Source organism: Rhodocyclaceae bacterium (genome assembly GCA_020248265.1).
GTDB lineage: Bacteria > Pseudomonadota > Gammaproteobacteria > Burkholderiales > CAIKXV01 > CAIKXV01.
Genome location: JADCHX010000004.1, coordinates 341,997 through 759,869, shown reverse-complemented (window position 1 = coordinate 759,869; position 417,873 = coordinate 341,997). Strand labels below are relative to the sequence as shown.

The window sequence follows — 417,873 nt, the reverse complement described above, 5'->3', positions numbered from 1 at the left end:
TCCTTCGGAATGGACGGCATCCGCGCCGCTCGGGCCTGGGCCGCAATCGTCGTTTTCCTGCTTGGCATACATGCTCCTCATCGTCATGATATGCCTCGCACACAAAATTCCGGACACCCTCTATCGGACTTCCATTCGCAATAGAACTTCCAGGTCGTCATGATGCGAAAACCGGCCAACGTGTTGTAGGGAGACGAACTTGCCCTTTACCGCCGCCGATCGTCTCCGTAAATCGGCATCGTAAGCACCTGTTTCCGCCCTTCTTTTCCGCAGCTTAAGAGAATTATGCTGGATATTTCCTCCAATAATCCAGCCATGAAAACCGGCAAGCTGCCGCTCCCCACGCTGAGGTCCGAAAAACTGCTCGATCAGCTGCGCGAGCGCATTCGCTACCTGCATTACAGCATGCGCACCGAGCAGGCTTACGTCCATTGGGCGCGCGCGTTCATCCACTTCCACGACCGGCGGCACCCCGCCGACATGGGCAGGCCGGAAGTCGAGCTCTTCCTGTCCTGGCTGACGAACAAGCGCAAAGTCTCGGCATCCACGCACAGCCAGGCGCTGTCTGCATTGCTGTTCCTGTACGGCAAGGTGCTGGAGGTCGACCTGCCCTGGATGTCCGGTATCGACCGGCCACGTGGCACGAAGCGATTGCCGGTGGTGCTGTGGCCGGACGAGATCGCGCGCATCTTTGCGGTGATGGACGGCGAGCACCGTCTGTTCGCCCAGTTGCTCTATGGTACCGGCCTGCGCATCACCGAAGGCCTGCAGTTACGGGTGAAGGATGTCGACTTCACGCGTCGCGCGATCATCGTCCGCGAGGGGAAGGGCGGGAAGGATCGGGTCGTCATGCTTCCGCAGAGCCTGACGGGTGGGCTACGCGGACAGCTGGCACGCGCCGGGGCCCTGTGGCGTGCAGATCAGGTGGCCGGACGCGGCGGCGTCGAGATGCCAGACGCACTGGAGCGGAAGTACCCGAGGGCGGGGTATTCATGGACATGGTTCTGGGTCTTTCCGCAGGCGACGCACTCGGTGGATCCGCGCTTGGGCATGCCGATGTGTCGACGACGATGATCTACACGCATGTGCTCAACATCGGGGGCGGCGGGGTCCGCAGCCCGGTCGATTCACTGCCCGACCATGCGGCGGAGGGGATGCCCGCTTTCGATCCGGTCTTGGCCGTGACAGCATTCGTGAAACGGTAGACGCGGTAACCTACCCGAAAACAACGGGAGGACACTGTATGAAACCGACACGACGCGCCACCACGGCAGTTGCCATCGTCGCACCAGCCCTGCTCGCCTCGGTTGCCGTGCATGACGCCTTCGCGCAGAACTGGCCGGCCAAGCCGGTGCGCGTGGTCACGCCCTGGGCCGCAGGCGGCCTGACCGACATCGTCGGCCGCATCGTGTTCCAGAAGATCTCGGAGAACCTCGGCCAGCAGTTCATGATCGACAACCGCGGTGGCGCAGCTGGCACGATCGGTGCAGACATCGTCGCCAAGTCCCCGGCCGACGGCTACACGCTGATGGTGCATTCGATGGCGCACGTGGTTAATCCGTTCGTGTACGCGAAGCTGCCCTACGACACGCTGAACGATTTCGTCGGCATCGGTACGCTGGTGCGCCAGACCGGCCTGCTGGTGGTGCATCCGTCGCTGCCGGTGAAGTCGGTGAAGGACCTGATCGCGCTGGCGCGGGCGCGGCCCGACCAGTTGTTCTATTCCACCGCCGGCAGCGGCAGCTTCTCGCACCTGGCGGTCGCGCTGCTGGGCTCCATGAGCGGCACGCGCATGGTCGACGTGCCCTACAAGGGCGGTGGCCCGGCGACCGCGGCACTGGTCTCGGGCGAGGCGCAGCTCTCGGCAGGCACGCCCGCGTCGGTGTCGACCCATCTGGGCACCAACCGGTTGCGGCTGATCGCCGTCACTTCGGATTCACGCCTCGCCGCGTTCCCGGGTACCCCGACCGTTTCCGAGTCCGGCCAGCCGGGCTACGAGTATGCCGGCTGGGTCGGCGTGTTCGCGCCGGCCGGGCTGCCGAAGCCGCTGGTCGATCGCATCAACGCCGAGATCATGCGCGCGATGGAAAGCCCGGATACCAGGAAGCGGCTCGAAGAGTTCGAACCCTGGACCACCACCCCTGCACAGATGGCTGCGCGCATCCGGCAGGACTACGACAAGCACAGCAAGCTGATGAAGGTGGCGGGGATCAAGCCGCTCTGACCCCGCCGTCGGTCCGGCCCTCAGTCCGGCTTGATCCCGCTCGCCTGCACCACCTTCGTCCAGCGCGCGAAGTCCTCGCGGATGAACGCGCCGAACGCCTCGGGCGTGCCGCCCTGGGCATCGACACCCATCTGCGCGAAGCGCTCCTTCACCTGCGCCGTGCCCAGTGCCTTCACCGCCGCGGCATGCAGCCGCTGCACGATGGGCGCCGGCAGCGCGGCCGGGCCGAGCAGGCCGGTAGCGTTGGCAATGTCGAAGTCCTTCAGGCCGGCTTCGGCGAAGCCGGGCACGTCGGGCAGCGAAGCCATCCGGTTGCGTCCGGAAACGACCAGCCCACGCATCTTGCCGCCGCGTACGTTGCCGCTGGCAGTCGAGCCCTGGTCGAACAGCATGTCGATCTGGCCGCCCATCACGTCGGTGGCGGCCAGCGCCGCGCCCTTGTACGGGATATGCAGGAACTTGACGCCGTTGAGCATCTGGAACAGTTCGCCCACCAACTGGTTCGACGAACCGGTGCCGCCGGAACCCATGGTCAGGGTGCCTGGCTTCTCGCGCGCGAGCCGCAGCAGGTCGGCAACGTTCTGCGCCGGCAGGCCGCTGCGTACCACCAGAACGAACGGCGAGGTCTGCAGGTTGATGATCGGCGTGAAGTCGCGCACCGGGTTGTACGGTGCGTTCGGGTAGAGCGCGGGCACGACGCTGAACGTGCTGTTCGAGCCGGTGAGCAGCACATAGCCGTCCGGCGCGGCCTTGGCCACCACCTCGGCGCCGACCATGCCGCCGGCGCCGGTGCGGTTCTCGACCACGATCGGCTGGCCGAGCGTGTCCGCCATCGAGGGGGCGACCAGCCGTGCGGTGAGGTCGACATTGCCGCCGGCGGCGAACGGCACGATCAGGCGGATCGGCTTGGACGGCCAGGCAGGCGCCGGCTGCGCCGACGCGGAATCGATCGAAGCCATGGACGCGACAAGCGTTGCAGCAAGCACCGGCGCGAGCGCAGGCAGCGGCTTTTTCATGTTGACTCCTTCTGTTGACGGCGTGGTAGCGCACGCGCGATATGCTGCACGATCTACGGCATGGCCTGCAGCGTGTCCGCGATCCAGTCTGCGATGTAGTCGACGCCAAGTTGCCGGTTGTCGAGCTGCACATGGTAGGTGCCGCCCTCTTCCTCGGTGAACACCTTCAGGTGCTTGCGCGTGGAACCGACAGCCTCGAAGACCTTGTGCGCGGAGGCGACCGGCACGACCTTGTCCTTCTCGCCGTGCACGATCAGGAACGGCATCGTGATGTCCTTCGCCACCTCGGCCAGGCTGAAGCCGCGCGCCTTCTCGATCGCGGCATCGAGCGTGTCGGTGCCCATCACCCAGCGGAAGTGGAACGCCGACTGCGGCGTGGACTTCGGGTCGGCATCCTGTCGTCGCTTGATCTCGAGCTGCCAGCCATGCAGGTCCCAGTGCAGCGCGCCGAACGCGACGCCCGCGGCATAGCGCTGGTCGAACGCGGCGACGCGCCCGGCATAGTAGCCGCCGAAGCTGTAGCCCATCACCACCACCTTCGAGCGGTCGACCTCGGGGCGGGCGACGACCCAGTCGTAGGCAGCGCGGCCGGGTACTTCGTAGTCGAAGCGCGCGGAGAGGTCGCGCAGGCGCAAAGATTCGCCCTGACCCGGTCCGTCGATCGCGAGCGTGTGGAAGCCGCGGGCCGCGAACTCGAGCCCGTTGAACAGCACGCTCATCTCCTTGCAGTTGTCCATGCCGTCGAACACCACGACGGTCGGTGCTGGCCCGGTCACGCCCGGCGCCTTCAGGAACCACGCGGGCAGCGAGCCGCCTTCGTACGGTACCTCGACCCGCTCGATGTTCGAGTAGCGTCGCACCAGGCCCTTGCCCTGGCAGTCGAGTGACTGGCGGCCGAGCGCGCGCTTCTGCTCGCCCGGCTCGACGAAGCGTTCGGCGGTGAAGTAGTACATGCCGGCACGCAGATAGAAGTTTCCCGCGGTCATCCGGTGGCCAGCGGCCTCGGCGGCATCGGCGCGCTGCTCCAGGCGCATCGCCATGCGCTCCCATTCTTCACGGAACGCGTCGGGCTCGGCCTGCCGCTCGCGCAGGCGCTCGCAGACCTCGTCGATCTCGCCCATCGCGACGCAGCCATACGGCGCCATGCCCTTGCAGATCAGCGTTGCGTTCGACCAGGTCATGTTGCCCGGGAATTCTTCGATCCAGCGTCCCATGCATGCTTCCTTTCCAGTGCCGCGGCTGCTGCCGCCCTGCCCCGAGCATATCGGAGCGGTGCGGCGCTACTCCGCCTTCGCGCCCGACGTCCGGATCACCTCCACCCAGCGTGGCACTTCGACCTTGATGTACGCAGCGAACTGTTCCGGCGTGCCGCCGACCGGCTCGGCCCCGGCGGTGAGGAACTTCTCGCGCAGGTCAGGGTTCTTCAACGCGGTGTTCACTGCCGCCGAGATCTGGTCGACGATCGGCCGCGGCGTGCCGGTCGGGACCACGATGCCATGCCAGGACGTGGCATCGAAGCCGGGGACGCCCGCTTCGGACACAGTGGGCAGGTCCTCGAAACCGATCGACCGCTTCGGTGCGGTCGTCGCCAGCGCCCGCAGCTTGCCAGCCTTGATCTGCGGGATCACCGAGGTCGCAGTGGCGAACATCACCTGGGTCTGGCCGCCGATCAGGTCGGCCAGCGCCGGGCCCGCCCCCTTGTACGGCACATGTACCATGCGCACGCCCGCCATGCTGTTGAACAGTTCGCCCGCCAGGTGCGCGGCCAGCCCCACCCCGGAGGACGCATAGTTCAGCTGGCCTGGCCGGCGCTTGGCGAGGTCGATCAACTCCTTCACGCTCTTCACCGGCAGTGACGGATGCACCACCAGCACGTTCGGCTGCAGCGCGACCAGCGTCACCGGGATGAAATCGCGCGCCGGGTCGTAGTTGAGCTTCGGATACAGCGCCGGGTTGGCCACCAGGATCGCGTTGTTCGCGAGCATCATCGTGTAGCCGTCGGGCGTCGCGCGCGCCGCGACCTCGGCGCCGACGTTGCCGCCCGCGCCCGCGCGGTTCTCGACCACGACCGTCTGTCCCCAGCCGTCGGACATCCGCTGCGCGAGCAGGCGGCCGGCGAAGTCGCTGGCACCGCCGGGCGGGAAAGCGAGGATCAGCCGCACCGGCTTGGACGGGAACTTCGGCTGGGCTACGGCCTCGCCCGCGCCGACCACGCCGACGAGGCTGGCCGCGCATGCGGCCACCACCAGCCCAGCCGCACCTGGCAGGGCATGCGAACGCGCGCCTGGCGAGGCGGCACGGTGCTGCGAAACGTCATCGAACGATCGGTTCACTGGGTTCTCCTCCGCTGAGACGGGCGCCGGCGGTCGTTGCCGCGATTCGTGCGCGCACGTTCGATTAGTATAGACGCAGGACACCGCAGGAGGACTGCCCTTGAACGCTCCGCAAGACATCCCGCTGGCGCGCAACGTGAGCCGGCTTGGCCGGCTCGACCTCCCCGGCGCCGGACAGGTGCGCCTGGTCGGCACCACGGCGTACATCGGGCACATCCCGAACAAGGAGCGCCTCGGCACCAGCATTGTCGACGTATCCGACCCGCGCGATCCGAAGGTGATCTCGCAGGTCTTCCTCGACGACGACGAATCGCACAGCCACAAGGCGCGCGTGGTCGGCGACATCATGATCGTCAACCACGAGCGCAACATGACGCCGATCGGTCGCAAAGCCGACGAGCTGCCGGGTGCGCGCACCGCGCTGATGGCGTCACTCGGCCGCGAACCGACGCATGCCGAACTCGCAGCGAAGATAGGCGTGTCGGAAGCCGACATCCCGGTGGTCGAGGCGGCGCAGAAGAAGGGCTACCACCTCGGCGGCTTCCGCGTCTACGATATCTCCGACAAGGCGAAGCCGCGCCAGCTGGTGCACCACCGCACCGGCGGCATCGGCGTGCACCGCTTCGACATGGACGCGAACTACGCCTACATCTCGACCGAGATGGAGGGCTTCACCGGCAACATCCTGGTGAACTACAGCCTGGCCAACCCGGAGCGCCCCGAGGAAGTCTCGCGCTGGTGGATGCCCGGCCAGCATGCGGCCGGCGGCGAGCAGAAGACCTGGGCGGGACGCCAGCACCGGCTGCACCATGCGCTGCGCTTCGACGACCTGCTCTGGGCTGGCTGCTGGCATGGTGGCGTGCGCATCATCGATGTCGCCGACATCCGCAAGCCGACCACGGTCGCGTCGTACAACTACCACCCGCCGTTCCCGGAGCCGACGCATACCTTCATGCCGCTGCCCGGGCTGCATGGCGGCCGGCGGATCGCGGTGGCGATCGACGAGGAAGACCACGCGCACAGCGCCGACGAGATGGCGCGGCGGCGCGGCCGCCCGCACGGCTGCCTGTGGGTGTTCGATGTCACCGACTTCGCCGACATCAGGCCGCTGTCGCTGTTCGAGGTGAGCGAACTCGATTCGCCCTGGAGCCGCGCCACGCCCGGCCGCTTCGGTGCGCACCAGTTCCAGGAGCATGCAGTGGGCACGCTGGTGTTCTGCGCCTGGTTTGCCGGGGGCCTGCGCATCGTCGACGTGGCCGATCCGTTCGCGCCGCAGGAGGTCGGGCATTTCATCCCGCATCCGGCGCCGGGCAAGGCGGCGCCGCAGACCAACGACGTCGATGTCGACGAGCGCGGGCTGGTCTACATCGTCGACCGCTATCGCGGCTTCGACGTCCTCGAGTTCACGCCGCACTGAAACGGCTCGGATCGATGAACCCAGGCACCCACACCCGCAGCAGCGCCCGCGTGGCGCTGCTGCGCCTGGCGGCAGCACGCAACCCGCGCCGCCTTGAATGCCGGCCAGCGCGCTGTCCGATGCGCTTCAATCCGATCGACCGACTGGCCGGGGCCGCTTGAACGAGTGGCAGGCGACGCCGTGGCTGGGCATCGCCGTCGCCGGCGGGGCCGGGCTGCTGATCGGGCTGGAGCGTGAACGGCGCAAGCAGCAGCCCGGGCATGTCGCGTTTGCCGGCGTGCGTACCTTCACGATGGCGGCACTGGCCGGCGCGATCGCGCAGGCCCTCGCGCAACCATGGATGGTCGTGGCGGGTGCGCTGCTGCTCGGTGCCTTGATCACGGTCTCGTACATGCGCTCCTCGAGGATAGACAGCGGTGCGACGACGGAGCTCGCGCTGTTCGTGACCTACCTGATCGGCGTCGCCGCCATCGCACAGCCGATGCTGGCGGCAGGCGTGTCGGTCGCGGTGACGGCACTGCTTGCCTCGCGCACCCGCCTGCATGCCTTCGCGAACGAAGTGCTCAGCCCTGATGAACTGCGCGACGGACTGATCCTCGCCGCCTCCGCGCTGATCGTGCTCCCGCTCGTACCCTCGGTGCCACTGGACTGGCTGGGTGGGCTTAACCTGCGCCAGGTCTGGGGCGTCGTGGTGCTGCTGCTCGCCGTGCAGGCGGCAGGCCATGTCGCGCTGCGCATGCTCGGCCCACGGCACGGCCTGGCAGTATCCGGGTTCGCCTCAGGCTTCATCACCAGCACCGGCACCATCGCAGCCTACGGACTGAGAGCGAGGCAGGCGCCGGAGCAACTGGACGCCTGCGCCGCTGGCGCACTGCTGTCGTGCCTGCCCACGTTCATCCAGCTCGGTATCCTGATCGTCGCGCTCCATCCACCAGCGCTGGGTCCGAGCCTGCCCATGCTCGCCGCCGGACTGCTGGCGGTGATCGCGTCGAGCCTGCCCGGCCTGGTTCGCGGCGCGCCGGCGCCCGCGGAGCCCGTACCCCGGCGCCGGGCGTTCAGCCTGACGGCTACCGTCGGCTTCGCGCTCCTGCTGATCGGGGTGGCTGCGGCTACGCGCTGGCTGGACGCTGCGATGGGTGCCGAGGCTTCGCTTGCCGCAATCGCACTGGCCGGATTCGCCGACGTGCATGCAGCCTCGGCATCGGCGCTGTCGCTCGCCGCATCGGACGAAGGCGCGGCCAGCCAGTTGCAGCTGATGCTGCTGCTGGCGATCTCGACCAATACCGCAAGCAAGCTGGTAGCCAGCCTCGCCGGCGGCCCGCGCTATGCGCTGCGCGTGATGCCCGGCCTGCTGCTGGCGGTGGGTGCGGCGTGGGCTGTGTCGATCGCAGCCGGCCGCGTCTAGCAGGAGCGGGGCTGGCGACTCAGTTCCCGCGCTGGATGTCCAGCCCCGGCGCGCCGTGGTGTTCGCGCGACTGCGTCATGAGCGAACCGACGACCATGCCGACGATCGCGAAGCCCAGCCCCACGAGCTGTGGCGGCCATAACCCTTCGGGCGCGACCACTTCCAGCGCGATCCACGACAGCACCCCGAGCACGATCGACAGCACCGCCCCGGCGTTGGTCGCGCGGCGCCAGTACAGGCCGAACACCAGCGGCGTGAACGCGGCCACCAGCGTCACCTTGTAGGCGTTCTGCACCATCTCGTACATCGTGCTGCGCGAGTTCAGCGCGAACAACAGCGCCCCCATGGCGAAGATGATCAGCACCAGCCGTACGGTCAGCAGCAGCTGGCGGTCGCCCATGTGTTTCACGAAAGGCCGGATCACGTTCTCGGTGAAGATCGACGCGGGCGCCAGCAGTGCCCCGGATGCGGTGGACAGGATGGCCGACAGCAACGCACCGAAGAACATCGCCTGCGCCCAAAGCGGCGTCTGAGCGAGTACCGCATCGGGCAGGATACGCTGGATCTCGCGCGGATCTTCCGACGCGAAGAGTTGCACCATCGACGGGTCGATGGTCAGCGCCGCGTAGGCGATGAACATCGGCACGAACGCAAAGCAGAAGTACGCACCGGCACCGATCAGCGAGGCACGTACCGCGGTGTCCTCGTTCTTTGCGGAGGTGACCCGCTGGAACACGTCCTGCTGCGGGATCGAGCCGAGCGCGAGCGTGAGGAAGGCCGCGATGAAGGGTAGCCACTCCTTCCAGTCGCCCTGCGGGAAGAACGAGAACTTGCCGGCATCGGCTGCCGCCTGCACAACGACGCCGGCACCGCCCGCCATGTCGGCCATCACCCAGGCCACCGCAAGCAGTCCGACCAGGATCACCACGGTCTGGAACAGGTCGGTCATCGCCACCGACCACATGCCGCCCCAGATCGTGTAGCCGGCAACGATCACGGTACCGATGATGATGCCGGTCGACAGCGAGACCGCACCATCGGAGAGCACCATCAGCACCAGGCCGAGCGCGGTGAGCTGCGCCGACGTCCAGCCGAGGTAGGACAGGCCGATCGCCATGCTGGTCACCACCTCGACCGGCTTGTTGTAGCGCTTGCGGTAGAAGTCGCCGATGGTGATCAGGTTCATCCGGTAGAACGCCCGCGCGAAGAAGAACGCGACCACCAGCAGGCAGACCGAGGCGCCGAACGGGTCTGCCGGGATGCCGTTCAGGCCATCGCGAGTGAAGGTCGCCGATACCGACAGTACGGTCTCGGCGCCGAACCAGGTCGCAAATACGGTGGCGACGCTGATGTACAGGGGCAGGCTGCGTCCGGCGACCATGAAGTCCTTCGAGTCGTGCACGCGGCGTGCAGCGAACACCCCGATGGCGATGGTGACCAGCAGATAAAGGATGACGATCGTGACAAGCATGGTTTCCCCGTCGGGATGGATACTGCTGCGGACTGCAGACGCAACCGGCGTGCCAGCCGCACGCCCTTACCAGCCAGAGACCACCTGCCAGGCAAACAATGCCACCAGGCTGGTTGCAATGATACCGAGCAGCAGCGTCTGCCGGCGTTGCTGGCGGATCAGCCGGCCCAGCTCGAGGGCGAGCGCATCGTTGCGGCCGGGCTTGAGCGCCTGCGCGATCTGGCGTGGAATCTGCGGCAGCGACGTGGCCCAGGCCGGTGCTTCCTCCTGCAGCCCGCGCACGAACGCGCGCCAGCCGATCTGCTCGCTCATCCAGCGCTCGAGATAGGGCTGGGCAGTCTTCCACAGGTCGAGGTCGGGATCGAGCTCGCGCCCGAGGCCCTCGATGTTGAGCAGCGTCTTCTGCAGCAGCACCAGTTGCGGCTGGATCTCGACGTTGAACCGGCGCGAGGTCTGGAACAGCCGCAGCAGCACCTTGCCGAAAGAGATCTCCTTCAGCGGCTTGTCGAAGATCGGCTCGCATACTGCCCGGATCGCGCTTTCGAACTCGTCGACCCGGGTGTCGGCCGGTACCCAGCCGGCCTCGAGGTGGGCCATCGCGACCCGCTTGTAGTCGCGGCGAAAGAAGGCGAGGAAGTTCTGCGCGAGGTAGTTCTTGTCGACGTCGGTGAGTGTGCCGACGATGCCGAAGTCGAGCGCGATGTACCTGCCATCGGGACCGACGAAGATATTTCCCGGATGCATGTCGCCATGGAAGAATCCGTCGCGGAACACCTGCGCGAAGAAGATCTCGACGCCGGAACGCGCGAGCAGCGGAATGTCGATGCCGGCCTCGCGGATCTCCTCGATGTGCGAGATCGGGATGCCGTACATCCGCTCCATCACCATCACTTCGGTGGCGCACCAGTCCCAGTAGACCTCGGGCACCACCAGCAGCGACGAGTCGGTGAAGTTGCGCCGCAGCTGGCTGGCGCTCGCCGCCTCGCGCAGCAGGTCGAGTTCGTCGAGCAGGTGCTTCTGGAATTCGCGCACCACCTCGCGCGGGCGCAGGCGCTTGCCGTCCGCCCACACCGCATCGACCAGCCCGGCCGCGGCATCCATCAGCCCGAGGTCGTTCTCGATGATGCGGCCGATGCCCGGGCGCAGGACCTTCACCGCGGCCTCGCGTCCGTCGGGCAGGATCGCGAAATGCACCTGCGCGACCGACGCGCTGGCCACCGGTACTGGGTCGAATGCCGCGAACACCTGGTCCACCGGCTTGCCGTAGACCCGCTCCAGCGTCTCGAAAACCTGCGCACTCGGGAACGGCGGCACCTGGTCCTGCAGCTTCGCCAGTTCGTCGGCAATATCCGGCGGGATCAGATCGCGCCGTGTCGACAGCATCTGACCGAACTTCACGAAGATCGGGCCGAGCGCCTCCAGGGCCAGGCGCAGCCGTTCGCCGCGCGGCGCATCGCCGCGGTGGCCGCGCCGCTTCAGGCGCAGCAGGGGCCGCAGCGCGCGGAACCGCTCATGACCCAGCACGAAGCTGTCCAGACCGTAGCGGTAGGTGATCTGGAGGATCCGGAAGAGTCGCAGCAGCCGCATCATCGATCAGCAGGGACGCGCGGAGGGCGCCGGAGGGGGCTTCAAACTGCGCAGTATAGCCCGTCGTCTGCCGGGGTCCGCTCGGCTGGCGTCATGTTGCGCGGTTGCGGCGCGCAGCCTCCAGCCGTGCGATGCGAATCTCCAGACGATCGGCATCGTCGCGAAGGTAGTCGACCTCGTCCACGAAGGCCGATACTTCGTCCGGCCGGGCGAGGAGCGGCTGCTCTTCGGTCAGGAACTGTCGCGACGAACGGGCAACCGACCGGGCGACGGCGCCAGGCAGGGCGGCAGCGGCACGACCGGCGCGACCGATCCGGTGCGCGCCGATGTCGCCTGTCAGGCGTGCAAGATCGGCCTCGACGTCCCAATGCAGGTTCGCGAACAGGTATTCGAGGTCGGCGGCGAGCCCCACATTGCCGGTCACCGTCACGCCACGGCGCGCCTGCGGGTCGCGCGCGAGCAGCTGCGGCACCGTAGCCAGGGGCACGGCGATGGTGACCGCGGGGGCGCGGCCGACCGCAGGCTCCAGCAACCCGGCGTCGGTCACCGCGACTTCCACCACGGCCTGGCCGAGTTCCAGCCGGATCGCGTCCCCGGCATGCGGCACCAGCCTCGCAGTGGCCCAGGACTGCGCGGCCAGCAGGTGGTTCAGTGCGCCGATGATCACGGGTTCGCCAGGCAGGCGCATGGTATTCGCGGGAGCATCGGGACGGGAGAGGATACCCCGGAGGATGCCAGCAAAAGACAACGGGCGGATCGCTCCGCCCGTTGTCGCTGCATCGTTACCGCCGATGCGGCCGCACCACCGTTGCCGGTCAGGCCGGCGTCGCGTCCTGCTCGACCTGCTGGATACCCGCGATCAGCCAGCTGGCATTCGAGTCCGACAGGTCTTTCTCGACATGCCAGACTTCGTCGACCGGCTCGGGATTCACGGCATTGTCTTCCCGCACCAGACCGGTGAAACGCACGCTGGCGATCATCTTGCCGGCTTCGGTCACGACCTGCATCACCTGCGCATCGATCGACACGACCTCGGTACGCTGGGCGACGTCGCCACGCTCCTGCGCCTGCATCGCCACCGCGGCGTACACCTGCGGCGTCGTGTAATCGCGGATGTCGTTCAGGTCTTTCGCATCGTTCGCGGCCTGCAGCCGGATGAACGTCATCTTGGCGTTGCGTACGAAGCCCTGCACGTCGAAGTCGGCAGGAATGCGGCCCTCGGCCACCGCCGGCGCGACCGGCATGCGCGGCTCGCCACTGGTCGGGGGGATGTCCGCCGGCACCTGCTGGCCATTGCTCATCCGGTACGAGGCGGGAGCCTGGGACCGGGAACGCATGAACCGGAATGCCATGAATGCAGCCAGGGCCAGCAGCGCGAACATCATGAAGTCACCGCTGCTCAGGCCATCGAACGCGCCGCCGAAGAACATGGCGGCGAGCAGGCCACCAGCCATCAGGCCGGCAACCGGACCGAGCCAGCCCGGCATCGACTTGCCGGCCGCACCGGCGGCAGCGCCCGCAGCGGCTGGCGCGGCAGCCGGAGTTCCGGGCGTCTGCTGCCCCTGGGCCTGCGCTGGTGCACCCGGCTTCTGGGGCTGTACCGCGTCGCGCTTCATGCCGACGTTGTTGCCGCCGCCGAACCGGCGCTTCTGCGCCTCGGCGTCGAAACTGGCTGCCGTCAGGCTCAGCCCGACAACGCCCGCAACCACCCAAGTCATCAGCTTGTTCATTGATTCTCCAAGGAAAACGATGCTTCTAAAGAGTGCGCAACAAGCCCGGGTACTATATACCCCGCACCTGCTTCTGCGGATTTCCACGCTGCTTGGACAGGCTTCTGCAAGAAAGGTTCCCCCCGGAACAATGACAGACAAAGGGGCCAGGGCTGGACCCGCCCTGCCTACAGGCGGTAGCCGCGGTGCAGCGCAACGACGCCGGCGCTCAGGTTGAAATACTCGACGCGTTCGAAACCCGCATCGACCATCAGCTGCCTGAGGGTATCCTGATCGGGATGTTTCGCGATCGATTCGGCCAGGTAGCGGTAGCTTGCACTGTCGTTGGCGACCACCTTGCCCATCGCCGGCAGCAGTTTCATCGTGTAGAGGCGATACAGCGGGTCCAGCGGCGACCAGACCTTCGAGAACTCGAGCACGAGCAACCGCCCGCCAGGGCGCAGCACGCGGAACATCTCGGCCAGCGCACGATCCTTGTGGGTCATGTTGCGCAGGCCGAAGGCGACGCTGACGCAATCGAACGTGCAGTCGGGGAAAGGCAGCCGCTCGGCGTCGCAACGCACGACCTCGATCACCCGGCCCTCGTCGAGCATCCGGTCGCGGCCGCGGGCGAGCATCGACGCGTTGATGTCGGTGAGCAGCACGGTGCCTGCGGGGCCGACCCGCTCCTGGAAGGCGCGGGCGAGGTCTCCGGTGCCGCCGGCAATGTCCAGCACCTTCTGGCCCGGCCGGACCCCGCTCTGGTCGATGGTGAACCGCTTCCAGAGCCGGTGCATGCCGCCCGACATCAGGTCGTTCATCAGGTCGTAGCGGTCGGCGACCGAGTCGAACACGCCAGCCACGCGACGTGCCTTCTCTTCCTCCGCCACCGATTCGAAGCCGAAATCGACCTTGCGAGTCATCGCATTCCTTTCACCCTGTTGCCCTGGCCGCTCTGCCATGAAGCGCAGCGGAGGCGGCCTGCGGCGCGCCCGCCTCAACGCTCCGGGTCGCGACTGCCTTTCGCTGCATCCAGCCGCTGCAGGTAGCGCGCCCACATCGTGTCCTGATTCGAACCGTAATCGTAGAGCAAAGCCCAGGAAAAGATGCCGGTATCGTGGCCGTCCGAAAACACCAGCTTCACCGCATACGTGCCCACCGGATCGATGTCGGTGATCGTCACGCCCCGTTTGCCGACCTGCAGCGTGCCCTCGCCCGGCCCGTGTCCGCGCACCTCGGCGGACGGCGAATGCACGCGCAGGAACTCGGTGGGCAGCGAAAAGCTGCGGCCGTCGGAAAAGGTGACCTCGAGCCGGTTCGACGTCTGGTGCAGCACCAGGTCGGTGGGAACCGGCGCGGCGGCGGGTGCGGCCGGCACGGCGGCGGGAGGGGCGGAGGGATCGTGCATCGGGGCGCCTGCGCAGCTGCGGGGAAGAACACGGGCGCATGATACGCGTACGGGCGACCCACGCCGCACCGTCACCGCACCGTCACACTGCCTTCATACAATCCAGAGGCTGAACAGCGGCTGGTCAATCCCGACCGCCGTACCTTGCAGGAGTATCGATGCCCGCCACGATACTGGTCGTCGAAGACGAACCCGCCATCCAGGAACTGATCGCGTACAACCTCCGCCAGGCCGGCCACGAGCCGATGCGCGCGGACTCGGCCGAGCAGGCGCTGAACCTGGTGCGCGACTCCCTGCCCGACCTCGTGCTGCTCGACTGGATGCTGCCCGGGCAATCCGGCATCGCGTTCGCGAAACGCATGAAGTCCGACCGGCGCACCCGTGAAGTACCGATCATCATGCTCACGGCGCGCGCGGAAGAGCATGACAAGCTGCTCGGGCTGGAAACGGGCGCCGACGACTACATCACAAAGCCGTTCTCGCCGCGCGAACTCAACGCCCGGATCAAGGCAGTGCTGCGGCGGCGCGCGCCCGAGGCGACCGACGACCGCGTCGAGATCGGTGGCCTGCAGATCGATCCGGCCAGCCACCGCGTGACCGCTGGTGACTTGCCAGTGGCGCTCGGCCCGACGGAATTCCGGCTGCTGCACTACCTCATGACCCATGCCGAGCGGGTCCACTCGCGCGTGCAGCTGCTCGACCAGGTCTGGGGCGACCACGTATTCGTCGAGGAGCGTACCGTCGACGTCCACATCCGGCGGCTGCGCAAGGCGCTGGAGCCAACCGGGCACGACCATCTCGTGCAGACGGTGCGCGGCAGCGGCTACCGACTGTCGGCGTCGCCGTAAGCGCATCCACACGGCGATGCGCGGCACAAAGTAGAATCCGGCATCCCCCGTTAGAGACGCGAACGAGGAAGGAGGCCGGGTGCGCGGATACTGGCGAGGAGCCGCAGGATGGCTTGCCCTCTGGCTGGTACTGGCGGTCATCGCTGCGGGCGCCTTCGGCACGGTGACGGCACTCGCCGGCCTCGCGGCTTGGTTGCTGCTGCTCCATGTCCGCCAGCTCTGGCATGTGGATGCGCTGCTGCGCTGGCTCGACCAGCCACCGGGCACTCCAGTGCCGCACGGATCCGGCATCTGGGCCGAGGTCTTTTCCTACCTTGCACGGCTGGTGCGCCGGCAACGGCAGAACGAAGCCGACCTGCGCAGCGCACTCGAACGGTTCCAGAGCGCGACCGCGGCGATGAACGAGGCGGTGATCATCCTCGATGAACTCGACCGGATCGAATGGTGCAACCCGAGCGCGGAGCATTACTTCGAGATCGACGCCCGGCGCGACCTCGGCCGCCAGCTCACCTACATCGTGCGCCAGCCGCAGTTCGTCGAATACCTCGACGAGCAGAACTTCGCCGAACCGTTCGTGCTGCGCGGCGCACGCGGTGGCGAGACCACGCTGACGGTGCAGCTCGTTCCGTACGGCAACCAGCAGAAGCTCGTGATCAGCCGCGACATCACGCGCTGGGAGCGCCTCGAGGCGATGCGGCGCGACCTGGTGGCCAACGTATCGCACGAACTGCGCACGCCGATCACCGTGCTGGCCGGCTATCTCGAGACGCTGAACGACCAGGAAACGCCCGACCCGGAGTTCCAGAAACGCGCCATGGCGCTGATGACCCAGCAGACCAGCCGCATGCAGAACCTGGTCGAGGACCTGTTGACGCTGTCACGGCTGGAGAATGCCCGCGGCCCGTCCGCGGAACAGCCGGTCGACGTTCCAAGAATGGTGCAGGGGCTGCACCAGGAGGCGGTCGCCCTGTCCGCAGGCCGTCACCAGATCGTGCTCGATGTCGATGCCGGGCTCTGGCTCACCGGTGCCGAGGGCGAACTGCGCAGCGCCTTCCTCAACCTGGTGACCAACGCGATCCGCTACACCCCGGCCAAGGGACGAATCACGATCCGCTGGCGACCGACGCAGGATGGCGGCGGCGCTTTTTCGGTCACCGACACTGGCATCGGCATTGCGCCGGAGCACATCCCGCGCCTGACCGAGCGCTTCTACCGCGTCGATCGCAGCCGGTCGCGCGAGACCGGCGGCACAGGCCTCGGCCTGGCCATCGTGAAGTACGCGTTGTCGCACCACCAGGCACGGCTGGAGATCGACAGCGAGCCCGAGCAGGGCAGCACTTTCAGCGCGATCTTCCCCGTCCGCCGGACCTGCCCGGCACCGGTAGCGGCTGCAGCAACAGTCTAGCCCGGCATCTGCCGTGCCATCGCGGCCGTGACGGCCTGCTCGTAGTCGGCGACCGGCATCGGCAGCGCGACCGGAACGCCACCGCGGCGCGCGGCCCAGACCGGATCGGGGAAGTGCGGATCGCCGCGGAAGCGCGGGATCACATGCCAGTGCAGGTGCGGCGTCATGTTGCCCAGGCTCGCCAGGTTCACCTTGTCCGGGTGCAGCAGGTCGATCAGTGCATGCTCGGCGGCGAACACCGCCGCGAGCAGGCCGGACCGCTGCGCCGCGTCGAGATCGCTCATCTCGCGTACGTGTCCCTGCCAGATCACGCGCAGGAAGCCGGGGTAGTCGGGATCATCGACGCGCACCACGCGCAGGTGTTCATTCGACCACAGCACGACACCGCCGGGTGCCGAGCAGAGTTCACAACCACTGGCATCGATCATGCGCATTCTCTGGTTGGTTCACGACGGCGCGATCATGGCAGGCCTGGCCCGGATCTCACCTGCGCCTGGGCGGCGGCAGGTCGGTGCAGGTGCCCTCGGCGGCCTCGGCGGCAAGGCCGATCGACTCGCCGAGCGTCGGGTGCGGATGAATGGTCTTGCCGATGTCGACCGAATCGCAGCCCATCTCGATCGCCAGCGCCACCTCGCCGATCAGGTCGCCGGCATGCGTGCCGACGATGCCGCCGCCGACGATGCGATGGGTCGACGCATCGAACAGCAGCTTGGTGAAGCCTTCGTCGCGGCCATTGGCGATCGCCCGCCCCGAGGCTGCCCACGGAAACAGGCCCTTCTCGACGGCGATGCCCTGCTTCTTCGCATCGTCTTCGGTCAGGCCGACCCAGGCCACCTCCGGATCGGTGTAGGCCACCGCCGGGATCACGCGCGCATCGAAGAAGCTCTTTTCGCCAGCGGCAGCCTCGGCCGCGACATGGCCCTCGTGTACCGCCTTGTGCGCGAGCATCGGCTGGCCGACCACGTCGCCGATCGCGAAGATGTTCGCCGCGCTGGTACGCATCTGCCGGTCGACCGGGATGAAGCCGCGCGCATCGACGTCGACCCCTGCGCGCTCGGCTGCGATCTTCCTGCCGTTCGGCGCCCGGCCGACCGAACTCAGGATCATGTCGTAGCGCTGCGGGCCGGCCGGCGCAGCGGCGCCTTCGAACGTGGCGTACAGGCCGTCCGGCCTGGCTTCGACGCCGACCGTCTTCGTGCCGAGCATCACCCTGTCGAAGCGCCGTTCGTTCATCTTCTGCCAGACCCGGACGAGATCGCGATCGGCGCCGAGCATCAGCGAATCCATCATCTCGACGACATCGAGGCGTGCACCGAGCGCCGAGTAGACCGTACCCATCTCGAGACCGATGATGCCGCCGCCGATCACCAGCATCTTCGCCGGGATCGAACGCAGCTCGAGCGCGCCGGTGGAGTCGACGATGCGCGGATCGTCCGGCAGGAACGGCAGCTTCACCGGCTGGCTGCCGACCGCGATGATCGCGCTGGCGAACCTGACCACCTTGCGCGCATCGCCGGGCGTGTCGTCGCTGCCGGTGGTCTCGACCACCTCGACATGGTTCGCGTCGAGGAACGTACCCAGCCCGCGCACGACCGTCACCTGCCGCGCCTTCGCCATCATCGACAATCCGCCGGTGAGCTTGCCGACCACCTTCGACTTGTGCGCACGCAACCGGTCGATGTCGATCTTCGGCGCATCGAAGGTGATGCCGATCTCGCCGAAGTGCTTCACTTCGTCCATCACGGCCGCGACATGCAGCAGGGCCTTGGACGGAATGCAGCCGACGTTCAGGCAGACCCCGCCCAGGGTCGGGTAGCGTTCCACCAGCACCACCCGCTTGCCGAGGTCGGCTGCGCGGAAGGCCGCCGAGTAGCCGCCGGGACCGCCGCCGAGCACCAGCACGTCGCAGTCGAGGCTGGCCGTGCCGCCGAACGCTGGCGCCGGGGCCGGGGCTGCGGCAGTGGCAGCCGGCGGCGCGGCAGCAGGCGCAGGTCCCGCGGGTGCAGCCGGGGTGGCGGGTGCGATGGCGGCTGCCACGGCCTTCGCGGCCCCGGCAGGCGCCTGCGTCTGCGCCTCGAGCAGCAGGATCAGGCTGCCCTCGGACACCTTGTCGCCCACCTTGACCGCGATTTCCTTCACCACGCCCGCAGCGGGCGACGGTACGTCCATCGTCGCCTTGTCGGACTCCAGCGAAACCAGCGGGTCTTCCGGCCCGACCGTATCGCCCGGCTTGACCAGGATGTCGATGATCGGAAGATCCTTGAAGTCGCCGATGTCGGGGACTTTCACTTCGATTGCTGGGGGCATCGTGCGTTCGCCTGTGTTCGCCGTATTCGACCTGTCATGAGCTTACCGCGATCTGCCGGCCAGTACCGGCGCGCCCTGTCGGCGGGCAGCGCGCGGCCGCCGCCCATGCGCGTCGCCGACCGGTATCCTGTGCGCCGGTCTCCTATCCCCCCCTGCCCTGCCGATGCCAGACGCTGCTTCGCCCGACCGGTCGCCCGGAAGCTCACCCCCGCCACCCGCCCTCGCGGGACGTACCGTACGCCGGCTGCTCCAGGCCTGGGGCGTGCTGCGATCGCTGTGGATCTACCGCATCCGAGACCGCTACCGGCATCGCGGCATGGACGCGCTGTACCGGCAGTTCCTCGCGCCGGGAGACCTCGCTTTCGACATCGGCAGTCATGTCGGCGACCGGATTGCCTGTTTCCGCCGGCTCGGCTGTCGCGTCGTCGCGGTAGAACCCCAGCCGATGCTGGTGCGGGTGCTGCGCGGCCTGCACGGACGCGACGCCGCGGTCGCGCTGGTCGATGCCGCGATCGGCGCGGCCGAAGGCCACCTGGACCTGCACCTGAACCTGCCCAACCCGACGGTGGCCACCGGCTCCCAGGCATTCATCGCCGCCGCAGACGGAGCCCCGCGGTGGGAGGGCCAGCGCTGGACGGAAACGGTGACCGTACCGGTGACCACGCTCGATGCGCTGATCGCGCGCCACGGACTGCCGGCGTTCGTGAAGATCGATGTCGAAGGCCTGGAACTCGACGTGCTGCAGGGCCTGCAGACAGCCGTACCCGCCCTGTCGTTCGAATTCACGACGATCCAGCCCGGGATCGCCCTTTCCTGCATCGAGCGCTGTGCCCGGATCGGCAGCTATCGCTTCAACGCCGCCCTCGGCGAGAGCCAGTCGCTGGTGCACCCGTCATGGCTCGATGGAGCCGCAATGGCCGACTGGCTGCGTGCGCTGCCGGCCGATGCGAACTCGGGCGATGTCTACGCCCGGCTGGACTCGCGCTGAGCCAGGCACGGCTCGCTAGGTGCGGACCTGTCCGTCGCCGATGACCACCCACTTCTGGTTGGTGAGCCCCTCGAGGCCGACCGGTCCGCGTGCATGCAGGCGGTCGGTCGAGATGCCGATCTCGGCACCGAGCCCGTATTCGAAGCCGTCGGCGAACCGGGTCGAGGCATTGACCATCACCGAACTGGAGTCGACTTCGCGCAGGAACCGCCGCGCGCGCGACAGGTCTTCGGTGACGATCGCATCGGTGTGCTGCGAGCCGTAGCGCGCGATGTGCTCGATCGCCTGGTCGAGCCCGTCGACGATGCGCACCGCCAGGATCGCGTCGAGGTACTCGGCATACCAGTCGGCCTCGGTTGCCTCGTGCATCCCCGGGACCAGCGCGCGCGCCGCCGCGTCGCCGCGCAGTTCGATACCCTTCTCGCGATAGACTGCCGCCAGCCGCGGCAGCACCGCAGCGGCGACCGGCCGATCGACCAGCAGCGTTTCCATCGTATTGCAGGTAGACAGCCGCTGCGTCTTCGCGTTGTCGGCGATGCGCACAGCCTTGTCGAGGTCGGCCGCAGCATCGATGTACACGTGGCACACGCCGTCGAGGTGCTTGATCACCGGCACCCGCGCCTCGGCCGAGATTCGCTCGATCAGGCCCTTGCCGCCGCGCGGGACGATCACGTCGATGTACTCGGGCATCGTGATCATCCGTCCCACCGCGGCACGGTCGGTCGTCGACAGCACCTGCACGACATCCTCCGGCAAACCCGCCTCGCGCAGCCCCTGGTGCACGCACGCGGCGATCGCCTGGTTCGAGTGCGCCGCTTCCGAGCCGCCGCGCAGCACGGTCGCGTTGCCCGACTTGAGGCACAGCGATGCAGCCTCGACCGTCACGTTCGGCCGCGATTCGTAGATGATGCCCACCACGCCGAGCGGTACCCGCATGTGCCCGACCTGGATGCCCGACGGGCGGAAGCGCAACCCGGTGATCTCGCCGACCGGATCGGGCAGTGCGGCGACTTCGCCCAGGCCCTGTGCCATCGTCGCGATCGTCTTCGTCGACAGCGTGAGCCGGTCGACCATCGGCGCATCGAGGCCAGCCTCGCGCGCCGCCTCCACATCGCGCGCATTCGCCGCGAGCAGGGCGTCTGCGCCGCGGGTCAGTGCGCTGGCTGCGGCGAGCAAGGCGCGATTCTTGGTGGCGGTGTCGGCGCGCGCGATCGCCCGCGCGGCCGCACGCGCAGCCTTGCCGACCGAAACCATGTAACTCTGGACATCCATGACGTTGACCCGTGCGAGGGGCCTGAAGTCTATCCGGTTTCCTGCCCTGCCCGCCTGCGCCCGATCAACCGGACCGCGGTGCCGGACGCTTCGGCATGCCCGACAACCCGAGGCACAACGCGGTGATGAGCTGCCACGGATCGCGCGTGCCGAGGCCCTTCGATGCACGATCGATCTCGCCCACCGCGCGCAGGGCACGGCGCGCACGGCGCGCATCGATCCGGCTGGCGGCACGGCCGATCGAATCGCTCCGCGGGCCGAACACGCCGGCCTCGCGCAGCGCGGCAGCCTTCTGGCGCCCGGCATCCAGCGCATCGTGTACGCCGACCAGCGCGCGCAGTTCGTGCGCGAGCGTCCAGGTGACCAGCGGCAGCGGCGAGCCCTCCGCGCGCAGGCCGTCGATCATGCGCACCAGTTGCGTCCGGTCGCCGTCGAGCATCGCCGCACCGAGCGCTCGCAGGTCGAAGCGGCTGACGTCGAGCACTGAACCGCTGACCTGCTCGAACGACAGTTCGCCCGGCTCGAACGACAGTGCGAGCTTCTCGACCTCCTGGTTCGCGGCCGACAGGTTGCCTTCCACCCGGTCGGCAAGGAACGCGAGGGTGTCGTGCGCTGCGCGCTGGCCGTTCTTCGCGAGCCGCGCCTCGATCCAGTCGACCAGCCGGTCGCGCGGAAACGGGTCGGCCATCACGAGTACGCCGGCTGCCTCCAGGGCCTTGAGCCACGCCGCCTTCATGCCGGACCAGTCGAGCGCGGGCAGGCTCACCAGTGTGACCGTGTCCGGCGGCAACCGTTTCGCGTAATCGGCGAGCGCCTGCCCCCCCTCGCGCCCGGGCTTGCCAGTCGGGACGCGTACCTCGACCAGCCGCCGCGACGCGAACAGCGACAGCGAGTCGCCGGCCGCGCGCAGCGCCTCCCAGCGGAAGCCGGATTCGCTGGTGAGTACCGTGCGTTCGTCGTAACCCTCCGCCAGCGCCCGGGCCCGCAGCGCGGCAAGCGCCTCGTGGCCGAGCAGCGGCTCGTTGGCCACCACCGTGTACAGCGGCCCGAGCGGCCGCCGCAGCGCGGCGGCAAGGTCATCGGCGCCGATGCGCATCGCGGTGCGTCCGGGCGGTCAGGAAGCGGCGAGGCGCGCGGTCGACAACCGGCGGATCAGCTGCTGCACGGCATCGCTCTGCATGTCGCGCACCAGGAGGATCTCTTCCTGTTCCTTCGCGAGCACCTGCGAGTCGTTATAGGTGATGTCCCGGCGCAGCACGACGTCTCCCGGCGGGATGAACTCGCGCCCCTTGCCGTCGTGCACGCGATAGGACACCCGGTAGATCAGCTGGAACTCACGCACCCGCCCCGCGCCCGACAGCGACAGGATGCGCCGCTCCTGGGCGACACCGGTGATCTGCAAGGTCGCCTGTGCGAGCTTGGCGTCGTCGACGACGCGGACGTTGCGGTTGGCCAGGATGTTGCGCTTGAGCTCCACGGCGAATGCCGTGTTCTCGGCGCCCTGCAGGAACAGCGTATCGAACGGAATGTTCGTGGAGCCGCGCAGCGTGAATCCGCAGCCGGCCGCAACTGCAGCAAGCGCCACCACCCCGGCACGCTGGAGCAAGGTACGTCTGGACACTGGAACGCTCATCACCGCCTCCGCACTTGAGGTACTACTGTAGCGCGAACCTCACGACTGTGCGATCACGCGACGATGTTGACGAGGCGGCCGGGCACGACCACCACGCGCTTCGCCGACTTGCCGTCCATCGCACGCACGGCCGCCTCGCTGGCGAGCGCGAACTGCTCGATCGCCGCCTTGTCCGCCGAAGCGGGCACACGCACGCTGCCGCGCAGTTTGCCGTTGACCTGCAGCACCAGCTCGATCTCGTCCTGCACCAACGCGGAGTCGACCGGCTCCGGCCAGGGCGCATCGAGGACCGCCTGCCCGGTTTCGAGCGCGAGGCCCAGTTCGGTCCACAGGCCATGGGCGAGATGCGGGGTGATCGGCGACAGCAGCCGCACCAGGATCGACAACGACTCCTCGGCGACTTCGGCGACCAAGCCGGGCGCCAGACTGCCGCCGGCCGGAACCTTCTCGATCGCATTGAGCATCTTCATCGCGGCCGAGGCGACGGTGTTGAACTGGAACTTGCCGAAATCGAAGTTGGCCTGCTTCAGCACGAGGTGGACCTCGCGCCGCAGGGCGGCGAGTTCCGGCGGCAGCGCGCCGGCACCGAGCGTGCGCACCGCCGGCAGGTGCGGCTTCATCTCGGTTGCGAAACGATGGCCGAATGCCCAGACCCGGCGCAGGAACCGGTAGGCCCCCTCGACGCTGGAATCGCTCCACTCGAGCGTCTGCTCGGGCGGGCTGGCGAACATCATGTAGAAGCGCGCAGTATCCGCGCCGTAGGTCTCGATCAGCGACTGCGGATCGACGCCGTTGCGCTTGGACTTCGACATCGTGCCGATGCCGTCGTAGCTCACCGGCTGGCCGTCGGCGACCGACTTCGCGCCGGTGACCTTGCCCGCCGCGTCGAGCGCGAGCTCCACCTCTTCCGGCGCGAAGTACTGGATGCCGCCCTTGTCGGTACGCCGGGTGAAGATATGGTTGAGCACCATGCCCTGGGTGAGCAGGTTGGCGAACGGCTCGTCGTACGACACCAGCCCGAGGTCGCGCATCACCTTCGTCCAGAAGCGCGAATAGAGCAGGTGCAGGATCGCATGCTCGATGCCGCCGATGTACTGGTCGACCGGCATCCAGTAGGCGGCGCGCTCGTCGACCATCGTCGAGGCGGCCGGGCTGGCGAACCGCGCGTAATACCAGGACGAGTCGACGAAGGTATCCATGGTGTCGGTCTCGCGCTTCGCGGCGCCACCGCACTTCGGGCAGCTGCAGTCGACGAAGTCGGACCGTTTCGCCAGCGGGTTTCCGCTGCCGTCAGGTACGCAGTCTTCCGGCAGCACCACCGGCAGCTGGTCGTCGGGCACCGGCACATCGCCGCAGGCGGGACAATGGATGATCGGGATCGGGCAGCCCCAGTAACGCTGGCGCGACACGCCCCAGTCACGCAACCGCCACTGCACCTGCTTGTCGCCCAGGCCCTTTGCCTTCAGGTCGCCAGCGATCGCGTCCACCGCCTGCACGTAACCGAGGCCGTCATAGCGCCCGGAGTTCACGCAGCTGCCCTGTTCCTTGTCGGCATACCACTCCTGCCAGGCATCCAGCGAGAAATCCTTGCCCGCCACCGACACCACCTGCCGAATGTCGATGCCGTACTTCTTCGCGAACGCGAAGTCGCGCTCGTCGTGGGCCGGCACGCCCATCACGGCGCCGTCTCCGTAGGTCATCAGCACGTAGTTTCCGACCCAGACCTCGACCTGCGCGCCGGTCAGCGGATGGGTGACGAACAGCCCGGTGGGCATACCCTTCTTCTCCATCGTCGCCATGTCGGCTTCCATCACCGAACCATGACGGCACTCGTCGATGAACGCGGCGAGCGCCGGATTGTCGCTGGCCGCGCGGGCGGCGAGAGGGTGTTCGGCCGCGACCGCGCAGAAGGTGACGCCCATGATGGTGTCAGCGCGTGTCGTGTAGACCCAGAGCTGCCCCGCCTGGCCGTCGAGTTCGTACGGAAAGGCGAAGCGCACGCCGTGGCTCTTGCCGATCCAGTTCGCCTGCATCGTGCGCACCCGCTCGGGCCAGCCGGGCAGGGTGTCGAGCGCGGACAGCAGCTCGTCCGCATACTGCGTGATGCCGAAATAGTAGCCGGGGATCTCACGCTTCTCGACCACGGCGCCGGTTCGCCAGCCGCGCCCGTCGATCACCTGTTCGTTCGCGAGCACCGTCTGGTCGACCGGATCCCAGTTCACCACCTGGGTCTTCTTGTACGCGATGCCCTTCTCGAGCATGCGCAGGAACAGCCACTGGTTCCAGCGATAGTAATCGGGCTGGCAGGTGGCGAGTTCGCGCGACCAGTCGATCGCCAGCCCGAGCGACTGCAGCTGCCGCTTCATGTAGGCGATGTTGTCGTAGGTCCACTTCGCCGGCGGCACCTGGTTCTGCATCGCCGCGTTCTCGGCCGGCAGGCCGAACGCGTCCCAGCCCATCGGCTGCATCACATTGTGGCCGCGCATCCGGTGGTAGCGGGTGAGCACGTCACCGATCGTGTAGTTGCGCACATGCCCCATGTGCAGCTTTCCCGATGGATACGGGAACATCGACAGGCAGTAGTACTTCGGCCGGCCTTGCGCCGCGGCACCCTCGCGGGCAAGGAACGACTGGTGTTCAGTCCACCAGGCCTGGGCGGCCTGTTCCACGGCTGAGGGTTGGTACTGGGGTTGCATGCGGGCGCTCTTGCCGAAGGGAGAGATGAGGCGGCGGATTATAGCGGGCCGGGGCGCGCTTCCCGCCCGAACCGGCCCTGCCGGCGGCCGCGGACGGCGCGTTCGGGCCAAGCGCCCCGGCGCGGTGCGGATGCTGTTCGGCGCTGCGCAGGCGCAGCGAAAAATAAATCCCCGCCGGACACCGGGGACTCGGCTTTGAGGACCCTTATAATCGCGCCCTGCCATGCAAAGCCGACTGCTCGAAAACCTGAACCCGGAGCAACTCGCTGCGGTCACGCTGCCGCGCGAGTCCGCGATGATCCTCGCCGGGGCCGGCAGCGGCAAGACGCGGGTGCTGACCACGCGCATCGCCTGGCTGATCGAGACGCGGCAGGTCAATCCGCTCGGCCTGCTGGCGGTAACCTTCACCAACAAGGCCGCACGCGAGATGCTGACACGCATCTCCGCGATGCTGCCGATCAACACCCGCGGCATGTGGGTGGGCACCTTCCACGGGCTTGCCAACCGCATGCTGCGCGCCCACCACCGCGACGCCGGGCTGCCACAGACCTTCCAGATCATGGACACCGCCGATCAGGTGGCGATGGTCAAGCGGATGATGAAGGCCAACGGCATCGACGAAGAGCGTTTCAAGCCGCGCGACACCGCATGGTTCATCAGCGCGCAGAAGGATGCCGGGTTGCGGCCCGGGTCGGTCGAGGCGTTCGACGACCATACGCGTCAGCTGGTCGAGATCTACACGATGTACGAAGCGCAGTGCCAGCGCGAGGGCGTGACCGACTTCGCCGAGCTGATCCTGCGCAGCTACGAGTTGCTGGCCAGGAACGAGGCGATCCGCGAACACTACCGCGCGCGCTTCGCCCACATCCTGGTCGACGAGTTCCAGGATACCAACCGTCTGCAGTTCGACTGGCTGAAGCTGATCGCCGGTTCGCAGAATGCGGTGTTCGCGGTCGGCGACGATGACCAGTCGGTGTACAGCTTCCGCGGCGCCAAGGTGGCGAACATGCGCGACTTCGAGCGCGAGTTCAATGCCGGCACGATCATCAAGCTCGAGCAGAACTACCGGTCCCACGGCAACATCCTGGAAGCGGCCAACGTACTCATCGGGCACAACCAGCAGCGGCTCGGCAAGAACCTGTGGACCTCCGAATCGCAGGGCGAGCCGATCCGTTTGTTCGAGGCGCAGACCGACTTCGAGGAAGCGCAGTTCGTCGTCGAGCAGGTGCGCGACCTGAAGGCGACCGGCGTACCGCTGGTCGAGGTCGCGCTGCTCTACCGCTCGAACGCGCAGTCGCGGGTACTCGAACACGCGCTGTTCTCGGCTGGCCTGCCGTACCGGGTGTACGGCGGCCTGCGCTTCTTCGAGCGCCAGGAGATCAAGCATGCGCTCGCCTACCTTCGGCTGGTCGCCAACCCGGACGACGACGCAGCACTGCTGCGGGTGATCAACTTCCCCACGCGCGGCATCGGCGCGCGCTCGATCGAGCAGTTGCAGGACGCGGCCCGTGCCGGCGGCACCAGCCTGTGGCAGGCGGCGTGCTCGCGCGGCGGCACGAAGGGCGGTTCGCCGGATGCACCGAGGAAGGGCGTCGAGGGGTTCGTGCTGCTGATCGATCGGCTGCGCAACGAATGCGCCGGCATCACCCTGCCCGAGATGATCGAAGCGGTGATCGAACGCTCCGGGCTGCGCACCCATTACGATGCCGAGCGCGAAGGCGCCGACCGCATCGCCAACCTCGACGAACTGGTCAATGCGGCTGCGCAGTTCTCGGACGACCCGATGCGCTTGCTCGAGATGGAAGCGGATGCCGATTCCTTCGCCTCGCAGGGTCCGACCGCACTGGCCGCCGCGGCGCTGGACGAGGACGCGGCCGAGGCGGAGGCGGACGCCGCGATGCTGGCGGCAGGTTTCGGGGACATGCCGGGCCTGCCGCCGGGCGACGCCGACGCCGGCATCGCTGCCGCCAGTGGCACCGCACCCGCGCCAGCCGAGCCCACCGACCAGTCGCTGATCCAGTTCCTGTCCCATGCATCGCTGGAAGCCGGTGACAATCAGGCCAACGCCGGGGACGATGCGTTGCAGCTGATGACGGTGCACGCCGCCAAGGGCCTGGAGTTCCACACCGTCTTCGCCAGCGGCCTGGAAGAGGGCCTTTTCCCGCACGAAAACAGCCTGAACGATGCCGGCGGCGTCGAGGAGGAGCGCCGGCTCATGTACGTCGCGGTCACGCGTGCACGCCGGCGGCTCTACCTGACCTTCGCTCAGAGCCGGATGCTCCACGGCCAGACCCGCTACAACGTCGCCTCGCGCTTCCTGCGCGAGATCCCGGTCAAGCTGCTGAAGCGCCTGTCGCCGACCTACGAGCGCGGCGGTGGCTCGACCAGCTTCGACCGGCCGCGTACGCCGGCCAGCTACGCGGCGGTACAGGTCCAGCAGGCACCGAAGATCGAGGCGGTGGGCATGCCGTTCCGGATCGGCCAGAACGTGCGCCATGCGAAGTTCGGCGGCGGCGTGATCATCGATGCGGAAGGGCGCGGGTCGGACGCCCGCGTACAGGTCAACTTCGGCCGCGAAGGCGTGAAGTGGCTCGCGCTGGCCTACGCGAAACTCGATCCGGCCTGAGGATCGATACGCCGGAGCGACCTCACCCTCCCTCGGGCTTCTGGTCGGGCTCCTCGTCGGGCGTGGCGTCGGGCGTGGCGTCGGGCGCGGCGCCGTCGCGCGGATCGAATACGTCGACATACGACGTGTAGAACGCGATGAACCCGACCGGCGCGATCACGGAAACCACCATCCCCAGGAAGACCATCGCCAGTATCGGTCCGATGCCGGGAACCAGAACCAGCACGCTGACGACGAGACGCACCAGGATCATCCCCAACAGCAGGGAGGCGAAGCACATCATGAAGGCGCGCCAGTTGCGCAGCGCAGCACCCAGGCTGGCCAGCAGCGATGGCAAGGCCTTCTGGCCGTGGAAGAAAACGAGCAGCGGTGCGAACCACGTGGCAAGCAGCAGCGGCACCAGCAGCGAAAGGCCAACCAGGCCGGCGAGCGCCATCGCCCCACTCACCACGGCTGGCGCGCCGGGTGCCGGGGCCGGAGAAGGCCCGCCCCCGGGCCCCATCCCGGCCGCCATTTCCTGCGCCACCTGCGCGCCGCCGATCGCCATCATCAAACCAACGATCATCAGCTGGCCGATCAGGTAGATGCCACCGATCGCGACGAGGTCGCCGATCGACGATCGGAAACCGCCGAAGAAATGCGCCGGCACGACCGGCTCACCGCGGTCAGCCGCCTGCGCGGCCAGCGCAATGCCGACGCTGAACACCGGGAACACCAGGCCGAACACCAGCGGACCGATCACCTTCAGCTGACTGGTGAGTACCATCGCGGCCAGCAGCGCCAGCAGGAAAAGCACCCAGGCGCCGGGATTGCGCCGGTACAGCGCATAAGCGTTGACCAGCCATTGCGCGCCCCTGAGCGCGCGCAGCACGCGCGGGATCGGCATCGGTGCAACCATCCTCGGGTCGTCGGTAGTCATCGGCGGCTCAGGCGCCCGGGAGCGCGATGCGCCCCGGCGATGCGACATGCCAGGACAGCAGGTCGCGGAAATGGGCCGGATCGTGCGCGTGTACCAGTTCTCCCGGCCGCGGCAGGTGGAAATCGAACAGCCGCGACACCCAGAACCGGAGTGCGCCGGCACGAAGCATGGCCGGCCAGACGAGGCGTTCGGTATCGCCGAAAGGACGCACGGCGGCATACCCTTGGAGCAGCGCGGCGGCCGCGTGCGCATCGATGCCTGCGGACGGATCGCCGTAATCGGCCCGGCACCAGTCGTTCACCGCGACCGCGACATCGAACAGCAGTACGTCGGTGCAGGCGAAGTAGAAATCGATGATGCCGCCCACCTCGGCGCTGCCATCCTCGAACAGCACGTTGTCGCGAAACAGGTCGGCATGGATCGGCCCGCGCGGCAGGCGGTCGAAGCGATGGCTCGCCTGGAAGGCGATCTCGTTCTCGAGCATGCGCCAGTCGTCCGGCGGCAGGAAGCCGGCCAGCCTCGGGGCCGTTGCGCTCCACCAGTGCGGGCCGCGCGGATTGGGCATCGTGTGCGGATAGTCGACACCGGCGGCGTGCATCGTGCCGAGCATCCGTCCGAGGGCGTGGCACTGCTGCTCAGACGGCGCGGCGACCGAGCGCCCCGAAAGCCGGGCGACGATGGCGGCCGGCTTGCCGTTGAGTTCGCCGAGCCACCGGCCATCGACATCGGGCATCGGCCGGGGCGTCGGGACGCCACGGTCAGCCAGGTGAGCCATGAGGCCGAGGTAGAACGGCAGTTCGGTCGCGGTGAGCTTCTCGAACAGCGTCAGCACGTAACGCCCGCCAGTCGTGCGCGCATCACGGCCGGCCGCATCGGTCGTCAGGAAGTAGTTCGTGTTCTCGATGCCGCTCTGGATGCCCTCGAGTGCAACCAGCTTGCCGAGCGCATAGCGGAGCAGCCAGGCTGAGGCCTGGTCGGGCGTGACGGTGGTGAATACGGCCATGGTTCCGGGCAGCCTCTCATGCGTCCGGGGCTACCAGCTGCGGATGACCCACATCGGCACCCGCACGCCGCTGTCGTAGGTCGCGGTACGCGCGAAGTTGCCGTCGCCGAAGTAATCGACCAGGTAGTACGGCGTGCCGCCGCCGACCGGCGTGACCCTCATCATGTAGAGCTGTCCGCCCACGCGGAATTCTTCGACCGTCTCTTTGTCGCGACGGATGATACGGATCTCGGGCTCGACGCCCGGGGCCAGCTGCAAGGTGGCCGGCGGCGGCGGAGGAATGTCCGGCAACGGCTCGAGGTTGGACGGGCGCTGCTGGGCGGCTGCCGGGAATGCCACCAGCAGGGCGCCACATGCCGCCAGCAGCAGGGCCGCCAGGACGCCGCGCACGGGCGAAGGTATCTGCGCAGTCGCGGGTAACGGGTCATTCGGATGGCTTTGCATGGCGCGCCTCAGGGGTCTCCAAAGCCTCATTCTAGGCAACCTCGGGCCGCGCCGCCATCGGAAAGCGTTGTGCGTTTGCCGCACCGCTGCGTGCGCTCCTAGGCAAAAAGCTCGGAAAAGCCCTATTCTTCTCTCGTAGCATGAGTACACTTCCGTACAGTCCTCCGTAGCGACGGTACCGGTCGCCCTGCGGAAGACTCACACCCACTCCATGGAGATATCCTGAATGGCTGCCAAGAAGCCCGCCAAGAAAGCCGCTACCAAGGCTGCAAAGAAGGTCGCAAAGAAAGTAGCAAAGAAAGCCGTCAAGAAAGTGGTCGCGAAGAAGGCTGCCAAGAAAGCGGCCCCGAAGAAAGTCGCGAAAAAGAAGGTCGCACGCAAGCCCAACGCTGCGTTCATGGTCGCACTGAAGCCGAGCGCGCTGCTCGCGGCGATCGTCGGCGACAAGCCGTTGTCACGTCCGGACGTCACGAAGAAGATCTGGGCCTACATCAAGAAAAACGGCCTGCAGGACAGCGTCAACCGCCGCAACATCAACGCCGACGCCAAACTCGGCCCGATCTTCGGCGGCAAGAAGCAGGTATCCATGTTCGACCTGACCAAACTGGTCTCGAAACAGCTTTCCTGAGCCTCGCTGCTGGGAAAGACGGGGGGGTCAGGTCTTGAGTTTTGCATCTCCGATGCAAAACTCAAGACCTGACCCCCCCGTCTTTTTCAGAGGTTCAACTGGATCTCGCGTTCCTCGGCTGACGGCGCGAAGCCGCGCGATTCGTAGTGATCGAAGATCGCCGTGGTGATCTTCGAGGGGTCGTCTATCAGCTGGATCAGGTCAACGTCCTCCGGACTGATCATGCCTTCGGCCACCAGTCGCTCTCGGAACCAGTCGATCAGCCCGCTCCAGAACGGCGTGTGGACCAGGATGATCGGCATGCGGCGCGTCTTGCCGGTCTGCACCAGGGTCAGCGCCTCGAACAGTTCGTCCAGCGTGCCGAATCCGCCTGGCAGCACCACGTAGGCGACGGCGAACTTCACGAACGCGACCTTGCGCGCGAAGAAGTGCCGGAAGGTCTGGCTGACGTCCTGGTACGGATTGGCGCTCTGCTCGTGCGGCAGCAGGATGTTCAGGCCAACGCTGGGGCTGCGTCCGAAGTACGCACCCTTGTTCGCGGCTTCCATGATGCCGGGGCCACCGCCCGAGATCACCGCGAAGCCGGCATCGGACAGGTTCCGTGCGATCGTCTCGGCGAGCAGATAGTACGCGCCATCGGGCGGCGTACGCGCGCTGCCGAACAGGCTGACGGCCGGCGCGATGTTGGTCAGGCGTTCGGTCGACTCGATGAACTCTGACATAATCTCGAGCACTCGCCAGGCCTCGCGCGAGGACTCCACCCGCCGGGCAAGTTCGGGCTCCACCGACGGTGTGAGCAGGGCCGGCATCTTTTCCCGCATTGGTCGCTCCTTGAAGACACTGCTGCTGGTCGACGCATCGTCGTACCTCTACCGCGCGTTCCATGCCCTGCCCGACCTGCGCAACAAGGCAGGCGAACCCACCGGCGCCATCTACGGCGTGATCAACATGCTGCGACGATTGCAGCGTGAAGTGCCGGCCGATTATAGGGCGTGCGTGTTCGACGCCAAGGGAAAGACCTTCCGCGACGACTGGTATCCGGAATACAAGGCGACGCGATCGGCGATGCCGGACGACCTCGCGCTGCAGATCGATCCGATCCACGAGGCCATCCGTGCGCTCGGCTGGCCGATCGTGATGATCGAGGGCGTCGAGGCGGACGACGTGATCGGCACGCTGGCCTGCCGCGCGCGCGCGCATGCGATGCGCACCATCGTGTCGACCGGCGACAAGGACCTCGCGCAACTCGTCGACGACTCGACGACGCTGGTCAACACGATGAGCAACGAGACGCTCGATCCCGCGGGGGTTCAGGCGAAGTTCGGCGTTCCGCCGGAGCAGATCGTCGACTACCTCTCGCTGGTCGGCGATACGGTCGACAATGTGCCGGGCGTGGCCAAGGTAGGACCGAAGACCGCCATCAAGTGGCTCGCACAGTACGGCTCGCTCGACGGCGTGGTCGCCAATGCCGACCAGATCGGCGGGGTGGTCGGCGAGAACCTGCGCAAGGCACTCGACTGGCTGCCGATGGGACGGCGGCTGGTGACGGTGAAGCGCGACGTCGATCTGCCGCTCGGCCCAGAAGGGCTGGCACCTGTCGATCCCGACGACGCCAAACTCGCCGAACTGTTCGAACGGTTCGAGTTCAAGAGCTGGCTGGCCGAGGTCAAGGCCGCGCGCCATCCGGAGGCGAACGGCGGCAACCTGAAGGGCTCGGATACCGCTACCGCCGCGCAGCGCCTGCCGGCACGACAGTGGGCGCACGACCCGGCACCGATCCCGCAGGCCGCATCGATCGAGCGGCACTACGAATGCGTCACCACCGACGAGCGGCTGGATGCGTGGATCGCGCGCATCGAAGCCGCGCCGCTGACCGCAGTGGATACCGAGACCACCAGCCTCGAACCGATGAACGCGGAGCTGGTCGGCATCTCGCTGTCGACCGCGCCCGGCGTTGCCTGCTATGTCCCGGTCGGCCACCGCTACCCGGGCGCACCCGACCAGCTCGCCCGCGAGCACGTGCTCGCCCGGCTGCGCCACTGGCTGGAGGGCGACGCCTTCCCGAAGGTCGGCCAGAACCTGAAGTACGACGCGCACATCTTCGCGAACCACGGCGTGCAGCTCGCCGGCATCGCGCACGACACGCTGCTCCAGTCGTACGTGCTCGAGAGCCACCGCCGGCACGACATGGACGACCTCGCGCTGCGCCACCTCGGCGAGACGACGATCACCTACGAGCAGGTGGCCGGCAAGGGCGCGAAGCAGATCGGCTTCGCGGAAGTGTCGATCGAACGCGCGACCGAGTACGCGGCGGAGGACGCCGACATCACGCTGCGGCTGCACCATGTGCTCTATCCCCAGGTGGCCGCGATCGAACCGATCGACCGGCTGTACCGCGAGATCGAGATCCCGGTCGCGCGCGTTCTGCAGACGGTGGAGCGCACCGGGGTGCTGGTCGACGTGCAACTGCTCAATCGCCAGAGCAACGAACTCGGCATCAAGCTGCTCGACGTGGAGCGGCGCGCGCACGAAGCTGCGGGACAGCCCTTCAACCTCAACTCGCCGAAGCAGATCCAGGAGATCCTGTTCGGCAAGCTGGGCATGCCGGTGATACGCAAGACCGCCGGGGGCACGCCCTCGACCGACGAGGACGTGCTGACCGAACTCGCGCTCGACTATCCGCTGCCCAAGCTGCTGCTGGAGCATCGGTCGCTGTCCAAGCTCAAGTCGACTTATACCGACAAGTTGCCGAGGATGGTCAATGCGCGCACCGGACGCGTGCACACCAACTACGCGCAGGCGGTGGCCGTCACCGGGCGCCTGTCTTCGAACGAACCCAACCTGCAGAACATCCCCGTGCGCACCGCCGAGGGACGGCGCATCCGCGAGGCGTTCGTCGCGCCGCCGGGCAGCGTGATCGTGTCGGCCGACTATTCGCAGATCGAGCTGCGCATCATGGCCCACCTGTCCGGCGACAAGGGCCTGCTGGACGCTTTCGCCGCGGGCGAGGACATCCACCGCGCGACGGCTGCCGAGATCTTCGCGACCGCGCCCGCCGAGGTCAGCAGCGAGCAGCGCCGCTATGCCAAGGTGATCAACTTCGGGCTCATCTACGGCATGTCGGCGTTCGGGCTGGCGGCGCAGCTCGGCATCGAACGTTCCGCCGCACAGCAGTACATCGACCGCTATTTCATGCGCTATCCCGGCGTCGCCGACTACATGCGCCGTACCCGGGAAGCCGCGCACCAGGCCGGCTTCGTCGAGACCGTGTTCGGCCGCCGCCTTTACCTGCCGGACATCCAGAGCTCGAACCAGGGCCGCCGGCAGGGCGCCGAACGCGCGGCGATCAACGCGCCGATGCAGGGCACGGCCGCCGACCTGATCAAGCTCGCGATGATCGCCGTCGACCGCCACCTGCGAGAAGCGAAGATGGCGAGCCGCATCATCATGCAGGTGCACGACGAACTGGTCCTCGAAGTGCCCGACCCGGAACGGCCTGCCATTGCCGAGGCTCTGCCCCGGCTGATGAACGGCGTGGCCACCCTTGCGGTGCCGCTGCTGGTCGAAGTCGGCACCGGCCCCAACTGGGAAACGGCGCACTGAGCGTGCGTTGAATCTGGCGGCAGGTGCGCTGCCGTGCTACCAGGGCACGGGGACGCGGTACTTGCTTGCAAGGGTCGCGAGGTCATGGCGCACCCCGGCAGGCAGCGCGATGCCTGCACGCGCCTGCTCCGCCCGCCGCGACTCGCCGCGCTCGCCTGGCAGCAGCACCGCTGAAGCGCCACTCGGCGGCAGCGCGTGGATGGCGGCGGCCAGGGCCTCGATCTCGCTTCGATAGACCGTGGGATCGACGATGCGGTCGATGTCGAGCGCCATCACGAAGGCATTCTGCACGTGCGGGTACTTCGCGCCACCTGTCGCCAGTGCCGGCGCCAGGATCGGGTTGGCGGTGAGCAGGCTCGCGACCACCTCGAACATCAGCGCGAGCCCCGAGCCTTTCGCGCCACCGACTGGCAGGGGCACCTTCGCCAGCGCAGGATCGGTCGTCGGATGGCCGTTCGCATCGAGCGCCCAGTCGGCCGGAATCGGCTCGCCCTTCACTCTGGCCTGCCGCAGCTTGCCCATCGCCACGACCGCAGAGGCCATGTCGAACACGACTGGCGCGTGACCCGCGCCGCGTGGAGCGGCGATCGAAAGCGGCGCGGTACCCAGGGCTGCTCGGCCGGCGCCGTGGTAGGCCATCAGCGGCACCGAAGCGGCCGCCGCCACGCCCAGCATCCCCGCCCGCGCGATGCGTTCGGTATGGAATCCGACCGCGCCGGTATGCGTGGTCGCGCGCAGCAGCGCGACCGATGAACCGGCGCTGCGTGCACGGTCGATCACCGCATCGACTGCATGGCGCATGCCGAGCGCACCGGCGCAGCGGTCGCCCTCGATCACCTGCAGGGCCGGCAGGTCGACGAGCACCCGGATCGAGGGCGTTGCATTCATCTCGCCGCTGGCCAGCCAGCCGGCATACTGCGGCAGCCGCGACACCCCATGCGAATGCACACCGCGCAGGTCTGCCCACACGAGCAGATCGGCGACGCAGGCGGCATCGTCCGTGGGCATTCCCGCCGATGCCAGTAACACGACGGCGAAGCGATGCACAGCGTTGTACGCGACCGGTAGCGCCATGGCAGCCCCCCCTTGCGACCGTTCAGCCGTTCGACCGTTCAGCCGACCAACGACTGTCCTGGCTTCACCCGACTGAACACCACCGGCCGCGTGCCGTAGTCGAACCGGCCACCGTCGATGCGCACCGTGGTGTAGCGCGAGTTCTCGAGGTCGCGCACGTCCGGATGGTCGTTCCGGAAATGTGCACCACGCGAATCTTCGCGTTGCTCGGCAGCGCCACGGATCGCCTGGCTGACCAGCACGAGGTTCTTGAGATTGATCCAGTCGTGCCAGGTGAGGTTGAATGCGCGCTGGCCATCGGCAACACCGGTCGTATCGAGCCGGGCGTCGAGTTCCTCGAGCACGCCGCTTGCGCGCGCCAGACTGGCTGCGTCCCGGAAGATGCCGACGTCATCCCACATGAGGTCGTGCAGCCGGGTACGGATATCGGACAGGCCGGTCGCCGGGCCCTTGCTGCCTGCGCCGAATGGCCGGGTAACGCGCGCTGCACCCGCTTCGATCGCGCCTTCGTCCGGCTCGTGGAACACGCCGTTGCCGGCTATCCAGGCACCCATGGTGTCGCCGGCAATGCCGCCATACACGGTGGAGTTGGCGACACCGTTGCCGCCGAGCCGGTTCGCGCCATGTACGCCGCCCGTGTCTTCGCCCGCTGCGAACAGGCCGGGCAGATCGGTCGAGCAGTCGGTGCGGAACACCACGCCACCCATCATGTAGTGCGCGGTTGGAACGACCTCGACCAGCCCCGACACCAGGTCGAAGCCGCAGTCGGCGCAGCGCTCGACCATGCCGGGGAATTCCTTCTTCACCATCGCCGGGTCGAGGTGGCGCATCGTGATGTACACCCCGCCGTTCGGACCGACGTTGCCCTTGAGCATCTGGTCGTACATGCCGCGGCTGACGATATCGCGCGTCGCACGCTCGTTGCGCGGATCGTACTGACCCATGAAGCGTTCGCCCTGCCCGTTGAGCAGGTAGCCGCCGACCCCACGCAACCCTTCTTCGATGATGGTGCCGGTGATACGGGTGCCTGCCCCGGCCACCAGACCGGTCGGGTGGAACTGCACCATCTCCATGTCGCGCAGCGTCAGACCGGCGCGCAGCGCCATCGCCATGCCGTCGCAGCTCTTGTCGCCGGAAGGCGTGTGGTACTTGTACATCGTCGGCCCGCCGCCGGTGGCGAGCAGTACCGCCTGCGCCTGCACGAATACCAGTTCGCCGCTGCGGATGTCGATCATCAGCACCCCGGCGATCGCGTCGCCGCGCCGGTTGCGGATGATCTCGATCGCCCGGTGCTCCTCGAGCCGCTTTATGCCTCGCGCCCAGGTCTGCTCGGCCAGCCGGTTGATGATCTCGATGCCGGTCAGGTCGCCCTTGTGCACGGTACGATCGAAGGTCTGCCCGGCAAACGCCTTCTGGTGCACGGTGCCATCGGGGTTGCGGTCGAAGAAGCAGCCGAGCTCGTTCTCGAGCTCGTGGATACGCTCGATCGCGACCTCGACCAGTTGCCAGGCGAGGTCCTGATCGGGAAGCCACTTGCCACCTTCGATCGTATCCATGAAGTGCCGCTCGACGGAGTCTTCCTTCGCCAGCGCGACGTTGTAGCCGCCCTGGACCATGCGGGTGCAGCCACTCTTGCCGAGCAGCCCCTTCACAGCGACGGTGATGTCGGCCTTCGGGTTCTTCTTGTGCGCGTGCAGCGCCGCGAACAGCCCGGCTCCGCCGGAGCCCAGGATCAGGATATCGGTCTTGATGCGTCGCATGTCTTGCCAGCCTGCCTTGTCAGCCCGTCTGTTCAGCTCTTCACGCCGAGCGCCGCCAGTACGGCGGCGCGCCGGTCGCGCGCCTGCGCGTTCACTTCGGTGTAGAGGCTCGACCCGTGGCTGTCCATGCTGACCAGCAGCGGTCCGAAACCCTGTATGCGGAACTTCCACAGTGACTCGGGGTTGAGGTCGTGCAGGTCGACATCCTCGATCTGTTCGATCCAGGTGGTCTCGAGCGCGGCCGCTCCGCCGATCACAGCGAGATATACCCCACCCAGGTCACGGAAGGCATCCAGCGAACCCTGCCGAAGCCCTCCCTTGCCGATGATGATACGCACGCCGTACTGCTCCATCAGCGGCCGGCTGAAGCGCTCCATCCGGTCAGACGTGGTGGTACCCACGCACACCGGCTCGTAGCCGACCGGGGCCGCTGCGGTCTCGCCGACCCAGCGAACGTTCGGCGCGGTGTGCACCACCGCGTGGCCGCGCAGGTCGAACTTCGTCTTGCGGCCGCGGTCGAACATGTGGATCTGCGTCGCGTCGCGGATGCCGTAGAGCGTGTCGTGCAGGGTGACCGTATCGTTGACCCTCAGCGCACGCACCTGCGCCTCGGTCACCGGCATGTGGAAATCGTAGTGCGCCATCTGGTGTCCTTGGTCGATGCGGCGGGCGCGCGCGTCAGAAGCCGTACGCCAGCCCGGTCGGCGTCCAGGTCGCGCGCGCGCGGCGCGCGGAATGGCACTGCATGTTGACCGCCACCGGGTTCATCGTGATGTGGGTCGCGGCGAGCTCGATATGCACCGCGAACGAGGTCGCATCGCCCCCCAGCCCCTGTGGGCCGACGCCCAGCTGGTTCACCGCTGCGGTCAACTGCTCTTCCAGCTTCGCGCCTTCCGCATCGCTGCAACGGGTGCCAAGCGCACGCGTCGCGGCCACCTTGGACAGGTGCACGCACAGGTCGCCGGTGCCGCCGACACCGACGCCGACGATGGTCGGCGGACAGGTCTTGCCGCCGGCATTGAGCACGCAATCGATCACGAATGTCTTGATCGCGTCAATGCCGTCGGCCGGGATGGCCATGTGCAGGAAGGTGTTGTTCTCGGAACCGCTGCCCTTCGGGATCATCTCGATCGACAGCCGGTCGCTCGCATCGACGAAGTCGATGTTGATCACCGGCACCAGCGGTCCGCAAGAGGTCTGTTCGTTCTTCCGGGTCACCGGATGCACGACCGAGGAGCGCAGCGGATACTCGGTGGTGGCCCGTTCGCAGCCCTTGCGGATCGCCTGCTTCAGCGCGAACCCGTCGAGTTGCACGTTGCGCCCGATCTCGACGTTGTAGATCGGCAGGCCGGTGTCCTGACACAGCAGGTTGTCGGTGGATTCGGCGACGGTGATGTTGCGGATCATCGTCGCCAGCACCGACTGCCCGGTGGCGTTCGTCTCGCGCTTCACCAGACCGGTGAAGCCTTCCTTGATGTCCGGCGGAAGCACCTTGAGCGCCCGGATGTACAGCTCCTTGGCGGCGTCTTCCACCTGCTTGAGGTCGATCTGCATGCAGTTCCCGTACGCGCGTCGGTACGCGATGAGCCAGTACCCGGAGAGTCAGTGACCGGCGAATCAGTTCGCGGTGATCTTCCGCTCGCGGATGATCCGGCCCCAGCGGGTGATCTCCGAACCGATGTACTTGTTGAACTCCTCGGGACTGTTGCCGACAGCTTCCATCCCCAGGCCCATGACACGGTCGCGGAAGGCCGTGCCTGCCGTGACCTTCGCGATGTCACCCGCCATCCGGTTGACCAGTGGCGCAGGCGTGCCGGCCACCACCGCGACACCGAACCAGCCGAGATTCTCGAAGCCGGTGATGCCGGCTTCAGACACCGTCGGCACGTCGGGTAGCGACGGCGAGCGCTTCGGACCGGTGACCGCAAGCGCACGCAGCTTGCGATCACGGAGGAAGTTTATCGCCGCGCCGAGGTTCGGTGCCGCCCAGTCGATCTGACCGCCGATCAGGTCGGTGATCGCGACCACCTCACCCTTGTAGGGAACGTGAACGGAGTCCATCTTCGCGAAGAACTCGAAGCTCTCCGCCGCGAGGTGCACCTGACTGCCGATGCCGGCCGATCCGTAGCTCAGCTTGCCGGGAGCTGCGCGTACAGCGTTGACCAGGTCCATCAGTGTGTTGAACTTCGAGTTCGGCCCGACCGCGATCACCATCGGACCGCTCGCCACCAGCGACACGCCGATCAGGTCACGGCCCGGGTCATGGCTCATCTTGCGGTACATGTGCTGGTTGGCCGACAGCACGCTGCCAGATGCGAACAGCTGGGTATAGCCATCCGGGTTCGAACGGGCGACGATCTCGCTGGCGATCGTGCCACCGGCGCCGGCGCGGTTCTCGACCAGCACGCTCTGGCCCCAGCGCTCGTTCAGCCCCTGCGACAGCAGGCGCGCGACGACGTCGGTTGCGCCACCGGCCACGAACGGCACGACCATGCGTACCGGCTTCACGGGAAAAGCCGGTGCCTGCGCCAGCGCCACGGTTGCACTGCCCAGCGCCATGGTCGCAGTCGCCGCTGCGACAATCTTCATTGTCAGTCGTTTCATCCTGTCCTCCTGGGGCACTTGCCGTTTCGGGGTCTTCCGCGCGCGAGATGATGACGCGTGTGCGGCCAAACCGCCAGCATCACGCGATCTCGGGCATATCCTCGGCACCCGCTCAGCCCTTTGCCCCCTTCAGCCCACGTTCAGGGCGAACAGCAGGCCGGCCCCGACGCTGACCGCCACCGACACCGCGAACAGCGATTTCTGCCAGTCGCGCCAAGGCAGGAACTCGAGTGCCAGCAGGCGCAGGCCACCGGCGAGGTGCGCAGCCAATGCGAGGACGAGTCCGAACTCGGCGACCTTCACCACCGGATTCGCCGTCCATTCGATGAAGCCGCCCAGCGCCGCTTCGCCGGAAAGCGCCTGTCCGAGCGCCCAGAAATGCAGCGGAATGAAGGCCGCCAGAAGCAGGCCGGACACCCGATGCACGATGAACGCCCACCAGGCGGGATGGTTGCGGTTGCGCCAGGCCTTGCCGCTCATGACAGGCCCGCCCCAGGCGCGTAGACCGCCCATACGGCCCTCAGGCCGAACAGCAGGAAGAACACGCCCACCGCCAGCATGGCAGCCTCCAGGCCGCGCCCGCGCCAGGAAAACGTCTCGGCCAGGATGTTGCGCAGCCCGATCGGCACATGGACCGCGACGCTGACCACGAACAGAGCATAGAACAGCATCCAGGGCGTGTTGCCTCGGGTGCGCGACAGGATCTCGCCGGCGGACAGGCCGCTGCGCACCGCGTAGATCATCGTCGCGAGGTGGACCAGCACGAAAAAACCGAGCAGCGCGGCCGATGCCCGCTGCAGAAACCACAACCAGGCCTGCGCGCGTGCGTTCAAAGCTCCCCCTTCAGCAGCGCCCGTGTGGTTACGCGCTTGAGCCCGGCGATCGCGGCGGTCAGCGGCAGGTGCTTGGGGCAACGTTCGGTGCAGGTCATGTGGGTGTGGCAGGCATGGCATCCGGCATCGCCGGCTACCGCCGCGAGACGCTCGCGCCGGGCTTCGTCGCGGGTGTCGTTGACCAGCGTCCAGGCCCGGTTCATCGCGGCCGGCCCGAGGTAGTCGGGCTTCCATTCGACGACATCGCAGGACGAATAGCACACGCCGCAGCCGATGCATTCGATGCCGATGTCGACCTGCTGCCGCTCCTTCGACAGCGGCGACACGACCGCGAACGCGTCCTTGCGCGTGAGGCTGCCGGTGAACTGGCCCTTGGCGCGCGCCCACTTGTCGAAGAACACGCTCATGTCGGTGGCCAGGTCACGGATCACCGGCAGGTTGCGCAGCGGCGCGATTTCGAGCGTGCCGTCCTGCGAAACCTTGTCGACATGGGTGCGGCAGGTCCAGCGCGCCTCGCCGTTGACCACCATCGCGCACGACCCGCACACGCCGACGCGGCAGGCGAAGCGGTAGGTCAGCGTCGGGTCGAGGTGACGCTGGATGTGCGTCACCACGTCGAGCACCGTCTGGCTCGGCGCGCGCGGCACTTCGAACACCTCGAACCGGCCCTCGCCGGAGGCGACGCCACCCGCGCCGCTGCTCCGCCATACCGAGACCCTGATCGTGCTGCCTGTGTTCGCTGAAGGAGTCGCCTGGTCCATCGCCGAGCTTCCTGGGTTACGTGAGTGGGCCTAGCGTACCGTGACCTGCACCGACTGCGCCGCATTGTTGCCCATGCCCGACGTGTTCCAGTCGGGCTGCAGCGGCTGCACCGAACCGTCAGCCGCATGCGCCCTGCATTGCAGCACGTGCTCGCCCGCCGTCGCTTCCCAGGTGCACGTCCATCCGCGCCAGGCGTAGCGGTGCTCCCCTGCGGGTGCCAGCCGGGCATCGCGCCACTGGCCGTCGACCGCGAACTCCACACGGGTCACCGGTGTGCCGCCACCCGCCCATGCGCGGCCACCCACTTCGACCGGGCCCGCCTCGACCAGCCGGCGCCGTGTGTACCAGTCGGGGATGCCCGGCGGCACCATCAGCGAACGCACGCGCAGGGTGGTCACCGGCACGCCCGGATCGCCGGCCGACTTCCGGTAGTGGTAGCCGACGGCCTGCTGGAAGCCGTCGAACGGGCGGTCGAGTACCTCGATGCGCGACAGCCACTTGACGCTGGCCATGCCATACCAGCCGGGCACGAGCAGTCGGCAAGGATGGCCATGCTGCGGCAGCAGCGGCAGGCCGTTCATCGCATGCACGACCAGCACGTCGTCGGACATCGCCTGTTCGAGCTTCAGGCTGCGTCCGTAATGATGTTCGATGCCACGGTCGAAGCCGCGGTCGAGCCCGAGGAAGGCCACCTCGCGCGCCAGCGGGGTCGGACCCGCCTGCTCGAGCAGGTAGCGCAACGGCGTGCCGGTCCACTCGGCGGTGCCGACCGCTTCGCCGATCCACGGCATGCTCGGATAGCGTGGGTTCATCCCGGCCCGGCCATTGCCCGCGCATTCCAGCGTCACCCGCAGCGTGCGCGCCGGCATCTGCTTCAGGTCAGCGAGGGAAAGGGAGAACTCGGTCTGTACGTGCCCGCCCAGGGCCAGCCGCCAGGCCTGCGCATCGACGTCGGGGATATCGAAGTGCGACAGCAGGTAATGCAAACCCTGCGGCGTCACGTCGTGGCGCAGCGCCTCGAGCGGCATGCCGGGATTACGGTTGGCAAGGGCGACTTCCTCGCGGGCGAAATCGCCCTCGACATGCGCTCGCGCGTCCGCGCCGGCAAACGGATTGCCGGGAACGTCCGGCAATCCGGCCGGACCACTGCCAGGCCTGCCGCCCGCGAGAGGGTCCGCGGGCGGCACCGCCGCGCCCAAATCAGGCGCTCTCGAACAGCCGGGTCAGCACGAACTCGCGGTGACCCAGCGCCTCGGCGGCGGTCAGCCGTCCGTTCGCGGTGCGGAACATGCACTCGAGCAAGGCATCGCCAGCCTGGTCGGGGTTCATCTCCTTGCGAAGAAGGCCGGACACGTCGACGTCGACATGCTCGCCCATCGTGCGCACGGTCTTCGGGTTCGCGCAGATCTTGATGACCGGCAGGATCGGGTTGCCGATCACGTTGCCCTGCCCGGTCGGGAAGAAATGCACGGTGTAGCCCGAGGCGGCGCACAGCGTGACCATCTCGGCCGCAGCCGAAGACGAATCCATGAACCACAGGCCCGGATGGGTCGGCGCTTCAGCCTTGTCGATCACGCCGTCGACCAGGCACTTGCGGCCGATCTTCTGGATGTTGCCCAACGCCTTTTCCTCGATGGTGGTCAGGCCACCTGCGATGTTGCCCTTGGTCGGCTGCGACTCGGACAGGTCGTCGGTCTTCCAGCGGTTGATCATGTCCTGGTAGCGGTTGAACATGAACATGAACTTCTCGCGCACTTCCGGCGTGCGGCAGCGTTCGGCCACCAGCATCTCGCCACCGGTGATCTCGGAGGTCTCGCCGAACACCAGCGTGGTGCCGTGCGGGTAGAGCTTGTCGAATGCGTTGCCGACCGTCGGGTTCGCGCCACAGCCCGAGGTGGTATCGGACTCGCCGCACTTGGTCGACACCCAGAGGTCGCTCAGCGGCCGCTCTTCGCGTCGCTTTTCAGATGCCCACTGCACGTACTCGCGCGCGACCTTCGACGCACGATGGATGGTCTCGTGGTCGCCATGGCCTTCGATGCCGAAACCGGTCACCGGCTTGCCGGTGGCGGCGATGCCGTCGACGATGCGCTTGGTCCAGCCATCCTCGATGCCGATCACCACCACGGCCGCGACGTTCGGGTTCGACCCGGTGCCGATCAGCGTGCGGAAGTGAAGGTCGAGGTCGGCGCCGAACTGCAGGCGTCCGTATGGATGCGGCAGCGCCATCGCGCCCTTGATGTTGTGAGCGACCGCTTCGGCCGCGGCGTTCGACAGATCGTCGACCGGAAGGATGATCACGTGGTTGCGAACGCCGATGCGGCCGTTCTCACGCTTGAAGCCCCAGAAGGTGGCCTTGCTCAGATCCATGTCGGAATTCCTCTAATCGGGTGGGGTCGGCTACCAGCTTTGGCTACCAGCGCTTGGTCTTGATGTTGTGCACATGGGCATGCTCGCCACGCGCGATCGGCGCGACCACCTTGCCGATATCCACGCCGTACTTGATCACGGTGTCGCCCGGCTTGTAGTCGGTCAGCGAAACCTTGTGCCCGATCGGGATGTCGCTCTTCGCGACCACCTTGATCTCGGTGTCCTGTTCCATGATCCAGCCGGTCAGCTCGGCTCCGGACTTGACGCCTTCGACGACCACGACACCGACGCCGTCACCGTCTTCGTGCACCACGAAGTGAATCATCGTTCCTCCTGGGGGATTTCAGGGTCGACCCGGGCATCGGCCGGCCGCGATCGGCCGTCGGCGACAGGGGCCGGAAGGACGAGGATCATATTGAACCGTCGGCAGCGAGTCAAACAACTCATCTATATGAATCCGTTCCAAACGGCATGCGCCTGGAATAGACTCGCAATGCCATGAGCAACGAACGCCAGACTTCCGCCGCGGTGCGCCGCGCGCCCCCGGCACGAGCGGTCGCCACGCCGGGCGACGGATCCGCCATCGCATCCGCGCTGCCGGCCGGCGGCGCGTCGGGCATCCCGCTCTACCGCGAACTGCAGCGACGGCTGACGCGCGCGCTGTCCGAGGGCACCTGGAAGCCGGGCGAGGCGCTGCCGTCGGAGTCACGGCTGGCGCAGCAGTACGGCGTGTCGATCGGGACAGTGCGCAAGGCGATCGACGAACTGGTATCGGGCCGGATCCTCGTCAGGCAGCAGGGCCGCGGCACTTTCGTGGCCACGCATACGGCAGACCGCCTGCTGTTCCATTTCTTCCATGTCGTGCCGCGCGCCGAAGGCACCGGTCGCCCGCCCGGCACGGCGCGCGAGATGCCGCGTCCGGTCCTGCGCAGCTTCCGCCGGGCCGCCGCGAGCACCACCGTCGCCCGGGAACTCGGCATCGAGAGCGGAGCACCGGTGCTGCGCATCGACAACCTGCTGCTGCTCGGCGGGCGGGCGGTCATCGTCGACGAGATATCGATCTCCGCGCCGCTGTTCCCCGACCTCGACCGGCAACGCTTCGAAGGACGTCCCGGCACGATCTACGGCCTGTACCAGGCCGACTACGGCATCAATGTCGTGCGCAGCACCGAGCGGCTGTCGGCCGTCGCATGCCCGACCGCGATCGCGAAGGTGCTCGACCTGCGCGCCGGGCAGCCGGTGCTGAACATCCGCAGGATCGCCTATACCTACGCCGACCGTCCGGTGGAATCGCGCGTGTCATGGGTCGACACGCGCGAGCATGAATACCTGTCCGACCTCTGGAAGAGCGACCCCGACCACGACCGCTGAACGCGCACGGGACTGCCCCTCGCCCCGGTACGCGGCACCGGTCGCCTACAGCGCGTCTTCCGTCTCGACCACGACACGGCGCAGCTTGCGCGCCTCGCCGGCGTCGAAATCGGTGCGCGCATGGTTCACGCAGCGGTTGTCCCAGATCACGACGTCGCCCGGGGTCCACCGGTGCGCGTAGACGAACTGCGGCTGCTCCTGATGGTCGAACAACCATTCAAGCAGCTCGGCACTTTCGGCGCGTGCCATGCCGACGATATAGGCAGTCATCAGTCGGTTCACGTAAAGCGCCTTGCGGCCGGTCGCGGGGTGCGTGATCACCATCGGGTGGGCGGCGGTCAGTGCGTTGGCCGACGGCTCGATCCGCGTCAGCATGACCGCATTCTGCGAGTAGTAGCCAGGCTCGTAGGCATGCACCGCCTGCAGGCCCTCGATTCGCCGCTTCACGTCCTCGGGCAACGCATCGTATGCCTTGTACTGGTTCGCGAAGCAGGTGTCGCCGCCTTTCGACGGAATGTCGATCCCGTAGAGCATGGTGCACAGGCAGGGATGTTCGACGTAGCAGCGGTCGGAGTGGAAGTACATCTCGCCGTCGGGCAGTGCGCCGACGAACTTGCCGTCTTCCTTTTCGTTGGTGACGTACATGACCGCGGGGTGGCTCTTCTGCAGCGACGCGTATCTTCCGAGGGTGGCGGCGAGCGTTCCGAAGCATTCGCCGAATCGCACCTGCTGCTCCTCTTCGAGCGACTGCCCCGGCACCAGCAGCACGCAGTTCTCGTAGAGCAGCTGGCGCACCGCGCGCAACGCCTCGCGCGGCATCGGCTTCGACAGGTCGAGGCCCCGGACTTCCGCCCCCAGAGCCGGCGACAGAGGACGCATGCTGAAGCCGGGGTAGGACTGCAGGACTTCTGCGGCGGGCGTCGAGGCGGTATCCATCGCGGTTCTCCGAGCGCGGTTGAAGAAGTCGGCCAGCAGGCCGAAGAAGCATTGTAGCGCCCGGCTGCGATCCGTAACGACTGAAACACCTGCTCACAAATCGATCGGGCGCCAGCGGCGGAAACGGGCGTATCCGTGCGTAAACTGCCCTACCGTTCGATGCCGGAGACTCCGGATCCACCCGATGCCCTTGACGTCAACCGCCCAGCCCGGAACAACCACGCGCGCGCCATCCTTCTTCGGACGGTCGTGTATGGCCCTGCTGATGCTGCTGGGCCTGCCGGGCCTGCCGGACGCGACCCGACTGGCAAGCGCTGCAGCACCGCCCGCCCCCGCGCTGACCGAGCAGCAAGCGATCTGGCGCGCGGCTTCGCGCCTGGGCTACTGGCCGTCGGAGCAGCAGGTCGCGGTCATGCGGGCGCATCCCGGCGGCCCGCGCGGCTGGGCGCTGGACGAAGTCGACCGCGCGTTCGAGGCGAGCCTGCAACCGGCCCGCATACCCGAGCAGCTGTCGCAGGTGACCGCGCCCTTGCCCGACGTGTTCGCAGAGGTACGGCGCGAGCGCGAGGCGCGGCAGCGCGCGAACAATGCAGCGGCCGCAGGCGCCGCCGAAGCGGGCAGGCCGTTTGCTGCGGCACCGCCTGCGCCACAGACACCGGCTGCGTCACGGGAACCGGCTGCACAGCCGCCGTCGTTCGTGCGCACCAGCGCACAACAGGCTGCCGCGTGGCGGATACTGAGCTGCTCCGATCCGGCGGTCGAGAATCCCCTGCTGTCGCGATTGACCGAGTTCTGGTTCAACCACCTGAACGTGTTCGTCGGACGGGCTACCGTGCGTCCGTTCACCGGCCATTACGCGGTCCACGCGATACGTCCGAACGTGCTCGGCCGCTTCGAGGATCTGCTGCTGGCGAGCGCGCGCCATCCCGCGATGCTGTTCTACCTCGACCAGAACCAGAACGTGGCCGACGGTACGCCAGGGCCGCGTGGCACCGTGCGCGGGTTGAACGAGAACTACGCGCGCGAACTGTTGGAGCTGCACACACTCGGGGTCGATGGTGGCTACACCCAGCAGGACGTACGCGAACTGGCGCGCGTGCTCACCGGCTGGACCGTCGATCCGGGCGCGCCCTCCGGTTTCCGCTTCGCACCCCGCCTGCACGACGGCGGCGAGAAGACGGTGCTCGGCCGGCGCTTCGGCGGCCCGGGTTCCGCCCAGGGCGAGCGCGAAGGCGTCGAGGCGATCGCACTGCTCGCATCGCGCCCGGCCACCGCGCGCAGGATCGCGCTGCGCCTGGCCCGGTTCTTCGTGGCAGACGAGCCGCCGCGCGCGCTGGTCGACCGGCTGGCCGCGGCCTACCTGGCGGGCAACGGTGACCTGCGGGGGGTGATGCGCCAGCTGGTGGCATCGCCCGAGTTCTGGGACCCCGCGAACGAACTGTTCAAGACGCCTTACGATTTTGCCTGCTCCGCACTGGGCGCATCTGCCCGGACCGCCGCAGCCGGCAATGCCGCAGCCGCGCCCGCCATCGGGCTCGCGCTCGGCTTCCTCGCAGCCGCCGGCCAGCCAGTGAATGGATGGCAGACGCCGGACGGCTACGGCACCGACGCCGCGACCTGGCTGTCACCGGAGTCGCTCACGCGCCGCGCCGATCTTGCCGCCGCCCTGGCACGCGGTATGGGCGAACCGGAGCAGTTGCTCGGCTTCTACGACGAACGCACGCGCGAGCGCATCCGGAAGGTACCGGCCGCGTCGCGGGCCGCGCTGGCGCTGGCCGCACCCGATTTCATGCGCAAATGAACGCGACCGACGACACGCTGGTTGCCGACGGTCACGCACCTGATCGCCGACGGCTGCTCGGCGGGCTGCTCGCCGGCGCAGGTCTCGCCGCCGCACCCCGGGCATTCGCGCAGACGGCACCGGCGCTGGAGCGTGGCCGGCTGGTCGTCGTGTTCCTGCGCGGCGCATACGACGGGTTGTCCGCACTGGTGCCATGGTCCGACCCGGATTACGCGAAACTGCGTCCGACCATCGCAGTCGCGGCGCCCGACGGCACCGCGTCGACCGCGATCGAGCTGGACCGGCGCTTCGCGCTGCACCCTGCGCTGGCGCCACTGCTGCCGATGTGGAACGACGGATCACTGGCGGTAATCCCGGCCGCCGGATCGCCGAACCGGACACGTTCGCATTTCGAAGCCCAGTACCACTGGGAGACCGGCCTGCCTGGCCAGTCGAGCGGCTCGCCCGGCTGGCTCAACCGGCTGGCGGCGATCGATCCGGCGCGCTCGGGGGCACCGCGGCTGATCGGCGTTGGTGAAGCCAACCCGCATATCCTGTCCGGACCGATGCGGGCACGCCTGATCCCGCGCGGACAGGCCGCGGCGCGCGCCGGCGTGATCGGCAACGACGGTACGCGCGACGCGCTGCTCGACCTGTACTCCGGCGACGACCGGCTATCGCGCGCGTTCCGCCAGGGCGTCGAGAGCCGCCTGATGACGTCGAAGGAACTCGCGACCGAGATGGCTGCCGCCGACAACGGGGCGGCCAGCCCGGCAGGCCTTGCCCGTGACGCGCAGCAGCTGGCTGCGCTGATGCGCGCCGATGCCGCACTGCGCATCGGCTTCCTGTCCGCCGGTGGCTGGGACACCCATGTGAACCAGGGCGCCGCCACCGGACTGCTGGCGACGCGTCTTGCCAATCTCGCGACTGCGCTGGTCCAGCTGCGGAACAACTTCGACCGTCCGGGCGACCTGGTGCTGGTGTTCAGCGAGTTCGGCCGCACCAGCGCCGAGAACGGCTCGCGCGGAACCGACCATGGCCGCGGCAATGCGCTGTGGATGATCGGGCGCGAGGTGGCCGGCGGGCGGGTGCACGGCCAGTGGGAAGGGCTGGCACCGGGGAGCCTGAACGAGGGTCGGGACCTGCCCGTCCTGCACGACTTCCGGGCAGTGATTGCACAACCGCTCGCGCGCATCTTCCGGCTGCCGGAGAACAGGCTCGCCGATCTGTTCCCCGGCGCTGCCTGGGATGCCTCGCTCGACGGGATTGTCCGCCGCGGCTGAGCGTCAGCGCGGCCGCATCCTGCCGCGCTAGCGGCGCGAGAAGACAGGCGCTGGCAGGCGTTCGATCATCACGTTCACGCACGACGGCCGTGCGGAGGCCACGGCACGCGCGAGCGCCTCCGGCATCACCCCACCGTCGGTCACCCATTCGCCGTGCCCGCCGAACGCTGCAGCGACCTGATCGTAGCGCGTGGCCAGCAGTTCGCAACCGAGCGCGCGCTCGCGCCCGTACTCGCGCAACTGGATCTGGTGCTCGGCATTCCAGCACTGGTCGTTGCCGACCACCGACACGAACGGCGCGCCCTCCCGCACCGCGGTATCGAACTCGGCGGGATGAAAACCGAAGGTGCCGTCGCCGAGCACCGCCACCACCGGTGCATCGGGCACGGCGAGTCGGGCGGCGAGCGCGAACGGCAGCGATGAGCCGATAGATCCGGCCACGCCGTTGATCACGCGGTTCGGCGCCTTCAGGCAGGCCTGCGCCCATTGCCCGATCTCGCCGCCGTCGGCGACCAGCACCGCATCGGGATGCGCATCGAGCAGCGGCTGGATCGCCCGGCACATTTCGACCGGATGCAGCATCCCCGGAGTGCCGGCAACCACGGTCGCCCAGGATGCCGGGCGCCAGTCGATCGCCTTGCGGACTTCGGCGTACCAGCCGCCCGCGGCCGGGGCGGCGCCCGCCGCGGCCGCGGTGAGCGCCTCGAGCGCGGACGCGGCATCCGCGAGCGCCGACATCACCACCCGCTGCGGGCCAAGCGCTCGCTGCGCGCGCTCGATCAGCACCGGCTCCGGATCGATCACGATGACCGGCACGCCCTTCGGGATCGCCGCGCCGAGCTTCAGCGTGAAGTCGACCGGCTTGCCGACCAGCACGACGAGGTCGGCGCTGGCCAGCACCTCGGAGAATGCACCGAGGCTGGGATCGTTCACCCCGCGCGGACTCTCCATCCCGACCACGGGTACGCCAGCCGCCCGCTCAAGGGCAGCGGCGCGGGCGCGCCCCGGACGGGTCATCGATGCCGGACCGGTGATCACCAGCGGGCGCGCAGCCGCGCGCAGGGCAGCGATCACCTGGCCGGCGGCGAGCGCGGACAGCGGCAGCGGCGATGCATCGAACGCGCCGGCGTCCGGCAGCGCTGCTGCCGGATCCGCGCAGGCATCCTCGAGCACGTCCGACGGCAGGGACAGGTAGACCGGCCCGGGCCGGCCGCTGCGCGCCACGCCGACCGCCTGCGCGAACTCGCGCCCGACCGCCTGCGGCGAGCTCGCGCAGGTCGACTGCTTGACCAGCGGTGCGGCGAGCGCCACCTGGTCCATCTCCTGGAAGGCACCGCGGCCGAGTTGCCCGAGCGGTGCCTGCCCGGACAGCAGGACCACGGGCGATTCAGACGCGCCAGCGGTATACAGCGCGGACACGCCGTTGGCATGACCCGGGCCTCCGGTCAGCAGGGCCACGCCGACCTCACCCGTGAGGCGTGCCCAGGCATCCGCCATGTGTACCGCTGCGCCTTCGTGGCGTACGTGGACGACCGGAATGTCCACGTCGAGCAGCGCGTCGTAGAGGGCCATGATGTGGTTGCCCGACAGCGAGAACACGCGGCGTACCCCGGCGCGAGCAAGGCTCGCCGCAAGCACGTCCGCTCCACGCGACCCCCTGGCCTGTACCATCGGTGCTGCTCCTGTTCGTGTACGGCGCGCCGCTCTTGCAGCACCGCCGTGTTCAACCCTGCGGGATCATAGCAATCACGGTCGCCGCATCGGCACCGGACCTGCCACTTCGCGGATGCGTGCCGCACCGGCCGCCTCGCCGGCGTCGGCGAACAGGTCGGCGAGCGCATGTACCCGCGCGAGGAGCGCCGGCTGCAGTGCCGCCGTGCGCGGACCGGCAAACATCGCGAGCACGCCCTGCAGCGCATCGTCGAGCAGCGCCGCGCGCGCCTGCACCTCCGCGCCGGCGATCCGGAACTCATCGACGTCCTCGCCTGGCCGCGGTGTCAGTCCCCGCCGGAAGTCCGCGGCCAGCGCATGCAAACGTCGCGCAGCGGCGGCCTCGCCCAGCAGGCGCCGCAGGTCGGCCGCATGCAGCGTCGGATCGAAGGCTTCTCGGTCGAGGAACAAGCGCGCCGCAGTACCACCAAGCCCGGCCTCCCGCAGCAGCCAGACCAGTTGCAGCCTTGCACTCGCGCGCAGGTCGGGCTCCGGCGCATGCAGCGAGAGCTGCGCGAACAGCACTCGTGCGGCAAGCGGGTCGCGGCCGACCAACCGCGCCGCCGCATCGGACCAGCCGAACGTGTCGCCGACCAGCAACTGCTCGCGATTGGCGACTGCGGGCGCCGCAGACAGGTAGTCGCGCCAGAGCATGCGCGCGGCCTCGGCCGCACCGGCGGCCATCGGATCCGCATCGAGCGCGCGCTCGGACGCCCCGACCAGCCCGAGGACATCCCCGTTCGCCTGGCAGGCGCTGCGCAGAAGTAGCCATTCACGCGCGGCAGCCGCCCCGACGCCGGCCATGGCTGGTCGCTGCACGGCGGCACGCGCCCGGACGGTGGCCGTCGGCGGCGGCAGCAGGCCGAGCCGTATCTGCACCGCGATACGCACGGCATCGTTATCCGGCAGCAGCGGCAGCAGTGGCAGCGCCTCGGCAGCCATGCCGTGCGCCGCCATCAGCGCCACGAACCGTGCGCTCACGGCCGGCGCGGGCGAAGGCTGGTCCTGGCGATAACGCAGGATCGACCGGTAGCCGGACGAAGCATCGCCCCCATCGAAAAGGCTTTCGATCACCACGACCTGGGCACGCCGGACCTCGTCGGCCGGCGGGCTCGTGGACCAGATCACGCGCGCAGCCAGCGCGCGCGCGCGCGCTGCGGCGAGCGCGCCATCGGGCATCGGCGTCGAACCCTTGCCGGTAGCAGGGCCGGCGGCAGTCGCAGGGGCTGCCGCGTCGACGAGCCGCAACGCCGACTCCGCGCCTGCCAGCCAGGCTGCACGCAGGAACGGCGCTGGCAGCGTCGACGAGGCCGGCAGCGACTCGGCGCGCCCGGTGAGGTCCTGCCACCGTCCAAGCCCGGCCAGCGCCGACAGCCTGAGCGCCTCCCAGTCGGCCCAGCGCGGCGACTGGGCATGCTGTGACCGCTCGATCCGAAGCAGCGCGAGTGCGGGGGTGCCGGCGGCGAGCAGTCGCCGGGCAGCCGACAGGGCGTCCGGAGCGTCCGGAGCGTCCCGGACCGGTTCCTGTGCCACGGACGAAGAGACACAGACGGCGGCCGCGATCAGTGCCGCGGCGGCCGTCCGTACAACCTTGCGGGCGAGGTACAGCACGCGATACGCCGTCACCCGCCCGTGCCGCGGATCAGGCAGTCTCGCCGCCTTCGACAGGGGCAGGGGCTGCTGCTGCAGCTGCAGCCTTCGGCACGCGAGCGACCAGCTTTTCGCGGATCCGCGCCGACTTGCCGGAACGATCGCGCAGGTAGTAGAGCTTGGCGCGGCGCACGTCGCCACGGCGCTTCACTTCGATCTTCGCGATGGTCGGCGAGTAGGTCTGGAACGTACGCTCCACGCCTTCGCCAGACGACACCTTGCGCACGATGAACGACGAGTTCAGGCCACGGTTGCGCTTGGCGATCACCACGCCCTCGTATGCCTGAACGCGCTTGCGCTCGCCCTCGACCACGTTGACGCTGACGATCACGGTATCGCCGGGGGCGAAGGCCGGGATGTTCTTGCCCAGGCGGGCGATTTCTTCCTGTTCGAGCTGCTGGATCAGATCCATTGTTTTTCTCCTGGCGGCAGGCAGAGGTTCGGGCATCAGGGGATGCCAACATGCACGGCCGGTTGATCAATCACCCCACGCGTTCGCGCGGGACTTTCAGGTCGACGCCGGCATGCTCGCGACGATACTCGTCGAGCAACCGGGTCTCGCTTTCGTTGAGGCGGCGCCGCTCGATCAGGTCGGGGCGGCGCTGCCAGGTTCGTCCGAGGGACTGCTTCAGGCGCCAGCGCGAGATCGCGGCATGGTCGCCCGACAGCAGCACCGAAGGCACGGGAATGCCTTCGTAGACTTCAGGGCGGGTGTAGTGCGGGCAGTCGAGCAGCCCGTCGACGAACGATTCCTGGCGCGCCGAATCGGCATCGCCCAGGCTCCCGGGCAGTTGCCGGATCACCCCGTCCATCAGCATCATCATCGGCAGTTCACCGCCGGAGACGACGAAATCGCCGATCGACACCTCGTCGTCGACCAGCCGCTCGATCACCCGTTCATCGACGCCTTCGTAACGGCCGCCGAACATCACGAGCCCGGCTTCGCCGGACAGCTCCATCACCTTGCGATGGGTGAGCGGCGTGCCCTGCGGCGTCAGGTGGATCACCCGCGAGCGCCGCACGCCGGTGCTGCGCTGGCGATCGCGCGCGGCTTCCAGCGCCGCTTCGAGGGGTGCTGCCATCATCACCATGCCCGGACCACCGCCGTAAGGGCGATCGTCGATCGTGCGGTAGTTGTCGTGCGCGAAGTCGCGCGGATTCCAGCAGATCAACTGGTAGCGGCGTTCCTCGCGCGCGCGCCGGGTGATGCCCGATTCAGTCAGGGCATCGAACATGTCCGGGAACAGCGTGATCGCATCGAGTTGCAGCATTGGACTCAGACCGGTTCTTCCCAATCAACCACGACCCGCTTGTTCGCGAGGTCGACCTCACCGACATGCCGTTCCACGAACGGCACCAGTACCTGCAATGGCTTGCCCGCGGCCGTTCGGCCCGGGGTATCGATCACCAGCACGTCATGCGCACCCGCCTCGAGCAGGCCGCTGACCACACCGAACTTCGTTCCGGCCGGGTCGACCGCGTCGAGCCCGATCAGGTCTTCCCAGTAGAATTCATCTTCTTCCGGCGGCGGCAGGTCATCGCGCAACAGCCCGATCTCGATGCCATTGGCCAGCGCCGCCTGGTCACGATCGCCGATCCCGTCCAGTTGCGCGATCAACCCGCTGCCGTGTCCCTGCGCCTCGAGCACGTCCACTTCGCGCCACTGTGCATGCGCCAGCCCCACACCGGCGGCACCCGGCCTCGATGCCACGCCGCTCGCCGGCGCACGACGAATCCACCAACGCTCGTGATCCAGCAGCGTGTCGGGGTCGCTCGAGTACGTCTGGATGCGAACCCAACCCTGCACGCCGAATGGGGCACCGACGCGCCCCATCACCACCCATCGTTCCGGCGCAGCAGCGGCCGAAGTGTCCGGGATGGTCGGCTCAGCTGGCGGCCGGCGCTGCGGCACTGGCTGCGCTGACGGCCGGAAGGGCACGGAACTTCTTCGTCAGGCGAACGACGGTGTCCGAAGGCTGTGCGCCGTGCGACGTCCAGTGTTCGAAACGGTCGAGTGCGACGCGCAGGCCCTCTTCCTTTTCGGAGGCCTTCGGGTTGTAGAACCCGATGCGCTCGATGAACTTGCCATCGCGCGGACGACGCGAGTCGGCGACGACGATGTTGTAAAACGGGCGGTTCTTCGAACCACCGCGCGAAAGACGGATGACTACCATGGTGACTTGGCCTTCGAAAGTGAAAAATGGGACTTTCAGGGCCGGAACCCTCATGCCGGGATCCCGCTGAAAAGCCATACAGAATAGCGGATGCGTGGGCGGAATGCAAAGGCGCGCAGTTGTTGCGGACGGCCCGCAGGGCCGTACCATGGGCGAGATGAAACCCGAATACGATCTTTGCGTGATCGGCGGCGGTGCCGCCGGCCTGGTGGTGGCAGCCGGTGGCGCCGGCCTTGGCGCGAAAGTACTGCTTGTCGAGAAGCATCGCCTCGGCGGTGACTGCCTCTACTACGGGTGCGTACCGAGCAAGGCCCTGCTGAAGAGCGCAAAGGTATTCCACCAGCGCCAGGCCGCCGCCCGGTACGGCCTGCCGGCGCCCGCCGCCAGCGGCCCGGCCAGCATCCCCGAGGTGATGCGCCGGGTACAGCAGGTGATCGCCGGCATCGAACCGCACGACAGCCCGGAGCGGTTCCGTTCGCTGGGCGTAGAGGTGCTGCTCGAAGCCGGCACGTTCACCGACCCGCGCACCTTCGAGGCCGGCGGACGGAAGATCACCGCCCGCAGGTTCGTGCTGGCCACCGGGTCGCGGCCGGTGCTGCCGTCGATCCTCGGGCTCGACCGAGTGCCCTGCCTCACCAACGAAACCGTGTTCTCGCTGGATGAAGACGTGCCATCGCTGGTGGTGATCGGTGCCGGGCCGATCGGCTGCGAACTCGCGCAGGCGTTCGTCCGGCTCGGCACCCGGGTCACCGTCATCGCCCGCGAGCCACGGGTGCTGATGCGCGAGGATGCCGACGCGGCGGCCGTGGTGCAGGCATCGCTGGCACGAGACGGCGTCGCGTTCGAACTCGGCGCGACCCCGGTCGAGGTATCGGGCAGCGCGGGCCGGATCGTCACCCGCTTCGAACGGGCCGACGGCACCAGTGGCAGCCTCGAGTCGACGCACCTGCTGGTCGCGGCCGGACGCGCGGTCAACACCGAAGGACTCGGCCTGGCCGAAGCTGGCGTGGAAGTCATCGACGGGCGCATCACGAACGACGACAGTCTGCGCACCACGAACCGCGACATCTACGTCGCAGGCGACGCGGCCGGACGGCAGCAGTTCACCCATGTCGCCGAGCACCATGCGGGCATCGTGCTGCGCAATGCGCTGTTCCACCTGCCGGCGAAGGTCGAGTCGCGCGTGGTGCCCTGGTGCACGTTCACGGAACCCGAGATCGCCCGCGTCGGCCTGTCCGAGGCCGAGGCAACCGCCGAGGGCGTGGCCTTCGAGCGCTACCGGTTCGATTTCGCGGACCTCGACCGCGCACGTGCCGAAGGCGAGACCGACGGCTTCGCGCGCATCCTCACCGACCGCAAGGGCCGCCTGCTCGGCGCAACCCTGGTCGGCGCCCACGCCGGCGAGGCGATCGCGGAATACGCGCTGGCGATGGCGAAGAAGATGAAAGCGTCCGACATCTCGGGCGTGATCCATGTCTACCCGACGTTCACGCAGATCAACCGCCGGGTGGCCGACCAGCGGCTCAAGGCGTCGCTGACGCCGACCGCGAAACGCTGGATACGCCGGCTGTTCGGACTGCGCGGGCCGCGATGAAGCGCGGCGATGCCTGGCTCAAGGTGCTGCTGCTGGCGCTGTTCGCCGGGGGTATCGGTGCGTTCTTCGCGCTGGAAGGGCCGCAGTACCTGTCGCTGGACACCATCAAGGACAACCGCGACCAGCTGCTGGCGCTGACCCAGCGGCACTACCTGGCAGCCGTGCTCGTCGCGTTCACCGTCTACGTGGCGGCGACTGCGCTCAGCCTGCCCGGCGGGGTGCTGCTGTCGCTGACGGTCGGGATGCTGTTCGGCCGCTGGGTGGGCGCAGCGATCATCGTCGTCGCCGCGACCGTGGGCGCGACCTGCGCCTTCCTGGCGGCGCGCCACCTGTTCGCCGGGTTTGCGCGGCGCAAGCTGGGACTCGACGCGGCGCACCTGAAAACCCCGCTCCCGCGGGAGCCGACCGTCGACGGAGAGCCCACGACACCAGGCCTGGCGGCACGGATCAACCAGGGTTTCAGCGACAATGCACTGAATTACCTGCTGTTCCTCAGGCTGGTGCCGCTGTTTCCGTTCTGGCTGGTCAACCTGGCACCGGCGTTCACCAACGTGAGCGTGCGCACCTTCGTCGCTGCGACCGCGATCGGCATACTGCCCGGGGTGTTCGTGTTCGCCAACCTGGGCCAGTCGATCGGGCGCATCGAATCGACGTCCGAGCTCGTGTCGCCAGTCACGCTCGGCGCCTTTGCACTGCTCGGCCTGTTCGCGCTGGTCCCGGTGCTGATCCGCAAGCTGCGCGGCCGTACGATCAACGACGTGGCCACCTGACACTTCTGCCCGCAGGAACCGAACGATGCATCCGACATTGCCCCGCCTCGAACCCGTGGACTTCCCGGCGCTGAAGCGCGGCGTGCCCGACACGCTGCAGGTCAACCTGGGCTATCTGTGCAACCAGCAGTGCCTGCACTGCCATGTCGCGGCCAGCCCCAGCCGCACCGAATTGATGACCCGCGAGACCGTCGACCAGGTCATCGCTTTCCTCGACGCATGCGCGATCTCGACGCTCGACCTGACCGGCGGTGCGCCCGAGATGAATCCGCACTTCCGCGAGCTGGTGTGCGCCGCACGCGAACGCGGTCTACGGGTGATCGACCGCTGCAACCTGACGATCCTGCTCGAGCCGGGATACGAAGACCTGGCAGACTTCCTCGCCGCACAGTCGGTCGAGATCACCGCGTCCCTGCCCTGCTACCTGGAGGACAACGTCGACCAGCAGCGCGGCAGGGGCGTGCATGCGCGCAGCATCGAGGCACTGCGCCGGCTGAACGCCCTCGGCTACGGCCGAAGGAACAGCGGCCGGGTGCTCAACCTGGTCTACAACCCGCTCGGACCCTCGCTGCCGCCGGCACAGGGCCCGCTCGAGGCTGCCTACAAGGACGAGCTCGCCGCCCGCTACGGCATCGTGTTCAACCGGCTGTATGCACTGACCAACATGCCGATCCAGCGCTTCGGCAGCACGCTGATTTCCAAGGGCACCTTCGACGGGTACCTCGACCTGCTGCGCTCGGCGCACCGCCCCGAGAACCTCGAGGGCGTGATGTGCCGCACGCTGATCAGCGTCGACTGGCAGGGATACGTCTACGACTGCGACTTCAACCAGATGCTGGGCCTCGGAATGCCGCTCGCTCAGCCGACCCGGACCAGCCAGCGCGCGCACCTGTCCGATCTGGTCGGCCGCGACCTGGTCGGGCTGCCGATCGAGGTGCGCAACCATTGCTATGGCTGCACGGCGGGGCAGGGGTCGAGTTGTGGTGGGTCGCTGGCGTCGACGTCGGCCATGGCCGTCGTGGCCGTGAAACCTGCGGTCGCGGGCTGAGCACTGCACGCGATGGGTGTCCCCGCGCTGTCGATCGTGATGCCGGTGCTCGATGAAGGCGAGCGCATCGCCGCCGCGATCGATGCCCTTGCACCCCTGGTCGCACGCGACGGGGAACTGATCGTGGTCGACGGCGGCAGTCGCGATGGTACGGCCGATCGCGCCCGCGCCCGCGGCGCAAGGGTGATCGATGCACCGCGCTCGCGCGCCGCACAGATGAATGCCGGCGCGACCGCCGCGCGCGGCGGCTCGCTGCTGTTCCTGCATGTCGATACCCGCCTGCCCGACGGTGCCGACAGCCTGATCGCGCAGGCGCTGCGCACGCGCCCATGGGGCCGTTTCGACGTGCAGATCGAAGGCCGTCACCCCATGCTGCGCATGGTCGCGGCGATGATGAACCTGCGTTCGCGCATCACCGGCATCGCCACCGGCGATCAGGCGATGTTCATGTCGCGCGCCGCGTTCGAACAGGCCGGGGGCTTCCCGGCCCAGCCCCTGATGGAGGACATCGAACTGTCGACACGACTGCGCCGGATCGGCCGGCCCGCCTGCCTGGCAGCTTGCGTCGTCACCTCCGGCAGGCGCTGGGAGCGCGACGGCGCCTGGCGCACCATCCTGCTCATGTGGCGGCTGCGCTTCGCATACTGGCGCGGCGCACCGCCGGCCGATCTGCACCGGCGCTACTACGGGCCGTGACGATGACACGGGTGCTGCAGGTGTTCGCACGCGCGCCGGTCCCCGGCCAATGCAAGACCCGCCTCGCGCCGGTGCTCGGCAAGGTGGGTGCTTCCGGACTGCATGCACGGCTGGTGCTGCGGCTGCTTGGCCTGGTAACCGAGGCCCTGCCCCGGCTGGGCAACCCCAGCGTCGAACTCTGGTGCGCGCCGGATACGGCACACCCGTTCTTCGACCTGTGTGCACGCGACCATCCGCTGCGACTGCGCGTACAGCAGGGCGACGACCTCGGGCACCGGATGTACGCCGCGCTGGACGACGCGCTCGGGCGGCAGGACCGACCGGTACTGGTCGGCACCGACTGCCTGTCGATCACGGCCGATGCGCTGGCGGCCGCCTTCGATGCGATCGATCCCGCGTCCGGCCCGCACGGGGCATCCTGTCCCGCGTCGGACATCGTGCTGTTGCCGACCGAGGATGGCGGCTACGCACTGATCGGCGCCGCGCGCCACGATCGTTCACTTTTCGACGCGATGCAATGGAGCACGGACACCGTGTACGCGCAGACCCGCCTTCGTATCGACCGCCTCGGCTGGCGACTGCATGCATTGCCCACCGGCTGGGACGTCGACCGACCGGAAGACCTCGACCGGCTGCGGGCCGTCGCGCCGGAACTGCTCGACACACCGGGAAGCCGATGAACGTGCCTGCCCCGATGCATCCGGACGCGGCTCGCCGCGTGGCCTGCGCCCTTCTGGCACTGATCGCCGTATGCGCCGCCGAGCGCGCGCAGGCGCGGGCGCCAGCGCCAGCCGCAAAGGAGCCCGCAGCGGTCATCGAGATCGGCCGTTTCTCCGCCGAGCGCGAGGGCGTGGAGTCGCCGGCCGGATGGAAACCGCTGACCTTCCGCAACATCGAACGGCACACCCGCTACTCGCTGGTGCGCGACGGCGGGACCACCGTGCTGCGGGCCGATGCCGAAGCCTCCGCCTCCGGCCTGGTGCGCGAGCAGACCATCGACCTCAAGGCGTTTCCGATCATCGAATGGCGCTGGCGGGCAGGCAACGTACTGTCGAAAGCCGATGTCAAGACCAGGACCGGCGACGACTACCCGGTACGCCTCTACATCACCTTCGCGCACGACGCGAATTCGATCTCGCTCGCCGACCGTGCCGCCCGCGCGATCTACGGACAGCTTCCGCCACGCGCCGCGATCAACTACATCTGGGATACCCGATCGCCGGTCGGCACGACCGTCCCGAACGCATACACCGACCGGGTGCGGATGATCGTCGTCGAGAGCGGCAGCGCGCGCGTGGGCGAGTGGATCACCTACCGGCGCGACCTGGCACAGGACTTCCGCAAGGCGTTCGGCTACGACGCCCCGCTGGTGTCGGGCATCGCAGTGATGACCGACACGGACAACACCGGCGAGAAGGCGACGGCATGGTTCGGGGACATCCGTTTCGTTGCGCCGCGGTGAACACGTGACCACCCGCCGCCGACTCGTGCTGCTCGGTGGAGGACACAGCCACCTGCCCGTGATCACCGCCGCGCGCGACTGGCAGGACACGGTCGAGGTGACCCTGGTCAGTCCCGATGCGCTGACCGCCTACTCGGGAATGGTCCCCGGCGTGATTGCCGCTCATTATCAGGCCCGGGAATGCATGATCGACATCGGGCGGCTTGCCGGCCGCTCGGGCGCGCGCTTCATCCGGACGGCAGCCGTGGGACTGGATCCAGCGCAGAAGACGATCCGCCTCGGGGACGGCACCGTGCTTTCGTACGACATCGTGTCGATCGATGTCGGCGCCACGCCACGCGCCACGCCCGCGCTCTCCGGGGCGATCGAACGCGGCCACTGCGGCGACCTGACGATCGCACCGTGCAAACCGTTCCCGATCTTGATGGACCGGCTCGATCGCTTCATCGGCGATCAGGGCGCACGACCACGGCCGGTCGACCTCTGCGTGGTCGGCGCGGGGCTCGCGGGCATCGAGGTGGCCCTGGCGCTGGCCTTCCGGGTACGCGCCCATGCCGATGCACGGGTTCGCCTGCTGTGCGGCGACGCACGGCTGATGCCGTACGCGCCGCGTACGATCGGTGCCGCGCTGGAGCAGGCCTGCGCCGACCACGGCGTGGCCCTGGTGCGCAACACGCGCATCGAGTCGGTCGAGCCGGGTTCACTGATTGCCGTGGACGGCCGCCGGATCCGTGCCGACCTGGCGCTGATCGCAACCGGGGCCGGCGCGCCGGCCTGGCTAGAACACAGTGGACTCGCACTGGACCCGCAGGGCTTCGTCGCGGTAGCGCCGACGCTCGCCAGCGCATCGCATCCGTCGGTGTTCGCGGCCGGAGACTGCGCGTCGATGCTGCAGCACCCGCGCCCGAAGGCCGGCGTGTACGCCGTTCGCCAGGGCCCGCCGCTTGCCGCAAACCTGCGGCGGGCCCTGGCAGGCGACGCGCCGGAACCGTTCACGCCGCAGCGGGATGCACTGGCGCTCGCCGCGCTCGGGCCACGCAGTGCGGTGGCCATCCGCAACGGGTTGATCCTCGGCGGGCCGGCAAGTCGGAGCTATCTTGGCAACACACTGTCCGAAGCGTTGGCGCGACGGCTGTGGCAGTGGAAAGACCGGATCGACCGGGCGTTCGTCGAACGTTATTCCTGATGGCGGCAGATCAACGCGCCGCCGTGAGTCCCTCGACCAGCCGCCCGATCGCCTCGACCACCTCGTCGCGTCGGATCGCGCCGTACGACACCCGCAGCAGGCATGGATCATCCACGCCGAACGCCATCCCAGGGATCACCGCGACCCGATGCTCGGCGATCAGCCGCATCGCAAGCGCGAGCGAATCCTGCGGTGTCGCCAGCCGCAACAGGCAGTAGAACGCACCCCGGGTACGCGGCACGACGACCTGCGGCGCCAGCGGCGCGAGGGCAGCCAGCACCGCCTCGCGCACCTCGGTCAGCACCGCGATGCGGGGCAGACACCAGGCACGCCCTTCGGCCAGTGCGGCCGTCGCCGCCAGCTGCGACACCACTGGCGGGCAGATCAGGTTGGTATCCTGGATCTTCGCGATCGCCGGATACAGGTGCTCCGGGATCACCATGTACCCGACGCGCCAGCTTGCGAATCCATAGGCCTTCGACAGCGAGTAGAGCGATACCGTATGGCCATCGGCCCCCGGCAGGGATCCGGGCGAGAAGGCGCGCTCGCCCTCGTGCACGAAGTACTCATAGGCTTCGTCGCTGACATGGTAGAGCCCGTGTTCGGCGCACAGCCGGTTGACCGCCGCGAGGCTTTGCCGAGGGTAGACCGCACCGGTCGGGTTGTTCGGCGATACGGTGACGATGGCGCGCGTGCGCGGGGTGATCGCCCGCGCGAGCGCATCGACATCGAGCTGGCAATCGGCATCCGTGGGCACGCCCACCGCACGCCCGCCGACCAGGGTCACAGCCATCTGCTGATTGAAGTACCAGGGCAGCGGCAGTATCACCTCGTCGCCCGGGTCGAGGATCGCCAGCATCAGGTTGAGGAACGCCATGTTCCCGCCGGCCGTGACCACCACCCGCTGGCCGGGGCCGATGGCCATGCCGTTGTCCGCAGCCAGCTTCGCGGTGATCGCAGCCACCAGGGCATCGGTGCCGTGGACGGCCTGGTACTTGTTGAGCGCGGGGTCGCGGCCGAGCGCCTCGACTGCGGCGAACACCGACGCGGGCGGTGCGTAGTACACCACGCCTTGTCCCAGCGACAGCGTGCCCGGATGCTCGCGGATCGCCTGCGCAACCGCCGGGATGATCGGCGCCTGCACCGCCAGCGCGCGCTGCGATACCGGGAGCGGCATGCCGGGCGTCAGGTCTTCAGCGTGAACGGGTTGAAGTCGGTCCTGCGGTCGAAGTAGTCCTCGTGCTCGACCCGCTTGAGCCAGTTCACGATGCGGTAGGTGAACGGCAGTGCGACGATCTCCCAGCCCACCTTGAGCAGGTAATTGGCGCCCATCACCGCGACCAGCAGTTCGTTCGACCAGACACCGTAGAAAGCCACCGGATAGAAGATCAGGGTATCGACCCCTTGCCCGACACCGGTGGAGCCGATCATGCGCGCCCACAGCCCGCGCCCCTGTGACCTCACCTTCATCTGCGCCAGTACATAGGCGTTCACGAACTCGCCCGCCCAGAACGCGATCAGCGAAGCCACGACGATGCGCGGTGTCGCGCCGAAGATGGTCTCGTAGGCGGGCTGGTTGGTCCACCCCGCGGCCGGCGGAAGCTGCACCACGACCCACGCCATGAACGACGCGAACGCGAGCGCTGCGAAGCCGGCCCACACCACGCGTCGGGCGCGCGCATAGCCGTAGACCTCGGTCAGGATGTCGCCGAACACATACGAGATCGGAAAGAACAGCACGCCGGCACCGAATGCGAAGGTACCGATCAGCGGCAGGTCGAGCTCCGCGACCTTGGCCGGCCCGATCAGGTTGGAGCAGAGCAGCACGCACACGAACCCGGCCATCACCAGGTCGTAGTAGCGGTAGGTGCGCTGCCCTGTCGCCGCCCCCCCGGGGAGTTCGCCGCCGGCGTGCCGCTCTGGTGCGCCGCTCATCGCATGCCGGGCAACATGCCCTTCATGCCGCGCATCATCTTCGCCATCCCGCCCTTGCTCACCATCTTCATCATCTTCTGCGCAGACTCGAACTGGTTCAGGAGCTGGTTGACCTGCTGCACGCTGACCCCGGCACCCGCGGCGATCCGGCGCTTGCGGGAAGCCTTCAGGATCTCCGGCCTCGCCCGCTCGGCAGGCGTCATCGACAGGATGATCGCCTCCTGGCGCAGGATCATGCGGTCGTCGACCTTCGCGCCCTGGGCCATCTTCGCCAGGTCGCCCGGCAGCTTGTCGAGCAGCGACGACAGCCCGCCCATCTTCTTCATCTGCCCGATCTGCTGGCGGAAGTCTTCCAGGTCGAAACCCTTGCCGGACTTCATCTTCCGGGCGAACTTCTCGGCCTCGGCGACGTCGACGTTCTTCTGCGCGTCCTCGATCAGCGACAGTACGTCGCCCATGCCGAGGATGCGCGAGGCCATGCGCTCGGGATGGAAAGGTTCGAGCCCGGTGAGCTTCTCGCCGACCCCCGCGAACTTGATCGGCTTGCCGGTGACCGCGCGTACCGACAGCGCGGCGCCACCGCGCGAATCGCCGTCGAGCTTGGTGAGGATCACGCCGGTCAGGGGCAGCGCATCGCCGAACGCCCTGGCAACGTTGACCGCGTCCTGGCCCTGCATCGCATCGACGACGAACAGCGTCTCGACCGGCTTGACCGCCGCATGCAGCGCACGGATCTCGGCCATCATCGCTTCGTCGATGGACAGCCGGCCTGCGGTGTCTACGATCAGCACGTCGAAGTAGTGGCGCTTCGCATGGTCGAGCGCCCCGAGGGCGATGTCGACCGGCTTCGCATCTGCCGGTGCCTCGAAGAACCCCGCATCGACCTGCCTGGCGAGCGTGCGCAGCTGCTCGATCGCGGCGGGACGATAGACGTCGGCCGAACAGAGCAGCACCTTCTTCTTCTGCGCGATCAGCAGCTTCGCGAGCTTGCCCGAGGACGTCGTCTTGCCGGAGCCCTGCAGGCCGGCCATCAGAAGCACGGCCGGCGGCTGCACCGCCAGATCGAGGCCGACGCCGGCCTCGCCCATCAGCGCGATCAGTTCGCGATGGACGATGCCGACCACCGCCTGGCCGGGGGTGAGGCTGGTCAGGACGTCCTGCCCGAGCGCACTCTCGCGCACCCGCGCGATGAAATCCTTCGCCACCGGCAGCGCTACATCGGCGTCGAGCAGCGCCAACCGCACTTCGCGCAGCGCATCGGCGATGTTCGACTCGGTGATGCGCGCCTCGCCTTTCAGCGTCTTGACGACGCGTGACAGGCGTTCGGTCAGCGATTCGAGCATATCGCCTCCGCCGGGCCGGACCGTTGGGCTGCATCTGCACGGGACGCGACGACACCGTGCGCGCACTGTGCCCTGCCGGGCATCCACCACCGGCGCGAAAGGTCGTTCGTGTAGACTCGAATCATGTCCGGAAGTCTACCGTATCTGCTGAGCGCGCTAGCCTATGGTGCATTCGCCGCATACCTCGGCCACCGATTGACGCGCGCGCGTACGCCGCGCCCACTGCCGTCCGCCCCCGGACAGATGATCGAACTGCCGACACGCTGGCATGCACCCTGGGGCGAACAGGCACTCGTCGGTACCATCCTGCTGGTCCACGCCTGGAGCGTGGGTGCAGCGGTGTTCCACGATGGGCAGGTATTCGTCGGCGCGGGCGTCGCGATGTCCGCGATCGTTCTGGTAACGGTAGCCATCCACTGGTTCGGCAGCTTCTTCTACAACCTGCGCGGCCTGCAGCTGCTGGTGTTTCCCGTGGCCGCGCTGTGTTCTCTGGCGCCAGCCGTGCTGGGTGCGCACGAGCCCATGCCCAATGCCGGTGTCCGGATGCTCACGGCACACGTGATCGTCGCGCTGCTGGCCTACGGGCTGCTCACCATTGCCGCGCTGCATGCGCTGCTGCTGTCCTCGCTCGACCGGCAGTTGCGGACCGGCACGCTGCCAGCACTCCTGACCGGGCTGCCGCCGCTGCTGACGATGGAGAAGTTGTTGTTCCGGATCATCGTCGCCGGTTTCGTACTGCTCTCGGCCACCGTGCTCAGCGGGCTCCTCTTCTCCGAAGAACTGTTCGGCATGCCGCTCACGTTCACGCACAAGAACGTGTTCACGCTGGTTTCCTGGGCCATCTTCGCGGCGCTGCTGGTCGGCAGGTTCCTTTTCGGCTGGCGCGGTCGGATCGCGCTGCGCTGGACCCTCTGGGGGTTCGGGGTCCTCCTGCTGGCCTACGTAGGCACTAAACTCGTGGTCGAGGTGCTGTTCGGCCGGTGATACAGCGCATGCGGGCTGCACCCGGTGCCTGCGCCCCGTTAAACTGACACCTTCGTCATCGACATACGGGAACCCTTGAACGAGATTCCCCTGCAGACGCTGCTGGTCGCGTTGTTCATCCTGCTGCTGGTGTCCGGCTTCTTCTCGATAGCCGAAACCAGCATGATGGCGCTCAATCGGTACCGGTTACGCCACCTCGTCAGCAGGGGCAACCGGGGTGCGATCATGGCCGCCGCCCTGCTCGATCGAACCGACCGATTGCTGGGCGTCGTGCTGCTCGGCAACAACTTCGTCAACAGCCTGTCGGCGGCGCTGTTCACGGTAATCATGTTCCGGACGCTCGGAGAGAACGAATGGGCGCTGTGGCTCGGCAGCGCCGGGGTGACCTTCTGCATCCTGGTCGTGTCCGAGATCACGCCGAAGATCATCGGCGCAACCTATCCGGAACGCATCGCGCTCGCGTCTGCCTACGTGCTTACCCCGCTGCTGCGCGTGGCCTGGCCGCTCGTCTGGTTCGTCAACCTGTTCGTGCAGTCGATCCTCTGGGCACTGCGGCTCAAGCGCGAAGAAGAAGGGGCGCACAACATGACGCCCGAGGAACTGCGCACCCTGGTGCTGGAGGGCGGGCATTACATCCCGCAGAAACACCGCAGTATCCTGGTCAACCTGTTCGAGCTCGAGCAGGTCACCGTAGACGACGTGATGATCCCGCGCGGGCAGGTCGAATGGCTCGACCTGGAATCGCCGCCAGAACAGTTGCTGGCGGAGATCGCCACCTGCTACCACACCCGGCTGGTCGTCTGCCGGGGCGACCTCAACAACGTCACTGGCATCCTGCATGTACGTCGTGCGCTGTCGCTGGTGCGCCAGGGCGGGCTCTCCGAGGCAGCGGATGTCGAAGCGCTGCTGGCCCAGCCCTATTTCGTGCCGGCGGGCACCGCGCTGTTCACCCAGATGGCGAACTTCCAGGAGCAGCACGAGCGGATCGGACTGATCGTCGATGAATACGGCGAGCTTCAGGGCCTGGTGACCCTTGAAGACATCCTCGAGGAACTCGTCGGCGAATTCACCACTACGGCACCGGGGCGCGGCGACACATTCACCCGAAGCGAGGACGGAAGCGTGCTGGTCGAGGGCAGCGCGACACTGCGCAGCCTCAACCGCAAGCTCGGCCTCAAGTTGCCGATGGACGGTCCGAAAACATTGAACGGGCTTATCGTCGACTACCTGCGCGACCTCCCCGAGCCAGGCACCACGGTGAAGATCGCTGGATATCCGCTCGAAGTCGTGCAGACCCAGGAAAGGTCGATCCGCTCGGTACGCGTCTTTCCCCCGGTAGAGGCCGAATCACGGGACACTTCGTTCGAGCGCAGCGGCTGACCCGGGAAGCGACTGCACCCGGAAAACGAGTGCAGTTGGCCGGCGGGCTTTTGCAGACGAGTGTCTGGCAAGCCGTGGTAGCGTGATATCTTATCGTGGTTCTCGCATCAGGCGGAGCGCAGGCTATGGCCACAACGATCACCCAAGGCCGCAAGAAAGACGTCCAGGACTACCTCTATACATGGGTCGGTCAGGACAGGACAGGCAAGGCGGTGCGCGGCGAAATGCGCGCGAACGGCGAGAACGTCGTCATCGCCCAGCTGCGCCGGCAGGGGCTGTCGTTCATCAAGGTGAAGAGGCAGCGGGTCGGGCGCGGCCGCAAGATCACCGAAAAGGACATCGCCATCTTCACGCGCCAGCTGGCGGTGATGATGAAGGCCGGTGTGCCGCTGCTGCAGGCGTTCGATATCGTCGGCAAGGGACATTCGAACGCGGCGGTCCAGAAAGTGCTGATGACCATCAAGGTCAACGTCGAGACCGGCTCCAGTCTGAGCCAGGCATTCCGAGGCTTTCCCGAGCAGTTCGACGACCTGTTCTGCAACCTCGTGGCCGCCGGAGAGCAGGCCGGTATCCTTGACACGCTGCTGGATCGCCTCGCGACGTACAAGGAAAAGATCATCGCGATCAAGGGCAAGATCAAGTCGGCGCTGTTCTATCCGATATCGATCGTCGTGGTCGCGTTCATCATCACCGCGATCATCATGATCTTCGTGATCCCGTCGTTCAAGCAGGTGTTCGCGAGCTTCGGTGCGGACCTGCCGGCCCCGACGCTGATCGTGATGGCGATCTCGGATTTCTTCGTCGCCTACTGGTGGGCGATCTTCGGCGCGGTCGGCGGCGCGATCTATCTGTTCATCGGCGCATACAAGAAATCCGAAACAATGCGCAACGGCATGGATCGGCTGATACTGAAGACGCCGGTGTTCGGCGAAATTGTCCAGAAGGCGTCGATCGCGCGCTGGTCGCGCACGCTGGCGACCATGTTCGCCGCTGGTGTGCCGCTGGTCGAAGCCCTCGGTTCGGTAGCAGGCGCAGCGGGTAATGCGGTCTACATGAAGGCCACGAAGCGTATCCAGCAGGAAATCTCGACCGGCACCAGCCTGACCGTGTCCATGCAGGGCTCCGACGTATTCCCCAACATGGTGCTGCAGATGGTCGCCATCGGCGAGGAATCGGGCGCACTGGACGGCATGTTGTCCAAGGTAGCCGACTTCTACGAGGCGGAGGTCGACGACGCGGTCGATGCGATGTCCAGCCTGATGGAGCCTGTCATCATGGTCGTTCTGGGCACGCTGATCGGCGGCATGGTGATCTCGATGTACCTGCCGATCTTCAAGATGGGCCAGGTCGTCTGACCCGACCGTCCCAGACATGAACGACGTCATCGAACTGCTGCGCGGCGAGCCGGCGCTGTGGATCGGCATCGCGGTGCTGATGGGCCTGATGATCGGCAGCTTCCTCAACGTGGTGGTGCATCGACTGCCGAAGATGATGGAGCGCGAGTGGGCCGCGCAGTGCGCGGAACTGGCCGGCACGGAGCCGGAACCGCAGCTCGCATTCAACCTGGCGAAGCCCCGGTCGCACTGTCCGTCGTGCAGCGCGCCGATCACGGCGCTGCAGAACCTGCCGCTGGTGAGCTGGATGGCGCTGCGCGGCCGCTGCGCGTCCTGCGGAGTGGCGATCCCGTTGCGCTACCCGCTTGTCGAGGCGACCACCGGCGCCATCGCCGGCTTCCTCGCCTGGCACTACGGCTTCGGCCCGGCCGCTGCACTTGCCTTCGCTTTCTGCGCGACGATGCTTGCGCTCGCACTGATCGACTTCGACACCCAACTGCTGCCCGACAGCCTGACCCTGCCCCTCCTGTGGGCGGGCCTGCTGGTGAACATATGGGGTATCTTCGCGCCGCTGCAGGAGGCCGTCATCGGTGCCGCCGCGGGTTACCTGTCGTTGTGGACCGTCTACTGGGGCTTCAAGCTGGTGACCGGCAGGGAGGGCATGGGCTACGGGGACTTCAAGCTGCTCGCCGCGATCGGTGCCTGGCTCGGCTGGCAGGCGCTGCCCCTCGTGATATTGCTGTCGTCGTTGGCCGGTGCCGTGATCGGCATCGCGCTGATTGCGGCGGCAAGGATGGGGCGCAGCGTACCGATGCCGTTCGGGCCCTACCTGGTGATCGCCGGCGTGGTCGCACTGGTCTGGGGCGACGACATCATCGCCGGGTACCTCAAGCTGATGGGTTGACGCCGGTTGGACGAACCAGCCGCCGTTCCAGCCCCGCCGGTCGGGTTCGTAGTCGGACTGACCGGCGGTATCGGCAGCGGCAAGTCCACGGTGGCCAGCCTGTTCGTCGAGCTTGGAGCCGCACTGGTCGACACCGACGCCCTCGCCCACGCCCTGACCGGCCCGCATGGCGATGCGATGCCGGCGCTCATCGAGGCATTCGGCCCGGCGGTCGCCGGACCGGATGGTGCACTCGACCGTGCCCGGATGCGCGAGCGGGTGTTCTCCGACCCGATCGAACGAGCGCGTCTGGAAGCGATCCTCCATCCGATGATCCGCGCCGCTGCGCAGCGGGCGCTCGACTCCACTGCAGCACCCTATGCCCTGCTGGCGGTACCACTGCTGTCGGGCAGCGGTGGATACCGTGAGCGGATGGACCGGATATTGGTGGTAGACTGCTCGCGTGAGTGCCAGATCGCCCGGGTGATACGGCGCAGCGGGCTGTCCCTGGCACAAGTGATGGCTATCATCGCGGTCCAGGCCACGCGCGAGCAGCGACTCGCGATGGCGGACGATGTGATCGACAATGACGGTGAAGAGTTCGCGCTCGAGCCTCAGGTCGAAAAGTTGCACCAGCAATACCTGCGCCTCGCGCAATCGAAACGGTCGGCAGCGCGTCCCCGCTCGCCGGACGCCTGAACTGAACAGCCGTGCGTCGTTGATCTCCGGTGACGGCACCGCGGGATCCTGCGAAAAAGCATGTTCGATTCGCACACGCTACCCGAGCAGACCGCAGCTATCGTGATCGACTACGAGTTTCCACTGAATGAGCGTACGCGAACGCTGCTCAGGCTGGAAGACCTCTACGACAAGCTCGCCTATTTCGTTTCGCGCGACCACCCGCTCGAGCACCACGTCGCGCTGGTCACGCTGTTCGAGATCATCGAGGTGGCCAGCCGCGCCGACCTGAAGTCGGACCTGCTGCAGGAACTTGAGCGCCAGAAGCATTCGCTGGAGGCACTTCGCAGCAATCCGCAGATCTCGGTCGACGCCCTGGATGCCGTACTGCGGGATATCGACCAGGCTGCCGGCAGCCTCTACAACCTGACCGGCAAGATCGGCCAGGACGTGCGCGACAACGAATGGCTGATGAGCATCCGGCAGCGCTCGAACATCCCGGGCGGCGTGTGCGAATTCGATCTGCCGACCTACCACTACTGGCAGCACCGGCCGATCGAGGAACGCCGCGCCGAGCTTGGCCAGTGGATGGCGCAATTCCTGCCGCTGCGCGACAGCCTGACCATCGTGCTGCGCATCCTGCGCGACAGCGGCAAGTCGTCCCAACGGGTAGCCGCGCAGGGCGTTTTCCAGCAGATGCTCGCCGGACGCGCCGTACAACTGGTGCGGGTTCGGGTCGCACGCGAGTTGCCCTGCGTGCCGGAAGTCAGCGCCAACCGCTACATGCTGAACATCCGCTTCACGCAGCAGGTCCCGGGAAGCGACCGTCCGAAGGTGATCGAGGCCGACATTCCGTTCGACCTCACCTTCTGCAACCTGTAGCCCGCGGCAGACCCGTCAGAACTCGGATCGCTGCCGGCGATCGGGCTTGTCGCGGCGGCGTCCGGTACGGCGCTTGCCATCGGATGCGGCGCGCCGCTCGACCTCGCGCCGATCGTCGAGACGGCGGCGGTCGGTCAGGGCAGCCTGCTGCGCTTCCTTGGCGGCCTTCAGCCAGCGGATGCCCTCGCGATCGATGTAGAAGCACTCGGAGAAATCGATCACGACGCTGCCTTCGCGCGCGATCGCCCGGTGGTACATCGCCTCGATCATCGGCAACGAGCCGTAGTAGAGGTTGCCGCGAATCTTCAACTGATTGCCGCTGAGGCTGATGTTCGGGTGCGCCTGCTCCCACTTGGAGTAGGCGATCGCCAGCACCGAACCGACGATGACCGCGCCGAAGAGGTCGAGGAACAGCACCGACAGGAACGAGGCAAGGAACACGATGGACTCGCGCCGATCCTTGAAGTGCGGCTTGATGTCCTCCCAGTTGATCATGTTCGCGCCGAGCAGCATGATGACCGCAGCCATCGCGGGCATCGGGATGATGGCGATCCACTGGGCGAGGAACAGCACGAGTACCAGCAGGATGACGGCCGACGCCGCGGAGGCCAAGCGACCGTTCCCACCCAGGCTATGGATCAGCCACATGCGATTGAAGGAGGCACATGTCGGCAACGACGAAAGGAAAGGCAGCACGCAGTTGGACACTGCGTCGGCGAAAATGCCTCGGCGACTATCGGTGAAACTGCCCATCTTCCGGTTCATCCGTCGCATTGCCGCCACTGTCTGGAATAGCCCGAGCAATGCGAGCGTCACGGCACCTGGAAGGATGGCGATGATGTCTGCCATGGCCTCCTGGCTGAACAATGGCATCGACGGCAGCACGAAACCGACATACGAAAGGTTCGCTATCTGCTCGATCAGCGTGTTCTGCAAGCCGACGGTCGCGCTGAGGTACTCCGAGTAGGCTGTTCCCGCCGCGACACCGACAAGGATGGCCCAGTTGCGTAACCGGGCGACCTGCCTGACAGCGAGGCTGGTGACCAGGGTGATCATGCCTATCTGGATCGCATAGAGGTTCCCGATCTCGAGGACAGCCAGGAAAGATTGCCATGCGATCCAGAGCGGCCATTCGACTTGCGTGTTTATCGGCAAACCGCCGAAGCTCGTCAGCGACTTGAAAATCAGGAATACGCCAATCCCGCAGATCAGGCCGTTCACGATCGGTTCGTTGATAAGATCGAGCATGCGACCGAGTGGGCGCACCAGCACGAAAAGCATCTGCACGAGCCCGGCGAGCAGGATCAGTGTCAATGCATAGCCGATATAGTCAGAACCAAACTGCGGCGCAACTGGCAGCAGCGTAATCCCGACCGCCGCCGACATGGTGGTGTTTGGTCCACCGCTGAACACGCGTGACGGGTTGAGCAGTGCCGTGAACAGAACGCCCCATATTGCGGCGTAGATGCCGAAATGCGGTGGAAGACCAGCCAGCGTGGTCGAGAAAGCAATCGCTTGCGGCAACGTCACCACCGCCAGCGTGAGGCCGACGAGCAAGTTGCCGCGCAATGCCGCCAGACCCTGGGGTATCGCCCCGGAGAACGTATTCATCTCATTCCGTTCAATGAGGCGCTCGCGATAGGTCCCCGCGCTGGAGTGAATCCGCGTAGGCCGTCAGCGGGGGCATCACGATCATCATCAATTGCTGCCAGACGGCCGCGAGCGGCCCCTGCAGATCTCCGGCAGGACGCGGCAGGGTACTCAGGAAATAGGCAATGTCGCGGCACTGCTGCCCGTCGAGGCTTCCCTCTGCTCCCGGCGGCATGTTACGGCAAATGAATCCAGGCATGATCGTGTTGACGGCAGCGAAATTCATGCGCGAATCCAGACTGAAGGAATTCCGGCCAGCCACGGCCGGATACACGACCCGACCGTCTGCCACGAGGCCAAATCCCTGCGGCCCATGGCAGGACGCGCAACGTTCGCGATAGATGAAGGCGCCGCGCACATAGTCATCGCCTCGCCGTCCGGTTGCAGCAGCGGGGATTTCATCCATTCCCTGCTCTGGGTACCGGTTGCCTATCTTGAGGTCGAGCGCCGCAGCGATGAACCTACTGTAGGCGGTCACGTCCCGCAGCAGGTCGTCGGAGATATTCGGCTTGAATCCATTCGAAGAATTGATGTAGCACTGCATCTGGCGCAATTCGTGCGAGAGTATGAGGCCAGTGAATCGGTCATACATGTCCGCCATAACCCAGGACGCACCGAGATTGTTGGAGCCCTTCAGGCGGTTGCCTTCTGCATCCTGCTTGTCGCCTGCGTCCTGGTGGCAGTGGGTGCACGTCGTATGGCTTCCGCGAACAAAACGTTGCGCATTCCATCGTTCCGCATTACCGCCCTGCGCCATGAAGCCTTGAAGGTCGTCAATGATGTTGCAGCCTCGCTGGATCGCCCGCACGTCTTCTTCGCTGTACCCCTCCATGACCGGTGCCATGCCACTCACTCGGACGAGGTAAGGCGAGCGATATGTGGAACCCGCGGAAAGGCCATAGGCGTCGAGCTTCGCCTTGCACGTCGGCGTGAGTTCTACCGCAGAAAGACGCATGCGGTCGCGGTCTTCGTGCTTCTGGACAGCAAGAAAATACAAACCACCCAGAGTGCAGACAAGCAACGCGAATCTCAGGAATCTCGCCGACAGTACACCCATCTCTCACCCCCCCCCTTTGCGCGCACCTTCACTCAACTGCAGGTGACTGGCAACAGCGCGCGCGAGTAAGCGGATATCCCGGATCGCAGGATCGTAATACGTGGGTACGAACCCATCCATCGAACTTGCGTAGCAACGCATCACGCGCTCTTCGAACGACACCCGGCGCTGGAGGGCCGCATCGAACCGATCGGAATTCACGAGTCCGTAGGCAAGCGATTCAACCGTATGGCAGCCAGAGCATGAGTTGACCGGGTCCCTCGATGACTTCCGAGTGAACCGCCGACCATACTCGGGCGTGAAGTGGAACAGGTTGTACCCGTTCTGCACACCCCTCGTGAAGTAGCCGTCTGCACCGAACTGATCGACACCATAGTCGGTCAGGAATTCGGTCCATCCAGCGGTAGCCGTGGAATGCGCCCGAATGACGGGGATTCCGGATCCGAAGTGTGCCCAGATCACGAATACCAGCACGGCAAACACCGGAAGAACAAGATTCACGCGCGACCGCGCAGAGTTGACTCGTTCACCCACCATGTTGCTGCCCCTGCCTGACCGGTCTAAGGTTTGATCTGTTGGCTACCGATGACCGCCCTCACCATCTTCCGGTGAGGGTTGTAATCCTTGTCTTCGGCTTTTCCGATACCAGTGAGTACGGCCGCCTTCAAAACCTGCCGTCCTCTCTCCCCGGCATCGAGGTCGATCAGTACAGACTGGATTCGCTCGCGCAAGCCTGGGGCCATCGTTCTCCTCACTGCCCATGGCAGATGAAGCAATTGATCCGAAACTGCAAGCACTGTGAGTTCATCGACATTGACTACCTTTTGCAGCGCAGGTTGCTCTACGGCACCGTCCCCCGAGCCCGCCGCATCTGCCTGCTTTCGATGAACACCGATGACTGAGTTTAGCGGATTCACTGCAAACCGAGCGTTGATGTCGCTTCGTGTCAGCCCCGCCTTCATGAGTAGATACATCGGAGCGATGTAGCCGATCATCGCATCCTCGCCTCCGCCAAACAACACGGTCCGCCCACGCAGTTGCCCCACGCTGGTTATGTTGCTGTCCTTCCTGACATAAAGCGCACCCGCCAGCGTGCTCTTTCCGAACTCCTTGTTGTGAGCGATGACCTGGTAGGTATTGGAGGAGCGGATGTAATGGAACTGGTTGTAAAGGACAATGTCGAAACGCGCCTGCTCCACGCCGACCCAGAACGCATCGAAGTCTCTGGACGCGACCAGTACCACTTTTCGTCCCAGTCGCTCGGACAGGTACTCCGCCATAGGTCCGTAGCGCGTGGTCGTCTCACTGGCGTGAAGCCGCGGAAACACGCCCAACACCAGGGGTGGCGCATCTGCGGCGACGACGGACTTGGCGCCCAGCGCGAAGAAGGGCAGCAGCAGGCAGAAGACCACCGCCATGCAGCCTGCACGAACGGCAGAGCGGCTACAGTTCATCGCCTGCGCCCTCCCCCAAGGTAGGATTTGCAGATCACCTTGAACATTAGCCTGCCAGCATGATCTTGTGCCTGGTGCCACCCGGCGTATGTGCATCGCGTGCACGGGCAACCTCCAGGAACGCCTGGTAGGCATTACGGTCCATAGGCTGGGCAAGAAGATAGCCCTGTGCGAGCGAACAGCCCTGATCTGCGAGATAGGTCATCTGTTCTTGGCGTTCAACACCCTCGGCAACCACATCGAGTCCGAGTCCTTTTGCCATGGCCAGGATCGCGTTGACAAGCGAAACGTCTTCCGAGTTTTCGGGCAGGCCAGCGACGAAGCTGCGGTCTATCTTGAGTACGTCGAACCGGAAGCGCTTCAGGTAGCTGAGTGATGAATAGCCGGTTCCGAAGTCGTCGAGCGACAGGCTGACCCCTGCCGCACGCAGGCTGTTCAGTTCTTCCGCGACGTGGTTGTGGTCATCAAGCAGCACGCCCTCGGTGATTTCCAGCTCAAGCGCCTGTGGTGGGATCCCATAGGTCGCCATGAGTTCTGCGAGACGTCGTGAAAATCGCTTCCTGAACTGGACCCGCGAAATATTGATCGCAAGGAAGCCAGGCGCAAACCCGACTCGTTGCCACGCTGCCCAGTTCAGGCACGTCTGCTCGAGAACCCAGTCACCTATCCCGACGATCTGTCCCGTAGCCTCGGCGATCGGTATGAAGACGGAAGGGCTGATGCTCCCACGTTCAGGATGATTCCATCTGAGAAGCACTTCGGCGCCCCGATGATTTCGCGTAGCGGCATCGAAGATCGGCTGGAAGAAGACCTCGAACTGCCCTAGTTCCAGCGCCTGATTCAGGTCCTGCTCCATCTGCATCCGCTCGTGAAGCCGGGTATTCATGTCCTCCGTAAAGAAGATCGCCGACCCCTGACCGGCGGCCTTGGCCTGATACATGGCGTTGTCGGCATTCGCCATCAGCGCAGCCACGGTATCCCCGTTTTCGGGGAACAGCACAATGCCGATACTGCACCGCGCAACCACCTTGCGACCGCTCAGAACGTGGGGCTGAGAAATCGCGCGAACCAGGCGTTCCGCGATCTCTTCGGCCTGGAACTCGTTGATCACATCAGGAACAAGGACGAGGAACTCGTCGCCTCCCAGGCGCGCAACTGTATCGGCATCACGCAGGATCCCCTGAACGCGGGCGCCGGTTGCCACCAGAAGCTCATCGCCAACTGCGTGCCCGAGAGAATCGTTGACGCTTTTGAAGTTATCCAGGTCGATGAAGAACAGCGCGAATCGGTGGGATATCCGACTCGACCGGCTGATGGCGTGGGTAATCCGATCGAGGGCCATCAGCCGGTTGGGAAGCCCCGTCAGCGTATCGAAGTTAGCCTGCCGATGAAGCTTCTCCTGCTCCTTCCGTACCTCTTCGGCCATCGCATTGAAGGCCTTTGCCAGTTGTCCCAGTTCGTCCTCGGCCTTCACCTGTACCAACGCATGCTGGCCGCGGCCAACATCCCGGGATGCTGAAATGAGGGCCTGAATGGGAAAGAGAACGTTGAAACGGAAGGCAAGATAGATCGCGAGGCTGAGGAACAGCACGATGACAGTCAACGCCGCCACCTGAACTTCCAGCTGCCGACGCGATTCGCGTTGAAGCGTGTGTTTGCTGATGCCAACCAGGAAACGTCCGAGTTGCTCATCGTTATGTACGATCGGGAACTCCAGCCGAATCAGTTCGGATTCGTTATCCAGTTGTCGAAGCAGGTCGAGCACATCACTTGATGCGGTCTCCGGCACCCGTGCCAGAACCAGTGGATCAACCCGGTCGATGTACGCACTCAAAGGCGAGCCCGCAGGACTCAGGATCACGCCGTAGACCACGTCCGGCTGCGCAGAGACCTGCCGTGTGTATTCGTTCAGCAACAGGAAATCGAACCCGAGGATGGCCTCCGGGCTCACCAACGAGATCAGACGGCCGAGCGCCCGCCCGCGTTCGACAAGCTGTTTCTCGTGGAAGCGCGTCGATGTATGGAGGGAATAGAGCGTGTTCGCCGCCATCGTACAGACGAGGATAATCAACACCGTCAGGGTGAACTTCGCACCAAGGCCGAGCTGTCCCTTCACTCCCATCTGCTGCCTCTTTGGTCCGCTTGCATCAGACTGATCCCGGCCCCTGGGTGAATCCATTGTCACGATAGCCGGTTCAATTTGGACCCTTCACACTCGAGGAAAAACTTGTACTACCTCCCTTTTCTTGTTCATTATCGTATGCAAACGCTTGATCTTGACTGATTTTTTTTGTTTGTCCAGAAAATCTGTGCCAATGGACAGACATGATTCCGTCCATCAAAACGGCAGCGCGCCATGCCCACCCGGGTACACTCGATGCTTCGGTCTTCATACTCTCTCGCGCATTCCTCGCCAAGCCGCCGCACCTCAAGAGCCATGGCTGCAGAGCCTTCCCGCACTGAAACCGCCCGGATCCGTAAGGTCGCATGCCCGAAATGCGGCTCGACCGTGGAATGGAGCACATCCAACCGCTTCCGGCCGTTCTGCTCCGAGCGCTGCCGATTGATCGACCTCGGCGCCTGGGCGAGCGAGGACTACCGGGTGCCCGACGTGGTCAAGCCGATGGACGAATCAGGTGAATGACCCGCAGGAACCGCTCGCCGCCGGGGACGGGAGTCCCGTGCTGCCACCGGCCGTCAGCGGCGAGCGGGTACTGCTCGACACCCCGTCCGGACAGGTCAGCTGCTACCGTGCCGGGCTGGCGAAGCCAGGATCGATGTCCGAAGGGTCGGCGGCGATCACACCCATGCTCCTGGTGCACAGCGTCAATGCGGCCGCGTCGGCCTATGAGGTAAGGCCGCTCCATGAATACTTCGCCGCGTCGCGCCCGGTCTACAGCCTGGACCTGCCGGGCTACGGATTTTCCGAGCGCAGGCCCGGCGAGTACACGCCCCGACAGATGACCGATGCGCTGCATGCGGTGGTCGCGTTGATCCACCGCGACCATGGTGCGGTGGCGGTCGATGCACTGGCGCTGTCTCTGTCGTCCGAATTCCTCGCGCGCGCCGCGGTCGAGGATCCGGCAGCCTTCCGCAGCCTGGCCCTGGTCAGCCCGACCGGCTTCAGCGGCCCGCGCCGGCGGTATGAGCCTGTCGGCGGCTCGCGCAAGGTGGATGCCCTGTACCGGTTCTTCAGCCGCCCGGGCATCGGTGCGCCGGTCTTCCGCTGGCTGACTCGGCCAGGCGTCATCCGCTACTTCCTGCAGCGAACCTGGGGCGGCAAGGCGATCGACGAAGGCATGTGGGCCTACGACGTGATCACCACCCGGCAGCCCGGCGCCTGGCATGCACCGATCAGCTTCCTCACCGCCTGCCTGTTCAGCACCGATGTCAACGCGCTGTACGAGAAGCTGGTGATGCCGGTCTGGATGTCGCACGGCGTGCGCGGCGATTTCGTCGACTATCGTGGCATCGACACCGTCCGCGGGCGGCCCAACTGGACCTTCACGGTATTCCAGGCCGGTGCCCTCCCTCACTTCGAGGCGGGCGTGCCCTTCCTGGCCGAGTACGAGCGCTTCCTTGCCGTCAGTCGGCCTTGATGCCGGCGGCCTTGACGATCTTCCCCCACTTCGCGATCTCCGACTTGATGTAGGCCGTGAACTCGGCCGGCGTACCGGGGATCGCCTCGATACCCTGGTTCGCATAGGTCTCGCGCAGGCCTGGCGAGTTGAGGACCTTCACCAGTTCGGTGTTCAGCCGCGCAACGATCGACTGCGGCGTCTTCGCGGGGACCACGACGCCGTACCAGTTGTTCGCTTCGAAACCGGGCAACCCGGATTCGGCAACCGTCGGGATGTCGGGCAGCAGCGAAGAGCGTTTGCCGGTGGTGACCGCGAGCAGGCGGGCGCGACCGGCCTTCACCTGCGGCATCGCGCCTGGCACCACGGTAATCACCATCGGGATGTTGCCGCCGATCAGGTCGGCCATCGCCGGGGCACCGCCCTTGTAGGGCACATGCGTCATGACGAGCCCGCCCATCAGGGACATCAGTTCGCCAGCGAGGTGGCCGGTGCCTCCGATGCCGGAGCTGCCGTAGTTGAACGTGTTGGGCTTGGCGCGTATCAGCGCGATCAGTTCCTTCATCGTCGATGCCTGAACCGACGGATGGACGACCACCACGTTCACCGGCGCAGCAGCCAGCGTGACCGGCGCGAAGTCGCGTACCGGATCGTAGGTGAGCCGCTCGTAGATCATCGGGTTGATCGCGAAGTTGGCGATGGTGCCGAACAGCACGCTGTATCCGTCGGGGCTGGCGCGCGCGACGATCTCGGCGGCGACGTTGCCGCTGCTGCCGGGGCGGTTGTCGACGACGACCTGCTGGCCGACCGCTTCTGCCAGCCGCTGTGCGACGGGCCGGGCGGCGGTATCGGCGCCGCCACCCGGTGCAAAGCCCACCAGCAGCCGGATTGGCCGGTCCGGGTACCGTTCAGTTACGGTGCCCGATCGGCTCGTGGCCGGCTGCGCCAGTACCTGCGGCGATGCGAGCACAACCGCGAAAACAACGAACAACGTCCGCCATTGCCGGTCGAACAGGGGGAAACCGGTGCAGTCCATGTCCATCCTCCGCCAAGGGCTGTTGTCGTACGCGGATGCTACCGCACCCTCGCCCGCGCACAGCCGATCTGCCACGGCGTTCGTTCAGCGCTCGGGCCCGGCCGCAAATCGCCGCACCATCCGGGGCAGCACGCCGCCATGCTGCAGCCAGCCCAGTTCGCGCGAAGACTCGAGCACGCACCACAGTGTGAACGAGGAGCAGCTCCCGTCGGTGCGCGTGACCTCGACCTCGACGCGATTACGCCCGACCGAGAGGGCCTCGAGGCCATCGAACGTGAAGGTCTCGCGGCCGTCGTGGCACAGATCATGCCGCGTCAGCCCGGCATCGTAGAGCAGCGGCAGCACGCCGAGCGCGAGCAGGTTGCTGCGATGGATGCGCTCGAAACTCTCCGCAACCACCACGCGCACCCCGAGCAACGCAGGCGCCTTTGCTGCCCAGTCACGGCTGGAGCCGGCGCCGTAGTTGCGACCAGCGAGGATCACCAGCGGCACGCCCGCTTCCCGGTAGGCCGCACACGCTTCGTACACCGGCAGTACCCGCGCCCCGGACAGGTCGAAGGCATGGCCCCCGGCTGGCGTCGACTCGGCCGACAGCACTTCGTTGCGCAGGCGGCGGTTGCTGAAGGCGCCGCGCAACAGGACCTCATGGTTGCTGCGCCGGGTCGAGTACTGGTTGAGGTCGCGCTCGACGGTGCCGCGCGCCAGCAGGTAACGGCCGGCGAGGCTGGCTGCCGGTATCGTCCCCGCCGGCGAGATGTGGTCGGTGGTGATGTCGTCGCCGAGCTTCAGCAGCAGCCGCGCCGCGCGTACCGTGCGCAGCCCCGGCGCATCCGCAGCCAGGCCGTCGAAGTACGGTGGCCGGCGGATGTAGTCGGATGCCGCTTCCCAGGCGAAGCAGGTACTGCCGGGAGCATCGATCGCCTGCCAGGCCGGCGGTCCGTCGGTGATCCCGCGGTAGGCCGCTGCAAACAGCTCGGGCACCACATGGCGCTCGATCACGGAGCGGATCTCGTCGTCGGACGGCCAGATGTCGGAGAGGATGACGGGCCTGCCGTGCGCATCAAGCCCGAGCGGATCGCGCGTGAGGTCGATGTCGACCGTGCCCGCGATCGCATACGCCACCACCAGTGCCGGAGACGCTAGGTAGGCACCGGAGAGGTGTGCGTTGACCCGTCCATCGAAGTTGCGATTGCCGGAGAGCAAGCCGATTCCGCACAGGCCCTGTCGCTCCACCGCCGCGACCACGTCGGGCTGGAGCAGCCCCGAGTTGCCGATGCAGGTCATGCAGCCGAGCCCTGCGACGTTGAAGCCGAGTGCATCGAGGTCTTCCTGCAGTCCGGACGCCGACAGGTAGCCCGCCACCACGCGCGAGCCCGGCGACAGCGATGTCTTTACCCAGGGCTGGCGCCGCAGGCCGCGCCGGCGCGCGTTGCGCGCGAGCAACCCGGCGCCGACCAGCAGGGCCGGGTTCGATGTGTTGGTGCAACTGGTGATCGCAGCAAGCACCACCGCACCGTCGCGCAGTGGCATCCCGCCATCGATTGGCGTGAAGGTACGCGGCTGTCCGACCTCCGGCAGTGCAGGGCTCGATGCGTCGCGCGGCCGCGGCGCGAGCGCGGGAAGCGCCTGCAGGAAATCGGCGCGGACCGAGCCCAGCGGCTTGCGCTCGTGCGGATAGCGCGGCCCGGCGACGATGGCCTCGATCGTCGATAGGTCGAGCTCCAGCGTCTCGTCGAAGCGCGGATCGGGGTCGGCGCCGTCGAGCCAGATGCCCTGTGTGCGGGCATGGGCCTCGACCCGCGCGACCTGTGCGTTGCCGCGCCCGCTGGCACGCAGATAGGCGAGCGTCGCCTGGTCGATCGGAAAGAACGAACAGGTGGCGCCATACTCGGGTGCCATGTTCGCGACCGTCGCGCGGTCGGCCACCGACAGCGCCGCGACGCCCGGCCCGCAGAACTCGACGAAGCAGCCGAGCACGCCATGCGCACGCAACAACGCAGTCACGTGAAGCGCGAGGTCGGTGGCGGTCACCCCGGCCCGGAGACGACCTTCGAGGCGGACGCCGACCACCCTGGGTACCTGCATCGCCAGCGGCTCGCCCAGCATCACCGACTGTCCTTCGACGCCGCCGACGCCCCAGGCGAGCACGCCCAGCGCGTTGACCATCGGCGTGTGGCTGTCGGTACCGACCAGCGTGTCCGGCCAGGCGATCGGTGCGCCGCCGTCGCCCGCCTCCGACGCCTTGACCACCTCGGCAAGGAACTCAAGGTTGATCTGGTGCAGGATGCCGCTGCCTGGCGGCATCACGCGAAAGTTCGACAAGCTCTGCTGCGCCCACCTGACAAACCGGTAGCGCTCCGCGTTGCGCCGGAAGTCGATCTCGAGGTTTAGGCGCGCTGCATCCGGACTGGCGTGGTGTTCCACGGTGACCGAATGGTCGATCACCAGGTCGACCGGTATCACCGGATTCACCTGCGACGGATCGCCGCCGAGCGCGGCCACCGCATCGCGCATCGCCGCGAAGTCGGCCAGCGCCGGCAGGCAGGTCGTATCGTGCATCAGCACGCGCGCGGGGAAGAAGTCGAGCTCGCCGCCACGGTCGAGCGTGCCATCGGCCCGCACCAGCGCGCGCAGCCGGGCCGGCGCGTGCAGCGCCGCGTTCTCGAACAGGATGCGCAGCGTGCGCGGCAGGCGGTCGAGCACCGCATCGGGCAGCACGCGCGCGAGATCGATGCAACGGCAGGCCTCAGCCTCCGCACCGAACGATTTGAGCAGCGAGGGATCAGGCGATGCAGGCAGGGGTATCCGCATGGTCGATGCCTTCAGGAGGGTTCGCGCCAGGCCGCGCGCTGGAAGGCTACGCCCTGCGCACCATGGCTGCGCGCCAGCGCGAGGTCGGCCGGCGCCAGGCCGCCGAGGGCATAGACCGGGATCGTCGACGTCGATGCCAGTACCGCGAACGCCGGCCATCCGAGCGGTGGCGCACCCGGGTGCGTCAGCGTTGCCGCGACCGGGCCGAGCACCGCGAAATCGCAGCCGAGCGATCCAGCCTTTTCCAGCTCAGATGCATCGTGGCAAGACGCACCGACCAGCGGTAGCGCCGGTCGCCGTTCCAGGGCTGCCAGCTGCGCTGCACGAAGATGCACGCCGTCGGCACCGATGGCCTGCGCCAGCAGGCTGTCGCCGTTGACCAGCACGCGCGCGCCGGCCCGGTGTGCGCGTGCCACCACCTCGCGTGCGAACGCGGCCAGTGCATCCGGCGCCATGCCGGGCTCGCGCACCTGGACCAGCCGCAGCCCGCGCATGAGCGCCGCGTCGAGGGCCTGCAGTTGCGCCGCGACACCGACGTCGGCGGCCTGGGTGAGTGCGTACTCGAACGGCAGCCGCAGCGCGGCGAGGATCGGCCCGTTGGCCGGCAGCATCGGCTCGACCGCCGGCGCATCGGCCCGCTCCCAGCTGAACGCCTGTCCTTCATTGCCGCGCACTTCACCGCGCCACTGCGGGATGCGCAGGAAGCGCAGTTCGACCGTCGCATGCGGGTAGGTGAAGCGCCGCCGCAACCAAGGGTGGGCGACCTCGACCTCGACCGTGAGTTCCTCGCGCAGCTCGCGCACGATCGCTTCGAAGGCGGTCTCGCCCGCCTCGATCTTGCCGCCGGGGAACTCCCAGTACCCGGCGTAGACCTTGCCCTCCGGCCGCTGGGTGATCAGCACCCGCCCGTCGCTGCGCTCGAGGATGCCGGCAACTACCCGCAGCACCGGCGGCGGCGATGAACCAGCCGGGTCGGCGGCGGACATGCTCAGCCGCGCTGTCGCTTCTGCCGCGCGGTCGCACCCATCTGCTGACGGCCCGCCCAGTCGCGCGCGAAGTGCCAGGCAATGCGCCCACTGCGCGAGCTACGGCCGAGCGCCCACTGCAGCGCCGCCTCGCGTACCTGCGGCGAACCGATGTCGTGGACGCCGAAGTGGGCGAGCCAGTGATCGACGATCGCGAGGTACTCGTCCTGCGTAAACGGCCAGAACGACACCCACAATCCGAAGCGCTCCGACAGCGAAATCTTCTCCTCGGAGGTCTCTCCAGGGTGGATTTCGTCGCCGACATGCTTGTATTCGAGGTTTTCGTTCATGTACTCCGGCATCAGGTGGCGCCGGTTCGAGGTCGCATAGACCAGCACGTTCTCCGAGGCGGCCGAGATGGAGCCGTCAAGGACCGTCTTGAGCGCCTTGTAGCCGGGCTCGTCGGCTTCGAACGACAGGTCGTCGCAGTACAGGATGAACCGCTCGGGGCGTGCGCTGATGGTGTCGACGATCTCGGGCAGGTCGAGCAGGTCCTGCTTGTCGACCTCGATCAGGCGCAGCTTCTTCGGCGCGTACCGATTCAGCACCGCCTTCACCAGCGACGACTTGCCGGTGCCACGCGCGCCGGTCAGGAGCACGTTGTTCGCGGGCGCACCCTGTACGAACTGGCGGGTGTTCTGGTCGACCAGCTTCTTCTGCGCATCGACGCCCTGCAGGTCGGCAAGGTCGATCCGGTGCCGGTGGGTGACCGGCAGCAGCTGGCCGTGCCCGTTGCGCCGACGCCAGCGGAACGCCACTGCGGCCTTCCAGTCGATCACCGGCGTCGGTGGTGGTGCCAGGTGGGCCAGTCCTTCGACCAGCCGCTCTGCCGCGTCGGCCAGGCGCGCGAGCGCCGCCGCCGGCAGCTCGACGGCCGGCGCCGCCTCAGGTGCGGTATTCCGCGTTGATCTTGACGTAGTCATAGGAGAAGTCACAAGTCCAGACCGTGGTGGCCGCGCTGCCGCGGCCGAGGTCGATGCGAATGGTGATCTCGGCCGGCTTCATCACGCGGGCGCCGTCTTCCTCGCGATAGCTGGCGGCACGGCCGCCATCGACGATGACCTTCACGTCGCCCAGGCTCACCTGTACGCGCGAGGTATCGAGGTTGGCGACGCCAGCATTGCCGATCGCCATCAGCAGGCGTCCGAGGTTGGGGTCGGAGGCGAACAGCGCAGTCTTGACCAGCGGTGAGTTGGCCACGCCGCGCGCGACGCGCAGGGCCTCCGCTTCGTCCGACCCGCCGCATACGTCGACCGTGATGAACTTGGTCGCGCCCTCGCCATCGCGCGCGATCGCCTGCGCGAGTCGGGCAGCCACGTCGACCAGCGCGCCTTCCAGCACCGCGAGCCTCGGATCGGCATCGGCTGCGATCGGCGCAGCACCCGACTGTCCGGTGGCCATCAACACGAACGAGTCATTGGTCGATGTATCGCCGTCGACCGTCACGCGATTGAACGACCGATCGGCTACCCGCTTGACGAGCGACTTCAGGACCGGGCCCGAAACGGCCGCGTCCGTTGCGAGGTAGGCCAGCATGGTCGCCATGTTCGGCTGCAGCATGCCGACGCCCTTCGCGATGCCGGTGACGGTGACCGGCACGCCGTCGAGCGTCACTTTCGCCGAAGCGCCCTTGGGCACGGTGTCGGTGGTCATGATCGCGGCTGCGGCCTGCGCCCAGTGGTCGGCACCGAGGCTCGCAACGCACGCCGGCAACGCAGCCTGGATCTTCGGCATCGGCAAAGGCTCGAGGATCACGCCGGTGGAGAACGGCAGCACCTCGGACGGCCTGCAGCCGATCTCGGAGGCCACCCAGTCGCAGGACAGGCGCGCATCGGCCAGCCCGCGCTCGCCGGTACCGCAGTTCGCATTGCCGGCATTGACCACCAGCGCCCGGACTTCCCCGCCCAGCGCAAGGTGCTCCCGGCAGACCTGCACCGGAGCGGCGGCGAAACTGTTCTGCGTGAACACGCCGGCCACGCGGGTGCCGGGGGCCAGCCTCACCAGCATGAGGTCGCGCCGGCCGGCCTTGCGGATACCGGCTTCGGCGAAGCCCAGCTCCACGCCGGCGACCGGCGACAGAGAGGCGGGATCCGGCGGGGACAGATTGACGGGCATCGCTTCAGTTCCTCTGTTCGAACGCCGACGCTGCGACAGCGCGGACGGCGGCGGCAGGTTCGGGCCGGCGGCTCAGCTCAGCTCAGCCGGCCGTGGCAGACCTTGTACTTCCGGCCGGAACCGCAAGGACAGGGATCGTTACGGCCGACCTTCTGGCCGGGGCGCACGAACGGCGCGGGACGGTCTCCGGTGCCGGGATCGGCATCCGGATAACCCTGCATCGGCAGTTCCGCTTCGCCGCGGGCGTCGGCCGCGAGCGCCTCGCCCGCATCGGCGTGCTGGTACGTAACGTTGTGCAGTTGCGCGGGCTCGTCGACCCGGGCGACCTCCTCGGCGCTGCGGATCTGCACGAGCATCAGCGTACGGGTGACGTCCGCCTTGATACGTTCGAGCATGTCGCTGAACATCGTGAACGCATCGGACTTGTATTCCTGCTTCGGATTCTTCTGCGCATAGCTGCGCAGGTGGATGCCCTGGCGCAGGTGGTCGAGCGCGGAAAGGTGCTCGCGCCAGTGCGAATCGAAGCTCTGCAGCATCACCGCGCGCTCGTACTGGCGCATGACCGGCGGTTCGATGCTGGCGGTCTTCGCCTCGTACTGCGCCGTGGCGGCCGACAGGATGCGCTCGACCAGCGTCTGCTCGTCGATGTCGTCCTCCGAAGCCAGCCACTGCGCAACCGGTATGTCGAGGCTGAACTCGGACGCCACGAACTTCTCCAGCCCGTGGCCGTCCCACTGTTCATGCACGCTGCCAGGCGGAACATACTGGGCGACCGACGCGCGCAGCACGTCGTCGCGCATCGCCGTCACGCTCTCGAGCATGTCGCCCGACGCGAGCAGTTCGTCGCGCTGCTGGTAGATCACCTTGCGCTGGTCGTTCGACACGTCGTCGTACTCCAGCAGCTGCTTGCGGATGTCGAAGTTGCGTGCTTCGACCTTGCGCTGGGCATTCTCGATCGCGCGCGTGACCCAAACGTGTTCGATGGCCTCGCCTTCGGGCAGCTTCAGCCGCGTCATGATCGCGGCGACACGGTCGGACGCGAAGATGCGCAGCAGCGGGTCTTCCAGCGACAGGTAGAAACGGCTGGAACCCGGGTCGCCCTGGCGGCCGGATCGCCCGCGCAGCTGGTTGTCGACCCGGCGCGACTCGTGGCGCTCGGTGCCGATGATGTGCAAGCCACCAGCGGCGATCACCTGGTTGTGCATGCCCTGCCACTCGGTGCGCAGCGCACTGATGCGGGCCTCCTTCGTCGCCTCGTCGAGGCCGGCATCGGCACGGACCTTGTCGATCTCACGCTCGACGTTGCCACCGAGCACGATGTCGGTGCCGCGGCCGGCCATGTTGGTGGCAATGGTGATCATCTTCGGTCGTCCGGCCTGGGCGACGACGTCCGCCTCGCGTGCATGCTGCTTGGCGTTCAGCACCTGGTGAGGCAGCTTCTGCTTCTCGAGCAACCTGGAAACCAGCTCCGAGGTCTCGATCGAGGTGGTGCCGACCAGCACCGGCTGGCCACGTTCGTAGCAGTCGCGGATGTCGGCGGTCACGGCGTCGTAGCGTTCCTTCGACGTCCGGAACACCTGATCCATGTTGTCATTGCGCACCATCGGCCGGTGCGTGGGCACGATCACCGTCTCGAGCCCGTAGATGTCCTTGAACTCGTAGGCTTCAGTGTCTGCCGTACCAGTCATGCCGGACAGCTTCGAATACATCCGGAAATAGTTCTGGAAGGTGATCGACGCGAGCGTCTGGTTCTCTTTTTGGATGGATACGCCTTCCTTGGCCTCGACCGCCTGGTGCAGGCCGTCGGACCAGCGCCGGCCAGCCATCAGGCGACCGGTGAACTCGTCGACGATGATCACCTCATCGTTCTGCACCACGTACTGCTGGTCACGCAGGAACAGGGTGTGGGCGCGCAGCGCGGCGTTGAGATGGTGCATCAGCTGTATGTTGGCCGCAGCGTAGAGGCTCGAGCCCGGCTCGAGCAGGCCGGCCGCGGCCATCAGCTCCTCGGCATGCTCGTGGCCTGCCTCGGACAGGATGATCTGGTGCTGCTTCTCGTCGACCCAGTAGTCGCCTTCGCCTTCTTCCTCTTTCTGCCGGACCAGCTTCGGCACGATCACGTTGACCTTGTTGTACAGGTCGGTCGTGTCGTCGGCCTGGCCGGAGATGATCAGTGGCGTGCGCGCCTCATCGATCAGGATCGAGTCGACCTCGTCGACGATCGCGTAGTGGAGGGGCCGCTGCCGCTTGTCGGCGAGCTGGTACTCCATGTTGTCGCGCAGGTAATCGAAGCCGAACTCGTTGTTGGTGCCGTAGGTGATATCGGCGCCGTAGGCAGCCTTCTTGTCGCCGCTCTCCTGCTGGGTCAGGATCACCCCGACCTCCAGCCCGAGGAACCGGTACACCCGCCCCATCCAGTCGGCATCACGCTGGGCGAGGTAGTCGTTCACCGTCACTACGTGGACGCCCTTGCCAGCCAGCGCATTGAGATAGGCCGGCAACGTCGCCATCAGCGTCTTGCCCTCGCCGGTGCGCATCTCGGCGATCTTGCCGTTGTGCAGGACCATGCCGCCGATCAGCTGGACGTCGAAGTGACGCATGCCAAGCACGCGACTGGACGCTTCGCGCACGACCGCGAACGCCTCGGGAAGCAGTGCATCCACCGATTCGCCGTTGGCCACGCGCGCCTTGAAGGCCGCCGTCTTCGCGGCCAGTTCGGCATCGGTCAACGATTTGAGGGACGGTTCCAGCGCGTTGATTCGCGCGACCGTCTGGCCGTAGGCCTTGAGCAGCCGCTGGTTGCGGCTGCCGAACATCTTCTTGAGGAGGTCTGAGAACATCGGTCGCTGCTGGAGGGTTGCCGGGGACGGCCCGGCTGGCCGGAAAACCCCCTAGTCTAACCGGGTAGACCCTGTTGTCGGCGGCCGCCGGGCGGAATCGTCGAGATTGCGGCTGAGCGGGGCGGATTTCAAGCCCTGCGCCCTACCCGGGGGGATCAGCCAGTGGTCTTCAGGAAACGGTTCGGATTCTGGGCCAGACCGCGGTGCCGCACCTCGAAGTGCAGGTGGGGGCCGGTCGACCGGCCGGTCGAGCCGACATCGGCGATCCGGTGGCCGCGGCGAACGACATCGCCGACCCTCACGTGAAGCACGGACGCATGCGCGTACCGGGTCACCAGGTCGTTGCCATGGTCGATATCGACCATGTTCCCGTACTGCGGATGAAACTCGGCCACGGTCACCACGCCACTGGCGGCGGCCACGATCGGCGCACCCGGCTCGGCAAAGAAATCGACGCCGTCGTGGAAGGCGTTGCGCCCGGTGAAGGGGTCGATGCGCCAGCCGAAATTCGAAGAAAACTGCCCGGTCACGACTGGAAGGGCGCTCGGCACGAACGTTCGGCGGGCGAAATCCATGCTGACGATGGATTCGATGATGCCGAGCCGCTCCGCCCGGTCGTCGACCTGACGGGACAGCAGGTCGAGTTTCTGGCCGAGTTCGCCAACCGAAAGTCCGCGCGGGATCGCGGCACCCGCGCCCGGCACGGCGCCCCCGCGCCCTGGCACCTGGTCGAACATGAACTCCTGGGGCTTGAAGCCGGCGCTGCGCGCGAGGCGTTCGCCCAGCGTGTCGAGCCGGAGCAGGCGCGCCTGCATCTCGCCCAGACGGGTGGCCATCATGTCGATGCTCTCGCGCAGCACTGCCTGGCCTTCCCCGGCTGGCGCCTCTGCATGCTCGCCGAACGCCGTATGGCCGGCGCCGAAACGGCTCATCGCAGCCTGGACACCGGTGACCAGCAACATCACGGCCAGCGAAAATACCAGCAGCAACCCGCCAAACTGGTATCCGTTCAGTGCTATCGTTTTTCCGCTACCGAGACTTCCTGAAACGATGATGATGTTCAATGGTTCGATCTCCGCGTCGTCCAGCCCGCGCTGCCGCAGCCATGCGAAGTACGGGCGGCCACGTTCGGTGGCCCGGCCACGATGACCTCGCGATCGGTCGGCGACTTCGTGCAGTCGGAAGACCGACTGCGGATCCTGCACGGAGAAGCCCGGCGCCTCGGGAGGCTGCAGGCTCGACTGGACGAACTGCTTCCGGTTTGGGTTTCGGGTTGTGCTTCGGTCGCCGCTTTGCGCGACGGCGTACTGACAATCGTGACTTCGAGCCCTGCAGTGGCGACCTCAGTAAGCCAGATGGCCCTGAGGCTTGCGGTGGAAATTCGCAAAAGCGCTGCGGAGGTTACGTCAATCAAGGTCGTGGTGCAACCCGGTGACGCCCGTGCACCGGCGCCGGACGAACCGCCGCCGCCCGCGCCCTTGTCCGATCAGGCGCGCGGTGAATTGATGCGATTGGCGACGAATGTCAGCGATCAGCGGTTAAAAAAGGCTCTTCAGACCCTCGGAACACGGAATCGATGACCGCGCCGATACAAAGCTGACAACCTGGATGCCGGATCGCGCGGCATCAGACGGCGAGGATGACCCGCTCCACGATCAACAGCAGCGCCATCGCGAGCAGGAAGATCACGCAGAACTTGAACGTGTTCCACGCGAATGTCAGATAGCGACGCTGGCCGGTGAACACATGGAGCACCAGCGACACCCCGATGGTGGCGATCACTGCGAACAGGATCAGCCGCAGGATGATCGCCACCGGCGATCAGCCGAAGGCCGGCAGCAGGCGGGCGAAGGCGGGCGCGGTGTCCGGCTGGTCGAAGCTCACGGTCTCGAACGCACTGGCATCGGCAAGCAGTGCGCGAAGCAGCTGGTTGTTCATGGCATGGCCGGTCTTGTGGCCGGTGAACGCGCCGATCAGCGGGTGGCCGAGCAGATAGAGGTCACCGACGCAGTCGAGCACCTTGTGTTTCACGAATTCGTCAGCGTAGCGCAGCCCGTCGGGGTTGAGCACGCGGTACTCGTCCATCACCACCGCGTTGTCGAGCGTGCCACCCAGGGCCAGGCCCTGGGCACGCATTGCCTCGACGTCCTGCATGAAACCGAAAGTACGGGCGCGGCTGACTTCGCGCAGGTAAGACTGCTCGGCAAAGTCGATCGTCAACTTGTTTCCGGAGCGTTCGAACACCGGATGCCGGAAGTCGATCGAGAGGGTGATGCGAAAACCCTCGAACGGGTCGAAGCGGGCAACCTTGTCGCCTTGCGCGATCTCTACCGGCTTGAGCACCCGGACGAACCGCTTCGGTGCGGGCTGCTCTTCGATACCGGCCGACTGCACCAGGAACACGAATGGCCCCGCACTGCCGTCCATGATCGGCAGTTCCGGGCCGGACAGATCGACGTGGAGGTTGTCGATGCCGAGACCCGCCAACGCGGACATCAGGTGTTCGATCGTCCAGACCTTGTTCTCGCCCTCACCGAGGCAGGTCGCGAGACGCGTGTCCGTCACCCCATGTGCGAGTGCCGGCAGGTCGGCCGCGCCGGGGAGATCCGTGCGGTGGAACACGATGCCGGTATCGGGCGCAGCCGGGCGCAGGGTCATGTCGACCTTGTGGCCGGTATGCAGGCCGACGCCGGTTGTGCTGATTTTCGTCTTGAGGGTGCGTTGTCTGAGCATTTTTGTCAGGCTCCAGGCATTTTCTGGGAGCCGCGGCGTCAATCTTAACGCCTGTCCGGTCATTTGTTCCTGAAAGCGGGGATGCCCGGCGCATCCCCGCTTCGTTGCCGCCTTGCGCTCAGTCAGCCTGTTTGCGCAGGAAAGCCGGGATGTCGTACATCTCGAGACCCGACTGTTTGAGCGCCTCGACCGTCGCGCTTGCGTCCCGGGTCTTGCGCCGGAACACCACCGGAACATCGAGTTCACCATAATTGACGCCGCTCGCCGCAGCACCGGCCCCATGCGCGACCATCTCGACCGGCATGTTGTCCGTTCCGGTCTTGACGACAGTGAACGCCTTGGGCTGAGCGCGGTTGACAGCGTTGCCCAGGCCGGTGGCGACGATGGTGACGCGGATCGAGTCGCCCATCTCCTCGTCGAACACTGAACCGACGATGGTGGTCGCGTCGTCGGCGAGGAACTCGCTGACGGTATCCATCACTTCGTGGATCTCGCCGAGCTTCAGCTTGGACGCCGCACCCGACACGTTGACCAGCACGCCGCGCGCGTTGTTCAGGTCGATGTTCTCGAGCAGCGGGCAGGCGACCGCCTGCTCGGCCGCGATCTTGGCGCGGTCGACGCCTGAGGCGCTGCCCGAACCCATCATTGCGATGCCGGTTTCGGACATCACCGTACGCACGTCGGCGAAGTCGACGTTGATCATGCCGGGCAGCGTGATGATCTCGGCGATGCCGGCCACCGCACCGTGCAGCACTTCGTTGGCCGCCTTGAACGCGTCCTGCATCGTGACGTCGGCGCCGAGCACTTCCATCAGCTTGTCGTTCGGGATCACGATGAGCGAGTCGACGTACTGCGACAGCGCCTCGATGCCATCCTGCGCGATGCGTACGCGCTTACGCTCGAAGGTGAACGGCTTGGTCACCACGGCGATGGTCAGAATGCCCATCTCCTTGGCGATCTCGGCCACCACCGGCGCCGCGCCGGTACCGGTCCCACCGCCCATGCCGGCAGTCAGGAACAGCATGTCCGCGCCGCGGATCGCGTCGGCGATGCGCTCGCGGTCCTCGAGCGCGGCCTGGCGCCCGATCTCCGGGTTGGCACCCGCACCCAGGCCCTTGGTCAGCGCACTGCCCAGGTGCAACTGGTTCTTCGACTGGCAGCGCTTGAGCGCCTGCGCATCCGTGTTGGCGCAGATGAACTCCACGCCGTGTACGCCACTGAGGACCATGTGGTCGACTGCATTGCCACCGCAGCCACCCACGCCAATCACCTTGATCACCGCCTCTTGATTCGACGAATCGAGAATCTCGAACATCGATTTCTCCTCTTGCCGGGTTGAACTCATTTGGTTGCTGCCAATGCCCTTGCTGCCATGCTGCCGTCGCGCTGCTTCACCGTCTGCCGGGCCCCCGCCGTCGCGGGCACCTCAGAAATTCCCCTGGAACCAACCCTTCAGGCTGGCGAATGCATTGCCGACGGGGCCGCGCGAGGCGCGCGAGGTCGACATGCGCATCACCTGCCGCTGCCCTGCCACCAGCAGCCCGACGCCGGTGGCGAAGCGCGGGGTGCGCACCACCTCCGACAGGCCGCCGACGTACTGCGGCACGCCGGCACGCACCGGCATGTGGAAGACTTCCTCGCCGAGTTCGACCATGCCGAGCATCGCCGCGCTGCCGCCGGTGATCACGATGCCCGAGGACAGCAGTTCTTCGTAGGCGGTGCGGCGCAGTTCCGCCTGCACCAGCGAGTACAGTTCCTCGACGCGCGGCTCGATCACCTCGGCCAGTGTCTGCCGCGACATCTCCCGCGCACCCCGGTCGCCGACGCCGGGGACTTCGACCATCTCGCGCGCATCGGCCAGTTTGGCGAGGGCGCAGCCGTAACGCACCTTGATGTCCTCGGCGTCCTTGGTCGGGGTGCGCAGCGCCATCGCGATGTCGTTGGTGATCTGGTCGCCGGCGATCGGGATCACCGCGGTGTGCCGGATCGCCCCCTGGGAGAACACCGCGATGTCCGTCGTGCCGCCGCCGATGTCGACCAGGCAGACGCCGAGGTCCTTTTCGTCCTCGGACAGCACTGCCCAGGCCGATGCGAGCGGCTGAAGGATCAGGTCAGCGACCTCGAGGCCGCAGCGGCGCACGCACTTCACGATGTTCTGCGCCGCCGACACGGCGCCGGTGACGATGTGCACCCTGACCTCGAGCCGCACGCCGCTCATGCCGAGCGGCTCGCGCACGTCCTCCTGCCCGTCGATGATGAATTCCTGGTTCAGGATGTGCAGGATCTGCTGGTCGTTCGGAATGCTGACCGCCTTGGCGGTCTCGATCACGCGGTCGACGTCGGTCTGCGTGACCTCCTTGTCCTTGATCGCGACCATGCCGTGCGAGTTGAAGCTCTTGATGTGGCTGCCGGCGATGCCGGCGTACACATCCTTGATCTTGCAATCTGCCATCAGCTCGGCTTCCTCGAGGGCGCGCTGTATGGAATGCACGGTCGAGTCGATGTTGACGACGACGCCCTTCTTGAGGCCGCGAGACGGGTGCTGCCCCATGCCGATGATCTCGAGCTCGCCGCCCGGCTTCACCTCGGCGACGATCGCCACGATCTTCGAGGTGCCGATGTCGAGGCCGACGATCAGGTTCTTGCTGTCTCGGATCTTGCTCATGACCGACGCTCCACAGGTTTCGGTTCGACACCGCGCGGGCTCGCCCCCCCGTCGCCGCGTCTTTCTCTCGCCGGCTCGCGCGAATCGCTGATCCGTACCGCGAAGCCGTTCGGGTAGCGGAGGTCGACGTAGTCGAGCCGGGTCGATACCGGCGCGACGGTGCCTTCGTAAACCGACAGGAAGGTCGCCATCCGCTCGTTGACCTGGTCGCGCCCCAGCTTCAGCAGCAACCCGCTGGTCAGGCGGACCTCCCAGGCGCGGCGCGCCGACAGCGTGATCTCGGCTGGCGCCTGGCGGACCCGCGCGAGTTCGTCCCTGAGCCAGGTGTAGCGGCGCGCGATCTCGGCCGCGCTGCCGGGCGGGCCGTTGAACACCGGAAGCTTTGCGTCGGAGGCGGCCGAGAACACCTCGCCATGGCTGTTCACGAGCCCGGAGTCGCCCCAGCGCCCGATCGCCACGTGCTCTTCGAGCGCCACATGCAGCCGGTCTGGCCACACGCGGCGCACTTCCACGCGCCGCACCCACGGCAGTCGCTCGAAAGACTTGCGTGCCCCGGAAAGGTCGACGGTGAAGAAGTTCCCGGCGAGCTGCTTGCGAACGGTGGCCTCGACCTGCTCGCGGGTGACATTGTTCAGTTCGCCCAGCACGCGTACTTCCTTAATCGGGAAGATCGGCAGATGGATCACGAGGAAGAACAGGGCATACAGGCCGAGCACGGTCGCGATGCCGTACAGCGTGTTCGCCGCCGCGTTGAGCAGCGCGGGCCGGTCCCAGGCGTCAGCCAACATGGGCCATCTCCAGGATGCGCAGCACCAGTTGCTCGAACGACAGGCCGGCCTGCCGGGCGGCCATCGGCACCAGGCTGTGGCCCGTCATGCCGGGCGATGTGTTCATCTCCAGCATCTGCACCGAGCCGTCGTCGCGCAGGATCAGGTCGGCACGTCCCCAACCTTCGCAGCCGAGCAGCGCGGCCGCACGCAGGGTCAGCGCCTGGATGGCCGCCTCCTGCGCGGTATCGAGCCCGCTCGGGCAGTGGTAGCGCGTCTCGTCGCTGAAATACTTGTTCTGGTAGTCGTAGTTTCCCTGCGGTGCCTCGATGCGGATCAGTGGCAGCGCCTGGTCGCCGAGGAAGCCGGCGGTCAGTTCGCGCCCGGCAATGAACGCTTCGGCCAGCACCAGTGGATCGAATGCCGCCGCATGCTCCCACGCTGCGCGCACCTGCGACACGTCGGTCACCTTGGTCAGGCCCAGTGTGGACCCTTCACGGCCGGGCTTGACGATCATCGGCAGCCCGACCTTCGCGACCACGGCGGCAGGGTCGGAGGCCGCGGTCAGCACGTCCCAGGCCGGCGTCGGCACGCCGCCTGCAACCCAGACCATCTTCGTGCGCAGCTTGTCCATCGCCAGCGCGGAGGCAGCGACGCCGCTGCCGGTGTAGGGGATACCAAGCAGCTCGAGCGCCCCCTGCATGGTGCCGTCCTCGCCATAGCGGCCGTGCAGCGCGATGAATGCACGCTGGAAGCCTTCTTTCGCGAGCTCGAACACGCTGCGCTCGGCCGGGTCGAACGGATGCGCATCGACGCCGCTTGCACGCAGCGCGGCCAGCACCGCGTTGCCCGAGAGCAGCGAGATCTCGCGCTCCGCGCTGCGGCCACCGAGCAGCACCGCCACCTTGCCGAACTTCGCCATGTCGTCCATCACGCGTCCCCCACGATCCGCACCTCGGGCACGAGGTCGACGCCGGTGCGCAGCAGCACGCGCTGCCGTACCGCCTCGACCAGGGCCTCTATGTCCGATGCGGTGGCACCGCCACGGTTGACGATGAAGTTCGCATGTTTCGTGGAAACCTCGGCACCACCGATCTCCATACCCTTCAGCCCGCAGGCCTCGATCAGCCGCGCCGCATGGTCGCCGGGCGGATTGCGGAACACCGAACCGGCATTGGGCTGCTGCAGCGGCTGCGTCGCGATCCGCCGGGAAAGGAATTCCTTGATGCGGGCGCGCGAGCGCGTACCGTCGCCGGCGTCGAGCTGCAGCGTCGCGCCGACGAACCATTCGTCGCGTCCCAGCAAGGGCATCGGGCCCTCCCGGGACGCGTGCGCCAGCGCGACATGCCGGTAGCCCAGATCGAAGTCGCCGGACACCCGCTCGACGAGTCTGCCGTCGCGCGTGAGCAGGGTCGCCGCAACCACGCGGTCCCAGGTCTGGCTGCCGTAGCAGCCGGCGTTCATCGCGAGGGCACCGCCCATCGTGCCCGGTATGCCAGCGAGGAACTCGGCACCTTCGAGCCCGTGCATCGCCGCGAAGCGCGCGACCTTCGGGCAGGCCACGCCGGCCTCGAAGTGCACGCGGGTGGCCGCGCCGTCGCCAGTGGCGGGCAGCAGGCTCACCGTCGAGAGCACACCGTGCAGCAGCACGACCGTGCCGCGGAAGCCCCCGTCGCGCACCAGCAGGTTGCTGCCCAGGCCGACCACCAGCAACGGTTCGGCCGGCGGCAGCGCGCGCACGAATGCGGCGAAGTCTCCCAGATCGGCCGGGATGTAGGCACGGTCGGCCAGTCCACCGGCACGCCAGCTCACATGCTTCGACATCGGCACGTCGCAGCGCAGTTCCCCGCGCAGCGGCTGCGGCGTCATCGACGTGAACTGGACGGGTTCGGTCATGTTCATCCCGCCGCCTGCCGGAGCGCGCGCAGCTGGGCCGGCACGCCGCCGATCGAACCAGCGCCCATGGTCAGCACCACATCGCCCGGTTTCACGATTGCCGCGATCGCGCCCGGCAGTTCGCCGACCGTCTCGCTGAACACCGGCTCGACCTTGCCACCGACGCGCACCGCACGCGCCAGCGCCCTGCCGTCGGCGGCCACGATCGGCGCCTCGCCGGCGGCATAGACCTCGGTGAGCACCAGCGCATCGACCGTCGACAGCACGCGCGCGAAATCCTCGAAGCAGTCGCGGGTGCGCGTGTACCGGTGCGGCTGGAAGGCGAGCACGAGGCGGCGCCCGGGAAAGGCACCGCGCGCTGCTGCGAGCGTGGCGGCCATCTCGACCGGATGGTGGCCGTAGTCGTCGACCAGCGTGAACGTGCCACCCACGCCCGGGATCTCGATTTCGCCCCAGCGCTGGAAGCGGCGACCAACGCCGCGGAACTCGGCCAGCGCGCGCACGATCGCCGCGTCGTCGACGCCGACCTCCATGCCGACCGCGATCGCCGCCAGCGCGTTCAGCACGTTGTGCACGCCCGGCAGGTTGAGCACGACATCCAGCTCGGGCCAGGTCGTACCGTTCACACGAGCGACCTTGAACCGCATCTGGCCGCCTTCGATGTGCTCGATCGAGTGTGCCTGCACCTGCGCGCCCGGGGTCAGCCCGTAGGTGGTGACCGGCTTGGTCACCCGCGGCAGGATCTCGCGCACGTTGGCATCGTCGATGCACAGCACCGCGTTGCCGTAGAACGGCAGGTGCTGCAGGAAATCGACGAACGCCTGCTTCAAGCGCCCGAAGTCCTGCCCGTAGGTCTCCATGTGGTCGGCGTCGATGTTGGTGACGACCGAGACCACCGGGGTCAGGTACAGGAAAGACGCGTCCGATTCGTCGGCCTCGGCCACCAGGAACTCGCCGCTGCCGAGCTTCGCGTTGCTGCCAGCCGCCTCCAGGCGGCCGCCGATCACGAACGTCGGATCGAGGCCGCCTTCGGCGAGGACACTGGCGATCAGGCTGGTGGTGGTGGTCTTGCCGTGGGTGCCGGCAATCGCAATGCCCTGTTTCAGTCGCATCAGTTCCGCGAGCATCAGCGCCCGGGGAACGATCGGCGTGCGTGCGGCGCGTGCCGCGACCAGTTCCGGATTATCTTCCTTTACCGCGGTAGACACGACCAGCGCGTCGGCACCGGCCGCATTGTCGGCGGTATGGCCGATGTCGACACGGATGCCGACCTTCTGCAGTCGGCGCGTGGTCGCGCTCTCGGCGAGGTCGGACCCGCTGACCGAATAGCCGAGATTGGCCAGCACTTCGGCGATGCCCGACATGCCGCTGCCGCCGATGCCGACGAAGTGCACATGGCGCACCTTATGCCGCATCGGCCGCCTCCATGCAGACCTGTGCCACGCGGCGCGTCGCCTCGGGCTTCGCCACAGAACGGGCGCGTTCCGCCATTGCGAGCAGCGCCGCTCGATCGATGGAGGCGAGTTGCTGCGCCAGCCGCTCGGGCGTGAGCTCAGCCTGCGGGATCAGCCAGGCTGCGCCGCGATCGACCAGGAACCGTGCATTCACCGTCTGGTGATCGTCGACCGCGTGCGGGAAAGGGACCAGTACCGAAGCGAGCCCGGCACACGCGAGTTCGGCGACGGTGGTGGCGCCGGCGCGGGCGATCACCAGGTCAGCTTCGGCGTAGCGCTGCGCCATGTCGTCGATGAAGGGCAGCAGCATAGCCTCCACCCCGGCCCCGGCGTAATTCGCCTGGAGGGCTTCGAGATGGTCGCGGCCCGACTGGTGCACGACGATTGGCCGTCGCCCGGCCGGCAGCTTCGCCAGGGCCTCGGGCACGCAGGCATTCAGGGCCTGGGCACCCAGGCTGCCGCCGATGACCAGGAGCCGCAACGGACCGCTGCGGTCGGCGAAGCGCTCACGGGGCGCGGCGATCACGGTAATCGCCTCGCGCACGGGATTACCGGTCCACTCGGACGAGACACCTTTGCCCAGAGCATGCGGAAACGCGCACAGCACGCGGTCCGCGATGCGCGCAAGCACGCGGTTGGCGAGGCCTGGCACCGAGTTCTGTTCATGGATCACGAGCGGCCGGCGCAGCAGCGAGGCCATCATGCCGCCGGGGAACGCGATGTAGCCGCCCATGCCGAGCACCACATCGGGGCGGCGGCGAAAGATCACCCGCGCACACTGCCAGAGCGCCAGGCTCAGGTCGAACGGCAATCGCGCCAGGCGCAGCAGGCCCTTGCCGCGCACGCCCCCGAAACTTACCGGCTCGATCTCGAAACCATACTGCGGGACGATGGACGACTCCATTCCGCGCGGCGAGCCGAGCCACACCACGTTCCAGCCCGTCCCGCGCAGCCATTGCGCGACCGCCAGTGCCGGGAAGATGTGGCCGCCGGTACCGCCGGCCATCACCATCAGGGTACGCGGCGTACTCGCCGGGTGGCTCATGCTGGCACCTCCGCACCGCAGCCACGCCCAACAGCAGCAGGCCGTCGGTGCCCGCCAGCACTCGCCTTGCCGTCGATCCCCGCTTGCGCGGGGCCCCTCGCCGGGTGGCTCATGCTGGCACCTCCGCACCGTAGCCACGCCCAACAGCAGCAGGCCGTCGGTGCCCGCCAGCACTCGCCTTGCCGTCGATCCCCGCTTGCGCGGGGCCCCTCGCCGGGTGGCTCATGCTGGCACCCCCTTCATCAGCCGTCGGTTTTCGTAGTCGACGCGCAGGAGCAGGGCGAGGGCGAGGCAGTTGGCGAGCACGGCGCTGCCGCCGAAGGAAAGCATCGGCAGCGTCAGGCCCTTGGTGGGCAGAACGCCCATGTTCACGCCCATGTTGATCACCGCCTGCGCGGAGATCCACAGGCCGACGCCCTGCGCGACCAGCGCCTGGAAACTACGTTCGAGCCGCGCGGCCTGCGCGCCGATCGCGAACGATCGCCAGGCAATCCATGCGAACAGCGCGATCACGCCGGCGACGCCGACGAACCCCAACTCCTCGGCGATCACCGCGAGCACGAAATCGGTATGGGCTTCGGGCAGGTAGAACAGCTTCTCGACGCTGGCACCGAGGCCGACGCCGAGCCATTCGCCGCGCCCGAAAGCGATCAGCGCATGCGACAGCTGGTAGCCCTTGCCGAACGGATCGGCCCACGGATCCATGAATCCGATGATCCGCTGCAGCCGGTACGGGGAGGTCACGATCAGCGCGACGAAGCCGGCCGCGAGGAGCACCAGCAGCCCCGCGAACAGGCGCCAGTTCATCCCGCCAAGGAAAAGGATGCCCATCGCGATCAGGGTAATCACCGCGAACGCACCGAAGTCGGGCTGCAGCAGCAACAGCGCGCCGGTGAACAGCATCACCAGCAGCATCGGCAGGAAGCCCTTCTTCAGGCTGTCGACATAGGCGGCCTTGCGCACCGTGTAGTCGGCCGCATACACCACCGCGAACAGCTTCACCAACTCGGATGGCTGCAGGTTGAGTACGACCAGTGGCAGCCAGCGCCGCGCGCCGTTGATTTCGCGGCTCACGCCTGGCACCAGCACCAGCACCAGCAGCAGCACGCCGAAGCCGAACAGCCATGGCGCGGAGCGCTGCCAGATCGCTGTCGGCACCTGGAACGCGACCGCCGCTGCGACCAGGCCGATGCCGACGAATATGGATTGCCGGACGAGGTAGAAGTGCGCACGGTTCCCGGTAAAACGCCCGGCTTCGGCGATCGCGATCGAGGCCGAGTAGACCATCACGATGCCGATCGCCATCAGCAGCAGCACGGCCCAGACCAGGCTCTGATCGTAGTCGGCCATCACCCGCCGCGAGCGTTCGGCCTCGTAGTAGATCGCACTCATGCAGCGCCCTCTCCGGCGGCAGACTTCGCCGGCACGAGCGCACTGACCGCCTTCAGGAACACCTGCGCGCGATGAACATAGTTGCGGAACATGTCGTAGCTCGCGCAGGCCGGCGACAGCACGACCGCGTCGCCGCTGCGCGCCAGGTCGCGCGCGCGGAGCACCGCGGATTCGAGCGACTCGGCCCGCTCGATCGGCACCGCGACGCCCTCGAGGGCATGCGCGATGCGTTCGCCATCGACGCCGATCAGCACCACGGCACGCACAGCCTGTGCCACCACCGTCACCAGCGGCGTGAAGTCCTGGCCCTTGCCGTCCCCTCCCGCGATCAGTACCACCGGCTTCGGAAAACCGGTGAGGGCCGCGACCGTCGCACCGACATTGGTACCCTTCGAATCATCGTAGAAGCCGACGCCGTCGATCTCGGCGATGCACTGCATCCGGTGCGGCAGGCCTCGAAAACCGCGCAGCCCATCGAGCAGCGGCTGATACGGCAGGCCTATCGCTCGCGCCAGCGCCAGCGCCGCCAGTGCATTGGCGACGTTGTGCATGCCAGGCACCGGCAACTCCCCGACCGGCATCAGCTTCGCATCACCCTGCGCAAGCCACGGCCCGTCACCGCCGGTAGCAGGCAGCACGCCCCATTCGTGCACGCTGGACGGGCGACCGCCGCCGAACGAGTACAGCGTGCGGCCATCGACATGCATCGCCATGGAGGCCGGGTCGTCCCGATTGAGCACCTGGATACCCTCGCCCTGGAAGATCCGTGACTTGGCGGCGCCGTACTCGACGATACCCGGGTAGCGATCGAGGTGATCCTCGGACAGGTTCAGCATCGCGGCTGCATCCGCCCCCAGGCTGGAAGTCGATTCCAGCTGGAACGACGAAAGCTCGAGCACGATGGCCTGGGGTTGCCGGCCCACTCCGACCCCGCCGGACTCGATCTCGCCGAGCGCATCGAGCACCGGCAGGCCGATGTTGCCCGCGACCAGCGTCTCGAGGCCGGCGCAGCGCGTCATTTCACCCACCATCTCGGTCACCGTGCTCTTGCCGTTGGTGCCGGTGATCGCGATCGTCTTCGCGCGCGGCGCAACCGCATGGCGGTGGCGCGCGAAGATCTCGATGTCGCCGAGCACCGGGACGCCGCGTGCGAGCGCGCGCGCGACTGCCGGCTCAGAGCGCGGCACGCCGGGCGACAGCGCGATCCAGTCGGCCGCGTCGAGTGCGGCGGCATCGATCGGCCCGAGGTGCATCGGAACATCCGGAAGCGCCGCGCGCAGTTCGCGTGCGCCGGGCGGATCCTCGCGCGTGTCCCACGCATCGACCGTCGCGCCATGGCGCACCAGGAATCGTACGCAGGACACCCCGGTCGCACCGAGCCCGACCACCGCGACCCGCTCTGCCGCATGCCGGCGTCCGGCCGCGCCGGCACCGATCGCGCGGGCAGCGGAGCCGGCGGATGCGGCGGCGAGGGCGGCGTGGATGGAAGTCATCTGGCGATCAGCGCAGCTTCAACGTCGACAGGCCCGCGAGCACCAGCAGCGCGGTGATGATCCAGAAGCGAACCACGACCTGGTTCTCCTTCCAGCCCTTGAGTTCATAGTGATGGTGCAGCGGCGCCATCCGGAACACACGCTTGCCGGTGAGCTTGAAGGAGGCAACCTGAAGCACTACCGACAGTGTCTCGACCACGAATACGCCGCCCATCACGAACAGCACGATCTCCTGGCGCGTGATCACCGCGATCGTGCCGAGCGCAGCACCCAGTGCCAGTGCACCGACGTCGCCCATGAACACCGCTGCCGGATGCGCGTTGAACCACAGGAACCCGAGCCCCGCCCCGGCGATCGCGGCACAGAACACGGTCAGCTCACCCGCACCCGGGATCAGCGGAAAGCCCAGGTACTTGGCGAACACCGCGTTACCGGCCACGTAGGCGAAGATGCCCAGCGCAGAGCCGATCATCACGGTGGGAAGGATCGCCAGCCCGTCCAGTCCGTCGGTAAGGTTCACCGCATTGCTGGTACCGACGATCACGAAATAGGTGAGGGTCACGAAACCGATCGCCCCGAGCGGATACGCGAAGTTCTTGAAGAACGGCACGATCAGTTCGGTCTGCGCGGCGCTGCCGCTCCAGGCAAGGAAGATCGCCGCAGCCAGTCCGATCACCGACTGCCAGAAGTACTTCGTGCGTGCGGACAGGCCCTTCGGATTGCGATGGACGACCTTGCGGTAGTCGTCGACCCAGCCGATCACGCCGAATCCGAGGGTGACCACGAGCACCACCCAGACGAAACGATTGCTCAGGTCGGCCCACAACAGCACGGTAACTGCGATCGACACCAGGATCAGCGCACCGCCCATCGTCGGCGTGCCGCTCTTCGACAGGTGCGACTTCGGGCCGTCGTCGCGCACCGACTGTCCGATCTTGTAGAGCGTGAGCTTGCGGATCATCGCCGGTCCGACCATCAGGCAGATGAACACTGCGGTGATCGTGGCGAGCATCGCGCGCAGCGTAAGGTAGCTGAACACGTTGAACGAGCGCTCATACTGGGTGAGCCACTGGGCGAGGGCGAGCAGCATCGGTCAGTGCACTCCGTCGGCCGGCGTGGCGGCCAGTTTGCCGACCACGCGCTCCATGCGCATGAAGCGCGAGCCCTTGACCAGGACTGTCACTTTCGAGGCGAGAACCTGCCGCGCCGCCGCTACCAGGTCATCGACGTCCGTGAAATGGCGGCCGGGAGGGCCGAAGGCCTCGCTCGCCCGACCCGATTGTTCACCCAGCGTCAGCACCAGGTCGAGTCCGAAGTGGCGCGCGGCTGCCCCGACCTCGGCATGCATCTGCGGCCCGCCAGCGCCGAGTTCGCCCATGTCTCCGAGCACCAGCACGCGCACGCCGTCGCGCTCGGCCAGCACTTCGATCGCAGCGAGCGCCGAGTCAGGGTTCGCGTTGTAACTGTCGTCGATCACCGTCGAGCCTTCCAGTCCGGGGAGCAGTCGCAGCCGTCCGGCCACCGGACGGAAGCCGTCCAGGCCGGTCAGCACCGCATCGAGCCCGGCGCCGCAGGCAATGGTCGCGGCGGTGGCGGCCAGTGCATTGCGCACGTTGTGCAACCCGGGCACGTTGATCCGAGCCTTTGCTTCGCCGAGCGGCGTACGCAGACTCAACGCTGCGCCGTCCTTGTCGAGGCTCCAGCGGGCGGAGACCGCAGCTGCGTGTTCGAGCCCGAAGTCGACGACACGCTTCGTGCCGGCCAGTCCGCGCCACAAGCCCGCGAAGCGATCGTCGGCATTGATGACCACCGTGCCACCCGGCCTCAGGCCTTCGATGATCTCGCCTTTCGCCTCGGCGATCGCCTCGCGCGAGCCGAGGTTCTCGATGTGCGCGACGCCCGCGTTTCCGATCACCACGACGTCGGGCTGCGCGATGCAGGTCAGGCGGAAAATCTCGCCAGCATGGTTCATCCCCATCTCGATCACCGCATAGCGGTGCGCCGGGCCGATCCCCAGAAGGGTCAACGGCACGCCGATCTCGTTGTTCAGGTTGCCGGGCGTAGCCAGCACGGCAGCCGCGGCGGCCCTGGCAGCGTCCAGCGGATCGGCTGGCGCCGCGAGCGGTGTCGCACGGTGCAGTGCAGCTTCCGCCCGCAGGATGGCTGCGGTCATTTCCTTGATGGTGGTCTTGCCGTTGCTCGCGGTGATCGCCACGAGCGGCCCGTGCAGTCGGGAACGGTGGGCCGCGGCGAGCTGGCCGAGCGCGATGCGCGTGTCCTCGACGATGACCATTGGAAGACCGGGGACGACTGCGCTGCAGCCCCTGGCGAGCGCATGGCTGCCGATCATGGCGCAGGCGGCGCCGGCGGCCGCCGCCTGCGCCAGGAACTCGTGCCCGTCGAAGGTCTCGCCCTGGATCGCGACGAACAGCGCACCCGGCGCGAGCCGCCGACTATCGATGGTGACCGATTCGAACGGCACGTCCACGCCGCTCAGCCGGCCACCAGTGGCGCGGGCAGCCTCGGAAAGCATCATCAGAGCCATCGGATCAGGCTCCCGTTCCGGCGCGTGCGCGCTGTGCGTCGGCTGCGACCGACCGGTCGTCGAATGGATACCGGACGCCCGCGATGTCCTGCCAGGCCTCGTGTCCCTTGCCGGCAACCAGCACGATGTCAGAGCTTCCGGCCTCGGCCACCGCGCTCGAGATCGCACGCGCACGGTCGGCTTCAACATGCAGCAGCGAGGACGTGTGCGCGGCGCGTGCGCCGACGATCACGGCCTCGATGATCCGCTCGGCGGGTTCGCTGCGGGGGTTGTCGCTGGTCACCCACACGCGATCGGCGAGCCGTGCTGCGATCGCCCCCATCAGCGGGCGCTTGCCGGGATCGCGGTCTCCGCCACAGCCGAAAACGCAGGTCAGGCGGCCGCCTGAGGGCAGTGCCGCGCGCAGCGTCTCGAGGGCCTTGGCCAGTGCGTCCGGCGTGTGGGCGTAGTCGACCACGACCAGGGGCACGCCTGCGATCTCGCCGGCAGCCACGCGCTCCATCCGCCCGGCGGGTGCATCGACCGCGGAGAGCAGCTCGCCGAGGCGCCTTGCGTCGACACCCGAGGACAGCAATGCGCCGGCGGCCGCGAGCAGGTTGGACGCATTGAACTCACCGAGCAGGCCGCTCTCGACGGGTACGCGCATCGAACCGACCACGATATCGAGGTGCAGCCCGCGCCGGTCGAGCCTCAGGTCGTGCCCGGCGAGCGCAGCGCCCGGATGGTGCAGTCCGAAACCCAGTACAGGCACGCCACGCGCCGCGGCGCGGGCGGCGAGGCCGCGCCCGAACGGATCGTCCAGGTTGATCACCGCGGTGCCGAGCGCAGGCCAGCCAAACAGCTTCTCCTTCGCGGCGCCGTAGGCTTCGAAGTCGGTGTGGTAGTCGAGATGGTCGCGGGTGAGGTTGGTGAACACCGCCACGTCGATCTTCACCGCATCGAGCCGGTGCTGGTCGAGCGCGATCGAGGATGCCTCGAGTGCGACTGCCCGGGCGCCCTCGCGCACGAAACGGGCGAGCGCGGCGTGCAGCGTCACGGCATCCGGCGTGGTATTCGCCAGGGACTGCATCGACGCATCGCCGGGATAACCGGCGCCGAGCGTGCCGACGATCGCGCACTTGCGTCCACTGGCTGCGAGCGCCTGGGCGATCCATCGGGTGACCGAGGTCTTGCCGTTGGTGCCGGTCACCGCGATCACCGACAGCGACCGCGAGGGATGACCGTACACATGGCTGGCCAGGGCACCGAGCCGGTGCTGCAGGCCGTCGATCGGCATGTTCGGTACCCGCCACGACGCATCCCAGCGGAAGCCGTCCGCAGCATCCCAGATCACCGCGGCCGCGCCCTGCCCGATCGCCTGCGCGATGAACGCACGGCCGTCCAGCGAGCGGCCCGGGCAGGCAACGAACACGTCGCCGGGCCGCACGCGGCGGCTGTCGAGCGCGAGCGAAGTCACCGGTACGCCCAGCGGCGCGAGCGAGGCCGGATCGAAGGCCGACATGGCGGGCGCATGGACCGTCACACCTCCTCCTTCAATTCGACGCCCGGCGGTGGCAGCACGATGTTGTTGACCGGTGCGTCGTGCGCGACGCCGAGCATGCGCAGCGTGCCGGCGGTGATCTGGCTGAATACCGGCGCGGCGACCGCGCCACCGTAGTACGCCCCGTTCGAGGGTTCATCGATCATCACGGCCACGATGACCCGCGGCGCCGAGGCCGGCGCGAAGCCGATGAACGATGCGACATAGCGCGATACGTAGACGCCGTTCTCGATCTTGCGCGCGGTGCCGGTCTTGCCGGCCACCCGGTAGCCGGCAACCTGCGCGCGCGGTGCGGTACCGCCCGGGCCGGTTGCGAGTTCGAGCATCTCGCGCACCCTGCGCGCGGTCTCGGCGGAAATCACGCGCGTGGCTGGCGGTGGGGTGTCGACGCGCACGATCGAGGTCGGCCGCATCTCGCCATCGGTCGCGAAGATCGAGTACGCACGTGCGATCTGCAGCAGCGTAACCGACAGGCCATGGCCATACGACATCGTCGCCTGCTCGATCGGGCGCCAGGTATTCGGCGCACGCAACCGGCCATGGCCTTCGCCCGGAAACCCGACCTTCGTCGGCAGTCCGAAGCCCGCGTCGCTGAACGATTGCCACAGCCTGGCCGACGGCAACTGCAGCGCGATCTTCGCCGATCCCACGTTCGACGACTTCTGCAGCACCTGCGTCACGGTAAGCGCGCCGAGGGGATTGACGTCTCGAATCGTATTCGGGCCGATCGTGAGCGAACCGGGGCTCGTCTGGATGATGCTCTCCGGGCTCACGATGCCAGCCTCGAGGCCGGCGGCGATGGTGAAAGCCTTCATCGTCGAACCAGGCTCGTACAGATCGATGATTGCGCGGTTGCGCGTCTGCTGGCCGGTCAGCTTGCCACGGTTGTTCGGATTGAATGCCGGCAGGTTGGCCAGCGCGAGCACTTCGCCGGTCTGCACGTCGATCACGACTGCACTGCCAGCCTTGGCCTTGTGCTGCGCGACTGCAGCCTTGAGTTCCCGGTAGGCGAGATACTGGATCTTCTGGTCGATCGACAGCGCAAGGTCGCGACCCTGCTGCGGCACGCGCAGGCTCTCTATGTCCTCGATGATCTGGCGGCGCTTGTCCTGGATCACGCGGCGGCTGCCCGGCTTGCCCGCGAGCCACTCCTGGTAGGCCAGCTCGATACCCTCCTGGCCATCGTCGTCGACGTTGTTGAAGCCGACCAGGTGCGCGGCCACCTCGCCAGCCGGATAGTAGCGGCGATACTCGCGCTCGAGCAGCACGCCAGGGATCTTCAGTTGCAGCACGCGCGCCGCCTGATCGGGCGGCAGCTGGCGCTTCAGGAACACGAAGTCGCTGGTGGACTCCGACAACCGCTTGCGGATGACGGCCACGTCGATATCCAGCAGCTTCGCCAGCGCCGATGCCTGCGCATCGGTCATCCGCACAATGCTGCGGCTCGCGCCCACCGACTCGACCGGGGTCGAGATGGCCAGGGGTTCGCCGAAGCGATCGGTGATCACGCCGCGGCTGGCAGGGATCTCGATCACGCGCGTGAAGCGCGCTTCACCGCGGGCCTGCAGGAAATCGTCGTGCACGCCCTGCAGGTAGAAAGCCCGGCCGAGCATCAACGCGAACGCAGCCATCACCCCCGCGAACAGGATCCGCGCGCGCCAGCGCGGCAGCTTCAGCGCGACCGTGGGTACCGACGATGCGCGGGCCAGGCTCATCGGGCCGTCCGCACCGGCGGCAGGGCCGCCGACTTGCCCGGCTCGCCGCGCGCGACCACCTGCACCTTCGCAGGCGACGGCATCTGCATCTTCAGCTGTGCCAGCGCGACCTTCTCGATGCGCGCATGCATCGCCCAGGTGCTCTGTTCGAGCTGAAGTTGCCGGAATTCGGTCTCGAGCCGGCGCTGTGTCACCTCCTCGCGGTCGAGCTCGGCGAACAGGCGCCGCGCCTCGTGCTGCGCCGCGACCGTGCCCAGCGCGGAAGCGAGCAGCAGCGCGAGCAGAATGAGGTTGACCCGGGTCATCGCGTGCTCAATGCGCCGTGCCGCGCGTCGGCAATACCGGAGGCAGGCGCTCGACCCAGCGCATCACCGCACTGCGCGCGCGAGGGTTGGCGGCGATCTCTGCCGGATCGGGCCGAACCGCCTTCGCCGGTCGCGCGACCAGCGGTGCCGGCATCTCGGATGCGCGCAGCGGCAGGCGCAGCGGCGGCTGCGACGGCTGAGCGGCGGCGCGCATCGCCTGCTTGACGATACGGTCCTCCAGCGAATGGAAGCTGATCACGACGAGGCGTCCGCCGGCATCGAGCATGTCGATGCATTTCGGCAGCGCTATCTCGAGACGCGCAAGCTCTTGATTGACGTGAATCCGTAGAGCTTGAAAGGTGCGTGTCGCCGGGTCCTTGTCAGGTTCCCGCGTGCGGACCGCAGACGCCACGAGTGCGGCAAGCTGACCTGTGCGAGTGATCGGCTGCTGCGCTCTTGCCGCAACAATCGCTCCTGCAATCGATTGAGCATACCGTTCTTCGCCATATTCCCTGATCACCCTGCGGATGTCGCGTTCGGTTGCGCGCGCAAGCCACGCGCTGGCCGTCTCACCCTTCGTCGTATCCATCCGCATGTCGAGCGGACCGTCATGCCTGAAGCTGAATCCCCGCGCGGCGGTGTCGAGCTGGGGCGAGGACACCCCGAGGTCGAGCAGGATGCCGTCGACGGCGGCGATGCCGCGCGCATGCAGACGCTTGTCGATCGAGTCGAAGCTCGCATGATCGATATGGAAGCGTTCATCGATGATCTGCCGCGCGCACTCGACCGCCTCCGGATCCTGGTCGAATGCGAACAGCCGACCAGCCGTGCCGAGGCGCCCGAGCAGCGCACGGCTGTGGCCGCCGCGTCCGAAGGTACCGTCCACGTAGGTTCCTGATTGCCTGACTGCCAGCGCCTCGACTGCGGCTTCCAGCAGCACCGGGGCGTGCCGCGAGCCATCGTTCACAGCGAAAAGCCCTCCAGCCCGGGCGGCATGCCGCCCCCGGGAAATCCGGAGACGCGCGCGCTCTGTTCGCTCCAGCGCCCGCTGTCCCACATCTCGAACTTGCGACCCTGACCGACCAGGGTCACCGCACGCGAGAGCGACGCGAACTCGCGCAGCGCCGGGCTGACCAGGATGCGGCCCTGCGCGTCCATCTCGACATCGTCGGCGTAACCGCCGATCAGCCGCTGCAGCCCGCGCACGCGGTCGTCGAAACTCGGCAGCTTCATCAGCTGGTCGTAGATCGGCTCCCATTCGGGCAGCGTGTACAGCAGCAGGCAACGGCTGGGGTCGGCGGTGACGACCAGGCGGCCGTCACCCTGCGCGAGCAGCGCATCGCGATACTTCGTCGGGATCGCCAGCCGGCCCTTGCCGTCCATGCTGAGCTGTGCGACACCTCGAAACACCCGGACCCCCTCGGCCCATCGGCCATGTCTCTATACAAAGGAAAGAGGGTGCTGCCGGATCTCCAGCCGATTCGAGCCTGGAATCTCCCCAATTCACCACTTCTTTCCACCCAGCCCCACGTTAACCCTAATTTTTCTGCCGGTCAACGGATCAATCGTGATTTATCGTGGATGAACAAGGACTTATCTGGCAAAGCAGACGAGCGGGAACATCATTCATTACTCGAATGAAATGAGACGCGTAACCGTCGAACTGAAGGTATTACTTTAAGTTCGAAGCGCCAGGGCTCGTTGCAGAGGCCCCTGGCGGACGCGAACGGGCGACCGGCGGGGGCCCCGCAGGGCCAGGGAACGAATGAGGGGTGCGTGAAGTCGGCCGATAAGCCGGGTTCTGTCGAGGACAGTCATTCATCTGGGCCGGCGGTTACCCGACGGCTCGAGCGACCTACCCGGGGGCAACGCGAGCAGCGCCAGTGCCCCCCTATTTGGTCTTGCTCCGGATGGGGTTTGCCGTGCCATTCGCGTTGCCGCGAACGCGGTGCGCTCTTACCGCACCGTTTCACCCTTGCCTGTGCCTTTCGGCCATCGGCGGTCTGTTCTCTGTGGCACTTTCCGTCGCCTTGGGCAATGACTCTCGCCACCGCTTGCTGCGCCCGGCCGTTAGCCGGCATCCCGCTCTGTGGAGCCCGGACTTTCCTCCGCACCGACGAGCGGCACGGCGACTGTCTGGCTGACTTCACGCCCGCGCAGTGTAGCCCAATGCAAGGCGACGGCCCGATGTTTCGGCGGCCGTGTTCCGTGCACGGCCCGCGCGGCCAGTTCGTGCGCGACTCAGGCCTCGGGCAGTTGCCGCCATTGCAAAGGCTCGCCCGCCCGCAGGGGTACCAGCGTATCCGCCCCGTATGGATACTCCAACGGCGCATCCCAGCTTTCCCGCACCAGCACCACCTTGCCGGTATTGCGCGGCAGCCGGTAGTAGTCGGGGCCATGGAAGCTCGCGAACGCCTCGAACCGGTCGAGCGCACCGGCCCGGTCGAAGGCTTCGGCATACAGTTCCAGTGCAGCATGCGCGTTGAAGCAGCCGGCGCAACCGCAGTCGGTCTCCTTGGTGTGCCGTGCGTGCGGCGCGCTGTCGGTGCCGAGGAAGAACTTCGGGTTACCCGACGCGGCCGCGTCCATCAGCGCCTGGCGGTGCACCTCGCGCTTGAGTACCGGCAGGCAGTAGTAGTGCGGCCGGATGCCACCGACGAAAATGGCGTTGCGGTTCATCAGCAGATGGTGAGGCGTGAGCGTCGCGGCAACCTCCGGGCCACAGGACTCGACGAAGGACACAGCGTCGCGCGTGGTGATGTGCTCCATCACCACGCGCAACCCCGGCATGTCGCGAACCAGCGGCGCCAGCACGCGGTCGATGAACGCGCGTTCTCGGTCGAACAGATCGACGCTCGTGTCGGTGACTTCGCCATGCACGAGCAGCGGCAGGCCGAGGCGCTGCATCGCCTCGAGCGCAGGCCGCGCGCGGTCGACATCGGTCACGCCGGAATCGGAGTTTGTCGTCGCGCCTGCCGGGTAGTACTTCACCCCTTTCACGACGCCGGAGGCCACGGCGGTGTCGATCTCCGCAGCCGTGGTGCGATCGGTCAGGTAGAGCGTCATCAGCGGCTCGAACCGACTGCCAGCCGGCAGCGCAGCCATGATGCGTTCGCGGTATGCAAGCGCCATGGCGGTGGTGGTCACCGGCGGGCGCAGGTTGGGCATCACGATCGCGCGGGCGAACTGGCGCACGGTGTGGGGAAGCACTGCAGGCAGGTACTCGCCGTCGCGAAGGTGCAGGTGCCAGTCGTCCGGACGGGTCAGCTCGATGCGGTCGATCCGCGCACTGGTAGTGGTTGCAGCGGGAGTCTTCGATTCGGTGAGGGTAACGGTGGCGTTCAAGGCAGCATCCCGGGTTATGGCAGTGCGTGACCGGACGAAACAACAGCCCTCAGCTTAGCGGCTCTTCAGCGCAAGCGCGAGCTTGTACGCATGGTCGCGCGGCACGCCGCAAAGGCGCGAAGCCACATGCGCCGCCCGGCTCGCAGGCAGTTCGGCGAGCAGTTCAGCCAACACGCGCTCGGTCTCGACATCGCCGGCAGCGGGCGCCGCCCCCGGTTCGTCGACCACGAGCACGAATTCGCCGCGGCGCCGGTCGGCATCCGCCTCGATCCAGCCGACCGCATCGGACAGCGGACAGACATGGACCGATTCGAACAGCTTGGTCAGCTCGCGTGCGATGACCACCGTGCGACTGCCTCCGAGCAGCGCGCACAGGTCGCCCAGCGACTCGACGACGCGATGCGGCGACTCATAGAAGACAAGCGCGGCTGGCACATGGCGTACCGCCTCGATCGCGCTGCGCCGCCGCTCGCCGGTAGCCGGCAGGAAACCGCAGAACAGGAAGGCGGACGGCTCCAGCCCGCTGACCGACAGCGCCGTGATCGCTGCATTGGGACCCGGCACGGCGCACACCGTCTGGCCGGCCAGACGCACGGCGCGCACCACGCCCGCGCCGGGATCGCTGATGGCCGGCGTCCCGGCATCGCTCACCAGCGCGACGCTCGCGCCCCCGCGAAGCAACTCGACGATCCGTTCGGCCTGGGCACGTTCATTGTGGGCATGGAGCGGCAGCATGCGCCCGCGCGGTGCCGCCGCGCCTGCCGAGAACAGCTTGCGCGTGACCCGAGTATCCTCAGCGGCTATCCAGTCGGCGGCTTCGAGTATCGACCGCGCCCGCGGCGATAGATCGCCCAGGTTTCCGATCGGGGTGGCCACCACATATAATCGGCCGGGCTCAGCGGCGGGTCGGCCGGGATCTTTTCCTTCATGCTGCATGTTGTAATCCTCGCATTGCGCCGCCAAGTCTGCGGCATCCGCATACTGGTGACCAGCGTGCTGTCGGCTGCCGCGCTGCTGGCGAGCACGGTATCGCCCCTGGCCGCCCAGCCCCAGCCGCCGTCTCCCGCCGGCCCGTCGACCGCCCCTACGGGCGCGCGGGTCGTGGCCATACTGCTGCCGCTCGACTCCCCCGTGTTCGGCACGGCGGCGACGCATGTACGCAACGGTATCCGGGCAGCGTGGGCGCACTCCGCAGCCAAGGGGCGCATCGACCTGCGCTTCATCCCGGTCGGCGACCAGCCGAACGATGTGATCGCCATCTACAACCAGGCGCTGGCCGCTGGCGCGCACGCGATCGTCGGACCGCTGATCCGCGACCAGGTCACCGCGCTGGCCAACGCGCTTGCTCTCGGTGCACAGGTGCCCACGCTGGCGCTCAACGTCGCCGACGGAGACGTGCGGCTGGCACGCAACCTCTTTCTGTTCGGCCTGTCGACCGAAGCCGATGCACGCCAGGTCGCGCGGTTAGCGCTGCGAGACGGCCGTCGACGTGCCCTGATCCTGACCCAGCCCAACCAGTTCTCCCGCCGTTTGCAGCAGGCCTTCATAGAGTCGTTTTCCGAGGGGGGCGGCGCGATCGCGGGCCAGCACGCGGCAGTCACCGACCTGGCGTCGATGAACCGGATGCGCGCAGCCGCGGCCAGCCAGGGCGCAGACATGATCTTCATTGCGGCCGACCTGCCGACAGCGCGCATGGCGCGCCCGTTCCTCGACACGCAACTGCCGACCTATGCAACGTCGCAGCTGTGGTCGGGCCCGATCGACCCGAACGCCAACATCGACCTGAACGGCACCCGCCTGCTCGACATGCCGTGGCTGCTGGAACCGGACCATCCCGCGGTGATGGTGTTCCCGCGCAGCCAGCCCGTACTCGCGCCGGAGAACGAGCGCCTCTATGCGTTCGGCATCGATGCCTATCGGCTCGCCGAACTGGCGCTCGAGCGCGGCATCCAGCCCGGCCTCTCGCTCGACGGGGTCACGGGGCGAATCACCCTCGAGCGAAGCAACTGGCTGGTGCGCGAGCCGATCCCGGCGCGGGTCTGGCAGGGGCAGCTCGTGACGGGCACCGAACGCCGGTAACGCCCGGGCCATGGCGCGTACCACCCGTCAGGCGGATGGCCACGAAGGCGAAGACCAGGCCGCCGCGCACCTTGCCGGGGCCGGCCTGCGCGTGCTGTCGCGCAACTGGCGATGCCGTGCGGGTGAACTGGACATCGTCGCGCGCGATGCGGACGGCACACTGGTGTTCGTCGAGGTGCGACGACGGGCATCGGCGGCCTTCGGCGGCGCGGCAGCCAGCATCACCCCGGCCAAGCAGCTGCGGCTCGCCCGCGCCGCAGAGCTCTACCGACAGGTGATGCGCTGCACACAACAGCCCTGCCGCTTCGATGTCGTGCTGATCGAGTCGGGGCGACTCGAATGGATCCGCGACGCGTTCCAGCCCGGCGTCTGACCAATGACGCACCGGAAGGCCGGCATCACCGCACCTGCCCGCGCGTTGCGTCGTAGAATGACCGAATGGAACCCAAGGAACTGCTCGAACGTATCGCTGCGCGATTCGAGGAAAGCGCCCGCCTGAAGCGGGAAGTCGCTCCGATGCTCGCAGAGCCCATCCTCGCCGCAGGTCGCGCGATGGCCGCGACACTGGCGGCCGGCGGACGCGTACTGGCCTGCGGCAACGGCGGATCTGCGGCCGATGCCCAGCATTTCGCGGCGGAGCTGCTCAACCGCTTCGAGTGCGAACGCCCGCCGCTGGCCGCCATCGCGCTGACCACGGACAGCTCGACGCTGACCTCCATCGCGAACGACTACGACTACCGGCAGGTGTTCTCCAAGCAGGTGCGGGCGCTGGGACGCGGCGGCGACGTGTTGCTGGCAATCTCGACCTCGGGCAATTCGCCCAACGTGCTCGCCGCGATCGAGGCCGCACGCGCGGCCGGGATGCGCGTGGTCGCACTGACAGGCCGAGACGGCGGCAGCATCGGGCGCAGCCTGGCCGATGGCGACATCGAGCTGCGCGTACCGCACCCGAGCACCGCACACGTGCAGGAAATCCACATCCTCGCGCTGCACTGCGTCTGCGATGCGATCGATCAGATCATGTTTCCCGAGGAGGCACAATGAACCGACGCCTGGCTGCACTTACCATTGCGCTCACCGGCCTTGCTGCCGGCGGCTGCGTACCGCTGATGGTCGGGGGCGTCGCGACCGGCATACTCGTCGCCGACGACCGGCGCAGCAGCGGCACCGTCGTCGACGACCAGAACATCGAACTGCGCCTGGCCAATGAGATCAGCACGCAGTTCGGCAAGGTCTCCAACGCCAACGTGACATCCTACAACCGCGTCGTTCTGATCACTGGCGAAGCCACCACCGAGCAGGTCCGTGCCGGCATCGACAAGGTCGTGCGGGCGCAGGCGGGCGTACGCCACGTCCAGAACGAGCTGCAGATCGCGGGACCCAGCTCGCTCACCGCGCGCAGCAACGACTCGTTCATCACCGGCCGGGTGAAGGCGCGCATCGTCGACAACCAGGCCAGGGGCAAGGATCCGCGGGTGCAGGCCAACCACGTGAAGGTGGTGACCGAAGCCGGCGTCGTGTATCTGATGGGGCTGCTCACCGCCGCAGAAGCCGACCAGGCCGCCGAGATCGCGCGCACCACCAGCGGCGTGGCCCGCGTGGTGCGCGTGTTCGAACTGATCAAGCGAGCGCCGGTGGAACCGGCAGCGGCACCGCCGAAGTGACCGGCGCGCTCAGCCGGCGCCGAGCCGCTTCCTGAGGAGGCGCAGCACGCTGCCCAGCAGCGGTATCGATTCGTACAGCTCTCCGGCTGCGTCCCAGTAGTCGCGGTGGTACGTCACGCGCCCGTCGGCATCGAATCGCAGCTGTGACGCGCCGTGGATGCGACGCAGTGGCTTGCCCGGGCTGGCCCGGTACTCGAGGTCCCAGGTCAGCCAGGCGGTAGCGCCGTCGATCGCGCGCTCCAGGATCACGAAGCGCGGTGAATCGACCTGCCGGAACATGTGCACGAAGATGCGCTCGATCGCCTCGGGGCCGCGGACCTCGTTGAACGGGTCGCGGAACCAGGCATCGGCCGCATAGACCTCGCGCAGTTCGCCGGTACGCGCGGGTGTGAGCCCGGTGTAGAGCGACTCCAGGCGTGCCAGGGCCGCGCGCGTGTCCATGCTGGTCACAACCCGGTGAAGCGCCGCACCAGCCGGAAGTACAGTCCGTAGGGCAGCAGGCGGAACAGGCGCAGCCAGCGCGTGAACCGCTTCGGGAAGTGGATCTCGAAGCGGCCGCTGGCAAGGCCATCGACGATATGCGTCGCGGCTTCGTCGGCACTGATCAGCGCCGGCATCGGGAACTCGTTGCGGTCGGTCAGCGGCGTCCTGACGAAGCCTGGATTCACGATCCACACGCCGATGCCACGTGGCGACAGGTCGAGGTACAGCGTCTCCGCCAGGTTGATCAGCGCGGCCTTCGTGGCGCCGTACACCAGACTGGTCGGCAACCCGCGGTAGCCGGCGACCGACGAGCAGATCGCGATGCCGCCGCTGCCCTGGCGCAGCATCTGCGGCAGCACGACCGCCAGCGAATCGAGGACCGACAGCAGGTTGGTATCGACCAGCCGATGCGCGACCGCGGAGTCCAGTGTCCAGGCGCGCACCGGCTCGTGGGTCCCCTGCAGGAAAATCGCCATATCGATGCCACCCCACGCATCCGTCATCTCGCGCAGCGCCGCCTCGAGCTGATCGACGCGCGTTGCATCGAGCGGCAGCGCCAGTACGTTCGACGGCCGGGTGGACGCGGCGAGTTCATGCAGCGCGGCGCCGTTGCGCGCCGACACAGCAACCTTCGCGCCGCGGGCGATCAACACCTTCGCGAGCGCGTGACCGATGCCGCTGCTCGCGCCGATCAGCCAGACTCGCCTGCCTTTCCAGTCCCTGATCGGGGCATTCAACATGACGGCCTGCGGGGGGCGGATGCGTGGATCGGAAGGGACGGGTACATGCGCGGAGGGAGGCCTGGGCTCAGCTGGCGATCGCTGCCGCGAGCGACGCGAGGAGCAGCGACAGCAGCACGCCCAATGTCAGCATCGAGCGCAACGCAAGGTACCACGCGGGCAGGCCTAGCGCGCGAGCGGCGCGGTAGTCCACGGCCAGTTGCACGATGAAGCCGGTCCCGAGCAGCGCGAGCGAGGCGATGAACGACGGGAACAAGGCGAGCCATCCCCACAGGGCGGGAACCACCGACCAGCCGAAGCAGGCCGCGCTGGCCGGATGCCGCGGCACCATCAGTGCAATGCCCCAGTGGATGGCCCCGACGAAGGTCAGGATCACCGCGCCGTAGGCGACCAGCGCCTGCTGCGCGAGCGGATGCCACGCGGCGTCGGTCGCCAACGGCAACAACGCGCACGCCAGGAACGGCAGCAGGCCGGCCAACCCTGGCCACAGCGCCGCTGGCGGAACGTCGCGCAAGCCGCCTCCAGGCGTCATTTACGGCTGAAGCTCAGCGTGACCTGGCCGAGCCGGATACCCCACTTGCTCATCACCGCGGTGTTGAGCATCACCTTGTCGTCGATCAGGTACATCCAGTCGTCGAAGCGGACATGCCAGGTGCGACCGGACACCGGCAGCGCGAGCGTATAGGCCCAGTAGAGCGCGTTACCCGCCGCCCGGCCCTCGGCTGTGCCGACCACGTCATCGGCGGTGCCGGTATACGTCCCTGCGCCCGTCCGGGTGATCGTCCAGACCCGACGCTGCTTCTCGCCATCCGACCATTCGAAGCGTTCGTCGAGCGTGCCGACATTACCCTCCCACTTAGCATCGATGGTCACGACGAAGCGCCGCTCGACCTTGCCCGACCGACTCTGGAACATGCCGTGTCCGATCAGCGTGCCGTTGAAATATGTCTGCAGGTCGAGCACCGGCTTCTCGGCGGAGTAGGCCTGCGGTTCGACCGACGCACATCCGGCGAACGTGGCAGATGCCACCAGCGCGGCGAACAGCATGCGAAGCCGGCGCAGCGCGCGGTCGCACACGGATTCGGGAAGGAATACAGTGATCATCGGTACCTCCGGGGACGGTCAGAAACGGGCGTTGCGCCAGGCGGACCAGAGCAGCGCGGCCGCGACCAGCTTCAATGCACAGGGAACGATCGCATAGGTGAACGCCAGCGCGGACAGCGCTATGGCATCCTGCGAACCGGCGACGTAGCCCAACCCCTCCAGCAGCGGCAGGGCGATGCCGCCGGCAACCGCAAGGGTCAGCTTGTTCACGAAATTCCACAGACCGAAGTAGGCGCCTTCGCGCTGGCTGCCATGGCCGTTGGCATCGATGACCCGGGCCAGGAGCGCCGGTGGCAGCGCGAGATCGGCACCGAACGCGAAGCCCGACAGGACGCAGATCGCCGCAAAGCCCCACACCGCGCCCGCGTCCAGCCAGTAAGCCCAGACGAAGGCGGCCACCGCAGCCACCATGCCGGCCAGCCAGACCACGTGCAGGCTGAATCGGGTGGCCAGTTTCATCCACAACGGCATGCTGACCGCGCCGGCGATGAAGTAGAGCGCCAGGAAGGCAGGAACGTAACCGGCCAGCCCGAGTCGGTCGGCGACGAAGAACTGGAACACGGTCGCGGTGATCGACGGCGCGATGGCGTTCAGTGCGAATACCAGCAACAGCCAGCGGAAGCGTCCGCTCGCCAGTGGCACGACGAAGGCAGAGAACGGGTTGGACCGCGGGCCCGCAGCGGGCACGCCGGCCGGCGATGGCCGCGGCGCGCAACGCGCGAGCAGGTATACGGTAGCCCCCAGCGCGGCCAGGAACACCGCCACCATCGCAGCCATGCCGATCACCTGCGGCAGCACCGCGCCAGCCAGTACGCCAACGAGCCCCGCGCCTTCCCGCGCACCGGTGATTCGCGCACGACCTGCATCGTCATTGGCAAGTTCGGAGCCCCAGGCCTGGTAGGCGACGATCGCCAGCGAGTAGCCGATGTACGCGGTAGCCAGCGTGGCGGCAAGCCAGCCTGCACTTGCCACCTCGCCCATGCCCGCAGGCGGCACCAGCAGCAAAGCGAATCCGATGGCCAGAACCGGCGCACCGATCAGCACGGGCGGCAGGTAGGACGCGCGCTGCTTCTGCACATCGACCCATGCCCCGAGCAGCGGATCGACGACGGCGTCGATCAACCGGGTGAGGAAGAACACAACCCCGATCACCGAGAGCGAAAGCCCCGTACGCGCGTTGTAGAACGCCGGCAAAAGGATATTGATCGGCAGCGCGGTCATCAGCAGCGGCACGCTGAACAGACTGTATGCGGCCAGTTGCGATGAAGCGAGCCGACCCGGACCGCCCTGCCGGGGAGGGGCTGGCGACGGCACGGTCAGGACTTGCCGAGCAGGCGGTTGCGCAGCTGCGGCTCGCGCGTCCTGGGGTCCAGCCAGATGGCGAAGAATGCGCGTGCGAAGACCGGATCGTCGATGGTGCCCAGCGAGCGATCCTGGTTGAAGAAGGCGGCACCCCCACCCTTTAGGTTGAGGCCGACCAGCCGATCGCCGCGGCCGACGTCGGGGAACGTGCGCACCATCGCCGGCAACCAGCGGGCATGTCGCGTTTCGTCGGTGAATCCGACGCGCTTCATCTCGGTGATGCTGCTCTCGGCCAGCGCCTTGCCCGTGATGTCGCGGGCATAGACGATGTCCAGCGCGAAGGTATCGGCGCTGTCCCAGCTCGCATCGCGCACCCACAGTGCCGCATCGTATACGTGCAGGCCGAACCAGCGCATGGTGCCGGCCCCGATCCGGCGCAGCTCACCTGACTGCGCGACGACCAGCGGCGGCAGCAGGGACAGCGCATGGTTGACGGTAGCCGCCGCGCCGGCCGGCCCGGCCCGCAGCGCCACGACCGGTGCCAGCAGCGAAAGCGCACCACCCAGGCCCAGCAGCCTGCGCCGGCCGGCAGTTTGGATGCGATTCATCGGGAGCCTCCCTGGAAAAGACGCGACAGTTCGAAATGGAGCACGTCGGTGCGGCCGGAATCGAAGCCCGCAGCGCAATAGCACAGGTAGAACCGCCACATGCGGATGAATCGGTCATCGAAGCCGAGCGCGCGCACCCGAGGTTCGGCTTCGGTGAATGCCTTCAGCCAGCGACGCAGGGTCTCCGCATAGTCGCGCCCGAACGCCTCGCTCGCGTGGAGCTGCAGGCCCGCACGCCCGGCCTCCCGGGCGAACGCGGTCTCGGAAGCAAGCATGCCGCCCGGGAACACGTACTGCTGGATGAAGTCGGTGCCCCTGCGGTAGCGACCGAAAACCTCGTCGTGGATCGTGATGCCCTGGATCACGGCACGGCCTCCCGGCTTCAGCACGTCGTGGATGGCACGGAAGTAGGCCGGCCAGAAGCGCTCGCCGACCGCTTCGTACATCTCGATCGACACCACATGGTCGTACTGACCGTCGATGTCGCGGTAGTCGGTGTACGACAGTTCGACCAGTCCGGACAGGCCGGCGGCGTCGATACGCTGCCGCGCGAATTCGAGCTGCGCCGGCGACAGCGTGATGCCTCGCACCCTGCAGCCGCGGCGTGCAGCCGCTTCGGCAAAGCCACCCCAGCCGCAGCCGATCTCGAGGATGTGCTCCCCCGGCCGGGCACCGAGCCGGTCGAGGATACGTTCGTACTTGGCCTGCTGCGCACGGTCGAGCGGCTGCGCCGGGTTGCCCCCGAACCATGCCGACGAGTAGCTCATCGTCGGGTCCAGCCACAGCCGGTAGAAATCATTACCCAGATCGTAATGGGCGACGATGTTGCGCCGGCTGCCGGAGCGGGTGTTCGCGCGCGACCAGTGGCGCAGCCGGTACCAGAGCACGGCTACCCAGTTGCCGTAGAAGGCGCGCTCGATGCGCTGCTGGTTGAGCAGCGCGATAGTCAGCAGGTCCGCCGGACGATCGATATCGCAGTCGCCCGACATGTAGGCCTCGGCCAGCCCGATATCGGCCTTGCGCAGGATATCTTCGGCCGCCGCCCAGGAGCGCAGGGTCAGCGTGGCGTGGGGACCAGCCTCGCCGCCGCACGACAGCCACTCGCCATCCGGCGTCACCAGGTCGATGCGCCCGATGCGGATCTGGTCGAGCACTCGCATGAACAACTGGCCGGCCGGGGGCATCGCGGCGCGGATCCGGCGCACCGACTCCCGGTCGGTGACCGGCTGCGCATCCGTGTCGCGCGACTGCTCGACGGTAACTTCAGTCATCAATGAACCTTTCAGAGGGATAGGAACGCAGCTTCGACGGGCCGGTACACCGGCGCATCTAGCGCGTCGTCGTTTCGACCGGTGGGACCGGCTTACGATGGAACACGGCTCCCTTGAGCCAAAGCCTGAATGCCTGCAGGTGGATGCGCGCGATCACCCCCGCCATCAGCCAGGGCAGTCGCAGGAAGGCGCGCAGCAGCGCCGCGTCGGATGGCGACCCGGCCGCGCCCGACAGCGAGGTGGTCAGTTGCGGCACGCCCGCGCATTGATAGTCGATCCTGAACAGGCAGCGCCCTTCGTCTTCATGGAAACGGAAGCCGTACTCGCCGTCGACCGGGAAGAACGGTGACACATGGAACACCTTGCGTGCATGCAACCGCATGCCGGTGCCGATCACGGCACCGTCGGGACGGGCCACCAGATAGTTGTGATGCTCGCCGAACGTGTTGCTGACTTCGCACATCACGGCCCTCAGCCCGCCCTCACGGTCATGGCACATCCAGAAACTCACCGGATTGAATGCATGACCGAGCACCCGGGGGAGTGTATAGAGAACCACTTCGCCATCGGCAGCCTGCAGGCCGTTGTCCCGCAGCAGCAGCCGTATCCAGGGGCCGAGCGGAGAACCGTCGCGGGGGCCGTAATCCCGCCGCATCAGGCTGAACAGGTTGAAGCGATCGATCCCGAACAGCCGCGGGTGGTCGTGAAGGCGACCCGATTCGATCCATGCCAGTGGCAGCCGAAGGAAGAACGCTGGATAACGAAACGAGTGTCCGACGGGAGACAGACGCCGATGCAGCACTTCACCGGCGCAGATCGCCGGTGTCAGTCCGCAGCCGACAGTCATGCCGTCCACGGCGCTTGCACGCCGAGCCCGGCGGCTACCGCCAGCGCCGACTTGAGACCGTCTTCATGGAAGCCGTAACCGGTCCATGCACCGCAATACCAGGTGCGGTTGACCCCCTGCATCGCAGGCAACCGCTGCTGTGCGGCCAACGCAGGCGCGTCGAGCATCGGATGCGCGTACTCGATGCGCCGGATCACGTGCGCCGGGGCAACCGTGCGGTACGGATTCAGCGTCACCATCACCGGGGTGGCCGTGGGCAGTGGTTGCAGGCGGTTGATCAGGTAGGTCACGCTGACCGATGCACCGGCACCGGGCAGGCCGCCCTGGCCGCCCTGGCCGCCCTGGCCGCCAGTACCGGTACCAGCGTAGTTCCATGCCGCCCACGCCACCTGCGAGCGCGGCAGGAACGAGGCATCGGTATGCAGCCACGCCACATTGGGCTGATAGCGCACCGCGCCGAGCAGTTCCGACTCCGCCCCGGAGGGATCAGCCAGCGCGGCCAGCGCCTGATCGCTGTGGCAGGCGAACACGACCTGATCGAAACGCTCGACCTGGCCGCCGCCCGTCACCTCGACGCTGTCCGGGAGCCTGCGCACGCGCGTGACCGGAGTCGATAGCCGTACGTCAGGCAGGTCAGCACAAAGCCGGCGCACGTACTCCCGACCGCCGCCCGTTACCGTCATCCAGCGCGGCCGCCGGGTGACCTGCAACAGGCCGTGATTGACGAAGAAACGGATGAAACTTGCCACCGGGAAAGCCCGCATCGACTCGACCGGACACGACCAGATCGCCGCAGCCATCGGCAGCAGGTACCAGTCACGAAAAGCCTCGCCGTAGCGGCCGCGCTCGAGGTAGGTTCCGAGGTCCATCGGACGCGCCGGGTCGGGATCGAAGAAGCCGGGAGCCTCGCGGTTGAAGCGCGCGATGTCGGCCAGCATGCCCCAGAAACGTGGCCGCACCAGGTTTCGCTTCTGGGCGAAGAGCGATGCGATCGATGTTCCGGCCCATTCGAGCCGGGGCTCTTCCATGCAGACACTGAACGACATGTCGCTGGTGACCGAGGACACGCCGATCAGGTCGAAGAGCGCGATGAGGTTGGGATAGGTGCGTTCGTTGAACACGAGAAAACCGGTATCCACCGGAAAGCGCTGCCCATCGACTTCGACGTCGATCGTGTTGGTATGGCCGCCCGGCCGCTCGCCGCCCTCGAACAGGGTTACCTTGTACCGATCGCGAAGAAGCCAGGCCGTGGCCAATCCGGATATGCCGGAACCCACCACTGCTATCGTTGTCTGCTGCACCCGCCGTCATCCTTCTGGTTTGGTGCCGGGATCTTCAGGCCCTGCGTCAGCCTGGCCTGCGACGCACGATGTTAATCGAGCGTCGCATCCTGACAATCCCGTTTGCGAGGGCTTGCCGTGTGCTGAATGATCTGTCCCGCCGGGTTACTGGACAGCTACGGCGGGGGGCGTCGACCATTCCCAGTCCTGGAAACGCCTGCTCGCACAGATCACTTGTCCTAGTCAGTATCGCCCGCTTGATGTAGTCTCAGCAAATCCCCTCGCTTGTGTCTAACCTGTACCATGGACAAGAAAACTTCGGTGATTGAGGAACCGGGCGCTGAACGTGCACCGGTGAACATCAGTTCGGTGGAGCGCGATACCGGCCTGTCGAAAGACGCGCTGCGCGTCTGGGAGCGCCGGTACGGATTTCCGCAACCCTACCGCGATGCCCATGGTGAGCGCATCTACCCGTCCGACCAGGTCGACAAGCTGCGCCTGCTCAAACGGCTGCTCGACCAGGGCCACCGGCCGAGCAAGATCATCTCGAAGTCGCTCGACGAGCTGAATGCACTCTGCAACGAAGCGGAAAGCCCGGCGCACAGCCCCGACGTCGAGGCACTGCTCAACCTGGTGCGCTCGCACAAGTCGCTGGAACTGCGTCAGACACTGACCCAGAACCTGTTGCGCGACGGCCTGCGTCCGTTCGTGCTCGACATCGTGGTGCCCCTGAACCGCGCGATAGGCAACGCGTGGGTACGCGGCGAAATCGCCGTTTTCGAGGAGCACCTTTACACAGAGCAGATGCAGGGACTGCTCCGCAATGCGATTGCCAGCATCCAGTTGCGCGGCCATTCGCCACGCGTGCTGCTCACTACGCTGCCCGGCGAACTGCACGGCATGGGACTGCTGATGGCCGAAGCATTGCTCACGCTGGAGGGCGTGTACTGTGTTCCGCTCGGCATCGAGACGCCGGCGGCCGACATCGTCGCGGCGGCGCTGGCGCACGACGTCGATATCGTTACCATTTCGTTCAGTTCCGCATTCCCGGCACGGCTTGCGACCGGTAGTATCCGTGAATTGCGCGAAATGCTTCCGGCACGGATAGCCCTCTGGGTCGGCGGCGACGCCATGCTGCGCGCCCGCACGCCCGGGGAAGGCGTCGAAGTGCTCCGCGGGCTCGAACAGATCATCACCGCCCTGGGCGAATGGCGGGCCCGCCTGTCAGACTGAAACCCTGATGCTCTATCCTAAGATCTTCCGTCAGCTGGAAAAAGTCCGCTGGAACATGGCAGACGATATCCCGTGGGATACGTTCGACGCCGCATTGCTCACCGACGAGCAGGCGAAGACGATCAAGATGAACGCGATCACCGAGTGGTCCGCGCTCCCGGCCACCGAGATGTTCCTGCGCGACAACCGCCACGACAGCGATTTCTCCGCCTTCATGTCAGTCTGGTTCTATGAAGAGCAGAAGCATTCGCTGGTGCTCATGGAATACCTGCGGCGCTTCCGGCCCGACCTGCTCCCGACCGAAGAAGAACTGCACGCGGTACGGTTCGATTTCGACCCGGCCCCGTATCTCGAGACGCTCACGCTCCATTTCTGTGGCGAACTCCGGCTGACGCAGTGGTACCAGTGTGCGGCCGAGTGGCATACCGAGCCGGTGATCCAGCACATCTACCGGCTGGTGTCGCACGACGAGGCCCGGCATGGCGGCGCGTATCTCCGCTACATGCAGCAGGCCATCGAGCGGCTCGGCGACGAGGCCAGACGGGCGTTCGCCAAGGTGGGTGTGCTGATGGCCTCGGCCGGCCGCACTGGGCAGGCACTGCACCCGACCAACCTGCATGTGAGCAAGGCCCTGTTCCCGAACGATACGGTACAGAGTCGCCTGCCCGATCCAGCCTGGCTCGAATACTGGCTCGACCAGCAGATCCGCTTCGACCGCGACTGGGAAGGAAAGGTGGTCGGCTCGATCCTCAAGAAGCTCTCGACCCTGCTCGGCCAGAACTTCGACACGGTGCAGTCGCTCAATCGCTATCGGAAGATCCTGAATGCTGGCGCCGTGGCGCCGGCTGCAGGCGCCACGGCGTCGGCCTGAGCCCGATGGCGGCTGATCCATCGTCGCCGCCGGCGGCACCCGGCTTCGAGCGCAAGGTCTGTACGCCCGACCAAGTGCAGCAGCGGGCAGCGCAGCTGGCCGCACCGGTCGTGTTTACCAATGGCTGCTTCGACCTGCTTCACCGGGGCCATGTAACCTATCTGGCGCAGGCCCGTGCGCTCGGCGCTTCATTGGTGGTCGCCCTGAACAGCGACGCATCGGTACGCCGTCTCGGCAAGGGCGATGATCGGCCCGTGAATACCCTGGCAGACCGGATGGCCGTGATGGCCGCCCTGGAATTCGTGGACCTGGTCACATGGTTCGACGCCGACACGCCGCTGGAGCTGATCGAAGCAATCGCACCGGAAGTGCTGGTGAAGGGCGGCGACTGGCCGGTCGATCGCATCGTCGGCGCCGCCGGCGTCATTGCACGAGGCGGTCAGGTCGTGTCGATCCCGTTCATCCACCAGCGCTCGACCACCGCACTGCTCGAGCGCATCCGAGCCCTGTAGCGTTCCGACCGGTCAGAAGACCCGGTAGTGCAGGCCGAAACCGGAGCGGCTGCAGAGCAGCGGGTCGAAGCAGCGGGGCCCGTACCAGCCCGGGCCGTAGATCGCCGGATGGCGCGGAACGACCCGGTACTGTTCGCGCGCCAGCGGCGCGGGCTGTATGTTCACCGGTGGCCCGACCTCTTTCGAGGGCGGCAGAGTGCCCTCGGGCAACCGCTCGGTGCGGCCCAGTTCGGCGGTCGTCGCACACCCGGCCGCCAACGCGGCGAGGCACGCAACGAGGGACGCACGCCCCATGCGCACGGCATTGGCCACCGGAACATCGGAACGTGAATGACGCAGCATCGGAACGGCAGGCATGACGAACGATCTCCTGGGAACCATCAACGCGGCCACCGGCATCCGGGTTTACCGCATCGCTCAGCCATGCAGCCCCACACTGTACGCCGATACGGTGCTTCCAGCACACCGTTCGATCCCGTACCATCACGGGATTCGCGTATGCGACCATCCGGCGAGCTTTACGACATGAGCAGCAGCGAGTCCAGCATCGACGCGATCGCCGCCGGCGTGCCGCAGCGGCGCGAACTGATCGCCAGCCGAGTGCTGCTCGGCATGATCGCGGGTGGCGCCAGCCTGCCCGATGTGCTCGCCGCGCTGTGCAAGAACATCGAGGCGCAGGCTCCGGGCGCCTGCTGCTCGGTGATGCTGATCCAGGACGAACGCATCCATCTCGTCGCCTCGCCGAGCCTGCCCGAGCCCTACGGGCAGGCGATCGATCGGCTGCCGATCGGTCCGCAGGCAGGCTCGTGCGGGTACGCAGCCTTTTCCGGCCAGCAGGTCATCGTGGAGGACATCGCGACGCATTCGGCCTGGGCGACCTATGCCCCGATCGCGCTGAAGCATGGCCTGCAGGCCTGCTGGTCGACGCCGATCCTCGGCGCATCCGGCAAGGCCATGGCCACCTTCGCGGTGTACTACCGCGAGCGCCGACGCCCGGAACAGCGCGAAATCGACCTGGTGAAAGGCGCCACCGACCTTGCGAGCATCGTGATCGAGCGCGATCGGTCAGCCGAGGCGCTGCGCGACAGCGAAGCGAGCTACCGTGCACTGGTCGAGACAGCGCCACTGGGCATCTTCGTGCTCACTCGCGACCGGTTCGTCTACGCAAACGCGGCACTGGCCCGCATGCTCGGCGCGCCCAGCACGGATGAACTGATCGGCCGCAGCATCGTCGGGCATGTGCAGCGCAACTCGCGGCCCGGGCTTGCGGAGCGCCTCGGCCATACCAGCAAGCGCGGCACTACCACCCGCGTCGAGGTGAAGCTGCTGCGGATGAACGGCGCCGAGTTCGAAGCCGAACTGATCGCCACGCCCATGAGCTTCGGCGGCGCGCACTCGATCCAGTGCATGGTGTCCGATATCTCCGAGCGCAAGCATGCCGAAAGGCGCATCAACTACCTTGCCCACTACGACGACCGCACCGGGCTGCCGAACCGCAACCTGTTCGTCGACCGCCTGTCTCAGGCCCTCGGGCATGCGCAGCGCAGCGGCAAGGCCGTCGCGCTGCTCTACCTCGACCTCGACCGTTTCAAGACACTCAACGACACGCTCGGCCATGCTGCCGGTGATGCATTGCTGCGCGCAGCCGGCACCCGCCTGACGGAATGCGTGCGTGCCCACGATACGGTCGCCCGGCTCGGTGGCGACGAGTTCGCCCTTATCCTCGCCGACCTCGCGCAGGCCGAACACGCGGAGATGGTGCTCGCCAAGATCTTCCAGGCCTTCGAGCGACCGTTCACCGTCGATCGGCGCCAGCTGTTCGTATCGACCTCGATCGGCATCGCGGCCTACCCGCGCGACGGCGCGACCTCCGAACTGCTGCTGAAGCACGCGGACATCGCAATGTACCGAGCGAAGGCTGCTGGCAGGAACACCTACCGTTTTTATCTGCCAGCGATGGGGCTGGGCCTGTCCGAAAGCCTTGCGCTCGAGACCGACCTGCCGGGGATCCTCGAGCGCGGCGAACTCGAACTGCATTACCAGCCGCAGATAGAGTCGTCGACCGGACGGATCATTGCGGTCGAGGCGCTGCTGCGCTGGCAGCATCCGCAACGCGGTGAACTGCATCCGGACGCCTTCATCCCGTTGCTGGAAGAGACCGGGCTGATCCGCAACGTCAGTGCATGGGCAATACGCCGGGCCTGCCGTGAGGCGCGCGAATGGATCGACAGCGAGGGCCGTCCGCTGCGCCTGGCGATCAATCTGTCGGCAAGCCAGTTCAAGGACCCGCGGCTGGCGGAACTGGTCGGGCAGATCCTCGCCGATGCGGACTTCGATGCGAAGCGGCTCGAGTTCGAGATCACCGAGCACACCCTGATGGAAGACACCAAGGGCACGCTCGATACGCTGCGCGCGCTGGCCCGGCTCGGCGCATCGATCTCGGTCGATGATTTCGGTACCGGCTATTCTTCGTTGTCCTACCTGAAACGGTTTTCGGTACAACGCCTGAAGATCGATCGTTCCTTCGTCGCCGAGATCACCGAGAAACACGACACAGCGGCGATCGTCGAGGCGATCCTCTCGCTGGCGCGCAGCCTTTACATCGAGGTTGTCGCCGAGGGCGTCGAATCTGCCGGCCAGCGCGATTTCCTGGCGTCGCGCGGCTGCGCGCTGATGCAGGGGTACCTGTTCTGTGCCGCGCTGTCACCGACACAGATGGAAGCGATGCTGAAGGGCGACGGGACAGCGTGGCAAAAGGAGCCACCGATACAGGACGATGCAGCCCCGTCAGCAATACCACCCGAAAGACGGGTACCGGCGGCGGCGCCCCTGACGTCTGTCGGCGCGGTCACCACGTTGCGACCGAGGTCAGCCCACTCCTGACCGGCCGCCGCTCACGGCATCGGCGCTCGGAACAGTCGGCGATCAGCGTGCCGGCACGGCCCCCGCTGGACACTCGATCGTGCCCAGAGAACTGTCAGGGAAGTTCGCCTGCTTCAGTTGCAGCACGCGCGCCATCACCGCCTCGCCAGGCCCGCGCACGAGCCACTGCACGCCAGGCGCTGCCTGCCGCTCGATCACCCTGGCCGTGCGCACGCCGAGTTGCTGCAGCTTCAAGAGGTGTTCGCGCGCCTTTGCCTCGTCGGCGAACACGCCCAGTTCCACCGCGTTCTGCCAGTCGTCGCCCGTCTCGACCAGCGAATAACCGGTGACACCCAGCGCCTTCAGTTCGGCTACCTTGCGCTGTGCATCGGCCCGGCTCTTCTGGGGCGGCAATCCGACCCACCACGTCCCGGCCCCGATGACCTCCCACGGCGTGATCGCCTCGGCCGGTACCAGGCCTGCAAGCAGTTCACGCGCGCGCGCGGCATCGGCCTGCGCGAAAGGCCCCCAGGCCAGGCAGGCCGACGGCATTGCCGCCGCAACCACAGGTCGGGGTCTGTCCTGGCCGCCACCAACCACGCGCACCTGCTGCGCGTTCATCTGCAGGTCGAGCAGTTGGGCATCCGGGCTGCGCGCCGGACCGCCGAAACCGACCAGCGCGCCGAACAGCACGTTGGCTGCCAGCAGCAATGCAGCGATCCAGCGGATCATCGCGCCTCCTCGTGCATATCCACGTGCCCGCGCGCGGCCAGGCGCGCCTCGAGGGCGAGCACCAGTACCCCTTCGAGCACCAGCCACGGCAGGTGCAGCGGCGCGAGCGCAGCCAGCAAGGGCTGCAGCAGCGGCGCGCAACCACCGGTCAGCATCAGCTGCGGGGCTGACTCGCCGGCCGCGAGCATCGCGTCGCGCGTTCTCGACACCGCGCCCGCCATCGCCTGCAGCGCGCCGGTGACAATCGCATCGTCGGTGGACCGGGGCAATGGATCGAAGCTGCCGGCAGCCACCGGCAGGCGCGCGGTACCACGGGCGAGCGATGCACGCATCAGGTCGTAGCCAGGAACGATCAGGCCACCGAGGAAGCGGCCATCGGCAGCGAGCGCGTCGACAGTCATTGCGGTCCCGGCATCGACCACCAGTGCCGCCCCGCAGTTGCGCGCCCGGGCACCGGCCAGGGCCGCCCATCGATCTGCGCCAAGGCTGGCGGGGTTGCCGTACAGGTTGCTTACCCCCGCCGCCAGCGCGAGCGGCCGGATACGCCGCAACGGCACCGCGAGGCGCCCCGCGAGCCGCTCGAGTGCAGCGTCGGCCGCCGAACCGGCGACGCTGCAGGCGGCGATCTCGTCCGGCCGACCCCACGCCGCCCAGCAGTCAGGCAGCGCATCGACACCGGCGGAATCGACCGCGCCGTCGGCCAGCATGCGGCCGGCGACCGGTAGCCCGCCGGGGTGCACCGCCCACTTGATGCGCGTGTTGCCGAGATCGAGCGCGACGATCATTCGATCTCCGCCTGCTGCGGCCGGCGCCCGGCACCTACATCGGCCCTGGCGCGCGCGCGCGCCAGGCCGGGCTCGAACAGTTCGCCGCTGAACACGCGCCGGGTTTCGCCGCCGACTTCGATGCGCAGCGCGCCCTGCACGTCGACCCCGAGCATCGTGCCGCGCACGATGCCGCCGTCGGGCAGCGCAACCTTCACCGTGCGATGCAGGCTCGCACTGTGTGCCTGCCACTCGCGCCGGAACGGCGCGAAGCCCTCGCGGCCGAACCGTTCGAGCGCCGACGCCAGCCCGGAGAGCAGCGCGCCGAGGATGGCACTGCGGTCGAGGTTGTCGAACCCGCTGCGTGCGAGGTCGGTCACCGGCTGGTCGATCGCGTCGATCGTCGCCTGCGGCAGCCGCACGTTGAGTCCGATGCCGATCACCGCTGCGCACGGGCCGAGGATATCGCCGCGGATCTCGGTCAGCACGCCGGCGAGCTTGCGCCGATGTACCAGCACGTCGTTCGGCCACTTGAGGCGCACCTCGCGCAGGCCGAGCACGCGCAGCGCATCGGCGATGGCAAGGCCGACGACCAGGCTCAGCCCTGCGAGCTGCGATCCCTTGTCGAAGCGCCAGAGCAGCGAAAAGGTGAGCCCCGCACCGGGCGCGCTGGACCAGCGTCGATCGAAACGGCCGCGCCCGGCAGTCTGCCATTCGGCGAGCAGCACGCTGCCGTGCGGCGCGCCGGTCTCGGCCTGCAGGGCAAGCGCGGTATTGGTCGACTCGCAATGGTCGAGCACGGTCAGGGCGAGCCCGCGGGCCTGCTGCCCGAGCATCGACTGCACACGCGCAGCGTCGATGAAATCCATCGGCTCGACCAGCCGGTAGCCGCGACCCAGACCATGCTCGACGCTGACGCCGGACCGCTCTATGTCACGTACCGCCGTCCAGATCGTCGAACGCGACACCGACATTTCACGCGCCAGCAGCGCGCCGGAGGTAAAGGCGGCCACCTGAAGGCGCCGCAGCACGCGGAACGACAGGGGGCGCATCGCCTGGCGCGCTGCCAGCCGGGAATCATTGGCGAGCACCCGCCTCGAGGGACGGTCGTCGCGCTGTCGTTGCGGGCCGCGGTTCAATGGGTAATCGCTCTTTTCTGCTCGATGCTAGCACACGCGGTGGCGACGGCCGGCGGGATACAGCAGCGCGAGAAGGCCGAGCGGCGCGCGCTGTCGCGGCATCGTGCGCGAAGGTGGACGCCGTGTTCTGAGTTAAGCTGACGGCAGCGTCGGGTCATGCCGATCGATGCCACAGAACATCAGGCTCCGGCGCATGTGGCAACACAGGAGGAGACATCGATGCAAGGATCTGCCGTGATCCCGAAGGTCGTGCCCTGCCCGGCGCCGCTGCTCGTACTGCCTGCGCTGGTAGGGATGCTTGTCGCGACCGCGCCTTCGCCGGCATCCGCACAGCCCGCCTTCCCGACCCGGGCGCTGCGCATGATCGTGCCGTTTACCCCGGGCGGATTCACCGACCTGATGGCGCGCACCGTCGGCGAGCACCTGTCGCGGTCGCTCGGTCAGCCCGTGCTGATAGACAACCGTCCCGGCGCGAACGGCATCATCGGCGCGGAGGCCCTGTCCAAGGCCGCGCCCGACGGTTACACCACCGGCATGGTGATCGCCGGCCATGCAGCCAGCCAGTCGCTGTATGCGAAGCTGCCCTACCATGCAGTGAAAAGCTTCGAGCCAGTGTCGCTGGTGGGCGTGGCACCGCTGTTGCTGGTCGCCGGCAACGGGCTGGCCGCCAGGGACCTGAAGGAGATGCTCGTGCTGGCCCGGGCGAAGCCGGGCACCGTCTCGTTCGGTTCCAGCGGCGTCGGTGCCGCTGCGCACCTGACGATGGAACTGCTCGCGCAGCAGCAGGGACTGAAGATGACCCATGTGCCCTACAAGGGCACGACGCCGGCGCTGGCCGACCTGATGGGCGGCCACATTCAGCTGATGTTCGACACGATGTCGGCGATGCTGCCCCAGGTGCGGGCCGGCAAGATCCGCGCGCTGGGCCTGTCGAGCGCCACCCGCTGGCCGACCGCCCCAGAGATCCCGACGATCGCCGAGGCCGGCGTGCCGGGCTTCGTATCCGGATCCTGGGCCGGCGTGCTGGCACCCGGCGGTACGCCCGGGCCGCTGGTGGAACGGCTGTCGGGCGAGGTCGCGAAGATCGTGCGGCTGCCCGACGTGCGCGCCCGGCTTGCCGAACTCGGCGTAGAGCCATCGGGAAACACGCCCGCTGAGTTCCGCGTCTTCATGGAAGCGGAGGTCGCCCGCTGGGCGGCTGTGATCGACCAGGCAAAGATAAGGCTCGACTGATGAAGCGCAGCGCTCTTCTCCTTCCCGCGCTCGGTGCACTGCTGGGCGCGCTGATGCCCGCGACCGCCGGCGCACAGGCCTGGCCCAACCGCCCGGTGCGGATCGTGGTGCCGTTCGCCCCTGGCGGCGTAACCGACATCGTGGCGCGCCTGCTGGCAGTCAAGTACGGCGAATCGATGGGACAGCCGTTTTCCGTCGACAACCGCGCGGGGGCCGGCGGCAACATCGGCGCCGAACTGGTTGCCCGCGCGCCAGCCGACGGCAGCACACTACTGTTCTCTTCCGCGGCGCTGGCAGTGAACCCCAGCCTCTATGCGAAGCTCGGCTACAACCCGCTGAAGGACATCGTGCCGGTCACCGGCGTCGTGTCCTCGCCGCAGCTGCTGGTGGTGCATCCGTCGGTGCCGGCGCGCAACGTGAAGGAACTCGTCGCGCTGCTCAAGAAACGCAAGGGAGGGCTCAACTTCGGATCCAACGGCATGGGTACCACCAGCCATCTCGCCGGCGTGCTGTTCGCCTCGCTGACCGGCGCCGAGGTCACGCATGTGCCGTACAAGGGTGCCGGCGCGGTCGTTGGCGCAGTCGTCGGCGGAGAAGTCGACATGAGCTTCTTCGCCACCGTGGTCGCGCTGCCGCACCTGAAGACCGGACGGCTGCGCGCCCTGGCGGTGACCACGGTGAAGCCGACCGCCCTGCTGCCGCAGCTGCCGACGCTCGACAGCATCCTGCCCGGCTTCGACACCGACAACTGGTTCGGGATGTTCGTCGCCGCCGGCATGCCACAGGCGATCATCGACCGGCTGAATGCCGAGACGCTGAAGGCGATGCAGACGCCCGAGATGCGTGCGGCCTTCGAGCGCGACGGCCTGGAACCGCTTGCCCTCGGACCCGCAGAGTTCCAGCGGTTCTTCCTGCGCGAACTGGAGAAGTACGCGAAGCTGGTCAAGCTGTCGGGGGCAAAGGCGGATTGATGCCGCGCGTGGCGGGGGAAGAGGGTCCGGTATGCTTCTCGGACTGCATCCACCGTCCTGCCCGAAGGCAACATGTCAGACGAGAACCAGATTGCAATCCCCCGCCCGTTCATCGAACTGTTCATCCCGAAGGGATCGATCAAGCCGAGCGAACCACGCGCGGTGATCGCCGAGCGTCATGAACTGTGCGAAGACATGGCGCAGATGCTCACCGAGCATGCCACCCAGCGCAAGCTGGATCTAGGAGTACCCGAGGACATGGTGCTCGAGCGCATCCATCGCGGCCTGCTGGTGGAAGGATCGGTCGTGCGCCCGGAAGAAGCAGGATGGATCGTGTGCCGGCTGGCGGAACTGCTGGAGTGGCCGATGCCGGAGTGGGCGGTGATCCCGCGCTAGTCGTTCCCGAACTGCAACGCCGCCAGCCGCGCATAGAGCGGGCTGTTCGCCATCAGCTCCGCATGTGTCCCGATCGCCTGGATACGTCCCTGGTCGATCACGACCGTACGATCGGCACTCTGCACCGTCGACAACCGGTGTGCGATGACCAGCACCGTACGGTCCTGCGCAGCGCGGTCGATCGCAGCCTTGACGAAGGCTTCGCTCTCGGAATCGAGCGCGCTTGTCGCTTCGTCCAGCAGCAGGATCGGCGGGTCCTTCAGCAACGCGCGCGCGATCGCGATGCGCTGGCGCTGTCCACCGGACAGTCGTACGCCGCGCTCGCCGAGCTGGGTGTCGTAGCCGTCCGGCAGCCGGGCGACGAACTCCTCGACCGCCGCCATCCGTGCCGCCGATCGCACTTCGTTCTCGGTCGCGTCAGGCACGCCGTAGCGGATGTTGTCGCGCACCGAGGCTGCGAACACGACGCTGTCCTGCGCCACCACGCCCAGCAGCGTGCGCAGCCGCTGCAGATCGATCGCGCGGATGTCGACGCCATCGATCAGGATGCGTCCGCTGGTGACGTCGTAGAAGCGCATCAGCAGCTGGAACAGGGTGGTCTTGCCGGCGCCGGAAGGGCCGACGATCGCCAGCGTCTCGCCCGGCGCGATGTCGAGCGTCACGTCGGCGATGGCATCGACATCCGGCCTCGACGGATAGTGGAAGCCGACCTGCTCGAAGCGTACCGATCCGCGGTTGAGCGGCGCCGCCGACGGCAGCGCCGGCGCGGTGATCTCGGATTTCGCGTTCATCAGTTCGAGCAGCCGTTCGACCGCGCCCGATGCACGGTTCAGTTCGCCCCAGACTTCGGCCAGCGCACTCACCGAGCCGGCGGCGACCACGGCGTACAGCACGAAGGCCGCGAGCTGGCCGGCGGTCATGCTGCCGGCCAGCACGTCCTGCGCGCCCAGCCACAGCACGACGACGATCGAGCCGAACACCATCACGATCACGGCGAGCAGCAGCGATGCGGTCGCCTTCGCCCGCTGCAACGCGGCCGAGAACGACTGTTCGATCGCAGCGCCGAAACGGTGCGACTCGCGCGCCTCCTGGGCGAACGCCTGCACCGTGGTCACCGCACCGAGCGTCTCGCCGGCGAGTGCCGACGCCTCGGCCAGTTTCTCCTGGCTCATGCGCGACAGCTTGCGCACGCGCCGACCGAACACGACCAGCGGCAGCACCACGGCAACCATCAGCACCAGGATGTAGCCCGCCAGGCGCGGGCTGGTGATCACCAGCATGCCCAGTCCACCGAGCAGCAGCAGGCCGTTGCGCAGGCCCATCGAGACGCTCGTGCCGACCGCGGTCTGCACCGCGGTGGTGTCGGCGGTCAGGCGCGACAGGATCTCGCCGCTGCGCATGGTCTCGAAGAAGCGCGGTGACAGCCGCATCACGTTCGAATACACCGCGTTGCGCAGATCGGCGCTGACCCGCTCGCCGAGCCAGCTCATCAGGTAGAAGCGGGTACCGGTCGCAGTGGCGAGCACCACCGCGACCACGAACAGCACCACGAAGTAGCCGGTGATTCCGCCGGTATTGCCGGGCGAGAAGCCATGGTCGATCAGGCGCTGGAAGGCGGTCGGGATGGCGAGCATCGAGCCGGCAGCCACCAGCAGCGCGACCAGCGCGATCATCACGCGCCTGCGATAGGGCCGCACGAAAGGCCAGAGTTGGATCAGCGGTGCGAGACGAGCGTTCATGTGTCTTTCATCGGGAAGAATCGGGCCGGCAACCATCCGGCGGGAGGGCAGGCCTCCGGCCGGCAACGAGCGTGGGCCGGAGCCCGTTGCACAACAGGCACCAGACGGTGGCCAGGCCGATCACACCCTCTCCGAGGACAACGACATGCATGGCCCGATTGTCACACAGCGATGGCCCGGCGCTGCCCCTCCGGCGCTCGATTGACTGCCGACCGGGTGCCGCCGACAATCCCGCCATGCGATCGATGCCCGCCCATGCCGCGCCATAAGACGATCCGCATCGGCTGCGGCGCAGGTTTCCAGGGCGACAGGATCGACCCTGCGGTGATCCTCGCCGCGCAGGGCCGGCTCGACTGGCTGGTACTCGAGTGCCTGGCCGAGCGCACCGTCGCCGCCGCCCAGCTGCGGCGACTGGCCGATGATGAACAGGGCCATGACCCACTGCTGCGCGCGCGCATGACCGCGCTCCTGCCACTGCTCAAGCGCCGCCGCTGCCGGCTGATCAGCAACATGGGCGCGGCCAACCCGATCAGCGCCGGCCGCAAGGTCGTGGAGATCGCGGAGGAACTAGGGCTGTCGCTGAAGGTCGCGGTGGTCACCGGCGACGACGTGCTCGACCGGCTCGACCCGGATACACCGACACTCGAGACCGGGCAGCCGGTGCGCGAGTTCGGCATGCCGATATCGGCCAACGCCTACCTGGGCATCGATGCGATCCTGCCGGCGATCGCCACCGGTGCCGACGTGATCATCACCGGCCGGGTTGCCGATCCGTCGCTGTTCCTGGCGCCGATGATCCATGCCTTCGGCTGGCCGGTCGACGATCCGACGCTGCTCGCACGCGGAACGGTGATCGGGCACCTGCTCGAGTGCGCGGGGCAGCTCACCGGCGGCTATTTCGCCGACCCGGGCCTGAAGGACGTTCGCGACCTCGCCCACCTCGGCTTTCCCTACTGCGACGTCGGCGCGGACGGCAACGGCACGCTGGGCAAGGTAGCCGGCACCGGCGGCATGATCACGCTGCGCACCGTCAAGGAACAATTGCTGTACGAAGTGACCGACCCGACCGCCTACATCACGCCCGATGTGATCGTCGACTTCAGCAGCGTCGACCTGATCGACCTGGGCGAGGACCGCATCCGGGTCGAGAACGCAGACGGCCTGTCGCGCACCGGCACGCTGAAAGTGAGCGTCGGCTACCGCGCGGGCTTCATCGGCGAGGGCGAGATTTCGTACGCCGGACCGAATGCGCGTGCCCGCGCGGAAGTCGCTGGCGCCGTGCTCCGCGAGCGGCTGCACCACGACCTGCCGGACCTGCGCATCGACCTGATCGGCATCGATTCGATCCACCGGACAGACTTCGGGCACGGGCCCGATCCGTACGAGGTACGCCTTCGCGCGGCGGCCAGCGGTGCCGCGCGCGAGCTGGCGGAACGGGTCGGCCTGGAGGTCGAAGCCCTCTACACCAACGGCCCCGCCGGGGGTGGCGGCGCACGCAGGTTCATCACCGAGCGCATCGGTATCGTCTCGACGCTGATGCCGCGCGAGGCCGTGCGCAGCAGCGTGGTGCGGCTGTCGACCGACCGGGCGCCCGGCCCTGTCGTACCGGACGCGGCGCGATGATGCGCGTCCGGCCTGCGCCAGTGCCCACGCCGCCGGGGCCGGGCACGCGCCTTCTGCATGAACTCGCGCACTGCCGCGCCGGCGACAAGGGCGACACGTCCATACTGTCGCTGTTCGCCTACCGTGCGGACGACTTTCCGCTGCTCGTCGAGCGCGTGACTGCGGAAGCGGTCGCCGCGCATCTGGAACACATCGTGCATGGCGAGGTACGCCGCCATGTACTGCCGAAACTGTGCGCGCTGCAGTTCACCTGCGAGCATGCACTGGGCAGTGGCGTGACCACCTCGCTTGCCCTCGACACACACGGCAAGGCGCTGTCCTTCGCGCTGCTGGCGATGCCGATCGAACCGCTGGAGACCCGATGAAACCGAATGCCCCTGCCGCCAGCCTGTACACCGCGGCAACCCTCGCAATGACCTGCGTCCTCCTGCAACCCGCCGCGCAGGCGCAGCAGGCCTGGCCAGCCAAGCCGGTGCGCATGCTGGTCCCGTTCTCCGCGGGCGGCGTCACCGACCTTCTCGCGCGCTCGGTCGCACAACGCATGGGCGAGTCGCTCGGGCAGACGGTGGTGGTGGACAACCGGCCGGGCGCAAACACGATCATCGCCTACGAGATCCTCGGCCGCGCGGGCGCCGACGGCTATACGCTGATGCTCGAAGGCTTCAACGGGCTGGTGCTCAACCCGCTGCTCTATCCGAAGCTGCCGTACAGCCCCGAAAAAGACGTCTCGCCGGTCGGCCTGATCGGATTCTCGCCGGTGATGATCGTCGTCAACCCGCAGGTGCCGGCGAAGTCGGTGCGCGAACTCGTCGACTATGCGCGCGCCAACCCGGGCAAGCTCAACTTCGGCTCCTCGGGCATCGGCGGCGTGGTGCACATCTCCACCGAGTGGTTCATGTCGCTCACTGGCACGCGCATGACCCATGTGCCGTACAAGGGCGGTGCATCGGCCCTGCCCGACCTGATGGGCGGGCAGTTGCAGGTACTGTTCAATCCGCCGATCACCGCGATCCCGCTGGTCAAGGGCGGCAAGCTGCGCGCGCTCGCGGTGTCCTCGGCGCGCCGCCTGTCGGCGATGCCCGACGTGCCGACGGTCGCCGAACTCGGCTTCCCCGGCTACGATGCCGCCACCTGGTTCAGCGTGCTCGCGCGCCGCGGCAGCCCGCAGCCGATCCTCGACCGCCTGACCGCCGAGCTGAAGAAGATCGTCGACACGCCGGCGCTGCGCGAGCAGTTCGCTGCGCAGGCGATCGAGTTCCAGTGGGGCGACCCGTCCGACGTCGCCGCGCTGGTGAAGAAGGACCTCGCACGCTGGGGCGACGTGATCCGCAAGGGCGGCATCAAGGTCGAGCCACTGTAGCGCGGCTGCCCGGGCAAGGGCGTCCGGGCTACGGATGTGCGTTCAGGACCGGGAGCCGCAAGGGCCGCCGCCAGTGGCGGCCCGACAGCCACATCAGAGCTTGGCGCCGCTTTCCTTCACCAGCTTCGCCCACTTGATCATGTCGGCGAGCATGTACTTGCGGAACGTCTCGGGATCGTTGCCGACCGGCTCGGACCCGTCGGCAAGGATGCGCTCGCGCACGTCCGGCATCGCCAGGAACTTGAGCAGCTCGGTGTTCAGTCGCGAAACCAGCGGCTTCGGCATCTTCGCCGGGCCGGCGATGCCGTACCAGCCGACCAGTTCGAAGCCAGGCAGCACCTCGGCCATCGCCGGCACCTCGGCCATCGCGGCAATGCGCTTCGGATTGGACACGGCGATGCCACGCAGCCGTCCCGCACGCACCAGCGTCTGCGCGGCCTGCATGCCAGCGAAGTTGTAGTGGTACTGGCCGCCGACGAGGTCGGCCAGGGCCGGGCCGGAGCCCTTGTAGGGGATGTGCTGCGCCTTGATCCCGGCCATCAGGTTGTACAGCTCGCCGGCGAGGTGGCCGCCGCTGCCGATACCGGCCGAGCCGAAGTTGATGCCGCCCTTCAGGCTGCGCGTCCAGTCGAGGAACTCCTTCGGCGTCTTCGCCGGGGTCGACGGGTTTACCACCAGGAACAGGCCGGCCGAGGTGAGCTGGCTGATCGGCGTGAAGTCGTTCACCGGGTGGTAAGGCAGCTTCGCATTGAGTGCCGCGTTGATCGTGTGCTGGTGGTATACGAGCAACAGCGTGTGGCCGTCCGGCGCCGCGCGGGCGGTGATCTCGCCGGCGTTCACGCCCGAGGCGCTGGCGCGGTTGTCGACGATCACCTGCTGGCCCATGGTCTCGGTGAGCTTGGCTGCCACCAGCCGCGACAGGATGTCGGTGGTGCCACCGGGTGCAGCTGGCGTGATCAGGCGGATCGTACGGTTAGGGAATTCGCCCTGGGCCGCTGCGGGCAGCGCAGTGGCGGCGAGCAGCAGGAGGGCTGCGCAGATGCGGGGTTGCATGGTTTACTCCTTGGATCATGGATCGTCGGGGCGCTGCGCGCCCGGTTGCCTGACACGCCGCCCTCTGGCCGGCCTGCGTTCGGCTACTTCAGTTTCGACATGATCTGCTCGAGGTAGCCGAGGATCAGCGCCGAGGCGACGAACGCCAGATGGACGATCGTCGCCCACATTATCTTCTCGTTGTCGTACTGCGGGGCATTCAGGAATATCTGCAGAAGGTGGATCGACGAGATTGCCACGATGGAAGAAGCGACCTTGATCTTCAGACTGCCCGCGTTGAGCTTGCCGAGGAATGAGACATCGTCGCCCCCGCGATCGAAGCGGCTCACGAAGTTCTCGTAGCTGGAGATCATCACCATCACGATCAGGCTGGCCACCAGTGCCGAGTCGATCATCGCCAGCATCGCGAGGATCATCTCGCTGTCGGTCAGCGTGAACATGCCACCCGCGACCTTCGCGAACTTGTAAAGGAAAGACACCGCGTACACCGCCAGCGCGGCCGCAAGGCCGAGCAGGAACACCACCAGAATCCACCGGCTGGCGAGGATGATGCGTTCGACCATCAGTTCCAGCGACTTCATTGTGTACTCGCCCCTTCTCTTTGACCGATACTGGACATATCCGCGTTCTGGAATGCCCCTTTGGTGACCTGGGGCAGGACGTCGGACGGGCGACGATGATACTCAAAGATCGGCGTCGCGCCGGTCACACGCCCGGCACCGCCGGGGCGCTACCATTCGTCACTGCACTGCATGGCTCCGGCTGCCACCGGGGCGTCAACACGGAAGGCACACCCAGCAATGTCGATCGGATGGTTCCCGGGCCACATGGCCAGCGCCCGCAAGAAGGCCGCGGAGACGCTGGCGAAGGTCGACATCGTTGTCGAGGTGATCGATGCGCGGCTGCCCGGCGCGAGCAGCAACCCGATGATCGACTCGCTGCGCCGGCACCGGCAGCGGCCCTGCCTGAAGGTGCTGAACAAGGCCGACCTCGCAGACCCGCAGGCGACCGCCGCCTGGATGCGTTCGCTGGAGCAGGGCGCGGCGAAAGGCGACAAGGTGCGTGCCGTCGCGCTCACCTGCCGCAAGCCGTCCGACGTCGCGCGCGTCCCGCGCCTCGCGCTCGAACTGGCACCGCATCGCGACAGCCCGCTGAAACCGCTGCGCGTGATGGTGATGGGCATTCCGAACGTTGGCAAGTCGACGCTGATCAATGCGCTGGCGAAGCGCAAGGTAGCCAACGTCGGCGACGAACCGGCCATCACCAAGAGCCAGCAACGGATCGATGTCACCGACCAGTTCGTGCTGTTCGACACGCCGGGCATGCTCTGGCCGCGCATCGAACACCCTTCGGACGGCCTGATGCTGGCGGCCAGCCATGCGATCGGCGTCAACGCCTACATCGACGAGGAGGTGGCGAACTTCCTCGGCGAAACGCTGGCCGTACGCTACCCGGCGCTGCTGTCGGCACGCTACCGCTTCGACCCGGCCGGGCTGGACGGTCCCGACCTGATCGATGCGATCGCAAAGCGGCGCGGCTTCGTGTTGAAGGGCGGCATCCCGGACCGCGAGAAGGCGGCGATCACCTTGCTCAACGACTACCGCAGCGGTGCGCTCGGCAGGATCAGCCTCGAGACGCCCGCGTCGCGCACGGCGATGCTGGGCGAAGCGGCACGGGCCCTGGCCACCCCACAGGCCGGGCCTGAGCAGGACCCGGATGGGACAGACTGAACGGCTCCGCGGCCGGGTAACGGCAACAACTGGAAACACCTGGACATCTCCGCGACATCATTGGCTTACAACGTGGTGGTGCAATGGACCTCGTACACCCTGCCTGACCCGCGATCGCAACGCGGCCCGCACGGAGTCGATCCAGGTGCCTCCCGGCGCCCAATCACACAGGAGAATCCAGATGAAGCACACCCTGAAATCACTGCTGGCCGCCGCTGGCCTCGCCACCGGACTCGGACTCGGACCCATCGCCGCCTCGGCGCTCGCCGCCGCACCCGTGGCCTCGCCCTTCCCGAGCGCGCCGGACGATCCGTCGATCACCGCCCCTTCGGCATCGCAGTACCGCGAGGACCCGCGTGGTCGACACCACCGGCAGCATCCCGACAAGCGCCACGATGGCATGAGCAAGGCCGACCGCGAGGCACGCCGCGCCGCGATGGACAAGCTCACCACGGAGGAAGAGCGCAGCGCATTTCGCGAGCAGATGCGCAGCGCGACGCCCGAACAGCGCCCGCAACTGATGGCAGCGCGCCGCGCGGAACTCGAGCAGCGGGCGAAGGATCGCGGTGTCGCGCTCCCGGTGATGCATCCGCATGGCGAGCGGCATGGACATGGGCTGTCACGCGAGGGAATGCGAGGTTCGTACCGTCATGGCATGCCGGCAAACCCGGCGACGCAGACGCCCGCGCCCGCCTCGCCGCCGCAATCGTCGACCCCTGCAGCAATGTAGCAACGCGCCGCAGCGGTGCTGGCCACGCCAGCGGCTGCCTGGGGTCGGGGTAGACCGACCCTAGGCGGCCCGCACCAGGTTCGGCTCGTACCCGAGGTTAGGCGCCAGCCAGCGCTCCGCTTCCTGAATCGACAGCCCCTTGCGTCTCGCGTAATCCTCGACCTGGTCGTGGTTGACCTTGCCGACGGCGAAGTACTGTGCATCCGGGTGCGACAGGTAGAACCCCGACACCGACGAAGCCGGCGCCATCGCGTGGCTTTCGGTCAGCGTGATGCCGACCCCGGCCGCCCCGAGCAGCTGGAACAGCGCGGGTTTCTCGGTGTGATCGGGGCAGGCGGGATAGCCGGGCGCGGGGCGGATGCCGCGGTACTGCTCTGCGACCAGCTGCGCGGTGTCGAGCGCCTCGTCCTTCGCATAGCCCCAGAAGTCCTTGCGTACCCGCTTGTGCAGCATCTCGGTGAATGCCTCGGCGAGGCGGTCTGCGATCGCCTTCAGCATGATCGAGCCGTAGTCGTCGTTGCGGCGCTCGAAGTCATCGAGGTGCTTCTCGATACCGATGCCGGTAGTCACCGCGAACGCGCCGATGTAATCGGCGACGCCGCTGGCCTTCGGTGCAATGAAATCGGACAGGCACTGGTTCGGCCGGCCATCGGGCTTCTGGTTCTGCTGGCGCAGGTTGTGCCAGGTCATGAGCACCCGGTCGCGCTTCTCGTCGGCATAGATCTCGATGTCGTCGCCGACCGCATTCGCAGGATAGAGCGCGAACACGGCATTGGCGGTGAGCCAGCGACCGTCGACCACCTTCTTCAGCATCGCCTGACCGTCGCGGAACACGTTGCGCGCGGCCTCGCCCACGACCTCGTCGTCGAGGATCGCAGGGTACGGCCCGGCGAGATCCCAGGTCTGGAAGAACGGGCCCCAGTCGATGTACTGGGCGATCTCGGCGAGGTCGGCGTTCCTGAGCTGACGGGTGCCGGTGAAGCCGGGCTTCGGCGGCACGCAGGCTGGCCAGTCGAACGGCTGCAGGTTGGCACGGGCCCGCGAAAGCGGGATGAGTTCCGGCCCGCGCTTGCTCGCGTGCTGCTCGCGCACCTTCTGCTGGTCATGCCGCAGTTCATCGAGGTACTTGCAGCGAACCGTCTCGTCCTCGGCCAGCAGGCTGGTGCACACCGCCACACTGCGAGAGGCGTCGGGCACCCACACGGTCGGGCCGCGCGTATAGCCGGGAGCGATCTTCACTGCGGTGTGCGTACGTGAAGTCGTCGCGCCGCCGATCAGCAGCGGCTGCGTGAAGCCCTGGCGTTCCATCTCGCGTGCGACATGCGACATCTCTTCCAGGGACGGCGTGATCAGGCCCGACAGGCCGATGATGTCGGCCTTCTCTTCGCGAGCCTTGTCGAGGATCTGCTGGGCGGGAATCATCACGCCCATGTTCACCACCTCGTAGTTGTTGCACTGGAGCACTACCGATACGATGTTCTTGCCGATGTCGTGTACGTCGCCCTTCACGGTAGCGATCACGATCTTGCCCTTCGCCTTGGTGTCGCCCGAGAGTGCCTTCTCGGCCTCGATGAAGGGCACCAGGTGCGCGACCGCCTGCTTCATGACGCGAGCCGACTTCACCACCTGCGGCAGGAACATCTTGCCGGCACCGAACAGGTCGCCGACGACGTTCATGCCGTTCATCAGCGGCCCCTCGATGACCTCGATCGGCCGGCCGCCACGATCCGCGATGCGCGCACGCGCCTCTTCGGTGTCTTCCACGATCCACTGGGTGATGCCGTGGACCATCGCGTGCGCGAGGCGCGCGTCGACATCCTGGGCGCGCCACTCGAGGCTCTGTTCCTGCCTGGCACCGCCCGACTTCAGCGTGCCGGCGAATTCGATCATCCGCTCGGTGGAATCGGGCCGGCGATTCAGCACGACGTCCTCGACACGCTCGCGCAGTTCAGGCGCGAGTTCGTCGTACACGCCGATCATGCCGGCGTTGACGATGCCCATCGTCATGCCGTTTCGGATCGCGTGGTAGAGGAAAACGGTATGGATCGCCTCGCGCGCCGGGTCGTTTCCGCGGAAGCTGAAGCTCACGTTCGACACGCCGCCGCTCACCTTCGCGTAGGGCAGGTTGTCACGGATCCACTTCGTCGCCTCGATGAAGTCGACGCCGTAGTTGTTGTGCTCTTCGATGCCGGTGGCGATCGCGAAGATGTTCGGGTCGAACACGATGTCTTCCGGCGGGAACCCGACGCGGTCGACCAGCAACCGGTAGGCGCGATCGCAGATCTCGATCTTGCGCTGGCAGGTATCGGCCTGGCCCTGCTCGTCGAAGGCCATGACGATCACTGCTGCGCCATAGCGGCGGCACAGCGCCGCCTGTCGCAGGAACTCGGCTTCGCCCTCCTTCATGCTGATCGAGTTGACGATCGCCTTGCCCTGCACGCACTTCAGGCCGGCCTCGATCACCTCCCATTTGGAGGAATCGATCATCAGCGGCACGCGCGAGATGTCGGGCTCGGAGGCGACGAGATTCAGGAAGCGGACCATCGCCGCCTTCGAATCGAGCATCGCCTCGTCCATGTTGATGTCGATGATCTGCGCGCCGTTCTCGACCTGCTGCCGTGCGACCGCCAGTGCCTCGTCGTACTGCTCGTTCAGGATAAGCCGCGCGAACGCCTTCGAACCGGTGACGTTGGTGCGCTCGCCGACGTTGACGAACAGCGACGATCCGTCGATGTTGAACGCCTCGAGCCCCGACAGGCGCATCTTGCGGTCGGCTTCGGGGACGGCGCGCGGGCGGATGCCTTCGAGTTGCGCGGCGATCGCGCGGATGTGGTCGGGCGTGGTGCCGCAGCAGCCACCGGCGATGTTGACGAAGCCGCTCTCGGCGAACTCGCGCACCAGGGACGAGGTGATGTCGGGCGTCTCGTCGAAGCCGGTGTCGCTCATCGGGTTGGGCAGGCCGGCGTTCGGATAGATGCAGATGTTCGTGTCGCAGATCTTGGACAGCTCTTCGACGTACGGGCGCATCAGCGTCGCGCCGAGCGCACAGTTCAGGCCAATGGTGATCGGGCTTGCATGACGCACCGAGTTCCAGAACGCCTCCACCGTCTGGCCGGACAGGATGCGGCCGGACGCGTCGGTCACCGTACCGGAGATCATCACCGGCAGGCGCGAACCGTGCTCCTCGAAGAAGGTGTCGATCGCGAACAGCGCCGCCTTTGCATTCAGCGTGTCGAAGATGGTCTCGACCAGGAAGAAGTCGACCCCGCCCTCGACCAGCGCGCGCGCCTGCTGCAGGTAGGCGGCGACCAGTTCGTCGAAGGTGACGTTGCGCGCGCCGGGGTCGTTCACGTCGGGGGAGATCGACGCGGTCTTCGGCGTCGGGCCGAACGCACCGGCGGCGAAACGCGGGCGCTCCGGCGTCGAGTACTTCGCGCAGGCGGCCTTGGCCAGGCGCGCTGCCTCGACATTCATCTCGTGGACGAGATGCTCCATGTGGTAGTCGGCCTGGGCAACCGTGGTGGCACCGAAGGTATTGGTCTCGATCAGGTCGGCGCCGGCGGCCAGGTACTGTTCGTGGATCTCCTGGATCACCTGCGGCTGGGTCAGTACCAGCAGTTCGTTGTTGCCCTTCACGTCGTGCGCGAAGTCGGCGAACCGGGATCCGCGGTATTCCGCCTCGCCCAGCTTGTAGCGCTGGATCATCGTGCCCATGGCGCCATCGAGGATCAGGATGCGCGCGGCGAGCTGCTGGCGAAGGGTGGCGAAGATCTCGGATTCGGGAAGGGACATGGCGCGATGGGATCCTGTGCGCCGCCGGTGCGGATGCACCTGCGGACAATCGAACCGCAGATGCTAGCACGCACCCTCGGGGCGGCGACCTGTCGGCGGCGTGCCGAGCCGCCTGCACATGTCACGCCGGCGTTACGATTTCAGGGTCGGATTGACCGGCGAGCCGGCATGGCGACGGGTCAGGCGCAGATAGTTGAGCCAGCAGGCTGCGCCCAGCACCATCGCGATACCGGCAGTGGCGGCAAGAGACAACTGCGTACCGGCAACCAGCGGCGAGATCAGCCCTGCGAGAAGCGCATTGCACATCGACTGGGTGAATCCCTGTACCGATGCGGCCATGCCACGGTTGCGCGGAAACAGGTCGAGGGCGAGCAGCGTCATGCTGGGCATCGCGAGCGCCATCCCGAGCGCATAGAGCATCAACGGCAGCACGGTCCACGGCACCGCTGGTGGGTACGCCAGGTGGTAGCCGATGCTCAGGCAGGCGGCCGTCGCCATCACCGCGAACCCGAGCAGCACCGTGCGCTCCGGGGTCGCCCGCCCGGCGAGTCGGCCGGACAGCCAGGCGCCGATCATCACCCCGCCGATTCCCGGTACGAACAGCCACGCGAAATCGGTGGCCGACAACCCCAGGTGCCGGTAGATCACCGCCGGCGCCGAGACCACGTAAATGAAGAAACCGGCGAAGTTGAACGCCACCGCGAGCGCAAGCATCGCGAAACGCACGCTACCGAATACCTGTGCGTAGCTGGCCACGAGCGGCGCTGCGCGGAATGGCTGGCGGTCGGTCTTCGGAAGGGTCTCGGGCAGCGTCCATGCGCAGCCTGCCCAGAGCAGCAACGAGAAGAATGTGAGAAATACGAAGATGGAGCGCCAGCCGAACGCGATGTCGAGCACGCCACCGATCACCGGTGCCACCGCGGGCGCGAGACTGAACAGCATCGTCACCTGCGACATCAGCCGCTGGGCCATCGGGCCGTCGTAAGTGTCGCGGATGATCGCCCGGCCGACGACGATGCCGGCCCCGGCGGACATGCCCTGCAGCGCCCGGCAGGCGAGCAGGGCCTCGATCGTGGGGGCGAGCGCGCAGCCGATCGATGCAGCCACGAACACGAGCAGGTTCACCAGGATCACCGGTCGGCGCCCGAACGAATCGGACAGTGCACCGTGGAACAGCGTCATGATCGCGAAACTGCCCATGTACGCGGACAGCGTCTGCTGGACGAGCAGTTCGCCCACTGCAAAGTCGCGCGCCATCGAAGGGAACGACGGCAGGTAGGTATCGATCGCGAATGGACCGATCGTCGCCAGCCCGGCCAGCAGCCAGGGCAGCAGTGCCCCATGCGTGCGTTGCTGCCCGCCCGACCGGTCACCTGCGGTCACTGGCACCGCCTTGCGGCCCGCGCTCAGCGAAAGGGTACCGCTGCAACCACGTCGACCTCGACCAGGAACTCCGGCTCGATCAGGCTGGATACGACCAGGGCCGTGTTGGCCGGCGGCGCATGCAGGTGGCCGAGCCGTTCGCCGCGCACGGCGCGCATCGCTTCGCGATTGCGGATGTCAGTCAGGTAGGTGGTCGTCTTGACGATATCGGCGAGCGTGGCCCCGGCGACGGCCAGCGCCACCTCGATGTTGTCGAACACCTTGTGCATCTGCGCGCGGAAGTCCTGGCTGGCCACCTTGTAGCCGGCGTCGGCCGGCGCCTGGCCGGACAGGTAGACCATTCGCGCATGGCGCACATCAACGACCTGCGTGAGGCGCGGTGCGCTCCACAGGTCGGACGAATCCAGGTAGCGCACCCGGAAGTCCGGATCGGCAGGATCGGTGCGGGCGAACTTCAGCGAAGCGCGTGGCGGCAGGTCTTCGTTCATCGGGGACTCGTGGCAGGATCGCGGGTTCGGGCAGGCAATGCCCCATGGCTCGAGGCTACCACCTGGGCCCCGAACCGCGCGCGCTCAGCCGCCGCGGTCGAATCGCCGCAACTGTATCGCCTCGGCCACGTGGGCAGCGACGATCGTATCCGCTTCGTCGAGGTCTGCGATCGTACGCGCCACCTTGCGAATGCGCTGGTAGGCACGCGCGGACAGCGAGAACCGATCGAGCGCCCGACGGATCAGCGCCAGGCCGGGCGCGTCCAGCGCGCAGTGACGGTCGAGTTCTCCCGGCTCGATCAGGGCGTTGGGCCTGCCCTGCCGCGTGAGCTGGGTATCCCGGGCGCGCGCCACCCGCGCCCTGACCGTCGCGCTCGATTCGCCAGGCTGTGCCTCGAGCAGATCGTGCTCGCGCACTGGAGGCACGTCGAGCGCGATATCGATCCGGTCGATCAGCGGCCCGGAAATCCGGCGCCGATAACGCTCGATCTGTTCGTGCCCGCACTGGCAGCGTCCGGACGGATGGCCGAGGTAGCCGCACGGACACGGGTTCATCGCGGCGACGAACTGGAAGCGCGCGGGAAACTCCGCGCGCCGGGCGGCACGCGACACCGTGATGCGGCCGCTCTCGAGCGGCTCGCGCAGGACCTCCAGCACCCGACGATCGAACTCGGTCAGTTCATCGAGGAACAGCACCCCATGCAACGCGAGCGAGATCTCCCCCGGCCGGGGCAGGCTGCCGCCGCCGACCAGCGCCGCCGCAGATGCGGTGTGGTGGGGTGCCCGGAACGGCCGGCGACGCCATCGGCGCAGGTCGAAGCCGCCCTCGGCAAGCGACTGCATCGCGGCGGACTCGAGCGCCTCGGCATCGGTCATCGAAGGCAGGATGCCCGGCAGGCGGGACGCAAGCATAGTCTTGCCGGTGCCCGGCGGGCCGACCAGCAGCAGGCTGTGCCCGCCAGCGGCCGCGATTTCGAGCGCCCGGCGGGCCTGCGGCTGCCCGGACACGTCGGCGAGGTCGGCGACGGTGTCGTCTGCACCCGCCGCCACCGCGTCCGGAGCGCAGTACAGCGGGCGCATCAGCGGTTCAAGCGGACGTTCGCCGGCCAGGTGGCGCACTACCGCGCAAAGGTCCGCCGCCGGCAGGACATGCGCACCGTCGACCAGCGCCGCCTCGCGCGCGCTGTCCTCGGGAAGCACGAAAGCCCGGCCTTCCCGCGCCGCGAACCAGGCCATCGCGAGCGCCCCGCGCACCGGCCGCAGATCGCCGGTCAGTGCAAGTTCACCGGCGAATTCGTGTGCATCGAGCCACGCGGACGCCGCCGCGGCCTGCCTGGGCCGACGCAGCTGGCCCGATGCCACCAGGATACCGATCGCGATCGGCAGGTCGAAGCGACCGCTTTCCTTGGGCAACTCGGCGGGCGCGAGATTGACGGTGATCCGCCGCGCCGGAAACTCGAAACCACTGTTGGCGATCGCAGCCCGCACCCGCTCGCGGGCTTCGCGTACCTCGGCTTCCGCGAGACCGACGAGCGCGAAGGACGGCAGGCCGTTCGCGAGGTGCACTTCGACGCGGACGGATGGCGCTTCCATGCCGAGCAGCGCCCGGCTGCGCAGCACCGCCACGGGGCTCGCGGCCGGGCGGGCAGGAGTGGCAGCGGGTGCGGGCAGTTCGTGCATGTCAGCCTGTCGCGGATCGATGCCCGCCGGACGACGGCCGGCGAGCGCAGTACAGGACCCCGGGTCCGGGCGTGTACCGGACCCGCAGGCACCAGGGGTTACGGCCCGTCCCGCTGCTCAGCCAGCGGAATCGACCGGCACGGGCGACCCACCGGCGGCACCGCGCTCCAGACCTGCCACCCGCGCCTCGAGTGCTTCGAGCTTTTCGCGGGTGCGTGCAAGCACGGCGGCCTGGACGTCGAACTCCTCGCGGGTGACGAGGTCCATCCGCTGCAATGCGGACCCGACCACCGCACGCACGTTCCGCTGGACATCCTGCGCCGGGCTGCTGGCGACCAGTTCACGCACGCGGCGCGACAGGTCATCAAGGGTATTCTGATTGATCATCGGCACGCTCCGGCAGTGTAGGTCTGGATGAGTCCAGACGACCGAGTGAAAGTATAGGCAAACCGCTCGCACCGGATCGCACCGGAAAACACTGTTGCCACAGCGATTCCGCGGCTGGCCTGGCAACTTCGTTGATCCGGTCGACTTGTTGCGCAGCCGCAACAGCCTGTCACTCAAACGACTGTTTGTTTGTTGAGGCCTCAAGAAACGGTGGAGACTGACGATGCAGATGACTGTTTCTGCGCGTCTTTTGCACTTGATCAGTGCGCGAAAGCCCATTCCCGCACCGACGCGGTGCAGAGAGCGCTCCGCGAGATGTCCTCCTGGCGGCAAGTCTCTGTATCAGCGATGTTTTTTTGCTGGCACAAAGTATGCTTCAAGTCGGGTGAGACATCGTTATGTTGTGAAATCGATACACCCTTGGAGGCTCCAAGAATGAACAAGTTCAACAAAACCCTGCTGACCGGTGCCGTTGCCGCCGCACTGGCAACACCCATGGCCGTGATGGCGCAGGCGAAGGCACCCGAATCTCCCCATACTTTCACCGGCAATGTCGGACTGTTCAGCCAGTACATCTTCCGTGGCCTTACGCAGACCGACCGCAAACCGGCGCTGCAGGGTGGCTTCGACTACAGCCACGCCAGCGGCTTCTACGCAGGCCTCTGGGGCTCGAACGTCAGCTGGTTGACGGATTCGACCGCCTACAACGGTGGCAGCTACTCGGTCGAGATCGATACCTACCTCGGCTTCAAGATGCCGGTCGGTGACCTCACGTTCGACGTCGGCTTCCTGCGCTACAACTTCCCGGGTCGCGTGCCGACCGCTGGCCTGTCGGCCGGCACGGCCAAGGCCGACACGAACGAACTGTACGCCGCCGTCACCTGGAAGTTCGCGACGCTGAAGTACTCGTACTCGCTGGGCGACACGTTCGGTATCGACAATGCACGCGGCAGCGACTACCTCGACCTGACCGCCACCCTGCCGATCAGTGACACCGGCTTCAGCCTGATCGGCCACGTCGGCCGCCAGACCTACGACGGTCCGAACAGCGCGAACGGCGCCTACACCGACTATCGCCTCGGCGTCACGAAGGAGTTCCTCGGGCTGAACTTCAGCCTGAACTACACGGATACCAACGCCAAGGACGCGTTTTACAACAACCGCTTCGGCCGCAACATCGGCAAGAGCGCATGGACCGTCGGCGTACAGAAGACTTTCTAAACACCAAACGTCGGGGGCCGGCCTCGCCGGCCCCCTTTTTTTGTCGGTCGAGGGGCACACACCATGAAATTTGTCACTGCCATCATCAAGCCGTTCAAGCTCGACGAAGTGCGGGAAGCCCTGTCAGCCATTGGCGTCCAGGGCATCACCGTCACCGAAGTCAAGGGTTTCGGACGACAGAAGGGCCATACCGAGTTGTATCGCGGCGCAGAGTACGTGGTCGACTTCCTGCCCAAGGTCAAGATCGAAGTCGCGATCAAGACGGACATGCTCGACCAGGTGATCGAAGCCATCGAAAAGTCCGCAAGCACCGGCAAGATCGGTGACGGCAAGATTTTCGTCTACGAACTCGAACAGGTCGTGCGTATCCGCACCGGGGAAACCGGCGCCGACGCCCTCTGACACGCCCTGCAATCTGTCAACAAGATCCGGAGATCGCATGAAGAAGCTGCTCGTGACCCTGCTAACTGCCGTCTCGCTCGCGTTCAGCGCGGGCGCGATCGCGCAGCCCGCGGCTGAACCGGCCAAGATGGAAGCGAAAGCCGAAGAGGCGAAGGTAGCGCCCGCACCTTCGGCCGCGCCAGCCGCCGAAGCGAAGAAGGCGGCGGATACGCCAGCCGCCGAAGCACCCAAGCCGCCGAACATCAACAAGGCCGACACCACGTTCATGTTCATCGCCACGGTGCTGGTGATCTTCATGATCATCCCCGGCCTCGCCCTGTTCTACGGTGGCCTGGTACGGCAGAAAAACATGCTGTCGGTGCTGATGCAGGTGTTCGTCACGTTCTCGATGATCGCCGTTCTCTGGGTGATCTACGGCTATTCGCTGGCTTTCACCGGCGGCGGCCAGATCGTGGGCGGTCTCGACAAGCTCTTCCTGTCGGGTGTGACCGATGCAACCGGGGCGGCAACCTTCAGCAAGGACGTCTACATTCCGGAATACCTGTTCGTGGTGTTCCAGCTCACCTTCGCGGCGATCACCCCTGCCCTGATCGTCGGCGCGTTCGCCGAGCGGATGAAGTTTTCCGCGGTGCTGCTGTTCCTGGCGATCTGGTTCACGTTCGCCTACCTGCCGATGGCTCACATGGTCTGGTACTGGGACGGCCCGGATGCGATCACCGACGAGAAGACGCTCGAGGCCGTCACCGCAGGCGCCGGTCTCCTGTGGGCCAAGGGTGCACTCGACTTCGCCGGCGGTACCGTGGTTCACATCAATGCGGCCGTCGCAGGCCTGGTCGCCGCATACATGATCGGCACGCGCATCGGATTCCGCCGTGAAGCGATGCCGCCACACAACCTGGTGTTCACGATGATCGGCGCATCGATGCTGTGGGTCGGCTGGTTCGGTTTCAACGTCGGCTCCAACCTGGAAGCCAACGGTGTCGCCGGCCTCGCCTTCGTCAACACGCTGGTCGCAGCGGCGGCAGCCGTGTTGTCCTGGATGTTTGCCGAGTGGATCGGCAAGGGCAAGCCGAGCATGCTGGGTGCCGCCTCCGGCGCCGTCGCCGGTCTGGTGGCGATCACCCCGGCCGCCGGGTTCGTCGGACCGATGGGCGCGATCATCATCGGGCTGGTCTCCGGCTTCCTGTGCCTCTGGGGTGTGTCCGGGCTGAAGCGGATGCTCGGCGCAGACGATGCGCTCGACGTGTTCGGCGTGCACGGCGTGGGTGGCATCGTCGGTGCCATCCTCACCGGCGTCTTCGCATCGCCCTCGCTTGGCGGCGCAGGCATCTGCGACTACATCAAGAACGTCTGCGGCCAGCCTCTGGCGGCCGGCATCGGCGGGCAGGTGTGGGTCCAGCTCCAGGGCGTGCTGATCGCGGTCGTTCTGTCGGCGGTGGTCACGTTCATCGCGCTGAAGATCGTCGACCTGATCGTCGGTATCCGGGTCACCGAAGAAGCGGAGCGCGAAGGTCTGGATGTCAGCTCGCACGGCGAGAAAGCGTACAACTGATCGCCTGCCTCGAATGAAAAACGGGCACCTTCGGGTGCCCGTTTTTTTTCGTCTGGCGGACGCCGCGTTACTCGGCCTTGATGCCGGCCTCGCGCACGACCTTGCCCCAGCGTGCGGTCTCCGCAACGATCAGCTTGCCGAACTCTGCCGGAGTACCTGGCGTGGCGACGGCGCCCTCGCCTTCCAGGCGCTTGAGCATGTCCGGATTGGCGAGCGCCGCATTGAGCTCCTTGTTGAGCCGCGCGATGATCGGCTGCGGCAGGGACGCCGGACCGACGACACCCCACCAGTTGATGGCTTCGTAACCGGGCAATCCAGCCTCGCTGATCGATGGCAGGTCGGGCAATGTCGCATTGCGCTTCAGGCTTCCGACGCCAAGCGGCTTCAGTCGGCCGGACCGGATGTGGCCCTGCATCTGGATCAGCGAGCCGATGGTCACCTGCGACTGGCCGGCGATCACGTCGGTCATCGCCGGGCCGCCGCCCTTGAACGGCACATGCGTCATCTCGATCTTCGCCATCCGGGTGAACAACTCGCCAGACAGGTGCTGGAACGAACCGATGCCGGCCGAAGCGAGGTTGAGCTTGCCCGGGTTCGCGCGCGCGTAGGCGATCAGTTCCTTCACCGAGTTCACCGGCAACTGCGGGTTGATCACCATCACGTTCGGACCGCTGCCGACCAGGGCAACCGGCGCGAACGACTTGATCGAGTCGTACGACAGCTTGTACAGCGCCGGGTTGAAGGCATGGGCGACCGAAACGATCAGCAGCGTGTAGCCATCGCCCGGCGCACGCGCGACCATTTCGGTACCGAGCACGCCACCCGCGCCGGCCCGGTTATCGATGATGAACGGCTGGCCGATCCGGTCCTGCAGTTGCTGCCCGACGAGGCGGCCGACGATGTCGTTGCTGCCGCCAGGCGCGAACGGGATCACCAGTCGCACCGGCTTGGCCGGGTAGTCGGCCGCACCGGCAGCGCCGGCCAGCGTGCCGAGAAGCAGCAGCGCCGGCATGCGGGCGCACGAGGCACTGCGGAGTACCGCCGTCGCACAGGCGTGGGGTTGCGGGGATGCAGCGCGAATGGCTGCGTTACCGGTCTGTCGCCGGTGCTTGACGATCGGGGTCACGGGATCCTCCAGTAGTGTCGGGACGGAAGTCTACTACCGCCCGGCACGGCTGGCTGCCACCTCAGTCAGGATCGCCCGCGCCTCGCGCGGCCCCGGACGCGCGAGGCGCGGGTAACCCGAGGGTCGGCTATCGGGCCGGCAGGCAGGGCGGACTGCGTGATCGGCTACACTGGCCGGCCACCAGACATGATTGTGCCCAGCCGATGTCGATGCCCATGCCGATTCCCGCCACGCCCGTCCCGAACCTGAAGACCGCGTTGTCCGGCCCGCTGCCCGATCTAGAGAAGCGCATCCTCGAATCGCAGCCGGCGATCGAGCACTGGTTCCGGAGCCAGTGGCAGGAGCACGCAAGCCCGTTCTACGGCTCGGTCGACCTGCGCAACAGCGGCTTCAAGCTGGCGCCGGTGGATACCAACCTGTTCCCCGGCGGGTTCAACAACCTGAACCCCGACTTCCTGCCGCTGTGCGTGCAGGCCACCCAGTCGGCGATCGAGAAGATCTGTCCGGATGCACGCGGCGTGCTGCTGGTACCGGAGAGCCACACCCGCAACCAGTTCTACCTGAAGAACGTAGCGGCACTGACCACCATACTGCGTGCGGCCGGGCTGATCGTTCGCATCGGCACGCTGCTGCCCGAAATCACCGCACCGACCGACATCGCGCTCGACGACGGACGCTCCATCACGCTGGAACCGCTGGTTCGCAAGGGCAACCGGCTGACAGTCGCCGGCTTCGACCCGTGCGTCGTACTGCTGAACAACGACCTGTCGGCCGGCGTGCCCGAGGTGCTCAAGGGGCTCGACCAGTGGGTGCTGCCGCCGCTGCAGGCCGGCTGGACCACACGCCGCAAGTCGCAGCATTTCGCACATTACGACACCGTCGCCAGGGAATTCGCGTCGCTGCTGCGGATCGATCCCTGGCTGATCAACCCGCTGTTCGAGCGCTGCGGCAAGATCAACTTCAAGGACAGGCAGGGCGAGGAATGCGTGGCCGGGTACGTGTCCGAGATGCTTGCAGACATCAAGGCCAAGTACCGGGAGTACGGCATCGACCAGGACCCCTTCGTGATCGTAAAGGCCGATGCCGGCACCTACGGCATGGGCATCATGACGGTGCGCGACGCAAGCGAGGTGCAGCAGCTGAACCGCAACCAGCGCAAGAAGATGGCGGTGGTGAAGGAGGGGCTGGAGGTGCACGAGGTGCTGGTGCAGGAAGGGGTGTACACGTTCGAGAATGTCGACGGTGCAGTGGCCGAGCCGGTCGTCTACATGATGGACCACTTCGTGGTCGGAGGCTTCTACCGGGTACACACCGAGCGCGGGCAGGACCAGAACCTGAACGCGCCCGGCATGAGTTTCGTGCCGCTCGCGTTCAAGACGCCCTGCTCGATCCCCGACCCGGGCGCCGCACCGGATGCCGCCCCGAACCGTTTCTATGCCTACGGCGTGATCGCCCGGCTGGCACTGCTCGCCGCCGCGCGCGAGATCGAGACGCTTACCGCAGCGCCGCAGCAGGAGATGTGACCGCGAGCGTGTTCCCGATTACCATGTCGGCATGAAACTGCTGGTGATCGCCGACCCGCTGGCGACCTTCAAGACGTACAAGGACTCGACCTTCGCGATGATGCGCGAGGCCGCGCGCCGCGGGCACGACCTGTTCGCGATGGAAGCGCGCGAGATGATCGTGCGCGGGGGCGCGGTGTCCGGTTTCGCCGCCGCCGTCTCCCTGAAGGCGCCCGGTGCCGATCCGTGCGACTGGTTCGAGGCTTCGGCGCAGGCATTCATGCCGCTGTCGGATTTCGACGTCGTGCTGATGCGCAAGGACCCTCCGTTCGACAACGAGTACCTGTACGCGACCCACCTGCTGGAACTGGCCGCTCGCCAGGGCGCACGGGTAGTCAACGACCCGCGCACCATCCGCGACTTCAACGAGAAGCTGGCCGTGGCCCGCTTCCCGCAGTTCGCCCCGCCGACGCTGGTGACCAGCCTCGAGCCGGTGCTGCGCGAGTTCCTCGCCGAGCATGGCGATGCGATCTTCAAGCCGCTCGACGGCATGGGCGGCAGCGGCGTTTTCCGGGTGCGTACCGACGACCCGAACATCGGCGTGATCATCGAAACGATCACCGACCACGGGCGGCGCACGGTCATGGCACAGCGCTACCTGCCGGAGATCCGCGACGGCGACAAGCGCGTGCTGCTGATCGACGGCGCGCCGGCGCCTTACGCACTGGCGCGGATACCGAAGGCGGGCGAGACACGCGGCAACCTGGCGGCTGGTGGCACCGGCGTCGCCCGCCCGCTGACCGCGCGCGACCGCGAGATCGGGGAGACCGTCGGACCGGTGCTGCGCGACCTCGGGCTGACCCTCGTCGGCCTGGACGTGATCGGCACCCACCTGACCGAGATCAACGTGACCAGCCCGACCGGCATGCAGGAAATCGCTCGGCAGACCCCGTGCGATCCGGCCGCGCTGATGATCGATGCGCTGGAGCGGCTGGCTGCGCTTCCCGCCACCGGCTCCGACGCGACCAACGGAGCGGACCGGTGATCGGCATCCTGATCATCGCGCACGGCACGCTCGCCGAGAGCCTGATCCATTGCGCGAGCCACGTGCTCGGCAAGCGGCCGATGCGCGTGCGGCAACTGGGCGTGACCATCCATGACGACCCGGTGGCGATCCTGCCGCAGGCGCAGGATCTCGTCACCCACCTCGACGACGGCAACGGCGTGCTGATCCTCACCGACATCTACGGGGCGACACCGTGCAACCTCGCCTCCAGGCTGCTGCAACCGGGGCGGGTCGAGGGCATCGCGGGGGTTAACCTTCCGATGCTGATCCGTGCGCTCACCTATCGCGACCAGACGCTGGAAAAGATGCTTGCCAAGGCGATCAGCGGCGGCTGCGAAGGGGTGGTACGCATGCCGCAGCAGCCGGAACAGGGAACAGGACAGACCGATGCTCCGCACTGAAGTCGACATCGTCAACAAGCTCGGGCTGCATGCGCGCGCCTCTGCCAAGCTCACCCAGCTCGCGGGCCAGTTCAAGTGCGAGGTCTGGCTGACGCGCGACGCCCGCCGCGTGAATGCGAAGAGCATCATGGGCGTGATGATGCTGGCTGCCGCACGCGGCGTGCGTATCGGCATCGAGACCGAAGGCCCGGACGAGGCTGAAGCGTCTGCAGCGCTGGCCGCGCTGGTCGCCGACCGGTTCGGCGAAGGCGAGTGACCGCGACGATGGCCCGCGCCGGACATCCGCTGGCGCCCGCCAGCCGCGCGGGCGGTACGGCGGCCGATGGATCGGCCGCAGCAGACGCTGCAGCCGCGCGTTCGATGCGCATGAGCTTCACGATGCATGGCATCGGCGCTTCGGACGGCATCGCGATCGGGCCGGCGCACCTGGTGTCCTATGCGACGCTGGAGGTTGCGCAGTACCTGGTCCCGGCCGGCGAACTGAGGAACGAGCGCCAGCGCTTTGCCGCCGCGCTCGCCAGCGTACGCGACGAACTGACGCAGCTTCGCGGCAGCATACCGGCTGCAGCGCCAGCGGAGTTCGGCGCGTTCATTGACGTGCACCAGATGATCCTGGCCGACTCGACGCTGTCGCAGGGACCGCTAGACCTGATCGACAGCCAGCAGTGCAATGCCGAGTGGGCACTGAAGCTGCAGCTCGACCTGCTGCTCGACCAGTTCGATACCATCGACGATCCCTACCTGCGCGAGCGCAAGGGCGATGTCCTGCAGGTCGTCGAGCGGGTGATGAAGGTTTTGGCCGGCAAGCCCGGCTACATCCCCCGTGCGCTTCCCGGCAGTGCACGCGCGATCCTGGTCGCGCACGACCTGTCGCCGGCGGACATGATCCAGTTCAAGCAGCTGCCGTTCGCCGGTTTCCTGACCGACCTCGGAGGCTCCACCTCGCATACCGCGATCGTCGCGCGCAGCCTGAACATACCGGCCATCGTCGCGCTGCACCGCGCGCGCGCGCTGATCCGCGAGAACGACCAGCTGATCATCGACGGTACGATGGGCGTGGTGATCGTCAATCCCGATCCCGCCGTGCTGTCGGAGTACCGGCTGCGCCAGAAAGCGCTCGGCATCGAACGCGCCAAGCTGCAGCGGCTGGCAACCAGGCCTGCATCGACCATCGACGGCAGTACGATCGAGCTGCTCGGCAACATCGAAGGACCGGACGATGTCGCTGAAGTCCGGTCCAATGGCGGCATGGGCGTCGGCCTGTTTCGCACCGAGTTCCTGTTCATGAACCGCGACGAGCTGCCGGACGAAGACGAGCAGTTCGAAGCGTACCGGGCGGTTGCCAGGGCGATGGACGGGCTGCCGGTGACCATCCGCACGCTCGATATCGGTGCCGACAAGACACTGCGCGGCTCTGAACGCGCATCGGCGAACCCGGCGCTCGGACTACGCGCCATCCGGCTGTGCCTGGCCGACCCGCCGCTGTTCCATACCCAGTTGCGCGCGCTGCTGCGCGCATCGGCATTCGGCACGCTGAACATCCTGGTGCCGATGCTGTCGACGAAACACGAACTCGCGCAGACGCTGGCCTCGGTGGCCCGCGCGCGAGCGAGCCTGGTCGATGACGGCATCGCGTTCGCGCCCAGGGTCGCGATCGGCGGCATGGTCGAGATCCCGGCCACCGCGATCGCCCTGGACGTGTTCCTGAAGCACCTCGACTTTCTGTCCATCGGCACCAACGATCTCATCCAGTACACGCTGGCGATAGACCGTACCGACGACGCGGTCGCCCACCTGTACGACCCGCTGCACCCGGCGGTAATCTCGCTGATCGCGAGCGTCGCCGAGCGCGCGAACCGTGCGAAGGTGCCGATCGCGGTGTGCGGCGAGATGGCCGGTGACGTCGATCTCACGCGTCTGCTGATCGGGCTCGGCCTGCGCCAGCTGTCGATGCACCCGGCCTTTCTGCTGGAGGTGAAGCAGCGCATCCTGAAGACGCAGCTGTCGGACATCTCGTCAATGGCGCGCCGGATCGCCCGCACCCGCGATCCCGACCGTATCCGCAGGCTGGTCGAACGGCTGAACGCATGAACCGGCACCGGGGCGTTTGACAGCTGCCCGCGTCCGGGGTTACCGTGCATCCTGTCATCACGCGCCGATTTGAATTCAGCTTGCGGGCGCGCTAGAAATGCGGCTAAAGAGAAATGAAGATTTCTCCGCCCCGGCCTGCGCAAGCACACCGGGGCTTTTTCGTTCGGGGGCGGCGCCTGCCGCCCGCACTCCAGCTTCCCGCCTGCCGCATGGATACCTCCACCCCGGCCCGATCGGTCGGTGCCGTCACACCGAAGCACGCGACGTTCAGCGAGCCGCTGCCGCTGCGCTGCGGCCGTTCGATCGCATCCTACGAACTGGTCTACGAGACCTACGGTCAACTGAACGCCGACCGCTCGAATGCGATCCTCGTCTGCCATGCGCTGAATGCATCGCATCATGTCGCGGGCTTCTACGCCGACGATCCGGAGAACATCGGCTGGTGGGACAACATCATCGGGCCAGGCAAGCCGATCGATACCGACCGCTTCTTCGTGATCGGCGTGAACAACCTCGGCGGCTGCTTCGGATCGACCGGCCCGATGAGCATCGATCCGTCGACAGGGCGTCCGTACGGCGCGAGCTTTCCGCTGGTCACCGTCGAGGACTGGGTCGCCGCGCAGGCGCGGCTGGCCGACCACCTCGGCATCGAGCGCTTCGCTGCGGTCATGGGTGGCAGCCTCGGCGCGATGCAGTCGCTGTCGTGGACGCGCCAGTTCCCCGACCGCCTGCGCCATGCGCTGGTCATCGCCTGCGCACCGAACCTGTCCGCGCAGAACATCGCCTTCAACGAGGTCGCGCGCCAGGCGATCCTCACCGACCCGGAGTTCCACGGCGGCGACTACTACGCGCACGGCGCGACGCCGGTGCGCGGGCTGCGCGTGGCGCGCATGGTCGGGCACATCACCTACCTGTCCGACGATGCGATGGCCAGCAAGTTCGGACGCCAGTTGCGCCACGGCAGCATCGGCTATGGCTTCGAACCCGAGTTCCAGATCGAGTCCTACCTCCGCTACCAGGGCGGCAAGTTCGCCGAGTATTTCGACGCCAATACCTACCTGCGCATCACCAAGGCGCTCGACTACTTCGACCCCGCATCGGAGTGCGGCGGCGACCTGTCGAAGGCAATGGCCGCCGCACGGGCCGGCTTTCTCGTCGTCTCGTTCACTACCGACTGGCGCTTCGCGCCCGAGCGCTCGCGCGAGATCGTGCAGGCGCTGCTGCGCAACCAGCTCGACGTGACCTATGGCGAGATCGACGCGCCGCACGGCCACGATGCCTTCCTGCTGGATGACCCACGCTACCACGCGCTTGTGCGCGCCTATGTCGATCGCATCCATGCCGAGATCACCGGGGGCGCGCGATGAAGGGCCCGCGCGCCGACTTCGCGGTGATCGCCGGGCGCATCGGCCGCGGCGCGAAGGTGCTCGACCTCGGTTGCGGCGACGGCTCGCTGCTGCGCCACCTGCGCGAGTCGCTGGACGTGCGCGGCTACGGTATCGAGATCGACGACGCGAAGATCCCGGCCTGCGTGAAGAACGGCATCAACGTGCTGCAGATGGACCTCGAGTCGGGCCTGTCCGGGTTCGATCCGGGGTCGTTCGACTACGTGGTGCTGTCCCTCACGCTGCAGGCGATGAAGAACAGCGAACGCATCCTGTCTGAGATGCTGCGCGTCGGCCGCGAGGGCATCGTGTCGTTCCCGAACTTCGGCTACTGGCGCAACCGTATCCAGCTCGCCATGGGCCGCATGCCGGTGAACGACGAATTCCCGCACCACTGGTACGACACGCCGAACATCCACCTGTGCACGATGACCGACTTCGAGGCGTTCTGCGCGCAGCACCGGATCCGCATCCTGGAGCGGATCGCACTGCACGAGGGGCGTGAGGTCACCGCGCTGCCCAACCTGCGCGGGTCGCTAGTCGTGTACCGCTTCGGCAGCGGCGGCGGCGGCTGATCGCCGCGCGGCGCAGAGGCGATGCGCCCGCGCACGACGCTTCAGCCCCAGGGGCCCGGGAACGCCTCGCCCATGTAGACATCGGGCGTCGGCTCGACAACCGCCGGCCATTGCCCGTACGGCGGCAAGATTCGCTGCGCGCGCGGCGACGCAAGGCCGCCACGTCCGACCTGCTCCATCGAGAAGTAGAGCTGCACGCCATGGCCTGCCGGGTCGAGCGCCATGGCGAACCAGTCGATTCCGGGGCTCAGGGCCGCCGGCAGGTCGACGAAGCGGCAGCCCCGATCTTCCAGCCAGGCGATGGCTGCCTTCAGCTGGCGATAGGTCGCCACCTGCATCCCGAAGCTCAGGACGGTCGACGGGCCCGGCCATCCCAGCGCATCGCGCACGGCAGCCGGGTACAGCGCCAGCGAATGGTGTTCGGTATTGCAGCGCAGGAACAGGCAGCGATGGCCCTGCCACTCGACGGCTTCGGTCAGGATGAAGCCGAGCCTCTCGACATAGAAAGTCGCCATCGCGTCGATGTCGTTGCAGAACAGGCGCAGGGGCCCGTGCCGCACGATCTTGAACGGGCGTGCGAGCAGCACGCCGTCGACATCGTGCACGGCCGGCAGCGCCTCTGGATGCCGGTACCCGGACGACGGATCGATGCCCTGGGCGAGCATCCGCTCGACCTCGGCGAGTTCACCGACCTGCGGCAGGGTCGGGCGCTGACGGAAGCCGCGCTCGTGCATCGCGCGCGGCTTGGCGGTCCCCGCCCAGCCGATCTGCTCGATGCCGTAATAGAGCTCGTTGCGATGTCCTTCCGGGTCCATCGGGTACACGTGCCAGTTCGAGCCCGGCATGTCCCGACCAACGCGGTTGATCGCGATGCCATGCCCGGCGAAGTAGTCGATCGCATTCGACACTTCGGCAAGGCTCCCCACCTGCCATGTGAGCTGGTTCAGGTCGACCGCGGGCGGCAGCGCATCTGCGCGGCCCAGCGCGTTGAACACCCGCCGGTTGAACAACACGAATGAATGATGGTCGGTGCCGTGGCGGATGAAGTACAGGTTCGTGTCGCCGAGAGCCTTGAGTTCGTCGCGCTTGGGATGGTTCGCCGCGAGGTCCTGCGGATCGGAGATGCGCAGGCCCAGCCATTCGCAATAGAACTCCAGGCACGCGGCGATGTCATCGACGTTGTAGCCGAAGTGCCCCAGCCGGCGAATGCGGAACGGCCGGTCGAGCAGCACGCCGCCGACATCGTAGCGACGATCCGCCTGCGTATCCGAGATCCCCGCGTCGGCCATCGGCGCCGCAGCCTACTCGCCCTGCACCACGGGATTGTCGATCGTCCCGATACCGGAGATCGTCACCCGCACCCGGTCGCCAGGCTTGAGGAAGATGCCGCGCGGGCGCCCGACGCCCGACGGCGTCCCGGTCGCGATCACGTCCCCGGGCAGCAGTGTCATCCGGCGGCTCAGGTATTCGATGAGTTCGGCGACGTTGAAGATCAGGTCGGCGACGAGCGTGTCCTGCATCCGCTCCTGGTTGACCCAGGTCTCCAGCCGACAGGCGTACGGGTCGGGCACCTGGGATGCAGGCACGATCCACGGCCCCATCGGCGCGCCGGTCTCGAAGTTCTTGTGGCCGAACCAGTCGATGTTCCAGCGCGGCCAGTCGGGACGGCGCGACAGGTCGCGCAGCGAGACGTCGTTCATCACGGTGTAGCCGGCCACGTACTTCATCGCATCGGCGAGCGCGACGTTGCGCGCGCGCCGGCCGATCACCACCGCGAACTCGCCCTCCCAGTCGACCTTCTTCGAGATCGCCGGCAGGCGGATCTCGTCCTTCGGCCCGACCACGCAGTGCGGGCCCGACTTCAGGAACAGGTAGGGCTGGGTGTTCGCCTTGTCGACGCCAGCGCCTTCGGCGGACATCTCGCCGGCATGGGCCTGGTAGTTCGCGCCGGTGCAGTAGATCGCCGGCGGGTACAGCAGCGGCGCCATCAGTTCGACCGAAGACAGCGGGCGCGAGGCAACCCCGGATGCGCCGGCGAGCGCCGCCAGCGCGGGCTCGGCGATGTCCCAGGCGCCGAGCACCGAGAGCGTCGACGCGGCCCAGGACGTGCCCGGCAGCGCATCGAGCAGGTCGATCACACGGTCATCATCGGCCAGGATGGCCGCGCGCGGCGTGCCGTCGGCACCGCGCTGATTCAGCAACTTGAACTGCGCCAAGATTCCTCCTGTCGCGGGCAGTACCGGGCTCGCCCCGGCGCCCGCATCGTCGTGGATGCGAACCGACCTGCCGGTGGGCGGTCAGCTGCGGTAGTCGGGGTGGTGCTTCTCGACCAGGGCCATGCTGGCTACCCAGTCGCGGCTCTTCGAATCGTAGGCACCGATGCGTCCGAACTTGCGCGCCCGCTCGACGCAGGTCTCGTGCGACGGCACCTTGAGCTTCACTCCGCCGGCGAGCGCGCCGATCTGCGCGCGGCAGGCCAGTTCGAAGAAGTGATGATAGATGTACGCCTCGGCGATGGTCGTGCCACAGACCAGCGCACCGTGGTTCTCGAGAATCATCACCCACTTGTCGCCAAGCGCCTTCGCCATGAAGTCGGTGCCCTCGCGCGTGGTGTCGTCGACCTCGTTCGGATAATAGGCGATGCGTTCGTAGAAGCGCATCGCCTGCTGCGTCAGCGGCAGCAGCCCGTCGGCCTGCGCCGACACCGCGAGGTTCGCCGGCGAATGCGTATGCACCGCGGACATGATCTCGGGGCGCGCCGACAGCACCGAGGCATGCACGTTGTAGGCGGCAGGGCTGGCCTTCCATGCCGAGGGCGCCACCTGCCGGCCGGACAGGTCGTACTTCACCAGGTTGGATGCGGTGACCTGCTCCATGAACACGTTGTCGGCCTTGACCAGGAAGTGCTCAGGGTTGTCCGGACAGCGCGCCGAGATGTGGTTGTAGGTCATGTCGACGAACGTGAAATGCGCGACCAGGCGGTGCGCGGCTGCGAGTTCGCAACGCAGCGTCCACTCGGCGGGGCTGACCGAGCCCTGCAGGCTGCTGCCTGGCGAGGCGGCGGTGTCGTTCGTATCGGGCATGGGGCGGCTCGGCTGGGGTGCAGGTGCGGCTGCAGGGTGCGGCAATGCAGGCATGCAGGGATCTGCATGATGCGTCAAACTTACCCGCAGCCGAGGTTGCCGTCAAAAGGGCCCGGCCATCCGGAGGACCAGAACCGTGTCGAACCCATGCACCGCGCCGGGCAGCCATCGTGCCGCGCGCTCTCGCGTCGCGCCGTGGCGGCGCACGTCCGCCCTTTCGTTGCAGATTGCCGCGGCCTGCAGCGCCGCCCTCTGCGTCGCCACCGCTTCGGCGCAGACCACACCCGGCACCGCCTGGCCGTCGCGGCCGATCCGCCTGATCGTGCCCAACGCACCGGCGGGCCTGGCCGACATCACCGCACGGCTGGTCGGCACGCGGCTGGGCGAGGCCCTGGGCCAGCCGCTGATCGTCGAGAACCGCGCCGGTGCCGGCGGCACCATCGGCACGGCCGCCGCGGTGAAGGCCGCTCCCGATGGCTACACGCTGCTTGCCGTGTTCGACAGCCATGCCACCAATCCGCACCTGTTCAAGAGCATCGCCTACGACACCGTGAACGACCTGGCACCGATCTCGCTGCTGGTGCGTGGGCCGCTGGTGCTGGTGGTGCATCCGGCGGTACCGGCGAAGAGCGTGAAGGACCTGCTGGCGCTGGCGCGTGCGAAGCCGGGTGCGCTGAACAATGCGATCGTCGGGCCGGGCTCGCCGGCGCGGCTGCTGGTGGAACTGCTCGAGCTCACCGCGAAGGTCGAAGTCACCCAGGTCCCGTACAAGGGCGCATCGGGCGCGCTGGCCGACCTGATCGGCGGCCAGGTGGATGCGATGTTCGCGACCGTGCCCAGCATCTCCGGCCACTGGAAGGCGGGCAAGCTGCGCGCGATCGCGGTGACATCCGAGAAGCGCAGCCCGGCGCTGCCCGGGGTGCCGACGATGAACGAGACGCTGCCCGGCTTCGAGGCTGAGTCATGGGTCGCACTGCTCGCACCGGCACGGACCCCGGCCGAGATCATCGCCCGCGTGCACGCCGAGACGGTGAAGATCCTCGCCCAGCCCGAGATGCGCGAGCGGCTCGGCGAGCAGGGCCTGGAAGCGGTGGGCAGCACGCCGGCCCAGGCAGACAAGTGGATCCGCACCCAGATCGAACGCTGGGGCCGGGTGATCCGCGAGCAGAAGATCGTGATCGAGTGAGCCCCGGTACCGCCCTGTGCGCCGCGCTCAGGGCGGGTTGATCCCCGCGCGCTTCGCCACCGCAGCGATCACGGCAAGCTGCTCCCGGATGAAGCGGTCGAACGCCTGCGGCGTCCCGGCCACGGGCTCGGCCCCCAGCGCACGCATGCGCGCGATGATGTCCGGCAGCGCGAGCGCGCGCACGATCTCGGCGTTGAGGCGATCTATCACCGGGCGCGGCGTCTTCGCCGGCGCCAGCATGCCGCCCCAGGAGTCGAAGTCGAAGCCGGGGATGGTCTCGGCGATGGTCGGCAGTTCGGGATGGGTACCCACCCGTTTCGCGGTCGATACGGCGATCGGGCGCAGTTTGCCGTCCTTGACCATGGTCATCGCGCTCGACAGCGGCGCCATGAAGAACTGCACCCGTCCCGCGATGGTGTCGGTGAGCGCCTCGGGAATGCCCTTGTAGGGCACATGCACCGCGTCGATCTTCGCCGCTTCCTTGAACATCTCGGCAGCGAAGTGCGTGCCGCTGCCGGTGCCTGCGGAACTGTAGTTGAGCTGGCCCGGCTTCGCCTGCGCCAGCGCCACCACCTCGCGGACCGAAGTCGCGGGCAGTGAATTGGGCACCACCAGCAGGTAGGCACTGGTGAACATCTGGGTGATGCCGGCGAAATCGCGCACCGTGTCGTAGGTGACCCGAGCCACGGACGGCTGGATCACGTGGGCGCCCGAGACCGCGAGCAGCGTGTGCCCGTCGGGCACCGCATCGGCCACCAGCTTCGCACCGATGGTGCCGCCCGCGCCGGGCCGGTTGTCGACGAGCACGTTCTGACCGAGCACGTCGGTGAGCCGGCTGGCGATAAGGCGCGAGAAGATATCGGGCTGCCCCCCGGGCGTGAAGCCGATGATGATGCGGATCGGCCGCGTGGGGAAGTCGGCAGCGGCACGACTCTGCGCGCCTGCCGCGATGGGGGCGAGGACCATCGCCGCACCGGCCAGCACGACGGCCGCTCGCGCGGCCTTGCCCGGGACCCGGCATGGAACACGCCCCGGCAGGCTCGAAGTGACCGTCGTGCAGGCACGCCGGTCGCGGTAACTGGGCAGCAGCTTCATCCACTCCTCCTCAATGGACCGGTGCTCCGGCCATTCGTGTGCCCGAGACTACATCACCGCCGCGGCGGTCGCAGCGCCCGGCGGTGCCGATGGCGGCGGCTTCGCGACCCGGCCAGCGAGCCATACCAGCGCCAGCACTGGCAGGCCGAGCAGCGCGGTGCCGGTGAAGAACCAGCCATAACCGACCTGATCGACCGCCCAGCCCGAGAAGCCGGCGAGGAACTTCGGCAACAGCAGCATGATGGACGTGAACAGCGCGTACTGGGTGGCCGAGTAGGAGACGTTGGTCAGACCGGACAGGTAGGCAATGAATGCCGAGGAGGCGATGCCGGCGGACAGGTTGTCGGCCGAGACGATCCAGATCAGCGCGTTCAGGTCATGGCCACGTCCGGCCAGCCATGCGAACAGCAGGTTGGTCAGCGCGGACAGCACCGCGCCCAGGAAAAGTACACGCGTGACGCCAAGCTTCATCGCCATCACGCCGCCGAGGCCGACGCCGGCAAGCGTCATGATCAGCCCGTACACCTTCGACACGGCAGCCACCTCGTCCTTGGTGAAGCCCATGTCGCGGTAGAACGGATTGGCCATCACGCCCATCACCACGTCGGAGATGCGGTAGACCGAGATCAGCGCGAGGATAAGCAACGCATGCCAGCGGTAGCGCACGACGAAGTCGACGAACGGATTCACCGCCGCGCCGTGCAGCCAGGCAGCGAAACGTGCCAGCCAGCGCGGCAGGCGCAGTGCCAGGCGCTCGGCCATCGCATGCTCGGCTTCGGCTGCACCGGGCAAGGGCCGAACGGCGGGCTCGGGCGACAGCAGCACGGTCACGACGCCGATCAGCATCGACGCAGCCATCACCAGGTAGGCGACCATCCACGGTGCCTGCTCGTAGGTCGCCTCGCTCGGATCGAACCGTGCAGCCACCCAGAGCACGCCGGCACCGGCCCAGATCATCGCCAGCCGGTACCCGGTCTGGTAGGCCGCCGCCATCGCCGCCTGCCGCTCGACGCCGGCCGATTCGATGCGGAACGCATCGAGCGCGATGTCCTGGGTGGCGGACGCGAATGCGAGCAGCAGCGCGAACAGGATCAGCGGCTGCAGCGCCTGCTGCGGGTCCGACATCGCCATGCCACACAGTGCAGCGATGATCGTGGCCTGCGCCAGCAGCAGCCAGCTGCGCCGGCGTCCCAGGCGGCGCGTGAGCAGCGGGATCGGCAGCCGGTCCACCAGCGGGGCCCATGCCCACTTGAACGCATAGGCGAGCGCGACCCAGCTGAGAAAGCCGATCGTCGTGCGGTCGATGCCCGCCTCACGCAGCCAGAACGACAGCGTGCCGAACACCAGCAGCAGCGGCAGGCCGGCCGAGAAGCCGAGCAGAAGCATCCGCGCGACCGGTGGCTCGCCGTAGACCCTGGCTGCATCGATCCATCCGCGCCAGCCCGGACGTGGCAACTGCTGGGATGAAGCCGCCGGCAACGAAGCGGGGCCGACCGCGCCCACCGCCCCTCCGGTGCGTCCAGCCTCGCTCATCGCGTCACCATTCGAGGTCGTAGTCGATGGTCAGCGGCGCATGGTCGGAGAAGCGCTGTTCCTTGTAGATCGATGCACGCACCGCGGACTGCGCGACCCCGGGCGTGGCGATCTGGTAATCGATGCGCCAGCCGACGTTCTTCGCCCAGGATTGCCCGCGGTTGGACCACCATGTGTACTGCTCCGGGCGATCGTCGACCCTGCGGAACACGTCCACCCAGCCATGCTGATCGAAGACTTGACTCAGCCATGCACGTTCTTCCGGAAGGAAACCGGAATTCTTCTGGTTACTGCGCCAGTTCTTCAGGTCGATCGCCTGGTGCGCGATGTTCCAGTCGCCGCACAGGATGAACTGGCGCTGCTCGGCGCGCAGCCTCAGCAGCACCGGCATGAACTGCGCAAGGAACGAGAACTTCGCGGCCTGCCGGTGCGGTCCGGCCGACCCGGACGGCAGGTACACCGACACGATGGAGAGATCGCCGTAATCGCAGCGCAGGAAACGGCCTTCGCAGTCGATCTCGGGAACGCCCAACCCTTCGATGACACGATCGGGCGGACGACGTGAATAGATCGCCACACCGCTGTAGCCGCGCTTCTGCGCGCAGTGGAACGCCGCGGACCACCCATTCGGCGCGGTCAGACCTGCGTCGAGATCGCACACCTGCGCCTTCACCTCCTGCAGGCAGACGATGTCGGCGCGGCTGTGCGGCATCCATTCGAAGAAGCCCTTGGCGGCGGCGGAGCGGATTCCGTTGACGTTGGCAGTAGTCAGGCGAAGCATGAGATCATGAACGGAGACGGGGGCTGCGGAAAAGTGTGCATCTGCAGACTGCGGCAGGCACCTTCGGCACGAAATTCGCTAAGGATCCGGTCCGTGCGGGTCGCGAACATCCGCCCAGGCGCTTCCTGACGCCGACAAACAGCCCGAGTTTACAGGGTACCCCGGCGTAGAGCCCAGGATTCCCTCGAACGAGTCACTTTCCCCTATTGCACTGACCGATGGACAGTTACCGTAAACAGTTCGTCACCTTCGCCACGGAATGCCAGGCCTTACGTTTTGGTCACTTTGTGACAAAGGCGGGCAGGGATTCCCCGTATTTTTTCGACGCCGGGCTGTTCAACGACGGCGCAGCCCTCGGCAGGCTCACGGAACTTTATGCATCGACCATCCTCGAATCGGGCATCCGGTTCGACATGCTGTACGGGCCGGCATACAAGGGCATCCCTCTGGTGGCCGGCGTCGCGATCGCACTGGCCCGGCGCGGACAGAACTTCCCGTACGCGTTCAATCGCAAGGAGATCAAGGACCACGGCGAAGGCGGATCGATCATCGGCGCGCGCCTGAAAGGTGCGGTACTGATCATCGACGACGTGATCTCCGCCGGCACGTCGGTGCGTGAGTCGCTGACACACATCGCAGCGGGCGGCGCCCGCGCGGCAGGCGTGGTCATCGCCCTGGACCGGATGGAACGCGGCACCGGCGCGCTCTCGGCGGTCGAGGAAGTACGAAGCCAGATGGGGCTGCCGGTGGTAAGCATCGCGAACCTGGATGACATCGTCGACTACCTGTCGAACGATCCCGCGATGTCGGCCTCCCTGGCCGCCGTCGAGAGATACCGTGCCCTGTACGGGAGCAGATAGATGCCTCGCATGTTCAACCTGCTGCCGGCCCTTGCCTGCGGCCTGATGCTCGGATCCTCGATTCCCGGATCTGTCGCGGCTGCCTCGCCGCCTGGCAGCAGGACGAGCGGCATCATCTGCTGGAGCGACAGCAATGGGCGCCAGGTGGGCTGCGGCTACACCGTACCGCCAGAGTTCGCCAACAACCCGACGCGGGAACTCAATGCCCGCGGCATGACGGTCAAGAAGAGCGATGGGACTCTCGGGGGCGAAGCCGTGCGCCTCAAGCAGGAAGAAGACACCCGCCGAAGATCCGAGGAACAGGAACGTGCTGCGCAGCGCAAGCGCGACGAGGCCCTGCTTAACTCCTACACCAGCGAGCGCGAGATCGATGCCCGCCGCGATCGCGACCTCGGCCAACTCGACCTTACCATCCTGGGACTCGAGACCTATCTCAAGCAGATACGCTCGAGCGAAGCCGATATCCGGCGCCGCCTCGAAACCACCCAGAAGGCCGGCAAGCCGGTGCCTCAGCAGCTCACTGACGACGTCATTCGTATTTCCAGCGAAGCCGCCGAGACCGAACGCAAGATTTCCCAGCGCCGCAGCGAACAGGAATCCCTGCGAGTCAAGTACAACGAGCTGAGGCTGCGCTATCTCGAACTGACCCGTCGCGAGGCTCCGCCGAGATGATCGACGGTGTCAGGCGGCGGCAGGTCACCCGACGATGGCACGCCCCTTGACCAGCCGGTCCGAGAGCCAGTCCGCAACGAACGTGGCGCCGAGGATGCGGTTGTCGCCCTGGCAATGCTCGCTGCCGCCTTCGTCGGCATCGAAGACATGCAGCGTCTTGTCCGTCGCGCCGACGGCGGAGAACAGCCTGCGCGCATAGTCGACCGGCACGATGGTGTCGTTCTCGCCGTGCACGCACAGGAACGGGCATGAGTTGCGCTCCGCGACGCCGGCCAGCCGGAACTGCTCGAGCTTCTTCATCGCCGCATCCATGTCGGACACGCCAAGGACCCAGAGCAGGTGGAAGTACGGCGCCGACACCCGCGTGCCCCCGCTCTCGATCTCGCGGCGGCACCGGATACACGACTCGTGGTAATCGAAATGACCGCCCCAGGCCTCGTTGTCGCCGATGCGCTCACGCAGCCGCTGGCCGACCTGGTCGATCTCCCCCATCGCGGCGGCGCCGAACGGGATCATCTCGATCGCAGACATCACGCCCTGCGACCACATGAACTGCGCGGGGAAATACTGGAACCAGTGCGACATCTGAACTCCTGCGCGAAAAAGGTGGGCGGGATGTCGGGCAGCGCTCAGCTGCCGTCGCTCTTGATGCCCGCAGCCCGGATGAGCTTGCCGTAGAACTCGTAGTCATCGCGCATCCGCTGCGCCAGGCGTGCCGGGTCGGCGCTGGTGATGCCCATGCCCTGCTGTGCCCAGATGTCGCGCACATCGGGCAGCCCGAGGATACGAATCACCTCAGCATTCAGGCGCCCGACCACCGCGCGCGGCGTACCCCCGGGCGCGAAGATGCCGTGCCACCCGGTTGCCTCGTAGCCCGGTACGCCACCCTCGGCCATCGTCGGCACGTCGGGCAGCAGCGGATCACGCTGGGGGGCGGTGACGGCGATCACCCTCAGCTTGCCGGCGCGGATCTGCGGATGGATCACGGCGAGGCTGTAGAACATGAAGTCGATCCGGCCCGCCATGAGGTCGGTGACGCCGGGCGGCCCGCCCTTGTACGGCACGTGCAGCAGCTTCACCTTGCCCAGCCGCTGGAACAGCTCGCCGGCCAGGTGGAAACCGCTGCCCGTACCGGACGAACCGTAGGTCAGTCCGTCGGGACGGGTGTTGGCCAGGGCCATCAGTTCGCGCAGGTTCTTCGCGGGTACCGCGGGGTTGACCACCAGCACGTAACCGAATGCGCTCAACTGCGCCACCGCGACGAAATCGCGCAGCGCATCGTAGGGCAGCCTGGCCGCCAGGTGCGGCGTGCTGGTCAGCGACGAACTGGGCGCGGCCAGCAGGGTGTAGCCGTCGGGCTGTGCCCGCGCCACCAGCTCGTTCGCGATGATGCCGGTGGCACCGGACCGGTTGTCCACGATCACCGGCTGTCCGAACGCCTCCGACAGCCGCTGCGCGACGGGGCGGGCCAGGATGTCCACCGTGCTTCCGGGTGGAAACCCCATGATCAACCGGATCGGACGATCCGGGTAACCGGCCGCAGCCCCGGTACCGGCGGCGAGCAGCAGCATCGCAGCCGCGAGCCATTGGCGGCCAGGCTGCCTGGACCAGGCGTTGAGACATGGAAGACGCATCGGAATCCTCTGGGCTGGCGGGGCGGTCCGATGGACGGACTGTCGGACAGCGGTCAAGCTTAGCAGAGGCCCTTCAGCGTCAGCAGGGTCACGCAGAAGGTGCTCGCCTGTACGTCTGCCGACGGCCGACGCGCTACCGACCGCGCTTCTTCAGCCAGGCCTGCATCCAGGCGATCTCCGCCTCCCGTGCCTTGATGATCTCGCCCGCGAGCACCGATGCCGCGAGGGTCAATGCAGCGGAGGGCATGCGTGACGAAGTGCGGGTCATCTTCTTCTGCTTGGAGGCAACTGCGCCGACATCGCAACAGCCATGGACTGCGCCTGCGCCAGCGGGTGTTCGCAGGCTACTTCCTGACCACCAGCGGCCGGAACGGTTCGAAGCGTTCCTGCTGCGGCTTGCCGCCGGGCAGGCTCAGCGATACCACCACGCGCAGCTTCGGATCGGGCACGACCTTGCCGACAGCGCGCAGGCCGTTCGTGCCGAACGGCTCCAGCACGAGCTCGCTGCGATCGGCCCCGAGCAGCAGGGTAGCGCGACCGGCAGCACCCTTTGTCGCCACCGGCCTGTCATCGTGGCCGTACACGTACAGCAGTAGTTCATCCGCGCGGCCCACGAGTTCGAGGTGCAGCGTCGCGGTAGCGCGCATCTGACCACCCTGCGGCCCGCGCTGGTTCGCGAGCTCGGCATTCGTATGGGCAAGCGCGGGCCGATGCAGCAGCAAGGCAGCCAGCGCGATCGTCATGTTGCGTCTGTCCATGGTCGTCCTCCTTCAAGGTTCGGAAGTACTGCGTCGCGGGTTCAGAATCGCGTGTCGCGTGCAGTGTCGAGCAGCCGTTCCAGCGGCCGTCGGCCCCAGCGCAGGAACATCACCGGCGTGACCAGCGTGTCGAGCAGTGTCGAGCTGACCAGCCCGCCGAAGATCACCACCGCGACCGGATGCAGGATCTCCTTGCCTGGGTCATCGGCGCCGAACAGCAGCGGCGACAGCGCGACGGCCGCAGTCAGGGCGGTCATCAGAACCGGCGTCAGGCGCTCCAGGCTGCCGCGCATCACGAGTGCACGCCCGAACACCTCGCCCTCGTACAGCGCCAGGTTGACGTAGTGGCTGATCTTCAGGATGCCGTTACGCGCGGCGATGCCTGCCAGGGTGACGAAACCGACCAGGCTGGCGATCGAAAGCTCGCCGCCGGAGATCCACAGCGCCACGATGCCGCCCACCATCGCCATCGGCACGTTGGCCATCACGATCGCGGCCAGCGCCGCCGAGCGGTAGCGGCTGTACAGCACCGAATACACCAGCAGCAGCGACACCAGCGCCAGCACCGCGATACGCCGCGACGCGGCCTCCTGCGCCTGGAACTGCCCCTCGAGGACGGTGAAATAGCCCTCGGGCATCTGCACCGCATCCAGTTCGGCCCGTACCGCCGCGATGATCGCGGACGTGTCGCGGCCGCTGGTGTTGGCGAACACCACGATCCTGCGCCGCGCGCTCTCGCGTCCGACCTGGTTCGGGCCGTCGCCATCCTCGATGGTCGCCAGACGGCCGAGCGGCACCGGCCCGGATGGCGTGTCCACCGGCAGGGACGCCAGCCCTTCCAGCGAGCGGTCGGCGTCGGCCAGCCGCAGCACGACGTCGAACCGACGCACGCCGTCGTTGACCTGCGACAGCACTTCGCCATTGGCCATCGCCTGCAGCCTGCGCGCGACCTCCGCCGGCGCGATGCCGTAGGCAGCTGCGCGCTGCGGGTCTATGCGTACGCGCTGCTGCGCAACCCGCACCTGCTTCTCGGTCTGCAGGTCGACCAGCCCGGGCACCGCCGACAGCCGGGTCTGCACCTGGGTGGCCAGCGCACTGAGCGTGTCGAGGTCATCGCCGAAGATCTTCACCGCCACTTCCGCCCGGATGCCCGACAGCAGGTGGTCCAGCCGGTGCGAGATCGGCTGGCCGATGTTGGCCGACACCGGGAGGACGGCGAGCCGTGCCCGGATATCTGCGACCACCTGCGCACGACTGCGCGACGATGGCTCCAGGTCGACTTCGATCTCGGACGAGTGTACGCCCTCGGCATGCTCGTCGAGTTCCGCGCGCCCGGTGCGCCGCCCGACCTGGCGCACCTCCGGCACCTGCAGCAGCAGGCGCTCGGCGAGCACGCCGACGCGGTTCGACTCGGTGAGTGACGTACCCGGATCGAGCAGCAGGTTGATGGTCAGGGTGCCCTCGTTGAACTGCGGCAGGAACGACCGGGCGAACCAGGGCACGGTGGCGAGCGCCGCCACCACCAGCGCGGTCGCGATTCCCAGCACCGGCAGTTGGCGGTCGAAGGACCAGTCGAGCGCACGCCGATCCCAGGCCTTGAGTCGCCGCACCAGCGGACTGTCGCCATGCTCCGGGCGCATGGCCTGCGGCTCGCCTGCCGCATCCGCCACGCCCGCTGCAGCGGCCGCTCCTCCTGCATGGAGCAGGCTGCCCCGGGCAAGCAGCAGGTAGCAGAGCACGGGCGTCACCGTCACGGCGACCAGCAGGCTGGCCAGGATGGACATCACGTAGGCGATGCCCAGCGGCGTGAACAGCCGGCCCTCGATGCCCGACAGCGCGAACAGCGGCAGGAACACGAGTACGACGACTGCAGTCGCGTACACGATCGACGACCGGATCTCGACCGACGCGGCGCCGACCACCTCGAGCGCGGGCCGCGGGCTGGCGAGCATGCGGTTCTCGCGCAGCCGGCGCAGCACGTTCTCGACATCGACGATCGCATCGTCGACCAGTTCCCCGATCGCGATCGCGATGCCGCCGAGCGTCATCGTGTTGATCGACAGCCCCAGCACGTGGAACACCAGTACGGTGACCAGCAGCGACAGCGGGATCGCCACCAGCGAGATCGCCGTGGTGCGTACGTTGAGCAGGAAGGCGAACAGCACGATCAGCACCGCCAGCGCGGCCTCGACCATCACCCGCTCGACGTTGCCGATCGCACGGTCGATGAAGTCGGCCTGCCTGAACAGCACGCTCTTCACCTGCACGCCGGCCGGCAGCGACCGACCGAGCTCGGCCAGCGCCTGCTCGACCTGCGCGGTGAGCCTGACGGTATCCACCTGCGGCTGCTTCTCCACCGACAGGATCACCGCCGGCTCGCCGCCGTAGCCGGCATCGCCGCGCCGGGTCCGCGCCGAGAACCCGATCTCGGCCACCTGGCGCAGCAGTACCGGCGTGCCGTTGCGTACCGCCACCGGCAGCATCGCCAGGTCCTCGAGCGAGGTGGTGCGGGTGACGTTGCGCAGCATCACCTCGCGCGCACCCCGATCGACGAATCCGCCGCTGGTGTTGGTGGCGAAGCCGCCGGCAGCCGCCTCGATGTCCGCCAGGCGGACCCCGAGGTCGCGCATGCGGCGCGTGTCGGGGGTGATCCGGTACTGTCGCACCTCGCCACCGATCGCGATCACCTGCGCCACGCCGGGGATGGTCAGCAGCCGAGGACGCACGATCCAGTCGGCGGCCTCCCGTACCTGCATCGCGTCGGCCTTGCCGGGTTCGCCCTGCAGCGCGACCAGCATCACCTGGCCCATGATCGAGGCGACCGGCCCGAGCACCGGCACCACGCGCGGCGGCAGCTGGCTCGCCACGGTACCCAGGCGTTCGGCCACCAGCTGGCGGTTGCGGTAGATGTCGGTGCCCCAGTCGAACTCGACGTAGACGATGGACAGCCCGGCACTGGACACCGAGCGCACCCGCAGCACGCCGGGAAGCCCGCCGAACGCGGTCTCCAGCGGGAAGCTGACCCGCTGCTCGACCTCTTCCGGAGCCATGCCCTCGGCCTCGGTCATCAACGTCACCGTCGGCCGGTTCAGGTCGGGGAAGACGTCGACCGGCAACTCGCGTAACGTGAGCAGGCCGGCTATGGTCAGCACCAGCGCGAACACCAGCACGAACAGTCGCTGGCGCAGGCTGGCCTGGATCAGGGCGTCGAACATGGGCGGGCGCTCAGCGGATCTGCGCGAGCAGGCTGGCCGATGCGGTGACGACCCGCTGCTCGGGCTGCAGTCCGGCGCTGACCACGATGCGATCGGCATCGAGGACCTGCGCGGTCACCCGCGTGGGCATGAAGCGTTCGGCCGAAGACTGTACCCAGACGACCGGTTCGCCGTTCGCGGCGCGCACCAGGCTCGCAGCCGGCAGCACGATGCCGGTGCGCATGTCGCGCGTCGCCGCGATCACCCGCAACCGCTCGCCGACGACCAGCGCCGGCGCGCCCGCGCCGACGCGAAACAGCAGCGGCAGCGCCTGCTCGCGCAACTGGCCGGCGGCACCTACCCAGACAAGCGCGATCGCGCGCCCGTCGGCGGTGAGCGCGCTGCCGCCGGTGATGCCTGTGGCGAGCGACGCATCGTAGCCGAGCGCCTCGACCATCAGCCGCCCGGGATCGACGATGCGAAACAGCAGGTCGCGGGCATCGACCACCTGTCCGCTTGCGGCGTCTGCGGTCGACACCAGGCCGGATACCGGCGCCACCAGGGCGATTCGGCTGGACAGCCCGGACGCCATCGCGCTTCGCCGCTGCACCAGCGCGGCAGCCTCGGTGCGCGCAGCATCGATGTCGCGCTGCGGGATGCTGCCGGTCAGCTGCTGGTAGCGTTCGCTGCGCGCGCGTGCGATCTCGATGCGCGCGTCGAGGTCGGCCAGCTCGGCCTGCCGGGCGGAGCGCTCGACCACGCCGACCGTCGGCACCAGCCATGCGAGCACCGCACCGCGCGCGACGCGCTGCCCGGCATGTGGCAGGCCGTCCGGACCCGGCTCGATGCGGCCCGATACCGGTGCCTGGACGAGTCCGCTCGCACGCGGATCGGCCACCACGGTACCCGTGAGCTCCATCGACACTGGCGCGGTCGACATCCGGGTCAGTTGCGTGCGCAGGCCGATCGCCCGCTGCGCAGGCATCGGCACGAACACGCTGGCGTCGGGCAACCGCGAGGGCTGCTTCGGGCTGCCGGTCGCCGGCGCCGGTGCCGATTCATGGGCCTGCGCCGGGCCTTCCGGCAAGACCATCGCGCAGCCGGCCAGCAGCAGCGCAGCGAGGGCGCCCGACTGGCGCCGGCGGCGCGCCGAGCGGATGATCAGCGCGAGGGCGAGCAGCGCGGCCAGTGCGGACAGCAACGGTACTGGCACGCTGCCCGCTCCAGTGCCGGCGCGCGCATCCGGCCCGGGGATTTCGAGCGTTCCGATGAGCAGGTCCGACAGGTCGCCGGCGACCAGCGTGAACAGCAGCTCGTGCGAACCGGGCGTCGACAGCCAGGGCAGTTCGAACAGGTAGGCGCCCTCGCCGATCGGCTTTCCGTCGAACGATGTTCCGTTGCGCTCCAGCGACAGCTTCGCACCGTCGATGGGCTCGTTGGTCGCGAAACGGTCGACATGGACGACCAGACGGCTGCCTTCGACGATGCCGAGCAGTTCGACATCGGTGGATGCCGCCTCCACGCGCGGCTCCAGGACAGACGCTGCAACCGCACCTGAGGCCGCGGGTGCCGCCTCGGAATGGGCCCGCAGCGGGACGCTCGAGGTCAGCAGCAGGCCCAGCGCCGAGGCCTGCAGGACACGCATCGCACGAACCCGGGAAGACTTCATGGCAACACTCCGGCAGCCTGGTTGATCCGGGCGATCGCGCGGTTGCGTGCGGCGACCTGCCGGTCGAGGTCGGCCTGCGCCTCGTCGGCCAGCGACAGCGCGCGCAGCATCGCCACCAGCGACAGTTCGCCCAGATCGAAGGCTCTGGCCACCAGCGACAGATGCTCGGCCGCGTCGCGCTGGCGCTCGCGGGCATTGGCTTCCTGCGCGCGTGCCGCAGCCAGTTCGGCCTCGGCGCGGGCACGGTCGGATTCGAGCCGCTGCTGAAGCTGCAGCAGCGTGGATTCGGCGCGTACCAGCCCGGTGTTCGCAGCAGCGACGCGCGGCTGGTTGCGCGCATCGGTCGCCAGCGGGATGCGCAGCGCGACCCGTACCGAGTTGCGGTAATCCGCGCCGTGGATATCCCGGTCGCTGCGATGCTGCAGTCCGAGTTCCGGCGGATCGCGGTTCGACTCGCTTGCAAGCTTCAGCCGGGAGCGAGCCAGATCGACTCCGGCGCGTAGGGCCACCAGCAAAGGGTGAGTGCTTGCTTCGTCCGTGACTGCGGTCTCTACCCAGGACGCTGGCAGTACGCTGTCGCCAGCCAGCGCACGCCACGCGTGCATCCCCTGTTCCACCCGCGATGCTGCCTCGATCAACTGGCTGCGCGCACTCGCCACCTCCGTCCGCGCGAGCAGCAGGTCGGCGCGGGCGAGCACGCCGGCGGCGACGCGGCGCTCGACATCGGCAGTCAGGCGCTCGGCCGTCTCGATCCGCCGTCTTGCAGCCGACTCGTCCAGCCTGGCATACGCCAGCGCCCACAGCGACTCGCGCACCCGCCCGGCCACCTGCAGCCGGGCATCGGCCAGTGCCGCATCGCGTTCCATGCCTTCGTCGCCCGCCAGCCGCTGGCGCAATGCCCGTTGCCCGGGCAGCCACAGCGGCAACCCGACCTCGAACTCCAGTTCGTTGAGCCCAAGATCCCGATCGGGACGATCGCGGCGCAGGCTGGCACCGGCGGTCGGCGGGGCCGGAAACAGCGCCTGCGCCACGGCCCGGCTCGCATCGACCTCGCCGGCGCGGGCACCGAGCGTGCGTACCACCGGGTCCAGCCGGGCGGCACGGTCGACCGCGGCGCGCAGCGTGCCCTCACCCCCGGCAGCGGACGCGGCGGACGCGGCGGACGTGGCGGACGCGGCCGACGCAACCGCGACAGCGGACGTGGCGGACGCGCTCGCCGCAGCGGGCGACACGATCGCGAGGGCTGCGCACAGCAGCACGGGCAGCACGTTGGCCGGGGGATGCTTCATGGGCAGGAAGGGTGCATTGCACAGCCCGACCCGGCGATGACCCGGCGATTACAAAATCGTAATGTGGAACGATCCAGCGCAGGACTGGCCGGCCGTGCTGCAGAATCGGCTGCGACGGCGGGCGCATCGATCCTCCGCCGCACATGACAGCCTTGGGGGCATCGGTCGTTGAAGATCCTGATCGTCGAGGATGAGACCCGCACCGGCGACTACCTGCGGCAGGGCCTGCGCGAAGCCGGCTTCGCCGCCGAGGTCGCTCGCGACGGGGTGGATGGACTGCATCTGCTGCTGGCGGAATCGTTCGACCTGGCGATCGTCGATGTGATGCTGCCCCGGCTGGACGGCTGGACCCTGGTGAAGACGTTGCGCGAAGCCGGCCTCCAGTTGCCCGTGCTCTTTCTCACCGCGCGCGATGAAGTCGAGGACCGGGTGCGCGGGCTCGAGCTCGGGGCCGACGATTACCTGGTGAAGCCGTTCGCATTCACCGAGTTGCTGGCGCGGGTGCGAACGCTGCTGCGCAGGCGCAATCCGGTAGCCGAGTCCACCAGCCTCAAGGTGGCCGACCTCGAGCTCGATCTCGCGCGGCGCCGGGCCGTGCGCGCGGGTCAGCGCATCGACCTCACCGGCAAGGAGTTCGCGCTGCTGGAGCTGCTGATGCGCCGGCGCGGCGAGGTGCTGCCACGTTCCCTGATCGCATCCCAGGTATGGGACATGAACTTCGACAGCGATACCAATGTCGTCGAGGTGGCGATCCGCAGGCTGCGCGCCAAGATCGACGACGCGTTCGACATCAAGCTGATCCGTACGCTGCGCGGCATGGGCTACGTGCTGGACGACGGATCCTGAGCCGCATGGCCGTCGTCCGCCCCGTGCATGCAACGGCATCGCTGTCGCTGACGCTGCGCGTCACGCTGCTGTTCGCCGCCGGATCCACCGCCGTGCTGCTCGCGCTCGGCCAGCTGATCGGCATCTCGGTCGAGCGGCACTTCGTCGAGCTCGACCGCGACGTGGTCGAGGGCAAGTTCACGACCAGCGCCGCACTGCTCTCGTCGATACGCAGGCCGGCCGACCTGGAACGCCTCGAAGCCCGCTTTGCCTCGATGCTGGTCGGCCACGACGGGCTTGCGCTGCGGGTCGATGATGCCAGCGGGCGGCTATGGTTCGCCTCGGCGGCAGCCCGCGCGCTGTCGCAGCCCGGGTCGCCGGCTGCAGGCAGCCACGCCGTGGCTCCAGACGCTCGCAGTCGCGCCGGTACGCTCCCGGTGCAATGGACACATGAAGGCCGCACGTTCCGTGGACTGTCGCGCGAGCTGCCCAGCGCGCTGGCAGACCGTCGCGCGTTCAGGGTGACCATCGGCGTCGATACCGCCCACCACGACCATTACATGCAATCGTTTCGGCGCACGCTGTGGACGTTCGTGGCGATCGCGGTACTCGCCACGGGGCTGCTCGGATGGATCGCCGCTCGCAGCGGGCTCGCGCCGTTGCGCCGCCTGGGCCGGGAGGCCGAAGGCGTCACCGCTTCCCGGCTCGACCGCAGGCTCACCTCGGGCGACCTGTCGGTGGAGGTGGCGGAGCTGGCCGCCACGCTCAACGACATGCTCGCGCGGCTGGAAGATTCGTTCCGGCGACTGAGCGAACTTTCCAGCGACCTCGCGCACGAACTGCGCACGCCGCTGAGCAACCTGATGACCCAGACCCAGGTGGGCCTGTCGCGTGCGCGCAGCGCCGATGACTACCGGGAAGTGCTGGCGAACAATTCGGAGGAACTTGAACGTCTGGCGCGCATGGTGTCCGACATGCTGTTCCTGGCGAAATCGGAGCACGGTCTGGCGCAGCCGGTGCGGGATGCCGTCGACCTCCATGCCATGGCGCGTCAGGTACTGTCCTTCTACGAGGCACTCGCCGCCGAGCGCAGGCTCGGCCTTGCGCTGCAGGTCGACGGCGATGCGGTCGTGCCCGGCGACCGCAACCAACTGCTTCGCGTTCTCACCAACCTCGTGTCCAATGCAATCCGCCATGCGTCGGCCGGAAGCAGTGTGAACGTGCTGATCGGGCCGCCGCCTCGGACCACCGCACCGGCGGGCGGCGGGACCAGAGCACAGCGAGCACTGTCGCCGACGATAGCGGCAGGGCATGCGCGCATCGTCCGCATGTCGGTGTGCAACCACGGCGAGGTCGTGCCACCGGAAGTGCTGGCGCGGATGTTCGACCGATTCTATCGGGGCGACAGTTCGCGCCGGCACGATACCGAAGGTGCCGGTCTGGGCCTTGCAATCGTACGGTCGATCGCCGCCTCGCACGGCGCAGGCGTGGGCGCGTCCAGCGACGCGGGCCTCACCTGCGTGTTCGTCGACCTGCCAGCGGGCTGACCTCGGCAGCCGAGCGACCGTACGCAACCGACCGATCAGCCGGCCAGCTTCCCGCGCAGGATGTCGTTGACCTGCTGCGGGTTCGCCTTGCCGCGGCTCTGCTTCATCACCTGGCCCACGAGCGCGTTGAACGCCTTGTCCTTGCCGGCGCGGAACTCCTCGACCGACTTCGGATTGGCGGCAAGCACCGCGTCCACGATCGCGACCAGCGCCCCGGCATCGGAGATCTGGCGCAGCCCGCGGCTGTCGATCACCGCGTCGGCGGAATCGGCTTCGCCGGACCACAGGGCGGCGAACACCTCCTTCGCGGTCTTCTGGTTGATCGTGCCATCGACGACTCGCGCCAGCAGTCCGGCCAGCCCGGCGGCGGTCACCGGACACCCGCTCATCGACCCGCCCGCCGCATTGATGGCCGCAGAGACATCGCCGTTGATCCAGTTCGCGGCGAGCTTGGCCTGGCCTGCCGGCAGCGCGGCAACCACATCCTCGAAGTAGCGGGCCGTTGCAGCCTCTGCAGTCAGCAGCCCCGCGTCGTAGTCGGACAGGCCCAGCACCGACACGAAGCGCGCGCGCTTCGCCGCCGGCAGCTCGGGCAGTTGCGCCCTTACCCGCTCGATCCATGCCGCATCGATCTCCAGCGGCAGCAGGTCAGGATCGGGGAAGTAGCGATAGTCCATCGCGTCTTCCTTGCTGCGCATCGATCGCGTCTCGTCGCGGTCGGGGTCATACAGGCGGGTCTCCTGCACGACGCGGTCGCCCGCGACGATCAGGTCGATCTGGCGCTTCGCCTCATGCACGATCGCCTGGTGCATGAAGCGGAAACTGTTCAGGTTCTTGATCTCGCAGCGGGTGCCGAGCGCGGCATCGGGCCGACGCACCGACACGTTGGCGTCGCAGCGGAACGACCCTTCCTGCATGTTGCCGTCGCAGATGCCCAGCCAGGTCACCAGTGAGTGCAGCGCGCGCGCATAGGCTACCGCCTCGCTCGCGGCCTGTTCGATGTCGTCGACCTGTATGTCAGGCTCGGTGACGATCTCGAGCAACGGCGTACCGGCGCGGTTGAGGTCGATGCCGCTCATGCCGGAATAGTCTTCGTGCAGCGACTTGCCGGCGTCTTCTTCGAGGTGGGCGCGGGTCAGTCGGACGGTCTTCGAATAGGGCTCGAACCCCTTGCCCTCGACGATGCATGCGAGCGAACCGCCCTGCACCACCGGGATCTCGTACTGGCTGATCTGGTAGCCCTTCGGCAGGTCGGGATAGAAGTAGTTCTTGCGCGCGAACACGCTGCGCGGGGCGATGGTGGCGCCTACCGCGAGCCCGAAGCGGATGGCCCGCTCGACCGCGCCGCGGTTGAGCACCGGCAGCACGCCGGGCAGCGCCAGGTCGATGACGCTCGCCTGCGTGTTCGGCTCGGCACCGAACGCCGTCGATGCGCCGGAGAAGATCTTGCTGGCGGTCGACAGCTGGGCGTGCGTCTCGAGCCCGATCACGACCTGCCAGCCTCTGTAATCCGTTTGCGAAGTGCGTGCCATGTCGTCGCTGGACCCCGGGATCGGCTCAGCCGGCGAAGGCCGCCGGCACCCTGCGGTGCCAGTCGGTCGCAAGCTGGTACTGGTGTGCGGCACCGATCAGCCGCGCCTCGTCGAAGTAGTTCGACATCAGCTGCAGCCCGACCGGGCGGCTCGCATTCGCCCCGTCGCCGAAGCCGCACGGGATGCTCATGCTCGGCACGCCGGCGAGGCTGCCCGGGATCGTGTACAGGTCGGACATGTACATGGACACCGGATCGGCCGCCTTCTCGCCGAAACCGAACGCGACGCTGGTGGTGACCGGGCCGGCGATCACGTCGCACTTCGTGAACGCCTGCTGGAACTCGTCGGCGATCAGCCGGCGCACCTGCTGCGCCTTGATGTAGTAGGCATCGTAGTAGCCGTGCGAAAGCACGTAGGTGCCGATCAGGATGCGCCGCTTGGGCTCAGGACCGAAACCTTCCGCACGCGACCGCTTGATCATGTCGGCGAGGTCGCCATGCGCCTTGGCGCGATGGCCGTAGCGCACGCCGTCGAAGCGCGACAGGTTCGAGCTGCACTCGGCCGGCGCGACCACGTAGTAGACCGGGATGCCGAGCTCCGCATTGGGCAGCGAGATGTCGACCAGGGTCGCGCCCATCGAACGGTAGGTCTCGAGGGCGCCACGTACCGCGCGTTCGACGTCCGGTTGCAGCCCGGCGGCGAAGAATTCCTTCGGAACGCCGATGCGCAGGCCGGCGACCGGTCGCGCCAGGTCGCGCGTGAAGTCTTCCTCGGGGCGATCGACGCTGGTCGAATCGTTCGGGTCGAAGCCGCACATCGCCGAGAGCACCCAGGCGGCGTCCTCGGCCGAGACGGTCATCAGCCCCGCAGTGTCGAGGCTGGAGGCGAACGCGATCATGCCCCATCGCGATGGCCGGCCGTAGGTCGGCTTGGTGCCGGTGATGCCGCAGAACGCCGCCGGCTCGCGGATGGATCCGCCGGTATCGGTTGCGGTCGCCACCGGTGCGATGCGCGCGGCAACCGCCGCGGACGAACCGCCGGAGGACCCACCGGGCACCGCCGAGGTGTCCCAGGGGTTCAGCACCGGGCCGTAGGCGCTGTTCTCGTTGGACGAGCCCATCGCGAACTCGTCGCAGTTGACCTTGCCCAGGGTGACCATCCCGGCCTGCGCCAGGCGCTCGACCACGGTGGCATCGAACGGGCTCATGTAGCCCTCGAGCATCCGGCTGGCGGCGGTCGAGGCGAAATCGCGGGTGACGAAAATGTCCTTGTGCGCGATCGGGATGCCGAGCAGAGGGCCGGATTCGCCGCGGGAACGCCGCTCGTCCGCCGCGCGCGCCTGCGCCAGCGTCACTTCCGGACGGATGTCGAGGAACGCATTCAGGCCGCGGTGGCGCTCGATTCGGTCGAGGAAATGGCGTGCGAGCTCGACCGCAGACACTTCCCGCGCGGCCAGCCGCTTCGCCAGCCCGGCCAGCGGCATCTGGTGCAGGACGTCGCTCACCGAGTCACTCCAGCACGCGCGGCACGAGGAACAGGCCATCCTGGCGCGCCGGCGCATTGGCCAGGTTACGCTCGCGGTCCGGGATGTCGGTGACGACGTCGGCACGCAATCGCTGCGCCCCGCCGAGCGGGTGCGACATGGGAACCACGCCCTCGGTGTCGACCGCACGCATGCGCTCGATCATGCCGAAGATATCGTTCAGTTGCCCGAGCGTGCGCTCGCCCTCCTCTTTGGTGATCGCGAGGCGCGCGAGGTGAGCAATGCGCTGGACGTCTTCCGGGCGAAGCGACATATGTGGACGTGCGGGCGTGCGAACGTGAAAGGGAAAGGGTCTGAGACAGGGGCCGGGGAAGCCGGAAAACGGCAGCGAATGGCGTCCGGCGGGTCGCGTGGAAGCGGGCTTGCCTATGGCGATCCGGAGTATCATAACGTAGTTGATCATCAGCCTTCCCGGCCCCCACCGACCGTCAACCCGGACCGCGCTTCCATCCATGCGCGCCGTCTGGCGCGCATCAATCGAATTCACCCCATAAATGTTCGGATTCCTCAGCGGCTACTTCTCGACTGATCTCGCGATCGATCTCGGCACGGCGAACACCCTGATCTGGGTGCGGGGCAAGGGCATCGTCCTCAACGAACCGTCGGTCGTCGCGATCCGCCAGGAAGGCGGCCCGAACGGCAAGAAGGTGATCCAGCAGGTCGGCCTGGCGGCCAAGCAGATGCTGGGCCGCACGCCCGGCAACATCACCGCCATCCGGCCGATGAAGGACGGCGTGATCGCCGACTTCACGATCACCGAGCAGATGCTGAAGCACTTCATCCGCAAGGTGCACGACTCGCGCATCTTCAGCCCGAGCCCGCGCATCGTCATCTGCGTGCCCTGCGGATCCACCCAGGTCGAACGCCGCGCGATCCGCGAATCGGCGTATGGTGCCGGCGCGCGCAAGGTGGAACTGATCGAGGAACCGATGGCCGCCGCGCTCGGCGCAGGCCTTCCGGTCGAAGAGGCCACCGGGTCGATGGTGGTCGACATCGGCGGCGGCACGACCGAGGTCGGCGTGATCTCGCTGGGCGGCATCGTCTACGCCAACTCGGTACGTGTCGGCGGCGACAAGTTCGACGAGGCGATCATCAACTACATCCGCCGCAACTACGGGATGCTGATCGGCGAGACGACCTCCGAAGAAATCAAGAAGGAAATCGGCTCCGCCTTCCCCGGCAGCGAGGTACGCGAGAAGGAAGTGAAGGGCCGCAACCTGGCTGAAGGCATCCCGCGCAGCTTCACGATCTCGAGCAACGAGATCCTGGAGGCGCTGACCGAGCCACTGAACCAGATCGTGGGTGCGGTCAAGAGCGCGCTCGAACAGACGCCGCCGGAACTGGGTGCCGACATCGCCGAGAAGGGCATGGTCCTCACCGGTGGCGGCGCGCTGCTGCGCGACATCGACCGGCTGCTGATGGAAGAGACCGGGCTACCGGTGATCTGTGCGGAAGACCCGCTCACCTGCGTGGTCCGCGGCTCGGGGCTGGCGCTGGAGCAGATGGACCGGGTATCGTCGATCTTCACCAGTGACTGAGACCGGCACCCTACCCCACCGCCCCCTCTGCCCGGCGACGGCCGGCGACCTGCCCCCACCGCCGGCTGTTGCCGGCGACCTGCCTACACCGCCGGCTGTTGCCGGCGATCTCCTCCTGCCGCCGGCAACGGCTGGCGATCTTCGACCACAGCCGGCGCGCTGAATGGAACACGCGCAGCAACCCTTCTTCAACCGCGGCCCGACGCCGTTCGCGCGATTCCTGCTGTTCTCGCTGGTCGCTCTGATGCTGATCGTCGCCGACAGCCGGTTCAGGTACCTGACCCATGTGCAGCAGGTGGTGGCTGTCGTGCTCTATCCGCTGCAGCGGGTGGCTCTCGCACCGGCGGCACTGCTCGACCGCATGTCCGGGTTCTTCACGACCCAGGCACAACTGACCGGCCGCAACAACACGCTCGAACAGCAGAACCTGGTCAATGCGGCGGCACTGCTCAGGCTGGAGGCGCTGGAACTCGAGAACGCCCGGCTGCGCGGCCTGCTGGATACCCGCGCCAGCCATTCGCAATCGGCCGTGTACGCGGAGATCCTCTACTCGCACCGCGATCCGTTCACCCGACGCGTGATCATCAGCAAGGGGATGTCCGACAACATCGGGCAGGGCCAACCGGTGGTCGATGCGGCCGGCCTGGTCGGGCAGGTCACCCGCGTCTACCCCTGGGCGAGCCAGGTCACCCTGATCACCGACAAGGACATGACCGTACCGGTACAGGTGATGCGCAGCGGCGTACGCGGGGTGCTTTTCGGCGTCGGCTCCGACGGCACGCTTGAACTGCGCTTCATGCCGTTCTCCGCCGACATCCAGACCGGCGACAAGCTGGTCACCTCCGGCATCGACGGTACCTATCCGGCCGGACTGCCGGTGGCGACGGTGCAGGAGGTGGAACGGAACGCGGCGTTCATGTTCGCACGCATCAGCGCCCAACCGGCGGCAGGGGTGAACCGCTACCGGCAGGTCCTGGTCCTCACCGCCAGCGCTCCGCACCCGGACAACCCGGGATTCGAAGAGCCGGCGCCGCAGCGCAAGCGCGGCCGCAAGGGAGGCTGACCGGTGGCCATCGATCGCCCGGGAACCATCCGATGGGCATGAGCATCGGTCCGAGACAGGAACTGCTGCTGCCGGTACGGCCCGGCTTCCTCTGGTTCACGCTGCTGGTGGCCCTGATCGCCAATCTGCTGCCCTGGGAAGGCGTTTGGACCTGGCTAAAGCCGGACTTCGTCGCGCTGGCGCTGCTGTTCTGGATCGTGCGCGAGCCGCGGCTGATCGGCTTCGGCGTCGCCTTCGTGCTCGGGCTGGCGATGGACGTCGCGCAGGCCAGCCTGTTCGGACAGCATGCGCTCGCCTACACGGTGGTCGCCCTCGGTGCGACGCTGCTGCGTCGGCGGCTGCGCATGTTCAGCACCGACAAGCACATCCTGCAGATACTGCCCATCCTGCTCACCGCACAGGCGGTGATCCTCCTGGTGCGGCTAGCGGGCGGCGCCGCCTTCCCCGGCTGGACATGGTTCGTGTCGCCGTTCACCGGAGCCCTGCTCTGGCCGCTGGTCTGGATCGTCCTGCTCGCACCGCAACGCCCGCGTATCGATCCGGAACACCCGATCTGATCGCCCCGATGCCGCAATTCGTCGAACTGAAGAACCTGGAAGGCGAGCGCTCGGAGTTCCGGCGCCGCACCGCCATCGCCGCGATCTTCGTGCTAGTGCTGTTCGGGCTGCTGCTCGCACGCTTCGTCTTCCTGCAGGTGATGAAGCACGAGTACTACTACACACAGGCCGAGGCGAACCGGATCTCGCTCGTACCGATCGTGCCCAACCGGGGGCTGATACTCGACCGGCACGGGACGGTGCTGGCACATAACTTCACCGCGTACACGCTCGAGATCAACCCGACGGTGGTGCGCGACCTCGACGCGACCATCGAGTCGCTGTCCCAGCTGATCGAGATCGCGCCGAAGGACAGGCGCCGCTTCAAGCGACTGCTCGATGAATCGCGCAAACTGGGGGCCATCCCGATCCGCACCCGCCTGTCGGAAGCCGAGATCGCCCGCTTTGCCGCCAACCGCTACCGCTTCCCCGGGGTGGAGATCAATGCCCGGCTGTTCCGCCGCTACCCGAACGGCACGCTCGCGTCGCACGTGGTCGGCTACATCGGACGGATCAACCAGAAGGACATGGAAACCCTGGAAGCCGACGGCCGCCTGTCGAATTACCGCGGCTCGGAGCATATCGGCAAGACCGGGCTGGAACAGATGTACGAACGCGAGCTGCACGGCACGACCGGCATGGAACAGGTCGAGGTCGATTCGGGTGGCCGCGCGGTCCGCACGCTGTCGCGCACGCCACCGGTGTCCGGCAACAACCTGCAACTGCACCTCGACCTTCGGCTCCAGGAGGCTGCGGAGGCGGCATTCGGCAGCCGGCGCGGCGCGCTGGTGGCGATCGATCCGTCCACCGGAGGCGTACTTGCCTTCGTCAGCAGGCCAGGCTTCGATCCCAACCTGTTCATCGACGGCATCGACCCAACGACCTGGCACGAGCTGAACACCCATCCAGACCGCCCTATGGTCAACCGGGCACTGAGCGGGCAGTACCCGCCAGGGTCGACCTACAAGCCGTTCATGGCACTGGCCGCGCTGGAACTGGGCAGGCGTACCCCCCAGTACGCGATCAACGACCCGGGCTTCTTCACGCTGCCGGGCAATTCGCACCAGTACCGCGACTGGAAACCCGGTGGCCACGGCTCGGTGAACCTGCACCAGTCGATCGTCATTTCCTGCGACACCTACTATTACCAGCTCGCATTCGACCTGGGCATCGACACGATCAGCAACTTCATGCGCCAGTTCGGCTTCGGCGCTCGCACTGGCGTGGACCTCGAGGGCGAGGCGATCGGCATCAACCCGTCGCAGGAATGGAAGCAGCGCCGGTTCCGGCAGAAGTGGTACGTCGGCGACACCATTTCCATCGGCATCGGCCAGGGCTACAACGTGATGACCCTGCTCCAGATGGCCAATGCGACTGCGATCATCGCCAACAAGGGAACGGTCTGGCGGCCGCACCTGGTCAACCTGGTGCAGGACGCGACATCGCGTGCGCAGCGCGCGGTGCTGGCACAGCCACTGCGGCGCCTCGATTTCAAGCCGGACAGCTGGGCCGTGGTGCAGGCCGCAATGATCGGGGTCACCACTCCGGGTGGCACCGGGCACAGGGCCTTCGCCGACGCGAAGTACATCGTCGGCGGCAAGACCGGCACCTCGCAGGTCGTCGCGATCAAGCAGGGCCAGAAGTACGATGCGAGCCGGCTGGACGAGCGGCACCGCGATCATGCACTGTTCATCGCCTACGCGCCGGCCGACAACCCGACGATCGCGCTCGCCGTGCTGGTCGAGAACGCCGGCGGCGGCGGCGCCAATGCGGCGCCGCTCGCGCGTACCGTGATCGACTTCTTCCTGTTCGGCAAGCCGGTGACGCCGATCGACGCCCCGGCAATACCGGGCGCAGCGGCCAACGGTGCCGCAAGCAACGGAGGAGCCGGTGCGGAACGTAATTGAAGTCCTCTGGCGCAAGGGTACGGCACACATCGACGTGCCACTGCTGATTGCGGTGTGCCTGCTGCTCGCGACCGGGATGGTCACGCTCTACAGCGCGTCCAACCAGAGCTTCGACCGGATGGAAACCAAGCTTTTCAACATCGGCGTCGCCTTCGCGGTCATGTGGGTAGTCGCGAATACGCCGATGAGCCAGGTGCTACGCCTGGCCATGCCCGCATACCTGGCCGCGCTCGCGCTGCTTATCGCCGTCGCGCTGGTGGGCGACGTACGCAACGGCGCGCGCCGCTGGCTCGACCTCGGCGTGATCAGCCTGCAACCGTCGGAGCTGATGAAGATCGCGCTGCCGCTGGCGCTTGCCTGGTACTTCGACCGTTACGAGTCGACGCTCAGGCTGCGCAACTTCGTGATCGCAGCCGCGCTGTTCGTGCTCCCCGTGCTGCTGATCCTGCGCCAGCCGGACCTCGGCACGGCGCTGCTGATCGCTTCATCGGGCTGCTTCGTGCTGTTCCTGGCCGGCCTGCCCTGGAAGATCATCTTCGCGCTGGGGGCGGCGGGGGTGGCTGCGCTGCCGCTGGCGTGGTCGGTGATGCACGACTACCAGCGTACGCGGGTGATGATCCTCCTCGACCCGAGCCAGGATCCACTGGGGGCTGGCTATCACACGATCCAGTCGACCATCGCGGTCGGATCGGGCGGATGGTTCGGGAAGGGCTGGCTCCAGGGCACGCAGACCCACCTGGACTTCCTGCCGGAACGGACGACCGACTTCATCTTCGCGGTGTATTCGGAGGAGTTCGGGTTGCTCGGCAATGCCATGCTCCTGCTGATGTTCCTGCTGGTGATCGCCCGCGGGCTGGTGATCACGCTAAATGCCCCGACGGTGTTCACGCGGCTGGTGGCGGGCTCGGTCACTCTGACCTTCGCTACCTATGCATTCGTGAACATGGGAATGGTGTCGGGTATCCTTCCTGTCGTAGGGGTACCGTTGCCGCTGATCAGCTACGGCGGCACTGCGCTGGTGAGCGCCTTCTTCGGCTTCGGCCTGCTGATGAGCATCTCGACCAACCGGAAACTGATCAAGTCATGAACCGCACACCGATCGCCCCGACGCGGTCGCAGGCCGCGCCGGAGCGGCACGCCGTGCTGGCGCTGGCGGTCACCGCCGCAATGGCTGCAGCTGGTTGCGCATCCACCGGACCTGCCCCGGGAACCGCCAAGAGCGCAGGTACTGCCGTCGACGATGCCGCCGTGCGGCCACCGCCCGCCGCCGTACGACCGCCGGCAAAAACGACCTCCCGTCGTGGCGGAGCGTTCTACCTCGACGATGGCCCAGGCGACAATCCACCGCCGAACCTCGACACCATCCCGGATGCCGAGCCACGCAGCGAGCCGCTGCACCGGTTCGCCAACCGGCCATACGTGGTCTTCGGCCGCAGCTACACGCCGATGACCGAACGGGTACCGTATCGCGCGCGCGGCGTCGCCACCTGGTACGGCAAGCGATACCACGCGCAGAAGACCTCGTCGGGCGAGGTGTACAACATGTACGAGATGACTGGCGCCCACCCGACGCTGCCGATCCCGAGCTATGTGCGCGTGACCAACGTCGCCAACGGCAGGCAGGTGGTCGTACGGATCAACGACCGGGGCCCGTTCATCGGCGAGCGGCTGATCGATCTGTCCTACGCGGCAGCGTTCCGGCTCGGTTATGTCGAAGCCGGCAGCGCGACCGTCGATGTCGAGAAACTGATCCCCGGGATCAACTGGCCGGCCGACACCTCGAACCTGGCTTCGCGCGCACCGGCGCCACGGACGGCGGCGCCGACGGTCGTACCCCGCCAGCCATCGCAGCCCCTCGCCGAGGCAGCACTTCCCGCGCCGCCCGCCGCCGCGACGGCACCAGCCAGCCCGGACGAACTCCCGGCACGCACGGGTGCGCTACCGCTGGCTGCGGAGTCCGGCGGCGTATTCCTGCAACTGGGCGCGTTCGGTGACCGGAACAATGCCGAGACCTTCATCGGGCGTATCCGCCCGGAACTCGGCGACGCATCGAAGCTCGCCCACGTCCACCAGTCGCGCGGCCTGCATCGGATACACATCGGCCCCTACGCCAACGAGCGCGAGGCACGCGCTGCGGCAGAATCGCTGATGCGCAGGCTCAACATCAAGCCGGTCCTGGCCGTGCGCTAGGCCGGGCGGCGCTCCTGCCCGGACAGCCGTTACAGCACGTACCGGGCGAGATCCTCGCTGCCGGCGAGGTCCTTCAGGCGGGCGTCAACGTACGGTGCATCGATCACCACGGTATCGCCGGACTGCTTCGGTGCGCTGAACGAGAGTTCTTCGAGCAGTTTCTCCATCACCGTGTAGAGCCGCCGCGCACCGATGTTCTCCACCCGCTCGTTCACCTGCCAGGCGATCTCGGCCAGACGGCGTATGCCATCCGGGCGGAACGCCAGGGCCACGCCCTCGGTGTGCATGAGCGCCTCGTACTGGCGTGTAAGGCAGGCGTCGGTCGCGGTCAGTATCTGCTCGAAGTCGCCGACGGTCAGCGAATCGAGTTCGACGCGGATCGGGAACCGCCCCTGCATCTCCGGGATCAGGTCGGACGGCCGGGTGAGGTGGAACGCACCGCTGGCGATGAACAGGATATGGTCGGTGCGGATCATCCCGTACTTGGTCGTAACGGCCGTGCCCTCGACCAGAGGCAACAGGTCGCGCTGCACGCCCTGGCGCGACACGTCTACACCCGAACCCTCGCTGCGCGTGGCAATCTTGTCGAACTCGTCGATGAACACGATGCCGTTCTGCTCGACATTGGTCAGCGCGCGCTGCTTCAGTTCGTCGTCGTTGACCAGCTTCGACGCCTCTTCGTCGGTCAGCAGGCGCATCGCCTCGCGGATGCGCAGCGTGCGGGTCTTGCGACGTATACCGCCCATGTTGTGGAACATGCCCTGGATCTGCGAGGTGAGTTCCTCCATCCCGGGTGGCGCCATGATCTCCATCTGCGGGTTGACCGCCGCGACGTCGATCTCGATCTCCTTGTCGTCGAGCGCACCCTCGCGCAGCATCTTGCGGAACTTCTGCCGGGTGCTCGAATTGCGGTCGCTGCGGTCGCCGCGCTCGGACACGTCGGCCTGGAAGCCGATATCGCGTGCCGGTGGCAGCAGCGCATCGAGCACGCGTTCCTCGGCGGCATCCGAGGCCCGGTGGCGCATCCGGCGCATTTCGGCCTCGCGCCCCTGCTTGATTGCAGCTTCGGCGAGGTCGCGGATGATCGTGTCGACGTCACGGCCGACATAGCCAACCTCGGTGAACTTCGTTGCCTCGACCTTGATGAAAGGGGCATCCGCCAGCCGCGCGAGCCGGCGTGCGATCTCGGTCTTGCCGACACCGGTCGGGCCGATCATCAGGATGTTCTTCGGCGTGATCTCGTGGCGCAGGGATTCGTCGACCTGTGCCCGCCGCCAGCGGTTGCGCAGCGCGATCGCCACCGCACGCTTGGCCGCATGCTGCCCGACGATGTGCTTGTCGAGTTCATGGACGATTTCCTGCGGGGTCATTGCGCTCATGATTTGGTCATGCCCATAGGTCGGGGCCGGCATCAGGCCGCGGGGCCGGGAAGCTCTTCGATCACGTGGTTCTGGTTGGTGTAGATGCAGATCTCGCCCGCGATCGACAGCGAGCGCTTCACCACCTCGGCCGGCGCCAGGTCGGTGGACTGCAGCAGCGCGCGGGCGGCGGCCTGCGCATAGGCACCGCCGCTGCCGATCGCGACGATGCCATGCTCCGGTTCGAGCACGTCACCGGCACCAGTGATCACCAGCGAGTGGTCGCGATCGGCGATGGCGAGCATCGCCTCGAGCCGGCGCAGCACGCGGTCGGTGCGCCAGTCCTTCGCCAGCTCGACCGCCGAGCGCAGCAGGTGGCCCTGGTGCTTTTCGAGCTTGGCTTCGAACCGTTCGAACAGCGTGAAGGCATCGGCCGTACCGCCGGCGAAGCCGGCGAGGATCTTCTCGTGGTACAGCCGGCGCACCTTGCGAGCGGTCGACTTGATCACGATGTTGCCGAGCGTCACCTGGCCGTCACCACCGAGCGCGACGATCGGGCCGCGGCGGACGGAAAGGATGGTCGTGCCTTCGAACTGCTGCATGGTGCTGGGCCGGACAGGTCTGGTCCTGGATTATACGCAGCCGGACACTCGCGACCGGCTGGCGGCCGCCGTCCGGCGAAGGTGTACGGCCCGGTCAGAAAGTCCCGCGCAGCCCTGCCACGATGCCGCGCCGGCCGTAAGGCGCGAGATCCTTGATGAACGACACATGGTTGCGAGCTTCCTGGTTGAGCAGGTTCACGCCGCGCAGGAACAGGTCGAGCTTCGCCATGGGCACGCTCATCCGGTAGCCGACGCTCGCGTTCACCATCGTGTAGCCGTCGGTCGGCCGTTCATCTGCGGACACGCGATCCTGCCCGCGCACGCGCATCGCATCCAGGCGGGCGGTCAGCGGACCCTGTTCGAACGAAAGCCCGCCACCGATACGCATCGGCGAGATGCGCGGCAACGGTTGGCCAGTGTCCGTGTTCTCGGCGCGGGTGATGTCGCCCTTGAATTCGAGCGCGATCCGGTAAGGACGATCGACAAGCAACGTGCGCGCAGAGGCTTCGGCGCCCTTGAACGCCGCGGGTACGCCGGTGTAGCGCAGCCCGGGCAGGTTACGTGCGGCATCCGGGTCGACGAATGTCGCATCCGACACCAGCGCGATGAAATTGGAGAAACGGTTGTAGAACACGCCGGCACTGCCGGTCACGCGCCCTTCGCGCTTGCGCAGCGTCAGGTCGACCGCATTCGAAACCTCAAGCCCGAACGAGCGGTTGCCGATCTCGAACGCGTTGGTCGCGATGTGCGGGCCGTTCGCGAACAGTTCCTGGTAGTTGGGCGCACGCTCGGTGCGCGACAGGTTGAGCGCGACCGCATACGCCCGGTTCAGGCTGTACACGCCACCGACCGATGCGCTCTTCGCGGTGAAGTTGCGCGTCTCCGCCGGGCCGAAGTTCGGGTCGTCCAGCGCGCCGACGCTGTTCCGCTCCAGGCGGCCACCCGCCTGCAGCGTCAGTGCGTCGATCTTCACTTCCTCGAACAGGAACACGCCGTTGGTACGGTTCGACGTCCGGGGCAGGAAGGCCTCGTCGCCCACCGCCTCGAACTCGAAACGGGTCGACTGGAAGCCGATGGTGCCGCGGAAGGGACCGATCGGCTTGTGCAGCGCCTCGACCCGCATGTCGAAGCCCTGGTTGCGGAACACGGTGCCGACGGTGCCGGCATCGATCTCTGCATGCCGGTAGCTGCTGCGGCCGAACTTGAAGCGCACCGCCTCGAACGCGGCGATGTCCCGGCGTTCGCCGGCGAGGTCGATCCGGGTCTGGTCGAGCTTGATCGACACTTCCGGCTCCTGCACCGCGCCGTAGGTCGAGTTCAGGGTGGATACGCTGCCGCCGAAGTAGCCCTGCGCCCAGACATAGGATGCCCCCACCGCGCCGCCGTCCGACCGGGTCGAACTGTTCACCAGCGTGCCGGTGGTCTCGACGCCACTGGGCGGCGGCGTGGTCGCACGCAGGCGGGCCGAACGCGCGAAGCCGGGGATGCGCAGGTCGTCCGTATCGCGCCGGAACGCATCGAAGTGCAGGTTGAGGCCACCTTCCAGGCCGAAGTCGACCCGGCCCGTCACCGCCTTCTCGCGGTCGTTCGACCCGAAGCGTGTGTCGACCGCACCGGTGACGCCGCGCGGATTGTTCTCGGTCGCGATGCGGCTGTCTATTACGTTGACCACGCCGCCGACCGCGGAACCGCCGTACAGGACGGCCGCCGGCCCGCGCACGACCTCGATGCGGTCGACCAGCAGCGGATCGATCGAGACCGCATGGTCGACGCTGGTGCCCGAGGCATCGAGGTTGGCCACGCCGTTGGTCAGGATGCGGATGCGCTCGCCATCGAGGCCGCGGATCACCGGCCGGCTCGCTCCCGGCCCGAAGTAGCTCGACGAAATGCCTGGCTCGCCGTTGATCGTCTCGCCCAGCGAAGGCGCGAGGCGCTGGCGCAGCGCCTCGCCCTGCAGCACGGTGATCGGCATGGCGAGGTCGAACAGCGCGCTGCCCAGCGGATTCGCGGTGACCACCACCGGTGGCAGTTCGACCACCGGTCGCGGCGCAGCCTGCGGCTGCGCCGACTGACCGGAAGCGTTCGTGCAGGCGAGTGCGCCGGCAATCATTGCAGCCATTCTGGACCGAGCGTGCGTGGACATCTGCATTCCCCCTGGTGCGCACCCGGCGCAACCCGTTCGTTGTGTGCAATCATGTTGCATTTGTCAGCAAGATAATGCAACGCGATTGCGAATGCAACGCACTGCAGGCGCACAGCTCGGCGACCGGGCAGCAAAAAGGGGAGCCGGCGGCTCCCCTTCGAGGGCGATCGGACCGCGCAGTGCTAGCGCGCGACCACCGGCGTCGCATCCACCAGGCGGTAGTACATCCCGCCCGGATCGTTGCGCAGCAGTTGCAGCCGGCCGGCGAGGATGACAGGCTCCTCGCCGAAGCGCATCGGCGCGCGCGCCTGCACCTCGACCAGGGAATCAGGCCCGCCCGGCAGGCAGAACGGGCAACTCGGCGATTGCGCGCTGAGCAGGAAGGTCTTGTGCTGGTCACCCGCGGTCAGCGGCATCATGAAGCCCTGCAGGCGTACCGGCCGGTTGTCCAGGGCCAGCACCGCCGGACTGAACTGCGGCACGAACTTGTCGCGCTGCTTCACCGTCTCGACCTGCGCCAGCGTGCGCCAGGACAGCGTGCCGTTCTTCTCGTCGATCGCCTTCTGCTGGAACTGCTGCGGGATCGGCGACGTGAACACCGCCTCGTCGCGCGTCGGCGTCTTGAACGCGAGCGCGGCCGGCGCGGCGAGCGCAACCAGCACGACCCAGGGCAACCATTTGAACGTGGACATCGGATTGAATCCTCGGTGGCCCGGCAGGCAACGGCACGTAGCGGCGAAGCCGCGCTCGCGGCGTCAGCCCCGGGCGAGCACTTTCGCGATATCGGTCCGGTAGGCTAGCACCGCGGGCAGCATGGAGGCAACGCCGCCGATCAGCAGCGCCAGGGCGACCAGCCAGCCCTCGCCAGGCGCGAGGGTCCACCCGGTGAGCGCCCACTGTGACAGCGCGGGCACGCTGCGGGCCAGCCATTCGGTCAGCCCGTGGCCCGCCAGCAACCCGATCGCCCCCCCGGCCGCGCACAGCAGCAGGCCTTCGAGCAGCATCAGCGCGAGCAGCGCGCGGCGGCGGATGCCGAGCACCCGCAGCATCGCGAGGTCGCGGCTGCGCTCGGACAGGGCGCCGTACAGGCTGATGAACAGTGCGAGGCCCGCAGCGACCAGCAGCACCCAGGCGAACACGCGCAGCGTCTCGACGCCCACCCCGACCAGTCGGTTCAGGCGGACGCTCTCGGCCGCCGGCGAAGCTGCCTGCATCGCGGTCCCCGCATTGACCAGGCGTGGCAACTGGGCAGCGGCCATCGGCGAGGAATACTGGATGAGCAGTGCCGTCAGTTCGCGCCCGGGCGCAGGCTTCGTGCTGCTGCCGGCGCCAGCGACATCACCACCGGGGCTGCCGGCCGAGGCCGCGTCGCCGGTCGGGCCGTCGTGCGGGTGGTCGTGCGCAGGCGCATGTGAATGCGAATGCGAATGCGGCTTCGCGCCTGCCTTCGCGGCCGGACGGGCATGGGAGTGACCCGCATGACCATGGCCGTCGTCCCGCGCCGGCGCTGCCCCGGCTGTCGGAGCCGGCGCGGGGGCCGGTGAACCGGGTGCCATGGCCACCGCACCCGGCGGAAGCGGGTGCACGTCCCAGACGGTCTCGACGCTTACCAGGACCAGCCGATCGATCACGCCACCGGTGGGCGCCAGGATGCCGACCACTTCATACGGGTGTTCGTCATGCGCCGCGCCGCCGTCGACCAGGCCATGCGAGCCGACGATGGTGTCGCCAAGCTTGAGCGGCGAGCCACCGGCCCCGCCGGCGCGCGCGGCCTCGGCACCGACCACCGCCTGCATCTGGCCCGACCAGAGCCTGCCGGACGCGAGCGACGCACCATAGTGCTCGACCAGTGCATGCTCGGTGCCGACGATGCGGTATCCGCGCCAGGTGTCGCCGAGCGCCAGCGGGATCGCCTTCTTCACCAGCGGATGCCGGCTCAGCTTCATCGCCTCGGCATACGGGATGTTGCCGGTCGGCGAGTCGACATGGAACACCGACGACAGGACCAGTTGCAGCGGACTGCCCTTGGCACCGACCACCAGGTCGATGCCCTTCGTATCGCGCTCGACCCGGTCGGCCAGCTGCGTACTGACCAGCAGCATCACGACGATCGATGCCAGCCCGATGGCAAGCAGCAGGACCTGCAGGACCGAGGCGAGCATGCGCGAGCGCAGGTAAGCCACCGCGAGGGTAAACAGGTTCATGCCGGGACCACCTGTCCGACAGCGAGATCCATGCCGGCGACCGCTTTCCCGCCGACCAGTTCCACCCGCCGCTCGATGCGCCCCTTGACCCGCTGGTCGTGCGTGGCGATCACCAGCGCCGCGCCGCTGCGGCTGGCCTGGTCGAGCAGCAGCTCGAGCGCCGCCGAGCAGTTCGCATCGTCGAGGTTGGAGGTGGGCTCGTCTGCCAGCACCAGCGTCGGCCGGTTGATCAGCGCACGCGCAAGCGCCACGCGCTGCTGCTGCCCGAACGACAGGCGGTGCGGGCGCTCGTGCGCACGACCGGCCAGGCCGAGAGCCTCCAGCGCGCCACGCGCAGCCGCGGTATCGCGCGGCAGGCCAGCGGCGTACTGCGCCAGCAGCAGGTTGTCGATCACGCTGAGGCAGTCGATCAGGTGCAGGCGCTGCGGCAGCAGCCCGATGTGCCGGCCACGGAAGCGGTCAAGCGCCGAGCCGTGCAGCGATCCGAGCTCGGTGCCGCCAACCTTCACCGAGCCCTGCGTCGGTACTAGGATGCCAGCCAGGCAGTGCAGCAGCGTGGTCTTGCCGCTGCCCGAGGCGCCCAGCAGCAACCACGGCTCCCCCGCCGCGACCGACCAGGCAGGCATTTCCACCACGGTGGCATTGCCGTAGCGGTGCGACAGGGCGTTGACTTCGAGGACGGTCATGAGAGAGGAGGTTATCGCGGCTTGCGACGCGCGTCACGAGCAGCAGCAGGCGTGCAGCGTGCCAGGGATGCCGTCTTGAAGTCAGTCGGCCGCATCCGGATCCACCAGGCGCCATTCGGGGAACGGATCGGGCAAGACGGCCCACGCCTGAGGACCGCCCGCGCGCTCTTCTGCGGTCAGCAGGCAGGCATCCAGGCCTGCACGCAGCGCGGCTTCGTCCATCCCGATGCCGATGAACACCAGTTCCTGCCGGCGGTCGCCGTGGGGCCCGGTCATCATCGCCTCGATCTCGCGCCGCGCCTCGGGCGCGTCCGGCCACTCCGATGGGTCGACGGCAGACCACCAGAGCCCTGCTGCGCCATGGCGGCAGGCACCGCCCGCCTGCGACCAGCTCGCCGCGAAATCCATGCGCGAAGCCAGCCAGAAGAAGCCCTTCGAGCGGACCACGCCCTGCCACGCGGCCTCGGACCCGGAGTGGATCAGGTCCCAGAAGCGTGCCGGATGGAACGGTTCACCGCCGCGATAGACGAAACTCGAGATGCCGTATTCGACGGACTCGGACTGCTCCTCGCCGCGCAGCGTGCGCAGCCATCCGGGCGACGCCTCGGCCCGCTGGAAGTCGAAGCGCCCGGTATCGAGCACCCGCTCGAGCGGCACCTTGCCGAACCCGGCATCGACGATGTCCGCGCCGGGATTGAGCGAATGCAGGATCGCACGCAGGCGATCGAGCTCGCCCGGCGCGACCAGGTCCGACTTGTTGAGCACGATCACATCGCAGAACTCGATCTGGTCCACCAGCAGGTCGACCACGGTGCGGTTGTCATCCTCGCCCAGGCTCTGGCCGCGTTCGTGGATGAAGTCGGCAGCCTCGTAGTCGCGCAGGAAGTTGAATGCGTCGACCACCGTGACCATCGTGTCGAGCCGTGCGACGTCGCCCAGGCTGCGTCCGTCCTCGCCACGGAAGGTGAACGTCTCGGCGACCGGCAGCGGCTCGGAGATGCCGGTCGATTCGATCAGCAGGTAGTCGAACCGGCCTTCGCCGGCGAGCTTCGCGATCTCGACCAGCAGGTCTTCGCGCAGGGTGCAGCAGATGCAGCCGTTGCTCATCTCGACCAGCTTCTCTTCCGCGCGCGACAGCTGTGCACCACCGTCGCGCACCAGCTGGGCGTCGATGTTCACCTCGGACATGTCGTTCACGATCACCGCGACCCGGCGCCCCTCGCGGTTGTTCAGCACGTGGTTGAGCAGGGTGGTCTTGCCGGCGCCGAGGAAGCCGGACAGCACGGTCACCGGCAACCTCCGGTCGGGCACTCCCGCCGCGCCGGGGCCGGTGGGCAGGTCTTTCACGGATGCCGGCATGGCGGGATCTTCAACGTACGGCCGCGCCGGGCGCGACCGGCTCGGGCGCACCCTCGACGCACAGGGCCAGCCCCTGCTCGAGCAGTTCGCGCGGCAGGTTGCGGCCGATGAACACCATCGTGCTGGTGCGCTTCTCGCCGGCCAGCCAGCGCCTGCCGGCAGAACCGCCCATCATCATGTGCACGCCCTGGAACACCATGCGCGTGTCCTCGCCGGCGACATTGAGCACGCCCTTGTAGCGCAGCAGGTCCTGTCCGTAGAAGCGGATCACGCCGTCCAGGAAACCCTCGAGCTTCGCCATGTCGAACGGACGATCTTCGCGCCAGGCGAAAGATCCGATCTCGTCGTCGTGCTCGTGCGTGACGTCTTCCAGGAACGCCGGCTCGATCTCGAGGATGGAATTCAGGTTGAAACCGCGCACGTCGAGCAGTTCGCGGATGTCCGCTTCGCCGAAATGTACCCGCTTCACCGGTGCGCGCGGGTTCATGCGCCGCAGTCGCTCGACCAGCGCGACGACTTCTTCTTCCGGAACCAGGTCTGTCTTCGAGAGCAGGATGCGGTCGGCGAATCCGACCTGCTCCTGGGCTTCGTGGTGTTCGTCGAGTTGCAGCGGTGCGTGCTTCGCATCGACCACCGTGACGATCGAGTCGAGCAGGTAGGCCTCGCTGATCGACTCGTCGACGAAGAACGTCTGTGCGACCGGTGCAGGGTCTGCGAGACCGGTAGTCTCGATGATCACGCGTTCGAAGGCCAGCTTGCGGTGCTTCTTCTCGAGTTCACCGAGGATGCGGATCAGGTCGCCACGCACGGTGCAGCAGATGCCGCCGTTGTTCATCTCGACGATCTGCTCTTCCGGGTTCTGCAGCAGGATCTCGTTGTCGATGCCCACCTCGCCGAACTCGTTCTCGATCACGGCGATGCGCCGGCCGTGCTGCTCTTTCAGGATCCGGTTGAGCAGCGTCGTCTTGCCGCTGCCGAGGAAGCCGGTAAGGATGGTGACCGGAATCTTCGGCCGTGCCCCGGTACTGGATTTGGTCATGGCAAGCCCTTGATGGTCGACTCGATACGGTGGATGCGGGTGGGATGGAACGCGCACGCGGCATCCGGTCGACAGGCGCGCGGGCTGCAGGGCCCGTCGCCCGCTCGCGTTGCCCGCTAGCGCCTGACTCGGCGCGGCGCAGGCCGCACGCAGGACTTGCACTGACCCTTGACCGTCACCTCGACCCCTGCGGATCGATACCCGGCAGGCAGGCGCGGACGCAGCGTGGTGGGGACGTCATCCAGGCAGATTACCTGGCTGCAGTCGGTGCACTGGAAGTGCGCATGGTGGTGGGCCTGCTTCTGCCCGGCGATGGTGAACCGCCACACCCGGTCGTCTCCGGGGATCTTGTGCGCGATCTGCTGGCGGGTGAGCCAGTCGAGCACCCGGTATACGGTGACCCGGTCGAGCGGACCGGCCACCGCCGCCTCGATCTCGTGGTGGGTCAACGCCCGGCCTGCCGCCTGCAGGACCTCGAGCACGAGGATGCGGCCCTGCGTGACGCGTGCGCCCGTGGCACGGACCAGCTGCTCGGCCGAGGACACGGCTGCTGGGGAACTACGGCGGGATTCAGGGGTTGCTGCGCGCATGGCTGCCTCCGGAAAGAAGGTTAGCATCGAGGAACATCTTATGCAATCTTGTTGCGTTTATTCGCCGGGCCCGCGCGCCGCAGGGCGAAACGCCCCGGCGGCATGCCGGCGTTCAGTTGGCAGGGGCCGCGGGCGCGAGCGCCCTCGCCACCTCGTCGATATTGTGACTCATCATGTCGTGATAGGTCAGTGCCCGCTTGTCCTTCGCAGACAGCGCGTCCGAGAAAAGCGTGCCCCCGACGCGGGCGCCGGATTCCCGCGCCAGCTGCTCGACCAGGCGCGGGTCGCTGATGTTCTCGACGAACACCGCGCGGATGCGCTGCGCACGGATCTGCTTCGCCAGTTGCGCCACGTCCTTCGCGCTCGCCTCGGAGTCGGTGTTCACCCCGCGTGGGGACAGGAACGTCAGGCCGTAGGCGCGCGCGAAATAGCCGAATGCGTCATGGCCGACGACCACCCGCCGCTCCGACGCGGGGATGGCGCCCAGGCGCGCACGGGCCCTCTCGTCGAGTTGCGCCAGCTGCTCGTCATAGGCCTTCGCCCGCGCGCGATAGCCCGCCTCGTGCGCTGGATCGGCGGCCGAAAGCGCGTCGGCGATGTTCGCGACATAGCGGCGGGCATTGGCAAGGCTCTGCCAGGCATGCGGGTCGACTTCACCGTGGTCGTGGCCATGGGGTTGGCCATGCTTGTGCGAATGCGCCCGCGGCTTCACCTTCAGCACGTCCACGCCATCGCTGGCCACCACCAGCGGCCCCTTGTATCCGGAGGCCGCGATCAGCTTGTCCATCCAGCCTTCGAAGCCCAGCCCGTTGACGAACACGACCTTCGCACCGGCGATCGTCTTCGCAGCGGCGGGCGTCGGCGAGAACACATGGGCGTCGCTGTCCGGCCCGACGAGGATGGCGATCTCGACACGGTCGCCGCCGACATTGGCGACCAGGTCGGCAAGGATGGTGAAGGTGGCAACCACCGCCAGCTTCGGTTCCACGGCGGGGGCGGTGGTGGCGGCCGATGCCTTCGATGCATCGGCTCCCCGTCCGCCATCGGCGGAAGGACCGCAACCCGCCAGCAGCATCAGCAAGCCGGCCATCCCTGCGACGATGGTGCAGCGGCGCGCGGGAAGCACGCACGGGGAGGAGGCGCGATGGGAATTCATGGCGGTGAAGCTCCGGATGGAAAGCGAAAGCTGGCTGCGGGCCCCGCGTCAGCGCTGGAAGTGCGGCGCTCGCAGGTAGTTCGAGACGAGTCCGCCATGGCGCCCGAAGGCCACCGAAAACACGTACAGCGCGCCAGCGGTGAGGATGATCGACGGGCCCGACGGCAGGTTCGCGTGGTAGGACACCAGCAGCCCGACATAGCCGCAGGCAAAGGCCGCGCAGGCGGAGAACACCAGCATCGGACCGATGCCCGCCGTCCAGAAGCGCGCGCTGGCGGCCGGAAGCATCATCAGGCCGACGGTCATCAGCGTGCCCAGCGACTGGCAGCCGGCGACCAGGTTGAGCACCACCAGTACCAGGAACAGGAAGTGATAGCGCGCACCGCCGCCGCGCACCGAGCGCAGGAAGGCCGGGTCGAGGCACTCGATCACCAGCGCGCGGAAGATCACCGCGAGCGTCAGCACGCTCACCGAGGCGATCGAGGCGATCAGCAGCAGCGCCGGGTTGTCCACCGCGAGGATGGCGCCGAAAAGCAGGTGCATCAGGTCGACGCTCGAGCCCTGCGAAGAGATCAGGGTCACGCCGAGCGCCAGCGATATCAGGAACAGCGCGGCGAAGCTCGCATCCTCGCGCAGCGGCGTGAGGCGGGTCACGGAACCGGCAAGCAGCGCGACCGCCAGCCCGACCAGGAAACCGCCGATGGTCATCGCGGTGAGCGAGAAGCCGAACATCAGGAAGGCGATCGCGGCGCCTGGAAGCACCGCATGCGACATCGCATCGCCGACCAGGCTCATCCGGCGCAGGATGAGGAACACGCCGATCGGCCCGCAGCCGATCGCCAGCCCGAAGCAGGCGACCAGCGCCCGGCGCATGAAACCGTACTCGATGAACGGCAGCAGCAGGAGTTCGTAGGGACCGGGCATGGGATCAGGAGTGTCCGGGATGGACTTCGCACAGCGGCGCGCCCTCGTCCCAGGCTTCGGACATCTGGCGCGCGCGCTTCAGGTTTTCGGGGGTGAGCGTCTCGGCGGTGGCGCCCCAGCCGATGCGCTCGCGCGAGATCAGCAGCGTCTCGGGGAAATTGCGCCGTACCTGGTCGAGGTCGTGCAGGACGGCGATGATCGTGCGCCGCTCGCCGCTCCAGCGGCGAACCAGGTCGAGCAGGTCGTCGGTAGTGCGGGTGTCGATCGCGTTGAACGGTTCATCGAGCAGGATGACCGGCGCATCCTGCACCATCACGCGGGCGAACAGCACGCGCTGGAACTGCCCGACGGAAAGCGTGCCGATCGGCCGCGACTCGAAACCACGCAGGCCGACCGCTGCAAGCGCATCGCGCGCGGTGGCGCGTTGGGCGGCGTCGATCGCGCGGAACGCCCCGCAGCGCCGCCAGAAACCCATGGCCACCGTGTCCAGCACCGGGATCGGAAACTGGCGGTCGATCTCCGCCTGCTGCGGCAGGTAGGCGATGTCGTGCGGCATCGCGCCGGTGAGGTCGACCGTGCCCTCCGAAGGACGCAACAGGCCGACGATCGCCTTCAGCAGGCTGCTCTTGCCGGCACCGTTGGGCCCGACGATCGCCGTCATCGAGCCGGCCTCGAACGCACCGCACAGATGATGTACGGCCGGATGCCGATCGTAGGCCACCGTGAGGTTGTCGATGCGGATGGAAGCGTTCAAGGCGCGCATGGGCTCAGTCGAGCGCCCACCAGACCAGCAGCCAGAGGACCGCCACCAGGCCGGATGCCGCGAACAGCCGATCACGGCTGCCGGCCAGGAACAACGAGGCAGGACCGGGCTCGGGTACGGCGGCTGAAGGTAGCGGGGTCACGGCGGCAGGCAGCAGCGAAGGCGAGGCAGTGGACGGACGAGGCGGTTGGCCATGCCCGCTCGGCTCGGCATGGGCAGTGGCATGAGGGTGCGCTCGGGGATGGCGATGCGGATGCGCGTCAGGATCGGAAGGGGACTGCATCGTTCACTCCGTTGGCCCCGCAGGGAGGCGGATGAAACCACGTTGCGCCTGCCAGCGCAATTCAGTTGCGCTTTGCCGCTGGCGCGGACGGATCGGTGACGAATCCGATGCGGGTGATCCCGGCCACCCTCGCCTGGCCCATGATTTCGGCCAGCACCTGGTAGCGCGTCTCGCGGTCGGCGCGCAGGTGCAGTTCCGGCTGCGGCTGTTTCGCAGCGGCGTCGGCCAGGCGCGCGACCAGCGCGTCTGCGGCAACCGCCTCACCCTCCCAGAACATCGCGCCGCGGGCATCGATCGCCAGCGTGATCGTCTGTGGCTTCTCCGGGCTCGCCTGGCTGCGTGCCTGGGGCAGGTCGATCCGTATGGAATGGGTCAGCAGCGGAGCGGTGATGATGAAGATGATCAGCAGCACCAGCATCACGTCGACGAACGGCGTGGTATTGATTTCCGCCATCGGCTGCGCCTCGGACGATCCCTGGAATCCGCCGAAGGCCATCATGCCCCTCGCGATGCAGGTTGGCCAGCCGCCGGCATGGCCCCCGGTGCCGCAGCCGCGCCCGGGCTCGAGCCCGGGCGGGCGCGCGGGCCGACGGCCAGGGCGGCATGCAGGTCATGCGCAAAGCCGTCGAGCTGGGCCAGCAGCAGCCGGTTCGCGCGCACGAACATGTTGTATCCGAGCACCGCCGGGATGGCCACGGCGAGTCCCGCCGCAGTCATGATCAGCGCCTCGCCCACCGGACCGGCCACCTTGTCGAGGGTGCCCTGGCCCGACAGGCTGATCGCGACCAGCGCGTGGTAGATGCCCCACACCGTGCCGAACAGCCCGACGAAGGGCGCGGTGCTGCCCACCGAGGCAAGCAATGTCTGGCCCGCCTCGAGCCGGGCGGTGGTCGCCACCATCGACTGGCGCAGCGCGCGCGTGATGAAGTCGGACAGGTCGCAGGCAGCGCCCAGGGTGCGGGTGCTGGCCGCGTGCGCGCGGGAGGCCTCGACGCCGGCCAGCGCGAGTGCTGCGAACGGATCACCAGCCCGGCCACGCACCTCGTGTTCGGCTGCGGCGAGGTCTGCAGCCCCCCAGAAGGCATCTGGCGTCTGCCGCGCAGCGCGGCGCAGCGCCAGCTGCTCGATCGCCTTCGCCGCGATGAAGTACCAGCTCGCGACGGACATCGCGACCAGCAACACGATCACGACAACGCCGACCGCATCGGTCTGCGCCAGCATCGCGCCGATTCCGTAGGGATTGCTGCCGGGATTGCCAACGGCGGCCGGGTTCAATGTTTCATTCATGGCATCTACTCGTCGAGTCTGAACACGAGGGGAACGGTGACCGAAGCCGCGACCGGCTTGTCACCCTGGCGTGCCGGCACGAAGCGCCAGCGCTTCACCGTCTCGAGGGCCGCCTGGTCGAGGCGGGGCGAACCACTGGTGGCAGCGATCTCGACCCGCTCGGGCAGCCCGGCCGCGCTGACGCTGACCGCCAGCAGTACCCGCCCGGTCTCGCGCAGGCGCGCGGCCGCAGGCGGATAGCGCGGCGTCGGATTGTGCAGGTAGTCGGCATCGAACGACGGAGGCACCAGCGCGGCGGGGCGGGCAGCGGGCGCAGCGGGCGCCGCCGCCGAAACCGACGGCGCGGCAGGGCGCAGCGTGGCATCGAGCGCCGGCGCGAGCGCCTGGGGCACCGGCGCAGGAGCCACGGCGGACGCCGGTGCCGCTTCTGCCGGCGGCGGCGTGGCCGGGACCGGCCGTGGCGGGAGATCCGCTGGTACGGGCGGCGCCGGCCGCGCGACCGGCGGCGGCAGCGCTATCCGGGGCGGTTCAGGTGGACGCACGGGTTCCGGCAACGGCGCAGGTGGGGTGATCATCACGACTACGAGCGGCGGCCGCTCCGGTGCGGGACGCGGTGCCTGAACGTGGAGCAGGAAGATGCAGCCCAGCACCAACACGTGCAAGATGGCCGTGAACCCCAGCGCAAGCCGGCGCTGGCGAGCATCGAATTGCACTCCGCGCACGGCTGTCATGCGCGGGCTGCCTCGCCCGCCCGCGGCCGCTTGCCGCACGGCGACGCGCAGCACACCGGAGAGCAGGCATGGCAATCGAGATCGGTACCCGTCCTGGCCGCAGCCACGCCATGCTCGTGCGCGCAGCCGTGGCGGCGGTGCTGCTGCTGTCCATGCTGGCCGGTTGCGCCACCTCCGGCGAACCGACACCACCGCCGCCCTCGCTGGCGGAGATCGTCGCGTCGGCCAGGGCAGGACAGTCGCCACAGCAGATCATCGAGCGCATGCAGCGCAGCCACGCCGTCTACCGGCTGCCTGCGAGCGAACTCGCGAAGCTGCGGGAGCAAGGCGTACCTGACGCGGTGATCGATTACATGCAACGCGTGCATCTGGATGTCGTGCGGTTCGAGGAATCGGTGCGGGCGCGCAGCTTCTACGGCCCGGGCTGGGGTCCCTGGGGACCGGTACATGGCTGGCGGGACCCGTTCCGGCCATACCCGCGTCGCTTCTGACCGGAGGGACTGCGTGCAGCCTGCCGCAGCCCGCGGGCGGTCGCGTGGTGCGAGGCGTGGCCCGGAGTTTAGCGCGAGGCGGCGGTGGCAGCGGCAGGGACTGCCCGCCGGGGTTCACGGGGGTCCGTATCGACAATAGCCCGACGGCTCGAGCGTCAACCGAAGGCGGCGCAGGCCGCTGCCTTCGATCGGCGGCGATCGGTGGACGATCGCACGGCCGCGGTTGCCGGGATAGGCATCGCCCTTCTGCAGGCAGACCCAGCCGGCGCGTGCCTGGTGCACGGCGGCGCCCGGAAGCAGCAACGCGCGGTTGAATGCGTCTGCGGGCAGGCCGCCCATGCCAAGGCGCTCGCGCCGAGCGCCGCCCTCCTCGACCCACTGCGTACCGGGGCCGACATAGGTCGAGAGGATGCGCAGTGCCTGCTCGTCCACATGGAACAGCCTGCACTGGTCGTCGTCGATCGACACAAGCCGGGCACGCACCTCGACGCAGCCGGCGATGCAGGCCATCCAGCGGGACAGCACGAGCACGTCCTGGGCGAACACGCCGAACCGCTCGCCCACGGACGACGCGCAGGCCGTCTCGTCTGCCTCGTGCGGCGCGCCCGGGCGAACGATGGCATCCACCACCGTCGAGCCGGTCGCGCAGACGTCGCGCCATGCCGCGAGCACGGAATCATCCGGCGTCCGCCGCCAGACGGCGAGGTTCACCGAAGGCTCGTGGATACGCATCAGCGACGAAGGATCGTCGCTGGAAACCGTGCGCATCGCCTGCGCGCCATCGTTGCCGCGGCTGGCGACCGCGAATCGACCGTAGAGTGCCTGCGTCATGTCGGAAGTGTTTCAACGGGATGCCCGAGCATGCACCGGCCACCTCCTTTATGCAACCCATTTGCGCTACTCAGTTGCATTTGATCGGTCGGCCAGGGCAGTCGCACGGCGGCGCGAGGCGAAGCATGTCTTCCATCAAGTGGCGGACGAGCACGTGCGCGACCCGCATGCCGGCCACTGCGACCTGCAGGGGCCGTCGCACTGGGCTGAACTCAGCCCTGCTTCGGCAGCTTGCCGATGCGCGCCCGCGGGTGCGCCGCGTCGTACGCCTTCGCCAGGTACTGGAAGTCGAGGTGGGTGTAGATCTGCGTGGTCGCGATGCTCGCATGGCCCAGCATTTCCTGGACCGCACGCAGGTCGCCGCTCGACTGCAGCACGTGGGAGGCGAACGAATGGCGCAGCATGTGCGGATGCAGGTGCTGGCCGAGGCCCCGCTGCCGCGCCCATTGCTCGACCCGGGTGGACAGCACGCGGTCGGAAATGCGATCGCCGCGCACGCCGACGAACAGTGCCTCGCAGCCGGGCCTGGCCATCAGCGGGCGCACCTGCAGCCAGGCATCGAGGGCGAGCAGCGCCTGCCGGCCGACCGGCACTTCCCGCGTCCGACTGCCCTTGCCGGTGACGCGCACGAGCGCATCCGCGGCACGCACGTCGCCCAGGTCCAGGCTGACCAGTTCGGCGCGGCGCAGCCCGGACGAGTAGAGCAGTTCGAGGATCGCGAGGTCGCGTACCTCGGCCGGCGTTTCAGGCATGCCGCCGAGCAACTGCGACGCCTCGTCCGGGGACAGCACCTTGGGCAGGCGCTTGCCGGACTTCGGCGGTTTCACGCCGATCGCGGGATTGGCGGCGGACAGTCGTTCGCGCACCAGCCAGCGGAAGAACGCGCGCCACGCCGACAACAGCCTGGCGATCGAGCGCCCGTTCAGGCCCTGACCGTGCAGGCGGCCGGCATAGCGCCGGATCTCCTGCGAAGTCAGGCCGGCAAGCGGCGCGTCCCCGGCCAGGCGCAGCAGTCGCAGCACGTCGTATTCGTACGCCGCCACCGAGGTGACCGCGAGGCGGCGCTCGGTCGCGAGATAGTCGACGAAACGCTCAAGCAGCCGCTGCGATGCCGCCGGCAGCGCCTCCGGAGAGGCATCCGGCAGGGTCGTTTCCGGGTCGGCCGCTGCAGGCGCCGGAAGATCAGCCGGCAAGGCTCCGTCCCAGCGCAGCGGCCACGATATCGCCCAGGCGCTTGAGGTAAAGCGTACCCATCTCGGGGTAGAACCGCTGGGGATCTTCGCTCGCCAGCGTGAGCAGACCGAATGCCTGCCGGCCGCGCAGCGGAATGTACGCGAACGAACGCAGCCCCTCGCCGTCCGCACCGAACCAGGACGCGCTGTCGAACATCGCGCGAGCGCTGATGTAGGGCTGGGTCAGGCTGTCGGCGAACACGCCCGCCTCTTCACTGATCGGCGAATACTCGACCGACGGCTCGCCCCCAGCAGAAGGCGCCGCTGGCGACCACAGCCGCAGTTCGACATGCGGCACGGCGAAATCTTCCCGCAGGTGGTAGCGGGTGACGTGGATCGCCGCGGGCGTATCCGGCGCCGCGATCAGCGCGACCGTCAGCCGGTGCAGCTTCTCGCCGATCGAATCGTTCTGCTCTCCGAAGCGGATCAGTTCCGCCAGCTTGGCCTCGAGCAGCCTGTTCTTGTCGCGCAGGGTCAGCACCTGGCGCTCGGAGATAGGGATCGCGCGTCCGCCGTGCGGATGCGGGATGAACAGGTTCGCCATCATGTCCGAGTGCAGTTCGAAGAACTCCGGGTGCTCCTGCAGGTAGGCCGCGACCTGGTCCGGATTGATGCCTTCTTTCATTCCTTCCCCCATCCTGTCTCGTTCGCCTGCACGCAGGCTGCGGGCCGCTCGCACGGCGTAGCATCGATCGATCGTTCAGATCTCGATCGTACCTTCAAACACGGTGACTGCCGGCCCGGTCATGCGCACCGGCATACCCTCGCCCGCCCAGGCGATCGTGAGCACGCCGCCACGGGTATGCACGTCGACCTGCGCGTCGAGCAGCCCGCGCAGGCTGCCGGCGACGACCGCCGCGCAGGCGCCAGTACCGCAGGCGAGCGTCTCGCCGGCACCGCGCTCGTACACGCGCAGTCGCACGGTGCGCCGGTCGACCACCTGCATGTAGCCTGCATTGACGCGTTTCGGGAATCGCGGATGTGACTCGATGCGCGCGCCCTGCTCGAGCACTGGCGCCGCATCCACGTCGGCCACTACCTGGACGGCATGCGGGTTGCCCATCGAAACCGCCGACACCTCGACCGAGCCGCCGGCGAGGTCCAGCAGGTAAACGTCTGCGCGGGCCGGGGCGAGGAACGGCACGTCGGCCGGCGCGAGCCGCGGCGCACCCATGTCGACCGTGACGCGACCATCGTCCTCCAGCCGCGGAGAAATGATGCCCGCCATCGTGCCCACACGGATCTCGCGCTTGTCGGTCAATCCCTTCTCACGCACGAAGCGCACGAAGCAGCGGGCGCCGTTGCCGCACTGCTCCACCTCGCCGCCGTCGGCATTGAAGATGCGGTAGTGGAAGTCCGTGCCCTCGAGCTGCGGACGCTCGACGACCAGGATCTGGTCGCAGCCGATACCCCGATGGCGGTCGGCGAGGTGCCGCCAGGTCGCCGCGTCGAAGGCGACGGGCTCGCGGGTGGCGTCGATCACGACGAAGTCGTTGCCGGCGCCGTGCATCTTGGTGAATGCCAGCTTCATCGCATCAAGTTTACATAGTCCCGGTAAACGCAGCGATCCATCACCACCTCGATACCCGCCTCGACCGCACGCTGCGCCGCCGCCGCGTCGACCACGCCGTCCTGCAGCCACAGCCGTTTCAGGCCGAGGGCGATGCAATCGTCGACGATCGCAGGCACCGCGTCGGCCTGGCGGAACACGTCCACCAGGTCGATGCCTGCCCGCACGCCTTCGGGAATGTCGCGCAGCGTCGCGTAGCAGGTCTCGCCGAGGATGGCTGCCTGGCCGGGATTCACCGGCACGATACGGTAGCCGAACGACTGCATCGATTTCGACACGCCATGGCTGGGCCGGTCGGGCTTCGGCGACAGGCCTACCACGGCAATCGTACGTACCTCGCGCAGCAACGCACGCAGACGGTCGACATCCGGATTGCGGAACATGTGCTTTCTCCTAGTAGGGCGGCGGTTCGCCGGGCGGCCGGGTCTTGAACCGTTTGTGCAGCCAGTGGTACTGCGCCGGCATCCCGGCCACCGCGGATTCGATGAATGCATTCATCGCCAGCGCGTCGCCGGCATCGTCCGGCTCGCTGGAGGCGGGCACACCGGTCCACGGCGGATGAATCCGCACCCGATAGCCTGCACCGCCCGGCAACTGTTCGGTGATGCACGGCAGGACCACGGCACCGGTCAGCCGCACGATACGCGACAGCGCGGGCACCGTCGCCGCCTGCACGCCGAAGAACGGCACGAACACGGAATCGCGCGCGCCCAGATCCATGTCCGGCAGGTAGTAGAGCGGCAGGCCCTTGCGCATCGCCCGCAGCACCGGCCGAAGGCCCTGCTGGCGCGACACCATCGTCACCGAACCGAACCGGTTCCGCTTCTCGCGCAGGAAGGCATCGAACAGCGGGTTCTTCTGCCGGCTGTACATCGACACCGCGCTGTGCTCGGCCGCCAGCCGTTGCGCACCGATGTCGAGCCCGACGAAATGCGGTGCCAGCAACACTACCGGCCGGCCAGTGCACGCCCGCAGGTGCTCCCAGCCTTCCACACGCACCACCCGCGTCAGGCGCTCCCGGCTCGACCACCATGCGATGCCGCGGTCGAGCACGCTGCGCGTGAACGCCGCGAAATGGGCCCGAGCGAGCCGTCGGCGGTCGGCCTCGGACATGCGGGGGAAGCAGAGCGCCAGGTTGATCAGGACAACGCGCCGGCGCGCGCCGGCAATCAGGAACAGCGCCAGCCCCAGCACATGCCCGACCAGCGCCAGCAGCCGGAACGGCAGGAAGTGCAGCAGCCAGACCAGCAGCAGGGCGATCCGGGTCCCCATCAGCGGGCGCCCGCCGGATCCGGAGGGGGCGGTGGCGCGCCTGCCGGCCGCTTGTAGCGGTTGTAGCTCCATAGGTACTGCGCCGGGCAGCGTGCGACGACCGCCTCGACCGCCGCATTGATCACGCGTGCCGCCTGCATCGGGTCGGCCGGCAGCGCGGGCAGCAGATGGAACTCGAGTTCGTAGCCGCGCGCGTGCGGCAGGCGGCGGGCGACGGCCAACAGAACGGTCGCTCCGGTCGATCGCGCCAGCCGTGCCGCGAGGGTGATCGTGTAGGCCGGCCGGCCAAAGAACTCCGCCCAGACCCCTTCACCCGCCCCGGGCGCCTGGTCTGGCAGCAGACCAGCCGCATGCCCGGCACGCAGGGCGCGCAGCATCGCGCGCACGCCACCAAGGTCGGCACTGACCAGTTCGACCTGCCCGCGGCCCCGGCCGGCCCTGACCAGCGGGTCGAGCCAGCCGAGCTTCGGACGACGGTACATCACCGTGATCGGCCGTGCGAGGCCGTACCACTGCGGCAGGATCTCGAACGCACCGAGGTGGGGTGACAGAAAAAGGACTCCACGTCCCCGCGCATGCGCTTCATCGAGGTGCTGCTGGCCCACCGTCACGCGCACCCAGCGGGACACACCCGACTGCGGCCGGAGCCAGAGGCAGGGCAACTCGGCGACGGCGCGCCCAGCCTCGGCAATCGCACCGTGCAGGACGCGGTGGGTCCCTGGCGGGTCGCCGAGCCCCGACCGGGCAAGGTTCTCGCGCAGGCGCTCCCGGTAGGTGCGGTCGCAGGCGTAAGCAGTCCAGCCGAGCGCCGCGCCCAGCCAGTGCAGCACCCGCAGCGGCAGGTGGCCGAGCAGTCGGATCAGGAATAGCAAAATGGTTTCATTGACATCGGCGTCTGGAGCGACTCTGATATCCTAGCGCCCTTTTTGTCTGCGGCCTTCGCGGTTTCAGGCATATTCGATACGTATCCGGAGTCCTGCTTCGCACGTTGCAAGCATCGGACGCGTTTCCTGCGCCGGCATCCTTTTCCCTTACAGCAGACGGGTTTCCCATATGAGCGAATTTCTGTTTACCTCTGAATCGGTATCGGAAGGCCATCCCGACAAGGTTGCCGACGCGATCTCCGATGCCGCCCTCGACGCCATCCTCGCCCAGGACAAGTACGGCCGGGTTGCCGCCGAGACGCTGGTGCACACCGGCCTGGTGGTGATGGCCGGCCAGGTGACTACCAGTGCCCAGGTCGACTACGCGCAGGTCGCGCGCAAGGTCGTGCAACGCATCGGCTATACCGATTCCGACATCGGCTTCGACTACAAGAGCTGCGGCGTGCTGGTCTGCTACGACCAGCAGTCGGTGGACATCGCCGCGGGCGTCGACGAAGGCAAGGGCCTCGACCTAGACCAGGGCGCGGGCGACCAGGGCCTGATGTACGGCTTCGCCTGCGACGAGACGCCGGAACTGATGCCGATGCCGATCCACTACTCGCACCGCCTGATGGAGCGCCAGGCCGAGATGCGCCGCAACGGCAAGCTGCCGTGGCTGCGCCCGGACGCGAAGTCGCAGGTCACGATCAAGTACGTCGACGGCCGCCCGGTCGGCATCGACACGGTCGTCATCTCGACCCAGCACACCCCCGACATCTCTCACGAACCGCTGACCGAGGCGGTGATCGAGGAAATCGTCAAGCCGGTGATCCCGGCGGCGCTGCTCAAGGGCGCGCGCTACCTGATCAACCCGACCGGCCGCTTCGTCATCGGCGGCCCGCAGGGCGACACCGGCCTTACCGGCCGCAAGATCATCGTCGACACCTACGGCGGCTACTCGCGCCACGGCGGCGGTGCGTTCTCGGGGAAGGATCCTTCCAAGGTCGACCGCTCGGCCGCTTACGCCGGCCGCTATGTCGCGAAGAACATCGTCGCGGCCGGTCTCGCCAGCAAGTGCGAGGTGCAGGTGGCCTACGCCATCGGCGTAGCCAAGCCGGTAAGCGTGCTGGTCGAGACCTTCGGCACCGGCAAGATCGCCGACGAGAAGATCGCCAAGCTGGTCGAGCAGCACTTCGACCTGCGCCCGAAGGGCATCATCCACAGCCTCGATCTGCTGCGTCCGATCTACGAGAAGACTGCGGCCTACGGCCACTTCGGACGAAACGAGCCCGAGTTCACATGGGAGAAGACCGACAAGGCCGCCGCACTGAAGGCCGACGCCGGGATCTGATCGACGCCCACCGCTGCAGCACCGGAACGCCCCGCAGCGCGGGGCGTTTTCGTTTCTGCCTGCCGGATCAGATACGCAGCACGCTGCGCACGTCGCACCCGGGGATGCGCTCCCGCCCGAGCAGCGCCGGCAACTCCAGCAGGAATGCCGCGCCCGCGACCACGCCGCCCACACGCGCCAGCAGTTCGACGGCCGCCGCGGCCGTACCACCGGTCGCCAGCACATCATCGACCAGCAGCACGCGGGCACCTGCCGGCAGCGCATCGCGATGGATCTCGAGCGAGGCGGTACCGTACTCGAGCGCGTAGCTGACCGCCTCGACGCCCGCAGGCAGCTTTCCCGGCTTGCGCAGCGGCACGAACCCCGCTGCCAGTTCGCGCGCGACCAGCGCGCCGAAGATGAAGCCGCGCGCCTCGACGCCGGCCACCCGAGCGATCCCGGCAGTGCGGAAAGGATCGGCCAGCGCCGAGACAGCGCGGCCGAGGGCAGGCGGGTCTGCCATCAACGGGGTGAGGTCGCGGAAGGTGACGCCGGGAATCGGAAAATCCGTCACCGATCGGACAAAAGCAAACAGGTCGTCGTGCAGGCCAGCCATCGAAACGCTCCCGGAAGGGGACGGCACCCTCAAGAAATCGGGCGGGTGACCGTAATCCTCATGATATTGCTGCCAACGCTCCCTCCGACGGCTCCATGTTGAAAAGAATATCGGTCAGCCAGCTGCGCGTCGGCATGCATGTGCACGAACTGTGCGGCTCCTGGCTGGACCATCCATTCTGGCGCACACGGTTCCTGGTGAAGGAGGCTCGCGATATCGATCGCCTCCTCGATGGCGGCGTCCAGGAAGTCTGGATCGACACGTCGAAAGGCGCGGATGTCCCGGGTACCGTCGGTGGCGAACCGCCGGCCCCGCACGAGAGCACCAGCCAGCGGGTCGACGCCGACCGGGCGTGCGCGGCCGACGTGCGCACGCCCGGTCGCGCCACGATGGGCGCAGAACTGGAACGGGCTGCACGCATCTGCGAGAACGCCCGGAGCGCCATGATCTCGATGTTCTCGGAAGCGCGGATGGGCGAGGCGATCGATTCGGCGGGCGCGCTCGAACTGGTGGACGAGATCAATGCCTCGGTCGAACGCAATCCGGGTGCACTGATCAGCCTGGCCCGGTTGAAGACAGTCGATGACTACACGTTCATGCATTCGATCGCGGTCTGCGGGCTGATGCTGTCGCTGGGCCGCCAGCTCGGTCTCGAAGACCGGCAATTGCGCGACGCCGGGCTGGCCGGACTCCTGCACGATCTGGGAAAGGCCGTGGTTCCGGCAAGCGTGCTGAACAAGCCCGGAAAGCTGACCGACGCGGAGTTCGATCTCGTGAAGAAGCATCCGCAACTGGGCCACGCCATCCTGATCGAGGCGGGCACGGTGGGCGAAATCGCACTCGACGTCTGCCTCCACCACCATGAACGGGTCGACGGAACCGGCTACCCGCACGGACTCGAAGGCAGCGCGATCAGTCTGTATGCAAAGATGGGCACCGTATGCGACATCTACGATGCGATCACCTCGAACCGCCCGTACAAGACGGGCTGGAATCCCGCCGAGTCGATACGACAGATGGCAGGGTGGTCGAAAGGCCATTTCGACGAGCGGGTCTTCCACGCATTCGTGAAGAGCGTCGGCATCTATCCCGTCGGATCGCTGGTGAGGATGGCGTCGGGCAGGCTCGGCGTGGTGACCGAGCAGAACGAAGGCGGGCTCACCACGCCCAGGGTGAAGCTGTTCTTCTCGATCGGGGCTGACGCGCGCATTCCCCCGGAGATCATCGACCTGTCGCACAAGGGCATGGTCGACCGGATCATCGGGCGGGAAGATCCGGAAAAGTGGGATTTCCGCGACCTCGACACGATGTGGGCAGGCAGCTCGGACATCACGCCCCCCCCGAAGGCGGCCTGAGGCGGAAGTCCCGCGCAGGAGAAGGCAGCGGCAGTGCGCAGGCGCGCGCTGGTCGGAACGGACAGATCATGACGGTACATCAGGCAAAAATGCCTGCATCCGCTCATTCTCCTGGGTTACACTCCGCCCGCTTCGAGGAGCGCTGCAGCCGTCGCCCGCCGGAGGATCGTCCAGATCCCGATCGGCCACGATGGCCAGGCTCGAAGCGGTCTGATCTCTGCAACGGCGCTCGCAAACTTTTTTCTGAAAAGAAAGGGGGGCGCGAGATGAGCGCCGTACTGAAATCCGCCGTAACCGAAGACTTCAAGGTAGCAGACCTCAGCCTGGCCGAATGGGGCCGCAAGGAAATCGCGATCGCCGAGACCGAGATGCCCGGCCTGATGGCGATCCGTGAAGAGTTCAAGAGCCAGCAGCCGCTGCGCGGTGCACGCATCACCGGCTCGCTGCACATGACGATCCAGACCGCCGTGCTGATCCAGACCCTGGAAGCCCTCGGCGCGAAGATTCGCTGGGCGTCGTGCAACATCTATTCGACGCAGGACCATGCTGCCGCGGCGATTGCCGCCGCGGGTACGCCAGTGTTCGCCGTCAAGGGTGAGTCGCTGGCCGAGTACTGGGACTACACGCACCGGATCTTCGAGTGGGCCGATGGTGGCTACACGAACATGATCCTCGACGACGGCGGCGATGCCACGCTGCTGCTGCACCTGGGCACGACCGCCGAGACCGATCCGTCGGTGCTGGTGAACCCGACCAGCGAGGAAGAGACCTGCCTGTTCGCCTCGATCAAGGCGACGCTGGCGAAAGACCCCAAGTGGTATTCGACCCGCCTCAAGCACGTCAAGGGCGTGACCGAAGAGACCACCACCGGCGTGCACCGGCTGTACCAGATGCACAAGGAAGGCCGGCTGGCGTTCCCCGGCATCAACGTCAACGACTCGGTCACCAAGTCGAAGTTCGACAACCTGTACGGCTGCCGCGAGTCGCTGGTCGACGGCATCAAGCGCGCCACCGACGTGATGATCGCCGGCAAGGTTGCCGTGGTCGCGGGTTACGGCGACGTGGGCAAGGGCTCGGCCCAGGCCCTGCGCGCGCTGTCGGCCCAGGTGTGGGTCACCGAAGTCGACCCGATCTGCGCGCTGCAGGCGGCGATGGAAGGCTACCGCGTCGTGACCATGGACTACGCTGCCGACAAGGCCGACATCTTCGTCACCGCCACCGGCAACTTCCATGTGATCACCCATGACCACATGAAGCAGATGAAGGACCAGGCCATCGTCTGCAACATCGGCCACTTCGACAACGAGATCGACGTCGCGTCCGTCGAGCAGTACAAGTGGGAAGAGATCAAGCCGCAGGTCGACCACGTGATCTTCCCGGATGGAAAGCGGATCATCATGCTGGCCAAGGGCCGGCTGGTGAACCTCGGCTGCGGCACGGGCCACCCGTCGTACGTGATGAGTTCGTCGTTCGCCAACCAGACGATCGCCCAGATCGAGCTGTTCACACAGACCGACAAGTACCCGGTCGGCGTCTACGTGCTGCCCAAGCACCTCGACGAGAAGGTCGCGCGCCTGCAGCTGAAGAAGCTGAACGCGCAGTTGACGGAACTGACCGACACGCAGGCTCGCTACATCGGCGTGCAGAAGGAAGGCCCGTACAAGCAGGAGCAGTACCGCTACTGATCGCGGCTACCGCCCCGGCCTGCCGTGCCGGGGCGGTGATTACGCCATCCTGCGTGCTGGGCACCCGGACCGACGGATTCGCTGCGGCAGGCCACCACCCAGGCCGGTTGAAGGAACACACATGCAGACCCAGCGCGCATTCGACAGGACGTTCAGTTTCGAATTCTTCCCGCCGAAGACGCCGGAAGGCGTCGCGAAGCTGCGTGCGACGCGCGAACAGCTCGCCCAGCTCAAGCCGAAGTTCTTCTCGGTGACCTTCGGTGCCGGCGGCTCGACCCGCGACCGGACGCTGGAGACGGTGATCGAGATCCAGTCGTCGGGCAACGAGGCGGCTCCGCACCTGTCATGCATCGGATCGACGCGCGAAAACATCACCGCGATCCTCGAGCAATACAAGGCGAATGGCATCCGCCACATCGTCGCGCTGCGCGGTGACCTGCCGTCCGGTACCGTCGATGCAGGCGAATTCCGCTACGCGAACGAACTGGTCGCGTTCATCCGCCAGCAGACCGGCGACTGGTTCCACATAGAAGTGGCCGCCTATCCCGAGGTACATCCGCAGGCCCGCTCGCCGAAGGACGACCTCGCCAACTTCAAGCGCAAGGTCGACGCCGGCGCGAACTCGGCGATCACCCAGTACTTCTTCAACAACGACGCCTACTTCGACTTCGTCGACCGCTGCGAGGCCGCCGGCGTGACGATCCCGATCGTCCCGGGCATCATGCCGATCGGCAACTACACCCAGCTCGCCCGCTTCTCGGAGATGTGCGGTGCCGACATCCCGCGCTGGATGCGCCTGCGGCTGCAGGAGTTCGGTGACGACAAGGCGTCGATCCGTGCGTTCGGGCTGGACGTCATCACCGACATGTGCGACCGCCTGCTGCAGGCCGGCGCGCCGGGGCTGCATTTCTACTCCCTGAACCAGGCCGGACTCACGACCACCATCTGGCAGCGGCTCGGGCTGTAGCCCGGGCGCCGGTTCAGGCCGTCCGTTGCCTAAGCGGAGGCAGATCCTGTACGAGTGCCTGCTGGCGGCAGCAGCGTACCAGCGCATCGGCTGCCGCCAGTACCTCGTGTTCGCTGCGTCGTCCCATCCAGGCGAGTTGCACCCAGTTGCGCTCGCGCAGGTAGCGGCTCTCCCAGGCGATCGTGCTGCCCGCACGCTGCATGGCGGCGCCGACAGCGGCAGCATCGAGCCAGCCCGGCAGTTCGACGGTGACCAGGAATGGCGCAGCCGACTCGTCCGCCACCAGCACCCGCAAGCCACCCGCAGCCAGCCGCGACACCACCGCCCGATGCAGGGTGCCAGGGGCAGGCGGTGCCGGCGAAGGCGCGCTGCTGGATGCAGGCATCCAGCGGCACTGCTCGATCGCCCTGTCCAGCGCATCGAGGAGGTTGGACGACAGCGACCAGGCGATGCCATCCTGCTCCCGGTACCAGGCGAGGTCCAGGCAGCGCGGCATACCTGGCAGGCGCGCGGCAACCAGCGCATCGGCACGGTGGAATACCAGTGCCAACCCGGTCAGTGCGGCGAGACCCTTGCCGCTGACGCCGGAAGCCAGGCCGATTCCGCCGAGCGCTACCGGCAGGTTACCGATCGAACTCACGCAGTCGAGCACCGGCAGGCAACCGAGACGTTCGCACAGGGCGCGAAACCCATCGACGTCGTTGAGGCGGCCGGTCGAGGTTTCGCAGTGGACCATCCAGGCCCATGCCGGCCGTTGCCCAGCCAGCGACGCCGCGATCGCGGGAAAGTCGAAGGCCTGCCCCCAGTCGACCCGAACCACGTCGGCCGCCGCAGCAGCACCGGACACGTGTGCAGCGAGCCGCTCACCGAACTCGCCGTTCACCAGCACCAGTCCCCGGCCGGGACGCCGCGCGAGCTGGGCTGCGATCGCGTCGTTGGCCAGCGTACCGGTCCCGGCCAGCACCTGCACATCCTCCGCCCCAGTCGCCGCACACAGACGCTCGCGTATCCGGCGCAGCGTGGCCATCACCGTTCTGCCTCGGTGCGCGCGCGGATGGACGGCCGCGGCCTGCAGCACCGCGGGGACGACCCGGGGGAGTGATGGCGAGAAGGGCGCCGCGGCCAGCCCTTCCCCGGCTGGACGGGCGTGCGCCACCGAACGCAGACTGGTGTTCAGCGCCTCCCGCCGCAGCAGCATCGGCTGGTACTCCGCGTCGACGGAACCGACGCGCGGCCCGAACGGTTCGAAGCCGAGCTGCCGATAGAGCTTCAATTGCCGGGTCGTGCCCGATATGAGCAGCAGGTCGAGGCCGCGGCTGTGGGCCGTGCGCCACAGCTCGCGCATCAGGCCAGCGATCGCGCCACGATGCCGGTGGCGCGGCCGGATCGCGAGCAGGCGCACCTCCCCGGTGCACCGGTCCGGGGGCAGCCAGTCGTCGAGCGACGGCAGCTTCGCGTCCAGAGAGAACGGACGCCGATCGCGCAGCGCGACCATCGCAACCACTTCGTCGCCGCACTTGCCGACGACATACAGGTTCTCGGCATGGAAGCGATCGACCATGCGACCATCGGACCGCGCCGGATGCTGCGGGATCTCGAGGCAGAACGTGTCGTGGTTCAGACGATGGACCTGTTCGAACTCATCGTCGGTCGACGCAATGGAGAAACGAAGTCGGGACATGTCGGCGGCAGGCGCTTGCAGTGGAACCGCTGGCAGCATCGTCGCAGACGGTAGCGGCGTCAATCCATGCCTGCAGCGGTTCGCCGCACGATCCCGAGCGGATCGCCTGCCGATACCTGCTCAACGCACCATCGAGAATCGCACCGTCTCTTCGTTGTCCATCGACGAATGCCCGAACGAGATACGGCCGCGACCGCGCAGCATCACTTCCTCGCGCAACAGCACGATCTCGGGCTCGCCGTCGAAAGTGACGAAGGTGCCGTTGGTGCTCTGGTCGATCAGGAAGAACTTGTCCCGGCGCCGATCGATACGGGCGTGCTGCCGCGATGCCTGCGGGTCGGCCACCACGAGCTCGCACCGGGGATCGCGCCCGAGGATCACGCCGGGATGGTCGGGGTCGAGCACCAGCTCGAACTCGCCGCGCTCGAGCCGCAGGGACCTGGGGATGATCATCGAGATGCTCGCGATGTTCGGCTGCATTGTGATCGCCATGGTCAGGTCTTCGCCTGCCTGCCAGATCACCTCGAACACGGAGATCGCCTCGCCCTTGCCCTTGACCGCCAGCGCGGCGATCTCGCGGGTCGAGATGCGCAGAAGGTCGGGCAGGCGCGCAACCGTCGCGCCGGACGTCATGATCTGGTTGGCCTTGGCGAGGGCGGTCATGCGCGCAGCTACGTTGACCGTGTCGCCGAACAGGTCACCGTTCTCCTCGATCACCGGCCCGGCATGAAAGCCGACCCGGATTGCGCGCGAATGGGCGCCGGGCTGCATCTGCGAGTCGGGGACCGGCTGGGTAGCGAGTTCGCTCACCCGGATCTGCATCTCGGTCGCGGCAAGATAGGCGTACTCGGCGTCCGGGAACACGCACATGATCTCGTCGCCGACGATCTTCACCACGCGGCCCCGCGAGTCGACCGCCGCCTCGCGCATGCAGCGCAGGCAGGCGTCGATCAGCTTCTTCGCGGCCTGGTCACCGAAAAGCTCGTAGAGTCGCGTACTGCCCGCGACGTCGGCGAACAGGATCGCAACATCCAGCTGCCGCGGCGGGAGGCCAGGATCTCGGGTGGGGGTGGAATGGTCGTTCAAGTCGCTGCACGCATCCTCGGGCGGGGTGACCGACAGGCAACTGCCCCGGCAAGCCTGGATCGCCGGGGCGGAAAGGGCGATCGGCTACTTCCTGCCTAGAGTAGCGCCGACCGCGTCAGCCGGGTAGCCCGCCGACTGACAAAAGACGCACCCGGGATCGGGAAAGACGAAGGGCCCGCCATCAGCGAGCCCTCCGTGCAGCGTTGCCTGCGGTCAGGCTCAGGCGGCGCGCACGACTTTAGCGCGGTCCTTCTTCTGCTGGGCGATGCTGGCATGCAGCGTGGCGTACGCCGCATGGGCTGCGCCCTGCGCTTCACCGACATGGATCTTCGAACCCTGGTCGGACATGGCCTGGTCAAGCGCGGACAGGCAGAGCATCACGTTCTCGGTGCGGCAGGAGTAGCCCATCAGGCCGATGCGCCAGATCTTGCCGGCCAGCGGCCCGAGACCGGCACCGATCTCGAGGTTGTACTCGTTGAGCAGGGTGCGGCGGACCTTTGCCTCGTCGATGCCTTCCGGGCAGAGCACCGCGTTCATCTGCGGCAACTGGTACTCGGGCTTGACGAGGAACTTCAGGCCCATCGACTCGAGCCCCGCCTTGAGCGCCATGTGGTGGCGCGTCGCGCGCGCCCATGCGTTCTCCAGGCCCTCTTCACGGATGAGGACCAGCGCCTCGTGCAGCGCGAACAGGGCGTTGGTCGGGGCGGTGTGGTGGTAGGTACGCACCGGAGCCGTGCTGGTGCCGCCGCCACCGCCGTTCCAGTAGCTGTGCAGCAGGTTCATGTCCATGAACCAGCTGTGGATCTTGTCCTTGCGCTTCTTGACGTGCTCGACGACACGCTCGTTGAACGAAACCGGCGACAGGCCGGGGGTGCAGGACAGGCACTTCTGGCTGCCCGAGTAGATCGCGTCGATGCCCCACTCGTCCACCAGCACCGGCACGCCGGCCAGGGACGTCACCGCATCGACGATGGTCAGCGCGCCGTACTTGTGGGCGATCTCGACCAGCGTCTTCGCGTCGGAGCGCGCGCCGGTGGAAGTCTCGGCATGCACGAAAGCGACGACCTTCGTGTCGGGGTTGGCCTTAAGCGCATCCTCGAGTTTCTGCGGGTCGACCGGCTCGCCCCAGGCATCGTCGACGACGACCGGGATGCCGCCGCAGCGCTCGACGTTCTCGACCATCCGGCCGCCGAACACGCCATTGCGGCAGACGACGACCTTGTCGCCCGGGGCGACCATGTTCACGAAGCAGTATTCCATCCCGACCGAACCCGGGCCGGAGGCGGGGAAGGTCAGCGCGTTCTTCGTCTGGTAGACGTAGCGCAGCAGCGACTTCAGCTCTTCCATCATCTCGATGAACACCGGATCGAGGTAGCCGATCGCCGGCTGGCTCATCGTCGTCAGCACGCGCGGATGGATCTCGGTCGGGCCCGGTCCCATCAGCGTGCGCTGCGGCGGGTGGAAAGAGGTAATGCGCTTGGACGGCGCGTACTGGAGACTCATCGTGTCACTCCCTTGGAGGATGGACCCGAACGGCCCTTCGCCGTCGGGGCGAGATTTGAGCTTGATCGGCTTGCGGCTGCTCGCTTCAGCCACAACCTCGGAGGCGGTGATGCGACCGTCGGTCGCCAGTTCGATCTCGGTACCCCAGCGGGCAGGTACGTAGCCGACCTTGATCCAGTGGCTGACCACGGCACGGTCGAGCTGCAACCGGCGTGCCACCTCGGCCTGGCTGCCGAACAGTCCGACCAGGCGTGCGGCGCAGTTGTCTGCCGCGATGTCGGCAGAACCGTGGAGACGATCATTCATCATGCTGCGAAGCTTAGCTCGTCAAACTGAATTTGACAAGCTGCGAACTACCCGTGCGAACTACCCGCGCTCGCCGGCCTTGTCGGCTGCCGGCAGCAGCGGGATGGTGCCGGCGCGCACGGCCGTGCCTGCATCGATCGCCCGCTCCAGGTTCACGTCGACGTCGAAACCGATGTCCACGGCGGAGGCATCGTGCGGCATCGCGCCCGCTGCCACCGCCGCGAAGTCGAACAGCGCGCGGTCGAGCAGGTGCGACGGCACCACGTTCATCAGGCTGCGGAAGATGGTCTCGACCCGGCCGGGATTGCGCTTGTCCCATTCGCGCAGCATCGCCTTGACCTGCTTGCGCTGCAGCGTCTCCTGCGACCCGCACAGATCGCAGGGGATGATCGGGAACGCCCGCAGGCACGCATAGGCCTCGAGGTCGTCCTCTGCCGCGTAGGCGAGCGGCCGGATCACGACATGCCTGCCGTCATCGGACACGAGCTTCGGCGGCATCGATTTCAGCTTGCCGCCGAAGAACAGGTTCAGGAAGAAGGTCTCGAGGATGTCGTCTCGATGATGGCCAAGCGCGATCTTCGTCGCGCCGATCTCCGATGCCACGCGGTACAGCACGCCGCGACGCAGCCGAGAACAGAGCGAGCACATCGTCTTGCCCTCGGGGATCACCCGCTTGACGATCGAATAGGTGTCCTGCACTTCGATGCGGAACGGCACGCCGAGGGCCGTCAGGTAATCGGGCAGCACATGCTCCGGGAAGCCCGGGTGCCGCTGGTCGAGGTTGACCGCGACGATCTCGAAGTCGATCGGCGCGCGCTCGCGCAGCTTCATCAGGATATCGAGCAGCCCGTAGCTGTCCTTGCCGCCGGACAGACAGACCATCACCCGATCGCCGGCCTCGATCATTCCGAAGTCGCCGATCGCCTGCCCGGCGAGGCGGCACAGCCGCTTCTCCAGCTTGATGGCTTCTCGCCGCTGGCGCTCCAGCAGCTTCGGGTCAGGCGCGTTCATGGTCAGCCAGCAACCGGGCAGTACATGCCGGGCTGGCAGGCGATGCAGGAAGGGATGCCGGACGGCTTCATCGGTTCAGATGTGCACATTGCGGCCGCCGTCGACCGCGAGGATCTGGCCGGTGACGTACGGCGCATCCATGACCAGGAACTTCACCGCGCGCGCGATGTCTTCCGGCTCGCCGACGCGCTTGAGCAGGCTGGAACTGATGATGCGCTGGCGCGCCACCTCGTCCTGCCATTCGCCGTCTTCGGGCCACATGATCGCCCCCGGCGCGACCGCATTGACCCGAACTTCCGGGCCGAGTTCGCGCGCCAGCGACCGGGTCAGCGTGACCAGCCCGCCCTTGGCCGCGTTGTAGACCGGGTAGTTCTTCAGCGGCCGCTCGGCATGGATGTCGACGATATTGACGATCGCACCATGCGAGCGACGCAGGTGCGGCGCCGCTGCCTGCGACAGGAACAGCGGCGCCTTCAGGTTCGTGCCGATCAGGTCGTCCCATGCCCGCTCGGTGACCTCGCCGACCGGTGTGGCGTAGAAGCTGGACGCGTTGTTGATCAGCACGTCGAGCCGGCCGAACCGCTCGACGGTATCGTTCACCAGCGAGGGCAGGCTCGACGGCTTCAGGATGTCGGCGCGCGCGAGCGCGACCGAATCGGTACGGATCGCATTCAGCTCGTCCTGCAGCGCATGTGCTTCCTTCGAGGAGCTGCGATAGTGCACCATCAGGTCTGCACCCGCGGCATGCAGCGAACGGCAGATGGCGGCTCCCACCCGTTTGGCTCCACCCGTGATCAGCACGACCTGTCCCTGCACCGCTGTGCGCTCCCGTAGTCCGATCCACATCTTACCTCGCGTCCATGCAATCCACCCTGCGTCCGCTCGCAGCCCTGCCCGAACCGGCGCCCGAAGCCCTCGCCGCCAGCCGTGCGCTCGTCCGGCGGATCGCCGAGGCGATCACCGCCGCCGACGGAGCGATCGATTTTTCGCGATACATGGAACTGGCCCTGTACGAGCCGGACCTCGGCTACTACACCGGCGGCGCGCGCAAGTTCGGCGCGGACGGCGACTTCACAACCGCCCCGGAGCTGACGCCCCTGTTCGGCCACACGCTCGCGCGCACCCTGGCACCGGTGCTGCGGGACCCCGGCAGCGAACTGATCGAACTCGGCGCCGGCACCGGCCGCCTGGCCTGCGACCTGCTCGATGCGCTGCGCGAACTGGACGCCCTGCCCGCGCACTACTCGATCCTCGAACTGAGCGGCGAACTGCGCGCCCGGCAGCGCGAAGCCCTCGAAGCACGGCATCCGGCACTGCTGCCGCGCGTGCGCTGGCTCGACGCGCTTCCAGCGTCCGTACACGGCGCGATCGTCGCCAACGAAGTACTCGACGTGGTGCCGGTACGCCTCGTGCACTGGACGGCGGACGGCCCGCTGGAGCGCTGCGTCGCGCTGTCCCGGCAGGGCATCGACGGATCGGCTACCGCAGCGTCCGGCCCGTCCTTTGCCTGGGTCGACAGGCCGATCGCCGAGCGCAGCCTGTCGGCGGCGATCGAACGACTGCCGATACCCGCCGATACCGACGGTTACCTGTCCGAAGTGGCACCGGCGGCGACCGCGCTGGCGGCCTCGCTGATCGAGCGCCTGCAGCGCGGCGTGGCCCTGTTCATCGACTACGGGTTCGGCCGTGCCGAGTTCTACCACCCGCAGCGCCGTCAGGGCACGCTGATGTGCCACTATCGGCAGCATGCCCACACCGATCCGTTCTTCCTGCCCGGCCTGCAGGACATCACCGCCCATGTGGATTTCACCGCGATCGCCGAGGCCGCCGTCGGCGTCGGTGGCCGACTTGCCGGCTACACCACCCAGGCTCATTTCCTCCTGGATGCGGGCATCGGCGGGCTTCTTGGCCGCACACCGGCCGACCAGCCGGGCCGTTACCTGCCTCAGGCGGCCGCTGCGCAACGACTGCTTTCGCCGGCCGAGATGGGCGAGTTGTTCAAGGTGATGACGATCGCACGCGACTGCGATCTCGCGCTGCCCGGGCTCGGTGCACGCGACCTGTCGCGGCTGTTGTGAGGGGAGCGCGCCAATGAGCGTCGAAAGGCACGGGATCCGCCGGCTCGGCGCAGTGGCCGTGCTGCTGGTCGCGGCTGGCGCCGGGGCCGGCTGGATGCAGTGGCGCGGCCCGGCGGTCGAGCTGGCGACGGTGGAGGACGCAACGATCGTCCATGCGATCGTGGTCAGCGGCCGCGTGCAGGCACCGAACCGGATCGAGATCGGCTCGGTGATCACCGGCCGCGTGGTGAACGTCCGCGTCGTCGAAGGCGACACGGTCGCGGCAGGCCAGCCGCTGATCGAGCTCGACCCCCAGGAACTGCGAGCCGGCGTCGCGCAGGCGCAGGCGGCAGAGTCGACCGCGCGCACGCGTGTCGACAGCGTGGGTGAACTGACCCTGCCGCAGTCGGCCGATGCGCTGGCCCAGGCCGAGGCGCAGCTGCGCTTCGCGGAAGCCGACTTGCAGCGCCAGCGTGCGCTGCGCGACAAGGGTTTCATCAGCGATGCCCGCCTGGACGACGCCGACCGGCAGGTTGCCTTCGCACGCAACCAGCTGGAATCGGCACGCACGCAGCGGCGTGCCCAGGGCGCAGGCGGGGTCGCGGCACGCGACGCGGCGGTCCGGTTGCGCGAAGCGGTGGCGGCGCGTCAACTGGCGGAGGCGAAGCTGGCGCAGACCGTGATCCGGGCCTCGGTCCCGGGCACGGTGCTGGTACGCAGCGTGGAGCCGGGCGACATCGTCACGTCCTCGAAGCGGCTGCTGGTGGTCGCCTCGCGCGGCGAGACCCGGCTTACCGCGCAGATCGACGAGAAGAACCTGCCCTACCTGCGCGCAGGCAGCCGTGCGATCGCCTCCAGCGACGCATTCCCCGACGAGCGGTTTGGCGCCGAGCTGTATTACGTGAGTCCGGGTGTGGACACCTCCCGCGGCTCGGTCGAGGCGCGCTTCCGCGTCGCGTCACAGCCACCCTACCTGCGTGCCGACATGACGGTGTCGATCGACATCGAGGTCGCGCGAAAGGACAAGGCGCGCGTGATCCCTGCCGCAGCGGTGCGCGAAGCGGAAGGCCGTGCGACCGTCCAGCGGCTGGACCACGGGCGACTGGTCGCGGTGCCGGTGACCCTCGGCATCCGCGGCGGATCGAAGGTCGAGGTGCTGTCCGGGCTGGAAGCCGGCAACAGGGTGGTGCTCACCCGCGGCCTCGAAGACGGCTCGCGGGCGCGCGCCCGGTGACCCTTGCGCAGGACTGCCGGTGATGCGCTTCGAATGGATCGTCGCCTGGCGCTTCCTGCGCGAAGGCGGGCTGCAGACCGCGCTGATCGTGGTCGGCGCCGCACTGGGCATCTCGTTCATCGTGTTCATCACTGGCTTCCTCGGCGAACTGCAGCGCGACATCGTGCAGCGTACCCTGGGCGTGCAGCCACACCTGACGGTCAAGCCGGTCGAAGAAATCGCGCGGCCACTGCGCGCGGCGCGTTCGCCGGACGGATCGCCGGTCGTGCTGGCCGATGTCCAGCCGCGCGGGCAACGGCTGCGTTCGATCGATCAGTGGCAGGCCACGGTCGCACGCCTGCGCGAGAACGCCGACGTGCGTGCGATCTCGCCGCTTGCCGCCGGCCCGGGCCTGGTCACGCGCGGCGATTCGAACAAGTCCTTGAGCATCATCGGGATCGTGCCCGAGTACCATGCAGCCGTCACCCGCCTCGACCAGAAGCTCGTCGCGGGTACGCTCCGGGTCGATCCCGGCGACGTGCTGCTCGGGCGCGACCTGGCGGAAGACCTGGGGGTAGGCATCGGCGACACGGTAAGGCTGTCGACGCCGAGTTCCACCGGCGACACCTACCGGGTACGCGGCATCTTCGACCTCGGCGCGAAGAACCTGAACCAGCTCTACGCCTATGTCGGGCTGGCGACCGCGCAGGCCCTGCATGCCCTGCCCGGCGGCGTGACCAGCATCGATGTCACGGTGGATGACCTGTGGGAGGCTGAACGCGTCGCAGCCGACCTCTCTCGAGTCACCCCGCACCTGGTCGAAAGCTGGATCCGCACCAACCGACAGTTGATGGTCGCGCTGTCGAACCAGACGCTGATGACTCGGTTGATCCGCCTGTGCTTCGGGCTGGTGGTCGCGATCGGCGTGGCCAGCGTGCTGATGGTCGCCGTGGTGCAGAAGACACGCGAGATCGGCATCCTGCGGGCGATGGGCACGTCGCGCGGACGCGTGCTGCGGGTGTTCCTGCTGCAGGGCGCGATCATCGGGCTGATCGGGTCGTTGCTCGGCTGCGCGATGGGCTACGGCCTGGCCTCGTTCATGAGCGGCATCCTCACCTCGGCCGATGGCACCCGGCTGTTCAATGCCCATGTCGACATGCCCCTGTACCTGTACACCACCCTGGGCGCCATCCTGCTGGGCGTGGTCGCGGCGATGCTGCCCGCGCGGCGCGCCGCGCGCCTCGACCCTGCACAGGCGATACGGATGTGAGCACGCGACCGCCCGCTCCCGCCCTGCCTGCCATGCAGCCCGTCGTTTCGATGTCGGGCGTGCACAAGCGCTTCAACGAGGGATTGCCGAACGAGGCCGCAGTGCTGCACGGCATCGACCTCGCGGTCGGACCGGGAGAGTTCACATCGCTGATCGGTCCGTCCGGCTCGGGCAAGAGCACGCTGCTCAACCTGATCGGCCTGCTCGATCGCCCGAGCGCGGGCGAATACCTGCTCAAGGGCGTACCGATCGGAGCTGCCAGCGACGACGAGCGCACACGCGCCCGGCTCGATACCCTCGGCTTCGTGTTCCAGTTCCACCACCTGCTGCCCGAGTTCAGCGCGCTCGAGAACGTGATGCTGCCCGGGCTGATGCGCGACGGGGCATTCACCCGGGCCAACCGCAAGAGCGCGGGCGAACTGCTGTCGGCCGTCGGCCTCTCGGGCGCATTCGACAAGCGCCCCGGCGAACTGTCGGGAGGCATGCAGCAGCGGGTGGCCATCGCCCGCGCACTGGCGCTCGCGCCCGCCCTCGTGCTCGCCGACGAACCCACCGGCAACCTGGATACGCACAGTGCGGACGAAGCCTTCGCGCTGCTGCGCCGATTCAACATCGAACGCGGCTGCGCATTCATCATCGTCACCCATGATCCGCGACTGGCGGCTCGCTGCGACCGCGTGATCGAGCTGCGCGACGGCATGATCGAGCGCGACGGAGGGGTCACGCGCACCGCGGTTGCCACCGGCGCGTCTTGATGGCCGTCCGGGTCGAATTGCAAGCATCCGGGATTGCGGTGGTATGTCGATTGCTTGCAGAATCTGCGGTCCGGCCATTTCGGCCACCTTTCCCCCGAACGACGGAGCGGCTTGATGCAACCTGATTCCTGCATGTCACGACACCCGATGCGGGCGGCACCCGAGGCGCTGCGCCAGGTACCCCGCTCGATCAACCGCCTGGCCGTGCTGGCGGCCGGCGCGCTGCTCGGTTTCGCGCTCGCTGCGGGCCCGGTGCAGGCGCAGCCCTGGAAGCCCAGCCGGACGGTCGAACTGGTGGTGCTGGCATCTCCGGGCGGCGGCAACGACAAGGCCGCACGCGCGCTGCAGAAGATCTGGGCGGACAACAAGATCGTCGATGCGGTGGTCACCAACCGGGTCGGCGGTGGCGGGACGCTGGCGTACACCTACGTCAGCCAGAAAACAGGCGATGCCCATTACATCGCCATCGCGCAGGCAGGCATCCTGACCAACCAGCTCGCAGGCCGTACCAACCTGACCTACAACGACCTGACCGTCCTGCCCTACATCGGCACCGAGCCGGTGTCGCTGGCGGTACGCACGGAATCGCCGATCAAGACGCTGAAGGATTTCGCCGATCGCCTGCGCAAGGATCCGGCATCGCTGACCATCTCGCCCGGCAGCACGCTGGCCAGCACGAACCACTTCGTGGTCGCCCTGCTCGCCCGCGCGGTCGGCGCAGACCCGCGCAGGTTGCGCATGGTCACCTTCGGCGGGGGCGCCGAGGCTGCCACCAACGTGCTCGGAGGGCATATCGACGCAATGGTCAACGCGTCGAACAACGCCGTGCCGCACATGCAGTCGGGCAAGATGCGCATCCTCGGCATTTCGTCGCCGAAACGCACGGCGAGCATGCCCGACGTGCCCACGTTCCGCGAGATGGGCTTCGACGTGATCCAGGACAGCTGGTATGTCTTCCTCGGGCCGCGCGCAATGACCCAGCCGCAGATCGATTTCTGGGACGACGTGTTCGCGCGCACGATGAAGACACCGGAGTGGAAGAAGTTCGTCGCCGACAACGGCTGGGACTACGGCTTCATGCCGTCGCGCGAAACGGCAGCCTTCCTGAAGAAAGAACATGAAGAAGCACGCAGCATCATGTCCGAGCTCGGCGCACTGAAGGCCGGCCAGTGATGCATGGCGCCCGTGGCGGGCGGCGGCACTGCCCGACACCCGCGCGGGCGCCGGTTTTCCGATGAACCTGCCCTCCGCGCCGGCTCCACGCCGGCTGCCGGCGATCCTGATGCTGCTTGCCACGCTGGCGACTGCGGCAGCCTACCTGCGCGCGACGCTGGCGCTGCCCCACCCGGAGCTCGCCGATCCGCTCGGCCCGCAGATTTTCCCGATCCTGGTCAGCGGCGGGCTTCTCCTGTGCGCACTGCTGATGGTGGTCGACCTCTGGCGCACGGGCGATGGCCGGATACCCGTGCTGCTCGAGGGCAACCTGCCCTTCGACCTCCACTCGACGCTGATGGTCGCCGGCATCACAACCTGGACCGGGGTCTACTTCTTCGTGTTCGAACGCGTCGGGTTCCTGCTGTCCACGGTGGTCTTCCTGCTCGGGCTGATGTCGGTGTTCAACGCCGGACACAGGGTCACCAACCTCTGCACGGCAGCCGGCTTCACCATCGGCGCCTGGCTTCTGTTCACCCGTGTGCTGTCGGTGCGGTTGCCACAGGGCATCCTGCCCTTCTGACGCGGGAAAGACGCCACCCTTGGACGCATTCGATCACCTGCTCAATGGTTTCTCGGTAGCCACCCAGCCGGTCAACCTGGCCTATGTGTTCCTGGGCTGCCTGCTCGGCACGGTCATCGGGGTGCTGCCCGGCATCGGCCCGGCTGCCGCGATCGCGCTCCTGCTGCCGATCACCTACGGCATCGAACCGACCTCTTCGCTGATCATGCTGTGCGGCATCTACTACGGCGCGATGTACGGCGGGTCGACCACATCGATCCTGATCAACACACCCGGCGAATCGTCGTCGGTGATGACCGCGCTCGACGGCTACGCGATGGCGCGCGGCGGGCGTGCAGGCGCGGCATTGGCGATCTCGGCGATCGCCTCCTTCATCGCCGGCACCGCTTCGGTGGTGCTGCTGTCGCTGCTCGCGGTGCCGCTCGCGGGCTTCGCGCTCAGGTTCGGACCTGCCGAATACTTCACGCTGATGCTGTTCGCAATGACTTCGGTGGCTGCATTGACCGGGGCTTCGCTGGCCAAGGGCCTGCTGTCGATGTTCCTCGGGCTGATGTTCGCCACCATCGGCATCGACCTGCAGAGCGGGCAGCAGCGATTCACCTTCGACATGCCCGAACTCCAGGACGGCATCGGCTTCATCGTCGTGGTGGTGGGACTGTTCGCGATCGCCGAGGTCTTCATCGGCCTGGAAGACCTGCTGAAGGGACGCTCGGAGATCGTACGGCTGTCGGGCAGCCTCTGGTTGACCCGCGACGAGTGGCGGCGGTCGCTGATGCCCATCGTGCGCGGCACCGGAATCGGATTCTTCAAGGGCGTGCTGCCGGGCGCCGGCGCGACCATCGCCACCATCCTGTCGTACAGCGTCGAGCGCATGCTCTCGCGCGACAAGGCGAAGTTCGGAACCGGCATGATCGAAGGCGTCGCCGGGCCCGAGGCGGCGAACAATGCATCGACCGGCGGCGCGATGGTCCCGCTGTTGACGCTGGGGGTACCGGGCTCCGGCTCGACCGCGGTGCTGCTGGCGGCCTTCATCATGTACGGGCTGCAGCCCGGGCCGCTGCTGTTCGAGAAGCGGCCCGATCTGGTCTGGGGGCTGATCGCCAGCATGTACATCGGCAACCTCGTGCTGCTGATACTGAACCTGCCACTGGTCGGGGTGTTCGTGCGCCTGCTCTACATACCGATCGGGCTGCTGCTGCCGATGGTGGTGTCGATCTCGGCGATCGGCATCTTCGCAGTCAACGGCAACATCTTCGAGCTATACCTGGCGCTGGGTTTCGGCGTGATCGGCTACGTGTTCCGCAAGATGGCGATCCCGGTCGCGCCGCTCGTGCTGTCGCTCGTGCTCGGTGGCATGATGGAGCAATCGTTCCGGCAGGCGATGACCATCTCCGGGGCGGACCCGGGCGTGTTCGTGCGCAGCCCGATCTGCATCGCACTGCTTGCCGCGAGCGCGCTTGCACTTTCGATACCGTTCATCGCACCGCTGCTGCGCAGGTTCGGCAGACGGACTGTCGCAGCCTGAACGGAGCCTTGACGCGGCACGGACCGCCCTTGAAGCCACGGACGTCAGCAGGAGAAACCGCCATGGAGCGAATCGATTCATCACGGCCGCAGCGCAGCCAGCGGGCGGGCGCCGGGCGCACGATGGCCACCGCGGCCCTGGCCGGCGGGACGGCACTGCTGGCCGTGGCACTGCCGCCGACCGCTGCCGCACAGCCAGCCTTCCCCGACCGCCCGCTGCGCCTGATCGTCCACGTACCCCCGGGCGGCGCGCTCGACTTCACGGCTCGCGTGGTCGGCTCGAAGCTCACGGAGTCGCTCGGGCAGCAGGTACTGGTCGAGAACCGTGCAGGCGCCGGCGGCATCGCCGCATCCGAACTGGTCTCGAAGGCAACGCCCGACGGGCACACCCTGCTGCTGTCGTCGAGCACGTCGCACGGCGTCGCACCGGTGCTCTATCGCAAGCTGCCGTACGACGCCTTCCGCGACTTCACCCACGTCGCGCTGGTCGCGATCCTGCCGGCGCTGATGGCGATCAATGCCGACCTGCCAGCGAAGACAGTGAAGGAATTCATCGCGCTCGCGAAGGCGAAGCCCGGCGGCTTCCTGTTCGCCTCGGCCGGCAACGGCAGCGGCCCGCAACTGATGGGCGAGCAGTTCAAGCTGGCCACCGGCATACCAATGACGCATGTCCCGTACAAGGGTGCGGCCGCCGCCGTGACCGACATCGCCAGCGGCCAGGTGCAGGTGATGTTCGACAGCCTGCCGTCGCTGATCAGCCAGGTGAAGGCTGGCCGGCTGCGCGTGATCGCGGCGCTGTCGGAAAAGCGCGCTGCGCTGTTCCCGGACGTGCAGACGATGACCGAGGCTGGCTACCCGAGCGTCGAAGGCAGCATCTGGACCGGGCTGTCCGGCCCGGCAGGCATGCCGGCGGCGGTCGTGGACCGCCTGGCGAAGGACAGCGCACGACTGGTCGCGATGCCAGACGTGCAGGAACGCTTCGCAGGCGTCGGTGGGACCGCGACATTCCTCGGCCCCACCGCCTATGTCGAGTTCATCCGCAGGGAGAACCGCAAATGGGCAGAGGTGATCCGGGTGTCGGGGGCGGTGCCGGACTGACCGCTGCAGCGCCCCCTGCGGGCGCTACAGCGGCCGGATCATCAGCTTGCGGAAACGGATGATCCCGGCGTTGTACTGCAGGGCGATCGGCCCGGCGGGGAAGGCCTTGTCCTCGACATCCACTGCCTGCTCGCCGTTCATCGACACCGTCATGCGGTCGCCCTTCGCCGTGACCCGCATCGTGTTCCAGCGTCCGGCAGCCTTGAAGGTCGACGCAGCCTTCGCCGGCGGCATCAGCGAGGCGGTCGCGAAGGTCGGGCTCTTGTCCCAGATCTGCACCTCGTACGAGCCCTTCGTGTTCACCACCTCGCGGTTGGTCACACGGATGTAGATGCCGCTGTTGGCCTCCTCGTCGGCCCAGAACTCGGCGTAGAGATCGAAGTCGCGCCAGGAATCCTTCGACAGCAGGATGCCGGCCGGCGTGCCGTTCTTGCGGTCGGCCTGGATCGCACCATCGACCACTCGCCAGTTGGCGTCGCCGAGCCGGGTGAAGTTCTCGAGGCCCTTGCCGCCGTCGATCAGTGTCACCCAGCCCGTGCCCGACGGTGCGGATGCACAGCCGGCCAGCAGGGCTGCGGCGAAGCAGAGCAGGGCCGTAAAGGCCCGGAAAGCCGGAATTCCGTTCATGCAGGTCTCCTCCTGTGGTCAGGGTCGCGATCGTGGTCGCTGTCGTTGTATCTTTCCGGACACGATAGCAGCACCGGCGCGAAAGCAGAAGGGCCCGGCAGGCGCGCTCAGCCCGCGTACCAGGCGCTGCCCACCCGCCCCACCCAGTCGGCGAATGCGCGGTGGATCACGGTGCGATCGCGGGTGGCGACGAAGCCATGGTCCGCCTCGAACCGTTCCACCGCCATCAGGCTGCGCGCGCGATCGGTGTAGTGCACGTTCGGCGCCTCGCCCGGCCGCGCGATGCGGTGGCAGAACGCCGGGAAGCGTGCGGCGAGCACCTCGCACCATTCGGCGATATCCCCGCTCCAGTCGATGCCTGCGCTCAGGTTGTAGACGAAGTGCGGCAGCGACGGGGCATCGGCGAGCAGCACCAGCGCACGGCCGACATCCGGGCTGTAGACCCAGTCGCGCGTGCATTCGTCCGCCGGGAGCAGGGCCTCGCCGCCGGCCACCGCGATGCGCGCGAGCTGCGAATGCGGGCCGAAGTTGTCGCGCACGCCCTGCGCATGAGCAGAGCCGTCGCGCTCCCAGGGCCCGATCAGCGTACCGAGCCGGGTGCAGGCGACCTCCATCTGCCACAGCTCGGCCAGCCGGCGCGCGGCACGTTCGGCCGCGTACTTGCTGGTGGCATAGAGCGTCGTCGGCAGCACCGGCGTTGCATCTTCGTCCATCAGACCCGGCCGGTAGAGCGACTCGCCGTAGGCGGCGCCCGAACTGGTGATCACCACGCGCCGTACGCAAGCCCGCCGGGCAGCCTCCAGCAGGCCGATGGTGCCCAGCACGTTCACGTGCAACACCCGCGCCGGCTCGGAGGCCTCGCGCGCGGGACCGGAGGTCACCGCGGCCGTGTGTATCACCGCTTCGATCGGCACCGTACGGAACGCCCGGTCGAGCGCCCCCGCATCCATCAGGTCGCCATCGACGGCATGCACCCTCCCGGGCAGTGCGGACAGCTCCACCGCGGCCACAGGCGGCGGTAGCGTCATGTCGAACGAGACCACCTCGCGCCCGGCGCGTGCGAGCGCCTCCACCACGTTGAGCCCCACATAACCGCTGCCGCCGGTCACCAGGATCGCCATGCCACCCCCTTGCAGTTGCGTGCAGCGCGGAAGCACCTTCGTGCATCCGTGCAATCGAGCGTCGATGTTACCTGCCCGGCGGGCGATAATCGGCGGATGATCCGCTTCCAGAACCTCGCCCTGCGCCGCGGCGCCAAGCTGCTCGTCTCCGATGCAACCGTCCAGATCGCCCCCGGCGAGCATGTCGGGCTGGTCGGCGACAACGGCAGCGGCAAGTCGTCCCTCGTCTCGCTGCTGCTCGGGGAATTGCTGCCCGATGCCGGCGACGTCTTCATCCCGGCACACTGGCGCATTGCGCACGTGGCACAGCACGCGCCGCACAGCGAGCGCGGCGCCACCGAGTTCGTGATCGACGGTGACCGCGAACTGCGCCAGCTGGAAGCAGACCTCGAGAAGGCCGAGGCTGCCCACGACGGGCACGCCGCCGGCGAACTCCACGCGAAGCTGGCCGACCACGATGCGTATACCGCCCGCTCGCGCGCCGAGTCGCTGCTGCTCGGCCTGGGCTTCAAGCCCGCACAGCTCGACAATCCGGTGTCGAGCTTCTCTGGCGGCTGGAAGATGCGGCTGGCGCTGGCGCAGACGCTGATGTCGCCGTCCGACCTGATGCTGCTGGACGAACCGACCAACCACCTCGACCTAGACGCGATCGTCTGGCTGGAAGAATGGCTGGCGCGCTATCCGGGCACGCTGGTGATCATCTCCCACGACCGCGACTTCCTCGACTCGGCGATCAACGTCACCCTGCACCTGGACGGCGGCACGCTCAAGCGCTACGGGGGCAACTACTCGACCTTCGAGAAGGAACGCGCGATACAGCTCGCCGTGCAGCAGTCCGCATTCATCAAGCAGCAGGCGCACATCGCCCACCTGGAATCGTTCATCGCGCGCTTCAAGGCCAAGGCGAGCAAGGCGCGCCAGGCGCAGAGCCGGGTGAAGGCGCTGGAGCGGATGACGCTGGTCGCGCCAGCCCATGCTTCCAGCCCGGTGCAGTTCGAGTTCTACGATGCCGGGCAGAGCCCGAACCCGATGATCCACATGGACCACGTCGCCTGTGGATACCCCGCCGGCGGCAGCGACGCAAGTCTGAGACCCGGCCCGGGCACCGGCAGGCCGACGGTCATCCTCGGCAGCGTGAGCCTCACGCTGATCCCGGGCCAGCGGATCGGCGTGCTCGGTGCCAACGGCCAGGGCAAGACCACGCTGGTGCGCACGCTGGCCGGTGAACTGGCGCCGCTGGGTGGCGAGCTCACCCTCGGCCGCAACCTTGCCATCGGCTACTTCGCCCAGCACGAGATCGAACGGCTGCGACCGGACGACACCCCGATCGGCCACATCACCCGACTCGCGCGCGAGATCAACTCGCGGGCGAAGGAAGGCGAACTGCGCGCCTTCCTGGGCCGCTTCGACTTCGGCGGCGACATGGCGGTATCGAAGATCGCGCCGTTCTCCGGCGGCGAGAAGGCGCGCCTGGCACTGGCGATGATCGTGTTCCGCCGGCCGAACCTGCTGCTGCTCGACGAACCGACCAACCACCTCGACCTCGAGATGCGCGAGTCGCTGACCATGGCACTCGCACAGTTCGACGGCACGCTGATCCTGGTGTCCCACGATCGCCACCTGCTGCGCTCGACCGCAGACGAGTTCATCCTGGTCGCCGATGGCAAGGTCGAGCCGTTCAACGGCGATCTCGACGACTACCGCCAGTGGCTCGAGCAGCGCACGCGTGCAGCCGCCCGGCAGGCCGCGAAGGCGCAGCCCCAGGCGCAGGGCGCCAGCGTGCCCGCCGCGCCGCCAGAGGCAGCGGCAGCGGTGCCCAAGGCTGCAGCCGCGAAGGCAACGGCGGCGAAAACGCATGACGGCAGGTCCACGGGTGGGCAACGCAAGCCGATCGAGCGCGAGATCGCGAAACTCGAGCAGGAAATCGAGCGTCTGACCACGGAAAAGGCCAGGCTCGACGCGCTGCTCGGAGATCCGGATCTCTACCTGCCGCCGCGGCAGGCCGAACTGGCTGCGGCACTCGCGCGCAGCGGCGATATCGGCAAACGGCTGGACCTGGCGGAAGCCGACTGGATGGCTCGCCAGGAAACGCTGGCCCGCATGGCGGCCCTGTAGCGCGGGCTCCGAAGCCATCGCAAACGTCCGGCCGATTGGCCGGACGACATGCTGAAGTGAGCGAGCACTACCAGCCGCTCACCCAGGCTGGCGATGTGCGGGCGCGGCTGACGGACGAGTCACCTCGGCCGACTCGGCCTGCGCAACCGCCTGCAACCGCACCCTGACCTCGCGCGGCGCACGTTCGCGCCACACCTGCAGCGACAGCGTCTCGCCGGGGCGCGCGGCGCCGATCCGCTGCGACAGTTCGGCCGCAGTGTTCACCGGCTGGCCGGCGACGCGCACGACCACGTCGCCCGGCCTGAGCCCGGCTGCGGCCGCAGCGCTGCCCGGCTGCACGGCGCTGATCACCGCACCATCCGGCCGGGGCAGGCCGAACGACTCGGCAAGCGCCTGGTCGAGGTCCTGGACCACCACGCCGAGGCGCGCATGGTCGACCCGCCCGGTGGCCACGATCTGGTCCTTCACGCGCATCGCCACGTCGATCGGGATCGCGAACGCGAGCCCCTGGAAGCCGCCGCTGCTGGAATAGATCTGCGAGTTGATGCCGATCACCCGGCCGGACCCGTCGAACAGGGGCCCACCGGAGTTGCCCGGGTTGACCGCAGCATCGGTCTGGATGAAGGGCACGCGGGAGTCGCCGGGGAGCGCACGCCCCTTGGCGCTGACGATGCCCTGGGTAGCACTCTGCTCGAATCCGAACGGCGCACCGATCGCCAGCACGTAGTCGCCGACCCGCACCTGCGACGGATCGCCCAGTACCACCGCCGGCAGGTTGGCCGCGTCGATCCTGAGTACCGCGATATCGGTGGCCGGGTCGATGCCGAGCACGCGCGCACGATGTTCGGTACGGTCCTGGAGCTTGACCGTCACCTCCTTCGCATCGCGCACGACATGGGCATTGGTCAGCACCAGGCCGTCGGCGCTGACGATGAACCCCGAGCCCTGGCCACGGAAAGGCGCATCGCCGCGCGGCTGCGGCATGCCGGGCAGGCCGCGGAAGAACTGCTGCATCGGATCGGACGGATTGCGGGCGACCGGCCGCGTGCCGGCGACATTGATGCCGACCACCGACGGACCGAACCGCTCGACGATCGCGCGATAGTTCGGTGCGGGCATCGGCGGAATCGGGACGGCCAGGCTGGCCTCGGCCATACGCGCGGCTGGCGCGGACGTACGCTCGGTGGCCGGATGCACGGCTGAGTCGACGATGTACCGCGCGGGGTTCCAGGCCAGCGCGGTGCCAGCTGCCAGCACAGCAGCCAGAAACAGCATCCTGACGACCGGTTTGAGCCGCGTGTGCGCGACGCTCGCCTGCGGCTGCCCGCCGCCGGGGATGCCACTACCTTCGATACGTTCCTGCATGCAGTCCTCCTGTCACCATCGGCGCGCACGAGGCGCGCGCGCCTTGCGTGACGGATGGTCTGCGCAGGACATGAGCGCCGGGTTAGCGAACGATTAGCATCGCGTTAAGCCGTTTCGGCGACGACGGGAAAGCGCACCTGCACGCGCAGGCCGCCGATCGGCGCATCGTCGAGCACGATGGTGGCGCGATGCCGTTCGGCGATCGCGCGCACGATGGCAAGCCCCAGTCCGCTGCCCGTCGTTTCGCCAGGATGGCGCCGGTAGAAACGGTCGAACACGCGCTCGCGCTCCTCGACGGGGATGCCCTGCCCGTCATCGTCGACGGTAAGCAGGGCCCCCTGCCCGGTCGCCTCGACGCGCACCACGACGCGTCCGCCGGCGCGCCCGTAGCGGACGGCGTTGTCGACCAGGTTGCGCACCAGGGCGGACAGCGCCTGCGGGTCCGGCGATTCGGCATGGACCGGGCCGCGATGGAGGTCCTGCGGTACCACGCCGGCGACAGTGCCATCGGCGGCGGCGGGACGCTCCGCTCCGCGCTCGAGCGACAGCTCGATGCCGCGATCGGCGGCGAGCGCGACGGTGTCGACGACCGCATCGTGGACCGTCTCCGCCAGGTCGATGCGCACCGGAACCGGCGCACTGCTGCGCATGCCTGCGGAGTCGTCGCGCGGCTCGCTGCGCGCCAGCGTCAGGAGCTGTTCGACCAGGCGCCGCGCCCGCTCGATGCCGGCCGCAAGCCGCTCGGTCGCCGCGCGCTGCGCATCGGGCTCAGCCGCGCGCTGGAGGACCTCGAGCTGCAACTTCAGCGCGGTGAGCGGGGAGCGCAGTTCATGGGCCGCATCGGCCACGAATGCCTGCTGCTTTTCGAAGGCGCCGCGCAACCGGCCGAGCAGCGCATTGAGCGAACCGACCAGCGGCTCGATCTCGCTCGGCAGCCCGCGGGAATCGATCGGCGCCAGGGCCTGCGCCTGCAGCCCTTTCACCTCGTTCGCGACCCGGCGCAGGGGCCAGAGCGAAAAGCCGACCAGCCACCAGACCGCCAGTGCCAGCAGCGGGGCGAGCGCCAGCAGCGGCATCACGCTGCGCAGCGCCGCCTCTGCCGCCAGTTGCCGACGCACGGACATCGGCTGCGCTACCCGGATCACGCGATTGCCGAAGCCGAGGCTGAACATCCGCCACTGATCGCCAGCGATCTGCACCGTCGAGAAACCGAGCGAAACGGCGCCAGGCATGCCGGGCACATGGCGAGAGCGGTAGACGGCCTGGCCATCGCTGGTCCATACGTGCACCACGAAATCGGTGGGCTCCGGCGGCGGCAGCGCCTGCTCGACGGGCGTGCCCACGCTCTGGTCGCGCAGCGAGAGCGCCATCTGCTTGAGCTGGTAGTCGAAGAGCGTCTCGGTCTCGCGCAGTACGCCGAAATAGGTAACCGCGCCGAGGATCAGCGCCGTCAGCGACACCAGCGCGAACGACGACCAGAGGACACGCGCCTGGATCGAATGCATTGCCGCGCCCGCTCAGCGCCCGGCGCGCGGCTTGCCGACGTAGTAGCCGACGCCACGCACGGTATGGATGAAATCGTCGCCGAGCTTGCGCCTGATCTGGTGTATGTAGACCGAGATCGCGTTGCTCTCGATCTCCTCGCCCCAGCCGTAGAGCCGGTCTTCGAGCTGCGCGCGCGACAGGATCGCGCCCGGGCGCAGCATCATCGCCTCGAGCACCGCGTATTCGCGCGCGGACAGGATCACCTGCTCGCCGCGCACAGTGACGGTACGCGTGGTGGGGTCGAGCGTGACCGGCCCGACTTCGATCGCCGGATCGGCACGGCCGACATGGCGGCGGATGACGGCACGCATCCGCGCGGTCAGCTCTTCGAGTTCGAACGGCTTTACGAGGTAGTCGTCGGCACCGGCGTCCAGCCCGGCGACCCGGCTGGCGAGGTCGTCGCGGGCGGTGACGATGATCACCGGAGTGGCATTCTTCTGGGCGCGCAGCGCACGCAGCACATCGAGGCCGGAGACCTGCGGCAGGCCGAGATCGAGCAGAACCAGGTCGAAGTGCTCGGTGGCGAGCGTGCCCTGCGCCGCACGCCCATCCCGTACCCAGTCGACCGCAAAACCCTCGTGCTTGAGCGCCGAGCGCACGCTGTCGCCGATCATGGTGTCGTCTTCTACGAGCAGGATGCGCATCGGTGGCCCAGGGTTGCTGCGGCGCGGTCGGTGCCTCGACCGCTCTTTCTGTCAGACTCGAGCCGCGGAGCCTATCCGCGCGACCGTTAACGGCCGGTTAGGCTCCCCGCGACATGATTATCCTCCGGAGGCAACGCGGATGCTGAAAGTATGGGGTCGTATCACTTCGATCAACGTGCAGAAGGTACTCTGGTGCCTGGCGGAGACCGGTACGCCGTACGAGCGCATCGACGCCGGGCTCGAGTTCGGGCGCAACACCGAAGACTGGTACCGGCAGATGAATCCCAACGGACTGGTGCCGACGATCGACGACGACGGCTTCGTGCTGTGGGAATCGAACGCCATCGTGCGCTACCTGGCCGAAAGGTACGGCAGCGGCACGCTGTGCCCGAAGTCGCTGCAGGCGCGTGCCGACGCCGATCGCTGGATGGAATGGCACTCGACCAGCGCCTGGGGTACCTCGCTGCGCATCGCCTTCTTCAACCTGTACCGGGTAGCGCCGGAAAAACGCGATCCGAAGGCGGTTGCATCGGCGATCGAGCAGAGCATCCAGCACTTCCGGCTGCTCGACAGCCACCTGGCCGACCATGCTTACGTGACGGGCGATGCATTCACGATGGGCGACATCCCGCTGGGCTGCGCCGTCCACCGCTTCCTGAACATGGACTTCGAGCGCCCGCCCCTGCCGGCGCTCGAGGCCTGGTACGGCCGGCTGAAAGAGCGCAGCGGTTACCGCGACCATGTGGTGATGACGTTGCAGTAGCGGTAGCAGCCCGGGCCCGGCTCAGGCTGAGGCGAGGCGCGCGTTGGCCAGGGTAAGGCGGTCGAGCAGGATGCGCAGGAACGCGCGGTTCATCTTCACCTGAAGCGCATCGCTGGCCGTATTGAGCGATGAAGCCTTGATCTCGATCACCATCGTCGGAGTCAGGGTGGTGATGGATGTCGTGCGCCGCGCGACCGGAGCGCTGAAGTAGAGCATCTCGCCGAAGCAGTCGCCCGGCGCGAGGATGTTCAGCGTAGTGCCACCGCGCGAGACGCGCACCTCGCCCTCGGCCAGGATGAAGAAACTGTCGCCCTGCTCCCCTTCGCGGATCAGCACCGTAGACGCGGCCGCGCGCCACCAGCGGGTGACATGCAGCGCCTCCCATATCTCGACGTCCGCGAACTCGCGAAAGAAACTCAGCGCCTTGATTGCCGCGAACTTCACGGCATCGTTCAGGTCGCTCTGCGGCAACGCCAGCGATCCGACCACGCGCGACAGGTCGTCCGCGAACTCCTGCCACGTCGCATAGCGAAGCGCTGCATCCTTCGCCATGGCGCGCATCGTGATGCGGTCGAGGTCCGGCGAGAGACCCTCGCGCGCTTCCGAGGGTTTCACCGCCTCGATGTTGAGGATCTGGTAGACCAGGCTCGCATGGCTGCCGCCGGCGAACGGCAGCTTTCCGGTCAGCAGCTGGTAGAGCACCACGCCCAGCGAGTAGATGTCGGTCTGGTGGGTCAGGGGCTCGTCGCGCACCTGCTCCGGCGACATGTAGGCAGGCGAGCCGATGCCGTTGATCTGCGTGTTCTCGGCGGTCATCGACAGCGCAGACCCGAAGTCGCTGACCTTGAACAGCGTATCCGCGTGACCCAGTATGTTCGCCGGCTTGATGTCGCGGTGGATCACGCCGCGCTGCTGGGCGAAGAAAAGCGCCTGCGCGCACTTGAACACGACCTCGATCACCCGCTCGACCGGCAGCAGACGCGCGACGTTGGCGTAGTACTCGAGCGTGCCACCCGGCACGTACTCCATCACGATGTAGCTGGCATCCTCGTCATCGACCGCATCGAAGATCGTCGTGATGTAGGGGTGCAACAGCTTGCCCGCCAGCGTCGCTTCGTTCAGATACATATTGCGGTAGCGGCGGGCCATGCGTACGTCGGCCGAGTCCGTGCAGGTGAACAGCTTGATCGCCACCTCGCGGTCGCCGAACGGGTCGGTAGCCAGGAAGACGCTGCTGGTGGCACCGCGCCCCAACTCGCGCAGGATGCGGTACTTGCCGATCTTCTTCGGGAAATCTTCGCGCATGTTCGGGTCGGCAGCCATGGGCAGCCCGCGCCCGTTCGGGCGTGAGGTCGCAAAAGCAGAAGTCTGTAATTACGGCTTGCGCCGCATGTTCTTTAGCAGGGCGCCGGAAGCCGCGTCGGATCCGCTTGGTATCTTGCCCGATTTCGCGTATCTTCCGGCTTCCGCGATCGGTGCAGTTGCAATTTACATGACTTTGCGACTTCGCTTCCGTACGCGAACAATGTTTTTGCTCATCGTCCCTGACCTCTCCGGAAGGCCGATCCGCCGCTTCAAGGCGAACGGATGTTCCTTCCCGCAGCGTTCCCTCAGGCTTGCCTGATGGAGTGTGATTCGGTTGGTGCCGGTGTACGGGCCTGCCGACTGCTGCGTTTCGTTTGCGCGTCAGACTTGCCGTTTCCGCTTTCGGACGGCGTGCCCTTCTGCCCATCGCAATCGCAGGCGCTCCCACCGGAATGGCAGCGCAGAGGAATCAGAAGATGACATTCGCCGAACTCGGCCTCGCCGCTCCCATTCTTGAAGCTGTCACGGCTGCCGGCTATACCGAACCCACCGCAGTGCAGGCACAGGCGGTCCCCGTCGCCTTGCAGGGGCGCGACCTGATGGTTTCGTCGCAGACCGGCAGCGGCAAGACCGCCGCCTTCATGCTGCCCGCGCTGCAACTGCTGACCGTGCCGCATCCTGCCCACGGCAATGGCCCGCGCGTCCTGGTGCTGACCCCGACGCGCGAGCTGTCGATGCAGGTCACCCGGGCGAGCGAGACCTACGGTCGCAACCTGCGCCGCGTGAAGACGGTATCGATCGTCGGCGGGATGCCCTACCCGGTGCAGAACCGGATGCTGAAGATGGGCGTCGATATCCTGGTGGCCACCCCCGGCCGCCTGCTCGATCAGATGAACTCCGGCCGCGTCGACCTTTCGCGGCTGCAGTTGCTGGTGCTCGACGAGGCAGACCGCATGCTCGACATGGGCTTCAGCGAAGACCTAGACGCGATCGTGTCGAAGATGCCCGCCTCGCGCCAGACGATGCTGTTCTCCGCGACGATGGAGCCGGGCATCGTGCGCCTGGCCACCTCGATGCTGAAAGATCCGGTGCGCATCACCGTCGACAGCCAGCAGACGCCACATGTGAACATCGAGCAGCGCATGCATATCGCCGACGACATGGGCCACAAGAACCGGCTGCTCGATCACCTGCTGCGGGATGTCGACATGAAGCAGGCGATCGTGTTCACGTCGACCAAGCGTTCCGCCGACGACCTCGCGCAGTCGCTGCTGCAGAGCGGCTTCTCGGCAGCCGCGCTGCACGGCGACATGAAGCAGAGCCAGCGATCACGCACGCTGCAGTCGCTGCGCTCGGGCGGGCTGCGGGTACTCGTCGCCACCGATGTGGCCGCTCGAGGCATCGACGTCCAGGGCATCTCGCACGTGATCAACTACGACCTGCCGCGCCAGGCCGAAGACTATGTCCACCGCATCGGGCGCACCGGCCGTGCCGGCCGCCAGGGCATCGCGATCAGCTTCATCGGCATCCGCGACCGGGGCGTCGTACGCACGATCGAGCGCTTCACGTCGCAGACGATCCCGATCACCGTGATCGCGGGCCTGGAGCCGCGTCCGCGCTCCGCATCGGCGCCATCGTCGCGTCCTTACGATCGCGACCGGTCCGGCGCACCGGTGCGCCGGCATACCGGCCCGAGCGCCGGGCGCCCCGGAAAGCCGGCGGCACCAGGCGGCCCCGGCGGCAACTACCGCCATCGCGACCGTGCCGCTACGGGCGCACCGCGGACCCGTTCGTACAGCCGGCCGGACTAGGCACTAGCCGGGCGGCTCAACCCGACCGGCGCTGCCGATCGTCGCAGTGACGGCGGCCAGCCGGGCGCGTCTGACTTCGTCTGCGATCCGGTCGCGCGCCGATGCCCGTGCGATCGCGCCGGCATCGATGCTGCGGGCCGCCTCCAGCGCAGCCTGCATCCGCAGCCGTTGCGGATAGGGCCGGGACGCCAGCCCCAGCCTGCCGCGTGCATCGAACTCGCACGCCTGCAGCATCTGCAGGAAGCGCTCGGGCCGGCGCATGCCGTCGCTGCCCTCGATCACCCTCAGAACGGTAGCCGGGCGCAGTTCGAGTGCGCGGTGGATGTCGGTGTGGAACCGCGCCACCAGCCCGGCGAGGTCATGGCATTCGGACGGCACGCGCAGCCGGCGGCACAGCGCGTCGATCAGCGGCACCCCGCGCTGCTCGTGCGCGACATGCCGCGGCCACTCGGCCGGCGGAGTCGTGCCCTTGCCCAGGTCGTGCACCAGCAGTGCGAAGCGCACCGGCAGCGGTGCCTGCTCGCGGGCGGCGAGGTCGATCGCCATCGTCACGTGCACGCCCGTATCGATCTCGGGGTGGTGCGCCGCCGGCTGTGGTACACCGAAAAGGCAATCGACCTCGGGCAGCACCTTCTCCAGGGCACCGCAGTCGCGCAACACCTGGATCATCCGTGACGGTTCGCGCTCGGACAGGCCCTTGGCCAGTTCCTGCCAGACCCGCTCGGCGACCAGCGCATCCACTTCGCCCGCATCGACCATGCCGCGCGCCAGCGCAAGGGTTTCCGGCGCGACGGTGAAATCGGTGAAGCGCGCCGCGAAGCGCGCGAGCCGCAGGATGCGCACCGGGTCTTCGGCGAACGCGGCACTGACATGGCGCAGCACGCGCGCCTGGATGTCGCGCACACCGTGGTGCGGGTCGATGAGCGCGCCGGCGCCATCGCGTGCGATCGCATTGATCGTGAGGTCGCGTCGGGCGAGGTCCTCTTCCAGCGTCACATCGGGCGAAGCCTGCACGACGAAACCGCGATAGCCCGGCCCGCTCTTGCGCTCGGTGCGCGCGAGCGCATGCTCTTCGTGGGTGACCGGATGCAGGAACACCGGGAAATCACGCCCGACGGCTCGGTAGCCGAGATCGAGCATCTGCTGCGGTGTCGCACCCACCACCACCCAGTCGCGGTCGACCACCGGCAGTCCGAGCAGTCCGTCCCGCACCGATCCGCCGACCAGGAAGGTTTCCATCAGCGGCTCACCGCTCGAACGGCTCGATCCGCTCGGGCTCGGACATGGCTGCCGCGATCCATTCCTGCATCGGCGGCAGGTCCAGCACCGAGCGCATGTAAGCGGCGCACGCCTCGGGGACAGCCACCCCGTAGCTGCGCAGGCGCAGCACGACCGGGGCATACATGGCATCGGCGATCGAGAAACGGCCGAACAGGAACGGCCCGCCAGCGTCGTGACGCACACGCAGGCCGGACCACAGGGCCAGCACCCGGTCGATGTCCGCCTGCGCCTCCGGCGACCAGGCATGGCCGGCGCGGTCGTAGCGGATGTTCATCGGCAGCTCGCGGCGCAGCGCAGCGAAGCCGGAATGCATCTCGCACGCGACCGAGCGTGCCTGGGCGCGTGCGGCCGGGTCGGCCGGCCACAGCCTGGCCGAAGGGAAGCGCTCGGCCAGATATTCGCAGATCGCCAGCGAGTCCCAGACGGTGCATCCACAGTCGACCAGCACCGGCACCTTGCCGGCCGCCGAGTACTGGCGGATACGAGCCTGGCTGTCCGCCTGGTACAGGGGGATGCGTATCGTATCGAACGCCGCGCCGGTCATCGCCAGCGCGAGCCAGGGCCTGAGCGACCAGGACGAATAGTTGCGGTTTCCGATCACCAGGAGCAGCCCTGCGCCGGTGCCGGGCATGCCTTCGGGTCCGGGCGACCGACCGTGCATCGTGCCTCGCCTCAGCGGCCCGCGCGGTAGCGGAATGCCTGGTAGCGGCCACGCGGCGTGGCGTTGCCCAGGTACTGGCGCACGATCGGCTCGAGCGCGGACGGCGTGCGGTCGAACACCCTCGGGAAGGGCATCGACGACACGTTGTCGACCGTCATCGACAGGTAGTTGTCGTAGGTGATCAGTTTCACCGGCAGCATGCCGAACACGCGTGCCTGCAACCGCGACAGCCCATCCGGCAACCCGACCACCGGCCGCTCGTGGCCGGTGACCTTGCCGACCCGTTGCACCAGCTCGCGCAGCGTGAAGACGTCCGGCCCGACCAGGTCGTAGCACTGGCCTGCCGTCTGCGGCAGGTCGAGCGCCGCGACGAACGCATGCGCGACGTCCTCGACCCAGACCGGCTGGAAGCGGGCATCGGGCGAACCGAGCGGGACGAACGGCGCGAGCGCCAGCAGCCGCGCGAACAGCGTGAGAAAACTGTCGCCGTCGCCGAAGATCACCGAGGGCCTGAAGATCGTGGTCGCGAGCCCCGCCGCCTGCGCTGCCATGACCCGTTGTTCGGCTTCGCCCTTCGTGCGCTGATACTCGCTCGGCGCGGACGGCCCGGCACCCAGCGCGCTCATGTGCAGATAGCGGTGCACCCCATGGCGCACGCAGGCGGCGATGCAATGCTCGGTGAGCAGGACATGCGCGCGACGGAAGTCGCCGGATCGGCCCTCGTGCAGGATGCCGACCAGGTTGACCACCGCGTCGCAGCCGGCCACCAGTCCGGACAGTTGCTCTGCGTCGTTCACGTCGGCACTCACCAGTTCGACACTGGGCAGCACGATCAGGTCGGCCTTTGCGCGTTCCCGGTTGCGCGTCGGGATGATCACCCGCACACCGCGCGCCGCCAGCCGCTCGGCGACATGCCGCCCGACGAATCCGCTGCCGCCGACCAGGCAAACTCTGTTCACTCTGCTCATCTCGATTTCCAGCTCGGTTGCGTGCACAGCTCGGTCGCTCAGTTGCGCGCGGGAATGGTGCCGATACGGGCCCGCAACGATGTCACCTGATGCCCGAACTGCTGGGCGTAGTAGGTAGCGTTGGACATCACGCGCTTCACATAGTCGCGCGTTTCGCCGAACGGGATGCTCTCGGCGTAGATTGCCGCATCCAGGGGCTGCACCGTGCGCCACGCGCGCGCGCGCCCGGGACCCGCATTGTATGCCGCCGACGCCAGAACCGGATGGTCGTCGAGGTCGTTGAGCACGGTACGCAGATAGGCAGTGCCCAGACCGAGGTTGACCTGTACGTCGTTCACCAGCGACGGCCGGAAATCCAGCATGCCGGTGCGCTTGGCCACCCAGGCAGCCGTGGCCGGCATCAGCTGCATCAGGCCGGAGGCGCCGGCATGCGACCGCACATCCGGCAGGAAACGGCTCTCCTGGCGGATCAGCCCGAGCACGAAGGCCTCGTCGAGCTGGTGGCTCTTCACGTGCACCTGCACTTCCTCCCGGAACGGCGCCAGGAAGCGCAGGGAGAAGTCATGGCGTTCGCGGGTGCGCTCGGCGGTCGCGATCGCACGGTCCCAGAGCCGGTTGCGCCGCGACCACTCGGCCGCCGACAGCAATTGCTCGTCGGTCATGTTGCGGATCGCCCAGAACCATTCGCGGTTGCCGTCGACACGCATCTCCAGCCGGTAGAACGCCAGCGCCCGCTGCACCGCCGGATGCTTGCCGAACGCTTCCATCTCTTCGCGCGACGGCTTGAAGGGCGGCGGCGCGGGTGGCCCGGCCACCGGACCGAGATCGTCCAGCGCGAGCTGGCCATAGAAACTGAACTCGCGCGACAGTGCAGCGAGGATCGGCACCGCCTCATCGTTGCGATTGAGTTCGCGCAGCGCGCGTGCGCGCCAGTAGCGCCAGGCGGCCTCCTGCTGCTCGCGCGGTGTCATCTGACCGATTGCGGCAAGTACCTCCGGCCATGCCTCGGCGCGCAGCGCGGCGCGTACCCGCCAGCCGAGCATCTCGTCGTTGAGCTGCACGCCGCCGGCCATGCGGAACCAGCGCAGCGCCTCGGGATCGAACCGGCGCGCGCCCAGCCAGGCGATCGCGCCCCAGGTGTATCCGCGCTCGGCCTCGCTGAACAGCTGGTCGATGCGCCCCCACGCCTCGGCTGCGTTCGGCGGCGACGTGCGCGCCAGCCGATGCGCCGCGAACATCACGACCTCGCGCTGCGCGCGGGTGCGCAGCTCGTTCCTGCGGTCGAGTACCGCCTGCGGATTGTTCAGCGCGAAATCGACCGCCTTGCCGTCGGGCTGCTGCCCGGCGGGCAGAAATGCGGCCACGCGACGCACGGTGCCCGCCTGCCCGGCCTCGAACGCGAGCCGGATACGCGCCCAGATGTCATCGGCGCGCAGCGCTCCGGAGGCGATCAGGTCCTGGAACAGCGGCGTACAGCTCTCCGGCAGGTCGCGCCCGGTGAACCAGAGCGGCCGCGCCTCGGCGAGCGCCGAGGCGTCGCCGGCGACACGCCGCCGGGTCAACGCATGGCAGTCGACCTCGGTATCGCTGTTCACAAGCCGTGGGTGTTCAGCCGCGAACAGGTCCCATTGGCCGCGACGACCGAGCACCTTGAGCCAGTCGGCCCGCAACTGGTCGCCCGCCCGGGTGTCGGCCAGCCGTGCCAGTGCGGCCTGCACCTCGGCGGTCTCGGCGGTCTCCAGCCGCAGCCGCAACTGCCAGTACATGACCCAGGGCTCGAGCGGGTGACCACGCAAACGGGGCGCCACCTGATCGAGCCGCGCCGCCTGCCCGAGCCGGAACGCTTCCCGGGCCGCGCGGAACTCATCGTCCTGCTGCAGCACCTGCGCCGATACCTGGGGCTGCGCCGCCGCGGCGGGCACCAGCACCGGTGCGAGCCCGACAGCCAGTCCGATGACCAGCGCGATCGCCAGCCCGGCCCGCAATCCCGATAAAGAGACGCCTGCCCGGCCCATGACGGCGGCGGCACTCCCGGCACCTTCCGTGCGGAAGCAACCGTCTGCGCCCGGCTCATGCCAGCAGGTCAGTGTGGAAAAACGCTTCACCGCCCGATTGTACCCGGGCGCCAGCGGTCAACGGCCGAGGAACAACCGGTAGGCCGGGTTTGCCGACTCATCCTGGTAGCGATAGCCGAGTTCCGCCAGGAACCGGCGGAACCGCGCCGCATCCCCGGGCGGCACCTGCATGCCGACCAGCACGCGCCCGTAGTCGGCCCCGTGGTTGCGGTAGTGGAACAGACTGATATTCCAGCCGCCGCTCATCGCCTCGAGGAAACGCATCAGCGCGCCGGGACGCTCCGGGAACTCGAAACGGTAGACGATCTCGTCGTCCACCGAGGGCGCCCGCCCGCCGACCAGGTGGCGCACATGCAGCTTGGCCATCTCGTTGTCGGTCAGGTCCTGTGCCGCCAGACCGGCCTTCTTCAGAACCTTCACCAGATCGGCGGTCTCGCGCCGGCTCTTCACCTCGATGCCGACGAACACCTGCGCCTGCGCCGCGTCCGCATAGCGGTAGTTGAACTCGGTGACATTGCGCGGGCCGAGCAGCGCGCAGAACGCCTTGAAGCTGCCCGGCCGCTCCGGGATGGTCACCGCGAGGATGGCCTCGCGCGACTCGCCGATCTCGGCCCGTTCGGCGACGAAACGCAGGCGGTCGAAGTTCATGTTCGCGCCGCACGCGATCGCCACCAGCGTCTTGCCGCGCACCTTCTCGCGCTTGGTCCACGCCTTCAGGCCGGCGATGGCCAGCGCACCGGCCGGCTCGAGGATCGAGCGGGTATCCTCGAACACGTCCTTGATCGCGGCGCAGATCTCGTCGGTGTCGACCCGGATGATCTCGTCGACCAGCACCTGACACAGGCGGAACGTTTCCTCCCCGACCTGCTTCACCGCGACGCCATCGGCGAACAGGCCGACCTGCTCCAGGCGTACCCGGCGCCCGGCCTGCAGCGACTGGTACATCGCATCGGAATCGACCGGCTCGACGCCGATCAGGCGAATGTCCGGCCGCAGCCGCTTCACGTAGGCGCCGATGCCGGAAATCAGGCCGCCACCGCCGATCGCGACGAAGATCGCATCGATCGGCCCCGGATGGTCGCGCAGGATCTCCATGCCGATCGTACCCTGTCCGGCGATCACGTCCGGATCGTCGTAGGGATGCACGAAGGTCAGCCGGTGGCGCTTCATCAGCACCAGCGCATGCGCATAGGCTTCGTCGTAGGTATCCCCGGCCAGCACCACCTCGGCGCCCCGCGCCGCCACCGCCTGCACCTTGATGTGCGGCGTGGTGACCGGCATCACGATCATTGCCTTGCAGCCGAGCTTCTGCGCGGACAGCGCGACACCCTGCGCATGGTTGCCGGCAGAGGCCGCGATCACGCCGCGCCGCAGAGCGGCGGGCGACAGGTTCACCATCTTGTTGTAGGCGCCGCGCAGCTTGAACGAGAACACCGGCTGCATGTCCTCCCGCTTGAGCAGCACCGAGTTCCCGACCCGTGCCGACAGCGAGGGGGCGAGGTCGAGCGGCGTCTCGATCGCGACGTCGTAGACGCGGGCCTTGAGGATGCGTTCGAGGTATTCCGTGGGCATGGCTTCCAGCGCTGAAGGTGGGTGACGAAGACGCAACGGGGTGCGGCGGCGGTGTGCCGGCCGGCACGGCGCCGATCCGGGTGCATCCGGTGCCTGATCCTGCAATAATCATCTCATGGCTACGCAGGACGAACTCAAGCGCAGCGCCGCGAAAGCTGCGATCGCGCACGTACCGGAAAACGCCGTCATCGGCGTGGGCACCGGCTCGACCGTCGATTTCTTCATCGCCGAGCTTGCGGCAATGAAAGGCCGGATCGAAGGCGCCGTGTCCAGCTCCGAAGGCAGCAGCGCGAAGCTGAAGGCCGCGGGGATCCGGGTGATCGACCTCAACAGCGTCGACGAGGTCGCGGTGTACGTCGACGGCGCCGACGAGATAGACGCCCGGATGCGCATGATCAAGGGCGGTGGCGGCGCACTCACCCGCGAGAAGATCGTGGCGGCCGTCGCCACGCGCTTCGTCTGCATCGTCGACGAGAAGAAACTGGTCGGTACGCTCGGCCGTTTCCCGCTGCCGATCGAGGTGTTGCCGATCGCCCGCAGCCATGTCGGGCGGCAGGTCGCGCGCATGGGCGGCCAGCCATCCCTGCGCGCCGGCTTCGTCACCGACAACGGCAACCTGATCCTCGACGTGCATGGCCTGAAGATGCATGACCCGGTTGCGCTCGAGTCGGAACTGAACCAGATCGCCGGCGTGGTCTGCAACGGCCTGTTCGCGCGCCGTCCGGCCGACATCGCGCTGGTGGCCTCCGCCGGCGGCGTACGCACGCTGGCTGGTTGAACGTGCCATCCTGCGCAGACACGGCCGCCACGCGCGTGTCACATTCGGGAGATACCCTGCACGGTCATCCATCACTCGACACCGGGACACCGACATGAACCAGCACATCGCGAAGCAGTTCGATGCGGAACTCGAGGCCGTGCGCGCCCGCGTGCTGCAGATGGGTGGCATCGTCGAGCAGCAGATCACCAGCGCGATCGAGGTCCTGTCCACCGGCAACATCGAGCAGTGCGACCGCATCATCGAAGCCGACCACCGGGTCAACGGGCTCGAGATCGAGATCGACGAACAGTGCAGCCACATCATCGCGCGCCGCCAGCCGACGGCAATCGACCTGCGCATGATCCTGACGGTCATCAAGACCATCACCGACCTCGAGCGCATCGGCGACGAGGCGTCGAAGATCGCCCGCATGGCGAAGAACCTGCACGAGCGCGACGCGCTGCAGATCCCGCGCTACCGCGACATCAAGCACGTGTCCGAGATCGCGGTCGACATGCTTCGCCAGTCGCTCGATGCGTTCGCGCGGCTCGACATCGCGGTACCGGCCAAGGTCGTACGGCTCGACGAGCAGGTCGACGACGAGTTCAAGACGATCGTGCGCAAGCTGATCACCTTCATGATGGAGGATCCGCGCACCATCTCGTCATCGCTCGAGATCCTCTGGGTGGCGAAGGCGATCGAACGCATCGGCGACCATGCGAAAAACATGTCCGAGTACGTGGTCTACCTGATCAAGGGCAAGGACGTGCGGCACGTGAGCGCCGAGCAGCTCGAACGCGAAGTGGAGCAATGACCGCCCGCCGGCGCACGGTGGGGCTGGCCGGAGGGCGGCCGGCGCGATGACGCAGCTGTCCACCCTGGCGGCTGTCGATCTTGGTTCGAACAGCTTCCACCTGCAGGTTGCCCGGGTCGTCGGAGAGCAGGTCTACCCGCTTGATTCGCTGCGCGAGCCGGTACGCATCGGCGCCGGGCTGGGCGCCGACAAACGCCTGGACGAAGCCGCCCAGCAGCGCGGCCTGAACGCACTGCGTCAGTTCGGCGAACGCCTGCGCGGGATGCCGATCGATGCGGTGCGCGCGGTCGGCACCAACACGCTGCGGGTCGCGAAGAACGCGAAAGAGTTCCTGGCCAGGGCCGAAGCGGCGCTGGGCTTCCCGATCGAGGTGGTGGCCGGACGCGAGGAAGCGCGGCTGATCTACCTCGGTGTCGCGCACGGCCTGCCGCCGTCGCCGGCTCCCCGACTGGTGGTGGACATCGGCGGCGGCTCCACGGAATGCATCATCGGGGTCGGACTGGAACCGCGGAAGCTGGAGAGCCTGTACATGGGCTGCGTGAGCTTCTCGATGCGGCACTTCGCAGACGGCCGGCTGAGCAAGTCGAACTTCCGTGCCGCCGAAACCGCCGCCGGCACCGAGCTCGAGACCATACGCAAGGCATTCCGCCACGGCGAGTGGATGCATGCGATAGGCTCCTCCGGCACGGCCCGCGCGCTGGGCGACCTGCTCGAGTTCAACGGCTACACCGACAACGGCATCACGCTCGATGGCCTGCAGCGCCTGAAAGCGCAGATGATCCGCATCGGCGCGCTCGACCGGCTGGACGCGCTGGCGCTGGCCGGCCTGCGCGCCGACCGGGTGCCGGTGCTGCCCGGCGGTCTGTCGATCATGCTCGCCGTGTTCGAGGCCCTGGAAGTGCCGCACATGGGGCTGGCCACCGGCGCCATGCGCCAGGGCATCCTCTACGATATGCTGGGCCGCTTCCACCATCACGACATGCGCGACCTGACCGTCGAGCAGTTCATGCAGCGCTACCACGTCGATGCAGCGCAGGCCCGCCGCGTCGGCACGCTTGCGCAGGCGCTGCTGCACGATCTCCTCGACGGGGAACCGGCCGGCGCTGCCACGGCCGGGCACCTGCTCGACTGGGCGGCGCGGCTGCACGAGATCGGCATCACGGTCGCCCATTCCGGCTACCACAAGCACACCGCCTACATCATCCGCAACGCGGACATGCCCGGCTTCTCGCGCAGCGAGCAGGCACGGCTGGCGACCCTGGCGCTGGCGCACCGCGGTTCGCTCGACAAGATGCAGGGCATGCTCGAAACCCCGGCGGACATCGCGGCGACGATGGCGCTGCGCCTGGCGGCGATGTTCCACCGCTCGCGCACCGACCTCGTGCTGCCGGTGATCGAGGCGCGCATGCAGCGCGGCGAGTACCGGCTCAAGCTCGAGCCGAACTGGCTGGTGGCCAACCCGCTGACCGCCGCCCTGCTGCGCGACGAGATCGCGCAGTGGCGCAAGGCGGGCATCACGCTCGACGTGCGCCCGATGCAGGAACTGCTCGAAGTCGCCTGACCGGGCGGCGCGCAGCGGCGGTCGAGGCTACTTGTCGTGTTCGCCGTCGATCAGGATGAACGCGACCGCGCAGTCGTTGTCCGAGCGGTTGCTCCACGCGTGGTTGGTGCCGCGCTGGATGATCACGTCGCCCTGCCGGCACAGCACTTCGGAATCGTCGAGCACCAGCCAGATCTCGCCCTCAAGAACGAGGCCGTAATCTACGGTCTTCGTCTTGTGCATCAGCGGGTGACGCACGTTCTCGCTGTGCTGCGAGGCCTCGGCCGAGCCCACCGCACCGAATGCGGCACGCGCCTTTTCGCCGGTCAGGTTGTGGATGAAGGTCTTCTCCGGCGGGAAGCGCACCACGCGGAACACGTTGCCGCCGGCCGGTGGCTGCAGGGTCTTCACCGAGGCCGTCGCATCGGGCGCGTCGATCGCCATCGGCGAGCGGTCGCTGACCCAGAGCTCGCTCATGGTCAGGCCGCCGCGCAGCTCGACGGTGCGCACGTTCGGGGCGTCGCGGTCCTCGACAACGACGGCGACGCCCTTGGCGTCATGTCCGGTGACGATGCGGCGGATGGGTTTGTGCACGGCAGGACTCCTCGACAGGGATTGAACGGAACCGGAGGGTAGCGCGAGTCGGCGGCCGGCGTACGCAGCCGCCCGCCGCCCGGACAAGCGGCGCAGCGGTACCGTCCGGCACCGCTGCGCATAGACTCTGCGCCCTTCGTCCCGATCCGTGCGGCCCGTGGCCCTTTCCGTTGTCTGGTTCAAGCGCGACCTGCGCATCGACGACCACCGCCCGCTCGCCTCGGCTGCAGCGCGCGGGCCGGTCATCGCCCTCTACGTCTACGAACCATCGCTGTTGCACTCGCGCGAGTTCGACCCTGCGCAGTTCAGGTTCATCGACGAATGCCTGGAGGCGCTCGATCGCGAGCTGCGCCGCCGCGGGATCGCGCTGACCCTGCGCACCGGCGAAGTGGCGGGCGTGCTCGACGCCCTGCGCCGCGAAGCCGGCTTCGACACCCTGTGGAGCCACGAGGAGACCGGCAACCGCCTGACCTTCGACCGTGACATTGCGGTCGGCCACTGGTGCAGGTCGAACGGCGTTGCATGGACGGAGATCCCGCAGACCGGAGTGGTGCGCCGGCTGAAGAGCCGGGACGGCTGGGCGGGCCGCTGGGCGCGGCGGATGGCCGAGCCGATCGCCGACGTGCCCGCGCGGCTGACCGGCCCTGCAGGCCTGGACCACGGACACCGGATGGGCCACGATGCGCTCGGGCTGGCCCGCTCGACCCGCCCGGACGCGCAGCGCGGCGGCGAACCGGCCGCACTGGCCACGCTCGCACAGTTCCTCGCGGTACGCGGCGTCGACTACCGGCGCGGCATGTCGAGCCCGGTCGACGCCTTCGAGCGCTGCTCGCGCCTGTCGCCGCATCTCGCCTGGGGCTCGATCTCGATGCGCCGGGTCGCCCAGGCCGCAGCGGCACGCGCCCTGGACATCCGCACCCGGCGCGCCGCCGGCGAAGCCATCGATTCGCGCTGGGCGGGCTCGCTGCATTCGTTCCAGGGACGGCTGCGCTGGCACTGCCACTTCATGCAGAAGCTCGAAGACGAGCCGCGCATCGAGTTCGAGAATTTCGCGCGCGCCTGCGATGCGCTGCGCGACGGCGGGCCGATCGTCCCGGACAGCGACGCGGCCGCGCGGCTGCTCGCATGGCAGCTCGGCGAGACCGGCTATCCGATGGTCGATGCCTGCATGCAGGCGCTCGCGCGCTGCGGCTGGATCAACTTCCGGATGCGCGCGATGCTGGTCTCGTTCGCGTCCTACCACCTGTGGCTGCACTGGGGCCACACCGCGCCGTTCCTGGCGCGCGCCTTCCTCGACTTCGAACCAGGCATCCACTACAGCCAGTTCCAGATGCAGTCGGGCACCACCGGCATCAACACGATCCGCATCTATTCGCCAGCCAAACAGGTGATCGACCACGACCCGCAGGGCGTGTTCCTGCGCGCGGCGCTGCCGGCGCTGGCGCGGGTGCCGGCGCGCTACCTCGCCGAACCCCACACGATGCCGCTGGCGGTGCAGCGCGAGTCCGGCTGCATCATCGGCACCGACTATCCCGCCCCGATCGTCGACCATGCCACCGCCTACCGGCAGGCGCGCGAGCGCATCGCCGCCATCCGGCGGCACCCGGACGCGCGCGTCGAGGCTGACGCGATCCAGCAGCGGCACGGCAGCCGGCGCAGCGGACTGCCGCCCGCCGACCGCCGCACCCGCGTACCGGCGGGCACTGCGCGCGCCCGGCCGCGCCGGTCGGCCGCATCCGCAGCCGCCGCAGCGGGGCAGGCAAGCCTTTGGAACGACGCCATCGAAGACCCGGCCAGCCCCGGAAGGCCGGTGCCCTGATGGCTGCGCAGAGACAGGCGTTCACCGTGCCCGACCTGCCCGGGCGTGCGCCGTCGCCACCGATACGGCGGCTGGTGTTCGTGCTGGGCGACCAGCTCGACCGCCGTTCGGCCGCCTTCGACGGGTTCGACCCCGCGCAGGATGCGCTGTTCATGGCCGAGGCGCTCGACGAATCGACGCAGACCTGGAGTTCTAGGCCGCGCACGGCGATGTTCCTCTCCGCCATGCGCCATTTCGCGCAGCAGGCCGCCGACGACGGGCTGCGCACCTGGTACAGCCGGCTGGATGATCCGTCGGGCGCGGCTTCGCTCGGCGCAGCACTGGCGCAGGCCGAGGCCGCGCTGAAGCCACGGTCGATCGTGATGGTGACGCCCGGCGAATGGCGGCTGCGCGAGACCTTCGCCGCGCATCCGGCCGCGCCGTCGCTGCTGGAAGACCGGCACTTCCTGTGCAGCGGCGAAGACTTCGAACGCCATGCAAAGGGCCGCAAGCAGTTGCGGCTGGAGTTCTTCTACCGCGAGATGCGGGTGCGCCATTCGGTGCTGATGGATGGCGACGAACCCGCCGGCGGACAGTGGAATTTCGATTCCGAGAACCGGAAGTCGTTCCCGGCCTCCGGACCGCAGGGCGTGCCAGCGCCACTGCTGTTCCAGCCCGATGCGATCACCCGCGAGGTGATCGACCTGATCGACCAGCGGCTGTCCGGGCACCCCGGCTCGCTTGATCGGTTCGCCTGGCCGGTGACCCGCGCCGATGCCCTGGCCGCGCTCGATGCGTTCATCGGGCAGCGGCTGCCCCTGTTCGGCGACCACCAGGACGCGATGTGGACCGGGCAGCCGTGGCTCTATCACGCACACCTGTCGGCCGCGATGAACCTGAAGCTGCTCGATCCGCGCGAGGTGGTGGCCGCGGCCGAGCGCGCATGGCGCGCGGGCCAGGTTCCGATCGCCGCGGCAGAGGGCTTCATCCGGCAGGTGCTCGGCTGGCGCGAGTACGTGCGCGGCATCTACTGGCGCACGATGCCCGGCTACCTCGACCTGAACGCGCTCGATGCGCGGCAACCGCTGCCCGCGTTCTACTGGACCGGCGACACGCCGATGGCCTGCCTGCGCGAGTCGATCGGACAGACGCTGGAACTCGGCTACGCGCACCATATCCAGCGGCTGATGGTCACCGGTCTGTATGCGCTGCTGCTGGGCATCGATCCGAAGGCAGTACATCGCTGGTACCTCGCGGTGTATGTCGATGCGATCGAATGGGTCGAGCTGCCGAACACGCTGGGCATGGCGCTCTACGGCGACGGCGGCGTGATGGCCTCGAAGCCGTATGCGGCCACCGGCCGCTACATCGAGCGCATGAGCAACTACTGCAAGGGCTGCAGGTTCGACCCAGGCAAGTCGACCGGGGAAGACGCCTGCCCGTTCACCACGCTCTACTGGGACTTCCTGCTGCGCCACCAGCCTCGCCTGTCGAAGAACACCCGCATGGCGCTGCAGCTCAAGAACCTCGCCCGGCTGGGCGATGACGCACGCGCCTCGATCGGTGCGCGTGCAACCGCGATCCGCGCCGGCGACGGCGTTCCTCCCGACAGCACACCGAAGGACCTCCTGCGATGACAAGACCCGTACTGATCACCGGTGGTTCCGGCGGCCTGGCCCGCGCGATCGCCGCAACCCTCGACCCTTCCGGCTGGACACCGGTGCTGGTGACTCGCTCGCCGGACAGGCTCGCGGCGAGCGGCTGGACGGGCGCGGTGCTCGAGGCCGATGTCTCGACCGAAGCCGGTGCCACCGGCGCGCTGGCGGCCTGCACGGAACGCTTCGGGCTGCCGGGCGCCCTGGTGAACGCAGCCGGCAGCACGCTGATCCAGCCGATGCACCGGACCGGTGAAGCGCAGTATCGCTCGGTGCTGTCGGCCAACCTCGACACCGCATTCTTCTCGCTGCGCGCCTTCGTCGAGGCGCACCGCGGCGCGGGCGCCGCGGGCGGCGGCGGGTCGGTCGTGCTGTTCTCCACCATCGTCGCGCGCATCGGCGTGGTCAACCACGAGGCGGTCGCCGCCGCGAAGGGTGCCATCGAGTCGCTCGTACGCTCGGCCGCGGCAACCTATGCGCCGAACGACATCCGCGTCAACGCCATCGCACCGGGACTGATGGAGACGCCGATGGCAGCGCCGCTGCTGGCGAACGACAACATCCGGCAGGCTGCCGCGCGGCAGTACCCGATCGGCGGCATCGGCCACCCGGACGAAGTCGCCTCGCTGGTCGGCTGGCTGCTGTCGCCGCTGGCACGGCGGGTGACCGGCCAGGTGATCGCGGTCGACGGCGGCTTCAGCACGATCCGGCCGCTGATCAGGGGCTGAGCACCGGCCGATGGCAACGAAGCAGACCCCTGCGAAGGCTGGCGCGTTCAAGGGCAACAAGCAGTCGCTGCCGCAGAAGCCTTGCGCCGCATGCGGCCGGCCGATGACCTGGCGCAAGCGCTGGCGCAACAACTGGGCCGAGGTGAAGTACTGCTCCGACGCGTGCCGGGCGACAAGGGCGCTCTAGCGCGCTCCGGGCAACGCGAGCACCCGCTCGCCTGCGACCACGAAGATCCGCCCGGCCCCGGAGCGCTCCACGACATGGCCGCCGGTGAATGCGCCGAAGGCCGGCAGCACGCCGACCGTGTCGCCGAAGGTGAAGCACGGCGCGCGCACACGGTCGCGCCCGCTGCCATGCAGCGTGACCACCGGATGCACATGCCCGGCCAGCACGTAGCGGCCAGGCAGCGCCTCCGGGTGGTGGCGCAGCGCGAACGGACCGATGTCGTGCGGGTCTTCGTGCACCTGGACGCCGAGCGCCGGCGGCAGCTCGCCCGCGTGACGGTCATGGTTGCCCGGCACCAGTTCGAGCGACAGCTCCGGACGCCGTTCACGCCAGGCGATCAGCGCATGGAAGGTCGCCGACCCGGGCAGCAGGCGCCCATGCATCAGGTCGCCGAGGAACACGATGCGCTCGACCGTGTGCCGGGCGACCAGGTCGTCGAGGACCTGCAGGTTGACGGCCGTGGTGCCCGAGGGCACCGGCACGCCGAGCGTGCGAAAGCGTGCAGCCTTTCCGAAATGCGCATCCGCAACCATCAGCAGCGCACGTGCCGGCCACAGCAGTGCGCGCTGCGGCAACAGCTGCAGACGTTCGCCGGCGATCGTGACCAGCGCCGTCATCCCGCCTCCGCCGCGCGTTCCAGCTCCGCGACCATGCGCGCGATACGGTCGCCGACCTTTTCGGTGGACACCTTCTCGCGGATGCGTGCCGCCATCAGCGGGAACGCAAAAGGGGTCGGATGCTCGACCTCGACCAGCCGCAGCGCCATCGAACGCATGCGGGCCAGCGTGTCGGTGAGCCGGGCGAGGTCGAGTTCGTCGCGCATCACTTCGGCGCGGGCCTGCGCGAGCAGCAGGTTGCCTGGATCGTGCTGCTCGAACACATCGTGCAACAGCCCGGCGCTGGCCTGCAGCTCGCGCGCGCGCTTCGGCTGGCCGGGGAAGCCCGTGAACACCAGCCCGGAGACGCGCGCGATCTCGCGGAACTGACGGCGCGCGAGTTCGCCCGCGTTCAGGCTCTCGAGCAGGTGCGACTGCAGGCCGGCGCCGTCGAGCAGTCCACCGGCGAAAGCAGCCTTCCAGTCGACCGGCACCGGCGACAGCAGCTCGAAGCCGTAGTCGCTGACCGCGACGCTGAAGGTATTGGGCGCGCCGCGCGCCGCGCGCCAGCCGAACAGCGACGCGAGCCCGGTATGCACCAGCCGGCCCGCGAACGGGAAGCAGAACAGATGGTGGCCCTCGCGCGTGCGCACGGTCTCGACCAGCAGTTCGTCGGCTCGCGGCACCACCGACCAGCGCTGCTGCAGTTCGACCAGGCGCGCTACCGCACGCAGTTCCGGCAGGCTGCGGTCGCCCTGTCCCGCGCGGTCGATCATCTCGACCACCGCATGGGCGAGTTCGGTCGACAGCGGGCTGCGCCCGCCCATCCAGCGCGGCACCGCAGCCGTACCCGGCTTCGCCCTCTGTACATAGGCCGTCATCTCGCGGATGCGCACCAATGCCAGCAGCCGCCCCCCGAGCAGGAAGGCCTGTCCCGGCTTGAGGCGGCTCACGAACGATTCCTCGACGGTGCCGATGCGGCCGCCGCCGAGGAAGCGCACGTCCATCGCGCTGTCGGCGGTGATGGTACCGATCGACATCCGGTGCCGGCGCGCGATCGCGCGGTCGGTCACCCGGTAGCGGCCGTCCTCGGTCCGTTCGACCCGGCGGTACTCGGGGTATGCATGCAGTGATCCGCCGCGGGTGACGAAGTCGATCACCCAGTCGAAGTCGGATCGCGCGAGGTCGCGGTATGCCCAGGTCGTGCGTACCTCGTCATACAGCGCGTCGGCGTCGAAGCCACCGCCCAGCGCGACCGTGACCAGGTGCTGCACCAGCACGTCGATCGGGGCCTGCGGCGGCACGCGCGCCTCCACCCGCCGATCGCCCGCGGCCACGCGCGCAGCAGCGGCCTCGATCAGTTCGAAGCTGTGCGTCGGCACGCACGAGATGCGCGACACCCGGCCGGGCGCATGGCCCGAGCGCCCGGCACGCTGCAGCAGGCGGGCCATGCCCTTCGGGCTGCCCACCTGGATCACCCGCTCGACCGGCAGGAAGTCCACGCCCAGGTCGAGCGAGGACGTGCACACCACCGCCTTCAGCCGGCCTTCCTTGAGCCCGAGTTCGACCCAGTCGCGCAGGCGCCGGTCGAGCGATCCGTGGTGGAGCGCGATCAGGCCCGCCCATTGCGGCCGCGCTTCGAGCAGCGCCTGGTACCACTGCTCCGCATGCGATCGGACGTTGGTGAACACCAGCGTGGTGGCGGCCGCCTCGATCTCGCGCGCGACCGGCTCCACCATGCGCATCCCGAGGTGGCCGGCCCACGGGAAGCGGTCCGGTGCGTCCGGGATCACGGTGTCGACCACCACGCGCTTGGGCACCTTGCCCTGCACCAGCACGCCCGCCAGGCCCATCGAGCCGAGCAGCGCCTCGCGCGCCTGCGCGAGGTTGCCGATCGTCGCCGACAGCGCCCAGATACGTACCCCGGGGCTGAAGCGCGCGATCCGCGCCAGCGCAAGCTGCGCCTGCACGCCGCGCTTGCTGCCGAGCAGTTCGTGCCATTCGTCGACCACCACCAGCCTCACGTTGCCCAGCAGCGATGCGGCATCGGCCTGGGCGAGCATCACCGACAGGCTCTCCGGCGTGGTCACCAGCGCGGTCGGCGGCCGGCGCTGCTGGCGCGCGCGTTCGGCGCTGCCGGTATCGCCGGTGCGCTGGCCAACGGTCCAGTCCAGCCCCAGTTCGGCCAGCGGCTCGGCGAGCGCACGCGCGGTGTCGGCGGCGAGCGCGCGCATCGGCGTGATCCAGAGCACCGCGTACGGTCGCGGCTTCGCACGCCGGGCACCGCCGCGCAGGGCCTCGATCAGCGCCGCGAACCAGACCGAATAGGTCTTGCCGGCGCCGGTGGTCGCATGCAGCAGGCCGCTGTCGCCACGGGCATACGCCTGCCAGACCTCGCGCTGGAACGGGAACGGACGCCAGCCACGACCCTCGAACCAGCGGGCAAGCTCCGCGGGCAGGCGCAGCGCGCGCTGCCCGACGACTGCACCCATGTGTCTGCCGTCGGCCACCTCGCCCGCACCGGATTCGCCATGCACCCCGGACGCGCCGGTGGCCATCACGCGGCATCCGGCGGCAGCGCGGGCACCCCGACGATCCATCCCTCGATCGGATCGACCGTGGCCGGTACGCCATGGCGCCGCTGCTGCAGCGCCCAGCCCGCCTGCAGCGCGCAGACGATGGCATCGAGGGTGTCGCCGCTGCCGTCGGCGAGCGCACGCTCGAGCAGCTGCGCTTCGGCCGACAGGCGGATGCCCAGCGGATGGTCGCCAGCGCACAGCGCTTCGAGGATCGCGCCGCGCGCCGCGTGCCGTTCGGGGGTCTGCTTCGCGCGCGTGTCGCTCTTGTACGACGCACGCGTGATCGCGCGCACGAGGTATCCCGGATAGGCCTCGACCGCGACCCGTGCCGGATCGCCCTCGACGTGTCCGGCCACCGTGATGCCGGCGCGTGCCAGCCGGGCTGCCCCCTCCAGGAACATCAGCGCGACCGGCGGATTGACCAGCTTCAGAGGGCTGTGCGAGGCCGCCGGCCGGTCGACCGCCCGATGCGCGTAGCGGTCGCCGACGGCCCGCGCCTGCCGGTGCGCGTCGAGGCAGGCACGGAATGCCGCCCTGGGCATCGCCGCGCAGGCGAGTGCCAGGCTGCGCCACTCCATCGGCCAGCCGAGGTCGGACACTGCGCTGCGTGGCAGGCCGAAGGGAAAGTCGAAGCCGCCGATCCACGGCCCCGGCTCGGCGAGCAGGGCCTCGAAGGCTTCGAACGTGGCGAGGGCATCGAGCGCATCGACATGCACCCCGGTACCGTCGCCCGACAGCCAGCCACGGGCGACCGTGATCGGCTTGGCGCGGCGCGGTGCGCTGGTGAAATCGACGCCGAGCAGCCGGTATGCGGTCAGCATCCCGTCCTCACGACAGGGCACCGGCGAGCGTGCGCAGTTGTTCGAGCGTATCGGCATCTTCGACCCGCTTGTCGTCGCGCAGCCGCAGGATGCGCGGGAAGCGCACCGCGATGCCCGACTTGTGCCGCGGGCTCTGCGCGATCCCTTCGAAGCCGATCTCGCAGACGAGCTTCGGCGTCACGCTGCGTACCGGACCGAACTTCTCGACCGTGTTCTGGCGGATGTAGGCGTCGACCTTCGCGATCTCCGCGTCGGTCAGCCCGGAGTAGGCCTTGGCAAACGGCACCAGCGCGCCCTCGTTCCAGAGCGCGAACGTGTAGTCGGTGTACAGGCTGGCACGGCGGCCGTGGCCGCGCTGTGCGTAGACCAGCACTGCATCGATGGACAGCGGGTCGATCTTCCACTTCCACCAATCGCCGGCCGGACCGGACCGGGTGCGTCCGATGCCGTAGGCCGAATCGACCCGCTTGAGCATCAGGCCTTCGACGCTGCGCGCGCGTGCTTCCAGCCGCATCGCCGCGAGGTCCTGCCACGAAACGGCATCGACCAGCGGCGACACCGAGACCACCGGATCCCCGAGCGCGGCGACCACGCGCTCGAGCCACTCGCGGCGACCGGCGAACGGCTCGGTGCGCAGGTCCGTCCCGCCGTGCTCCAGGAGGTCGTATGCGATGAAGGCGACCGGCGCGCGCCCGAGTACCGCTGCGGTCAGCTTCGTACGCCCGATCCGTTGCTGCAGCAGCGCGAATGGCGCGACCCGCCCGTCGCGCCATGCCACCAGTTCGCCATCGATCACGCAGCCGTCCGGCAGGCGCGCGGCGGCGGCCGCCACTTCCGGGAAGCGCGGCGTCACCAGTTCCTCGCCGCGCGACCAGACATAGGTGTCGCCGCTGCGGCGCACGAGCTGCGCGCGGATGCCGTCCCACTTCCACTCGGCCGCCCAGCGGCTGCGCTCGCCCAACGTCTCGACCGAACCGGCCAGCGGATGGGCGAGGAAGAACGGATACGGCCGGCCCGGTGGCACGGAGTCCTCGACAGGATCGACCAGCCGCTGCCAGGCGGCCGCGTCCGGCTTCCAGTCGCCGGTCAGCCGCTCGGCCAGCACCTGTGTCGGCAACCCGGTCGCCTCGGCGAGCCCCTGCACCACGAGCTGGCGCGAGACGCCGACGCGGAAGCCGCCGGTGATCAGCTTGTTCCAGACGAATCGCTCGTGGGCATCGAGTTCATCCCACCAGCCGTTGAGCAGCGGCGCAAGGGCCTCGGGCGGGGTGCCGCGCAGCCGGAGCAGGCGCTGCTCGACCCATTCGTGCAAGGGCACCGTGCTGCCGGCGGCGATCGCTGGCGGCAGCAGCAAGGCGATGGTCTCGGCGAGGTCGCCGACCGCCTGGTAACTCTCCTCGAACAGCCAGTCGGGTATCTGCGCACGCTCGGCGGCGATCGCACGCAGCAGCTTCACCGGCACTGCCTGCCTGGGCTTTCCGCCGCACAGGAAATACACCGCCCAGGCTGCATCGGCCGGCGGCGCCTTGCCGAAGTAAGCGGCCAGGGCGATGCGCCTGGCGCGGGTCGAGGTGGTCGAATCGAGTGCGCGGTAGAGGGCAGCGAATTCACGCATCGAACGGACCTCCGGCAGCAGCGTCGCCGCCGCCCGCGTCGACCACCGCACCACCATCGCCAGGCAGCGCAGGTTCTTCCTGCTCGCCCGAATACTGCGCGTCGAACTCGCGCGTCTCGAAGGTACGCGCATCCAGGCCGCGATCGGTCAGGTAGCGCGCCAGCGAGGCCGCATAGCCGTGCGTCGCATAGACGCGGGTTGCGCCGCTCGCCTCGATCGCGCGCAGCAATCCCGGCCAGTCTGCATGGTCCGACATCACGAAGCCACGGTCGACCGAGCGCCGGCGCCGCGCGCCGCGCAGCTGCATCCATCCCGATGCGAACGCGTCGCTCGCATCGGGAAAACGGCGCAGCCACGGCGTCGACTGCGCGGACGGCGGCGCCAGCACCAGGGCGCCAGGGCAGGCCGCGCGGTCGGCCGCCCGGGCGGATCCGGTCGGCGCCAGCGTCGCCGGCAGCGCGACGCCCGCCTCGCGATAGCAGCGGTTCAGCACCTCGACCGCGCCGTGGCAGATGATCGGCCCGATCGACGCGTCGACACCGGCCAGGATGCGCTGCGCCTTGCCGAAGGCATACGCATAGACCACGCTGGGCCGCCCCTGAGCCGCATTGCCGCGCCACCATTCGTCGATCTCGGCGAACAACCGGCCAGGCGGCGACCAGCGGTAGATCGGCAGACCGAACGTCGATTCGGTGATCAGAACGTCGGCGCGCACCGGCTCGAACGCGACGCAGGTGGGATCGGGATCGAGCTTGTAGTCGCCGGTGACGACCCAGGTCTCGCCACCGACCTCGACCCGGACCTGCGACGAGCCCAGGACATGCCCGGCAGGATGCAGCGACACCCGGGCACCGCCAATCGTCCTCGCCTCTCCGTAATCGACCGCATCGATGGACACCGGACCGAGCCGCGCGTGCAGCACGCCCAGCGCATCGCGCTGCGCGAGGTAGCGCGCATGGCCGCGCCGCGCATGGTCGGCATGCGCGTGGGTGAGCACCGCACGATCCACCGGCCGCCATGGGTCGATGTAGAAGTCGCCGGCCGGGCAGTAGAGACCCGCCGGCCTCAGTTCGAGGACCGCCATCCCGCCTTCCAGTGCTGTCGTGCGCTGCGCCGGATTGCCCGGTGCCGCAGGCCCTAGGGTTGCTGCGCAGCCGGTGGCACGGCGGGGTTGCCCGCCGGCGACGCTGCTGGCGACGCGGCTGGTTGCACCGCCGGCGGCGACGCTGCCGGTTGCACCGCCGGCACGCGCTGCGCGAAGCTGGCGCAGGCCAGTGCAGTATCGAGAAGGTCGCGCGCGAGCGGCTCGGTGACCGTCCGCGGTGCCGGGATCATCGCCACCCGAAGCGCGCTGGCCATGGCCAGTGCCTGCAGCACATCGCCGTTGCTGACGCCCTCCCGGCTGGCGACCCGCGCGTCGATCGCTTCGAGCAGCACGGTGAGCAGTGCGACGACATCCGTCTCGCTGCAGGTTTCGGCGTGCAGGTCGAAGGTGACATCGATCGTTTCGCCGTTCGCGGTGGTGGCGCGATAGGGCAGGTGGCTGTTCATGATCGTGCGCGGTGTCCGGGAATCGGGACATACATGGTAGCCGACGCGCGGGCCCGCAGACGGCTGCCGGGCAGTGCCCATGGCCCGGCCGGACCGCGATGACGGGACGCTATACTCGGCCGGCCTGAACTCCCGCACGCTGCGCGCGCAGCGTCCCCAACCCGGCGGCGGTGCCACGACCGTACGCCTTCCTCGGACCCACAGCACACATGTCCACGCTCATCTGCGGCTCGATCGCCTTCGACACCATCATGGTGTTCCATGACCGGTTCAAGAACCATATCCTGCCCGAGAAGATCCAGATCCTGAACGTGGCTTTCCTCGTGCCAGACATGCGGCGCGAGTTCGGCGGGTGCGCCGGCAACATCGCGTACACGCTGAAAATGCTGGGTACCGAACCGACCATCATGGCGACTGTCGGCGACGACGCCGCGCCCTACCTGTCCCGCCTCGATTCGCTCGGGCTGTCGCGCACGCATGTGCGCCAGGTCGCCGACAGCTTCACCGCGCAGGCCTTCATCACCACCGACCTGGACGACAACCAGATCACCGCCTTCCATCCCGGCGCGATGAACCACTCGCACCTCAACAACGTCAACGACGCGGCAGGTACGAAGCTCGGGATCATTTCGCCTGACGGACGCGACGGCATGATCCAGCACGCCCGGCAGTTCGCGGAGGCCGGCATCCCGTTCATCTTCGATCCCGGCCAGGGGCTGCCGATGTTCGACGGCGCCGACCTGATGCGATTCATCGACGCGGCAACCTACGTGACCGTCAACGATTACGAAGCGCAGCTGCTGCAGGACCGTACCGGACACACCCTCGAGGCGCTCGCCGGCAAGGTCGAGGCACTGATCGTCACGCTCGGTGGCAACGGGTCGCACATCTACACCGGGGGTCAACGCATCGAGATCCCCAGCGTTAGAGCCGAGGTGGTCGACCCGACGGGGTGTGGCGATGCCTACCGGGCTGGCCTGTTGCATGGCATTTCGTCAGGAATGGACTGGCCGACGATCGGCCGCTTGGCATCGCTGATCGGCGCCATCAAGATCAGCCACCGGGGTGGACAGAACCACCGCTTCACCCGCGATGAAATCGCGGTACGGTACCGTGAAACGTTCGGTTGCAGCCTCGACTGAAACCGGATCAGGCAGCATCCCGGAGCGGACCATCCGCGCGGGCGACAGCAGTGAGGGAAAACCCTCCGAAGGAGTCTCCGACATGAAGAAGATCCACGGATCGGCCATCGCACTCGCCTCGGTGCTGGTGCTCTCCGCATGCGCACCGGGCCAGGGCGCGAACACCTACTCGCGCAACCAGGCGCGCACCGAGCAGAGCGTGCGCATGGGTACCGTCGAGGGCGTACGCACCGTGCGCCTGGAAGGCACGCGTACGCCGATCGGTACGCTCGCCGGCGGCGTCGTGGGCGGCGTCGCCGGCAGCACGGTCGGCGGCGGCCGGGGCAGCACGATCGCCGCGGTCGTGGGTGCCGTCGCAGGCGGCCTTGCCGGCTCGGCGATCGAAGAGGGCGTGACCCGCAAGGACGGGCTCGAGATCACGGTGCGGCTCGACAACGGCAACATGATCGCGATCACCCAGGAAGCCGACGAGCAGTTCAAGCCGGGCGAGCGTGTGCGCATACTTTCGGGCGGTGGCGTCTCGCGCGTCACGCGCTGAACTGCTTCAGTCCGGTTCCGTCAGTCCGGTTCCGTCAGTCCGGTTCCGTCAGTCCGGTTCCATCTCCGACTGAACCGTACAGTCGATCGAGAAGCGCCTGCCGTCCTCCAGGCGGTGCGCCGTGAGCTGGCGCCCCCAGACGCATCCGGTGTCCAGCCCGAGCACACCCGGCTTCTCGACCAGGCCCAGTGCCGACCAGTGCCCGAACAGGATGGTCGGATCGATCCGGCTGCGCAGCGGCGAGTCGAACCACGGTACGAGCCCGACGGGCGCGCGGTCGAGCGCGCCCTTGTGCGAAAAGTCCAGGTTGCCGGCACGATCGACCAAGCGCATCCGGGTGAACACGTTCACCACGAAGCGCGCCCGCGCATGCCCGGCCAGCGCTGGATCCCAGGCGACAGGGTCGTTTCCGTACAACTCGGCGAAGAACTCGAGATAGCCCGGCCCGGCCAGCCGTGCCTCGGTCTCGCGCGCGAGCGCGACGGCCTCGGGTAGCGTCCACTGCGGCAGCAGGCCGGCGTGCACCATCACATGGCCGCGCTCGGCATGCAGCAGCGGCTGGCGCCGCAGCCAGCCCAGCAGTTCATGCCGGTCGGGCGCGTCGAGCACGTCGTCGAAGGTATCGCCGCCGCGCTTGCGCGTCATGCCGGAGGCAACCATCAGCAGATGGATGTCGTGGTTGCCGAGCACCGTCACCGCGCGCGGTCCGAGCCCGGAAACGAAGCGCAGCACCGCCAGCGACTGGCTGCCGCGATTGACCAGGTCGCCGACCAGCCAGAGCCGGTCCTGTGCCGGATCGAAACGGATCTCGCCGAGGAGCTCCATCAGCGAGTCGTAGCAGCCCTGGATGTCGCCGATCGCGTAGGTGGCCATGGTGCGCGGAATCTAGCACGCGCTGCAGTGCGCCGGCATGACAAGCCGGCGGATCGCGGGTAGACTCGTTCGCAATAACGGAACGTCCAACCTCAGAGGATCCACTGCCATGACCATGAAGCTTCGCCACATCGCCCTGTCCGTTCCCGATGTCGCCGCCGCGCAGAAGTTCTTCGAAGAGGCGTTCGGCATGACCCACGCCGGCGACGCACAGAACGGCGTCTACGTCTCCGACGGCACCATCAACGTCGCGCTGCTCAACAAGCACGGCAAGGCCGAGGGCATCGACTCCAACGGCCCGTTCTACGGCGTGATGCACTTCGGCATGTGGGTCGACAACCTCGAGGAAGCCGAGAAGCAGGTCGAGAAGGCGGGTGGCACCTACCTGTACGGCCGGCCGACGGCAGCCAAGAAGAGCTTCTACGAGGTGAAGTACAAGGATCCGAACGGCATCGTGTTCGACGTCACCGCCAGCGGCTGGAAAGGCGCGGTGAAGGAAGTCAAGCCGGTCGAGTAGCCCGGTCGCACCGCTTCATCCGCCATCCCCAGGGTCGGGCGCCAGCGCGCCCCACCCGCCCCGTGCATTCCCGCAGGACATCCCCATGCTTTCGAAGAACGCCCCCGTGATCGTCGTCGGCGCCGGCCCGGCCGGCTGCTCGCTCGCCCTCTACCTCGCGCAGCACGACGTGAACACGCTGCTGATCGAGACCTTCACCGAGGCCAACTTCCTCGACCAGGCGCCGCGCACCGGCAGCATCCATCCGTCCACGCTCGAGATGTTCGCGGACCTCGGGCTGTACGAGCGCATCGAGCCGCGCGGCCTGATCGCGCCGACCTTCCAGTTCTGGGACCGCCTGTCCGACAGCATGATCGCGGAGTTCGACCATGCGGTACTGAAGGACGACACGCGCTTTCCGTTCGTCCTGCAGTGCGAGCGCATCAAGGTCGCTGAAGAGGCGATGAAGATGCTGCGCACGTATCCGAACGTGAAGATCCGGATGGGCACGACGCTGGTAGACATGGAACAGGACGCCGATGGCGTCACCGCGATCGTCACCAACGAAGGTGGCGAGACCGAACGCATCCCCGGCTCGTTCATCATCAGCGGCGAGGGCGCGCGCAGCGTCGTGCGCAAGGCGTCGAACATCGCCTTCGAGGGCTATACCTATCCCGACCAGGTGCTGACCGTGTCGGTCGTGCACGACTTCGACAAGCTGCACGGCTATTCGTACCGCAACTACCTGTCCGATCCCGAACAGTGGGCGAACCTGTTCAAGTGGGGCCAGCCCGAGCGCTGGCGCGTGCACTTCCCGACCAGCCTCGACGACGACCCCGAGATGCTGCTGTCGGACGACTACTGCCAGAAGCAGCTGCAGAAGTTCCTGCCCAATTCGAAGCCCTACGACATCGTCTACCGCAAGCTGTACTCGAGCCACCAGCTGGTGGCAGACACGTTCAACGTCGGTCGTGCACTGCTCGCCGGCGATTCCGCCCATGTGAACAGCCCGATCGGCGGCGTCGGCATGAACAGCGGCGTGCACGACTCGATCAACCTCGGCGAGAAGCTGGTCGGCATCCTCGACGGCAGCATGGACATGTCGGTGCTCGACCGCTACACCCGGCAGCGCAAGCACGTGGCGGTCAACCACGTGAAGACCATCACCGAGCGCAACAAGAAGCTGATCAACGAACGCGACCCGGAAGTGCGCAAGCGCAACCACGACATGCTGCACGACACGGCTGTCGACCCGAAGCGGGCGCGCGAATACATCCTGCGCACGTCCCTGATGAAGAGCCTCGAGGAGGTCGCCGCGATTCAGTGACCGTCGGTCGGCGCAGGCACCGGCAGGCGTGCCGAGATCAGGTTCGCCGTCTCGACCGCGGCCCGTGCGAATTCGGAGACGCGCGCCGGCGTGAAGCCTGTCTTGCGGCGCGACCCGACCAGCACGGCGGTGAGCACGCCCGACGGATCGACGATCGGCGCGGCAACGCTGAACGAGCCGGGGACGGTCTCGCCCTCGCTCACTGCGTGGCCGCGTTCGCGCGTCGCATGCACCGCCTTCAGGAACTCCGCCTCGCTGGTGATCGACTTCAGCGTGTAACGCGGCAATCCGTGCAGCGCGATCAGCTCCCGGATCTGCGCATCGGGCAGGAAGGCGGCACGCACCTGTCCGCCTGCACCGTAGTTGAGCGGGATGCGCGCACCGGTGGGCACGTGCAGGTCGGGATCGTCGACGCTCTCGACCGTGTCCACGATCAGCAGATCGGTGTCGTCGACCAGCCGCAGCGACACGCTGGCATCGAAACGCGACGCCAGCTCGCGCAACTGGGGACGCGCCCAGCTCATCGTGTTCGAATGCCGGCCGGCCAGCGCCCCGATCTCGAACGCCTTGTATCCGAGGCAGTAGCGGCGCGAGCGCGGGTCGCGCCGCAGGTAGCACATGTCCTCGAGCGTCTTGATCGCGCGATGCACCCGGCTCTTGTGCACGCCCAGTTCGCGCGCGACCTCGCTCACGCCCAGTTCCGGGCGCAGTTCCGAGAACAGGCTGAGTATCTCCAGCCCGCGACGCAGGCCGGCGGACCGGGCTGCACCGGCACCGGACTCCGGGGTACGAGCCGCCGCGGGGCTGCGGGTCTTCTGGGCGGGCGTCGTCGTGCGCCGAAGGTCATTGCGTGGCATTGTTCGATTGTCCATCAGGCACGGTACGTGCACCAGTGCGCGCCATGCCCAACCTGAGGCGACGCTGCATGATGCTGGCGGCGTTCCGCATACGACCAGAGGAGACCTGCAGAATGGCTCACCCGATCAACGTGCCTGTCCGTCCCGCCCACGGGGGCCTGCGCCACCGCGCCGCACTGGCCGGCATCGCGGCGTTCTCGCTGCTGGCCGCCACGGGCGCCCATGCGCAATCGTTCCCGGTCAAGCCGGTGCGCATCATCTCGCCGTTCGAGGCCGGCGGCAGCAACGATGGCGTGATCCGGCCGGTCGGCCCGCGCATGGGTGAACTGCTGGGCCAGCAGGTGCTGGTCGAGAACCGCCCGGGCGCCGGTGGCGTGGTCGGCAGCGAGGTAGTCGCGCGCGCCAACCCTGACGGCTACACCCTGCTGGTGGGCACCACCTCGACCCATGCGATCAACCCGGCCCTGCGCAAGCTGCCCTACGATGCGGAACGCGATTTCGCCCCGGTCGGGCTGATCGGCGTGTCGCCCTACGTGATGCTCGTTAATCCGTCGCTGCCCGCAAAGACGGTGAAGGAGATGATCGCCCTGGCGCGCAGGAAGCCGGGCGCCATCGACTACGGGTCCGGCGGCATCGGTACCCCGGGGCACCTCGCCGGTGCAGTGTTCGCGCGCATGACCGGCACTGAACTCACCCATGTCCCGTACAAGTCTGGCGCCTCCTCGATCACCGACGCCGTGGCCGGGCGCATCTCGATGGTGTTCACCACGATGCTGGTGGCCGACTCGCTGATCGAGGCGGGCCGCGTACGCGCGCTGGGCGTGACCACGCTCGCACGGTTGCCGCGCTTCCCGAACCTGCCGACGGTGGACGAATCCGGACTGCCCGGCTACGAGTTCACGCTCTGGCTCGGCGTGCTGGCGCCGGCGAAGACGCCCGAGCCGACGATCGCCCGGCTGAGCGATGCGCTGGCTGGCTCCCTGCGCGACAGGCAGACGCAGGCCGCGCTCGCCGGGCAGTCGGTCGAGGTGCTCTACGAGGCACCGAAGACCTTCGGCGAGCGTATCCGCCGCGAACTGGCCGTCTACTCGAAGTTGATCAAGGAGACAGGGCTGAAGGTCGAGTGAGCGGCGCGGCGCAGCCTCAGCGCGGCTGCAGCCCCAGCATCGCCAGCATCGCACGGCCGGCGGCACCGAACGGATTGGCGGCGGTCTCGGCGATCTCGAAGTGGTTGTATCCCTCGACCACCTCGAAGGTCACCGGCTTGCCGGCATCCTTCAGCGCCTGCGCGAAGTCGCGCGACTGGCGCTGGAACTCGGGCGATTCGAAGGTACCCACCAGCAGCGACACCGGCACCGTGATGCGGTCCAGGTGGCGCATCGGCGACAGCAAGTGTTCCATCTCGTCGGTGAACTTCACGTAGGCACCGCGCTTGGAAAGCCGCGGTCCGCGCAGGTCGTACATGCCGCTCTGGAGCACGTAGCCCTTCACGATGTCGGCCGGCACGCTGAATGCGCCGGCCCAGTCGGTGATCATCGCGCAGCCGGACAGGTGCGCGCCCGAGGATCGGCCGCAGACGTAGATGCGATCGGGATTGCCGCCGAAGTCATTCGCATGTTCCCACGTCCACTTGATCGCACGCCGCACCTGGTCGACCATCGGGAACAGGCTGCCATCGACGTCCTGCACCGGTGCGAAATCGGGCACCACCATGTGCGCGCCGGCTCGCACCAGCATCTCACCCGGGTAGGCATGGTCGCGCGCGACATGGCCCTTCCAGGCACCGCCGTGCACGTAGACCATCACCGGCGCGTTCGGCTCCTTCGTGCGATAGACGTCGAGCTGCTCGACCTCGGTCGGCCCATAGGCCGCGCGCATCGGCGCACCGATGCGCTGGCGCACCTGCTCGCTCAGCACAGCCAGCCGGCCATTCACCTGCTTCGAATTGGGCGCCCAGACCTGCTGGTCATAGGCGTCGTCGAGCGCCTTCTGGTCGAGGTCGCGGAAGACTTTGTCGCTCATCGATGCGCTCCGGCGGAAGGATCAGGCGGGGATGCTATCACCCCGCTGCGATCGCCCGTTCCGCCCAGCGCGCATAGGTACCGGTCTCGATCATCAGCGGCCGCACCACGGTACGCAGCACGCGCAGCTCTTCCGCGGTCGGTGCACCGGTCGCCGGCACAGACGACGTGTCGCCAAGGTCGAAGCCGGTGTTCGCGCGCACCTCGTCGATCGTGTGCCCCGGATGCACCGATTCAAGGCGCAGTTCGCCGGCCCCGGCGTCGAAACCCAGCGTCGCCTTCGGCGTGACCACCTTGCTCGGGCCACCGAGCCGAAGCACATCCGACGGCGTGGCGCCGGCGGCCGACACGAAGTCGCAGTGCTCGACCAGCGAGCGCCGGGTGTGCTCGGTGCGGAACACCACGGTGCGCCGCGCGCAGTAGTAGATCATCCCGCCGCCATAACCGCCGGGGAAGCGCATCGTCGGATGGTCCGGGTCTTCCCCGAGCTGGTGCAGGTTGTAGTTGCCCTGGCGGTCGATCTGCACGCCGCTGACGAAGAACAGGCCGAGTTCGCCGCGCTGGGCGAGGAAATGGAACTGGCGCGAGGTGTGGAACGGCCGGAACACCGTATTGAGGATGATCAGCTCGGCGTCCTGCGCATGCGTGTGCTTCGCCAGCAGCAGGCCGGTGGCGGGCAGTTGCGACAGCGCACCGCAGGCGGAGATCTCGCCGTCGCGCACCTCGCGCGACAGCAGCACCGCCATCAGCTCGTCGTCGTTGTAACCGCGCGGGTCGCTCATCGCCGGCCCCCGCGGATCGTATCGGGGACGAAGCGCTCGACGTAGTCGGCCTGGTCGTCGACGCCGAAGACGTGTTCATCGAGCCATGAAGCGAACGTCTCGTCCGACTGCGCGGCGGCTGCATAGGCGCGCATCGCATCGCGATCGACCGGGTAGCGCCCGGTGAGCCCGCCCGGGTGTGCACCGAACGGCGCATGCACCACCGCATCGACCAGGATCGACGGCAGGAAGGCACCGTCGGCGGTCTTCTCGGTTACGCGATCGACGATCTCCTCGACCGTCACCACCACCTGCGCGGACGCCTCGGCCAGCATCACCGCCTCGACGTGGTAGCCGAACGACACGTTGCCGGCACGGTCGGCGCACTGTGCATGGAACACCGCCACGTCGGGCCGCATCGCACGCGCGACCACACTCTTCTTGCCGCTACCGTTCGGGCCGTCACCGAAAGGATCGGGCGCAACCACCATGTCGTCGCGGCGGGCGAGCAGGTCGGTGCCGACCAGCCCGATCACCGGAACGTATGGAACCCCCATGGACCCAGCCTGGGCCTGCGAGAAGAGAACCCCTCACGTGTTGTCGAGGGCCCTCACCCGTGCGCCCAGCACATGCCGGGCGAAGTTGGGACCGGTGCGCGCGAACTCGCCCATGGTCACGCTGCAGGTATCGACCACCGAGACCGCGCCGGCCCCGACCAGGAAATCGATGTTGAGATCGCCACCGACCACGCCGATCACGCGCAGGTCGCGCACCTTGCGCCGGACCAGTTCGCGCAGGAAGGCCATCGGCGGCCGTTCCAGGTTGGCGCTCATCACCAGGCTGGCACCCGACTTCACCCGGGCCGCAGCCGCCTGCATCGATTCGAGTTTTTCGCGCATGTTCGCTTCCTCCGGCGGGAACGATAGCGCGATTCCGGCGGTGGCGGGCGGCCAGACGGCCGCCGTTGGACCGTCCTCCCGAAACAGGCTATCCTTCGCGCAGCTTGGCGCCCGTAGCTCAGCTGGATAGAGTACAGGCCTCCGAAGCCTGGGGTCGTGGGTTCGAATCCCGCCGGGCGCGCCAGCCTCCTTCTGCCGGTCCGTTTCGAGCACCCTGTTCGTACCGTTGCCCTGCGGTCCGACCGTGCAACCATGCGATTGCCCGATCAGGCCGTAGTCCGAGACGGCGCGTCCACCGGCAGCGACAGAAAGAACCGCACCATTTCGGCCGATGCGTCCGGACCCGATGCATCCGTGTGCGACCCGCTGGCATGGCCACCCGACCATGCATGCCCAGCCCCGTGCAGTGTCCACGCCTCGATCCGCGCATGGCCTTCGTCGCACTGATGCACCGTGCGGGTGTACTCGCGCCCGCCGCCCGAGGTGCCACGCGAGGAGACGGGTCGAAGCAACGGCGCATCGGCCTGCGCAGCGTGGACCTTTCCGGCGCGGGCGACGATCTCGATACCGTTGGACGGATGAACCGTCGGATCACTGTCGCCATGGAACACGATCACCGGTACGGCCCGAGCGCCGGCCGCCGGCACGAACACCGCCTCGCCAGCGACACCCCCTTGCATCACCGACAGCGCCGACATCACATCGTGCGCCGACGCATACGGCAACCCTGAATGCACGCCCGCAGCCGCGTACAGATCAGGGTAGGTCTCGACCATGATCACGGCCATCGCACCACCGGCCGACAGCCCTGCGACGAACACCCGCTTCGGATCGCCGCCTTCGCGCTCGATCACCTCGCGGGTGATGCCGGCGATCAGCGACGGCTCGCCGCAGCCCCGCTGCTGGTTCTCGCTGCTGAACCAGTTCCAGCACTTCGACGCATTCGCGCCCGGTGCCTGCTCCGGGTAGACGGCGACGAAACCGTGCCGGTCGGCCAGCCGGTTCATCTGCGTTCCAGCGGCGAAATCCTCGGCCGACTGGGTGCAGCCGTGCAGCATCACGACCACCGGGCGCAGCACCGGCGCCGCGCCCGACGGGCGGTAGACCCTGTACACGCGACTGCCGGCGGCATTGCTGAACACATGCGACACGACGCGGCCCGGACGCGCTGCACCGGGGGATCGTGCGCCCGGGTCCGCTCCGGGCACCTCGGTCACCGTGACTTCGCCGGGCGGCACGAGGCCCACGGACGACAACGCGCGCTCGATCGTGTCGAGGAGGCGCCTGCCGAGGCGGCTGGCGTTCGGATCGAAACTCGGGGGTTTCACTGGCTATCCCGGGTGAAGTCTGGGAGTCTGGGAGTCTGCGCGATGGCTTCGAACAGCACCGTTACAGCACGCCTTGCGCGCCTGCGCGATCGGCGGGCCGGCGAGCCGTCGTGCGCCGATGGCCGTAATGTCCGGCTGACATTCGGATGACCGGCGATTCTGGCAGAATGTCCGGTTTCGTCCAGCCACTCCTTGAGGATCGCATGAGCTACGTGATCGAAGTACCGAAAACCGTCTCGCTGCCCGTCGAAGGCGAAGCCGCCACCTTCCCGGTGCGCCGGATCTACTGCGTCGGCCGCAACTACGCCGACCATGCGCGCGAGATGGGCCACGATCCCGACCGCGAGCCGCCGTTCTTCTTCCAGAAGCCGACCGACGCGATCGTCCCGAACAACCAGACCATTCCGTTCCCGGTCGGCACGAAAGACCTGCATCACGAGATCGAGCTGGTGGTGGCGATCGGCACCGGCGGCAAGAACATTGCCGTCGACAAGGCGCTCGACCATGTCTACGGCTACGGTGTCGGCCTCGACATGACCCGCCGCGACCTGCAGGGCGAGGCGAAGAAGATGGGCCGCCCGTGGGAGATGGGCAAGGGCTTCGACCAGTCGGCGCCGTGCACCGGGCTGAAGAAGGCCGCGCAGATCGGCCATCCGGCCAGCGGAGCGATCTGGCTGAAGGTCAATGGCGAAGTGAAGCAGAAGGGCGATCTGAACCAGCACATCTGGAACACGCCAGAGACCATCTCCTATCTGTCGCACCTGGTCGAGCTGTTCCCCGGCGACATCATCATGATGGGCACCCCGGCCGGCGTCGGCCCGTGCTTCCCGGGCGACCAGCTTCACGGCCATGTCGACGGCTTCGACGACCTGTTCGTCACCTACGCGAAGTAACCTTCCGCCGCATTCAAGTCACCAACCACCCCGGGAGCTGGACAGATGAAGCAACGCAAACTCGGCGCAAACGGCCCGCAGGTCTCGTCCATCGGCCTGGGCTGCATGGGCATGTCGATCTCCTATGGCACGCCGGACGATGCCGAGTCGATCGCGACGATGCATCGCGCGATGGACCTCGGCTGCAACCTGCTGGTCACCTCCGATGCCTACGGCAACGGCGTGAACGAGGAACTGGTCGCCAGGGCGATCAAGGGCCGGCGCAAGGAAGTGATCGTCTGCACGAAGTTCGGCAACCTGATGGGTGGTGGTGGCGTGAACGGCCGGCCGGAGTACGCGATCGAGGCCTGCGACAAGAGCCTGAAGCGCCTGGGTGTCGACGAGATCGACATCTACGGCCTGCACCGGGTCGACCCGAACGTGCCGATCGAGGAGACGGTGGGCGCGATGAAGCGGCTGCAGGAGCAGGGCAAGGTCCGCTACCTCGTGCTGTCCGAGTGCGGCCCCGACACCTTGCGCCGTGCGATGAAGGCGGCCACGATCGACATGGTCGAGACCGAGTATTCGCTGTGGTCGCGCGATGCCGAGAACGGCCTGATCGCCGCCTGCAAGGAGCTCGGCGTCGGCTACATGGCCTATGCACCGCTCGGCCGCGGCTTCCTGTCGGCGAAGATCAAGACGCTCGACGCACTGATCGAGAAAGACCGCCGCCGGCAGCACCCGCGCTACCTGCCCGAGAACGTCGCGAAGAACGTCGCGCTGCTCGCCCCGCTCGAGCGCATCGCGGCCGAGCGCAAGGCGACCCCGTCGCAGATCGCGATTGCCTGGGTGATGGCGCAGGGCGAGTTCATCGTGCCGATCCCGGGCACCAAGCGCCGCACCTTCCTCGAAGAGAACCTCGGCGCAGCCGAGATCACGCTCACGGCTGGCGAGATCGCGACGCTGTCGGAGACCTTCTCGCCGGCGGCCATTGCCGGCACCCGCTATCCCGAGGCGCAACTCAAGGGCGTGCTGGTCTGAGCGAGGTTCACCATGTCCGGACTCGAAGCAGGCCTCAAGGGATCCCTCTCCTGGGAAGTGACCGAAGCGCTGTGCATGACGCGCGGCGTGGTGCCGGTTTTCTCTACGCCCTCGATGGTGCTGCTGATCGAGCGGGCGGCGATCCACACCATCGAGCCCTGGCTGTCCGCCGACCAGCGGACACTGGGGACTTCGGTCCAGGTGCAGCACCTCGCACCCTCCTTCCCGGCACAGCAGGTGCGTGCCGAGGTCGAACTGGTCGCAGTCGACCGGCGCAGGCTGTCGTTCCGCGTCGAGGTGTTCGACGAGGTCGAGAAGGTCGGTGAAGGCACGCACGAGCGCTTCATCGTCGACCCGGCGAAGTACGACGAGCGGGTGAAGGCCAAGCTCACCGCACTCGGTCGATAAGACCAGCCGGCACGGCGGACCGGTCCGCCGCAGCCTTACCGGCGCCGTACCGACGCCGCTCAGCGCCCCTCGAAGCCCGGCTTGCGCTTCTCGATGAACGCGGCCATGCCTTCCTTCTGGTCGAAGCTCGCGAACGAGAGCTGGATCGCCTTCGCCTCGAGCATCAACCCGGCATGCAGCGAGGTGTCCTGACCGGCGAGTACGCATTCCTTGATCTGGCGCGCGGCGATCGGCGGCATCTGGGCGATCTGGACGGCCAGCGCGAGCGCGCGCGCCTCCACCTCGGCGTCGGGTACCACTTCGCTGACCAGCCCCATCGCATCGGCTTCCCGGGCGGTGATGATGTCACCGGTGAGCAGCATCTTCATCGCCTTGAACTTGCCTACCGCCCTGGGCAGCCGCTGCGTGCCACCACCACCCGGGACGATGCCGATGCGGATCTCGGGCTGGCCGAACTTCGCGCTGTCGCCGGCGACGATGATGTCGGCATGCATCGCCAGTTCGCAGCCACCGCCGAGCGCGAAGCCGCGCACCGCGGCGATCATCGGCTTCGGGCAGAGTGCGATCGCCTGCCACAGGCGGAACGCATTGCGCTTCATCATCTCGATCGGGTCGGCCTCGGCCATCTCGCGGATGTCGGCACCCGCGGCGAACGCCTTCTCGCCACCGGCGAGGATCACGCAACGCACCGACGCGTCGTCGGTCAGCGCGGCGAGGTGGTCGGCGATCAGCCGGCGAACCTCCATGTTGAGCGCGTTGCGCGCATCGGGACGGTTGATGCGCACCACCGCGACATGGTCTGCGGGGCGTTCGAGCAATACCGGACTGGACATCGTGCTGTCTCCTTGGAACGTGGCCGGTGCGTGGCTGGCGACGCGGCCGGGGTCGCGACCTCAGCCGTCGACCTTCACGCCCGCCGCCTTGATCACCCTGGCCCAGCGGGCGATCTCGCTGCGGATCAGCGCGCCGAAGGCCTCGGGCGTGGTGTGCGCCGGTTCGGCGCCGACGCCGAGGATACGCTCGCGCACCTCGGGATGCTGCAGCGACTTTCCGAGTTCGGCGTTCAGGCGGTCGATGATCGGGCGTGGCGTGCCGGCCGGGGCCATCAGGCCCCACCAGGTCGCGAAATCGAAGCCGGGCAGGCCCGATTCCGCCACGGTCGGCACCTCGGGCAGCAGCGGCGAGCGCTTCGCGGTCGTGACCGCCAGCGCGCGCATGCGGCCCGACTTGATGAAGGCGGTGATCGGCGGCGTCGAGTCGAACATGAACGCGACCTGCCCGGCCATCAGGTCGAGACCGGCCGGCGAACTGCCCTTGTAGGGCACGTGCACGGTCTTCACGCCCGCCAGCAGGTTGAACGATTCGCCCGCCAGGTGCTGGATGCTGCCCGGGCCGACCGATGCATAGTTCATCTGCCCGGGCTGCTGGCGCGCCAGCGCGACCAGGTCCTTCACGTTCTTCACCGGCAGCGCCGGATGCACGACCAGCACGTTCGGCCCGGTGGCGATCAGCGAGATCGGCGCGAAATCGCGAAGCGGGTCGTAGCCGAGCTTCGGGAACAGCGAGGGCGAGATGGCCACCGCGGCGATCTGTGCGAGGTAGATCGTGTAGCCGTCTGCAGCCGACTTCGCGACGAGCTCGGCGGCAATGTTGCCCGACGCCCCAGGCCGGTTCTCGATCAGGACGGACTGCCCGATCTGCTCCTGAATGCGCGCCGCGACGATGCGGCCGAGGATGTCCGACCCGCCGCCGGGCGGGAATCCGAGGATGAAGCGCACCGGCTTCGCCGGCCAGGCCTGCGCCAGCGCAATGTCCGGCACCAACGCGCCCGCAGCCGCCGCGCAGCCGATCGATGCGGCCACGATCGCACGCTGCAGGCGCGCGGACTGTTTCCCCTTGTCGTGCATGACGCCCCCTCGTTGTTGGATCCCTGTCGTTCCCGGCGCGCGTACCCGCGCGCACGGCACCGCAGCGTGTTGCAGTTTCCGTGCCGGATCGCTCATCCCTGCTGGCGCGCGATGCCGCTGCGCGCCCGCCCGCCCCACTCGGGCGGCAGCGAACGCGCACCCGGCAGCGTGAGCCAGACGCGGTAGAGCAGCCGGCCGTGCTCGCGATCCCCGTCGTCGCTGAACGCAGTCCGGTCGTGCAGCACCCGGTAGTTGCTGATGAACTGCATGTCGCCCGGACGAAAGGCCACCTGGATGCACAGTTCTTCGGCGAGTTCCTCGACGCGCCGCAGGGCTTCGCGCTGCACCGGCGTCAGCACCTCGCCCGACACACGCTGCGCGCTCTCGATCAGCGTCGCGGAGAAACGGCAGGAAAGCTTGCCCTCGTGCCAGGCATAGACGGGTTCGCTGTACCAGCCTGGCTCGCCCGGCGGCTGCTCGCCGCGCCAATCGAGGTTGAATCGGTCGTAGAGCACGCCCAAGAGATACGGATAGCGCTCGAGCATCGCGTTGTAGACCGCGGCCGAACTGGCGACCAGGCTCAACCCGCCCTCTGTTGCCGGTCGCACACAGCACAGCCCGACCACGTCGGCGCCGATGTCGGTGTGGAAGCGCTGACGCAGGCTGGTCTGGTACAGCCGGGTACGCCCGTCGGACATGTCGCGGCCCTCGTCGCGCACGTAGCCGAGAAGGTCGCCATGCGCATTCTGCGAGAGGGCGGTGCCCAGGTGCGCGGACACGCCCCAGAAGATGACCGCCAGGTCATCGGCGTCGTAGCGGGCCGGGTCGAGCCCGCGGATCTGTACGAAGCCGCGTCCCTCTTCGAGCTCGGCTGCGATGCGCGAGAACTCGGCGGTCAGCGAAGGCAGCGCGAAGTCCTCGCGGCTCACCGATTCGAGCGGCCGGCCGGCGCTCCTGACCGAGGCAAGCGCACGATCGACCTCGGCCAGCGTGGCGGGCGACAGGTTCCAGACCCAGTCCTCCGGGCCCCGGCGCAGCTGCTCGCCGGCCCAGGCGGAGGCGTCGCGCACCGGGGCGGTCAGCACCACCGGCGACGCGGCGAGGGTCATGCCTTGTTGGCGAGCGTCGACTTCCCGTATGAACGCGGATCGCGCGGCTGCCAGCGCCCACCATCGACCAGCGTGAGGAAATCGAGCACCAGCCGGTTGAAGGAGTCGGGCTCTTCCAGGTTCACTGCATGGCCGGTGTTGCACATCACGGTCAGCCCGCAGCCCGGGATCACCCGCTTCATCCAGATGCCCGGCTCGAGGCAGTTGTCGTCCTCGTCGCCGGTGATCACGTGCGTGGGAACCCGCATCTCGCGCAAACCGGCCTCGAACGCCTGGATCGGGTCGCGGCGACGCATGAAGCCGCGCAGCGTGTTGGCCGAACCGGTGGCATCGTGCGCGGCGAACTGGGCGTGGAACTCGGCGAAGCCGCGCGGGTCCTTGTTCAGGTGCTGCACCCGTGCCGGCCCGATCGCGTAGTCCTTGATGCCTTCGGCCATGCCGACGGTCTCGAGGTGCGAGGCGAACGCATCGGTGTCGGCATGGAACTGCGCGCGCTTGTCCGGATCGGAGCCGAAGCCGGCACCCGCCACGGTCAGCGACAGCGCATGAGCGGCATGGCGCAGCCCGAAGTGGATCGCCGCATAGCCGCCCATGGACAGCCCGACGATATGGGCGCGCTCGATACCCGCCGCCTTCATCACCACCAGGATGTCGTCGGCCGCCTGCTCCTGCGAATGCTGCTCGAAGCTGGTGGACACGTCCGAGGGCGGGTAGCCTCGGGCGTTGTACGTGATGCAGCGATAGCGGCGCGAGAAGAACCGCACCTGTGGCTCCCAGCTGCGCAGGTCGCCCGCGAACTCGTGCACGAACACGATCGGGGTACCGCTGCCGGTCTCTTCCCAGTACAGTTTCAGTCCGTCGGCCGTGGCGAATGGCATGGCTGCTGCTCCCTCCAGAAACGTCGAAGTCTATAGAATCGCAAGGAAACCGGACATGCGCATCACCGAACCTTCCGGCACGCGTGCTGCCGCTGCCCTACTGCCGTCACTGCTGCTGACTCTGGCTGCCGGCGGCGCGCAGGCTGCGGAAAGCTTCCCGTCGCGGCCGATCCGCATGATCGTGCCGTTCTCCGCCGGTGGCGCGTCCGATGGCCCGGCGCGCATCTATGCCGCCGAGATGAACCGCCTGACCGGACAGCAGATGCTGGTCGAGAATCGCCCGGGTGCCGGCTCGGTGCTCGGGGCCGAGATCGCCGCCAAGTCCACGCCGGACGGCTACACGCTGTTCATGATCAGCAATACCCATTACGTGTCCGCAGCGATCCACCGCAAACTGCCCTACGACGCGATCGCCGATTTCACCGCCATCACCGGCCTTACTGCGGCGCAGAACATCCTCGTCGTGCATCCGTCGCTCGGCGTACGCACGGTGAAGGAACTGATCGCGCTGGCGAAGAAGCGCCCGGGCGCGATCAACTGGGCGTCTTCCGGCAACGGCGGCACCCAGCACCTCACCGGCTCGCTGTTCGCCTCGATGGCCGGCATCGACATGGTGCACGTACCCTATCGCGGCAGCGGCCCGGCTACCGCCGACCTGCTCGCCGGCCAGGTCGGCGTCGGCTTTCCCGGCATCGCCGGCATGGTCGCATTCGTGCAATCGGGCAAGCTGCGCGCGCTCGGCGTATCCGCCAGCCGACGCTCGCCGCTGATGCCCGAGGTACCGACCATCGCCGAGGCTGGCGTGCCCGGCTTCGAGCTGGTGCCGTGGTTCGGCCTGTCCGGGCCGCGCAGCGTGCCGGAGCCGATCGTCTCCACGCTGCACAAGCTGAGCCTGAAGGCGATCGCGGCCACGACCCCGGCAATGGCGCAGATCGGCCAGGAGCCCTTCACCCATGCATCGCCAGCCGAGTTCGCCGCGTTCCAGCAGCAGGAAGCGCCGAAGTGGGCGAAGCTCGCGCGCGCGAGCGGCGCGACGATCGACTGAAGCTGGGGTCTGACCCCGGGGTCTGACCCCGGGGTCAGACCCCAATGTCAGTTCGGTTGCATGCGCAGTTCGCGGGCGATCTTGCCCCACTTGGACAGGTCGCTCGCGAGCAGGGCGCGGAATTCCGACGGTGGGCCGGCTGCGGGCTCGCCGCCATCGAAGATGATCCGCTCGCGCACGTCGGGCAGTGACATCATCTTCACCACTTCGGCATTGAGCCGCGCCACCAGAGGCGCGGGCAGGCCCGCCGGGCCGAGCAGGCCGAACCAGTTGTTGAACTCGAAGCCGGGCAGGCCCGACTCGGCCATCGTCGGTACATCGGGCAGCGTCGATGCACGCCTTGCGCTGGTCACCGCGACCATCCGCAGGCGGCCTGCCTTGACCAGCCCCTGCGTCGTGATCTGCGCACCGAACTGGAACTCGATCTGCCCGGCGGCGACATCGGCCGAGGCCGGCCCCGCGCCCTTGTAGGGGATGTGCGCCGTCCGGATGCCAGCCATCACGTTCAGCAGTTCGCCGCAGACATGGCCGCCGCTGCCGATGCCGGCACTGCCGTAGGACAACGGCTTCGCCTTCGCCAGCTGGACGAGATCCTTCACCGTGCGGACCTGCGAGGCCGCGCCGACCACCAGCACCAGCGGCGAGGTCGTGATCAGCGAGATCGGCGTGAAATCGCGCAGCGTGTCGTACGGCACCTTCTGCAGCACGGCATTCACGGTCAGCGCGGTGTAGGCCATCCCGAGCGTGTAGCCATCGGGCGCGGAGCGCATCAGCGTCTCGGCGGCCACGGTACCGCCGGCGCCGCTGCGGTTGTCGACCACGAAAACCTGGCCGAGCGCATCGCCGAGCTTCTGTCCGGTGATGCGCGCCAGGGTGTCGGTGCTGCCCCCGGGCTGCGCGGGCACCAGCAGCCGCACCGGCCGAGAGGGCCAGCCGGCCTGCGCGAATCCTTCGGCCGGTAGCGCGCCCGCCAACGCCGCCACGGCCAGCACTCCTGCATGCCCGGCCATCGTCGCCACCATCAGAAAGAAACCTTCAGGTTCGCCTTCTTCGCGACCACCGTCCAGCGCGCATCCTCTTCGCGCAGCCAGGCGCCGAACTCGGCCGGGCTGTTGGCGACGATCTCGGTGCCCAGGCCGAAGAAGCGATCGCGCACATCGGCCATGCCGAGCGCCCGCACCAGTTCGCGATTGACGCGGGCAACCATCGCCGGGGCCACCTTGGCCGGCATCACCACACCCTGCCAGGAGCCGGTGCTGAAGCCGGCGATGCCGCTGGCCTCGGCCATCGTCGGCAGCTCAGGCCACTGCGGAACCCGCTTCGGGCTGGTCACTGCGAGGATGCGCAGCTTGCCCGCCTTGCCCTGCGGCATCATCGACACCATGCTGTTGAACACAAGGTCGGACTGGCCGCCCATCACCTGGGTGATCGAGTCGGTGCCGCCCTTGGTCGGGATCTCGACCCACTGCAGGCCGAAGTGCTGCGACAGCAGCAGCCCGGCGAAATGGGTAGCGCCACCGAGGCTGGTGGCGAAGTTGAGCTTGCCCGGGTTGGCCCTGGCATGCTTCACCAGGTCGGCGATCGTCTGTACCGGCAGGCCGGGAAAGACCCCCAGCAGGTGCGGCGTGAACGACACCAGCGTAACCGGCGCGAAATCGCGCGCGACCACGTACGGTGCGTTCGGGTGCACGATGCCGGTCATGATCAGGTTGCCGACATCGGTCATCAGCATCGTGTGGCCATCGGGATTGGAGCGCGCCACCATCTCGGCACCGAGCATGCCCGACGCGCCCGGACGGTTGTCGATCAGCACCGGCTGGCCGATCGCCTCGGTGATTTTCGGCCCGAGGATGCGGATCTGCGCATCCGATGTGCCGCCGGGCGGATACGGCACCACGACACGCAGTGGCCGCGACATCGGCGCATCGGCGGCCGGTACACTGGTCGCGATGGCGGATGCTGCGCACAGGACGGCCATCCCGAAAATCGTTTTTCTGGGTTCCATCTTCCCTCCTCCAGGGTTTGCCGCGAGACTACCGCCGCCCCTCCGGTGCGTCCAGTGCGTGCGGCAGCCGCCCGCGCCGCGCCTTTAGCGCCTTTAGCCCCGTTCCGCGGTTTCTTCCGCAGCCACATTTCCCGCCAGGCCTCCGATGCGCGCCCTCTCCTTCCGATCGCCCTCCGCCGCAGTACGCAGCGTCCGCAACCCGGCCGTACCGTTCGCCGTGCTGCTGGCCGCCCTGTTCATCCTGTCCGCATCGTTCGCCCCCGCCGCCATGGCTACCGAAGAACCGAAGTTCGACAGCATCGAGCGCGATGGCGCGTTCGAACTGCGCCTGTATGCGCCTATGATCGTCGCCGAGACCTGGGTCGAGGGTTCGCTCGGCGAAGGCTCGAACGCCGGCTTCCGCAGGATCGCCGGCTACATCTTCGGCCGCAACCGCTCGCGCACGTCCGAAGGCAGCGAGAAGATCGCGATGACGGTACCGGTAACGATGCAGCCCGGCGCGGGCCAGAAGATCGCGATGACCGCGCCGGTCACCACCGAGGCAGCACCCGACAAGGGCGGTCCGGGCGCGAGCGGCAACCGCTGGCGCATGCATTTCGTGATGCCCGCGCAGTACACCCTGGCGACACTGCCGGTGCCGGAAGACCCTTCCGTCACGCTGCGCGAGGTGCCGGCCCAGCGCGTCGCGGCACGCACCTTCTCGGGCTTCGTCACCGATGACCGCGTGCGCGACGAGACCGCGCTGCTGCTCGGCTGGATGAAGGCGCGCGGCCTGGAGCCGTCGGCGCCGCCGCAGCTTGCCCGCTACAACCCGCCGTGGTCGATCCCGTTCCTGCGCCGCAACGAGATCCTGGTCAACTACCGCTAGCCACACGACGGCAGGCGCAGGGCCGAACCCACGCCCCCCGCACGGCGCCCGATGCCTACGGATGTCGCACTGGCCGTGCTGTTCGGCGCGCTGCTGCACGCGACCTGGAACACGCTGGTCAAGGCCTCCGCGGACAAGCTCTCGCTGACCGTGCTCGTCTGCTGCGCGGCGGCCCTGTGGTCGCTGCCCGCCGTCGCGCTGCTGCCCGTCCCCGCACCGGAGAGCTGGCGGTTCATCGCGCAGTCGGCGCTGATCCACCTGTTCTACTTCTCGTTCGTCGGGCTCGCCTACGCCCGGGTCGACCTGTCGGTCGCCTACCCGCTGATGCGCGGGCTGCCGCCGCTGGCCACCACCGCGCTGGCGATGGCCTGGCTCGGCGAGACGCCGGGCCTGACCGCGCTGGCCGGGGTCGGGCTGGTCAGCGCCGGCCTGCTGGTACTGCTCGCCGAGTCGACACGCAGCGGCGCGCTCGACCGGCGCGCGCTGGCGGTCGTGCTGGTGGTGGCTGCGACGGTGGTCGCCTACACGCTCAACGATGCGCTGGGCGCGCGCGCCTCGGGACATGCCGGCGCCTACCTGGCCTGGCTGCTGCTCCTGATCGCGCCCGGGATGCTGGTCACGGGTCTGGTCACTCGCGGCCCGAGACAGCTCTGGTCCGCGGCACGGGTGAACTGGAAGATCGCGCTGCTCGGCGGCGCGTGCACGGCGGTCTCGTACGGCATAACCCTGTGGGCGATGAAACACGCGCCCGTATCGCTCGTCGCGGCGCTGCGCGAAGTCTCGGTGATCCTCGCGATCGTCATCGCAGCGTGGGTGCTGCGCGAGCGTTTCGGCTGGGTGCGGATCGCCTCGGTCGGCCTGGTCTGCGCCGGGGCGATGGCGATCAAGGCGGGTTAGCGAACCTGCGACGGCGGTTCACTGCCAGCCCGCCCCTTCAGACGCGCACTTCATTGTCCAGATCGTCGCCCGCCTGCCACCGGCCGAGGGTGCGCTGGAACAGTTCGAACACCCGCCGGTCGTTGCCGGCCGCGCTCGCGGCATCGTGCGGCGACACGATCACGTTGGGCATGCCCCACAGCGGCGACTCCGGCGGCAGCGGCTCCGGATCGAACACGTCGAGATAGGCGCCGGCCAGGCGACCCGACGCCAGTGCATCGACCAGCGCCGGCTGGTCGACGATCTCGCCACGCCCGATGTTGATCAGGTGCGCGCCCGCCGGCAGGCTGGCCAGTGCGCCGGCATCGATCAGGCCGCGCGTCTGCGGCGTGAGCGGACAGGCGATCACCAGCCAGTCTGCCCGCGGCAGCACCGAGGCCAACGCGGACGGCGGATGCGTCTCGTGCGCCGGGTCGCCGTCGCGCGCGGGGCTGCGCCGGACTGCCACCACATGGAGCCCGATCGCCCGCGCGACCGCAGCGATGTGGCCGCCGATCGCGCCTGCACCCAGCAGCAGCATGGTCTGGCCGCGCAGGTCTGGCGGTGCTTCGCTGCGGGTACGCTTGCGCCAGCGCCGCTCGCGCTGCAGCTGCATCCACCCGGGCAGGCCGCGCGACAGCGCGAGCAGCCCGGCCAGCGCCGAGTTGGCCACCGCCTCGGCATTGGTGCCGGAAGACGTCGACAACCGCACGCCCCGCTGCATCAGCTCGGTGAAGATCGGTGCATCGACACCGGCATTGAACACGTGCAGCCACTTCAGGCCGGCGGCCTTGCGCAGCGTCGAATAGAACGAGCGCGACCATTCGGGATGGATGTCGCCGGAGAACAGCGCGGCATCGATGCGCGCGGTGTCTTCCGCACCGACGCGGGCGTCGACATCCTCCGGCAGCAGAACGAGGTCCAGCGCGATACCGTGGCTGGCGGCGAACGCGCGCAGTTCAGGCCCGAACTCGCGCTCGAAAGGCGTGGATACGAGCAGCGTCGTCATCGTGCAGCCGATCAGCGATCGAGCCACGGCCGCGCGGCCGCGTAATGCTGCTCGAACGACTCGATCGCCGGCAATCGGGTCAGCGTCAACCCGATCTCGTCCAGGCCCTTCAGCATGCGCTCGCGGCGCAGTGGATCGAGCGCGAAGCGGCGCACTTTGCCGTCGCCCGCGACAACGGTCTGCGCCTGCAGGTCGGCGGTGATCGTCGCGCCCGGGTTGGCGTCGAGCCAGGCGCGCAGTTCGATGCACTCGGCCTCGGGCAGCACCACCGGCAGCACGCCGTTCTGCAGCGCGTTGCCGAAGAAGATGTCGCCGAACGAAGGCGCGATCACGCAGCGGAAGCCGGAGTCGAGCAGCACGTACACCGCGCTCTCGCGCGACGAGCCGCAGCCGAAGTTGGCACCCGCCACGAGGATCTTCGCATCCTGGTAGACCGCCTCGTTGAGTACGAAGCTGTCGCGCAGCCGGCCGTCCTCGTCATGGCGCAGGTCGTGGAACAGGTAGGTCCCGTAGCGTTCGTCGCGCGGCTTGCGCAGGAAACGCGCCGGGATCAGCATGTCGGTGTTTACGTTGGTGATGTCCAGCGGCGCGGCGACGGCAGTCAGGGTGGTGAACGGTTGCATGGTCTGTCTCCTCAGCCGGCGGCCAGCAGCCGGCGCACGTCGGTGAGCGTGCCGGTGACAGCGGCTGCAGCGGCCATCGCCGGGCTCACCAGGTGGGTGCGTGCACCGCGGCCCTGGCGTCCTTCGAAGTTGCGGTTCGACGTCGAAGCCGAGCGTTCGCCCGGCTTGAGCAGGTCGCCATTGGTGCCGACGCACATCGAGCAGCCGGATGCGCGCCACTCGATGCCGGCGTCGATGAACACGCGGTCGAGGCCTTCGGCCTCGGCCTCGCGCTTGATCTGCGTCGAACCTGGCGACACGAACGCCGGGATCTTCGCATGGCGTCCGCGCACCACGGCCGCCGCCGCACGGATGTCGTCCAGCCGGCTGTTCGTGCAGGAGCCGATAAACACCCGGTCGACCGGAAGGCCATCCATCGCCTGCCCCGGCTTCAGGCCCATGTAGGACAGCGCGGACTCGACGGCGCGCCGCGCATCGCCGGACAGCGTCGCGGGGTCGGGCACGCGGCCGGTGATCGGCAGTCCCTGTCCGGGGCTGGTACCCCAGGTCACCATCGGCACCAGCGCACCGGCGTCGACCTGCACCTCGCGATCGAAGGTCGCGCCGTCGTCGGTCTTCAGCGTGCGCCAGTACGAGACCGCCGCATCCCAGTGCTGCTGCTTCGGCGCGAACGGGCGCCCGTGCAGGTAGTCGAAGGTGGTGTCGTCGGCGCGGATCATGCCGGCACGGGCGCCGGCCTCGATCGACATGTTGCAGACGGTCAGCCGGTTCTCCATCGACATCGCGCGGATGGTGCTGCCGGCGTACTCGATCACATGGCCGGTAGCACCGGCCGCGCCGATCTGCGCGATCACCGCGAGGATCACGTCCTTGCCGGACAGGCCGGGCGCGAGCGCGCCGTCGATCGTGATGCGCAACAGCTTCGGCCTGCGCTGCCACAGGCACTGGGTCGCCAGCACCTGCTTCACCTGCGAGGCGCCCATGCCGAAGGCGAACGCGCCGAACGCGCCGTGCGTCGAGGTGTGCGAGTCGCCGCAGGTGATCACCATGCCGGGATGGGTCAGGCCCAGTTCGGGTCCGATCACATGCACGATGCCCTGGCGCGGATCGTCGATGCCGGCATGGTCGATGCCGCCCCAGGCCGCATTCTGCTCGAGCAGGTCGATCAGCCTGCGCACTTCAGGGTCGGTGACCCCGGCGATGCCTGCCTCACGCCCGAGCGTCGGCACGTAGTGGTCGGCGACCGCGAAATGCTGCTTCGGCCGGCGCACGGTGCGCCCTTCCTTGCGCAGCGCGGCGAAGGCGAGGAACGCGCCCTCGTGCAGGAAGTTCTGATCGACATGCAGCAGTGCATCGTCGGCGCTGCCCTGTTCGATCACGTGCGCGTTCCAGATCTTCTCGAACAGCGTGGAAGGCCTGGCGGAGGCGGAGGCAGACTCGGTCGATATCTCGGCTGGCATGGTTGCTCACGAAGCGTTGTGGCGGGGGGCAAGGCAACGACTCCGCGATTCTCGCCGAATTCGCTCATGCGGCAGTGCACACCACCGGCGGCATCGCCCGCCGGCAAGCCTCGGGCGGGCGTCACAGGTAAGAACCACGCCGGTTAGAATGCCACCCATGAACCCCGCCATCCGAGCCCTGATCGCCCCGCGCTCGATCGCCATCCTCGGCGCATCCAACGACCTGCAGAAACTGAACGGGCGTACGCTCAAGTTCCTCATTGAAAAGGGTTATGCCGGGAAGATCTACCCGGTGAACCCCAAGTACGAGCGGATCAGCCACCCGGGCGGCGAGCTGCGCTGCTACCCGACGGTCGGCGATATCCCCGATGCGGTCGACATGGCGATCATCACCGTGCCGGCGCGCTTCGTGATCGAGCAGGTGCGCGCACTCGGCCGCAAGGGCGTGCCGGCGGCGATCATCTACAGTTCCGGCTTCGGCGAGATGGGCGAGCAGGGCCACGCCCTCGAGGATGAACTGGTCGCCGTGGCACGCGAGGGGGGTGTGCGCCTGTGCGGTCCGAACTGCCTCGGGCTGGTCAACGCGTTCGACCGCGTGATCGCGACCTTCAGCCAGTACGGCAGCGGCGAGGTGCTCGAGGGGCCGGTCGGCTTCGTCACGCAGTCGGGCGCCTTCGGCTCGGCGATCGCGACGCTGGCGCGCCGGCGCCACCTCGGCCTGGGCTACTTCGTGAACACCGGCAACGAGTGCGACGCGACGCTGGTCGTGATCATGGACGAGGTGCTGGCTGACCCGCGCATCAAGGTCGGCTGCGGCTACATCGAGGGCTTCAAGGACGGTCCCGGGCTGCTGTCGCTGGCCGAGCGGGCACTCGATGCCGGCAAGCCGATCGTGGTCACCAAGGTCGGCCGCAGCCAGGCTGGCGCGCGCGCGGCCGCCTCGCACACCGGCTCGCTGGCCGGCGAAGACCGGGTGTTCGACGGGCTGGCCCGCCAGTTCGGCATCATCCGCGCCCGCAACGAAGAGCACATGCTCGACATGGTCGATGTGCTCGCCCACTGCAGTCTGCCCGAGGGCACCGGCATCGGGCTGGTCACCCAGTCCGGCGGTGCCGGCGTGCTGATCGCCGACCGCGCCGAGGAACTCGGCCTGTCGCTGCCGACCCTGTCAGACGAGACTCAGGCCAAGCTGCGCGAGGTCCTGCCCGCCTTCGGGTCCGGGGCCAACCCGGTCGACGTCACGGCGCAGTTCATCGCGGAACCGGAGATCCTGCTGAACGGGCTGCGACTGACCCTGGCCGATCCGTCGGTGCATGTCGGCATCGTCTGGATCCTTTCGATGGATGCCCATGCCGGGATGCTGGTCGAGTTGTTCCGCACGGTGAAGTCGGAATCATCGAAGCCGTTCGTGCTGTGCTGGGTCGCGGCTTCCGAGCAGGCCCTGAAGCTCTGCCGCGAGGCCGGCATCCCGGTGCTGCGCGGCGCCGAACCGGCGGTCGATGCAGTCGCCGGGCTGATCGGTTACGCGCAGGCGCGGCGCGCCTGGCTCGCCGATCGTGCCACGCGCGCTGCAGTGCGACTGCCCGAGCTGTCGCTGCCGGCACCGGGCGTGGTCGGTACCTTGGAGGCGACGCAGCTGCTCGACGCCTGCGGCGTGTCGTCGGCACCGCTCGCGCTGGCAGCGGATGCTCGAGCGGCGGCCAGCGCGGCGGCGGCGCTCGGCTGGCCGGTCGCGGTCAAGATCGAGTCGCGCGATATCCTGCACAAGACCGAAGTCGACGGCGTGAGGCTCGGGCTCGCCGATGGCGCGGCGGTCAGCGCCGCTGCGGCGGCGGTGCTGGCCGCCGCAAAGGCATACGACCCGCAGGCGCGCATCGACGGCGTGCTGGTGCAGAAGATGGCCACCGGCCATGTCGAGTTCGTGATCGGCCTGAAGAACGACCCGTCGTTCGGCCCCGTGCTGATGGCCGGGCTGGGCGGCATCCTGGTCGAGGTGATGAAGGATGTCGCGTTCCGCCGCTGCCCGGTCACGCCGTTCGAGGCCGGTGCGATGCTCGACGAACTGCGCGGCAGGGCGATCCTGTCCGGGGCGCGCGGCAAGCCGCCGGTCGACCGCGCGGCGCTGGTCGAACTGCTGTGCGCGGTGTCGCGCTTCGGCGCCGCAGCCGGCGGCCGGCTCGACGAGCTGGACCTCAATCCGGTGCTGCTGTCGACCGATGCCGCAGTCGCGGTCGACTGCGTGATGGTGCTGCTCTGACTACCAGCCGCCGAAGCAGGACGATCTACGCCGTCACGGTGGCGCTGCTGTTCGCGATCGCCACCGCGCTGGTCGTGCTGATCGCCTACATGTTCGCCGAGCTCTATCTGGCTGCGAAGGGCTGGGGAGGCGTCGTTCCGGACGGGCGCGAACCGGCCCACCTGCGGATGCGCAACCTGCTCCTGTGGATCGGCGTGCCGGTGATGTTCGCGCTGGGCTTCGCGGTCGGCTGGTTCAGCCATGCACCCTCGCAACCGCCTGCGCGCGCCGATGGTGGTGCGGACGGCCCGAACGGCGCATGAAGGCACCACGAGCGGCCCGGTATACCTGCCGGGGCCGGCTTGTCGCTACACTCGCGGCTTCCTGAAGCAAGCCGATCGGGCTCATCGAGCATGATTCCTCATTGCCTAGGCATCGACCATGCAGTGATCAACACCGCCGGGCGTATCGACGACACCGTCGACCAGTTCGCTCGACTCGGCTTCCGGCTCACCCCGCGCGGCTTCCACAGCACCGGCTCGGTGAACCACCTGATGATGTTCGGGCCCGACTACCTCGAGCTGATCGGCGTTCCGGCGCAGAACGCCGCGCTGCGGCCGGAACTGTCCGGCAGCCCGCGCGGACTCAATGCGATCGCCTTCGCCACCGACAGCGCCGCCGGCGCGCACACCGCGCTGGCCCAGGCGAAGTTCATGCCGCAGCCGGTGAAGGCGCTGTCGCGGCCGGTCGCGCTGGACGACGGCGTGACGGACGCGCGCTTCGCGCTGGTCGCGCTGCCGCCCGAGACGGTCTCGTGGGGGCGGCTCTTCGTGTGCGAACACCTGACCCGCGAACTGGTCTGGCGCGACGGCCTGCGCAGCCATCCGAACGGCGCGCGCGAGATCACACGCATCGCCATTGTCGTCCCGGATCCGTACGCCGAGGCGATGCGGCTCGCACCGCTGTTCGCCGAGACCTCGATGCGCCCGGACACGCCCCGTGCAGAACTGACGCTCGGACACCTGCGCGTCGACTTGGTCACCGCAGCGCAACTGCAGCACCGGCTCGGTGACTCGGCCTGCGAAAGCGAAGGACGCACCTCGTACATGGCAGCGATCGAACTGCGCTGCACCGACCTGGACGCGGTGCGCCACTGCCTGCGCGCCCTCCCGGCACGGGGCGTGCATGACCAGGGCTCGCGCGTGATCGTCGCAGCCAGCCTCGCCTGCAACACCACGATCGAATTCATCGAATAGCGCACCACCGAACCGCCGGAGTTTCCCCATGCAACACCCGTACAACCTCGGCGCGCTGATCGATCCCGCGCTGGTCGCCGCCGGCGACGCGCGCATCGCGCTGATCGAACCCGCCACCTCGCCGGTGCGCCAATGGAGCCATGCCCGGCTCGATGCACTGTTCGACAGCGTCGCGCGCGGGCTGGTGAAGCGCGCATCCGGGCTCGGACTGACCCGCGGCGACCGCATCGCGATCCTCGCGGCGAACTCCGCCGAGTTCATGGCGGCCGCGTTCGGTGCGATGCGCGCGGGCTTCGTCTGCGTGCCGGTCAACTACAAGTTCCCCCAGGAGACCATCGACTACATCGCCGCCAACTGCGGCGCGAAGCTGGTGTTCTGCGACGCCGCGCGCCGCACGCAGGTGCCGGCCGGCCTGCCGGTGATCGAGTTCGGGGCGCCCGGAGCGGACGGCTTCGATGCGCTGCTCGACCCGGGTCCGTTCACGCCGGTCGAGCCGAGCGTCATCGACGGCGTGCGCGAACCGGCGATCTTCCTGTACACCTCTGGTTCGACCGGGCGCCCGAAGGGCGTGGTGCTGTCGCACGCGAGCCACCTGTGGGTGACGGGCAAGCGCACCGAAGGGCAGGACTATTCGAAGCACCGGCTGCTGGTCGCCGCGCCGCTCTATCACATGAACGGGCTGGCGATGGCCCAGTTGTCGATGCGCGCCGGGGCGACGCTGGTACTGCTGCCGCAGTTCAACGCGCTCGAGTACATCGCTGCGATCGAGGCCTACCGTTGCACCTGGCTCACCGCCGTGCCGCCGATGCTCGCGATGATGCTGCAGGAAGCCGACGCGATGGCCCGCACCGACCTGTCTTCGGTGAAGTTCATCCGCATGGGATCGGCGCCGGTCAGCGACGCGCTGCTGTCGCGCATCCACGCCGCCATCCCGCAGGCGATCGTGGCGAACGGCTACGGCACCACCGAGGCGGCGATGGTGGTGTTCGGCCCGCATCCGAAGGGGCTGCCGCAGCCGGGGCTGTCGGTCGGCTACCCGCATCCGGCGGTGCAGCTGCGGCTGGTCGACGGCGACAACCTCGACGCGGCCGAGGGCGTGCTGCAGATGAAGAGCCCGGCGATGCTCAACGGCTACTACGGGTTGCCGGAGGCGACGCGCAAGGCCATCACCGATGACGGCTTCTACATCACCGGCGACATCTTCCGCCGCGATGCAGACGGCTTCCACTATTTCGTCGGCCGCGCCGACGACATGTTCGTGTCCGGCGGCGAGAACATCTACCCCGGACAGGTCGAGAAGCTGCTCGAGCAGCATCCGGCGATCGAGCAGGCCTGCTGCATCCCGGTCGAGGACGAGATCAAGGGCATGAAGCCGGTCGCCTTCGTGATCCTGAAGCCTGGCCGGTCGGCCACCGAGGACGAACTGAAGCGGCACTGCCTGCAGCATGCGCCGGCCTACATGCACCCGCGCCGGGTCTGGATCGTCGACGCGTTCCCGCTGGCGGGAACGAACAAGATCGATCGGAAGGTGGTGACGGCGATGGCGATGGCGGAGCTTGAGGGAGCAGCCGCATCATGAGTCCCCTGCTCGCGCTCCTGGCCGCCCTGCCGGCCACCCTCGCCGCCGGTGACGCACAGGCGCAGGCCGGCGGCTTCCCGGCAAAGCCGGTGCGCATCGTCGTCGGGTTCGTGCCTGGCGGGTCTACCGATATCACCGGCCGCGTGATGGCACAGCGCCTCACCGACCAGGTCGGCCAGCCGGTGGTGGTGGAGAACCGACCTGGGGCTGGCGGCAACGTGGGCGCCGAAGCCGTCGCGCGCGCGCCAGCCGATGGCTACACCCTGATGCTGACCTCGATCGCCATCCAGGGCATCGGGCCTGCGCTCTATCCGAAACTGCCATTCGACCCGATCCGCGACTTCACGCCAATCACCCAGCTCACCGCGATCCCCAACGTGCTGGCCGTGCATCCCTCACTGCCGGCGAAATCGGTGAGCGAACTGATCGCGCTCGCACGCAAGCGCCCGGGCGCGATCGCGTTCGCGTCGGCCGGTGCCGGCACTTCGATGCACCTGTCGGCCGAGCTGTTGAGATCCCTGGCCAGCATCGAGGTGCTGCATGTCCCGTACAAGGGTAGCGCACCGGCGATGCAGGACCTGATCGGCGGCCATACGCAGATGGTGTTCGACAACCTGCCGTTCGTGCTGCCATTCGTGAAGGCTGGCAAGGTACGGGCGCTGGCAGTCACCACCACGGCGCGCAACCCGCAACTGCCGGAGGTACCGACGATGATCGAAGCGGGTATCGCCGGCTATGACGTCACCTCATGGTTCGGGCTGGCTGCACCCGGCGGGCTTCCGACGCCGCTGACCGACCGGTGGTACCAGGAGTCCGTGAAGGCCCTGCAGCATCCCGACACCCGGCAGCGGTTCGGCGATCTCGGCGCGTCCATCGTCGGCTCGACGCCCGTCGAGTTCGGCGCCTTCATCCGGGCCGAACTGGCCAAATGGGCACGGGTCGTGAAGGCCTCGGGCGCCAAAGCCGACTGAATTGGCGATGATTCGCGATGGCGGAGCTGGGGGCTGTGACGGCGGCGGCGTGAATGATCCCTTGCGCGTCATCCCTGCACATCGCGCCCTGAAGGTCCGCGCCGCCCAGCACAACCGCAGCGCGGAAACGGAAATGCGCGCCATCCTTGAGGCCACCGAGCCGATGAATTTCGAATGATCCTGCTCGACACCAGCGTGGTCTCGGGGGCGATGACGGGCGAACCGCATCCTCGGGCACGTGCGTAGCTCGACGCGCAGGCGGCCGAGGCGTTGCTCATTTCGAGCATCACCGACAGGGCTTTCCCGCGCCTGATGGCTACATCACCGCGATCGCCGCCATACACGGGTTCGCAGTGGCGTCGCGCGCCACGAGTGCATTCGATGCCGCCGGCCTGACGGTAATCGATCCCAGGGCCGGCGTGCCGACCCAGCTGAACCCTGCGCAGCCGCCGGACTTGCGGCGGCCGCCAAAAGTCATGAAAATCCAATATGCCATGTTCGATTTTCAAGACTTTCCGTGAATACTCCGCCGTCTGCAGTCGCACGCCCGGCGCTGCTCTCCCGCATCCGCGAAGCGCTCGGCCGATCGAGGGCAGTCGTCCTGACAGGCCCCAGGCAGTCCGGAAAGACCACCCTTGCCCGGCAACTCGTCGCCGCCGGATCCGCGCTTTACTTCGACGCAGAAGATCCACGCGACGCGCGGCGCCTCGCCCAGCCGTTCGACGCGCTCGCGCGCACCGAGGGGCTGGTCGTGATCGACGAGGTGCAGCGCCTGCCCGAGCTGTTTCCCGTGCTCCGGGTCCTAATCGACCGGTCCGATCGCCTCGGGCAGTTCCTGCTGCTGGGCAGCGCATCGCCGACGCTCGCGAAACGCGCCGACGAATCGCTGCTCGGGCGCGTCGAGCGCATCGAAGTCGGCGGCTTCGACCTGATGGAAGCCGAATCGGCCGGCGACGGGGCAACCGATCGCCTCTGGCTGCGCGGCGGTTATCCACGTTCGTTCCTTGCCGCATCGGATGAGGACAGCCTCGCGTGGCGACTCGGGGCAATCACCAGCCACGTAGAGCTGGACCTGCCGCAGTTCGGCATCAATGTGGCTGCCCCGGCGATGCTGCGCTTCTGGCGCATGCTCGCGCATGTGCACGGACAGGTCTGGAACGCGGCCGATCCTGCCCGTTCGCTCGGCGTATCCGAACCCACCGTACGCCGCTATCTCGACACGTTGACCCAGACGATGATGGTCAGGCAGTTGCAGCCCTGGCACGAGAACCTGGGCAAGCGGCAGGTACGTGCACCGAAGGTGTACTTCCGCGACTCGGGGCTGCTGCACGCATTGATGGACGTCCCGACTGTGGATCAGTTGCTGGCGCACCCGCGCTGCGGCGCAAGCTGGGAAGGCTTCGCCCTGGAGCAGGTGCTGCGGCTTGCCCTGCCCGACGAGGCGTGGTTCTGGGCGGCCCACCAGGGGCCAGCGCTCGACCTGCTGCTGGTGCGCGGCCAGCGCCGCGTCGGCGTCGAGTTCAAGCGTTCACACACGCCGCAGGTCACGCGCTCGATGCGCACCGCGGCCGAGTTGCTGCAACTCGACGCGCTGTATGTGGTCTATCCCGGCCGCCACCGCTTCGCGCTGGGCGCGGGAATCGAGGCCGTGCCACTGGAAGCGCTGTTGCGCGACGGTTCGGCGGCATCGCCCGGCGCCTGACCCACGGGCGGGTCATGCAAGCTTCGGGTACCAAAGCCGACCGATTTGGCTATAATCCGCGGCCGCGCTCCGGAATCCCCGGTCTGCAAATGCGTGAAACGATGGCCAGGTAGCTCAGTCGGTAGAGCAGCGGATTGAAAATCCGCGTGTCGGCAGTTCGATTCTGCCCCTGGCCACCACCCCCGCAACCTGGCGGAAGCGGAGCCGACAGCCTGTCGATGCGTCGATGCAGGCATCATGGGGCTCACTGAAAGGGAGCATGCCATGAGCACCATCAGAGCCTGGGCCAGCCTGTCCGTCGGCGCACCGCTGCAGCGGCACGATTACGATCCGGGCCCACTCGGCGCGGAAGACGTGGAGATCGCGGTGGAGTACTGCGGCCTCTGCCACTCCGACCTGTCCATGATCGAGAACGCCTGGGGCATGTCGGCCTGGCCGCTGGTGCCCGGCCATGAAGTCGTCGGCCGCGTGGTCGCGCTGGGAAGCCAGGCGAAAGGCCTGCGCGTCGGCCAGGCTGTCGGCATCGGCTGGACCGCCGCCAGTTGCATGCACTGCACCTGCTGCCTGGGCGGCGACCACAACCTGTGTGCCACCGCCCAGCCCACCATCGTCGGCCACCACGGTGGCTTCGCCGAGCGGGTGCGCAGCCACTGGGCCTGGGCGGTGCCACTGCCCGAGGGTGTACGACCCGAGGTAGCTGGCCCGCTGCTGTGCGGCGGTATCACCGTATTCAACCCGCTGCTCGAGTACCGGGTGCTGCCGACCAGCCGTGTCGGCGTCGTGGGCATCGGCGGCCTGGGCCACATGGCACTGCGCTTCGCACGGGCCTGGGGCTGCGAGGTGACCGCCTTCACCTCCAGCCCGGACAAGGCTGCAGAGGCACTCAGCCTGGGCGCGCACCGCGTGGTGCCCAGCCGCGACAGCGACGCAATCGCCGCCATCGCCGGCCAGCTCGACCTCATCATCGTCACCGCGAACGCGCCGCTCGACTGGGACGCGCTGATCGCCGCGCTCGGCCCGAAGGGGAGGCTGCACCTCGTCGGTGCGGTGCTGGAGCCGATCCCGGTGCAGGCGTTCCCGCTGATCCTGGGCCAGAAAGAAGTCTCCGGCTCGCCCACCGGCTCGCCGACCGCGATCGCGCGCATGCTCGACTTCTGCGCCCGGCATGCCATCGAGCCGATGGTGGAGATGTTCCCGATGTCACGGGTAAACGAGGCGCTGGAACGCCTGCGCGAGGGCAAGGTGCGCTACCGCGCCGTGCTGAAGAACGATTTCGCCAACTGACAGCGCGTCTCCCGCCATGACTGAACCTTTTCGCGTCATGACCTCGGGCGCCTTCACCGCCGCCCACCTGCGGCTGCTGTCCGCCGTCGAACGCCTCACCGGCCTGAAGCTCGTGACCCTCACGACCTCGATAGGCTCGGGCGATACGTCGATCCCCAACCGCCTGAAGCGCGGTGAGGTGGCCGATCTCGTGATCTGCGACGACAGCATCGTGCAGGGTTTCATCCAGGAAGGCCTGGCAAGGGCGGAAGGCGCCGCACCACTCGCGCGCTCCTGCGTCGGGCTGGCTGTGCGTGCCGGGGCGCCAGCGCCCGACATAGGCACGCCGGAGGCGCTGCGCGCCACCCTGCTGCGCGCCGCCTCGATCGGCTACTCGGCCAGCGTCAGCGGCCGCTACGTGACCACCGAGTTGTTCAAGCGACTGGGCATCCATGACGAGGTGATGCCGAAGTGCATGTTCATCGGCAACGGCCAGCGCGTGGGTACCTTCATCGCGAACGGCGAGGTCGAAATGGGCTTCCAGCAGGTGAGCGAACTGATGCCGATCGAAGGCATCGCGCACATCACGCCGCTGCCCGACGAACTGCAGAAGTTCACGATCTACAGCGCGGCGGTACCGGCGAGCGCGCTGCATGCGGATGCTGCAGTCGGGGCCATCCGCTTCCTCTCGTCGCCGGAAGCGGCCGCAGACATCAGGGCCACCGGCCTGGAACCTGCAACCCGCTGAACCGCAAGAGGAGACCTTGGATGGCCGACGCGCCGCTGCACACCCTGAGCATCGACCAGGGCGTTGCCCTGTTGACCCTGAACCGGCCGCAGTCGCACAACGCACTGAACCGGGCGCTGCGCCACGAGCTGATGGACCTGTTCCCGAAACTCGACCGCGACCCGGCCGTGAAGGTCCTGGTCATCACCGGCGCCGGCGACAAGGCATTCTGCACCGGCGCCGACCTGAAGGAGCGCTCGGCCGGCTCCACCGCCGACATGATCGACGAGCGCCGGCATGTGATGTCGAAATGGACCCATGCGCTGGCCAGCGTGGGCAAGCCGGTGATCGCAGCGATCAATGGCTACTGCATGGGCGGCGGCCTCGAACTGGTGCTCCAGTGCGATATCTCGATCGCCGCCGACACCGCGATCTTCGCGCTGCCCGAAGTCACCCACGGCTTCTTCCCGGGTGGCGGTGCCTGCCAGCGCCTGCCGCGCCTGATCGGCTACCAGATGGCACGCGAGCTGGTGCTGACCGGCCGCCGCTGGGACGCGGCCGAGGCGAAGTCGCTCGGGCTGGTCAATCGCGTGGTGCCGCAGGCGCGCGTGGTCGACGAGGCGATGGAGATGGCACGCAGGATCGCCTCGTACCCGTCCACCGGCGTCGTGCAGGCCAAGCGCGCACTGAACCATTCGATGGAAGCCGGCCTCACCGCCGGGCTGCGCTTCGACACCGAGGCCTGGGTTGCCTGCATGCACTCCGACGAGTGGAAGCAGAAGCTCGAGGGCTTCGCGCGCAACGAACGCAAGGCCTGATGCGCATGGCATCCGCGCGCCTTGTTCGCACAGGCAGCACCCTCGTCCTCGCCGCCGCCCTGGCCACCGCCGGCACCGCCGCCCTCGCGCAGGGTCGCCCGCTGCGCCTCATCGTGCCGTTTACGCCTGGCCCAGGCGTCGACCTGGTCGCGCGCACGGTTTCCGACCAGCTGTCGCAGACGATGGGGCGCACGGTCGTCGTCGACAACCGCCCGGGCGCCGGCTCGGTGATCGGCGTCGACCTCGCGGCGAAGTCGCCGGCCGACGGCAACACCCTGCTGTTCGTCAACCTGGCTTACGCGATCAATGCCGCCATGGTGCCGAACCTGCCCTACGACCCGCTGCGCGACCTCGCGCCGGTGACGGTGGTGGCGACGCAGCCGCACCTGCTGGTGGTCAATCCGGCGATACCGGTGAAGAGCGTGCGCGACCTTATCGCGCTCGCGAAAAGCCGGCCGGGCGAGATCACCTATGCGTCCGCGGGCGTCGGCACCGGTCCGCAACTGGTCGCAGAGATGTTCTCCACTGCGGTCGGCGTGCGCATGAACCATATACCGTACAAGGGCGCCAACCCGGCGCTGTCCGACGTGGTCGGCGGCCATGCGCAGGTGATGTTCGCGACGCTGGTATCGTCGCTGCCGCAGGTGCAGGCCGGGCGCCTGCGCGCGGTGGCGGTGACCTCGGCAAAACGGTCACGCCACGTACCTGACGTGCCGACAATGATCGAATCGGGCCTGCCCGGCTTCGAGGCGGTCGGCTGGTTCATGGTGATGGCGCCCGCGCGTACCCCGGCGCCGGTGCTGTCGCGGCTGCAGCTCGCGCTGGCCGATGCGCTCGCCCAGCCGGCTGTACGCGAACGGCTTAGCGGCGACGGTGCCGAGGTGGTCGCCAGCAGGCCCGACGAGGCGAAGCGCTTTCTCGAGACCGAGATCCAGCGCTGGGGCGCGGTCGTGAAGTCGGCCGGCCTGCGCCGCGAATGAGCGCGGCGCCACCGCCGGCCGCGCCCGGCAGCCCACCGGCCAGGGGCAAGGTGCTCGCCGGCATTCGCGTGGTCGACATGACCGAAGGCGTCGCCGGGCCTTATGCATCCACGCTGCTCGGCGACATGGGCGCGGACGTGGTGAAGATCGAGCGGCGCGAGGGCGACTGGCAGCGCAGTTCCGGGCGCGGCGAACCCGGGCGCATCGGCAACGCGCAGTTCATCGCACTCAACCGCAACAAGCGCGACATCGGCGTCGACCTCGACACGCCGGGTGGACGCGCGATCGTCGAGCGGCTGGTGTCGAAGGCCGACGTAGTGGTGTCGAACTATCGCGCCGGCGTGATGGCGAAGCTGGGCTTCGGCCATGCACGCTGCGAGGAACTGCGTCCCGGCATCATCTACTGCACGATCTCCGGCTTCGGGCAGCAGGGCCAGTACTCGCGCCTGCCAGCGAGCGACACCATCCTGCAGGCGATGAGCGGCGTGATGAGCGTGGTCGGCGAACCGGACGGCGCACCCTTGCGCGTCGGCTTCCCGCTGATCGACATGACCGCGGCCAACCAGGCGGTGCAGGGCGTGCTGCTCGCGCTGTACGGCCGACTCACCGGTCAGGGCGGTGCGAACATCGACGTGAGCCTGATGGCTGCGGCCGCCTCGTTGATGTGCGGCAGCTTCACCGAGAACATGGCCACCGGGTTGCTGCCGCCACGCCAGGGCAACCAGAACAGCCTGCTCGCTCCGGCTGGCGCGTTCGAGGTCGCGGGCGGCCGCTTCATCACCATCGCGGTGCTGCGCGATTCGCACTGGCACAAGTTCTGCGCAGCACTGGAGCTCGACGCCCTCGCGCACGACGAGCGATTCGCCACCAATGCCGCGCGGGTGAAGAACCGCGACGCGCTCGACCGGATCATCGTGCCCCAGCTGCACGCCGGCACTTCGGAATACTGGCTGGAGCGGCTGCGCGCGGCCGACATCCTGTGCGGGCCGATCAACACCGTGGCCGACGTGCTCGCCGACCCCGCGCTCGCGGCCTGCCTGCCGCTGATCGACACCGGACTCGAGCAGCCGGCGCGTGCGATGGGTTCGCCGCTAAGGATCGACGGCGGCTTCTTCGACGCGCGGCGGCCACCGCCCGCCAAGGCGGAACACACCCGCGAAGTTCTCGTCGAATCCGGTTACAGTGCAGCCGAGATCGAAGCGCTGCTCGCCGAAGGCTGCGCGTTCGAAGAACACCCAACAAGGTAGCGACCCGATGCAGCGAACCCGAACCATCTCCGACGCGTACCTCGGCCTGCAGAAACAGCTGCACGAGAACCCTGACTACGGCATCGCCTCGCTGTCCTTCGCACCGATCGTCGCCGATGTGATCCGGCAGACCGGCGCATCGACGATCTCGGACTACGGTGCCGGCAAGCAGAACCTGCTGAAGGGGCTGCAGCAGGCCGGCATCCAGCCGGCCGCCTACTACCCGTACGACCCGGTGTTCCCCGAGTACGGCGAACCGAAACCGGCCGACCTGGTGTGCTGCATCGACGTGCTGGAGCACATCGAACCCGCGCTGGTCGGCAACGTGATCTCGGAGCTGGCATCGATCACGCAGAAGTTCGGCTTCTTCAGCGTGCACATGGGCCCGGCGGCCAAGGTGCTCGCCGACGGGCGCAACGCGCATCTGATCCAGCGGCCGAGTTCCTGGTGGCTGAAGCTGCTCACCGATGAATTCGAGATCCTGCACCTGCAGGCGCACCAGATGATGGGGCCGGGGTTCTGGGTGCTGGTGGCGCCGCGCGCCTAGACGGGAAGCGCACGGGCACGCCGCCCGTCCCCGGCACAGCCCGTCGGATACCCCGAGGGTGTCGTGCAGGGTCCGCCCCACGATCCGCCCCGAATTCGTTACCCTACGCCCTCGGAAAATCAGGGGGATACCCGGACATGTTCGATGTGCTCGTGATCGGCGGTGGCAACGCTGCCCTGTGCGCCGCCTTGATGGCGCGCGAAGCCGGTGCCAGCGTGCTGCTTCTCGAGGCCTCGCCGAAGGAATGGCGCGGCGGCAACTCGATCCACACGCGCAACCTGCGCTGCATGCACGACGAGCCGCAGGACGTGCTGACCGAGGCCTACCCTGAAGAAGAGTACTGGCAGGACCTGCTGAAGGTCACCGGCGGCATCACCGACGAGAAGCTCGCCCGGCTGGCGATCCGCCATTCGTCGAGTTGCCGGCCGTGGATGATCAAGCACGGCGTGCGCTTCCAGAATTCGCTGTCCGGCACCCTGCACCTGTCGCGCACCAATGCGTTCTTCCTGGGCGGCGGCAAGGCGCTGGTCAATGCCTACTTCCGCAGCGCGGAGAATCTGGGCGTGGAGATCCGCTACGACACCCCGGTCGACCGGCTGGAACTGGTCAATGGCGAGTTCCGCGCCGCCTATGTCGGGAACGAGCGCATCGAGGCGAAGGCCTGCGTGATTTCCAACGGCGGCTTCGAATCGAACCGCGAATGGCTGCGCGAGGCCTGGGGCCAGCACGAGGGCGAGTGGGTCGCGGACAACTTCATCATCCGCGGCACCCGCTTCAACACCGGCGTGCTGCTCAAGCAGATGCTCGAGGCGGGGGCGGACAAGATCGGCGATCCGGCGCAGTGCCATGCGGTCGCGATCGATGCACGGGCGCCGCTGTACGACGGCGGCATCTGCACCCGGGTCGACTGTGTATCGCTGGGCATTGTCGTCAATCGCGATGGCCGGCGCTTCTACGACGAGGGCGAAGACTTCTGGCCCAAGCGCTACGCCATCTGGGGCCGGCTGGTCGCCTTCCAGCCGAACCAGATCGCCTATTCGATCATCGACGCCAAGGCGGTCGGCCGCTTCATGCCGCCGGTGTTCCCCGGCGAGAAGGCGAACGACCTGCCGACGCTGGCACGCCAGCTCGGGATCGACCCCGACGACTTCATGAAGACGGTCGAAGCCTACAACGCCTCGTGCAAGGTCGGCACCTTCGACCATGCAGTGCTGGACGACTGCCATACCGAAGGTCTGACACCGGCCAAGACGCACTGGGCGCTGCCGCTCGACACCCCGCCGTTCTATGGCTACGCGCTGCGCCCGGGCATAACCTTCACTTACCTGGGCGTGAAGATCGACGAGACGGCAGCCGTGCATTTCAGCGGCGTGCCCAGCCGCAACCTGTTCGCCGCCGGCGAAGTCAGTGCCGGCAATGTGCTCGGCAAGGGCTACCTCGCCGGCATCGGCGTGACCATCGGCACCGCGTTCGGCCGTATCGCCGGCACCTCGGCGGCGCGTGCCGCCCTGGCGCCCGCCAACCCCGACAAAACGAAGAAAGCCGAAGGAGCCCTGAGTGCCGCCGCCTGAGTCAGCCTCGACCACCCTTGACGCACTGACGCGCGAGGCCGCCCATCTCGGCGCAGGTGGCCAACCAGCCTCGCCTTCGGCCGCGTTCAATGCGCTGCCGCTGACCGAGGCCGAAGGCGAGGTCGCGCGCCAGATGCAGATCTGCAACGCATGCCGCTACTGCGAAGGCTCTTGCGCGGTGTTCCCGGCCATGACGCGGCGGCTCGAGTTCGGCAAGGCAGACGTGCACTACCTGGCGAACCTTTGCCACAACTGCGGCGCCTGCCTGCATGCCTGCCAGTACGCGCCGCCCCACGAGTTCGCGATCAACGTGCCGAAAGCCATGGCCGTCGTGCGCGGGCAGACCTATTCCGACTATGCGTTCCCGCAGGCGTTGGGCGCGCTGTACCGGCACAACGGGCTGCTGGTGTCGCTGGCGATCGCCGGCGGCCTCGCGCTGTTCCTGGCGCTGGCCGTCGCGCTGAAGGGCGGTCTGTGGCATGAGCCGCTGGCCGGCAACTTCTATGCGGTATTCCCGCATAACCTGATGGTGGTGACGTTCGGCTCGGTGTTCGGTTTCGCGGTGCTGGCGCTGGGCATCGGAGTCACCCGCTTCTGGCGCAACGTGTCGCCGGGCGAGGTACCCGAGGGCGGCAATGCCCCCGCGGCGGCCGAAGCGGTGCACAACGCATTGAAGCTGAAGTACCTCGACGGCGGACACGGTGAGGGCTGCCACAATGAAGACGACCGCTTCAACACCACGCGCCGGCTGTACCACCACTTCACCTTCTACGGCTTCATGCTCTGCCTGGCCTCGACCAGCGTCGCCACGGTCTACCACTATGCATTCGGCTGGCAGGCACCCTATGGCTACACCAGCCTGCCGGTGATCCTCGGCACGGTGGGCGGCATCGGCCTGCTGATCGGTCCAGTCGGGCTGTGGCGCCTGAAGGCGCGGCGCCACCCGATGCATGGCGACGACGCGCAGAACCCGATGGATTACGGCTTCCTGGCGCTGCTGTTCCTGGTCAGCCTGACCGGCCTGCTGCTGATGGTGCTACGCGACACCGGCGCGATGGCGCTGCTGCTCGCGGTGCACCTGGGCGTAGTGATGGCGCTGTTCGTCACCCTGCCCTACGGCAAGTTCGCGCACGGCATCTTCCGCAGCGCGGCCCTGCTCAAGTGGTCGATCGAGCGGCGCCTGCCGAGCCGGCTGCGGCTGGGCAGCGACTGAGCATGGCCAGGCCGGTCCGCGGACGCGAACGGGCATCGGCTTGACCGAGTTCCCGACCGTGGCGGCGATGCGGGTGATACCGGTCGCCGGCCAGGACAGCATGTTGCTGAACCTGAGCGGTGCCCATGCGCCGGTGTTCATCCGCAACCTGGTCGTGCTCACCGACAGCGCCGGGCGCACCGGCGTCGGCGAGGTGCCTGGTGGAGAGGCGATCCGGCAGACGCTCGAACAGTCCACCCCGCTGGTCCTCGGCCAGCCGGTCAGCGACTTTGGCGCGGTGAAGCGCACGATCGAGCAGCGCTTCGGCGCACTCGATGCCGGCGGTCGCGGCCAGCAGACATTCGACCAGCGGGTCGCGATCCATGCGATGACCGCAGTCGAATCGGCGCTGCTCGACCTGCTCGGCCAGCACCTCGGCCTGCCGGTCGCGCACCTGCTGGCACAACTGGCCGACGAGCCGGCGCCGCGCACCAGGGTGCAGGTACTCGGCTACCTGTTCTACATCGGCGACCGGACGCGCAGCGACCTGCCGTACCGCGCGGGGCCTTTGTCCACCGAGACCGACGCCTGGCTTCACCTGCGTGACGAACCGGCACTGGATGCGCGCGCCGTGGTCGCGCTGGCCGAGGCCGCCCATGCCCGCTACGGCTTCGCCGACTTCAAGCTCAAGGGTGGCGTGTTGCGCGGCGAGGACGAGGTAGAGGCGGTGGTCGCGCTGCACGAACGCTTTCCGCAGGCACGCATCACGCTCGACCCGAACGGCGGCTGGCTGCTCGACGATGCGGTGCGGCTGATGCGCGACATGCACGGCGTGCTCGCCTATGCAGAGGATCCGTGCGGCGCGGAAGGCGGCTTCTCCGGGCGCGAGATCATGGCCGAGTTCCGCGCCGCGACCGGCCTGCCCACCGCGACCAACATGGTCGCCACCGACTGGCGGGAGCTGCAGCATGCGCTGACCCTGCGCGCGGTCGACATCCCGCTGGCCGACCCGCACTTCTGGACGATGCAGGGAGCGATGAAGGTCGCCTCCACCTGCCGCGATGCCGGGCTCACCTGGGGCTCGCATTCGAACAACCACTTCGACGTGTCGCTGGCCATGTTCGCGCACGTGGCTGCCGCAGCACCGGGACGGGTGACCGCGATCGACACCCACTGGATCTGGCAGGACGGACAGCGACTCACGCGCGCGCCGCTTCCGATCGTCGATGGCTTCATCGACCTGCCGACACGCCCGGGACTGGGCGTGGAAATCGACTGGGCACAGGTCGACGCAGCCCATGCGCTCTACCGCGCACAGGGCGGCGGTGCCCGCAACGATGCGATCGCGATGCAGGCGCTGATGCCAGGATGGACGTTCGACGCGAAGCGGCCGTGTATGGTGCGGTGAGGCCGGTGCTTGGGGGTCAGGTCTTGATTTTTGCACCCGAACGCCCCGCCCATTCGCCTGACATCGTCGAATTGGCTTCAGCCGAGCAGTGTCACCGCTGGGGTTAGTCCCAGACCTTTTGCCCGCCTGGCAAGCCGCCGGTCGAATGTCGCAAATTCAGTCGCCCGCGAACTGCATGACAGATGCAGGGCGTCCGCGAAATCCAGCCCATGGTCGAAAGCGTCCAGTGCCGACAGCACCAGATCGCGATCCTCGATCGTCACGTGCGGGATGCTGGCCAGTGCGCGAAGCACCCGGGAGACATCCCTTGGCGCCAGCGCGTAAAAGCCGCGCAGCACCCACTCCAGTTCGAGCATCACGGTAACGGATACAAACGACCGCTCTGAAAGGGCCGCGACGGCTGCCGGCCGCTGCAGGCGCGCTTGTGAATCGTCCGGATCGTCGACGAAGAAACGGGCCAGTACGTTGGTGTCCAGCGCCCTCATCGGCGGCCGCGTCCACCACGCGCCACCACCGAAGCCGGATCGAAATCCTCCAGCTTGCGCGGGATACCGCGAGACGGAGCCTTGACCATGCCTGCCATGCCGGTGACGTCGGCAGCCTGCACCGCGCGGACGACACGCAATTTCAAGCCGTCGGGCTCTTCAACGACTTCAAGCCGCGCACCTGCACCCATGCCGAGCCGGCGCCGCAACGCGGCGGGCAGCACGATCTGGCCTTTGGAAGAGACGAGCAAGGTGGACATGTGAGCAACAGGATGGGACAGGGCTTGATATCGTATTCTGCCTTACTGAGTAAGGCAAGGTCGGATGTACCTCTGGGGGCGCTGGGGGTCATGCGCTGGGGGTCAGGTCTTGAGTTTTGCATGTACATGCAAAACTCAAGACCTGACCCCCAGCGCACTGTCATGCACCGGCGCTAGACTGTGCCCCGGATAGTTCCGCACCGGAAGGCTCTCGATACCGCCATGAATACGATCGACGACTCCAGCCTGGCAGGCCGTGTGATGCTGGTCACCGGCGCGAACACCGGCATCGGCCGGGTGACCGCACGCGAACTCGCCCGGCGCGGCGCGCAGGTATTCCTGGCCTGCCGTTCGGAGGAACGCACCCGGCCGGTCCTCGACGAGATCCGCGCGGCCGCGCCAGGCGCACGGGCGGAGTGGCTGCCACTGGACCTCGGCGATTTCGCTTCCGTGCGCAACTGCGCGGCCCTGTTCCTGCAACGCGGCCTGCCGCTGCACGTGCTGGTCAACAACGCAGGCCTGGCCGGGGCGCGGGGGTTGACCGCATCCGGGTTCGAGGTCGCGTTCGGCGTGAACCACATGGGGCATTTCCTGCTGACGCAGTTGCTGCTGGAGCGGATACGGCAGTCCGCACCTGCGCGCATCGTCACCGTCGCCAGCCGCGCGCATCGCCACGCGCACGGGATCGACTGGCGGGCGGTGCGGGAGCCAACCTGCACGCTCACCCGCATCCGCGAGTATGCGACCTCGAAGCTGGCTAATCTGCTGTTCAGCGCCGAACTCGGCCGCCGACTGCACGGCAGCGGCGTCTCGACCTATTCGCTTCACCCGGGGGTGGTAGCGTCGGACATCTGGCGCCAGTTGCCCTGGCCGTTGCGGCCGCTGATCGCGCTGCGCGGCATTTCGAACGAGGCAGGCGCGCTGACAACATTGCATTGCGCCACCGCGTCGTCGGTGGCCGGCGAGAGCGGCCTGTACTACAGCGAGTGCCGCCCGGTGGCAACCAGCCCGGCCGGACAGGATCGCGCGCTGGCAGAGGCGCTCTGGCAGCGTAGCGAAGCCTGGTTGGGGGAGCCGCCCGCATCGGCGCAGGTCACTGGAATTTGCTAACGTCGGCGGAAGAATCGCGCGCCGGCTTGCCGGCTGCCCGCAGACTTTCACCACTGGAGATCATGATGTCCAAGCCGATCTGGGATGCCTTCCTCACCGAACGCGACCGCCAGGTGTTCGAGGCGAGCGGCTACGGCGCCCTGCAGGGCTTCGGCAAGCGGCCGGCGATCCTGGTGATCGACGTCAACTACAACTTCTGCGGCGACCGTCCGGAGCCGATCCTCGAATCGATCAAGCGCTGGCGCAATTCCTGCGGTGCAGAGGCTTGGGAGGGCGTGGCAGCGATCAAGAAGCTGATCGCCGCCGGCCGCGGCAAGGGGCTGCCCATTCTCTACACCACCGGCATACGCCGCGAAGACGACTGGGACGCCGGCTCCTGGGCGTGGAAGAACAGCCGCTCGGCGGAGCGCGTGCGCCCGACCGGCGTGCAGGCCGATGGCAACACGATCGTCCCCGAGATCGCCCCCGGCCCGGACGACCTGGTCGTCTACAAGCAGAAGCCCAGTGCCTTCCACGGCACCAACCTGCTGTCGTGGCTGATGCTGCTTGGAGCAGACAGCCTGATCGTCACCGGCACCACCACCAGCGGCTGCGTGCGCGCGACGGTGCTCGATGCGTTCTCGAACAACTTCCGCGTGTCGATCGTCGAGGAAGGCTGCTTCGACCGCGCGCAGGCGAGCCATGCGATCAACCTGTGCGACATGCATGCGAAGTACGCCGACGTGATCCGGCTGGACGAATCGCTGTCATTCATCCAGTCGCTGCCGGAAGGGTTGTTCCCGAACCTGCCGGGAGCCGGTCGCAAGGGCTGACACAGGGCGCCGCGCAACGCCCGATGGACAGCCTGCCGGCGCGCGACCGCCCCCCGCTTTGCGGCTACCCTGCCACGCCATTCTGCTGCGTCGCACCGATGCCCGCCGACCACATCGATTTCCTCGTGATGCAACCCGACTGCGAACAGCAGGTCATCCGCGACCTGCTGTTCGCAGTGATGGCGTTCAACACGCACAGCCTCAGCCCCGAGGCTGAGATGCAAGTGAGCTTTCCGCTGTTCGACGACCTGAAGGTGGCCGGGCGCGCCCGGCTCGGCGAGGCGACCACCGGCCCGGTGGTACGGGTGAACGGACCTGCACGCAAGCTCGCAGTGCTCGCCACGCGCCATGAAGTGGTTACTCACCTGCGCGCAGGTCGAGCGTGTACCTTAGAGCGCGATCAGGCAGTGATCGACGGCGGTCGGCATGAACGATTCGGCCTGATCGACCGCGCGCACGCCTCGCTGATCGCACAAGGCCCGGTGATCGCCCGTCCGCTGCCGGTGTCCGGCCAGCCGCGGCTCGCCGAAATGGCCGGCGCGCTGGGCGCGGTGGTCGAGAGCGAGGCGATCTTCGTGCAGCGTACCGAGCTGGCGGTAGCGCAATCCGGCCTGATCGATCCGCTCGGCTTTTCTTGGAGCAGTACCGTCCCGGTCAAGGGCTGACCGGATCGACGCAGGGCGAGGCGTGGACGAAGGACGCCACGAGCCGAGGCTGCAGGTGCGGCGCGAAAGCGCGGGCGGAGGTAACCTTCACTCCGCCTTGATGCCGGCCTTGCGGACCACGGTGTCCCAGCGCTGGAGTTCCACGTCGAGGAAGCGACCGAAGTCGGTCGGTGAGGACACCAGCAGATCGAGTCCCTGCTGGGTGAACCGATCGAGGAACGCCGGCGCCCGCAGGGCACGACTGGTATCCCGGCCAATCACATCGACCACCGGGCGCGGCGTGCCTGCCGGCACGACCATGCCGTACCAGGTGAGGTACTCGAATTTCGGCAGGCCGGATTCGGCCACCGTCGGCAGATCGGGCGCCAGGGGCGAGCGCTTCAGGCTGGTCACGCCCAGTACGCGCAGCTTGCCACCCTTGATGTGCGGCAGCACGCTCGCCATGTTGGTGAGCAGCATCTGCGCCTCGCCCGACAGCAGCGCGTTGGTCGCGAGGCCGGCACTCTTGTACGGCAGGTGCAGCAGTTCGATGCCACTGGCGATGCGGAAAAGCTCCGAGCCGAGATGGGTGGCGCTGCCCGCGCCGGCGGATCCATAAGCCAGACGGCCCGGCTGCGCCTTGGCCAGCGCGATCAGTTCCCGCGCCGAGGCCGCAGGCACCGATACGTGCACGGCCAGCGCGCTCGGCTGGCTCGCGAGCAGGGACACCGGCGCGAAGTCGCGCCGCACGTCGTAGGGCAGGTCCTTGTACAGCGCGGGCGAGATCGCCAGCGAGGAACTCGACACAAGCAGCGTATGGCCATCCGGCGCGGCCTTGGCCGCAATGGTGGTACCGACGACGCTGCCTGCCCCGGGCCGGTTGTCGACGACGACAGCCTGGCCCCAGGCTTCGCCCAGCGCCGCTGCGGCAATGCGCGCGACGATGTCGCTGCCGCCGCCCGGCGCCAGCGGAACGATCATGCGGACAGGACGCGCAGGAAAGGTCGCCGCCGCTGCAGCACTGCCAGACGCAGCTGCGAGCGTGACCGCCACGATCAGGTACTTCCCGCGCATTTCGTCTCTCCTGAACCCGCGCCGCAACCGGACGGCGCGAGAGCGTTTCACGAGCGTACGACAGGGAAATTTCCGTTTCGTGACAGTCGGCGGCAACGCCCGGCTCAGCCCGGCAAGCGCTCGATCGTGCGCGCCGTCGCGCCACGATGGTGCCGGGCAAATGCAGCACCGGCCTCGCCCATCACGGCTCGCGCGGCGGGGTCGCCGAATAGGCGGGTAGCTTCGCGGCCGAGCCCGGCGGCGTCCTCGACCCGGCAGGCCGCCCCGGCGGCGATCGCCTGCGCCGCGACTTCCCGGAAGTTGAAGGTGTGCGGGCCCACCAGCACCGGCCGGCCGAGCGCGCAGGGCTCGATCAGGTTCTGCCCGCCCAGCGGCAGCAGGCTGCCGCCGACGAAGGCGATGTCACTGGCCGCATAGTAGGCGGCCATCTCGCCCATGCTGTCGCCGAGCAGCACCTGAATCGAACGATCCGCGAGCGACTCGACGCCGCCCTGCGCACTGCGCCGCACGTAACGCAGCCCGGCCTGGTCGAGCAGGCGGGCGACCTCGTCGAAGCGCTGCGGATGGCGTGGCACCAGCAGCAGCAACAGCCCGGGCACCTGCATCGCGCGCAGCGCCTCGAGCACCAGCGGCTCCTCGCCCTCGCGCGTGCTCGCCGCGATCAGCACCGGGCGCCCGGCCCAGCCGGCGCGCCAGCGCTCGCCCGCCGCGACCAGCGCGGGCGACGGCAAGGCATCGAACTTGACGTTACCGGTAACCACGACCTCGGGCGCGCCGAGCGCGCGCAACCGGTCGGCGTCGGCAGCGGCCTGCGCAAACACGCCCGACAGGCCGCGCAGCGCATCGGCCGTCAGTTGCGGAAAGCGGCGGTAACGGGCGGCGGAGCGTTCCGACAGCCGGGCATTCACCAGGTACAGCGGCACACCCCGACACCGGCATGCACCGACCAGGTTCGGCCAGAGTTCGGTTTCCATGATCACGCCGACATCCGGTCGGAAGTGGTCCAGGAACCGCCGAACCGCGAACGGGAAGTCGTACGGGAGATAGACCGACCGCACGGTATCGCCGAACAGTTCATGCGCGGTCGCCCGGCCGGTGGGCGTCATGTGCGTGAGCAGGAAGCGCGCGTCGGGCCGGCGCGCACGCAGCGCCTCGATCACCGGGCGCGCGGCCTGGGTCTCACCGACCGACACCGCATGCAGCCAGTACAGGGGCCCGGAGCGTTCGAGTTGGGCTGCCCTGGCCGACGGCACAACGGCCGGCGCGGCGCGCGAACGATAGCGCCCGAACCGCTCGCCCAGGTGATCCAGGTAACCGGGCTGCCGGCGCAAACGCAGCGCGAGCCGCGCCAGCACGAGCGGCGCAGCGAGCCACAACCCGAGCGTGTACAGCCTGCGGCCGCCCGCCCTGGGGTCGGACCGTGGTGCGGCCGGGCTGGCCCCGGCGTCACGGGTCATGCGGCCTGCCCGGCGGTGACCTGCACGGCCGCGGCCAGCACCTCGTCCGGGCCGGGCACGTTCGACACGCCACCGAGGTTCAGGCCTACCGAGGCCGGATAGAGCCCGTTGCGGGCCGGGTCGGTCGCGACATAGATGCCGATGCAGCGCACTCCGACCGCCGAGGCCAGGTGCAGGAGCCCGGTGTCGACGCCGATCACCACCGCCGCCTGCGCGAGCCCGCGCGCCAGGTCGGCCAGCCCGCTGCGCGGCGGCACGCGAGCGCCGGGAATCGCCGCCGCGAGCCGTTCGGCCCGTACGCGCTCGCTGTCGGATCCCCACGGAATGACCGCCCGCAGGCCGAGACGGTCGCGCAGCGCGCAGCCGAGCGCGATCCACGCCGATTCCGGCCACAGCTTCTCGGCGCGCGCCGTCGCATGCAGCAGCACGGCGAACGGCGAACGGCCGTCCCAGTCGCCGCCGACGTCCGCGCCTGGCCCCGCGCCCGGCCGCCCCGCGGCCGCCCCACGGTCGCGCAACTGCAGGCCGTAGGACGGCGGCCCGTCGAGGGTGTACCCAGCCGCCAGCGCGACCAGTTGCCGGTTGCGCTCGAGTGCATGGAGGGTACGCGGCACCGGATACACTCGCTGGTAGAAATGGGTCGCCAGCAGTTCACGCACGCTCGAGCGATCGAACCCGGCGCTTGGGCCGGTCGCCAGGCGCGCCAGCAGCGCACTCTTCAGCAGTCCCTGGGTATCGACCACGAGGTCGTACGGATGGGCCGACAGGCGGGCGCGCATGCCGCGCCAGCCGCTCCGGCTCTCGGCTGCCCATGGCCGCGAGCGCCAGCGGCGCAGCGCGCAGGGAATGACGTCATGGACGCCCGGATGCAGCGCCGGCACCTCGGCGAACGCCTGTTCCACCAGCCAGTCGACCGTGACCCCGGGCAGCGCACGGTGCAGGTCGTCGACCACCGGCAGGTTGTGCACGACATCACCGAGCGAGGACGTCTTCACCAGCAGTACGCGGCGCAACGTCGGGCGCAGCACAGGGCGGGCGGTGGAAGACAGGGCGGACACAGGGGTGCACCGGAAGTATCGATCGGCCTAGAATATCGGCATGGGCGCAATCATGCTCGATTCCACGACTGTGGTGACCCCTGCGGTTCCCCACGACGTTCCAGCAACGGCATCCGGCACGGCTCCCACGCAATGAGGATTCTCCTGACCGGGTGTGCCGGCTTCATCGGCATGCACACTTGCGAACGCCTGATTGCCCGGGGCGATGAAGTCGTCGGTGTCGACAACCTCAACGACTATTACGACCCTGCCCTGAAGCAGGCGCGGCTCGCCCGGCTGCTCGGCCATCCGTCCTTCCGCTTCGAGCGGCTCGACATCGCCGATGCGGACGCACTCGACCAGGTCTTCGCCACGCACCGCCCGCAGCGCGTGGTGAACCTGGCCGCCCAGGCCGGCGTGCGCTATTCGCTGAAGAATCCGCAGGCCTATGTCGCCAGCAACCTGACCGGCTTCGTGAACGTGCTCGAGGCCTGCCGGCACCATGCGGTCGAGCACCTGGTCTATGCCAGCAGCTCGAGCGTCTACGGCCACAACACCGACCTGCCGTTCCGGGTCGAGCAGGACGTCGACCATCCGGTCAGCCTGTACGCGGCGACCAAGAAGTCGAACGAGCTGATGGCGCACTGCTACAGCCACCTGTTCAGGCTGCCGACCACCGGGCTGCGCTTCTTCACGGTCTATGGCCCCTGGGGCCGGCCCGACATGGCGCTGTGGCTGTTCACCCGCGCGATCCTCGACGGCAAGCCGATCGACGTGTTCAACGAGGGACGCATGCGGCGCGACTTCACCTACATCGACGACATCGTCGAGGGCGTGGTGCGCGTGATCGACCATGTCGCGACGCCCGACCCTGGCTACGACCGGCACACGCCGAACGCGGCAATGAGCGATGCGCCCTACCGGCTCTACAACATCGGCAACCAGAACCCGGTGCAGCTGCTCGATTTCATCGCGGCGATCGAGGACGCCCTCGGCCGCAAGGCGGTGCGCAACCTGCTGCCGATGCAGGCGGGCGACGTCGAGGCGACGTTCGCCGACGTGTCCGCGCTGGACAAGGCGGTGGGTTTCAGGCCGGCGACGCCCATCGAAGTCGGCGTGCGGCGGTTCGTCGAGTGGTATCGCGGCTGGAGTGCATTGACCATGGCTCGCAGTACCGTGTGATGGACACGATACTCGTCACCGGCGGCGCCGGCTTCATCGGCGCGAACTTCGTGCTCGACTGGCTTGCCCCGTCGAACCCGGATGCATGCCCGGTCGTGAATCTGGATGCCTTGACCTATGCCGGCAACCTGGCGAGCCTGGAGCCGGTCGCCAGCGACCCGCGCCACCGGTTCGTGCACGGCGACATCAACGACCGCGCGCTCATCGCACGGCTGCTGCGCGAACACCGTGTGCGCGCGATCGTGAACTTCGCTGCCGAAAGCCATGTCGACCGCTCGATCCTCGGCCCGGACGCGTTCGTGCAGACCAACATCGTCGGCACCTTCAACCTGATCGAGGCGACGCGCGATTGGCTGTCCACCCTCGACGCCACGGACCGCGCCGCGTTCCGCTTCATCCAGGTCTCGACCGACGAGGTGTTCGGCGCGCTCGAACCGGACGATCCATCGTTCAGCGAGACCACGCCGTTCTCGCCGCGCAGCCCCTATTCAGCCTCCAAGGCGTCCGCTGACCACCTGGTGCAGGCTGCCTGGCACACCTACGGGCTGCCGGCCATCATCACCCACTGCTCGAACAACTACGGCCCGCTCCAGTTCCCGGAAAAGCTGGTGCCGCTGATGATCCGTAACGCGCGGCGCTCGCACGCGGCAGGCCGGGGGAGACCTACAAGATCGGCGGCAGCCGCTCGTCTACTACCCGCTGTCCACGCTGATGCTCGCCGGCATCCGGGAGGTGCTACTGATCTCGACGCCGCAGGACACGCCGCGTTTCCAGCAGCTATTGGGCGACGGCTCGCGCTGGGGCCTGTCGCTGTCCTGCGCGGTGCAGCCCTCGCCGCGCGGCGCACTCGAGGTAGTGGCGCTAGGCCGGGGCATGGCCTGACTGGATACCGGGACGCACGACTCCTTGCTTGAGGCCAGCCAGTTCATCCAGACCATCGAGAAGCGCCAGGGGCCGAAAGTCGCCTGCCCGGAAGAGATCGCCTGGCGCAAGGGCTGGATCGACGACGCAAGCCTCGAAGCGCTGAACGGATGCGCATCGAGAAGACGAGACTCCCGGAAGTGCTGCTGCTCGAGCCGACCGCCTACGGCGATGAACGCGGCATGTTCTTCGAGAGCTTCAATGCCCGCGCGATGGCCGAAGCCGGCATCGCCCTGCCGTTCGTGCAGGACAACCACTCGATTTCGCTCGCCGGGGTGCTGCGCGGCCTGCACTACCAGTTGCAGCAGGCGCAGGGCAAGCTGGTGCGCGCAGTGGTTGGAGAATTGTTCGACGTCGCGGTCGACATCCGCCGCAGTTCGCCGCGCTTCGGGCAGTGGACCGGGCACCGGCTGTCGGCGGCCAACCGCACCATGATGTGGGTGCCGCCGGGTTTCGCGCACGGCTTCCTGGTGCTGTCGGAGCGGGCCGAGGTGCTCTACAAGACCACCGACTACCACGGCCCGCAGTTCGAGCGCTCGATCGCGTGGGACGACCCGCAGATCGGCATCGACTGGCCGATGGCCGACGTGCACCCGTCTGCCGTCTCACTGCCGGTGCTGTCGACACGCGACCTTTGCGGCCAGCCGCTTGCCGAGGCGGAGACCAATCCGTGACACGGGTGCTGCTGTTCGGGTGCAGCGGGCAGGTGGGTGGCGAGCTGGCACGGCTGTTTGGCCAGCGTACCGGCACCCTTGCCACAACCGGAGCGGGTACGCCGCCCCTGCCACAGCCGGCCTACGAACTGACCGCGCTCGACCGTACCGGCTGCGACCTGTCCGACCCCGATGCCATGCATGCGGCGATCGCCCGCGCGAAGCCGCAGGTCATCGTCAATGCCGCAGCATGGACCGCTGTCGACCGCGCGGAGGCCGAGCCGGACGCCTGCCGCAGGATCAACACCGGGGCATCGGCAGCGATGGCGGCGGCCGCACGCGACAGCGGCGCGCTGCTGGTGCACTACTCGACCGACTACGTCTTCGACGGCAGCGCTCGCCGGCCTTACCGCGAGGATGACCCGGTCGCGCCGCGCAGTGCCTATGGCCGCAGCAAGCTCGAAGGGGAGCGGGCGATCGCCGCCAGCGGCTGTGCTGCGATCGTCCTGCGCACCAGCTGGGTCTACGGGATGACCGGACAGAACTTCCTGCGCACGATGCTGCGCCTGGCCAACGAGCGCGAGGAGCTCGGGGTGGTCGACGACCAGCAGGGCAGCCCGACCTGGAGTCGCTCGCTCGCGCGGGCGACGCTGCAGTTGCTCGATGCCCATGCCAGCGAGCCGGCTGCCTGGCCCCGGCCTTTCGGGTTGTACCACGCAACCGCCAGCGGCTCGACCACCTGGTTCGGGTTCGCGTCGGCGATCTTCGAGCTCGCGCCGGGGCTCACCAGGCGACCGAGACTGCGACCGCTGACCACCGCAGACTACCCATTGCCGGCGCCGCGGCCGGCCTGGTCGGTGCTGGATTGCAGCCGCCTGCAGGCTCGATCGAACCTCAGGCTGCCCGCCTGGCGGCACGCGCTTGCCGAGTGCCTGGCGGCAGGCGAGCCAGTTGCATGAGTACATCAGGACGGGGCGGACCTGCCAAGCATGTTCAGCAGCCATCCACCACCCGATGCTCAACGAGCAGCCGGCCATACTCGGCCAACAGCAACCTGCTCAGCCGATCCGACGTGAACTGCTGTTCCACTCTCGCTCGCGCTGCGCGCGCCATGCGCATGCGGCGTTCCGGATTCCGCATCAGTTCCAGCATGGCATCGGCAAGAGCCGGCACATCCCGCACCGGGACCAGCAATCCGGTCTCCCCGTCGACAATGGTGTCGGTCATGCCGGTGATGCGGGTGCCGATGGTGGGGATGGCCAGCGCTGCGGCCTCCAGCACTACCGTCGGAAAACCCTCGCGATAACTGGGCAGGCAGAACACGGTCGCGCATGAGAGGTATTGTTCCGGCTGCGGGTCGTACGGGATACGGATCACCCCGGGCAGCGCCGCTATCCATGCCTGCTCGCTCGCGGACAGTGCGTCGACGCTGTTGTCCAGGGGTCCAACCAGCAGCAGGCGCGCGTCACGTCCGGCAGCGCGGATGCGGGTGAACGCCGCTGCCAGTTCGACCACGCCCTTGTCGCGCGTCACGCGACCGACGAATACGACGACATCTTCGGCCGCACCGATTCCCAGACGCGCACGGGTCGTGGCGGAGAGGGCAGCAGCACGCTCCGGCGAGAACCTCGACAGGTCAACGCCTGCAAGAGAGCCATCGCCGAGTACGCCGATGCTGCCGGTACGAGCGATGCCTTGGGATTCGAGGTAATCGCGCTGGGAAGGGCTGTCGCAGTAGCAGGTCGTGGACAGCCGCACGACTAATCGATCGGCCAGGCGGGCCAGCATGCGGACCGGGCCGGACAGGGTTGTCCAGACCTGCCCAGTGAATGTGTGCAACCGCACGGGCACCCCTGCGAGTCGACCGGCAATCGCGCACAGCAGGCCACCCTTCGGCGTAGTCGAGTGGACGATGCTCGGACGCACGCGCCGGATCGCTGCGTGGAGCCGCCATAACGCAAGCCAGTCACGCCATGGCGAGATCTTTCGCGGCATGTGTATACCGATCACGTCGACAGCCCCGAGTGCCGCCAGCCTTGCGAAATGCTCATCGGGACTGGCAACGAGCGTGACCGCGTACCCGGAGGCCACCATCGCTTCGATCTGGCTGCGCATGTTGTGCAAAAGGAAGGCCGGCACGGTTGCGACCAAGATGATGCGGACGCTCCCCGATCGATGCCCGACTGCGGATGCCGCGCCGGTCATGAGGCGTTGCTGGCCACGATGCCGTGGCGCGCGGCCAGGTCAGCCCAGACAGCGTGTTCCGAGGCCGAAGCCGGCTCTCCCGGGCGCAGACGAAATCGTTGCAGACCTGGCAGCGCACTCAGGCAATCGACGGCAGCCTTGCCTGCGGACACCGTGGCGCCGAGCAGACCCAACTCAGGACAACCGCGAGACGAGTGAATGCGCCATTGCGCCACACCCAGACTGCGCCGCGCAGCGAGGGACTTCCGCAGATTGAACAGGCCTTGGCGATAACCCAGCAGTACCTGCGGCAGACAGGCAAACCTGGAGTCCACGAAAGCTCGCAGCAGCAGTTCCTGATCTTCCGAACGTACCGGTTCGGGAATAGCGTAGCGGTGCAATCGGAACCACGCCGTTCGACCCATCCACGTCGGATGCGGAAGGTAGAAGCCGTTCCAGGGGCGCGCGCAGATAGCTGCATGGGTCTGTCGCCACGGAAAAAGGCCGATGACACCGCCCGCATCGTCGAACACCAGCGCCCGCGTACCGACCAGATCAATCTGCGGATTCGACTCGAGGAACGCGAGCTGGTACTTCAGACGATCAGGATAGGCGAGATCATCCGCGTCCATGCGCGCAAAATACTCTCCGCGGGCCATTGCGATCGACTCATTCAGCCGCGCCGCCAGTCCCTTGTTCGTGCCGCCCGCGACCAGCCGGACGCGGCGGTCGTCGAAGGCACCCGCATGCTGAAGTGTACAGTCGGTGGATCCGTCGTCGATCAGAAGAAGCTCGAAATCCGGCATCGTCTGGGCAAGAATCGATCCGATCGCACTGCGAATCGTGCGTTGCGCATTGAACATCGGGAGCGCGACGGTGACTCGGGGACGGGGGGCAGTCATCACATCTTCGAAAGGGCGCCAGTGAACTCCGGCGGTGCTTCTGAATCGCCGCAGCCTCGGGGCCGGAGGGGAAGGCTAGAGCCTCTGCATGGTAACCTTTAACCTCATGAAGAAGCGAGACGGGTGCTCTCTTGGCGTCACCAAAGTACAGCGTCCTTGTCACTGGCGGCGCGGGTTACATCGGCTCCCACTGCGTCCGGCGTTTGCTTGATCGCGAGTACCGCGTGGTGGTGGTCGATGACTTCCGCACGGGCAACCGCTGGGCACTTCCCGAGGGTGTGCCGCTGGTCGAATGCGATGTCGGCAATGAAGACCTCGTGCGCCAGGCGATCAGGACTCACGGTGTCGGGTCGGTACTGCACTTTGCCGCTCACACCGTGGTCCCCGAATCGATTGTTGATCCGCTCAAGTACTACGGCAACAATGCCTGTTCCACGCGCAGCCTGATCGCATCGTGTCGACAGGAAGGCGTCAACCGCTTCGTGTTCTCGTCCACCGCTGCAGTCTACGGCGCGCCATCCGATGCAACGGTCAGCGAAAGCACCGCGCCGGCACCGATCAATCCATACGGCTGCTCCAAGCTCGTCACGGAATGGATGCTTCGCGACGTGGCGCAAAGCAGCCGTCTGTCGCTCGACGCGGGACTAGGCGGCGAGCTGTTCCGGCCGATCATCCTGCGCTACTTCAACGTCGCCGGTGCGCGCGAAGATGGCAAACTCGGACAAAGCACGCCGAACGCAACCCATCTGATCAAGATCGCCGCACAGGCGGCGTGCGGGGCGAGATCAAGCGTTTCCATCCTCGGCACCGACTACGACACGCCCGACGGCACATGCATACGCGACTACATCCATGTCGAGGATCTGGCCGACGCGCATCTGGCGGCACTCGATCACCTCGAGCGCGGCGGCGGCGGCTGCACCTACAACTGCGGTTATGGCCGTGGCTACAGCGTGCGCGAGGTGCTCGACACCATGCGCCGGGTGAGCGGCGTGCAGTTTGCGATACGTGAGGAAGGACGACGCGCCGGCGACCCGCCGGCGCTGATCGCCGATGCCTCCGCGATCCGCCGCGAACTCGGCTGGAAGCCGACCCGGGACGACCTCGATCTCATCTGCACCACAGCTTGGCGCTGGGAGCAACAGTTCCTGCGACGGGACCACTGACGTAATGGTCAGCCCCACGGACAAGGGTGTCGAGGCACGGAAACTCCAAGTGTTCGAGACCGGGCGTCCGGACGCGCACTTCTGGCGCGATCTCTGGCGCTACCGAGACCTGTCCCGTTTCTTGGCCTGGCGCGACGTGTCTGCGCTCGACAAGCAGGCAACCGGCGGCATCGAGTGTGTGGTGCTGCGCCCATAGATCATTCCAAGGAACGCTTCTGTTGAAGAACCTCATAAAGGCCCTCGTACCCGACGTGCTGATTGCCGCCTGGCGCAGACAGACGCGTTCTCAAATGAAGAACAAGAGGGTTGCCTATGAAAAGTGGGGGCAAGACCTTTATCGCGCTCCATGCCCGATGTTTGTCAAGCGCGCGGTAATTCTCAGGCACGGCAACCCGAACGCCACCTGGATCGAGAGCGGGACTTATCTCGGTGAAACTACTGAACTGCTTTCAAGGACCGCGCGACTGGTTCTCAGTATCGAACCGGAGCCCACGCTGTACTCCGACGCTGTCAAGAAGTTCGCCGGAACAGCCAACGTAGAAATTGTCAACGGCGCAAGTGAACATGTGCTACCGACGCTTCTACAGAGAGTAACCGGTGACGTGAATTTCTGGTTGGACGGACATGATTCTGCTGGCACCACGTTCAAAGGAAACAAATCAACGCCGATCATCGAGGAATTGACGGCGATCGGCAATTCGGCTCCACGATTTGGCAGGGTCGTAGTTCTGGTCGACGATATACGCCTGTTCAGCTCCCATGATGCAGGGCATGCCGAGTATCCGAGCCTGGATTTCCTGGTTGATTGGGCGAGAACGAACGGGCTGACCTGGAGCATCGAGCACGATATTTTCATCGCGAAAAGAGAGCCAGCGAACTCGGCGACTTGATCGATCGAGATGCCGGAGTCATATGCCCATCAGTGAAACAAGGTGGCTTCCAGACCATTCCCGACGTGCTCGCCGAGGCAGCCGCCATTCCATTGATGGTGTTTCGGCGGTATTTTCGGGGCGTCCCGTTGGAAGCATTGAATGCTCTGAGTTAGCGCTCCGGCTTGCTCCGTGACTCGACGCAAATCGTTGTCGTCGTTTCTCGACCAGCCCCGTCGGCTGTTCGCTTCACTGACGGCACGCAATGCGGCCTCGAGTTTTTTCGCGCTTGCCTGGCTCAACCTCCTCTCCTTTCTCAGTATTCCGATTTACATCAAGCTTTTGGGAGTGGCTGACTGGGGCTTGGTGGCTGCGTGTGCCAGCCTGCAGATCGTGGCGAATTTTGTTGACGCAGGCCTTAGTCAGCTAGTGCCGCGGTTGGTTGCTCAAGAAGCACATCGTCCTTCAAGGCTCCGCGAGTGCATATTCTTGTTGCAGCGGGTGTATGTCGGCCTCGGCCTGTTCATCTTCATCCTGCTTCAAGCCTCTGCCGCCTATCTCGCGCAAGACTGGTTTCAGGTATCCAACGAACGAACCGGCGCACTTGAGTTGGCTATTCGCATAGTCAGCTTTCAGTTTCTGTTTCAGTTCGTCAACAGTTTGCACACGGGTTTGTGGCACGGCCTGCAGCGGCAAGTACTTGCCAACGGGAGAGCGTGCGGATTCGGAACGATCAAGCACGCCACCGCACTGATTGCAATGATGGTCGGCTCACCTCAGGCATGGGTGTACGCGCTGGCCTTTGCAAGCGTTGCGCTGCTGGAGATGACCGTCAATGCCCTGACCGTTCGCCAAATGTTTCGGCGTGCCGGCACCGATCACGAGGAATCCGGTATTGCGCTTCGCCCAATACTCAAGAAGCTGGCAACGCTCTCCAGTGGCGTCCTGGTAGGCCTGCTGGTCATTCAACTCGATCGCGTCATCCTCAGCCGAACCGTTGATGTCGAGGATTTTGGCGTCTACATGGTGGTGCTCACCCTCGCCCTCGCCTTCCTGCAATTGCAGGCGCCGGTGACCCGTGCCTACTTCCCTGTTTTGGTGAACGACCTCCAGACCTCTGGCAGGATTTCCGTGATCCACATGAGAAGGTTATTCATTGGAACGGTGCTGAGTGCAACTCTGCCGGCGCTGACTACATGCGCGCTTGCCCCACAAGTTCTAGCCCTCTGGCTAGACAACGCGACGATCGTGAGCGTGGGCACAGGCCCTCTTCGACTCCTGTTGCTAGCCGTCGCAATCAACAGCATTTACGCCTGCATCTACCAAGTCATCCTTGCTAAAGGTCAAGCAGCGCTCATATTGAAGATCAATACAAGCGCGTTACTTGCTGCCGTGTTGGTGGTTGTCGTCCAGCAATCATCATCGGGGATTTTGCTGGGAGGGTTCATCTGGTTGTCGATCACGTTGACCCAACTGACACTTGGACTCGCCTGGCTGTTCAGCCAGAGCAAGAAGGGCAACCCGAACCTTGACCGAAAGTAAGTGGTGCCCCCTCATCCAGTCCTTTCTTGAAACCATGCAAGGGCGGACGACGGCGGCCGTTGACCGCGATGACGCTTACGAGGACGAAGTGGATTCGGCTATCGCAGCCGCCTTTGTCGCTTCAACCAGATAGCCTACCGTGAACTCCTCGACAAAATATTTGTCGTCCAATGCGGACAGGACCCGGGGCATCCAATTCATGAGCACGTCAAGGATGGCTTTGTCGGATCCGTCGACATCACCTGCAGAGATAACCCTGCCCACTCGATGACATTCCTGGGCGACATGCCGAAGCAAGCCGCCAAGCGGCTTTATCTCAGTTACGGTCATGCCGAAACGTGACAAGTATTCCCTGTAGAAGAAGGGAGTGAACCCGCCGTAATAGTGATGCGGCTGTTGATGGAGCCCGCAGCCCAGCGGCGCGGACAACAGGAGCTTGCCCCCCGGACGCAATACCCGCGTCAATTCGCGAAGGGTCGCAATGGGATCTTGAACATGTTCCAGAACTTCAGTGCACAAGACAACATCAAAGCTCGCGTCGGGGACTGGAATGGCAGTGATGTCGCAGACGTAATCAATACGTCCGTAGTTCCATTGTTCTACCTGCACTCCTTCCGTCGTTCCCTTGTAGGCGACGAAGTCCTGCGTTTTGTATTTGGTGTGTGCAAAGTGTTTCTTGTACTGGCACTCGCCCGCTCCTGCATCCAGAACGCTGGCGCCAGGGCTGATCTGCGCCGCGTTGCGGATAACCCATTCGTCGCGCCAGGTAGACGAGAAATTTATGATTGCGGAGACGTTGCCCTCGATTCTTCGCGCATCCAGGTTCTCGATCAAGACTGCGCTCGAACTCGAAGCGGTTAGCAAGCTCGTGATCGACGCCGCGTTCCGCCGTGAGCGTGAGAAAACCCGTGCGAGTACGCCGGCCATGACGGCGTCGTCCACACGCGCCTTATGGACCAACCACCCCAAAAGACTTCCGAAGGCATCGAGAAATGTCGATACACAACGAGCCTTGAGCTTCTTCATGCGCGCATTCACCGCGTAATCCATAGAGCCTTCCGTGTCGCTGGGGTCGTTCGAATGATCGGGCCTATTCGTTGCCCTCTTGATGAATCGCGTAGCCTCGCTGCAGCAGGGCTGTGGGCATTGTAGGCTGAGAGCATTCCTCGATGCTGGTCTGCTTGCGCCCCAACGCAGGTCACATGTCGGGAGTTTCCGCCACGGCTTGCGCTGGCCCCATTCGGCCGAACCGGTAGTAGTCTCGATCGGCATCCCTTTTCCCTGGTAAACCAACGCGCGCATCGTTCGCGTACCGCAGACAACTGCTCAATGGCGAGGTGCACGAGGCCAAGCAGGGGACCAAGCAGACCCTTACAATACCGGGTGTTCCGCGCTGTGCGTAAACGGACAGAACTTCGCCACAGCACATTGCGCGCCTGAGCAGGATTGATCTTTACCCATGAACGGACCACCAGCCCCATTGCCTAGCAACCAATCGAATGCCCGCATGGTCCCGGAAAGGCTGCACCTGGGCTGCGGGCGTCACTACCTCGACGGCTACGTGAATGTTGACTACCCACCGTCGGAGCACACGGTTCAGGCAGGTCTGACTGCGGATTTGTATTGCGATCTGACGGCGATGCGCCGGTCGCCCCTCTCGGCGAGCGAGATCCGGCTGCATCATGTGTTCGAGCACTTCCCGCGCACTACCGCACTCGCGCTGCTCTGCCGATGGCGCGAATGGCTGGTACCCGGCGGCACGCTTCGCATCGAGACTCCGGACGTGCGGGCGAGTGCCTGGCTGCTGCTGTCTCCATTCGTGGATTATTCCGGAAAGCAGGAAGTGATTCGCCACCTGTTCGGATCGCATGAGTCGCATTGGGCGGTGCATTGGGACGGCTGGTACGGCAAGCGCTTCAGGCGCACGCTCGAAGCACTGGGCTTCACCCGGATCAGGCTCAGGAAGACACATTGGGGCCACCTGCGCAACATCGAAGTGACGGCCGATCGCGACGAACGCGACCTTGGCTACGATGCACTTCGCAGCGCGGTGCGAGAACTGCTCGCACTCAGCATGGTGCACACGCCGCGCCGCTGGATCGTTCGCCCGCCATCAATTTCACCGTCGGAGCTTGAACTGCTCGAGGTCTGGATGGAGGCCTGGGAACGGAGCTATGCGGGATGAGCGCACCTGAAGGCCGCCTTCAAGCATGATCGTCTGTCAGCTCCAGGGCGGCCTCGGCAACCAGCTTTTCCAGTACGCCCTCGGCCGCACGCTTGCTGCCCGGCATGCAGTGCCGCTTCTGCTGGACACCAAAGTGTTGGACGCATCAGCGGATCGTGCGTTCGCAATCGGTGCGTTCTCCCTGCACGCCCGCACCTTGTCGGCGTCCGAGCGTACGACCCTGCGCCTGCCCTCGCGGCCCATGGGACGGATCGGACGCGTACTGTCGCGCTTCACCGCGCGTCCCCGCATTCCGGTCCTCATCGAACGCAGTTTCGGTTTCGATCCGTCCGTGCTGGCGGCGCCCCCCGAGTGCTACCTGGTCGGCTACTGGCAAAGCTACCGCTACTTCGAGCACAGCGAAGCGATGCTGCGGGACGAACTGCTGCGGCTGCCGCCCGCAAAGGGCGCGAACCTCGCCATGGCCGCGCGTATTGCCGGTACGCCCGCAGTATCCCTGCACGTGCGGCGGGGCGACTACCTGAACCCAGGCACGCGCGACTTTCATGGCCTGTGCGATGAAGCCTACTACCAGCGGGCAGAGGCCCTGCTGCGCGAGCGTATCGGCGATTGCCACCTCTACGTGTTCTCGGACGATCCAACGTGGGCAACCAACAACCTGAAGCTGGTCTCACCGATGACGGTCGTCGATCACAACAACCCAGCGCAGGCGCACGAAGACCTGCGCCTGATGGCGCTCTGCCGGCATCACATCACGGCGAACAGCACGTTCAGCTGGTGGGGCGCCTGGCTCGGAACAAACCCGGACCGGACCGTGATTGCACCACGGCAATGGTTCCAGGCGCCTGGAATGAGCGACGCTGACCTCGTCCCGCCAGCGTGGCTCAGGCTGTGAACATGACGGCAACGACGGTCGTCGAACCCCGGGTCAGCGTGATCCTGCCGGTCTACAACTGCCCCCAGTATGTCGGCGAGGCCATCGACAGCATGCTTGCGCAGGTCGATTGCACGTTCGAGATCGTGGTCGTCGACGATGGATCCACCGATTCCACACCGGAGGTACTGGCCGGTTTCACTGACCCCAGGCTACGCCTGTACCGTCAGGTCAACGCAGGGTTGCCGGCGACCCTCAACCGTGCGATCAGCCTTGCGCGTGGCGAGTACATCGCTCGCCAGGACCAGGATGACGTGTCCCTGCCGACGCGGCTCTGCCGGCAGGTCGCGCTGCTCGATGCGCAGCCGCGCTGCGGTCTGGTCGGTACCTGGGCTGGCATCCTGAACGAACGCATGGCCACGCGCCGCGGACACCGGCATCCGGTCGGAAACCAGGCGCTCCAGCATGAACTGCTGTTCGACAACCCGTTCGTCCATAGTTCCGTGATGCTGCGGCGGTCGGCCCTCGATGACGTGGGGCACTACGCCACCGACCTGGCGCGGCAGCCCCCGGAAGACTATGAGCTCTGGTCGAGAATCGCCAGACGCTGGGAAATCGCCAACATCCCCGAGACGCTGCACCTCTATCGCGAAGTTGCAGGCAGCATGTCGCGTGCGGGTGCATCACCGTTCCGCGAGCACATGGTCACTCTGTGCGCAGAGAATCTCGCAGCGGCGTCTGGACAGGCGGTAGACGACCCGTGCATCGTCAACATCGCCGCGTTACTGCACCGGGCACTTCATCGCATGGCGAGCGTGCCCGATTTCCGGGCGATGACCAACGTGCTGGATCGGATCGTGGAGCGCCGGGTCAACAGCCGCGACCGCGGTCTGTACCGTGGCGACGCGCGCGCGCGCATACGGAGGCTGGAACTGAGCTACCTCGAACTGCGCAATACCGGTAATCTCGTCGGCCACCTGTATCGCGCGCACCGTGCACTTTACAACCGGATGAGCCCACGGAACACATTGCCATGAGTCACCTGGAATGTTGCGTCATCGGGGGTGCAGGCTTCATCGGGCACCATCTCACCCGGCTTCTGGTCGGCTCTGGCCGACGCGTGCGCGTGCTCGGACGATCCGCAGATCCCGGCAACCCGCTGCCGCCCTCCGTGCAGTACCAGGCCGGCGACTACGGTGATCGCGATTTGTTGAAGCAATGGCTGGCCGGTGCAGACGAAGTGATCGATCTCGCTTACGGCACGGTTCCACAAACGAGTTATGTCGACCCGCTGTTCGACATTCGCTCCAACCTTCCGCCAGCGGTAACCCTGCTGCAGGAGGCTGCATCGGCTGGCATAAGGCGGCTGGTCATCGTATCGTCCGGGGGAACCATCTACGGGCAGGCGGCCGCCCTGCCGATCCGGGAAGATCACCCGACCGAGCCGATCTCTCCGTACGGCATCACCAAGTTGACACAGGAGAAGTACGCGATGATGGCGGGCCGCTGCAACGGCTTGCCTGTCGTCATCGCCCGACCAGGTAACGCGTATGGCGATGAACAACGAGCGTTCTCGGGCCAGGGCTTCATTGCCGCCGCGATACAGTCGGTCATCAACGGTGCGCCGCTGGTGATGTACGGCGAACCCGGCACCATCCGCGACTATATCCATGTGAGCGATGTCGCAACCGGCATCCTGGCCGTACTCGAACGCGGCGAAGCCTGCAACGCGTACAACATCGGCACGGGGATCGGCTCGTCGAACCGCGACGTGCTCGACCTGATCGAACCGCTGGCCAGCGCATCAGGCCGTGCCATGCAGGTTAAGGTCCAGTCACCGCGCCGGTTCGACGTGGCGGTGAACGTGCTGGACAGTACGCGCCTGCACCTGGCCTCGGGCTGGCGTCCGAAGATCGCGTTGGCCGAGGGCGTCCGTCGGGCGTGGCTTGCCGCGCTCGCCCAGGCGTGACGGGCGCATGGGCAAGCTGAGCATCCTGCTCGCCTGCGAATTCTATGCGCCGTCGGTGGGCGGTGTGCAGGAAGTGATGCGGCAGATTGCCGAGCGCCTGGTCGCCCGCGGCCACAGCGTGACGGTCGCGACCACTCGTCTGCCAGGGCGAACCACAGAACGGATCAACGGGGTGGAAATCGCCCAGTTCAGTATTGCTGGCAATGCGGTGGCCGGGCTTTCAGGCGAGGTAGGCCGCTACCGGCAGTTCCTGCTTGATGCCCGGTTCGACCTGGTGATGGTGAAGGCGGCCCAGCAGTGGACCTTCGACGCGATGATTGCCGTGCTCGACCAGATACGGATGAAATCGGTATTCATTCCCTGCGGCTTCTCGAAGCTCTTCGAACCAGAGTACGCGGAATACTACCGGGACATGCCCGGCGTACTGCGCAGGTTCGATCGCCTCGTCTTCTACGCTACCCACTACCGCGACATCGATTTCGCGCGGCAGCACGGCATCGACTCGTTCTGCGTACTGCCCAACGGCGCGGACGAACGCGAGTTCTCGGTGCCGCAGGATCCCGCGTTCCGACGGCGCCATTCGATACCAGAAGATGCGTTCCTGATGATCACCGTCGGCAATGTCAACGGCCAGAAGGGGCACCTCGAACTCCTCGAGTCCCTGCCGTGGGTCACCTGCGCGCGCCCGGTCTTCCTGCTGATGATCGGCGCCCGTCCGAGCGCCACGTCGAAGGGGCTGGCACTGGTGCATCAGGTGCGCGCCGCTATCGGCGCACGCGGTCCCGCCGGGCTGGTCGATCTGATACGGCGTCTGCTGAGTCGTGCACGCGAAGCCGGAGCACGCACGGTCGAACCGTCCGCCCCGCGCGCATCGCTGGACACGTTGCTGGCACAGGTCAACGCGCCGGGCACCTTGCCACGGGCCGCACTGATGGCCTTGCCGAGGCAGGAAGTCATTCAAGCCTACCTCAACGCCGACCTGTTCGTATTCGCCTCGAACGTGGAATACTCGCCGCTGGTGCTGTTCGAATCGGCCGCTGCCGGGCTGCCTTTCCTGTCGGTTCCCGTTGGCAACGCAGCGGAGATCGCTGAGTGGACTGGATGCGGCATCATCTGCCCGGCGGCGCAGGATGCGCGCGGCTACACGCGCGTGTCGGCGCAGGTACTCGGGGCAGGCATCTCGCGGCTGGTGGAGAATCAGGCAGGTCTGCGGGCACTCGGGGCGGCCGGCCGGCAACGCTTTCTCGACTCGTACACCTGGGAAGCGATCACCCGGCGTTATGAAGCGCTGTTTTTCGACATCAGCCGGGATTCTGCAGAAGGCCGGTAAACCAACCCTAGCCGGAATCCACTTGATGATCCCAGAACGGTTGCTCTCTCTTGCCCGGCGGCTGCGCGACCGCAGACATGCCCGCACAGACCCGACGCGCAACCCGGGCTGCAGCGCATTCGAGGTCGACTGCCGGCAGCTTTCGCGATTCGTGCAGTCACGGCTGGTGCCACGGGTGGGTTTCCAGCCGTTTCCAGCGCACGAACTGCTGCTCATGAGCGCTGCGGTGTGCAGGCTGAAGCCGAAGGAAATATTCGAGTGGGGCACCAACCTCGGCAAATCCGCCTGGATCTTCGCACGGACTGCGCAGGAATTCTCCATCGATACGACTGTGCATTCGGTCGATCTGCCGGACGAGATCGACCATGCAGAGCATCCACGCCGCCGGCGCGGCGAAATGGTGCGCGACAACCCCCGCGTCTGCCTGCATCTGGGAGATGGCCTGAACGTCTCGTTGGCGCTCTGGCGATCCGGCGGTTGCACGCAGCGCCCGCTCTTCATGATCGACGGCGATCATTCTTACGCGTCGGTGCTGCGAGAGCTGACGGGGATAGCCGAAGCGGTACCCGATGCGGCCATCCTGCTGCACGACACCTTTTTCCAGAGCTCGGAATCGGGCTATAACGTCGGTCCCGATCGCGCGATCGTTGAAGTGATGGAGCGATTCCCCCAGCGTTGGCGACGCATCGACTCGGGTCTCGGACTTCCCGGCATGTCGCTTCTGCACCCCGACCAACCATGATTCGCATGCTGCGCGGCAAGACCGTCCTGATCACCGGCGGCACGGGCTCGTTCGGTCGTGCCGTGCTCGAACGGCTGCGCCGGATCTTCAGCCGCGACGAACTGAAGCAGGAACTGATGCGGGTCGAACTCGCTGACCCGTCGATCCAGTTCATCGTCGGTGACGTGCGCAGCTGCGACAGCGGCGATGCTCCGGTGTACATCGACATGCCGACGCTGCACACCCACGACATCCGGAACACCGGTCACGACGATCTGTTCACCCTGTTCTGGTCGCACGAGATCTTCGATCCTGCGGCGCCCGATACCTACCCCGAGGCGGTCTGATGAAGAAACTGAAGGTGATGGCCATCGTCGGCACCCGGCCGGAACTGATCCGCCTGTCGCGGGTGCTGGCGCGGCTCGACCAGGCCACCGAGCTGGTGCTGGTGCATACCGGGCAGAACTACGACTACTCGCTGAACGATGTCTTCTTCGAGGAACTCGGCATCCGCCGTCCCGACCACTTCCTGGCCGCCGCGTCACCCGGCTCCACCGCGATCGATACCATCGGCCAGACCCTGATGCGTGTCGACCCGGTGCTCGAGGCCGAGAAGCCGGACGCGGTGCTGATCCTCGGCGATACCAACAGCTGCCTCTCGGCGATCGCCTGCAAGCGGCGCAAGATCCCGGTGTTCCACATGGAAGCCGGCAACCGCTGCTTCGACGAACGCGTGCCGGAAGAACTCAACCGGCGCATCGTCGACCACATCTCCGACATCAACCTGCCCTACAGCGACATCGCACGCGACTACCTGCTGCGCGAGGGCCTTCCGCCCGACCGGGTCATCAAGACCGGCAGCCCGATGCACGAGGTGCTGCACCATTACCTGCCGCGCATCGAGGCATCGGACGTGTTGACCCGGATCGAGCTGCATGCCCGCGAATACTTCGTGGTCAGCCTGCACCGCGAAGAGAACGTCGATCCGCCGGCCGCACTTGAGCGCATCGCGGCAATGCTCGATGCGCTGGCCCGCAAGTTCCGCCAGCGCATCATCTTCAGCACCCATCCGCGCACGCGCAATCGCCTCGCCGAGCGGGCAGCGACGCTCGACCCGCTGGTCGAACTGCACACCCCGTTCGGCTTCCTCGACTACGTCCAGCTCCAGCGCAATGCACGTGCGGTGCTGTCCGACAGCGGCACGATCAGCGAGGAGTCGTCGATCCTCGACTTCCCGGCGCTGAACCTGCGCGAGGCGCATGAGCGCCCGGAAGCAATGGAGGAGGCGGCGGTGATGATGGTCGGCCTCGACACCGACCGCGTGCTGCAGGGGCTTAAGGTGCTCGAGACCCAGTCGCGCGGCGAGCCGGCCGGCAGCCCGGCGCGCACGCTAGCGCCGGTGGCCGACTACCACCGCCCGGCGGTGTCCGAAAAGGTGCTGCGCATCATCCTGGGCTATACCGACTACGTGAACCGGGTGGTGTGGCGCAAGGCATGAGCACAGCGACGGGTGAACTGCTGTCCCCGCTGCTGGCCCTGCTGGTCGCAGCCGCCACGCTGGCCTGGCTGCTAGGCCCGGGCCGCGCGCGGCTGCCGATGGATCGGCCGAACGAACGATCGCTGCACCAGGTACCGGTCCCGCGCAGCGGCGGCGTGGCAGTGGTCGCGGGCGTGCTCGCCGCCTGCCTGCCCGGCTGGCCAGCCCATGGTGTGCTTGCCGGCTGCGTGGTAGTGCTCGCAGCACTGTCGTTCGCGGATGACTGGCGCAGCCTGCCGATCGCCCTTCGCTTCGGCCTGCACGCGGGGGCGGCCGGCGCGTTCGTCTGGCTCGCGCTGCCGCCGCTGCCGTTGGCCTGGCAGGCGGCGACCGCCTTCCTGATCGCCTGGTCGATCAACCTCTACAACTTCATGGACGGCTCGGACGGGCTGGCCGGCGGCATGGCCGTTTGCGGATTCGGCACCCTGGCCGCCGCATTCGCGCTCGGCGGCGATCCGCAGCTCGCGTCACTGTCGCTGGCGATCGCGGTGGCATCGGCCGTGTTCCTGAAGGCCAACTTCCATCCGGCGCGCATCTTCCTCGGCGATGTCGGCTCGGTCCCGCTCGGCTTCCTGGCCGGGGCGCTCGGTGCGGCAGGCGTGGCCGGCGGACGCTTCCCGGCGTGGTTCCCGTTCGTGGTCTTCGCGCCCTTCTTCGTCGATGCGACGGCCACCCTGCTGCGCCGGATGCTGCGCGGCGAACGCTTCTGGCAGGCCCATCGCGAGCACTACTACCAACGCCTGGTAAGGATCGGCTGGGGCCATCGTCGGACGGCCCTTGCGGAATACGGCCTGATGGCCGCCGGTGCCGCTGTGGCGCTGGCCGCGCTGCGGCTGCCGGTGGCCGGCCAGGCGCTGCTGCTCGGCGCGTGGGGCGCGGCGTTGCTCGCGGCGATGGCCGCAGTGGATCGCCGCTGGCAGGCGGGCCGGGCGACCGAGGCGCCACCGCCGTAGCGCAGCGCCGCATCGCGGCACCACACGACAGCGACGCAGGACAGCGCCGTAGTATCATTCAAAGGTCATGTCCGTTCAGCCCGGCAGCCTCACCGATCCCTGCATGAGCGGGCCCGGCCTTCCCGGCGGCGGTCCCTGCTGATGCAGGTCAGCGTCCGCTTGCGTACCGCACTGGCCATCGTCCACGATGTGGTCGCGGCGGGCGTCGCCTGGTGCGCGGCGTTCTGGCTGCGCTTCAACCTCGAGATACCCGAGCCCTTCTTCAGTGCAATGCTGACCTCCCTGGCCTGGGTGGTACCGTTGCAGGCTGCGGTGTTCTGGATGTCCGGCCTGTACCGCGGCATCTGGCGCTATGCGAGCGTCCCGGACGTGCTGCGTATCGTGTTCGCGGTGCTGGTCGCGGCGATGGCGGTGGCGATGGTGCTCACGCTTCAGGGTAAGTCCACCGGCGTGCCGCGCTCGGTGCTGATCCTCGACCCGCTGCTGCTGGCGATGGCGATGGGCGGCAGCCGGATCCTGTACCGGATCTGGCGCGAGCAACGCCAGGCACGATCCGGCGCCGCTCGCTCGGTCTATGTGCTGGGCGCCGGCGATGCAGCGGCCGGCCTGATCAAGGAGTTCTCGCGCAGCGGCGAATGGCGCGTGGTCGCATTGTTCGACGACAACACGGGGCGCCATGGCCGTTCGATCCACGGCGTGAAGGTGTTCGGGGCGCTGGACACGCTGCGCGACGCGCTCGTCTCGATGCGGGCGACGCACGCGATCATCGCGATGCCCTCGGCCAGCCACCAGGACCGCAAGCGCGCTGCCGACCTCGCGAACGCGGCCGGTCTGCAGGTGCTGACGGTGCCGTCGTTCGACGACCTGGTCAGCGGCAAGGTGACGGTCTCGCAGATCCGCGCGGTCGAACTGGACGACCTGCTCGGGCGCGATCCGGTGGTGCTCGACAGCCAAGGCCTCAACGGCTGGATCGCCGACCGGGTGGTGATGGTCACGGGCGCCGGCGGCTCGATCGGATCTGAACTCTGCCGCCAGATCGCGCGCTTCGGTCCGCGGCTGCTGGTGATGGTCGAGTCGTCGGAGTTTTCGCTCTACCAGGTCGAGCAGGAGTTCGCCGGCAAGGTCCGGATCGTCGCCGTCGCCGGGGACGTCCGCTCGCCAGTGCGCATGGCACAGGTGATGCGGCAGTACCGTCCGACCGTCGTGCTGCACGCCGCAGCCTACAAGCACGTGCCACTGATGGAGACCGACAACTGTGCCGAGGCGGTGCTCAACAACGTCGCCGGCACCTGGTCGGTAGCGCAGGCGGCGGTGGATGCCGGCGTCGAGAAGTTCGTCTTCGTGTCGACGGACAAGGCGGTCAACCCGACCAACGTGATGGGCGCCACCAAGCGGCTGGCCGAGATCGTCTGCGAGCGGCTGCAGGAGACCACTGCCGGCACCCGGTTCGTGATGGTGCGTTTCGGCAACGTACTGGGCAGCGCCGGCAGCGTGATCCCGCGTTTCCGCGACCAGATCGCCGCTGGCGGCCCGGTGACGGTCACCCATCCCGAGATCACCCGCTTCTTCATGTCGATCCCCGAGGCGGCGCAACTGGTGCTGCAGGCCGGCCTGATGGGCAAGGGCGGCGAGATCTTCGTGCTCGACATGGGCGAGCCGGTGCGGATCGCCGATCTCGCGCGCTCGATGATCCGGCTGTCCGGCTTCAGCGAGGACGAGATCCGCATCGTCTACAGCGGGCTGCGGCCGGGCGAGAAACTGTTCGAGGAACTGCTTGCCGACGACGAGACGACTCTGCCCACACCGCACCACAAGCTGCGCATCGCACAGGCCCGTCCGGCCTGCAGCGACTTCCTGGAGCGCCTCGCGCTCTGGCTGACCGAGTTGCAGTCCGGGCCGGTCAGCGACGGCGCGGTCAAGCAGAAACTTGCACAGTTCGTCCCCGAGTACCAGCCGCAGCAGCTCGAACCGGAGGGCTCACACGCGCCTTCGTGACGCGCCCACGACGTGCGACACCACATCAGCCACGGCGATGCCATGCCCAGGCGGTCTCGACGATCGTATCCAGGTCGCTGAGTTCTTGTCGCCAGCCGAGCTCGCGCCCGATCCGATCGGCATTGGCGACGAGAACGGCAGGATCGCCCGGCCGGCGCGCAGCGGCGACGAAGGGCACCGGCAGACCGGTGACGCGCCGTACGCTTTCGATGACCTCCAGCACCGAATGCCCGGCGCCGGTGCCGACGTTGTAGATCGCGCTCGGCGCGTCGGCCTGTAGCGCTTCGAGCGCGAGCAGGTGCGCGCTGGCCAGGTCGCACACATGCACGTAGTCGCGAACGCAGGAGCCGTCCGGCGTGGGCCAGTCGAGGCCGAAAACCTGTGCGGCCGGACGCTGACCAAGGGCCACTTGCATTAAACTCGGGATCAGATGGGTTTCAGGGTCATGGCGCTCGCCGACAGGGCGCTCGGGGTGCGCGCCTGCGGCATTGAAGTACCGTAGCGACATGTAGCGCAGGCCATGCGCAGTCTCGACTTCGAACAGCAGGCGCTCGATCACCGCCTTGGTGGAACCGTACGGGCTGGTCGCACGCAGGGGATGCGCTTCGGTGATCGGGACCGATTCGGGGTGACCATAGACTGCGGCAGTGGAAGAAAAGATGAGGTTGCGAACCCCGGCTTCCCGCATGGCGTCCAGCAACTCGACCGTTTTCGCGACGTTGTTCCGGTAGTACATGAGCGGATGCTGAACCGACTCGCCGACCAGTGAAGAGGCAGCGAAATGCATGACCGCATGTACCTGGTGTTTCTTCAGCAGGGCGGCCACCGTCCTGCGATCGCCGAAGTCGCCTTCGACGAACGGAACGCCAGGGTGAAGCAGGTCCCGATGGCCGGTGGCCAGATTGTCGAGAACCACGGGTGCCCATCCCGCATCCACCAATGATGCAACCATGTGGGAGCCTATGTAGCCGGCGCCGCCAAGTACCAGCACGGCCCGTCCATCGTTACGCCCATTCGTCATTCGTCGCCCCCTGAAATGCGCCACTCCATCTGCCGCTGGATCGCCTCGAGTATATTGCGCACGCCCGACGGCGGGCGTGGGGCCCGCGCTTCGCAACGCCCGGTCAGGTAGACCCCATGTTCAGCATCCTTGTTCCGACCTGGAACAACCTCGAGTACCTGCAGCTCTGCGTGGCGGGGATCCGCAAGCACACGTCCGTCCCGTACGAGATCCTCGTCCACGTGAACGAAGGCACCGACGGCACCCCTGAGTGGCTGCAATCGCAGGGCATCCGGTACACGTCCAGCAAACGCAACCTCGGCGTCTGCATGTCGTTGAACGAACTGGCGATGCATGCCACGCAGCCCTGGATCGCCTACCTGAATGACGATATGTTCTGCTGCCCGGGCTGGGATACCGCCTTTGCGCGGGCGATCGCGCAGGCCCCGACCGACCTCGCGCTCTACTCTTCGCGACTGATAGAACCCTTCCCGAGCAAGGTCCCGTTCATCGATTGTTTCGATGCCGGGCGAACGCCGCCCGAATTCGACGAGCAGGCGCTGCTCGAGGCAGTGGCCGGCCTGCCCTCGGCGGACGTCGATGGCGAAGGGTCGCAGCCGACCGTGGTCTCCCGCCTCTGGTGGCACAGGCTGGGCGGCTACGGAATCGAGTATTCTCCCGGCATGTCCTCGGACGACGACTTCCTGCTGAAGATGTGGGCGGTGGGTTGCCGCAGGTTCAAGGTAGTGGGTGACAGCCATGTCTACCATTTCTCCCAGCGCAGCACGGGACGGATCCGGAAGAACAAGGGTGGGCACACCCTCCTGCTCAAGTGGGGCCTGACATCGAAGCACTTCCGCGCCGAGCGCAAGCGGCTGCTCGCAGAGGGTGCCGACACGGGCATCCTGGAGCCTTCGCTGGCGAACCGCCTGCGCCGGGCATGGCTCGCCGCGTCGTCCCGTTATCCGCTGCTCGATACCGACCGGTTCGCACAGAGCCTGTCATCGACCCGGGAAGGTGACGACTGAATGGACAGGCATCCACATCCGGCATGTCCCGGATCAGCGCAAAGGATCAGCACTTGACCTCGCTTCGCCGCATCCTCGTCGTGTGCCCCGGCAACGCGGTCACCGGCGGACCGGAAGCCCTGCATCAGCTGGTGGACGCCATGCGCCGCGCCGGACATCCCGCCTTCATCGTGTACTGGCCTCCGGGCCGCACGTTCGAGGTTCCGCCGCCCTATGCGCAGTACGATGCACCGCAGGCGCCGTACGAAGACCTGCCGGGCGAGCTGATCGTCTTCCCCGAGGTGATGCCTTCGGACGCATTGAAGGTGCGCCAGGCGGAGGCAGCCCTGTGGTGGCTGTCCCTGGACAACTTCCTCTGCCGGAAGAACGTCAACCCGTTGCGCGACTGGTCGCAGTACTGGAAGCGGGCCCTGCGCGGGCAGCGTCCCTGGAACGGTGCCAGGGGCCTGCATCGACTTCGCCATCTCTCCCAGACCGAGCACGCGACCGCCTACCTGCGCGCCTGCGGCATCGAACCCGAACCGCTGATCGACTACATCAATGTCGACCATTTCGTCGATCAGACGCCGGCACTGATCGCCGGCAAGCAGAAGCGGATCCTCTACAACCCGACCAAGGGCAAGGCGTTCGTCGATCGCCTGCGCGCCGCGCGACCGGACTGGGACTTCCAGCCGCTGCAGGGGCTGAACCGCGACCAGTTGTCGGAGCTGCTGGACGCGTCGCGCCTGTACGTCGACTTCGGCCACCATCCGGGCCGGGACCGGCTGCCGCGCGAAGCGGCGTCGCATGGATGCTGCATCGTATCCGGCCGGCTCGGATCGGCCGGCAACGACATCGACCTGCCGATCCCGGCCCGGTACAAGTTCGACACCCGCGCCCCGGACTTCGTGGAGCGCGCCGTCCCGCTGCTCGAAAGCATCCTCGCCGACTTCGAGACACACCACCGGGCGTTCGAGTCGTACCGGCAATGGGTGCGGGCGGAGTACAGGATCTTCGATGAGCAGGTTCGCGCCGTGCTGTCGACCACGCCTGGCTGAGCGCAGGTACTCGAACGGATACCGCCGTTGAACGATCGACACGACCGATACGAACAGTGCCTGGCCTGGTACGCCACGGCCGTGCTCTGCTTCGCGATCGTCGGCCTGCTCTCGATACGGAGTGCAGCGAACCTGTCCGTGCTGCTGCTGCTCGTCCCTGCGTTGCTGCGCGTTCGCGGCGACCTGTCCAGGGCTCGCGACCTGGGCGTACTGCAGCCGCTCGGCTTCATCGCCATCGCGTTGTGCCTGCCGCTGGTGTCGGTCATCCTCGGCGAGCTTCTCAGGGGCGATTTTTCCGCCAAGCCACTGGACGCGCCGTCGCGGCTGGCCTTCTGCGTCCTGCCCATGCTCATGCTGTGGGCGTTGCGCGTGAATGTCGCCAGGCTGGTCCGCTTCAGTGCGCCGATCGCGCTGGTGGTCACGCTGGTGGTCACGCTCGCCTTTCCCCAGTACACGCAGAACTGGGGCGGACGCTTCGCCACCCGGTTCGTCGACCCCAACTCGCTCGGGGCATTCTCTGCCATGCTGTGCGCGCTGTGCCTGTTCGGCCTTCGCCGGCGCCGGGGCGACGACCGCGTCGACCGCGCAGCCTTCTGGCTGGCCCTGGTCGGACTCGGAGCAGGCCTCTGGTTGATCCTCGGCGCCGGTTCGCGCGGCGGCATGGTGGCCTACTGTGTGGTGCTCGTCGGCTGGCTGGTCAGCGTCAGGCCGAGGTTCGATCCGAAAGTCGTGGCCATTTCGGCCATGGCCGCTGCCGCGATACTTTCGGTGAACCTGGCGGTCAACCGGGCACCGGTCGCGCTCTTCGCGTCGGCACCGGTCGAGGTGCACAAGTGGCTGACCCGGACGGACCCTGACACCTCATCCGGGCAGCGGCTGTCGATGTGGCTGATCTCCGTCGAACTGATCGCCCGCAGGCCGTTCGCGGGGTATGGCGATCGCGGGCTGGCGGCGCAGGTCCATGATCCGGTCATCGTCGAGATGGCCACGCCGCTGGCGCGCAGAACGCTCGCGAACAATGGCCCGCACAACGAGATCCTCGCCGCAGCACTGCGCTCGGGCGTTCATGGCGGCATTGCCGTGATCGTGCTGTTCATGGTGCCAGCCGTCGCCTTCTGGCGCAGGCGCAACGAGCCCGATCCGGATGTCGCGATGGCCTGCCGTCTCGGGCTGGGCCTCCTGCTGGCCATGGCCGCAGGCTCCATCACCATCGAAGTGTTCACGCTCAAGTACGCCGCCAGCGGATTCGGGCTGCTGCTGGCCGCGCTCGCGGCGCAGGCACTGCGCGTCACGAACCAGTCCCGCTTCCCGGCTGGGGGTGCTTCCCGGGAAGCTGCCGGATGACTTCGACCACCAGCCCTCGACCGCGACTGTCCGCCGTGATCATCGCATTCAACGAGGCCGGGCGGATCGGGCGCTGCATCGACTCGTTGCGCTTCGCCGACGAGGTCATCGTCCTCGATGGCGGCAGCAACGACGACACCGTAGCGATCGCGCGGGCGCGGGGTGCGCGAGTGGAGATCGCCACCGAGTGGCCCGGCTTCGGCCCGCAGAAGAACCGGGCGATTGCGCTTGCCACTGGTGACTGGATCCTTTCGCTGGACGCCGACGAGTGGGTCGACGCATCCCTGGCGTCGGCGATCACCGCAGCAACCGCCGACGCCGCGTCGCCCTCGGTCTGGCGGATGCCGCGCCGGTCGCGATTCTGCGGGCAGGTCATGCGCCATTCGGGCTGGTGGCCCGACCACGTGACGCGCCTGTGGCGGCGAGGCTCCGCACGCTTCTCCGACGACCTCGTGCACGAGCGGGTGATTGCCGGCCCGTCGCCGGTGGGCACGTTTGTCGAACCCGTCGACCACGAGTCGTTCACCAGCCTCGAGCAGGTGATCGACAAGATGAATCGCTATTCGACCGACGGCGCCCGGATGATGCTCGCGCGCGGCGCGCAGGGGTCGGTCGGCCGCGCGCTCGGCCACGGCCTGTGGACGTTCATCCGCACCTACGTGCTGCGGCTGGGCTTCCTCGATGGCCGACACGGGTTGCTGCTGGCGATCGCGAACGCGGAAGGCAGCTACTACCGCTACCTGAAGTTGATGCTCCTGCGCCGGCGATGATGCAGATCGCGATAGTGATCACCACCTACAACCGGCCGGACGCGCTCGAGCGTGCCCTGTCGGCCTACTGCGCGCAGGACGACCTCGACATCGAACTGCTGGTGGCCGACGACGGCTCCACCGGCAGCACGCGTTCGGTGGTGGAGCAATTCACCGCAAGGGCGCCGTTTCCGGTGCGTCATGTCTGGCACGAAGACAGGGGCTTTCGCGCCGGCGCGATCCGCAACCGCGCGATCGCCGCCACATCGGCCGACTACGTGGTGTTCACCGACGGCGACTGCGTGCCGCTGGCCGGCTTCGTACGCAATCACCGCAGGCTTGCCGAACCGGGCTGGTTTGTCGCTGGCAACCGGATACTGCTGTCCCGAGCGTTCACCGACCACGTGCTGGCAGTGCCGCCGGTGGCGCTGGAAGCTCTCCCGGCTGCAGAATGGGCGCGGCGTTTCCTTCGCCGCGACGTGAACCGGCTGGCGCCGTTGTGGCATGTCGGTGTGGGCGACCTGCTAGGTTGGCGCAAGGTCCAGCCCGCCCGATGGCAGGGTGCCAAGAGCTGCAATCTCGGTGCCTGGCGCACCGACCTTGTACGCGTCAATGGATTCGACAACGCCTACAGCGGCTGGGGACTCGAGGACTCGGACCTGGTCATCCGGCTGCTGCACGCCGGCGTTCGGCACAAGAACGGTCGCTTCGGCACGCCACTGGCCCACCTGTGGCATCCAGACAACGATCGCAGTAGGCTGGCCGAGAACCGCAGCCGTCTGGACGCGCTCGCGGCATCCGATCGCATCCGGGCCGAGAACGGCCTCGAGCAGCATGCCGACTGAAGCCAGGACAGCCGTCCTGTTGCCGATGCCGGCGCCGCCAAGACGCGTGCTGGTCGTGGTCACGCGCCGCATCGGGGATGTGCTGTTGACCACGCCGCTGATCGCATCGCTTCGCGCCGCATGGCCCGGTGCGCGCCTGGACGCACTGGTGTTCGCCGGGACCGGCGGCGTACTGGCTGGCCTGCCTATCGTCGATACGGTGATCGAGGTGGCCGAACGGCCCTCCACTCGCGCGCATGCGCTGTTGCTGCGCCAGATCGCGGGCCGTTACGACCTCGCGCTGAGCACGATCCCGGGCGATCGCCCGACGCTGTATGCACGCATTGCCGGACGACGTGCGCTCGGGGTACATCTGAGCGGACCCAAGCACCTGTGGAAACGCCGCCTGCTCAGCGCATCGGTTCCGTACGACGACTGCGATACGCATACCGTCCTGCAGAACCTCCGGCTCGCCGATGCATTGGGGATCGAAAGGCTGCCCGCAGTCCATGTCGCCACGGGCTCAGCCCTGCCCGCCGGGATCGCTTCGGAGCTGGACCGCGCGCCGTTCGTGGTCGTGCATCCGTGGCCCCGCTTCCGGTACAAGATGTGGCATGACGATGGCTTCGTCACCTTCGGACAGTGGGCACGCACGCAGGGGCTGCGCGTGGTCCTTTCCGGGTCAGGCTCGCCCGACGAAACAGCCTACGTGCAATCGCTGCGTGGCCAGCTGCCGCAGGACACGATCGACCTCGCCGGCCGCGTGTCGCTGGGGCAGCTGGCGAGCGTGCTGCAACGGGCGACCTTCTACCTGGGGCCGGATACCGTCGTGACACACATGGCGGCCGCGCTGGGCATCCCGACCCTCGCGCTGTTCGGTCCGTCGAACCCTGTGCGATGGGGGCCGTGGCCAGCCGCATACGCCGGGTACACGAGCCCGTGGCAGCGCGTCGGCAGCGGGCGGGTCGGCAACGTGCATCTACTGCAGGGTGTCGCCCCCTGCGCACCCGGCGTACCATGCCTGCTGGAGGGATGCGAGCGCCATGTGGACAGCGGATCGGATTGCCTCACCCGCCTGCCTGCCTCGCGCGTGATCGATGCGGCGACCGGATTCCTGGCCGATCGGGACAGACCGTGACCCGGGCGCTGCTGCGCCGCCGCTCAGGCCTCGAGCAACTGCTGCAGCCGCGCATAGACCCCATCGCGAGCAAGCAGTTCAAGATGGGTCCCGCTCTCGACCAGGCGACCGCCTGACAGCACCAGGATGCGGTCTGCGCGCTCGATGGTCGATAGCCGGTGGGCGATCACCAGGGTGCTGCGCCCGTGCATCAGTTGCTCCAGGGCCGCCTGTACCTGCCGTTCGGATTCGGTATCGAGTGCAGACGTCGCCTCGTCCAGCACGAGTATCGGCGCGTCCTTCAGGAACGCGCGCGCGATCGCCAGCCGCTGGCGCTGCCCGCCCGACAGACGGATGCCGTTTTCACCCACCAGCGTGTCGTACCCGGCCTCCATGCGTTCGATGAACTCGTGCGCGCCGGCTGCCTTCGCCGCTGCCACCACTGCATCGCGCGAAGCGGCGATCATGTCGCCATAGGCGATATTGGCAGCGACGGAATCGTTGAACAGGGTGACGTCCTGGCTGACCAGCGCGATGTTCCTGCGCAGGCTGGCCAGCGTGAGCGAGGCACTGTCGCGCCCATCGAAGGTGATCCGGCCCCGCGTCGGCGAGTGAAAGCGGGGAATGAGGTTGGCGATGGTCGTCTTCCCGCTGCCCGATGTGCCGACCAGCGCGACGGTCTCGCCAGGTGCCACCGAGAACGTGATGTCATCGAGCGCCGGGGGCTGCCGTTCGTCGGTTGCCGCATATCGGAAGCCGACCGATTCGAACGAGAGCACACCAGCCATCCGTCCTGCGTCGACGGTGCCCGGATCGGGTTCGGGCAGAGTGTCGATGACCTCGAACACCGTCTGCGCCGCCGCCAGGCCCCGCTGCAGGTGCTCGTTGATGCTGGTGAGCCGCTTCAGGGGCGAGGTCAGCAGGAGCATCGCTGTGACGAAGGACATGAATGCGCCGACCGTTGTCTGGTCCTGCATCGCCCGGTTGGCCGCGATGTAGAGGACGATCGACACCGCGACCGCGGCGATCATCTGGACTACCGGCACGTTGGCCGCGGCGGCCGTCACGTGCTTCATCGTGTAGCGGCGCATGCGGTTGCTCACGTCGAAGAAGCGCCGACGTTCGAAGTCCTGCCCGCCGAATACCTTGACCACCTTCTGGTTCTCGACTGTTTCCTGCAGCACATGGGTAATGTCGCCCATCGAACGCTGCGCACCGAGGCTCGCCTCGCGCAGGCGACGGCTGACCAGGCGGACGATCCACGCGATCAGCGGGGCCATCGCGAACACGATCAGCGTCAGCTGCCAATCGATCCAGACCAGTACACAGAGCAGCGCGATAATGGTCACCCCGTCGCGCACCAGGATGGTGATGGCATCGGTCGCCGCCGTGGTCACCTGGGCCGCGTCGTAGGTCAGCCGCGAGATTACGTTGCCGCTGGCATGGCGCTCATAGAACGCGGCCGGCAGGCGTACCAGGTTGTCGAACATGCGGGTGCGCAGGTCGAGCACGACCCGACTTCCGACGTACTGGGTGCAGTAGGTGGCGAGGAAGGTGGCCACTCCGCGCACCGCGAACAACCCGATCAGCAGTATCGGGATCAGCGTGATCCACTTCGGGTCGCGTTCGACGAACGTGCCGTCGAGGATCGGCTTCATCACCAGCGGCAGCGTGGCTTCGCTTGCCGCGACGCCGACCATGCCGAGGATCGCACAGCCGAAGATCAGGGCGTGCGGCTTGACGAAGCCGAGCAGGCGGCGGTACAGCGCGACACTGTCGACAGGCGGCGAACCGGCAGAGGGATCCTTCGAAGAAGCCACGGCAGGGAGGATAGCCGATCGACCGGCCCCGGAGAGTCCCGCGGCAGGCGGGCAAGGGCCGCATTATGCTCCCCTGCCCGCCCTCGCGCGCCGACCGTCACTGAAAACGGTACGCCACCGTCGCCAGCGCCGTGCGGCCAGGCAGCGGATAGGCGTTGTATCGATCGGGCGTGGAGGCAGACACGGAACGGACGCCGTAGTTGAAATAGCTCCGATCGAACAGGTTGTTCACCGCCAGCGCGAACTGCCAGCTGCGCGCGTCCCATGCAGCGCGCAGGTCGACCAGCGTGTAGCCCGGGATACGTGCGGCTAGCGTATTGCCCTCGTCGTTGTCCATTACCGAGCTGGCCACCTTGCGCGCGCTGGCCGACAGGGTCAGTTCCGTCACCGGCTTCCAGGACGCACCCAGCGCGACCTGATGAGCAGGCACCAGTGGCACCGTACGCCCGGCAAGCGCGATGTTGGTCTGGTTGGACGGCGCAGTGCCGGGCAGCACGCCTTCGCGGAAGCGTGCCTGCGTCCAGGTATAGGCCAGGGTGAGGCGCAGGGTCGGTGCTGCCTTCCACCAACCGCCGAGCTCGGTGCCCTGCCGGCGCAGCGCCGGCAGGTTGGTGTTGCCGATGCCGGAGGTGAACGGGTCGAGCCGGATTTCGTCGTCGACGTCCAGCCGGTGCAGCGTGAGCCGCGCGCCGGCCGATGGCGTGATGTAGTCCAGCGCCACTTCGCCACCGGTGGCCACCTGCGGCCGCAGGAACTGGAACTCGTTGGTGAACGAGGCGTTGCTGCCGTAGATCTCGTCGATGTTGGCGAACCGGTAGCTGCGCCCGGCACGGCCCAGCGCCGACCAGGCACCCGACAGCGACTGGCGGACGCCGAGTTCCCACGCGTGCTGGTACAGCGTCTGGTTGCCAGCCGGCGCGGCCGAGCCGGACGCCCCGCCCGGCGCCGCCGGGTCGTGGAAGTCGGAGGCATCTGCCTTGTAGCGCTCGCGGCGCAGCCCGGCGGTGACAGTGGTGCCGGTGGCATCGAACGAGGCCGTGCTCGCGAGGTAGAACGCGGCATTGTCCTGCGCCGCCGCGACCGTGTTCGACGGGCGCACGATGTTGCTCTGGGAATTGCTGGAGGCCTGCCGGTAGTCCCAGCGATAGACATCGACGCCGACCGTGGTCGACAGGCGGGCCTCGCCGAGCGTGTTCACGAAGCGCATCCTGGGCGTGATCCCGAGCACCGACAGTTCCCGCTCCGAGTAGTTGGGAAAACCGCTGAAGTCGAAGTACGACGCCTGGTTCTTGTTGCGCCAGCCGACGCCGAGGTTGAACTCGCCGATGTCGAGCACCCGGTCGAAATCGAGGCTGGCGCGCGCACCGTCGCGTACCGCATAGTCGAGCGGCGTCGAGGTGCCACGCGGATTGGCCTCGAGCTGGTTCGTGCCGGCCGAAGGCTGCACCCGACGTGCGCCCGGAAGCCGATTGTTCTGTCGATCCATCGCCAGGCGCGCGGTGAGCGTGTTCGGGCCGTCGCGCCAGCGCAGGTCCGCCTGACCGATGTCCTGCGCATTGCTGCTGTTGGCGCGCCAGCCATCGCTCTCGAGGTGGGTCGCATACAGCCGCAGCGCGAGCGGGCCGCTGCCCAGGTTGCCGTTGAAGGCGACCGCACCGGTGGACAGGCTGCCGCCCTGCAGCGTCAGTTCGGCCGAGCGCTCGCCCGGCCGGGCCATGCGGGTGATCACGTTGATCACGCCAGCGCTGGCGCCGGCACCGTACAGCACGGCGCCGCTGCCGCGCAGGATCTCGACCCGCTCGATCGAGGTCAGCGGCAGCGTCGACCACGACACTGCGGACAGATCGGCGTCGTTCAGCGGTCGGCCATCGACCAGCACAAGCGTATTCTGCCCGGCAACCGATCCGAAGCCGCGCAGGTCGACGGTCGCACCCGATGCGCCACCGCCGTAGAGATCCCGCACGCTGATGCCGGGCTGCAGCGCCAGCAACTCGGGCAGCGTACGCGCCGGCGTCGTGGTGATCGCCTCGCGCGGGATCACGCTCAGGTTGACCGGCCGGTCGCCAGCCTGCTCCTCGAAGCGGGTGGCGGTGACCACCACTTCGCGCAGCGCGACCGGCGACAACTGCGCCGCCGCAGAGGGCGTCGAGCGCGCGGTGGCGGCCGGGTCAGTGGCGGGGACCATCTGGGCCATGACGTCCGCGACCGGGACGAGGCACAGCGCCACTGCCGACAACGCGGCAGCGTGGCGGGGGGTAGGGCTCTTCATGGACAGGCTCCTGGCAGCGGCGCGCCCTCCGCACGCCGGTATCCGGCAACAGGCTGATCCGGGCGTCCACCGTCGAACCGTACCGGCCAGGCGGGCGGATCAACGCTGCGCCAGGCCTCCAGGTCGACCGGTCGCCACCCGCAACGGTCTGCTGCTGACCACCGCCTGCACCGATGAAGGTTCGGGCAGCAGTCGACGCTCCTGGCCGGTCTCCGGGCTCGCAAGATTTGACCGGCCGCCTTCCCATGGTCATCCCACAGTGGCGCGTTGGCCTGTCCGCACTCGCTTACCGTTGCGGGGGCAGCACCGGCTTCATGGCAGACCACCTGGTCGACCACTCACCGGTTTCCCGTTTAACCCCGCCCTGGAAAAAGGCGAGGCACCTGAAACGCCCAGGCAGTATATACGGGCGCGCCGCTTGCGTCGCCGGGCGGTCGGGCCGGGCCGGCGGCGGCGTGCGCGGCTGGGCTGCTTTGACGCACGGCCGCCGATTACCTATAGTCGCAAGATGGATCTCGACCTCAAGGGCCTTGAAGAGCGCATCACGCAGCTCATCGAACTCAGCCGGCGGCTGCGCACCGAGAACGGCACGCTGCGCCAGCAGCTCGTGGTAGCGCACAACGAGAACAAGCAGCTTGGCGAACGCATCGAGGCCGCGCGAAGGCGCGTCGAGGCGCTGCTCGAGCGCGTGCCGCCAGCGCCAGTGCGTGACGAGGAGTGAGCCGTTGAACATCGAATCACAACCGGGTGCAGCGCATGAGTGAAGGGCGGCTTTCGGCCGATGGCAAGGCGCTCGAGGTCACGATCCTCGGTCGCGAATTCCGCATTGCCTGCCCGCCCGGCCAGGAACAGGAGTTGCTCGACGCCGTCACCTATGTCGACAACAAGATGCGCGACATCCGCGACGGCGCGAAGGTCATGGGCGCGGAACGCGTGGCGATCATGGCTGCGCTCAATATCGCGCATGAACACCTCACCACGCGCGTTGCCGGGCCGCTCGACGTGTCGGAACTGCGGCGCCGCGTCTCGGTGCTCAATGCCTCCCTCGACGAAGCATTGTCGGAGCAGGACAAGCTGTTCTAGTGGTGTAGTCTAAAGGCTGCGCAACGACGGCCGTTGCAACAGTTCAATCCCCTGCGGTGCCGTACGGATCGGAATCTCTTGAACCAATGCGGTAACTTCGGTTGCCGACCTACAGAGCGCTGTGTGCGCGTCCCACGTCGGACGTACCTGAGGTGCTCGGAAGGCAACCACTCTTGAACCTGATGGTTCAAGACTCGGGTTCGGATGGTATCCGCAGGGGTCCCCACATAAACCGCGCACGGAGCACAGCATCCTGCGCGAATGGATCCTCGACAGCCGGCCGGCAGCTGCAATGACCGAACCGTCCGACCGCCCCGACGACGCACTGCGTGCACTGTGTGCATTTCGCGGCTCGATCCTGCATTTCCTTGCCGATCCCGGCTCCGGACACGGCGGGTCCGAGTACTTCGAGGACGGCCTGCTGCTGGTCGAGGAGGGCCGGGTGCTGCGCACCGGGCCGGCCACCGCACTGCTGCCCACCCTGCCAGCCGGCACGCCGCTGGTCGACCACACCGGCTGCCTGCTGCTGCCCGGCTTCATCGACACCCATATCCACCATGCGCAGACCGACGTCATCGCCTCGGGTGGAAGCACGCTGCTCGACTGGCTGGAACGGCATACGTTCCCGGCCGAACGCCGGTTCGCCGATGCCGCACATGCACGATCCACCTCGGCGTTCTTCCTCGACGAGCTCGCGCGCAACGGAACCACGACAGCGCTGGTGTTCGGCACCGTGCACCGGACATCGATCGACGCACTGTTCGACGAGGCGTCCGCGCGCAACCTGCGACTGGTCGCCGGAAAGGCGATGATGGATCGCAACTGCCCGGACGACCTGCGCGACACCGCGCAATCGGCCTACGATGAATCGTCTGCACTGATCGAGCGCTGGCACGGCAGCGGCCGGCTCGGCTATGCGATCACGCCGCGCTTCGCCTGCACCTCGTCCGACGCGCAACTGGCGCTCGCCGGGCAACTGGCCGCCGAGCATCCGGACGTGCTGGTGCAGGGCCATGTGGCAGAAAACCTCGCCGAGGTCGCCTGGGTACGGTCGCTGTTCCCGAGCGCCCGCAGCTACCTCGACGTGTACGAAGGGCATGGCCTGCTGCGCCACTCGGTCTATGCGCACTGCATACACCTCGACACGGAAGACCGTCGACGCATGTCGCTGGCCCGGGCCGCGGTCGCGTTCTGCCCCACCTCCAATCTGTTCCTGGGCAGCGGGCTGTTCGACCTTGCCGCGGCCGATGCGGCCGGGGTGCAGGTGAGCATCGCCACCGATGTCGGCGGCGGCACCAGCTTCAGCATGCTGCGCACCCTTGCCGAAGCCTACAAGGTCGTGCGCATGACGGGCCAGGACCTGTCCGCGCATCGGGCGTTCTACTTCGCGACGCTCGGCGGCGCACGCGCCCTCGGGCTCGACGACCGGATCGGCAGCTTCCAGCCCGGCCGCGAGGCGGACTTCGTCGTGCTGGATCCGGCGGCGAGCACGCTCGGTGCACGGCGCGACGCGCTGACGCGCACGCTCGAGGAGCGGCTGTTCGCGCTGATGATGCTCGGCGACGACCGCAATGTGCGGCAGACCTACATCATGGGCGTGCCGGCGATCGCGTGACGTCGAAGTGGCGGCGACGAAGCCGGCCGTGCAGGGCGCGCGCTCGGCAGCGCCGACGACGGGCCAACTCGATATACTTTGCGCGGCACGCTCGGCACGCCGCCCTCAGCGCTCGTGCAAACCGCTCCTCCAGCAGAGAGTCCCGTTACACCCATGCGCCACTGGCTGATGAAGTCCGAACCCGATGTCTTCGGCATCGACCATCTCGCGAAGGAACCGGGGCGCACTGCCGCCTGGTGGGGCGTACGCAACTACCAGGCGCGCAACTTCATGCGCGACGACATGTCGGTCGGTGACCTCGCGTTCTTCTACCACTCGAGTTGCGCTGAGCCGGGCATCGTCGGCCTCATGAAGGTGGCGAAGAAAGCCTATCCGGATATCACCCAGTTCGATCCGGCCAGCGAGTACCATGACCCGAAGTCCATGCCCGAGGCGCCGCGCTGGATGAACGTCGACATGAAGCTGGTGAAGAAGACCCGGCTGGTTCCGCTGGCAGAACTGCGCGCGCATCCCGAACTCGCCAGCCTGCGCATCCTGCAGCGGGGCAACCGGCTGTCCATCACGCCGATCGAGCCGGCTGAATGGGCGTTCATCGCCGGGCTGATCGACCGGGGCGCCTGAACGATGTCCGCGCCGATCCCCGCGCCCCCGGTTTCGCCCGACCGGTTCAAGGCAGGCGCGGCGGTGGTGGCGGCGCTGTGCGCCGTGCTGGCCATCGTCGTGGTGGCGCTCTACTTCCGCGCGCTCGACAACCCGCTGGTGTTCGATGACCGCGCGCTGATGAACCCGCGCGTGCTCGCGCAGTATGCGCAGTCGATGTTCGCGTTCGACATGCGCTGGTTCTCCTATGTCACGCTCGGCTGGACATGGGCGCTGGCCGGCGACAGCCTGCCGGTCCATCGGTCGATCAATCTCGTGCTGCACTCGGCCACCTGCATCGCCCTCTTCATGCTGCTGCGCGCGGTATTCGAGCGGGTGCTGCTGCCAGCCAGGGAACCGGCTGGCCGCCTGCCCGGCATGACCGACTGGTCGGACGACGCGCCCTGCTGGTATGCCTTCGCCGGCGCGCTGCTGTTCGCCGTGCATCCGGTCTCGGTGTATGGCGTCGCCTACCTGGTGCAGCGAAGCATCGTGATGGCGACGCTGTTCTCGATCCTGTCGCTGCTGTGCTTCCTGCGCGGCATGGAGGGCGGACGGGTTGCCTGGTACCTGGCCGCGGCGCTGTGCTACTTCGTTGCGCTGTTCTCGAAGGAACACGCCGTGATGCTGCCGGCCGTCGCGATGGCGCTGGCGGTGCTGGTCGATGGCGGGCGCGCCGATCGTGGCGCGGACCCCTACAGCGGCCAGCCGACGAGCCAGCGCACCTTCGGACAGTCGCTCGCCGCGCTGCTGCCCCTGCTGCGTTCACTGTGGCTGCCGATCCTGCTCTATTCAGCGATCGCCCTGTTCGTGATCGCGCGCACGCGTGGCATCTTCGGTGCCCCGTACGAGCCGTTCGTGGCCGAGATGCTGGCCGAGGTCGACAGTGGGCGTCCGCAGTTGTCGCTCGAGAACGTGTATCCGCTGTCGGTACTCACACAGCTCTGGCTGTTCTTCGGCTACCTCGGCACCTGGCTGCTGCCCAATCCAGCCTGGATGTCGATCGACCTGCGGCCCGGATTCGCGCGCACGCTCACCGAGGTGCCCCAGTTGCTGGGAGTGCCGCTCGCCATAGGCTACGCCGCGCTTGCGACCTGGATGCTGCTCGCCGGGCGCACGCTGCGCCTGCTCGGGTTCGCGCTGCTCGCCCCGTTGCTGCTGTTCAGCACCGAGCTGTCCACGGTGCGGCTGCAGGAGCCGATGGTGCTGTACCGCAGCTACCTGTGGATGTTCGCGCTGCCGGCCGCACTGCCGCTGCTCGGCCACCTGCTGCCGACGCGCGCTGCACTCGGCGTACTGCTGGTCGCCGCCGTCGTGCTCTGCTTCCCCGCATCGAACAGGCTCGCCAGCTTCGAGACGCCGCTGCGCCTGTGGGACGATGCAGTGAAGAAGCTGGACGAACCCTGGCAGCTCGGCGCCGAACGTCCGTTCATCGTGCGCGGCCTCGAGCAGTTGCGGCTCGGACGTGCGCGCGAGGCCCTGGCCGACTTCCAGCGGGCAATCGCCATCGCGCCGGGCGAGTTCAGCGCGAACCTCAACGCCGGCGTCGCGCTGATGCAGCTGGGCCAGCCGGAGGAGGCGCTCGGCTACTACCGCCGCGCCTTCGAGCTCAGGCCGAAGAGCGGCGAGCCAGCGGCCAACGCGTCGGCCGCCCTGCTGGCGCTAGGCGACGTGCGCGCCGCAGCCGAAGCAGCGCAACAGGCGACCACGCTCGATCCGAAGAGCGCGATCGGCTGGACCAACCTCGGGCTGGCCCGACTGCGCATGGGCCAGGCGGAGCCGGCGCGCGAAGCGATCGAGCGTAGCCTGACACTGCGTCCGGACGATGCCGGCACGCTTGCCGCCCGGGCAACGCTGTCGATGGCCGCGAAGCAGCCGGACCGGGCAATGGCCGACCTGCAGCGCGCGGTCACAGCCAACCCGCGATCGTCCTCCGCGTTCTACAACCGCGGCACGCTGTACGCGCAGATGGGCGACCTCGACGCCGCGCTGCGCGACTTCAGCCGCGCGATCGAGCTAGATCCCGGTTCGCGCGAGGCTTTGGCCAACCGCGCGACGGCGCTGTTCCTCAAGGGCAGCAACGACGCAGCACTGGCCGACCTGAACCGGCTGGTCGCGCTGGACCCGGGCAATCCGCGGGCGCTCGCCACCCGTGCCCAGGGCCTGGCGCGCAGCGGCCGGCAGGCCGAGTCCCTGGTCGACGTCGAAGCGGCGCTGAAACTGAGCGAGCGCAATGGCGAACTCTGGATGATGCGCGGGCTGCTGCTCGGCGGGCTGCAGCGGCCTGCCGATGCGAAGGAGAGCTTCAGGAACGCCTGCTCGCTCGGCGTGCGCGAGGCCTGCTCGCGCTGAGCGCCGGCCGGCAGGCGGTCAGGCCGCCCTGCCCGGTCAGACGATGCCGTCGCGCTTCAGCCGTTCGATCTCTTCGGCCGACATCGACAGCCGCTTCGCCAGCACCTCGGCGGTATGCTGGCCGAGCGTCGGCGGCGGCACCTCGTAGGCGATCGGCGTGGCCGAGAAGCGCATCGGGCTCGCCACCATCGGCACCGTGCCGGCGGTGGGATGCGGCACGTCGATACGCATGCCGCGCGCGATGACCTGCGGTTCCTCGAACACCTGCTTCAGGTCGTTGATCGGGCCGTTGGGCACGCCAGCGCCCTCCAGCGCCGCCACCCAATCCTTAGTGCTGCGCCGGGCGAACACCGCATCCAGGGTCTCGGTGAGCGCCGCGCGGTTCTCGACCCGCTTGCCGTTGGTCGCGAAGCGCGCATCGATCGCCAGTTCACCGCAGCCGGCGACCTCGCAGAACTTGCGGAACAGGTTGTCGTTGCCGCAGGCGAGGATGATCGCGCCATCGGACGTGCGGAACGTCTGGTAGGGCACGATGTTCGGGTGGGTGTTGCCCAGCCGTGCCGGCGCCTCGCCGGTGGCGAGGTAGTTCATGCCCTGGTTCGACAGGAAAGCGACCTGGGTGTCGAGCAGGGCCATGTCGATGTACTGGCCGCGGCCGCTGACCGCTCGGTGCGCGATCGCCGCGCACACTGCGATCGACGCATACATGCCGGTCATGATGTCGACGATCGGCACGCCGACGCGCTGCGGGCCACCGCCGGGCAGGTCGTCGCGCTCGCCGGTGACGCTCATCAGGCCGCCCATGCCCTGGGCCATGAAGTCGTAGCCCGGACGGTCCTTGTAAGGGCCGGTCTGGCCGAAGCCGGTGATCGAGCAGTAGATCAGGCCCGGGTTCTCCTTCGACAGATCGTCGTAACCCAGCCCGTAGCGGGCGAGGTCGCCGACCTTGTAGTTCTCGAGCAGCACGTCCGACTGCGCGGCGAGCCGGCGCACGATCTGCTGCGCCTCGGGCTTCGACAGGTCGAGCGTCACCGACTGCTTGCCGCGGTTCGCGCAGACGAAGTACGCCGCCTCGGCGGTATCGTTGCCAGCCGCGTCCTTGATCCACGGCGGCCCGAACGCGCGCGAGTCGTCACCCTTGCCTGGTCGCTCGACCTTGGTCACTTCGGCGCCGAGGTCGGCGAGGTTCTGCCCGCACCACGGGCCGGCGAGCACGCGGGTGAGGTCGAGGACACGGATATGCGACAACGGACCAGCCAAGGGAGCCTCCAGACAAGGATTCGGGATCGAACGGATTCGAGCCGGCCGGATGGTAGCACCGCAGGAGATCCGGGTCTGACCCTGGGGTCTGACCCTGGGGTCAGACCCCAGGGTCAGGTCGCGGACTGGGTGATGGCTTCGGCGAAGTGGGTGGCGAAGCGGGCGCGGTCGAGCAGCAGGCTGGCGGCGAGTCGTTCGCGCCGGCGCAGCCGGACGGCGGGATCGGCTCGGGCGATGCGTGCCGCGTGCAGGGCAGCAGCGACGTACCCGTCTGGGTCGGTGGCGCAGTCCTGTGGACACCCTGCGGCTGCGAGCAGGCTCGCCCCGACACGGCTGGCATGCCGGTCACCGGCCAGCGACACCACCGGCACGCCCATCCAGAGCGCCTCGCAGGTGGTGGTGGTGCCGTGATAGGGGAAGGTGTCGAGCGCGACATCGATGCCGCCGTACCGCGCAAGATGACCGGCAACATCGGTATCGCGCGGCAGGAAGCGTAACCGCTCCGGATCGATGCCGCGCGCGGCGACGGCCTGCTGCAGCCGCGTCTGTACACCGGGCTGCTCGAGGCTACCGGCCTTCAGCACGAGCAGCGAATCGGGCTCTGCCGCGAGTACTGCCGTCCAGAGGTCGAGGGTGGTTGCAGAGATCTTCTGCAGGTTGTTGAACGACCCGAACACGATCGGACCACCGCTACCGTCCGCCCGGCGCGCCTCGACCGGCGGTGCATCGGGCGGCGGCTCGTAACAGACGAAGCAGCCGGGGATGCGCAGCAGCCGCTCGCTCGCCAGTGCCTGCACGGTGTCATCGTCCGGATCGGTGATCGCGTCGACCAGCCGTACGTCGATCGCCGGCAGCCCGGTAGTGTTCGGATACCCGAGCCAGGTCGCCTGCGTCGGCGCGGCGCGACGGGCGAAAAGCCCCAGCCGCTGGCCCGCACTGTGGCCTGACAGGTCAATCAGCAGGTCGATACGGTCGTCCCGCACCTGGCGCGCGGCGGCGTCGTCGTCGAGTGTGTCGATCGGATGCCAGCCGGCACTCGCCGCACGCAGACGCTGCGTCATGGCATCGGCCTTCGCCGAGCTCGAATAGCAGTGAATCTCGAACCGGGCGCGGTCGGTCGCCTCCAGCAGCGGCAGCAGGAACCAGGCGACCGAATGGGTACGCAGGTCGGCCGATACGAAGCCGATGCGCAGCGGCGCGCGGGCGGGCGAGGGTGCCACGGGCGGCGCGTTGGCCGCCGAGGGCGTCACTGTCCGTCCGTTCGACCCGCCCTTGCGCGCCGGCTGCCCTGGCTGCGGCACACGCTCGCCGGCCACCACCGGCGCGAACGCCCGATGCTCGCGAGCGATGTCTGTAGCCGGGATCGAATCCGAATAGTTGAGCGAATACAGCAGGTTCTGTGCGGCCTCTACATGGCCAGGGTCGAGCCGCAGCACCTGCCGGAAGGTGTCGATCGCGGCGTCCACCTGCCCGAGCTGCAACTGCTGGTTGGCCAGGTTGTAGCGGATCTCGGCGCTGTCCGGGTCGAGTGCCGCCGCGCGCGCGAACGCGTCCAGCGCCTCATCGAGCCGGCCCAGATCGTGCAGCGCGTTACCCCGTCCGTTATGCAGCGACGCGACGCCGTCATGGCCAGGCAGGATGGACTCGAAGCACTGCAGCGCATTCGCGGCGCGGCCCTGCGTGACCAGCAGGCTGCCGAGGTTCTGCGCCGAGGGCAGGTGGCCGGGCGCAGCCTGCAGCACCTCGCGCCACGCCGCCTCCGCCGCCACGGGCTGGCCATCGAGGCGTAGCAGATTGCCGAGGTTGAACCGCGACTCGACAAGCCCCGGCTGCAACGCAAGCGCCTGCCGGAACGCAGCCAGCGCCGCCGTCGTGTCGCCAGCAGCATGGCAGACCACGCCCAGTTCATGCCGCAGGTACGCATCGCCGGGAGCGAGCCGGACGGCGCGCGCAAGGCTGGCCACCGCATCCTTGTGCTTGCCGCTGGCCGACAGCGCGAGCCCGAGGTTCGAATGGGCATCGGGAATGTCGGGCCTGAGTGCGACTGCCTTCTTCAACGGCACCAGTGCATCGCGCGGTGCACCGCTGTTAAGACAGGCGAGGCCGAGGTTGATCAGCACATCGGGCCGGCGGCCATCGATCTGCTGAGCCTGCTCGAGCAGTGTCCTTGCATCCGACCACCAGCCTGACTGGATCGCGCGCAACGCCTGCGCGAGCAGTTCACCGACCGGGTCCGGACTCATGTCGTGATTCTGGATGAAAAAACGGGCACCCGAAGGTGCCCGTTCTCAAACGCTTCTTTTCGCTTGTGGCGATCAGAACGTGTGGGCGATACCGACACCCAGGATGTCCGCGTCCATGCCACGCAGCGCGCCGCCCGAGATGCCGAGGCCAGCCGAGCCAGCGAAGTTGGTACGACCGTTGTTGTCGTTGTCCAGCTTCACGTAGAACGCGTAGAGTTCCGTCCGCTTCGACAGCAGGTAGCCGTAGTTGGCGCTGACGATCTTCGCGCCAGTGTCGGTACCCGAGCCGTTGAACACAGCGACGCCGCCGATGGCGGTCGAACCACCACCAATGCCGCCGACCCCGCCTTTCGTGTCGTTGGCTTGCTGGTACTGCAAGCGGAAACGATGGTTGCCCATCGAGTACGCGCCGCCGATCAACCAGTTGTCGCGCTTCAGATCGCCAGCGGTGGCGGTAGCGTATTTGAAGTTGCTGTACGAGCCCTGAAGCAGGAACGGGCCGCTGGTCCAGCTGGCCGACAGAACCATCGACGAGTCGTCGAGGCCGACACCACGGAACTCTTGATGCTGCTGCCAGCCGAGGCCGACGGCGAACGGACCACCGCGGTACGTACCGGCCAGGCTGTACAGTTGCGGGTTCACACCAGCGGCGGCGCCGGCGGCGGTCGTCAGCGCACGGCCTTCGTTGGCGCCGTACTGGGCCGACACCGAGAATCCACCGAAGCTCGGCGAATCGTAGTTCACCGAGTTCGCGACGCGGCGGCTGAATGCCGTGTTGTTGCCAGCGCCCGAGCTGATGAACGGATCACCGCCGGAGGTGTCGCCGTTGTTCATGATCGCGTTGATGCCCTGCGGACCGGTCAGGCCAGCACGCATCGTGGCGGTGTTGTTGATGCCCATGACGCGCTTGTACGGGGAGTCCATGATACCCACGTACGCGCGACCGAAGCCGCCGGACAGGCCGAGGAACGTGTTGCGCGCGCCCCAGGTCTGGGAGGTGCCGGTGCCGTCGCCGCCAGCGCCTTGCTCGACCTGCCAGATGGTCGACAGGCCGCCACCGAGGGACTCGGTGCCGCGGAAGCCGATGAAGAACACGCCCGGGCTGCTGACGGCGTTCGTGCGATTGCGATTCGGATTGCCGTTCGCGCCGTCGGCCTTCAGCGTGAACACTTCCATCTGCAGGCTGCCGTAGATGGTGACGTTGGCCGGAGCGGTCTGCGCGAACGCGACCGGAGCTGCGAAGGCCGACACGACTGCCGCCGCAAGAAGTTTCTTTTTCACAGTAAGAGCCTCCTGAAAAGCTTCGAAGTGGTGGATGCCGACGCCTTAAGGTTCGCCGCCACCCAGACTTCCCAGAACTGAGAAGTGTCGGCATTTTGCCGACTGAACCGGCGCGATCACAACTTCGGTGTGCATTCGGAGCGCATCTGACAGCCCGGATGTTGCTTAAACACAACACGCGACCTCCGGACCGCCGGCATGGTGGCCGCCGCTCGTTGGGTATCATCGAAGGCTATCGACAGGGGAGGATGGACATGGACACCAGGCGCGAAATCACACTGATCCCGGGCGATGGCATCGGCCCGGAAGTCACGGCATCCGCGCGGGCCATCGTCGAGGCCAGCGGCGCCCAGTTCGACTGGGATGTCCAGCCGGCCGGACTCGCCGCCCAGGCGTCCGGCCTGCCCGCCCTCGGCCCGGCGGTATTCGCTTCCATCGGCAGGACTGGCCTGGCCCTGAAGGGGCCGACCGGCACGCCGTTCGGCACGCCTTACCGCATCGAGGTCGGCGCGCACCGGATGAATCCGACAGCCGAGCCCCGGGTTTACCCGAGCGTCGCGATCGCGCTGCGCAAGGAGTTCGACCTGTACATGAACCTGCGGCCGATCCGCAGCTTCCCGGCCGTGCCGTCGCGCTACCAGGACGTCGATCTGCTGATTTTTCGCGAGAACAGCGAAGACCTGTATCTCGGGCGCGAGCGCATGGTCGACGACGACACCGCCGAGGCGATCAAGACGATCACCCGCGGCGCGACCACCCGGGCAGCGAAGTTCGCCTGCGAGACGATGATGCGGCTCGGGCGGAAGAAGCTGGCGGTGGCGCACAAGTCGAACGTGCTCAAGCTGACCGACGGCCTCTTCCTGCGCGCCGCGATGGATGTCGCCGCCGGCTACCCGCAGATCGAGGCACGCGACCGGGTGATCGACGCGCTGTGCATGGAACTGGTGCTGGCGCCGGAGCGCTACGATTGCCTGCTGCTGGCGAACCTGTACGGAGACATCGTCTCCGACCTCGGCGCCGGGCTGGTCGGCGGGCTGGGCATGGCACCGGGCGCGAACATCGGCGAGCAGTGCGCGATCTTCGAAGCCGTGCACGGCACCGCGCCGGATATCGCCGGGCGCGACATCGCCAACCCGATGGCGATGATCCTGTCGGCGACGATGCTGCTCAAGCACGTGGGCGAACTGGACGCGGCGGCGCGCATCGAGCGCGCGCTGACCTCGGTTCTCGAGCGGCGCGACCGGGTCACAAGCGACCTGGGCGGTGGCGCGGGCGGCGGCACACGGGCGATGACCCAGGCGATCATCGAAGCGATGAACTAGATGGCAGTCCGGGTCTGACCCTGGGGTCTGACCCCGGGGTCTGACCCCGCCAGGCCTGGCGCAGCAGCGCCGACAGCTCAGACGCGAACGCGGTCTCGTCCATCGTGCGCGATCGACAACCCGGGGCGCAGCGGTGAGGCAGCCGATCGCATCGTCGAGGTTGCCCAGCATGTACTCGACCACGCAGAGCCGCTGCAGCAGCGCGGCATCGCGGCCGCCATGTCGCGATAGGCTGCAGCCGCGGCGGCCACTTCGCCGATCTGCATCATCCAGCGCGGATCGGGCTCTGTTTGTCGGGAATTCGCCAACGGTCGGATGTTAATCTCTGCGGTGAACATTCCCGCATGCAAGAGACGGCGCCGCGCCGCCCGCCCCGAAGGAGGAAGAACATGCCCAGCCCCGCTCCCCGCATCGTGTTCGTCGGCGCAGGCGCGATCGGCGGTTACGCCGGCGCATTGCTGAAGAAGGCCAGCCACGACGTGACGCTGGTCGACGGCTGGCCGGAACACGTCGAGAAGATCCGCCGCGACGGCTTCGCAATCGACGGCATGACGCCGGAAGAGTCGGTGGTGGTGCCGGTGGAAGCCCTCCACATCTGCGACGTGCCTCAGCTGTCGAAGCGGCCGCCTTTCGACATCGCGGTGATCGCAATGAAGTCCTACGACACCGAGTGGGCGGCGCACCTGATCAAGCCGTACGTCGCGCCCGGCGGCTACTTCGTGTCGATGCAGAACTCGATCAACGAGGAACGCCTGGCTGGCGTGGTCGGCTGGGGGAAGACGGTCGGCTGCTGCGTGAGCCTGCTCGCCGCGGAACTCGACGGGCCGGGCCATGTGCAACGGCACATCCATCTCGGCGGCGAGAAGCACACCGTCTACCGGATCGGGGAAGTGCACGGGCGGATCACGCCGCGGGTCGAACAGTTCGCCGCGCTGATGCGCGCGGCCGACAGCGCGAAGGCCACCACCAACCTGTGGGGCGAGCGCTGGTCGAAGCTGATCATCAACGTGATGCGCAACGGGCTGTGCGCAGCCACCGGGCTCGGCGGCAACGGCCGCGACCTCGCGCAGCAGACGCGCCGCATCTCGATCAAGCTGGGCTCGGAGGCGGTACGCGTCGGACAGGCGCTCGGCTATTCGATCTCCCCACAGCAGGGGCTGGAGCCGGAGACCCTGGCCCTGGCCGGCGAAGGCCACGCCGATGCGCTGACCGAGATCGAGAACGTGCTGATCGAACTCGCCGGCCGGCGCGGCGACGGACAGCGTCCGTCGATGGCGCAGGACATGCACAAGGGCCGGCGCACCGAGATCGACTACCTGAACGGGATGATCGCTGCCGAGGGCGCGAAGATCGGCGTGCAGGCGCCGGTCAATGCGCGGCTGACCGAGCTGGTCGGACGGGTAGAGCGTGGGGAGTTCACGCCGTCGCCGGGGCTGGTGGCTGACTGGAAAGTGATCGGGTAGTTACGCGGAAAGGCGGTTTTCCCGAGGCGTCTGGTAGGTCGCAAGCGGCGAGAATTCGTCGCATGGACGGGCGCTTGCGATGAGGGAGGATCGGTGGATAATCTAATATTGGAGTACCTGCGCGAGTTCCGTGGAACGATGGACAGAATGGCATTTGACCTGTCGAACCTCAAGGCTCGTGCTTCGAATCATGACGTACGGACGGCAACCACCGAACTCGAGGTTGCGCATCTGAATGAACGTCACGATCGATTTGATCGGCAATTGAATCGTCTGGAACGACGACTTGGACTCCGGGATGCCGACGACTGACGCGTCGAGCGAAAGGACGGGCCGCATGACTGACCAGGAATGGAAGACTGCACTTGAGATCGTCCTCGACATCCGGGAGACGATGGCGCGCATGAAGGCCGACATCGCGGACATCGCATGCACGTTCGATCGGATGGAAGCGCGCATGGACCGCAGGGAGGCCCGCATGGCCGCCATGGGCATCCGCGCCCCGCAGGGGTCCGGCCTGCCCCGCTCGACAACCGTCGAGTAACCCGTAGGAATCAGTGGTTTTCCGGCCAGGCTTTCTGTCTGGTTCCCGAGCACGATCAGAGGTCTTGCGATGACTGAAATGAATCCAGCCATGACAGACCTCGTACTCGAGCACCTGCGGGCGATCCGCGCCGACATCCGTTCGACGCACGAGCGACTCGACACGCTCACGCTGCGCGTGTCTTCGCTGGAACACAACGTCGCCTCGCTCCATGGCGACATGGCGCACATGTCCGCACGCATCGACCACATCGACCGGCGCCTCGACCGGATCGAACAGCGCTTGGAACTGTCCGACGCTCCGGCCTGAAACGGAACTCGCCCGCGCAGCGGCGGGCGCGGACCCTGCTACTTCGCCGCCAGCGACTCCGGATTCAGCACGTGCTGCGGCTTGCCGTTCGCGAACGCCACCAGGTTGTCGAACGCGGCCGCGAAGTACATCTCGTAGGTGGACTGCTCGACATAACCCAGGTGCGGCGTGGCGACCACGTTGTCCATCTTCAGCAGCGGATGGGCGGCGCCATACACCGGCTCGTCCTCGAATACGTCGACCGCAGCGAAGCCGGGACGGCCCGCAGTCAGCGCAGCCTCGAGCGCGCCGGCTGCAACCAGCGGCGCGCGGCTGGTGTTCACGAACAGCGCGGTCGGCTTCATCATCGCCAGGTCGGCGGCGGTGACGATGCCGCGCGTCTCCGGGTTGAGCGGGATGTGGATCGACAGCACGTCGGACTGCGAGAACAGCGCCTCGCGCGAGGCCGCGGCCTCGAAGCCATCGGCCTTCGCCCTTTCCAGCGAGGCACCGCGGCCCCAGCAGATCACCTTCATGCCGAAGGCCGCGCCGGCCTTCGCCACCAGGCTGCCGATCTTGCCGTAGGCGTAGATGCCGAGCGTCTTGCCATGCACCCCGACGCCGACGGTCGACTGCCATTGCCCGGCGCGCAGGGCCGCGACTTCCTGCGGGATGCTGCGCAGCGAGGCAAAGATCAGGCCCCAGGCCAGTTCGGCCGGGGCGTAGGGCGAGCCGACGCCGGCAGCCACCACCGCGACGCCGCGCTTCGTGCAGGCATCCATGTCGATGTGCGCGACGTTCTTGCCGGTCTGTGCGATCACCTTCAGCTTCGGCATCCGGTCGAGGTGGGCCTGGGTGAACGGTGCGCGCTGCTGGATCAGCAGCAGGGCTTCGGCCTGCTCGATGCCGGCCGGCAGCTTCGCCGGGTCCTTGATGGTCTCGGTGCACACGGTCACGTCGTGCCCGGCGAGCTTCGACCAGGCGGCGAGTTTCGGCGTGGCGGACTGGTAGTCGTCGGCGATGAAGATCTTCATGCAAGCTCCTGGGTGACGTGTGCGGGCGCGGCGCGCGGTCGGGCCCGCGGTCGGGCCACGATCGGGGCCACGGTCGCGGGCAATCACGGATTATGCCAGCGCCCGGCATCCGTCCGCCCTGTGGCGAGCGGCTATGATCGGCGTCCCGACAGCATCCACCGGCTCCGACTGCCCATGAAGATCGCCATTCCGCACGACCACCAGGACCTGGTGCGCAGCCTTGGCTGCTTTTCGAAGTTCGCCGGCCATGAGGTCAGCGTGTTCACCGATTCGCCGACGGAACCGGCGGCCCTGGCGGCACAGCTGGCCGGAGCAGAGGCACTGGTGCTGATCCGCGAACGCACGCCGGTGTCGGCGGCGCTGATCGAGCGGCTGCCCTCGCTGCGGATGGTGAGCCAGCTCGCACGCACCACCCACCACATCGACGTCGCCGCCTGCACCGCGCGCGGCATCGCGATCGCCACCGGCAACAGCAAGTCGCCGGTGTCGCCGGCGGAGCATACCTTCGCGCTGATCCTCGCCGCGGCGCGTTCGATCCCGCTCGAGGCCGGCCGCATGCAGCGCGGCGAAGAGCCGACCACGCTCGGCTTCACGATGCGCGGCAAGACACTCGCCCTGCTCGGCTTCGGCACCATCGGCGAGCTGGTCGCGCAGATGGGCCGCGGCTTCGGCATGCGCGTGGTCACCCATGGCCGGGCCGGCTCGCGCGAGCGCGCGGCCGCAGCCGGCGTCGAGTTCATCGAGGACCGTGCGCGATTCTTCCGCGAGGCCGACGTGCTGTCGCTGCACCTGCGCCTGACGCCGGAGACGAAGCACTCGGTGACCGCGGCCGACCTGGCGCTGATGAAGCCGCGGTCGCTGCTGGCGAACACCGCACGCGCGGAGCTGATCGCGCCGGGCGTCCTGGTGGCGGCGCTGCAGGCCGGGCGTCCCGGCTACGCAGGCCTGGACGTGTTCGAGCACGAGCCGGTGCCGGTCGACCATCCGCTGCTGAAGATGGACAACGTGGTGTGCACGCCGCACTACGGCTGGGCAACGCACGAGACCTACGAGCAGTACTTCGGCGAGGCGTTCGACAACGTGGTCGCCTTCGCCGAGGGGCGGCCAACCGGCATCTTCAATCCCGAGGTGCTCGCACGATGATGCGCTGATCGGAGCCGCGCCCCGGGCCCTGGCACGGTGGCGGGCCCGCCCCCGCACCGCGTTTCTTGGTATGGTTGGCATCCAGTTCCGAAGCGCCCGGCGCCCGCGCGGTTCCCGCAGGGGCGCAACACGCAGAGGCCACCCGAAGAGGCGGCCCGACGAGGCAGCAGTCGGAACCTCCCGGAGGAGAATACCGATGTCTTCATCGATCCAGCGATCGATCGTGCCGGCCGCGCTCGCGCTGCTTGTGGCGGCTGGCAGCACCTGGGCGCAAGGACAGTATCCGTCCCGCCCGATCCGCATCATCGTACCGTTCGCCGCTGGCGGCCCTACCGACTTCAACGCCCGGCTGGTCAGCCAGCGGCTGAACGAGGCCTGGGGCCAGCCGGTGCTCGTCGAGAACCGGCCGGCGGCCGGTGGCGTCCCGGCCACCGAGTTCGTCGCCAAGGCGCCACCCGACGGCTACACGCTGCTCGGCGCCAATCCCGGGCCGCTGACCGTCGCGCCGCATATCCGCAGCAACCTCGGCTACGACCCGATGAAGGACCTGCTGCCGATCGTACTGGTGACCACGACCACGAGCGCCGTCGTCGTACACCCACTGGTGCCGGCACGCTCGGTCAAGGAACTCATCGCGCTGGCACGGAAGAACCCGGGCAAGCTCAGCTTCGGTTCGCCGGGGGTGGGTACCGTGGGCCACCTGACGATGGAACTGTTCAACTCGATGGCCGGGCTGAAGATGGTGCATGTGCCCTACAAGGGCGTCGCGCCGGCGCAGGTCGACCTGCTCGCCGGCCATATCGACGTGATCACCATGTCGATCCCGAATGCGCTCGACTTCATGAAGCAGGGCCGGGTGCGCACGCTCGGCGTCAACGGCCTGCAGCGCTCGCCAAGCCTGCCTGACACGCCGACGGTCGCCGAGGCCGGGCTGGCAGGCTTCGAGTCGCGCAACTTCAACGGCATCATGGGGCCGGCAGGCATGGCCCGCGACCAGGTGCTGCGCATCAATGCCGAAGTGAACAAGCGGGTGCTTTCGCCGGAGGGTCGGGAACAGCTGGCGGCCGTGGGCTACGACGTCGCCGGCGGATCACCGGAGGACTTCGGCGCGTTCCTGAAACGCGAGTTCGAGAAATGGGGCCGCGTCGTGCGCACGGCCAACGTCAAGGCAGAGTTCTGAACCCCGACTGAACCGCACGTCAGGACCGCGCAGGTCGGCGCGGAATCAACCGTATCCATGAAAGGCGACACGATGGCTGCAGCGAACGAGGCGAAGAAAGATCCCCAGTACTTCATGTATTTTCCCGGCAACTACCGGTGGTCGTCTGCATTCATCAACATGCTCGGATCGGCGCCGTACGGTGGCTCGGAGATCGGCGAACTCGACCGTATCGGCCGCCTGCTCAAGGGCAAGGGCCCCGAGGACGACCAGGCCTGGTTCGATGCCTGCAACACCGTGGCCGACACGGTGACCGCGTTCGCCAACGAGCGCAGCCAGTCGGGCCACCGCTATTCGGCGGCAGCCGCCTACCTGCGCGCGGCGAACTACTACCAGATGGCCGAGCGCTTCCGCACGCCGAAGGATGCGGCGGCACTGGCGTCGTACAAGCGCGGCGTCGACTGCTTCCACCGCTACATCGGCGAGACCGACCTGAAGATCGAGATCGTCGAGATCCCGTTCGAAGGGGCGAGCCTGCCCGGCTACTTCGTGCATGCGCAGAATTCGTCCGAAGGGCGCAAGCCGTGCGTGGTGTACTTCGACGGGCTGGACGTGACGAAAGAGATCCAGTTCATGCGCGGCGTGCCCGAGCTGATCAAGCGCGGCATCTCGTGCCTGATCATGGACGGCCCCGGCACCGGTGAAGCGATCCGCTTCCGCGGCATGGTGCTGCGCCACGACTACGAGAAGGCCGGTTCCGCCTGCATGGACTGGCTCGAGACGCGCGCTGATGTCGACGCCAAGCGGGTCGGCGTGGTCGCGATCAGCCTCGGCGGCTACTACTCGCCGCGCATGGCCTCGCTCGAGCCGCGCTTTGCCGCGTGTATCGCCTGGGGCGCGATCTGGGATTACTACGCGACCTGGAAGAAGCGTATCGACGCCTCGTTCAAGACCTCGCTGTCGGTACCTGGCCACCACATCACCTGGATCCTCGGCGTCGACACGGTCGAACAGGCGCTCGAGAAGCTCGAACCATTCCGGCTCGACGGCGTGGTGCAGCAGATGCGCTGCCCGTTCCTGATCGTGCACGGCGCCGACGACGAGCAGGTGCCGCTGGTCGATGCCCAGTCGCTGTACGCTGCGAGCGGCTCGCCGGACAAGACCCTGCGCGTGTTCACCGCCGAGGAAGGAGGCGCCCAGCACTGCCAGCGCGACTACCTGACCAAGGTCGTCGCGGTGATGTGGGACTGGTTCGAGGACAAGCTCCAGCCACGCTGCTGACCCCGGGGTCTGACCCCAGGGTCTGACCCCGACGGATGCCGCCGGATGGGCAAGGACTCTTACTTGACCGAATTACTCGACTTCTCGTATCTTCCCGCCTCGATCGGCGGCACCGCCTGCTGCCTTTCCGTCATATGCCGAGGTAAAACACCATGAGCGCTCACGACACCATCCATCAGCAGGTCACCGGCCACCCGGTCGTGCTCTACATGAAGGGCAACCCGAGCTTCCCGCAGTGCGGCTTCAGTGCCAACGCGGTGCGCATCCTGTCGGCCTGCGGCGTAGACACGTTCTTCTCGGTCAACGTCCTGGAAGAACCCGAGATCCGTCAGGGCATCAAGGAATATGCGAGCTGGCCGACGATCCCGCAGTTGTACGTGAACGGCGAATTCGTCGGCGGGTCGGACATCATGACCGAGATGTTCCAGTCGGGCGAGCTGAAGACGCTGCTCGACACCACCAAGGGCTGATCAGCCCGTCCGGCCGGGCCTCCGGAGACCCGAGGCCCGCGCCCGTTACCCTGCCGGCTATCGCCCCAGCGCGTACTGGGTGAGGATCACCACCGCCATCGCGCCCAGTGCCAGCCGCAGCCATTGACGGTAGGTCTTCGGATCGACGCCTTCGCGCGCGCGGATGCCGCGCTTCTGCGCGATCACGGTAACTGCCGCCAGCGGCACGGTCATCGCCCACTGCGTCATCGTCACGCCGCCGAGCATGGTGAAGGTCACGAACTGCGTCGCCTTGCCGGGCAGGAAGCACAGGTTGAACCCCTGGATCATCGCCACCGGGGCGAGCCCCAGCCCGGCGTAGTAGGCGATCAGCGGCGGCGAGGCGACGTTCGCGGTGGTCTCGAATATCCCGGCGGCAAAGCCGAACAGCAGGCCAGAGGCGACCACATGGCGTTTCATCCAGGCCGACTCGCTCTTGCCTTGCCAGTCGAGCCACAGCCACATGAAGATCGCGCCGACCAGAACCAGCGCATACGGAAAATGCGGTACGCGGATGAACAGCTGGGCGCCGATCGCCGCCCCGACGAACGCCGCCACCGGCATGAACCAGAATCGCTTCAGCGTACCGAGAAAATCGGGCACCGACCAGATCGACACGAAGATCGCCACCAGCACCGGCACCACCAGCACGATCACCGCATCCTGGAGCGGCATCACCAGCGCGAGCAACGGCGTCGCGATCAGCGGCAGGCCGACGCCCAGCACGCCGTAGACCCAGGCGGCGACCGCGACTACCACCACGACCCACAGCAGCAGGGCCGGCGTCAGCACCTCCAGCGGACTCAACGCGGACTCGCCGCGCGCATCAGACGGCGCCCCCGGCTGTACCGCTTCGCGCCGCACGGGCCTCGCCGCGGTCGATCGCCTCGGCCATCAGTTCGACGACGTGGACCGCGCGACGGTCGCCGAGCTGCGCGATCTGCTCGCGGCAGCTGAAGCCGTTGCTCACCACCGTGGTATCAGCGCCGCAGGCACGCAGCGCCGGCAGCAGCGACAGTTCGGCCGCCTTCACCGACAGGTCGTAGTGCTTCGGATCGAAGCCGAACGAACCGGACATGCCGCAGCAGCTCGACTCGACCATGGTGTGGCGAACACCCATCGCGTCGAGCACCTTGTTGTCGGACCCCATGCCGATCACCGACTTCTGGTGGCAATGCCCGTGCACGATCGCATCGATCTCCAGCCCCGGGAACGAGACACCCTGTTCGACCAGGAACTCGGTGATGAACCGCACCTGCAGCGCCAGCTTGCCGGCACGCGGATCGTCGGGGAACAGCTTCAGCAGCTCGTCGCGGAACACCGCGACGCAGGCCGGCTCGAGGCCGACGATCGGCGTGCCTACCTCGATGTCGGCAGCCAGCGCCTGCATGATCTCGCGCAGCTGCCGTTCGGCCTGGTCGAGCAACCCGAAGTCGTACAGCGGCCGCCCGCAGCACAGGTGCGCCTGCGGCACGGACACCTCGTAGCCCGCGTGCTCGAGCACCTTCACCGCCGCCATCGCCGTCTCGGGGTGGAAGTGGTTGTTGAACGTATCGGCCCAGAGGATCACCCGGCGGGGCGACGCAGCGGCGGCGGACACCTTCGCACGGCCGGCGAACCACTGGCGGAACGTGCGCGCAGCGAACTTCGGCACGTCGCGCTGCAGCGCGATCCCGGCCAACTGCTTGGCCAGCACGTTCAGGCCCGGCGTCTGCGTGAACCAGTTGACGAGCCGCGGCATCTTCGAAGCCAGGCGCGCCCAGCGATGGATGAAGCCCATGCTCCAGGCCTGCACCGGCCGCCGATTGCGCTGGTGGTAGTGGTACAGGAACTCGGCCTTGTAGCTCGCCATGTCGGTGTGCGTCGGGCAGTCGCTCTTGCAGCCCTTGCACGACAGGCACAGGTCGAGCGCTTCCTTCACGGCCTCGGATTGCCAGCCGCCTTTGACCACCTCGCCGCGCAGCATCTCGCCGAACAACCGCGAGCGGCCGCGCGTCGAGTACTTCTCTTCACCGGTCACCCGGTAGCTGGGGCACATCACGCCGCCGCTCTGCGACCGGCACTTGCCCATGCCGACGCAGTGCTCGATCGAACGCGCGAAGCCGTCTCCCTCGGGCGTCGTGAAGTTCATCCGCGTCTCGAAGCGGATCGGGCTGTAGCCGGGCCCGTAGCGCAGGTTCTCGTCGATGCGGTAGGCGTCGATCAGCTTGCCCGGGTTCATCCGGCCTTCGGGGTCCCAGATCGCCTTGAACTCGCGGAACGCCTGCATCAGTTCAGGCCCGTACATCACCGGCAGGAACTCGGCCTTGGCCTGGCCGTCGCCATGCTCGCCGGACAGTGACCCGCCATAGCGCACCACGAGGTGCGCGGCATCCTCGGTGAACGCACGCCAGCGCTTGATACCTTCCGGCGTGCGCAGGTCGAAGGTGATGCGCGCATGGATGCAGCCATCGCCGAAATGCCCGTACAGCGAGGTCTCGTAGCCGTAGCGGTCGACCAGCGCCTGGAACTCGCGCAGGTAGTCGCCCAGCCGCATCGGGTCGACCGCTGCATCTTCCCAGCCGACCTGCGGATCGCGGCTGCCTTCCAGCCCGAGCGCGCTGGCCGAGGCCGCGGTCTCGCGGATCGTCCAGATCGCCTCGGCCACCGCCGGGTCGTCGATCAGCCAGTGCGACGGTGCATCCGGCCGACCGGCGTAGTGGTCGACCAGCGCCTGCGCCTGCGCGCTGGCCGCCCCGACGGTGTCAGCACCGAACTCGATCATGATCCAGGCATCGCCGGCCGGCAGCTTCGCAATGTCGGCCAGCCGCAGCCCACGCACCCGCAGCCCGCCGATGATCTTCTGGTCGAGGCCTTCGGTGGCGATCGGGCCGAACGGCAGGATCTGCGGCACCGCGTCGCCAGCGACATAGATGTCGGGATAGCCCAGCACCAGCAGCACCCGCTTCTGCGGGCTTCTCACCAGGCGCGTCTTTGCCTGCAGCGTGATCGCGCACGACCCTTCGGTGCCGACCAGCGCACGGGCGACGTTGAAGCCGTTCTCCGGCAGCAACTGGTCGAGGTTGTAGCCCGATACGCGGCGCTTGATCTTCGGATACTTCGTGCGAATCAGCTCGCCATACCGGTCAGCGAGGGCCTTCAGCTTTGTATAGATCTCCGCCCGCCGCCCGCCCTCGGCGACGATGCGTTCGTACTCGTCGTCGGGCGTCGGTCCGACCCACAGGCGCAGGCCGTCGTAGGTCAGCACCTCGAGCGCCTCGACGTTCTCGACCGTCTTGCCGGCCATCACCGAGTGCGCACCGCAGGAGTTGTTGCCGATCATGCCGCCGAGCGTGCAGCGGCTGTGGGTCGCCGGATCAGGCCCGAAGGTGAGAGCATGCGCTTCGGCCGCATCGCGCAGCGCGTCGCAGACCACGCCCGGCTCGACCCGCGCGCTGCGTGCCTGCGGATCGACCTCGAGCACCTGGTTCAGGTATTTCGAGCAGTCGAGCACCACCGCCACGTTGACCGTCTGCCCGTTCTGCGCGGTACCGCCGCCGCGCGGCAGGATCGGCGCCCCGTGTTCGCGGCACACCGCGACCGCGGCGACGATATCGTCGACCGTCTTCGGCAGCACCACGCCGATCGGCACCTGCCGGTAGTTCGAGGCATCGTGCGCATACACCGCCAGGCTGCCGGCATCGAAGCGCACCTCGCCGGACACCGCCCGGCGCAGCGCGGCGGCCAGCGTGGCGGCATCGACGCCATGCGGCACGCGCGCGGACGGACCCGACGGCTGCGCGGGGGACGGGGTATCGAGGGGCGGTGGCATGGGGTGGCGAGTGTATCAGCGGTGCCGAAGCGGACGGACCTGCCCGACGGCGTCTCAGTCCACCTCGAACGCCTCTGCCAGTTCGTCAGCGGCCTGCCGCAGCCGGGGCACCAGGCTGAGTGCGCGATCGAAGGACAGGCGGCCCACCGGACCATGCACCGCGACCGCAGCGATCGGCCGACCCGCCGCGTCCATCACCGGGACGCTGGCGGCCACGAGCCCGTCGAGGAATTCCTCGTTGTCTGTGCCGAAGCGCGCTTCGCGGATGCGTGCGAACTCGGCCTCGAGCAGCGCGGGCTCGACCAGCGTGCGCGCGGTGCGGCGCTCGAGCGGCAGCGTCGCCAGCAGCCGCTTGCGGGTTCGCGCCGGCAGGAGCGCGAAGAACAGCTTGCCGCTGGCAGTGCAATGCAGCGGCACGCGCGACCCGGGCTGCAGCGTCATCTGCAGCGGCCACTGCGACTCCACCCGGTCGACATACACCACCTCGGCTCCGTCGAGCATCGTGATGTTGCAGGTCTCGTTGAGGTCGGCGACCAGCCGCTCGAGGATCGCCCGCCGGCCCGCCTGCCGCGCGCCGTGGCGCATGGCATCGACCGCCAGCCGGGCTGTCCTGCGCGCGAGCATGTAGTTGCGGTCGGCCGGTTCCTGTGCGAGGAAGCCGGCCACCGCGAGCTGGCGCAGGATGCGGTGCACCGTCGGCCTGGGCAGACCCAGCGCATCGGCTACAGCCGACAGTGGCAGCGCACGATCGGACGCTGCGAGCACTTCGAGCGCACGCAGGCCGCGCAGCAGCGCCGAATCGCGGTCGGAGGTCACGGCAGCCATCTCAGGAGACGAGCATCGATCGACGCCCAGCTCGCCCGGCGCTCCGGTCAGGCCGGGCTGGCGCCTGCAGCAGGGGTTGCAGCGGTCGGTACGGCGGCACCGGGCAGTTCGGACAGGTCGAATTCGTCATGGATCAGGTCGCGGATGCGCGCCTTCAGCGCGACGAACTCGGGGCTTTCTTCGCGCCGCGGTCGCGGCATGTCCACCTCGATGTTAGCCTTTACCCGCCCGGGGCGCCGGGTCATCACGATGATGCGGTCGGACAGCTTGATCGCCTCCTCGATCGAGTGCGTGACCAGCACCATGGTCTTGCGCTGCTCCATGAAGATGCGGACCATTTCGTCCTGCAGCATGCTGCGGTTCTGTGCGTCGAGCGCGGCGAACGGCTCGTCCATCAGCAGTACTGCCGGGTCGACCGCCAGCGCGCGGGCGATCGCGACGCGCTGGCGCATCCCGCCCGACAGCTGGTGCGGGTAGCGATGCTCGAACCCGCTCAAGCCGACCAGTTCGATCTGCCGCTGCGCGAGGCGCGCGCGCGCCTCGGTCGGTACCCGCTTCATCTCGAGCCCGAAGGCGACGTTGCCGAGCACGGTCAGCCAGGGGAACAGCGCGTAGTCCTGGAAGATCATCGCCCGCTCCCAGCCAGGCGAGCCGATCGGGCGGCCGTCGAGATGGATCGTGCCGAGGGTCGCGTCGTCGAAGCCGGCGATGATGTTGAGCAGCGTGGTCTTGCCGCAGCCGGAGTGCCCGAGCACCGAGCAGAACTCATCCTGCCCGACGGTGAACGAGATGTCGGCCAGTGCCTTCACCGGTTCATCGGCGGGGCCGTGACCGGGATAGATCTTCACCACGTTGCGAATGTCGAGCACGCCCATCGTTGCCTGTCCTGTCGTTTTCTGCGAGCGGTCTTCAGCGCGTCATGGCCAGCGACCAGGGCAGCATCTTCTTCGCGACCCACCGCAGGCCCTGGTCGATCACCAGCCCGGCGACCCCGATGGAAATCATGCCGACCAGGATGATGTCGGTACGCAGCACGCTGCGCGCATCCGAGATCAGCCAGCCGAGCCCGGACGTGGCGCCGACCAGTTCCGCCGCGACCAGCGCCATCCAGCCCACGCCCAGGCCGACGCGAATGCCGGTGACGATCTGCGGCAGCGCCGCGCGGAACACGATCTTCACCAGCACGTCGAACTCGGATGCGCCGAGGCAGCGCGCCGCGCGGATGACGTTGTGCTCGACGTTCTTCACGCCGGAGATGGTGTTGATCAGCAGCGGGAAGAAGATCCCGAGGAAGATGATGAACTGGTTCTGCAGGTCGCCGATGCCGAACCACAGGATGGCCAGCGGGATCCATGCGATCGGCGGAATCGGCCGCAGCATCTCGAACACCGGCTCGAACAGGTTCTGCGCGGTCTTCGACCAGCCCATCAGCAGCCCGAAGGGAATGGCCACCGACGCATAGGCGAAGGCGATCGCCTCGCGCTTGAGGCTCGCCCAGAAGTGCTTCGCCAGGTCGCCCGACTGGATCAGCTCCCAGGCACCCGCTGCCACCGCGGTCGGCGGTGGCATCAGCGTCACCAGGTTGGCATCGATGCGCGGCAGGATCACCACCGACAGCAGCTGCCATGCACCGAAAAACACCACCAGGCCCAGCCAGCGCGAGAAGCGCTGGAACAGGTTGGGTGGACGGCGCAGCGCATCCAGCGCCCGCCGTTCTTCCGGGGTGATGGCGGACGGCGGAAGCGCGGGCACCGGCGCGGCGTCGTACATGGCCCCGACCGCGTTACGGCTTGAACATCTGGCCGTTGAAACTCCACGGACGCACCAGATCGCCAGCCTCCGGGAAGGCCTGCGGCGCCTTCATGTTGAGGAAGGTCAGGTACTCCGGGTACGGTGGCTTGCCGACCGTGCCGGTCCAGCCCGCCTGGATGAACGGCGGCTGCGCCGGCACGCGCCAGCCCAGGCGGTTGAAGGTGCGCTCCATGAATTCGGGACGGAACACCGCCTGGAACTCCTTCTCGAGCAGCGGCGTCTTCATGCGCTTGGTCTCGTACAGCCAGTTCACCGTACGGTCGTTCTCGCGGAACCAGAACGCCGTGTGTGGATAGAGGTAGGTCGGCTTGAACTGGTTGTTGTACTCGGCCACCTGCTGCGCGAGCAGGGTGCGCGGCACCAGCTTCAGGTTGGGATCCTGCAGGAGGGCATCCACCGTGCGCTCGGGGTTGAGACGTATCCACAACTGCGACTCGGCAATCGCATCGGTCAGCGCCTGCACCACGTCGGGCACGTTGTCGACCAGTTCCTGCCGGACGTAGGTGACGCCGAGGTAGATCACGTAGGGATAGTGAACGTCGATCGGGCGACCGGTCTTGCGCTCGTTGATCACCAGCGAGTTGGTGAAATCCCACGGCACGATCGCGTCGATGCCACGCGGCAGCAGCGCCTGCTCGGGCGGGGGCATGTTGCGGAAGGTGACGTCCTTGCCGATCACCAGCTTGTTCGAGGCCAGCGACAGTTGCAGGTAGAACTCGGCGGAGGAACCGGTGGCGATGCCGATCACCCACGGCTCTTTCGTGGCCGGGTTGCCGCCACGCAGGTCGGCGATGGTCTTCAGCGGCGAGTCGTTCGGCACGATGATCTGGTGGCGCAGGTTCGGCGACATCAGCGCGATCACCCGCATCGGCACGTTGCGGTCGATCAGCGTGTTCATCGGGAAGTTGCCGCCGTTGCCGACCTGGGCACGGCCCGAGATGAACACCTCGTTCAGCGTCGGGCCAGACGGGAAGGCCTGGAAATTCGCCTCGATGCCGCGCGCCTGCAGGAACTTCTGCTGGTTCATCACAGAGAAGATCGCGTTCTGGCCGGACCACGGTGGCTGGTAGGCGACAGTCATCGGCCACCAGCCACGCTCTTTCATCCAGGCGATGGACTTTTCGGAGATGCGCTCATAGGGCTGCGGCCAGCCCCACTGGGTGAACTGCTGCGCGAAGGCACCCGTGGCCGAGCACATCGCGAGCAGCAGCGACGCCGCCGCGAACCACCGCATCGGGCGCTTGCCCGTCGAGTCATGCATTGCATTGCCTCCTGGCCGGTCTGTGCGGGCTCGACTTGCCGCTGCCGTCGCACTGCGCGGCACCGTGCCTGTCCTCCCGCTCGGGAATGCGCCGCCCCGGCTGTTCGATGTCCGCTGCGACCGGGTGCTGCGACCCTGCCGGCGGCCGGTGCACGGCGCCCAACGTTCCTGCATTGCAGGAAAAACGTTAGCAGCTAAACCGCGCCTCGGCAAGCAATCCTTTGAAAAACGGAATGCCTCATGTCATTATGTCCCGACAATGTCGTCGTCCATCGAGGCTCCCGCCGCCCTCGCCCGCTCGTCCGCGCCCGCCAGCGGCCCGGAGTACGACTTCATCGTCGTCGGCGCAGGCTCGGCCGGCTGCGTGCTCGCCAACCGCCTGTCGGAGGGGGGGCGCTTCAGCGTGCTGCTGCTCGAGGCCGGCAAGCGCGACTGGTACCCGTGGATCCACGTACCGATCGGCTACGCGAAGACCATGTTCCACCCGACATGGAACTGGATGTTCAAGACCGAGCCCGAGCCGACGATGAACGGCCGGCAGATCTACTGGCCGCGCGGCAAGGGCCTGGGCGGGTCGAGCTCCATCAACGGCCTGATCTTCATCCGCGGCCAGCGCGAGGATTACGACCACTGGGCCTCGCTCGGCAACACCGGCTGGGGCTGGGACGACGTGCTGCCCTGGTTCAAGCGCTGCGAGGGCAATTCGCGCGGCGCCTCCGAGTACCACGGGGGCGAGGGGCCGCTGAGCGCATCGGACATCGGCCGGCCACACGAGCTGGTCGACGCGTTCATCGCCGGCGCTGGCGAGGTCGGCATCCCGCGCAACGACGACTTCAACGGCGCCACGCAGGAAGGGGCCGGTTACTACCAGCTGACCACGAAGAACGGCTTGCGCTGCTCGACCGCAGTGGCCTACCTGAAGCCGGCCCGAGGCCGGCCCAACCTGCGCATCGAGACCGAGGCGATGGTCCATCGCGTGCTGATGGACGGGCGCCGCGCGGCTGGCATCGAGTACTCGAAGGGCGGCCGCACGATGGTCGCCCGCGCGCGGCGCGAGGTGGTGCTCTCGGCCGGCGGCCTGCAATCACCGCAGTTGCTGCAGCTCTCGGGTATCGGCGACCCGACGCTGCTGGCCGAGCATGGCATCCCGGTAGTGCATGCGCTCCCCAGCGTCGGCGAGAACCTGCAGGACCACCTGCAGGTGCGCGCCATCTTCCGCTGCGCGAAACCGGTCACCACCAACGACGACCTGCGCAGCCTCACGCGCAAGTTCGGCATGGGCCTGGAATGGCTGTTCCGGCGCAGCGGTCCGCTCGCGGTGGGCATCAACCAGGGCGGGCTGTTCGCCCGCGCGATGCCGCATTCGCAGACGCCCGACGTGCAGTTCCATTTCGCGACGCTGTCGGCCGAGATGGCCGGCGCCGCGCCGCATCCCTGGTCGGGCTTCACGATGTCGGTCTGCCAGCTGCGGCCGACTTCGCGCGGCACTGTCCGGATCAAGTCGAACGACCCTCGACAGGCACCGGCGATGCAGCCCAACTACCTGTCGACCGAACTCGATTGCGAGACGACGGTGGCCGGGCTGAAACTGGCGCGCACCATCGCCGCCACCCATGCGATGAAGGACTACACGCTCGACGAGTATCGCCCCGGGCCCGATGCGCGCAGCGATGCCGACCTGCTCGAGTTCGCGCGCAACCACGGTGCGACGATCTTCCACCCGGTCGGCACCTGCCGGATGGGCTCCGACCGCGACGCGGTGGTCGATCCGCAGCTGCGGGTGAACGGCGTCGAAGGCCTGCGCGTGGTCGACGCCTCGGTGATGCCGACGCTGGTCTCGGGCAACACCAACTGGCCGACGGTGATGATCGCCGAGAAGGCAGCGGACATGATGCTCGCCGACGCGGCAGCGGCGGCAGCAGCCTGAGGCGCCAGCAGCTGCCCCGCTACAGCCCCAGCCCGCCCCAGATCGAATCGATGCGCGCCTTCACCTCGGCGCTCATGGCGATCGGCGTGCCCCATTCGCGCGTGGTCTCGCCGGGCCACTTGTTGGTGGCATCGATGCCCATCTTCGAACCCAGCCCAGACACCGGGCTGGCGAAGTCGAGGTAGTCGATCGGTGTGTTCTCGACCAGCAGCGTGTCGCGCGCCGGATCGACGCGCGTGGTCATCGCCCAGATCACTTCCTTCCAGTCGCGCACGTCGACATCGTCGTCGGTCACCAGGATGAACTTGGTGTACATGAACTGGCGCAGGAAGCTCCAGATGCCGAACATCACCCGCTTCGCATGCCCGGGATACTGCTTGCGGATGCTGACCACCGCCATCCGGTACGAGCAGCCCTCCGGCGGCAGGTAGAAGTCGACGATCTCGGGGAACTGGCGCACCAGCAGCGGTACGAACACCTCGTTCAATGCGACGCCGAGGATGGCCGGCTCGTCCGGCGGCTTTCCGGTATAGGTGGAGTGGTACAACGGATCGCTGCGATGGGTGATGCGCTCGACGGTGAACACCGGGAAGCGGTCCTGCTCGTTGTAGTAGCCGGTGTGGTCGCCGAACGGGCCTTCCAGCGCGGTCTCCCAGCCGGTCGGCGAGGATGCGTCCGGATGGATAGCCCCTTCGAGCACGATCTCTGCGGTGGCCGGCACCTTCAGGTCGTTGCCGATGCATTTCGCCAGCTCGGTGCGACCGCCGCGCAGCAGCCCGGCGAACTGGTATTCGGACAGCGTGTCGGGCACCGGCGTCACCGCACCGAGCGTGGTCGCCGGATCGCAGCCCAGCGCCACCGCGACCGGGAACGGCTGGCCGGGATGCGCCTTCGCATGGTCACGGAAGTCGAGCGCGCCGCCGCGATGCGCGAGCCAGCGCATGATCAGCTTGTTGCGGCCGATCACCTGCTGCCGGTAGATACCGAGGTTCTGCCGCGCGCGCACCGGGCCGCGCGTGACGGTGAGGCCCCAGGTGACCAGCGGCCCGGCGTCTCCCGGCCAGCAGGTCTGGATCGGCAACCGGCCGAGATCGACCTCGCTGCCCTCGATGCGCTGCTGCTGGCAGGCCGGCCGCGAGACCTCCTTAGGCGCCATGTTCAGCACCTGCTTGAGCAGGGGCCACTTGTCCCAGGCATCGCGCAGCCCCTTCGGCGGCTCAGGCTCCTTCAGGTAGGACAGCAGCTTGCCGATCTCGCGCAGCGCCGACGGATCGTCCTGGCCCATGCCGAGCGCCACGCGCTTCGTGGTGCCGAACAGGTTGCCGAGGACCGGCATCGCGTGCCCGGTCGGCTGCTCGAACAGGATGGCCGGGCCCCCGGCACGCAGCACGCGGTCGCACACCTCGGTCATCTCGAGGTTGGGCGACACCGGGGTGGCGATGCGCTTCAGTTCACCGAGGGTTTCCAGTTGCGCGATGAAGTCGCGCAGGTCGTAGTATTTCAATCAGGTCGTTTCCTTGCCAGCGGGCGCACCGAAGTCAACCTCGCCATGCAAATTGCGTGGAGAAATGCCCGCGACAAGTTCCAGCAGTGAGTAGACAACCTCGGCAGTAGGCTCAATCGCAACTGCCGGTTGCGCAGGGGCGATCGCCGCACGCTCGCCCGATTCGCGGATTACGGTATTCATGAAAGTCTCCAGAAGGGCCCAGAAGTGTATGAACGGGGGCAACCTAAGGTCAACGAATGCGGCGCTGCCAGCCAACTCCACACCGGCCGGACAGGTGCGGACAACACCGAGCTAAAGCGGGAGCACCCGCAACCGTGCGCGAACCGGATCAACGGTGACCAGCGCGCCCGCCTCCAGATCCTGGCTCATCTGCCTCAGGGCCGCGACAACGGCGGGCCCGACGGCTTCCGGGCTGACGTTCGACGATCGCACCTGCACGACACTCGGCTTGTATCCGCGGGTCGCCGCCAGGATCGCGCCAAAGTCGAGATCGTGAGTCAGGACAACGAAATCGTTGGCTCGCGCATGCGCCATGATCGCGTGATCCGTGGCGTCTGCAACTCCTGTGGTCGACCAATGCGTCGCCTCGAAACCGGCGCCTTCGAGGAAATCGATCCAACGCGGCGACAGGTTCATGTCGACAAGCAACTTCATGCCGGATGCAGATGGACCTCACGTTCCTCGGCCCGCCACGCCGCATACCGCAGCGCCTGCATCACATCTTCATGTTCCAGGTACGGATAGTCGCGGAGTAGCTCGTCGACGGTGCGGCCGGCTCCGATCTGGGCGACGACCATGCCAACCGTGACCCGCTGGCCGCGGATGCAAGCCTTACCGCCCATCACACCTGGCTGCTGGGTTATGCGCTCTAGTTGCTCCATCATGGTCTCCAAGCTGGAACCGCATGATACGGCAAGCCCGGGAGGCGACACCCGAGCTGGAATGGCCCCATCGGCCCTACAACGCCACCCTGAACCACCCATCCATCAGAATCCCCACGAACACGACACCGCCCACCGCAATGTTGTTCATGAACGCCTTGAAGCATTGCTGCGGCTCGCGCGTGGCGCACAGCGCCACCTGGTAGCGCGCGAGCAGCGCGCACAGCACCAGCGCGCCGAAGTAGACCCCGCCGCGCCCGGTCATCACGCCGACGGCGATCATCGTCAGCAGGAACGCGCCATGGGCGAGCGCAATGCCGACCAGGTCGAAGCGGCCGAAGGTGATCGCCGAGGTCTTGATGCCGATCTTCAGGTCGTCCTCACGATCGACCATCGCATAGGCGGTGTCGTAGGCGATCGCCCAGAACACGTTGGCGAGCATCATCACCCAGGCCACCAGCGGCACGCCGCCGGTGGCGGCTGCATAGGCCATCGGGATGCCGAAGCCGAATGCGATGCCGAGATAGGCCTGCGGTACAGCGAAGAACCGCTTGGTAAACGGGTAGGTGAAGGCGAACATCAGCGCGAGCAGGGACATCGCGATGGTGAGCCAGTTCAGCATCAGCACCAGCGAGCCGGCGAGTACGGTCAGCACCGCCGCCAGCACCAGTGCCTCCTTCACGCCGACCAACCCGGCAGTGATGGGGCGGTCACGGGTGCGCGCGACATGGCGATCGAAATTCCGGTCGGCGATGTCGTTCACCACGCAGCCGGCCGAGCGCATCAGCGCCGCGCCGAGCACGAAGATCCAGACCAGAACCAGGTCGGGCTGCCCCCTCGAAGCCAGCCAGAGCGCCCACAGCGCGGGCCAGAGCAGCAGCAGGATGCCCACCGGGCGATCCAGGCGCATCAGCTTTTCGTAATGGGACAGGCGGGTCGCGAGCGGGATCGGACCTGCGCGGGCGCTATCGGCCATCGGCGTGTTCATCGGAAGGTGTGCGCGGCTGCATCCGCGGGACTGCGTACTGCGGCGCGTGCACCGGGCGCAAGGATGCCACGGCGGGCAGGAAAACCTCTGTCACCAGCAATTGCCGCCCGCCAGCGCTGAACACCGACCGCCGCGCCCAGAGCGACCGGGGAACGGGCAGCCCGCGCGCGGCAAGTTCGGCGGCGGCGCTCCGGTAGCGACGGTCCGGCGCCCGGAGCTGGCGGAAGCGCAGCGGGCCGCGCCGAACCAGCGGGTCGCTGAACAGCGCTTCGCCGAGCGGCCGTACGCCGAGCCCGGCGAGCCAGCGCCAGCGGCCACGCAACGCGGAGGCGTCGATCACGCTGTGCGCGAAGACCGTCGGCAGACCATCGCATACCAGGAGTACCTCCCTTGTCAGGGTGGCGAGCCTTCGCGACACGCCGCGCTGAGCCCCCGGTCGCCCCTGAAGGCGGTTACCGCGCCCCGCCGCAGACCGGATACAGGCCACTTCATCATTGCAGGCCCCACCCCGCTGCTGGGCGAGGCGCACCACTTCAAACGTCCGCGCCGCCTGCCTGAGCCGCTGGGTGAGCGATCCCTCGCCGGTCAGCCAGGCACGCTGCCCCGGCAATGCGGGTACGACACGGTGCCAGCGCGCACGCGGTGCATCAGCGGCCCGTGAGAGATTATCGGCAGGAATACGCATGACTTCAGTCCACGGCGACACGCCGACGGTCGATTCTATGCCGGCATTGGGTTTCGGCGTCAGCGGGCGCTCACCCGTTCAACCATTGCAAGGCTTCGGGCAGCCAGCGGGCGAGATGCCGCCGGGCGGCCTCCGGCTCGCGTTCGAGCAAGGGCCCGGCCGCCTCGACGGCAGCCTCCAGCAGGTCGACATCCTGCACCGGATCGGCGAAGCGGAGCATCGGCAGGCCGCTCTGCCGCGCCCCCATCAACTCGCCCGGGCCGCGCAACTCGAGGTCGCGGCGGGCGATCTCGAAGCCGTCGCTGCTCTCGAACACGACCTTCAACCGCTCGCGGGCGAGCGGCGACAGCGGCGTCTGGTAGAGCAGGATGCACGACGACTTCGCGCTGCCGCGCCCGACCCGCCCGCGCAACTGGTGCAGCTGCGCGAGCCCCATCCGCTCGGCATGCTCGATCACCATCAGCGAGGCATTGGGCACGTCGACGCCGACTTCGATGACCGTCGTGGCCACCAGCAGCTGCAGCGCACCGTCCTTGAACGCGGCCATGGTCGTCGCTTTCTCCGCCGCCTTCAGCCGGCCATGTACCAGGCCGACCGACAGCTCGGGGAAGGTCGCGCACAGCGCGGCGTGGGTATCCACCGCCGTCTGCAGCTGCAGCGCCTCCGACTCCTCGATCAGCGGACACACCCAGTAGGCCTGGCGGCCCTGCATGCAGGCGTCGCGCACCCGCTGGATGACCTCGTCGCGGCGATGGTCGCCGACCAGCCGGGTGGCGATCGGGCTGCGGCCGGGCGGCAGCTCATCGATGGTCGACACGTCGAGGTCGGCATAGCAGGCCATGGCCAGCGTGCGCGGGATGGGGGTGGCGGTCATCATCAGCAGGTGCGCCTCGGCTGGAGACGCAGTGCTGGCGGATGCAGCGCCGGCGTCCAGCCCCTTGCCGCGCAGCGCGAGCCGCTGGTTCACGCCGAAGCGGTGCTGCTCGTCGACGATGGCCAGCGCCAGCTTGCTGAAATCGACGCCCTGCTGGAACAGCGCGTGGGTGCCGACGGCGATCGAGGCTTCGCCGGCGGCGAGCCGGGCACAGGCGGCGGCGCGCTTCTTCTTCGTGAGGCTGCCCGCGAGCCAGGCCACCTCGACGCCAGCCGGCGCGAACCACCCTTCGAACTTGCGGAAGGTCTGCTCGGCGAGCAGCTCGGTCGGCGCCATCACTGCCACCTGCGTACCAGCCTCGACCGCCTGGGCGGCGGCCAGCGCCGCCACCAGCGTCTTGCCGCTGCCGACGTCGCCCTGCAGCAGCCGCTGCATCGGCTGGCCGCGCGCCAGGTCGGCGGAGATCTCGGCGAGCACGCGCGCCTGGGCGCGCGTCGGGTCGAGGCCGGCGGTGGCGAGAACCTGCCGCGCCAGCCTGCCGGCCAACGGCAGCGGCAGTGCGCTCCGGGACGAGCGGCTGTTGCGGTGCATGCGCATCGAGAGCTGCTGGGCCAGCAGTTCGTCGAACTTCATCCTGCGCCAGGCGGGGTGGGTTCGGTTGGTGAGGGCGGCGGCGTCGATGTCGGCGGGGGGGGCGTGGAGCAGGTGCAGGCTCTGGGCGAACGGCGGCAGCCCGAGGCCGCCGAGCAATGACGCGGGCAGCGTTTCGGACAGGTCCGCCTGCGCGACCGCCCGACTTACCAGCCGCTGCAGCACGGGCTGCGACAGACCCTGGGTGGTCGGATAGACCGGCGTCAGCCGGTCCGGCATCGGCGTGCCTTCAGTCAGCACCCGCCAGCGCGGGTGGACCATCTCCGCGCCGATGAATCCGCCGCGGATCTCGCCCACGGCCCGGATGCGCACGCCCGGCTCGAGCGCGCGCTGCTGGCTGGGGTAGAAGTTGAGGAACCGCAGCGTCAGCTCGCCCGTGCCGTCGTCGACCGTGACGACCAGCGTGCGCCGGGGCTTGAACCGGACCTGCGCGTCACGCACGACGCACTCCACCACGACCGCACCACCGCCGAGCACCCGTGTCGCCTCGGCGATGGTCGACAGACGGGTCTCATCGTCGTAGCGCAGGGGCAGGTGGAGTACGAGGTCGGCGAGCGTGCGCAGGCCGATGCGGGCGAGCAGCCTGGTCTGGGCCGGGTTGATCCCGGGCGGGCCGGCGCTGGTGGCCGCCCGCGGAGGGACGTCGGCAGCGGAATTGTGCTTGCAGGATGCGCCGGGCATCCGAGGATGCTAATCGAGAAGCGTGGGTGGCGGGCGGGGCACTATGCTCGCGTGATCGATGAACAGCGTCTCACCGGCCCGGTGCACCTGGCGTAGCCGGCGGGTCGATCGGGTCGAGGATGACGGCGCAGGTCGTGATCGATGCCCTGACTGGGCCACTCTTCGCCTGCGCGGTTCCTCAACGATTGGATCAGCGCTCAGCATGAGCAACGAATGGCGGCTTAATGCCAACGAGTTGGAAGGCGAAATACAGAGGGAAGCTCACAATTCAGCCACGAATCAACCCCAACTCGGCGAGCCAACGCCGGACTGTCAAGTAAATCGCAGCCAAACAAAAGCGCAACCACACGCCGAGCGTCACCAGCCACATCAACGCACCCGGATACTGACGACGAAAAAATTTACCATAGAACCGCAACATGCCCTTGTGCTTGTGCCATTCGACAAACACACGACGCGACCGGCTACACGCACCTAACGCATGGAAAATGCGTGCATCGGGCACAAAAAGAATCTTCCAGCCCTTTCTCCGAAAGCGAATGCACCAATCCAGGTCCTCGCAGTGCAGAAAATAACCTTCATCCCAACTACCCACATCTTCCACCGCTTCACGCTTGACCAACATGCACGCACCGGAAATGGCTTCGACCTCGATCGGGCCTTCAGGCAAGGGCTGCTTGTGCAGATGAAAATCATAAAACAGCTTGGGCCAGCGGTCGGCAAAGCGATACAAGCCAAAGGCCCTTACGAACGAACGCCATGGCGTGGGTACAGCCCGCCGCCCACCACCTTGTTCGATTCCATCCTCATTGACCAGCAAACCACCTACCATGCCCACCTGGTGGGCAGACTGCAAGGCAGACAATAGTGTCGCAACAGCACCGGGTTGAAAAGCACAGTCAGGGTTCAGGAACAGCAAGGATGGCGCGGACGATGCAGCCATACCAATATTGCACGCCACTGCAAATCCTACATTGCTCGGGTTTCGGATAACGCGAATGTGTGGTGCGACCGGAAGGTCTTCCAGGCTCCCGTCATGCGAAGCGTTATCCACCACGATAATCTCAATCGCCAGCGAGGAGGCGAGCAAGGAATGCACACAACCGCTCAGCAAAGGGCCAGCGTTGTAATTGACGATGATGGCGGAAACCGTAGGGATCATGCTTTTCTTCCCATTGGGAGCAAGCGCTTGTCCAAGACCCGCCAGATACCCCAGATCGACGCGACCCTCGCTTTTTGAATCTGCTTGCGCTTGCGCCACATCCTGGGCACACCAGATAGAGCATCGCGCTTGGCTCGAATAATGATCGCGCCTTGACCGCGCAAAGCGAACCAGATAATGCTCACGAGATTCAATACAACGTGCAGTGGCAACATCAGCCAGAACAAAGCGCCTGGCATGTTTTTTACAAAGGTCCAGACCAGATTACGATGGCCGTGATAGACAGCAAAATCACTGTGCTGGCTGCCTGTGGTACCCGAGCCAACATGGTGCGCTACCGCCGCGGGCACATAGAGACAACGATAATCCGCCAACCGCAGGCGAAACCCGAGGTCAACGTCTTCCGAATAACAAAAATAATCCTCGTCGAATCCGCCAAGCTCAAGAAGATCACTACGCCGATACATCGCTGCGGCTGCACAAGGCGAGAACACTTCGCGCACAGGTTCAGATAATGATGGCGCAGGAACGCCATGTCCAATGCGCCAAACTCGTCCGCTCAGATGGTACGCGTCCCCTTCTCCATCAAGTAACGTCGTATCTGCGGCGTTGACCAGCTTGCTCGCAAAAAAATCAAACCCGAGATTGGCACCTGCCGCAGCCAACAAGGCCTCCAGATAGTTCGGTTCTGCAAAAGCATCAGGATTCAACGTCACGATCCACTGGGATTCAGCAGAGACAGCCGCGATCGCCAAGTTGTTGCCCCGAGCAAAACCCAGATTCTCGTTCTGTACCAGCACACGGACTGATGGAAAACGACGAGCAATAACGAGCGAGGCGTCAGTGCTTGCGTTGTCTATCAAGATGATCTCGTGTGGCGCAACTGTCTGGGCCAATAACGCCGAAAGGCAGCGGTCGAGGAACCGTTCTCCATTCCAGTTGACGATTACAACCGATACTCTCGGTTGAGGGCCTGGATCAAGCATCAGCGCGACAGTTGGCTAGGCAATATCCAGAAACTGAAATGACTTCACCAAGTCATCCACCGCCTTGATCTGGCCAAGGAACGCTTCCAGTTTGTTCAGCGGCAAGGCACTGGGACCGTCACACTTGGCGTTATCGGGCTCCGGGTGTGCCTCCAGGAAGAGGCCGGCAAGCCCCACCGCCATGCCGGCACGAGCCAAGTCAGCAATCTGTTGACGCCGTCCACCAGAGGCTGCACCCGATGGATCGCGTTGCTGCAGGGCGTGGGTCGCATCGAAAATGATCGGCAAACCACCAGTGACCTTCTTCATCACACCAAAACCCAGCATATCCACCACCAAGTTGTCGTAGCCGAAGCAGGTTCCCCGATCGCAAAGCATCAACTGCTCGTTGCCGGCCTCCTTGAACTTCTCCACGATGTTCAACACCTGAGATGGACTCAAGAACTGGGGCTTCTTGATGTTGATGGGCTTACCTGTCTTGGCCAAGGCCACCACCAAGTCGGTCTGACGAGCCAGGAAAGCCGGCAACTGCAGAACGTCGACCACCTCGGCTACGGGCGCGGCTTGCCAAGGTTCATGGACGTCCGTGATGACTGGCACGCCGAACTCCGCCTTGATAGCCTCAAATATCTTGAGCCCTTCATCCAGCCCCGGCCCACGGTAGGAATGGATGGACGAGCGATTGGCCTTATCGAAACTGGCTTTGAACACGTAGGTAATGCCGAGCTTCGACGTGACACGAACGAATTCGGAGCATATGCGGAGCGCGAGATCCTTGGACTCAAGCACGTTCATGCCAGCGAACAGCGCGAACGGGCCTTGATTCGACATCTCCTTGATCGAGAATGTTTGTTCCATGAGTGGTTGCATTAGGCTCGGATTCAATTTGTGCAGGTGGACGCCTTGCTTATCGATTCGCCGACCTAGTCAGTCGATGCAGGCCGCGGCGCACGTAGGAGACCAACATTGAACGCCACGACGTCCATGGGCGCACCTTGCCGCTGCGGATAGACTTGTAGGGCGCCACGAATCCTGCGTCCAGCCGGAGCAACTCACTGTCGTGGACCTCCGGCTGCTTCAGCTCCTTCATCAGCGAGGGGCGAACATGGCCGGCGGCAATCTCTCGGGCCAGTACCTCTTTTGTAATGAAGCCGGCGTCGACCGCACGGCGCAGGCACCCCACCCACAGATGCGACAGGGGATTGTTCAACGACACCCAGGGCTGAGTATCCATGTCGGTGTAGTGCAGCAGGTGAGTTCGACCAGCTTCGTATTTTTCGAGGCTGTTCCAACCAGAGTCCAAGGTACGCCCGACGCTGCTGGCTACGCACATCTCGTGCATAAGCTGCTCGTAAGTGTAGCGGCCCTCATCCAGCCCCTGCACAATGGACTCGATGCGCCACTGCAGCCGCTCGCAATCGAGCAGCACCACGCTGAACTGCCCCTTGCGGCCGTCGGTGCCTTCGCGCACCGTTAGCAGGTCGTACCCATCCACTGGAGCGTTCCACAGCGCACCGATGTCGGTGAACAGCTGCATGTCAGCGTCAAGGTAGATGGCTCGGCCTTCGTAATTGCACAGCTCGGGAATAAGGAAGCGTTGGAATGAGAAGGGCGTACGCGGACGATTACGCAACTCGAGCGGCATGGGAATGGTACGCTCGAACGATGCAATACGGTGGAGCTGGACTGGCAACGCACTCGTCTCCTTAATGGAAAACTCGAGGACGCGAGTCGGCAGCCATTCAGCTGAAGTAGCCGCAACGAATACACGAATAGGCACAGTATTGAGCATCGGCAAAGTCTTCTATTCTTTAATTTTCTTCAATCGTCTAGAAACAATTGAACTGCAACTTTCTCATTCTGATTTTGACATGCGAAAGGCAACCATGAGTAGCTAAACTACCACAGGTCACTTTCTGTATACCTCAGCACAAGTCGAGAACAAGTAAGCGTAGCTTCGATCACCAAAAATCCATCTTGCTTTATTTAAAACACTCATTACCTTAGATTTCCTACTTGCCATCAAAACAACCAATTCCGAAGCTGCCTGATTCTCAAATAGAAACAAGATGTCAAATCTAGACTCGAGTTTTCTGACCCACCAATCAGCTGGCTTAACAATTAGATGGGCATTTCTTCCATCTTGAAGTGTTTTTGCCGCTTCACGTGTTGACACCACAATGAAAGCTATTTTTTTACTCAGACCATCAAGATCTTCAATTACTTTATCAAGGTATTCAGGTTCTATGTGCTCAAGAACATCCCCGCAAACAACTAAATCAGCAGAAGCCGGCTTTGCGGACAACTCTGGAATTGCGGGATCATAGCCCGCGATGTTAAGCGCAGGCAAAGCAGAAGAAAGAGTCTGCTTTCCACAGCCGTAATCCAAAACAGAACTAATTTTGAATCTTGCATGTAAAAATTCAACTGCAACGGCCCACTTTCTGCCACTCGTCCCAAAAGCATTGTTTTCAGCATGCAACTGCCGATTGAGATCACGATAATTCTCGGAAATGGTCATCTATATTAGTCTTTTTTATAACACTCTTATAGCCATCCCCAGGTCTGCAATGCCGCTTGTGGCAGAATTCCCAGGAATATCAAAATACACGAAATTTTGGTAAAGACTCAAAGGCCTTTTTACGTCACCAATAAGCTCATGCACAATACAGCTCACGAAGTAACGTCCAGGAGCTAGCTTGCGCTCAAAACTCAATTCTACCGGACGTGAATCACCTGCATTTAGTTCCCCGATGTTAAAGCCAGCACGAGAGCCATCAAGTGCACACACCGTGATTCCATGCTGATTAGTAATTCCAAAATTCAGTGCTAGGTACTTAATGTTGCGTCGCGCGCATAAGTGCGCACGCACAACACCAAGCACTCGATCTCCCTCTCGCCGTTCCGATATCTGAAAACCGTCCAGAACTGCGTCATTGGAAAGCGTTGAATCCGGTTTTGTACTGCCGACAATCTTTCCCTCGAAGTCATCTTCCCCCATGGCCTCGGTGCGGATACGCTTGTAGGCTTCTACAGCCTCGAAAGTCGGACCGTCAAAGACTTTTTGTCCACCCTCCAAAATCACGCCGCGCGTACAGAAGTTGGCCAGCATGTTTGGGTTATGGCTGACCAACAGGAATGTCTGACCAGACTCCTTCATATGACGGATTCGGTCGTAGCACTTCATGCGGAAGTTAGCATCACCTACAGCAAGTGTCTCGTCAATAATGATGAGGTCGCAATCAACGTGAATGGCACAGGAAAAGGCCAAACGCGACTGCATGCCGGAGGAATATGTCCGCAAGGGCCGATCGAAGAAGCGCCCAAGGTCCGCAAAGGCCTCAATGGCACCAATACGCTTGTCTGTCTCTGCACGACTGATACCTTGCATGCTACAAAAAAGGTAAGCGTTCTCTCGGCCAGAGAAATTGGCGTTAAAGCCAGCGGTCAGTCCCAACAGGGTTGCGATTCGGCCAAATCGCTCCACATTGCCTGACGTTGCCTGGATCACATTACCCAAAATACCCAACAGCGTGGTCTTGCCCGCGCCGTTGCGCCCCATGATTCCAACGGTCTCACCACGGCGGATTTCGAGGTCAATTCCATGCAGTACGGGATACTCATCCACTTTTTTCAAAGACTTGCCAAAAAGTGCTTGAAGCAGCGTGGCCAACGGACTCTGGCTACCCGAATAGACCTTTATCAAGTCATGTGCGACTAGAAGTAAATCAGACGACATCAGAGATAACACCCTTTACGCGACTAAAAATCCAGCTCGCAAGCAGGAACAAGGCCAAACAAGCGAGAGGGAAACCCATCAGCAATGCTGGCTGTGGCATGACGCCGAATACCAGTGGGGCGCGCAAAACCTCCACCATAGCTGTAAGTGGATTGAGCCACATCCAACCCTGCCACGCCTCCGGCACCATGGACAAAGGGTATGTAATGGGAGTTGCATAGAACATGATGCGAAGCAACAACCGCATTGCATCGGAGATGTCACCGATGAACGGCCCTAGTGCCGCCAAAAGCAAGGACAGCCCGCAGAGAAAAAATGAACATAACGCCAGCGCAGGCAAGAACCAGGCAAGGCCATTCCAGGTCAGACGATGCTGCATAAGGGCAACCGCCAGCAGCAAAATGATCATGACTCCTGCGTTTACGCTTGCACGCATCAAGTTGGCCACCCATAGGACCCAGATTGGAAACGGTGACTTCACAACATAGATGCGCTTGGAGGCAAACAAAACAGTCGACGAATTGACCAAGTCTGATAACGTGAGATAGACCACCAAGCCAGTGAAGAACGGCAACAAAAATCCTATATCTTGATCGGGCTGGTGAGGAAGTTGCCACTTGACACCGAATATGAGGCCGAACACTAGCCAGTAAATGCCCAGCAGACCAAGAGGGGTGAGCACAAGCCAAAGTGGACCAGCGATAGACCGCTTGTACTTGGCGGCAAGGTCACGCATAGCGAGATCCCATGCGAGGCGAAGGTGGCTGCGCAGGATCGGATGAATAGTCCTGTCTGTCACGGGTATACACCTCTTGCGGGGGTAGTGATTGCCCTGCCTTCTAGGCTACTTCTATGGCTAGCATCAATTCCAAAGAACTCCAAAATCGTTTTTCTAGCGATCAAAAATGGCAGCATTTTTCAAAAGTACCTTTTGCATGGCACACGCTCGAAAAGGCGCTCGCTATCCATAATGGCGATACCTGTAGCGATGCCGATCGCATAGTTACCGATTGCCTTTATCGACAAACCAGTGCGGTTATTCGGGGGCCGTTGCGCTGCTGTTCGTCCTTGAGAATCTGGAAGCTGCCGAAACCCAGTTCCGCCAACAAGCCTTTCAGGTCGTCCAGCAAGAGCCATTTCGCGTGGTCATACATTCCGGAGAAGACCTCATCTCGACCCTTCTCACGGTAGTGAAAGTATCGGTAATCATGACCATCTACTTCGTATTTGTTGTTTACCATCTCCGGCGTTGCGTAGTGCGTATCGAGGAGAAACCCTCTGCCAGTCAGGGCAGCGAGGCGCTTCAGATGGATAACGGGGTCCTTCAGGTGGTACAGGACACCCACATGATGAACAAAATCAACTCGCGGGAGGCGCGCCATATCCTCGGCCTTCTCGATATCACTGACAAATGATGTCGGCCTGTAGCCAAACAAGTTGCATCGCACCACGGTCTTTACGATGTTCTCAATGCGCGAGTCAACTGCAGTTACCTCTGCACCGAACTGCGCTAGCGCAATGGTGTGAACGCCTTCAAAACACCCAATCTCCAAAACAGAGCGATCTTTGAGGCCAAAAGCTTTATTCATTTGCACGATACGAGGATCGGGCACCACCTGCGGTGTCTCTCGCTTTCCTTTCCAGGCGATGTTTCCAAAGCGGCGTCCTTTTGTGTCGGATGTGAAGCACATCCATGGCAGCATCTCATTGAGTCGCTTCAAATCATCGTCGGAGAGCGATTCTACGTAGCCCGACTGAACGCGGTGTTCGTCAAACCCGTCGAAGGCGACTGAGGCTGGCTCGCGAACCTTTCCGATGACGTTACTTGTTCGATCAATACTGTCGGTGATCTTCTGAATGGTATCGTCCATGTTGACTGACTCCTGATTTCTTGGCTTCATCGCACGAGGAGGACTTTGTGCCTGATCGTCCTCCACAACCTTGTAACGCACCATGCCCGCTCTGGTGGCCAGCCCCACAACATCAAGCACTTGTGCGCGCAAGGCTTCCAGCGAGTATTCCTGCATTAATCTGCGTTGGGCAGCCTGGACTTGGCGCATGCGAACCGAGGGATTGGTTGCCAGAACCTGCAACGCATCGTCCCAGCCCCCGTCCTCGGCAAGCCAGCCGCAGCCTTCGGCACAACATGAGTCGTAAATCATGCCTCGCGTTGCCACCACCGCCGTGCCAACCGAGGTGTACTCAATCCATTTATTGATGTTTTTGACTTCATTGAACCGAGTACGCGCGAGTGGACAAATACCGATGTCCCATCTACGCGCAGCCAACGCAGCTAGAAAATCCTCGTAGTTCTGCACCACTGGCAGTTCGATCACCCGGTCGCCAAACTCAGCCAGTTGTGGGGGGCGAGCAATGCGACCGAACAGTTCGAACTTCATGTGAGGTTGCCGCCTGAGCAGTCGAACAACTGCAGGAAGCGCCACCTGGAAGTCATGGGCATGGTCGAAGCCCATGTAGCCAAGCGTGAGCGCCTGACCGTCTCGCGGAGCCTGCAGGACCCGGCCTGCGCAAAACAATGAACCTACATAAAACTCCCGTGCGATCCCCAATTCGCCGAGACGCTGAGTCAGCCGTTCGTTAGAACAATAGACAACGTCGGCCTCTTCCAACAAATAGCGTACGGCAGTCAATCGCAGTGGGTGGTTATGGTACGCAAACTTCGCCTCGCCAATCTCGCGCGGTACGTTTAGCAGATCATCGTCAATGCAGTACACCGTACCAATGCCACAGTCTCGAGAGTAAGAGAGCAATTCACTCGCAAATGGTCCACTGTAACGGCAAATAAAGATACAAGTAGCCTTACTGTTGATCAGACGCTGCCGGAACCACTGGAGAGCGTCATGTGAACGAATATTGCTACCGAACACCTTCTTGATCTGTTCTTCGGTAAGAAACTCCAGACTTACCTCGCCTGCCGCGATCGAGTCGGCAAGAGGGGAAAGCAGTGACAATTGAACAGTTGGAATAACCGCGTTGGCAATCACAAGCAGTCGAATCGATGCAGCGCTATTCGGCAAAGGGAATTTAGCCGTATCCTCTACGTCCAAAGCAGGTGTAAACGCCTTGCGCGCCAGTCTGGCAAGTGCTGCAAATGCGTTATGAATGCCCATGCGCCCGCTCCTCTTTACGATGTTCCCGGTCAAACTACTTAATTGCCTGACAAGGCTCCCGCGTGGCATCGCAAACCGCATTGCAGGCACCGTTGTCCATCAGAGGGTCACTTTGGGGTTCGTATGATCGAGCATTGGCAACCACCACCGTGGCACTTTGTTTCGCCATTTAAGGTGTTTCACCTTTTCTTGTATTTTTTCTCCCTACGAACGGTAGGCTCAGTCGCTCACGGGTGGCGCGGAACACCTGCATATCTGCATCCATATAAATTGTGCGAGTCGCCATAACCAGCGAGTTGGGGAATGCAGAAACGGCTGAAAGCAAACTACGTACGCTGTCGGTTCCCAGGGTCCATGCGAACAGGTACATCAGGTGTTTACTGTGGCGCTGATGCGTGAAGCTGCAGCCAGGTCTGCCGCAATACGCTTTGCACCGTCACCATCGACAAGCACACGCGCGACGAAAGCGGCCGCAGCACTTTCCAGCGTGGCGCGTTGCTCGAGGTCGAGCGCCGCGTTGACTACGGCCGCCCAGTCGGACGGCGCACGCAGCAGGGGCAGGGGGTGGTAGTTGGGCAAGCACAGCCCTCCGGCAAAAACAGCCACCGGCAGACCTTGGCGGGCAGCGTCCAGCGCTACCGTGGACGGACTGGTGATCACAGCTGTCATGCTTCCAAGCAGTGCTGATGCCGTGTGATGCTCCCAAGCGGGTGTCTCCGGGTCGGCGATGACGAGGTTAGAAGCGGCAGGCCGCTGGCCCTCGTACCGATGGGTCAGCCACACCCCGGCATGGTGTGGTTTGATCAGGAAAGTGACCTCTGGAAAGCCCTCGGCCAGCAGGGTCACCGCATCCAGAAAAGCCTGCCGATACGTGTCATCGTAGCGATGCCAGTGCAGGTTTTCGAAGACGCCGACGACAGGCCGACCCTTGGGCAAGAGTTGCCCAAGGTCGGCCGGTTTCGTGGTGGCGGGCTTAGTACACCCCAAGGGGATGCAGCGAGCGCGCGTGCTGGCGTCCAGCCGCGGGTGAAGCGTTTCTGGACCACCCCAAGTGTAGATGCGCTGAGCCTTGATGGTCACCCGGTCAATCGGGTGAACAGCGTCTTCATAGGTCAGGCCCACGTTTTCGAAGCCATGCTGCAGCGTCGCTACTGTGAGGTCGCGCGCCAACGCCAACTCTGTGAGCTTTCGAGTGAAGCGGTGCGGACCGAGGTTGGTCTCGGTTACTGTAAGCAAGCATCGGGCGCTGTCAGGAAACACGACACTCCCAGTGGGGAGTTCGTCGGGAAGTGCACGGTAGTCGATTCGGCGCTTCTCCAACGTAGCCAGTACCCGCGGGGATTTACGAACAAGGGTCGCGCTGCACCAGACTTGTGCCGAGACACCACTGTCGGCCCAGGCATCGAGTACTGGCACGGCCAAGTCTAGGTCTTGTATCAGGTTTAGGGCCACGATGCACTGCGCAGGCGTGACGGCGCGTTGGGCAGAACGCGGTTGTGCCAGAACTGCCTGCCAGGCTTCAGCTATGGCTTCTTGACCAAATGCGTCTTGGGCAAGCACGAAAGCTGCCTCTGCATCGCGCCGCCCAGCCTCGCGATTGCGAAGATAGCGCTCGAGTCCCGCAACCGTATCGCCAGTGTGAATGTATGGCGCCAGAGGATTCAGCGCGGCGGTGGATGTGGCGACGACCGGCACCCCCTGAGAGACAGCCAGCACGCTGCGGTTAGCCGACTTGCACACACTGAACGGATCCAGCGTGTTGGGCACTACCACGACGTCGGCCTTGCCCAGCCAATGGTTGAGCAATTGAGGCGACCAGTCAAGGTAACGCGATGGAATCCGAAGGGGCCGAATGTACTCCTCGTACTTTTCGCGGTGGTTGCTAATCACCACCAGTTCGACATCGAACCCGCTCGCCACGGTTTCCAGCGCGTCACGGATCTCGAGCAGATCAAGCATGCCGAATTTGGCATGGGGTGCACCATGGTTACCAAACCAGAGGATGGTCTTGGCATGCCGCGCGGCACGTGCCGGGGCCGCATCATCGCGGGGCCACCGGATTGGCGCGTACGTCGCAGCCTGTTGCTTCCGCGGTGCCGGGGACGCATCATTGCGGGGCCATCGGAGTATCCAGCGGTGCAGGTATTTGCGCAGCATGCGTTGCCCGCGATTGACCACACGCCAGAGCAGCCGAACGGCGAGACCAGCCCCCTCCTCGCGCAGACGCACCAAGAGATTTCGTGCCTTACGCCACAGGATGCGTACTCTCTGCGCCTTCTCTCGGGCGTTGGCTTCGCGCAGCAGACGATCCATAGCTTCAAGCAAGGCAAACGTCTCGATACCGTCGGGAATCACCGTCACCGGCACATGAGGCACGCGGTGGCGGACGATGGTCGCGAGCGGCTCGGTCGTGACAACAATAGCGTCGGCCTTCGCGGCAATCACGTCGAAAAGCTGCGTGGGCGAAACCTTGCCGGCAACTCTCCCATAGGCCTCGACGAAGATGTTGTCGCACAGGTCGAACACCACGCGGATGCCCTTGCTGGCCGCGCTTTGGGCCAGGAACAGGTCGTCGGGCGTGAAGCTCTTGACGATGACTAGCGCATCAAGGCCATCAAGGTGCGACTCCAGGCCTGAAGAGAACAGACGGTTGTGGACCTGTTCCGACTCGAGCGCAAGTATGGGCAGCAGCGCACGGTAGCGCACGCTCGCCACGTTGAGCGTCAGCGTCGATACCTTCCAGCCAATGTTCATGGAACGTGAGCTTCCCTCTGTTTTTCGCCTTTAACCCCCTCGGTATTATGCCGCCATTCGTTGCTCATGCTGAGCGCTGATCCAATCATTGAGGAACCGCACAGGCGAGGAGTAGCCCAGCGTGGAATGCTTGCGTCGTCGGTTGTAGATCGGTTCGATGCAGTCGAACAGGTCGGCCTCGGCATCGGCCCGCGTACGGTAGCGGGTGCCGTGCACCCGCTCATGTTTCGGGCCGTTGAAGAAGCTTTCCGCGGGCGCGTTGTCCCGGCCGTTTCCCTTGCGGCTCATCGAGCAGATCATCCCGTAATCGGTGAGGCGTGTCTGGAAGGCAGCGCTCGCCTACTGGCTTCTTGCGAAACCACGCCATGGTCACGGCATCGATCACGACCTGCGCCGTCATCATCGATCGGATCGATCCGCGCCTGGCTCGCCGGGAATCCCCGCTCGCGCGGCTCACGCGCCATCCGCAGGCTGCCGTAAGCACCTTTCAGCTCGCGGTGAATCGATTGGATCGGTGTGGGCATCTGCAAATCGGAAAGCCGCTTGCGAGCTGGACCCCCCTGCCAAGCATGGCAGCCGCTGACGCTCACCCCCAGCGCCGCGCACATTGCCGGCAGCGGATAGCTCGATCGCTGCTGGTCAATCCAGGCGTACTTCACAGTGCATTTTTCGCGAAGTACACCGTCGCTTTTTCAGGATTCCACACTCCATCCTGAGCCGAGCGTTTTCTGCCCGAAGCCGTGACAGAAAACGAAATTTCGGGGGAGGCTCAACGCTCCAGCATCAATCGAAGACCTCAGCTTCGGTGAGCGTCAGCCCGCGCCTGTCCTTCTCCGACAACTGTGGGACGATACCTGCAGGCCACTCAATAGCAAGCGTCGAGTCATCCCACCTGATGCAGCGCTCAAGTTCCGGAACCCAATAATCAGTGGTCTTGTAGAGAAACTCCGCCACTTCGGATAAGACGACAAAACCGTGGGCGAAACCTTCCGGAACCCACAGCTGACGCTTGTTCTCCGCCGACAGAATCTCACCAACCCACTGGCCGAATGTGGGCGATGACTTGCGAATATCCACCGCCACATCGAATACTTCGCCCTGCACCACGCGCACCAGCTTGCCTTGCGGGCGCTGAATCTGAAAATGCAGCCCGCGCAGGACGTTGTTTACGCTGCGGCTATGGTTGTCCTGCACGAACCGTACGGATCTGCCGACGATACTTTCAAATTGTACTTGGTTAAAACTTTCAAAAAAGAAACCGCGCGTATCGCCAAACACTTTGGGTTCAACGACAAGCACATCGGGGATGGCAGTTGAGATGGCCCTCATGCTTTCACACCCTCTTTCAACAGGCGCTGGATGTATTGGCCATAGCCGCTTTTGGCAAGTGGCTGCGCCAGTTTTGCCAGTTGTTCAGCATCGATGAAGCCTTTACGAAAGGCGATTTCTTCCGGACACGCCACCTTCAGGCCCTGTCGGTGTTCAATGGTTTCGATGAAGTTACTGGCTTCGATCAGGCTCTCGTGGGTGCCGGTGTCGAGCCAGGCATACCCACGGCCCATGATTTCTACATCGAGTTGACCGCATTCGAGGTAGATGCGGTTGATGTCGGTAATCTCCAGCTCCCCACGGGACGATGGTTTAAGGCTGGCTGCGAGGTCAACGACCTGGTTGTCGTAGAAATACAGGCCAGTAACCGCATAGTTGCTCTTTGGGTTGGTGGGTTTCTCTTCCAGGCTGGTTGCTCGGCCTTGCGCGTCGAAGGTGACTACGCCGTAACGCTCGGGGTCTTGCACGTGGTAAGCAAACACCGTGGCACCCTGCTCGCGCTGCATGGCTTGTTCGAGCTGGATGTGCAGGTCATGACCATAGAAAATGTTGTCTCCTAGCACCAAGGCGCTGGAGGCATTGCCAATGAAGTCTTTGCCAATGATGAAGGCTTGGGCCAAGCCATCGGGGCTCGGCTGCACGGCATAGCTCAGGTTGAGGCCCCAGTCGCTGCCATCACCCAGCAGTTGCTCGAAGCGTGGAGTATCTTGTGGGGTGGAGATTATTAGAATGTCACCTATGCCCGCCAGCATCAGGGTGCTGAGCGGGTAATAGATCATCGGCTTGTCGTAAATAGGCAGCAGTTGCTTGGATACCACTTTTGTAACCGGGTAGAGCCGTGTGCCGGAACCACCGGCAAGTATGATGCCTTTGCGTTGTGCCATGATTATTTCTCAAGTATCTCGGTCAGCATGCGAGCAACGCCACTTTGCCAGTGAGGCAAATTCAGGCCAAAGGTTCTTCTCAAAAGGTTGGTATCCAGGCGCGAATTGTGCGGGCGACGCGCCGGGGTGGGATAGGCGGAAGTGGGAATCGGGTCCACACTGTCAGGTGTGGCCATCAGCGCCACGCCCGCTTTGTGCGCGGCCTCCAGCACGAAACGCGCATAGCCGTACCAAGAGGCGTGGCCCCCAGCGGCCACGTGATAGATCCCAGACGGATTCAAACAGTCGTGTCGCAGCGGGGGCAGCACATCGCGGATGGCATGGGCGGTCACATCGGCGAGCAAGTCAGCCCCGGTGGGTGCGCCGATTTGGTCGTCAATCACGGTCAGGCGCTCTCGCTGCCTGGCCAGACGTAGCATAGTCTTTGCAAAGTTGCCGCCGCGCGCAGCATAAACCCAACTGGTGCGAAAGATCAGATGCTGGCAGCCCGTATCCTGAATCAGTTGCTCGCCTTCCCACTTGGTTTTCCCATAAACACTCAGCGGCGCAGGTGTATCGGATTCTTTCCAGGGAGCGTCGCCGCTGCCGTCGAACACATAGTCGGTGCTGTAGTGCACCAACCAGGCGCCAAGTTGCTTAGCCTCCTGCGCCAGCACCTGCGGCGCCAGGGCGTTGAGGGTGCGAGCCAGATCGGGCTCACTTTCAGCCTTGTCCACAGCCGTATGGGCTGCGGCATTGACGATAACGTGGGGCTTCACGGCACGCACCGTGTCGGCCAGGCCCGTCAGGTTGCTGAAATCGCCACAACGCTCGGCGCTGTCAAAGTCCAGCGCCACCACTTCGCCCAGCATGTTCAAGGATCGCTGCAGTTCCCAGCCCACTTGGCCGCCTTTGCCGAACAGGAGAATCTTCATGCGGCGCGACCTGCGTAATTCTTTTCGACCCATTCGCGGTAGGTGCCGGATTGAACGTTGGCTACCCAGTCCTGGTTTTCCAAGTACCACAGCACCGTTTTGCGAATGCCGGTCTCGAAGGTTTCGACTGGCTTCCAGCCAAGTTCACGCTCTATCTTGCTGGCATCTATGGCGTATCGGCGGTCATGGCCAGGGCGATCAGCTACAAAGGTGATTTGCTCGCGGTAACTTCTTGCATCAACTCGGGGGCGTAACTCGTCAAGCAGGCCGCAAATGGTGTGGACGATGTCAAGGTTGGGTTTTTCGTTCCAGCCACCGATGTTATAGACCTCACCAATCTGGCCCGCATCCAGAACACGGCGAATAGCGCTGCAATGGTCTTTGACGTAGAGCCAGTCGCGGATCTGCTGTCCATCGCCGTACACGGGCAAGGGTTTGCCGGCGAGCGCATTCACGATCATCAACGGAATGAGCTTCTCCGGAAAGTGATACGGGCCGTAGTTGTTGGAGCAATTGGTGGTGAGTACCGGCAGGCCGTAGGTGTGGTGGTATGCACGAACCAGATGGTCGCTGGCCGCTTTGCTCGCCGAATACGGACTATTGGGTTCGTAGCGATGAATTTCGGTAAAGGCGGGATCGCCATTGGCGAGCGAGCCGTAAACTTCATCAGTGGAAACGTGCAAGAAGCGAAAGTTTTGGAGGGTAGAACCTTGCAGGCCTTCCCAGTAGGCGCGCACCGCTTCTAGCAAATGAAAAGTGCCGACGATGTTGGTCTGAATGAATTCGCCGGGGCCGTGGATACTGCGGTCGACATGGCTTTCGGCCGCAAAATTGATTATGGCGCGGGGTTGGTACTGGGCGAGCAGTTTCGCAACCAGCGCTGAATCACCAATATCTCCCTGTACAAAGACATGGCGTTTGTCACCATCGAGGCTTTGCAGGTTTTCGATGTTTCCTGCATAGGTAAGCTTGTCGAGGTTGATGACGGGCTCATCTGAACTTGCAATCCAGTCGAGCACGAAATTGCTGCCAATAAAGCCAGCCCCGCCTGTGACCAGAATACTCATTTGCGATCTCCGGTTTGCAGAGCACACAAGATGGCTACCGCGCTCTGTGCGTTCGCATCAGAACCAGAGTCATTACTTGCCAAGCACGTCAGGCCTATGCCAGTCGTTACCTTATTGAGTTGATTCATCAACCCGCCTCCACCTGTGAAACCCCCGCTCGCTACGCCCGGACAGCCATCAAAGGCGCCCGATCACGGGGGAGGGGAGGGTACATCGCAGCCTCCCGAAAAGACCGCAAACACCCTGCTATTGCTTCGAAATTGGCAAAAAAATTATAACCTCCGGCCCCTACCATTGACAATTTTTTGTGGGCCACGGATATGCTCGTACGAACGACAAAGAACCCCGCCTTCACCCGCTGCCCGAGAAGGGAAACGGATGAAGGCAGGGTCTATCGCGGCACGCCGCGCTACTTGTTGCCAACCACCGACAGCAAGATCACGCCGTAGATCACATGCAGGAAGGTGGGGCGGGCGCGGCTGGTCCATGGGTCACCTGAGGCGACTTCGGCGAGGATGGCCGAGAGGCTTACCCGCATTTCCTGCAGTGCCTGAGTCGCGGATGTCGCGCGCGGCGTCCGGTCCAGGTGCCAGCCAGCAGTTCCTGCCCCGCGACCTCAGGGGCGGTGACCACATCCGGGTTGAACAATGTGGCCAGACTGCCCGGAGGGACACCTCGCATGACCGCACCCAGTCCGAGGCCGAACGTACCGCCCGCTACATCGCCATCAACCAGCGCAGCGAAGTGCGGATCCATGGCGAGGATGGTCGTTATGGCGCACGCAGAATCGACGGAAACCACGCACAGCTTGGGGGAGGCCCATATGCAAAAAGCCCAACAGACAAGAGTTGGACTTCGAATATGGTGGAGACGAGGAGGATCGAACTCCCGACCTTCGCATTGCGAACGCGACGCTCTCCCAGCTGAGCTACGTCCCCACGGGCCAGAATGGGTGAAGGGAGCCTCAAAAACAGGCTTCCTTGTTTCCAGCGCCTTGAATTATGCCTGAAACCCGCGCCACCGTGAATCGGTATCCGCACCACCAGTCCGTATAATCTGGCTCCCGGGGTGCCATGCCCTCCCCTGAACCTCGACCGCCCATGCAGATCACCCCGCCCTTCGCCTACCCCGAAATCGACACCCTGAAGAAGACCGACCGCGTGGTATTGCCCAAGCCCGGCAATACGCCAGCCTTCTGCCACGACCTGCACGTCATCCCGGTTTCGTACACCGAGATCCCGGTCGCGCAGCGCGACTACCCGATCGTCTTCGTCTCGGCCGACAACGGAGCGACCTTCATGACGATGGCGATCCTCGGCCTGAAGGCGAAGCAGAATCTGTTCGTGTCGCCGCTGGGCTGGGACCCGTCGGCATACCTGCCTGCCTATGTCCGGCGCTATCCGTTCTGCATGGCCAAGGTGACGGTGGACAACGCGCAGCGCGACGAGCGCGTGGTGTGCGTGGCGAAGCGCGCGGTGGTGCCGAACGGCGACGCGCTGTTCGACACGACCGGCACCGCGACCGCCGAATGGCAGGCGCTCGAAAAACTGCTGCAGGAGTACGAGACCGACCTGGTGCGCAGTGAAGAGTTGTGCAAGCTCGTCGCCGGTCTGGGGTTGCTCGAGCCGTTCAACATGCAGGCCTCGCTCTCGACTGGCGCCACCCTGCAGCTCACCGGCATGTATCGCGTGAACGAGAACAAGCTGAACGAACTGGACCCGGAAAAGCTGATCGAACTCGCCCGCAAGGGCGTGCTCGCACGCCTCTACTCGCACCTGCTGTCTCTGGAAAACTTCCGACGGCTGTCCGACCGGGCCGCCGCGATGGAACCCACGGCAGCCCCGGCGGCCAGCTCGCTGCAGTGACTCGTGCCGGCCGGGCGCCGGTCTGACTAAGGCTTGGCCGGTTCGCCGGGCCGGCGCATTGCCACCGCGACCATCGCGATGCCCACGGCTGCCATCGGCAGGCTGAGCCACTGTCCCATGGTCAGCCCGAAGCCGAGCGTGCCGAGGAACGCATCGGGCTCGCGCGCGAACTCGGCAAGGAACCGGAACAGCGCATAGCCGGCGAGGAACATGCCGGACACCAGGCCGCACGGCTGCGGCTTGCGCGACAGCCACGCCAGCACTGCATACAGCGCCACGCCCTCCAGCGCGAACTGGTAGAGCTGCGACGGATGGCGCGCCAGATGGTCGACATGCGGGAAAACCATCCCCCACGGCACGTCGGTCGGACGCCCCCACAACTCGCCGTTGATGAAGTTGCCCATCCGGCCTGCGGCCAGGCCCAGCGGCACCAGCGGCGCGACGAAATCGGTGACCTGCAGCCAGCGCATGCCGATCGATCGGGCATACAGCCAGGTTGCCACCAGCACGCCGCACAGGCCGCCATGAAACGACATGCCGCCCTGCCACACGTAGAGAACGCTGATCGGGTCGGCCAGATACTCGCCCGGCTTGTAGAACAGGATGTAACCGAGCCGACCACCGAGCACCACGCCCAGCACGCCGTAGAAGAGCAGATCGTCGACCTGCGACGGCGCGATGCCCCAGCGCGGCTCGGCCTTCGCCCGCTGCTTGCCCAGGCCGAGGAACAGCCCGAACGCGAGCAGGTACATCAGCCCGTACCAGCGGATTGCAAGGGGGCCGACCTGAATGGCGATCGGGTCGAAATCCGGAAAGACGAACATGCAGCGATGGTATCCCACCGCCATCGCCACTGCCGACGCGGATGCTGCGCCGGGGTACTACGCGCATGCCGGCACCGAGGTACGCGCTGCTATCATCCGGCCTCATGCACGCACCTGGCCGTGCAGCACGCAACAGCGAAAGAGGACTACCCCGATGGCTGAGAACTGGCGCTCGAAACTGATCACCGCGGGCGTCGCCCGCAGCCCGAACCGCGCGATGCTGCGCGCGGTGGGCTTCGGCGATGGCGACTTCACCAAGCCGATCGTCGGCGTGGCCAACACCCATTCAACGCTCAACCCCTGCAACGCCGGCATCCAGCCGCTGGTCGACCGCGGCATCGCGGCGCTGAAGAAGTCGGGTGCGATGCCGCAGATGTTCGGCGTGCCGACCATCACCGACGGCATCGGCATGGGCACCGACGGCATGAAGTATTCGCTGGTGTCGCGCGAGGTGATCGCCGACGCCATCGAGTGTTCGGTCAACGGCCAGATGATGGACGGAGTGATCACCTTCGGCGGCTGCGACAAGAACATGCCCGGCTGCATGATCGCGATGGCGCGCATCAACGTGCCTGGCATCTTCGTCTATGCCGGCACGATCAAGCCGGGCCGCTGGAAGGGACAGGACCTCACCATCGTGTCCGCCTTCGAGGCGGTCGGTGCTTTCACTGCCGGCAAGATGTCCGAGGAAGACTTCGTCGGCATCGAGAAGAATGCCTGTCCGTCGGTCGGCGCCTGTGGCGGCATGTACACCGCGAACACCATGTCCTCCTCGTTCGAGGCCATGGGCATGAGCCTGCTCGGCTCCTCGCAGATGTCCTCGCCCGACCCCGAGAAGGCCGATTCGGCAGCGCTGTCGGCCGAGGTGCTGGTGCAGGCGATCGGGAAGAACCTGCGCCCGCGCGACATCATCACCCGCAAGTCGATCGAGAACGCGGTCGCGCTGATCATGGCCACCGGCGGATCGACCAATGCCGTGCTGCACTTCCTGGCCATTGCCTCGGCGGCAGACGTGGAATGGACGATCGACGATTTCGAGCGGGTACGCCGGCGCGTGCCGGTGCTGTGCGACCTGAAGCCGTCGGGCAAGTACGTGGCTGCCGACTTCCACCGCGCCGGCGGCGTGCCGGTCGTGCTGAAGATGCTGCTCGACCGCGGCCTGCTGCACGGCGACTGCATGACCATCACCGGCCGCACGATGGCCGAAGAACTGGCCCTGCACCCGACCACCCGCCGCGAAGACCAGGACGTGATCCGTCCCTGGGACAACCCGATGTACGACGAGGGCCACCTGGCCATCCTCAAGGGCAACCTGTCGCCCGAGGGCTGCGTGGCGAAGGTCACCGGCCTGAAACAGCGGCACATCACCGGTCCGGCCCGCGTGTTCGACTCCGAGAACCAGGCGATGGAAGCCATCATGGCGCGCCGGATCGTCGCTGGCGACATCCTGGTGATCCGCTACGAAGGCCCGAAGGGCGGCCCCGGCATGCAGGAAATGCTGGCCCCGACCGCGGCGCTGATCGGCCAGGAACTCGGCGACTCGGTCGGCCTGATCACCGACGGCCGGTTCTCCGGCGGCACCTGGGGCATGGTGGTCGGCCACATCTCGCCCGAGGCTCAGGTTGGCGGCCCGATCGCATTCGTCGAGGAAGGCGATTCGATCACCATCGACGCGGACAAGCTCCTGATCCAGATCAACGTCGATGACGCGGAAATCGCCCGTCGCAAGGCCGCCTGGACGGCGCCGCCGCTGCGCTTCAATCGCGGACTGATGGGCAAGTTCACCCGCCAGGTATCCACCGCCAGCAAGGGCGCGGTCACCGACCTGTTCGAATGACCGGGCCGGTCCTGCGCCACCCGGCCATTCCGGGCGGCGCAGGACCGCGGGCAGGCGCGCCTAAAGTTAACGCAGCGTGCCGCCGTTATCCGGATACTGAAGAAACGCCGGACCTGCTTCACATGCCCCTTCAACCACTGCGCAAGGACGATTTGCAGATCGGGAAACCGATCCCGTACTCGGTCTATGACAAGGACCGGGTGCTGCTGCTCGGCCACGGCTGCGTGATCGAATCCGATACGGTTCTGGGCATGCTGCGCGAGCAGGGCATGTTCAGCGACGACTCGAAGCCGAAGAGCAAAGGCGGGCTGCTGTACCAACCGTCCGTGATTGGGGCGAGAGTGGCTGTCGCCGAGGTGGCGGAGCGGCGAGGTCCGGTCGCCGAAGACCTTCCGGTTGCCATCGCCGCCGCCGAAATGGGCGACGAAACGCTGATCCCGTTCCTCGAGACCACGCTGCGGATGGGCGATCCGCTGCAGCTGCGCTTCGATGATGGCACCACAGACCGCTACCCGGTCCGCCTGATCGGCGCGGTGGACAAGCGCAGCCTGCTGGTAAGTCATCCGACCATCGATGGCCGGATGATCTACGTGAAAGACGGCCAGCCGGTAACGGTCAAGGCGATGCGCGGCAAGTTCGCCTACAGCTTCGATGTGTCGGTGCTGAAGTGCCAGCTCGCACCTTATCCTTACCTGCACCTGACGTATCCCAACCAGGTGCTGTGCACGTCGGTCCGGAAGGCCCACCGGATCACGCTCAATGCGGTAGCTTCGGTCGGTCGGGCCGGGCGGCGTACGCGGGTCGCCTGCAACATGAAGGACCTCAGCATCGCCGGGATGCTGGTGCACATCCCGCGCGATCTCGCCGTCGTCGGCACTCAGGTCGAAGTGGCATTCCGCCTGCAGATCAGCGGTGAACCAGCCACCTTCGATGTGCCGGGCGTCATCCGGAACGTCCGGGACGCGGAGGATACCGCCAGCCAGTATCGGGCCTGCGGGCTCGAGTTCGCGGAACTGGTACGGGCGCAACGTAACTCGCTGCAGTTGTTCATCTATGAGCGGATGCTGAGCGAAACCTGACTCGCATGTATGCCTCGCACACCGACCGCCCCGTCAACGTGCGCACGGGCCAGGCGTTATTGATTGGCCACGACGCTGGCAACCCCGCCGACAACGCCGCGTCGGATATACTTTCGCAGGTTTCATTCAGGAGAATTCAAATGAAGAACTGGGTTGGTTCAGTCGCGGTCGCCGCGATGCTGTCTGCCGGTGCGGTGTCCGGCGTGTTTGCGCAGGCCAAGGCCGCGCCAGCAAGTGCCGCTTCCGGCAAGGATCTGCTCGCCAAGAGTGGCTGCCTGGCCTGCCATGCTGCGGACAAGAAAGTCGTCGGCCCGTCCTACATTGACGTCGCGAACAAGTACCGCAGTGTCAAGGGGGCCGAAGACAAGATCACCGCCCATGTGCTCAATGGCGGCGGCGGCGTCTGGGGCCAGATCGCCATGCCTCCCCACAAGCACATTCCCGAGGCAGACATTCGCTCGATGGTGCGCTTCATTCTCGCGACCAAGTAGGCCGCGCAGCACCCGCAGCACCTTGAAGCCGGCCCAGCGCCGGCTTTTTCTCGGGCGAACGCGCCCCCTGCAGGACAGTTTCCCTTTTCTGTGCGGTCTCGCGGAACGATAATCGGGCGTCTGCCCCCCGGTCCCGCCTCCAGGAGAAAAAGATGGTCCACCTGTTCCACCGGGCGACCCGCGCGCTCGCACTGGCTGCCACCGCCGCACTGATCATCGCGGGCTGCAGCAAGGAAGAACCGCCGAAACCCGTCGCCGAAGCACCGAAGCCACCCGCCGAGGTAACCGTGATGATCGGGGTATCCGCCCCGCTGACCGGTCCGCAGGCGCACCTGGGCAAGGACGTCGAGAACGGTGCCCGGCTGGCGATCGAGGAGGCCAATGCCGCCAACATCATCATCGGCGGCACCCGCATCAAGTTCGAGCTGGTCCCTGAGGACGACGAAGCCTCCGGCACCAAGGCCACGGTGGTCGCACAGTCGTTCGTCGACAAGAAGGTGGTCGCGGTGGTCGGGCACATGAACTCCGGGGCCAGCATCCCGGCCTCGCGCATCTACAGCGACGCCGGCATTCCACAGGTATCGCCATCGGCCACGGCGGTTGCCTACACGGCTCAGGGCTTCAAGACCACCTACCGGGTGATCGCGAACGATCTGCAGCAGGGCAAGGTGCTCGGCGAGTACGCAGTGAGGCAACTGGCTGGCAAGCGCATCGCGATCATCGACGACCGCACGGCGTACGGGCAGGGTATCGCCGACGAGTTCGAGAAGGCCGTGACGGCGGCTGGCGGCACCATCGTCGGGCGCGAATACACCAGCGACAAGGCGACCGATTTCCGCGCCATACTGACCACGCTGCGCGGCAAGAAGCCCGACGTCCTGTTCTTCGGCGGCATGGACGCCCAGTTCGGGCCGATGGCCGAGCAGGTCCGCACGCTGAAACTCGGCGTACAGTTGCTCGGTGGAGACGGCGCGCAGAGTGCCCAGTTCATCAAGCTGGCCGGCGCTGCCGCGCAAGGCGTGATCGCCTCCTCGCCCGGCCTGCCGATCGACAGGATGCCTGGCGGAGAACAGTTCACCACGAGGTTCAAGGCGAAGTTCGGCGAGATACAGATCTACGCGCCATTCGCCTATGACGCCACCTGGACCATCATCGATGCGATGAAGGCAACCAACTCGATCGAACCGGGCAGGATCCTCGAGGCATTGTCGAAGATCGACCGTCGGGGCGTCACCGGCAACATCGCCTTCGATGAGAAGGGCGACATCAAGGCCGGTGGTGTCACGATGTATGTGGTCAAGGGCGACGGATGGACGGCCATCGAGACCATCGGCGGCATGGCGCCGGCTGCGGCTGCAGCCTCCGCCCCGGGCGGAGCCACCGCACCCGCCAGCCCTGTACCGGCACCGGCACCGGCACCGGCAGCCCCGGCCAGCGCCGTCAAGTAGCCTCCCGGGCATCTTCCCGCCGCCATCGGCGCACGGACAGCAGGCCGTGTCGCCGGTGGCGTTTTCATTAGCGGAGCCGTAGCGATCGACATCTTCGTCCAGCAACTGATCAACGGCATCGTGCTCGGCAGCATCTATGCGCTCGTCGCGCTCGGCTACACGATGGTCTACGGCATCCTGGGCCTGATCAACTTCGCGCACGGCGAAGTGGTGATGATCGGCGCGATGGTCGCGATCTCGGTGATCGTGGCGATCGGAACCGGCAGCGGACTGCCAGCGTCAGCGGTCGTGATTGCCGGCATCGCCGTCGCGATACCGGCCTGCATGCTGCTCGGCGCACTGCTTGAGCGAGTTGCCTACCGGCCCCTGCGCGACGCGCCGCGGCTCACCGCGCTGATCACTGCGATCGGCATGTCGATCGTGCTGCAGAACGTGGCGATGATCGTCTGGGGCCGACAGTACATCTCGTTTCCGCCGCTGCTGCCCAACGAGCCGCATGCACTGCTCGGCGCGACGGTGACGGGTACGCAGGTGCTCATCGTCGCGCTGACGGTGGTACTGATGGGCGCGCTGCTCCTGCTGGTACACCGCACCCGCCTCGGCCGCGCGATGCGCGCCACGTCCCAGAGTCCGGCACTGGCCGGGCTGATGGGCGTGAACGTCGACCGCATCATCATGTTCACCTTCATGATCGGCTCGGCGCTGGCCGCGGTGGCTGGCGTGATGATCGCGGGCTATTACGGCCAGGCGCACTATCACATGGGCTTCATGCTCGGCCTGAAGGCTTTCACCGCGGCGGTGCTGGGCGGCATCGGCAACGTCTCCGGCGCCATGCTGGGCGGCCTCGCGCTCGGGGTGATCGAGAGTCTCGGCGCCGGCTACATCGGAGCGTTGACCGGTGGCTTCCTGGGCAGCCACTACCAGGACGTTTTCGCATTCGCGGTGCTGATCCTGGTACTGGTCTTCCGGCCCTCCGGCCTGCTCGGCGAACGGGTGGCCGAGCGTGCCTAGGCTGCCGACCCAGGCGGCGATGCCGGGCGCCGCCGGCCGCTCGCCGCTGGCGCAGGGTGTACTTCTCGCGCTGGCTGCTGCCGCCCTGCTGCTCGCGCCGTTCCTGGTCGATGCGCTGCTCGGCCGCGCCTGGGTCCGCGTGCTCGATCTGGTCATGCTCTACACGATGCTCGCACTCGGCCTGAACATCGTGGTCGGCTTCGCAGGCCTGCTCGACCTCGGCTACATCGCGTTCTTCGCCGTCGGAGCCTACCTGTATGCGTTGTGCGCCTCCCCGCACTTCGGCCTGCACCTGCCGTTCTGGCTGCTGCTGCCTGCGGCCGCGCTGTTGGCCGGGCTGTTCGGCATGCTGCTCGGCGCGCCGACGCTGAAGCTGCGTGGCGATTACCTGGCGATCGTCACGCTGGGCTTCGGCGAGATCATCCGCATCTTTCTCAACAACATGAATGCGCCGTTCAACCTCACCAACGGTCCGCAGGGCATCAAGATGATCCGGCCGATCGATCTCGCGGGGGTGTCGATGGCCAAGGCACATGAGATCGGCCCGCTGTCGATCCCGTCCCTGTACAACTACTACTATCTGTTCCTCGTTCTCACGCTGCTGGTGGTGTTCGTGTCGGCGCGGTTGCAGCACTCGCGCGTGGGCCGCGCCTGGATCGCCATCCGCGAGGACGAAGCCGCCGCCCGGGCGTCCGGCGTGAACACCCGCAACCTGAAGCTGCTCGCGTTCGCGATGGGCGCCAGCTTCGGCGGCATCGCCGGCAGCCTGTACGCCAGCTTCCAGGGTTTCGTCAGCCCGGAGAGCTTCGGCCTGATGGAATCGATCATGGTGCTCTGCATGGTGGTGCTCGGGGGCATGGGACACATCCGGGGCGTGGTGCTGGGCGCCGCACTGCTGGTGACGCTGCCCGAGGCCCTGCGCTACATCGGTCCGCTCCAGCGCTGGCTGTTCGGGCAGGTGCACATCGAACCGTCCGACCTGCGGCTGCTGCTGTTCGGCGTGGCGCTGGTGGTGGTGATGCGCTGGCGGCCGGCGGGGCTCTGGCCCTCGGCAATCCGGCGCCGCGAGTTCGCGGCGGCACGGGCTGCCGCAGGCGACGCGGCCACCAGCCACCGCACCGGCGCCAGCGCCGGCTGGAGATCCGCACCGTGACCGCAGGGCCGGCGCCCCTGCTCGAGGTGCAGGGCCTCAGCAAGGCCTTCGGCGGCGTGCAGGCACTGTCCGGCGTGTCGCTCGAGGTCGCCCGCGGATCGATCTATGGGCTGATCGGGCCCAACGGCGCCGGCAAGACGACGCTGTTCAACGTGATCACCGGCTTCATCGTGCCCGATGCGGGCACCTGCACCCTGGACGGGCGGCAGCTGACCGGCGAGCCAGTGCACCGGGTGGTGCAACTGGGTGTTGCACGCACGTTCCAGAACATCCGGCTGTTCCACCAGATGAGCGCACTCGAGAACGTGATGGTCGGCATGCACGCGCGCAGCACGGCTGGCGCGCTCGGCGCGGTGCTTCGCACGCGCCGGGTACGCGAGGAAGAAGCCCGCCTGGAAGCCACGGCGCATGCGCTCCTGGAGCGCGTATCGGTCGCGGCCCATGCGGACAAGCCTGCGGGCAGCCTGCCCTACGGCCTGCAGCGGCGGCTCGAGATCGCGCGCGCGCTCGCCTCGGCACCGAAGCTGATCGCACTCGACGAACCGGCTGCCGGGATGAATGCTTCGGAAACCGCCTCGCTGCGCGAACTGATCGACGCGCTGCGCGAGGACGGCACGACGGTCCTGCTGATCGAACACGATGTGCGGCTCGTGATGGGCCTCTGCGACCGCGTGGCGGTACTCGATCACGGCCAGCTCATTGCCGAGGGCGTCCCGGCCACCGTGCAGTCCGACCCCGCAGTGATCGAGGCCTACCTCGGCGCGCCGACGGCGCCCTTGGCGGCGGCAGTGCGCTGATGCTCGCCGTCCGGTCGCTGCAGCTCGGCTACGGCGCAATCGTCGCGGTGCGCGGCATCGACCTCGACGTCGGCACGGGCGAACTGGTGGCGGTGATCGGAGCCAATGGCGCCGGCAAGACCACCAGCCTGAAAGGGATCGCGGGCGTACTGCCAGCGCTGGCGGGCAGCATCCTGTTCGACGGTGACGACATCACCCGGATGCCGGTGCACGAGCGCGTGCGCCGCGGCATGCACCTGGTCCCCGAGGGACGCGGCATCTTCGCCAGGCTGACAGTCGCCGAGAACCTCGACATGGGCGCCTACCTGCGGCGCGATGCCGCCGGCGTGCGTGCAGACCTCGCGCGCGGCTACGCGCTGTTCCCGCGGCTGGCGGAACGCAGGCGGCAGCTGGCCGGGACCCTCTCCGGCGGCGAGCAGCAGATGCTGGCCATCGCGCGTGCCCTGATGGGACGGCCGCGGCTGCTGCTGCTCGACGAGCCCAGCATGGGGCTGGCACCGCTGGTCACGCGGTTGATCTTCGACACGATCCGCTTGATATCGGCAGAGCGCGTGTCGATCCTCCTGATCGAACAGAACGCGCGGGCGGCCCTCGAACTGGCGGCGCGGGCCTATGTACTCGAGGGCGGAACGGTCACGCTGGCCGGGCCATCGGCGACGTTGCTGTCGAGCGACGCGGTCCGCCGAGCCTACCTCGGGGAATGATGCGCCCACCAGGGGCCCGGCCGGCGATCAAGACAGTGCCGCAGTGCCGAACGCCAGCAGCAGATAGCGTCCGCCCTTGGCGAGCGTGACCAGCAGCAGGAAACTGGGCAGCGGTTCGCGCAGCACGCCGGCAATGACCGTCAGGGGATCCCCGATGATCGGCACCCAGCTGAGCAGCAGCGACCACCGTCCATGGCGCCGGTACCAGCCGGCGGCTCGGTCGAGAGACTGCGGACTGGCCGGGAACCAGCGGCGCCCCCGGAAACGCTCGATACCACGGCCAAGCCACCAGTTGACGACCGATCCCAGCACGTTGCCCGTAGTTGCGACCAGCAACAGCAGCCACGCGGGTTGCTGGCCAGCCAGCAACAAGCTGACCAGGACCGCCTCGGACTGCATCGGCAGCACCGTGGCGGCGACCAGGGCGGACAGGAACAACAGGCTCAGGACGGTGGGATCGTTCATCGGCGGGCCCCGCTCCAGAAGGAGGCGCTGGACGAGACTTTCCATGTAGCCTAAGCTACTTGCCGCTGATTCCTGAAGAAGTTTCGGCATTGACGAATTCCCCCGGGTCCGCGTCGCGCGGCCAGCAGCCGAATTGCCCCGCTGCCCGGCGCTGCTTTCTCAAGTACGGGCGGCGCGATCCGTTAGGTACAGATACCTCAGAGAGGTTCGCTACCCGTGTTTCGATTCGCCCTTCGCACCGCAAAGCCAGGCACCGGATCTCCGGTGAATCGGCTCGCGCCTCCGATCCGCGGCTGGTGGCGCATCGGTGCGGCCGTGCTGGCGACGGTGCTGCTGCTCGGCGCCCTCGCCTTCGTGTACTGGAAGACGCGGCCGCTCGACGAGCGCGCGGTGGTCGAGATCAGCGGCCAGTTGCGCGCCTTGAAAGAACTCGAGGCGCGCTGGGACGCCCTCCTCCTGCGCTCTGCGACCGATGCCGAGCGCGGTTACGAATCGGCGGTGAACCTCGTACCGATGGTCGGCAAGACGCTGCGCGCGCTGCAGCAGTCGAGCACCAGACTGCCTTCCTCAACGCTGCAGGAGCAGCTTCCCGACATGATCGGCGCGTTCCAGGAAAAGAACGCAGTGACGGTGCGCTTCCTGTCCGAGTCGAACTTCGTCACCAGCAGCCTGCCGGAGGCGCAGCAGTGGTTCGTCGAATACCTCTCGGCTCTGCGGGCCACGCGCCGGGTCGACGAAGCGACCCGGCAGGCGCTGCTGAACCTCGACCGCGTGGCCACGCAGGCGGCTGCCGACCTCGGCGCCTTCGCGATCGACGGCTCCGCTGAGCGTGCGGGTTCGATCAACGCCGCACTGACCGTGATCGACGAGGCTCGGCCCGACTACACGACGGCCCGACTCACCGGCGCACGCGAAGCCCTCGTCAAGCTGGGTCGTGACGTGGTGAGTCGCAAGCTGTTGTCGGCCGAACTGTTCCAGGTGATCTCGGAATCGACCGCCGGCCAGGAACTCGACGCGGTCATCACCGGCTTCGAGACCGAGTTGCGGGCTGCGGCCGCGGAACAGCAGCGCTACCGCACGGCGCTGATCTGGTATGCAGCCGCCCTGCTCGCCCTGCTGGCTTACTTCGGCTGGCGGCTGGCGCAGAGCTACCGGTTACTGAACCAGGTCAACGATGACCTGAAGGACATCAACGAGTCGCTCGACCGGCGCGTGACTGCGCGGACCGCGGAGTTGTCCAACGCGCTGGCGGAACTGCAACAGTCAGAAACGCAGCTGATCCAGTCCGAGAAGATGTCCTCGCTGGGGCAGATGGTCGCTGGCGTCGCGCATGAGATCAACACCCCCCTGGCTTACGTGAAGAACAACCTGGGCATGGTAGACGACCGCCTCGGCACGATCGTGGACCTCGTCGAGCATTTCGACCAGTTGCTGCGCATGCTGCAGTCGACCGACACTCCCGAACACCAGCTGCGCGACCAGTTCGCGCGGGTAGACCGCGACCTCGAAGCCATGCGCAACCGCAACACCCTGGGCGAGCTGGCGCTGCTGGTGCAGGACGGCCTGCACGGCATCGACCGGATCGCGGAGATCGTGCTCAACCTGAAGGATTTCAGCCGCCTCGACCGGTTGAAGGTGCAGGTGTTCGACGTGAACCAGGGACTGGAGAGTACGCTGCTGCTCGCCCGCCACCTGCTGAAGGGCGTCGAGGTACGCAAGGTATTCGGGACGCTGCCGCCAGTGCTGTGCGCGGCGTCCCAGGTGAACCAGGTGTTCCTGAATCTGGTCACCAACGCCGCGCAGGCGATCGAGGAGCGCGGCCCCGGCGCCGGCCTGATCACGCTGACCACCAAGGCGGTCGGGCACAGTGTGTTGATCGAGGTGCGCGACAACGGCAAGGGCATACCGCCCGACGTGCTGCCGCGGATCTTCGACCCGTTCTTCACCACCAAAGACACCGGCAAGGGTACCGGCCTCGGATTGTCGATCTCTTTCAAGATCATCGACCAGCACAGGGGAAAGATCCTCGTGCACTCCCGCCCTGGCGAAGGCACCGCGTTCACCGTGCTCCTGCCCGCGAGCCAGTCTGCGGCCAGCGTCGAGGACGATGACGCGCCGGCACCGGCGGCGACCGAGGCGAGCAGCGCCCCGACCATGCCCGCGGCGCTGTCCGCGCCGTGAACGGTCCGCAACACACCATCCACCGCTTCCAACTCCGTCCCTTTTCGACCCAGGTTCGACCCAGATGAGTGCCATCGGCCCGCTACCCGCCACCATCGGCAAGTTCGAAGTGCACGGCATTCTCGGCCGGGGCGGCATGGGGACCGTCTACTCGGCCTTCGACTCCACGATCCAGCGGCCGGTCGCGATCAAGGCGCTGATCAAGCGCGCGCTCGATCCCGAGCAGGCGATGAGCATCCTCGAACGCTTCAAGCGCGAGGCCCAGGCGGCCGGTCGGCTGATGCACCCGAACATCGTGCAGGTCTACGACTACGGCGAGAGCCAGGAAGTGGCCTTCATCGCGATGGAGCTCGTTGCCGGCAAGACGCTGCACCAGCGGCTGCTCGAGCGGCGCCGCTACGGCCTCAGGCAGATCGGCTCCATCGTCGAGCAGCTGCTGTCGGCGCTAGAGTATGCACACCAGAACGGCGTGATCCACCAGGACATCAAGCCGGCGAACATCCTGCTGACCAACGACGGCAGGATCAAGGTCACCGATTTCGGCATCGCCCATGTCGAATCGACGCGCATGATCGTGAACAAAGAGCCGCTGGGCACGCCGCATTTCATGGCGCCCGAGCTGATCAACGGCGACACCGCCACTCCGTCGAGCGATGTCTATTCCGCGGGTACGGTCGCCTACGAACTGCTCACCGGCCAGCGCGCCTTTTCGGGCAGCACGGCGTTCGTGATGCGCCAGGTGATGGACCCCGACGTCAATGTCGCCCCTCCGTCGATGGTAGACCCGCGCATCTCGGCCGATCTGGACGCAGCGGTCCTCAAGGCGCTGGCGAAGCGGCAGGCCGAGCGCTTCCAGAACGCAGCGGAGTTCCGGCTCGCATTCCAGCGGGGCATCGAGTCGACGCTGCGCGTGGTCGGGGACGTGGTCGAGCCTGCACCGCTCAGCGACAGGGCCACGCGCAATCTGGCGGCTGCAGCACGCCTGCTGCGCGACGCGACCAGTGACGGACGCATGGCATCGGCGCCGCAGCGCGACAGCCCGACCACCACCAGGACGTCGGGCGTGCCCGTTTCCTCGGCGCACAAGCCGCGGCTGCTGGTGGTGGACGACGAGGAGCGCATCCTCAATTCGCTGAAGGCATTGTTCAGGGACGATTTCCACGTGTTCGCGACGAGCAATTGCGACCATGCCCTGCGCTTCGTCGAGAAGTTCCACATGCATGCGATCATCAGCGACCAGCGGATGCCCGAGATGCTGGGCGTCGAGCTTCTGCGCCGGGCGAAGATCACCTCGCCGACGTCGATGCGGCTGCTGCTCACCGGCTACTCCGACCTGAACGCGATCGTCGGCTCGATCAACGAGGGCGAGATCTTCCGTTTCATCAACAAGCCGTGGAACAACCGGGACCTCAAGCAGATCGTGCGCGAAGCCGTCGAGATCGGCCTCACGGTGGGCGAGCGGCGGGTGATGCGGGTGAACACGGCATTGCGCCAGGAGATGGCGGTGCTGGTGGTGGATCCCAGCTACGAGCTGCTGCGTTCGGTCAAGGAAATGCTGGTGGGCGTATGCCAGATCCGGCATGCGATCGACGCCGACTCCGCGATGGACCAGATCGACCAGCACCCGGTGACCATCGTGCTGATGGATGTCGAGTACACCGGTGCGGAGGGCATCGCGCTGCTGAAGACCCTCAAGCAGGAAAAACCCGGGATTCTCTCGATCGTGGTGACCAGCGCATCCGATTCGGAGCTGATGATCGAGCTGATCAACCAGGCGCAGATCTTCCGCTTCCTGAGCAAACCAGTGAACCAGCAGCTCATCCGTTCGCACCTGCTGGCTGCCCTCGAACGGGCCCAACTGCTGCGCGAATCGCCGGAACTGGTCCAGATGTACCGGCCGGCCCCGATGGCACGGCAGTCGGCGCTACCGGATGCCGGACTGCCGGCAGTGCCGGATGCCGGACTGCCGGCAGTGCCGGAAGCCGGTCTGCCGGCGATCTCGATACCGGCCGCATCGTGACCAGGCTCGAGTGAGGGTATCGGCGACGGTGGAGGGGACGTAGGACGATCGGTGCGTGCCGGATTCTTCAAATGACCGTCCACAAGCATGATCGTGCATCCGTGCCGGCCTGGCGCGCGGCGCTGTATGCGCTGGTCACCCTCGCGCTGGTCGCCGCCGCGGCGTGGCTCGCCTGGAACACGCGCCAGACCGACGACGGCGCGCGCGTCGAAGCCGCAGGCAAGCTGCAGTTGCTGAACGAACTGGCCGCGCGCTGGGACCTCGCTGTGGCTCGCGCGAAAACCGAACCGGCGCAGGCGCTCCAGGCCGACGCCAACATCGTTCCCTCGATCCGGCGCGCGATGTCCGACCTGCATGCCCTCGCCGCCACTACCGGCAGCCCGGCCCTCGCGGCGAACCTTCCCGGCGTCGACGCCGCGATCGCGGATCGCATCGCACTGGCCGCATCGATCAGCCGCACCGCGGCCAGCCTGGGCGAGGCCTTGTCGTCGGCCGTCGCGAACAGCGTAACCCGTGCCACCGCCGACGCCGGCGCGGGCCAGGGCGCTCTGCGCCCGCCAGAGGCCGCGGCTGCCGAACTGCTGGCGTTCTGGGGTGACGCGGGAGTCCGGCGCCGGCCGCAGGTCGAGGCGGCGCTCGCGCGGCTGCCGGCCGACTCCGCCATGCTGGAGCCGGCGCGCGCGGTACTCGACGGCAAGTCGCGGCTCGAATCGGCGCTCGAACGCTTCGCGCTGTCGACGGCGGGCCCGCGACTGGGCGCGATGACCACCGCGTTCTCGGCCGAGGTCCAGGCCACCATCCAGCGCCAGCAGCTGTTCCGTACCTATCTGCTGTTCTACTCTGCTGCCCTTCTCGTGCTGCTGGGCTGGATCGCATCGCGGCTGTTGGCGAGCTACCGAGTGATCGCGCGCATCAACGACGCCCTGCACGCGGCCAACGAAAATCTCGAGGGCAAGGTAGAACAGCGCACGCGCGAACTGTCGGACGCGCTGGCCCACCTCAAGGATTCGGAGGCGCAGCTGATCCAGTCCGAAAAAATGTCTTCGCTTGGTCAGATGGTGGCCGGCGTCGCCCACGAGATCAACACCCCGATCGCCTACGTCAAGAACAGCCTCGGCTCGGTCGATGGACAGCTCGACGCGATCGGCCGCATGATCCGGGAGTGCGAAAAGCTGCTGGCGATGCTCGACACGGGCGACACCCCTGACGCGATGCTCGACCTGCAGCTCGCGCAACTGTCCGCCGCGGCGCGCGGGCTCGGCGGCAGCACGGCGGTCGCCGAAATGGGCGCACTGGTGAAAGATGGCCTGTACGGCGTCGACCAGATCGGCCAGATCGTCACCCACCTGCGCGACTTCAGCCGTCTCGACCGCGGCAAGGTACATCGCTTCGATATCCACGAAGGCATCGAGAGCACGCTGCGGCTGGCGCAGCACCTGCTCAAGGGGGTGCGCATCGAGCGCCGGTTCGGGACGGACGGCCACCTGGTCGGTTCGCCATCTCAGCTGAACCAGGTGCTGCTCAACCTGATCACCAATGCCGCACAGGCGATCGGCCCGGGCGGCGGTACCGTCACGCTCGCCACCGGCGGCGATGAACGGGAACTGATACTGGAGGTCATCGACACCGGTGCCGGCATCCCGCCCGAGGTGCTGCCCAGAATATTCGATCCGTTCTTCACCACCAAGGGCGTGGGCCAGGGCACCGGTCTCGGGCTTTCGATCTGCTACAAGATCATCGCCCAGCACGGTGGCCGGATCGACGTGGCGTCTCGCCCGGGGCTGGGCACCACGTTCGGTATCCGGCTGCCGCGCGCCGGCGCGCAGTCCATGGCCGACGACGCGATCGCCCAGGCGACCCCGGCATGATGCTTCCGGATCGCATCGGGAAGTACCGGGTGGACGCAGTCATCGGGCGCGGCGGCATGGGCCTCGTCTACCGCGGCTTCGACACCGCGATCGAGCGTGCCGTGGCGATCAAGGCTATCAGCCGGACATCGCTGCCGTTCGACGAGCAGGCGGCCACGCTCGACCGCTTCCGGCGCGAGGCGCAGGCAGCCGGACGACTGGTCCACCCGAACATCGTGCAGGTCTTCGAATACGGCGAGGACGGCGACACCGCGTTCATCGCGATGGAGCTGGTAGAAGGCTGTTCGCTGCACCAGGAACTCGCGGCACGGCGCCGGTTCACGCTGCGCGAGGTCGCGCGCATCATGGCCGAACTGCTCGATGCGCTTGCGCACTCCCACGCGCAGGGGGTAGTGCACCGGGACATCAAGCCGGCGAACATCCTGCTCAACGCCGACGGCCGCGTGAAGATCACCGACTTCGGCATCGCCCGCATCGAGTCGTCCAACCTGACCCAGAGCGGACAGATGTTCGGCACGCCGTACTACATGGCCCCCGAGCAGTTCCTCGGCCAGCAGGCCGGGCCGGCGGCCGACCTGTATGCAGCAGGCGTGATCGCCTACGAGCTGCTCACCAGCATCCGACCGTACAGCGGTGGTACGCCGCAGATCATGCGCCAGGTGCTCGACCTCGAG

General features: G+C 67.2%; 385 protein-coding genes, 3 tRNA genes, 1 other RNA gene, 5 pseudogenes and 2 riboswitches (1 of these 396 cut by a window edge). Of the genes and pseudogenes, 175 read left to right on the top strand and 219 right to left on the bottom strand.

Translation table 11 applies throughout. The annotated features are described in order from the left end of the window. Positions 1–315 precede the first annotated feature (315 nt). Together ING98_07290 and ING98_07285 are read left to right on the top strand one after the other, a co-directional pair. Positions 316–1,205, top strand: a pseudogene (locus tag ING98_07290) (integron integrase). Positions 1,206–1,243: 38 nt separating this feature from the next. Then, a complete protein-coding gene (locus tag ING98_07285) occupies positions 1,244–2,224 on the top strand; it encodes a tripartite tricarboxylate transporter substrate binding protein (GenBank protein ID MCA3101659.1) in 981 nt (326 codons plus the stop codon). Positions 2,225–2,244: 20 nt separating this feature from the next. Here the strand turns inward: ING98_07285 and ING98_07280 are convergent, their stop codons facing one another. The 3 genes from ING98_07280 to ING98_07270 all read right to left on the bottom strand — a co-directional run bounded on the left by ING98_07280 (position 2,245) and on the right by ING98_07270 (position 5,693). Next, positions 2,245–3,240, bottom strand: coding sequence for a tripartite tricarboxylate transporter substrate binding protein (locus ING98_07280; protein ID MCA3101658.1), 996 nt, complete (start codon positions 3,238–3,240; stop codon positions 2,245–2,247). Between the two features lie 53 nt (positions 3,241–3,293). Further along, entirely contained in the window at positions 3,294–4,454 is a 1,161-nt protein-coding gene (locus tag ING98_07275) for an alpha/beta fold hydrolase (protein MCA3101657.1), read from the bottom strand. Positions 4,455–4,520: 66 nt separating this feature from the next. Then, a complete protein-coding gene (locus ING98_07270) occupies positions 4,521–5,693 on the bottom strand; it encodes a tripartite tricarboxylate transporter substrate binding protein (protein ID MCA3101656.1) in 1,173 nt (390 codons plus the stop codon). Between ING98_07270 and ING98_07265 the strand changes: the two genes are divergently transcribed. From ING98_07265 to ING98_07255, 3 genes are read left to right on the top strand one after another with little or no spacing between them, the layout of a single operon-like run. Next, positions 5,668–6,990 (top strand): RNA polymerase subunit sigma-70, encoded by a 1,323-nt coding sequence (locus ING98_07265; protein ID MCA3101655.1) that lies wholly within the window; start codon positions 5,668–5,670, stop codon positions 6,988–6,990. The two genes, ING98_07270 and ING98_07265, sit on opposite strands and share 26 nt — an antisense overlap. Positions 6,991–7,004: 14 nt before the next feature. After that, entirely contained in the window at positions 7,005–7,151 is a 147-nt protein-coding gene (locus ING98_07260) for a hypothetical protein (GenBank protein MCA3101654.1), read from the top strand. Continuing rightward, on the top strand, positions 7,148–8,395 hold the full coding sequence (locus tag ING98_07255) for an MgtC/SapB family protein (protein ID MCA3101653.1): 1,248 nt from the start codon (positions 7,148–7,150) through the stop codon (positions 8,393–8,395). The genes ING98_07260 and ING98_07255 overlap by 4 nt, the downstream gene beginning before the upstream one ends. 19 nt (positions 8,396–8,414) lie before the next feature. Here the strand turns inward: ING98_07255 and ING98_07250 are convergent, their stop codons facing one another. From ING98_07250 to ING98_07225, 6 genes are all read right to left on the bottom strand, one after another. Beyond that, positions 8,415–9,866: a sodium:solute symporter family protein gene (locus ING98_07250; GenBank protein ID MCA3101652.1), complete on the bottom strand. Its 1,452-nt coding sequence runs from the start codon at positions 9,864–9,866 to the stop codon at positions 8,415–8,417. A 66-nt stretch (positions 9,867–9,932) separates the two neighbouring features. Next, positions 9,933–11,453, bottom strand: a complete 1,521-nt coding sequence (gene ubiB, locus ING98_07245) for a ubiquinone biosynthesis regulatory protein kinase UbiB (GenBank protein MCA3101651.1) — start codon at positions 11,451–11,453, stop codon at positions 9,933–9,935. Between the two features lie 91 nt (positions 11,454–11,544). Further along, the gene (locus tag ING98_07240; GenBank protein ID MCA3101650.1) at positions 11,545–12,141 is read right to left on the bottom strand and encodes a hypothetical protein; all 597 of its coding nucleotides are present in this window, start codon (positions 12,139–12,141) and stop codon (positions 11,545–11,547) included. Between the two features lie 127 nt (positions 12,142–12,268). Further along, positions 12,269–13,183: a Tim44 domain-containing protein gene (locus tag ING98_07235; GenBank protein MCA3101649.1), complete on the bottom strand. Its 915-nt coding sequence runs from the start codon at positions 13,181–13,183 to the stop codon at positions 12,269–12,271. A gap of 167 nt (positions 13,184–13,350) precedes the next feature. Further along, entirely contained in the window at positions 13,351–14,085 is a 735-nt protein-coding gene (ubiE, locus tag ING98_07230; GenBank protein ID MCA3101648.1) for a bifunctional demethylmenaquinone methyltransferase/2-methoxy-6-polyprenyl-1,4-benzoquinol methylase UbiE, read from the bottom strand. 74 nt (positions 14,086–14,159) lie between these two features. Then, positions 14,160–14,570 (bottom strand): DUF971 domain-containing protein, encoded by a 411-nt coding sequence (locus ING98_07225; protein ID MCA3101647.1) that lies wholly within the window; start codon positions 14,568–14,570, stop codon positions 14,160–14,162. 158 nt (positions 14,571–14,728) lie between these two features. Here ING98_07225 and phoB point away from each other — a divergent pair, with 158 nt between their 5' ends. Together phoB and phoR are read left to right on the top strand one after the other, a co-directional pair. Continuing rightward, positions 14,729–15,418: a phosphate regulon transcriptional regulator PhoB gene (gene phoB, locus ING98_07220; GenBank protein ID MCA3101646.1), complete on the top strand. Its 690-nt coding sequence runs from the start codon at positions 14,729–14,731 to the stop codon at positions 15,416–15,418. Between the two features lie 79 nt (positions 15,419–15,497). Beyond that, positions 15,498–16,823: a phosphate regulon sensor histidine kinase PhoR gene (gene phoR / locus ING98_07215; protein MCA3101645.1), complete on the top strand. Its 1,326-nt coding sequence runs from the start codon at positions 15,498–15,500 to the stop codon at positions 16,821–16,823. On the opposite strand, the gene ING98_07210 is transcribed toward phoR, so the two are convergent. Then, on the bottom strand, positions 16,820–17,257 hold the full coding sequence (locus tag ING98_07210; protein ID MCA3101644.1) for an HIT family protein: 438 nt from the start codon (positions 17,255–17,257) through the stop codon (positions 16,820–16,822). The genes phoR and ING98_07210 overlap by 4 nt on opposite strands. 49 nt (positions 17,258–17,306) lie before the next feature. Continuing rightward, entirely contained in the window at positions 17,307–19,130 is a 1,824-nt protein-coding gene (gene lpdA, locus ING98_07205) for a dihydrolipoyl dehydrogenase (protein ID MCA3101643.1), read from the bottom strand. A 163-nt stretch (positions 19,131–19,293) separates the two neighbouring features. On the opposite strand from lpdA, the gene ING98_07200 reads away from it, so the two are divergent. Next, a complete protein-coding gene (locus ING98_07200) occupies positions 19,294–20,118 on the top strand; it encodes an FkbM family methyltransferase (protein MCA3101642.1) in 825 nt (274 codons plus the stop codon). Positions 20,119–20,133: 15 nt separating this feature from the next. Here the strand turns inward: ING98_07200 and ING98_07195 are convergent, their stop codons facing one another. From ING98_07195 to ING98_07180, 4 genes are all read right to left on the bottom strand, one after another. Then, on the bottom strand, positions 20,134–21,390 hold the full coding sequence (locus ING98_07195; protein MCA3101641.1) for a glutamate-5-semialdehyde dehydrogenase: 1,257 nt from the start codon (positions 21,388–21,390) through the stop codon (positions 20,134–20,136). 64 nt (positions 21,391–21,454) lie between these two features. Next, a complete protein-coding gene (locus tag ING98_07190) occupies positions 21,455–22,486 on the bottom strand; it encodes a DNA polymerase III subunit delta (protein ID MCA3101640.1) in 1,032 nt (343 codons plus the stop codon). 18 nt (positions 22,487–22,504) lie between these two features. Next, positions 22,505–23,023, bottom strand: a complete 519-nt coding sequence (locus tag ING98_07185) for a hypothetical protein (GenBank protein ID MCA3101639.1) — start codon at positions 23,021–23,023, stop codon at positions 22,505–22,507. 53 nt (positions 23,024–23,076) lie between these two features. Beyond that, positions 23,077–25,719, bottom strand: a complete 2,643-nt coding sequence (locus tag ING98_07180) for a leucine--tRNA ligase (protein MCA3101638.1) — start codon at positions 25,717–25,719, stop codon at positions 23,077–23,079. A gap of 223 nt (positions 25,720–25,942) precedes the next feature. Between ING98_07180 and ING98_07175 the strand changes: the two genes are divergently transcribed. Further along, positions 25,943–28,345, top strand: coding sequence for a UvrD-helicase domain-containing protein (locus ING98_07175; protein ID MCA3101637.1), 2,403 nt, complete (start codon positions 25,943–25,945; stop codon positions 28,343–28,345). Between the two features lie 22 nt (positions 28,346–28,367). Here ING98_07175 and ING98_07170 read toward each other — a convergent pair whose 3' ends face one another. The 3 genes from ING98_07170 to ING98_07160 are packed head-to-tail and all read right to left on the bottom strand — an operon-like array spanning position 28,368 to position 30,657. Continuing rightward, positions 28,368–29,264, bottom strand: coding sequence for a hypothetical protein (locus tag ING98_07170; GenBank protein MCA3101636.1), 897 nt, complete (start codon positions 29,262–29,264; stop codon positions 28,368–28,370). Between the two features lie 7 nt (positions 29,265–29,271). Beyond that, on the bottom strand, positions 29,272–30,267 hold the full coding sequence (locus tag ING98_07165; protein ID MCA3101635.1) for a homoserine kinase: 996 nt from the start codon (positions 30,265–30,267) through the stop codon (positions 29,272–29,274). A gap of 30 nt (positions 30,268–30,297) precedes the next feature. After that, on the bottom strand, positions 30,298–30,657 hold the full coding sequence (locus ING98_07160) for a DUF2782 domain-containing protein (protein ID MCA3101634.1): 360 nt from the start codon (positions 30,655–30,657) through the stop codon (positions 30,298–30,300). A gap of 280 nt (positions 30,658–30,937) precedes the next feature. On the opposite strand from ING98_07160, the gene ING98_07155 reads away from it, so the two are divergent. Continuing rightward, positions 30,938–31,339 (top strand): hypothetical protein, encoded by a 402-nt coding sequence (locus tag ING98_07155; protein ID MCA3101633.1) that lies wholly within the window; start codon positions 30,938–30,940, stop codon positions 31,337–31,339. Positions 31,340–31,425: 86 nt separating this feature from the next. On the opposite strand, the gene ING98_07150 is transcribed toward ING98_07155, so the two are convergent. Next, positions 31,426–32,148, bottom strand: a complete 723-nt coding sequence (locus ING98_07150) for a TIGR00730 family Rossman fold protein (GenBank protein ID MCA3101632.1) — start codon at positions 32,146–32,148, stop codon at positions 31,426–31,428. Here ING98_07150 and polA point away from each other — a divergent pair. Beyond that, entirely contained in the window at positions 32,048–34,942 is a 2,895-nt protein-coding gene (polA, locus tag ING98_07145; protein ID MCA3101631.1) for a DNA polymerase I, read from the top strand. The genes ING98_07150 and polA overlap by 101 nt on opposite strands. Before the next feature lie 36 nt (positions 34,943–34,978). Here polA and ING98_07140 read toward each other — a convergent pair whose 3' ends face one another. The 11 genes from ING98_07140 to ING98_07090 form a co-directional block, all read right to left on the bottom strand. Beyond that, on the bottom strand, positions 34,979–36,016 hold the full coding sequence (locus ING98_07140; GenBank protein MCA3101630.1) for an Ldh family oxidoreductase: 1,038 nt from the start codon (positions 36,014–36,016) through the stop codon (positions 34,979–34,981). 38 nt (positions 36,017–36,054) lie between these two features. After that, positions 36,055–37,776, bottom strand: coding sequence for an FAD-binding protein (locus tag ING98_07135; protein MCA3101629.1), 1,722 nt, complete (start codon positions 37,774–37,776; stop codon positions 36,055–36,057). 32 nt (positions 37,777–37,808) lie between these two features. Then, complete coding sequence (locus tag ING98_07130; GenBank protein ID MCA3101628.1) at positions 37,809–38,420, bottom strand: fumarate hydratase C-terminal domain-containing protein; 612 nt, start codon at positions 38,418–38,420, stop codon at positions 37,809–37,811. A gap of 34 nt (positions 38,421–38,454) precedes the next feature. Then, positions 38,455–39,330 carry a fumarate hydratase gene (locus tag ING98_07125; protein ID MCA3101627.1) on the bottom strand — a complete coding sequence of 292 codons (876 nt, stop codon included), beginning with the start codon at positions 39,328–39,330 and terminating at the stop codon, positions 38,455–38,457. 63 nt (positions 39,331–39,393) lie between these two features. Then, positions 39,394–40,380, bottom strand: a complete 987-nt coding sequence (locus ING98_07120) for a tripartite tricarboxylate transporter substrate binding protein (protein ID MCA3101626.1) — start codon at positions 40,378–40,380, stop codon at positions 39,394–39,396. 129 nt (positions 40,381–40,509) lie between these two features. Next, complete coding sequence (sdhC, locus tag ING98_07115; protein MCA3101625.1) at positions 40,510–40,860, bottom strand: succinate dehydrogenase, cytochrome b556 subunit; 351 nt, start codon at positions 40,858–40,860, stop codon at positions 40,510–40,512. After that, positions 40,857–41,213 carry a succinate dehydrogenase gene (locus ING98_07110; GenBank protein MCA3101624.1) on the bottom strand — a complete coding sequence of 119 codons (357 nt, stop codon included), beginning with the start codon at positions 41,211–41,213 and terminating at the stop codon, positions 40,857–40,859. The genes sdhC and ING98_07110 overlap by 4 nt, the downstream gene beginning before the upstream one ends. Beyond that, on the bottom strand, positions 41,210–41,974 hold the full coding sequence (locus ING98_07105) for a succinate dehydrogenase/fumarate reductase iron-sulfur subunit (GenBank protein ID MCA3101623.1): 765 nt from the start codon (positions 41,972–41,974) through the stop codon (positions 41,210–41,212). Before ING98_07105 ends, ING98_07110 begins: the two co-directional genes overlap by 4 nt. 30 nt (positions 41,975–42,004) lie before the next feature. Continuing rightward, complete coding sequence (locus ING98_07100) at positions 42,005–43,003, bottom strand: sulfite oxidase (protein MCA3101622.1); 999 nt, start codon at positions 43,001–43,003, stop codon at positions 42,005–42,007. A 172-nt stretch (positions 43,004–43,175) separates the two neighbouring features. Further along, positions 43,176–44,345, bottom strand: coding sequence for a UxaA family hydrolase (locus ING98_07095; protein MCA3101621.1), 1,170 nt, complete (start codon positions 44,343–44,345; stop codon positions 43,176–43,178). Between the two features lie 43 nt (positions 44,346–44,388). Beyond that, positions 44,389–44,670 carry a UxaA family hydrolase gene (locus tag ING98_07090; GenBank protein MCA3101620.1) on the bottom strand — a complete coding sequence of 94 codons (282 nt, stop codon included), beginning with the start codon at positions 44,668–44,670 and terminating at the stop codon, positions 44,389–44,391. A 173-nt stretch (positions 44,671–44,843) separates the two neighbouring features. On the opposite strand from ING98_07090, the gene ING98_07085 reads away from it, so the two are divergent. Next, on the top strand, positions 44,844–45,716 hold the full coding sequence (locus ING98_07085; GenBank protein ID MCA3101619.1) for a GntR family transcriptional regulator: 873 nt from the start codon (positions 44,844–44,846) through the stop codon (positions 45,714–45,716). A 45-nt stretch (positions 45,717–45,761) separates the two neighbouring features. Here the strand turns inward: ING98_07085 and ING98_07080 are convergent, their stop codons facing one another. Continuing rightward, positions 45,762–46,652 carry a TauD/TfdA family dioxygenase gene (locus tag ING98_07080; GenBank protein ID MCA3101618.1) on the bottom strand — a complete coding sequence of 297 codons (891 nt, stop codon included), beginning with the start codon at positions 46,650–46,652 and terminating at the stop codon, positions 45,762–45,764. 253 nt (positions 46,653–46,905) lie between these two features. Here ING98_07080 and ING98_07075 point away from each other — a divergent pair, with 253 nt between their 5' ends. Together ING98_07075 and ING98_07070 are read left to right on the top strand one after the other, a co-directional pair. Continuing rightward, positions 46,906–48,453: a DUF1800 domain-containing protein gene (locus ING98_07075; GenBank protein ID MCA3101617.1), complete on the top strand. Its 1,548-nt coding sequence runs from the start codon at positions 46,906–46,908 to the stop codon at positions 48,451–48,453. Continuing rightward, positions 48,450–49,715: a DUF1501 domain-containing protein gene (locus ING98_07070; GenBank protein MCA3101616.1), complete on the top strand. Its 1,266-nt coding sequence runs from the start codon at positions 48,450–48,452 to the stop codon at positions 49,713–49,715. The genes ING98_07075 and ING98_07070 overlap by 4 nt, the downstream gene beginning before the upstream one ends. A gap of 27 nt (positions 49,716–49,742) precedes the next feature. Here the strand turns inward: ING98_07070 and ING98_07065 are convergent, their stop codons facing one another. The 6 genes from ING98_07065 to rpsP all read right to left on the bottom strand — a co-directional run bounded on the left by ING98_07065 (position 49,743) and on the right by rpsP (position 55,249). After that, positions 49,743–51,386: a thiamine pyrophosphate-binding protein gene (locus ING98_07065; GenBank protein ID MCA3101615.1), complete on the bottom strand. Its 1,644-nt coding sequence runs from the start codon at positions 51,384–51,386 to the stop codon at positions 49,743–49,745. Between the two features lie 75 nt (positions 51,387–51,461). Then, positions 51,462–53,051, bottom strand: coding sequence for a hypothetical protein (locus ING98_07060; protein MCA3101614.1), 1,590 nt, complete (start codon positions 53,049–53,051; stop codon positions 51,462–51,464). Between the two features lie 16 nt (positions 53,052–53,067). Then, positions 53,068–53,487 (bottom strand): 50S ribosomal protein L19, encoded by a 420-nt coding sequence (gene rplS / locus ING98_07055; GenBank protein MCA3101613.1) that lies wholly within the window; start codon positions 53,485–53,487, stop codon positions 53,068–53,070. A gap of 70 nt (positions 53,488–53,557) precedes the next feature. Beyond that, positions 53,558–54,346, bottom strand: a complete 789-nt coding sequence (gene trmD / locus ING98_07050) for a tRNA (guanosine(37)-N1)-methyltransferase TrmD (protein MCA3101612.1) — start codon at positions 54,344–54,346, stop codon at positions 53,558–53,560. 5 nt (positions 54,347–54,351) lie between these two features. After that, positions 54,352–54,909: a 16S rRNA processing protein RimM gene (gene rimM, locus ING98_07045; protein ID MCA3101611.1), complete on the bottom strand. Its 558-nt coding sequence runs from the start codon at positions 54,907–54,909 to the stop codon at positions 54,352–54,354. Positions 54,910–54,961: 52 nt separating this feature from the next. Further along, positions 54,962–55,249, bottom strand: coding sequence for a 30S ribosomal protein S16 (rpsP, locus tag ING98_07040; protein MCA3101610.1), 288 nt, complete (start codon positions 55,247–55,249; stop codon positions 54,962–54,964). A gap of 157 nt (positions 55,250–55,406) precedes the next feature. On the opposite strand from rpsP, the gene ING98_07035 reads away from it, so the two are divergent. Genes ING98_07035 through ING98_07005 form a run of 7 tightly spaced genes read left to right on the top strand, consistent with a single transcriptional unit; the run spans position 55,407 to position 62,005 of the window. Continuing rightward, positions 55,407–56,843: an FAD-dependent oxidoreductase gene (locus tag ING98_07035; protein ID MCA3101609.1), complete on the top strand. Its 1,437-nt coding sequence runs from the start codon at positions 55,407–55,409 to the stop codon at positions 56,841–56,843. Then, entirely contained in the window at positions 56,840–57,613 is a 774-nt protein-coding gene (locus tag ING98_07030) for a TVP38/TMEM64 family protein (protein MCA3101608.1), read from the top strand. Before ING98_07035 ends, ING98_07030 begins: the two co-directional genes overlap by 4 nt. A 25-nt stretch (positions 57,614–57,638) precedes the next feature. Continuing rightward, complete coding sequence (gene arsS / locus ING98_07025) at positions 57,639–58,661, top strand: arsenosugar biosynthesis radical SAM protein ArsS (GenBank protein MCA3101607.1); 1,023 nt, start codon at positions 57,639–57,641, stop codon at positions 58,659–58,661. A 12-nt stretch (positions 58,662–58,673) separates the two neighbouring features. Next, a complete protein-coding gene (locus ING98_07020) occupies positions 58,674–59,357 on the top strand; it encodes a TIGR04283 family arsenosugar biosynthesis glycosyltransferase (GenBank protein MCA3101606.1) in 684 nt (227 codons plus the stop codon). Between the two features lie 2 nt (positions 59,358–59,359). Then, complete coding sequence (locus ING98_07015) at positions 59,360–60,037, top strand: TIGR04282 family arsenosugar biosynthesis glycosyltransferase (GenBank protein MCA3101605.1); 678 nt, start codon at positions 59,360–59,362, stop codon at positions 60,035–60,037. A gap of 14 nt (positions 60,038–60,051) precedes the next feature. Then, positions 60,052–60,819, top strand: coding sequence for a DUF3047 domain-containing protein (locus ING98_07010; protein ID MCA3101604.1), 768 nt, complete (start codon positions 60,052–60,054; stop codon positions 60,817–60,819). 4 nt (positions 60,820–60,823) lie between these two features. Beyond that, the gene (locus ING98_07005) at positions 60,824–62,005 is read left to right on the top strand and encodes an FAD-dependent oxidoreductase (GenBank protein MCA3101603.1); all 1,182 of its coding nucleotides are present in this window, start codon (positions 60,824–60,826) and stop codon (positions 62,003–62,005) included. Between the two features lie 10 nt (positions 62,006–62,015). Here the strand turns inward: ING98_07005 and ING98_07000 are convergent, their stop codons facing one another. From ING98_07000 to ffh, 3 genes are read right to left on the bottom strand one after another with little or no spacing between them, the layout of a single operon-like run. Then, a complete protein-coding gene (locus tag ING98_07000; protein MCA3101602.1) occupies positions 62,016–63,182 on the bottom strand; it encodes a pyridoxal phosphate-dependent aminotransferase in 1,167 nt (388 codons plus the stop codon). A gap of 8 nt (positions 63,183–63,190) precedes the next feature. Then, positions 63,191–63,940: a queuosine precursor transporter gene (locus ING98_06995; GenBank protein MCA3101601.1), complete on the bottom strand. Its 750-nt coding sequence runs from the start codon at positions 63,938–63,940 to the stop codon at positions 63,191–63,193. Next, on the bottom strand, positions 63,937–65,283 hold the full coding sequence (gene ffh, locus ING98_06990; GenBank protein ID MCA3101600.1) for a signal recognition particle protein: 1,347 nt from the start codon (positions 65,281–65,283) through the stop codon (positions 63,937–63,939). The genes ING98_06995 and ffh overlap by 4 nt, the downstream gene beginning before the upstream one ends. Positions 65,284–65,406: 123 nt before the next feature. Here ffh and ccsA point away from each other — a divergent pair, with 123 nt between their 5' ends. From ccsA to zapD, 6 genes are all read left to right on the top strand, one after another. Beyond that, positions 65,407–66,267 carry a cytochrome c biogenesis protein CcsA gene (gene ccsA / locus ING98_06985; protein ID MCA3101599.1) on the top strand — a complete coding sequence of 287 codons (861 nt, stop codon included), beginning with the start codon at positions 65,407–65,409 and terminating at the stop codon, positions 66,265–66,267. A 75-nt stretch (positions 66,268–66,342) separates the two neighbouring features. After that, on the top strand, positions 66,343–67,647 hold the full coding sequence (locus tag ING98_06980) for an HlyC/CorC family transporter (protein MCA3101598.1): 1,305 nt from the start codon (positions 66,343–66,345) through the stop codon (positions 67,645–67,647). 125 nt (positions 67,648–67,772) lie between these two features. After that, the gene (locus ING98_06975) at positions 67,773–69,002 is read left to right on the top strand and encodes a type II secretion system F family protein (GenBank protein ID MCA3101597.1); all 1,230 of its coding nucleotides are present in this window, start codon (positions 67,773–67,775) and stop codon (positions 69,000–69,002) included. 16 nt (positions 69,003–69,018) lie between these two features. After that, positions 69,019–69,885 carry a prepilin peptidase gene (locus ING98_06970; GenBank protein MCA3101596.1) on the top strand — a complete coding sequence of 289 codons (867 nt, stop codon included), beginning with the start codon at positions 69,019–69,021 and terminating at the stop codon, positions 69,883–69,885. A gap of 6 nt (positions 69,886–69,891) precedes the next feature. Continuing rightward, positions 69,892–70,563, top strand: coding sequence for a dephospho-CoA kinase (locus ING98_06965; GenBank protein ID MCA3101595.1), 672 nt, complete (start codon positions 69,892–69,894; stop codon positions 70,561–70,563). A 102-nt stretch (positions 70,564–70,665) separates the two neighbouring features. Beyond that, positions 70,666–71,424: a cell division protein ZapD gene (gene zapD / locus ING98_06960; GenBank protein ID MCA3101594.1), complete on the top strand. Its 759-nt coding sequence runs from the start codon at positions 70,666–70,668 to the stop codon at positions 71,422–71,424. Positions 71,425–71,439: 15 nt separating this feature from the next. On the opposite strand, the gene ING98_06955 is transcribed toward zapD, so the two are convergent. The 5 genes from ING98_06955 to ING98_06935 form a co-directional block, all read right to left on the bottom strand. Next, entirely contained in the window at positions 71,440–73,035 is a 1,596-nt protein-coding gene (locus ING98_06955; GenBank protein MCA3101593.1) for a SulP family inorganic anion transporter, read from the bottom strand. A 10-nt stretch (positions 73,036–73,045) separates the two neighbouring features. Beyond that, positions 73,046–74,131, bottom strand: coding sequence for a c-type cytochrome (locus ING98_06950; protein ID MCA3101592.1), 1,086 nt, complete (start codon positions 74,129–74,131; stop codon positions 73,046–73,048). A gap of 3 nt (positions 74,132–74,134) precedes the next feature. Beyond that, entirely contained in the window at positions 74,135–74,668 is a 534-nt protein-coding gene (locus ING98_06945) for a hypothetical protein (GenBank protein ID MCA3101591.1), read from the bottom strand. Between the two features lie 23 nt (positions 74,669–74,691). Further along, on the bottom strand, positions 74,692–75,549 hold the full coding sequence (locus tag ING98_06940; protein ID MCA3101590.1) for a PhnD/SsuA/transferrin family substrate-binding protein: 858 nt from the start codon (positions 75,547–75,549) through the stop codon (positions 74,692–74,694). Between the two features lie 82 nt (positions 75,550–75,631). Then, positions 75,632–77,707: an EAL domain-containing protein gene (locus ING98_06935; GenBank protein ID MCA3101589.1), complete on the bottom strand. Its 2,076-nt coding sequence runs from the start codon at positions 77,705–77,707 to the stop codon at positions 75,632–75,634. Positions 77,708–78,022: 315 nt separating this feature from the next. On the opposite strand from ING98_06935, the gene ING98_06930 reads away from it, so the two are divergent. Together ING98_06930 and ING98_06925 are read left to right on the top strand one after the other, a co-directional pair. After that, positions 78,023–78,229 (top strand): DNA gyrase inhibitor YacG, encoded by a 207-nt coding sequence (locus tag ING98_06930; GenBank protein MCA3101588.1) that lies wholly within the window; start codon positions 78,023–78,025, stop codon positions 78,227–78,229. Next, a complete protein-coding gene (locus ING98_06925) occupies positions 78,222–79,184 on the top strand; it encodes an alpha/beta hydrolase (protein ID MCA3101587.1) in 963 nt (320 codons plus the stop codon). The genes ING98_06930 and ING98_06925 overlap by 8 nt, the downstream gene beginning before the upstream one ends. On the opposite strand, the gene ING98_06920 is transcribed toward ING98_06925, so the two are convergent. From ING98_06920 to ING98_06890, 7 genes are all read right to left on the bottom strand, one after another. Continuing rightward, positions 79,171–80,199, bottom strand: a complete 1,029-nt coding sequence (locus tag ING98_06920) for a tripartite tricarboxylate transporter substrate binding protein (protein ID MCA3101586.1) — start codon at positions 80,197–80,199, stop codon at positions 79,171–79,173. The two genes, ING98_06925 and ING98_06920, sit on opposite strands and share 14 nt — an antisense overlap. A gap of 84 nt (positions 80,200–80,283) precedes the next feature. After that, positions 80,284–83,010, bottom strand: coding sequence for an aconitate hydratase AcnA (acnA, locus tag ING98_06915; GenBank protein MCA3101585.1), 2,727 nt, complete (start codon positions 83,008–83,010; stop codon positions 80,284–80,286). A gap of 11 nt (positions 83,011–83,021) precedes the next feature. Next, entirely contained in the window at positions 83,022–83,996 is a 975-nt protein-coding gene (locus ING98_06910) for a Nudix family hydrolase (GenBank protein MCA3101584.1), read from the bottom strand. 2 nt (positions 83,997–83,998) lie between these two features. After that, on the bottom strand, positions 83,999–84,958 hold the full coding sequence (locus ING98_06905; protein MCA3101583.1) for an ATP-binding protein: 960 nt from the start codon (positions 84,956–84,958) through the stop codon (positions 83,999–84,001). Continuing rightward, the gene (gene argJ, locus ING98_06900) at positions 84,921–86,150 is read right to left on the bottom strand and encodes a bifunctional glutamate N-acetyltransferase/amino-acid acetyltransferase ArgJ (GenBank protein ID MCA3101582.1); all 1,230 of its coding nucleotides are present in this window, start codon (positions 86,148–86,150) and stop codon (positions 84,921–84,923) included. The genes ING98_06905 and argJ overlap by 38 nt, the downstream gene beginning before the upstream one ends. 77 nt (positions 86,151–86,227) lie before the next feature. Continuing rightward, positions 86,228–88,990: a preprotein translocase subunit SecA gene (secA, locus tag ING98_06895; protein MCA3101581.1), complete on the bottom strand. Its 2,763-nt coding sequence runs from the start codon at positions 88,988–88,990 to the stop codon at positions 86,228–86,230. Between the two features lie 155 nt (positions 88,991–89,145). Further along, entirely contained in the window at positions 89,146–90,054 is a 909-nt protein-coding gene (locus tag ING98_06890) for a M23 family metallopeptidase (protein ID MCA3101580.1), read from the bottom strand. Positions 90,055–90,135: 81 nt separating this feature from the next. On the opposite strand from ING98_06890, the gene ING98_06885 reads away from it, so the two are divergent. Then, a complete protein-coding gene (locus ING98_06885; GenBank protein ID MCA3101579.1) occupies positions 90,136–90,570 on the top strand; it encodes a DUF721 domain-containing protein in 435 nt (144 codons plus the stop codon). A gap of 46 nt (positions 90,571–90,616) precedes the next feature. On the opposite strand, the gene ING98_06880 is transcribed toward ING98_06885, so the two are convergent. The 21 genes from ING98_06880 to rsmI form a co-directional block, all read right to left on the bottom strand. Then, entirely contained in the window at positions 90,617–90,805 is a 189-nt protein-coding gene (locus tag ING98_06880) for a hypothetical protein (protein ID MCA3101578.1), read from the bottom strand. A gap of 6 nt (positions 90,806–90,811) precedes the next feature. Then, the gene (locus ING98_06875) at positions 90,812–91,786 is read right to left on the bottom strand and encodes a UDP-3-O-acyl-N-acetylglucosamine deacetylase (protein MCA3101577.1); all 975 of its coding nucleotides are present in this window, start codon (positions 91,784–91,786) and stop codon (positions 90,812–90,814) included. A 55-nt stretch (positions 91,787–91,841) separates the two neighbouring features. Continuing rightward, positions 91,842–93,038 (bottom strand): cell division protein FtsZ, encoded by a 1,197-nt coding sequence (ftsZ, locus tag ING98_06870; GenBank protein ID MCA3101576.1) that lies wholly within the window; start codon positions 93,036–93,038, stop codon positions 91,842–91,844. 111 nt (positions 93,039–93,149) lie between these two features. Next, positions 93,150–94,388, bottom strand: coding sequence for a cell division protein FtsA (ftsA, locus tag ING98_06865; protein ID MCA3101575.1), 1,239 nt, complete (start codon positions 94,386–94,388; stop codon positions 93,150–93,152). After that, on the bottom strand, positions 94,385–95,176 hold the full coding sequence (locus ING98_06860) for a cell division protein FtsQ/DivIB (GenBank protein MCA3101574.1): 792 nt from the start codon (positions 95,174–95,176) through the stop codon (positions 94,385–94,387). Before ING98_06860 ends, ftsA begins: the two co-directional genes overlap by 4 nt. Continuing rightward, positions 95,166–96,086, bottom strand: coding sequence for a D-alanine--D-alanine ligase (locus tag ING98_06855; GenBank protein ID MCA3101573.1), 921 nt, complete (start codon positions 96,084–96,086; stop codon positions 95,166–95,168). Before ING98_06855 ends, ING98_06860 begins: the two co-directional genes overlap by 11 nt. Continuing rightward, a complete protein-coding gene (gene murB, locus ING98_06850) occupies positions 96,086–97,057 on the bottom strand; it encodes a UDP-N-acetylmuramate dehydrogenase (protein MCA3101572.1) in 972 nt (323 codons plus the stop codon). The genes ING98_06855 and murB overlap by 1 nt, the downstream gene beginning before the upstream one ends. Further along, positions 97,054–98,466, bottom strand: a complete 1,413-nt coding sequence (locus ING98_06845; GenBank protein ID MCA3101571.1) for a UDP-N-acetylmuramate--L-alanine ligase — start codon at positions 98,464–98,466, stop codon at positions 97,054–97,056. Before ING98_06845 ends, murB begins: the two co-directional genes overlap by 4 nt. Next, entirely contained in the window at positions 98,456–99,550 is a 1,095-nt protein-coding gene (murG, locus tag ING98_06840; protein ID MCA3101570.1) for an undecaprenyldiphospho-muramoylpentapeptide beta-N-acetylglucosaminyltransferase, read from the bottom strand. Before murG ends, ING98_06845 begins: the two co-directional genes overlap by 11 nt. A gap of 222 nt (positions 99,551–99,772) precedes the next feature. Beyond that, the gene (gene ftsW / locus ING98_06835; GenBank protein MCA3101569.1) at positions 99,773–100,942 is read right to left on the bottom strand and encodes a putative lipid II flippase FtsW; all 1,170 of its coding nucleotides are present in this window, start codon (positions 100,940–100,942) and stop codon (positions 99,773–99,775) included. Then, positions 100,939–102,435 carry a UDP-N-acetylmuramoyl-L-alanine--D-glutamate ligase gene (murD, locus tag ING98_06830; GenBank protein ID MCA3101568.1) on the bottom strand — a complete coding sequence of 499 codons (1,497 nt, stop codon included), beginning with the start codon at positions 102,433–102,435 and terminating at the stop codon, positions 100,939–100,941. The genes ftsW and murD overlap by 4 nt, the downstream gene beginning before the upstream one ends. Positions 102,436–102,442: 7 nt before the next feature. After that, positions 102,443–103,525 (bottom strand): phospho-N-acetylmuramoyl-pentapeptide-transferase, encoded by a 1,083-nt coding sequence (locus tag ING98_06825; protein ID MCA3101567.1) that lies wholly within the window; start codon positions 103,523–103,525, stop codon positions 102,443–102,445. Between the two features lie 3 nt (positions 103,526–103,528). Further along, complete coding sequence (locus tag ING98_06820; protein MCA3101566.1) at positions 103,529–104,974, bottom strand: UDP-N-acetylmuramoyl-tripeptide--D-alanyl-D-alanine ligase; 1,446 nt, start codon at positions 104,972–104,974, stop codon at positions 103,529–103,531. A gap of 10 nt (positions 104,975–104,984) precedes the next feature. After that, positions 104,985–106,481, bottom strand: a complete 1,497-nt coding sequence (locus tag ING98_06815) for a UDP-N-acetylmuramoyl-L-alanyl-D-glutamate--2,6-diaminopimelate ligase (GenBank protein MCA3101565.1) — start codon at positions 106,479–106,481, stop codon at positions 104,985–104,987. 17 nt (positions 106,482–106,498) lie between these two features. Further along, complete coding sequence (locus ING98_06810) at positions 106,499–108,235, bottom strand: penicillin-binding protein 2 (GenBank protein MCA3101564.1); 1,737 nt, start codon at positions 108,233–108,235, stop codon at positions 106,499–106,501. Next, entirely contained in the window at positions 108,232–108,540 is a 309-nt protein-coding gene (gene ftsL / locus ING98_06805) for a cell division protein FtsL (GenBank protein ID MCA3101563.1), read from the bottom strand. Before ftsL ends, ING98_06810 begins: the two co-directional genes overlap by 4 nt. 7 nt (positions 108,541–108,547) lie before the next feature. Then, the gene (rsmH, locus tag ING98_06800) at positions 108,548–109,507 is read right to left on the bottom strand and encodes a 16S rRNA (cytosine(1402)-N(4))-methyltransferase RsmH (protein MCA3101562.1); all 960 of its coding nucleotides are present in this window, start codon (positions 109,505–109,507) and stop codon (positions 108,548–108,550) included. Further along, a complete protein-coding gene (gene mraZ, locus ING98_06795; GenBank protein MCA3101561.1) occupies positions 109,504–109,950 on the bottom strand; it encodes a division/cell wall cluster transcriptional repressor MraZ in 447 nt (148 codons plus the stop codon). Before mraZ ends, rsmH begins: the two co-directional genes overlap by 4 nt. 364 nt (positions 109,951–110,314) lie before the next feature. Next, an RNA gene (gene rnpB, locus ING98_06790) (RNase P RNA component class A) lies at positions 110,315–110,688 on the bottom strand. 93 nt (positions 110,689–110,781) lie between these two features. Beyond that, positions 110,782–111,822 (bottom strand): dihydroorotase, encoded by a 1,041-nt coding sequence (gene pyrC / locus ING98_06785; protein ID MCA3101560.1) that lies wholly within the window; start codon positions 111,820–111,822, stop codon positions 110,782–110,784. Positions 111,823–111,939: 117 nt separating this feature from the next. Then, positions 111,940–112,821 carry a 16S rRNA (cytidine(1402)-2'-O)-methyltransferase gene (gene rsmI, locus ING98_06780; protein ID MCA3101559.1) on the bottom strand — a complete coding sequence of 294 codons (882 nt, stop codon included), beginning with the start codon at positions 112,819–112,821 and terminating at the stop codon, positions 111,940–111,942. Between rsmI and ING98_06775 the strand changes: the two genes are divergently transcribed. The 4 genes from ING98_06775 (at position 112,813) to ING98_06760 (ending at position 115,628) form a co-directional block, all read left to right on the top strand. Next, the gene (locus ING98_06775; protein MCA3101558.1) at positions 112,813–113,964 is read left to right on the top strand and encodes a penicillin-binding protein activator; all 1,152 of its coding nucleotides are present in this window, start codon (positions 112,813–112,815) and stop codon (positions 113,962–113,964) included. The two genes, rsmI and ING98_06775, sit on opposite strands and share 9 nt — an antisense overlap. A gap of 10 nt (positions 113,965–113,974) precedes the next feature. After that, the gene (locus ING98_06770; GenBank protein ID MCA3101557.1) at positions 113,975–114,337 is read left to right on the top strand and encodes a YraN family protein; all 363 of its coding nucleotides are present in this window, start codon (positions 113,975–113,977) and stop codon (positions 114,335–114,337) included. A 65-nt stretch (positions 114,338–114,402) separates the two neighbouring features. After that, positions 114,403–115,008 (top strand): phosphoheptose isomerase, encoded by a 606-nt coding sequence (locus tag ING98_06765; protein MCA3101556.1) that lies wholly within the window; start codon positions 114,403–114,405, stop codon positions 115,006–115,008. Then, positions 115,005–115,628 (top strand): BON domain-containing protein, encoded by a 624-nt coding sequence (locus ING98_06760; GenBank protein ID MCA3101555.1) that lies wholly within the window; start codon positions 115,005–115,007, stop codon positions 115,626–115,628. Before ING98_06765 ends, ING98_06760 begins: the two co-directional genes overlap by 4 nt. Before the next feature lie 9 nt (positions 115,629–115,637). Here the strand turns inward: ING98_06760 and ING98_06755 are convergent, their stop codons facing one another. The 9 genes from ING98_06755 to ING98_06715 all read right to left on the bottom strand — a co-directional run bounded on the left by ING98_06755 (position 115,638) and on the right by ING98_06715 (position 123,284). After that, positions 115,638–116,069, bottom strand: a complete 432-nt coding sequence (locus ING98_06755) for a nuclear transport factor 2 family protein (protein MCA3101554.1) — start codon at positions 116,067–116,069, stop codon at positions 115,638–115,640. 5 nt (positions 116,070–116,074) lie between these two features. Continuing rightward, positions 116,075–116,851, bottom strand: a complete 777-nt coding sequence (locus ING98_06750) for an SDR family NAD(P)-dependent oxidoreductase (GenBank protein MCA3101553.1) — start codon at positions 116,849–116,851, stop codon at positions 116,075–116,077. A gap of 67 nt (positions 116,852–116,918) precedes the next feature. After that, positions 116,919–117,365 carry a DUF3429 domain-containing protein gene (locus ING98_06745; GenBank protein ID MCA3101552.1) on the bottom strand — a complete coding sequence of 149 codons (447 nt, stop codon included), beginning with the start codon at positions 117,363–117,365 and terminating at the stop codon, positions 116,919–116,921. Between the two features lie 14 nt (positions 117,366–117,379). Beyond that, positions 117,380–117,898, bottom strand: coding sequence for a DUF3833 domain-containing protein (locus ING98_06740; GenBank protein ID MCA3101551.1), 519 nt, complete (start codon positions 117,896–117,898; stop codon positions 117,380–117,382). A gap of 75 nt (positions 117,899–117,973) precedes the next feature. Continuing rightward, positions 117,974–119,176, bottom strand: coding sequence for an MFS transporter (locus ING98_06735; protein ID MCA3101550.1), 1,203 nt, complete (start codon positions 119,174–119,176; stop codon positions 117,974–117,976). Positions 119,177–119,271: 95 nt separating this feature from the next. Beyond that, the gene (locus ING98_06730; protein ID MCA3101549.1) at positions 119,272–119,865 is read right to left on the bottom strand and encodes a chalcone isomerase family protein; all 594 of its coding nucleotides are present in this window, start codon (positions 119,863–119,865) and stop codon (positions 119,272–119,274) included. Then, positions 119,862–121,136, bottom strand: a complete 1,275-nt coding sequence (locus ING98_06725) for a class I SAM-dependent methyltransferase (protein MCA3101548.1) — start codon at positions 121,134–121,136, stop codon at positions 119,862–119,864. Before ING98_06725 ends, ING98_06730 begins: the two co-directional genes overlap by 4 nt. 58 nt (positions 121,137–121,194) lie before the next feature. Next, on the bottom strand, positions 121,195–121,983 hold the full coding sequence (locus tag ING98_06720; protein MCA3101547.1) for a DUF1365 domain-containing protein: 789 nt from the start codon (positions 121,981–121,983) through the stop codon (positions 121,195–121,197). After that, positions 121,980–123,284 (bottom strand): FAD-dependent oxidoreductase, encoded by a 1,305-nt coding sequence (locus ING98_06715; protein ID MCA3101546.1) that lies wholly within the window; start codon positions 123,282–123,284, stop codon positions 121,980–121,982. The genes ING98_06720 and ING98_06715 overlap by 4 nt, the downstream gene beginning before the upstream one ends. Before the next feature lie 282 nt (positions 123,285–123,566). Here ING98_06715 and ING98_06710 point away from each other — a divergent pair, with 282 nt between their 5' ends. The 3 genes from ING98_06710 to rfaE2 are packed head-to-tail and all read left to right on the top strand — an operon-like array spanning position 123,567 to position 125,879. Next, entirely contained in the window at positions 123,567–124,496 is a 930-nt protein-coding gene (locus tag ING98_06710) for a MerR family transcriptional regulator (GenBank protein MCA3101545.1), read from the top strand. Between the two features lie 7 nt (positions 124,497–124,503). Then, complete coding sequence (locus ING98_06705; protein ID MCA3101544.1) at positions 124,504–125,367, top strand: ferritin-like domain-containing protein; 864 nt, start codon at positions 124,504–124,506, stop codon at positions 125,365–125,367. A gap of 5 nt (positions 125,368–125,372) precedes the next feature. After that, positions 125,373–125,879, top strand: coding sequence for a D-glycero-beta-D-manno-heptose 1-phosphate adenylyltransferase (gene rfaE2 / locus ING98_06700; GenBank protein MCA3101543.1), 507 nt, complete (start codon positions 125,373–125,375; stop codon positions 125,877–125,879). A 12-nt stretch (positions 125,880–125,891) separates the two neighbouring features. Here the strand turns inward: rfaE2 and ING98_06695 are convergent, their stop codons facing one another. Beyond that, a complete protein-coding gene (locus ING98_06695; GenBank protein MCA3101542.1) occupies positions 125,892–126,236 on the bottom strand; it encodes a hypothetical protein in 345 nt (114 codons plus the stop codon). 141 nt (positions 126,237–126,377) lie between these two features. Here ING98_06695 and ING98_06690 point away from each other — a divergent pair, with 141 nt between their 5' ends. After that, positions 126,378–128,762 carry an EAL domain-containing protein gene (locus ING98_06690; protein ID MCA3101541.1) on the top strand — a complete coding sequence of 795 codons (2,385 nt, stop codon included), beginning with the start codon at positions 126,378–126,380 and terminating at the stop codon, positions 128,760–128,762. A 42-nt stretch (positions 128,763–128,804) separates the two neighbouring features. Here the strand turns inward: ING98_06690 and ING98_06685 are convergent, their stop codons facing one another. From ING98_06685 to ING98_06675, 3 genes are read right to left on the bottom strand one after another with little or no spacing between them, the layout of a single operon-like run. Next, entirely contained in the window at positions 128,805–129,473 is a 669-nt protein-coding gene (locus ING98_06685) for an SPOR domain-containing protein (GenBank protein ID MCA3101540.1), read from the bottom strand. Continuing rightward, positions 129,470–130,258 (bottom strand): type III pantothenate kinase, encoded by a 789-nt coding sequence (locus tag ING98_06680; protein ID MCA3101539.1) that lies wholly within the window; start codon positions 130,256–130,258, stop codon positions 129,470–129,472. Before ING98_06680 ends, ING98_06685 begins: the two co-directional genes overlap by 4 nt. Beyond that, complete coding sequence (locus ING98_06675; protein ID MCA3101538.1) at positions 130,255–131,376, bottom strand: biotin--[acetyl-CoA-carboxylase] ligase; 1,122 nt, start codon at positions 131,374–131,376, stop codon at positions 130,255–130,257. Before ING98_06675 ends, ING98_06680 begins: the two co-directional genes overlap by 4 nt. Before the next feature lie 219 nt (positions 131,377–131,595). Here ING98_06675 and ING98_06670 point away from each other — a divergent pair, with 219 nt between their 5' ends. The 3 genes from ING98_06670 (at position 131,596) to ING98_06660 (ending at position 133,976) form a co-directional block, all read left to right on the top strand. Then, positions 131,596–132,609, top strand: coding sequence for a tripartite tricarboxylate transporter substrate binding protein (locus ING98_06670; GenBank protein ID MCA3101537.1), 1,014 nt, complete (start codon positions 131,596–131,598; stop codon positions 132,607–132,609). Further along, entirely contained in the window at positions 132,609–133,580 is a 972-nt protein-coding gene (locus ING98_06665; GenBank protein ID MCA3101536.1) for a tripartite tricarboxylate transporter substrate binding protein, read from the top strand. Before ING98_06670 ends, ING98_06665 begins: the two co-directional genes overlap by 1 nt. Before the next feature lie 72 nt (positions 133,581–133,652). Beyond that, positions 133,653–133,976, top strand: coding sequence for an ATPase with chaperone activity (locus ING98_06660; protein MCA3101535.1), 324 nt, complete (start codon positions 133,653–133,655; stop codon positions 133,974–133,976). Here ING98_06660 and ING98_06655 read toward each other — a convergent pair. After that, positions 133,973–135,715, bottom strand: a complete 1,743-nt coding sequence (locus ING98_06655; GenBank protein ID MCA3101534.1) for an ATP-binding cassette domain-containing protein — start codon at positions 135,713–135,715, stop codon at positions 133,973–133,975. The two genes, ING98_06660 and ING98_06655, sit on opposite strands and share 4 nt — an antisense overlap. 255 nt (positions 135,716–135,970) lie before the next feature. On the opposite strand from ING98_06655, the gene ING98_06650 reads away from it, so the two are divergent. From ING98_06650 to ING98_06640, 3 genes are read left to right on the top strand one after another with little or no spacing between them, the layout of a single operon-like run. Then, positions 135,971–137,338 carry a DUF1446 domain-containing protein gene (locus ING98_06650; GenBank protein ID MCA3101533.1) on the top strand — a complete coding sequence of 456 codons (1,368 nt, stop codon included), beginning with the start codon at positions 135,971–135,973 and terminating at the stop codon, positions 137,336–137,338. Continuing rightward, positions 137,338–137,703, top strand: a complete 366-nt coding sequence (locus tag ING98_06645) for a hypothetical protein (protein MCA3101532.1) — start codon at positions 137,338–137,340, stop codon at positions 137,701–137,703. Before ING98_06650 ends, ING98_06645 begins: the two co-directional genes overlap by 1 nt. Then, a complete protein-coding gene (locus ING98_06640; protein MCA3101531.1) occupies positions 137,700–138,698 on the top strand; it encodes a tripartite tricarboxylate transporter substrate binding protein in 999 nt (332 codons plus the stop codon). The genes ING98_06645 and ING98_06640 overlap by 4 nt, the downstream gene beginning before the upstream one ends. A 93-nt stretch (positions 138,699–138,791) precedes the next feature. Here ING98_06640 and ING98_06635 read toward each other — a convergent pair whose 3' ends face one another. Beyond that, on the bottom strand, positions 138,792–139,751 hold the full coding sequence (locus ING98_06635; protein ID MCA3101530.1) for a tripartite tricarboxylate transporter substrate binding protein: 960 nt from the start codon (positions 139,749–139,751) through the stop codon (positions 138,792–138,794). A gap of 83 nt (positions 139,752–139,834) precedes the next feature. Beyond that, positions 139,835–140,332, bottom strand: a complete 498-nt coding sequence (locus ING98_06630; GenBank protein MCA3101529.1) for a TIGR00645 family protein — start codon at positions 140,330–140,332, stop codon at positions 139,835–139,837. Positions 140,333–140,551: 219 nt separating this feature from the next. Between ING98_06630 and ylqF the strand changes: the two genes are divergently transcribed. Both ylqF and ING98_06620 read left to right on the top strand, forming a co-directional pair. Continuing rightward, complete coding sequence (gene ylqF, locus ING98_06625; protein MCA3101528.1) at positions 140,552–141,481, top strand: ribosome biogenesis GTPase YlqF; 930 nt, start codon at positions 140,552–140,554, stop codon at positions 141,479–141,481. A gap of 181 nt (positions 141,482–141,662) precedes the next feature. Further along, positions 141,663–142,211, top strand: a complete 549-nt coding sequence (locus tag ING98_06620; GenBank protein MCA3101527.1) for a hypothetical protein — start codon at positions 141,663–141,665, stop codon at positions 142,209–142,211. A 60-nt stretch (positions 142,212–142,271) separates the two neighbouring features. Here the strand turns inward: ING98_06620 and metH are convergent, their stop codons facing one another. The 5 genes from metH to ING98_06595 all read right to left on the bottom strand — a co-directional run bounded on the left by metH (position 142,272) and on the right by ING98_06595 (position 149,941). Next, entirely contained in the window at positions 142,272–146,003 is a 3,732-nt protein-coding gene (metH, locus tag ING98_06615) for a methionine synthase (GenBank protein MCA3101526.1), read from the bottom strand. A gap of 132 nt (positions 146,004–146,135) precedes the next feature. Further along, a complete protein-coding gene (locus tag ING98_06610; GenBank protein ID MCA3101525.1) occupies positions 146,136–147,326 on the bottom strand; it encodes a multidrug effflux MFS transporter in 1,191 nt (396 codons plus the stop codon). An 83-nt stretch (positions 147,327–147,409) separates the two neighbouring features. Continuing rightward, positions 147,410–147,874, bottom strand: coding sequence for a RidA family protein (locus tag ING98_06605; GenBank protein MCA3101524.1), 465 nt, complete (start codon positions 147,872–147,874; stop codon positions 147,410–147,412). An 84-nt stretch (positions 147,875–147,958) separates the two neighbouring features. Continuing rightward, the gene (locus ING98_06600; GenBank protein ID MCA3101523.1) at positions 147,959–149,554 is read right to left on the bottom strand and encodes a YifB family Mg chelatase-like AAA ATPase; all 1,596 of its coding nucleotides are present in this window, start codon (positions 149,552–149,554) and stop codon (positions 147,959–147,961) included. 117 nt (positions 149,555–149,671) lie between these two features. Further along, positions 149,672–149,941, bottom strand: a complete 270-nt coding sequence (locus ING98_06595) for an accessory factor UbiK family protein (GenBank protein ID MCA3101522.1) — start codon at positions 149,939–149,941, stop codon at positions 149,672–149,674. A gap of 435 nt (positions 149,942–150,376) precedes the next feature. Here ING98_06595 and ING98_06590 point away from each other — a divergent pair, with 435 nt between their 5' ends. The 3 genes from ING98_06590 (at position 150,377) to ING98_06580 (ending at position 153,116) form a co-directional block, all read left to right on the top strand. After that, complete coding sequence (locus ING98_06590; GenBank protein MCA3101521.1) at positions 150,377–151,162, top strand: hypothetical protein; 786 nt, start codon at positions 150,377–150,379, stop codon at positions 151,160–151,162. A gap of 63 nt (positions 151,163–151,225) precedes the next feature. Next, positions 151,226–151,564: a P-II family nitrogen regulator gene (gene glnK / locus ING98_06585; GenBank protein ID MCA3101520.1), complete on the top strand. Its 339-nt coding sequence runs from the start codon at positions 151,226–151,228 to the stop codon at positions 151,562–151,564. 37 nt (positions 151,565–151,601) lie between these two features. Next, positions 151,602–153,116 (top strand): ammonium transporter, encoded by a 1,515-nt coding sequence (locus tag ING98_06580; GenBank protein MCA3101519.1) that lies wholly within the window; start codon positions 151,602–151,604, stop codon positions 153,114–153,116. A 67-nt stretch (positions 153,117–153,183) separates the two neighbouring features. Here the strand turns inward: ING98_06580 and ING98_06575 are convergent, their stop codons facing one another. After that, positions 153,184–154,128, bottom strand: coding sequence for a tripartite tricarboxylate transporter substrate binding protein (locus ING98_06575; GenBank protein MCA3101518.1), 945 nt, complete (start codon positions 154,126–154,128; stop codon positions 153,184–153,186). A 329-nt stretch (positions 154,129–154,457) separates the two neighbouring features. Here ING98_06575 and gshA point away from each other — a divergent pair, with 329 nt between their 5' ends. The 7 genes from gshA to metW all read left to right on the top strand — a co-directional run bounded on the left by gshA (position 154,458) and on the right by metW (position 161,262). Next, the gene (gene gshA, locus ING98_06570) at positions 154,458–155,765 is read left to right on the top strand and encodes a glutamate--cysteine ligase (GenBank protein ID MCA3101517.1); all 1,308 of its coding nucleotides are present in this window, start codon (positions 154,458–154,460) and stop codon (positions 155,763–155,765) included. 31 nt (positions 155,766–155,796) lie between these two features. Further along, the gene (gene gshB / locus ING98_06565) at positions 155,797–156,789 is read left to right on the top strand and encodes a glutathione synthase (protein MCA3101516.1); all 993 of its coding nucleotides are present in this window, start codon (positions 155,797–155,799) and stop codon (positions 156,787–156,789) included. After that, on the top strand, positions 156,786–157,211 hold the full coding sequence (locus ING98_06560; protein ID MCA3101515.1) for a PTS sugar transporter subunit IIA: 426 nt from the start codon (positions 156,786–156,788) through the stop codon (positions 157,209–157,211). The genes gshB and ING98_06560 overlap by 4 nt, the downstream gene beginning before the upstream one ends. Further along, the gene (locus ING98_06555; GenBank protein MCA3101514.1) at positions 157,198–157,467 is read left to right on the top strand and encodes an HPr family phosphocarrier protein; all 270 of its coding nucleotides are present in this window, start codon (positions 157,198–157,200) and stop codon (positions 157,465–157,467) included. Before ING98_06560 ends, ING98_06555 begins: the two co-directional genes overlap by 14 nt. A gap of 110 nt (positions 157,468–157,577) precedes the next feature. Then, entirely contained in the window at positions 157,578–159,302 is a 1,725-nt protein-coding gene (ptsP, locus tag ING98_06550) for a phosphoenolpyruvate--protein phosphotransferase (protein MCA3101513.1), read from the top strand. Positions 159,303–159,511: 209 nt separating this feature from the next. After that, complete coding sequence (locus ING98_06545; GenBank protein ID MCA3101512.1) at positions 159,512–160,669, top strand: homoserine O-acetyltransferase; 1,158 nt, start codon at positions 159,512–159,514, stop codon at positions 160,667–160,669. Next, positions 160,666–161,262, top strand: coding sequence for a methionine biosynthesis protein MetW (metW, locus tag ING98_06540; GenBank protein ID MCA3101511.1), 597 nt, complete (start codon positions 160,666–160,668; stop codon positions 161,260–161,262). Before ING98_06545 ends, metW begins: the two co-directional genes overlap by 4 nt. Before the next feature lie 41 nt (positions 161,263–161,303). On the opposite strand, the gene ING98_06535 is transcribed toward metW, so the two are convergent. The 3 genes from ING98_06535 to ING98_06525 all read right to left on the bottom strand — a co-directional run bounded on the left by ING98_06535 (position 161,304) and on the right by ING98_06525 (position 164,345). Beyond that, a complete protein-coding gene (locus tag ING98_06535) occupies positions 161,304–162,551 on the bottom strand; it encodes a VOC family protein (GenBank protein MCA3101510.1) in 1,248 nt (415 codons plus the stop codon). Positions 162,552–162,563: 12 nt separating this feature from the next. Next, complete coding sequence (locus ING98_06530; protein ID MCA3101509.1) at positions 162,564–163,478, bottom strand: fumarylacetoacetate hydrolase family protein; 915 nt, start codon at positions 163,476–163,478, stop codon at positions 162,564–162,566. An 81-nt stretch (positions 163,479–163,559) separates the two neighbouring features. Further along, on the bottom strand, positions 163,560–164,345 hold the full coding sequence (locus tag ING98_06525) for a class II aldolase/adducin family protein (GenBank protein MCA3101508.1): 786 nt from the start codon (positions 164,343–164,345) through the stop codon (positions 163,560–163,562). Between the two features lie 136 nt (positions 164,346–164,481). Between ING98_06525 and ING98_06520 the strand changes: the two genes are divergently transcribed. After that, a complete protein-coding gene (locus ING98_06520) occupies positions 164,482–165,531 on the top strand; it encodes a tripartite tricarboxylate transporter substrate binding protein (GenBank protein MCA3101507.1) in 1,050 nt (349 codons plus the stop codon). Between the two features lie 27 nt (positions 165,532–165,558). Here the strand turns inward: ING98_06520 and ING98_06515 are convergent, their stop codons facing one another. The 3 genes from ING98_06515 to xth are packed head-to-tail and all read right to left on the bottom strand — an operon-like array spanning position 165,559 to position 168,940. After that, the gene (locus tag ING98_06515) at positions 165,559–166,626 is read right to left on the bottom strand and encodes a tripartite tricarboxylate transporter substrate binding protein (GenBank protein MCA3101506.1); all 1,068 of its coding nucleotides are present in this window, start codon (positions 166,624–166,626) and stop codon (positions 165,559–165,561) included. Between the two features lie 48 nt (positions 166,627–166,674). Continuing rightward, complete coding sequence (locus ING98_06510) at positions 166,675–168,159, bottom strand: MFS transporter (GenBank protein MCA3101505.1); 1,485 nt, start codon at positions 168,157–168,159, stop codon at positions 166,675–166,677. A gap of 4 nt (positions 168,160–168,163) precedes the next feature. After that, positions 168,164–168,940: an exodeoxyribonuclease III gene (gene xth / locus ING98_06505; GenBank protein MCA3101504.1), complete on the bottom strand. Its 777-nt coding sequence runs from the start codon at positions 168,938–168,940 to the stop codon at positions 168,164–168,166. A gap of 218 nt (positions 168,941–169,158) precedes the next feature. On the opposite strand from xth, the gene pyrE reads away from it, so the two are divergent. After that, positions 169,159–169,800 (top strand): orotate phosphoribosyltransferase, encoded by a 642-nt coding sequence (gene pyrE / locus ING98_06500; GenBank protein ID MCA3101503.1) that lies wholly within the window; start codon positions 169,159–169,161, stop codon positions 169,798–169,800. Between the two features lie 9 nt (positions 169,801–169,809). After that, entirely contained in the window at positions 169,810–170,472 is a 663-nt protein-coding gene (locus ING98_06495) for a hypothetical protein (GenBank protein MCA3101502.1), read from the top strand. Positions 170,473–170,496: 24 nt separating this feature from the next. Here ING98_06495 and ING98_06490 read toward each other — a convergent pair whose 3' ends face one another. From ING98_06490 to ING98_06465, 6 genes are all read right to left on the bottom strand, one after another. Next, positions 170,497–171,057, bottom strand: coding sequence for a hypothetical protein (locus ING98_06490; GenBank protein MCA3101501.1), 561 nt, complete (start codon positions 171,055–171,057; stop codon positions 170,497–170,499). Between the two features lie 44 nt (positions 171,058–171,101). Further along, complete coding sequence (locus tag ING98_06485) at positions 171,102–172,106, bottom strand: tripartite tricarboxylate transporter substrate binding protein (GenBank protein ID MCA3101500.1); 1,005 nt, start codon at positions 172,104–172,106, stop codon at positions 171,102–171,104. A gap of 344 nt (positions 172,107–172,450) precedes the next feature. Further along, positions 172,451–172,864 carry a hypothetical protein gene (locus tag ING98_06480; protein ID MCA3101499.1) on the bottom strand — a complete coding sequence of 138 codons (414 nt, stop codon included), beginning with the start codon at positions 172,862–172,864 and terminating at the stop codon, positions 172,451–172,453. A 41-nt stretch (positions 172,865–172,905) separates the two neighbouring features. After that, positions 172,906–176,079: an efflux RND transporter permease subunit gene (locus ING98_06475; GenBank protein ID MCA3101498.1), complete on the bottom strand. Its 3,174-nt coding sequence runs from the start codon at positions 176,077–176,079 to the stop codon at positions 172,906–172,908. Positions 176,080–176,089: 10 nt separating this feature from the next. Beyond that, positions 176,090–177,727, bottom strand: a complete 1,638-nt coding sequence (locus tag ING98_06470) for an HlyD family efflux transporter periplasmic adaptor subunit (GenBank protein MCA3101497.1) — start codon at positions 177,725–177,727, stop codon at positions 176,090–176,092. Then, positions 177,724–179,016 (bottom strand): TolC family protein, encoded by a 1,293-nt coding sequence (locus ING98_06465; protein ID MCA3101496.1) that lies wholly within the window; start codon positions 179,014–179,016, stop codon positions 177,724–177,726. The genes ING98_06470 and ING98_06465 overlap by 4 nt, the downstream gene beginning before the upstream one ends. Before the next feature lie 168 nt (positions 179,017–179,184). Here ING98_06465 and ING98_06460 point away from each other — a divergent pair, with 168 nt between their 5' ends. Further along, complete coding sequence (locus tag ING98_06460; GenBank protein MCA3101495.1) at positions 179,185–179,862, top strand: heavy metal response regulator transcription factor; 678 nt, start codon at positions 179,185–179,187, stop codon at positions 179,860–179,862. A 5-nt stretch (positions 179,863–179,867) separates the two neighbouring features. Beyond that, a complete protein-coding gene (locus ING98_06455; protein ID MCA3101494.1) occupies positions 179,868–181,388 on the top strand; it encodes a heavy metal sensor histidine kinase in 1,521 nt (506 codons plus the stop codon). Between the two features lie 35 nt (positions 181,389–181,423). On the opposite strand, the gene gatB is transcribed toward ING98_06455, so the two are convergent. The 3 genes from gatB to gatC are packed head-to-tail and all read right to left on the bottom strand — an operon-like array spanning position 181,424 to position 184,716. Then, positions 181,424–182,920: an Asp-tRNA(Asn)/Glu-tRNA(Gln) amidotransferase subunit GatB gene (gene gatB, locus ING98_06450; protein MCA3101493.1), complete on the bottom strand. Its 1,497-nt coding sequence runs from the start codon at positions 182,918–182,920 to the stop codon at positions 181,424–181,426. A gap of 25 nt (positions 182,921–182,945) precedes the next feature. Then, positions 182,946–184,403, bottom strand: a complete 1,458-nt coding sequence (gene gatA, locus ING98_06445; GenBank protein MCA3101492.1) for an Asp-tRNA(Asn)/Glu-tRNA(Gln) amidotransferase subunit GatA — start codon at positions 184,401–184,403, stop codon at positions 182,946–182,948. 25 nt (positions 184,404–184,428) lie between these two features. Then, on the bottom strand, positions 184,429–184,716 hold the full coding sequence (gene gatC / locus ING98_06440) for an Asp-tRNA(Asn)/Glu-tRNA(Gln) amidotransferase subunit GatC (protein MCA3101491.1): 288 nt from the start codon (positions 184,714–184,716) through the stop codon (positions 184,429–184,431). Between the two features lie 241 nt (positions 184,717–184,957). Here gatC and ING98_06435 point away from each other — a divergent pair, with 241 nt between their 5' ends. From ING98_06435 to ING98_06410, 6 genes are all read left to right on the top strand, one after another. Next, positions 184,958–186,001, top strand: coding sequence for a rod shape-determining protein (locus tag ING98_06435; GenBank protein MCA3101490.1), 1,044 nt, complete (start codon positions 184,958–184,960; stop codon positions 185,999–186,001). Between the two features lie 163 nt (positions 186,002–186,164). Continuing rightward, positions 186,165–187,064, top strand: a complete 900-nt coding sequence (gene mreC / locus ING98_06430; GenBank protein MCA3101489.1) for a rod shape-determining protein MreC — start codon at positions 186,165–186,167, stop codon at positions 187,062–187,064. A 38-nt stretch (positions 187,065–187,102) separates the two neighbouring features. Beyond that, positions 187,103–187,621 (top strand): rod shape-determining protein MreD, encoded by a 519-nt coding sequence (mreD, locus tag ING98_06425; protein MCA3101488.1) that lies wholly within the window; start codon positions 187,103–187,105, stop codon positions 187,619–187,621. Between the two features lie 8 nt (positions 187,622–187,629). Next, a complete protein-coding gene (mrdA, locus tag ING98_06420; GenBank protein ID MCA3101487.1) occupies positions 187,630–189,567 on the top strand; it encodes a penicillin-binding protein 2 in 1,938 nt (645 codons plus the stop codon). A 76-nt stretch (positions 189,568–189,643) separates the two neighbouring features. Then, a complete protein-coding gene (gene rodA, locus ING98_06415) occupies positions 189,644–190,654 on the top strand; it encodes a rod shape-determining protein RodA (GenBank protein MCA3101486.1) in 1,011 nt (336 codons plus the stop codon). After that, positions 190,651–191,757 carry a septal ring lytic transglycosylase RlpA family protein gene (locus ING98_06410; protein MCA3101485.1) on the top strand — a complete coding sequence of 369 codons (1,107 nt, stop codon included), beginning with the start codon at positions 190,651–190,653 and terminating at the stop codon, positions 191,755–191,757. The genes rodA and ING98_06410 overlap by 4 nt, the downstream gene beginning before the upstream one ends. A gap of 29 nt (positions 191,758–191,786) precedes the next feature. Here ING98_06410 and hslU read toward each other — a convergent pair whose 3' ends face one another. The 16 genes and pseudogenes from hslU to ING98_06330 form a co-directional block, all read right to left on the bottom strand. Continuing rightward, positions 191,787–193,136 (bottom strand): ATP-dependent protease ATPase subunit HslU, encoded by a 1,350-nt coding sequence (gene hslU / locus ING98_06405; GenBank protein ID MCA3101484.1) that lies wholly within the window; start codon positions 193,134–193,136, stop codon positions 191,787–191,789. A gap of 32 nt (positions 193,137–193,168) precedes the next feature. Beyond that, positions 193,169–193,717, bottom strand: coding sequence for an ATP-dependent protease subunit HslV (hslV, locus tag ING98_06400; GenBank protein ID MCA3101483.1), 549 nt, complete (start codon positions 193,715–193,717; stop codon positions 193,169–193,171). A 94-nt stretch (positions 193,718–193,811) separates the two neighbouring features. Further along, positions 193,812–195,827 (bottom strand): TonB-dependent receptor, encoded by a 2,016-nt coding sequence (locus tag ING98_06395; GenBank protein MCA3101482.1) that lies wholly within the window; start codon positions 195,825–195,827, stop codon positions 193,812–193,814. Positions 195,828–196,042: 215 nt separating this feature from the next. Continuing rightward, positions 196,043–196,552: a DUF3299 domain-containing protein gene (locus tag ING98_06390; GenBank protein ID MCA3101481.1), complete on the bottom strand. Its 510-nt coding sequence runs from the start codon at positions 196,550–196,552 to the stop codon at positions 196,043–196,045. Positions 196,553–197,434: 882 nt separating this feature from the next. Then, positions 197,435–198,058: pseudogene (locus ING98_06385) on the bottom strand (ABC transporter permease). Positions 198,059–198,060: 2 nt separating this feature from the next. Next, a complete protein-coding gene (locus ING98_06380; protein MCA3101480.1) occupies positions 198,061–198,750 on the bottom strand; it encodes an ABC transporter ATP-binding protein in 690 nt (229 codons plus the stop codon). Between the two features lie 81 nt (positions 198,751–198,831). Next, positions 198,832–200,109, bottom strand: a complete 1,278-nt coding sequence (locus tag ING98_06375) for a GTP-binding protein (protein MCA3101479.1) — start codon at positions 200,107–200,109, stop codon at positions 198,832–198,834. 10 nt (positions 200,110–200,119) lie between these two features. Further along, positions 200,120–201,148: a GTP-binding protein gene (locus tag ING98_06370; protein MCA3101478.1), complete on the bottom strand. Its 1,029-nt coding sequence runs from the start codon at positions 201,146–201,148 to the stop codon at positions 200,120–200,122. A gap of 116 nt (positions 201,149–201,264) precedes the next feature. Next, positions 201,265–201,738, bottom strand: coding sequence for a transcriptional repressor (locus ING98_06365; protein ID MCA3101477.1), 474 nt, complete (start codon positions 201,736–201,738; stop codon positions 201,265–201,267). A 112-nt stretch (positions 201,739–201,850) separates the two neighbouring features. Then, positions 201,851–202,813, bottom strand: a complete 963-nt coding sequence (locus ING98_06360; GenBank protein MCA3101476.1) for a metal ABC transporter substrate-binding protein — start codon at positions 202,811–202,813, stop codon at positions 201,851–201,853. Positions 202,814–202,942: 129 nt separating this feature from the next. Then, positions 202,943–203,818, bottom strand: a complete 876-nt coding sequence (locus ING98_06355) for a metal ABC transporter permease (protein MCA3101475.1) — start codon at positions 203,816–203,818, stop codon at positions 202,943–202,945. A gap of 4 nt (positions 203,819–203,822) precedes the next feature. Further along, complete coding sequence (locus tag ING98_06350; GenBank protein ID MCA3101474.1) at positions 203,823–204,572, bottom strand: ABC transporter ATP-binding protein; 750 nt, start codon at positions 204,570–204,572, stop codon at positions 203,823–203,825. A 13-nt stretch (positions 204,573–204,585) separates the two neighbouring features. After that, the gene (locus tag ING98_06345; GenBank protein MCA3101473.1) at positions 204,586–204,864 is read right to left on the bottom strand and encodes a hypothetical protein; all 279 of its coding nucleotides are present in this window, start codon (positions 204,862–204,864) and stop codon (positions 204,586–204,588) included. A 61-nt stretch (positions 204,865–204,925) separates the two neighbouring features. Further along, positions 204,926–205,360: a biopolymer transporter ExbD gene (locus ING98_06340; GenBank protein ID MCA3101472.1), complete on the bottom strand. Its 435-nt coding sequence runs from the start codon at positions 205,358–205,360 to the stop codon at positions 204,926–204,928. Beyond that, positions 205,360–206,151: a MotA/TolQ/ExbB proton channel family protein gene (locus ING98_06335; GenBank protein MCA3101471.1), complete on the bottom strand. Its 792-nt coding sequence runs from the start codon at positions 206,149–206,151 to the stop codon at positions 205,360–205,362. Before ING98_06335 ends, ING98_06340 begins: the two co-directional genes overlap by 1 nt. A gap of 5 nt (positions 206,152–206,156) precedes the next feature. Further along, positions 206,157–206,558, bottom strand: coding sequence for an energy transducer TonB (locus ING98_06330; GenBank protein MCA3101470.1), 402 nt, complete (start codon positions 206,556–206,558; stop codon positions 206,157–206,159). Between the two features lie 434 nt (positions 206,559–206,992). Between ING98_06330 and ING98_06325 the strand changes: the two genes are divergently transcribed. Beyond that, on the top strand, positions 206,993–207,373 hold the full coding sequence (locus ING98_06325) for a hypothetical protein (protein MCA3101469.1): 381 nt from the start codon (positions 206,993–206,995) through the stop codon (positions 207,371–207,373). Between the two features lie 114 nt (positions 207,374–207,487). Here the strand turns inward: ING98_06325 and ING98_06320 are convergent, their stop codons facing one another. From ING98_06320 to ING98_06290, 7 genes are all read right to left on the bottom strand, one after another. Then, a complete protein-coding gene (locus ING98_06320) occupies positions 207,488–208,204 on the bottom strand; it encodes a DUF1826 domain-containing protein (protein MCA3101468.1) in 717 nt (238 codons plus the stop codon). Between the two features lie 212 nt (positions 208,205–208,416). Continuing rightward, positions 208,417–209,325 (bottom strand): tyrosine recombinase XerC, encoded by a 909-nt coding sequence (locus tag ING98_06315; GenBank protein MCA3101467.1) that lies wholly within the window; start codon positions 209,323–209,325, stop codon positions 208,417–208,419. 61 nt (positions 209,326–209,386) lie between these two features. Further along, positions 209,387–210,049 (bottom strand): DUF484 family protein, encoded by a 663-nt coding sequence (locus tag ING98_06310; GenBank protein ID MCA3101466.1) that lies wholly within the window; start codon positions 210,047–210,049, stop codon positions 209,387–209,389. 87 nt (positions 210,050–210,136) lie between these two features. Further along, a complete protein-coding gene (dapF, locus tag ING98_06305) occupies positions 210,137–210,967 on the bottom strand; it encodes a diaminopimelate epimerase (GenBank protein MCA3101465.1) in 831 nt (276 codons plus the stop codon). Beyond that, positions 210,964–211,389: a CoA-binding protein gene (locus tag ING98_06300; protein ID MCA3101464.1), complete on the bottom strand. Its 426-nt coding sequence runs from the start codon at positions 211,387–211,389 to the stop codon at positions 210,964–210,966. Before ING98_06300 ends, dapF begins: the two co-directional genes overlap by 4 nt. Positions 211,390–211,399: 10 nt before the next feature. Then, the gene (locus ING98_06295) at positions 211,400–212,278 is read right to left on the bottom strand and encodes a lipid A biosynthesis acyltransferase (protein MCA3101463.1); all 879 of its coding nucleotides are present in this window, start codon (positions 212,276–212,278) and stop codon (positions 211,400–211,402) included. Beyond that, positions 212,278–213,153: a lysophospholipid acyltransferase family protein gene (locus tag ING98_06290; GenBank protein MCA3101462.1), complete on the bottom strand. Its 876-nt coding sequence runs from the start codon at positions 213,151–213,153 to the stop codon at positions 212,278–212,280. Before ING98_06290 ends, ING98_06295 begins: the two co-directional genes overlap by 1 nt. Before the next feature lie 178 nt (positions 213,154–213,331). On the opposite strand from ING98_06290, the gene ING98_06285 reads away from it, so the two are divergent. Beyond that, on the top strand, positions 213,332–214,492 hold the full coding sequence (locus tag ING98_06285) for a methionine adenosyltransferase (protein ID MCA3101461.1): 1,161 nt from the start codon (positions 213,332–213,334) through the stop codon (positions 214,490–214,492). A 67-nt stretch (positions 214,493–214,559) separates the two neighbouring features. Here the strand turns inward: ING98_06285 and ING98_06280 are convergent, their stop codons facing one another. After that, positions 214,560–215,087, bottom strand: coding sequence for an adenine phosphoribosyltransferase (locus tag ING98_06280; protein ID MCA3101460.1), 528 nt, complete (start codon positions 215,085–215,087; stop codon positions 214,560–214,562). A gap of 95 nt (positions 215,088–215,182) precedes the next feature. Between ING98_06280 and ING98_06275 the strand changes: the two genes are divergently transcribed. The 3 genes from ING98_06275 (at position 215,183) to metF (ending at position 219,094) form a co-directional block, all read left to right on the top strand. Next, a complete protein-coding gene (locus ING98_06275) occupies positions 215,183–216,442 on the top strand; it encodes an HD-GYP domain-containing protein (GenBank protein ID MCA3101459.1) in 1,260 nt (419 codons plus the stop codon). Between the two features lie 128 nt (positions 216,443–216,570). Further along, positions 216,571–216,680, top strand: a riboswitch (S-adenosyl-L-homocysteine riboswitch). A 28-nt stretch (positions 216,681–216,708) separates the two neighbouring features. Beyond that, positions 216,709–218,127, top strand: coding sequence for an adenosylhomocysteinase (locus tag ING98_06270; GenBank protein ID MCA3101458.1), 1,419 nt, complete (start codon positions 216,709–216,711; stop codon positions 218,125–218,127). A 121-nt stretch (positions 218,128–218,248) separates the two neighbouring features. After that, positions 218,249–219,094: a methylenetetrahydrofolate reductase [NAD(P)H] gene (metF, locus tag ING98_06265; protein ID MCA3101457.1), complete on the top strand. Its 846-nt coding sequence runs from the start codon at positions 218,249–218,251 to the stop codon at positions 219,092–219,094. A gap of 13 nt (positions 219,095–219,107) precedes the next feature. On the opposite strand, the gene ING98_06260 is transcribed toward metF, so the two are convergent. The 5 genes from ING98_06260 to ING98_06240 form a co-directional block, all read right to left on the bottom strand. Continuing rightward, the gene (locus tag ING98_06260; GenBank protein MCA3101456.1) at positions 219,108–220,775 is read right to left on the bottom strand and encodes an aminotransferase class V-fold PLP-dependent enzyme; all 1,668 of its coding nucleotides are present in this window, start codon (positions 220,773–220,775) and stop codon (positions 219,108–219,110) included. Positions 220,776–220,895: 120 nt separating this feature from the next. Beyond that, positions 220,896–221,798 carry an adenylate/guanylate cyclase domain-containing protein gene (locus ING98_06255; GenBank protein ID MCA3101455.1) on the bottom strand — a complete coding sequence of 301 codons (903 nt, stop codon included), beginning with the start codon at positions 221,796–221,798 and terminating at the stop codon, positions 220,896–220,898. A gap of 282 nt (positions 221,799–222,080) precedes the next feature. Beyond that, the gene (locus ING98_06250) at positions 222,081–223,364 is read right to left on the bottom strand and encodes an alanine--glyoxylate aminotransferase family protein (protein MCA3101454.1); all 1,284 of its coding nucleotides are present in this window, start codon (positions 223,362–223,364) and stop codon (positions 222,081–222,083) included. A 366-nt stretch (positions 223,365–223,730) separates the two neighbouring features. Then, on the bottom strand, positions 223,731–224,681 hold the full coding sequence (ttcA, locus tag ING98_06245; protein MCA3101453.1) for a tRNA 2-thiocytidine(32) synthetase TtcA: 951 nt from the start codon (positions 224,679–224,681) through the stop codon (positions 223,731–223,733). A 75-nt stretch (positions 224,682–224,756) separates the two neighbouring features. Continuing rightward, complete coding sequence (locus ING98_06240; protein MCA3101452.1) at positions 224,757–225,497, bottom strand: pteridine reductase; 741 nt, start codon at positions 225,495–225,497, stop codon at positions 224,757–224,759. A 44-nt stretch (positions 225,498–225,541) separates the two neighbouring features. Here ING98_06240 and ING98_06235 point away from each other — a divergent pair, with 44 nt between their 5' ends. The 8 genes from ING98_06235 to ING98_06200 all read left to right on the top strand — a co-directional run bounded on the left by ING98_06235 (position 225,542) and on the right by ING98_06200 (position 234,333). Continuing rightward, on the top strand, positions 225,542–226,759 hold the full coding sequence (locus tag ING98_06235) for an SAM-dependent methyltransferase (protein MCA3101451.1): 1,218 nt from the start codon (positions 225,542–225,544) through the stop codon (positions 226,757–226,759). 13 nt (positions 226,760–226,772) lie between these two features. Further along, on the top strand, positions 226,773–227,972 hold the full coding sequence (locus ING98_06230) for an efflux RND transporter periplasmic adaptor subunit (protein MCA3101450.1): 1,200 nt from the start codon (positions 226,773–226,775) through the stop codon (positions 227,970–227,972). A gap of 22 nt (positions 227,973–227,994) precedes the next feature. Next, a complete protein-coding gene (locus ING98_06225; protein MCA3101449.1) occupies positions 227,995–229,221 on the top strand; it encodes an ABC transporter permease in 1,227 nt (408 codons plus the stop codon). Between the two features lie 32 nt (positions 229,222–229,253). Then, the gene (locus ING98_06220; GenBank protein ID MCA3101448.1) at positions 229,254–229,976 is read left to right on the top strand and encodes an ABC transporter ATP-binding protein; all 723 of its coding nucleotides are present in this window, start codon (positions 229,254–229,256) and stop codon (positions 229,974–229,976) included. A gap of 132 nt (positions 229,977–230,108) precedes the next feature. Then, positions 230,109–231,149: a tripartite tricarboxylate transporter substrate binding protein gene (locus tag ING98_06215; protein ID MCA3101447.1), complete on the top strand. Its 1,041-nt coding sequence runs from the start codon at positions 230,109–230,111 to the stop codon at positions 231,147–231,149. 61 nt (positions 231,150–231,210) lie between these two features. Then, the gene (locus ING98_06210; protein ID MCA3101446.1) at positions 231,211–231,711 is read left to right on the top strand and encodes a tripartite tricarboxylate transporter TctB family protein; all 501 of its coding nucleotides are present in this window, start codon (positions 231,211–231,213) and stop codon (positions 231,709–231,711) included. A gap of 19 nt (positions 231,712–231,730) precedes the next feature. Then, the gene (locus ING98_06205; GenBank protein ID MCA3101445.1) at positions 231,731–233,236 is read left to right on the top strand and encodes a tripartite tricarboxylate transporter permease; all 1,506 of its coding nucleotides are present in this window, start codon (positions 231,731–231,733) and stop codon (positions 233,234–233,236) included. A gap of 62 nt (positions 233,237–233,298) precedes the next feature. Further along, a complete protein-coding gene (locus ING98_06200) occupies positions 233,299–234,333 on the top strand; it encodes a tripartite tricarboxylate transporter substrate binding protein (protein ID MCA3101444.1) in 1,035 nt (344 codons plus the stop codon). A 24-nt stretch (positions 234,334–234,357) separates the two neighbouring features. Here the strand turns inward: ING98_06200 and ING98_06195 are convergent, their stop codons facing one another. Next, on the bottom strand, positions 234,358–234,960 hold the full coding sequence (locus ING98_06195) for a DUF1080 domain-containing protein (GenBank protein MCA3101443.1): 603 nt from the start codon (positions 234,958–234,960) through the stop codon (positions 234,358–234,360). Positions 234,961–235,067: 107 nt separating this feature from the next. After that, on the bottom strand, positions 235,068–236,081 hold the full coding sequence (locus ING98_06190; GenBank protein MCA3101442.1) for an NAD(P)-dependent oxidoreductase: 1,014 nt from the start codon (positions 236,079–236,081) through the stop codon (positions 235,068–235,070). 96 nt (positions 236,082–236,177) lie between these two features. Here ING98_06190 and ING98_06185 point away from each other — a divergent pair, with 96 nt between their 5' ends. After that, entirely contained in the window at positions 236,178–238,196 is a 2,019-nt protein-coding gene (locus ING98_06185) for an ATP-binding cassette domain-containing protein (protein MCA3101441.1), read from the top strand. 78 nt (positions 238,197–238,274) lie between these two features. On the opposite strand, the gene ING98_06180 is transcribed toward ING98_06185, so the two are convergent. From ING98_06180 to ING98_06170, 3 genes are all read right to left on the bottom strand, one after another. Next, entirely contained in the window at positions 238,275–239,471 is a 1,197-nt protein-coding gene (locus tag ING98_06180) for a trypsin-like peptidase domain-containing protein (GenBank protein MCA3101440.1), read from the bottom strand. Positions 239,472–239,665: 194 nt separating this feature from the next. Then, positions 239,666–241,066: a sensor histidine kinase N-terminal domain-containing protein gene (locus tag ING98_06175; GenBank protein MCA3101439.1), complete on the bottom strand. Its 1,401-nt coding sequence runs from the start codon at positions 241,064–241,066 to the stop codon at positions 239,666–239,668. Between the two features lie 12 nt (positions 241,067–241,078). Next, entirely contained in the window at positions 241,079–241,750 is a 672-nt protein-coding gene (locus ING98_06170) for a response regulator transcription factor (GenBank protein ID MCA3101438.1), read from the bottom strand. Between the two features lie 139 nt (positions 241,751–241,889). On the opposite strand from ING98_06170, the gene ING98_06165 reads away from it, so the two are divergent. Further along, positions 241,890–242,513 (top strand): glutathione S-transferase family protein, encoded by a 624-nt coding sequence (locus ING98_06165; GenBank protein MCA3101437.1) that lies wholly within the window; start codon positions 241,890–241,892, stop codon positions 242,511–242,513. A 21-nt stretch (positions 242,514–242,534) separates the two neighbouring features. On the opposite strand, the gene ING98_06160 is transcribed toward ING98_06165, so the two are convergent. Next, positions 242,535–243,818 (bottom strand): protein kinase, encoded by a 1,284-nt coding sequence (locus ING98_06160; protein MCA3101436.1) that lies wholly within the window; start codon positions 243,816–243,818, stop codon positions 242,535–242,537. Here ING98_06160 and ING98_06155 point away from each other — a divergent pair. Together ING98_06155 and ING98_06150 are read left to right on the top strand one after the other, a co-directional pair. Continuing rightward, the gene (locus ING98_06155) at positions 243,787–244,137 is read left to right on the top strand and encodes a hypothetical protein (protein MCA3101435.1); all 351 of its coding nucleotides are present in this window, start codon (positions 243,787–243,789) and stop codon (positions 244,135–244,137) included. The two genes, ING98_06160 and ING98_06155, sit on opposite strands and share 32 nt — an antisense overlap. A 157-nt stretch (positions 244,138–244,294) precedes the next feature. Next, on the top strand, positions 244,295–245,629 hold the full coding sequence (locus ING98_06150; GenBank protein ID MCA3101434.1) for a DEAD/DEAH box helicase: 1,335 nt from the start codon (positions 244,295–244,297) through the stop codon (positions 245,627–245,629). A gap of 3 nt (positions 245,630–245,632) precedes the next feature. Here the strand turns inward: ING98_06150 and ING98_06145 are convergent, their stop codons facing one another. The 5 genes from ING98_06145 to ilvA form a co-directional block, all read right to left on the bottom strand. Beyond that, a complete protein-coding gene (locus tag ING98_06145; protein MCA3101433.1) occupies positions 245,633–246,868 on the bottom strand; it encodes a multifunctional CCA addition/repair protein in 1,236 nt (411 codons plus the stop codon). A gap of 7 nt (positions 246,869–246,875) precedes the next feature. Next, a complete protein-coding gene (locus tag ING98_06140; protein ID MCA3101432.1) occupies positions 246,876–247,541 on the bottom strand; it encodes a glutathione S-transferase family protein in 666 nt (221 codons plus the stop codon). Between the two features lie 41 nt (positions 247,542–247,582). Next, the gene (locus ING98_06135) at positions 247,583–248,539 is read right to left on the bottom strand and encodes a complex I NDUFA9 subunit family protein (GenBank protein MCA3101431.1); all 957 of its coding nucleotides are present in this window, start codon (positions 248,537–248,539) and stop codon (positions 247,583–247,585) included. Between the two features lie 38 nt (positions 248,540–248,577). After that, the gene (locus tag ING98_06130) at positions 248,578–250,554 is read right to left on the bottom strand and encodes a transglycosylase SLT domain-containing protein (protein ID MCA3101430.1); all 1,977 of its coding nucleotides are present in this window, start codon (positions 250,552–250,554) and stop codon (positions 248,578–248,580) included. A gap of 117 nt (positions 250,555–250,671) precedes the next feature. Further along, a complete protein-coding gene (gene ilvA, locus ING98_06125) occupies positions 250,672–252,186 on the bottom strand; it encodes a threonine ammonia-lyase, biosynthetic (GenBank protein ID MCA3101429.1) in 1,515 nt (504 codons plus the stop codon). A gap of 115 nt (positions 252,187–252,301) precedes the next feature. Here ilvA and rpiA point away from each other — a divergent pair, with 115 nt between their 5' ends. The 3 genes from rpiA to ppx all read left to right on the top strand — a co-directional run bounded on the left by rpiA (position 252,302) and on the right by ppx (position 255,321). Next, positions 252,302–252,964 (top strand): ribose-5-phosphate isomerase RpiA, encoded by a 663-nt coding sequence (gene rpiA / locus ING98_06120; protein MCA3101428.1) that lies wholly within the window; start codon positions 252,302–252,304, stop codon positions 252,962–252,964. A 94-nt stretch (positions 252,965–253,058) separates the two neighbouring features. Beyond that, the gene (phoU, locus tag ING98_06115) at positions 253,059–253,760 is read left to right on the top strand and encodes a phosphate signaling complex protein PhoU (GenBank protein MCA3101427.1); all 702 of its coding nucleotides are present in this window, start codon (positions 253,059–253,061) and stop codon (positions 253,758–253,760) included. 46 nt (positions 253,761–253,806) lie between these two features. Then, a complete protein-coding gene (gene ppx / locus ING98_06110; GenBank protein ID MCA3101426.1) occupies positions 253,807–255,321 on the top strand; it encodes an exopolyphosphatase in 1,515 nt (504 codons plus the stop codon). A 27-nt stretch (positions 255,322–255,348) separates the two neighbouring features. Here the strand turns inward: ppx and ING98_06105 are convergent, their stop codons facing one another. Next, positions 255,349–255,894, bottom strand: coding sequence for a cupin domain-containing protein (locus tag ING98_06105; protein ID MCA3101425.1), 546 nt, complete (start codon positions 255,892–255,894; stop codon positions 255,349–255,351). 148 nt (positions 255,895–256,042) lie between these two features. Between ING98_06105 and ING98_06100 the strand changes: the two genes are divergently transcribed. From ING98_06100 to ING98_06085, 4 genes are read left to right on the top strand one after another with little or no spacing between them, the layout of a single operon-like run. After that, positions 256,043–257,713 carry a deoxyribodipyrimidine photo-lyase/cryptochrome family protein gene (locus ING98_06100; GenBank protein ID MCA3101424.1) on the top strand — a complete coding sequence of 557 codons (1,671 nt, stop codon included), beginning with the start codon at positions 256,043–256,045 and terminating at the stop codon, positions 257,711–257,713. After that, entirely contained in the window at positions 257,713–259,329 is a 1,617-nt protein-coding gene (locus tag ING98_06095) for a cryptochrome/photolyase family protein (protein ID MCA3101423.1), read from the top strand. The genes ING98_06100 and ING98_06095 overlap by 1 nt, the downstream gene beginning before the upstream one ends. Continuing rightward, a complete protein-coding gene (locus ING98_06090; GenBank protein ID MCA3101422.1) occupies positions 259,326–260,075 on the top strand; it encodes an SDR family oxidoreductase in 750 nt (249 codons plus the stop codon). Before ING98_06095 ends, ING98_06090 begins: the two co-directional genes overlap by 4 nt. Positions 260,076–260,085: 10 nt before the next feature. Continuing rightward, on the top strand, positions 260,086–260,262 hold the full coding sequence (locus ING98_06085) for a DUF2256 domain-containing protein (GenBank protein ID MCA3101421.1): 177 nt from the start codon (positions 260,086–260,088) through the stop codon (positions 260,260–260,262). Here ING98_06085 and pdeM read toward each other — a convergent pair. The 6 genes from pdeM to ING98_06055 are packed head-to-tail and all read right to left on the bottom strand — an operon-like array spanning position 260,259 to position 267,463. Continuing rightward, complete coding sequence (pdeM, locus tag ING98_06080) at positions 260,259–260,918, bottom strand: ligase-associated DNA damage response endonuclease PdeM (GenBank protein MCA3101420.1); 660 nt, start codon at positions 260,916–260,918, stop codon at positions 260,259–260,261. The genes ING98_06085 and pdeM overlap by 4 nt on opposite strands. Beyond that, a complete protein-coding gene (locus ING98_06075) occupies positions 260,915–263,497 on the bottom strand; it encodes a ligase-associated DNA damage response DEXH box helicase (protein MCA3101419.1) in 2,583 nt (860 codons plus the stop codon). The genes pdeM and ING98_06075 overlap by 4 nt, the downstream gene beginning before the upstream one ends. Continuing rightward, positions 263,455–264,297, bottom strand: a complete 843-nt coding sequence (locus ING98_06070) for a DUF429 domain-containing protein (protein ID MCA3101418.1) — start codon at positions 264,295–264,297, stop codon at positions 263,455–263,457. Before ING98_06070 ends, ING98_06075 begins: the two co-directional genes overlap by 43 nt. Before the next feature lie 7 nt (positions 264,298–264,304). Beyond that, a complete protein-coding gene (locus ING98_06065; protein ID MCA3101417.1) occupies positions 264,305–265,912 on the bottom strand; it encodes an ATP-dependent DNA ligase in 1,608 nt (535 codons plus the stop codon). Next, entirely contained in the window at positions 265,905–266,996 is a 1,092-nt protein-coding gene (locus tag ING98_06060) for a ligase-associated DNA damage response exonuclease (protein MCA3101416.1), read from the bottom strand. Before ING98_06060 ends, ING98_06065 begins: the two co-directional genes overlap by 8 nt. A 53-nt stretch (positions 266,997–267,049) precedes the next feature. After that, positions 267,050–267,463 carry a hypothetical protein gene (locus tag ING98_06055; GenBank protein MCA3101415.1) on the bottom strand — a complete coding sequence of 138 codons (414 nt, stop codon included), beginning with the start codon at positions 267,461–267,463 and terminating at the stop codon, positions 267,050–267,052. Between the two features lie 209 nt (positions 267,464–267,672). On the opposite strand from ING98_06055, the gene ING98_06050 reads away from it, so the two are divergent. Further along, a complete protein-coding gene (locus tag ING98_06050; protein MCA3101414.1) occupies positions 267,673–268,605 on the top strand; it encodes a carbohydrate kinase family protein in 933 nt (310 codons plus the stop codon). A gap of 82 nt (positions 268,606–268,687) precedes the next feature. After that, positions 268,688–269,143: a glycine zipper 2TM domain-containing protein gene (locus ING98_06045; GenBank protein MCA3101413.1), complete on the top strand. Its 456-nt coding sequence runs from the start codon at positions 268,688–268,690 to the stop codon at positions 269,141–269,143. A 48-nt stretch (positions 269,144–269,191) separates the two neighbouring features. On the opposite strand, the gene ING98_06040 is transcribed toward ING98_06045, so the two are convergent. Further along, on the bottom strand, positions 269,192–270,016 hold the full coding sequence (locus tag ING98_06040) for a symmetrical bis(5'-nucleosyl)-tetraphosphatase (protein MCA3101412.1): 825 nt from the start codon (positions 270,014–270,016) through the stop codon (positions 269,192–269,194). A gap of 115 nt (positions 270,017–270,131) precedes the next feature. On the opposite strand from ING98_06040, the gene ING98_06035 reads away from it, so the two are divergent. Continuing rightward, positions 270,132–270,533, top strand: coding sequence for a VOC family protein (locus ING98_06035; GenBank protein MCA3101411.1), 402 nt, complete (start codon positions 270,132–270,134; stop codon positions 270,531–270,533). 85 nt (positions 270,534–270,618) lie between these two features. Continuing rightward, positions 270,619–271,839 (top strand): FAD-dependent monooxygenase, encoded by a 1,221-nt coding sequence (locus tag ING98_06030; GenBank protein MCA3101410.1) that lies wholly within the window; start codon positions 270,619–270,621, stop codon positions 271,837–271,839. On the opposite strand, the gene ING98_06025 is transcribed toward ING98_06030, so the two are convergent. Next, positions 271,833–272,696, bottom strand: a complete 864-nt coding sequence (locus tag ING98_06025; GenBank protein MCA3101409.1) for an IclR family transcriptional regulator — start codon at positions 272,694–272,696, stop codon at positions 271,833–271,835. The genes ING98_06030 and ING98_06025 overlap by 7 nt on opposite strands. A gap of 113 nt (positions 272,697–272,809) precedes the next feature. On the opposite strand from ING98_06025, the gene ING98_06020 reads away from it, so the two are divergent. Continuing rightward, positions 272,810–273,823: a tripartite tricarboxylate transporter substrate binding protein gene (locus ING98_06020; protein ID MCA3101408.1), complete on the top strand. Its 1,014-nt coding sequence runs from the start codon at positions 272,810–272,812 to the stop codon at positions 273,821–273,823. Between the two features lie 16 nt (positions 273,824–273,839). Here the strand turns inward: ING98_06020 and ING98_06015 are convergent, their stop codons facing one another. The 4 genes from ING98_06015 to ING98_06000 are packed head-to-tail and all read right to left on the bottom strand — an operon-like array spanning position 273,840 to position 276,377. Next, positions 273,840–274,718: an alpha/beta hydrolase gene (locus ING98_06015; protein MCA3101407.1), complete on the bottom strand. Its 879-nt coding sequence runs from the start codon at positions 274,716–274,718 to the stop codon at positions 273,840–273,842. 37 nt (positions 274,719–274,755) lie between these two features. Beyond that, positions 274,756–275,499, bottom strand: coding sequence for a hypothetical protein (locus tag ING98_06010; protein ID MCA3101406.1), 744 nt, complete (start codon positions 275,497–275,499; stop codon positions 274,756–274,758). Next, entirely contained in the window at positions 275,496–276,035 is a 540-nt protein-coding gene (locus ING98_06005) for a hypothetical protein (GenBank protein MCA3101405.1), read from the bottom strand. The genes ING98_06010 and ING98_06005 overlap by 4 nt, the downstream gene beginning before the upstream one ends. A gap of 33 nt (positions 276,036–276,068) precedes the next feature. Beyond that, a complete protein-coding gene (locus ING98_06000; protein MCA3101404.1) occupies positions 276,069–276,377 on the bottom strand; it encodes a hypothetical protein in 309 nt (102 codons plus the stop codon). Positions 276,378–276,484: 107 nt separating this feature from the next. Here ING98_06000 and ING98_05995 point away from each other — a divergent pair. Further along, positions 276,485–276,561: transfer RNA gene (locus ING98_05995), tRNA-Arg, on the top strand. An 82-nt stretch (positions 276,562–276,643) separates the two neighbouring features. On the opposite strand, the gene ING98_05990 is transcribed toward ING98_05995, so the two are convergent. Next, positions 276,644–277,615, bottom strand: a complete 972-nt coding sequence (locus tag ING98_05990; GenBank protein ID MCA3101403.1) for a PHB depolymerase family esterase — start codon at positions 277,613–277,615, stop codon at positions 276,644–276,646. A gap of 293 nt (positions 277,616–277,908) precedes the next feature. Between ING98_05990 and ING98_05985 the strand changes: the two genes are divergently transcribed. From ING98_05985 to ING98_05975, 3 genes are read left to right on the top strand one after another with little or no spacing between them, the layout of a single operon-like run. Further along, complete coding sequence (locus ING98_05985) at positions 277,909–278,598, top strand: fumarylacetoacetate hydrolase family protein (protein MCA3101402.1); 690 nt, start codon at positions 277,909–277,911, stop codon at positions 278,596–278,598. Positions 278,599–278,643: 45 nt separating this feature from the next. Further along, on the top strand, positions 278,644–279,618 hold the full coding sequence (locus ING98_05980; protein MCA3101401.1) for an aldo/keto reductase: 975 nt from the start codon (positions 278,644–278,646) through the stop codon (positions 279,616–279,618). 12 nt (positions 279,619–279,630) lie between these two features. Beyond that, a complete protein-coding gene (locus tag ING98_05975) occupies positions 279,631–280,026 on the top strand; it encodes a thioesterase family protein (protein MCA3101400.1) in 396 nt (131 codons plus the stop codon). A 59-nt stretch (positions 280,027–280,085) separates the two neighbouring features. Here the strand turns inward: ING98_05975 and ING98_05970 are convergent, their stop codons facing one another. The 4 genes from ING98_05970 to ING98_05955 all read right to left on the bottom strand — a co-directional run bounded on the left by ING98_05970 (position 280,086) and on the right by ING98_05955 (position 283,920). Next, on the bottom strand, positions 280,086–280,859 hold the full coding sequence (locus ING98_05970) for an enoyl-CoA hydratase/isomerase family protein (GenBank protein ID MCA3101399.1): 774 nt from the start codon (positions 280,857–280,859) through the stop codon (positions 280,086–280,088). A 60-nt stretch (positions 280,860–280,919) separates the two neighbouring features. Then, a complete protein-coding gene (locus ING98_05965; GenBank protein MCA3101398.1) occupies positions 280,920–281,933 on the bottom strand; it encodes a tripartite tricarboxylate transporter substrate binding protein in 1,014 nt (337 codons plus the stop codon). Positions 281,934–282,025: 92 nt separating this feature from the next. Further along, complete coding sequence (locus tag ING98_05960) at positions 282,026–283,042, bottom strand: TauD/TfdA family dioxygenase (GenBank protein ID MCA3101397.1); 1,017 nt, start codon at positions 283,040–283,042, stop codon at positions 282,026–282,028. Next, a complete protein-coding gene (locus tag ING98_05955) occupies positions 283,039–283,920 on the bottom strand; it encodes an alpha/beta hydrolase (protein MCA3101396.1) in 882 nt (293 codons plus the stop codon). Before ING98_05955 ends, ING98_05960 begins: the two co-directional genes overlap by 4 nt. A gap of 55 nt (positions 283,921–283,975) precedes the next feature. On the opposite strand from ING98_05955, the gene ING98_05950 reads away from it, so the two are divergent. After that, entirely contained in the window at positions 283,976–284,965 is a 990-nt protein-coding gene (locus tag ING98_05950) for a tripartite tricarboxylate transporter substrate binding protein (GenBank protein ID MCA3101395.1), read from the top strand. A 47-nt stretch (positions 284,966–285,012) separates the two neighbouring features. Here ING98_05950 and ING98_05945 read toward each other — a convergent pair whose 3' ends face one another. Next, positions 285,013–285,987 carry a tripartite tricarboxylate transporter substrate binding protein gene (locus ING98_05945; GenBank protein MCA3101394.1) on the bottom strand — a complete coding sequence of 325 codons (975 nt, stop codon included), beginning with the start codon at positions 285,985–285,987 and terminating at the stop codon, positions 285,013–285,015. Next, positions 285,987–286,970, bottom strand: coding sequence for a tripartite tricarboxylate transporter substrate binding protein (locus ING98_05940; GenBank protein ID MCA3101393.1), 984 nt, complete (start codon positions 286,968–286,970; stop codon positions 285,987–285,989). Before ING98_05940 ends, ING98_05945 begins: the two co-directional genes overlap by 1 nt. A 268-nt stretch (positions 286,971–287,238) precedes the next feature. Between ING98_05940 and ING98_05935 the strand changes: the two genes are divergently transcribed. Both ING98_05935 and ING98_05930 read left to right on the top strand, forming a co-directional pair. Next, positions 287,239–287,838, top strand: coding sequence for a heme-binding protein (locus ING98_05935; GenBank protein MCA3101392.1), 600 nt, complete (start codon positions 287,239–287,241; stop codon positions 287,836–287,838). Positions 287,839–287,889: 51 nt separating this feature from the next. After that, on the top strand, positions 287,890–288,735 hold the full coding sequence (locus tag ING98_05930; GenBank protein MCA3101391.1) for an EamA family transporter: 846 nt from the start codon (positions 287,890–287,892) through the stop codon (positions 288,733–288,735). A 37-nt stretch (positions 288,736–288,772) separates the two neighbouring features. Here ING98_05930 and ING98_05925 read toward each other — a convergent pair whose 3' ends face one another. From ING98_05925 to leuC, 3 genes are read right to left on the bottom strand one after another with little or no spacing between them, the layout of a single operon-like run. Continuing rightward, positions 288,773–289,762 carry a D-2-hydroxyacid dehydrogenase gene (locus ING98_05925; protein ID MCA3101390.1) on the bottom strand — a complete coding sequence of 330 codons (990 nt, stop codon included), beginning with the start codon at positions 289,760–289,762 and terminating at the stop codon, positions 288,773–288,775. A gap of 11 nt (positions 289,763–289,773) precedes the next feature. Further along, complete coding sequence (leuD, locus tag ING98_05920) at positions 289,774–290,385, bottom strand: 3-isopropylmalate dehydratase small subunit (protein MCA3101389.1); 612 nt, start codon at positions 290,383–290,385, stop codon at positions 289,774–289,776. An 11-nt stretch (positions 290,386–290,396) separates the two neighbouring features. Further along, complete coding sequence (leuC, locus tag ING98_05915; protein MCA3101388.1) at positions 290,397–291,845, bottom strand: 3-isopropylmalate dehydratase large subunit; 1,449 nt, start codon at positions 291,843–291,845, stop codon at positions 290,397–290,399. Positions 291,846–291,993: 148 nt separating this feature from the next. Between leuC and ING98_05910 the strand changes: the two genes are divergently transcribed. The 17 genes and pseudogenes from ING98_05910 to gudD all read left to right on the top strand — a co-directional run bounded on the left by ING98_05910 (position 291,994) and on the right by gudD (position 309,342). Further along, on the top strand, positions 291,994–294,102 hold the full coding sequence (locus ING98_05910) for an acetate--CoA ligase family protein (GenBank protein ID MCA3101387.1): 2,109 nt from the start codon (positions 291,994–291,996) through the stop codon (positions 294,100–294,102). A gap of 38 nt (positions 294,103–294,140) precedes the next feature. Further along, on the top strand, positions 294,141–294,404 hold the full coding sequence (locus tag ING98_05905; protein ID MCA3101386.1) for a hypothetical protein: 264 nt from the start codon (positions 294,141–294,143) through the stop codon (positions 294,402–294,404). Positions 294,405–294,494: 90 nt separating this feature from the next. Continuing rightward, a complete protein-coding gene (locus ING98_05900) occupies positions 294,495–295,337 on the top strand; it encodes a VOC family protein (protein MCA3101385.1) in 843 nt (280 codons plus the stop codon). A gap of 28 nt (positions 295,338–295,365) precedes the next feature. Then, entirely contained in the window at positions 295,366–296,916 is a 1,551-nt protein-coding gene (locus tag ING98_05895) for an acyl--CoA ligase (protein MCA3101384.1), read from the top strand. Further along, complete coding sequence (locus ING98_05890; GenBank protein MCA3101383.1) at positions 296,913–297,887, top strand: tripartite tricarboxylate transporter substrate binding protein; 975 nt, start codon at positions 296,913–296,915, stop codon at positions 297,885–297,887. The genes ING98_05895 and ING98_05890 overlap by 4 nt, the downstream gene beginning before the upstream one ends. Positions 297,888–297,936: 49 nt before the next feature. Continuing rightward, positions 297,937–298,041, top strand: a pseudogene (locus tag ING98_05885) (plasmid stabilization protein). Between the two features lie 399 nt (positions 298,042–298,440). Continuing rightward, complete coding sequence (locus ING98_05880) at positions 298,441–299,589, top strand: ATP-binding protein (protein MCA3101382.1); 1,149 nt, start codon at positions 298,441–298,443, stop codon at positions 299,587–299,589. Positions 299,590–299,692: 103 nt separating this feature from the next. Further along, positions 299,693–299,768, top strand: a tRNA-Phe gene (locus ING98_05875). 85 nt (positions 299,769–299,853) lie between these two features. Next, a complete protein-coding gene (locus ING98_05870) occupies positions 299,854–300,873 on the top strand; it encodes an NAD(P)-dependent alcohol dehydrogenase (GenBank protein ID MCA3101381.1) in 1,020 nt (339 codons plus the stop codon). A gap of 16 nt (positions 300,874–300,889) precedes the next feature. Next, positions 300,890–301,600, top strand: coding sequence for a substrate-binding domain-containing protein (locus ING98_05865; GenBank protein ID MCA3101380.1), 711 nt, complete (start codon positions 300,890–300,892; stop codon positions 301,598–301,600). A gap of 20 nt (positions 301,601–301,620) precedes the next feature. Next, a complete protein-coding gene (locus ING98_05860) occupies positions 301,621–302,397 on the top strand; it encodes an enoyl-CoA hydratase/isomerase family protein (GenBank protein ID MCA3101379.1) in 777 nt (258 codons plus the stop codon). A gap of 5 nt (positions 302,398–302,402) precedes the next feature. Next, positions 302,403–303,377, top strand: a complete 975-nt coding sequence (locus tag ING98_05855) for a tripartite tricarboxylate transporter substrate binding protein (GenBank protein ID MCA3101378.1) — start codon at positions 302,403–302,405, stop codon at positions 303,375–303,377. Continuing rightward, positions 303,374–304,624, top strand: a complete 1,251-nt coding sequence (locus ING98_05850) for a CoA transferase (GenBank protein MCA3101377.1) — start codon at positions 303,374–303,376, stop codon at positions 304,622–304,624. The genes ING98_05855 and ING98_05850 overlap by 4 nt, the downstream gene beginning before the upstream one ends. 7 nt (positions 304,625–304,631) lie before the next feature. After that, positions 304,632–305,171 (top strand): hypothetical protein, encoded by a 540-nt coding sequence (locus ING98_05845; protein MCA3101376.1) that lies wholly within the window; start codon positions 304,632–304,634, stop codon positions 305,169–305,171. 137 nt (positions 305,172–305,308) lie between these two features. Beyond that, positions 305,309–306,742: an FAD-dependent tricarballylate dehydrogenase TcuA gene (gene tcuA, locus ING98_05840; protein MCA3101375.1), complete on the top strand. Its 1,434-nt coding sequence runs from the start codon at positions 305,309–305,311 to the stop codon at positions 306,740–306,742. A 94-nt stretch (positions 306,743–306,836) separates the two neighbouring features. Continuing rightward, positions 306,837–307,955: a tricarballylate utilization 4Fe-4S protein TcuB gene (gene tcuB / locus ING98_05835; protein ID MCA3101374.1), complete on the top strand. Its 1,119-nt coding sequence runs from the start codon at positions 306,837–306,839 to the stop codon at positions 307,953–307,955. 67 nt (positions 307,956–308,022) lie between these two features. Further along, positions 308,023–309,342 (top strand): glucarate dehydratase, encoded by a 1,320-nt coding sequence (gene gudD / locus ING98_05830; protein MCA3101373.1) that lies wholly within the window; start codon positions 308,023–308,025, stop codon positions 309,340–309,342. A gap of 77 nt (positions 309,343–309,419) precedes the next feature. Here the strand turns inward: gudD and ING98_05825 are convergent, their stop codons facing one another. Beyond that, positions 309,420–309,827: a type II toxin-antitoxin system VapC family toxin gene (locus ING98_05825; GenBank protein ID MCA3101372.1), complete on the bottom strand. Its 408-nt coding sequence runs from the start codon at positions 309,825–309,827 to the stop codon at positions 309,420–309,422. Then, complete coding sequence (locus tag ING98_05820; protein MCA3101371.1) at positions 309,824–310,087, bottom strand: AbrB/MazE/SpoVT family DNA-binding domain-containing protein; 264 nt, start codon at positions 310,085–310,087, stop codon at positions 309,824–309,826. Before ING98_05820 ends, ING98_05825 begins: the two co-directional genes overlap by 4 nt. Positions 310,088–310,309: 222 nt before the next feature. Here ING98_05820 and ING98_05815 point away from each other — a divergent pair, with 222 nt between their 5' ends. The 3 genes from ING98_05815 to ING98_05805 all read left to right on the top strand — a co-directional run bounded on the left by ING98_05815 (position 310,310) and on the right by ING98_05805 (position 312,674). Continuing rightward, entirely contained in the window at positions 310,310–311,197 is an 888-nt protein-coding gene (locus tag ING98_05815; protein MCA3101370.1) for an SDR family oxidoreductase, read from the top strand. A 65-nt stretch (positions 311,198–311,262) separates the two neighbouring features. After that, on the top strand, positions 311,263–312,009 hold the full coding sequence (locus ING98_05810; protein MCA3101369.1) for an isochorismatase family protein: 747 nt from the start codon (positions 311,263–311,265) through the stop codon (positions 312,007–312,009). A gap of 23 nt (positions 312,010–312,032) precedes the next feature. Further along, a complete protein-coding gene (locus ING98_05805) occupies positions 312,033–312,674 on the top strand; it encodes a hypothetical protein (protein MCA3101368.1) in 642 nt (213 codons plus the stop codon). An 87-nt stretch (positions 312,675–312,761) separates the two neighbouring features. Here the strand turns inward: ING98_05805 and ING98_05800 are convergent, their stop codons facing one another. From ING98_05800 to waaC, 3 genes are all read right to left on the bottom strand, one after another. Then, complete coding sequence (locus ING98_05800; GenBank protein ID MCA3101367.1) at positions 312,762–313,727, bottom strand: tripartite tricarboxylate transporter substrate binding protein; 966 nt, start codon at positions 313,725–313,727, stop codon at positions 312,762–312,764. Between the two features lie 104 nt (positions 313,728–313,831). Beyond that, complete coding sequence (gene waaA, locus ING98_05795; GenBank protein MCA3101366.1) at positions 313,832–315,184, bottom strand: lipid IV(A) 3-deoxy-D-manno-octulosonic acid transferase; 1,353 nt, start codon at positions 315,182–315,184, stop codon at positions 313,832–313,834. Next, on the bottom strand, positions 315,181–316,197 hold the full coding sequence (waaC, locus tag ING98_05790; protein MCA3101365.1) for a lipopolysaccharide heptosyltransferase I: 1,017 nt from the start codon (positions 316,195–316,197) through the stop codon (positions 315,181–315,183). Before waaC ends, waaA begins: the two co-directional genes overlap by 4 nt. A gap of 177 nt (positions 316,198–316,374) precedes the next feature. Between waaC and ING98_05785 the strand changes: the two genes are divergently transcribed. The 4 genes from ING98_05785 to rfbD (ING98_05770) all read left to right on the top strand — a co-directional run bounded on the left by ING98_05785 (position 316,375) and on the right by rfbD (ING98_05770) (position 319,936). Then, a complete protein-coding gene (locus ING98_05785; protein ID MCA3101364.1) occupies positions 316,375–317,403 on the top strand; it encodes an NAD-dependent epimerase in 1,029 nt (342 codons plus the stop codon). Beyond that, entirely contained in the window at positions 317,403–318,317 is a 915-nt protein-coding gene (locus tag ING98_05780) for a GDP-mannose 4,6-dehydratase (protein MCA3101363.1), read from the top strand. Before ING98_05785 ends, ING98_05780 begins: the two co-directional genes overlap by 1 nt. 117 nt (positions 318,318–318,434) lie before the next feature. After that, complete coding sequence (gene rfbC, locus ING98_05775; GenBank protein ID MCA3101362.1) at positions 318,435–318,998, top strand: dTDP-4-dehydrorhamnose 3,5-epimerase; 564 nt, start codon at positions 318,435–318,437, stop codon at positions 318,996–318,998. Next, positions 318,995–319,936 (top strand): dTDP-4-dehydrorhamnose reductase, encoded by a 942-nt coding sequence (gene rfbD / locus ING98_05770; GenBank protein ID MCA3101361.1) that lies wholly within the window; start codon positions 318,995–318,997, stop codon positions 319,934–319,936. Before rfbC (ING98_05775) ends, rfbD (ING98_05770) begins: the two co-directional genes overlap by 4 nt. A gap of 34 nt (positions 319,937–319,970) precedes the next feature. Here rfbD (ING98_05770) and ING98_05765 read toward each other — a convergent pair whose 3' ends face one another. Both ING98_05765 and ING98_05760 read right to left on the bottom strand, forming a co-directional pair. Continuing rightward, a complete protein-coding gene (locus tag ING98_05765; protein MCA3101360.1) occupies positions 319,971–321,128 on the bottom strand; it encodes a glycosyltransferase in 1,158 nt (385 codons plus the stop codon). A 50-nt stretch (positions 321,129–321,178) separates the two neighbouring features. Further along, complete coding sequence (locus ING98_05760; GenBank protein MCA3101359.1) at positions 321,179–322,024, bottom strand: glycosyltransferase family 2 protein; 846 nt, start codon at positions 322,022–322,024, stop codon at positions 321,179–321,181. Between the two features lie 170 nt (positions 322,025–322,194). Between ING98_05760 and galE (ING98_05755) the strand changes: the two genes are divergently transcribed. From galE (ING98_05755) to ING98_05740, 4 genes are all read left to right on the top strand, one after another. Beyond that, the gene (galE, locus tag ING98_05755) at positions 322,195–323,229 is read left to right on the top strand and encodes a UDP-glucose 4-epimerase GalE (GenBank protein MCA3101358.1); all 1,035 of its coding nucleotides are present in this window, start codon (positions 322,195–322,197) and stop codon (positions 323,227–323,229) included. A gap of 49 nt (positions 323,230–323,278) precedes the next feature. Further along, entirely contained in the window at positions 323,279–323,425 is a 147-nt protein-coding gene (locus ING98_05750) for a hypothetical protein (GenBank protein ID MCA3101357.1), read from the top strand. A 22-nt stretch (positions 323,426–323,447) separates the two neighbouring features. Next, entirely contained in the window at positions 323,448–324,119 is a 672-nt protein-coding gene (locus ING98_05745; GenBank protein MCA3101356.1) for a hypothetical protein, read from the top strand. Positions 324,120–324,290: 171 nt separating this feature from the next. Next, positions 324,291–325,640, top strand: a complete 1,350-nt coding sequence (locus ING98_05740; protein MCA3101355.1) for a hypothetical protein — start codon at positions 324,291–324,293, stop codon at positions 325,638–325,640. Positions 325,641–325,715: 75 nt separating this feature from the next. On the opposite strand, the gene ING98_05735 is transcribed toward ING98_05740, so the two are convergent. After that, a complete protein-coding gene (locus ING98_05735) occupies positions 325,716–326,567 on the bottom strand; it encodes a class I SAM-dependent methyltransferase (GenBank protein ID MCA3101354.1) in 852 nt (283 codons plus the stop codon). A 532-nt stretch (positions 326,568–327,099) separates the two neighbouring features. Between ING98_05735 and ING98_05730 the strand changes: the two genes are divergently transcribed. The 10 genes and pseudogenes from ING98_05730 to ING98_05685 all read left to right on the top strand — a co-directional run bounded on the left by ING98_05730 (position 327,100) and on the right by ING98_05685 (position 337,204). Beyond that, positions 327,100–327,825 (top strand): hypothetical protein, encoded by a 726-nt coding sequence (locus tag ING98_05730; GenBank protein MCA3101353.1) that lies wholly within the window; start codon positions 327,100–327,102, stop codon positions 327,823–327,825. A 109-nt stretch (positions 327,826–327,934) separates the two neighbouring features. Continuing rightward, positions 327,935–328,720, top strand: a complete 786-nt coding sequence (locus ING98_05725; GenBank protein ID MCA3101352.1) for an alpha-1,2-fucosyltransferase — start codon at positions 327,935–327,937, stop codon at positions 328,718–328,720. Between the two features lie 2 nt (positions 328,721–328,722). Beyond that, positions 328,723–329,736, top strand: coding sequence for a glycosyltransferase family 2 protein (locus ING98_05720; protein MCA3101351.1), 1,014 nt, complete (start codon positions 328,723–328,725; stop codon positions 329,734–329,736). After that, positions 329,733–330,668, top strand: a complete 936-nt coding sequence (locus tag ING98_05715) for an NAD-dependent epimerase/dehydratase family protein (GenBank protein MCA3101350.1) — start codon at positions 329,733–329,735, stop codon at positions 330,666–330,668. The genes ING98_05720 and ING98_05715 overlap by 4 nt, the downstream gene beginning before the upstream one ends. 16 nt (positions 330,669–330,684) lie before the next feature. Then, positions 330,685–331,998, top strand: coding sequence for a glycosyltransferase family 4 protein (locus ING98_05710; GenBank protein MCA3101349.1), 1,314 nt, complete (start codon positions 330,685–330,687; stop codon positions 331,996–331,998). Between the two features lie 22 nt (positions 331,999–332,020). After that, a complete protein-coding gene (locus ING98_05705) occupies positions 332,021–332,740 on the top strand; it encodes a class I SAM-dependent methyltransferase (protein MCA3101348.1) in 720 nt (239 codons plus the stop codon). 5 nt (positions 332,741–332,745) lie between these two features. After that, positions 332,746–332,868: pseudogene (locus ING98_05700) on the top strand (UDP-glucose 4-epimerase). Positions 332,869–333,065: 197 nt separating this feature from the next. Continuing rightward, a complete protein-coding gene (gene wecB, locus ING98_05695; GenBank protein MCA3101347.1) occupies positions 333,066–334,217 on the top strand; it encodes a UDP-N-acetylglucosamine 2-epimerase (non-hydrolyzing) in 1,152 nt (383 codons plus the stop codon). Beyond that, on the top strand, positions 334,214–335,209 hold the full coding sequence (locus tag ING98_05690) for a glycosyltransferase family 4 protein (protein MCA3101346.1): 996 nt from the start codon (positions 334,214–334,216) through the stop codon (positions 335,207–335,209). The genes wecB and ING98_05690 overlap by 4 nt, the downstream gene beginning before the upstream one ends. 141 nt (positions 335,210–335,350) lie before the next feature. Then, positions 335,351–337,204: a polysaccharide biosynthesis protein gene (locus ING98_05685; protein ID MCA3101345.1), complete on the top strand. Its 1,854-nt coding sequence runs from the start codon at positions 335,351–335,353 to the stop codon at positions 337,202–337,204. Between the two features lie 25 nt (positions 337,205–337,229). Here ING98_05685 and galE (ING98_05680) read toward each other — a convergent pair whose 3' ends face one another. Further along, on the bottom strand, positions 337,230–338,225 hold the full coding sequence (gene galE / locus ING98_05680; GenBank protein MCA3101344.1) for a UDP-glucose 4-epimerase GalE: 996 nt from the start codon (positions 338,223–338,225) through the stop codon (positions 337,230–337,232). Positions 338,226–338,341: 116 nt separating this feature from the next. Between galE (ING98_05680) and ING98_05675 the strand changes: the two genes are divergently transcribed. Genes ING98_05675 through ING98_05650 form a run of 6 tightly spaced genes read left to right on the top strand, consistent with a single transcriptional unit; the run spans position 338,342 to position 344,324 of the window. Further along, the gene (locus tag ING98_05675) at positions 338,342–339,232 is read left to right on the top strand and encodes a glycosyltransferase family 2 protein (protein MCA3101343.1); all 891 of its coding nucleotides are present in this window, start codon (positions 338,342–338,344) and stop codon (positions 339,230–339,232) included. A gap of 53 nt (positions 339,233–339,285) precedes the next feature. Next, positions 339,286–340,269, top strand: a complete 984-nt coding sequence (locus ING98_05670) for a hypothetical protein (protein MCA3101342.1) — start codon at positions 339,286–339,288, stop codon at positions 340,267–340,269. A 27-nt stretch (positions 340,270–340,296) separates the two neighbouring features. Further along, entirely contained in the window at positions 340,297–341,613 is a 1,317-nt protein-coding gene (locus ING98_05665) for an O-antigen ligase family protein (GenBank protein ID MCA3101341.1), read from the top strand. Continuing rightward, positions 341,610–342,383 (top strand): glycosyltransferase family 2 protein, encoded by a 774-nt coding sequence (locus ING98_05660; protein ID MCA3101340.1) that lies wholly within the window; start codon positions 341,610–341,612, stop codon positions 342,381–342,383. Before ING98_05665 ends, ING98_05660 begins: the two co-directional genes overlap by 4 nt. Beyond that, positions 342,380–343,207 carry a glycosyltransferase family 2 protein gene (locus tag ING98_05655; protein MCA3101339.1) on the top strand — a complete coding sequence of 276 codons (828 nt, stop codon included), beginning with the start codon at positions 342,380–342,382 and terminating at the stop codon, positions 343,205–343,207. Before ING98_05660 ends, ING98_05655 begins: the two co-directional genes overlap by 4 nt. After that, positions 343,197–344,324, top strand: coding sequence for a glycosyltransferase family 9 protein (locus ING98_05650; protein ID MCA3101338.1), 1,128 nt, complete (start codon positions 343,197–343,199; stop codon positions 344,322–344,324). The genes ING98_05655 and ING98_05650 overlap by 11 nt, the downstream gene beginning before the upstream one ends. A gap of 23 nt (positions 344,325–344,347) precedes the next feature. On the opposite strand, the gene msbA is transcribed toward ING98_05650, so the two are convergent. Together msbA and ING98_05640 are read right to left on the bottom strand one after the other, a co-directional pair. After that, a complete protein-coding gene (gene msbA, locus ING98_05645; GenBank protein MCA3101337.1) occupies positions 344,348–346,123 on the bottom strand; it encodes a lipid A export permease/ATP-binding protein MsbA in 1,776 nt (591 codons plus the stop codon). 97 nt (positions 346,124–346,220) lie between these two features. Continuing rightward, positions 346,221–348,392: a TonB-dependent receptor gene (locus tag ING98_05640; GenBank protein ID MCA3101336.1), complete on the bottom strand. Its 2,172-nt coding sequence runs from the start codon at positions 348,390–348,392 to the stop codon at positions 346,221–346,223. A 185-nt stretch (positions 348,393–348,577) separates the two neighbouring features. After that, positions 348,578–348,794, bottom strand: a riboswitch (cobalamin riboswitch). Positions 348,795–348,900: 106 nt separating this feature from the next. On the opposite strand from ING98_05640, the gene ING98_05635 reads away from it, so the two are divergent. The 5 genes from ING98_05635 to ING98_05615 all read left to right on the top strand — a co-directional run bounded on the left by ING98_05635 (position 348,901) and on the right by ING98_05615 (position 354,081). Further along, positions 348,901–349,113, top strand: a complete 213-nt coding sequence (locus ING98_05635) for a hypothetical protein (protein MCA3101335.1) — start codon at positions 348,901–348,903, stop codon at positions 349,111–349,113. Between the two features lie 35 nt (positions 349,114–349,148). Further along, positions 349,149–349,475 carry a cell division protein ZapA gene (locus tag ING98_05630; GenBank protein MCA3101334.1) on the top strand — a complete coding sequence of 109 codons (327 nt, stop codon included), beginning with the start codon at positions 349,149–349,151 and terminating at the stop codon, positions 349,473–349,475. 292 nt (positions 349,476–349,767) lie between these two features. Next, positions 349,768–351,090, top strand: a complete 1,323-nt coding sequence (guaD, locus tag ING98_05625) for a guanine deaminase (GenBank protein MCA3101333.1) — start codon at positions 349,768–349,770, stop codon at positions 351,088–351,090. 153 nt (positions 351,091–351,243) lie between these two features. Continuing rightward, positions 351,244–351,711, top strand: coding sequence for an EVE domain-containing protein (locus ING98_05620; protein MCA3101332.1), 468 nt, complete (start codon positions 351,244–351,246; stop codon positions 351,709–351,711). A 3-nt stretch (positions 351,712–351,714) separates the two neighbouring features. After that, complete coding sequence (locus ING98_05615; GenBank protein MCA3101331.1) at positions 351,715–354,081, top strand: tetratricopeptide repeat protein; 2,367 nt, start codon at positions 351,715–351,717, stop codon at positions 354,079–354,081. A 36-nt stretch (positions 354,082–354,117) separates the two neighbouring features. Here the strand turns inward: ING98_05615 and ING98_05610 are convergent, their stop codons facing one another. The 3 genes from ING98_05610 to ING98_05600 all read right to left on the bottom strand — a co-directional run bounded on the left by ING98_05610 (position 354,118) and on the right by ING98_05600 (position 358,865). Continuing rightward, positions 354,118–355,329 (bottom strand): CoA transferase, encoded by a 1,212-nt coding sequence (locus ING98_05610; protein ID MCA3101330.1) that lies wholly within the window; start codon positions 355,327–355,329, stop codon positions 354,118–354,120. A gap of 125 nt (positions 355,330–355,454) precedes the next feature. Continuing rightward, positions 355,455–357,584 (bottom strand): tetratricopeptide repeat protein, encoded by a 2,130-nt coding sequence (locus ING98_05605; protein MCA3101329.1) that lies wholly within the window; start codon positions 357,582–357,584, stop codon positions 355,455–355,457. Between the two features lie 72 nt (positions 357,585–357,656). After that, entirely contained in the window at positions 357,657–358,865 is a 1,209-nt protein-coding gene (locus ING98_05600; protein MCA3101328.1) for a porin, read from the bottom strand. Between the two features lie 254 nt (positions 358,866–359,119). Here ING98_05600 and ING98_05595 point away from each other — a divergent pair, with 254 nt between their 5' ends. The 4 genes from ING98_05595 to ING98_05580 all read left to right on the top strand — a co-directional run bounded on the left by ING98_05595 (position 359,120) and on the right by ING98_05580 (position 362,503). Next, entirely contained in the window at positions 359,120–360,187 is a 1,068-nt protein-coding gene (locus tag ING98_05595; protein ID MCA3101327.1) for an isocitrate/isopropylmalate dehydrogenase family protein, read from the top strand. Positions 360,188–360,576: 389 nt separating this feature from the next. Continuing rightward, the gene (locus ING98_05590; GenBank protein MCA3101326.1) at positions 360,577–361,650 is read left to right on the top strand and encodes a 2-dehydropantoate 2-reductase; all 1,074 of its coding nucleotides are present in this window, start codon (positions 360,577–360,579) and stop codon (positions 361,648–361,650) included. Between the two features lie 337 nt (positions 361,651–361,987). After that, a complete protein-coding gene (locus tag ING98_05585) occupies positions 361,988–362,194 on the top strand; it encodes a hypothetical protein (GenBank protein MCA3101325.1) in 207 nt (68 codons plus the stop codon). Between the two features lie 90 nt (positions 362,195–362,284). Further along, a complete protein-coding gene (locus ING98_05580; protein ID MCA3101324.1) occupies positions 362,285–362,503 on the top strand; it encodes a hypothetical protein in 219 nt (72 codons plus the stop codon). A gap of 38 nt (positions 362,504–362,541) precedes the next feature. On the opposite strand, the gene ING98_05575 is transcribed toward ING98_05580, so the two are convergent. Next, the gene (locus ING98_05575; GenBank protein MCA3101323.1) at positions 362,542–363,516 is read right to left on the bottom strand and encodes a D-2-hydroxyacid dehydrogenase family protein; all 975 of its coding nucleotides are present in this window, start codon (positions 363,514–363,516) and stop codon (positions 362,542–362,544) included. A gap of 174 nt (positions 363,517–363,690) precedes the next feature. On the opposite strand from ING98_05575, the gene ING98_05570 reads away from it, so the two are divergent. The 4 genes from ING98_05570 (at position 363,691) to grxD (ending at position 367,569) form a co-directional block, all read left to right on the top strand. Next, a complete protein-coding gene (locus tag ING98_05570; GenBank protein MCA3101322.1) occupies positions 363,691–364,659 on the top strand; it encodes a D-2-hydroxyacid dehydrogenase family protein in 969 nt (322 codons plus the stop codon). A 196-nt stretch (positions 364,660–364,855) separates the two neighbouring features. Next, complete coding sequence (locus tag ING98_05565) at positions 364,856–365,839, top strand: tripartite tricarboxylate transporter substrate binding protein (protein MCA3101321.1); 984 nt, start codon at positions 364,856–364,858, stop codon at positions 365,837–365,839. A gap of 72 nt (positions 365,840–365,911) precedes the next feature. Continuing rightward, entirely contained in the window at positions 365,912–367,099 is a 1,188-nt protein-coding gene (locus ING98_05560) for an alpha/beta hydrolase (GenBank protein ID MCA3101320.1), read from the top strand. 152 nt (positions 367,100–367,251) lie between these two features. Beyond that, on the top strand, positions 367,252–367,569 hold the full coding sequence (grxD, locus tag ING98_05555) for a Grx4 family monothiol glutaredoxin (GenBank protein ID MCA3101319.1): 318 nt from the start codon (positions 367,252–367,254) through the stop codon (positions 367,567–367,569). 57 nt (positions 367,570–367,626) lie between these two features. Here the strand turns inward: grxD and ING98_05550 are convergent, their stop codons facing one another. The 6 genes from ING98_05550 to ING98_05525 are packed head-to-tail and all read right to left on the bottom strand — an operon-like array spanning position 367,627 to position 375,296. Further along, positions 367,627–368,394 carry a sulfite exporter TauE/SafE family protein gene (locus ING98_05550; GenBank protein MCA3101318.1) on the bottom strand — a complete coding sequence of 256 codons (768 nt, stop codon included), beginning with the start codon at positions 368,392–368,394 and terminating at the stop codon, positions 367,627–367,629. Positions 368,395–368,413: 19 nt separating this feature from the next. Beyond that, on the bottom strand, positions 368,414–371,398 hold the full coding sequence (locus ING98_05545; protein MCA3101317.1) for an FAD-binding oxidoreductase: 2,985 nt from the start codon (positions 371,396–371,398) through the stop codon (positions 368,414–368,416). Positions 371,399–371,452: 54 nt separating this feature from the next. Beyond that, positions 371,453–372,223, bottom strand: a complete 771-nt coding sequence (locus ING98_05540) for an IclR family transcriptional regulator (GenBank protein MCA3101316.1) — start codon at positions 372,221–372,223, stop codon at positions 371,453–371,455. A 47-nt stretch (positions 372,224–372,270) separates the two neighbouring features. Further along, complete coding sequence (locus tag ING98_05535) at positions 372,271–373,098, bottom strand: ABC transporter ATP-binding protein (protein MCA3101315.1); 828 nt, start codon at positions 373,096–373,098, stop codon at positions 372,271–372,273. A gap of 34 nt (positions 373,099–373,132) precedes the next feature. Further along, the gene (locus ING98_05530; GenBank protein ID MCA3101314.1) at positions 373,133–373,993 is read right to left on the bottom strand and encodes an ABC transporter permease; all 861 of its coding nucleotides are present in this window, start codon (positions 373,991–373,993) and stop codon (positions 373,133–373,135) included. Positions 373,994–374,006: 13 nt separating this feature from the next. Then, positions 374,007–375,296, bottom strand: coding sequence for an NrtA/SsuA/CpmA family ABC transporter substrate-binding protein (locus tag ING98_05525; GenBank protein ID MCA3101313.1), 1,290 nt, complete (start codon positions 375,294–375,296; stop codon positions 374,007–374,009). 259 nt (positions 375,297–375,555) lie between these two features. Here ING98_05525 and ING98_05520 point away from each other — a divergent pair, with 259 nt between their 5' ends. Continuing rightward, positions 375,556–377,223, top strand: coding sequence for a choline dehydrogenase (locus ING98_05520; protein ID MCA3101312.1), 1,668 nt, complete (start codon positions 375,556–375,558; stop codon positions 377,221–377,223). A gap of 19 nt (positions 377,224–377,242) precedes the next feature. Here ING98_05520 and ubiD read toward each other — a convergent pair whose 3' ends face one another. The 22 genes from ubiD to ING98_05410 all read right to left on the bottom strand — a co-directional run bounded on the left by ubiD (position 377,243) and on the right by ING98_05410 (position 399,994). Beyond that, on the bottom strand, positions 377,243–378,727 hold the full coding sequence (gene ubiD, locus ING98_05515) for a 4-hydroxy-3-polyprenylbenzoate decarboxylase (GenBank protein ID MCA3101311.1): 1,485 nt from the start codon (positions 378,725–378,727) through the stop codon (positions 377,243–377,245). Continuing rightward, positions 378,728–378,910, bottom strand: a complete 183-nt coding sequence (locus tag ING98_05510; protein MCA3101310.1) for a hypothetical protein — start codon at positions 378,908–378,910, stop codon at positions 378,728–378,730. Between the two features lie 111 nt (positions 378,911–379,021). Continuing rightward, positions 379,022–379,384, bottom strand: coding sequence for a DUF5615 family PIN-like protein (locus ING98_05505; protein MCA3101309.1), 363 nt, complete (start codon positions 379,382–379,384; stop codon positions 379,022–379,024). Further along, positions 379,381–379,611 (bottom strand): DUF433 domain-containing protein, encoded by a 231-nt coding sequence (locus tag ING98_05500; protein ID MCA3101308.1) that lies wholly within the window; start codon positions 379,609–379,611, stop codon positions 379,381–379,383. Before ING98_05500 ends, ING98_05505 begins: the two co-directional genes overlap by 4 nt. 76 nt (positions 379,612–379,687) lie before the next feature. Further along, positions 379,688–380,560, bottom strand: a complete 873-nt coding sequence (ubiA, locus tag ING98_05495; GenBank protein MCA3101307.1) for a 4-hydroxybenzoate octaprenyltransferase — start codon at positions 380,558–380,560, stop codon at positions 379,688–379,690. A gap of 16 nt (positions 380,561–380,576) precedes the next feature. Further along, entirely contained in the window at positions 380,577–381,131 is a 555-nt protein-coding gene (locus tag ING98_05490) for a chorismate lyase (GenBank protein MCA3101306.1), read from the bottom strand. Positions 381,132–381,354: 223 nt separating this feature from the next. Beyond that, entirely contained in the window at positions 381,355–383,490 is a 2,136-nt protein-coding gene (gene recG / locus ING98_05485; protein MCA3101305.1) for an ATP-dependent DNA helicase RecG, read from the bottom strand. Between the two features lie 268 nt (positions 383,491–383,758). Next, on the bottom strand, positions 383,759–384,652 hold the full coding sequence (locus ING98_05480; GenBank protein ID MCA3101304.1) for a glycosyltransferase family 2 protein: 894 nt from the start codon (positions 384,650–384,652) through the stop codon (positions 383,759–383,761). Then, a complete protein-coding gene (locus ING98_05475; GenBank protein MCA3101303.1) occupies positions 384,649–385,638 on the bottom strand; it encodes a glycosyltransferase family 2 protein in 990 nt (329 codons plus the stop codon). The genes ING98_05480 and ING98_05475 overlap by 4 nt, the downstream gene beginning before the upstream one ends. Before the next feature lie 15 nt (positions 385,639–385,653). Continuing rightward, positions 385,654–386,496 (bottom strand): 3-deoxy-8-phosphooctulonate synthase, encoded by an 843-nt coding sequence (gene kdsA / locus ING98_05470; protein ID MCA3101302.1) that lies wholly within the window; start codon positions 386,494–386,496, stop codon positions 385,654–385,656. A 49-nt stretch (positions 386,497–386,545) separates the two neighbouring features. After that, on the bottom strand, positions 386,546–387,331 hold the full coding sequence (locus ING98_05465) for a glycosyl transferase (protein MCA3101301.1): 786 nt from the start codon (positions 387,329–387,331) through the stop codon (positions 386,546–386,548). Positions 387,332–387,547: 216 nt separating this feature from the next. Next, positions 387,548–388,159 (bottom strand): hypothetical protein, encoded by a 612-nt coding sequence (locus ING98_05460; GenBank protein ID MCA3101300.1) that lies wholly within the window; start codon positions 388,157–388,159, stop codon positions 387,548–387,550. 15 nt (positions 388,160–388,174) lie between these two features. Then, entirely contained in the window at positions 388,175–389,311 is a 1,137-nt protein-coding gene (locus ING98_05455; GenBank protein MCA3101299.1) for an ABC transporter ATP-binding protein, read from the bottom strand. 55 nt (positions 389,312–389,366) lie between these two features. Beyond that, positions 389,367–390,176: an ABC transporter permease gene (locus ING98_05450; GenBank protein MCA3101298.1), complete on the bottom strand. Its 810-nt coding sequence runs from the start codon at positions 390,174–390,176 to the stop codon at positions 389,367–389,369. A gap of 217 nt (positions 390,177–390,393) precedes the next feature. Then, positions 390,394–392,508, bottom strand: coding sequence for a methyltransferase domain-containing protein (locus ING98_05445; protein MCA3101297.1), 2,115 nt, complete (start codon positions 392,506–392,508; stop codon positions 390,394–390,396). 369 nt (positions 392,509–392,877) lie between these two features. Next, positions 392,878–395,262, bottom strand: a complete 2,385-nt coding sequence (locus ING98_05440; GenBank protein MCA3101296.1) for a hypothetical protein — start codon at positions 395,260–395,262, stop codon at positions 392,878–392,880. 45 nt (positions 395,263–395,307) lie between these two features. After that, the gene (locus tag ING98_05435) at positions 395,308–395,550 is read right to left on the bottom strand and encodes a transposase (GenBank protein MCA3101295.1); all 243 of its coding nucleotides are present in this window, start codon (positions 395,548–395,550) and stop codon (positions 395,308–395,310) included. Positions 395,551–396,045: 495 nt separating this feature from the next. Then, positions 396,046–396,591, bottom strand: a complete 546-nt coding sequence (rfbC, locus tag ING98_05430) for a dTDP-4-dehydrorhamnose 3,5-epimerase (GenBank protein MCA3101294.1) — start codon at positions 396,589–396,591, stop codon at positions 396,046–396,048. Next, the gene (rfbA, locus tag ING98_05425) at positions 396,588–397,475 is read right to left on the bottom strand and encodes a glucose-1-phosphate thymidylyltransferase RfbA (GenBank protein MCA3101293.1); all 888 of its coding nucleotides are present in this window, start codon (positions 397,473–397,475) and stop codon (positions 396,588–396,590) included. Before rfbA ends, rfbC (ING98_05430) begins: the two co-directional genes overlap by 4 nt. 2 nt (positions 397,476–397,477) lie before the next feature. Next, positions 397,478–398,389, bottom strand: coding sequence for a dTDP-4-dehydrorhamnose reductase (rfbD, locus tag ING98_05420; protein MCA3101292.1), 912 nt, complete (start codon positions 398,387–398,389; stop codon positions 397,478–397,480). Further along, the gene (rfbB, locus tag ING98_05415) at positions 398,386–399,456 is read right to left on the bottom strand and encodes a dTDP-glucose 4,6-dehydratase (GenBank protein ID MCA3101291.1); all 1,071 of its coding nucleotides are present in this window, start codon (positions 399,454–399,456) and stop codon (positions 398,386–398,388) included. The genes rfbD (ING98_05420) and rfbB overlap by 4 nt, the downstream gene beginning before the upstream one ends. A 409-nt stretch (positions 399,457–399,865) precedes the next feature. After that, positions 399,866–399,994, bottom strand: a complete 129-nt coding sequence (locus ING98_05410; protein MCA3101290.1) for a hypothetical protein — start codon at positions 399,992–399,994, stop codon at positions 399,866–399,868. Positions 399,995–400,017: 23 nt separating this feature from the next. Here ING98_05410 and ING98_05405 point away from each other — a divergent pair. Beyond that, positions 400,018–400,239, top strand: a pseudogene (locus ING98_05405) (DUF2188 domain-containing protein). Positions 400,240–400,318: 79 nt separating this feature from the next. On the opposite strand, the gene ING98_05400 reads toward ING98_05405, so the two are convergent. Further along, positions 400,319–400,394: transfer RNA gene (locus tag ING98_05400), tRNA-Ala, on the bottom strand. Positions 400,395–400,556: 162 nt separating this feature from the next. On the opposite strand from ING98_05400, the gene ING98_05395 reads away from it, so the two are divergent. Next, positions 400,557–401,321 (top strand): SapC family protein, encoded by a 765-nt coding sequence (locus tag ING98_05395; protein ID MCA3101289.1) that lies wholly within the window; start codon positions 400,557–400,559, stop codon positions 401,319–401,321. 26 nt (positions 401,322–401,347) lie between these two features. Here the strand turns inward: ING98_05395 and ING98_05390 are convergent, their stop codons facing one another. Next, complete coding sequence (locus ING98_05390; GenBank protein MCA3101288.1) at positions 401,348–402,145, bottom strand: prolipoprotein diacylglyceryl transferase; 798 nt, start codon at positions 402,143–402,145, stop codon at positions 401,348–401,350. Between the two features lie 154 nt (positions 402,146–402,299). Between ING98_05390 and ilvD the strand changes: the two genes are divergently transcribed. From ilvD to ING98_05350, 8 genes are all read left to right on the top strand, one after another. Further along, complete coding sequence (gene ilvD / locus ING98_05385; protein MCA3101287.1) at positions 402,300–403,982, top strand: dihydroxy-acid dehydratase; 1,683 nt, start codon at positions 402,300–402,302, stop codon at positions 403,980–403,982. Continuing rightward, positions 403,979–405,061 carry a flagellar brake protein gene (locus tag ING98_05380; GenBank protein ID MCA3101286.1) on the top strand — a complete coding sequence of 361 codons (1,083 nt, stop codon included), beginning with the start codon at positions 403,979–403,981 and terminating at the stop codon, positions 405,059–405,061. The genes ilvD and ING98_05380 overlap by 4 nt, the downstream gene beginning before the upstream one ends. Before the next feature lie 140 nt (positions 405,062–405,201). Then, positions 405,202–405,552 carry a c-type cytochrome gene (locus tag ING98_05375; GenBank protein MCA3101285.1) on the top strand — a complete coding sequence of 117 codons (351 nt, stop codon included), beginning with the start codon at positions 405,202–405,204 and terminating at the stop codon, positions 405,550–405,552. 152 nt (positions 405,553–405,704) lie between these two features. Next, positions 405,705–407,000, top strand: a complete 1,296-nt coding sequence (locus tag ING98_05370) for a branched-chain amino acid ABC transporter substrate-binding protein (protein ID MCA3101284.1) — start codon at positions 405,705–405,707, stop codon at positions 406,998–407,000. A gap of 84 nt (positions 407,001–407,084) precedes the next feature. Further along, on the top strand, positions 407,085–408,011 hold the full coding sequence (locus tag ING98_05365) for a branched-chain amino acid ABC transporter permease (protein MCA3101283.1): 927 nt from the start codon (positions 407,085–407,087) through the stop codon (positions 408,009–408,011). 19 nt (positions 408,012–408,030) lie between these two features. After that, a complete protein-coding gene (locus ING98_05360; GenBank protein MCA3101282.1) occupies positions 408,031–409,164 on the top strand; it encodes an ABC transporter ATP-binding protein in 1,134 nt (377 codons plus the stop codon). Next, positions 409,161–409,961: an ABC transporter ATP-binding protein gene (locus tag ING98_05355; protein MCA3101281.1), complete on the top strand. Its 801-nt coding sequence runs from the start codon at positions 409,161–409,163 to the stop codon at positions 409,959–409,961. The genes ING98_05360 and ING98_05355 overlap by 4 nt, the downstream gene beginning before the upstream one ends. Continuing rightward, positions 409,961–410,665, top strand: a complete 705-nt coding sequence (locus tag ING98_05350; GenBank protein ID MCA3101280.1) for an ABC transporter ATP-binding protein — start codon at positions 409,961–409,963, stop codon at positions 410,663–410,665. The genes ING98_05355 and ING98_05350 overlap by 1 nt, the downstream gene beginning before the upstream one ends. 27 nt (positions 410,666–410,692) lie before the next feature. On the opposite strand, the gene ING98_05345 is transcribed toward ING98_05350, so the two are convergent. Continuing rightward, positions 410,693–411,130 carry a DedA family protein gene (locus ING98_05345; GenBank protein MCA3101279.1) on the bottom strand — a complete coding sequence of 146 codons (438 nt, stop codon included), beginning with the start codon at positions 411,128–411,130 and terminating at the stop codon, positions 410,693–410,695. Positions 411,131–411,394: 264 nt separating this feature from the next. On the opposite strand from ING98_05345, the gene ING98_05340 reads away from it, so the two are divergent. The 4 genes from ING98_05340 to ING98_05325 form a co-directional block, all read left to right on the top strand. Beyond that, entirely contained in the window at positions 411,395–413,311 is a 1,917-nt protein-coding gene (locus ING98_05340) for a hypothetical protein (protein MCA3101278.1), read from the top strand. Between the two features lie 64 nt (positions 413,312–413,375). After that, positions 413,376–415,331: a protein kinase gene (locus ING98_05335; GenBank protein MCA3101277.1), complete on the top strand. Its 1,956-nt coding sequence runs from the start codon at positions 413,376–413,378 to the stop codon at positions 415,329–415,331. 71 nt (positions 415,332–415,402) lie between these two features. Further along, complete coding sequence (locus ING98_05330; GenBank protein ID MCA3101276.1) at positions 415,403–417,199, top strand: sensor histidine kinase; 1,797 nt, start codon at positions 415,403–415,405, stop codon at positions 417,197–417,199. Beyond that, positions 417,196–417,873, top strand: the start of a protein-coding gene (locus tag ING98_05325; protein MCA3101275.1) for a protein kinase. The gene runs 1,248 nt beyond the window's last position; the window shows 678 of its 1,926 coding nt (coding positions 1–678); its start codon is at positions 417,196–417,198; its stop codon lies beyond the right edge, outside the window. The genes ING98_05330 and ING98_05325 overlap by 4 nt, the downstream gene beginning before the upstream one ends.

What these genes read in the sequence shown, in the direction of transcription:
- ING98_07285 (MCA3101659.1), top strand. Translation starts at nt 1,244, where the DNA reads ATGAAACCGACACGACGCGCCACCACGGCAGTTGCCATCGTCGCACCA.
- ING98_07280 (MCA3101658.1), bottom strand. Translation starts at nt 3,240, where the DNA reads ATGAAAAAGCCGCTGCCTGCGCTCGCGCCGGTGCTTGCTGCAACGCTT.
- ING98_07275 (MCA3101657.1), bottom strand. Translation starts at nt 4,454, where the DNA reads ATGGGACGCTGGATCGAAGAATTCCCGGGCAACATGACCTGGTCGAAC.
- ING98_07270 (MCA3101656.1), bottom strand. Translation starts at nt 5,693, where the DNA reads ATGTCTTGCGGAGCGTTCAAGGGCAGTCCTCCTGCGGTGTCCTGCGTC.
- ING98_07260 (MCA3101654.1), top strand. Translation starts at nt 7,005, where the DNA reads ATGAACCCAGGCACCCACACCCGCAGCAGCGCCCGCGTGGCGCTGCTG.
- ING98_07250 (MCA3101652.1), bottom strand. Translation starts at nt 9,866, where the DNA reads ATGCTTGTCACGATCGTCATCCTTTATCTGCTGGTCACCATCGCCATC.
- ubiB (MCA3101651.1), bottom strand. Translation starts at nt 11,453, where the DNA reads ATGCGGCTGCTGCGACTCTTCCGGATCCTCCAGATCACCTACCGCTAC.
- ING98_07240 (MCA3101650.1), bottom strand. Translation starts at nt 12,141, where the DNA reads ATGCGCCTGCCTGGCGAACCCGTGATCATCGGCGCACTGAACCACCTG.
- ING98_07235 (MCA3101649.1), bottom strand. Translation starts at nt 13,183, where the DNA reads ATGAACAAGCTGATGACTTGGGTGGTTGCGGGCGTTGTCGGGCTGAGC.
- ubiE (MCA3101648.1), bottom strand. Translation starts at nt 14,085, where the DNA reads ATGACTCGCAAGGTCGATTTCGGCTTCGAATCGGTGGCGGAGGAAGAG.
- ING98_07225 (MCA3101647.1), bottom strand. Translation starts at nt 14,570, where the DNA reads ATGCACGATCCCTCCGCCCCTCCCGCCGCCGTGCCGGCCGCACCCGCC.
- phoB (MCA3101646.1), top strand. Translation starts at nt 14,729, where the DNA reads ATGCCCGCCACGATACTGGTCGTCGAAGACGAACCCGCCATCCAGGAA.
- ING98_07210 (MCA3101644.1), bottom strand. Translation starts at nt 17,257, where the DNA reads ATGCGCATGATCGATGCCAGTGGTTGTGAACTCTGCTCGGCACCCGGC.
- lpdA (MCA3101643.1), bottom strand. Translation starts at nt 19,130, where the DNA reads ATGCCCCCAGCAATCGAAGTGAAAGTCCCCGACATCGGCGACTTCAAG.
- ING98_07200 (MCA3101642.1), top strand. Translation starts at nt 19,294, where the DNA reads ATGCCAGACGCTGCTTCGCCCGACCGGTCGCCCGGAAGCTCACCCCCG.
- ING98_07195 (MCA3101641.1), bottom strand. Translation starts at nt 21,390, where the DNA reads ATGGATGTCCAGAGTTACATGGTTTCGGTCGGCAAGGCTGCGCGTGCG.
- ING98_07190 (MCA3101640.1), bottom strand. Translation starts at nt 22,486, where the DNA reads ATGCGCATCGGCGCCGATGACCTTGCCGCCGCGCTGCGGCGGCCGCTC.
- ING98_07185 (MCA3101639.1), bottom strand. Translation starts at nt 23,023, where the DNA reads ATGAGCGTTCCAGTGTCCAGACGTACCTTGCTCCAGCGTGCCGGGGTG.
- ING98_07180 (MCA3101638.1), bottom strand. Translation starts at nt 25,719, where the DNA reads ATGCAACCCCAGTACCAACCCTCAGCCGTGGAACAGGCCGCCCAGGCC.
- ING98_07175 (MCA3101637.1), top strand. Translation starts at nt 25,943, where the DNA reads ATGCAAAGCCGACTGCTCGAAAACCTGAACCCGGAGCAACTCGCTGCG.
- ING98_07170 (MCA3101636.1), bottom strand. Translation starts at nt 29,264, where the DNA reads ATGACTACCGACGACCCGAGGATGGTTGCACCGATGCCGATCCCGCGC.
- ING98_07165 (MCA3101635.1), bottom strand. Translation starts at nt 30,267, where the DNA reads ATGGCCGTATTCACCACCGTCACGCCCGACCAGGCCTCAGCCTGGCTG.
- ING98_07155 (MCA3101633.1), top strand. Translation starts at nt 30,938, where the DNA reads ATGGCTGCCAAGAAGCCCGCCAAGAAAGCCGCTACCAAGGCTGCAAAG.
- polA (MCA3101631.1), top strand. Translation starts at nt 32,048, where the DNA reads ATGAACTCTGACATAATCTCGAGCACTCGCCAGGCCTCGCGCGAGGAC.
- ING98_07150 (MCA3101632.1), bottom strand. Translation starts at nt 32,148, where the DNA reads ATGCCGGCCCTGCTCACACCGTCGGTGGAGCCCGAACTTGCCCGGCGG.
- ING98_07140 (MCA3101630.1), bottom strand. Translation starts at nt 36,016, where the DNA reads ATGGCGCTACCGGTCGCGTACAACGCTGTGCATCGCTTCGCCGTCGTG.
- ING98_07135 (MCA3101629.1), bottom strand. Translation starts at nt 37,776, where the DNA reads ATGCGACGCATCAAGACCGATATCCTGATCCTGGGCTCCGGCGGAGCC.
- ING98_07130 (MCA3101628.1), bottom strand. Translation starts at nt 38,420, where the DNA reads ATGGCGCACTACGATTTCCACATGCCGGTGACCGAGGCGCAGGTGCGT.
- ING98_07125 (MCA3101627.1), bottom strand. Translation starts at nt 39,330, where the DNA reads ATGCAGATCGACCTCAAGCAGGTGGAAGACGCCGCCAAGGAGCTGTAC.
- ING98_07120 (MCA3101626.1), bottom strand. Translation starts at nt 40,380, where the DNA reads ATGAAACGACTGACAATGAAGATTGTCGCAGCGGCGACTGCGACCATG.
- sdhC (MCA3101625.1), bottom strand. Translation starts at nt 40,860, where the DNA reads ATGAGCGGCAAGGCCTGGCGCAACCGCAACCATCCCGCCTGGTGGGCG.
- ING98_07105 (MCA3101623.1), bottom strand. Translation starts at nt 41,974, where the DNA reads ATGGACCAGGCGACTCCTTCAGCGAACACAGGCAGCACGATCAGGGTC.
- ING98_07100 (MCA3101622.1), bottom strand. Translation starts at nt 43,003, where the DNA reads ATGCCGCTCGAGGCGCTGCGCCACGACGTGACGCCGCAGGGTTTGCAT.
- ING98_07095 (MCA3101621.1), bottom strand. Translation starts at nt 44,345, where the DNA reads ATGGATCTGAGCAAGGCCACCTTCTGGGGCTTCAAGCGTGAGAACGGC.
- ING98_07090 (MCA3101620.1), bottom strand. Translation starts at nt 44,670, where the DNA reads ATGATTCACTTCGTGGTGCACGAAGACGGTGACGGCGTCGGTGTCGTG.
- ING98_07085 (MCA3101619.1), top strand. Translation starts at nt 44,844, where the DNA reads ATGAGCAACGAACGCCAGACTTCCGCCGCGGTGCGCCGCGCGCCCCCG.
- ING98_07080 (MCA3101618.1), bottom strand. Translation starts at nt 46,652, where the DNA reads ATGGATACCGCCTCGACGCCCGCCGCAGAAGTCCTGCAGTCCTACCCC.
- ING98_07075 (MCA3101617.1), top strand. Translation starts at nt 46,906, where the DNA reads ATGGCCCTGCTGATGCTGCTGGGCCTGCCGGGCCTGCCGGACGCGACC.
- ING98_07070 (MCA3101616.1), top strand. Translation starts at nt 48,450, where the DNA reads ATGAACGCGACCGACGACACGCTGGTTGCCGACGGTCACGCACCTGAT.
- ING98_07065 (MCA3101615.1), bottom strand. Translation starts at nt 51,386, where the DNA reads ATGGTACAGGCCAGGGGGTCGCGTGGAGCGGACGTGCTTGCGGCGAGC.
- rplS (MCA3101613.1), bottom strand. Translation starts at nt 53,487, where the DNA reads ATGGATCTGATCCAGCAGCTCGAACAGGAAGAAATCGCCCGCCTGGGC.
- trmD (MCA3101612.1), bottom strand. Translation starts at nt 54,346, where the DNA reads ATGCTGCAACTCGATGCGATCACGCTGTTCCCGGACATGTTCGATGCC.
- rimM (MCA3101611.1), bottom strand. Translation starts at nt 54,909, where the DNA reads ATGGGGCGCGTCGGTGCCCCATTCGGCGTGCAGGGTTGGGTTCGCATC.
- rpsP (MCA3101610.1), bottom strand. Translation starts at nt 55,249, where the DNA reads ATGGTAGTCATCCGTCTTTCGCGCGGTGGTTCGAAGAACCGCCCGTTT.
- ING98_07035 (MCA3101609.1), top strand. Translation starts at nt 55,407, where the DNA reads ATGAAACCCGAATACGATCTTTGCGTGATCGGCGGCGGTGCCGCCGGC.
- ING98_07030 (MCA3101608.1), top strand. Translation starts at nt 56,840, where the DNA reads ATGAAGCGCGGCGATGCCTGGCTCAAGGTGCTGCTGCTGGCGCTGTTC.
- arsS (MCA3101607.1), top strand. Translation starts at nt 57,639, where the DNA reads ATGCATCCGACATTGCCCCGCCTCGAACCCGTGGACTTCCCGGCGCTG.
- ING98_07020 (MCA3101606.1), top strand. Translation starts at nt 58,674, where the DNA reads ATGGGTGTCCCCGCGCTGTCGATCGTGATGCCGGTGCTCGATGAAGGC.
- ING98_07015 (MCA3101605.1), top strand. Translation starts at nt 59,360, where the DNA reads ATGACACGGGTGCTGCAGGTGTTCGCACGCGCGCCGGTCCCCGGCCAA.
- ING98_07010 (MCA3101604.1), top strand. Translation starts at nt 60,052, where the DNA reads ATGCATCCGGACGCGGCTCGCCGCGTGGCCTGCGCCCTTCTGGCACTG.
- ING98_07000 (MCA3101602.1), bottom strand. Translation starts at nt 63,182, where the DNA reads ATGCCGCTCCCGGTATCGCAGCGCGCGCTGGCGGTGCAGGCGCCGATC.
- ING98_06995 (MCA3101601.1), bottom strand. Translation starts at nt 63,940, where the DNA reads ATGAGCGGCGCACCAGAGCGGCACGCCGGCGGCGAACTCCCCGGGGGG.
- ffh (MCA3101600.1), bottom strand. Translation starts at nt 65,283, where the DNA reads ATGCTCGAATCGCTGACCGAACGCCTGTCACGCGTCGTCAAGACGCTG.
- ccsA (MCA3101599.1), top strand. Translation starts at nt 65,407, where the DNA reads ATGTCCGGAAGTCTACCGTATCTGCTGAGCGCGCTAGCCTATGGTGCA.
- ING98_06975 (MCA3101597.1), top strand. Translation starts at nt 67,773, where the DNA reads ATGGCCACAACGATCACCCAAGGCCGCAAGAAAGACGTCCAGGACTAC.
- ING98_06970 (MCA3101596.1), top strand. Translation starts at nt 69,019, where the DNA reads ATGAACGACGTCATCGAACTGCTGCGCGGCGAGCCGGCGCTGTGGATC.
- ING98_06955 (MCA3101593.1), bottom strand. Translation starts at nt 73,035, where the DNA reads ATGAATACGTTCTCCGGGGCGATACCCCAGGGTCTGGCGGCATTGCGC.
- ING98_06950 (MCA3101592.1), bottom strand. Translation starts at nt 74,131, where the DNA reads ATGGGTGTACTGTCGGCGAGATTCCTGAGATTCGCGTTGCTTGTCTGC.
- ING98_06945 (MCA3101591.1), bottom strand. Translation starts at nt 74,668, where the DNA reads ATGGTGGGTGAACGAGTCAACTCTGCGCGGTCGCGCGTGAATCTTGTT.
- ING98_06940 (MCA3101590.1), bottom strand. Translation starts at nt 75,549, where the DNA reads ATGGCGGTGGTCTTCTGCCTGCTGCTGCCCTTCTTCGCGCTGGGCGCC.
- ING98_06935 (MCA3101589.1), bottom strand. Translation starts at nt 77,707, where the DNA reads ATGGGAGTGAAGGGACAGCTCGGCCTTGGTGCGAAGTTCACCCTGACG.
- ING98_06930 (MCA3101588.1), top strand. Translation starts at nt 78,023, where the DNA reads ATGGCTGCAGAGCCTTCCCGCACTGAAACCGCCCGGATCCGTAAGGTC.
- ING98_06920 (MCA3101586.1), bottom strand. Translation starts at nt 80,199, where the DNA reads ATGGACTGCACCGGTTTCCCCCTGTTCGACCGGCAATGGCGGACGTTG.
- acnA (MCA3101585.1), bottom strand. Translation starts at nt 83,010, where the DNA reads ATGCGGATACCCCTGCCTGCATCGCCTGATCCCTCGCTGCTCAAATCG.
- ING98_06910 (MCA3101584.1), bottom strand. Translation starts at nt 83,996, where the DNA reads ATGTCCGCCGCCGACCCGGCTGGTTCATCGCCGCCGCCGGTGCTGCGG.
- ING98_06905 (MCA3101583.1), bottom strand. Translation starts at nt 84,958, where the DNA reads ATGACTACGTCAAGATCAACGCGGAATACCGCACCTGAGGCGGCGCCG.
- argJ (MCA3101582.1), bottom strand. Translation starts at nt 86,150, where the DNA reads ATGCCCGTCAATCTGTCCCCGCCGGATCCCGCCTCTCTGTCGCCGGTC.
- secA (MCA3101581.1), bottom strand. Translation starts at nt 88,990, where the DNA reads ATGTTCTCAGACCTCCTCAAGAAGATGTTCGGCAGCCGCAACCAGCGG.
- ING98_06885 (MCA3101579.1), top strand. Translation starts at nt 90,136, where the DNA reads ATGACCTCGCGATCGGTCGGCGACTTCGTGCAGTCGGAAGACCGACTG.
- ING98_06875 (MCA3101577.1), bottom strand. Translation starts at nt 91,786, where the DNA reads ATGACCGGACAGGCGTTAAGATTGACGCCGCGGCTCCCAGAAAATGCC.
- ftsZ (MCA3101576.1), bottom strand. Translation starts at nt 93,038, where the DNA reads ATGTTCGAGATTCTCGATTCGTCGAATCAAGAGGCGGTGATCAAGGTG.
- ftsA (MCA3101575.1), bottom strand. Translation starts at nt 94,388, where the DNA reads ATGAGCAAGATCCGAGACAGCAAGAACCTGATCGTCGGCCTCGACATC.
- ING98_06860 (MCA3101574.1), bottom strand. Translation starts at nt 95,176, where the DNA reads ATGTTGGCTGACGCCTGGGACCGGCCCGCGCTGCTCAACGCGGCGGCG.
- ING98_06855 (MCA3101573.1), bottom strand. Translation starts at nt 96,086, where the DNA reads ATGGACGACATGGCGAAGTTCGGCAAGGTGGCGGTGCTGCTCGGTGGC.
- murB (MCA3101572.1), bottom strand. Translation starts at nt 97,057, where the DNA reads ATGAACATGACCGAACCCGTCCAGTTCACGTCGATGACGCCGCAGCCG.
- ING98_06845 (MCA3101571.1), bottom strand. Translation starts at nt 98,466, where the DNA reads ATGCGGCATAAGGTGCGCCATGTGCACTTCGTCGGCATCGGCGGCAGC.
- murG (MCA3101570.1), bottom strand. Translation starts at nt 99,550, where the DNA reads ATGAGCCACCCGGCGAGTACGCCGCGTACCCTGATGGTGATGGCCGGC.
- ftsW (MCA3101569.1), bottom strand. Translation starts at nt 100,942, where the DNA reads ATGAGTGCGATCTACTACGAGGCCGAACGCTCGCGGCGGGTGATGGCC.
- murD (MCA3101568.1), bottom strand. Translation starts at nt 102,435, where the DNA reads ATGACTTCCATCCACGCCGCCCTCGCCGCCGCATCCGCCGGCTCCGCT.
- ING98_06825 (MCA3101567.1), bottom strand. Translation starts at nt 103,525, where the DNA reads ATGCTGCTCGCCCTCGCCCAGTGGCTCACCCAGTATGAGCGCTCGTTC.
- ING98_06815 (MCA3101565.1), bottom strand. Translation starts at nt 106,481, where the DNA reads ATGTCGGCCTTCGATCCGGCCTCGCTCGCGCCGCTGGGCGTACCGGTG.
- ING98_06810 (MCA3101564.1), bottom strand. Translation starts at nt 108,235, where the DNA reads ATGAGCCTGGCCCGCGCATCGTCGGTACCCACGGTCGCGCTGAAGCTG.
- ftsL (MCA3101563.1), bottom strand. Translation starts at nt 108,540, where the DNA reads ATGACCCGGGTCAACCTCATTCTGCTCGCGCTGCTGCTCGCTTCCGCG.
- ING98_06775 (MCA3101558.1), top strand. Translation starts at nt 112,813, where the DNA reads ATGCTGCATGTTGTAATCCTCGCATTGCGCCGCCAAGTCTGCGGCATC.
- rsmI (MCA3101559.1), bottom strand. Translation starts at nt 112,821, where the DNA reads ATGCAGCATGAAGGAAAAGATCCCGGCCGACCCGCCGCTGAGCCCGGC.
- ING98_06770 (MCA3101557.1), top strand. Translation starts at nt 113,975, where the DNA reads ATGGCGCGTACCACCCGTCAGGCGGATGGCCACGAAGGCGAAGACCAG.
- ING98_06765 (MCA3101556.1), top strand. Translation starts at nt 114,403, where the DNA reads ATGGAACCCAAGGAACTGCTCGAACGTATCGCTGCGCGATTCGAGGAA.
- ING98_06760 (MCA3101555.1), top strand. Translation starts at nt 115,005, where the DNA reads ATGAACCGACGCCTGGCTGCACTTACCATTGCGCTCACCGGCCTTGCT.
- ING98_06755 (MCA3101554.1), bottom strand. Translation starts at nt 116,069, where the DNA reads ATGGACACGCGCGCGGCCCTGGCACGCCTGGAGTCGCTCTACACCGGG.
- ING98_06750 (MCA3101553.1), bottom strand. Translation starts at nt 116,851, where the DNA reads ATGTTGAATGCCCCGATCAGGGACTGGAAAGGCAGGCGAGTCTGGCTG.
- ING98_06740 (MCA3101551.1), bottom strand. Translation starts at nt 117,898, where the DNA reads ATGCTGTTCGCCGCGCTGGTGGCATCTGCCACGTTCGCCGGATGTGCG.
- ING98_06735 (MCA3101550.1), bottom strand. Translation starts at nt 119,176, where the DNA reads ATGACCGCGCTGCCGATCAATATCCTTTTGCCGGCGTTCTACAACGCG.
- ING98_06730 (MCA3101549.1), bottom strand. Translation starts at nt 119,865, where the DNA reads ATGAATCGCATCCAAACTGCCGGCCGGCGCAGGCTGCTGGGCCTGGGT.
- ING98_06725 (MCA3101548.1), bottom strand. Translation starts at nt 121,136, where the DNA reads ATGACTGAAGTTACCGTCGAGCAGTCGCGCGACACGGATGCGCAGCCG.
- ING98_06720 (MCA3101547.1), bottom strand. Translation starts at nt 121,983, where the DNA reads ATGACTGTCGGCTGCGGACTGACACCGGCGATCTGCGCCGGTGAAGTG.
- ING98_06710 (MCA3101545.1), top strand. Translation starts at nt 123,567, where the DNA reads ATGGACAAGAAAACTTCGGTGATTGAGGAACCGGGCGCTGAACGTGCA.
- ING98_06705 (MCA3101544.1), top strand. Translation starts at nt 124,504, where the DNA reads ATGCTCTATCCTAAGATCTTCCGTCAGCTGGAAAAAGTCCGCTGGAAC.
- rfaE2 (MCA3101543.1), top strand. Translation starts at nt 125,373, where the DNA reads ATGGCGGCTGATCCATCGTCGCCGCCGGCGGCACCCGGCTTCGAGCGC.
- ING98_06695 (MCA3101542.1), bottom strand. Translation starts at nt 126,236, where the DNA reads ATGCCTGCCGTTCCGATGCTGCGTCATTCACGTTCCGATGTTCCGGTG.
- ING98_06690 (MCA3101541.1), top strand. Translation starts at nt 126,378, where the DNA reads ATGCGACCATCCGGCGAGCTTTACGACATGAGCAGCAGCGAGTCCAGC.
- ING98_06685 (MCA3101540.1), bottom strand. Translation starts at nt 129,473, where the DNA reads ATGATCCGCTGGATCGCTGCATTGCTGCTGGCAGCCAACGTGCTGTTC.
- ING98_06680 (MCA3101539.1), bottom strand. Translation starts at nt 130,258, where the DNA reads ATGATCGTCGCGCTCGATCTCGGCAACACGCGCATCAAGTGGGCGGTG.
- ING98_06670 (MCA3101537.1), top strand. Translation starts at nt 131,596, where the DNA reads ATGCAAGGATCTGCCGTGATCCCGAAGGTCGTGCCCTGCCCGGCGCCG.
- ING98_06665 (MCA3101536.1), top strand. Translation starts at nt 132,609, where the DNA reads ATGAAGCGCAGCGCTCTTCTCCTTCCCGCGCTCGGTGCACTGCTGGGC.
- ING98_06660 (MCA3101535.1), top strand. Translation starts at nt 133,653, where the DNA reads ATGTCAGACGAGAACCAGATTGCAATCCCCCGCCCGTTCATCGAACTG.
- ING98_06655 (MCA3101534.1), bottom strand. Translation starts at nt 135,715, where the DNA reads ATGAACGCTCGTCTCGCACCGCTGATCCAACTCTGGCCTTTCGTGCGG.
- ING98_06650 (MCA3101533.1), top strand. Translation starts at nt 135,971, where the DNA reads ATGCCGCGCCATAAGACGATCCGCATCGGCTGCGGCGCAGGTTTCCAG.
- ING98_06645 (MCA3101532.1), top strand. Translation starts at nt 137,338, where the DNA reads ATGCGCGTCCGGCCTGCGCCAGTGCCCACGCCGCCGGGGCCGGGCACG.
- ING98_06640 (MCA3101531.1), top strand. Translation starts at nt 137,700, where the DNA reads ATGAAACCGAATGCCCCTGCCGCCAGCCTGTACACCGCGGCAACCCTC.
- ING98_06635 (MCA3101530.1), bottom strand. Translation starts at nt 139,751, where the DNA reads ATGCAACCCCGCATCTGCGCAGCCCTCCTGCTGCTCGCCGCCACTGCG.
- ING98_06630 (MCA3101529.1), bottom strand. Translation starts at nt 140,332, where the DNA reads ATGAAGTCGCTGGAACTGATGGTCGAACGCATCATCCTCGCCAGCCGG.
- ylqF (MCA3101528.1), top strand. Translation starts at nt 140,552, where the DNA reads ATGTCGATCGGATGGTTCCCGGGCCACATGGCCAGCGCCCGCAAGAAG.
- ING98_06620 (MCA3101527.1), top strand. Translation starts at nt 141,663, where the DNA reads ATGAAGCACACCCTGAAATCACTGCTGGCCGCCGCTGGCCTCGCCACC.
- metH (MCA3101526.1), bottom strand. Translation starts at nt 146,003, where the DNA reads ATGTCCCTTCCCGAATCCGAGATCTTCGCCACCCTTCGCCAGCAGCTC.
- ING98_06605 (MCA3101524.1), bottom strand. Translation starts at nt 147,874, where the DNA reads ATGAACGAAGACCTGCCGCCACGCGCTTCGCTGAAGTTCGCCCGCACC.
- ING98_06600 (MCA3101523.1), bottom strand. Translation starts at nt 149,554, where the DNA reads ATGCACGAACTGCCCGCACCCGCTGCCACTCCTGCCCGCCCGGCCGCG.
- ING98_06595 (MCA3101522.1), bottom strand. Translation starts at nt 149,941, where the DNA reads ATGATCAATCAGAATACCCTTGATGACCTGTCGCGCCGCGTGCGTGAA.
- ING98_06590 (MCA3101521.1), top strand. Translation starts at nt 150,377, where the DNA reads ATGAACAAGTTCAACAAAACCCTGCTGACCGGTGCCGTTGCCGCCGCA.
- glnK (MCA3101520.1), top strand. Translation starts at nt 151,226, where the DNA reads ATGAAATTTGTCACTGCCATCATCAAGCCGTTCAAGCTCGACGAAGTG.
- ING98_06580 (MCA3101519.1), top strand. Translation starts at nt 151,602, where the DNA reads ATGAAGAAGCTGCTCGTGACCCTGCTAACTGCCGTCTCGCTCGCGTTC.
- ING98_06575 (MCA3101518.1), bottom strand. Translation starts at nt 154,128, where the DNA reads ATGCCGGCGCTGCTGCTTCTCGGCACGCTGGCCGGCGCTGCCGGTGCG.
- gshA (MCA3101517.1), top strand. Translation starts at nt 154,458, where the DNA reads ATGCCGATTCCCGCCACGCCCGTCCCGAACCTGAAGACCGCGTTGTCC.
- gshB (MCA3101516.1), top strand. Translation starts at nt 155,797, where the DNA reads ATGAAACTGCTGGTGATCGCCGACCCGCTGGCGACCTTCAAGACGTAC.
- ING98_06555 (MCA3101514.1), top strand. Translation starts at nt 157,198, where the DNA reads ATGCTCCGCACTGAAGTCGACATCGTCAACAAGCTCGGGCTGCATGCG.
- ptsP (MCA3101513.1), top strand. Translation starts at nt 157,578, where the DNA reads ATGAGCTTCACGATGCATGGCATCGGCGCTTCGGACGGCATCGCGATC.
- ING98_06545 (MCA3101512.1), top strand. Translation starts at nt 159,512, where the DNA reads ATGGATACCTCCACCCCGGCCCGATCGGTCGGTGCCGTCACACCGAAG.
- metW (MCA3101511.1), top strand. Translation starts at nt 160,666, where the DNA reads ATGAAGGGCCCGCGCGCCGACTTCGCGGTGATCGCCGGGCGCATCGGC.
- ING98_06535 (MCA3101510.1), bottom strand. Translation starts at nt 162,551, where the DNA reads ATGGCCGACGCGGGGATCTCGGATACGCAGGCGGATCGTCGCTACGAT.
- ING98_06525 (MCA3101508.1), bottom strand. Translation starts at nt 164,345, where the DNA reads ATGCCCGATACGAACGACACCGCCGCCTCGCCAGGCAGCAGCCTGCAG.
- ING98_06515 (MCA3101506.1), bottom strand. Translation starts at nt 166,626, where the DNA reads ATGAAGCTGCTGCCCAGTTACCGCGACCGGCGTGCCTGCACGACGGTC.
- ING98_06510 (MCA3101505.1), bottom strand. Translation starts at nt 168,159, where the DNA reads ATGAGCGAGGCTGGACGCACCGGAGGGGCGGTGGGCGCGGTCGGCCCC.
- xth (MCA3101504.1), bottom strand. Translation starts at nt 168,940, where the DNA reads ATGCTTCGCCTGACTACTGCCAACGTCAACGGAATCCGCTCCGCCGCC.
- pyrE (MCA3101503.1), top strand. Translation starts at nt 169,159, where the DNA reads ATGGACAGTTACCGTAAACAGTTCGTCACCTTCGCCACGGAATGCCAG.
- ING98_06495 (MCA3101502.1), top strand. Translation starts at nt 169,810, where the DNA reads ATGTTCAACCTGCTGCCGGCCCTTGCCTGCGGCCTGATGCTCGGATCC.
- ING98_06490 (MCA3101501.1), bottom strand. Translation starts at nt 171,057, where the DNA reads ATGTCGCACTGGTTCCAGTATTTCCCCGCGCAGTTCATGTGGTCGCAG.
- ING98_06485 (MCA3101500.1), bottom strand. Translation starts at nt 172,106, where the DNA reads ATGCGTCTTCCATGTCTCAACGCCTGGTCCAGGCAGCCTGGCCGCCAA.
- ING98_06480 (MCA3101499.1), bottom strand. Translation starts at nt 172,864, where the DNA reads ATGGACAGACGCAACATGACGATCGCGCTGGCTGCCTTGCTGCTGCAT.
- ING98_06475 (MCA3101498.1), bottom strand. Translation starts at nt 176,079, where the DNA reads ATGTTCGACGCCCTGATCCAGGCCAGCCTGCGCCAGCGACTGTTCGTG.
- ING98_06470 (MCA3101497.1), bottom strand. Translation starts at nt 177,727, where the DNA reads ATGAAGTCTTCCCGGGTTCGTGCGATGCGTGTCCTGCAGGCCTCGGCG.
- ING98_06465 (MCA3101496.1), bottom strand. Translation starts at nt 179,016, where the DNA reads ATGAAGCATCCCCCGGCCAACGTGCTGCCCGTGCTGCTGTGCGCAGCC.
- ING98_06455 (MCA3101494.1), top strand. Translation starts at nt 179,868, where the DNA reads ATGGCCGTCGTCCGCCCCGTGCATGCAACGGCATCGCTGTCGCTGACG.
- gatB (MCA3101493.1), bottom strand. Translation starts at nt 182,920, where the DNA reads ATGGCACGCACTTCGCAAACGGATTACAGAGGCTGGCAGGTCGTGATC.
- gatA (MCA3101492.1), bottom strand. Translation starts at nt 184,403, where the DNA reads ATGCCGCTGGCCGGGCTGGCGAAGCGGCTGGCCGCGCGGGAAGTGTCT.
- gatC (MCA3101491.1), bottom strand. Translation starts at nt 184,716, where the DNA reads ATGTCGCTTCGCCCGGAAGACGTCCAGCGCATTGCTCACCTCGCGCGC.
- ING98_06435 (MCA3101490.1), top strand. Translation starts at nt 184,958, where the DNA reads ATGTTCGGATTCCTCAGCGGCTACTTCTCGACTGATCTCGCGATCGAT.
- mreC (MCA3101489.1), top strand. Translation starts at nt 186,165, where the DNA reads ATGGAACACGCGCAGCAACCCTTCTTCAACCGCGGCCCGACGCCGTTC.
- mreD (MCA3101488.1), top strand. Translation starts at nt 187,103, where the DNA reads ATGAGCATCGGTCCGAGACAGGAACTGCTGCTGCCGGTACGGCCCGGC.
- mrdA (MCA3101487.1), top strand. Translation starts at nt 187,630, where the DNA reads ATGCCGCAATTCGTCGAACTGAAGAACCTGGAAGGCGAGCGCTCGGAG.
- rodA (MCA3101486.1), top strand. Translation starts at nt 189,644, where the DNA reads ATGGTCACGCTCTACAGCGCGTCCAACCAGAGCTTCGACCGGATGGAA.
- ING98_06410 (MCA3101485.1), top strand. Translation starts at nt 190,651, where the DNA reads ATGAACCGCACACCGATCGCCCCGACGCGGTCGCAGGCCGCGCCGGAG.
- hslU (MCA3101484.1), bottom strand. Translation starts at nt 193,136, where the DNA reads ATGAGCGCAATGACCCCGCAGGAAATCGTCCATGAACTCGACAAGCAC.
- hslV (MCA3101483.1), bottom strand. Translation starts at nt 193,717, where the DNA reads ATGCAGCAGTTCGAAGGCACGACCATCCTTTCCGTCCGCCGCGGCCCG.
- ING98_06395 (MCA3101482.1), bottom strand. Translation starts at nt 195,827, where the DNA reads ATGATTGCCGGCGCACTCGCCTGCACGAACGCTTCCGGTCAGTCGGCG.
- ING98_06390 (MCA3101481.1), bottom strand. Translation starts at nt 196,552, where the DNA reads ATGTCCACGTTCAAATGGTTGCCCTGGGTCGTGCTGGTTGCGCTCGCC.
- ING98_06380 (MCA3101480.1), bottom strand. Translation starts at nt 198,750, where the DNA reads ATGACCGTCCTCGAAGTCAACGCCCTGTCGCACCGCTACGGCAATGCC.
- ING98_06375 (MCA3101479.1), bottom strand. Translation starts at nt 200,109, where the DNA reads ATGCCGGCATCCGTGAAAGACCTGCCCACCGGCCCCGGCGCGGCGGGA.
- ING98_06370 (MCA3101478.1), bottom strand. Translation starts at nt 201,148, where the DNA reads ATGACCAAATCCAGTACCGGGGCACGGCCGAAGATTCCGGTCACCATC.
- ING98_06365 (MCA3101477.1), bottom strand. Translation starts at nt 201,738, where the DNA reads ATGCGCGCAGCAACCCCTGAATCCCGCCGTAGTTCCCCAGCAGCCGTG.
- ING98_06360 (MCA3101476.1), bottom strand. Translation starts at nt 202,813, where the DNA reads ATGCTGCTGGCGGGTTGCGGTCCTTCCGCCGATGGCGGACGGGGAGCC.
- ING98_06355 (MCA3101475.1), bottom strand. Translation starts at nt 203,818, where the DNA reads ATGCCCGGTCCCTACGAACTCCTGCTGCTGCCGTTCATCGAGTACGGT.
- ING98_06345 (MCA3101473.1), bottom strand. Translation starts at nt 204,864, where the DNA reads ATGCAGTCCCCTTCCGATCCTGACGCGCATCCGCATCGCCATCCCCGA.
- ING98_06340 (MCA3101472.1), bottom strand. Translation starts at nt 205,360, where the DNA reads ATGGCCTTCGGCGGATTCCAGGGATCGTCCGAGGCGCAGCCGATGGCG.
- ING98_06335 (MCA3101471.1), bottom strand. Translation starts at nt 206,151, where the DNA reads ATGAATGAAACATTGAACCCGGCCGCCGTTGGCAATCCCGGCAGCAAT.
- ING98_06325 (MCA3101469.1), top strand. Translation starts at nt 206,993, where the DNA reads ATGCTCGTGCGCGCAGCCGTGGCGGCGGTGCTGCTGCTGTCCATGCTG.
- ING98_06320 (MCA3101468.1), bottom strand. Translation starts at nt 208,204, where the DNA reads ATGACGCAGGCACTCTACGGTCGATTCGCGGTCGCCAGCCGCGGCAAC.
- dapF (MCA3101465.1), bottom strand. Translation starts at nt 210,967, where the DNA reads ATGAAGCTGGCATTCACCAAGATGCACGGCGCCGGCAACGACTTCGTC.
- ING98_06300 (MCA3101464.1), bottom strand. Translation starts at nt 211,389, where the DNA reads ATGTTCCGCAATCCGGATGTCGACCGTCTGCGTGCGTTGCTGCGCGAG.
- ING98_06295 (MCA3101463.1), bottom strand. Translation starts at nt 212,278, where the DNA reads ATGGGGACCCGGATCGCCCTGCTGCTGGTCTGGCTGCTGCACTTCCTG.
- ING98_06285 (MCA3101461.1), top strand. Translation starts at nt 213,332, where the DNA reads ATGAGCGAATTTCTGTTTACCTCTGAATCGGTATCGGAAGGCCATCCC.
- ING98_06280 (MCA3101460.1), bottom strand. Translation starts at nt 215,087, where the DNA reads ATGGCTGGCCTGCACGACGACCTGTTTGCTTTTGTCCGATCGGTGACG.
- ING98_06275 (MCA3101459.1), top strand. Translation starts at nt 215,183, where the DNA reads ATGTTGAAAAGAATATCGGTCAGCCAGCTGCGCGTCGGCATGCATGTG.
- ING98_06270 (MCA3101458.1), top strand. Translation starts at nt 216,709, where the DNA reads ATGAGCGCCGTACTGAAATCCGCCGTAACCGAAGACTTCAAGGTAGCA.
- metF (MCA3101457.1), top strand. Translation starts at nt 218,249, where the DNA reads ATGCAGACCCAGCGCGCATTCGACAGGACGTTCAGTTTCGAATTCTTC.
- ING98_06260 (MCA3101456.1), bottom strand. Translation starts at nt 220,775, where the DNA reads ATGTCCCGACTTCGTTTCTCCATTGCGTCGACCGACGATGAGTTCGAA.
- ING98_06250 (MCA3101454.1), bottom strand. Translation starts at nt 223,364, where the DNA reads ATGAGTCTCCAGTACGCGCCGTCCAAGCGCATTACCTCTTTCCACCCG.
- ttcA (MCA3101453.1), bottom strand. Translation starts at nt 224,681, where the DNA reads ATGAACGCGCCTGACCCGAAGCTGCTGGAGCGCCAGCGGCGAGAAGCC.
- ING98_06235 (MCA3101451.1), top strand. Translation starts at nt 225,542, where the DNA reads ATGCAATCCACCCTGCGTCCGCTCGCAGCCCTGCCCGAACCGGCGCCC.
- ING98_06230 (MCA3101450.1), top strand. Translation starts at nt 226,773, where the DNA reads ATGAGCGTCGAAAGGCACGGGATCCGCCGGCTCGGCGCAGTGGCCGTG.
- ING98_06225 (MCA3101449.1), top strand. Translation starts at nt 227,995, where the DNA reads ATGCGCTTCGAATGGATCGTCGCCTGGCGCTTCCTGCGCGAAGGCGGG.
- ING98_06220 (MCA3101448.1), top strand. Translation starts at nt 229,254, where the DNA reads ATGCAGCCCGTCGTTTCGATGTCGGGCGTGCACAAGCGCTTCAACGAG.
- ING98_06215 (MCA3101447.1), top strand. Translation starts at nt 230,109, where the DNA reads ATGTCACGACACCCGATGCGGGCGGCACCCGAGGCGCTGCGCCAGGTA.
- ING98_06210 (MCA3101446.1), top strand. Translation starts at nt 231,211, where the DNA reads ATGAACCTGCCCTCCGCGCCGGCTCCACGCCGGCTGCCGGCGATCCTG.
- ING98_06200 (MCA3101444.1), top strand. Translation starts at nt 233,299, where the DNA reads ATGGAGCGAATCGATTCATCACGGCCGCAGCGCAGCCAGCGGGCGGGC.
- ING98_06195 (MCA3101443.1), bottom strand. Translation starts at nt 234,960, where the DNA reads ATGAACGGAATTCCGGCTTTCCGGGCCTTTACGGCCCTGCTCTGCTTC.
- ING98_06190 (MCA3101442.1), bottom strand. Translation starts at nt 236,081, where the DNA reads ATGGCGATCCTGGTGACCGGCGGCAGCGGTTATGTGGGGCTCAACGTG.
- ING98_06185 (MCA3101441.1), top strand. Translation starts at nt 236,178, where the DNA reads ATGATCCGCTTCCAGAACCTCGCCCTGCGCCGCGGCGCCAAGCTGCTC.
- ING98_06180 (MCA3101440.1), bottom strand. Translation starts at nt 239,471, where the DNA reads ATGCTGTTTCTGGCTGCTGTGCTGGCAGCTGGCACCGCGCTGGCCTGG.
- ING98_06175 (MCA3101439.1), bottom strand. Translation starts at nt 241,066, where the DNA reads ATGCATTCGATCCAGGCGCGTGTCCTCTGGTCGTCGTTCGCGCTGGTG.
- ING98_06170 (MCA3101438.1), bottom strand. Translation starts at nt 241,750, where the DNA reads ATGCGCATCCTGCTCGTAGAAGACGACACCATGATCGGCGACAGCGTG.
- ING98_06165 (MCA3101437.1), top strand. Translation starts at nt 241,890, where the DNA reads ATGCTGAAAGTATGGGGTCGTATCACTTCGATCAACGTGCAGAAGGTA.
- ING98_06160 (MCA3101436.1), bottom strand. Translation starts at nt 243,818, where the DNA reads ATGCGCGAAGATTTCCCGAAGAAGATCGGCAAGTACCGCATCCTGCGC.
- ING98_06150 (MCA3101434.1), top strand. Translation starts at nt 244,295, where the DNA reads ATGACATTCGCCGAACTCGGCCTCGCCGCTCCCATTCTTGAAGCTGTC.
- ING98_06145 (MCA3101433.1), bottom strand. Translation starts at nt 246,868, where the DNA reads ATGGAAACCTTCCTGGTCGGCGGATCGGTGCGGGACGGACTGCTCGGA.
- ING98_06140 (MCA3101432.1), bottom strand. Translation starts at nt 247,541, where the DNA reads ATGCCCGGCACCGGCGCAGGGCTGCTCCTGGTGATCGGAAACCGCAAC.
- ING98_06135 (MCA3101431.1), bottom strand. Translation starts at nt 248,539, where the DNA reads ATGAGCAGAGTGAACAGAGTTTGCCTGGTCGGCGGCAGCGGATTCGTC.
- ING98_06130 (MCA3101430.1), bottom strand. Translation starts at nt 250,554, where the DNA reads ATGGGCCGGGCAGGCGTCTCTTTATCGGGATTGCGGGCCGGGCTGGCG.
- ilvA (MCA3101429.1), bottom strand. Translation starts at nt 252,186, where the DNA reads ATGCCCACGGAATACCTCGAACGCATCCTCAAGGCCCGCGTCTACGAC.
- rpiA (MCA3101428.1), top strand. Translation starts at nt 252,302, where the DNA reads ATGGCTACGCAGGACGAACTCAAGCGCAGCGCCGCGAAAGCTGCGATC.
- phoU (MCA3101427.1), top strand. Translation starts at nt 253,059, where the DNA reads ATGAACCAGCACATCGCGAAGCAGTTCGATGCGGAACTCGAGGCCGTG.
- ppx (MCA3101426.1), top strand. Translation starts at nt 253,807, where the DNA reads ATGACGCAGCTGTCCACCCTGGCGGCTGTCGATCTTGGTTCGAACAGC.
- ING98_06095 (MCA3101423.1), top strand. Translation starts at nt 257,713, where the DNA reads ATGGCTGCGCAGAGACAGGCGTTCACCGTGCCCGACCTGCCCGGGCGT.
- ING98_06090 (MCA3101422.1), top strand. Translation starts at nt 259,326, where the DNA reads ATGACAAGACCCGTACTGATCACCGGTGGTTCCGGCGGCCTGGCCCGC.
- ING98_06085 (MCA3101421.1), top strand. Translation starts at nt 260,086, where the DNA reads ATGGCAACGAAGCAGACCCCTGCGAAGGCTGGCGCGTTCAAGGGCAAC.
- pdeM (MCA3101420.1), bottom strand. Translation starts at nt 260,918, where the DNA reads ATGACGGCGCTGGTCACGATCGCCGGCGAACGTCTGCAGCTGTTGCCG.
- ING98_06075 (MCA3101419.1), bottom strand. Translation starts at nt 263,497, where the DNA reads ATGGATCGTCGGGGTGCCCGCGCTGCCGCCGGATGCCGCGTGATGGCC.
- ING98_06070 (MCA3101418.1), bottom strand. Translation starts at nt 264,297, where the DNA reads ATGCTGACCGCATACCGGCTGCTCGGCGTCGATTTCACCAGCGCACCG.
- ING98_06065 (MCA3101417.1), bottom strand. Translation starts at nt 265,912, where the DNA reads ATGCGTGAATTCGCTGCCCTCTACCGCGCACTCGATTCGACCACCTCG.
- ING98_06060 (MCA3101416.1), bottom strand. Translation starts at nt 266,996, where the DNA reads ATGGCGGTCCTCGAACTGAGGCCGGCGGGTCTCTACTGCCCGGCCGGC.
- ING98_06055 (MCA3101415.1), bottom strand. Translation starts at nt 267,463, where the DNA reads ATGAACAGCCACCTGCCCTATCGCGCCACCACCGCGAACGGCGAAACG.
- ING98_06050 (MCA3101414.1), top strand. Translation starts at nt 267,673, where the DNA reads ATGTCCACGCTCATCTGCGGCTCGATCGCCTTCGACACCATCATGGTG.
- ING98_06045 (MCA3101413.1), top strand. Translation starts at nt 268,688, where the DNA reads ATGAAGAAGATCCACGGATCGGCCATCGCACTCGCCTCGGTGCTGGTG.
- ING98_06040 (MCA3101412.1), bottom strand. Translation starts at nt 270,016, where the DNA reads ATGGCCACCTACGCGATCGGCGACATCCAGGGCTGCTACGACTCGCTG.
- ING98_06035 (MCA3101411.1), top strand. Translation starts at nt 270,132, where the DNA reads ATGAAGCTTCGCCACATCGCCCTGTCCGTTCCCGATGTCGCCGCCGCG.
- ING98_06030 (MCA3101410.1), top strand. Translation starts at nt 270,619, where the DNA reads ATGCTTTCGAAGAACGCCCCCGTGATCGTCGTCGGCGCCGGCCCGGCC.
- ING98_06025 (MCA3101409.1), bottom strand. Translation starts at nt 272,696, where the DNA reads ATGCCACGCAATGACCTTCGGCGCACGACGACGCCCGCCCAGAAGACC.
- ING98_06020 (MCA3101408.1), top strand. Translation starts at nt 272,810, where the DNA reads ATGGCTCACCCGATCAACGTGCCTGTCCGTCCCGCCCACGGGGGCCTG.
- ING98_06015 (MCA3101407.1), bottom strand. Translation starts at nt 274,718, where the DNA reads ATGAGCGACAAAGTCTTCCGCGACCTCGACCAGAAGGCGCTCGACGAC.
- ING98_06010 (MCA3101406.1), bottom strand. Translation starts at nt 275,499, where the DNA reads ATGAGCGACCCGCGCGGTTACAACGACGACGAGCTGATGGCGGTGCTG.
- ING98_06005 (MCA3101405.1), bottom strand. Translation starts at nt 276,035, where the DNA reads ATGGGGGTTCCATACGTTCCGGTGATCGGGCTGGTCGGCACCGACCTG.
- ING98_06000 (MCA3101404.1), bottom strand. Translation starts at nt 276,377, where the DNA reads ATGCGCGAAAAACTCGAATCGATGCAGGCGGCTGCGGCCCGGGTGAAG.
- ING98_05985 (MCA3101402.1), top strand. Translation starts at nt 277,909, where the DNA reads ATGAGCTACGTGATCGAAGTACCGAAAACCGTCTCGCTGCCCGTCGAA.
- ING98_05980 (MCA3101401.1), top strand. Translation starts at nt 278,644, where the DNA reads ATGAAGCAACGCAAACTCGGCGCAAACGGCCCGCAGGTCTCGTCCATC.
- ING98_05975 (MCA3101400.1), top strand. Translation starts at nt 279,631, where the DNA reads ATGTCCGGACTCGAAGCAGGCCTCAAGGGATCCCTCTCCTGGGAAGTG.
- ING98_05970 (MCA3101399.1), bottom strand. Translation starts at nt 280,859, where the DNA reads ATGTCCAGTCCGGTATTGCTCGAACGCCCCGCAGACCATGTCGCGGTG.
- ING98_05965 (MCA3101398.1), bottom strand. Translation starts at nt 281,933, where the DNA reads ATGCACGACAAGGGGAAACAGTCCGCGCGCCTGCAGCGTGCGATCGTG.
- ING98_05960 (MCA3101397.1), bottom strand. Translation starts at nt 283,042, where the DNA reads ATGACCCTCGCCGCGTCGCCGGTGGTGCTGACCGCCCCGGTGCGCGAC.
- ING98_05955 (MCA3101396.1), bottom strand. Translation starts at nt 283,920, where the DNA reads ATGCCATTCGCCACGGCCGACGGACTGAAACTGTACTGGGAAGAGACC.
- ING98_05950 (MCA3101395.1), top strand. Translation starts at nt 283,976, where the DNA reads ATGCGCATCACCGAACCTTCCGGCACGCGTGCTGCCGCTGCCCTACTG.
- ING98_05945 (MCA3101394.1), bottom strand. Translation starts at nt 285,987, where the DNA reads ATGGTGGCGACGATGGCCGGGCATGCAGGAGTGCTGGCCGTGGCGGCG.
- ING98_05940 (MCA3101393.1), bottom strand. Translation starts at nt 286,970, where the DNA reads ATGGAACCCAGAAAAACGATTTTCGGGATGGCCGTCCTGTGCGCAGCA.
- ING98_05935 (MCA3101392.1), top strand. Translation starts at nt 287,239, where the DNA reads ATGGCTACCGAAGAACCGAAGTTCGACAGCATCGAGCGCGATGGCGCG.
- ING98_05930 (MCA3101391.1), top strand. Translation starts at nt 287,890, where the DNA reads ATGCCTACGGATGTCGCACTGGCCGTGCTGTTCGGCGCGCTGCTGCAC.
- ING98_05925 (MCA3101390.1), bottom strand. Translation starts at nt 289,762, where the DNA reads ATGACGACGCTGCTCGTATCCACGCCTTTCGAGCGCGAGTTCGGGCCT.
- leuD (MCA3101389.1), bottom strand. Translation starts at nt 290,385, where the DNA reads ATGCAACCGTTCACCACCCTGACTGCCGTCGCCGCGCCGCTGGACATC.
- leuC (MCA3101388.1), bottom strand. Translation starts at nt 291,845, where the DNA reads ATGCCAGCCGAGATATCGACCGAGTCTGCCTCCGCCTCCGCCAGGCCT.
- ING98_05910 (MCA3101387.1), top strand. Translation starts at nt 291,994, where the DNA reads ATGCCACCCATGAACCCCGCCATCCGAGCCCTGATCGCCCCGCGCTCG.
- ING98_05900 (MCA3101385.1), top strand. Translation starts at nt 294,495, where the DNA reads ATGATTCCTCATTGCCTAGGCATCGACCATGCAGTGATCAACACCGCC.
- ING98_05895 (MCA3101384.1), top strand. Translation starts at nt 295,366, where the DNA reads ATGCAACACCCGTACAACCTCGGCGCGCTGATCGATCCCGCGCTGGTC.
- ING98_05890 (MCA3101383.1), top strand. Translation starts at nt 296,913, where the DNA reads ATGAGTCCCCTGCTCGCGCTCCTGGCCGCCCTGCCGGCCACCCTCGCC.
- ING98_05870 (MCA3101381.1), top strand. Translation starts at nt 299,854, where the DNA reads ATGAGCACCATCAGAGCCTGGGCCAGCCTGTCCGTCGGCGCACCGCTG.
- ING98_05865 (MCA3101380.1), top strand. Translation starts at nt 300,890, where the DNA reads ATGACTGAACCTTTTCGCGTCATGACCTCGGGCGCCTTCACCGCCGCC.
- ING98_05860 (MCA3101379.1), top strand. Translation starts at nt 301,621, where the DNA reads ATGGCCGACGCGCCGCTGCACACCCTGAGCATCGACCAGGGCGTTGCC.
- ING98_05855 (MCA3101378.1), top strand. Translation starts at nt 302,403, where the DNA reads ATGGCATCCGCGCGCCTTGTTCGCACAGGCAGCACCCTCGTCCTCGCC.
- ING98_05850 (MCA3101377.1), top strand. Translation starts at nt 303,374, where the DNA reads ATGAGCGCGGCGCCACCGCCGGCCGCGCCCGGCAGCCCACCGGCCAGG.
- ING98_05845 (MCA3101376.1), top strand. Translation starts at nt 304,632, where the DNA reads ATGCAGCGAACCCGAACCATCTCCGACGCGTACCTCGGCCTGCAGAAA.
- tcuA (MCA3101375.1), top strand. Translation starts at nt 305,309, where the DNA reads ATGTTCGATGTGCTCGTGATCGGCGGTGGCAACGCTGCCCTGTGCGCC.
- gudD (MCA3101373.1), top strand. Translation starts at nt 308,023, where the DNA reads ATGCGGGTGATACCGGTCGCCGGCCAGGACAGCATGTTGCTGAACCTG.
- ING98_05825 (MCA3101372.1), bottom strand. Translation starts at nt 309,827, where the DNA reads ATGAGGGCGCTGGACACCAACGTACTGGCCCGTTTCTTCGTCGACGAT.
- ING98_05820 (MCA3101371.1), bottom strand. Translation starts at nt 310,087, where the DNA reads ATGTCCACCTTGCTCGTCTCTTCCAAAGGCCAGATCGTGCTGCCCGCC.
- ING98_05815 (MCA3101370.1), top strand. Translation starts at nt 310,310, where the DNA reads ATGAATACGATCGACGACTCCAGCCTGGCAGGCCGTGTGATGCTGGTC.
- ING98_05810 (MCA3101369.1), top strand. Translation starts at nt 311,263, where the DNA reads ATGTCCAAGCCGATCTGGGATGCCTTCCTCACCGAACGCGACCGCCAG.
- ING98_05805 (MCA3101368.1), top strand. Translation starts at nt 312,033, where the DNA reads ATGGACAGCCTGCCGGCGCGCGACCGCCCCCCGCTTTGCGGCTACCCT.
- ING98_05800 (MCA3101367.1), bottom strand. Translation starts at nt 313,727, where the DNA reads ATGCGCGGGAAGTACCTGATCGTGGCGGTCACGCTCGCAGCTGCGTCT.
- waaA (MCA3101366.1), bottom strand. Translation starts at nt 315,184, where the DNA reads ATGACCCGTGACGCCGGGGCCAGCCCGGCCGCACCACGGTCCGACCCC.
- ING98_05785 (MCA3101364.1), top strand. Translation starts at nt 316,375, where the DNA reads ATGAGGATTCTCCTGACCGGGTGTGCCGGCTTCATCGGCATGCACACT.
- ING98_05780 (MCA3101363.1), top strand. Translation starts at nt 317,403, where the DNA reads ATGGACACGATACTCGTCACCGGCGGCGCCGGCTTCATCGGCGCGAAC.
- rfbC (MCA3101362.1), top strand. Translation starts at nt 318,435, where the DNA reads ATGCGCATCGAGAAGACGAGACTCCCGGAAGTGCTGCTGCTCGAGCCG.
- ING98_05760 (MCA3101359.1), bottom strand. Translation starts at nt 322,024, where the DNA reads ATGTTCAATGCGCAACGCACGATTCGCAGTGCGATCGGATCGATTCTT.
- ING98_05735 (MCA3101354.1), bottom strand. Translation starts at nt 326,567, where the DNA reads ATGGCCGGCGTACTCGCACGGGTTTTCTCACGCTCACGGCGGAACGCG.
- ING98_05730 (MCA3101353.1), top strand. Translation starts at nt 327,100, where the DNA reads ATGAACGGACCACCAGCCCCATTGCCTAGCAACCAATCGAATGCCCGC.
- ING98_05720 (MCA3101351.1), top strand. Translation starts at nt 328,723, where the DNA reads ATGACGGCAACGACGGTCGTCGAACCCCGGGTCAGCGTGATCCTGCCG.
- ING98_05715 (MCA3101350.1), top strand. Translation starts at nt 329,733, where the DNA reads ATGAGTCACCTGGAATGTTGCGTCATCGGGGGTGCAGGCTTCATCGGG.
- wecB (MCA3101347.1), top strand. Translation starts at nt 333,066, where the DNA reads ATGAAGAAACTGAAGGTGATGGCCATCGTCGGCACCCGGCCGGAACTG.
- ING98_05690 (MCA3101346.1), top strand. Translation starts at nt 334,214, where the DNA reads ATGAGCACAGCGACGGGTGAACTGCTGTCCCCGCTGCTGGCCCTGCTG.
- ING98_05685 (MCA3101345.1), top strand. Translation starts at nt 335,351, where the DNA reads ATGCAGGTCAGCGTCCGCTTGCGTACCGCACTGGCCATCGTCCACGAT.
- galE (MCA3101344.1), bottom strand. Translation starts at nt 338,225, where the DNA reads ATGACGAATGGGCGTAACGATGGACGGGCCGTGCTGGTACTTGGCGGC.
- ING98_05675 (MCA3101343.1), top strand. Translation starts at nt 338,342, where the DNA reads ATGTTCAGCATCCTTGTTCCGACCTGGAACAACCTCGAGTACCTGCAG.
- ING98_05660 (MCA3101340.1), top strand. Translation starts at nt 341,610, where the DNA reads ATGACTTCGACCACCAGCCCTCGACCGCGACTGTCCGCCGTGATCATC.
- ING98_05655 (MCA3101339.1), top strand. Translation starts at nt 342,380, where the DNA reads ATGATGCAGATCGCGATAGTGATCACCACCTACAACCGGCCGGACGCG.
- ING98_05650 (MCA3101338.1), top strand. Translation starts at nt 343,197, where the DNA reads ATGCCGACTGAAGCCAGGACAGCCGTCCTGTTGCCGATGCCGGCGCCG.
- ING98_05640 (MCA3101336.1), bottom strand. Translation starts at nt 348,392, where the DNA reads ATGAAGAGCCCTACCCCCCGCCACGCTGCCGCGTTGTCGGCAGTGGCG.
- ING98_05635 (MCA3101335.1), top strand. Translation starts at nt 348,901, where the DNA reads ATGGATCTCGACCTCAAGGGCCTTGAAGAGCGCATCACGCAGCTCATC.
- ING98_05630 (MCA3101334.1), top strand. Translation starts at nt 349,149, where the DNA reads ATGAGTGAAGGGCGGCTTTCGGCCGATGGCAAGGCGCTCGAGGTCACG.
- guaD (MCA3101333.1), top strand. Translation starts at nt 349,768, where the DNA reads ATGACCGAACCGTCCGACCGCCCCGACGACGCACTGCGTGCACTGTGT.
- ING98_05620 (MCA3101332.1), top strand. Translation starts at nt 351,244, where the DNA reads ATGCGCCACTGGCTGATGAAGTCCGAACCCGATGTCTTCGGCATCGAC.
- ING98_05615 (MCA3101331.1), top strand. Translation starts at nt 351,715, where the DNA reads ATGTCCGCGCCGATCCCCGCGCCCCCGGTTTCGCCCGACCGGTTCAAG.
- ING98_05605 (MCA3101329.1), bottom strand. Translation starts at nt 357,584, where the DNA reads ATGAGTCCGGACCCGGTCGGTGAACTGCTCGCGCAGGCGTTGCGCGCG.
- ING98_05595 (MCA3101327.1), top strand. Translation starts at nt 359,120, where the DNA reads ATGGACACCAGGCGCGAAATCACACTGATCCCGGGCGATGGCATCGGC.
- ING98_05590 (MCA3101326.1), top strand. Translation starts at nt 360,577, where the DNA reads ATGCCCAGCCCCGCTCCCCGCATCGTGTTCGTCGGCGCAGGCGCGATC.
- ING98_05585 (MCA3101325.1), top strand. Translation starts at nt 361,988, where the DNA reads ATGACTGACCAGGAATGGAAGACTGCACTTGAGATCGTCCTCGACATC.
- ING98_05580 (MCA3101324.1), top strand. Translation starts at nt 362,285, where the DNA reads ATGACAGACCTCGTACTCGAGCACCTGCGGGCGATCCGCGCCGACATC.
- ING98_05575 (MCA3101323.1), bottom strand. Translation starts at nt 363,516, where the DNA reads ATGAAGATCTTCATCGCCGACGACTACCAGTCCGCCACGCCGAAACTC.
- ING98_05570 (MCA3101322.1), top strand. Translation starts at nt 363,691, where the DNA reads ATGAAGATCGCCATTCCGCACGACCACCAGGACCTGGTGCGCAGCCTT.
- ING98_05565 (MCA3101321.1), top strand. Translation starts at nt 364,856, where the DNA reads ATGTCTTCATCGATCCAGCGATCGATCGTGCCGGCCGCGCTCGCGCTG.
- ING98_05560 (MCA3101320.1), top strand. Translation starts at nt 365,912, where the DNA reads ATGGCTGCAGCGAACGAGGCGAAGAAAGATCCCCAGTACTTCATGTAT.
- grxD (MCA3101319.1), top strand. Translation starts at nt 367,252, where the DNA reads ATGAGCGCTCACGACACCATCCATCAGCAGGTCACCGGCCACCCGGTC.
- ING98_05545 (MCA3101317.1), bottom strand. Translation starts at nt 371,398, where the DNA reads ATGCCACCGCCCCTCGATACCCCGTCCCCCGCGCAGCCGTCGGGTCCG.
- ING98_05540 (MCA3101316.1), bottom strand. Translation starts at nt 372,223, where the DNA reads ATGGCTGCCGTGACCTCCGACCGCGATTCGGCGCTGCTGCGCGGCCTG.
- ING98_05535 (MCA3101315.1), bottom strand. Translation starts at nt 373,098, where the DNA reads ATGGGCGTGCTCGACATTCGCAACGTGGTGAAGATCTATCCCGGTCAC.
- ING98_05530 (MCA3101314.1), bottom strand. Translation starts at nt 373,993, where the DNA reads ATGTACGACGCCGCGCCGGTGCCCGCGCTTCCGCCGTCCGCCATCACC.
- ING98_05525 (MCA3101313.1), bottom strand. Translation starts at nt 375,296, where the DNA reads ATGCATGACTCGACGGGCAAGCGCCCGATGCGGTGGTTCGCGGCGGCG.
- ING98_05520 (MCA3101312.1), top strand. Translation starts at nt 375,556, where the DNA reads ATGTCGTCGTCCATCGAGGCTCCCGCCGCCCTCGCCCGCTCGTCCGCG.
- ING98_05510 (MCA3101310.1), bottom strand. Translation starts at nt 378,910, where the DNA reads ATGAATACCGTAATCCGCGAATCGGGCGAGCGTGCGGCGATCGCCCCT.
- ING98_05505 (MCA3101309.1), bottom strand. Translation starts at nt 379,384, where the DNA reads ATGAAGTTGCTTGTCGACATGAACCTGTCGCCGCGTTGGATCGATTTC.
- ING98_05500 (MCA3101308.1), bottom strand. Translation starts at nt 379,611, where the DNA reads ATGGAGCAACTAGAGCGCATAACCCAGCAGCCAGGTGTGATGGGCGGT.
- recG (MCA3101305.1), bottom strand. Translation starts at nt 383,490, where the DNA reads ATGCCCGGCGCATCCTGCAAGCACAATTCCGCTGCCGACGTCCCTCCG.
- ING98_05480 (MCA3101304.1), bottom strand. Translation starts at nt 384,652, where the DNA reads ATGATCCCTACGGTTTCCGCCATCATCGTCAATTACAACGCTGGCCCT.
- ING98_05475 (MCA3101303.1), bottom strand. Translation starts at nt 385,638, where the DNA reads ATGCTTGATCCAGGCCCTCAACCGAGAGTATCGGTTGTAATCGTCAAC.
- kdsA (MCA3101302.1), bottom strand. Translation starts at nt 386,496, where the DNA reads ATGGAACAAACATTCTCGATCAAGGAGATGTCGAATCAAGGCCCGTTC.
- ING98_05460 (MCA3101300.1), bottom strand. Translation starts at nt 388,159, where the DNA reads ATGACCATTTCCGAGAATTATCGTGATCTCAATCGGCAGTTGCATGCT.
- ING98_05445 (MCA3101297.1), bottom strand. Translation starts at nt 392,508, where the DNA reads ATGGGCATTCATAACGCATTTGCAGCACTTGCCAGACTGGCGCGCAAG.
- ING98_05440 (MCA3101296.1), bottom strand. Translation starts at nt 395,262, where the DNA reads ATGAACATTGGCTGGAAGGTATCGACGCTGACGCTCAACGTGGCGAGC.
- ING98_05435 (MCA3101295.1), bottom strand. Translation starts at nt 395,550, where the DNA reads ATGAGCCGCAAGGGAAACGGCCGGGACAACGCGCCCGCGGAAAGCTTC.
- rfbC (MCA3101294.1), bottom strand. Translation starts at nt 396,591, where the DNA reads ATGAGGGCCATCTCAACTGCCATCCCCGATGTGCTTGTCGTTGAACCC.
- rfbA (MCA3101293.1), bottom strand. Translation starts at nt 397,475, where the DNA reads ATGGCACAACGCAAAGGCATCATACTTGCCGGTGGTTCCGGCACACGG.
- rfbD (MCA3101292.1), bottom strand. Translation starts at nt 398,389, where the DNA reads ATGAAGATTCTCCTGTTCGGCAAAGGCGGCCAAGTGGGCTGGGAACTG.
- rfbB (MCA3101291.1), bottom strand. Translation starts at nt 399,456, where the DNA reads ATGAGTATTCTGGTCACAGGCGGGGCTGGCTTTATTGGCAGCAATTTC.
- ING98_05410 (MCA3101290.1), bottom strand. Translation starts at nt 399,994, where the DNA reads ATGCGGGTAAGCCTCTCGGCCATCCTCGCCGAAGTCGCCTCAGGTGAC.
- ING98_05395 (MCA3101289.1), top strand. Translation starts at nt 400,557, where the DNA reads ATGCAGATCACCCCGCCCTTCGCCTACCCCGAAATCGACACCCTGAAG.
- ING98_05390 (MCA3101288.1), bottom strand. Translation starts at nt 402,145, where the DNA reads ATGTTCGTCTTTCCGGATTTCGACCCGATCGCCATTCAGGTCGGCCCC.
- ilvD (MCA3101287.1), top strand. Translation starts at nt 402,300, where the DNA reads ATGGCTGAGAACTGGCGCTCGAAACTGATCACCGCGGGCGTCGCCCGC.
- ING98_05380 (MCA3101286.1), top strand. Translation starts at nt 403,979, where the DNA reads ATGACCGGGCCGGTCCTGCGCCACCCGGCCATTCCGGGCGGCGCAGGA.
- ING98_05375 (MCA3101285.1), top strand. Translation starts at nt 405,202, where the DNA reads ATGAAGAACTGGGTTGGTTCAGTCGCGGTCGCCGCGATGCTGTCTGCC.
- ING98_05370 (MCA3101284.1), top strand. Translation starts at nt 405,705, where the DNA reads ATGGTCCACCTGTTCCACCGGGCGACCCGCGCGCTCGCACTGGCTGCC.
- ING98_05360 (MCA3101282.1), top strand. Translation starts at nt 408,031, where the DNA reads ATGCCGGGCGCCGCCGGCCGCTCGCCGCTGGCGCAGGGTGTACTTCTC.
- ING98_05350 (MCA3101280.1), top strand. Translation starts at nt 409,961, where the DNA reads ATGCTCGCCGTCCGGTCGCTGCAGCTCGGCTACGGCGCAATCGTCGCG.
- ING98_05345 (MCA3101279.1), bottom strand. Translation starts at nt 411,130, where the DNA reads ATGAACGATCCCACCGTCCTGAGCCTGTTGTTCCTGTCCGCCCTGGTC.
- ING98_05335 (MCA3101277.1), top strand. Translation starts at nt 413,376, where the DNA reads ATGAGTGCCATCGGCCCGCTACCCGCCACCATCGGCAAGTTCGAAGTG.
- ING98_05330 (MCA3101276.1), top strand. Translation starts at nt 415,403, where the DNA reads ATGACCGTCCACAAGCATGATCGTGCATCCGTGCCGGCCTGGCGCGCG.